This is a genomic window from Paenibacillus pabuli, assembly GCF_039831995.1.
Lineage (GTDB): Bacteria > Bacillota > Bacilli > Paenibacillales > Paenibacillaceae > Paenibacillus > Paenibacillus pabuli_C.
This window is the reverse complement of record NZ_JBDOIO010000003.1, coordinates 2191521-2652893: the sequence shown is the minus strand read 5'-3', so window position 1 is coordinate 2652893 and position 461373 is coordinate 2191521. Positions and strand designations below refer to the sequence as shown.

445 protein-coding genes, 7 tRNA genes, 3 rRNA genes, 12 pseudogenes and 1 riboswitch (2 of these 468 running past the window's edge) are annotated in these 461373 nt (G+C 46.4%); of the genes and pseudogenes, 366 read left to right on the top strand and 101 right to left on the bottom strand.

Going from position 1 to position 461373, the window contains the following annotated elements; all coding sequences use genetic code 11:
* The 4 genes from cobU to ABGV42_RS14140 form a co-directional block, all read left to right on the top strand.
* Window positions 1–549 carry the 3' portion of a bifunctional adenosylcobinamide kinase/adenosylcobinamide-phosphate guanylyltransferase gene (gene cobU, locus ABGV42_RS14155; RefSeq protein WP_347382210.1) on the top strand. It extends 12 nt beyond the left edge of the window, so 549 of the gene's 561 nt are visible here — the last part of the coding sequence; its start codon lies beyond the left edge, outside the window; it ends in the stop codon at window positions 547–549.
* Window positions 546–1532 (top strand): adenosylcobinamide-GDP ribazoletransferase, encoded by a 987-nt coding sequence (gene cobS, locus ABGV42_RS14150; RefSeq protein WP_347382209.1) that lies wholly within the window; start codon window positions 546–548, stop codon window positions 1530–1532. Before cobU ends, cobS begins: the two co-directional genes overlap by 4 nt.
* Before the next feature lie 92 nt (window positions 1533–1624).
* Window positions 1625–3187: a cobyric acid synthase gene (locus ABGV42_RS14145; RefSeq protein ID WP_347383238.1), complete on the top strand. Its 1563-nt coding sequence runs from the start codon at window positions 1625–1627 to the stop codon at window positions 3185–3187.
* A gap of 111 nt (window positions 3188–3298) precedes the next feature.
* Window positions 3299–4255 carry an IS30 family transposase gene (locus ABGV42_RS14140; RefSeq protein WP_110755421.1) on the top strand — a complete coding sequence of 319 codons (957 nt, stop codon included), beginning with the start codon at window positions 3299–3301 and terminating at the stop codon, window positions 4253–4255.
* A 192-nt stretch (window positions 4256–4447) separates the two neighbouring features.
* Here the strand turns inward: ABGV42_RS14140 and ABGV42_RS14135 are convergent, their stop codons facing one another.
* Complete coding sequence (locus tag ABGV42_RS14135; protein ID WP_347382208.1) at window positions 4448–6148, bottom strand: methyl-accepting chemotaxis protein; 1701 nt, start codon at window positions 6146–6148, stop codon at window positions 4448–4450.
* Window positions 6149–6481: 333 nt separating this feature from the next.
* On the opposite strand from ABGV42_RS14135, the gene ABGV42_RS14130 reads away from it, so the two are divergent.
* Entirely contained in the window at window positions 6482–7879 is a 1398-nt protein-coding gene (locus ABGV42_RS14130; protein ID WP_347382207.1) for an L-cystine transporter, read from the top strand.
* A gap of 227 nt (window positions 7880–8106) precedes the next feature.
* Window positions 8107–8790, top strand: coding sequence for a queuosine precursor transporter (locus ABGV42_RS14125; protein WP_347382206.1), 684 nt, complete (start codon window positions 8107–8109; stop codon window positions 8788–8790).
* A gap of 130 nt (window positions 8791–8920) precedes the next feature.
* Here ABGV42_RS14125 and ABGV42_RS14120 read toward each other — a convergent pair whose 3' ends face one another.
* Window positions 8921–10009, bottom strand: coding sequence for a M24 family metallopeptidase (locus ABGV42_RS14120; RefSeq protein ID WP_347382205.1), 1089 nt, complete (start codon window positions 10007–10009; stop codon window positions 8921–8923).
* A 308-nt stretch (window positions 10010–10317) separates the two neighbouring features.
* On the opposite strand from ABGV42_RS14120, the gene ABGV42_RS14115 reads away from it, so the two are divergent.
* A complete protein-coding gene (locus tag ABGV42_RS14115) occupies window positions 10318–11523 on the top strand; it encodes a PQQ-dependent sugar dehydrogenase (RefSeq protein ID WP_347382204.1) in 1206 nt (401 codons plus the stop codon).
* Between the two features lie 170 nt (window positions 11524–11693).
* On the opposite strand, the gene ABGV42_RS14110 is transcribed toward ABGV42_RS14115, so the two are convergent.
* On the bottom strand, window positions 11694–12425 hold the full coding sequence (locus tag ABGV42_RS14110) for an MBL fold metallo-hydrolase (protein ID WP_347382203.1): 732 nt from the start codon (window positions 12423–12425) through the stop codon (window positions 11694–11696).
* A gap of 53 nt (window positions 12426–12478) precedes the next feature.
* Entirely contained in the window at window positions 12479–12976 is a 498-nt protein-coding gene (locus ABGV42_RS14105) for a hypothetical protein (RefSeq protein WP_347382202.1), read from the bottom strand.
* 140 nt (window positions 12977–13116) lie between these two features.
* On the opposite strand from ABGV42_RS14105, the gene ABGV42_RS14100 reads away from it, so the two are divergent.
* Window positions 13117–13983: an SDR family oxidoreductase gene (locus ABGV42_RS14100; protein ID WP_347382201.1), complete on the top strand. Its 867-nt coding sequence runs from the start codon at window positions 13117–13119 to the stop codon at window positions 13981–13983.
* A 93-nt stretch (window positions 13984–14076) separates the two neighbouring features.
* Here ABGV42_RS14100 and thrS (ABGV42_RS14095) read toward each other — a convergent pair whose 3' ends face one another.
* From thrS (ABGV42_RS14095) to ABGV42_RS14085, 3 genes are all read right to left on the bottom strand, one after another.
* On the bottom strand, window positions 14077–16008 hold the full coding sequence (thrS, locus tag ABGV42_RS14095; protein WP_347382200.1) for a threonine--tRNA ligase: 1932 nt from the start codon (window positions 16006–16008) through the stop codon (window positions 14077–14079).
* A 473-nt stretch (window positions 16009–16481) separates the two neighbouring features.
* Window positions 16482–18248, bottom strand: coding sequence for a sensor histidine kinase (locus tag ABGV42_RS14090; protein ID WP_347382199.1), 1767 nt, complete (start codon window positions 18246–18248; stop codon window positions 16482–16484).
* Window positions 18245–19006, bottom strand: a complete 762-nt coding sequence (locus ABGV42_RS14085) for a response regulator transcription factor (protein WP_347382198.1) — start codon at window positions 19004–19006, stop codon at window positions 18245–18247. Before ABGV42_RS14085 ends, ABGV42_RS14090 begins: the two co-directional genes overlap by 4 nt.
* A 261-nt stretch (window positions 19007–19267) precedes the next feature.
* Between ABGV42_RS14085 and ABGV42_RS14080 the strand changes: the two genes are divergently transcribed.
* Window positions 19268–20401 carry a M23 family metallopeptidase gene (locus ABGV42_RS14080; protein ID WP_347383237.1) on the top strand — a complete coding sequence of 378 codons (1134 nt, stop codon included), beginning with the start codon at window positions 19268–19270 and terminating at the stop codon, window positions 20399–20401.
* 144 nt (window positions 20402–20545) lie between these two features.
* On the opposite strand, the gene ABGV42_RS14075 is transcribed toward ABGV42_RS14080, so the two are convergent.
* Together ABGV42_RS14075 and ABGV42_RS14070 are read right to left on the bottom strand one after the other, a co-directional pair.
* Window positions 20546–22480, bottom strand: a complete 1935-nt coding sequence (locus tag ABGV42_RS14075; RefSeq protein WP_347382197.1) for a sensor histidine kinase — start codon at window positions 22478–22480, stop codon at window positions 20546–20548.
* A complete protein-coding gene (locus ABGV42_RS14070) occupies window positions 22473–23186 on the bottom strand; it encodes a response regulator transcription factor (RefSeq protein ID WP_347382196.1) in 714 nt (237 codons plus the stop codon). Before ABGV42_RS14070 ends, ABGV42_RS14075 begins: the two co-directional genes overlap by 8 nt.
* Window positions 23187–23391: 205 nt before the next feature.
* Here ABGV42_RS14070 and ABGV42_RS14065 point away from each other — a divergent pair, with 205 nt between their 5' ends.
* From ABGV42_RS14065 to ABGV42_RS14055, 3 genes are all read left to right on the top strand, one after another.
* Window positions 23392–24759, top strand: a complete 1368-nt coding sequence (locus ABGV42_RS14065) for an ABC transporter substrate-binding protein (protein WP_347382195.1) — start codon at window positions 23392–23394, stop codon at window positions 24757–24759.
* A gap of 554 nt (window positions 24760–25313) precedes the next feature.
* The gene (locus ABGV42_RS14060; protein WP_347382194.1) at window positions 25314–25721 is read left to right on the top strand and encodes a VOC family protein; all 408 of its coding nucleotides are present in this window, start codon (window positions 25314–25316) and stop codon (window positions 25719–25721) included.
* 15 nt (window positions 25722–25736) lie between these two features.
* The gene (locus ABGV42_RS14055) at window positions 25737–26270 is read left to right on the top strand and encodes a DinB family protein (protein ID WP_347382193.1); all 534 of its coding nucleotides are present in this window, start codon (window positions 25737–25739) and stop codon (window positions 26268–26270) included.
* Between the two features lie 196 nt (window positions 26271–26466).
* On the opposite strand, the gene ABGV42_RS14050 is transcribed toward ABGV42_RS14055, so the two are convergent.
* Window positions 26467–26868, bottom strand: coding sequence for an ASCH domain-containing protein (locus ABGV42_RS14050; RefSeq protein WP_347382192.1), 402 nt, complete (start codon window positions 26866–26868; stop codon window positions 26467–26469).
* 369 nt (window positions 26869–27237) lie between these two features.
* Complete coding sequence (locus ABGV42_RS14045; protein WP_347382191.1) at window positions 27238–27792, bottom strand: exosporium glycoprotein BclB-related protein; 555 nt, start codon at window positions 27790–27792, stop codon at window positions 27238–27240.
* A 462-nt stretch (window positions 27793–28254) separates the two neighbouring features.
* On the opposite strand from ABGV42_RS14045, the gene ABGV42_RS14040 reads away from it, so the two are divergent.
* The 3 genes from ABGV42_RS14040 to ABGV42_RS14030 all read left to right on the top strand — a co-directional run bounded on the left by ABGV42_RS14040 (window position 28255) and on the right by ABGV42_RS14030 (window position 30364).
* On the top strand, window positions 28255–29217 hold the full coding sequence (locus ABGV42_RS14040) for a helix-turn-helix transcriptional regulator (RefSeq protein WP_347382190.1): 963 nt from the start codon (window positions 28255–28257) through the stop codon (window positions 29215–29217).
* Window positions 29218–29292: 75 nt separating this feature from the next.
* Window positions 29293–29925, top strand: a complete 633-nt coding sequence (locus tag ABGV42_RS14035) for a type 1 glutamine amidotransferase family protein (protein ID WP_347382189.1) — start codon at window positions 29293–29295, stop codon at window positions 29923–29925.
* A 259-nt stretch (window positions 29926–30184) separates the two neighbouring features.
* Entirely contained in the window at window positions 30185–30364 is a 180-nt protein-coding gene (locus tag ABGV42_RS14030) for a hypothetical protein (RefSeq protein ID WP_431523648.1), read from the top strand.
* Between the two features lie 607 nt (window positions 30365–30971).
* Here the strand turns inward: ABGV42_RS14030 and ABGV42_RS14025 are convergent.
* From ABGV42_RS14025 to ABGV42_RS14015, 3 genes are all read right to left on the bottom strand, one after another.
* Window positions 30972–31850, bottom strand: a complete 879-nt coding sequence (locus ABGV42_RS14025; RefSeq protein WP_347382188.1) for an SDR family oxidoreductase — start codon at window positions 31848–31850, stop codon at window positions 30972–30974.
* A gap of 763 nt (window positions 31851–32613) precedes the next feature.
* Entirely contained in the window at window positions 32614–32955 is a 342-nt protein-coding gene (locus ABGV42_RS14020; RefSeq protein WP_347382187.1) for a putative quinol monooxygenase, read from the bottom strand.
* 158 nt (window positions 32956–33113) lie between these two features.
* Entirely contained in the window at window positions 33114–33461 is a 348-nt protein-coding gene (locus ABGV42_RS14015) for a winged helix-turn-helix transcriptional regulator (RefSeq protein ID WP_347382186.1), read from the bottom strand.
* Between the two features lie 495 nt (window positions 33462–33956).
* On the opposite strand from ABGV42_RS14015, the gene ABGV42_RS14010 reads away from it, so the two are divergent.
* Window positions 33957–34097, top strand: a complete 141-nt coding sequence (locus tag ABGV42_RS14010; protein ID WP_181150824.1) for a hypothetical protein — start codon at window positions 33957–33959, stop codon at window positions 34095–34097.
* A 153-nt stretch (window positions 34098–34250) separates the two neighbouring features.
* Here ABGV42_RS14010 and ABGV42_RS14005 read toward each other — a convergent pair whose 3' ends face one another.
* The 6 genes from ABGV42_RS14005 to ABGV42_RS13980 all read right to left on the bottom strand — a co-directional run bounded on the left by ABGV42_RS14005 (window position 34251) and on the right by ABGV42_RS13980 (window position 40602).
* Complete coding sequence (locus tag ABGV42_RS14005; protein ID WP_347382185.1) at window positions 34251–35030, bottom strand: Cof-type HAD-IIB family hydrolase; 780 nt, start codon at window positions 35028–35030, stop codon at window positions 34251–34253.
* 4 nt (window positions 35031–35034) lie between these two features.
* Window positions 35035–36084 (bottom strand): ABC transporter ATP-binding protein, encoded by a 1050-nt coding sequence (locus ABGV42_RS14000; RefSeq protein WP_347382184.1) that lies wholly within the window; start codon window positions 36082–36084, stop codon window positions 35035–35037.
* The gene (locus ABGV42_RS13995; RefSeq protein WP_347382183.1) at window positions 36081–37838 is read right to left on the bottom strand and encodes an ABC transporter permease; all 1758 of its coding nucleotides are present in this window, start codon (window positions 37836–37838) and stop codon (window positions 36081–36083) included. Before ABGV42_RS13995 ends, ABGV42_RS14000 begins: the two co-directional genes overlap by 4 nt.
* An 18-nt stretch (window positions 37839–37856) precedes the next feature.
* A complete protein-coding gene (locus tag ABGV42_RS13990; protein WP_347382182.1) occupies window positions 37857–38897 on the bottom strand; it encodes an ABC transporter substrate-binding protein in 1041 nt (346 codons plus the stop codon).
* A gap of 82 nt (window positions 38898–38979) precedes the next feature.
* Window positions 38980–39840 carry a Cof-type HAD-IIB family hydrolase gene (locus tag ABGV42_RS13985; protein ID WP_347382181.1) on the bottom strand — a complete coding sequence of 287 codons (861 nt, stop codon included), beginning with the start codon at window positions 39838–39840 and terminating at the stop codon, window positions 38980–38982.
* 27 nt (window positions 39841–39867) lie between these two features.
* Complete coding sequence (locus tag ABGV42_RS13980; RefSeq protein ID WP_347382180.1) at window positions 39868–40602, bottom strand: MBL fold metallo-hydrolase; 735 nt, start codon at window positions 40600–40602, stop codon at window positions 39868–39870.
* A gap of 229 nt (window positions 40603–40831) precedes the next feature.
* On the opposite strand from ABGV42_RS13980, the gene ABGV42_RS13975 reads away from it, so the two are divergent.
* Window positions 40832–41791 (top strand): sugar-binding transcriptional regulator, encoded by a 960-nt coding sequence (locus ABGV42_RS13975; RefSeq protein ID WP_347382179.1) that lies wholly within the window; start codon window positions 40832–40834, stop codon window positions 41789–41791.
* 1112 nt (window positions 41792–42903) lie between these two features.
* Here the strand turns inward: ABGV42_RS13975 and ABGV42_RS13970 are convergent.
* The 3 genes from ABGV42_RS13970 to ABGV42_RS13960 form a co-directional block, all read right to left on the bottom strand.
* Window positions 42904–43422: a hypothetical protein gene (locus tag ABGV42_RS13970; RefSeq protein ID WP_347382178.1), complete on the bottom strand. Its 519-nt coding sequence runs from the start codon at window positions 43420–43422 to the stop codon at window positions 42904–42906.
* 8 nt (window positions 43423–43430) lie between these two features.
* Window positions 43431–44318: an NAD-dependent epimerase/dehydratase family protein gene (locus ABGV42_RS13965; RefSeq protein ID WP_347382177.1), complete on the bottom strand. Its 888-nt coding sequence runs from the start codon at window positions 44316–44318 to the stop codon at window positions 43431–43433.
* 803 nt (window positions 44319–45121) lie between these two features.
* Window positions 45122–46432 (bottom strand): amidohydrolase family protein, encoded by a 1311-nt coding sequence (locus tag ABGV42_RS13960; RefSeq protein WP_347382176.1) that lies wholly within the window; start codon window positions 46430–46432, stop codon window positions 45122–45124.
* Between the two features lie 156 nt (window positions 46433–46588).
* Here ABGV42_RS13960 and ABGV42_RS13955 point away from each other — a divergent pair, with 156 nt between their 5' ends.
* A complete protein-coding gene (locus ABGV42_RS13955) occupies window positions 46589–47017 on the top strand; it encodes a MarR family winged helix-turn-helix transcriptional regulator (protein WP_347382175.1) in 429 nt (142 codons plus the stop codon).
* 449 nt (window positions 47018–47466) lie between these two features.
* Window positions 47467–47616: pseudogene (locus ABGV42_RS13950) on the top strand (helicase); the annotation flags it as partial.
* Between the two features lie 176 nt (window positions 47617–47792).
* Here ABGV42_RS13950 and ABGV42_RS13945 read toward each other — a convergent pair.
* From ABGV42_RS13945 to ABGV42_RS13935, 3 genes are read right to left on the bottom strand one after another with little or no spacing between them, the layout of a single operon-like run.
* Window positions 47793–48245, bottom strand: coding sequence for a hypothetical protein (locus tag ABGV42_RS13945; RefSeq protein WP_347382174.1), 453 nt, complete (start codon window positions 48243–48245; stop codon window positions 47793–47795).
* A gap of 36 nt (window positions 48246–48281) precedes the next feature.
* Window positions 48282–48728, bottom strand: a complete 447-nt coding sequence (locus ABGV42_RS13940) for a hypothetical protein (protein WP_347382173.1) — start codon at window positions 48726–48728, stop codon at window positions 48282–48284.
* A gap of 29 nt (window positions 48729–48757) precedes the next feature.
* Window positions 48758–49180 (bottom strand): hypothetical protein, encoded by a 423-nt coding sequence (locus tag ABGV42_RS13935; RefSeq protein WP_347382172.1) that lies wholly within the window; start codon window positions 49178–49180, stop codon window positions 48758–48760.
* 313 nt (window positions 49181–49493) lie between these two features.
* Between ABGV42_RS13935 and ABGV42_RS13930 the strand changes: the two genes are divergently transcribed.
* Window positions 49494–49625, top strand: coding sequence for a sporulation protein YjcZ (locus ABGV42_RS13930; protein ID WP_095357864.1), 132 nt, complete (start codon window positions 49494–49496; stop codon window positions 49623–49625).
* 342 nt (window positions 49626–49967) lie between these two features.
* On the opposite strand, the gene map is transcribed toward ABGV42_RS13930, so the two are convergent.
* Window positions 49968–50714: a type I methionyl aminopeptidase gene (gene map / locus ABGV42_RS13925; RefSeq protein WP_347382171.1), complete on the bottom strand. Its 747-nt coding sequence runs from the start codon at window positions 50712–50714 to the stop codon at window positions 49968–49970.
* A gap of 5 nt (window positions 50715–50719) precedes the next feature.
* Complete coding sequence (locus tag ABGV42_RS13920; protein WP_347382170.1) at window positions 50720–51304, bottom strand: TetR/AcrR family transcriptional regulator; 585 nt, start codon at window positions 51302–51304, stop codon at window positions 50720–50722.
* A 450-nt stretch (window positions 51305–51754) separates the two neighbouring features.
* On the opposite strand from ABGV42_RS13920, the gene ABGV42_RS13915 reads away from it, so the two are divergent.
* Together ABGV42_RS13915 and ABGV42_RS13910 are read left to right on the top strand one after the other, a co-directional pair.
* A complete protein-coding gene (locus ABGV42_RS13915; protein ID WP_347382169.1) occupies window positions 51755–52456 on the top strand; it encodes an SDR family NAD(P)-dependent oxidoreductase in 702 nt (233 codons plus the stop codon).
* Window positions 52457–52654: 198 nt separating this feature from the next.
* On the top strand, window positions 52655–53104 hold the full coding sequence (locus tag ABGV42_RS13910) for a MarR family winged helix-turn-helix transcriptional regulator (RefSeq protein ID WP_431523617.1): 450 nt from the start codon (window positions 52655–52657) through the stop codon (window positions 53102–53104).
* A 242-nt stretch (window positions 53105–53346) separates the two neighbouring features.
* Here the strand turns inward: ABGV42_RS13910 and ABGV42_RS13905 are convergent, their stop codons facing one another.
* The 3 genes from ABGV42_RS13905 to ABGV42_RS13895 form a co-directional block, all read right to left on the bottom strand.
* Entirely contained in the window at window positions 53347–53628 is a 282-nt protein-coding gene (locus tag ABGV42_RS13905) for a GNAT family N-acetyltransferase (protein ID WP_347382167.1), read from the bottom strand.
* Between the two features lie 3 nt (window positions 53629–53631).
* Window positions 53632–53874 (bottom strand): (4Fe-4S)-binding protein, encoded by a 243-nt coding sequence (locus tag ABGV42_RS13900; protein ID WP_347382166.1) that lies wholly within the window; start codon window positions 53872–53874, stop codon window positions 53632–53634.
* A gap of 677 nt (window positions 53875–54551) precedes the next feature.
* Window positions 54552–55925 carry an MFS transporter gene (locus tag ABGV42_RS13895; protein ID WP_347382165.1) on the bottom strand — a complete coding sequence of 458 codons (1374 nt, stop codon included), beginning with the start codon at window positions 55923–55925 and terminating at the stop codon, window positions 54552–54554.
* A gap of 191 nt (window positions 55926–56116) precedes the next feature.
* Here ABGV42_RS13895 and ABGV42_RS13890 point away from each other — a divergent pair, with 191 nt between their 5' ends.
* The 3 genes and pseudogenes from ABGV42_RS13890 to ABGV42_RS13880 all read left to right on the top strand — a co-directional run.
* On the top strand, window positions 56117–56431 hold the full coding sequence (locus tag ABGV42_RS13890) for an ArsR/SmtB family transcription factor (RefSeq protein WP_347382164.1): 315 nt from the start codon (window positions 56117–56119) through the stop codon (window positions 56429–56431).
* Window positions 56432–56684: 253 nt separating this feature from the next.
* Window positions 56685–57158, top strand: a complete 474-nt coding sequence (locus ABGV42_RS13885) for an HIT family protein (RefSeq protein ID WP_347382163.1) — start codon at window positions 56685–56687, stop codon at window positions 57156–57158.
* A gap of 449 nt (window positions 57159–57607) precedes the next feature.
* Window positions 57608–57940 (top strand): annotated as a pseudogene (locus ABGV42_RS13880) (ABC transporter substrate-binding protein); the annotation flags it as partial.
* A 135-nt stretch (window positions 57941–58075) separates the two neighbouring features.
* Here ABGV42_RS13880 and ABGV42_RS13875 read toward each other — a convergent pair.
* A complete protein-coding gene (locus ABGV42_RS13875) occupies window positions 58076–58354 on the bottom strand; it encodes a GNAT family N-acetyltransferase (protein ID WP_347382162.1) in 279 nt (92 codons plus the stop codon).
* A 263-nt stretch (window positions 58355–58617) separates the two neighbouring features.
* Between ABGV42_RS13875 and ABGV42_RS13870 the strand changes: the two genes are divergently transcribed.
* From ABGV42_RS13870 to ABGV42_RS13855, 4 genes are all read left to right on the top strand, one after another.
* The gene (locus ABGV42_RS13870) at window positions 58618–59334 is read left to right on the top strand and encodes a class I SAM-dependent methyltransferase (RefSeq protein WP_347382161.1); all 717 of its coding nucleotides are present in this window, start codon (window positions 58618–58620) and stop codon (window positions 59332–59334) included.
* 178 nt (window positions 59335–59512) lie between these two features.
* Window positions 59513–60334: a MerR family transcriptional regulator gene (locus ABGV42_RS13865; protein ID WP_347383235.1), complete on the top strand. Its 822-nt coding sequence runs from the start codon at window positions 59513–59515 to the stop codon at window positions 60332–60334.
* Window positions 60335–60349: 15 nt separating this feature from the next.
* Entirely contained in the window at window positions 60350–61528 is a 1179-nt protein-coding gene (locus ABGV42_RS13860) for an MFS transporter (protein ID WP_347382160.1), read from the top strand.
* Window positions 61529–61665: 137 nt separating this feature from the next.
* Complete coding sequence (locus ABGV42_RS13855; protein ID WP_347382159.1) at window positions 61666–62112, top strand: DUF1569 domain-containing protein; 447 nt, start codon at window positions 61666–61668, stop codon at window positions 62110–62112.
* Window positions 62113–62288: 176 nt separating this feature from the next.
* On the opposite strand, the gene ABGV42_RS13850 is transcribed toward ABGV42_RS13855, so the two are convergent.
* The gene (locus tag ABGV42_RS13850; protein ID WP_347382158.1) at window positions 62289–63353 is read right to left on the bottom strand and encodes a LacI family DNA-binding transcriptional regulator; all 1065 of its coding nucleotides are present in this window, start codon (window positions 63351–63353) and stop codon (window positions 62289–62291) included.
* A gap of 465 nt (window positions 63354–63818) precedes the next feature.
* Here ABGV42_RS13850 and ABGV42_RS13845 point away from each other — a divergent pair, with 465 nt between their 5' ends.
* The 9 genes and pseudogenes from ABGV42_RS13845 to ABGV42_RS13805 all read left to right on the top strand — a co-directional run.
* A complete protein-coding gene (locus ABGV42_RS13845; protein WP_347383234.1) occupies window positions 63819–64754 on the top strand; it encodes an ABC transporter permease in 936 nt (311 codons plus the stop codon).
* A 15-nt stretch (window positions 64755–64769) separates the two neighbouring features.
* Window positions 64770–65651 carry a carbohydrate ABC transporter permease gene (locus ABGV42_RS13840; protein ID WP_347382157.1) on the top strand — a complete coding sequence of 294 codons (882 nt, stop codon included), beginning with the start codon at window positions 64770–64772 and terminating at the stop codon, window positions 65649–65651.
* Window positions 65652–65707: 56 nt separating this feature from the next.
* Window positions 65708–67312, top strand: a complete 1605-nt coding sequence (locus ABGV42_RS13835) for an ABC transporter substrate-binding protein (protein ID WP_347382156.1) — start codon at window positions 65708–65710, stop codon at window positions 67310–67312.
* A 102-nt stretch (window positions 67313–67414) separates the two neighbouring features.
* Window positions 67415–68896 carry a glycoside hydrolase family 32 protein gene (locus tag ABGV42_RS13830; RefSeq protein ID WP_347382155.1) on the top strand — a complete coding sequence of 494 codons (1482 nt, stop codon included), beginning with the start codon at window positions 67415–67417 and terminating at the stop codon, window positions 68894–68896.
* Window positions 68897–68914: 18 nt separating this feature from the next.
* Window positions 68915–69817 carry an ROK family protein gene (locus tag ABGV42_RS13825; RefSeq protein WP_347382154.1) on the top strand — a complete coding sequence of 301 codons (903 nt, stop codon included), beginning with the start codon at window positions 68915–68917 and terminating at the stop codon, window positions 69815–69817.
* Window positions 69818–69924: 107 nt separating this feature from the next.
* Entirely contained in the window at window positions 69925–73749 is a 3825-nt protein-coding gene (locus ABGV42_RS13820; protein WP_347382153.1) for a GH32 C-terminal domain-containing protein, read from the top strand.
* Window positions 73750–73990: 241 nt separating this feature from the next.
* A complete protein-coding gene (locus ABGV42_RS13815) occupies window positions 73991–74416 on the top strand; it encodes a MarR family winged helix-turn-helix transcriptional regulator (RefSeq protein ID WP_347382152.1) in 426 nt (141 codons plus the stop codon).
* A 175-nt stretch (window positions 74417–74591) separates the two neighbouring features.
* Window positions 74592–75546: pseudogene (locus ABGV42_RS13810) on the top strand (NAD(P)H-dependent flavin oxidoreductase).
* A 73-nt stretch (window positions 75547–75619) separates the two neighbouring features.
* Window positions 75620–75819: pseudogene (locus ABGV42_RS13805) on the top strand (NADPH-dependent FMN reductase); the annotation flags it as partial.
* Between the two features lie 239 nt (window positions 75820–76058).
* Here ABGV42_RS13805 and ABGV42_RS13800 read toward each other — a convergent pair.
* Together ABGV42_RS13800 and ABGV42_RS13795 are read right to left on the bottom strand one after the other, a co-directional pair.
* Complete coding sequence (locus ABGV42_RS13800; RefSeq protein WP_347382151.1) at window positions 76059–76607, bottom strand: hypothetical protein; 549 nt, start codon at window positions 76605–76607, stop codon at window positions 76059–76061.
* A 378-nt stretch (window positions 76608–76985) separates the two neighbouring features.
* Complete coding sequence (locus ABGV42_RS13795) at window positions 76986–77234, bottom strand: PepSY domain-containing protein (protein ID WP_347382150.1); 249 nt, start codon at window positions 77232–77234, stop codon at window positions 76986–76988.
* A 224-nt stretch (window positions 77235–77458) separates the two neighbouring features.
* Here ABGV42_RS13795 and ABGV42_RS13790 point away from each other — a divergent pair, with 224 nt between their 5' ends.
* Together ABGV42_RS13790 and ABGV42_RS13785 are read left to right on the top strand one after the other, a co-directional pair.
* Entirely contained in the window at window positions 77459–77956 is a 498-nt protein-coding gene (locus ABGV42_RS13790) for a GNAT family N-acetyltransferase (protein WP_347382149.1), read from the top strand.
* A 182-nt stretch (window positions 77957–78138) separates the two neighbouring features.
* Entirely contained in the window at window positions 78139–79143 is a 1005-nt protein-coding gene (locus tag ABGV42_RS13785) for an alpha/beta fold hydrolase (RefSeq protein ID WP_347382148.1), read from the top strand.
* Between the two features lie 60 nt (window positions 79144–79203).
* On the opposite strand, the gene ABGV42_RS13780 is transcribed toward ABGV42_RS13785, so the two are convergent.
* Window positions 79204–79410, bottom strand: a complete 207-nt coding sequence (locus ABGV42_RS13780) for a DUF1272 domain-containing protein (protein ID WP_347382147.1) — start codon at window positions 79408–79410, stop codon at window positions 79204–79206.
* 169 nt (window positions 79411–79579) lie between these two features.
* On the opposite strand from ABGV42_RS13780, the gene ABGV42_RS13775 reads away from it, so the two are divergent.
* The 12 genes from ABGV42_RS13775 to ABGV42_RS13720 all read left to right on the top strand — a co-directional run bounded on the left by ABGV42_RS13775 (window position 79580) and on the right by ABGV42_RS13720 (window position 90822).
* Window positions 79580–80002 (top strand): Lrp/AsnC family transcriptional regulator, encoded by a 423-nt coding sequence (locus ABGV42_RS13775; RefSeq protein ID WP_347382146.1) that lies wholly within the window; start codon window positions 79580–79582, stop codon window positions 80000–80002.
* 133 nt (window positions 80003–80135) lie between these two features.
* Window positions 80136–80642 (top strand): GNAT family N-acetyltransferase, encoded by a 507-nt coding sequence (locus ABGV42_RS13770; RefSeq protein ID WP_347382145.1) that lies wholly within the window; start codon window positions 80136–80138, stop codon window positions 80640–80642.
* A gap of 368 nt (window positions 80643–81010) precedes the next feature.
* Window positions 81011–81430, top strand: coding sequence for a hypothetical protein (locus ABGV42_RS13765; protein ID WP_347382144.1), 420 nt, complete (start codon window positions 81011–81013; stop codon window positions 81428–81430).
* A complete protein-coding gene (locus ABGV42_RS13760; RefSeq protein ID WP_347382143.1) occupies window positions 81427–82716 on the top strand; it encodes an ammonium transporter in 1290 nt (429 codons plus the stop codon). The genes ABGV42_RS13765 and ABGV42_RS13760 overlap by 4 nt, the downstream gene beginning before the upstream one ends.
* 150 nt (window positions 82717–82866) lie before the next feature.
* Window positions 82867–83808 carry a YwqG family protein gene (locus ABGV42_RS13755; protein ID WP_347382142.1) on the top strand — a complete coding sequence of 314 codons (942 nt, stop codon included), beginning with the start codon at window positions 82867–82869 and terminating at the stop codon, window positions 83806–83808.
* A gap of 185 nt (window positions 83809–83993) precedes the next feature.
* Window positions 83994–84455 carry a DinB family protein gene (locus tag ABGV42_RS13750; protein ID WP_347382141.1) on the top strand — a complete coding sequence of 154 codons (462 nt, stop codon included), beginning with the start codon at window positions 83994–83996 and terminating at the stop codon, window positions 84453–84455.
* Between the two features lie 141 nt (window positions 84456–84596).
* Window positions 84597–85538 (top strand): aminoglycoside phosphotransferase family protein, encoded by a 942-nt coding sequence (locus ABGV42_RS13745; protein WP_347382140.1) that lies wholly within the window; start codon window positions 84597–84599, stop codon window positions 85536–85538.
* A complete protein-coding gene (locus tag ABGV42_RS13740) occupies window positions 85535–86266 on the top strand; it encodes a response regulator transcription factor (protein WP_347382139.1) in 732 nt (243 codons plus the stop codon). The genes ABGV42_RS13745 and ABGV42_RS13740 overlap by 4 nt, the downstream gene beginning before the upstream one ends.
* Before the next feature lie 65 nt (window positions 86267–86331).
* Entirely contained in the window at window positions 86332–87468 is a 1137-nt protein-coding gene (locus ABGV42_RS13735) for a sensor histidine kinase (RefSeq protein WP_347382138.1), read from the top strand.
* A gap of 124 nt (window positions 87469–87592) precedes the next feature.
* On the top strand, window positions 87593–88324 hold the full coding sequence (locus ABGV42_RS13730; protein WP_347382137.1) for a HAMP domain-containing protein: 732 nt from the start codon (window positions 87593–87595) through the stop codon (window positions 88322–88324).
* On the top strand, window positions 88314–90173 hold the full coding sequence (locus tag ABGV42_RS13725) for a transglycosylase domain-containing protein (RefSeq protein ID WP_347382136.1): 1860 nt from the start codon (window positions 88314–88316) through the stop codon (window positions 90171–90173). The genes ABGV42_RS13730 and ABGV42_RS13725 overlap by 11 nt, the downstream gene beginning before the upstream one ends.
* A gap of 103 nt (window positions 90174–90276) precedes the next feature.
* Window positions 90277–90822 (top strand): DUF2569 domain-containing protein, encoded by a 546-nt coding sequence (locus ABGV42_RS13720; RefSeq protein ID WP_347382135.1) that lies wholly within the window; start codon window positions 90277–90279, stop codon window positions 90820–90822.
* A gap of 132 nt (window positions 90823–90954) precedes the next feature.
* Here ABGV42_RS13720 and ABGV42_RS13715 read toward each other — a convergent pair whose 3' ends face one another.
* The 12 genes and pseudogenes from ABGV42_RS13715 to ABGV42_RS13660 all read right to left on the bottom strand — a co-directional run bounded on the left by ABGV42_RS13715 (window position 90955) and on the right by ABGV42_RS13660 (window position 100467).
* On the bottom strand, window positions 90955–91404 hold the full coding sequence (locus ABGV42_RS13715; RefSeq protein ID WP_347382134.1) for a threonine/serine exporter family protein: 450 nt from the start codon (window positions 91402–91404) through the stop codon (window positions 90955–90957).
* Window positions 91405–91422: 18 nt separating this feature from the next.
* Entirely contained in the window at window positions 91423–92184 is a 762-nt protein-coding gene (locus ABGV42_RS13710) for a threonine/serine exporter family protein (protein WP_347383233.1), read from the bottom strand.
* Between the two features lie 285 nt (window positions 92185–92469).
* Complete coding sequence (locus tag ABGV42_RS13705) at window positions 92470–92775, bottom strand: hypothetical protein (protein ID WP_095289295.1); 306 nt, start codon at window positions 92773–92775, stop codon at window positions 92470–92472.
* A gap of 64 nt (window positions 92776–92839) precedes the next feature.
* Window positions 92840–93883, bottom strand: coding sequence for a S66 family peptidase (locus tag ABGV42_RS13700; protein ID WP_347382133.1), 1044 nt, complete (start codon window positions 93881–93883; stop codon window positions 92840–92842).
* A 94-nt stretch (window positions 93884–93977) separates the two neighbouring features.
* Window positions 93978–95315 (bottom strand): DUF4179 domain-containing protein, encoded by a 1338-nt coding sequence (locus ABGV42_RS13695; RefSeq protein ID WP_347382132.1) that lies wholly within the window; start codon window positions 95313–95315, stop codon window positions 93978–93980.
* Between the two features lie 2 nt (window positions 95316–95317).
* Entirely contained in the window at window positions 95318–95827 is a 510-nt protein-coding gene (locus ABGV42_RS13690; RefSeq protein ID WP_347382131.1) for a sigma-70 family RNA polymerase sigma factor, read from the bottom strand.
* Window positions 95828–96033: 206 nt separating this feature from the next.
* The gene (locus ABGV42_RS13685) at window positions 96034–96558 is read right to left on the bottom strand and encodes an ankyrin repeat domain-containing protein (protein ID WP_347382130.1); all 525 of its coding nucleotides are present in this window, start codon (window positions 96556–96558) and stop codon (window positions 96034–96036) included.
* A 16-nt stretch (window positions 96559–96574) separates the two neighbouring features.
* Window positions 96575–96973 (bottom strand): NUDIX domain-containing protein, encoded by a 399-nt coding sequence (locus tag ABGV42_RS13680; protein ID WP_347383232.1) that lies wholly within the window; start codon window positions 96971–96973, stop codon window positions 96575–96577.
* A 153-nt stretch (window positions 96974–97126) separates the two neighbouring features.
* Window positions 97127–97618: pseudogene (locus ABGV42_RS13675) on the bottom strand (GNAT family N-acetyltransferase); the annotation flags it as partial.
* Between the two features lie 172 nt (window positions 97619–97790).
* Window positions 97791–98627, bottom strand: coding sequence for an adenosylmethionine decarboxylase (gene speD / locus ABGV42_RS13670; protein WP_347382129.1), 837 nt, complete (start codon window positions 98625–98627; stop codon window positions 97791–97793).
* Between the two features lie 112 nt (window positions 98628–98739).
* Complete coding sequence (locus tag ABGV42_RS13665; RefSeq protein WP_347383231.1) at window positions 98740–99318, bottom strand: DUF1273 domain-containing protein; 579 nt, start codon at window positions 99316–99318, stop codon at window positions 98740–98742.
* Between the two features lie 54 nt (window positions 99319–99372).
* Window positions 99373–100467, bottom strand: a complete 1095-nt coding sequence (locus ABGV42_RS13660) for an RluA family pseudouridine synthase (protein ID WP_347382128.1) — start codon at window positions 100465–100467, stop codon at window positions 99373–99375.
* A gap of 190 nt (window positions 100468–100657) precedes the next feature.
* Here ABGV42_RS13660 and ABGV42_RS13655 point away from each other — a divergent pair, with 190 nt between their 5' ends.
* Entirely contained in the window at window positions 100658–101065 is a 408-nt protein-coding gene (locus ABGV42_RS13655) for a hypothetical protein (RefSeq protein ID WP_347382127.1), read from the top strand.
* A gap of 146 nt (window positions 101066–101211) precedes the next feature.
* Here the strand turns inward: ABGV42_RS13655 and ABGV42_RS13650 are convergent, their stop codons facing one another.
* Window positions 101212–101922, bottom strand: a complete 711-nt coding sequence (locus tag ABGV42_RS13650) for a GT-D fold domain-containing glycosyltransferase (protein ID WP_347382126.1) — start codon at window positions 101920–101922, stop codon at window positions 101212–101214.
* A 248-nt stretch (window positions 101923–102170) separates the two neighbouring features.
* Here ABGV42_RS13650 and ABGV42_RS13645 point away from each other — a divergent pair, with 248 nt between their 5' ends.
* From ABGV42_RS13645 to ABGV42_RS13625, 5 genes are all read left to right on the top strand, one after another.
* A complete protein-coding gene (locus ABGV42_RS13645) occupies window positions 102171–102860 on the top strand; it encodes a glycosyltransferase (protein ID WP_347382125.1) in 690 nt (229 codons plus the stop codon).
* 18 nt (window positions 102861–102878) lie between these two features.
* On the top strand, window positions 102879–103868 hold the full coding sequence (locus ABGV42_RS13640; RefSeq protein ID WP_347382124.1) for a polysaccharide biosynthesis protein: 990 nt from the start codon (window positions 102879–102881) through the stop codon (window positions 103866–103868).
* 32 nt (window positions 103869–103900) lie between these two features.
* Window positions 103901–105400, top strand: a complete 1500-nt coding sequence (locus tag ABGV42_RS13635) for a nucleotide sugar dehydrogenase (protein ID WP_347382123.1) — start codon at window positions 103901–103903, stop codon at window positions 105398–105400.
* Entirely contained in the window at window positions 105387–106133 is a 747-nt protein-coding gene (locus ABGV42_RS13630) for a class I SAM-dependent methyltransferase (protein ID WP_347382122.1), read from the top strand. The genes ABGV42_RS13635 and ABGV42_RS13630 overlap by 14 nt, the downstream gene beginning before the upstream one ends.
* A 129-nt stretch (window positions 106134–106262) precedes the next feature.
* Window positions 106263–107441, top strand: a complete 1179-nt coding sequence (locus tag ABGV42_RS13625) for a glycosyltransferase family 2 protein (RefSeq protein ID WP_347382121.1) — start codon at window positions 106263–106265, stop codon at window positions 107439–107441.
* 229 nt (window positions 107442–107670) lie between these two features.
* Here the strand turns inward: ABGV42_RS13625 and ABGV42_RS13620 are convergent, their stop codons facing one another.
* Window positions 107671–108195 (bottom strand): DUF5412 family protein, encoded by a 525-nt coding sequence (locus ABGV42_RS13620; RefSeq protein ID WP_347382120.1) that lies wholly within the window; start codon window positions 108193–108195, stop codon window positions 107671–107673.
* A gap of 157 nt (window positions 108196–108352) precedes the next feature.
* Between ABGV42_RS13620 and ABGV42_RS13615 the strand changes: the two are divergent.
* From ABGV42_RS13615 to ABGV42_RS13560, 12 genes and pseudogenes are all read left to right on the top strand, one after another.
* Window positions 108353–108645, top strand: a pseudogene (locus ABGV42_RS13615) (Rpn family recombination-promoting nuclease/putative transposase); the annotation flags it as partial.
* Window positions 108646–108981: 336 nt separating this feature from the next.
* A complete protein-coding gene (gene recQ, locus ABGV42_RS13610; RefSeq protein ID WP_347382119.1) occupies window positions 108982–110862 on the top strand; it encodes a DNA helicase RecQ in 1881 nt (626 codons plus the stop codon).
* A 776-nt stretch (window positions 110863–111638) separates the two neighbouring features.
* On the top strand, window positions 111639–113648 hold the full coding sequence (locus ABGV42_RS13605) for a B12-binding domain-containing radical SAM protein (protein ID WP_347382118.1): 2010 nt from the start codon (window positions 111639–111641) through the stop codon (window positions 113646–113648).
* Window positions 113649–114084: 436 nt separating this feature from the next.
* Window positions 114085–114651 (top strand): annotated as a pseudogene (locus ABGV42_RS13600) (histidine phosphatase family protein).
* A 65-nt stretch (window positions 114652–114716) separates the two neighbouring features.
* On the top strand, window positions 114717–115445 hold the full coding sequence (locus tag ABGV42_RS13595) for a hypothetical protein (protein ID WP_347382117.1): 729 nt from the start codon (window positions 114717–114719) through the stop codon (window positions 115443–115445).
* The gene (locus ABGV42_RS13590) at window positions 115442–115729 is read left to right on the top strand and encodes a hypothetical protein (RefSeq protein WP_347382116.1); all 288 of its coding nucleotides are present in this window, start codon (window positions 115442–115444) and stop codon (window positions 115727–115729) included. Before ABGV42_RS13595 ends, ABGV42_RS13590 begins: the two co-directional genes overlap by 4 nt.
* Before the next feature lie 135 nt (window positions 115730–115864).
* Window positions 115865–116359 (top strand): NUDIX hydrolase, encoded by a 495-nt coding sequence (locus ABGV42_RS13585; protein ID WP_347382115.1) that lies wholly within the window; start codon window positions 115865–115867, stop codon window positions 116357–116359.
* 217 nt (window positions 116360–116576) lie between these two features.
* The gene (locus ABGV42_RS13580) at window positions 116577–117161 is read left to right on the top strand and encodes a chloramphenicol phosphotransferase CPT family protein (protein ID WP_347382114.1); all 585 of its coding nucleotides are present in this window, start codon (window positions 116577–116579) and stop codon (window positions 117159–117161) included.
* 123 nt (window positions 117162–117284) lie between these two features.
* Entirely contained in the window at window positions 117285–117641 is a 357-nt protein-coding gene (locus tag ABGV42_RS13575; protein WP_347382113.1) for a hypothetical protein, read from the top strand.
* Window positions 117642–117945: 304 nt separating this feature from the next.
* On the top strand, window positions 117946–118986 hold the full coding sequence (locus ABGV42_RS13570; protein WP_347382112.1) for an ABC transporter substrate-binding protein: 1041 nt from the start codon (window positions 117946–117948) through the stop codon (window positions 118984–118986).
* A 1-nt stretch (window position 118987) separates the two neighbouring features.
* Window positions 118988–119764 carry a (2Fe-2S)-binding protein gene (locus ABGV42_RS13565; RefSeq protein ID WP_347382111.1) on the top strand — a complete coding sequence of 259 codons (777 nt, stop codon included), beginning with the start codon at window positions 118988–118990 and terminating at the stop codon, window positions 119762–119764.
* Between the two features lie 44 nt (window positions 119765–119808).
* On the top strand, window positions 119809–121530 hold the full coding sequence (locus ABGV42_RS13560; protein ID WP_347382110.1) for a helix-turn-helix domain-containing protein: 1722 nt from the start codon (window positions 119809–119811) through the stop codon (window positions 121528–121530).
* 209 nt (window positions 121531–121739) lie between these two features.
* On the opposite strand, the gene ABGV42_RS13555 is transcribed toward ABGV42_RS13560, so the two are convergent.
* Window positions 121740–124088 carry a helix-turn-helix domain-containing protein gene (locus ABGV42_RS13555; RefSeq protein WP_347382109.1) on the bottom strand — a complete coding sequence of 783 codons (2349 nt, stop codon included), beginning with the start codon at window positions 124086–124088 and terminating at the stop codon, window positions 121740–121742.
* A gap of 329 nt (window positions 124089–124417) precedes the next feature.
* On the opposite strand from ABGV42_RS13555, the gene ABGV42_RS13550 reads away from it, so the two are divergent.
* The 4 genes from ABGV42_RS13550 to ABGV42_RS13535 all read left to right on the top strand — a co-directional run bounded on the left by ABGV42_RS13550 (window position 124418) and on the right by ABGV42_RS13535 (window position 132418).
* Window positions 124418–125980 (top strand): extracellular solute-binding protein, encoded by a 1563-nt coding sequence (locus ABGV42_RS13550; protein WP_347382108.1) that lies wholly within the window; start codon window positions 124418–124420, stop codon window positions 125978–125980.
* Window positions 125981–126063: 83 nt separating this feature from the next.
* Window positions 126064–126963: an ABC transporter permease gene (locus ABGV42_RS13545; RefSeq protein WP_095360474.1), complete on the top strand. Its 900-nt coding sequence runs from the start codon at window positions 126064–126066 to the stop codon at window positions 126961–126963.
* Window positions 126964–126982: 19 nt separating this feature from the next.
* Entirely contained in the window at window positions 126983–127852 is an 870-nt protein-coding gene (locus ABGV42_RS13540) for a carbohydrate ABC transporter permease (protein WP_095289326.1), read from the top strand.
* Between the two features lie 51 nt (window positions 127853–127903).
* Window positions 127904–132418, top strand: coding sequence for an Ig-like domain-containing protein (locus ABGV42_RS13535; protein ID WP_347382107.1), 4515 nt, complete (start codon window positions 127904–127906; stop codon window positions 132416–132418).
* A 52-nt stretch (window positions 132419–132470) separates the two neighbouring features.
* Here ABGV42_RS13535 and ABGV42_RS13530 read toward each other — a convergent pair whose 3' ends face one another.
* Genes ABGV42_RS13530 through ABGV42_RS13520 form a run of 3 tightly spaced genes read right to left on the bottom strand, consistent with a single transcriptional unit; the run spans window position 132471 to window position 138191 of the window.
* Complete coding sequence (locus tag ABGV42_RS13530) at window positions 132471–133478, bottom strand: alginate lyase family protein (protein ID WP_347382106.1); 1008 nt, start codon at window positions 133476–133478, stop codon at window positions 132471–132473.
* Between the two features lie 33 nt (window positions 133479–133511).
* Entirely contained in the window at window positions 133512–137504 is a 3993-nt protein-coding gene (locus ABGV42_RS13525; RefSeq protein WP_347382105.1) for a glycoside hydrolase family 2 protein, read from the bottom strand.
* A 30-nt stretch (window positions 137505–137534) separates the two neighbouring features.
* On the bottom strand, window positions 137535–138191 hold the full coding sequence (locus tag ABGV42_RS13520; RefSeq protein WP_347382104.1) for a hypothetical protein: 657 nt from the start codon (window positions 138189–138191) through the stop codon (window positions 137535–137537).
* Between the two features lie 76 nt (window positions 138192–138267).
* Here ABGV42_RS13520 and ABGV42_RS13515 point away from each other — a divergent pair, with 76 nt between their 5' ends.
* A complete protein-coding gene (locus tag ABGV42_RS13515) occupies window positions 138268–139128 on the top strand; it encodes an AraC family transcriptional regulator (RefSeq protein ID WP_347382103.1) in 861 nt (286 codons plus the stop codon).
* A 112-nt stretch (window positions 139129–139240) separates the two neighbouring features.
* On the opposite strand, the gene ABGV42_RS13510 is transcribed toward ABGV42_RS13515, so the two are convergent.
* Entirely contained in the window at window positions 139241–140110 is an 870-nt protein-coding gene (locus tag ABGV42_RS13510) for a helix-turn-helix transcriptional regulator (RefSeq protein ID WP_347382102.1), read from the bottom strand.
* 158 nt (window positions 140111–140268) lie between these two features.
* On the opposite strand from ABGV42_RS13510, the gene ABGV42_RS13505 reads away from it, so the two are divergent.
* From ABGV42_RS13505 to ABGV42_RS13410, 20 genes are all read left to right on the top strand, one after another.
* Window positions 140269–142242 carry a beta-galactosidase trimerization domain-containing protein gene (locus tag ABGV42_RS13505; RefSeq protein WP_347382101.1) on the top strand — a complete coding sequence of 658 codons (1974 nt, stop codon included), beginning with the start codon at window positions 140269–140271 and terminating at the stop codon, window positions 142240–142242.
* 26 nt (window positions 142243–142268) lie between these two features.
* The gene (locus tag ABGV42_RS13500) at window positions 142269–143411 is read left to right on the top strand and encodes a serine hydrolase domain-containing protein (RefSeq protein WP_347382100.1); all 1143 of its coding nucleotides are present in this window, start codon (window positions 142269–142271) and stop codon (window positions 143409–143411) included.
* An 11-nt stretch (window positions 143412–143422) separates the two neighbouring features.
* Complete coding sequence (locus tag ABGV42_RS13495) at window positions 143423–144223, top strand: polysaccharide deacetylase family protein (protein WP_347382099.1); 801 nt, start codon at window positions 143423–143425, stop codon at window positions 144221–144223.
* A gap of 67 nt (window positions 144224–144290) precedes the next feature.
* A complete protein-coding gene (locus ABGV42_RS13490; protein ID WP_347382098.1) occupies window positions 144291–145478 on the top strand; it encodes a glycoside hydrolase family 88 protein in 1188 nt (395 codons plus the stop codon).
* Window positions 145479–146031: 553 nt separating this feature from the next.
* Window positions 146032–147840: a serine hydrolase domain-containing protein gene (locus tag ABGV42_RS13485; RefSeq protein ID WP_347382097.1), complete on the top strand. Its 1809-nt coding sequence runs from the start codon at window positions 146032–146034 to the stop codon at window positions 147838–147840.
* Between the two features lie 47 nt (window positions 147841–147887).
* Window positions 147888–149696: a serine hydrolase domain-containing protein gene (locus ABGV42_RS13480; protein WP_347382096.1), complete on the top strand. Its 1809-nt coding sequence runs from the start codon at window positions 147888–147890 to the stop codon at window positions 149694–149696.
* 138 nt (window positions 149697–149834) lie between these two features.
* Window positions 149835–150134 (top strand): hypothetical protein, encoded by a 300-nt coding sequence (locus tag ABGV42_RS13475; protein WP_347382095.1) that lies wholly within the window; start codon window positions 149835–149837, stop codon window positions 150132–150134.
* A gap of 208 nt (window positions 150135–150342) precedes the next feature.
* Window positions 150343–150705, top strand: a complete 363-nt coding sequence (locus ABGV42_RS13470; RefSeq protein WP_347382094.1) for a hypothetical protein — start codon at window positions 150343–150345, stop codon at window positions 150703–150705.
* Window positions 150689–151462 carry a tyrosine-type recombinase/integrase gene (locus ABGV42_RS13465; RefSeq protein ID WP_347383230.1) on the top strand — a complete coding sequence of 258 codons (774 nt, stop codon included), beginning with the start codon at window positions 150689–150691 and terminating at the stop codon, window positions 151460–151462. Before ABGV42_RS13470 ends, ABGV42_RS13465 begins: the two co-directional genes overlap by 17 nt.
* A 186-nt stretch (window positions 151463–151648) precedes the next feature.
* Window positions 151649–152392 (top strand): barstar family protein, encoded by a 744-nt coding sequence (locus tag ABGV42_RS13460; RefSeq protein WP_347382093.1) that lies wholly within the window; start codon window positions 151649–151651, stop codon window positions 152390–152392.
* A gap of 184 nt (window positions 152393–152576) precedes the next feature.
* A complete protein-coding gene (locus tag ABGV42_RS13455) occupies window positions 152577–153194 on the top strand; it encodes a hypothetical protein (protein WP_347382092.1) in 618 nt (205 codons plus the stop codon).
* A 148-nt stretch (window positions 153195–153342) separates the two neighbouring features.
* Window positions 153343–153804: an SLATT domain-containing protein gene (locus ABGV42_RS13450; protein WP_347382091.1), complete on the top strand. Its 462-nt coding sequence runs from the start codon at window positions 153343–153345 to the stop codon at window positions 153802–153804.
* A 171-nt stretch (window positions 153805–153975) separates the two neighbouring features.
* On the top strand, window positions 153976–154584 hold the full coding sequence (locus ABGV42_RS13445) for a hypothetical protein (RefSeq protein ID WP_347382090.1): 609 nt from the start codon (window positions 153976–153978) through the stop codon (window positions 154582–154584).
* 210 nt (window positions 154585–154794) lie between these two features.
* The gene (locus tag ABGV42_RS13440; protein ID WP_347382089.1) at window positions 154795–155244 is read left to right on the top strand and encodes a hypothetical protein; all 450 of its coding nucleotides are present in this window, start codon (window positions 154795–154797) and stop codon (window positions 155242–155244) included.
* A gap of 140 nt (window positions 155245–155384) precedes the next feature.
* Entirely contained in the window at window positions 155385–156152 is a 768-nt protein-coding gene (locus ABGV42_RS13435) for a nucleotidyltransferase domain-containing protein (RefSeq protein WP_347382088.1), read from the top strand.
* 201 nt (window positions 156153–156353) lie between these two features.
* Complete coding sequence (locus tag ABGV42_RS13430) at window positions 156354–157007, top strand: lysozyme inhibitor LprI family protein (protein ID WP_347382087.1); 654 nt, start codon at window positions 156354–156356, stop codon at window positions 157005–157007.
* Between the two features lie 237 nt (window positions 157008–157244).
* Window positions 157245–157568 carry a GrpB family protein gene (locus ABGV42_RS13425; RefSeq protein ID WP_347382086.1) on the top strand — a complete coding sequence of 108 codons (324 nt, stop codon included), beginning with the start codon at window positions 157245–157247 and terminating at the stop codon, window positions 157566–157568.
* Window positions 157486–157788 (top strand): GrpB family protein, encoded by a 303-nt coding sequence (locus ABGV42_RS13420; RefSeq protein WP_347382085.1) that lies wholly within the window; start codon window positions 157486–157488, stop codon window positions 157786–157788. Before ABGV42_RS13425 ends, ABGV42_RS13420 begins: the two co-directional genes overlap by 83 nt.
* A 225-nt stretch (window positions 157789–158013) precedes the next feature.
* Window positions 158014–158607, top strand: a complete 594-nt coding sequence (locus ABGV42_RS13415) for a hypothetical protein (protein ID WP_347382084.1) — start codon at window positions 158014–158016, stop codon at window positions 158605–158607.
* 320 nt (window positions 158608–158927) lie between these two features.
* A complete protein-coding gene (locus ABGV42_RS13410; protein WP_347382083.1) occupies window positions 158928–159146 on the top strand; it encodes a hypothetical protein in 219 nt (72 codons plus the stop codon).
* 190 nt (window positions 159147–159336) lie between these two features.
* Here ABGV42_RS13410 and ABGV42_RS13405 read toward each other — a convergent pair whose 3' ends face one another.
* Complete coding sequence (locus tag ABGV42_RS13405; RefSeq protein WP_431523647.1) at window positions 159337–159555, bottom strand: transposase; 219 nt, start codon at window positions 159553–159555, stop codon at window positions 159337–159339.
* An 87-nt stretch (window positions 159556–159642) separates the two neighbouring features.
* Here ABGV42_RS13405 and ABGV42_RS13400 point away from each other — a divergent pair, with 87 nt between their 5' ends.
* The 10 genes from ABGV42_RS13400 to ABGV42_RS13355 all read left to right on the top strand — a co-directional run bounded on the left by ABGV42_RS13400 (window position 159643) and on the right by ABGV42_RS13355 (window position 168985).
* Window positions 159643–160767, top strand: coding sequence for a GntR family transcriptional regulator (locus ABGV42_RS13400; RefSeq protein ID WP_347382082.1), 1125 nt, complete (start codon window positions 159643–159645; stop codon window positions 160765–160767).
* A gap of 524 nt (window positions 160768–161291) precedes the next feature.
* Window positions 161292–162593: an ABC transporter substrate-binding protein gene (locus ABGV42_RS13395; RefSeq protein ID WP_347382081.1), complete on the top strand. Its 1302-nt coding sequence runs from the start codon at window positions 161292–161294 to the stop codon at window positions 162591–162593.
* Between the two features lie 72 nt (window positions 162594–162665).
* On the top strand, window positions 162666–163601 hold the full coding sequence (locus ABGV42_RS13390) for a carbohydrate ABC transporter permease (RefSeq protein ID WP_347382080.1): 936 nt from the start codon (window positions 162666–162668) through the stop codon (window positions 163599–163601).
* A 17-nt stretch (window positions 163602–163618) separates the two neighbouring features.
* Complete coding sequence (locus ABGV42_RS13385) at window positions 163619–164455, top strand: carbohydrate ABC transporter permease (RefSeq protein ID WP_095289351.1); 837 nt, start codon at window positions 163619–163621, stop codon at window positions 164453–164455.
* A gap of 280 nt (window positions 164456–164735) precedes the next feature.
* The gene (locus ABGV42_RS13380) at window positions 164736–165173 is read left to right on the top strand and encodes a hypothetical protein (protein WP_347382079.1); all 438 of its coding nucleotides are present in this window, start codon (window positions 164736–164738) and stop codon (window positions 165171–165173) included.
* On the top strand, window positions 165130–165636 hold the full coding sequence (locus ABGV42_RS13375) for a helix-turn-helix transcriptional regulator (protein ID WP_347382078.1): 507 nt from the start codon (window positions 165130–165132) through the stop codon (window positions 165634–165636). The genes ABGV42_RS13380 and ABGV42_RS13375 overlap by 44 nt, the downstream gene beginning before the upstream one ends.
* An 8-nt stretch (window positions 165637–165644) precedes the next feature.
* Entirely contained in the window at window positions 165645–166163 is a 519-nt protein-coding gene (locus ABGV42_RS13370; protein WP_347382077.1) for a hypothetical protein, read from the top strand.
* A 633-nt stretch (window positions 166164–166796) separates the two neighbouring features.
* A complete protein-coding gene (locus tag ABGV42_RS13365; RefSeq protein ID WP_347382076.1) occupies window positions 166797–167432 on the top strand; it encodes a hypothetical protein in 636 nt (211 codons plus the stop codon).
* 253 nt (window positions 167433–167685) lie between these two features.
* A complete protein-coding gene (locus ABGV42_RS13360) occupies window positions 167686–167898 on the top strand; it encodes a TIR domain-containing protein (protein WP_347382075.1) in 213 nt (70 codons plus the stop codon).
* Between the two features lie 391 nt (window positions 167899–168289).
* Window positions 168290–168985 (top strand): HNH endonuclease, encoded by a 696-nt coding sequence (locus tag ABGV42_RS13355; protein WP_347382074.1) that lies wholly within the window; start codon window positions 168290–168292, stop codon window positions 168983–168985.
* A gap of 172 nt (window positions 168986–169157) precedes the next feature.
* On the opposite strand, the gene ABGV42_RS13350 is transcribed toward ABGV42_RS13355, so the two are convergent.
* Window positions 169158–169424, bottom strand: coding sequence for a helix-turn-helix domain-containing protein (locus ABGV42_RS13350; protein WP_347382073.1), 267 nt, complete (start codon window positions 169422–169424; stop codon window positions 169158–169160).
* Window positions 169425–169588: 164 nt separating this feature from the next.
* Here ABGV42_RS13350 and ABGV42_RS13345 point away from each other — a divergent pair, with 164 nt between their 5' ends.
* Both ABGV42_RS13345 and ABGV42_RS13340 read left to right on the top strand, forming a co-directional pair.
* Window positions 169589–169774: an aspartyl-phosphate phosphatase Spo0E family protein gene (locus tag ABGV42_RS13345; protein WP_347382072.1), complete on the top strand. Its 186-nt coding sequence runs from the start codon at window positions 169589–169591 to the stop codon at window positions 169772–169774.
* 33 nt (window positions 169775–169807) lie between these two features.
* The gene (locus ABGV42_RS13340) at window positions 169808–170119 is read left to right on the top strand and encodes a hypothetical protein (protein ID WP_347382071.1); all 312 of its coding nucleotides are present in this window, start codon (window positions 169808–169810) and stop codon (window positions 170117–170119) included.
* 324 nt (window positions 170120–170443) lie between these two features.
* On the opposite strand, the gene ABGV42_RS13335 is transcribed toward ABGV42_RS13340, so the two are convergent.
* From ABGV42_RS13335 to ABGV42_RS13325, 3 genes are all read right to left on the bottom strand, one after another.
* The gene (locus ABGV42_RS13335; RefSeq protein ID WP_347382070.1) at window positions 170444–172123 is read right to left on the bottom strand and encodes an ABC transporter substrate-binding protein; all 1680 of its coding nucleotides are present in this window, start codon (window positions 172121–172123) and stop codon (window positions 170444–170446) included.
* A 107-nt stretch (window positions 172124–172230) separates the two neighbouring features.
* The gene (locus ABGV42_RS13330; RefSeq protein ID WP_347382069.1) at window positions 172231–173838 is read right to left on the bottom strand and encodes a response regulator transcription factor; all 1608 of its coding nucleotides are present in this window, start codon (window positions 173836–173838) and stop codon (window positions 172231–172233) included.
* 217 nt (window positions 173839–174055) lie between these two features.
* Window positions 174056–175849 carry a cache domain-containing sensor histidine kinase gene (locus ABGV42_RS13325; RefSeq protein ID WP_347382068.1) on the bottom strand — a complete coding sequence of 598 codons (1794 nt, stop codon included), beginning with the start codon at window positions 175847–175849 and terminating at the stop codon, window positions 174056–174058.
* 186 nt (window positions 175850–176035) lie between these two features.
* On the opposite strand from ABGV42_RS13325, the gene ABGV42_RS13320 reads away from it, so the two are divergent.
* The 4 genes from ABGV42_RS13320 (at window position 176036) to ABGV42_RS13305 (ending at window position 179524) form a co-directional block, all read left to right on the top strand.
* The gene (locus ABGV42_RS13320) at window positions 176036–176986 is read left to right on the top strand and encodes an ABC transporter permease (RefSeq protein ID WP_431523646.1); all 951 of its coding nucleotides are present in this window, start codon (window positions 176036–176038) and stop codon (window positions 176984–176986) included.
* An 18-nt stretch (window positions 176987–177004) separates the two neighbouring features.
* Window positions 177005–177877 (top strand): carbohydrate ABC transporter permease, encoded by an 873-nt coding sequence (locus ABGV42_RS13315; RefSeq protein WP_095360436.1) that lies wholly within the window; start codon window positions 177005–177007, stop codon window positions 177875–177877.
* A gap of 184 nt (window positions 177878–178061) precedes the next feature.
* Complete coding sequence (locus ABGV42_RS13310; RefSeq protein ID WP_347383228.1) at window positions 178062–178601, top strand: stalk domain-containing protein; 540 nt, start codon at window positions 178062–178064, stop codon at window positions 178599–178601.
* 281 nt (window positions 178602–178882) lie between these two features.
* Entirely contained in the window at window positions 178883–179524 is a 642-nt protein-coding gene (locus tag ABGV42_RS13305; protein WP_347382067.1) for a FusB/FusC family EF-G-binding protein, read from the top strand.
* Between the two features lie 88 nt (window positions 179525–179612).
* Here the strand turns inward: ABGV42_RS13305 and ABGV42_RS13300 are convergent, their stop codons facing one another.
* The gene (locus ABGV42_RS13300) at window positions 179613–180194 is read right to left on the bottom strand and encodes an NAD(P)H oxidoreductase (protein ID WP_347382066.1); all 582 of its coding nucleotides are present in this window, start codon (window positions 180192–180194) and stop codon (window positions 179613–179615) included.
* A 340-nt stretch (window positions 180195–180534) separates the two neighbouring features.
* Between ABGV42_RS13300 and ABGV42_RS13295 the strand changes: the two genes are divergently transcribed.
* The 27 genes from ABGV42_RS13295 to ABGV42_RS13165 all read left to right on the top strand — a co-directional run bounded on the left by ABGV42_RS13295 (window position 180535) and on the right by ABGV42_RS13165 (window position 199006).
* Window positions 180535–180837, top strand: coding sequence for a winged helix-turn-helix transcriptional regulator (locus ABGV42_RS13295; RefSeq protein WP_176476118.1), 303 nt, complete (start codon window positions 180535–180537; stop codon window positions 180835–180837).
* 58 nt (window positions 180838–180895) lie between these two features.
* A complete protein-coding gene (locus ABGV42_RS13290; protein WP_347382065.1) occupies window positions 180896–181411 on the top strand; it encodes a hypothetical protein in 516 nt (171 codons plus the stop codon).
* Between the two features lie 98 nt (window positions 181412–181509).
* The gene (locus ABGV42_RS13285) at window positions 181510–182091 is read left to right on the top strand and encodes a class I SAM-dependent methyltransferase (RefSeq protein WP_347382064.1); all 582 of its coding nucleotides are present in this window, start codon (window positions 181510–181512) and stop codon (window positions 182089–182091) included.
* A gap of 189 nt (window positions 182092–182280) precedes the next feature.
* Window positions 182281–182811 carry a hypothetical protein gene (locus ABGV42_RS13280; protein WP_347382063.1) on the top strand — a complete coding sequence of 177 codons (531 nt, stop codon included), beginning with the start codon at window positions 182281–182283 and terminating at the stop codon, window positions 182809–182811.
* 88 nt (window positions 182812–182899) lie between these two features.
* Window positions 182900–183322 carry an NUDIX hydrolase gene (locus ABGV42_RS13275; protein ID WP_347382062.1) on the top strand — a complete coding sequence of 141 codons (423 nt, stop codon included), beginning with the start codon at window positions 182900–182902 and terminating at the stop codon, window positions 183320–183322.
* Window positions 183323–183361: 39 nt separating this feature from the next.
* Complete coding sequence (locus ABGV42_RS13270) at window positions 183362–183904, top strand: AAA family ATPase (RefSeq protein ID WP_347382061.1); 543 nt, start codon at window positions 183362–183364, stop codon at window positions 183902–183904.
* 42 nt (window positions 183905–183946) lie between these two features.
* Complete coding sequence (locus tag ABGV42_RS13265; protein ID WP_347382060.1) at window positions 183947–184945, top strand: serine hydrolase domain-containing protein; 999 nt, start codon at window positions 183947–183949, stop codon at window positions 184943–184945.
* A gap of 67 nt (window positions 184946–185012) precedes the next feature.
* Complete coding sequence (locus tag ABGV42_RS13260; protein ID WP_347382059.1) at window positions 185013–185387, top strand: hypothetical protein; 375 nt, start codon at window positions 185013–185015, stop codon at window positions 185385–185387.
* On the top strand, window positions 185384–186124 hold the full coding sequence (locus tag ABGV42_RS13255; RefSeq protein ID WP_347382058.1) for a class I SAM-dependent methyltransferase: 741 nt from the start codon (window positions 185384–185386) through the stop codon (window positions 186122–186124). Before ABGV42_RS13260 ends, ABGV42_RS13255 begins: the two co-directional genes overlap by 4 nt.
* Window positions 186125–186299: 175 nt before the next feature.
* Complete coding sequence (locus ABGV42_RS13250) at window positions 186300–186743, top strand: GNAT family N-acetyltransferase (RefSeq protein ID WP_347382057.1); 444 nt, start codon at window positions 186300–186302, stop codon at window positions 186741–186743.
* 178 nt (window positions 186744–186921) lie between these two features.
* Complete coding sequence (locus tag ABGV42_RS13245; protein ID WP_347382056.1) at window positions 186922–187452, top strand: AAA family ATPase; 531 nt, start codon at window positions 186922–186924, stop codon at window positions 187450–187452.
* 36 nt (window positions 187453–187488) lie between these two features.
* Window positions 187489–187923, top strand: a complete 435-nt coding sequence (locus tag ABGV42_RS13240; protein ID WP_347382055.1) for a GNAT family N-acetyltransferase — start codon at window positions 187489–187491, stop codon at window positions 187921–187923.
* Between the two features lie 49 nt (window positions 187924–187972).
* Window positions 187973–188473: a GNAT family N-acetyltransferase gene (locus tag ABGV42_RS13235; RefSeq protein ID WP_347382054.1), complete on the top strand. Its 501-nt coding sequence runs from the start codon at window positions 187973–187975 to the stop codon at window positions 188471–188473.
* A 36-nt stretch (window positions 188474–188509) separates the two neighbouring features.
* On the top strand, window positions 188510–188995 hold the full coding sequence (locus ABGV42_RS13230) for a GNAT family N-acetyltransferase (RefSeq protein ID WP_347382053.1): 486 nt from the start codon (window positions 188510–188512) through the stop codon (window positions 188993–188995).
* A gap of 263 nt (window positions 188996–189258) precedes the next feature.
* Entirely contained in the window at window positions 189259–189801 is a 543-nt protein-coding gene (locus tag ABGV42_RS13225) for a GNAT family N-acetyltransferase (RefSeq protein WP_347382052.1), read from the top strand.
* Between the two features lie 60 nt (window positions 189802–189861).
* A complete protein-coding gene (yqeK, locus tag ABGV42_RS13220) occupies window positions 189862–190482 on the top strand; it encodes a bis(5'-nucleosyl)-tetraphosphatase (symmetrical) YqeK (RefSeq protein ID WP_347382051.1) in 621 nt (206 codons plus the stop codon).
* A 49-nt stretch (window positions 190483–190531) separates the two neighbouring features.
* Window positions 190532–190924: an NIPSNAP family protein gene (locus ABGV42_RS13215; protein WP_347382050.1), complete on the top strand. Its 393-nt coding sequence runs from the start codon at window positions 190532–190534 to the stop codon at window positions 190922–190924.
* Between the two features lie 633 nt (window positions 190925–191557).
* Window positions 191558–192055, top strand: coding sequence for a DUF5662 family protein (locus ABGV42_RS13210; protein WP_347382049.1), 498 nt, complete (start codon window positions 191558–191560; stop codon window positions 192053–192055).
* A gap of 93 nt (window positions 192056–192148) precedes the next feature.
* The gene (locus tag ABGV42_RS13205; protein ID WP_347382048.1) at window positions 192149–192691 is read left to right on the top strand and encodes a GNAT family N-acetyltransferase; all 543 of its coding nucleotides are present in this window, start codon (window positions 192149–192151) and stop codon (window positions 192689–192691) included.
* Window positions 192692–192826: 135 nt separating this feature from the next.
* The gene (locus tag ABGV42_RS13200; protein ID WP_347382047.1) at window positions 192827–193372 is read left to right on the top strand and encodes an HAD-IIIA family hydrolase; all 546 of its coding nucleotides are present in this window, start codon (window positions 192827–192829) and stop codon (window positions 193370–193372) included.
* A 17-nt stretch (window positions 193373–193389) separates the two neighbouring features.
* The gene (locus ABGV42_RS13195; RefSeq protein ID WP_347382046.1) at window positions 193390–194253 is read left to right on the top strand and encodes a DUF4085 family protein; all 864 of its coding nucleotides are present in this window, start codon (window positions 193390–193392) and stop codon (window positions 194251–194253) included.
* Between the two features lie 73 nt (window positions 194254–194326).
* A complete protein-coding gene (locus tag ABGV42_RS13190) occupies window positions 194327–194794 on the top strand; it encodes an NUDIX domain-containing protein (RefSeq protein WP_347383227.1) in 468 nt (155 codons plus the stop codon).
* A 384-nt stretch (window positions 194795–195178) separates the two neighbouring features.
* A complete protein-coding gene (locus ABGV42_RS13185) occupies window positions 195179–195559 on the top strand; it encodes a hypothetical protein (protein WP_347382045.1) in 381 nt (126 codons plus the stop codon).
* Window positions 195560–195702: 143 nt separating this feature from the next.
* On the top strand, window positions 195703–196557 hold the full coding sequence (locus ABGV42_RS13180) for an MBL fold metallo-hydrolase (protein ID WP_347382044.1): 855 nt from the start codon (window positions 195703–195705) through the stop codon (window positions 196555–196557).
* A 204-nt stretch (window positions 196558–196761) separates the two neighbouring features.
* Window positions 196762–197802 carry a hypothetical protein gene (locus tag ABGV42_RS13175; protein ID WP_347382043.1) on the top strand — a complete coding sequence of 347 codons (1041 nt, stop codon included), beginning with the start codon at window positions 196762–196764 and terminating at the stop codon, window positions 197800–197802.
* A 15-nt stretch (window positions 197803–197817) separates the two neighbouring features.
* Entirely contained in the window at window positions 197818–198321 is a 504-nt protein-coding gene (locus ABGV42_RS13170) for a DUF6985 domain-containing protein (protein WP_347382042.1), read from the top strand.
* A gap of 397 nt (window positions 198322–198718) precedes the next feature.
* A complete protein-coding gene (locus ABGV42_RS13165; protein ID WP_347382041.1) occupies window positions 198719–199006 on the top strand; it encodes an SHOCT domain-containing protein in 288 nt (95 codons plus the stop codon).
* Window positions 199007–199137: 131 nt separating this feature from the next.
* Here the strand turns inward: ABGV42_RS13165 and ABGV42_RS13160 are convergent, their stop codons facing one another.
* Entirely contained in the window at window positions 199138–200106 is a 969-nt protein-coding gene (locus ABGV42_RS13160; protein WP_347382040.1) for a cation diffusion facilitator family transporter, read from the bottom strand.
* A gap of 335 nt (window positions 200107–200441) precedes the next feature.
* On the opposite strand from ABGV42_RS13160, the gene ABGV42_RS13155 reads away from it, so the two are divergent.
* The 13 genes and pseudogenes from ABGV42_RS13155 to ABGV42_RS13095 form a co-directional block, all read left to right on the top strand.
* A complete protein-coding gene (locus ABGV42_RS13155; protein WP_347382039.1) occupies window positions 200442–201119 on the top strand; it encodes a response regulator transcription factor in 678 nt (225 codons plus the stop codon).
* Complete coding sequence (locus ABGV42_RS13150; protein ID WP_347382038.1) at window positions 201116–202492, top strand: sensor histidine kinase; 1377 nt, start codon at window positions 201116–201118, stop codon at window positions 202490–202492. Before ABGV42_RS13155 ends, ABGV42_RS13150 begins: the two co-directional genes overlap by 4 nt.
* Before the next feature lie 65 nt (window positions 202493–202557).
* Window positions 202558–203682, top strand: a complete 1125-nt coding sequence (locus tag ABGV42_RS13145) for an ABC transporter permease (RefSeq protein WP_347382037.1) — start codon at window positions 202558–202560, stop codon at window positions 203680–203682.
* Complete coding sequence (locus tag ABGV42_RS13140; RefSeq protein WP_347382036.1) at window positions 203679–204356, top strand: ABC transporter ATP-binding protein; 678 nt, start codon at window positions 203679–203681, stop codon at window positions 204354–204356. Before ABGV42_RS13145 ends, ABGV42_RS13140 begins: the two co-directional genes overlap by 4 nt.
* Before the next feature lie 155 nt (window positions 204357–204511).
* A complete protein-coding gene (locus ABGV42_RS13135; RefSeq protein ID WP_347382035.1) occupies window positions 204512–205051 on the top strand; it encodes an NUDIX hydrolase in 540 nt (179 codons plus the stop codon).
* 61 nt (window positions 205052–205112) lie between these two features.
* Entirely contained in the window at window positions 205113–205625 is a 513-nt protein-coding gene (locus ABGV42_RS13130; RefSeq protein WP_347382034.1) for a DUF4275 family protein, read from the top strand.
* 55 nt (window positions 205626–205680) lie between these two features.
* Window positions 205681–206718, top strand: coding sequence for an alpha/beta fold hydrolase (locus ABGV42_RS13125; protein WP_347382033.1), 1038 nt, complete (start codon window positions 205681–205683; stop codon window positions 206716–206718).
* Window positions 206719–206744: 26 nt separating this feature from the next.
* Window positions 206745–207056, top strand: coding sequence for a hypothetical protein (locus ABGV42_RS13120; protein ID WP_347382032.1), 312 nt, complete (start codon window positions 206745–206747; stop codon window positions 207054–207056).
* Between the two features lie 111 nt (window positions 207057–207167).
* On the top strand, window positions 207168–207905 hold the full coding sequence (locus ABGV42_RS13115) for an alpha/beta hydrolase (RefSeq protein WP_347382031.1): 738 nt from the start codon (window positions 207168–207170) through the stop codon (window positions 207903–207905).
* 81 nt (window positions 207906–207986) lie between these two features.
* Window positions 207987–208280 (top strand): RNA polymerase alpha subunit C-terminal domain-containing protein, encoded by a 294-nt coding sequence (locus ABGV42_RS13110; RefSeq protein ID WP_347382030.1) that lies wholly within the window; start codon window positions 207987–207989, stop codon window positions 208278–208280.
* A 48-nt stretch (window positions 208281–208328) separates the two neighbouring features.
* On the top strand, window positions 208329–208589 hold the full coding sequence (locus tag ABGV42_RS31875; RefSeq protein WP_431523645.1) for an Imm7 family immunity protein: 261 nt from the start codon (window positions 208329–208331) through the stop codon (window positions 208587–208589).
* A gap of 34 nt (window positions 208590–208623) precedes the next feature.
* A pseudogene (locus ABGV42_RS31870) lies at window positions 208624–209237 on the top strand (histidine phosphatase family protein).
* 74 nt (window positions 209238–209311) lie between these two features.
* Window positions 209312–209815, top strand: a pseudogene (locus tag ABGV42_RS13095) (pyridoxine/pyridoxamine 5'-phosphate oxidase); the annotation flags it as partial.
* Between the two features lie 16 nt (window positions 209816–209831).
* Here the strand turns inward: ABGV42_RS13095 and ABGV42_RS13090 are convergent.
* On the bottom strand, window positions 209832–210008 hold the full coding sequence (locus tag ABGV42_RS13090) for a GNAT family N-acetyltransferase (protein WP_347382027.1): 177 nt from the start codon (window positions 210006–210008) through the stop codon (window positions 209832–209834).
* A gap of 80 nt (window positions 210009–210088) precedes the next feature.
* Between ABGV42_RS13090 and ABGV42_RS13085 the strand changes: the two genes are divergently transcribed.
* The 3 genes from ABGV42_RS13085 (at window position 210089) to ABGV42_RS13075 (ending at window position 213298) form a co-directional block, all read left to right on the top strand.
* Complete coding sequence (locus tag ABGV42_RS13085; RefSeq protein ID WP_347382026.1) at window positions 210089–211045, top strand: radical SAM protein; 957 nt, start codon at window positions 210089–210091, stop codon at window positions 211043–211045.
* A 238-nt stretch (window positions 211046–211283) separates the two neighbouring features.
* Entirely contained in the window at window positions 211284–212279 is a 996-nt protein-coding gene (locus ABGV42_RS13080) for a phosphodiester glycosidase family protein (protein WP_347382025.1), read from the top strand.
* Window positions 212280–212281: 2 nt separating this feature from the next.
* A complete protein-coding gene (locus tag ABGV42_RS13075; protein WP_347382024.1) occupies window positions 212282–213298 on the top strand; it encodes a bifunctional glycosyltransferase family 2/GtrA family protein in 1017 nt (338 codons plus the stop codon).
* 149 nt (window positions 213299–213447) lie between these two features.
* Here the strand turns inward: ABGV42_RS13075 and ABGV42_RS13070 are convergent, their stop codons facing one another.
* Genes ABGV42_RS13070 through ABGV42_RS13060 form a run of 3 tightly spaced genes read right to left on the bottom strand, consistent with a single transcriptional unit; the run spans window position 213448 to window position 216323 of the window.
* Window positions 213448–214905 carry a PTS transporter subunit EIIC gene (locus tag ABGV42_RS13070; RefSeq protein WP_347382023.1) on the bottom strand — a complete coding sequence of 486 codons (1458 nt, stop codon included), beginning with the start codon at window positions 214903–214905 and terminating at the stop codon, window positions 213448–213450.
* Window positions 214906–214935: 30 nt separating this feature from the next.
* A complete protein-coding gene (locus ABGV42_RS13065) occupies window positions 214936–215442 on the bottom strand; it encodes a PTS sugar transporter subunit IIA (RefSeq protein ID WP_347382022.1) in 507 nt (168 codons plus the stop codon).
* Complete coding sequence (locus tag ABGV42_RS13060; protein ID WP_347382021.1) at window positions 215439–216323, bottom strand: PRD domain-containing protein; 885 nt, start codon at window positions 216321–216323, stop codon at window positions 215439–215441. The genes ABGV42_RS13065 and ABGV42_RS13060 overlap by 4 nt, the downstream gene beginning before the upstream one ends.
* Before the next feature lie 371 nt (window positions 216324–216694).
* Between ABGV42_RS13060 and ABGV42_RS13055 the strand changes: the two genes are divergently transcribed.
* The 50 genes and pseudogenes from ABGV42_RS13055 to ABGV42_RS12810 all read left to right on the top strand — a co-directional run bounded on the left by ABGV42_RS13055 (window position 216695) and on the right by ABGV42_RS12810 (window position 249987).
* Window positions 216695–217402 carry an AAA family ATPase gene (locus tag ABGV42_RS13055; RefSeq protein ID WP_347382020.1) on the top strand — a complete coding sequence of 236 codons (708 nt, stop codon included), beginning with the start codon at window positions 216695–216697 and terminating at the stop codon, window positions 217400–217402.
* A 36-nt stretch (window positions 217403–217438) separates the two neighbouring features.
* Entirely contained in the window at window positions 217439–218191 is a 753-nt protein-coding gene (locus tag ABGV42_RS13050; protein WP_347382019.1) for a metallophosphoesterase family protein, read from the top strand.
* 63 nt (window positions 218192–218254) lie between these two features.
* Window positions 218255–218737 (top strand): DinB family protein, encoded by a 483-nt coding sequence (locus ABGV42_RS13045; RefSeq protein WP_347382018.1) that lies wholly within the window; start codon window positions 218255–218257, stop codon window positions 218735–218737.
* 119 nt (window positions 218738–218856) lie between these two features.
* Window positions 218857–219345, top strand: coding sequence for a cysteine hydrolase family protein (locus ABGV42_RS13040; protein WP_347382017.1), 489 nt, complete (start codon window positions 218857–218859; stop codon window positions 219343–219345).
* Between the two features lie 16 nt (window positions 219346–219361).
* Complete coding sequence (locus tag ABGV42_RS13035; protein WP_347382016.1) at window positions 219362–219520, top strand: hypothetical protein; 159 nt, start codon at window positions 219362–219364, stop codon at window positions 219518–219520.
* Window positions 219521–219561: 41 nt separating this feature from the next.
* Entirely contained in the window at window positions 219562–220047 is a 486-nt protein-coding gene (locus ABGV42_RS13030) for a hypothetical protein (RefSeq protein ID WP_347382015.1), read from the top strand.
* A 53-nt stretch (window positions 220048–220100) separates the two neighbouring features.
* Window positions 220101–220562, top strand: coding sequence for an NUDIX domain-containing protein (locus ABGV42_RS13025; protein WP_347382014.1), 462 nt, complete (start codon window positions 220101–220103; stop codon window positions 220560–220562).
* 33 nt (window positions 220563–220595) lie between these two features.
* Window positions 220596–221237 carry a hypothetical protein gene (locus ABGV42_RS13020; protein WP_347382013.1) on the top strand — a complete coding sequence of 214 codons (642 nt, stop codon included), beginning with the start codon at window positions 220596–220598 and terminating at the stop codon, window positions 221235–221237.
* A gap of 52 nt (window positions 221238–221289) precedes the next feature.
* Window positions 221290–221772, top strand: coding sequence for a GNAT family N-acetyltransferase (locus ABGV42_RS13015; protein WP_347382012.1), 483 nt, complete (start codon window positions 221290–221292; stop codon window positions 221770–221772).
* Between the two features lie 70 nt (window positions 221773–221842).
* Window positions 221843–222244 carry a hypothetical protein gene (locus ABGV42_RS13010; RefSeq protein ID WP_347382011.1) on the top strand — a complete coding sequence of 134 codons (402 nt, stop codon included), beginning with the start codon at window positions 221843–221845 and terminating at the stop codon, window positions 222242–222244.
* A 42-nt stretch (window positions 222245–222286) separates the two neighbouring features.
* Window positions 222287–222796: a hypothetical protein gene (locus tag ABGV42_RS13005; protein ID WP_347382010.1), complete on the top strand. Its 510-nt coding sequence runs from the start codon at window positions 222287–222289 to the stop codon at window positions 222794–222796.
* A 12-nt stretch (window positions 222797–222808) separates the two neighbouring features.
* Window positions 222809–223153, top strand: coding sequence for a hypothetical protein (locus ABGV42_RS13000; RefSeq protein WP_347382009.1), 345 nt, complete (start codon window positions 222809–222811; stop codon window positions 223151–223153).
* A gap of 214 nt (window positions 223154–223367) precedes the next feature.
* The gene (locus ABGV42_RS12995; protein WP_347382008.1) at window positions 223368–223814 is read left to right on the top strand and encodes a LytTR family DNA-binding domain-containing protein; all 447 of its coding nucleotides are present in this window, start codon (window positions 223368–223370) and stop codon (window positions 223812–223814) included.
* The gene (locus ABGV42_RS12990) at window positions 223811–224221 is read left to right on the top strand and encodes a hypothetical protein (RefSeq protein WP_347382007.1); all 411 of its coding nucleotides are present in this window, start codon (window positions 223811–223813) and stop codon (window positions 224219–224221) included. The genes ABGV42_RS12995 and ABGV42_RS12990 overlap by 4 nt, the downstream gene beginning before the upstream one ends.
* Window positions 224222–224236: 15 nt before the next feature.
* On the top strand, window positions 224237–224638 hold the full coding sequence (locus tag ABGV42_RS12985; RefSeq protein ID WP_347382006.1) for a hypothetical protein: 402 nt from the start codon (window positions 224237–224239) through the stop codon (window positions 224636–224638).
* A 47-nt stretch (window positions 224639–224685) separates the two neighbouring features.
* Entirely contained in the window at window positions 224686–225189 is a 504-nt protein-coding gene (locus ABGV42_RS12980; RefSeq protein WP_347383226.1) for a GNAT family N-acetyltransferase, read from the top strand.
* A gap of 183 nt (window positions 225190–225372) precedes the next feature.
* On the top strand, window positions 225373–226038 hold the full coding sequence (locus ABGV42_RS12975) for an HAD family hydrolase (protein WP_347382005.1): 666 nt from the start codon (window positions 225373–225375) through the stop codon (window positions 226036–226038).
* 48 nt (window positions 226039–226086) lie between these two features.
* Window positions 226087–226548, top strand: coding sequence for a class I SAM-dependent methyltransferase (locus tag ABGV42_RS12970; RefSeq protein ID WP_347382004.1), 462 nt, complete (start codon window positions 226087–226089; stop codon window positions 226546–226548).
* Between the two features lie 6 nt (window positions 226549–226554).
* Entirely contained in the window at window positions 226555–226806 is a 252-nt protein-coding gene (locus ABGV42_RS12965; protein WP_347382003.1) for a hypothetical protein, read from the top strand.
* A gap of 26 nt (window positions 226807–226832) precedes the next feature.
* Window positions 226833–227339: a hypothetical protein gene (locus ABGV42_RS12960; protein ID WP_347382002.1), complete on the top strand. Its 507-nt coding sequence runs from the start codon at window positions 226833–226835 to the stop codon at window positions 227337–227339.
* Between the two features lie 60 nt (window positions 227340–227399).
* Entirely contained in the window at window positions 227400–228278 is an 879-nt protein-coding gene (locus ABGV42_RS12955) for a hypothetical protein (RefSeq protein ID WP_347382001.1), read from the top strand.
* Entirely contained in the window at window positions 228275–228526 is a 252-nt protein-coding gene (locus tag ABGV42_RS12950) for a DUF7660 family protein (RefSeq protein WP_347382000.1), read from the top strand. Before ABGV42_RS12955 ends, ABGV42_RS12950 begins: the two co-directional genes overlap by 4 nt.
* A gap of 38 nt (window positions 228527–228564) precedes the next feature.
* Window positions 228565–228750, top strand: coding sequence for a hypothetical protein (locus ABGV42_RS12945; RefSeq protein WP_347381999.1), 186 nt, complete (start codon window positions 228565–228567; stop codon window positions 228748–228750).
* A 177-nt stretch (window positions 228751–228927) separates the two neighbouring features.
* The gene (locus ABGV42_RS12940) at window positions 228928–229494 is read left to right on the top strand and encodes a phosphoglycerate mutase family protein (protein WP_347381998.1); all 567 of its coding nucleotides are present in this window, start codon (window positions 228928–228930) and stop codon (window positions 229492–229494) included.
* 39 nt (window positions 229495–229533) lie between these two features.
* Complete coding sequence (locus tag ABGV42_RS12935; RefSeq protein ID WP_347381997.1) at window positions 229534–230046, top strand: nucleoside deaminase; 513 nt, start codon at window positions 229534–229536, stop codon at window positions 230044–230046.
* Window positions 230043–230417, top strand: coding sequence for a hypothetical protein (locus ABGV42_RS12930; RefSeq protein ID WP_347381996.1), 375 nt, complete (start codon window positions 230043–230045; stop codon window positions 230415–230417). Before ABGV42_RS12935 ends, ABGV42_RS12930 begins: the two co-directional genes overlap by 4 nt.
* Window positions 230395–231048: a Type 1 glutamine amidotransferase-like domain-containing protein gene (locus ABGV42_RS12925; protein WP_347381995.1), complete on the top strand. Its 654-nt coding sequence runs from the start codon at window positions 230395–230397 to the stop codon at window positions 231046–231048. The genes ABGV42_RS12930 and ABGV42_RS12925 overlap by 23 nt, the downstream gene beginning before the upstream one ends.
* A 2-nt stretch (window positions 231049–231050) precedes the next feature.
* Window positions 231051–231944: a PhzF family phenazine biosynthesis isomerase gene (locus tag ABGV42_RS12920; RefSeq protein ID WP_347381994.1), complete on the top strand. Its 894-nt coding sequence runs from the start codon at window positions 231051–231053 to the stop codon at window positions 231942–231944.
* Between the two features lie 28 nt (window positions 231945–231972).
* Window positions 231973–232734 carry an aminoglycoside adenylyltransferase domain-containing protein gene (locus ABGV42_RS12915; RefSeq protein ID WP_347381993.1) on the top strand — a complete coding sequence of 254 codons (762 nt, stop codon included), beginning with the start codon at window positions 231973–231975 and terminating at the stop codon, window positions 232732–232734.
* Window positions 232735–232780: 46 nt separating this feature from the next.
* A complete protein-coding gene (locus ABGV42_RS12910) occupies window positions 232781–233236 on the top strand; it encodes a GNAT family N-acetyltransferase (RefSeq protein ID WP_347381992.1) in 456 nt (151 codons plus the stop codon).
* Entirely contained in the window at window positions 233220–234254 is a 1035-nt protein-coding gene (locus ABGV42_RS12905) for a phosphotransferase enzyme family protein (RefSeq protein ID WP_347381991.1), read from the top strand. The genes ABGV42_RS12910 and ABGV42_RS12905 overlap by 17 nt, the downstream gene beginning before the upstream one ends.
* 158 nt (window positions 234255–234412) lie before the next feature.
* Window positions 234413–235213, top strand: a complete 801-nt coding sequence (locus ABGV42_RS12900) for an inositol monophosphatase family protein (RefSeq protein ID WP_347381990.1) — start codon at window positions 234413–234415, stop codon at window positions 235211–235213.
* Window positions 235214–235371: 158 nt separating this feature from the next.
* A complete protein-coding gene (locus tag ABGV42_RS12895; protein ID WP_347381989.1) occupies window positions 235372–235962 on the top strand; it encodes an HD domain-containing protein in 591 nt (196 codons plus the stop codon).
* Between the two features lie 50 nt (window positions 235963–236012).
* The gene (locus ABGV42_RS12890; protein ID WP_347381988.1) at window positions 236013–236468 is read left to right on the top strand and encodes an NUDIX hydrolase; all 456 of its coding nucleotides are present in this window, start codon (window positions 236013–236015) and stop codon (window positions 236466–236468) included.
* Window positions 236469–236485: 17 nt separating this feature from the next.
* Window positions 236486–236818: an HIT domain-containing protein gene (locus ABGV42_RS12885; protein ID WP_347381987.1), complete on the top strand. Its 333-nt coding sequence runs from the start codon at window positions 236486–236488 to the stop codon at window positions 236816–236818.
* A 723-nt stretch (window positions 236819–237541) separates the two neighbouring features.
* A 16S ribosomal RNA gene (locus tag ABGV42_RS12880) occupies window positions 237542–239093 on the top strand.
* 361 nt (window positions 239094–239454) lie between these two features.
* A 23S ribosomal RNA gene (locus tag ABGV42_RS12875) occupies window positions 239455–242382 on the top strand.
* 83 nt (window positions 242383–242465) lie between these two features.
* Window positions 242466–242582, top strand: a 5S ribosomal RNA gene (gene rrf, locus ABGV42_RS12870).
* The 16S, 23S and 5S rRNA genes sit together here with 4 tRNA genes alongside, the layout of an rRNA operon.
* A 90-nt stretch (window positions 242583–242672) precedes the next feature.
* Window positions 242673–242744 (top strand) — tRNA-Glu (locus ABGV42_RS12865).
* 122 nt (window positions 242745–242866) lie between these two features.
* A tRNA-Val gene (locus ABGV42_RS12860) sits at window positions 242867–242942 on the top strand.
* A 4-nt stretch (window positions 242943–242946) separates the two neighbouring features.
* Window positions 242947–243020: transfer RNA gene (locus ABGV42_RS12855), tRNA-Trp, on the top strand.
* A 9-nt stretch (window positions 243021–243029) separates the two neighbouring features.
* Window positions 243030–243102: transfer RNA gene (locus tag ABGV42_RS12850), tRNA-Lys, on the top strand.
* 412 nt (window positions 243103–243514) lie between these two features.
* A complete protein-coding gene (locus tag ABGV42_RS12845) occupies window positions 243515–243811 on the top strand; it encodes a hypothetical protein (RefSeq protein WP_347381986.1) in 297 nt (98 codons plus the stop codon).
* 501 nt (window positions 243812–244312) lie between these two features.
* Window positions 244313–244921, top strand: coding sequence for a transglutaminase-like domain-containing protein (locus ABGV42_RS12840; RefSeq protein WP_347381985.1), 609 nt, complete (start codon window positions 244313–244315; stop codon window positions 244919–244921).
* A gap of 350 nt (window positions 244922–245271) precedes the next feature.
* Entirely contained in the window at window positions 245272–245430 is a 159-nt protein-coding gene (locus tag ABGV42_RS12835; RefSeq protein WP_347381984.1) for a hypothetical protein, read from the top strand.
* Between the two features lie 109 nt (window positions 245431–245539).
* The gene (locus ABGV42_RS12830; RefSeq protein WP_347381983.1) at window positions 245540–246319 is read left to right on the top strand and encodes a hypothetical protein; all 780 of its coding nucleotides are present in this window, start codon (window positions 245540–245542) and stop codon (window positions 246317–246319) included.
* An 87-nt stretch (window positions 246320–246406) separates the two neighbouring features.
* Window positions 246407–247108 (top strand): hypothetical protein, encoded by a 702-nt coding sequence (locus ABGV42_RS12825; protein ID WP_347381982.1) that lies wholly within the window; start codon window positions 246407–246409, stop codon window positions 247106–247108.
* Between the two features lie 461 nt (window positions 247109–247569).
* On the top strand, window positions 247570–248139 hold the full coding sequence (locus tag ABGV42_RS12820; RefSeq protein WP_347381981.1) for a GNAT family N-acetyltransferase: 570 nt from the start codon (window positions 247570–247572) through the stop codon (window positions 248137–248139).
* Between the two features lie 144 nt (window positions 248140–248283).
* A pseudogene (locus ABGV42_RS12815) lies at window positions 248284–249060 on the top strand (Cof-type HAD-IIB family hydrolase).
* A gap of 264 nt (window positions 249061–249324) precedes the next feature.
* Window positions 249325–249987: an HAD family hydrolase gene (locus tag ABGV42_RS12810; protein ID WP_347381980.1), complete on the top strand. Its 663-nt coding sequence runs from the start codon at window positions 249325–249327 to the stop codon at window positions 249985–249987.
* Window positions 249988–250076: 89 nt separating this feature from the next.
* On the opposite strand, the gene ABGV42_RS12805 is transcribed toward ABGV42_RS12810, so the two are convergent.
* Window positions 250077–251237 (bottom strand): glycosyltransferase family 4 protein, encoded by a 1161-nt coding sequence (locus ABGV42_RS12805; RefSeq protein ID WP_347381979.1) that lies wholly within the window; start codon window positions 251235–251237, stop codon window positions 250077–250079.
* 226 nt (window positions 251238–251463) lie between these two features.
* Between ABGV42_RS12805 and ABGV42_RS12800 the strand changes: the two genes are divergently transcribed.
* From ABGV42_RS12800 to ABGV42_RS12790, 3 genes are read left to right on the top strand one after another with little or no spacing between them, the layout of a single operon-like run.
* Window positions 251464–252033 (top strand): DMP19 family protein, encoded by a 570-nt coding sequence (locus tag ABGV42_RS12800; protein WP_347381978.1) that lies wholly within the window; start codon window positions 251464–251466, stop codon window positions 252031–252033.
* Window positions 252034–252057: 24 nt separating this feature from the next.
* Window positions 252058–252585, top strand: coding sequence for an AAA family ATPase (locus ABGV42_RS12795; protein ID WP_347381977.1), 528 nt, complete (start codon window positions 252058–252060; stop codon window positions 252583–252585).
* A gap of 27 nt (window positions 252586–252612) precedes the next feature.
* Window positions 252613–252903 carry a hypothetical protein gene (locus ABGV42_RS12790; RefSeq protein ID WP_347381976.1) on the top strand — a complete coding sequence of 97 codons (291 nt, stop codon included), beginning with the start codon at window positions 252613–252615 and terminating at the stop codon, window positions 252901–252903.
* Window positions 252904–253012: 109 nt separating this feature from the next.
* On the opposite strand, the gene ABGV42_RS12785 is transcribed toward ABGV42_RS12790, so the two are convergent.
* Together ABGV42_RS12785 and ABGV42_RS12780 are read right to left on the bottom strand one after the other, a co-directional pair.
* On the bottom strand, window positions 253013–254386 hold the full coding sequence (locus tag ABGV42_RS12785) for a hydroxysqualene dehydroxylase (protein ID WP_347381975.1): 1374 nt from the start codon (window positions 254384–254386) through the stop codon (window positions 253013–253015).
* Window positions 254387–254558: 172 nt separating this feature from the next.
* Window positions 254559–255332 carry a sporulation protein gene (locus tag ABGV42_RS12780; protein ID WP_347381974.1) on the bottom strand — a complete coding sequence of 258 codons (774 nt, stop codon included), beginning with the start codon at window positions 255330–255332 and terminating at the stop codon, window positions 254559–254561.
* A 227-nt stretch (window positions 255333–255559) separates the two neighbouring features.
* On the opposite strand from ABGV42_RS12780, the gene ABGV42_RS12775 reads away from it, so the two are divergent.
* From ABGV42_RS12775 to ABGV42_RS12680, 20 genes and pseudogenes are all read left to right on the top strand, one after another.
* Window positions 255560–255817 carry a methyltransferase domain-containing protein gene (locus tag ABGV42_RS12775; RefSeq protein ID WP_347381973.1) on the top strand — a complete coding sequence of 86 codons (258 nt, stop codon included), beginning with the start codon at window positions 255560–255562 and terminating at the stop codon, window positions 255815–255817.
* A 12-nt stretch (window positions 255818–255829) separates the two neighbouring features.
* A complete protein-coding gene (locus ABGV42_RS12770; protein ID WP_347381972.1) occupies window positions 255830–256264 on the top strand; it encodes a hypothetical protein in 435 nt (144 codons plus the stop codon).
* A gap of 11 nt (window positions 256265–256275) precedes the next feature.
* Window positions 256276–256716, top strand: a complete 441-nt coding sequence (locus tag ABGV42_RS12765; RefSeq protein ID WP_347381971.1) for a hypothetical protein — start codon at window positions 256276–256278, stop codon at window positions 256714–256716.
* A gap of 278 nt (window positions 256717–256994) precedes the next feature.
* A pseudogene (locus ABGV42_RS12760) lies at window positions 256995–257459 on the top strand (GNAT family N-acetyltransferase); the annotation flags it as partial.
* 87 nt (window positions 257460–257546) lie between these two features.
* Window positions 257547–258071 carry a YfiT family bacillithiol transferase gene (locus ABGV42_RS12755; RefSeq protein WP_347383225.1) on the top strand — a complete coding sequence of 175 codons (525 nt, stop codon included), beginning with the start codon at window positions 257547–257549 and terminating at the stop codon, window positions 258069–258071.
* Window positions 258072–258089: 18 nt separating this feature from the next.
* The gene (locus ABGV42_RS12750; protein WP_347381970.1) at window positions 258090–258569 is read left to right on the top strand and encodes an NUDIX domain-containing protein; all 480 of its coding nucleotides are present in this window, start codon (window positions 258090–258092) and stop codon (window positions 258567–258569) included.
* Window positions 258570–258589: 20 nt separating this feature from the next.
* Window positions 258590–259102, top strand: coding sequence for a GNAT family N-acetyltransferase (locus ABGV42_RS12745; RefSeq protein WP_347381969.1), 513 nt, complete (start codon window positions 258590–258592; stop codon window positions 259100–259102).
* A 292-nt stretch (window positions 259103–259394) separates the two neighbouring features.
* Window positions 259395–260132: a class I SAM-dependent methyltransferase gene (locus ABGV42_RS12740; protein ID WP_347381968.1), complete on the top strand. Its 738-nt coding sequence runs from the start codon at window positions 259395–259397 to the stop codon at window positions 260130–260132.
* A 2-nt stretch (window positions 260133–260134) separates the two neighbouring features.
* Window positions 260135–260875, top strand: coding sequence for an SDR family NAD(P)-dependent oxidoreductase (locus tag ABGV42_RS12735; protein ID WP_347381967.1), 741 nt, complete (start codon window positions 260135–260137; stop codon window positions 260873–260875).
* A 281-nt stretch (window positions 260876–261156) separates the two neighbouring features.
* A complete protein-coding gene (locus ABGV42_RS12730) occupies window positions 261157–261846 on the top strand; it encodes a response regulator transcription factor (RefSeq protein WP_347381966.1) in 690 nt (229 codons plus the stop codon).
* Entirely contained in the window at window positions 261843–262847 is a 1005-nt protein-coding gene (locus ABGV42_RS12725; RefSeq protein WP_347381965.1) for a sensor histidine kinase, read from the top strand. The genes ABGV42_RS12730 and ABGV42_RS12725 overlap by 4 nt, the downstream gene beginning before the upstream one ends.
* A gap of 100 nt (window positions 262848–262947) precedes the next feature.
* The gene (locus ABGV42_RS12720; protein WP_347381964.1) at window positions 262948–263703 is read left to right on the top strand and encodes an ABC transporter ATP-binding protein; all 756 of its coding nucleotides are present in this window, start codon (window positions 262948–262950) and stop codon (window positions 263701–263703) included.
* A complete protein-coding gene (locus ABGV42_RS12715) occupies window positions 263700–265625 on the top strand; it encodes an ABC transporter permease (RefSeq protein ID WP_347381963.1) in 1926 nt (641 codons plus the stop codon). Before ABGV42_RS12720 ends, ABGV42_RS12715 begins: the two co-directional genes overlap by 4 nt.
* 396 nt (window positions 265626–266021) lie before the next feature.
* On the top strand, window positions 266022–266609 hold the full coding sequence (gene pgsA / locus ABGV42_RS12710; protein WP_347381962.1) for a CDP-diacylglycerol--glycerol-3-phosphate 3-phosphatidyltransferase: 588 nt from the start codon (window positions 266022–266024) through the stop codon (window positions 266607–266609).
* Window positions 266610–266658: 49 nt separating this feature from the next.
* Window positions 266659–267258: a hypothetical protein gene (locus ABGV42_RS12705; RefSeq protein WP_347381961.1), complete on the top strand. Its 600-nt coding sequence runs from the start codon at window positions 266659–266661 to the stop codon at window positions 267256–267258.
* A 179-nt stretch (window positions 267259–267437) separates the two neighbouring features.
* Complete coding sequence (locus ABGV42_RS12700; protein ID WP_347381960.1) at window positions 267438–270065, top strand: LuxR C-terminal-related transcriptional regulator; 2628 nt, start codon at window positions 267438–267440, stop codon at window positions 270063–270065.
* Window positions 270066–270194: 129 nt separating this feature from the next.
* Window positions 270195–272315, top strand: coding sequence for an S-layer homology domain-containing protein (locus ABGV42_RS12695; protein ID WP_347381959.1), 2121 nt, complete (start codon window positions 270195–270197; stop codon window positions 272313–272315).
* 167 nt (window positions 272316–272482) lie between these two features.
* Entirely contained in the window at window positions 272483–272908 is a 426-nt protein-coding gene (locus ABGV42_RS12690; protein ID WP_347381958.1) for a GNAT family N-acetyltransferase, read from the top strand.
* Between the two features lie 51 nt (window positions 272909–272959).
* Window positions 272960–273397, top strand: coding sequence for a GNAT family N-acetyltransferase (locus tag ABGV42_RS12685; RefSeq protein ID WP_347381957.1), 438 nt, complete (start codon window positions 272960–272962; stop codon window positions 273395–273397).
* A 79-nt stretch (window positions 273398–273476) separates the two neighbouring features.
* Window positions 273477–273899: a hypothetical protein gene (locus tag ABGV42_RS12680; protein WP_347381956.1), complete on the top strand. Its 423-nt coding sequence runs from the start codon at window positions 273477–273479 to the stop codon at window positions 273897–273899.
* A 70-nt stretch (window positions 273900–273969) separates the two neighbouring features.
* Here the strand turns inward: ABGV42_RS12680 and ABGV42_RS12675 are convergent, their stop codons facing one another.
* From ABGV42_RS12675 to ABGV42_RS12665, 3 genes are read right to left on the bottom strand one after another with little or no spacing between them, the layout of a single operon-like run.
* A complete protein-coding gene (locus ABGV42_RS12675) occupies window positions 273970–275409 on the bottom strand; it encodes an erythromycin esterase family protein (RefSeq protein ID WP_347381955.1) in 1440 nt (479 codons plus the stop codon).
* 58 nt (window positions 275410–275467) lie between these two features.
* Window positions 275468–275671 (bottom strand): helix-turn-helix transcriptional regulator, encoded by a 204-nt coding sequence (locus ABGV42_RS12670; RefSeq protein WP_175399435.1) that lies wholly within the window; start codon window positions 275669–275671, stop codon window positions 275468–275470.
* Between the two features lie 23 nt (window positions 275672–275694).
* Window positions 275695–276201 (bottom strand): DUF6773 family protein, encoded by a 507-nt coding sequence (locus tag ABGV42_RS12665; protein ID WP_347381954.1) that lies wholly within the window; start codon window positions 276199–276201, stop codon window positions 275695–275697.
* 292 nt (window positions 276202–276493) lie between these two features.
* Between ABGV42_RS12665 and ABGV42_RS12660 the strand changes: the two genes are divergently transcribed.
* Window positions 276494–277714, top strand: a complete 1221-nt coding sequence (locus ABGV42_RS12660; RefSeq protein WP_347381953.1) for an RtcB family protein — start codon at window positions 276494–276496, stop codon at window positions 277712–277714.
* Window positions 277715–277780: 66 nt separating this feature from the next.
* Window positions 277781–278959 (top strand): DUF4272 domain-containing protein, encoded by a 1179-nt coding sequence (locus ABGV42_RS12655; RefSeq protein ID WP_347381952.1) that lies wholly within the window; start codon window positions 277781–277783, stop codon window positions 278957–278959.
* Window positions 278960–279047: 88 nt separating this feature from the next.
* Here ABGV42_RS12655 and ABGV42_RS12650 read toward each other — a convergent pair whose 3' ends face one another.
* Complete coding sequence (locus ABGV42_RS12650; RefSeq protein ID WP_347381951.1) at window positions 279048–280088, bottom strand: LacI family DNA-binding transcriptional regulator; 1041 nt, start codon at window positions 280086–280088, stop codon at window positions 279048–279050.
* A 518-nt stretch (window positions 280089–280606) separates the two neighbouring features.
* Between ABGV42_RS12650 and ABGV42_RS12645 the strand changes: the two genes are divergently transcribed.
* The 10 genes from ABGV42_RS12645 to ABGV42_RS12600 all read left to right on the top strand — a co-directional run bounded on the left by ABGV42_RS12645 (window position 280607) and on the right by ABGV42_RS12600 (window position 294561).
* Window positions 280607–281989 carry an ABC transporter substrate-binding protein gene (locus ABGV42_RS12645; protein WP_431523616.1) on the top strand — a complete coding sequence of 461 codons (1383 nt, stop codon included), beginning with the start codon at window positions 280607–280609 and terminating at the stop codon, window positions 281987–281989.
* Between the two features lie 118 nt (window positions 281990–282107).
* Window positions 282108–285038, top strand: coding sequence for an extracellular solute-binding protein (locus ABGV42_RS12640; RefSeq protein ID WP_347381950.1), 2931 nt, complete (start codon window positions 282108–282110; stop codon window positions 285036–285038).
* Between the two features lie 75 nt (window positions 285039–285113).
* Window positions 285114–286025: a carbohydrate ABC transporter permease gene (locus tag ABGV42_RS12635; RefSeq protein WP_347383223.1), complete on the top strand. Its 912-nt coding sequence runs from the start codon at window positions 285114–285116 to the stop codon at window positions 286023–286025.
* 2 nt (window positions 286026–286027) lie between these two features.
* Entirely contained in the window at window positions 286028–286891 is an 864-nt protein-coding gene (locus tag ABGV42_RS12630; RefSeq protein WP_017689719.1) for a carbohydrate ABC transporter permease, read from the top strand.
* 11 nt (window positions 286892–286902) lie between these two features.
* Complete coding sequence (locus ABGV42_RS12625) at window positions 286903–288369, top strand: NHL repeat-containing protein (protein WP_347381949.1); 1467 nt, start codon at window positions 286903–286905, stop codon at window positions 288367–288369.
* On the top strand, window positions 288350–288970 hold the full coding sequence (locus tag ABGV42_RS12620; RefSeq protein ID WP_347381948.1) for a YIP1 family protein: 621 nt from the start codon (window positions 288350–288352) through the stop codon (window positions 288968–288970). Before ABGV42_RS12625 ends, ABGV42_RS12620 begins: the two co-directional genes overlap by 20 nt.
* 14 nt (window positions 288971–288984) lie before the next feature.
* Entirely contained in the window at window positions 288985–291570 is a 2586-nt protein-coding gene (locus tag ABGV42_RS12615; RefSeq protein ID WP_347381947.1) for a DUF5696 domain-containing protein, read from the top strand.
* Window positions 291567–292466: a carbohydrate ABC transporter permease gene (locus tag ABGV42_RS12610; RefSeq protein WP_347381946.1), complete on the top strand. Its 900-nt coding sequence runs from the start codon at window positions 291567–291569 to the stop codon at window positions 292464–292466. The genes ABGV42_RS12615 and ABGV42_RS12610 overlap by 4 nt, the downstream gene beginning before the upstream one ends.
* Before the next feature lie 30 nt (window positions 292467–292496).
* On the top strand, window positions 292497–293507 hold the full coding sequence (locus tag ABGV42_RS12605; protein WP_347381945.1) for a carbohydrate ABC transporter permease: 1011 nt from the start codon (window positions 292497–292499) through the stop codon (window positions 293505–293507).
* A gap of 91 nt (window positions 293508–293598) precedes the next feature.
* Window positions 293599–294561, top strand: coding sequence for a glycosyl hydrolase (locus tag ABGV42_RS12600; protein WP_347381944.1), 963 nt, complete (start codon window positions 293599–293601; stop codon window positions 294559–294561).
* Between the two features lie 125 nt (window positions 294562–294686).
* Here the strand turns inward: ABGV42_RS12600 and ABGV42_RS12595 are convergent, their stop codons facing one another.
* Complete coding sequence (locus tag ABGV42_RS12595) at window positions 294687–294956, bottom strand: hypothetical protein (protein ID WP_347383222.1); 270 nt, start codon at window positions 294954–294956, stop codon at window positions 294687–294689.
* A gap of 173 nt (window positions 294957–295129) precedes the next feature.
* On the opposite strand from ABGV42_RS12595, the gene ABGV42_RS12590 reads away from it, so the two are divergent.
* The 9 genes from ABGV42_RS12590 (at window position 295130) to ABGV42_RS12550 (ending at window position 307230) form a co-directional block, all read left to right on the top strand.
* The gene (locus ABGV42_RS12590; RefSeq protein ID WP_347381943.1) at window positions 295130–295687 is read left to right on the top strand and encodes a GrpB family protein; all 558 of its coding nucleotides are present in this window, start codon (window positions 295130–295132) and stop codon (window positions 295685–295687) included.
* 58 nt (window positions 295688–295745) lie between these two features.
* Window positions 295746–296288 carry a hypothetical protein gene (locus ABGV42_RS12585; RefSeq protein ID WP_347381942.1) on the top strand — a complete coding sequence of 181 codons (543 nt, stop codon included), beginning with the start codon at window positions 295746–295748 and terminating at the stop codon, window positions 296286–296288.
* Window positions 296289–296479: 191 nt separating this feature from the next.
* Window positions 296480–298060: an extracellular solute-binding protein gene (locus ABGV42_RS12580; RefSeq protein ID WP_347381941.1), complete on the top strand. Its 1581-nt coding sequence runs from the start codon at window positions 296480–296482 to the stop codon at window positions 298058–298060.
* 24 nt (window positions 298061–298084) lie between these two features.
* Window positions 298085–299056: an ABC transporter permease gene (locus ABGV42_RS12575; protein WP_347381940.1), complete on the top strand. Its 972-nt coding sequence runs from the start codon at window positions 298085–298087 to the stop codon at window positions 299054–299056.
* Between the two features lie 53 nt (window positions 299057–299109).
* Window positions 299110–299982: a carbohydrate ABC transporter permease gene (locus ABGV42_RS12570; protein ID WP_347381939.1), complete on the top strand. Its 873-nt coding sequence runs from the start codon at window positions 299110–299112 to the stop codon at window positions 299980–299982.
* Window positions 299983–300024: 42 nt separating this feature from the next.
* Complete coding sequence (locus ABGV42_RS12565; protein WP_347381938.1) at window positions 300025–302442, top strand: AraC family transcriptional regulator; 2418 nt, start codon at window positions 300025–300027, stop codon at window positions 302440–302442.
* 30 nt (window positions 302443–302472) lie between these two features.
* Complete coding sequence (locus tag ABGV42_RS12560; protein WP_347381937.1) at window positions 302473–303990, top strand: sulfatase family protein; 1518 nt, start codon at window positions 302473–302475, stop codon at window positions 303988–303990.
* Between the two features lie 238 nt (window positions 303991–304228).
* Entirely contained in the window at window positions 304229–306118 is a 1890-nt protein-coding gene (locus ABGV42_RS12555; RefSeq protein ID WP_347383221.1) for a hypothetical protein, read from the top strand.
* 32 nt (window positions 306119–306150) lie between these two features.
* Complete coding sequence (locus ABGV42_RS12550) at window positions 306151–307230, top strand: formylglycine-generating enzyme family protein (RefSeq protein ID WP_431523615.1); 1080 nt, start codon at window positions 306151–306153, stop codon at window positions 307228–307230.
* An 11-nt stretch (window positions 307231–307241) separates the two neighbouring features.
* Here the strand turns inward: ABGV42_RS12550 and ABGV42_RS12545 are convergent, their stop codons facing one another.
* The 3 genes from ABGV42_RS12545 to ABGV42_RS12535 all read right to left on the bottom strand — a co-directional run bounded on the left by ABGV42_RS12545 (window position 307242) and on the right by ABGV42_RS12535 (window position 309823).
* Window positions 307242–308360, bottom strand: a complete 1119-nt coding sequence (locus tag ABGV42_RS12545; RefSeq protein ID WP_347381936.1) for an MFS transporter — start codon at window positions 308358–308360, stop codon at window positions 307242–307244.
* A gap of 72 nt (window positions 308361–308432) precedes the next feature.
* Entirely contained in the window at window positions 308433–308978 is a 546-nt protein-coding gene (locus ABGV42_RS12540; protein ID WP_347381935.1) for a TetR/AcrR family transcriptional regulator, read from the bottom strand.
* Window positions 308979–309052: 74 nt separating this feature from the next.
* On the bottom strand, window positions 309053–309823 hold the full coding sequence (locus ABGV42_RS12535; RefSeq protein WP_347381934.1) for a DeoR/GlpR family DNA-binding transcription regulator: 771 nt from the start codon (window positions 309821–309823) through the stop codon (window positions 309053–309055).
* A 210-nt stretch (window positions 309824–310033) separates the two neighbouring features.
* Between ABGV42_RS12535 and ABGV42_RS12530 the strand changes: the two genes are divergently transcribed.
* From ABGV42_RS12530 to ABGV42_RS12420, 23 genes are all read left to right on the top strand, one after another.
* Window positions 310034–311008, top strand: a complete 975-nt coding sequence (locus ABGV42_RS12530) for a metallophosphoesterase family protein (RefSeq protein WP_347381933.1) — start codon at window positions 310034–310036, stop codon at window positions 311006–311008.
* A 35-nt stretch (window positions 311009–311043) separates the two neighbouring features.
* A complete protein-coding gene (locus tag ABGV42_RS12525; RefSeq protein ID WP_347381932.1) occupies window positions 311044–311901 on the top strand; it encodes an EamA family transporter in 858 nt (285 codons plus the stop codon).
* 79 nt (window positions 311902–311980) lie between these two features.
* Window positions 311981–312862: a glycoside hydrolase family 43 protein gene (locus tag ABGV42_RS12520; RefSeq protein ID WP_347383219.1), complete on the top strand. Its 882-nt coding sequence runs from the start codon at window positions 311981–311983 to the stop codon at window positions 312860–312862.
* Between the two features lie 196 nt (window positions 312863–313058).
* Entirely contained in the window at window positions 313059–313610 is a 552-nt protein-coding gene (locus tag ABGV42_RS12515; protein WP_347381931.1) for a nucleotidyltransferase family protein, read from the top strand.
* Between the two features lie 181 nt (window positions 313611–313791).
* Window positions 313792–314523, top strand: coding sequence for a YdcF family protein (locus tag ABGV42_RS12510; protein WP_347381930.1), 732 nt, complete (start codon window positions 313792–313794; stop codon window positions 314521–314523).
* A gap of 188 nt (window positions 314524–314711) precedes the next feature.
* Window positions 314712–315230: a hypothetical protein gene (locus tag ABGV42_RS12505; protein WP_347381929.1), complete on the top strand. Its 519-nt coding sequence runs from the start codon at window positions 314712–314714 to the stop codon at window positions 315228–315230.
* A gap of 79 nt (window positions 315231–315309) precedes the next feature.
* Complete coding sequence (locus ABGV42_RS12500) at window positions 315310–316191, top strand: TIGR01777 family oxidoreductase (protein ID WP_347381928.1); 882 nt, start codon at window positions 315310–315312, stop codon at window positions 316189–316191.
* 167 nt (window positions 316192–316358) lie between these two features.
* Complete coding sequence (locus tag ABGV42_RS12495) at window positions 316359–317360, top strand: beta-ketoacyl-ACP synthase III (protein ID WP_347381927.1); 1002 nt, start codon at window positions 316359–316361, stop codon at window positions 317358–317360.
* A complete protein-coding gene (locus ABGV42_RS12490; protein ID WP_347381926.1) occupies window positions 317350–318570 on the top strand; it encodes an ATP-grasp domain-containing protein in 1221 nt (406 codons plus the stop codon). Before ABGV42_RS12495 ends, ABGV42_RS12490 begins: the two co-directional genes overlap by 11 nt.
* A complete protein-coding gene (locus tag ABGV42_RS12485; RefSeq protein ID WP_347381925.1) occupies window positions 318567–319562 on the top strand; it encodes an NAD-dependent epimerase/dehydratase family protein in 996 nt (331 codons plus the stop codon). Before ABGV42_RS12490 ends, ABGV42_RS12485 begins: the two co-directional genes overlap by 4 nt.
* Window positions 319556–320416 carry an MBL fold metallo-hydrolase gene (locus ABGV42_RS12480; RefSeq protein ID WP_347381924.1) on the top strand — a complete coding sequence of 287 codons (861 nt, stop codon included), beginning with the start codon at window positions 319556–319558 and terminating at the stop codon, window positions 320414–320416. Before ABGV42_RS12485 ends, ABGV42_RS12480 begins: the two co-directional genes overlap by 7 nt.
* On the top strand, window positions 320413–321726 hold the full coding sequence (locus ABGV42_RS12475; RefSeq protein WP_347381923.1) for a F390 synthetase-related protein: 1314 nt from the start codon (window positions 320413–320415) through the stop codon (window positions 321724–321726). The genes ABGV42_RS12480 and ABGV42_RS12475 overlap by 4 nt, the downstream gene beginning before the upstream one ends.
* 86 nt (window positions 321727–321812) lie before the next feature.
* Window positions 321813–322670: an SDR family oxidoreductase gene (locus ABGV42_RS12470; protein ID WP_347381922.1), complete on the top strand. Its 858-nt coding sequence runs from the start codon at window positions 321813–321815 to the stop codon at window positions 322668–322670.
* A gap of 37 nt (window positions 322671–322707) precedes the next feature.
* Window positions 322708–322830, top strand: coding sequence for a hypothetical protein (locus ABGV42_RS12465; protein ID WP_261780056.1), 123 nt, complete (start codon window positions 322708–322710; stop codon window positions 322828–322830).
* Between the two features lie 20 nt (window positions 322831–322850).
* Entirely contained in the window at window positions 322851–323432 is a 582-nt protein-coding gene (locus tag ABGV42_RS12460; protein WP_347381921.1) for a DJ-1/PfpI family protein, read from the top strand.
* Window positions 323429–323977 carry a GNAT family N-acetyltransferase gene (locus ABGV42_RS12455; protein WP_347381920.1) on the top strand — a complete coding sequence of 183 codons (549 nt, stop codon included), beginning with the start codon at window positions 323429–323431 and terminating at the stop codon, window positions 323975–323977. Before ABGV42_RS12460 ends, ABGV42_RS12455 begins: the two co-directional genes overlap by 4 nt.
* The gene (locus ABGV42_RS12450; protein ID WP_347381919.1) at window positions 323974–324873 is read left to right on the top strand and encodes a serine/threonine-protein kinase; all 900 of its coding nucleotides are present in this window, start codon (window positions 323974–323976) and stop codon (window positions 324871–324873) included. Before ABGV42_RS12455 ends, ABGV42_RS12450 begins: the two co-directional genes overlap by 4 nt.
* Window positions 324874–324988: 115 nt before the next feature.
* Window positions 324989–325357 carry a hypothetical protein gene (locus ABGV42_RS12445; RefSeq protein ID WP_347381918.1) on the top strand — a complete coding sequence of 123 codons (369 nt, stop codon included), beginning with the start codon at window positions 324989–324991 and terminating at the stop codon, window positions 325355–325357.
* A gap of 1 nt (window position 325358) precedes the next feature.
* Complete coding sequence (locus ABGV42_RS12440; protein ID WP_347381917.1) at window positions 325359–326054, top strand: GNAT family N-acetyltransferase; 696 nt, start codon at window positions 325359–325361, stop codon at window positions 326052–326054.
* A 92-nt stretch (window positions 326055–326146) separates the two neighbouring features.
* Complete coding sequence (locus ABGV42_RS12435) at window positions 326147–326587, top strand: hypothetical protein (RefSeq protein ID WP_347381916.1); 441 nt, start codon at window positions 326147–326149, stop codon at window positions 326585–326587.
* Window positions 326588–326612: 25 nt separating this feature from the next.
* On the top strand, window positions 326613–326999 hold the full coding sequence (locus ABGV42_RS12430; protein ID WP_347381915.1) for a hypothetical protein: 387 nt from the start codon (window positions 326613–326615) through the stop codon (window positions 326997–326999).
* Window positions 327000–327093: 94 nt separating this feature from the next.
* Window positions 327094–327876 carry a glutamate racemase gene (gene murI, locus ABGV42_RS12425; protein ID WP_347381914.1) on the top strand — a complete coding sequence of 261 codons (783 nt, stop codon included), beginning with the start codon at window positions 327094–327096 and terminating at the stop codon, window positions 327874–327876.
* A 21-nt stretch (window positions 327877–327897) separates the two neighbouring features.
* Entirely contained in the window at window positions 327898–328452 is a 555-nt protein-coding gene (locus ABGV42_RS12420; protein WP_347383218.1) for a histidine phosphatase family protein, read from the top strand.
* 71 nt (window positions 328453–328523) lie between these two features.
* Here the strand turns inward: ABGV42_RS12420 and ABGV42_RS12415 are convergent, their stop codons facing one another.
* Entirely contained in the window at window positions 328524–328886 is a 363-nt protein-coding gene (locus tag ABGV42_RS12415) for a DUF423 domain-containing protein (RefSeq protein WP_347381913.1), read from the bottom strand.
* A 61-nt stretch (window positions 328887–328947) separates the two neighbouring features.
* Window positions 328948–329877: a type I pantothenate kinase gene (gene coaA, locus ABGV42_RS12410; protein ID WP_347381912.1), complete on the bottom strand. Its 930-nt coding sequence runs from the start codon at window positions 329875–329877 to the stop codon at window positions 328948–328950.
* 196 nt (window positions 329878–330073) lie between these two features.
* Between coaA and ABGV42_RS12405 the strand changes: the two genes are divergently transcribed.
* From ABGV42_RS12405 to odhB, 9 genes and pseudogenes are all read left to right on the top strand, one after another.
* Window positions 330074–330862, top strand: a complete 789-nt coding sequence (locus ABGV42_RS12405; RefSeq protein ID WP_347381911.1) for a DUF3891 family protein — start codon at window positions 330074–330076, stop codon at window positions 330860–330862.
* Between the two features lie 148 nt (window positions 330863–331010).
* Window positions 331011–331505, top strand: coding sequence for an 8-oxo-dGTP diphosphatase (locus ABGV42_RS12400; protein ID WP_347381910.1), 495 nt, complete (start codon window positions 331011–331013; stop codon window positions 331503–331505).
* 43 nt (window positions 331506–331548) lie between these two features.
* Window positions 331549–331922 (top strand): annotated as a pseudogene (locus ABGV42_RS12395) (YybH family protein).
* 122 nt (window positions 331923–332044) lie between these two features.
* Window positions 332045–332476, top strand: a complete 432-nt coding sequence (locus tag ABGV42_RS12390; protein ID WP_347381909.1) for a GNAT family N-acetyltransferase — start codon at window positions 332045–332047, stop codon at window positions 332474–332476.
* A gap of 187 nt (window positions 332477–332663) precedes the next feature.
* Complete coding sequence (locus ABGV42_RS12385) at window positions 332664–333149, top strand: GNAT family N-acetyltransferase (protein WP_347381908.1); 486 nt, start codon at window positions 332664–332666, stop codon at window positions 333147–333149.
* 197 nt (window positions 333150–333346) lie between these two features.
* Window positions 333347–333778 (top strand): NUDIX domain-containing protein, encoded by a 432-nt coding sequence (locus ABGV42_RS12380; protein WP_347381907.1) that lies wholly within the window; start codon window positions 333347–333349, stop codon window positions 333776–333778.
* Window positions 333779–333988: 210 nt separating this feature from the next.
* A tRNA-Pro gene (locus ABGV42_RS12375) sits at window positions 333989–334062 on the top strand.
* A gap of 560 nt (window positions 334063–334622) precedes the next feature.
* Window positions 334623–337496 carry a 2-oxoglutarate dehydrogenase E1 component gene (locus ABGV42_RS12370; RefSeq protein ID WP_347381906.1) on the top strand — a complete coding sequence of 958 codons (2874 nt, stop codon included), beginning with the start codon at window positions 334623–334625 and terminating at the stop codon, window positions 337494–337496.
* Window positions 337497–337501: 5 nt separating this feature from the next.
* Entirely contained in the window at window positions 337502–338776 is a 1275-nt protein-coding gene (odhB, locus tag ABGV42_RS12365; protein WP_347381905.1) for a 2-oxoglutarate dehydrogenase complex dihydrolipoyllysine-residue succinyltransferase, read from the top strand.
* Between the two features lie 126 nt (window positions 338777–338902).
* Here odhB and ABGV42_RS12360 read toward each other — a convergent pair whose 3' ends face one another.
* The 4 genes from ABGV42_RS12360 to ABGV42_RS12345 all read right to left on the bottom strand — a co-directional run bounded on the left by ABGV42_RS12360 (window position 338903) and on the right by ABGV42_RS12345 (window position 342640).
* Entirely contained in the window at window positions 338903–339883 is a 981-nt protein-coding gene (locus ABGV42_RS12360) for an alpha/beta fold hydrolase (protein ID WP_347381904.1), read from the bottom strand.
* 28 nt (window positions 339884–339911) lie between these two features.
* A complete protein-coding gene (locus ABGV42_RS12355; RefSeq protein ID WP_347381903.1) occupies window positions 339912–340889 on the bottom strand; it encodes a type I phosphomannose isomerase catalytic subunit in 978 nt (325 codons plus the stop codon).
* Window positions 340890–341100: 211 nt separating this feature from the next.
* A complete protein-coding gene (locus ABGV42_RS12350; RefSeq protein WP_347381902.1) occupies window positions 341101–341685 on the bottom strand; it encodes a class I SAM-dependent methyltransferase in 585 nt (194 codons plus the stop codon).
* A gap of 1 nt (window position 341686) precedes the next feature.
* On the bottom strand, window positions 341687–342640 hold the full coding sequence (locus ABGV42_RS12345; RefSeq protein ID WP_347381901.1) for a TIGR01212 family radical SAM protein: 954 nt from the start codon (window positions 342638–342640) through the stop codon (window positions 341687–341689).
* Window positions 342641–342945: 305 nt separating this feature from the next.
* Here ABGV42_RS12345 and ABGV42_RS12340 point away from each other — a divergent pair, with 305 nt between their 5' ends.
* Entirely contained in the window at window positions 342946–343146 is a 201-nt protein-coding gene (locus ABGV42_RS12340; protein ID WP_095288345.1) for a hypothetical protein, read from the top strand.
* 151 nt (window positions 343147–343297) lie between these two features.
* Window positions 343298–344047 carry a tRNA (guanosine(46)-N7)-methyltransferase TrmB gene (gene trmB / locus ABGV42_RS12335; RefSeq protein WP_347381900.1) on the top strand — a complete coding sequence of 250 codons (750 nt, stop codon included), beginning with the start codon at window positions 343298–343300 and terminating at the stop codon, window positions 344045–344047.
* 89 nt (window positions 344048–344136) lie between these two features.
* On the opposite strand, the gene ABGV42_RS12330 is transcribed toward trmB, so the two are convergent.
* Entirely contained in the window at window positions 344137–346389 is a 2253-nt protein-coding gene (locus tag ABGV42_RS12330; RefSeq protein ID WP_347381899.1) for an AraC family transcriptional regulator, read from the bottom strand.
* 402 nt (window positions 346390–346791) lie between these two features.
* Here ABGV42_RS12330 and ABGV42_RS12325 point away from each other — a divergent pair, with 402 nt between their 5' ends.
* The 3 genes from ABGV42_RS12325 to ABGV42_RS12315 all read left to right on the top strand — a co-directional run bounded on the left by ABGV42_RS12325 (window position 346792) and on the right by ABGV42_RS12315 (window position 350282).
* A complete protein-coding gene (locus ABGV42_RS12325; protein WP_095359132.1) occupies window positions 346792–347697 on the top strand; it encodes an ABC transporter permease in 906 nt (301 codons plus the stop codon).
* 30 nt (window positions 347698–347727) lie between these two features.
* Window positions 347728–348630 carry a carbohydrate ABC transporter permease gene (locus tag ABGV42_RS12320; protein ID WP_347381898.1) on the top strand — a complete coding sequence of 301 codons (903 nt, stop codon included), beginning with the start codon at window positions 347728–347730 and terminating at the stop codon, window positions 348628–348630.
* 98 nt (window positions 348631–348728) lie between these two features.
* On the top strand, window positions 348729–350282 hold the full coding sequence (locus ABGV42_RS12315) for an ABC transporter substrate-binding protein (protein ID WP_431523614.1): 1554 nt from the start codon (window positions 348729–348731) through the stop codon (window positions 350280–350282).
* Window positions 350283–350387: 105 nt separating this feature from the next.
* Here ABGV42_RS12315 and ABGV42_RS12310 read toward each other — a convergent pair whose 3' ends face one another.
* Complete coding sequence (locus ABGV42_RS12310) at window positions 350388–351536, bottom strand: MGDG synthase family glycosyltransferase (protein ID WP_347381896.1); 1149 nt, start codon at window positions 351534–351536, stop codon at window positions 350388–350390.
* A 49-nt stretch (window positions 351537–351585) separates the two neighbouring features.
* Complete coding sequence (locus ABGV42_RS12305) at window positions 351586–352113, bottom strand: phosphatase PAP2 family protein (RefSeq protein WP_347381895.1); 528 nt, start codon at window positions 352111–352113, stop codon at window positions 351586–351588.
* A 701-nt stretch (window positions 352114–352814) separates the two neighbouring features.
* Here ABGV42_RS12305 and ABGV42_RS12300 point away from each other — a divergent pair.
* The 9 genes from ABGV42_RS12300 (at window position 352815) to ABGV42_RS12260 (ending at window position 361608) form a co-directional block, all read left to right on the top strand.
* Window positions 352815–354053, top strand: coding sequence for a glycosyltransferase family 2 protein (locus tag ABGV42_RS12300; RefSeq protein ID WP_347381894.1), 1239 nt, complete (start codon window positions 352815–352817; stop codon window positions 354051–354053).
* A gap of 310 nt (window positions 354054–354363) precedes the next feature.
* A complete protein-coding gene (gene infC, locus ABGV42_RS12295) occupies window positions 354364–354858 on the top strand; it encodes a translation initiation factor IF-3 (RefSeq protein ID WP_110821116.1) in 495 nt (164 codons plus the stop codon).
* 24 nt (window positions 354859–354882) lie between these two features.
* Entirely contained in the window at window positions 354883–355083 is a 201-nt protein-coding gene (gene rpmI, locus ABGV42_RS12290) for a 50S ribosomal protein L35 (RefSeq protein ID WP_062320217.1), read from the top strand.
* A 78-nt stretch (window positions 355084–355161) separates the two neighbouring features.
* Entirely contained in the window at window positions 355162–355521 is a 360-nt protein-coding gene (gene rplT / locus ABGV42_RS12285) for a 50S ribosomal protein L20 (RefSeq protein ID WP_095288335.1), read from the top strand.
* A gap of 556 nt (window positions 355522–356077) precedes the next feature.
* Window positions 356078–357118, top strand: a complete 1041-nt coding sequence (locus tag ABGV42_RS12280; protein WP_347381893.1) for a BMP family lipoprotein — start codon at window positions 356078–356080, stop codon at window positions 357116–357118.
* Between the two features lie 338 nt (window positions 357119–357456).
* Window positions 357457–358995, top strand: coding sequence for an ABC transporter ATP-binding protein (locus ABGV42_RS12275; protein ID WP_347381892.1), 1539 nt, complete (start codon window positions 357457–357459; stop codon window positions 358993–358995).
* Window positions 358988–360067, top strand: a complete 1080-nt coding sequence (locus ABGV42_RS12270) for an ABC transporter permease (RefSeq protein ID WP_110821115.1) — start codon at window positions 358988–358990, stop codon at window positions 360065–360067. Before ABGV42_RS12275 ends, ABGV42_RS12270 begins: the two co-directional genes overlap by 8 nt.
* Window positions 360068–361030 carry an ABC transporter permease gene (locus ABGV42_RS12265; RefSeq protein ID WP_347381891.1) on the top strand — a complete coding sequence of 321 codons (963 nt, stop codon included), beginning with the start codon at window positions 360068–360070 and terminating at the stop codon, window positions 361028–361030. It begins immediately after the preceding gene.
* Window positions 361031–361236: 206 nt separating this feature from the next.
* The gene (locus ABGV42_RS12260) at window positions 361237–361608 is read left to right on the top strand and encodes a hypothetical protein (RefSeq protein ID WP_347381890.1); all 372 of its coding nucleotides are present in this window, start codon (window positions 361237–361239) and stop codon (window positions 361606–361608) included.
* 6 nt (window positions 361609–361614) lie between these two features.
* Here the strand turns inward: ABGV42_RS12260 and ABGV42_RS12255 are convergent, their stop codons facing one another.
* Complete coding sequence (locus ABGV42_RS12255) at window positions 361615–362058, bottom strand: GNAT family N-acetyltransferase (RefSeq protein WP_347383217.1); 444 nt, start codon at window positions 362056–362058, stop codon at window positions 361615–361617.
* Between the two features lie 601 nt (window positions 362059–362659).
* Between ABGV42_RS12255 and ilvB the strand changes: the two genes are divergently transcribed.
* From ilvB to ABGV42_RS12235, 4 genes are all read left to right on the top strand, one after another.
* The gene (ilvB, locus tag ABGV42_RS12250) at window positions 362660–364411 is read left to right on the top strand and encodes a biosynthetic-type acetolactate synthase large subunit (protein ID WP_347381889.1); all 1752 of its coding nucleotides are present in this window, start codon (window positions 362660–362662) and stop codon (window positions 364409–364411) included.
* Window positions 364408–364890 carry an acetolactate synthase small subunit gene (gene ilvN, locus ABGV42_RS12245; RefSeq protein WP_095288328.1) on the top strand — a complete coding sequence of 161 codons (483 nt, stop codon included), beginning with the start codon at window positions 364408–364410 and terminating at the stop codon, window positions 364888–364890. Before ilvB ends, ilvN begins: the two co-directional genes overlap by 4 nt.
* A gap of 301 nt (window positions 364891–365191) precedes the next feature.
* Window positions 365192–366184 carry a ketol-acid reductoisomerase gene (ilvC, locus tag ABGV42_RS12240; protein ID WP_095288327.1) on the top strand — a complete coding sequence of 331 codons (993 nt, stop codon included), beginning with the start codon at window positions 365192–365194 and terminating at the stop codon, window positions 366182–366184.
* Window positions 366185–366307: 123 nt separating this feature from the next.
* The gene (locus ABGV42_RS12235; protein WP_347381888.1) at window positions 366308–367849 is read left to right on the top strand and encodes a 2-isopropylmalate synthase; all 1542 of its coding nucleotides are present in this window, start codon (window positions 366308–366310) and stop codon (window positions 367847–367849) included.
* Window positions 367850–368012: 163 nt separating this feature from the next.
* Here the strand turns inward: ABGV42_RS12235 and ABGV42_RS12230 are convergent, their stop codons facing one another.
* Entirely contained in the window at window positions 368013–368993 is a 981-nt protein-coding gene (locus ABGV42_RS12230) for an aldo/keto reductase (RefSeq protein ID WP_347381887.1), read from the bottom strand.
* A 216-nt stretch (window positions 368994–369209) separates the two neighbouring features.
* On the opposite strand from ABGV42_RS12230, the gene leuB reads away from it, so the two are divergent.
* From leuB to ABGV42_RS12155, 15 genes are all read left to right on the top strand, one after another.
* Complete coding sequence (gene leuB / locus ABGV42_RS12225) at window positions 369210–370295, top strand: 3-isopropylmalate dehydrogenase (protein WP_347381886.1); 1086 nt, start codon at window positions 369210–369212, stop codon at window positions 370293–370295.
* A 273-nt stretch (window positions 370296–370568) separates the two neighbouring features.
* Window positions 370569–371108: a peroxiredoxin gene (locus ABGV42_RS12220; RefSeq protein ID WP_062320195.1), complete on the top strand. Its 540-nt coding sequence runs from the start codon at window positions 370569–370571 to the stop codon at window positions 371106–371108.
* Between the two features lie 360 nt (window positions 371109–371468).
* On the top strand, window positions 371469–371885 hold the full coding sequence (locus ABGV42_RS12215) for a hypothetical protein (RefSeq protein WP_024628323.1): 417 nt from the start codon (window positions 371469–371471) through the stop codon (window positions 371883–371885).
* Window positions 371886–372346: 461 nt separating this feature from the next.
* On the top strand, window positions 372347–373450 hold the full coding sequence (locus ABGV42_RS12210; RefSeq protein WP_347381885.1) for an ATP-binding protein: 1104 nt from the start codon (window positions 372347–372349) through the stop codon (window positions 373448–373450).
* 123 nt (window positions 373451–373573) lie between these two features.
* On the top strand, window positions 373574–374542 hold the full coding sequence (locus tag ABGV42_RS12205) for an AAA family ATPase (protein WP_347383216.1): 969 nt from the start codon (window positions 373574–373576) through the stop codon (window positions 374540–374542).
* 2 nt (window positions 374543–374544) lie between these two features.
* A complete protein-coding gene (locus ABGV42_RS12200; protein WP_347381884.1) occupies window positions 374545–375669 on the top strand; it encodes a DUF58 domain-containing protein in 1125 nt (374 codons plus the stop codon).
* Window positions 375666–376970, top strand: coding sequence for a DUF4129 domain-containing protein (locus ABGV42_RS12195; RefSeq protein WP_347381883.1), 1305 nt, complete (start codon window positions 375666–375668; stop codon window positions 376968–376970). The genes ABGV42_RS12200 and ABGV42_RS12195 overlap by 4 nt, the downstream gene beginning before the upstream one ends.
* 102 nt (window positions 376971–377072) lie before the next feature.
* Window positions 377073–378029, top strand: coding sequence for an aldolase catalytic domain-containing protein (locus ABGV42_RS12190; protein ID WP_347381882.1), 957 nt, complete (start codon window positions 377073–377075; stop codon window positions 378027–378029).
* Between the two features lie 376 nt (window positions 378030–378405).
* On the top strand, window positions 378406–380532 hold the full coding sequence (locus tag ABGV42_RS12185) for a bifunctional diguanylate cyclase/phosphodiesterase (RefSeq protein WP_347381881.1): 2127 nt from the start codon (window positions 378406–378408) through the stop codon (window positions 380530–380532).
* Between the two features lie 143 nt (window positions 380533–380675).
* Window positions 380676–380749: transfer RNA gene (locus ABGV42_RS12180), tRNA-Pro, on the top strand.
* A gap of 11 nt (window positions 380750–380760) precedes the next feature.
* A tRNA-Gly gene (locus ABGV42_RS12175) sits at window positions 380761–380831 on the top strand.
* Between the two features lie 558 nt (window positions 380832–381389).
* Window positions 381390–383294, top strand: a complete 1905-nt coding sequence (abc-f, locus tag ABGV42_RS12170; protein ID WP_347381880.1) for a ribosomal protection-like ABC-F family protein — start codon at window positions 381390–381392, stop codon at window positions 383292–383294.
* A gap of 409 nt (window positions 383295–383703) precedes the next feature.
* A complete protein-coding gene (gene pheS / locus ABGV42_RS12165; RefSeq protein WP_347381879.1) occupies window positions 383704–384738 on the top strand; it encodes a phenylalanine--tRNA ligase subunit alpha in 1035 nt (344 codons plus the stop codon).
* A gap of 251 nt (window positions 384739–384989) precedes the next feature.
* The gene (gene pheT / locus ABGV42_RS12160) at window positions 384990–387443 is read left to right on the top strand and encodes a phenylalanine--tRNA ligase subunit beta (RefSeq protein WP_347381878.1); all 2454 of its coding nucleotides are present in this window, start codon (window positions 384990–384992) and stop codon (window positions 387441–387443) included.
* Between the two features lie 138 nt (window positions 387444–387581).
* Entirely contained in the window at window positions 387582–390389 is a 2808-nt protein-coding gene (locus ABGV42_RS12155; RefSeq protein WP_347381877.1) for a hypothetical protein, read from the top strand.
* 102 nt (window positions 390390–390491) lie between these two features.
* Here ABGV42_RS12155 and ABGV42_RS12150 read toward each other — a convergent pair whose 3' ends face one another.
* Window positions 390492–390884, bottom strand: coding sequence for a cytochrome C oxidase subunit II (locus tag ABGV42_RS12150; protein ID WP_431523613.1), 393 nt, complete (start codon window positions 390882–390884; stop codon window positions 390492–390494).
* A gap of 244 nt (window positions 390885–391128) precedes the next feature.
* Complete coding sequence (locus tag ABGV42_RS12145; RefSeq protein WP_127539412.1) at window positions 391129–391491, bottom strand: phage holin family protein; 363 nt, start codon at window positions 391489–391491, stop codon at window positions 391129–391131.
* A 187-nt stretch (window positions 391492–391678) separates the two neighbouring features.
* On the opposite strand from ABGV42_RS12145, the gene ABGV42_RS12140 reads away from it, so the two are divergent.
* The 4 genes from ABGV42_RS12140 (at window position 391679) to ABGV42_RS12125 (ending at window position 396562) form a co-directional block, all read left to right on the top strand.
* On the top strand, window positions 391679–394045 hold the full coding sequence (locus ABGV42_RS12140) for an endonuclease MutS2 (protein WP_347381876.1): 2367 nt from the start codon (window positions 391679–391681) through the stop codon (window positions 394043–394045).
* A gap of 113 nt (window positions 394046–394158) precedes the next feature.
* Window positions 394159–394536 carry a DUF350 domain-containing protein gene (locus ABGV42_RS12135; protein WP_431523644.1) on the top strand — a complete coding sequence of 126 codons (378 nt, stop codon included), beginning with the start codon at window positions 394159–394161 and terminating at the stop codon, window positions 394534–394536.
* A gap of 125 nt (window positions 394537–394661) precedes the next feature.
* Window positions 394662–395228, top strand: coding sequence for a hypothetical protein (locus tag ABGV42_RS12130; RefSeq protein ID WP_347381874.1), 567 nt, complete (start codon window positions 394662–394664; stop codon window positions 395226–395228).
* A gap of 119 nt (window positions 395229–395347) precedes the next feature.
* Window positions 395348–396562, top strand: a complete 1215-nt coding sequence (locus ABGV42_RS12125; protein WP_347381873.1) for an MFS transporter — start codon at window positions 395348–395350, stop codon at window positions 396560–396562.
* 67 nt (window positions 396563–396629) lie between these two features.
* On the opposite strand, the gene ABGV42_RS12120 is transcribed toward ABGV42_RS12125, so the two are convergent.
* The gene (locus ABGV42_RS12120; protein ID WP_347381872.1) at window positions 396630–397850 is read right to left on the bottom strand and encodes an NAD(P)/FAD-dependent oxidoreductase; all 1221 of its coding nucleotides are present in this window, start codon (window positions 397848–397850) and stop codon (window positions 396630–396632) included.
* A 103-nt stretch (window positions 397851–397953) separates the two neighbouring features.
* Here ABGV42_RS12120 and ABGV42_RS12115 point away from each other — a divergent pair, with 103 nt between their 5' ends.
* The 7 genes from ABGV42_RS12115 to ABGV42_RS12085 all read left to right on the top strand — a co-directional run bounded on the left by ABGV42_RS12115 (window position 397954) and on the right by ABGV42_RS12085 (window position 402216).
* A complete protein-coding gene (locus ABGV42_RS12115) occupies window positions 397954–398184 on the top strand; it encodes a hypothetical protein (RefSeq protein WP_347381871.1) in 231 nt (76 codons plus the stop codon).
* 37 nt (window positions 398185–398221) lie between these two features.
* Entirely contained in the window at window positions 398222–398617 is a 396-nt protein-coding gene (locus tag ABGV42_RS12110; RefSeq protein ID WP_347381870.1) for a spore coat protein, read from the top strand.
* Between the two features lie 179 nt (window positions 398618–398796).
* A complete protein-coding gene (locus tag ABGV42_RS12105; RefSeq protein ID WP_347381869.1) occupies window positions 398797–399297 on the top strand; it encodes an Lrp/AsnC family transcriptional regulator in 501 nt (166 codons plus the stop codon).
* Between the two features lie 13 nt (window positions 399298–399310).
* The gene (locus ABGV42_RS12100) at window positions 399311–400519 is read left to right on the top strand and encodes an aminotransferase class I/II-fold pyridoxal phosphate-dependent enzyme (RefSeq protein ID WP_347381868.1); all 1209 of its coding nucleotides are present in this window, start codon (window positions 399311–399313) and stop codon (window positions 400517–400519) included.
* 190 nt (window positions 400520–400709) lie between these two features.
* On the top strand, window positions 400710–400931 hold the full coding sequence (locus ABGV42_RS12095) for an aspartyl-phosphate phosphatase Spo0E family protein (RefSeq protein ID WP_307721001.1): 222 nt from the start codon (window positions 400710–400712) through the stop codon (window positions 400929–400931).
* A 159-nt stretch (window positions 400932–401090) separates the two neighbouring features.
* The gene (locus ABGV42_RS12090) at window positions 401091–401642 is read left to right on the top strand and encodes a hypothetical protein (RefSeq protein ID WP_347381867.1); all 552 of its coding nucleotides are present in this window, start codon (window positions 401091–401093) and stop codon (window positions 401640–401642) included.
* Window positions 401643–401676: 34 nt separating this feature from the next.
* The gene (locus ABGV42_RS12085; protein WP_347381866.1) at window positions 401677–402216 is read left to right on the top strand and encodes a bifunctional adenosylcobinamide kinase/adenosylcobinamide-phosphate guanylyltransferase; all 540 of its coding nucleotides are present in this window, start codon (window positions 401677–401679) and stop codon (window positions 402214–402216) included.
* Between the two features lie 119 nt (window positions 402217–402335).
* On the opposite strand, the gene ABGV42_RS12080 is transcribed toward ABGV42_RS12085, so the two are convergent.
* Complete coding sequence (locus tag ABGV42_RS12080) at window positions 402336–402947, bottom strand: DedA family protein (protein WP_347381865.1); 612 nt, start codon at window positions 402945–402947, stop codon at window positions 402336–402338.
* A 227-nt stretch (window positions 402948–403174) separates the two neighbouring features.
* Between ABGV42_RS12080 and ABGV42_RS12075 the strand changes: the two genes are divergently transcribed.
* The 8 genes from ABGV42_RS12075 to ABGV42_RS12040 all read left to right on the top strand — a co-directional run bounded on the left by ABGV42_RS12075 (window position 403175) and on the right by ABGV42_RS12040 (window position 410347).
* Window positions 403175–403750, top strand: a complete 576-nt coding sequence (locus tag ABGV42_RS12075) for a cob(I)yrinic acid a,c-diamide adenosyltransferase (RefSeq protein WP_347381864.1) — start codon at window positions 403175–403177, stop codon at window positions 403748–403750.
* A complete protein-coding gene (locus ABGV42_RS12070; RefSeq protein WP_347381863.1) occupies window positions 403747–404730 on the top strand; it encodes an RluA family pseudouridine synthase in 984 nt (327 codons plus the stop codon). Before ABGV42_RS12075 ends, ABGV42_RS12070 begins: the two co-directional genes overlap by 4 nt.
* 212 nt (window positions 404731–404942) lie before the next feature.
* Entirely contained in the window at window positions 404943–405308 is a 366-nt protein-coding gene (locus tag ABGV42_RS12065) for an arsenate reductase family protein (RefSeq protein ID WP_347381862.1), read from the top strand.
* Between the two features lie 177 nt (window positions 405309–405485).
* Window positions 405486–406379: a 5'-3' exonuclease gene (locus ABGV42_RS12060; protein WP_095359096.1), complete on the top strand. Its 894-nt coding sequence runs from the start codon at window positions 405486–405488 to the stop codon at window positions 406377–406379.
* On the top strand, window positions 406376–407491 hold the full coding sequence (locus ABGV42_RS12055; protein ID WP_347381861.1) for a phosphodiester glycosidase family protein: 1116 nt from the start codon (window positions 406376–406378) through the stop codon (window positions 407489–407491). The genes ABGV42_RS12060 and ABGV42_RS12055 overlap by 4 nt, the downstream gene beginning before the upstream one ends.
* Before the next feature lie 33 nt (window positions 407492–407524).
* Window positions 407525–408214, top strand: coding sequence for an MOSC domain-containing protein (locus tag ABGV42_RS12050; RefSeq protein ID WP_347381860.1), 690 nt, complete (start codon window positions 407525–407527; stop codon window positions 408212–408214).
* A 70-nt stretch (window positions 408215–408284) separates the two neighbouring features.
* Entirely contained in the window at window positions 408285–409163 is an 879-nt protein-coding gene (locus tag ABGV42_RS12045) for an ROK family protein (protein ID WP_347381859.1), read from the top strand.
* A 182-nt stretch (window positions 409164–409345) separates the two neighbouring features.
* Window positions 409346–410347 (top strand): HRDC domain-containing protein, encoded by a 1002-nt coding sequence (locus ABGV42_RS12040; protein ID WP_347381858.1) that lies wholly within the window; start codon window positions 409346–409348, stop codon window positions 410345–410347.
* A gap of 95 nt (window positions 410348–410442) precedes the next feature.
* On the opposite strand, the gene corA is transcribed toward ABGV42_RS12040, so the two are convergent.
* The gene (gene corA, locus ABGV42_RS12035; RefSeq protein ID WP_347381857.1) at window positions 410443–411378 is read right to left on the bottom strand and encodes a magnesium/cobalt transporter CorA; all 936 of its coding nucleotides are present in this window, start codon (window positions 411376–411378) and stop codon (window positions 410443–410445) included.
* A gap of 49 nt (window positions 411379–411427) precedes the next feature.
* Here corA and ABGV42_RS12030 point away from each other — a divergent pair, with 49 nt between their 5' ends.
* The 7 genes from ABGV42_RS12030 to ABGV42_RS12000 all read left to right on the top strand — a co-directional run bounded on the left by ABGV42_RS12030 (window position 411428) and on the right by ABGV42_RS12000 (window position 419181).
* Window positions 411428–411571, top strand: a complete 144-nt coding sequence (locus ABGV42_RS12030; RefSeq protein WP_347381856.1) for a hypothetical protein — start codon at window positions 411428–411430, stop codon at window positions 411569–411571.
* A gap of 261 nt (window positions 411572–411832) precedes the next feature.
* Window positions 411833–411958: riboswitch (SAM riboswitch) on the top strand.
* Between the two features lie 238 nt (window positions 411959–412196).
* The gene (metA, locus tag ABGV42_RS12025; protein WP_183521267.1) at window positions 412197–413114 is read left to right on the top strand and encodes a homoserine O-acetyltransferase MetA; all 918 of its coding nucleotides are present in this window, start codon (window positions 412197–412199) and stop codon (window positions 413112–413114) included.
* A 24-nt stretch (window positions 413115–413138) separates the two neighbouring features.
* A complete protein-coding gene (locus ABGV42_RS12020) occupies window positions 413139–414326 on the top strand; it encodes a PLP-dependent transferase (RefSeq protein ID WP_347381855.1) in 1188 nt (395 codons plus the stop codon).
* Entirely contained in the window at window positions 414319–415488 is a 1170-nt protein-coding gene (locus ABGV42_RS12015; RefSeq protein ID WP_347381854.1) for a trans-sulfuration enzyme family protein, read from the top strand. The genes ABGV42_RS12020 and ABGV42_RS12015 overlap by 8 nt, the downstream gene beginning before the upstream one ends.
* 366 nt (window positions 415489–415854) lie before the next feature.
* Window positions 415855–416994, top strand: a complete 1140-nt coding sequence (mqnC, locus tag ABGV42_RS12010; protein WP_347381853.1) for a cyclic dehypoxanthinyl futalosine synthase — start codon at window positions 415855–415857, stop codon at window positions 416992–416994.
* A gap of 211 nt (window positions 416995–417205) precedes the next feature.
* A complete protein-coding gene (locus ABGV42_RS12005) occupies window positions 417206–418168 on the top strand; it encodes an aldo/keto reductase (protein ID WP_347381852.1) in 963 nt (320 codons plus the stop codon).
* On the top strand, window positions 418168–419181 hold the full coding sequence (locus ABGV42_RS12000) for a zinc-binding alcohol dehydrogenase family protein (RefSeq protein ID WP_347381851.1): 1014 nt from the start codon (window positions 418168–418170) through the stop codon (window positions 419179–419181). The genes ABGV42_RS12005 and ABGV42_RS12000 overlap by 1 nt, the downstream gene beginning before the upstream one ends.
* 115 nt (window positions 419182–419296) lie before the next feature.
* On the opposite strand, the gene ABGV42_RS11995 is transcribed toward ABGV42_RS12000, so the two are convergent.
* The 4 genes from ABGV42_RS11995 to ABGV42_RS11980 form a co-directional block, all read right to left on the bottom strand.
* Window positions 419297–420202, bottom strand: a complete 906-nt coding sequence (locus ABGV42_RS11995) for a YitT family protein (protein WP_347381850.1) — start codon at window positions 420200–420202, stop codon at window positions 419297–419299.
* 110 nt (window positions 420203–420312) lie between these two features.
* Window positions 420313–421551 (bottom strand): cation:proton antiporter, encoded by a 1239-nt coding sequence (locus tag ABGV42_RS11990; RefSeq protein ID WP_347381849.1) that lies wholly within the window; start codon window positions 421549–421551, stop codon window positions 420313–420315.
* A 4-nt stretch (window positions 421552–421555) separates the two neighbouring features.
* On the bottom strand, window positions 421556–422050 hold the full coding sequence (locus tag ABGV42_RS11985; RefSeq protein WP_347381848.1) for a cation:proton antiporter regulatory subunit: 495 nt from the start codon (window positions 422048–422050) through the stop codon (window positions 421556–421558).
* A gap of 302 nt (window positions 422051–422352) precedes the next feature.
* Window positions 422353–422757 (bottom strand): hypothetical protein, encoded by a 405-nt coding sequence (locus ABGV42_RS11980; protein ID WP_347381847.1) that lies wholly within the window; start codon window positions 422755–422757, stop codon window positions 422353–422355.
* Between the two features lie 170 nt (window positions 422758–422927).
* Here ABGV42_RS11980 and ABGV42_RS11975 point away from each other — a divergent pair, with 170 nt between their 5' ends.
* The 16 genes from ABGV42_RS11975 to ABGV42_RS11900 all read left to right on the top strand — a co-directional run bounded on the left by ABGV42_RS11975 (window position 422928) and on the right by ABGV42_RS11900 (window position 441088).
* Window positions 422928–423881, top strand: coding sequence for a putative sporulation protein YtxC (locus ABGV42_RS11975; RefSeq protein ID WP_347381846.1), 954 nt, complete (start codon window positions 422928–422930; stop codon window positions 423879–423881).
* 417 nt (window positions 423882–424298) lie between these two features.
* Window positions 424299–426236, top strand: coding sequence for a threonine--tRNA ligase (gene thrS / locus ABGV42_RS11970; protein WP_347381845.1), 1938 nt, complete (start codon window positions 424299–424301; stop codon window positions 426234–426236).
* Between the two features lie 158 nt (window positions 426237–426394).
* Window positions 426395–427174 (top strand): 3D domain-containing protein, encoded by a 780-nt coding sequence (locus ABGV42_RS11965; protein WP_347381844.1) that lies wholly within the window; start codon window positions 426395–426397, stop codon window positions 427172–427174.
* Between the two features lie 112 nt (window positions 427175–427286).
* Window positions 427287–427505 (top strand): hypothetical protein, encoded by a 219-nt coding sequence (locus ABGV42_RS11960; protein ID WP_095288277.1) that lies wholly within the window; start codon window positions 427287–427289, stop codon window positions 427503–427505.
* A 177-nt stretch (window positions 427506–427682) separates the two neighbouring features.
* On the top strand, window positions 427683–428726 hold the full coding sequence (gene liaF / locus ABGV42_RS11955; protein ID WP_347381843.1) for a cell wall-active antibiotics response protein LiaF: 1044 nt from the start codon (window positions 427683–427685) through the stop codon (window positions 428724–428726).
* A 3-nt stretch (window positions 428727–428729) separates the two neighbouring features.
* Window positions 428730–429767 carry a HAMP domain-containing sensor histidine kinase gene (locus ABGV42_RS11950; RefSeq protein WP_347381842.1) on the top strand — a complete coding sequence of 346 codons (1038 nt, stop codon included), beginning with the start codon at window positions 428730–428732 and terminating at the stop codon, window positions 429765–429767.
* On the top strand, window positions 429764–430426 hold the full coding sequence (locus ABGV42_RS11945) for a response regulator transcription factor (RefSeq protein ID WP_347381841.1): 663 nt from the start codon (window positions 429764–429766) through the stop codon (window positions 430424–430426). The genes ABGV42_RS11950 and ABGV42_RS11945 overlap by 4 nt, the downstream gene beginning before the upstream one ends.
* Window positions 430427–430573: 147 nt before the next feature.
* Window positions 430574–432253, top strand: coding sequence for a S1C family serine protease (locus ABGV42_RS11940; protein ID WP_347381840.1), 1680 nt, complete (start codon window positions 430574–430576; stop codon window positions 432251–432253).
* Between the two features lie 187 nt (window positions 432254–432440).
* Window positions 432441–433130, top strand: coding sequence for a response regulator transcription factor (locus ABGV42_RS11935; protein ID WP_347381839.1), 690 nt, complete (start codon window positions 432441–432443; stop codon window positions 433128–433130).
* Window position 433131: 1 nt separating this feature from the next.
* Complete coding sequence (locus ABGV42_RS11930; RefSeq protein ID WP_347381838.1) at window positions 433132–434592, top strand: sensor histidine kinase; 1461 nt, start codon at window positions 433132–433134, stop codon at window positions 434590–434592.
* Window positions 434593–434659: 67 nt separating this feature from the next.
* Window positions 434660–435613, top strand: a complete 954-nt coding sequence (locus ABGV42_RS11925) for a 4-hydroxy-3-methylbut-2-enyl diphosphate reductase (RefSeq protein WP_347381837.1) — start codon at window positions 434660–434662, stop codon at window positions 435611–435613.
* A 235-nt stretch (window positions 435614–435848) separates the two neighbouring features.
* Window positions 435849–436913 carry a 3-deoxy-7-phosphoheptulonate synthase gene (aroF, locus tag ABGV42_RS11920; protein WP_347381836.1) on the top strand — a complete coding sequence of 355 codons (1065 nt, stop codon included), beginning with the start codon at window positions 435849–435851 and terminating at the stop codon, window positions 436911–436913.
* Window positions 436914–437316: 403 nt separating this feature from the next.
* Window positions 437317–438741 carry a type I glutamate--ammonia ligase gene (glnA, locus tag ABGV42_RS11915; RefSeq protein WP_095288270.1) on the top strand — a complete coding sequence of 475 codons (1425 nt, stop codon included), beginning with the start codon at window positions 437317–437319 and terminating at the stop codon, window positions 438739–438741.
* A gap of 230 nt (window positions 438742–438971) precedes the next feature.
* Entirely contained in the window at window positions 438972–440060 is a 1089-nt protein-coding gene (gene serC / locus ABGV42_RS11910) for a 3-phosphoserine/phosphohydroxythreonine transaminase (RefSeq protein ID WP_347381835.1), read from the top strand.
* Between the two features lie 137 nt (window positions 440061–440197).
* A complete protein-coding gene (trmL, locus tag ABGV42_RS11905) occupies window positions 440198–440662 on the top strand; it encodes a tRNA (uridine(34)/cytosine(34)/5-carboxymethylaminomethyluridine(34)-2'-O)-methyltransferase TrmL (protein ID WP_347381834.1) in 465 nt (154 codons plus the stop codon).
* Window positions 440663–440833: 171 nt separating this feature from the next.
* Complete coding sequence (locus tag ABGV42_RS11900; protein ID WP_024629045.1) at window positions 440834–441088, top strand: AbrB/MazE/SpoVT family DNA-binding domain-containing protein; 255 nt, start codon at window positions 440834–440836, stop codon at window positions 441086–441088.
* 93 nt (window positions 441089–441181) lie between these two features.
* On the opposite strand, the gene ABGV42_RS11895 is transcribed toward ABGV42_RS11900, so the two are convergent.
* A complete protein-coding gene (locus tag ABGV42_RS11895) occupies window positions 441182–442105 on the bottom strand; it encodes a serine hydrolase domain-containing protein (protein ID WP_347381833.1) in 924 nt (307 codons plus the stop codon).
* Window positions 442106–442570: 465 nt separating this feature from the next.
* Between ABGV42_RS11895 and ABGV42_RS11890 the strand changes: the two genes are divergently transcribed.
* The 7 genes from ABGV42_RS11890 to ABGV42_RS11860 all read left to right on the top strand — a co-directional run bounded on the left by ABGV42_RS11890 (window position 442571) and on the right by ABGV42_RS11860 (window position 453837).
* Complete coding sequence (locus ABGV42_RS11890) at window positions 442571–443335, top strand: alpha/beta hydrolase (protein ID WP_347381832.1); 765 nt, start codon at window positions 442571–442573, stop codon at window positions 443333–443335.
* An 11-nt stretch (window positions 443336–443346) separates the two neighbouring features.
* Window positions 443347–444306 carry an ABC transporter permease gene (locus tag ABGV42_RS11885; protein ID WP_347381831.1) on the top strand — a complete coding sequence of 320 codons (960 nt, stop codon included), beginning with the start codon at window positions 443347–443349 and terminating at the stop codon, window positions 444304–444306.
* 18 nt (window positions 444307–444324) lie between these two features.
* Window positions 444325–445227, top strand: a complete 903-nt coding sequence (locus tag ABGV42_RS11880; RefSeq protein ID WP_239303138.1) for a carbohydrate ABC transporter permease — start codon at window positions 444325–444327, stop codon at window positions 445225–445227.
* A 54-nt stretch (window positions 445228–445281) separates the two neighbouring features.
* Entirely contained in the window at window positions 445282–446880 is a 1599-nt protein-coding gene (locus ABGV42_RS11875) for an ABC transporter substrate-binding protein (protein WP_347381830.1), read from the top strand.
* A gap of 132 nt (window positions 446881–447012) precedes the next feature.
* Window positions 447013–449178, top strand: a complete 2166-nt coding sequence (bglX, locus tag ABGV42_RS11870) for a beta-glucosidase BglX (protein ID WP_347381829.1) — start codon at window positions 447013–447015, stop codon at window positions 449176–449178.
* A 119-nt stretch (window positions 449179–449297) separates the two neighbouring features.
* Window positions 449298–452669, top strand: coding sequence for a GH36-type glycosyl hydrolase domain-containing protein (locus ABGV42_RS11865; RefSeq protein WP_347381828.1), 3372 nt, complete (start codon window positions 449298–449300; stop codon window positions 452667–452669).
* A 151-nt stretch (window positions 452670–452820) separates the two neighbouring features.
* Window positions 452821–453837: a LacI family DNA-binding transcriptional regulator gene (locus tag ABGV42_RS11860; RefSeq protein WP_347381827.1), complete on the top strand. Its 1017-nt coding sequence runs from the start codon at window positions 452821–452823 to the stop codon at window positions 453835–453837.
* A gap of 346 nt (window positions 453838–454183) precedes the next feature.
* On the opposite strand, the gene ABGV42_RS11855 is transcribed toward ABGV42_RS11860, so the two are convergent.
* Both ABGV42_RS11855 and ABGV42_RS11850 read right to left on the bottom strand, forming a co-directional pair.
* Window positions 454184–455248 carry a phosphodiester glycosidase family protein gene (locus ABGV42_RS11855; RefSeq protein ID WP_347381826.1) on the bottom strand — a complete coding sequence of 355 codons (1065 nt, stop codon included), beginning with the start codon at window positions 455246–455248 and terminating at the stop codon, window positions 454184–454186.
* Window positions 455245–455655 (bottom strand): uroporphyrinogen-III C-methyltransferase, encoded by a 411-nt coding sequence (locus tag ABGV42_RS11850; RefSeq protein ID WP_095359067.1) that lies wholly within the window; start codon window positions 455653–455655, stop codon window positions 455245–455247. Before ABGV42_RS11850 ends, ABGV42_RS11855 begins: the two co-directional genes overlap by 4 nt.
* Window positions 455656–456095: 440 nt before the next feature.
* Here ABGV42_RS11850 and ABGV42_RS11845 point away from each other — a divergent pair, with 440 nt between their 5' ends.
* The 3 genes from ABGV42_RS11845 to ABGV42_RS11835 all read left to right on the top strand — a co-directional run bounded on the left by ABGV42_RS11845 (window position 456096) and on the right by ABGV42_RS11835 (window position 458988).
* Window positions 456096–456752 (top strand): response regulator transcription factor, encoded by a 657-nt coding sequence (locus ABGV42_RS11845; protein WP_347381825.1) that lies wholly within the window; start codon window positions 456096–456098, stop codon window positions 456750–456752.
* A 139-nt stretch (window positions 456753–456891) separates the two neighbouring features.
* Entirely contained in the window at window positions 456892–458115 is a 1224-nt protein-coding gene (locus ABGV42_RS11840; protein ID WP_347381824.1) for a PLP-dependent aminotransferase family protein, read from the top strand.
* Window positions 458116–458361: 246 nt separating this feature from the next.
* Window positions 458362–458988, top strand: coding sequence for an FMN-dependent NADH-azoreductase (locus tag ABGV42_RS11835; protein WP_347381823.1), 627 nt, complete (start codon window positions 458362–458364; stop codon window positions 458986–458988).
* Window positions 458989–459065: 77 nt separating this feature from the next.
* On the opposite strand, the gene ABGV42_RS11830 is transcribed toward ABGV42_RS11835, so the two are convergent.
* Complete coding sequence (locus ABGV42_RS11830) at window positions 459066–459929, bottom strand: DUF2161 family putative PD-(D/E)XK-type phosphodiesterase (protein WP_347383214.1); 864 nt, start codon at window positions 459927–459929, stop codon at window positions 459066–459068.
* A 358-nt stretch (window positions 459930–460287) separates the two neighbouring features.
* Between ABGV42_RS11830 and ABGV42_RS11825 the strand changes: the two genes are divergently transcribed.
* On the top strand, window positions 460288–461373 hold the 5' portion of the coding sequence (locus ABGV42_RS11825; RefSeq protein ID WP_347381822.1) for a PrkA family serine protein kinase. The gene runs 810 nt beyond the window's last position; only the first 1086 of its 1896 coding nucleotides appear in the window; it begins with the start codon at window positions 460288–460290; the stop codon falls past the right edge of the window.

Sequence of the window (461373 nt, the reverse complement as noted above, 5' to 3'; positions counted from 1 at the left end):
GTAACGGGCGGGGCAAGGAGCGGCAAAAGCTCCTTCGCCGAGCGTCTCTGCATGCAGCGTTCCTCCGAGGCCTGGTATGTCGCAACCGCACAGGCATATGATGACGAGATGCGCGAACGAATACGCCTGCATCAGAATCAGCGGGATGAAGTGGGGTACCTGTGGCATACGGTGGAGGAACCCTTGGCATTGCCGGAACTCATTACACAAATGGGAGAATCGCATACAGGATCGTCTGCTCCGACCATTTTGGTGGATTGTCTGACGCTTTGGTTGACCAATGTACTGCTTACCCACGAGCAAGAACCTGAGCAGGTTGTTCTGGATCATATGAATGCACTGGTATCCGCCATCGAGTCCTATCCCGGGCTGCTTGTCCTTGTTACGAACGAAGTGGGCGACGGCATCGTGCCGGAGTATGCGCTTGGCAGAAGATATCGGGATCTGGCGGGCATATTGAATCAGCGGGTCGCTGCTATTTGCCGCGAAGTATTTCTGGTGACAGTAGGGATTGCTATGGAGCTGAAAAGCAAGGAGTACCGCTTATGAGCCATGAAGGTAACGACAGCCAGCATAACCATGAGGAGATGAACAGGGAAGATCATACGAATCAGGTTAACCAAGGGCCAGCTCTGGATGCGGAGAATGTGAACAGACTTGATCAAAAACATGCGGCAGCAGCCGCTTTTCAATTTTTGTCCCGTTTCCCGGTGAAAATGCAGATTGACTTCGTCCCGCCACTACTGCGGGAAAGTGTGGTTTATTATCCCCTGGTCGGTGCGGCCATTGGGTTATGTGTCTGGTTCGGTGGCGCCCTGACAGGTGCACTGCTGCCATCATTTCCGGCGGCCGTGTTGACCCTTACAATATGGGTATGGCTTACGGGGGGACTTCATCTGGATGGCTGGATGGACACAGCGGATGGCCTGCTCAGTTATCGAACCCGTGAGCGGATGCTGGAGATTATGAAAGACAGCCGCGTAGGAGCCATGGGCGTGATTGCCTGCGTACTGCTGCTCATGATGAAAGCGGCGTTAATTGCTGATTTTATAGCACGTGGCAACTGGCTATATGGGGCACTGCTGATTCTGCCCATGATCTGGAGCCGCTGGTTCATGGTATATGCCATTTCGGCTTGGCCGAATGCCCGGGGAGACGATGGACTTGCTGTCCTGTTCAAGGGCCTTGGTGAACGGAAGGAAGTTCAGCGGGCACGAAGCGCTGCGGTTGGGCTGACCATCCTGACGGCTGTCATTACGCTCGCCGCGGTGTGGATCTTCCAACCGGGCAACAGTATGGTAGAAATGCTGGCGATGGACAGGGGTCTTGGAACATTGCCTTGGTGGCTGTATCCTATGGCGGCTGCCATGTTGGTACCGCTGGCTGCGTATTTCATCGGCAAGTTCGTTGCCGAACGTATTAGCGCAAGGTTGGGCGGACTTACAGGAGATACGTACGGTGCAATGAATGAGCTGCTGGAAGCCGCTCTGCTGACAGTGTTAAGTCTGCTGCAGGGATTATTTTTGCTATAGGGAACGAACGAAATGAGTAATGTAGAGCATAACGCTGAGAGCTGGGGTGATGGAACGTGCAGGATAGGCCTGTGGGACAAGCGGCAGTATTGATGCTGCAAGGCACGGCATCGGATGTGGGGAAGAGCGTCATTACAACGGCACTATGCCGGATATTCAAGCAGGATGGCTTCAGACCGGCCCCGTTTAAATCACAGAATATGGCGCTCAACTCCTACGTGACGGAAGATGGCAAGGAGATTGGCAGAGCACAGGGAGCGCAGGCAGAAGCGTGCGGCATTGAAGCGACAACGGATATGAATCCGATCTTGATCAAGCCCGTGCGGGATATGCACTCGCAGATTGTGGTGCACGGTGTACCCTTTGCTCAGATGAGTGCTTCGGACTATCGTCAGCATTTCCTGCCGGAAGCGAGGAAGACCGTCATGGATGCGCTGAATCGGCTGCGCGAGACTTATGATATTGTACTGATGGAAGGCGCAGGCAGTCCAGCCGAGATTAACCTGAAGGATCGGGACATCGTCAATATGAATCTGGCTGGCTGGGCGGATTCGCCAGTCATTCTCATCTCGGATATTGATCGCGGAGGCGTGTTTGCTTCGATTGTAGGTACACTTGAGCTGTTGGAGCCGCATGAGGTCCAGCGTGTAAAAGGATTTATCATTAACAAATTCCGTGGTGATCTGTCCCTGCTGCAGCCTGGACTCGACTGGCTTGAAGAGCGGACGGGCATTCCGGTATTGGGCGTACTTCCGTACATAAGAGATATTCAGATTGAAGCTGAGGATTCCGTGGTGCTGGACTCCATGCGTCATGGCAAATCAGGGAACCGGGAGCTGGATCTTGCCGTTATTCGCTATCCGCGTATTTCCAACTTTACGGACTTTGACTCGCTGTCCCGTGAACCTGATGTTAATGTGCGATATGTGACTTCTCCGGAGGAACTGGGACAGCCGGATGCCATTTTGCTCCCGGGTACAAAGGATACGATTGGTGATCTGGAGTTTCTGAGAGAGTCGGGTCTGGAACAGGCCATCGCGAGTCAGACCGAACGTGATCATGTACAGCTTGTGGGCATATGCGGTGGATATCAGATGCTGGGACAGCATTTGAAAGACCCATTTGCAGTGGAAGCGAATCAGATTCAGGAGGCACGGGGTCTGGGATGGTTGCCGCTGTCGACTACTTTTCTGGAACATAAACAGACCGTAAGAGCTTCCGGGCGTGTACAGCAGGGGCACTCCATTCGCCTATACGGAGATCATGATTCAGTTGAATCCGTGCCAGTAAATGGATACGAGATTCATATGGGCGTCACCGAATGCCATGATGCGGAGCAGGTGTCTGCACTGTTTGAGATCGCTCATCCAGGGGGTCAGCCTTTTCAGGAAGGTTGGGGGAGCACGGATGGCAAAGTATGGGGAACGTACTTGCATGGTTTGTTTGAAAGTGATCAGTTCCGCCGTTCCTGGCTCAATGGCCTTCGGCAAGAGAAGGGACTTGCTCCGCTTCAGGAAACCTATAGTGCTCATGAACGCAAGGAGATGGAGTTCGACCGGGTGGCCGAGTCTCTGCGTTCAGCCCTGGACATGAAACGTGTATACGAAATTATGGGTGTCCAGTACCGAAATACCGCTTCAACTGTTAATGAATGACGGATTGTAATATGAAGTGCGACACCCTACTGAAATAAAAAAATGGCTCACAGCCTGATTCGTGTAGAATGAAAGTTACCACACCAGCATTCACACAAGGAGAATCAGTCCATGAGTTATTCACATCTTAGCATAATCGAACGCAGCAAGCTAGAAATCCTCCACAGACAAGGCAAAAGCTCAAGAGCTATTGCAAAAGAACTGGGGAGACATTCGTCCACGATTTGCCGCGAACTAGATCGTGCTAATTCATCGTATCCCTATCAGGCAGAACACGCTCAGAACGCTTATGAGAAGCGTCGTCAATCCTCTGTTTCTTCAGGTAAATGGTCAAGCACCTTAGCTGCTTCACTGGAGGAAAAACTGAAGGCAACGTGGTCTCCGGAACAGATCAATCAACGCTTCCGTACCGAAGGCTTGCCAGCAGTATCCTTCAAAACGATCTATCGCTGGATCTACGCAGGTCGACTGGTTCAAGGCACGTTACAGGTTCTTCGGCACAAAGGAAAGCGTCAGAAACCCGCAGAAACTCGCGGTAAATTTGCCATTGGCAGATCAATTTCGGATCGTCCCCAAGAGGTTCGTTCTCGTGAAACGTTTGGGCACTGGGAACTGGATACCGTCGTATCTAGTCGTGGGAAAAGTAAAGGATGCATAGCCACGCTCATTGAACGCAAAACCCGTCTATATACCGCCATTCTCATGCCTGATCGCACTGCTCTGTCTATGGAAATTGCGCTTGGTGTAGCCATCTCACAGTATCCCACAGGCACTTTCCTCACAGCCACGGCTGACCGGGGAAAGGAGTTTGCATGCTATGCCAATCTGGAAACAAGCCATGACCTGCACGTTTATTTTGCTGATCCATATTCGTCTTGGCAACGCGGTTCCAATGAGAATGCGAATGGATTGCTTCGAGAGTTTTTCCCGAAAGGCACCGATCTCGCTCAAGTCGAGGATGAAGATCTTGCCAGTTCACTAGATCTAATAAACCACAGACCACGAAAATGCTTGGGTTGGAGAACCGCTCACGAATCTTTCACAGAGGAACTGTCGCACTTGGTTTGACAATCTGTCGAATAAAAAAACAAGCTGGTGTGTGACCAGGACTTCATCATCTGAAAACAAAACAATACCCCCATGTGTAACCGCAGTACCCGGAAACGGGCTGCTGTTATACACGGGGGTATTTGATGTCTGTAGTTTAATTGTGGTTCACATAAGGGGATGATGGTTTAATGTTATACCTGGATTGATATATTAGTTGATTTTAAACTTTTTCATCGCAGACTGCAGTTCCATTGCTTGTTCATGCAGATGACGAACCGTACTCGAGTGGGAATCCATCTCACTCAGCTGATGCTCGGCGGTCGAAGCAATCTGCTGCATGCTCTCGCGCGATCTGGAAGTAATCTGTGCCGTCTCTTCAACGGATGCACTGACTTCCTCTGCGCCTGCTGAGACTTCTTCTGTGGAAGCAGACACCGTCTGGATGGTCAGGTTGACGTTCTGAATCAATTCGTTAAGCTGCTGGAAGGCCGTCCCCGCTTGCTGAACCACATGGGTTCCTGAACCAATTTCCTGGGTTACCCGGTTCATGGCGCTCACCGAACGTTCGGCGTCCTCGCGAATGGTTCCGAGATAATCGGCGATTTCCTCCGTAGCTGTTTTGGACTGTTCCGCTAGCTTGCGGACTTCGCCTGCTACGACAGCGAATCCCCGGCCGTGCTCTCCAGCGCGTGCTGCTTCAATGGAAGCATTAAGGGATAGCATGTTGATCTGTTTCGTAATTTCAAAAATGGATGTAACAATGGTGCCGATCGCTATGGAACGTTCATTCATCGTCTCAACGTAACGCAGCGACTCGCTTGCGGTCTGACCCACACGTTCCATTTGTTGAACAGCATCCTGGGCCAGACGGTTCCCGTTGATGGCTTCATTCGCCGCTTCACCGATCTGTTCGGATACTTCGGCGGAGGAAGAAGCGATATGCATGATGCCCTGCGTAATTTCTTCCATGGCTCTTGCATTTTCGGCAGCGCTTGAAGCAATGGTGACACTGCCTTTCTCGGCGTCTTCCGCAGAGCGGCTGGAGTTTTTGACCATACCGGACATGGACTCGACCCGTCTTAACAGATCATCGGAGCCTTCAACCACTTCATTGGAGGTAGACAGTGCACGACTGATCATTTCCTTCAAATTGTGGGTCATGGTTTGGAAGCTCGCTGCGAGCTGTGCAATTTCATCTTTGCCCTTAATTTGCAGCTCGGCGGTCAGGTCACCTTGGGAAATCTGTTTGCTGTGTTGTACGAGCTGAATGATCGGTTTGGTTACTCTTTTGATCATGCTGGTGGAGATCAGCCAACCAAGCACGAAGACGAGTGCTGTGATACCCAGGCATAACCAGAAGATCTGAACGTTTTTGTCCTGAATAAACTGGGCATCCATACTTACCGCCATAATCATGTTGCTGCCTGCGATCGGAATAAAGGCTGCTTTATGTACACCGAAGGAATCGGAATAAACTTCGCTAATGACCATTTCTTTGCTCTCTGCAGCCGTATTCATCGCGGATTGCACGCTGATCTCATCTCCGGCTTTCATTTCTGATGCAGCATTAGCGATGACAACCGAGGCTTTGCCTTCCTGGATGGATACAACGTAAGACGCATCGAGATTATGTTCTTTTGCTTTTTCCGTCAAATAGGATTCGACAGTCAAAGCGGCACCTTCAGAACCTGCTCCGCCACTTTGTACCTGCAAAATCTTGGAGGAGGATACGTTCTTATATATATCTTGGATGGACGTGTTGAGGACCTTGTCGAACTGCGGAAGCACGTAGCTCTGCATGATATTCATGGACACAGCATAGAAACTGATACTAAACAACAGGGAAGCAACCAGCAGAACGAGGAACAGCGTGCCTCTAATTTTACCGGCAACCGTACGATTACGAAACATAGGATCATCCTTTCACGTCATGTTCATTAACATTTGTCGCTTTTCCGTCTTGTAAGACTATATACCAACGAAGAAAGGCCTAATTTTCACGTTGAGAAAACTTGGGAATAAGCGGATATACCTATATTACAAAATTAACCGGGGGTTGAATAGAATAATTTTCATTAAACGGTGAATTTTTTTCAGAAATCCATGAATGTATTACATGCATATTACATAATATCAATTAATACCTACCAGAATAGTTTGTTATATGATATATTGTTCAATATCGCTTCAAGCGAATAGAAAACCGTTCAATCGGTATGCACATTTTGAGGAGGATTTTACGAAATGGATACTTTTCTTGTCATTCTGAACGTAGTGGTTATGCTCGTTCTTTTAGGCGTCCTGTATTGGATGCAAAAGAAACATATTTCCTTTACGAAGCGTGTATTCGCGGGTCTGGGAATCGGGGTTGTGTACGGCGTCATTCTTCAACTGATTTACTCGTCTAATTCTGACATTGTTACCAAGTCTGTGGACTGGTTTAATCTTGTCGGTTCAGGATATGTTCGATTGTTACAGATGGTCGTGATTCCACTCATCATGGTTTCCATTATTTCGGCCATCATGAATTTGAAAGGCAAGCAAAACCTCGGCAAGATGAGCTTTTCCATCATTGCGATTTTGCTAATTACGACGGCCATTGCAGCAAGTGTCAGTATCGTAACAAGTCTGAGCTTCAACCTGACTTCCATTGAGATCGAAGGTGGGGACAGAGAGCTCGCACAGGTACAGAAAGTCGAGGAACGTCTCGTTGATGTACAGGATCAGACGATTCCACAGCAGGTACTGGAATTCATTCCTTCGAACCCATTTGCAGACATGACCGGTGAACGCCGCACGTCCACCCTTGCCGTCGTTATCTTCTCGGCATTTATCGGTGTAGCAGTCCTTGGACTGGATCGCAAAAAGCCACAGCAGGCGGAAACATTCCGAGGCATGGTGAATGCAGTATATGCTGTAGTCATGCGGATTGTAACTTTGGTGCTCAGGCTGACGCCTTACGGTATTCTGGCGCTCATTACAAAAGTAACGGCGACAACGAATCCGGAAGAGATCCTGAAGCTGATCAAGTTCGTCATTGCTTCCTACGTTGCCTTGTTCGTGATGTTTATCATTCATCTGATTATTATCGCACTGTTTGGTTTCAACCCGATTACGTATGTGAAAAAGGTTCTGCCAACACTGGTATTTGCCTTCACTTCCCGTTCAAGTGCGGCTACAATCCCGCTTAACGTGGAGACACAGACGAAGAAACTTGGCGTATCGGATGGTATTGCGAACCTGTCGGCAAGCTTCGGGGCTACCATTGGTCAAAACGGCTGTGCCGGAATCTATCCGGCAATGCTGGCGGTGATGATTGCTCCTACGGTCGGAATCGATCCGATGAGCTGGGACTTCATCATTACCCTGATCCTGGTGGTCATGATCAGTTCATTCGGTGTAGCTGGTGTAGGCGGCGGAGCAACCTTCGCTTCCCTGATCGTATTGTCCACGATGAATCTGCCGGTTGCATTGGTAGGCCTGCTGATCTCGGTTGAGCCGCTGATCGACATGGGTCGTACGGCTCTGAACGTGAACGATTCGATGACCGCAGGTCTCGTATCCAGTAAAATTCTGAAAGAGAATGACCAGGATACATTCAATGACCAAAGCCGTGATCTGGATTCCGCCGTTCAGGTGTAATCCTGATCCAATAAGCCAGTTGGCTTATGAGCAAATACAAGCGAGAATTAGCCGTTCTACGGGTTAACCCGTAGGGCGGCTTTTTGCATGGGACCTGCAGATTCACGTTATTTAGTGCTGTTCAAAGGAAGGGAAATGTGATAGAGTATTCATGTTTTGGCCCCAGGCCAGACCGCGGTTCGTAACCATCCCGCGTAATCAAAACTAGGAAGGCAGTGTATGTATTTATGTTTAATTTGGGTTGGGGAGCAGTTTTTGTTCTCGTAACGTATGGTTTTTTCCTATTGTGTTACCGTCTGTTCGGTAAAAAGGGTCTATATGCCTGGATTGGTGTGGCTACGGTTATAGCCAACATTCAGGTGACCAAAACGATAGATATTATGGGGATTGTACTGACGCTTGGCAATACGATGTATGTCAGCATGTACCTGACCAGTGACCTTCTCAATGAGAAGTATGGATCTGGTGAAGCGCGGAAAGCCGTATGGTTCGGATTCTTCACGCTAATCATGACGACAGTACTGATGCAGATGGTCATATTCTTCGAACCGGCACCGACGGACTTTGCCCAAGATTCGATGAAAACCTTGTTCGGACTGCTGCCACGTCTGGCACTCGGAAGTCTGACAGCATATTTCATTAGCCAGTTCCTGGATGTGCGATTGTTCAGTATGCTGCGCAAGGTTGCGCCTGGACGGAATCAGTTGTGGATTCGCACGAACGGCAGTTCGATCGTCAGTTCCTTTGTGGATACGCTGGTATTCTGCACGATTGCATTTGCGTTTATCTATCCATGGGATGTCTGGCTCGAGATCTTCCTGACAACGTACATTATCAAATTCGTGTTGACCGCGGTAGGTACGCCGTTTCTCTATGCAGCGCGCAATTTCAAGTTCAAGGATGAAGCTTAGTCGGATCTCGTCTGAATTCGTATCCATTCGAGTATGCTTGTTAGTAACGTAAGAAGTCTAATAATAAGAATGACCCGCGAAACCATGTGTTATGGTTCTGCGGGTCATTTTTAATTTCATACCTTAAAGATTAGTCTGTCAGGATCTGCAGTTCTTTTGGATAGGAAGTTAGCACTTCAACCCCGGTATCTGTAACAAGAACATCGTCCTCAATTCGTACTCCGCCTGCAGGGGTATAGATCCCCGGTTCAATCGTGAATACCGTGCCTTCCTGCAGAACATCCATGTTCTGTCCATGCAGTGAAGGATACTCATGCACATCAATTCCGAGACCATGCCCCACACGGTGCATGAAACGCTCGCCGTATCCGGCATCTTCCGTCACCTGACGTGCTGCACGGTCGATATCGGCACAGGCCACGCCTGGCTTAACTGCGCGAATGGCAGCTTCGTTAGCGGCAAGCACGGTGTTGTAGATGGTTTTCAGTTCCGGAGAAATGTCACCAAAAGCAAATGTACGCGTAATATCAGATGCATACCCTGCTGCGTATACGCCCATATCAAACATCAACAAGTCGCCATGCTGCAGTTTGCGTTCACCCGGTGTACCGTGCGGCAGGCCTGTTTTGGGTCCGGTAAGCACCATGGTATCGAAGGAAGGACCATCCGCACCGAGTTTCTTCATCTGGTATTCCATTTCAGCTACCAGTTCAATCTCGGTTACGCCTGTGCGTACATGAGACAGCCCCTGGCGAAGGGTTTCTTCAATAAGATGAATGGCATGGCGGATGCGAGCTACTTCATCCGGTGTCTTCTTAACGCGCAGTGTGCGGAGCAGAGGGCCGACATCTTCGAAGTTGACAGCACCAAGGGCAGCGCTAAGCTGCTCGTAACGCGAGACAGTGACGTATTCTTTTTCAAGACCCATCCGGCCCAGACGTCCCTGATAACGTTCGAACAATGCATAGGGATTATCGGTATCGGAATGAGTCGCGATATGGGTTACCGAGGAGGCAGCTGCTGCAGCTTCAGCGTCCAGGGCAGGCACAATCAGCAAAGGTTCCTCGCCGCGGGCGAGAACAAGACCGAGAAAACGTTCATGCGGGTTGCTTGCAAAACCAGTTAAATAGTAGATATGTTTTGGATCTGTAATCAGCATGGCATCCAATCCTTGTGCAGACAGATCAGCTTCCAGACGGGATAAAGGGCTTAGATTCATGAGTGTATACGTCCACCTTTCAGTTCGTTCTATCCTTCTATTATAGAAGAATATTGAAAAATGCCAAAGGGGAGTGACGCAGGGTCCATATTCGTTGTTGTCCATTTACCCGTTTAGGCGACCGTGGGGAGGGGTAAATACAGGGCGAAACGACGTTGTAAATGGTTAACCGATACAGATAAAGATGCAGATACTGAAAATAATTATCCGTGAATATATCGCAGCAGCATTTGGGAGATTCGAGTTTGTTTACTGAATTTATGCAAAAATGCTCAACTATACTTATTTCAATAGAAGGAGATGAAATGATGAATAACCGATTAAATGTTCCGCTATATGCTTCGTTGTTAAGTATGGCTCTGCTGACAGCCTGTGCTTCAGATAACCCTTCCACAGAATCAAAACAAGTCTCGCAAGGACAAGGTACAGGTCAGGGACAGACAGCGAACGGAGGCAATGATAATACAAGTGCCGGGGAGGGAGGAGCACAGGAGAATGCGGTTATTCCGTATCAGGCTTCGGTTCTGGCGACTGGACTGAATGCACCCTGGGAACTGGTGAGTGTGCCGGACGGGCGGATGTTTGTTACAGAGCGACCCGGAACCATTCGTGTCATTACGAATGGAGAGTTGCAAACCGAACCACTTATTGCGTTTGAGGCTCCGTTCAATGAAGAGGGAGAAGGGGGTTTGCTGGGTCTGGCTGCAGATCCGGACTTTGAGAATAACGGTTATCTCTACGCCTACCATTCCTACCTTGAAGGGGGCGGGATTGCGAATCGGGTATTGCGTTTGAAAGTGAATGGAGATCAAGCTGTGATCGACAAGGAACTGCTGGGTAACATCCCTGGCGGAACGAATCATAACGGAGGCCGCATCAAAATTGGCCCGGACCACATGCTCTATATTACAACAGGTGAACGTTATGAACCGGAACTGGCACAGGACCAGAACAGCTTGGGTGGCAAAATATTGCGGATTAGTCTCGATGGATCGATCCCTGCAGATAACCCGTGGCCGAATTCCCCTGTATACAGCATGGGACACCGGAATGCGCAGGGTCTTGCATGGAATCCGGATAATGGCTATCTCTATGCCACCGAACACGGGCAGCGTAACTATGATGAGATTAACCGGATCGAAGCAGGTGAGAACTATGGCTGGCCTGAAGTTGAAGGAGACGAGGATGACAATGGAACCTATCGGGCTCCGCTTGCTCACAGTGGTGACGATACATGGGCACCATCGGGTGTCGCTTTTATAGAGGAAGGACCGTGGGCGGGCTCACTCCTTGCGGCTAACCTGAGAGGTGAGCAGTTGCTGCATATTACCCTGTCAGAGGATGGTACACAAGTGGAGAAGGTGGAACCCATTTTTGAAGATGAGTGGGGACGCATTCGTAATGTGACTGCCGGAGAAGACGGGAAGTTATATATTCTAACGAACAATCGAGACGGACGAGGAACTCCGAGGGATGGGGACGACCACATCATTGTGCTTACTCCGGAGAGTTGAGCTCCTGCATCCGGGTTCCATTACAAATATTGGAGCTCAGGCATGCTTCTAATAGAACCCGGATCCTGTTCGTTAAAATAGAAAAAGGGGCGTCCTGCCATGTTCATGGCGTTAGGACAGCCCCTTGATTGCTTTATATTTGGAAGCACATAGCAGATGGATCCTGCCAATTAATCTGCGCTTTCTGCTAGTTTGGCGATATGCGCGCTTGGTTCATTTGTGTATTCGCCGCCATGGTAACAGAGCACTTTGTTCAGTTTCAGGCCGGTCAGTCTTTTCAAACTTCGCAGCGCTTCAGGCATGTCCGGTGTTGCAGGCGGTGCAGGCCCGACCAGTTCATCATCCACGACACGCAGTTCGTCGGCAGCCAGCAGGAATTCCGAGTCACGGAAGTACAGGCAGATATGCCCTGGCGTATGTCCAGGTGTATGGATGACCTGAATTCCGCCTTGAAGCGGCAGCATGTCCCCATCTTCCAATACTCTGCTGATCTCGATCTCAGCCAGCTGGGAGAGGAGCTGATCGGCCTGGGCAAGCACAGGTTCGGGAAGCATGGCTCTGCGTTCAGGCGTGAACTTGATCAAGGGCTTTTCGCCTTTAATATAAGGAACCTCATCCGCGTGTGCCCAGACTTCGAGTCCAGGTATCGCATCCAGAAGGGCGCCCAGATTACCGATATGGTCAATGTCCTGATGGGTCAAAATGATGCGTTTAACATCTGCCAGCTGTACGCCTTCCTTATTCAGTGCGGACTCCAAACCGGCAAATTGGCCAATCATGCCTGTGTCCACCAGGGTGATGCCGTCATCATCGCGAAGCATGACCGGGTAGATAGGGCTGTCTCCTGAAGGCGTGGGAATGCTGAGATGCAGCACGGTAAAGTCTGTTGTCTGATTATTCATAGGTTTCCGGATCGAGTCCGGTACACCTCCTTTTGGATGATATGGTAGGGCATTTATTCTGGACGAAGATATTTTAAGTGTTTTCTGTACTTCCGGATCGTATCCAGCATCGCTTCAAAGGTTTGTTCAGCCTGCATGCCTTCCTTGACGATGGAGTCAAAGGAGAAGTTTTCATGAATGAGCTTGTTCCTCGCCTGGAAGACCTGACTGAGAGCATCACCCATGTTTTCTTTTCCAGGTTTCAAGGTAATCTGTTCTTTATTCAACTCAGCCTGAATGATTTCCATATTGGACCGTGCACGGTAGGCAGGAATCTTCATCAGCTCGGTCGAATTAAACTTTTTCTGGTAGACGCTCTGATATAGCTGTTTTAACATGTGTTCAATAATGGAGCAGCATTCAATGACGAGTGAGGCGTATCGTCGATGTTTACGTTGATCCCACTGCGGTGAACCGAGTCTCTGCCCCATATCATGATACTCTTGTTCCAGTAGTCCGATTTCAAGCTTTGCTTCTTTTTTGATTTTTTTAAAATCTTCTTTAGTCAGCATACCTGTCCTCCCCTTGAAACTGAGATGTACTTATTCCATTATCTCATATTGTTTCTCGGAGTTCCTCTTTTCCATGGAAGCAGGGCTGCTGCCCGTTTTTCCAATAACAACCGAACCCAGGTTCAGAAGGGAAGTACCTGATGTCTATGAAAACAGCGATCGTAACAGGAGCCAATTCCGGCATGGGTCTCGCAACCACCATTCAACTTGCAAGGCAGGGATACAGGGTGATTATGGCCTGCCGCAGCGAGAAGCGCGGACAGCAGGCTCTGCAAGAGGCCTTAGGTGAGTCGGGCTCTACTGCGATTGAACTGATCCTGTGCGATCTGGGCTCTATCGAGAGTATCCGCCATTTTGCCCAATCCTTTCGTGAACGCTACAACACGCTTGACGTTCTAGTGAATAATGCCGGCGTGGTTATGCTGAAGAGACAGGAGACCTCGGATGGGTTTGAGCAGAGCATTGGCATTAACCATCTGGGACACTTCCTGCTTACATTGCTCTTGATCCAGCCTCTGAAGGCTGCGGAGCAGGGGCGAATCGTGAATGTTTCATCCGGTGCGTACAAAGCAGGCAAGATCCATTTCGACGATCCACATCTGCACCAGGGATATAACCCGATCAAAAGCTATGCCCAGTCCAAGCTGGCTAACGTACTGTTCACCCGTGCTCTGTCCCGTAAAATGGCGAATAGCCGGGTCACGGTGAACTGTCTGCATCCGGGTGCGGTCGGAACAAGCATCGGTGTGGATCGCAATACCGGTTTTGGCACACGTATCATGGCTTTTGTCGGCAAGCTTCCCTTTTTCCTGTCTCCCGAGGACGGGGCACAAACGGCGATTTATTTGGCCACCAGCCCGGAAGTAGCAGGAATTACAGGACGATACTTTTACCAAAAGAAAGAACAGAAGCTAAAGGCACATGCCATGGATGATGCTGTGACTGAACGTTTCTGGACATGGAGCGAACAGCAAGTCGGGCTGAAGCCTGATGAGAAATTGGAGTGAGTCCAAGCCGAAGTGTAGGAAGGGTGCTTCACTTCGGTAAATGATCCGGGAAAAGTCATTTCACATCCATGTGAACGTGCCATATGGACAACGTTAGACTTTGGCTTTTACGGCCTCGTGTATCCCTTGGATAAATGCTTCAATGCTCTGAATGCCCTGATCTCCCTGGCCGTATGCGCGGACAGAGGCGGACAGGGCGTTTTTCTCATTTTCTCCGAGTACAAGCGAGTAAGGCACTTTTTCCATCTGAGCTTCACGGATTTTGTACCCGAGCTTCTCGCTGCGCAAATCCGTTTCAACCCGAATGCCTGCTGCTCGTAATTGACTCTGAACCTGCAGGGCATAATCCGCATAATGGTCGGATACCGGGAGCAGCTTCACCTGAACCGGAGCGAGCCAGAGTGGAAACGCACCGGCATAGTGCTCAGTCAGAATGCCAATGAAGCGATCAATAGAGCCGTAGATGGCACGATGAATCACGACCGGACGGTGTTTCAGGCTGTCCTCGCCAACGTAAGTGAGGTCGAATTTTTCCGGCATTTGAAAATCAAGCTGGATTGTTCCGCACTGCCAGCTGCGTTTCAGTGCATCAAGAATATGGAAGTCAATTTTGGGTCCATAAAAGGCTCCGTCTCCTTCGTTGATGCGGTATTTCACGCCGCGCCGGTCCAGCACATTTTGCAGGGCACGTTCAGCCTGATCCCACAGCTCTTCCGAGCCCATGGAGTCTTCGGGACGAGTGGACAGCTCAATTGTGTATTCGAATCCAAAAATATCGTACATGCGTCCGATCAGGGATATCGCCTGGTTGATTTCTTCCTCGATCTGTTCCGGCATAACGTAGAGGTGAGCATCGTCCTGACAAAATGTCCGTACCCGCATCATGCCGTTCAGGGCACCCGAGAATTCATGACGGTGAACTTGGCCGAACTCCATCATGCGAATGGGAAGCTCGCGGTAGGAATGAAGTGTATTTTTGAAAATCAGCATATGACCCGGGCAGTTCATCGGCTTCAGTGCAAACGTAGCGTCGTCCACTTCTGAGAAATACATATTGTCCTTATAGTGCTCCCAATGCCCCGATTGCTCCCACAGACGATTGTTCATCATCAGCGGAGTCCGAACCTCCTGATAACCTTCCTGCAGCTGCAGCTCGCGTGAGAATTGCTCCAGCTCCGTACGAATTGTCATGCCTTTCGGGAGATAGAAGGGCATGCCCGGCGCTTCCTCCGAGAACATGAACAGATCCAGCTCTTTGCCGAGTTTGCGGTGATCCCGTTTCTTCGCTTCCTCCAGCATGTGCAGGTGATCGTCCAGCTGTGCTTTGCTTGGGAAGGCAGTGCCATAGATTCGCTGCAGCATTTTGTTGTTCGAATCACCCCGCCAATAAGCCCCTGCAACATTCAGCAGCTTGAAGGCTTTGATTCGGCCAGTGGACGGAAGATGGGGACCCCGGCACAGATCGAAAAATTCCCCTTGATCATAGATCGAAAGTTCCGCATCCTGCGGCAAATCACGAATCAGTTCAAGTTTATAGGGGTCCTGAATTTCTTCGAACAAGCGAAGGGCTTCCGCACGGCTAACCACCCGGCGGCTAATCTTCTCATTTTCCTGCACAATTTTGTTCATTTCCCGTTCGATGGCAGCCAGATCACTGATGGACAAGGCATGCTCCAGATCCACATCGTAATAAAAGCCATCTTCAATGACGGGGCCAATCCCCAGTTTGACTTGTTCCGCACCATAGATACGCTTGAGTGCCTGGGCGAGGACATGCGCAGTACTGTGTCGATAACGGTACAGTCCTTCCTCGCTGTCCAGTGTAACGATGACGAGTTCACAGTCCTGTTCCAGCTTCGTGTCCAGATCGACGTTTGCCCCGTTCACAATGCCTCCGATGGCCTGTTTGCCCAAGCTAGTGCTGATGGACGAAGCCACTTCTCCGACACTTACGCCTGCCTCGTACGAACGAACTGCTCCGCCTTGAAGTCGAATTTCAATAGGGTTACCTTGCTGATTACTCATGCGAACCACTCTCCATTGTTTAAATTTGAAGCGCAAAAAACACCCGTCCCGGAAAAGGGACGAGTGCGCTCAGCTCGTGGTTCCACCCTAATTTGGTTATGAGTATCCCCTGAATCGGCCAGCCGCCGCAAAACAGGAAACATCATAACCCTCATTGGAATCCGTTATCGGGGATCAGGCGGTGAACTCTACTGACAACCGGACTCTGCTTCCATGGGAAGTCCGTCAGGCTGAGGTTCGAGGCCACGGCTGCAGAGGGGTAATTCCGCTCCGTTCGCTGAAGAAGGTCTCACCAATCCCTTCTCTCTCTGGGCAGCACGCAAACGAAATCATGTCTCTGGTCATCGCCAATATGCAAAGTTATGGTCATTCAAATGGATATGAAATGAACTCAAGGTCCATATCAATATTTTGGAACAGGTGTTATTGAGTGTCGATTATATAGACTGAAAATAAAAAGGTCAAGCGGAGTTTTATTTAGTCTCATCCGAATGATGATCCCATATCAAACGTATGGTGGTTCCCTGATCGGGGTAGGATTGAACCTCGATTCGGCCTTTCATGGCCTCAATCAGCCCTTTGGTTACCGCCATGCCGAGGCCTGAGCCAACATCGGATGTCGCCGTATCCGTCCCGCGATAGTATCGTTCGAACAGCTTCCATACCGTCTCCTGGTTCATCCCGCGTCCATTGTCGGCAAATAGAACCATGAAATCACCTGCCTGTTCACCTGGCTGAACACTCACGATCAGCTTCGTCTCGGGTGGGTTATGCAGCAGGGCGTTGGCGGTTAGATTATCCACGATTCGTTCAAATGAAGGGATATGCACATGACCGTTCACCGGAACCGATGCAGGTTGAAACGTGATGCGGCCTTCCCCATAAGCCGGGTTGCGTTCGGCGCGATGAACGAGATTTTGTAGTAACGTATTTACGTCTGTTGGTTCCACAGCTGGCTGGTATCCACCGCTGCGCAGACGATAGGTCATGGACAGGTCGTTCACCAGCCGGTCCATGTACATGGATTTGTCCAGCATAATGCCCGCGAATTCTCTCACTTCTTCCGAAGTCCAGTTATATTTCTCTGCTTCCAGCATATGTGCATATCCCTGGATGGAGGATAGGGGCGTTTTCAGATCATGGGTTATACCCGCAATCCATTCTTCGCGCAGAGAGTTGGTCTGTCTGCGGAGTTCTTCATCCCGTTTAAGCGTATTGGATAACGACTGGATGGAGTGTAATACTTCCGCATATACCCGATATTTTTGCCGCCATTTTCCGTTACGTTTCTGGCTGCGTGGCTTGCCGCGTGTACCTGCCGGTTCCTCGTAGTGTCCGCGTTCAAGCCGCTGCAGCCATTGAAGCATATGCAGCATGGGATAACCGAAACGGTTGGCATACCAGAGTGCAAGCAGCACAAGCAAACTAATGATGGATATCAAAAGTGCAATCAACGCGGGACCCAAAATAAAACTGAAGGGATTTTCGTTTACTTCTACCGGACTGCTCGCAAGAGGAACACTCAGCATCCAGGTTCTTTCATCCTGCTCATCATAGATGGTCAGCGTAGTCATTCCATACCTGGTGGGGTATCGTGTGCGCAGAATAAGGTCCTGAATGCTGTAGCTGTCCGGAGTACCTACTGCGGGCTTGTTGAAAGAAGTAAGTACATGCCCCTTATCATCCAAAATCTGAAGATGCGCGTCCGCCGAGCGAATGATGTCCTGTTGATCGGAAGGCAGTTCAAGCTTGTTATTCGCGTAACGGCCCACAGTGTAGGCTTGATCCAAAATCGTTACCGCCTGATTGCTCTCCCCGTACAATAGGGTGAAGTTGATCCCTTTTCTCTCCCGGATAAGCAGATAGAGCTGATAGGGAAAGGGTTCTTTCCCCTGCCAATAGGATAGAAGCTCTCCCGGTTTATAGTGGTTCGGGACATCGGAAGGGGTATGGAATGCATCCAGCACATGACCATGCTCATCGAGAACCTGAAGCCAGCCATTGTTCTCTTCCACACGCTTCAGCAGCTCGGGATCATATCGAACCGTGCCGTCCGGCAAGATCTCTGCTGTACTGATCAGTTGATCGAGCCCGACAGTAGCGAAATCTTCAACAAGGCTTACCTCATTCAACTGCTGGATGACCCAATAGGCGATACTGCCACCGAGGACCAAAATCAGAATCACAGCACCGGCAAGCATGCCAATGAATCGTGTCATCAATCTGCGCCGTATACTCATCTTTGGAGCTCTGCATCGGGCTGAATGAGCTTATACCCCAAACCACGGACATTCACCAGCAGTTCAGGCTTAGAGGGATCGGCTTCAATACGCTCACGAATCCGGTGAATATGAACCATGACGGTGTTGTCATCACGAATGGCCTCCGATTCCCATACCCGCTCATACAATTCGGACTTGGTGAAGATTCGATTGGGATGTTTGCAGAAAAAGAGCAGCAGCTGATACACCAGAGCAGGGCATCCTACCCGTTGACCTTCGACCCTGAGTTCACCGGCTTGCTCCACCAACTGAAAGCGTCCGTAATCATAGACCCCTTCCTGCGGGGGAGAGGATGACGGAGTTGCGTCATAATGTGAAGGCAGCTTGGCTGATTCCGTCTGTCTGGGCAAATACCGTTTCAGCAGTGATTTGATCCGCGCGACCACTTCCAGTGGATTAAACGGTTTAACAACATAATCGTCTCCGCCAACCGCGAAGCCGGTAAGCTTGTCATAATCGGTTGTTTTGGCAGTTAAAAAGAGAATGGGGGCATCCGTCAATTGCCGCAGAAAAGGGCAGATTTCCAGCCCGCTTCGGCCTGGCAGCATGACGTCCAGCACGATGCAGTGATAGGTTTTGTTTTCACATGCGGCAATCGCTTCCTCACCTGTGGTGACCGTGTCGATGTCCACGAATTGCTCTTTGAGCAGTACCGTTTTTAACATATGTAAAATCGCCTGTTCATCATCAACAAGCAGGATTGAAACTTCATCCATGACGTAAGAGATCCTCCCTGATTTTTATATATACATTGGCTGTCTGTTATGAACTGCTGTGTTGGTCTATCAGGTCTATCATACCATTCAGAAGGGCTGTGCAGGGTGCCGACTACCTTAACAGAAGCTTAATTATGAAGCAGCAGTATCCCTCAAAGTTATGATAGACGTAAGAGTAGGTTAGACGGAGGGTAAGATTGGTTCTGTACACTTGAATGGAACGAAATTGTTCTACAGAAGGGGTGCAGGGAAGTGAATAGAATGAATATGGGAAGCAGGGAACGGGCGAAATGGTCCATTCCAGAAAAGTGCTCTATGACATCAGGACATGTGGTGCATGAAAGATTAAGGGGAAGAAAGGGCTGGCAGCTGATTGTAGTGGCCCTGGGTACGTGTGTGCTCCTGTCTGCCTGCGGCACTACGGAATCATCTGGCCAGAGGGAACAGTCATCAGCAGAACAGACTTCCAGTGCGGTGCCAGCAGCGGAAGTCACCAATAAGGAAGAGACGAATATAGCCGAGGAGGACGCGATGATTACACCTGATAATTTCATAGATACATTAATGAATGGTTCGAAGGAGGACTTGTATAATCAGATGAGTCCGGAACTCCAGGAAGCGATATCGCTGGACGAGTTTAAAACGTCTACCGACAGCTTTATGGAGGGAGTCACTTCCTGGGAACCGGTTACGGAAGCCAAATTGAACAACTTGGTTGAGCGTTCCTGGAAGGATCAGACGGGCACCAAGGGGATTCAAGCCTATTTTACCAAAGATCATCAGATTAGCGGCCTGATGATCCAGCCGCTTGAAATGCATGAGGAGACGGACAAGGCGTTTACCAAAACCGAATTTCAGTTTCCTGTGAAGGGTAAATGGTTTGTATTCTGGGGAGGAAACGATGTGATGTCCAACTATCATTATGCGCATGAAACGCAGCGTTACGCATTGGACATCGTTCGAACGCAGGAAGACTCAAGTTATCAAGGCGAGGCTGCAGTGAACGAAAACTATTATGCTTTTGGTGAGCCGCTCTATGCAGCGGCAGATGGAACGGTTGTCGAGGTCAAAAATGACATTCCGGATAACACGCCGGGTGTTATGAACGCTGAAGAACCGGCAGGGAATGTTGTAGTGATCGATCATGGAAATGGGGAATACAGCATTACGGCACATATTAAGGAAGGGAGTGTAGCAGTCAAAACTGGGGATAAAGTCAAGCAGGGAGACCTCATCGGGCAGCTTGGTAATTCCGGTAACTCCAGTGAAGCACACCTGCACTTTCAAGTTTCAGACGGACCCGATCTATTCACTTCCCGTTCGATTCAGATCCGCTGGGCAGATCAGAGCCAGGTACTGACACGCGGGAACACGTTCCAGGGACTTGCTGAATAACCAAAGAAAGCAGTCGATCAATGTGATCGGCTGCTTGTTCAACTAATGGACAGGAGAGTGTAAGATACGAAGCTCGGAGGTTTGAAAATGATTCAAGCTAAAGCGAAGCTTGCATTTCTCGATATCCACTATAGTTGGTGAATTCTACAAAGGCTCGCTTTGGCCATTGGCTTTTCGTTTATAATTTTTCTCTACAGGGATTTGGAAACTCCAGTCTCCGGAGAGCAGATCCTGCTGACCTGGGCCATCGGATAGGATTAACTGGTATACGTTGACTTTCAACAGGAAATGGTCTGGAGGTGGCGAGCTCCCAATAAAATAAAATCTGATGGTTCCGTTTTTGGCCAAAACTACGCCTGAATCCGTGGCGATGCCGGGAACCGCCTTTATCGTTGAAGCATCCAAGGTAAAAGTTGGTTTGACCGATTGTTGTTTCACCCACTGCGACTCCGATATCTGGTTAGAATGCTTCATTGAGTATTGAATGCTTAGGCTCTGACCGTCGAAAACGTAGCCATGAATGAGAAGTGTATAGCCTTTGTCTGTTTTACCCGTTATTAAAGCCATCTCGTTATTTCCGCTTGTTGACGTCATCGCTGGATCGCTATCTTCGAAGACGGAATCCAGCTTGGCCATGAGCGGGGAGGTAAATGAATTCTTAACACTAAATAATACCAACGCAAGAACGAGCAGCACGATCATGGATACTGCGGCTACCCAAGTTTGGAATAAGTGTCGTTTTTGAAGAGGTAGCCTTTTTTTCGGCACCAGCCCTTGTTCAGGTAGTGCTGTCGGGATCTGCTCGATTTCATGATGAACTGCTTCCGGGACAGCCGCATACGCCTGATTGAGGCCAGAAATTGAGAAGCGTGTCTCAAATGAGGTTGCGTTCCTGCTGCTGCGCGCCGTAATGCACCCTCCGTGTACCTCGACAATGCTTTTTGTGATGGCCAAACCAAGACCCGTACCCCCGGTCTGCTTAGACCTTGACCTCTCCACCCGGTAAAAGCGGTCGAAGATAAAAGGCAAATCCCGTTCCGGAATGGGTTCTCCATAATTTTGGATTCGAACGGCAAGCATATCTCTATCCTGTGTAATATCGATATCGATATATTTGCCCGCTTTCCCGTACTGGATGGCATTGGAAATGATATTCTCGTACGCCCGTACTAACAATCCTCCGTCTGCATGAATCTTAAATTGTCCTTCCTGCATGTTGAGCCTGATTTCCATGCCTTCGTTCTCCGTAGCCGGCACAAATTCCTCGGCAAGCTGACCGATTAACCCGGCGATATCGAGCTCGCTCAGTTCCAGAGGCATACCGTTGTTGATTCGGGTATATTCGAACAGTTCGTCGATCAATCGCCGAAGCGCCAGAGATTTCTCATACGCGATGTTGACATAATAACGCATCTCCACTTCATCCTGATATCGATCTTCCTGGATTACTTCGAGAAATCCGAGAATCGAGGTCAGTGGAGTGCGCAGGTCATGCGATACACCGGTAATTAAATCGTTTTTGGTCTTTTCCGCCTTTCGTTCCTCCGCTATTGAATGCTTCAACTGCATACTCATCTGGTTGATACTGAGCGCGACCTCGCCCAATTTATTACCGGCAATTTCCGGAATTTGATGGTCGAACTGCCCGCTTGCAATTTCTTCTAAACCGCGCGTAATTTCCGCCAGATAATGATCCCATTCGTTGTTCAATTGATTGATACTCTCTGCGACAACACTTAACTCATCCTTGCCCTTTACGGTTACCACATGCCCGAACCGACCTGCTGATATTTCCTGCAACCCTGCGTTGATTTCGCGCAAATCCTGAACCAAACGGTAGCTTGCAAGGAAGAAGCTGATGGGAAAAAGAATGATACCGGCTATGATCATTACGCGAAAGGATCCGGCATGCTCAATGCTCCAATTGATCGGAACATCCACATATTTGATTTTTTGCAGCGCTCCCGCCATAAAATATCCGAAAAAAATAAATGCACCTGTTAGAGCCAGGCTTGCAACCATAATCAGCATTAATCTCCAACGAATCGTATACAGCCACTGTAGTTGGATTTTACTCACCCCTAGCTTTTAAATCACTTTCGATTTTATATCCAATTCCCCACACGGTTTTGATGATCCGTGGTTCGCGCGGGTTAGTTTCGATCTTTTCACGGAGCTTTCGGATATGTACCATGACGCTATTTTTTGACTCCATAAAGGGCTCGTTCCAGACCTCTTCGTAGATGCGATCCATGCTCAGCACCGTCCCTCGATTGACTGCCAGCATGCGAAGGAGTGCGAATTGGCGGGGAGTCAATCTGATTTCCTGCTGATCGACTGTTACCGTATGGGACGCAATATTAATAATGATGTTTTCGATATGTATTTCGTTTGTGTTAGCTGCAACGGTGTTGAACTGATTCATCCTTCGAAGCTGCGACTTGATGCGTGCAATCAGCTCGAGCGGGTTGAATGGCTTGGTTACGTAGTCGTCGGCGCCGATACTTAGGCCTGCTATTTTATCAATATCTTGGCCTTTAGCCGAGAGCATGATGATGGGAATAGGATTCGTTTCTCGTATTTTCATACATGCTTGCACCCCGTCCATCTTGGGCATCATTAGATCCAGTACAATTAAATCGATTTGTTGAGATTGCAAAATCTTCAGCGCCTCCAAGCCGTTCGACGCTTGTAGGAGCTTGTAGCCTTCATTATTGAAATAAATACTCATTAAATGGATAATTTCCTCTTCGTCATCCACCATCAAAATCGTGCTTTCCGCCATAAATCCTCCCTTGATTCTTGTATCTTTCTTACATTGAAGAGCAGCACGATCATTATAAGCGATATTTCCTATGCATTGAATAACGTCAGGATTATTTAAGGAAATGATAAGAAGTTCGGTAATCAGATGATAAGCTTTCGCATTTATACTTAGTTCAACACAAGCGAATAATCGTTTGAACAACAAATGAGTGGAGGTTTTATTTTTGAAGCGCAATGTATTACAGAAGGCCATGCTTGTTAGTCTTAGTGTTATGTTAATTGGTATTCCAGCAGTTTTTAGTGCAGGTAAGCAAGTTTCCGCCAATTCGGTTAACGAATCTGATACAAAACGTACTTTAAAAGTATTGTATTGGAACGAAGACGATTTCAAAAGGACGTATGGAGATGTATTTAGTAAGAAGTACCCGAATACAAACATCGAAGTAGTTGCACCTGCAGGTATGGAAGCGATTAAGGATTACAACGGGGCTATCCAAAAGTATTCACCAGATCTTGTTATGCTGCCCCCATACGAGTACCAACAAATGTCTAAAGATAAAAAGCTGGTCGATTTAGAACCGTTAATTAAGCGAGATAAGTATGACACGACAACGTTGTACCCTGGCTTGCTTGATGAATTGAAGGAACAAGGCGCTGGCAAACTTTATGGGTTAAGCCCAAAAGTTGATTCGTACGCTCTTCTGTATAATGCTGATTTATTTAAAAAGTACAATGTTAAGGCACCAAGTGATGGAACGACATGGGAAGAGATATTGAATCTTGCTAAGAAATTTCCTACCAAGGGAGATAAGAACTCCCGAATTTGGGGTCTAAGCTCCTTTGGATCCAGCAATTTGGTCATGGATATCGCCAGAACAGAAGGGTTAACGTACATGGATCCAAGTACGCTAAAGGTTACTGCAAATACAACTGCGTGGAAAAATGCCTATCGTCTGTCGAGCGAGGCAACGAAGTCCGGGGTACTAGACGAAAGGATCAGTCTGTCGGGCAAAAGTTACTTGGAAAGCAGCTCATTCATTATGGGACGATCAGCTATGATAGTAGCCCCGATTAGTCAGCTGCAGTCCCTACAAGCAGCAAAAAGTGGAGTGAAGAATTATAAATCTTTCACGCTTGGTATTGCTGCTGGCCCTGCGGCTAAGGATCGAGAGTCAACAGGGAACGTTTTCATTAATGAGATATTCGCGATTCCAGCAGGTGCATCTCATGTTGATACTGCTTGGGATTTCATCAAATATTTCAATGGAGAGGACTATGCTACCGAATACTATAAGCCCAATAGCTCGAATAATAGTATCGGTGCTCCTCTTTCTCGCATGATTAAGGAGTACTCTGGTTACAAGTTGGATGCGTTCTATAAATTAAAACCTAATCTGAATTCATCGATAACAAGTTATGTCCTCATGAACAAGTCACCAAATTTTGAATTGAAATTCCGCTCAATTCTACTTAAAGAACTGACACAGGTAGTAAACGGGAAGAAAACCATAGACAAAGCAACAGCTGCTATTCAATCCAGCACTCAGGCTGTTGCTGATAAATTAAAAAAGGCTCAGACGGCAAAGAAATAAGAATATGGTGACTCGCTAAAGAGTATGAAAAGAGTGGGGATGAGGAAGGCTGACCCGGACTTAGTTCCGATCGCCTCGCCTCAGGCGACGTCATCACGGATCTCATTCGACTCGTCGTAGCTACGACTTTGCAGATGGACGATCTTTAGGGCCGCGCTTGTATGGAAGTTCGCGTCGATAATTAACACAAAAGAGTGATGCCACTCAAAATTGTTGTCATATTAATCGTTAATTCCGTCGGTTGTGATGTTCGTGTCTTGTAGAATTGAATCCAAACAGTGGTTAAGTGGGTAGCATAAAAGCCACAAAGTGATCCAATAAGCTAACGGGAAACGATAGCTCAATAACCAAGAAAGCAGTTGATCCCTGTGATCAGCTGCTTTTGTTCAATTAACGGGCAGGTTAGTTGGATAAGAACGTCGAAACACATATTTCATACAGAAAATTCCAACCAAGCGAAATTGAGTTACTGGATGTAGAGTAGAGAAGGAACGAACAAGCAAACGACCGGAATGATTCGAGAGTTTACTAATAAATGATAGGAGCGGATGTAGGTGGGGACAACTGGCTGGGCGAATAAAATTACCGAAATCACATTATTTGTGGAAGATCTGCAGCGGTCGAAGACGTTTTACCAAGAGTCGTTTCAACTATTAATCCAATACGAAGACGAAAACTGTGCAGTATTTGATTACGGAAATACATGCATAAACCTCTTAAATCAATCAAATGCCCGAGAATTGATTAATCCGGCTCAGTTTGGTCGTGTCGAGGATGGCGCAAGGTTCCTGTTTACAATCCAAGTGCCTGACGTTAACCGTGTATGCAACGAGTTGGAAATGCGGGGCGTTACATTGTTAAATGGGCCGATAACGCGTCCTTGGGGGCGGCGGACGGCTTGTTTTGCCGATCCTCGGGCACATTTGGGAGATAGCGCAGGTGCTTTAACGACTATGATGTGATGGGGTGAAAACAGTATGTTAAAAAATGATTCCCTGGCTATTATCGAGCAATATAAGCGAAGTCTGGCTGGATATACGATAGACCAGTTGCGGTATAAATCCCAGGAAGACGTTTGGTCGATTGGACAAATGTATATTCACGTGATCGATGTGGCAGAAGAGTACATCGATCATATTCAAACTTGTACGATGGCGACACAAGAAAAACATGGAGGCAAGACTGAAGACGGAACGAAGGCGTTTATCGAAAAAGTGTGGCCCGATGTCCGTGTGAAACTTGAGGAACCAGTCAACAGGACCCGTAACCCCAATAGTAAGGAAGAGATCATAGCCGGTCTGGAGCAGGTGTTAAAAAAAATGAGATACTGGGAGGTACACGTTCGCGGAACGAATCAGGTTTGCAAGGTGCGTCATGGCTGGTTTGGCTGGCTTAACGCGCGTGAATGGTTTGAGATGATTGGCATGCACAGCAGGCATCATTTGCGCCAAAAGGCAAGACTGGATGAGAAGCTTGTGGAGGCAGGCTTATGTAATAATTCACTAAATTAACGGGAAACTATAGCGAAACGTGAGAGTTGATGAGTTCTTTTAAAGCACTCATGAATAAAGAAGGTGAAATATACCTTTCTAAACTCAAGCTTCTCAAGTTGAATTAAATGCTGTAATTACCCATATATCAAATTGATCTGGAAGGAGAGAACATCATGACAACAAACATAATTGAACAATATTGGCAGTTGTATGCTCAAAAAGAAAACCTGAATTTAGAAGTTCCTGCGGCAACGACTCGAAAAGTTTGACATACTAACATTAAATCATCACTAAAAGTAAGATTGTATAAACCAAGCTCCCACGTAAAAAATTTGACGTGCTCTTCATACCAATATGTATAACTCAAATCGCCTTCACCTTCATTTTTCGCAAAGTCAGCAGACACTTCATTCATTTTGAGTAGTTCTACGTTGGTGTATTGAATAATGGCTGCAGGTTGATTGCTGCCGTCTAATACAATATCGTATTCTTGTTTAGGTGGCTCCTCGTTTTCAAACTCATATACATAATATGCAGCACATGTTGCTGTTTTTATGCCGTCAACAACAAGCTTTGCTAATTCATCGCCCATCTCCTTAGAACCATCTCCAAACATCCAGTACGGGTACTATAGTTCAATAATACGAAGAAAGCAGCAGATCATTGTGATCGGCTGCTTTTGTTTATCAAACGGGAAGGTTAGTATAATGAGCGCTGGTGTGGTCATACAAAAATTAGAACGCATGTGATTATTAAACGGGTTAATCCAGCTTTATGAGTAATTCCAGCAACTGTCGTTTCAATCCCATTGACTGCAATGTAAAGGAGAACGGACATAATTCACACTGCATACCAACGAAGCCTGAGATCTGATCTAATAGCACTATACTCTACTGGTTTGACAAATAGACAAGGACCTCTCGCCATGATCGGTGAGGGTCCCTGTTTCTTGATTGATTTGATATAAAGATAAAGCGTAACTCCGTTAAGTGATAGTAAGACTTCCGCTTGCATATCCCGCAATGGTTGAAGCCACATCAATTCCGGCTGTTACTGATGCTGAGAAAACCATAAGCAGTCGGTCACCGGCGGCAACCGGAATACTCAGCCCTGTAGTCAATCCGCTGGATATTGTGCCCAATGCCAAGACGCCGGTCAGTGTTGGAGCCAAGGTTACCACTGCACCCGGTACAGCCGTAAAGGAGTTATTAGGTGTAGTAGATTGGTATAGTTGTGCGGTTATGGTTACTGTAGATCCAACCAAGCTAAGTCCAGCTGTCGTACTGAAATAAGCGGCCAGTGAGGTAATCGTTCCTGCACGGGATGCCGAGAAAGCAAAGTTAAGCAAAGTGCCTGCAGCGCCTGTGAGATCAATAATCCCTCCGTTAACACTTACTCCCCCAGCACTGTTACCAAAACCAACTAAACTGGAGGTATTCAAAAGTCCACCTAATACCGTAGTCAACGCTACTGGAAGTCCTGATGCGTAAGGAATAATTGCTCCAGAAGCGGTGTGGACTAAACGCAGGGGGCAGTTCACTGATTAACGATAAACACAACCTTGCTAGCTTCAGCTATTCTAAGACTGGAAAATGTACAACAAGATGAAGAAACGATGTAAACTCGAAGTTGATCAGCAAATAAGCGAGTATATCTTTGTTCTATAATCAGGATCGATTTCAGAAAAACTAAACGGCCGCAACTTAAGACGTTTCTTTTGGCGTTTACTGAATGGGGGGATGGCCCAATTAATCGGCTTTCTTAAGCTAACGGGCAGGTTAGTGTAACGTATAACATTTGTGGTATAACTTGATTGGAGATTGCTTTATCTTTGATAACTGAGGTGAGAAAATGGAAATCATTGAACTACGCCTTGAAGAAGGTTCGATTCAATATTTGGAAATAAATTCAGGATCATTAGTAATAGGAAGTAAACAGATGGAACCAGGAACAATCGGAAATGTATAATAGAAAAATAAATTTCATATAGAGGTGGAATTATATGCCTAAGGTTGACAATATGTTAGCAATTCTATGGATGCTTCGTTCAGGTGAAAAAATTACTGCAAAACAAATTTCAGAAAAGTTAGAGATGAATATAAGGACTGTGTATCGATATATTGATACACTTTCAACAAGTGGCGTACCTATAATTTCAGAACCAGGACATAACGGTGGATACACTTTATTGAACAATTTTATTGAGGCTCCTCTTTTTTTTGATTTTGAGGAGAAAACTTCACTATTTCACGCTGCTGTTTTTGCAGAAGAAGCCGGATATTATGGAGGTGAAGCACTAAATAGGGCCATTTCTAAACTAAGTAAATACTCAAATCAAGAGCAGGAAACAAAGTTAAACCAACATTTAACTAGTCTTGAAGTAATAAGCCGATTAAGTTCACTCTCTATGGAACCTTTTTTGAAGGAGTTGGAGCAGGCCGTAGCTGGCGGGTACTCAGTAAAAATTCTCCACCATAAAAGTGGCGAAAAGCAATTAAATTATAGATTGGTCGATCCGTACAGAATTATCTATTGGAATAGTAAGTGGTATGTGATTGGATTTTGTCATCTTAGGAATGATATCCGTAGTTTTAGAGTAGATCGAATTGAAAGTCTAATGCTAACCGAAAATAAGTTTAATCGGCCAGAAAATTTTCCAGCTCGTGTCTTTTTTATGAAAAATCTTCTTCCAACTATAGAAGATAAGGAGGGGATTATTTCTTTGGTTATTCATGGGGATAAAAGTGTATTAGCTGATATTTGCCAACATTGGTTTCTAGGACATTATTTACAAGAGTGGACTTCAAATCAAGCAGTATTTCATCTTGAGAAAGATATGTTACATACATATGTACCTTATTTACTTTTAACGTACGGTAAATCTATTCGAGTTATTGAGCCACTCAGCCTTAAGAAAAGAATGATTGAAGCTTTGTCGGAATTAATAAAATTTCATCAAATTTGATTACTTCCCTGACGCTAGGTGTCAGGGAAGTAATGTTATAGTTGGCTATATCAATTGTGATTGGAGTGTTATTGGATGCAAACAAAAAAAGTTTTTCTATATGTATTTAATACAATGTCGGACTGGGAATATGGATATTTAATAGCTGAACTAAACTCAGGAAGATATTTCAAAAAAAATTTAGTACCTTTAAAAGTAATTACAGTAGGAGCTAATAAAGAAATGATTACTACGATGGGAGGACTGAGCATAAAACCAGATATACCCCTTGAGGGATGTACTCTTGAGAGTAAAGATCTTTTAATTTTACCAGGAGGAACTACTTGGAATGAAGAAATTCATCAACCTATCCTGGAAAGAATTGGCCAAGCTTTAAAGCTTGGCACTATTGTTGCTGCAATTTGTGGTGCAACTGAGGCCCTTGCGAATATGGGATACTTAGATACTAGAAAGCATACAAGTAATAATTTAGAATACACTAAAATGGTATGTCCTAACTATAAAGGAGAAAAGTTCTATGAGGGAGGATCTGCGGTATCTGATTCGAATTTAGTTACTGCATCAGGAATAGCTCCTCTGGAATTTGCGATGGAAGTACTGAAAAAATTAGATGTATTTGCACCAGATACATTACATTCATGGTATAACCTAAATAAGACTCATAAGCCTGAATACTTCTTCCAGTTAATGAATTCAATAAATAGCTGAGCTAAAAAATCAACTTAGCAGTTTTATATTAGTTCAAATAGAAATAATGAAGTAACTGAAAAGCTCACTTTCTCTATTTTGTTTTGCAGAGAAGTTGGGCTTTTTAATTTGGTACCTCCTTATCGTTGTAAATCCGCAAGTTCCTGTCGCTATCCCTACCTGAGCATGAGTTTTTCATTGGTACGTTATTTATTCCTCAGTTAAGTTCGACAGTAGCCAGGGAGTCAAGGAAGCTGTGTTCCCTGGATTAGGCATCGCAATGTTGTCTCGCTGGGTTGTAAAAAGGGAGTTAACTACCGGAATGTTGAAGGAAATCTCCATGCCAGGTATTCGACTTGAACGAAACTTTTCCTTAGTTTGCCGTACTGGCCAAATACCAACCAGAACAAATGAAGTGTTCTCTGAAAGACTACTAAAGCTGGACAACCACTTTATTTAAAATTCCCGTCTTCGAGTATTAAAAACGATGCCTCAAAAACAACTATAACCGTAGAGAGCAATACAGCAGTTGTAAGTTGTAATACAAAACTTAATGCAAGAATTTATGGTATCAGAAGAATATGAAGTATGATTCTCGGCATTTTATTAAGCGAGAAGACAGGTGGTATCCAGTAAAAGCTATAGCAACGAGTAATTAATCTGGGAAGTGCATAAGAGTATTTTTTTTCATTCAAAGTCGCAATTTTAGCGCCTTAAATTATTTTTTCGATACAAATTCTTGTCCCGAGCTAAGGACAAGAACTTGTACCGAGCTAAGGACAAGAACTTGTACCGATTGCCGAAATGGAATATTGATGTCAGATGTGCATAGAGCTGTTAATTGCAATCAATGCAAGCCAAAAGTATTTTTCCCCCTCGTGTCGCGGGACCATGAACATTGTTCCATTCAAAGTCGCTATTATCATGAACAAAGTTCTTCCTGAGGTTAAGAACAGATGCCCAAAGAAATGTAACGTAATATCCGTTTCATTAAGCTAACGGGCAGGATAGTTGAATTTAACAAGGGTATAATATTCCCAAGGAAGGAATGTCTTTGTCTAAATGGATTATTTAGAAAACTGAGATTTGATTTTAAAGAATTCCTTATATGTCATTGGTTTTCGGCCAATCAGACGTTCAAGATCCCCGGACGTCTCCGAGAATTCTCCAGTGTTGATTCCTCGCACCCAACCTAATAAGAAATCAGTCATAAGAACAGGCAAGCCATTCGCTACCATAGTGTCTATATATTCTTTTTCGCTAATTGCCTCATAAGGGATATTTATCTCACTAATTTCCGAGAGGGCTTCAGCGATGTCTGCAAAAGAGCTTCCCTCGCTGCCACTTAAAGTATATGACTTATTTTCGTGCCCGTTTTGAGTGAGAACGGCTACGTTGGCTGCCGCCAAATCGTCCAGAGATGCAGCTGCTACTTTACCGGAACCCGCTGGTACTCGTACGCCGACTTTAAGCGCATCTCCGAAATACGAATGCATGACTTCAAGATACGGTGGATTCCGCAGAATGGTATAGGCTAATCCGGATGCTTTAAGTGTTTGTTCAGCAAATAAGTCGGATATCGATACTTCGGGCACAATAAGATTTGAATTTTCTCTTCGTATGATCGACGTGAAAATCACTTGTTTGACACCAGCCTGTTTGGCAGCTGCGATGACATTGAAATGTTGGGTATTGCGGTCGGTAAATGCTTGCGCGGAAATAAGCATAACTTTTTCAACACCATTAAAAGCTCGCAGAAGTGAGTTATAATCAAAATAGTCGCCCTGGTGAGCTTCTATACCTTCTTTAACAAACTTTTTCATTTTTTCGGATTCCGGATTACGTACCAATACAGCGACCTGATTTGACGGAACTTTTTTTAGAAGAAGCTCTAGTGTCCTGCTGCCGAGATTACCTGTTGCTCCAGTAATAAGTATTTTACCCATATTAATAACCCCTTTGTACTTTTATTAGTGCTTTAATCGTATAACTAGAAACCAATCACAACTTTCCGAATCGTTCATCAGTTTTATGACCATATGATTGACGAATAGTCCTTAACATTCATGAATATCGGAGACGGTAAATGTCCGCAAATTACGAGACATTTCAACCAATAAGATTTGGTTCATACAACTGCTGGCACTTGTGCCTAGAATAGCGTTATCGTACACTGTATCGCTCCAACAGATTTAGATTTAATCCAGCACGAGAACTTCCTACTTGCTGCAGCAGAGTGTAATTTTTAATCCATTCCATCGGAATACTGTTAAAAGCTTTGATTACCCGAGCACCCGGAGCATATTGGGCTACGATTTCACTCGAATTCTTTCCTGACAATTCACCAACTAAAGGTTCCATATTTTCAAAGCGGTTGGTAGCATCAATAAAGAACGTGGCCTGTACAGTCAGGAACCATCGACAAAGCAATAGGCATTTGCGGCCACATCATCTTATTCTCCAATGAAGGTAAATCGGCATAAATGTAACAGTTACAGTTACATTATGATCAAAAAAAAGGGGCCTTTTTTATCATATCCTCCACAACATCAATTATAGTGAAGCTAGCGAGAACATCTTCCATTGATTAAGTGTGGCAGTAAATCCAGTGACTGTTGTTTCACGGCGAAATATTCAGAGATCATTTGTCACAAATCAACTTGGAAGTTATAGCAAGGACTGCAGGTGATAATCCTTACCTTAAAAAACTTACCGTCTTACATTCGTCAGTGTACTTCCCCATTCACCGACTGGTTCAAGCCAGCTTACAATTCTATCATCAATAAGGTTGGTAAGTGCACTTTCATACTCAGCACGATAAGGTTTATTAAGTTCGTGTTGAATCCAATTTTCTCTTGTTCCTTGCCAGATCTCATAGATGACAAGATCATCAGAATGATCAAGATCATCGGAGACGATCGCATTGACAAAGGCAGGTTCACTTTTGAAGTTGCTAATCATCGCAAATAGACTTTCACGGAAAGTTTCTTTCTTACCAGGCTTAATTTTAAAACGTATATTGAGAATTATTTGATTGTTGTTTGTTGACATCACTACACACTCCTTTTATTTTTTTATTTTCTTCATGGTCACAAGTCTCATTATGTACTATGTATCACTTTTAAAATAGTACGTACTTTTAAGTTATATAGTAACTAAAAAGTGATAATTGTGATGAAGTACAGAATAAATTGATTTTTAAAATTACTCTATTCTACATTTAATCTCCGATATTCATCCTTGTTCAATGTCTTCTCTGCATAATCCTGACCCCAATCACAAAGAGCTCGCAAAGTGGGTTCAAGTGACATACCCATTTCTGATATTGCATATTCCACTTTCGGTGGTACCTGATTGTACATTTTTCTAATAATCAAATTATTACTCTCCAACTCCCGCAACGACTGTACTAACATTTTCTGAGAAATTGATGGTATGAGCCTTTTCAATTCACCGGTCCGTTTAGGACCTTTTATTAAGTAATACAGAATAAGAGGTCTCCATTTTCCGCCAATGACATCTAAGGTTATCTCCAGATCACAATAAAAAGTTTTCAATTGAGAAACACCATCCCTCATTTAATTTTCAATTACTATAGTATATGTGTTGATTCAATTCACCAACCTTGCCGTATATTCTGTCTGTTTTTTATCAATGCCAATAAAAACTAAATACATTGAACATACTAGCCTTTGATGAGGGAATTAGTCCTATTATGCTGGCTGGTTTGCGTTATGCTATTGCAGTAATCGTAATATTTATTCTATCTTATTTTTTACAGAGACGTAAGAATAGGAGAGAACAACATTCTACAGTAACTAAGGTTCCTGAAACAAAATTAAGAATGTGGCACTTTATTTTACTGGGTATAACCGGATATTTAATGGCCCAAGGTTTACAATATGCTGGCCAATATTTTATATCTCCTACGCAAACCAGTATGATGCTTAGCATAGGATACTATCCGGAATATGGCCCTTTTTTATTTTTGCCTTGTCAAATTGGCCGACCGTGAATAACCTATCTCATACTAATAAAGAGGGGGAAGGAACATGAGTGTAGTTGGATACGGCGGGAATAACGAGGGAAATGTAGGAGGAATTGGTGGCGGATATGGTGGATTCACTTCGATCGGTGCAATTCTGGTACTCTTTATTCTATTGGTCATCATATCTAAAGCTTTCTTGGTTTAAGAGTTTGTAGGGAGTAGCACTCACTGATAGTGATTACTTCGGTTGAATACCCTTCCAGGCTGAGAAATTAAACAAAAAACCAAAACCAAAACCAAAACCAAAACCTTCTGGATAGTTGATCCAGAAGGTTTTTTGTCTCTTGCTCTAATAACTCTAAATAAGCCCTGTCCATTTTAAGCCATGCCATATGCCATCCCGATCTGCACTTAATGTTACGTGGGATGCCAACTGTCGTAAAGCTTCGGGAGCATTACCCATAGCAATACTACAACCTGCGTATTGAAACATCTCTATATCGTTATAGTTATCGCCGAATGCATAGATGTCTTTTGGCTCAAATCCCAACCGAGCAGCTAGTCTTGTCACACCTTCGGCTTTTGAGCCGCCTGCAGGCAAAACATCCATGGAGAGAGGGTGCCACCGTACAAAATGTAACATGTCGAACTTTTCGCGATACGCAGCTTCTTCCTCCGGTGTGCAAAACAACATGGTCTGATAGATCGCCCGGTCCTCACAAAATGAAGCATGATGGCTAGGATGTTTCACGCCAAGTGAATTCAGACACAGCTCTACATGGGGGTGATACCCTTGGCTGCAGCTCATCTGTGCATGATCCAGGAACACTAGAGCATGTTCTTGTGTAACAGCAAACGCGGATAGTTTGTCCAGGGCGTCTGGGTGAATCGGATTGCTATGAATCAGAGTTCCTTGATCAATGACGTATTGGCCGTTAAAGCTGACATACGAATCGAGCTGCAGTTCCTGTCTGACCTGCTCAAGCATAAAAGGAGAACGCCCCGAGGCCAAGGCAACCGTATGTCCGGCGATTTTTAGAGCCATAACGGCTTCTTTTGCAGAAGGCGGAATTCGATTGTGGCGATCCAGTAGTGTACCATCGACGTCAAAGAGGACGAGTTTGTTTGTTGAAGTCAACTGATCACGCTCCTTCGCTGCCCAAGGATGATATGTTCAGGCTGACTTGCTCATTCATAGAGAAGGATAGCGGGGAGATGACCTCCCACCGACCGGTGTCGCCTTGAATGTCATAATGGAACTCTTTCCCTTGGAACTGTACATTCACGATTTTACCCCCGATGCCTGGCTGCAGATCTGGTTGCAATTGAAACTGATCGGGTCTTACGGGATAGATGCCGTTCAACTTGAAGTAGTCTGCAACGTTGACCCCGGACCAAGACACATTTTCACTACCTTTTGGTTTAAATCGATTCGCTTCCCAGTGACCAGAGACCAAGTTGGATTTTGATACGAATTTCGCTACAAACTCGGTCAAAGGCCTTAAATAGATATCCTGCGGCGTACCTGCTTGCTCGATCCGACCATCTTTCATGACGATGATGCGGTCAGCCATAGCAAGGGCCTCCCCTTGATCATGCGTAACATAAACGATAGCAGATCTTGTATTGCGATGGACTTGCTGAATTTCCCGCCGCATGTCCATGCGCAGCATGGCATCCAGGCTACTCAGTGGTTCGTCCATAAGAAGTAGTGACGGTTCAGGTGCGATGGCTCGTGCTATCGCGACCCTTTGTTTTTGACCCCCAGATAGTTCATGGGGCATCCGCTCCGCCAAATGCGACAAGCCGGACATGTTTAGAACCTCCTGAATGCGAGACTGCTCGTTATTTTTAATGTGTGGCGGAGTGGATTTATGCGTTCGGATCGGGAAGCGCACATGTTCAGCTACATTCATGTGGGGCCAAAGTGCGAAAGATTGAAAGACCATGCCAATCCGACGTTTTTCTGGAGGAAGCAGTGTGCCTGCCCCAGCTACAACGTTGCCGTCTATTGATACTTCGCCGCTGGTGGGCTGCTCGAATCCCGCCAGGATGCGCAGCAGCGTCGTTTTTCCGCAGCCTGATGGTCCAAGGATCGCCACGAATTCTCCATCCTCAATCGTTAAATCAATGGTGTGCAGCGCTTGAAAGCTGCCGAAGGATTTGCTCACCTGTTTAATGTGAATGCTCATGATTTCTTCACTCCCTTGCGTGAGGCCCAGCGCTGAACGAGCAACAGAAGGATGCCTCCTACTGCCATGAGTGCAACGATCAGACTAGACAATGCGGTAGAATATAGGGTGTCCCCTGCCTGTTCAAAACTGAAGATCGTTACGCCAATGGTCTGAGATCCGGAGGAATACAGCAGGGCCGACACGGTAAGTTCGGTCAGCGCGGTCAAAAAGACCAGCATGCCTCCGGTTAACATGCTCGGCAACAGCAATGGTAGCAAAACTGCGCTCCATTTGCGCCAAAACCCGGCACCAGAAATTCGAGCAGCCTCTTCCATGGAGGAATCGAGCTGCATGAACGACGTAACACTGGAACGAATCTGCAAAATCAAGAACCGGCAAATATACGCAATGAACAAGATCGACATGGAGCCGTAGATACCCGGATTCCAACCGGGGATTGGTTCCATCCAAACTAAGATGATGGAGAGCGCGAAGACGATGCCAGGCAACGTATAGGGAACTGCAGTAGCAAGTTCAGCCATTTTGTTGAATGAATTTGGCTTGCGAACCCGCACATAAGCGAATCCCGAGCCGATGACCAGGCAGACCAGCATCGTAACCAGGGACAGTACCAAGCTGTTTTGGATAGATTGCCATACACGCTCGTTTTCAAAAAGGATGTACCGATAATTGTCCAACGTCATATTGGCACGGGTTAGACCTAATCCATATGCTCTTTTCAAAGACATGGAAATCATTGATGAAAGAGGAACAACGGTGATTAAGAGCAAGCCTGTCCAAATGACCCACGTCAGCGGTTTGCGCATGCGTCCCAAAGCGTATCTCGGTGTAAGGTCGGGTTGCATCGTATCCGAAGCGTGGCTTTTACGCAAAAGAATCCATTGCAGCAAACTGCCCACCACGGCGACTGTACCAAGTAGAACGGAGAGAGAGGCACCACGGGCAAAGGCGGATGGACCGAATCCAATAATTTCTTCGTAAATCAGCGTGCTGAGAACAGAAATATTTACGGGCGTGCCCAGAAAAGCGGGAATGCCGAAATTGTCGAGTGAAGCCAAGAAGACCAGCAAACCGCCGGCAGTTAAGCCGGGAAGGGCAAGCGGAAGGGTAATTTTGCGGAATACTTCCAGCCTGCTGGCTCCGCCTGCTCTCGCAGCCCATTCCAGATCGCGCGGGATCTTGCGAAGAACATCCAGTGTGAACATGTAGACTAGCGGAAAATGATGAATGCCCATGACGAAGATGATCCCGCCCAAGCTGTACATGCTCCAAGGAGCTAGGTCCGGATGGATCCATTGAAGTAAACCGGCAAGCCAGCCTTGGGATCCAGTAAAAGAAGACCAGGACAATGTCAATACATAAGAAGGTAGAATGAAGCAAAGCATGATGCCCATATGTAACGCCGATTTATTCCGAATATCCGTATAAGCAACGATCCAAGCCAGCGCTATGCCAAGCACAAGTGCGAACAGGGTAGATCCAGCCACGATATAAAAGGTATTGCGGATGGTCGTCCAAAAGCGCTCTTGCTGCAGCATCTCGCCGTAATGAGCCAGCGTCCAACCGTGTTCACCCTGAAAACTAAGCAAAATCAATTTCAAGATGGGATAGACAAAAAAGACAAGTACAGCAGCTCCGCCAAGCAGTGCACCCAAGCGGCTCCAGCGAAGCTGGCCAAGCCAGGCGGAAAAGGGCTTGCGCCCTTTTCGTGCTGCTTGCCACGAGATGATGTTCGTCTTCGATTTTTCCATATCTAACAGCTCCAATCATTACTCGCCGAATACTTGAATGAATTGTTGCTTGTCCGCTTCACGATCAGCAGCAAGTTTAACCGGGTCACCAGATAAAATCTTCATTTCGGAGACGCTCTTGAGTCCTTCAGGAGGGGAGATACCTTCCCGAATCGGGGAATAACCGATCTCTGCCGACAATTGTTGTCCTTCTTCCGATAAGAGGAAATCAACGAAGGCTTCTGCAGCTGGTACATTGCCGGCATCTTTCATGATTCCAACCGGCTCGGTGATAATCGGCACGCCTTCTTCTGGATAGGTCAACTCAACCGGGGAGCCTTTGGCCTTTTCACGTGCGACGAGATAGTCCACAACAACACCGTATGATTTTTCGCCGCTGGCTACAGCTTTCATAACAGCACCGTTTCCTTTGATAACGGATATGCCATTATCCTTCGTTTGCTGTAGAAAATCCCAACCGAATCCATCTGTACGGCTGAATACGCCAATATTGTAGGCCGCTGCACCAGAATAGAGCGGGCTTGGCATAATCGATGCGTCTTTGCTGTCTGCCCCAGTCAGTACATTCCACGACGTCGGAGGGGAGGCCACTTTTTGCGTGTTGGTCGCAAGTACGGTAGCCATGACCTTGGTTCCCGCATACATGCCGTCAGGGTCAACTAAATCGGCAGGGATTTTGCTTAATTCTGGGGATTTATAGGAGAGTAGAAGGTCTTCTTGCTTCAGGTTTTCAAAGGTTACCGCGTCGGCGAGCAGCAAGACGTCAGCTTGTGTTTTTCCAGCCTGGCGTTCGGCTTGAATTTTGGCGGTGACTTCTTCTGTCCCGGAGCGGAAGACGCTGACATCGACGTCCGGATATTGATCGTTAAAAGCGGAGATTAGCTTTGTAGCATCCTCTTCAGGCTGAGAGGTATAGAAGGACAACTTCCCTGATACCGTACTTGCTCCGGCGTTGACATTGTTCGTTTCTGAAGCGCCTTGTCCTTGTGTAGAGCAGCCGCTAAATATGATCATGCCTGCCAGAACGGGCAGAAGTAATGACTTTTTGAATGGAATCACGAAAGATCTCTCCTTTGTATGCCACTTGTGGCCTCTTATATTTCAGTCGATTTATGAAGTGCAACCAAGGTCATTGAAATGACTATTTAAGCAGGTAATTGCGAATCGCCATAGCGACGCCATCCTGTTCGTTCGTACCTGTAATGACGTTTGCGATCGCTTTGACATGGGGCTCAGCATTGCCCATTGCAATACCCAATCCAGCCCACTGCAGCATGTCCAGATCATTGTCATAATCTCCTGCTACAGCTACCTCTTGTCGATCGATACCTTGCTCTCGGCACAGACGCTCAAGTGCATCGCGCTTGCTGATTCCGACCGCGTTTACGTCAAATCGCAAGTTGCCTGTTTTCGTGCATTGGAACATCCCCGATGCTTCAAGTCGCTTATATAACCTTTCGCGGGCGGCAAGGTTTGTGCAAATGATGGCCGCTTTGTAGATCATGCCAGGCATGCTGTTTACGAACGTTCTGAAATCGGAACCGACTTCAACCAACCGGATCAGTTCGGTTTGATCTTTATAATGATCTTCCGTCCATGGCAGTTCTGGTCGCACAACAACATTATTCATTGCCCAGTTCCGATTCGTATCATTGATTTGCCGTACATATAGAACATTGTAGCCATAGAAATGAACGTAGGCGCCTTCTTCCTCAATCACATCCAGCAAGTATAAAAGGGATGTTGTTTCCAGCGGGAATCCTTCAATCATTTGTCCGGTCTTTGGATCAACAGTTACCGCACCATTCAATGCAACCAGGGTAAAATTCAATGGGATTTCCCTCGCATGTAGCCATACCGAAGCGGGGAAACGTCCAGATGCGATGGTGACATCGACTTCATCCGCCATTAATTGCTGAATGGAGCTTCGCGTTTCTTTTGTAATGATTTTGTTCGGATTCAACATGGTTCCATCCAAATCAAGCGCAAGCAATCTATGCAACGCAATCATTCCTTCCTGTTCGATGGATCATAGGGTATACATGCGCAGTGGCTCAGGGATGTCCACCGGTCCATGGAAGGTCCGACTTGCTTCATCACGCATGAACTCCAAATTACCGTCGCCGGGCAGATGCACGAGTACGAGCTGCTTCACATTGGCCTGTCCAGCAATCATGCCTGCTTGCATCGCATTCATATGTCCCTTGCCAGTGGTGTGTACGCTTCCCTCGCAGATTGTTGCTTCGCACAGGAAAATATCTGCGTCACGGGCGAGCTCGATCAAGGCATTACAATAGGAGGTATCACCCGAATACACCAGCACCTTACCTTTGTAAGAAATCTTGATTGCATAACAAGTAATTGTATGTTCCACATGCACGAATTCGATGTCCGCTCCTGCAAGCCGGACTTTAGTGGAAGGGTCAATCGGAATCACTTTGGTATGTTCGCTGTATAAGCCGTGCAGCATGTCGGCAGGATCATCCGGCGCGTAGAGCTTTAGTTTCTCTTTCATGCGACCATTGCGCATGGCACCTGCTGCCGCATATTGAAGAACGCCAAGGTCTGCCATGTGATCATAATGCAAGTGAGACAGAATCACGCCGGATAAAGCTTCTACCCTGGTTTCGGAAGGGAGCTTGCTCATTACGCCGCTGCCACAATCCAATAAAATTTGTCCCTCGTCGGTGGTTACCAGATATCCTGCTGTTGCCCCGCCTGCTGCGGGGTAGCCTCCCCAATAACCCAGAATCTTTACATTCATCGTTTGCACCTCGGTCTGTCTTGATCTGCAGTCAATTACAAATGTTCTGTGTTGTTACAAATGTTCTGAACAGTTCTCATTGTAAGGATGCTTTATTACTCGGATGTCAAATGAATGTCAAACTTGTGTAAAAACAATTTGGAAAGATGTTCCTCGCTTGACTCCGGCGTGAACGCCATTTTATATTGGGACATGTGTACGCACTATAAAGCAAAAGGCGGACTTGTATGTGAATATAGAAGAGCGCAAAAATTTAGTCAGGGTATGTAAGATGTATTATTACGAATCGTGGACTCAAGAGAAGATTGCGGAGAAACTGGGCGTATCCAGGCCGGTCATCTCCAAAATGCTGCAGCGGGCTAAGGACGAAGGCATCATTGAAATTGTGATTCATGATGACGATCGTGAAATTTCAAATCTGGAAAAAGAGCTTGAGCAAGCTTTTCATTTGAAGCAAGTTCTGGTGGTTCCGACCAAAGATTTAAACAAGGAATTGGTGTCAAGTGCAGTTGGAAGAGCGGCTGCCCAATTTGTGCAACGCTTGATCAAAAACGGGGATCGTGTAGGCGTTTCCTGGGGGAACACGTTGTATCAGATGGTTAGAGAATTTCCGTTAGAGAAAAAGGAAAACGTCAAAATCATTCCACTTGTTGGTGGAACGGGAAATTATCGTAATGAAATGCACTCCAATCAGATCGCGTATGAGCTATCCAAGAAAATGGGAGTCTCATGCGAGAGCTTATATGCCCCTGCGGTGGTAGAGACCGAAGAACTGCGTGAGCAGATTGTGGGTATGGCTAACATTGCAGCAGTTCTGCGAGAGGCGGAACAAATCGATCTGGCACTGGTCGGCATTGGCAATCCGTTTTCAATGTCCACCATGGAACGCTCAGGATACCTCAATGAACAGGCATTAGCTGAACTCAAAGCGATGAATGCGGTTGCAGATATTAATTCTGTGTTTATTACAAGAGACGGTTCGATTGCGAAACATTCGATTAACCGTAAAGTCATTGGACTTGGACTTGAGCAGTTGAAAAAGGCAAAGACGGTTGTCGGGATGGCCTTTGGTCTGCACAAAATTGAGTGCATACTCGCTTCTTTGCGCGGTAAGTACATTAATATGCTCATTACGGATGAGTCGACGGCCAGACGTATTTTGGACGGTCAACTTGTTCCAAATAGCTAATAGAATAATGATAAAAGAAGCAGAAAGTAGAATTAATAAATATTAATTACGAGTAGTCTAAACAATTTCAAGGCAAGCAAATAGGTAGCGGATCGTTAGAGTGCTACCTATTTTGCTATTTTAATTTTTATTGATCAAATGGAACATACATAAATGCTCAAGTTTTACTTTCAATTCACTACAGCAAACTCTACTTAAGAATTGAAAATAAACCTCCTATTAGATGCATTAGACTGAATTGCTCTAAAGGAGGTTTTTGTTATCGATAGAGGAACCAAGGGCAATCATTGCAGACATATAATAAAACTCCGGTTCACATAGTAACCGGAGTTTCAAATGTTCAGCCTCGGATATCGTATAACTGATACAATAGTGGAGTGGTTTTAAGGGTTAATTAGTAAAACGCTCTTGTAGTTTTTTAATTAGAGCGCTGGTATTTTCATATTTGTCTATTCTCTATCTCGTATATGTTTTAATTTGTAGAGCGTTGAAACCTCTAAAATTTATATTCGTATGAATAGGATAATCATAATAAAATTTCCGATAAAAGGAAAAGGGGTTGAGGAAATGAAGCGAGTATTAACCATTATGTTATGTCCATTTGTTATGGTGTTAGGAGCGCTTAGCGGGGCTTCGTTTGGGGGGGATTCTAGCAATGGTGTCCGGTTCATAAGGGATGTTGTAACAGATCGCAGCTATGGGGGGCAAGACCTTTATGATAAAATAGAGCACAGAAATACATAAGCACATTCTTCATTAATTATGACTATTAAGGTCGATAACTCAATAATAACTAATAAAGCAGCTGATCCATGTGATCGGCTGCTTTTGTTAAGTTAACGGGCAGGTTAGTTTAAAGTCATTCGATTGAACCTTATCACAGGTAAGGTTTTTTTTGTGCGCATTTATCAATAAAGAACAAAGCTCGCTATCACTTCAGCGCGCTCTGTTCTTTATATGTCAAAACCAAGTTAGAGTAAAACCCTGTTCGAGGTCTGAGATTAGAGCAGGATGAACAGGCTGCCATCTCAAGATTCTCCGGGTCAAGTTATCGAAAGAAGTAGCGCACTTAGGCGCATTCTCATCCGCAGGTTAACAGTATTCAGGACTGTTTAAACAGATTTATTATACACATCTGCGAAAACTTTCGCAAAGTCTCCGACCTTGACTTTACCAAGGTGGTAGTCGGTTGCACGGAGGCTGGCGTAGAACTCGTCGGCGTTCTCGCAGGCGCGGTTCATTTGGGCAAAGCCGTTGGCAGTGTTTTCGTGGAAGCCGATTTTTTTCATATTCTCAGCAAGAGCTTCAACGGGAATTTGTTGGTATTTGGCTTCGATACCTTTCTCGGCAAGGGCGTTGGGCCAGTCGTTGCCTGTGGCCCAGTCACTAACTATGAACTTCGCGCTTTTACCCGCTGGGGTGTGAGAAATCATGGCGTAAACGACGTCTGCAATATCAACGGGGCTGACCCAGCCTTGTGGGATGTCAACTGAAATTGGGCTGAAGATAGTCTGCTGGGTTTTGAGGCTTTGCATGTCGGCAAAAAGATTGCTGTAAAAGCCGACAGGCCGGATGTGGACAACGTTCACACTTTCAAGCGAGTTTAGCGCGCCTTCTGCAATGATCAACATCACAATCTTCAAAGGCTATTAGCAAGCCAAGTTTGCACGGATTCGGCTTCAGGCTTCCAGCCAAGCAAGTTTCGAGCATGCACAGAGCGAATTCGGCAATTCGTCGCAAGTGTATATTGAGCCAGAAGGCCAAATTCAGAAACCGCTTCTTCCAGAGACCAGCTCACCGTGCGTCCCTCATATCCAAGCGCCTCACTCACGTAACGGCTTAGATCACGGAACGATTCCTCGCCATTTTCTGCGAAAAAGTAAGAGGAGGATGGCGCTTTGTCTAGCGCAAGAAGATACAAATGGGCCAAGTCACGAATATGGACGTTCGACCATCTGTTCAGACCTTTGCCAATATAGACTCCGGCCTTCACTTCTTTCGATTTCTGTACAATCATTGGAAGCTGAATGCTGTCTCTTGGAAGTCCGAGAGACGTTCCATATACCATGGAAGGTACGATGACAATGCCTCGCACTCCTTGATCGACCCCTGCTTTGCGCACCAGCTCATTGACTCGAATCGATTCCAAGTCCCTTGTTACAGGTGTTTCTTCGTTATAGATTTGCTCGCTTTGGAATTCGCCCTTGGCATCATCCCCAACGTTGCCTGAACCGGATGTGTGAATCAACGGCTTTCCTGTACCGCGCAAAGCGCTAATAAACGTCTCAATAGCCTTGCGGTGAGCAACGTCAGCTGTATGAATCACTCCATCGCTCCGTTTTGCGTAATCAGCCAGTATTTCCGTATCTCCAAGTGTGCCCACGACAGGCTCCACTCCAAGCTCTTTCAGCTCGTTTATTTCGCTGGTGCCCCGGGTCAGACCATAAATTGAATGCCCTGCATCGAGCAATACTTTAGCCACAGAACTTCCAATATATCCGGTAACGCCTGTCATAAATATTTTCATCGTTCGTCATCTCCCTAATCTAAGTAAAGTGATACGATCTGTCACTGCCTCCTATTCTTAAATAAACAATCGGATATTATAGATACTCTATATCTATAATAGAGACAAAAAAAGGTGCGTGATTCAGCTTGCATTCATACAAAGAACCAGCTCCTTTGATCGCATGGACATGAAGTGCATAGTCGAGTTAAGAATAATTCATTTGCGCTCCTATTATCGACTCATCGAGTCCATAATCGACTGACTTAGCTCATTTTAGGGCTACGGATTGCATATGTCAAGTACCTGTCTCGCTAAACCGACATAAACCATTGTCATCTTAAACTTGTTGCTCTTAGCATCCATATGAGACGGATTGCATAGCAGCGTATTCCACATGATAGAACTGCCAAGCGTACCAGAAGACTGAAAATATCTGGTCATAGACTCTGTCGAAATCAAAAAATGTATTCGTGAGGGGGGATTAGAAGCGCCACATTCTGATCTAGAAATGCTTTTAGGTCGCAAACCACTTTCCGTAAAAGAAGCATTGCAAATGCTATTAAAATAATGAAAATAACCGCTGTTACTATACAGCGGTTATTTTTTGCGTAAGTGAGTTAGAGATTAAAGTGACAAACTAAATTGTCTGCTGTGGTCAAAGGCTACATGCAGGGAATATAGAGTTTAAACTAACGGGAAACTCTAACTCGATAAACCAAGAAGACGGCTTGATAATTTTTATGTCTACACTGGTATTATCCAGTTTGTTAGTGAAGTACCACATTCGCTCTAACGACATGATGTGGAGATGCAGATTCTCATTAACATAGTTGTTGCAGGCCTTTGAGCCACACTGATTTGATTGACAGGGTATCTGAAATATTAGTGGTTGGATCACCATCTACGAGAATAATATCAGCTCGTGCACCTTCGGTAATACGGCCGCGATCGAGAAGACCAAAGCAGCGGGCTGGTTTCGCAGTAGCCGACTGAAGGGCTTCGCACGGAGTGAACCCCGCTTTTACCAGCAATTGCATTTCATGATGGACGCTGGCGCCATGAGCAAGGCCGCCAAGGTTTGGAACGGGAACTGGTGCGACATCTGTCCCTACCAGAATATCAACTCCGGCACGGTGAAGATCCATCACATTCTTAAAGCTGTTCTCCATATTGCCTTGAGGGAACGTATTAAAGCTTGAATTCAAAATATCGATCCATTCCGGACTTAATTTAGAATGAACACGCGGATCGTTTGCCAATTCAGAGGCAGGATTTCCGATAATCGATGAATTTAACACCAAGCAAGGTGTAACAAAAGCGCCTGCATCTGCTATAGCTTTCACTAACTCGGACGTGTTCTCGGGTCTGTCGATAAACAAGTGCCCTAAACCGTCAACTCCAAAATTGATAGCTTGTTGCGATGAAAGAGCAGTCAAGACGTGGGCGATGACCAGCTTATCGAGCTTGTGGGCTTCTGTCACGGATGCTTTTAGAATCTCATCGTTTAGTACAGGCAGGCCAGGTGCTCCCATGACCGTTCCTTCTTCAATCATGATTTTAATATAGTCCGCTCCATTCTCCACTTGGGTATGCACATGTTTAATCGCTTCTTTCACCGTCGTCACTTGTGGTATCTCTTCGTGATCGTGAGCGTATGCGGCCAACATCGCTTCCCGGTCTTCCTCCGATAACTTCTCTAGCTCCTTTAATACGAATTCTGGAATTTCATCTCCGTCTGGCAGCAACTCATCTGGATGTCCGCCTGGAGCGGTGATCGCTGTGCCAGCAGAACGGACGTCTGCGATGTCATGCACATTTTTCAACTGAATTTCGCGACCACGTTTAGTAAAATCCCCGTTCATTTCAAGTTCTGTTGTAACGCCGAATTTTAAGGCATCTCTTAATCCGCCGATTGAGGTGTGGACATGTGCATCAATAAGACCAGGCATTAGAGTCGCATTTTCTCCATCGATAATCGTTGCATCGGCAGGTAGGTCTCCGCCCACTGAAATAATGGATTCTCCTTTAATGACAACATGTCTAGGTATAATCATTTGCTCCCCATCAAAGATACGTACATTTGTAATTGCTGTAACTTGTTCTAACACAGTATTTTGTATGACCTTCTCCATGTGAATCCCTCCAAATTGTTTATGTATTACGATTAGGATACTAACTGTTAGTCTTCTAACTGTCAATAAACTAATATTCATTTGACAAGCTTATAGGATCACAGTATAGTTTGTTTACTTACAATTAGATTCCTAACAATGACAGGGAGGACGATCATGCAAACGCCAAAGGACACGCCTTATCTGGATTTGTTTCAGATTATTGGTCTTAAGTTAAAGAAGAGAGCAGACGAAAGTATAAAGGAGCTGGGATTGAACGCTCAACAAGGGAAAGTAATCGACTATATTTATCAAAACCAAGATAATCAAATTATTCAAAAGGACCTTGCAGATCGGTTTCATCTACGTGGGGCCAGCATTACAAGCATGCTTCAAGGTTTAGAGCAAAAAGGGTATATCGTGCGCAGAATCCCGCCCAACAATGAACGCCAAAAAAATATATATGTCTTGCCAAAATCAATTGAATTAATTGAAAACTTTCAAGACTCGTTCCAAAGAGTGGAGGAAGATATTGTTCAAGTCCTTACAGAGGAGGAGAAGCAAATCCTAAAGGAAATGCTGATCAAAATTAATGAACGCTTGTGAGAGAGGAAAAAATCACCCTACGGCTACTTTTTAAGGGAATTACCGAAAGGGCAAGGGGAAAATTGACCGGAGAGCCAAAGCCAGGTTTATCGTACAAGTTACCAACCTGGTCGGATTTACTTTAGAAAAGTTACTGTGACTGCAGACAACAGAATCGCCGATTTGGAAGAGTCCTCTAGTTGTATAAGCATCATCATTTTAAGGAATAAAAGTTGTCGCGGGTTAATAAATATATTTGCCCTTATCAAAACGAGAATGTTCGACTCAACGTCCAAGTAACGATGATTTTATCCACCTCAAGCAGCTGCAATGATGCTTACAAACAGACGCTTATCAGATGCTTCAAACTTAGTTAGAACATATGTAAAAAAGAATCAAACTGTTAATCTGTGATGTACTTAGTTAACGGTTTTTTGTTATGAAAAAATGCGGAAGAGATGTCGAGGAGAAGACTTGTGTATCTTGATCAACCTGAAGGTTATTCGGGACATCCTATTCAGCAACATAGAGCTCCAGTGGGCTCTATCACAATTGCATCGGAGATACTAACTGAAGACGAAGATTTTCCAAAAGGGTTTTATCTTAGACGAATTAATGGCGCGGAAGGTATTTCTCTCATTTTTACTGTGTCTCTTATTTTAAAGGGTACAAGCTTTTGCCTAAGTTAAAGACAAGAGCCTGTACCCTTATCACTTAGATGAAGACTTAAGAGAGCAAAGAATTTCGAAAATAAAGGTTTCACTCGACAGGGAGGGCCAGCAAGTACATCGATACCTCAATCATCTGAGTATAACGTTGCATTAAAACTCTCTGGCCCCAACCGCACGTTATTCACACTAAACAAAGGATTATAGGTGAATATTGCGTAAGCTGAATAAATAATTTGTCCACTTCCGGAAGTGGGTACATTGTATTCTGAACCGGTAAAGCTGAATACACATGGGCTAAAGAATTCGTTAGCAAGTACTATAGTACCAGCTCTGTAAACCAGCTGCTGAGAGGCTCCTAATCCCCGGTATACTTCGATAACAAGGTTTCCGTTAATAGGCAAGTCATTGGCAGTAAGTTCGACTATACCTGAAAAGAGCGTACGGACCAATGTACCTGGGTTATTTACTTGCAATCCTAATTGAGCAAAGAGTAAAGGAACTCCATTTGTAAAACTAGGAGTTATAATGTTTCGTCCATTAGAGCCTTGAGAAGTACGTGCATCTAACGTTTTGACCATGGTTGTCCTCCTCTCTTATTTAGGAGTGGATCGACTTTAATCGTCACTATATGCGACGGCATTAAAACATTCCGGCCCCACACGTGTGGCTACTTCGGATGGGGACACTGGAACAAACGTTACATAACATGAATAGATCAGTTGGCCAGATGGGGGAGCTGGAATGTTATAATCAGATCCTTCAAAGCTCGCTAAGATGCTTCCTTCCGAAGGGAACACGGGTTGCTGGACGACATAGACTGGTGTTCCTGAATTTGAAGCGGATCTATATATTTCAAATCGAACGGCAGAAGGAATAGAAGACAAATTGGCAACAGAAATGCGATAAGTGCCGTTGAATTGTGTACGAATTAGTGGTCCTGGACTAAAGATATTGAGTCCGAGGATACCCACTAGAGTCGGCGTATTGGATGCAAGTGGAGCATTTAGCGGAGTAACACCGTTGGATCCGAGAGAAGTACGAGCATCAAGTGTACGTACCATGGGCGATTCCTCCTATCTATAAACTCTTATTAATCTGATACAATAAATCCATCGAAGTTTTCCGGCCCCACACGCACGGCGCCTAATAGGTTGGAACTGATAAATGCGGTGTACGTCAATTGGGGGAGGATAGGTGGATTGAAATCGTTACCCGAAAAAGTAATGACCTGTGGCGCTAAGACGCTTAGCCCAAATGTAGCAGTGGCAGAATAGACTGCAGGATCAGTTGCCTGGGTTCCTCGTACGACTCGAATCGTTATTCCAGCAAGGGCTAACGGAAGTGTAACGGAAACCGTTCCTTTAAACTGAACACGTGGGTTAGTCCCAGCACCGGCTGTCAGTAGACCAATCTGTCCGAAAAGCTGAGGCGTGTTAATAACTAGAATGGGTACAGAGATAGAGTTAGCTAAACTAGCGTTTTGTGATGTTCGAGCATCCAAAAAAGTGGTCATGAGATACTCACCTCCTAACGATGTAGATATAGCATAATATACGTAATACCTGATGCATTGCATGGATGAAGTGGCTATCAAATTAAAAAAGGCAATTGTCAGTCAAACAACAGCAGAGTGTTTTGATGGGATGGTTAGCTTGAAGAATAAACTATTGTGATTGCGAGTATGATAAAGAGGACTCCCATCCTTAGTTGAATGGAAGAAGGCTTACCCTGTTTAAGTTTGGGGTGTGGCCTTTTTTTCTATAAGCCTTGTCAAAACGGATGTACCTGAATAATCTATCTCATACCAATTAGAGGGGGATGGAAACATGAGTGAAGTTGGGTATGGTAATGGTAATGTAGGAGGAGTAAGTGGAGGATATGGTGGTTTTACGTCCATTGGTGCAATACTCGTACTCTTTATTTTATTGGTCATTATCTCAAAGGCATTCTTAGTGTAATTCGTTTACTTCTTACTTTCTCGCCAGCTTTGCTGGCGGTTTTTTTGTTTGATCATGTTAGTTAAACGATGATAAAATCTAGAATGTAACCTCAGGTTTGATATGTAATTAAAGAATTACTATAGCTCGTTAAGCTAACGGGAAACGTTAGCTTAACAGCCCACATATGCAACCGAATATGCAACCGATTAAACGTATTGAATTTATTACGATTTATTTTTTTATTGTTAGCTGACGCCGCGACAAAGTTTTCGATTAAATGTTATACAGTAGTTAGAGAAAGATGCTATGCCAAATACGACAAATAGAAGTCGACCACGAAATGGTCGACTTCTATTTGTTCTATTGTAAGGTCAAAATTTGTGGACCTTCAGCCGTGATAGCGATCGTATGCTCATATTGAGCGGCAAGCTTGTTGTCGATCGTCCGTGCTGTCCAGCCGTCCGGATCGATTCTAATCAAGTAGTTGCCTTCGGTGATCATGGGCTCAATCGTGAACACCATACCCTCCTTGATACGGAGGCCTTTTCCTGGCTTGCCAACATGCATATAAGTCGGCTCCTCGTGCAGGTCGCGACCGATGCCATGGGCAAGAAGGTCGCGCACGACGCCGAAGCCATGTGATTCCGCATACCTCTGAATCGCACTTGTCACGTCGCCGAGCCGATTGCCGGGCTGCGCCTGCTCGATGCCCAGTTCTAGACATTGCTTTGTGACGCGCATCAACTTCTCGGCCGTTGGCGATATCTTGCCGACGGCATAACTCCAGGCAGAATCGCCGAGCCAGCCGTCCAGCTCCGCGACTGTGTCAATCGTCACGATATCGCCTTCCTCAAGTGGCTTATTGCTAGGGAAGCCATGCGCGATCACATCGTTGGCGGAGGCACAGGTCGCATAGGGATAGCCCTTATAGCCTTTCTGGTATGGCTTTGCACCGTGCTTCATCATAATGTCTTCAAAAATGCGATCAATCTCGTTGGTTGTAATACCTGGTTTGATAAGCGGGGCGATTGTACGATGGCATTCAGCCACCACTTGGCATGCCTTCCGGATAGCCTCAATTTCAAACTTGCTTTTTAAAATGACCATTCGTCTCAGGACTCCTTTGTAATAGCTTGCATGGCTAGATGGGCAATGCGATCCACGTCAAGTTCGGAATTGCCTGCATAATAGTACAGTCCACAGCAGCCGATCAGTACAGCAAGCATATGGTCGACACTATCGTCTTCGCACTGGGTAATCAATTGGAGTGGAACGTACAGTTGTTCCATAAATCGTTTCTTGGCGTGGTAGCGATCTTTCTCAGGCAAGCCTGTATAATGTTCTGCCGCCATTTTATAGACAAGATATGTACAAGCATCTGATTGCCAAAGCTGGAGCAGCGCTTTGCAATAGGCCAAAACCTGCCTGTCATCCTGGTGGCTGCCGTTGTTGTTCGCCCATTCTGTGATAACTTGCTCGCATCTCTCGAAGCCCCTACACAACACATCTTCTACTAATAAATGCCGGTTGGGGTAATAATGGTACACTGTGCCGTATCCAAGCTTTGCCTCGCGGGCAACGTCACGAATATCAAAACTTCCGCCCGTGCGAAAGTAGGAGAGCGCGGCGACGTTCAGGATCTGTTCTCTGCGTTGTATCCGTATAAGCTCATTTTGTTCTTTGGTACGGGGGGACATAGCGTGTTAACCTCCTTATATAGACCTGCAAATTTGTCAATATAAAAATAGTAACGCATGAGACGGAGAAATGCAAAAGATTCATTCGTTTTCGATAAGATGAAGCGGCTTTTGTTCAAGTAACAGGCAGCTTACTAAAGAGGATGTTACCTAATGGTTACTTTTTTCTTTAGAACTTGGTCCTGCGCAGATTGCAGGCAACCGTGAATGGTAATAATTCAGTCGACTTTGAATGTTGAGGAACGCTGTAGGCTCCTTCTCTATTTTAGCTCGCCTTCTGCGGCTCTTGGCCGCGCAGTACGAGGAAAGTTCCTTTGTAAAAGAAATAGCTTGCCAGAAAAGATGATTTGTCATAAACTGTTGATGTATCAACGTTGATATATCAACAATTTGCGGAAAAGTTACGGAGCAGTGAACCAAAGATTGCCCGTAGAAGAAGGAGAATAACAGATGACAAAGACAGCATTAGTAACTGGTGCGAATAAAGGGATTGGTTATGAGATTGCTAAAAGGTTATTAGAAGCAGGATATCGTGTTTTAGTTGGGGCACGCGATCAGGAGCGAGGAGATACGGCAGTAACTGCCCTTCGAGCATTTGGTGATGCACATTTGCTATTGTTAGACGTAGCTGATTTACACAGTATTGAGAATGCAGTAACAACGATTACACAGAATTACACAGAATTATCGCTATTGGTGAACAATGCCGGTATTCCAGGCGATATGCATAAAGTTGGATGGGAATTTACTGTGGAGGAACTTCAAACCACTCATAAAGTTAACTTTATCGGTCCTTTTGCGCTCTCAAAAGGCTTGCTCCCGCTACTTATTGCCAATAAGGGCATTATTCAAAATATCAGTATACCTATTGAGCCGTTACCTTACTTCAATGCATTTGCCTATACAACATCCAAGGCTCCTTTGAATGTCATGACAAAGTCTTGGGGAATGAGTTTTGAGAAGGAGAATATACCTGTAGAGATTTTCACAGTGATGCCTGGGGCGGTTTCAACAGATTTGAACGGGCATATGACAGGAGATTTTGTAAAAACACCTGTTCAAGCAGCGGAATTAATCGTTAACTTTGTTTTGGATGATGAAAACCACAATGGACAAGTGATAAATTATGACGGTACTTTGTCAGTGTACTAGGTAATATTTTTTGATAGTCCTCTTTCTACTTGAGAGAGGGCTTTTAGGTTTTGATTGAGAACGATGGCGGCCATAAGGAAGGAAAAACATGTTATTGCAGTGGTGTAGGACAGCTTACTTGTAAAAAAAGAAAATAAATTGTATATTGTCTAATACATTGCAAGCACGTAGCAGTCAAATATTATTACGAAAGATGTGATGGTTTTGAGCAAAGATTGGTCACAGGAGTCGAAGTTGTTATACGAAATGTACCGTGTAAACAACGCCATAAATACTACATTTGATGCTTACATCAGCATCAGCCAATCTCGCTTTGAAATACTCGCATTAATATATCAAGAGATTGAAATCAGTCAAGGTGATTTACAAAAGAAAGTCACCCTTGATAAGGCAGCTGTCGCAAGACATCTCAAACAGCTTGAAGACAATAAGGTTGTATCACGAAGAAAAAAAGATGGGGACAACCGTATAATTTTAGTCCAATTAACGGATTACGGAAGAGAATTGATTGAATCCTCACAAAAGGAAAAAGAGTATTTTGCGAAAGAACTATTAACGGATATTAATGATACAGAACTAAATGTGCTAAGAAAAATATTAGTGCAATTAAACCAAAATGTTGAACGAATGAAGGAAAACGATAGATAGAATACAGAAGCATTGTTACTGATTATAACCAGAGGAGGGTCGCTATTTTAGCGGCTTTTTTAATTTGTTTATTTTCAAGAGTTATTGTACGGCCAGCCCCTTGATGTTCTGGTAATTATATATGAAAAAGATGCTCTGCTAAGTGAGTAACGACGAGGTTGGCAAAATGAGCCTGAAAGGCACGTAGAAATCTCGTACTCACTCTCAGGCTCTTTTATCTTATTACTGTCGTAATTAGATTGTTATTTATTAAGAACATCCGCGTATTCGGGGATACGGTCAAAACGTCCCTTGGCGAACGGGCATAAGGGTAAAATCTTAATACTGTTTTCTCGCGCGTATTCTACCATGGCTTTCAGAAGCTTATCGCCAAGCCCTTGTCCCCGGTAAGCATTTTCGACCAAAGTGTGATCAATAATGTAAAGCTCTGGACTCGAGATTACATACGTCATCACCGCAGCAATGTCGCCGTTATCATGAATAAGAAATCTTTTATTAGCAGTTTCATGCTCTACAATATGCATGCTTCATCCTTCTTTCCTTGTTGAATATTCGTCGTCCAGACGTTTATACGTCAGCGCTCCGCTTGGACATGTGTCAATATGCTTGGCAATGGCCTCCGACGTGTCGCCATCGGGATTAACCCAAGGACGCTTGCTCAAATCAAAAACACCAGGAAGGCCCTTTACGCAAATACCGGAATGAATGCACACCTCAGAATTAAACATTACTTCGATATTTTTCCCGTAGTACAATTTCTCCTTGCTCATAGTTCCTTCACATCTTTCACATTTGAGTTTGTTTTAAAGACCGAGATCCATGCTTCGAAAGCTGTCAGAACGCTTTGGCGCATGCCAAAAGCGATAATTCGTTGTCCAACTCTTTGGTGGTTTCATTCTGTTTTCTGTGAAAGCTGCGAATGAAAACCTTCGGATACGACATCGTATTGGCATTCCTCTCAATCATTGTCTGCCTTGGCTCTCGATGTCCGAATTATAAAGAGGATTCGATGATAAGTCAACGTGACGAATCTCCCAATGTTTTGGCCCAAGCTCGTCGGTAGAAAATGGGCTTGAACTTCACTTTTATGGGACAGTTGTCTCTAATGCTGTAATTACAAACATTTTAGAAAGGCCATCAGGCGATGGATTATTACACTAACGGGAAACTTGATCGCATCTGCTATAACTTTTCTAGGGATTTTGGTTGCTTTTCTAGCTTTGAAACAAACCAAGCCTTCAACAGTCGATGATATTCAAGTAAAAGCAGTTCACTAATGGATAACACTTCAAGTTATATGGAAAATGAAAAAAAGCAAAAGGCCGAGTATAGTTTCTCTGGGTCTTTTGCTTTTTTGTTTATATGCGTAAGTAAGCACTGAAATGGATTAGATATAGAGAGTAATTTTAAACGTTTATTCAATGAAATGGATGTGACAAACCAATCTTTAGCTTGGTTGTGTAAGAGTTCCACTTTTTCTATAGATTATAGCAGAAACAACACCAACGACTGCTAACACACATAAGCCCCAGTAAATATTCGTATATGCTGTAGCCAAGGTGAATTGTTGCTGTTTTTCCAAAGCAATGGCTACTATTGCAACCCCAAAAGCTCCACTGAAAAACTGAAGAAGTTGATATAAACCCATTCCCGAACCTATATACTTCCTATCAAGTACACGTGAGATTTCGTTGGATAAACAGCTGGAGAGTGCTGTAAATGCCAGACTAAGAATCATATAGGTAACCATTGCTCCTATCCAAGAGTGTCCAATAAATAAAGCGAAGAGTAACGTAGAAATTAACAATAATACAGGTCCATACTTCAAAAAATGGCGATTCCCGTAACGGTCGATGACACGTCCCACTCGGCGTGAGGCAAGGATAGCGAGTAACGAACCAGGAAAAATGATTAATCCCGCATTACCGGGTGTAAAGTTGAAATTTTGAGTTAAGATCTGAGGCAAGAGAAATAAAGTGGCAAAATTACATATATAACCTGTCATTCCTAGTAAAACGAGTATTAAGAATGGACGGTTTGCAAACAGCGACGGAAGTACAAAGGGTTCCGGAGTTTTACGAATTCGCACAACAAAGAGTATTAATGCAACGAGTCCGGCAATAAGCATAATCCACTTCTGGTTTGTCGTGAATAGAAGTAATGAAGTCGTACCCAAAGCGAGGAATAACCCACCAATCAAATCAAAGGATCCAACCTGTGGTAACTCCTTAGGAAGCAACGTAAGAAATAATGGAAGTAGCAGCAAGACGAATGAAGTCAGAATAAACAACCAGTGCCATCCCAAATTTTCGACAATTACTCCTCCAACGACTGGTCCCGCACCAAGTCCTAGTGAAACAGCGGACATATTAATGGCCATAGCAGCACCACGGCGTTCTATAGGTATATAGCGCGTATAAAGCACCATAGACAGGGAAATAACACCGCCCGCACCAGCTGCCTGCACAATCCGACACAGAAGCAATGCTACAAAGCTCCCACTAAAGAATCCGATTAAGCTAGCCAGTCCTAAAGCAACGACTCCAATATTCAACAGCCGTCTGAGTGGTATGAAGTCAGATAAACGGCTAAATGTGATCGAAGAAACAGCAAACATAATTGAATATCCGGACACAATCCAAGAAGCTGTGGACGAGGAAATATGGAAATCCGAGATGATCCTAGGCAACGCCAAATTAAACATGGATGTATTCATAAGTGCCAAGACAATAGCGATACATATTGCAGCAATGGTAAAGCCTTCTCGGGCTAAAAGGGGTTGCTCGGATTGAACTACCGAGGGATTTTTTTCTGAACTCATACGATCTCTCCTTCTGATTTTATCACCTATGTATACATATTATTTTATTGTTCGTAAAATAGCGAACAATTGAAGTATATAACGCCTTGTTGTAAAATACAACATGAAATTGTTAGATGAGAACATGTTAAAATGTAAGCACACATCAGCTAATCATAGATTTGGTATAAGAATATAATGGGGGAAAATTTATGAAATCACTACATCATCCGGATCGTAAAGACTTCATGCTACCAGCAGTTCTGCATGCACTCAGTGATCCAATTCGTCTTCACATGGTGGCACAGATGCATAGGAGTGGAGAGCAGGCTTGTAAGAATTTTGACGTTCCGATTGCGAATTCTACAAGGTCACAACACATTCGGACACTTCGAGAATCTGGAATCATTTATACTCGTTTTGAAGGAACCAAACGTTTGTTGTCACTTCGAACAGAAGACCTCAATGAACGCTTCCCTGGGTTAATAGATTCCATACTGAATGTTTATGAAAGTGAAAAAAATTAAGTGAAATGAATCGAGATAAGCTAAGATTTGAGAACGTAGAACACGGTACCATTGAGAGTCGCTATATTAGCGACTTTTTTATTTTATTTGAACAATTCAAGTAAAGGGCTTGTACCCATTTCCGATTTTGCATCTACCATTCGATTATCTCCAGTTTGATTCTATATGTTAATAGGCAGAAACATCGCAACGAACAGACATCGCCTGCGTCTAACAGCTGAATGGAAAAATATGAGAGGAGTTGAATATAAAGATGACAATATCATTTTCACATAAGCCCGAAGGATACGAATGTCCATTTTGCTGTATTTGGGGGATCGAGCACCCTAACCAGGGAACAAAACAAAGGGATATCATCTATCAGAATGAAAAGGTAACGGCATTTATAGCGAGCAAATGGTGGCCAAACAATAAAGGACATGTTCTTGTTGTTCCTAATCAACATTTTGAGAACATCTTTGAACTCCCTGCGGATTACGCTGTTGAAATTCACCGCGCGGCACAGCTTACAGCATTTGCAATGAAAAGTACATATGGATGTGATGGGATTTCTACAAGGCAGCATAATGAGCCGGCTGGCAATCAAGACGTGTGGCATTACCATCTTCATGTTTACCCTAGATATGTGAACGATCAACTTTATCTGTCAAAGGGATCTCCGTCTGATCCAGATGAACGCTCTTTCTATGCGGATAAGTTGCGTTCTTGGATAACGGAGAACATTTAAGGCTTAGCAGGAGAAGAACCTGGGGATACGTGGGCCGTACTAGAGCAAGAAATCAGGTTCTGTCATTACGTTAACGGGGAGCTGAAAGGGAGCCGTGTAATCGTATTCAAGCGTTCCCTATAATAACTTTATACAGTTGCGGCATACTCGTCAATTTCCCTAATTATGATTCCATCAAGATTGTGAGCCGATTGAAAATGTAGGTGTAAGACCAGAAAGTCACCAGCCAAGCTCGCTAAAGGATGCCATTTGTTAATGTCTATCCTATAATCTCCTGCATTTACCGCCTGATCCAACTGTACGTGTTCTACTGTTCCAAGAATCAGATGATCTTCGCCGACAGGAATAATTCGATCCAGCTTTAGCTCAAACGCGATTGGTGCTTCAAGAACTGCAGGCACATCGACTTTTTCGCAGGTTTTAGGTGTGACACCGGCAAGGTGCTCGCTTTAACACTCCCTCCTATTGGCGCAGCTCTCGCGAACATGAAAGATAACGTGATTTATCAGAACAAACTGCGAAATATTCATAACATCGGTCATTGGGCAGATCCAGATAAAATTGCACAACTGCAGCCCGAGTTCTTATTGCTCAGCTATGTCCATCCCGAACAAGATTTGCAGAAACTGGATGCGATTGCTCCAACGGTTATATTGAACAGTAAGTTTAGACTATTTGAGCGGTTACGGTCTATTGCCAAACTAGTTGAGCGTAGTACTGCGACGGAAAAGTGGATTGTTGGATATGAGAACAAAGTAAGATGGGGACGCAGGCAATTAGCATGACGTGGATTGTGTGTGGAATCTCCTTTACATCAGAATAAAGGAGCAGTTAATGCAAAAGAGCCAGAGGGGACGAAGAGATCTCGTACTCTCAGACTCTTTTCTCTTAATATGGTCATCATCATTCAATAGTTATTAATTGAGAATATCCGCGTATTCAGGGATGCGGTCGAAACGACCCTTAGCAAACGGGCACAAAGGTAAAATCTTAATACCGTTTTCCCGCGCGTATTCCACCATAGCTTTGAGCAGCTTGTCGCCAAGCCCTTGTCCCCGGTAAGCATTTTCAACCAAAGTGTGATCAATAATGTACAGTTCCGGACTTGAGATTACATACGTCATTACCGCAGCAATGTCGCCATTATCTTGAATAAGAAGTCCTTTATTAGCATGTTCAAGTTCTACATTATGCATGTTCATCCTTCTCTCTTTTGAGTTTGTTTATAGACAAGATTCATACTTCGAAAGCGAACCTTCTGAACCGACATGGCATTGGCAACCGTGGCCAGCAAATTATGGCTTGGCTCTCGATGTCCGAATTATAATGAGGAAATATGGATAAGTAAACGAGACGAATCTCCAATGTTTTGGTGCATTCGTGGTGATGGGTTGCGTTATACTTATGTAACATCCAGATTCATCGCAAAAACGATATAGAAAGTGGGAAACAACAATTTATGATTCCATTAGTATATGACCAGATTAACCTTTGGGGAAAAGATGATGAATTTTTCCTTGCATTGCTAAAGAGATTGAAAGTGGAGTCTATAGCTGACTTAGGCTGTGGAACAGGAAGGTGGACTACACATCTTGCTCAATACGGATATACAATCACAGCTATTGATCCCCATGAAGAAGCGATTAAACTGGCGAGAAGTAAGGATGATTCAGGCAATGTGAAGTGGATTGTAGGAGACAGCTCCAATTTACAAACCAATACGTATGACGCGGTTATTATGACAGCCAATGTTGCACAGGTATTTCTTACAGATGATAGTTGGAAACAAGTGATCTCAGACGTATTTCGCTCCCTAAAAGTTGGCGGTCACTTTATTTTTGATACAAGAAATCCTCTGGTAAAAGTTTGGGAAGAGTGGGAAAAGGATATGAGTCCTGATGTAGCCAAAGACAGGTTAAGTGGAGACCCTCTTGAAATCTATACAGAATATGAGGGGTTTGAGCAAGATGTTTATACTTTCTATGAAACTGTGAAAAATACAAAAACAAACGAAGTCCTCGTTCATGAAAAAATGCAGATACGATTTCGAAATCAAGGAGAATTGGATGAGTCACTGAAACAAGCAGGTTTTTCGAAAATTGAAACATATGGGGATTGGGAATTTAAATACGCAAATTCTGAAAGTCGATCTTTTATTTTTCATTGTGTAAAATAGAGTTATTGAAAAGCAGAATTATAGTGATCGCTAAAAAGGATACCGCCTTTTACATGACAAAGCAGCTGATCAACACGATCGGCTGCTTTTGTTCGACTAAAAATGCATTCACAGCCTTGACTTTCCCCTGCACAGGAAACTGTATACTCACCTTATGTTATGGATTGGAGATGATATGTTGTTCAAAATCAGTGCGTTTTCCAGGTTAAGCAAGGTTTCTCTAAAAACACTGCGTTACTACGACCAGATCGGCATACTTAAGCCGAGAAAAGTAGATCACCATACGGGATATCGTTACTATTCCGCAGATCAGCTTCTGGAGCTCAACCGAATTTTAATGTATAAGGAGTTGGGGTTTACATTACCCCAAATTACACAGCTGCTCCAGGAAGATATTACACTCGAGAACATTCAAGGCATGTTTAAGCTGAAAAGAAGTGAAATCCAGCAAATGATCGATACGGAACAAGCCAAACTTGTCAGGATTGAAGAGCGTATGCAGCTTATCGAAAGGGAGGGGCAGTTCGAAACAGGCCAAGAAATCAGAATTAAAGCAGAAGGTGCTCAAACGTTTCTTTTTCAAAAAGCATATGGAAGAGAAGAAGACATTCCAGCGTTATTTCGTCAATTGGATCTGTTACTAACAACCGAAATTCGGCAGCAGATCCAAGGACCTCAGGTTGTGTTGTGGAAAGACATCGACGGAAAAGAGGATGAGTTCGAGTTTGAAGTGGGATATTTTTTAACCTGTGAGCTGCAATCCTCTCCAGAGCCATTTCAGCTGCGAATTCTTCCTCCTGAACCGATGATGGCCACAATGGCTTTTCACTCCGATTCAAAATTTGACGGTGCGGCTTGTGTCCATTTAGCGCAATGGATTGAGAAAAATAACTATCAGATCAAGGAAAACGAATCGGGTAGGGAACTGTATGTACCTTTATCTCCAGAAGGAGATGCACAATTCATTGAAATACAAATTCCAATACAAAAAGATAACTGAAGAGGGTGGAGTGAAATGAAAAATAAAGGGATCATCTATGTCTTGGCCCTGGCCGTTTTCTTGATTGGAACCATTGAATATATTATTACAGGAGTTATTGAAATGCTCGCTTTGGACTTGGGAGTATCTACTTCCGAAGCCGGGTTACTAGTCACAGTGTTTGCTCTCGCTGCGGCCATTGTCTCTCCGATGTTGATCACACTTACGATCAATGCAGATCGCAAGAAACTACTAATGACAACCCTCGGTGTGTTTATTGTAAGCAACGGTATCATGTTTGCAGATCTTGCTTATGAGACATTGCTATGGATACGTGTCATACAAGGTGCTAGTGGAGGAATGGCTACCGTCTTAGCCATGGCCGTAGCAACCCGACTGGTTGAAAAAGAAAAAAGGGGCAATGCCATCGGGATCATTTTGATGGGACTGAGCAGTGCGCTAGTGCTCGGTGTTCCCATAGGTACTTTTTTTAGTGAGATGTTTGGCTGGAGAATTCTATTTATTCTCATTGGTATATTAAGTGTTCTCCCATTACTAGTCATCTATAAAAAGGTTCCGGCAATCAAAGAAGAAGAAAAGGTTACCTTTAGCATGCAGCTCTCTATTCTGAAAAACCCGACTACTCTGATAGCTTTGGTCATTACATTATTTTATGTTGGTGGCTATGCTACACTGTTTACTTATATTACGCCTTTCTTGCAAGAGACATCTTCTCTTACCATGACTGAGATTACCGGTGTACTGTTTTTGGCAGGCATTTGCAGTTTTGTAGGATCAAGAGTGGGGGGTCAATTGGCAGATGCAAAGGGTTCGAAATTCACCATTCTTCTCGGGCTTATATTACAGGGGGTTACGCTTCTTTTGTTCGCGCTAGCGGGTGTCCACCTCTTGGCATTCATTTTGATTTTAATGATTTTTATGCTATCCACGTGGAGCATCTCCCCGGCCCAGCAGCTATATCTAGTTACGCTAGCACCTCGAAATCCGGACATTGCCCTTAGCGTAAATACGTCTTTCATTCAATTTGGCTTTGCTCTGGGATCTGCTTTAGGCGGTCTCGTCATCCGGAGTACATCTGTCCTTTATCTGAACTGGTTGGGTTTGGCTGCAGTGGGTATAGCTTTACTTCTGGCCATCTTACTGTTTAATAAAATGAGCAGTAGTCGAACTAAAGCTCCTATGGTTACTAAATAATAAAATGAGCTGGACGCCCACATTCAGTGCAAACTAACGAGCAGGATAGTTTTATCTTCAACTTATTTGAATATTATGGTAGTATTTTGTTGTTGATCCAATGATTCTTTTGAAATGGTCAGGAGGTCTATCTCTTAGTGAATACTATTTTTGATCTATCGGCTGCAAAAGAAATTTTAGGACGCATCGATCAATTAAACCAAGATGTTCAACCTGGGTGGGGGCGCATGGATGCTGCTCAAATGCTAGCTCATTGTTCCTCTTTCCAAGACATAGCAACGGGAAAATCTCGATCCTCAAGAAGCCTGCTAGGCATACTGATTGGAAAGTTTGTAAAGCCCATTTTTTATAACGACAAACCACTTCCTCACAATATGTCCACGATTCAAAGCATAATGATCGTAGATCAAAGGGATTTTGAAGTAGAAAAAGAAAAGCTAAAACAAAATATCATAACGTTACAACGTGAAGGGCCCGGAAATGATGCCATTCCGCATCCTTTTTTTGGAATGCTTACTTCCGAGCAATGGGGTAGAGGAATATACAAGCACTTGGACCATCATCTAAAGCAATTTGGCGTTTGATTGAATCTGCCTAGTGATTACTTAGAGAAATACAGGGTTAACTGATATTCATTAGAAAATGCAAAGAAGTGGATCACCCATCTGCAGGGGGTCCACTTCTTTTTGTGACAATTAGTCCAAAGATAAAGATACCGTTGTAATACATTTCAATAGTACTGTGGAACATTCCCTTTACCTTATTTTACTAGAGTCGGCTCAGCCGGCATAATTCCAGGTGTCGACTCCCTGATAATGGGTGTAGTCACAATATGCGAGACCTGATAAGGTTGTTCGGGGTTGTCGATTCGGGATAACAGCATTTCGGCAGCCTTAACCCCCATCTCATTGCTGTAAATATGAACCGTCGTTAACGGAGGCTCAATAATTCTTGATTCAGGCGCGTTATCGAATCCACATACCACAATATCCTGCGGCACCGTCACCTCTCTTGATTTAAAAGCCCTGATTAGCTCGACCGCAATAAAGTCATTGGCACATACATATGCGGTAGGATACGACTCCAGCGCGGCTACCCGCTCTCTCATCCAACCAGGTTTGGAGAAGAACAGCTTATCATTGTCTGTAATGCAGTGGGATAGATCGACCTGTAACCCCGATTCCAACATTGCGCGATGATATCCAATCCATCGTTCATTGAAGCTTTTACAGTGATTGTAATCCCCAGCGAATCCGATACTTTTGTAGCCGCTATCAATTAACTTTTTGGTTAACTGGTAGGTGCTATGTTCATTCTCCATAAGCAGCAGATCGGCATGAAAATCCGGATAACAGATGTTGGATGCACAATCGATAAAGATCGTGGGGATCCCAAGCTCTGTGATGAGGCGGGTATATTCCAGGTCGAATAACTCGATGCAGATAATTCCGTCCACTTTTGCAATATCAAAATTGTTTGGAAGCGCAAGGGCGTCCTGGTCAACTTCACGAACGATATGGATCGAGAGATTATAGCCCTCGGCACTGATACGTTTCTCCAAACCGCTAATTAACAGCGATCCAAAATGAGACGTATTCGGCAGGTTCTCTGTTAACAGGGCGATATTGCCCGGCGTTTTGTTAAGGACATGCTCACTTTCCATATAAGCAAATTGTTTATATTTTAACTCAATGGCTTTTTTAATTACCCGATTCCGTGTCTCTTCTGGAATGTTTCCGCTATCATTTAGGGCTTTGGAAGCTGTATTTCTGGAGATGCCTAATGCATCCGCGATATCCTGTATCGTAACTTTCTCTTTTGCCATGTCGTGCCTCACCTCTATTGGTCAATTAATCATCCCAAATGATTTCTAATTCAAATGTATAATATATCGGAGTAAATAGCAATTGTAATTTTACAAATGCACAATTGTAGCTGAATTTTGTCAATCCAAAGAATTTCATTATCTATGATTTTGTAATTTAAGTTTTCATGATACAAATCGGCAGCAGTCTCCATTGTTACAACGAATTTTTTTCATATAATAGGCTACATTTTGCTGTATATTCCCTCTTTCGTACAATTAGTACAGGAATAAACACAAATTTTTTTAGCAAATGCACAATTATTTTTTCACATTTTGTATTGACTAAACGATATCACCCCTGATAAATTGTAAAATATCAAATAAGCAATTGTAAATATTGAAAGCCCTTACTATAAGCAATTGTAAACTTCATTGATGAACGGAGGTCGTGTGTTGGATAACACAGTAAACACCAATAAGAGGATGGGGAAGGGCCTCAAAGAGAGGAGCTCCATTCTTCATCCACTGCAGCAAATCAAAAAGAATTACTTTTTGTATGTACTGCTTGCGCCAGCTCTGATCCTGACTCTGATCTTCAAATACATTCCGATGTATGGAGCCATAATTGCATTCAAGGATTTTAGTCCAATCAAAGGGATTATGGGGAGTGAATGGGTAGGGCTGAAGCATTTCGAGAAATTTTTGGCTTCACCCAATTTCGATGTCATTTTCATGAATACGCTTAAACTTAGCTTTTTTGGGCTGATATTCAGCTTCCCGGTGCCCATTCTGCTGGCACTCATGCTGAATCAGGTGCGCCAAGCCGGAGTGAAGAAGAATATTCAATTGTTTCTGTATGCGCCCAATTTCATATCCGTTGTCGTCGTTGTCGGCATGTTATTCATTTTCTTATCGCCGACGGGTCCAATTAACCAATTGACCACATGGATTACGGGTCAGCCGATCATGTTTATGTCCGAACCCGAATATTTCCGCTGGATCTACATTTTATCTGATATTTGGACTGGAGCAGGCTGGGCTTCGATCATATATGTTGCGGCTCTGGCTAATGTCGATCCAGAGCTTCACAATGCAGCCAATCTGGATGGAGCCAATCTTCTTCAGCGTATCCGCCACATCGATCTTCCCACCATTCGTCCGATTATGGCGATTGTGTTTATCCTTGCTGCTGGCGGAATTATGTCCATCGGATTCGAAAAGGCATATCTGATGCAAACATCTATGAACCTGCCATCATCCGAAATTATTGCAACCTATGTTTACAAGGTCGGATTGCAGTCCGGTGATTACGCCTATTCTGCGGCAGTAGGTTTGTTTAACTCCATCATTAATGTAATCCTGCTCGTTACCGTGAATCTGATTGTGAAGAAATTAAACGAAGGCGAAGGCCTTTACTAGAAAGGAGTGTTACCCATGACGATCAAACCGACAGGGCTGGATCGTGTGATCCTCGCGCTAAATGCTATTTTTCTCACCTGTGCAGTATTGGTTGTGGTTGTTCCTCTAATTTACATTGTCATCGCTTCATTTATGGATCCAACGGTACTGCTTAACCAGGGACTGTCCTTCAATGTATCGGACTGGAGTCTGGATGGTTATCAGATGATTCTGTCCAATCCGGCCATGATTCGAGGCTTCTCGAATGCGGTGTTATACTCTGTTTCGTTTGCCTTCGTGACCGTGGCAGTTTCGATCTGTGCGGGATATGCATTATCAGAGGAAAGGCTGGCGGGAAGAGGATTTTTCATGATTGTGTTTATCATTACGATGTTCTTCGGTGGCGGCTTGATTCCCACCTATCTGCTTGTGCGCAATCTCGGCATGCTGGATACCATATGGGCCATCATTATTCCGGGAGCGGTTAACGTTTGGAACATCATTCTCTCCAGAACGTTTTTCAAAGGCGTGCCCAGGGAACTCAAAGAAGCTGCGAACGTGGATGGTGCTTCCGATATGAAGATTTTCTTTCAAATCGTCATTCCGTTGTCCAAACCCATCATTTTTGTCCTCGCGTTGTACGCATTCGTAGGGCAGTGGAATTCTTATTTTGATGCCATGATTTATTTGGATAACCCCAACCTTCATCCGCTACAGCTCGTTCTGCGTTCCATTCTGATCCAGAACCAGGCTGCACCGGGCATGATCAGTGATCAGCTTGCCATGGCGGAGCTCAAACGTCTTTCCGAGATGATTAAGTATTCCGCCATTGTCATTTCAAGTCTGCCATTGATTATCATGTATCCGTTTTTTCAGAAGTATTTCGAGAAAGGTGTCATGGTAGGTTCACTTAAATAGTGAACAGCCTGAGATATCGCAAGTCAGATCCAACAATATAAAGTGGAGGTCACGTCATGAAAAAAGTGAAAAAGTCCAAAAGAGCTACCGCCGTATCCCTTTCCATGTTGTCTGTTGCACTTTTGCTCTCGGCCTGCGGTGGGGGAGGGGGCGGCGCAGCTAGTGAAGCCCAGTCCCCCGATGGGAAAGTGACATTGAATTTTATAACGCAGAGCTCCCCGCTGGCTCCGGCCGATCCGAACGAGAAACTGATTCACAAGAGACTCGAGGAAAAGACCAATGTGCATATCAACTGGAAGAACTACACAAGTGATGTATTTGCCGAGAAAAGAAATTTGGCGGTGGCCAGCGGGGAGCTGCCCGATGCCATTTTTGACGCTGGTTACGGAGATTATGATCTCCTGAAACTGGCCAAGGACGGAGCCATCATTCCACTCGAAGACTTGATCGAACAATACATGCCCAATTTGCAAAAGGTGCTGGAGGAAGCGCCAGAATACAAGAGCATGATCACGGCTCCGGATGGTCATATTTACTCTTTCCCATGGATTGAGGAGCTGGGAAGTGGTAAGCAGCGGATACAGGCGGTGGATAATCTGCCCTGGATCAATGTGGAATGGCTGAACAACCTTGGGCTGAAGATGCCGACGACTACCGAGGAATTGAAGGAAGTGCTGGTCGCGTTCAAAACGCAAGATCCAAATGGAAATGGAAAAGCGGACGAAATCCCGTTGTCGTTCATCAACAAGCCGGGCGGCGAAGATCTGACTTTCCTTTTTGCCGCATTTGGACTTGGGGAGAACTGGGACCATACCGTGGTAACGAACGATGGAAAGGTCGTCTTTACGGCAGCGGATGAAGGTTACAAGGAAGCGGTGAAATATATTCACGAACTTGTCCAGGAAGGTCTCGTGGATGTGGAAGCCTATCAACAGGATTGGAATACGTATCTGGCCAAGGGAAAGGACAATAAGTATGGCATGTATTTCACCTGGGATAAGGCCAACATTACGGGAATGAATGATACGTATGATGTGTTGCCTCCGCTTGCTGGTCCTGATAGAGAGCGTAATGTCACAAGAACCAACGGGATCGGACTCGACAGAGGACGTATGGTCATCACAAGCAGCAATAAAAATCTGGAATCCACAGCGAAGTGGGTGGACCAGCTGTACGATCCGCTTCAATCCATCCAAAACAACTGGGGAACCTACGGGGATGAAACGCAGCAGAATATTTTTGAGTTCGATGAAGCCAAAGGTATGCTGAAGCATCTGCCGTTGGAAGGGGCAGCACCTGTCGAACTTAGACAAAAAACGAGCATTGCCGGACCGCTGGCGATTCTCGACAGTTACTACGACAAATACACGACCAAACCGGAAGATGCTGCATGGCGCATGGAGCTGCTTGACCGGGTTATGGTTCCGCATATGAAGGCGGATAACGTATATCCAAGTGTGTTTTTCTCCATCGATGAGCTTGACCGCCTATCTACCATCGAGACCGACCTGTTTGCCTATGTACTGCGCATGCGCACGGAATGGTACCAAAACGGGAAAATCGAGCAGGAGTGGGATGCCTATTTGAAAGAATTGGATCGTCTTGGATTGCAGGAATGGCTTCAAATTAAACAAGCGGGATATGACCGCAATACCCAATAAAAACAAACCGGACGCGGAGACTTTGCCATATCTAGCACGCACAAGCAAGCTCAGATATTGGAGTCTCAGCCAAACCGTTTGATTCAAAGGAGAGAACCACACATGTCTATCATTTCAACAACTGATTACCGAGGTGCTTATCATTTCTCGCCGAAGGAGAAGTGGATGAATGATCCCAATGGGATGGTGTTTTTTAAAGGTGAGTATCACCTGTTCTATCAGCATCATCCATTTGGTACCACATGGGGACCGATGCATTGGGGGCACGCTGTGACCAAGGATCTCTTTACTTGGGAAGAGCTTCCTGTGGCTATGGCGCCGGATGAACATGGCATGATCTTTTCGGGCAGTGCTGTGGTGGATTGGAATAATACTTCCGGTTTCTTTGATGAGGAGCCAGGGCTGGTGGCCATTTTCACTCATCACCTGGAAGTGCCGAACGGTCAACCGATTCAGCGGCAGAGCATTGCGTATAGCAAGGACAATGGACGTACATGGAACAAATATGAGGGGAATCCGGTATTGGAGCATGAGTCTTTCGTCGATTTCCGTGATCCCAAGGTGTTCTGGCATGAGCAGACCAAGGAATGGGTGATGATCATTGCCTGTGGTCAGACGATATGCCTGTATCGTTCTCCCAATCTGAAGGAATGGACTCTCGGCAGTGAATTCGGCGAGGGTATTGGTTCACATGACGGCGTATGGGAGTGTCCAGACCTGTTTCCGCTGGCGGTGGATGGGGACAATGGGCATGAAAAATGGGTCATGCTTGTCAGCATTGGTGCTGATCCAGCCTTCAAGGAAGGGTCCAGAACGCAGTACTTTATCGGAGATTTTGATGGGTCGACGTTTGTTCCGGATGAAGCTTCCCGCACTGTTCGCTGGTTTGACCACGGCCGGGACAACTACGCAGGAGTCAGTTGGTCCGACATTCCGGCAGAAGACGGCAGACGCCTGTTTATGGGCTGGATGAGCAACTGGATGTATGCCAACCAAACACCAACAGAAGGTTATCGCGGCGCGATGACTATTGCCCGGGAGCTTACTTTGGAAACGATGAACGGAAAAATCACATTGGTACAGCGTCCTGCACGTGAGCTGGAGCAAGCCCGAAAACCAATATTGACCTTGCAGAACGTTTCTGTCGAAGAGGCAAGGAATCATCTTAACACGCTGCAACTGGTGAGCTATGAAGTAGATGCGACATGGGCTTCGGATCAATCCGTTCAATTTACTTTGAGAAGCAGCGCGAGTCATCAAACAGTCGTTGGTATAGACGCGAATCAGCGAGAGGTGTACGTCGATCGCAGTCGATCAGGCATCGTTGATTTCCATGAGCATTTCCTGGGACGTCATACAGCAAGTACACAGGCAGTGAATGGGGTTCAACGCTTGCGTATCTATGTAGATTCTTCTTCGGTTGAGGTATTTGCCAATGATGGTCAGGCGGTTATTACCGATCTGATCTATCCGGATGCAGAGGCGAAGCGAATCTCGGTGGATGCTGATCAAGACGACCGGATCTTCTCATCTCTTCATATCTACGAATTGTCTCCTGTAAAGGTGAAGGTCAATGAGGATTGAAGGAGAGGGGGCGGGTAGATGCGTATAGGTGCCATCGAAGCAGGCGGAACAAAATTTGTATGTGGAATAGGCAATGAACAAGGACAGATGGAAGACTGGTGCAGTTTTCCGACAGATCATCCCGAGACCACACTTGCCAAGGTTAGTGACTATTTCAGGGATAAGGGAGTGGCTGCTATCGGCATTGGCTCTTTTGGTCCGATCGATCTGCAACCGGATAGCCCCACTTACGGTTACATTACCACAACCCCTAAGCCGGGGTGGCACAACTGCAATGTAGTTGGAAGCTTGAAGCGTGCATTCCCGGTTCCCTTCGGATGGGATACGGATGTAAATGCGGCAGCACTGGGCGAAGTCACCTGGGGAGCTGCGCAGGGATTGGACAACTGCGTGTATTACACGATTGGCACAGGTGTGGGCATTGGGCTGATCGCCGGAGGGAAAAGGGTGCACGGATTGCTGCATCCAGAGGGCGGGCACATCCGGACAAGGCGGCATCCGAAGGATCAATTTGCCGGATTATGCAAGTATCATGGGGACTGCCTGGAGGGGCTTGCCGCAGGTCCAGCGATCGAAGCCCGCTGGCAGAGTCCCGGCAGCGAGCTGCCGAAAGACCACCAGGCGTGGGAGATGGAATCCTTTTACATTGCCGAATCCATTACAACGTCCATCCTGCTGCATTCGCCGCAGAAGGTCATCTTGGGCGGTGGAGTCATGCAGCAAACGCATCTGTTTCCCATGATTCAGGAACGGGTTGTGCAAAATCTCAAAGGTTATGTGAATGCGCCTGAGTTGCTGCACCATATCGACCAATATATAGTTCCACCCGGGTTGGGACAACACGCAGGTTTATACGGTGCGCTTGCCTTGGGCATCGAAGCATTTCAACAAGTAACGACTGAATCATCGTTATCATCATAATCCACATGTTCCGGAAAGGACGGATGCAGATTCGCTTAGTTGCTTAAGGGAGTGCACCGTCCTTTTTATTTTATTGTCTTAATCATTCGGAGAAATGAGGGATGTTCATGAAAATCTTCTTCCGATCCATAGGCTGCGTTCTATTATCCTGCATCCTTGGTACTGCTTCCGTTCAAGCATATTCAACATCATCCATTACGGACAAGATTGCTTTGCAGCAGAATGAGGCATCAATCAAACGACCAAAACCTCAACAGACGGAGGCGGTTGCCATGAAAATCGACGTGACCAGGGCAGCAACGAATTTGTCCGGCTGGACATTGCACGGTAAAGGCACTCTTGACGATACGAATGAAGGACTTCATTTGGCTTCCGAAGAGAGGGAGAACGTGATAGCCTTATCGGCCACGCGCGCCGATGATTTTATGTATGAAGCTGACTTGTTAATCCAGGATATGAAGGCGGATGCCAGTCTTATTTTCCGTTCCGATGATACGGGCTGGTCTTCCTATATGCTGCAAGTGGTTCCTCAGGCAGGTCTGATCAGACTAAAAGATGCCAGTGGGAAATCGGGATCGTTGTTTGAAGAGCATTCTGTGAGCATGGAGTCTGGCGGGATTTATCATTTGAAAGTCAAAACGGTCGGCGAGAGATTACAGGTTTATTGGGAGGGCGGGTACGATCCGGTGATTGATGTAAAAGACAGCGCCTATAGATCCGGGAAACTGGGGATTCATGTATGGGACGGATCAGCCTTGTTCCAAAATGTGAAGATCAGCACCATGAGTGGAAATTTGGGAGAACCCGTTTACAGTGAAGGCGATTGGCAGCCGGATCTAAAAGGATATCGGGGTAAAGGGATTACGCAGGGGGAAACACGGATGATTTACGAGAAAACGGCAGGGGATTTTGTATACGAGGGCAATCTATCTTTGGCCAATACGAGCTCGGCAGCACTACTATTCAGGTCAAATACAGACGGGACAAAGGGATACAAAGCGGCCCTTACTAGAGTAGGGGAAGAGGTTCGGGTACAGCTGCAAAAGGCGGACGGAACTATTCTTGCGAATTCGGATCGCACATACCCGAGTCAGCCGGAAGCAAGGCATCATATCGAAGTCGTTGCCTCCGGTAATTTGATTCAGGTGTATGTAGATGGCTATGCAGTACCGGCTGTTGAGGTCACGGATTCCAGTTATGCCGATGGATATGCCGGACTCGCGGTTGAACAGGGCATGGCTTATTTTCAGGATACTTATATCACGGAAAATTCGATGTATTATACGGAAAAATACCGTCCCCAATATCATTACTCTCCGATTCGTGGGTCGGCAAGTGATCCGAATGGATTGGTTTATTATGAGGGGGAGTATCATTTATTTCACCAGGATGGAGGGACATGGGCACATGCAGTCAGTACGGATCTTGTAAAATGGAAGCGTTTACCCATTGCTCTGCCATGGAATGATCTGGGTCATATATGGTCGGGATCAGCGATCGCCGATCTGGACAATACATCCGGGCTGTTCTCGGATTCCGGTGGCAAAGGTCTGATTGCATACTATACGTCTTACCATCCGGATAAGCCAGGTGGCAATCAGCGCATCGGCCTCGCATACAGTACGGATCAAGGCCGGAATTGGCAATACGCTGAAGACCATCCGATTGTCATCGAGAACCCGGGCAAAAATGGCGAAGACCCGGGGAGTTGGGATTTTCGTGATCCAAAGGTCGTTCGAGATGAAGATCACAACCGCTGGATCATGGTCGTTTCAGGCGGGGATCATATCCGTTTTTTTACCTCAACGAATCTGCTCGATTGGACATTAACCGATAACTTCGGATATGGGGAATACATTCGCGGAGGGGTATGGGAGTGTCCCGACCTGATTCAGCTGCCAGTAGAGGGGACGGATGAGCGCAAGTGGGTGCTCATGATCAGTACAGGGGCCAATTCGAAGACCCAAGGATCGGATGCAGAATATTTTGTAGGCAAGCTGACGGCTGAGGGGAAATTCCTGAACGATCACCCAGCCGGGGAGGTACTGAAGACAGATTTTGGTAAGGAATTTTATGCGTCGATGTCATTTGCAAATATGCCGGATCAGCGGAAAGTGATGCTTGCATGGATGACAAACTGGGATTATCCATTTGATTTCCCAACGGCCCCTTGGAAAGGTCAATTGACTATTCCAAGAGAAGTTTCTCTCCGAACAACGGACGATGGCGTACGTCTGGTACAGACGCCCATCACCGAACTTGAGACACTGCGGCAAAACCTGTACAGTGCGCGTCAGCGAATGGTTGGGGCGCAATCGCAGAATCTGCTCCAAGGTCTGACTGCAGGGGCGTACGAGATTGAAGCTGAAGTGGAAATTCCAGCAGGCAGTCCCGTAACGGAGTTTGGTTTTCACCTGCGTCAAAGGGAAGGGCAAAAAACGACCGTGGGCTACAAGACGGAAAAGCAGACCATGTTCGTGGATCGCACCACTTCGGGAGACATGGGTTTCTCGGGCTTATTTACCAAAGTTCATGAGGCGTCGTTGCAACCTGAAAATAAGAGAATAAAGCTGCGTATATTTGTCGATGAATCTTCCGTTGAAGTGTTTGGCAATGATGGCAGGCTTGTTTTTTCGGATGTCATTTTTCCAGATCCGGCTGGGAGGGCGATGGCGTTCTACAGCCTTGGCGGGAATGTGAAAGTGGTCTCAATGAATGTGTATGCCTTGGACAATATCTGGAGAGAAGGTATGTCCCCCAATCTGGTTATTGCAGATACGCAGAGAAGAGTAGCGAATGTGGGTCATACTGAAACCCTCTACGCTTCGGCTGAGGGTGGACCAGGAAAAGGGGCCCAACCGCTGAAATGGACCGTGAGTAATCCTAAAGTAGTGAACATCGTTGATTCCGGCAAGGCGCATGCTACAATTCGTACTGTAGGCAAGGGAGAAGCTTGGGTGACGGCTTCCATGGCTAACGGCAAAGCTTCTGCCAAAATACCCATTACGGTAACGGATGGCGTATTTCATACGAATTTGTCTGGTTGGCAGAAGGATCGGCCATCTGCCCAGTGGTTTGTTTCGGACCATGGCATACAGGGCAGTGACCGCAGTGATTCACAGTATATTGCACAAGAGACTGCCGGAGATTTTCGATTAGAGGCTGATATGCGGCTGGATTCAGAAGGAGGAGCCGGCTCCATTCTGTTCCGGGCAAGCGAGGATGGACGAAGCGGTTATTATCTCAACATTGATCCCAACCTGAAGGCGATTCGCCTGTTTTATAAAGTGGGTGGAAAATTCGAGAATCGGCAGGTCCTGGCCCGCATTCCAAAATTCATTCGGGGTGATCAAACCTACCATATCCGGATTCAGGCAAAGGGGACTCGTATTCAGGTTGATCTGGACGGCGAACAAATCATGGATGTTCAGGATGGCATGTTTGCCGAGGGACACTTTGGTGTGCACACATTTGGAGGAAGGGCGTCTTTCCAGAATGTGAATGCATTTGATATGAAAAAAGCATCTTTGGACACCGTGATGATTCACAATGCAGGACATCCTGTTGCCATACAAGCCGTTTCATCCCAGGAAGGCGAGGTAGTGAACGTGGTTAATCAGACCAATCAGGAAGATACGCGTGCTGTATGGATACTTATGCCGACCGGTGATGACCTGGGTTCTTACTCGATCCGCACCGTCAACGGAATGTCATTGGATTGGGATGTTGGTCAGAACCGTATTCAACTCTACCCGTATCTCGGGTACCCCAATCAACGCTGGAACATATCCAAAAACGATGATGGAACAGTAACCATTACAAGTGTGCACAACGGGAGTGCACTGCGCGTATCAGAAGATGGAACCAAGCTGGTGATGGAAGAATTCCATTCTGAAGATGAGAACCAGAGATGGTCCTTGGAAAAACAATGATATTACGGTTCCGTGCCTCTTATTAAATGTGTATATAAATTTTTAGTGAATTGAATATCCCTTTTGTTATCCTAACCTTATTAATCCTACCTAGCAGAAGGCGGCCTGCTAATAAGTCGGCTGTCTTCTCATTACGGCAGGTTAACTAAATAAAAGCAATCATGTAGTAACAGTGACACTAAAAAATGACCGTGATATATTTAGTGCGCTAAATATGTTTCGGGTTAGAGGAGGTTCATCTATGAAGGTTAATGTTGACTGTGATATTCGAGGGTCCTTGGATAAAGTTTCTTCCCAAACGCGTCGGAATTATAGTGAGAGTCTTAGAGAGCTTAATCTATATGTAGGCCAAGATAACTTACTTGCGCGTTTGTGGTTGAGTGATGGAATAACACAAATGCAGCTATGTGAACATTTAAAATGCGAACCGCCTACGGTAACAAATATGGTTAAAACGCTAGAGCAGAATGGTTTCATATACCGTAAACGTGATGAGGAAGACGCAAGGGTTATGCGAATTTACCTAACGGACAAAGGCAAAGAATTAGAAGAACCCGTTAGATTTAAATGGAAACAACAGCAAGAAAAATTACTACAGTCCATTTCAGCTGAAGAACGCTTAATATTAAGGGATTTACTAAAGCGTATGGAGAAAAACTTATACTAAGTTTTCCTCAACTAAGTATTTAGCACACTAATATTTAGTCCGCTAAATATAGGTTTAGAAGCCTTATAGATACTCTGGCTGCCCTAGTAAGTTAGCCAAGCTGAAAAATATTTAGCAAACAAAGTACTTATTGACCAAGGTTGTTGAAAATAATCGTAAGCAGGAGGATTCAAACATGAATAATAGAATATGCGAAATATTAAATATAGAAAAACCGATTATACAGGGCCCGATGTCTTGGGTTACCAATGCCGAATTTGTTGCAGCGGTAAGCAATGCTGGTGGATTAGGATTTCTAGGTCCCAATGCCGGTCAGATGGAGATAACTCACCCGAAATAAGTGCGGAAAGAATGAGAACTGAAATACAGAAAACAAAATCGTTAACGAATAAGCCATTTGGAGTATCTGTGCTCGTAAACTGCGATTTAGCTTATACATGGCCGATTTTAGAAGCTGTTATCGACGAGAACGTCTTGTTGTTCATGTAGGCGGTATGCTGGATGAAAGAATCTTTAAACCGTTAAAAGAAAATAATATTAAAATTGTTTATAGACCCCTTACTCCTACTATTGAAGATGCAAAAGCTGCAGAAGAATTTGGAATAGATGTTTATGTATCGACTGGATTTGATGAAGGGGGTACGGTTCCAGAACGAGTCATAGGAACATTTTCGATTGTTCCCATGATTGTAGATGCTATAAATACCCCTGTACTCGCAGCTGGTGGTATTGGAGACGTTAGAGGAGTGCGCGCCGCATTTGCTTTAGGCGCTGAAGGAGTGTTTGCTGGCAGTGTCTTTATTCCAACCAAAGAAAATCCAGCAGCAGAAAACGTGAAACAAATGATTGTAGATGCTACGGCAGAAGACTTGCTAATGTTCCGTACTTTACCCGCATATTATCGTTCTTTACCTACTACATTAGCGAATAAACTCGTCGAAATGGATAATCAAGGTGCTAGTCGTGAAGAAACAGCAAAATTGATGCGTGGATCCATTGGAATGCGGATCGGCATGCTAGAAGGCAATACAGACGATGGCTATATTTCTATAGGTACTGGAATTACGCCAATTAAAGAAATCAGAACGGTAAAAGAAGTGGTTGATAGTTTGATGCAAGACTTTAATTAAAATATAGTGATTTTTTTAAAAAAATCATCAACTCTAAAAGCACTAAACAGCCTAAAAAATTGATGCCAACAGTGTTGAACATTCAATATACAATGGCATTGAAAACTCCCCCATTTTAATCGTGAATTAGATAATGATAAACCACCAGTAGAGGTGCAAATATATAGAGAATTGCTTTCAAAAGCAGATGGAGTCATTATCTGTACACCCGAATATATAAAGGGTGTACCTGGTGTCTTAAAAAATGCTTTAGAATGGTTGGTGTCGTCTGCGATAGGAGCTTCCTTCAGGATTCGAAGACTTTATTGACGAAGTCTCCCCTCTCTTACAAGAAAGGGGGACTTCCCGTAAAGAATAAAACACTTTACACGGTAATGGAACTAACGGGAAACGACAGCTCAATAAATCCAAGAAGGTAGCCGATCCTCATTTTTTAGGAAGAGGGATCAACGTGGTTTTGACCGTATTGGGAGCATAAATATTTATTTGTCACACTGATCATTTGGATGACATCAATCAATTGTATAGATGTCCCAATCTCCTTGTTTATTTTGCCGGATCACATACATCATTTTTACTTTTTCGACCGAATCGGTCGTTGTATCCAGACGTTCACCAAGAACAGTAATATGTAACTGATTATAATTAGATGCTTTTTTCTCTATACCCTCGATGCTTGAAAAAATATATTGGAACTGCTCACCATAATAAACATCCATGGCATCAGCCAGTCGATCATTGACAAAACCGAATCGGTACAGTTTGTAATCATGCTGCACGAGAGCGGTCAGATTCTTTTCAAGTACATCCAGCGCGGGACGCTCGTATTCTTTCAACAGATCTTTAGCTGATTCTAAATCAATTGTCAAGTCAGCTTTAAAGTTGGTAATCGACGAAGGCGTAGCTCCAGTATCTTGTGATTTTGTTGTATTGGGAGATGCATTCCGAGTAGGTGTATTTGTAGATGATGTTGGTTCAACTTTCGGCAGACTTTCTCCACTACATGCCGCCAAAAAAATTAGAGAGGCTAATAAGGTTGTCATTACAATTGGTTTTATCACTATATTCCACCTCTTTAAATATTAGTAGATTAGACGCTACGAAGTATGAAAAAGTTACATTAATAGTTCAATAATTTATTATCAAAGAGGTGAAGTTACATACGGTTTAGAATTAAAGAGTGCTATCATTCTATACAAACGCAAAGTTTGATTCCTGTGGGCAACAGACCCTTTATAAGTGGATATAAGACTGATTACTGTGAGCTATAACTAAATTCACGTTCGACTAACGGGAAACGTTACTGTAAATTGACCTGGACATCCCGCAGACATTCCGAAGGTATCCGTACACGAAGAGTGTTAACCCAAGGTTGATATGCAAAAAAAACGAGGCACCCGCAGCGAAGGTATTCGCGGGGCTGCCTCGTTTTGTTGTGTTTAAAAGTTATAATCAATGCCTTCGCCAGCGCCTGTGCGGGCGTTTACGTATACGTGAGAGACGCCTTCGATCCCAGTGACGGGAAATGCATATACGAGCTTGTCTTTGTGGATCTCCAGCTTTGGCTTACCCGAGGCGTTTACTTTTGGGCCAAGCTTCGCGGAGGCTTGCTCTGCTGTCAGCTTCGGGTGAATGGGGAAGGTTTTATTGTAATGGGAAAAATAATTAGACGCATCAAAGCTCTTCAACACACCGGTACGGCGATCAAATTTCCTAATAATTCCAACGGACTATCGTTAGATAGTTGCGTATCGTTACTTGTGGGTGATAATTAAGCTAAAGGGAAACGATAGTCCGATAATACAAAGAAGCAGCTGATCAATATGATCAGCTGCTTTTTGTTTAACTAAAGGTCAGGTTATTTCTAAAAGAAGTATAATATTGGATATGTATATCAATGGAGGGGAATTCGATGTTTATAAGAGAGATAAAACCTGAGGATGCTGAAGGTTTTAGTTTGCTAATGAAGCAAGTTGAAACCGAGGCTGATTATATGCTTATGGAACCCGGAGAAAGAAAAGGTTCTCCTGAACAACAACGCAAATGGTTGGAACGAGTGGACGTAGAGAATAACTCAACAGTACTTGTTGCAGAACAAGATGGACAGTTAGTAGGATATTTAGCAGTCATTGGCGGAGATACAAGAAGAACAAAACATTCATGTTACCTGGTTATAGGTATCTTAAAAGAATACACAGGGCGTGGTATAGGAACACATCTATTTCAAAGGCTAGAGGAATGGGCAATGACTCATAATATCTTAAGATTAGAACTTACGGTGGTCATTCAAAATGAAGCAGGTGTATCGCTATATAAGAAAATGGGATTTGAGATAGAAGGGATAAAAAGAAACTCACTATGGATAAATGACACACTTTTCGACCAGTATGTTATGTCAAAATTATTATAGAATTTGTATAACTAATGGGCAATATGGGCTCAATGCGAAACATTCATTTAGAATAAATTCGACACTGATTACGGGGTGAAGTGTAGTACAACTAAAAAATCCAAAATTTAAACTTAACTTAAACTGGGTCCGTACTTCACCTTTAACCTGGCGCGTTATGATCGTTCCCAGGATGATCATCAATGAAGGGAGCCAAGTATGAAGTGAGTGTCAAAAGGAAAAGTAAGATTCTAACCATCATCAAGAGAATGCTTGTGTTCATGTTGTCCGTTGTACTCATCTGGATTTGCTTTCATCATTTCATGAAGCTGGTGGAACAAGATAAATACCCGGCAATGGGGCAGTATATCCAAATGGATAATAAACGGATGCATGTCTACACAAAAGGGAACGGACCAAACACCATTGTGTTACTAAGCGGCTTGGGAACAGCCTCGCCTGTACTGGATTTTGAGCCTTTAATTAATGAAATGTCCAAGCATAACAGAGTTGTCGTCCTAGAGCCATTCGGATATGGCTGGAGTGATATGACGGATGAGAAAAGAACGGTGGAATACATCATTGGGGAACTGAGAAGTGCATTGCAGCAATTAAATATTCCAGGGCCATATGTATTAATGCCGCATTCTGTTTCCGGAATTTACAGCATGTACTATGCTCATGAATACCCTGAAGAGGTTAAGGCGGTTGTAGGAATAGACGCAACACTGCCAGCAGCTCTAGATTACTTCAATGAATCTCCTCCATCCATGCCGAGTTATATGAGATATGTGGCACCCGCTGGATTAGCTAGACTCGTCATTTCCTTAGATGATCGGAGTTATCTTCCCCTTGCGAATGAGGGAACTTACTCGGACGAGAATTTAGCTATGACCAAGGCGATTACAGCATGGAGGGGTTATAACAAAAATGTCGTTCAAGAGACTAATGAACTGGGTGATAATGTGAGAAAAACGGCTCACATGTCATTTCCGTCAGATATGCCTGTGTTGTTTTTTAGCAGAGACGATGGCAGGGTGAGGGAGGACGGTAGATCTCCATTTACTTTTTTACAAACCCAACTTACCGATCATCCTGCGAGTACAATCATTCCTTTACAAGGTCATCATTACCTTCATTGGACCCGGTTCAAGGAGATGAGCGAAGCTGTCCTGAAATTCATGGATGATATTGAAGATAAGGGGTGACGATAGCTCTACCAAAAAATCGAAATAAGGCAGCCGATCAACATGATCGACTGCTTTTGTTCATTTAACAGATGTAATGGGACAACTCAATGAAGTTTCACTTCTTGGCCTTTTTACGAGTTCGCCTTGACAGTTAGGGCACACATACTTCATTTCCGCGGTACACTCCTGGCAAAAAGTACATTCATGCGTACAAATATACGCTAAAGAATCAGTATTGAGCCTACTTTCACATTTTTCGCATTTGTTTCTCATTTCTAAAGACAAGGTGATGAACCTCCTATACTTATATTTATTAGAAACGTTCTAATGATCTAATTTTAATAAATACGTTGCTACCCTTACATAATGATCTTATTGTAATTTTATAGAATAGCTTTCGTTTTAACTGAAAAACTGGCGTTTAACTTAAAATTTTCAATGAGGAGTTATAACCATGGATGAAATCGATAGAGACATATTGTTACACTTGCAGGAAAATGCCCGGTCTTCCTTTACTGAATTGGGAAAAAAGGTAGGGTTATCTACCCCGGCTGTGAATGAAAGAGTTAAGAAACTTGAAGAAAAAGGGATCATCGCTGGCTATAAAGCAATCATTAATCCGGACAAAATAGACAAACCTATCACAGCTTTTATCCTTTATAACAATACAAAGTGTGAACAGTTCACAGCATTCTGCAAAAATCATACGAGTGTGATCGAGTGTCATCGATTGGCTGGATCGTACAACTATTTAATTAAAGTTTTAACTGAGTCTGTCCAATCTCTAGAGAGCTTTATTGATGCTTCCATGTCATTTGGACAGCCTTCTACATTAATTAGACTTTCTTCACCTGTGGAGAGTAAACCCATGAATTAAATGCGATGGAGTAAACCATTCGTGTTATTCACTTATCCTTGCATAGGAATGTTTGGGGGATGACGTCTGCTTGCCTTCTCCGTTATAATATTCGTCATACTAGAGTTCGATCTGGAATGATGGAGGAATAGACATGAAGCTGGATAGTGTGCAGATTGAATATGCGCGTCTTGAGGATTTGCCGAGAATTGTGGAGATCTATAATTCCACGATCGAGAGCCGGATGGTGACAGCGGATCTGGAGCCTGTTACGGTTGAGCAGCGCGTGCCTTGGTTCGAGGAGCATTCGCCGGACCGTCGTCCGCTCTGGGTGATGAGACTTGAAGGGCAAGTTGTGGCCTGGGCCAGTCTGAGTTCATTTTACGGCCGGCCTGCCTACAATGGTACGGTGGAAGTAAGTGTGTACGTTGACAAGCAATGCCGGGGAATCGGAGCCGGTGGACGTTTGTTGAATACGATCTTTGCTGCTTGTCCTGCGCTGGGGATTACGACGATCCTGGGTTTTGTCTTTGGACATAATGAACCGAGTCTTGGTTTGCTGCGCAAGCATGGCTTTGAGCAATGGGGCTACTATCCGGAAGTGGCTGTACTGGATGGTGTGAACCGGGATTTGGCGATTTTGGGTAAAAAAATAATGTAAATGATCTGCTGCCAGGCGATGAGCCATGCTCAGCTTTAATTTCTAATGACTTCTATCAACTGCAAACCTCCAATTCACGATGACGTGCATTGGAGGTTTTTTTAGGTTTTTTTATGAATACGGAGAGTTCTCCAAACAAGAGCTGCTGCGCAGTACTGAAATGCGGATGCATGATCTATAGCATAGAGGATCGAAGCGGGAAATGCGAATGGTGCCGAATTGATGTTGTTATGTGTAGTGATATAAACAAAAATAAAGCCGTCTGCAAGAAACGACTTCTTTCCACTCCAAAAAAAGATTGACGGGCAGACCACGGCAAACTATAATCGGTAACAAGTAACTTGATATGTAAGGAGTCCTGACATGATATGTTAGTAATCGACGAGGTGTACCACCATACAGCATTGCAAATATCATCGTCCGATTTATTGTACCTTATCGAGCAGCTGAAGGTCAAAAAAGAAAATGAGATCGAAACCCTCAAACATAAAATCGAACAATTCGAGCAAAAGAAGCGTGCGGAAGAAGTCGCCTATCAATCCATGTCGACAGTACGGAAGTGGTTCGCAGGACGTCCTGCCACCCATCATCAGGCTGTGGAATATATGGTGCAGGTGAAGGAACGCTTTCGCAAGATGGAGCAGATCCGCCGCCATATTCGTGAACTGGATCGGATCATAGAGCAAATTGAGCATCCTCGCAACAAGGAGAAGGGCGAGATTGAGCTCCCGCCCGAGTTGATTCGTGAGATCAGACAGCTTAATGAAACGGAGGATGTACAAGCATGACTTTGGAGACGTTAAGCTCCGGGATCGATACGGTCTGGGTGGTACTGAGTGCGGCCATGATATTATTGATGGAGGGTGGATTTGCGCTCCTGGAGGCTGGGTTTGTACGTTATAAAAATAGTGTGAACATTATTATGAAGGTTTTTGCCGACATAACGATAGGTACATTGCTGTTTTATGCTATCGGATTCGGATTGATGTACGGTTCTGATGCCGGAGGCTTTGTTGGGGTTACGGGATTCTTCCTGAACGGCGATCTGTCTCATATCGACGTACCCGTATCGCTTGAAACGTTCTGGCTGTTCCAGGCCGCGTTCACCATCGCCGTTATCTCCATCGTGTCAGGTGCGGTAGCTGAACGAATCAACTTCCGGGCCTATCTCCTGTATATCATCTTGATGACGGCCATTATATACCCGATTGGCGGCCACTGGGCATGGGGCGGCGGCTGGCTCAGCGAGCTGGGCATGCAGGATTTTGCTGGGTCAGCTGTCATTCATGCACTGGGCGGATTCTCAGCTTTGGCTGCAGCGATCATTATTGGTCCGCGCAAAGGCAAATACACGCCTCATGGCGTGAGTGCGATTGCACTTCCAAGCAATCTTCCCCTTGCATCTGTAGGTGCATTTCTGCTGTGGTTCGGCTGGTTTGGTTTCAACGCAGGGAGCACGCTGAGCGCCACGGATGCAAGAATCGGCCATATTGCGATTGTCACCATGTTATCGGCTGCCTCGGGTGGAGCGGTTACGATGTTGTACACGCTGTTCCGTTTCAAACGTTCAGATGCGCCATCGGTCATTAATGGATCCCTTGCTGGTTTGGTGGGGATTACGGCAGGCTGTGCATTTGTAGGCGATGCTGCCGCGATCTTTATCGGCGCGGTATCCGGTCTGCTTATGATGGCAGCAACCAATTGGCTTGACCGTCGCCGGATTGATGATCCGGTTGGGGCTTTCCCTGTCCATGCGGTATCCGGGATGTGGGGTACGATTGCTGTAGGGTTGTTCGCCACAGACGGTGGGTTATTCATGGGCGGTGGATGGAAGCTGTTGGGTGTTCAGACACTCGGGCTTACGGCGCTCGTAATTTGGGGCTTTGTCATGACCTGGTTCGGTCTGAAGCTCATTGGCAAAATGGTACCTGTTCGCTCCACGGAAGAAGAGGAAGATCTGGGACTGGATATCAGCTACCATGGCGTGATGGCTGCACATCAGGCTCACGAGTTTCTCGATGGAGAAGAGCACATTCGGGCTTTCCAGCGTGATCCGTCCGATCGGATTCGTTAATTAGGTTATATATGTAAGGAGACCTGCAGATGGCTCTGCGGGTCTCTTTTTTTCACCTCAAGCAGGGAAAGAAGTCGTGCCGGAAGAATATACAGGTGTGAACGTGAATATGTCTCACCATAGATGTATTGGCTGAAGGAGAGGATCTGAATGATTAAACCTGAACAATGTGAACGTCTGACCAGAAAAGCTCGCAAAACGCTGGAGGAGTACGGATTGGGCACTGCCGCTGATCTATTGGTATCCTCAAGTCGCTGGGGAATCCGGCTGGATGTATCGACACTCGATGAATATCGCCGAACGGGTAATTCACGTGTGGGTGGGAATCCGGACCTGCCTGAGCATGTCCAATGGCCGTTGACACAGGATGGGGTGCCGATGACTTTTCTTGCCCAGCTGAATCTCGTGGACTTGCTTCCATATACCCCGAATGATGGACGTGTAAGCTTGCCTGAACGGGGAATGCTCTACTTTTTTATTGGAGTCGATGAGCCAGCCTACAATATTGAACACCATGTGATCTATGAGCCGGATTCGCATAACTTGACTAGGCGTGAGCCCCAGGGCGTTACCGCTCTGGAGACCAATTTTGTTCCCCATGCCGTTACAGTGCTGCCTAATTTGGAGTTTCCTACATATGCTTATGTTGATGCCCAGGCGCTGAATGCACTATCCGTACAGCAGACGGGCGAGAGTGAAGTGGCAGACCCGGAAGGGGGACTGTATGAACGATATCTTGAATTCGAATCGGACTGGAATCATCCGAGCACCCAGAACTGGGGCGGCATGTTTGGATACCCTGACGGTCAGCACCCGGACGCAGAACATCAAGCTCTGTTGCAGATCGTGCTCGGTGAAGAATATGAATATGATGAAGAGAAGTGTGAGAACAAGCTGACCGCCCATTATGGCGGAGATCCAGAGCGTATACGGCAGGAACTGGAGGATACACTGCTGCTTCTTAAGATAGATACACATGATGCCATCGGTTTCCAGTGGTGGGACTGCGGAGAACTGCAATTTTTCATTCGTAAGTCTGATCTGTTTGCCGGAAGATTTGACCAAACCTATTGTTCGTTATACTCAAGCTAAAGTCCGAATTAAATCTATAGAAGCAACAAAACGTCCCTAATTCCGTCTATATGATGGAGGAGGGACTTTTTTTGTTCGTGAATGTTGGTTTTGGTAGGTAGCTTGTTTATATATATAGGGGGTGTAGTTCCGATTGAAATACGATCATGTGTTCTGTATAATGGGATGAAAAGGAAGTGATATCGGTGATTCAATCTGCATTCAAACATATTGATGTGGCAGTAACATCATTGATTGATATCTGTGATGAGCTGTCTGAACAGGATTTAACTTTGACTCCGATTGAGGGAAAACCACCGGTTGGTGAGCTGCTCTCTCATTTGTCGATGATCTGCCGAGCAGGCGTGTACATATCAGAAGGTGCCTCGGAAGAGGAGATGGCTGCGTTTTACGAAGAAAATCAACCCCGTACGTTAAGTGAGATCAAACAAGCTCTTATTGAGAATCAGATGTATTTATATCAACGGTACCGACAATTTAATACAGAGGAACTGCTGAAGGTGACTGATTCCTATTGGGGAGCATCCTACAGTCGTCTGGAGTGGCTGCTTGAGATTATGGGGCATGTGTATCATCATAGAGGACAACTATATACGATGCTGACCCTGACGGGAAGAGAGTCCAGGGCATATTGCTTGAATAATTGAATACATAGCGTTTTAGGTGCTGCCTGAATCAGGCTCGTTCTGATAAAATACATAGAAGCTTGACGAGTCCGGTGCTGCAAAAGGTTAAAGGATCAGTAGACGGACGATACTACTTATACGTTAACAGCGGAGGACCAGGGGTTGAAACGATATCTTATATATCAGGCGTTAAAAGACATGCTTCAGAACATTCCTCAACTGCGTCAGGCTACAGAGATTGAGCCCTTGTTGAGAGGATATTCATCGGATCTGAAATGGAAGGTCTTTGTCCCGGATCAGGGATATTTTTTGCTGTGCACTTTTCACTTGTCTCAGGAACCAATGAAAAGGAACGAATATCAATGCATGACAGCCTTGCAGGAACTGGGGGTCCGTTGCCCATTACCAATAAGCCTGGGACGACTGGATGAAGAGAATGGTTATATGCTGCTTGCCTATATCGAGGGTGAAGAAGCAGCGAGGGTTCTTCCTCGAATGGACCAACAGAGCCAGTGGGACATAGGCATGGAAGCAGGTGCAGAACTGCGGAAAATTCATCGTCTCAAGGTGGAGGGACTAGCGGAGTCGTGGTACATACGCAAGAGTAAGAAGCATCAGCGTTATATGGAGAGGTACAGACAGTGCCTCGTCCAAATGAATCGTGATCAGAACATTCTTGCATTTATTGAACAACATCTGGACTGGATGAAACATCGGCCGGATGGATTCCAGCATGATGACTTTCATCCGGGCAACCTTGTCATCAAGGAGGATAAGCTTGCAGGAGTTATTGATTTCAATCGTTTTGACCAAGGCGATCCGGTTCACGAATTTTTGAAGTTGGGCTTGTTTGCATCTGAGACGAGCATTCCATATTCCATTGGACAGATCCAGGGTTATTTTGGCGGTAACGAGCCTGATGAGCAGTTCTGGAGATTATACTCTTTATACACAGCAATGGCGCTGGTATCTTCTGTGGTATGGATCCAGCAGGTGATGCCGGAAGAGACGAATGACATGATGGACAAGATTGAGCGTGTCCGGGAAGATCATGATGATTTTCGCAGATTCATTCCCCGGTGGTATAATTTGAAGAATCAATGATTCATGGAATCGAAAGGAATAATGCCGTGGCACAGCCAGCTACCATTCTGCTTGTGGATGACGAGCAGGAAATTATTAAACTGATGGAAATTTATTTTGGCAATGAAGGGTACAGGGTTTTAACGGCAAGTGACGGCATCGAGGCGCTGGAACAATTGAAGAAAGAGCAGATCGATCTGATTATTCTGGATGTCATGATGCCGAATATGGACGGAATCGAAGCATGCATGAAGATCAGGGAGGAGCAGAAGATGCCCATCATCATGCTCTCCGCCAAAAGCATGGATATCGACAAGATAACGGGACTGAGCATTGGTGCGGATGATTATGTGACCAAGCCGTTTAATCCCCTTGAACTGGTCGCCCGGGCCAAGTCCCAGCTTCGCAGGTATTATACGTTTAATGAAGCACGGGAACAAAAGGAGCATGAGTGGGTCATTGATGATCTGGTCATCAATACCGATACGCATGAGGTATGGGTGGATGAGCAGCCCGTTCGTCTGACTCCCCGTGAATTTGCCGTGCTGGAACTGCTCGCACGTCATCAAGGCTCAGTATTAAGCATGGAGCAAATTTACAGACAGGTATGGAAAGAAGAATTTATGGAATCGAATAATACGGTGATGGTGCATATCCGGAAGATTCGTGAGAAAATTGAAGTCGACAGCAAACATCCAAAGTTTATTCAAACCGTGTGGGGTGTCGGCTACAAAATGATTAAACCGTAACAGGATGCATGATCATATCGTTACGTTGCTTGGCGGTGGAAGCACATGAGCAGGGAGTCTTGAAGATGAATTCAAAACTAATTAATACGGTCCGGTGGAAATTTATCTATGCCTTTCTGCTGAGTGGGATTTTGACGGCGGCTATTTTGTTTGGCGGCAGCAAAGTTGTGCAATCCATGTTGGCAGCCCAGGATTATCCCAATTACTCCATTCCGGCCAGGGGAGTCAGGTGGCTGATCAACCACATTGGTTCTGCTCCGCTGATGATTATAATCGGCGTGCTAGCTTTTGTGCTGTTCTTTTTCCTGTTCACGCGCAGAGTGATGCTGGTTCTGGACGAAATTACTGCCGGCATCCAGGAGGTAGCCAAAGGAGAGTTGTCACACCGGATCGAGGTGAAGACATCGGATGAATTCGGCGTCGTTGCTGCCAGTATCAATCAAATGGCCGAGCAGTTGCAGCAGTCGCTGCAGGAAGAACGAAGTGCGGTAGCAGCCAAGAATGACTTGATCACAGGTATCTCTCATGATCTCAGAACGCCGCTGACCTCCATTCTTGGTTTCCTGGAGTACATTGAGAAGGATCGGTACCAGGACGAGATCGAAATGCGTTATTATGTCAGCATTGCTTATGAGAAATCATTAACATTAAGGAAACTGATTGACGATTTATTTGAATATACGCGTGTTAGCGGAGGAAGCCTTCCCTTATCTCTGATACCTCTCAATCTGAATCCGTTCCTGATGCAGCTGGCCGAGGAGTTTGCGCCAATGCTGGAAGAAGCGGGCATGACGTACAAAATCACTGGTGGTCAGGAGCCGATCTGGATTATGGCCGCTCCCGGAGAGCTTGTCCGGGCCTACGAGAATCTGTTCAGTAATGCAATCCGGTATGGAGCACAGGGGAAAGTTGTTGAGATTGCATTATCCCATGATGAGGGAGAAGCAGTGGTCCGCATCAGTAATTACGGGGAAGCTATCCCTGCCCAGGATCTGCCCCGCTTGTTCGAAAGGTTCTACCGGGTCGACAAATCCCGCTCGCGTGACACGGGAGGAACAGGACTTGGTCTGGCAATTGCTAAATCCATGATTGAGTTGCACCATGGCCGCATCGCCGCATTCAGTGAGAACGGCAGAACGGATTTTGTGACCCGTTTCCCGCTGGCTCCTGCCTCTGTTCATCGTGATCCGAAGGAACGGTAAAGGTAACAGAAGCAGCGCATGTTAAGAAAATGATAAGAAGTTAACTACTTCTTTATTAAGAAGTATTCGGTAAACTTAACCTCAATCCACATAAGGAACTGTATAATGGAGGAGGAGACCGAATATGAGAGGTTCATTACGTACAGTCAGATTAAGATACATATACATTTGTGGAGCAAGTGCGCTGCTTAGCGCCATGCTCCTGTTTGTCGTTTATCGCATGTCACGTTTCGCTTATCATCACATCTTGTCTGAAGCCACATGGATGACTCGTCTTGTCCACTGGGGAATCAACCATGTCGGGATAAGGCCCTTCTTGATATTCATCGGAGGAGCCTTATTTGTTTTGTTCTTCTGGATTCGATCCCAGAAGATTTCAGATGATATGAACCGTATTACCTTGGGAACCCAGGAGATGGCTGCGGGGCAGATCCCTGCTCCAATTGAGGTGTTGAATGGAGGCGAGCTCCGGCAGATCGCAGCCGATCTGAATGAAATTGGGCTTCGCATGCATAAGGAGCAGTTGAATGGGCGTGAAGGTTTCGTGTCACTGTCTGGTCATACTACTCCAAGTCTCGATAAGCATTCTAATGAAAATATGAAAAGAGATGGATTGCAGCGGGTTTCCGCGCAAGCCGATTTGCCGATCAAACTGACGTTGTATGGGGTTCGTTCTGCACTGGAGGAGGTATTGAAAGGACACTGCCGGGACGAAGCCGAGAGAGAGCATTGGGTTAGGCTTGCGTATGAACAGACATTGCTGTTAAAGCATGCGCTTGAGTCTGTTCACCTGGATTCACACGAACATGCCTTCTCGGAAGAGCAGGAAGGCAAGGAGCAGCGTATTGAGAAATAAAATAAAGAAGGGAATTTATCATTTTTTTGATGCAGCGGTAGTCGTTGTTGTTTTGTTACTGATGGGTTGTCTCTATATGGTTACATACGGCGAAGCTATGGTGCGCAATCATCCGGAGGCTATAACCAAAGCCTCTTCAACCGTTATTACCGATTCGGCTGGAGCTGAAATTGCCAGATTCCGCACGCAGTCGAGCGGATTCGCAGAATATGCGGATCTCGGAGACATGCCGGAGCTGTTGATACAGGCTTTTTTGGCTACGGAAGACCGCCGCTTTTATCAGCATGAAGGGATCGATTATATCGGCATTAGCCGGGCTATTGTGCAAGATTTCGTACATATGGATTGGAGTCAGGGAGGAAGCTCCATTACGCAGCAGTTGGCCCGAAACCTGTACTTGAACGGAGAGAAAACGCTGGTGCGCAAGGTGAACGAAATGTCGATAGCCATTTCACTGGAGAAGAGATTTAACAAGGATGAGCTGCTGGAAATGTATCTGAATCATATTTATATGGGACGCCAGCAGTATGGAGTGAAAGCCGCCGCTCGGCGTTACTTCGGCATTGAAGACCTACGTGAGCTTGAGCTATGGCAGATCGCTACTTTGGCGGCAATTCCCAAGGGACCTTCCATATATAATCCGGTGGATGATGATGAGCGATCCAAGCAAAGGCGTTCCGTTATCCTTACTTTAATGCACGAACAAGGTCTGATTACCAAAGAACAGATGCAGGAAGCGCGCCGCGTGGACTACACGCCACCTGAAGCAGCAGCTGGGTCTGCTGCAGATCAACCTATGCCGGATTATATTTCTGCGGTGGATGCAGTGATGTTGGAAGCGGTTCGTCTCACAGGCAAACGTGAAACAGACATTCAATCCGCTGGATGGACCATTCACACCGGACTCGACAGACAGGCACAGCTTGCCATGGAGGAAGCATTCCGTGACCCCTCACGGTTTAGCGATGATCGGGAAGATGAACAAGTGCAGGCAAGTATGGTTATTGTTGATCAGCATAATGGTGAAGTGAAAGCAATGATGGGTGGACGTGACCCTGTAACAGGTGGCATCAACCGGGCAATCACGGACGCGAGGCAGCCTGGTTCGGCATTTAAGCCGATTATTGCGTACGGTCCGGCTCTGGAATCCGGGCAGTTCAAGCCGGACAGCATGTTGCCTGACAAACGCTTATCCTATGGCAGCTATCGACCAAGCAATCTGGGAGGGCAGTATAGAGGGTCTGTCACGATGTCATTTGCACTCCAGAAGTCCATTAATGCACCGGCGGTATGGCTGCTAGATCAGATCGGGCTGAAACAGGCACATGAGTTTGCAAGCCGATTAGGGATTGAACTGGATCAGGAAGATTTCAACCTCTCCATTGCATTGGGAGGCGTACATACAGGAGTATCCCCGCTGAAAATGGCCCAGGCCTATTCCGTATTTGCCAATGATGGCAGATTCAATACCGCACATCTAATTCGAGAAATCAGGGACGCAAACGGACGAATCATTTACGCATACCGACCCGAAAATAAGCAGGTGATCACATCCAATACAGCTCGTGCAATGACCAAGATGCTGCAAAATGTGGTTAGCCAGGGAACGGGCAGCCGTGCCCAGCTGAGCCATTACAACGTGGCTGGAAAGACAGGAACGACACAGGCAGCAGTACCTGGAATCAGCAGGGATGGTAATCGGGATTTGTGGTTCGTCGGTTATACAAGTAAGTGGACTGCAGCTGTCTGGATGGGATTTGACTATACCGATGCAGAACATTATATGCGATCGGGCAGCGGAGCAGCGGCAGATTTGTTTGCATCAGTAATGAACCGGACAGGTCGGTAGAGCTGAATGGATCCAACTTTGTGTCTTTTCTTTCCTGATTAACAACACAAAATATGGATTATGAGGTATAATGTACGCTTCACCGGTTTGGAGGGAGGATGAGATGGGAGATCAAGAACGTAACACCGATGTCGATACAAGATCATTGTTTTCCGAACCCGGAACAAGGACGGAGCTGCCTGGAATATCCGGCTTGGGCGGCTGGCTTATTCTAATCCAGATTAGCTTAATTGCTTCGCTGCTGCTTCTGGTTGTGGATCTGTCCCAGGTTTCTGTTATTATGAATCCGGCCGATCGGGGAATGTTCAGCGAAGCGGATCTGGGCCTGTATTATCGTGTCATGAACCCGTTACTATGGTACGGAGCCATAAGTAACGTCATTCTTCTGATCATCGTAATTGTAAATTTGGTTCTGTTGTACATGAAAAAAAGGCAGTTTCCGCGGATGATGATCCTGCTGTACTTGGCTAATGTGCTCGCTGCCATCGGGACATGGATCATGATTGGTCAGACGGAGATTCCAGGCGCGCTGAACGCGTTCGAGACAACACCTGCACGGAATTTAACTATCAGATCGATACTGACCTGCTGTATCTTCATTCCATATTTTCTGAAGTCAGTCCGGGTGAAAAACACATTCGTAAAATAATCCGTTCGTACCTAAGCAATCAGCCAAAAAACATTACATGTCATAAGGCCCGTTACGTTCAGGTTAAACCCTGATATAACGGGCCTTTTCTATTACCGTCTGTTGTATAGTGAAGATGTAATTCAAAACCGATTATGATTTTGCCCTTAGGGCGCCAGGCATCCGGCGTATCATCTGGTTGAGAACTTCCGAGAGTACGAGTCCTACAGCGATGGCTCCGGATAACATTAGTGCTTTGGCAGCCATCTCCATGGCCGCACTATAGTCATTTTGTACAAAGCTGCGCATGGCGTTATACGCGAGACCGCCAGGGACCAGTGGAATGATACCGGCGACGCTGAAGATAATGACTGGCGCCCGGAACAGGCGGGAGAACATCTGGCTGATAACACCGACGGCAATGGTAGCTGCAAGTGTCGCAGGAACGGCATCCGCCGCGTATTCAAGCACGACATAGATGATCCAGCCGATCATGCCGACAAAGCCGCCATGAAGCAGCATGCGGCGTGGTGCATTAAATATAATGCCAAACGCAGCCGAAGCGACAAAGCTGGTCAGAGCCTGTTCTATAAAATGAAGCATATCCTGCATACCTCCGTCTTACGTAAAAAGTGAAAATACAACCGCAATGCCTGTACCAATCGCAAACGCAGTCAGGAACGCCTCCGCTCCCTTGGATAATCCGGACACCAGATGTCCAGCCATCAGATCACGCACAGCATTGGTAATCAGAAGTCCTGGTACGAGCGGCATGACCGATCCGATAATGATTTTGTCGCGTTCGTGTCCTGCTCCAATCGCAACAAGTAAGAAGGCGAGCAAACCAATCACAAAAGCAGCGCTCAGCTCTGCGAAAAACTTAACCCGTACAAGCCGGTGGAAAACAATGACTGCTGCATAACCGATCCCTCCACAGATTACAGCAGGCAGGAAGTCGTCCCAGCCTCCGCCGAACATAATGGTAAAACAACCGCTCGAAAGAGCCGCAGCAAGCAGCTTTACCCTTGCAGAATAGGAAGAGGGTTTACCTTCAATCTGCAGCAGCAGATCATGGGCTTCCTGAACGGAAAGTTCCCCTTGGCCTATGCGGCGGGAGACGGCGTTCACTTCGGACACCTTATCCAGATCTGTGGTGCGCTCGGAGATCCGAATCAGCTTGGCTGGTTCGGTGGCATCGACCGAGAAAAAGATACCTGTCGGTACAACATAGCTATGTGAATGAGGGAGTCCCAGGGCGGCAGCCATCCGTTTCATTGTGTCTTCCACACGGTAGGTTTCACCCCCGCTTTGCAGCATGATTTTGCCTGCCAACAAGCAGATGGCAATCACGCGGGACTGTTCAGTTGTATTCTTTTCCGGGATCTCCTTCTCGGTCTGGACCGTGGGAAGAGGATCGTGAGGGTTGTGTTCCAAGCGGGATCATGCTCCGTTTCTTATGAGATAAGGCCTGGGGCCGACACCATTGTATCATATTTCACACGTTAACACGGAAACATACCGCACGAGCACATCAAGTCTAGTGAATACCGTTTATTCCAATCACTTGAACAATTTACTGGCAGCACCAAAAAGGCTTCGTCCCTAACCCACGGAGGGAACATACAGGAGCGAAGCCTTCGAATGTTGCGCTGATGCACATTGCATGGACTACATTAACAGGGTAATAACCAGCAGCTCATACAGCACGAGTGGCAGAATGGTTGGTCCAAACAGTGCGCGCGGCTCCGGGTACCCATGCATTGGCGTAACCTGAAGATACAGAATTCCGCGATCTGCACTGATGATGACACCTTCCCATACCTGACCATCGATATTTTGGACCTGTACCTTCTGGCCCACATATTGCCGGGCTGTATGATGAAGCATATTCCGCACACTTTGCACGGATTGGAGCATCGGTTGATTGGCCTGGTAGACAACGCGTGCGGACGGCGTGGATGTGGATTCAGACATGGTGCACAACCCTTCCTCGAAATAAGTTCTTACTTCAAGGTATGCATGTGCCTACAAAAGGTGATTACACAAATGACATCTGAAGTGCCCCGCATCCAGCCTGATAATCGACGCTGCCCAGTGCTCCATTTACAAAAGTAATCTGTGGGGGGATGTGACCGAGATCGACATCGTAAAGTACAGGCACATTCAGATCACCCAGTGCCGAGGACAGGGCATCGGTGAAGTTGAAATCTCCGGTATCCGAATAACCCGCTGGTCTCCCAAACATAAATCCTTTCACGCCCGCAAACCAGCCGGCCTGTCTCATCTGCCACAGATGACGATAAATATCCCCTGCGTTCATCTCACAGCTCTCCAAATACCAGATGGTTCCTTCATCTGCACAGTACTGATCCAGATACGAAGCAACCGGGGCATAAGGAGTGCCAATTAGGCAGGTGATCGTATCCATGCAGCCGCCAATCAGTCGTCCCGAGAACGTAACCGAGGTGTTCTCATCATCCGGTTGACCGAGAAGTTTCCAGCGAGTAGGGGTATCCAGATTGAAACCGGGTAACTCCCGTATCCAGGCCGATTGATAATGAGTGGAAGAGGATTGCGTAAGCTGTCCTCCCTGCCCCGTCTGTAATACATCAATCCAGCGGGCGGTCACAGGATCAAGCTCGGTGGCTCTGAGATCCACATAATTGGTGCCATGTGCTGTAGCTGTTCCCGTGAGCAGGGTATAGGCGAATAAAAAGGTACTGATGTCCGAATAGCCCATGACCCATTTGGGAGGCAAGGTCCGAAGGGCTTCCCAATCCAGCAGAGGCAGAATATCCATCAGAAACTCTCCGCCCCACGGCGGGATAATGGCCTGTATAGACGGATCACGGAAAAAGGCATTCAATTCATCAGCACGATTTTCCTTGGATGAACTTACACATTTGATATTTTGCCGCAGCGAGAGGCTTTCCTGAACGTGAAAACCAAGCCGCTCCATATTGCGCTTGCTCTCATTTAGATAATGATGCAGGGATTCATCCACACCACTAGAAGGTGCGGCTATACCAATGGTGTCTCCTGAAGCAAGTGGCCGGGGGTAACGGATGGAACGGGTATTCATTGTCTACGCCTCCGTTTCTGTTCATCATTGTTCTTTGTTAGGTGATTTCCATTATATAGAATATCTCTGTTTATTCCAGCCGCTATTTTAGCAATTAGTTGTCTAATGGAATTTCGAGAGAGAAGGGTGAGCGTACTTGTACAGGGTAAGAGAATATCTCCAGAGTTAGTTTACCTTTGGCGGAGGCGCCATTTTCGATGGTAATCCAAGCTTCAGAATCTCCATGTTCACCTGAGGGGCTCCAACCTGCTTCTTTGAGATTGAAAGCTTTACCTGTACTATCCTCTATATTTGTAAATGAGAGTCCGTATGACGACTCTTTAGAGTTTGTAATAGAGAAATGTATTACTAGATCCTTATCTTTAACCTTGTTATGAGCAAGGAGTTTTAAGTTCTGTGGTCCTCCTTCTATTTTGTTTGTTGCCAGATCAACACTTATTTTAAGTTCTTCTTTATCAAGAGCTGCTAAACCAGCCCCCTGCAAAGTCAGCTTCTTCGGAATGGAGAAATACATACTCTCAAAGTAAATGGAACGTTCGTCATCGCCACCCATCGTTGTGTCCGTTCTCCATGCACGCCCTTGCTCATCGACCAGTTGAAGATCGCTGAGCCCAAATACCTTCTTGGTATTCTTGGGATCGAATGTTACATCAAGCACGAGACGAGTGGGATAAAGCGTAGCTTGTTTGACATCAATACGCTGCCCATCTACCGTTAATGTTTGATTCACCGGCAGGACTCTCTTCATGCCTTTGGTTAAATTTTTGTCTACCGGTAAAGTGATCTTCCATTCTCCAGGATTCGCTTTACCTCTGGTTTTGAACACCACACTCAGCTCGTCGGGAGGGGTGGCCTCGTCGGTAAAAACAACATCAATCATATTCTCATAAACATTCTCGTCTGAGGTGGGTTTGGGTGAAGAATAACCAAATGCAACAGGAAGATTCTTGCCATTCTCATCAAGCAAGTCGATATCATACTCACCCTTCTCCGGATCCTTCATGCCCTTCATTGTATAAAAAATGACCATGCGTGACTCGTCAGTGATGATGCCGTCCACGGTCACGGAAACACCGTCATGCTCGTCGGTAATGCCGACCTTCTGCAATAGGGATTGATCAACCGCCATCTGTAACCCTTTATCCTGGCGGATCATGCTGACGATGCCTTCCATGACAGGCCACTGCTCCACAAAGGACGCGAAGGCGGGAGAGACACGGATGCAGCCGGTAAACAGCAGAATCATGGCTGCTGCCGAGATGGAGCTCATATACCAGCGTGCCCGGGATTTGCGCCTGCGGGCAGCACGACGTATTCCGGTCTTCACAGACTGCTGCACAGCGGCATCCGGAACGGGGATCATATCGTATTCCGTTTTACGTCCATGCAGACGGTTTTCCAGTTCCTCAAAGGGCTTCTGTTCATCGGTCATGATCATGTATCTCCTTTCATTTCCAGTTGATTACGAAGCTGTCCAAGTGCCCGGTGCAGTCGGGATTTGACCGTACCAACCGGGATTTCGAGAATATCCGCCGTTTCGGTGAGGGAGAATCCTTCGAAATAACTCAGGATAATAATCTGCTTACAATCCGGGTCCAATGCAGATACTGCAGCGGCGAGATCCGTGTCTTCGGGCCGATCCCAGCTGCTTGGTTCGTGCATCTCTGTGACGGGGCTGTAACGGTTCTTTCGTTTGCGCTCGTCTGCACAGTAATTGAGCAGGATACGAATGAGCCAGGTGCCGAAGTAGGAAGGCTCTTTTAGCTTTTTTAGTTTGCGGTATGCTCGGTATGTAGACTCCTGTATCGCTTCCAGGGCATCACCTTCGTTGTGCAGGTATGCATAAGCGATCCGATACAGGCGGCTCTGATGCATTGCCATCAAGGCTGCAAAAGCCTCAGCATCCCCTTTTTGTGCGGCAACGGTAAGCTCTGTAGGGGTCACATGGTGCCTCCTTTCATGGCTCTGTTTCGTATTAGACCGTGTGAAGGGCCAATCGGTTCTTGCTTTTAGAAAAATATGTAGATCATTGCTCAAATTCTCGTTCAATACCTTGGATTAGATCGCAAACAACCGCCAGGCCGTCTTATTGTAATTCAACAAGAGTCCTGACGGTTATTCATGGTGTGTCTCACGATGGCTACGAATGATTACTGTTTCGTTGCAGCTGCTTCTCGAAGATATGATGCCGTAGAAGTGTAGCCGCGTTCGGTTGCGATGTCCAGCGCAGTTTGACCCGCTGAATTCAGTGCATTCGGGTCCGCACCATGCTGAAGCAGCAGATGAATCAGTTCAGCCTGATCCGTATGAAATGCTGCGGAATGGAGTGCATTCTGTCCGTCGCTGTCAAGGATGCTGCAAGATGCTCCATGTTCCAGCAACAGACGAATGACTTCAGAAGAACGCTCCCCTGCAAGCGCTGCATGCAGTGCCGTATTGGAAGGAATAAAGGCGATTCTAGAATGGGAAATGGCATTTACATCAGCCCCATGATTCAGAAGAGTATGCACCGCACCTGCTTGTCCATAATGCGAGGCATAACCCAACGGGGTGAGCCCATCTCCATTCTCGATGTTGGCCAGCTCAGGGAAGGAAGCAAGAAGCGATTGCAGGTTCGCCACATCACCGTGTTGTGCTGCCTGGAATAATGCTTGAATTGCGTCGGATTGATGCATACGAATAACCTCCATTTTAATCCAAATAAAGTCGCTTGGCTGCTTCTAGGCCGGGTACGGCAAAACAGGCGAGCGGAGAAGGCAGGTCATCTAGCGGGAACCAGCCGATCTCGCCAATCGCTCCGCCTTCTTCCAGGTTCCGGGCGATGCCGCGGATATTCCGGGCCGAGTAGAGGACCGATATCCAGTGCTCTTCTCGTTCAGGACGAATCGTCTCAGCGGTGCAGAGTAATTGATCGATGGTAATATCCAGATCCACTTCTTCCTTGATCTCCCGGATGACCGCCGTTTCCAGTGATTCGTAAGGATCGACTTTGCCCCCGGGAATACTCCATGTGTACTGTTCCGGCTGACGATTCCGCCATACCAAAAGCACTTCATTACGTTCGTTCAGGATAACGGCCCCTACACCAATACGAGGTTGGTCGGAAGCAGCAACAGGCAGTGTGGACGCTGCGTAGTCGGATTTCTGTTTCGCTGATGTTGATGTGGATTGAAAAGACAACGGAAGTCCGGTCTGAGCTGCCCATTCCTCAGCCAGAATGCTCATGGAGATCAGGTCATAATGGGTTCCATCCCGTAATACAGCGGAGCGCTGCCGTCCTTCCTCCCGGAATCCGGCTTTCACATACGCGCGTCTGGCGGCTTCGTTGTATTCGATCACTTCCAGCGCGATCCGGTTCAGATTCAGTTCATGAAATCCATAGCGAATAATCAGGGCAAGGGCATCACTCCCGTATCCCTGCCCACGATCCTTATCTTCACCAATGCCAATAGCAAGGCGAGCCGATCGATTGTTCCATTCAATCCGGTAGAGGGCGGTAAATCCAATAAATCGATTGTCCTCCAGCGTTCGCAGGGCAAATTCAAACCCGTTGTCTCTTCGGACAGCAGAAGAACCTGTCTCATCGGGGGTTAGCGGAACTGCTATATCTGTATCCAGGTTGCGCAAATATTCGTAATTGTCCGTGTAACGTGCCAGACGCATGCAATCTTCCGGGCATGGGGCGGCGAGCCGGACTTTGGAGCCGTGAAAAGCATTCAAGTGACGTGGAGCCATGCTGCGTGCACCTCTTTTATTATTAATCTGTTTTAGGTCGTGCTGTCTGAAAAAGTCTCGTATGGTTATTATACTATGGATACCAATCAATTGCCGAAAGACAGCAAAAAGGCTCTGCCGACTCGGTTGTCAGCAAAGCCCTGTTAGTGGGGCACATAGCCCGATGTTTGGATTACAACGAATCAGAATTCAGTACAGAAGGACGGTTTATATTTTTGCCATAATAAATCTCGTCCATCTCCAGCTTGAGCCACTCCGTAATTTCATGCTGTTCCGCCTGACTCAGTTTATCCTTCGTATAACCAAAGAGGTAGTTGTCGAGATCAAATGCCTTCAGCTTGCATTTCGTGTGGAAAATATTTTCCTGATACACGTTTACGTCAATCATGTCAAAGCCTTTTTTGATCTCGTCCGGAATATAATTCTGAATCGAACCGATCTCGTGGTCAATAAACAGCTTACGGCCGCTCGTATCCCGCGTGAAACCACGTACCCGATAATCCATGATCATAATGTCCGTGTCAAACGAATGGATCAGATAATTCAGTGCCTTCAGCGGCGAGATTTCCCCACAGGTGGAAACATCGATGTCGGCACGAAAGGTACTGATCCCTTCACTGGGGTGGAATTCGGGATACGTATGCACGGTGATATGGCTTTTGTCGAGCTGCATAACGACATTGTCCGGGAGCGGACCCGGGGATTCCTCAAAAGATTCCTCCGGAACCTCCACGATGGGACCTTCCGAGACAAGCATCGTCACGCTGGCCCCTTGGGGGACATAATCCTGCTGCGCGATATTGAGCACATGCGCACCAATGATGTCCGCGACATTTTTCAGAATTTTGCTCAGCCGATCCGCGTTGTACTGTTCATCGATATATTCAATATAAGCTTCGCGTTCTTCTTTGGTTTTCGTGTAGCAGATGTCGTACATGTTGAAGCTCAGCGACTTGGTCAGGTTGTTGAACCCATGCAGTTGAATGCGCTGCTCTGGCGTTAATGTCATGGCTGCAGTTCCCCTTTATCCATACGACATGGTAATCGCAGTTTTAATACTACTTATACCCAACCTTTCGCCAAAAAAAACATAAGTATGAATTCCGGCTTATCCAGCTGCATTAGAATGAGGGGTCCTCATACTCGCTTACGCTGTTCATCCGCTCGTCCTCGGCGATGGACTGAATATCCTCGGAAGTGACACTGATGATCGTGTAATCCTCATTCTGCTGTTTCTTCACGGCTTTTTCCTTAACGAAACGGGGGCTGCCCTCTGCGGCATCCTCATCATAGACCAGCAGGATGCCATCGCTTTTGCGCAGCAGCAGGTCATCCCGTGCTGTAAATTGCCATGGGCCGATGTAAGGCTGCTTGCTCACCGCTCCGTAGTAATCCACGCCCTGAAGGATGGTTCGATAGTATTCCTGCTTGTCTTCCTTCCATTGTTCCTCCGGGTTCTGAAACGCAGTGATGATGGACAGCTTCAAGTGGGGATAGGTCTTTTTTAGCTCAAGTACCACCTCGCAGGCCCACAGGTCCACACCATATTGTCCAGGAGTCAGCACCCACTCCAGTCCATCCTCCACAAGCGGTGTGAGACGGGAGGAGATGGCCTTTTTGATGAAGGGAATCCCTTCATGCTTCTGCCCGAAAATTTGCAGTTCATGTGCCCGGTATCCGGTAATTAACAGGTTTTTCAGCTTAACTTCCTCCTTCTCAGCACGACTTGTCCTCTAAACGCCCAACCAACAAGATTACTTCGAAGCTGGCGCATCTGTACGGAAAGGATAGAGGAATTGCTTCGGAATATCCGTCTCGAAGGTCATGAGTTCGTCCGTCGTAGGATGAATGAAGGATAACACGCGTGCATGGAGTCCAAGACGTCCGAGTGTTTTGGTGCGAGAACCATATTTCTTGTCACCTGCAATGGGATGGCCGAGATCTTCCATATGCACGCGGATCTGGTTTTTGCGACCGGTCTCCAGCCGAACTTCGAGCAGGGAGAATTCACGGTTCGATTGAAGCCGTTTATAGTGTGTAACCGCATGCTGTCCATCATTGGGACGTGGACTGGAGTACATCTTCAGCGTTTTGCTCTCCTTCAGCCACGAAGAAATGGTGCCCACGGGTTTGGCTACCTGACCTTCGACAAGTGCCACGTATACGCGTTCCTGCACCTTGTCCTTCCAGTTGTCCTGCAGATTCTGCTTCACTTCTTCACTCTTCGCAAACATCATGACACCTGATGTATCCCGATCCAGCCGGTGTACGACAAAAATCCGGTTTCGCGAATCCGTGCGGCGTACATGTTCGGTCAGCTGACGATAAGCGGTAAGCTCATCGCTGCGATCCGCAGCAATGGACAACAATCCAGCTTCCTTGCGAATGACAATGATATCATCATCCTCATGCAAAATCGTAAGTCCTGACATGGTAGGGGCGGCTACTGCACCTTCTTTGCTGATGGATACGATCTGCCCTGGTGTCAGCGCATGATTAAACTTGGTGATCACCTTCTGATCCACGGATACTTGTCCGCGGCCCAGGATGGACTTAACCGCATTCCGGCCTGATTTTAGATGTTGGAGCAGGAAGTTCAGCAGCTCATCCGGCTCAGTTACTTTATATTGGCGAGGGGGTTCCTGCTTGCGGTAATGGGCATTGCCCGCGCGTTTAGGAGCACCTGAATGCTTGGGTTTGGAAGCTGTCGAGGGTTTCGAACGGGATGCGGAAGCCCCAGAAGACATGGAAGTCGAAGAGTTTGCTTTCTGGGAACGTGCTGCCGAGGTACCCGCTGGTCCTTTACCTTTGGCCGATGGACGGCCTGTTGATCGATTGCGTTTATTCATGAATACTAATCTCCTTCTGAACAGCCTGTACCGCTTGTGTGCATACGATCCGTTCATTTCGTTTATGCAGTTCAATATACCATTAACCGGGTGCAAATAAAAATAGGTGGATCGAATCTGTTATCCATCCAAGCGAGCGAGAATCGAGAATCATAGAATAACGTATCCCACAGCATTGGAGGTGTTACTCTTGGGTGTATTTCTGGATATGAGAACTTCCATGAACTCGCCATTTGCAGGATTCCCCGGGGTGAACATATCAAATACCCCGGTAATGTTCGGCTCCATTGGTTTGCAGACCCTCGGAGTTTCCAATCCGATTATCACCTTGAACGGTACGATCGGCGTTATTGGTGAACCGGGAGACACGTTCGTTGTTGAGCTCGTACGCGGCAGTGTATATACTCCGGCGAATGTGATTTATCGTGCCGAAGGTACGGTTGGTGAGAACGGAGGTGTCGAATTCCATTCGTTCACGGCCCAGGATCTGGCCGCCCCGCCGGCACTGGAAAGTGTGTACTCTTCGTATATTTCGGGGGTCTCCACAGCAGTACGTACCGGACCAGAGATGTTCTATGGTATTGCAGCCACGGGCTAGTTCAATCAGCAGATGACCAAACACAAAAATCCCGGCCTCAAGTGAGGCCGGGATTTTTGCTGACAAGCATATGAACGTGATGACAATAGTATTGACTTTTCCTGATAACGAGGCTGCTCCGAAAGTTGCCGTGATCTGACCGCAGATCAGTTGGCGCGGCCATTCAAAATGATGTTGTTGGCTTTACCGAAGTCGATGGCGACTTTGCCCGCGAGTGCTGCCGTACGCTCGGCGAGTACAACGGCGTTGACTCCGCAGGAGAAAAGAGCTACATCGAAGGAATGTTGATTTAGTTCAATCCATTGCAACGTTTCTGCCATCTGATCCCAGCTATCGAAGGGGAGAGCTGCTGCAATGTTCAAATGATAGGGCTCCTGCACGAGCGCTGCACGAAGTTCCTCGATTTCGCGAGTAACGAGCAGCACCCGTCTTCCTGCAAGCATTTCCCAGAAGCGGGGCATTTGGACCAGTTCCCGATTCACACAAGCATGGCAAGTGAGCGCTGGAGAGATGCCGTAATGCGCGAACAACATGTCGGTCAGCGGTCTTTTGAGATAATCCGGAGCTTTGATTGTAAGGTCTCCGAGTGGAAGCACCCCTACCAGACTGGCCCGTTGCAGGGAAGCAGCAACCTCATCCCTGAGCTGAAGGTTGGGAAGACGAAGCCCTTTTTGACCCCGATTGGCCTTGATGGCCCAGCGCTCCTGAAGGACCTGTTCCGTAGTCCAGACGGTTTCCTGAGACATGACAATATTCTCGCCATCGCCCACCCGGACAAGAGAGAAGGGACGCTGTTCTTTGAGCGCTGCTTCAAGTTGATCAAGCACACCATCAATTTCTAGATAGATCGAATTCATGGCAGGATATGGCCTCCTTTGATAATAGAACTGCTCTATTCTATGTTCGCGCTCCGTCAACGTTTTGTACGTTCAACCCGCAGGGCCGATCTTGGGGTGTATATCAATCTATTTATATAGGAACTAGTGCAAGCGTCCGTACCGGTTCTATCTTCCTTTCATACGCTATAGAGTCGACTGCCAAAAACTATAAAAAGAACCCCATCTCCGCGCAGGAAGATTGACAGATTCGGATGAGGAGGAATGTTATGTCCAGGAAAGTCGTGATTGAGATTAATTTCAACAACTACGGGATGGACCCGCAGCGATTAACAAGAGAATGGTTGGAGCGACGAATGAGCATTTTTCGCACCTTCACACTGCACTCTCTCAAGGCGCAGACGAATCAGGATTTCCTGACGGTCGTAAAGCTGTCCAAGGAATCGGGAGAATTGATGCAGGAGATTCTTGCACAGCAGGAGCCACTTCCCAGCAATATTCGTTTTGGGACCAATATTGAGAGTGTGCGGGCGATTCTGGCATTTGCAGAGGGAGCGGAGCACATCTATATTGCCCGTCTGGATTCAGATGACCTGTATCACCGGACCTTCGTACAGCAGCTCTATGACGTGAAGCCACAGCCGCAGACGATGGCACTGATCAATCAGAACGGATACCTGTGGGATAGCGTGAATAACGAGATGGCCCCGGCGTTTCACCGTTCACCGCAATTTTATGTCTACTTATATAAAACGGCCGAGTATGCAGCAGGATACCGGGTCAAGCTCCCGGGCAGAGGCACGCATGGCAATGTCATCGATCTGCCGCACGAGCTGCTCGCTCCGCGCAATTATGTCAATATCGTTCATTCGAATAACACGTCGGTCAAAAAGGTACCGCCAAAAGACCGGTTAAGCCGGGACGAGATGGCTCAAGTATTACGCGAATTCATGATCTGATCAGGGAGGGATTCAACCATGATTAAAGGGCAAACGATTCTGATCACCGGAGGAACAGGCTCCTGGGGTCAAAAGCTGACCGAGGTATTGCTGGAGCAGGAACCGGCAGAGATTCGCATTCTATCCCGTAATGAATATGCCCAGATTGCCATGCAGCGTGATTTCGGTCATGATGCGCGCCTGCGGTTCCTCATTGGGGATATTCGGGATTACCGGGCAGTGGAGGATGCGTGCAAGGGCGTGGACGTCCTTTTTCATCTGGCTGCATTGAAACATGTTCCAGTATGCGAGGACCAGCCCGACGAAGCGTTCAAGACGAATGTCATCGGTACGCAGAACATTATCCGGGCCGCGATCCGTATGCAGATTCCCAAAGTCATCGATGTCTCGACGGACAAAGCCGTAGATCCGATTAACGTATACGGCATGACGAAGGCACTCGGCGAAAAAATGATGATCCGTGCCAATTGGCTGAGTGAACACACCAGGTTTGTCTGCATCCGCGGTGGTAACGTGCTGGGTACAAGCGGTAGTGTAGTGCCGTTATTCCGTCGCCAGATCGATGAAGGCAAAAGTCTGACCATAACGGATAAGGGAATGACCCGCTTTTTTCTGACCCGTACGGAAGCCATTTATCTGCTGCTCAAGGCGGCTGAGGCTGCGGTAGGCGGAGAGACATTTGTGATGAAAATGAAAGCCTGCAAAATGACGGATCTGGCGTCAGTCATGCTGGAACAGGCCGGACGTCCGGCGAGCGACTACAAGGTTACGGGCATACGCCCAGGTGAGAAATTGCATGAAGTGCTGATTTCGCCTTATGAGGCACCGCGCACTTATCAATACGATGAGCAATATTATGTAATCCTGCCACAGGAACCGGACAAGCGCCTGACGAATTCGTATCGTAAACTGCCTCGCGTGACTTTTTCCGAGTACCGTTCGGACGGTGACATGATGAAGCGGCAGGCCATTGCCGAATTTTTACGGGCAGGCGGCTATATCGACTAACAAGGGAGGCGGAGCGTTTGGAGGTGGAAACTATGCAAAACAAAATAAACGGCCGCTCCCTGAAAGCCGTCGTGATTGGTCTGGGTTATGTCGGACTTCCCATGGCGGTGGAGATGGCACAGGCCGGTTATCGCGTTCACGGGATTGATATTGATGAATTCAAAGTGGCAAGGCTCCGTGCAGGCGACTCTTATGTCATGGGCATTGAAGATGCGGCCATTCAATCGTTAACTCAAGCCGGGCTGTTTACGGCCGGCACGGATTATGCCGCAGTGGCGCAGGCGAATGTCATTGTCATCTGTGTACCCACGCCGCTGACGGCCGATCATCAGCCGGACATTTCCTATATTGCTGCCGCGGTGGATGGCTTGACTCCTTATTTGCAGGAGGGAAGCCTGATTATTTTGGAGAGCACGACCTACCCCGGCACAACCGAGGAGCGTGTGAAGCAGCCGCTCGAAGCAGCCACGGGCTGGACAGCAGGCGAGCAGTTTTATGTCTGTTATTCTCCCGAACGGGTGGACCCGGGCAGTGTCAGCTATGGTGTGAAAAATACCCCGAAAATTATCGGTGGCTCAACACCTGCCTGCTTATCCTACGGCCAAGAATTCTATGGCTCGTTTCTTAATGAGATCGTTCCCGTCAGTTCAACGACCGTGGCTGAAACGGCGAAGTTGTTCGAAAATACGTTTCGCAGTGTGAACATTGCACTGGTGAACGAGCTCATGCCTGCCTGTGAACAAATGGGCGTGAACATCTGGGAAGTTTTGGACGCAGCAGCAACCAAGCCGTTTGGTTATATGCCGTTCTATCCCGGCCCAGGCATCGGTGGACACTGTATCCCCATTGATCCGATCTATCTGTCCTGGGCAGCTAACCGCCAGGGATTAGATCTGCAATTCATCACACTCGCGGACGCGACCAATCGGCAGATGCCGGAGCGTGTGGTTCAGCGTGCAGCAGCACTGCTGGAACAGAACGGTACGCCGATTCAAGGAGCACGCATTGTACTAGCGGGCATGGCTTACAAAAAGGATATCGACGACTTGCGCGAATCGCCTGCACTGGATGTCTTCCGGCTGCTGAGCGCTGCGGGAGCAGAGGTTGTTTTCACCGATCCGATGGTGCCGGTCTTCCGCAAGGATGACGGCTCTGTGCTTCAGTCCCAGCCTGCAGTGCCGGGCTTGTGGACATGGGCCGATCTGGTCATCGTCACAACCGACCACTCGGGCTTTAACTATCAGGAGATGGCGGATCATGCAAAGCTCATTTTCGATACACGCAATGCGACAGCCGGAATCCACGGGGGGAATATTGTGGTGCTGGGACAGCCCAAGCGACCTCAGGCAGTAGCTGTGCAGAGTCTCCAAGAAGTGCACAGCGTGCATGGAATCAACAAAGTCACAGGAATGCCTCAGCATCGGGATGTGCAAGCGGATCGGATTGTAGATCGCGAGGACATTGTCACCTCACACAAGGAAGATGCGATACATCCGGATGAAAGATCGGGGGATAAGCATGGCGAATCATGATCGGGTAAGCGAACGCTATTACGGTGAGATCAACTCGGAAGATTCCCATGAAGCCACTCGGACCCGCATCCACTGGATGTGTAGGGAAGCAACCGGCAAACGAATCCTGGACGTTGGATGCAGTCAGGGGATTACCTCCATTCTGCTGGCGCGTGAGGGATTTCGCGTAACAGGGGTTGATCTGGAGGAAGAGAGCATCCGGTATGCACAGAGTGAACTCGCCAAAGAGTCCAAACCTGTCCGGAATAATGTGGATTTTCGCATGCTGGATATTACGCAATGGAAAGTAAAGACGACCTTCGATACGGTGCTGCTCGGAGAAGTGCTGGAGCATTTTGCCCATCCGGAAACGTTATTACTTCAAATTCACCGGCTGCTTCAGGAGGAAGGGACGCTGATCGTAACCGTGCCGTATGGCTATCATCCGTTCTATGATCACAAGCAGACGTTCTATGCAGGAAACCTGGCGATGTGTCTGATGCCTTATTTTGAAGTCTTGAAACTGGAAGTTCATCATAAATATCTATGTTGCGTGGCTCGCAAGCGGCGAAAAACACAGCTGCATATGTCGCCAACCCTCAAACAAGTGACGGAGTGGATGCAGCTGGATCATGTGCATTTCGCCGAGGTCGAGCAGAACCATCTTCGCATGATGAAACTGCGTAAGAAGGCGCTGGACCAAGCGGTGGAGCAAGTGAAGCGGCTTCGTCGTCAGGAGAATGTTGAAGGGTAACGGGATAAGAAAGAAGAGTCAGGGATAAGTAGGCGCATGTGGTAGATTGTAGATTTTAGATTGTAGATTGTAGGTTGTGCAGGGAGTCAGTCGGGAGTCAGGGCAATCTAATGAGTAAGGGAAAATAGCATGGCGATCAGAACGAAATACGCGTACGACAGGAAGGGGCACGGTGACGTGATCACCATCAGTCTGTGCATGATTGTGAAGAACGAGGAACGCACGCTTGCGCGCTGTCTGGACTCGGTAGCCGGAATCGCGGACGAAATTGTCATTGTGGATACCGGTTCGTCCGACCGTACGATGGACATTGCTGCCCAGTATACCGACCAGGTCTACACGTATGAGTGGACAGATGATTTTGCCGCCGCGCGGAACTACTCATTCGACCAGGCAACGCAGGAATATATCCTGTGGCTAGACGCGGATGATGTGCTGCTGCCAGCGGAACGGGCGAAGCTGGAGAAGCTGAAGGAGCAGCTGCCGTCCGAGGGGGAGACGGCAGCTGTGATCTTGAACTACACGCTGGCCGAGGGGCCGGAGGGAAGTCCGCTCGTGACGGACCGACGGTTGCGCCTGGTCAAGCGGGACGCGGGGTGCCGCTGGCATGGCCGGCTGCACGAGCAGCTCAGCTTCCCGGCGAGTGGGGTCATTACGGCAGATATTGCCGTCACGCACCGCCGCGAAGCAGGCCATCATTCGGCGCGTAACGTGCGCATTCTGCGCAAATGGATCGCCGAAGAGGGCGCAGCCCACGGTCGCCTGCTGTTCTACTACGCAGGCGAATGTTATGACCGCCAGCGTTATGCAGCGGCGGCTCGGGGGTACGCGAAGCTGCTGGAACAGCCTAGCGGCTATCGCGAGGATCGGCTCATTGCCTGCGCGAGGCTGGCGGAATGTTACGAACGTCTGGGTCAGCCGGGACGCAAGTTGGGTGCACTACTGCAGTCGTTCCAGTACGATCTGCCACATGCGGACTTCTGCTGTGCGATCGCAGCCTGCTTTCATGAACGGCAGGAGCTGGTCTCTGCGATCTATTGGTATATGCAGGCTGTAGACGTGAGCAGCCGCGATACGGGTCTGCGCCCGGTTCCCGCAGCATGCCGCACCTGGCTGCCGCATGCCCGGCTGTCCCTCTGTTATGCCCATCTGGGCAACTGGGAGCAGGCACTCATGCATAACACGAAAGCTCGGGAGTATCTGCCAAACGACCCCGGCCTGCTGGATAATCGTCAGAAGCTGGAAGTCATTTTGCGCAAAGAGATTCGGAATCGGGAAGAGCACAGTGAAGCACAGCCTCCGAAATAGAAGGAATAGCATTTCAGCGGTTTGGGGCGAAGTCCTTTAGAAGGAAGAATAACAAGTTAGTTAGAGACAGCGGTGTAATGAGTTCTACGCTTAACAATGAACAGCCCTAGTGGTTAAAACTTATGTGCACTGGCACTAGAATCGTCGTGAAGCAAGGACAGTTTAATAGATGTGAAACAAGCAGCCCTGCTTGCCGGGAGATTTGGCGAGCAGGGCTGCTTTTGTGTTGTTACTTTTTAGGTGACAAGCACTGCACATACTGATCCTTCATGCGCAGACTTTTGCATGCCCAGCCCCGTCCATCATAGATTTCATCTTCAATGTTGAGCGTAATAGACTCATCCGAGTATTCACTCCAGTTTTCGATCCGAAGTGTATTTTCGCCCTCCCATTCCAGATGGTTATGTCCGTGATACTCGGCGCGATAGATGGTTTTCACACTGGAGGCATCAAGATCATTCGTTTTTCTCACATCCACCCAGATGGTAACTCCACCGGCAGCACCACCGTAAGGAACACCATATATTTCAGCCGTATATTCTCCATTCTGTGAAGGCATGGAATAACTTAAATCTCCTTGGTCAGAACGATCAAATGTCGAGAAATAAGGGCGGAGCATAAAATAGGCGACGAGTACGAATATGGGTATGAATATCAATAAGGTGAATGTCGTGAGGAGGGGGTGCCTGCGAATCCATGGCTTGCGGAGCTTTGTTGTGGACGAACTCGAATTCGCCTGATGGTGTTGTTCCATTGAAGCGTTTGCCTCCTTTGGAGTCAAAAGACATGGGTATGTAGGTGGTTTTATTCATACATCAGTTAAGGCTATATTTAATGATGATATCACAGGGATTGTTTTAAGGATTACAAATAAGTTAAAAATATCCTAATATGAATGATATATTTTACTAGAGGTGCTGCAAATGAATGAACCTACGCTGAAGAAAGCGATGGATACGCTGGAGTTTTTAAGTCAGGATCGAGAGGCACGTCGTTTGTATGAAGAGTTGCAGAAGTATTTGTATGACGAAGCCTCGATGATTGAGTGGGCTACGGAAAAGGAATAGCTAGAGGATTAGTGGAAGGTGAAAAAAGAAAGGCGATTGAAATAGCAAAAAAGATGCTTTCTCTAGGAATCGAAGTTTCTGTTATCGTTCAGGCAAGCGGCTTAACCGAGTCTGAAGTTGATGCACTGAAAGATTAGAAGTGGAATTGCAAAAATCCACGAGATAATCGGTAAGATTATACTGCCGGGATATAGTAGGTTACTTGAAAAAAATGAGAAGCAGTCGTTTGTCCGAACAGGGATAAACGATTGTTTTTATTTTGGCGAAGTAGCTTCAAACGTTTTACAGTAAAACGCGGTTGCTCATTCGGGGCTGGCCCGTTAAACTAAAGGGAGCGGCGTTTTGCTTGACGGACAAGTCATGAGAACGCCATTTTGTTGTCAAGGATGCGGCAATGGTGCCGTGTTCGGATGTCAGAATCGGATGGGACCAAGCTGGTGGAGGAACACCAGTGACAAGTAAGGAGTCTTTACATGAGTGTGCAAGCACCTACTTTAGAAGAAGCGCAGGGTCTCCTGCAAAAATATTATGGCTACCCCGACTTTCGCGAGGGTCAAAAAAAGATCGTGTCCAGTCTGCTTGAATACGAAGATACGCTGGGCATTATGCCAACCGGGGGCGGGAAGTCGATCTGTTATCAGATTCCCGCTCTGTTATATCCGGGGCTGACGCTGGTCGTCTCTCCGCTCATCTCATTAATGAAGGACCAGGTCGATGCGCTCACGACCGCCGGCATTGCTGCCGCTTATATCAATAGTACGTTAAGCGGCAAAGAAGTGAATGATCGCATCCGCGCGGCGCAGCGCGGTGAGCTGAAGCTGCTCTACGTCGCGCCAGAGCGACTGGAGCTGGACTGGTTCCGCGATGAGATGGGGCAGCTGCCTATCTCCTGCGTGGCCGTGGATGAGGCCCACTGTGTGTCGCAGTGGGGACATGATTTTCGGACAAGCTACCTGGCGGTAGCGCCGTTTGTGGACAGTTTGCCGGAGCGGCCGGTGGTTGCGGCCTTCACGGCGACGGCGACGCCCGAGGTCATGGGCGATATTCTGCGGCTGCTGCGTTTGCAGGACCCGCAGACCTATGTGACCGGACTTGGGCGGGATAACTTGGCGTTCAGTGTGCTGCGCGGCGAGAGCAAAAAGGATTTTGTGTTGAACTATGCGCGCGAGCATGCCAGCGAGCCGGGTATTGTGTACGCTGCGACCCGCAAGGACGTGGACGATCTGCATCAGCGTCTGCTGCATGCGGGATTGCCCGCAGGGCGCTACCATGCCGGGATGACGGACGATGAACGGGCCCAGAGCCAGGAAGCTTTTTTGTACGATGATATCCGGGTGATGGTCGCGACCAATGCGTTCGGGATGGGAATCGATAAGTCCAACGTGCGTTACGTGCTGCATTACAGCATGCCGAAGAACATGGAGGCGTATGTACAGGAAGCAGGACGTGCGGGACGGGACGGTGAGCCGAGTCAGTGCATTCTGCTATTCGGGGCGCAGGACATTATCACCCAGAAATTTCTGATCGAGCAGAACCCGATGGAGGGTGACCGCAAAGCAAACGATTATCGCAAGCTGCAGCAGATGGTGGATTACTGTTACACGACACGCTGTCTGCGCAGTGCGCAGTTGGACTACTTCGGTGAGGTGCACGAGGACAAGCCGTGCGGCATTTGCAGTTCCTGTACGGACGACCGTGAACTGGTGGATATGACGATTGATGCGCAGAAAATATTCAGCTGCATTCACCGCATGCGTGAACGTTATGGTGTGTCTTTGGTCGCTTCAGTACTCAAAGGCTCACGTGCCAAAAAAGTGCTGGATTACGGATTCAACTCCCTGCCAACTTACGGGGTGATGGGGAATCGAACGGAACGCGAGATTGCCGAAATTATTAACGTCATGGTATCCGAAGGATATCTGATGCTGTCCGAGGGACAGTATCCGGTTGTTCGTTTGCAGCCTCTGGCGGTGGAAGTGCTCAAAGGCCAGCGTGAAGTGATGCAGCGGGTGGTGCGCAAGACGGCGGCAACGGCTTCGGGTACAAACTACGGCGGACGACGTGGTCGGGATGCGATGCCATCGGCGGTCAACGAGACGGTATTCGAGCAGCTGCGCCTGATCCGGCGCGATCTGGCAGCGAAGGAGCATGTGCCGTCATACATCATTTTCAATGATGCGACACTTCGCGAGATGAGTGTGGTATGTCCACAGACGGAACGTGACATGCTGGATATCAAAGGGGTCGGTGAGGTCAAGTACCGCAAGTACGGACTGCCGTTCCTAGAGTTTTTCCGAAAGCAAACGGGCGAAGAAGTGGATACGGATGATGATGCTTTTTACGAGTATGAGTAAGTGAGAGGGAAATGATTAGGAATTTGAGTGATTATTGGGTGTTGGATTCGTGTTCTCGGTAATGAAAAGATTGTACGTAAAGCTATTGTTCTAAAGCTGTTGTTTTAAGGGTAATGTGATCGAATTTCAAATGTATAAGGTACTTATGCGTAACGTTCAGTTGCTTGTATAGGTAAGAAATTTGTTGGAAGTTTTAGGGGAAGTTCGACAGTTCATTGATGGATCTGGGTGAAGCGTTCGGCACAGGTCTGAGATTCAAATTAAAGGCAGTGGCTTGTGAGAATGGATTATGAATCGTCAATCGTGAATCGTCAATCATGAGACGTGAGTCGTGAGTCGTGGAAGAAACTTGAATGCAGTCTGTTTCTTGTCTATATTAGGTCGAAGTGTCTCAAGTGTCTCGAGTGTCTCTATATGGTGGACGGAATAAGATAGACTGTCTTTCAAAAGGTGGACATTGCTTTTGCAGAAAGCGATTGTTGGCTTGCACAGGATATGGAGTCAATGAGTGTTCCTTGGCCTATATGTAGTAGATTAGAGGGGATGGGGAGTAGATGTCTTTTTGAAAAGGGTGTCCACCCTTTGAAAGACAAAATAAGGATGTGTCCATGACACATGGAATGGCTATTAATAGAGATTTAACGTGAGCAGCATCCAAGACGGGATGGCTGGGTGGTGACCTAGGTTTACCATGAATGGCATCCCGGGCTGGATGCTGTGACGCTTTACTTTTACCAAAAAATAAGGTCTGGGTGTCCAGGCAAAGGTTGTGAACCATGAAGGTTATTCTTTCTACTTTGAATGCGAAATACATTCATACCTCGCTGGCGTTGCGGTGTCTGAAGGCGTACAGTGAGAAGGATTTTGATATTGAGCTGGCGGAGTATACGATCAAGGACCCGGTCATGAATATTGTGTCAGATCTATACCAGCGCGGCGCGGACGTGATTGGGTTCTCATGTTACATCTGGAACATTGAAGAGACGATCAAGGTTATTGATAACCTGAAAAAGGTTATGCCTGACGTGAAAATTTTGCTGGGCGGGCCGGAAGTGTCTTACGACACGGAATATTGGATGAAGCGGATTCCCAATGTTGATTTCATCGTCATGGGTGAAGGGGAAGAGACGCTGCATCAGCTCCTGACGGAGCTGGAGGGAAGCAAGAAGTTCCATTTTGTATATGGACTCGCGTATCGTAAAGGGGAAGAGGTTATTCTCATGCCAGGACGGCCGAAGGCCGATCTTAACGATCTGCCGTCACCACACCGTTTTGAAGAGGATATCCCGGATCTCGGGAAACGGGTTGTTTATTTTGAGACCAGCCGAGGCTGTCCGTTCAGCTGTCAGTTCTGTCTGTCCAGTATTGAGGTCGGTGTGCGGTATTATGATATTGAGCGGACGAAGTCGGATATTCTGTACCTGATTGAGAAGGGTGCGAAGCTGATCAAGTTTGTAGACCGGACATTCAACATCAAGCGCGATTACGCGATGGAGATGTTCAAATTTCTGATTGAGAATCATCAGGGAACGGTGTTCCAGTTTGAAATTACGGCTGACATCATGCGTCCTGAGGTACTCGATTACCTGGCTGAAAATGCGCCGCCGGGCACGTTCCGGTTCGAAATCGGTGTACAGTCCACGAATGATCCGACGAATGAACTGGTGAAACGCCGTCAGAACTTTGCCAAGCTGAGTCGTACGGTGAACAAGGTAAAAGCCAGCGGGAAAATCGACCAGCACTTGGACCTCATCGCTGGACTGCCGGAGGAAGATTACAATACGTTCCGCAAGACGTTTAACGATGTATTTGCCCTGGGGCCGGAAGAGCTTCAGCTCGGATTCCTCAAAATGCTGCGCGGTACCGGTCTGCGTCTGGATGCGGAGAAGTACAACTATACGTACATGGATCACGCGCCGTATGAGATTCTGGGCAGTGATGTGCTGCCGTTCAGCGATATCGTACGTCTGAAGCGGCTCGAAGACGTGCTGGAGAAATACTGGAACGCTCACCGGATGGACCATACGCTGAAGTATCTGATGGAGCAGGAGTTCAGCTCGCCATTTGATTTCTTCCAGGCGTTCGGGGATTACTGGGAGGGTCAGGGCTGGCAGAAGATCGGTCACCAGCTCGAGGATCTGTTCACCCGTCTGCACAGCTTTCTGGAATCGCGGAACACGCCGCATATGGATATCGTGCTCGGCTTGATGAAGCTGGATTATTTCCTCGGCCACAAGTACAAACCACGCAAAATCTGGTGGGACGATGCGTTGGAGAAGGATCAGTGGGCACTGTATATGAAAACGCTGGCTGAGCGTCCCGAAGACGTTCGCTTGCCGCGCATTGCCGGAGCCGCAGGCACGGCATGGCTGGAAAGCAGCGGCACGGGTGCGAGTGCCGCTGCGGGAAGTGCAGCTGCTGCCGGGGAAGACACTGCCGCAGATGCGGCGGGTGTGATCGGCAGCGAAGCTGCTCAGTCCGCCGTGGATGGAGCGGCGGACGGTGTGGACGGCAACGCTTCGCGTGCGTTGCCGATGACCTCGGCCATGACCGCACAGACGGTCATGGGTGCCCGAGCTTTCGCCGACCTTGGTCTCGGCGAAAAGGAACTGCAGAAGCACGCCGTACTGGACGTGCTTCCGTTCCGGCTTGAGCGTGTGCTAGCTGGCGCCAGCCCGCTTGCCGCGAAAGGCCGGACGCTGCTGGTGGTTGTGTACCAGCAGCATGAAGGGCAGCAGGCGCAGTATTACATGCTGCCGCTGGGAGAAGAAGCCGCTGCCATGTAGGTGCAGCGGCAAGGAAGAAGCTGCATAAGCCGATTGGCGGCATGCAGCGGGAGAAGCGCCACGGCTTTGCGGTCGTGGTGCTTCCTTATGAGGTACTGCTCCCATTGGGTGCAGTACCTCACCCTTACGCGGCTCGCCATTGCACAAGCCGCGCAAATCTTTACCTTTTACAACAACTATATGTTCTGTAAGGATTGGAAGGTCGTCTGACTCCCTAGTGGATTAAGAAGGGCCTTCCTTTGTTGTATGTTGGAATTTCGCAAAGTACTTACGGATAATACATAGATTAGTAGATACCTTTTTTTGGAAAGAAACATGATCATCCTTTCGGTCACATTTAGTTTCCTTCCAAGGACATTGTTTCATTTTTACTATACATATATCTGAGAATTATTGTTAATTTATAGTATAGTTAGAAGAAATCGAGGAGGGGCATATGAAGACCATCATTTATATGGTTAGGCATGCAGAGTCACCGTATACAGAAGGAACGGAAAGGTCGAGGGGACTTACCTTGAAGGGCAAAGTGAATGCAGCCCAAATCACAGAAATATTAAAGGACGAAGGAATACATACCATCATCTAAAGTCCGTATGCTCGGGCTGTCCTAACCTTGGAGGGGCTGGCAACAGCGCTGGGAATAGACATTCAGATCATGGAAGACCTTCGGGAAAGGCATTTTTCAGATGATAGTATTACGGATGAAGAATTTATGCCTGCTTCGAAGAGGATGTTTGAAGATCCCGATTATGCATTACGAGGAGGAGAGTCTAATACGGTTTGCCAGAATAGAGCTGTGGATGTTTTAAAGCAGATTTTAAAAGAATATAAGGGGACAAAGGTAGCTATTGGCACACACGGACATGTCATGACGTTGATGATGAATTACTTTGATGCAAGTTATGGCTTCGATTTTACGAATCAAACCAGCAAACCCGATATCTATAAACTCCAATTTAAAGAGATGGAATTAGAGCAAGTGACAAGGTTATGGGAAGAATAGAGTAAAAGTAATTGGTTGGGAGAGAGAGTAACAATTGATTTGAACCGAGAGAGGGATGGTATGGTATGGAACAACAGGAATACGGCCGCTATTTATTAGCGATGGGCGGAGACGAATTTGAGCCAGAAGATGATGCGGAGATTGAAGCGGACCATTTCTATGGATTTTTTCAGTGGTTTATGCCAACGGGGGCAGGCGTTGAACGGGTGTTCGAGCCGATTTCAGACGGTCAGCGTTTTCTGGACAGAATACGTCCGATCTATGAGATGTTGAATCCTGAGGACTTCGCCGGCGAATATGTGCCAGGTTATTTCAATGGTGGGCATGGGGATGCTTCTGAGGACACATTGCGTCGTTTGGGGGAGGAATTAATTCTAAAATTGAAGATCCTGTTCTCCAAGGTACCGGAGGATGACGAAGCGGCGGATGCAGCTAAGGAAGCAATTGGGGCTTTATCATGTATGAAGGAAGTTGTTGTATTACAACCAGGCGAAATTGGCAAGTTAGAGCAAAGGTTGATTCAAGGTACGGATGAAGAGGATAGTGAGATCGTTTACGAAGCGCTTGGAGACCTTCTTCGCTCGCGTAGCGATTACAACGAAAAGATCGAGCTGTTGAGTGAAGCATACTATTCCATCGCTTGCGATTATTGGGTAGCCTATTACTTGCAATGGCCCCGCTATCAAGGTTTGCAGGAAGCAGAAGACTGCCTGTATCCATACTTTGAGCTATATCGCTATGGCTATAATCTTCATTGGACTCAGAATAAGCTGTTTATCGGTAGACGCTCATGAGTACAGAAGAATATATACAACAAATGTTAGAGGCGCTCATTGAAAAAATACAAATCATAGTTAACGATAGAAGTAAGCAATCCTTCGGTTCTCTGGAGTATCTCTTGAACCATATGATAGAGTATCGAAATCGTAAACAATATATGTCAAACGAGTGGCATATCAATACACCCCGTTGGCTAGGGGAATATGGGAATACACCTGAGGAAGAAGAGATTTGCTCAGATATCTACAGATTGCAGTTATACATTGCTGAAAAGTTAAAGGGTGGATGGGGAAAATAAGATTTACACATTATGTTTCACGCAGTCGAATGCTCTGTGGGGACCTGCGTAAGGCCTTGTCATGTGAAACCATCAACTTCATTAGGTGTTCATGAACCCTTTGATATGAAGACGTTAACTAAAGGAGAATCATCAATGTTCTATGTTAATGCCAGAGCTTTTATTGAACGCCAAGATAAGGATAGAGCAGAAATCATAATTCAGACTCGAAATAAAAAGAATGAGGAGTTGCTGGAATTGCCGGGCGGTAGATTGGAACTGTACGAATCCATCATAGATGCATTGAGAAGAGAAGTATATGAAGAGACAGGTTTGACCGTTGTAGCCGTAGAAGGTAGTCACAAGCGAATAGATACATGTGGGATCAACCCGAAATTTGAAGTTGAATGTTTGGAGCCGTATTGTGTATATCAAACCATTAAAGGGCCTGTAGATTCAATCGGCATGTATTTTATATGTCAGGTGCAGGGGGAGCTCTTGCAAGAGGGTGACGAAACGACAAATATCGGTTGGAGAACGATTGATGAGGTCTATGAGTGCATGATCGATGATCCAAGACAGTTTTCAGATGTTGATCGCGCAGGGATAATGTATTATTTGAAGCACAGGTATGGAAAGAAACTCGGTTGAGAAGCGACTACGAAAAAATAGTAGTAGATAAAGGCATTCTTATCATTGAGCAAGAATATGTAAATCTGCTTGATAAGAGCACATAACTACATATAACATCATATTTCAAGCTGCAGGCATAGGGCCTTGATTCGAGGCACTGGCTACCCCAGCACACGGACACGGGAACGTGATCTGAAAGATACGACGATCCAATCTAATAGTGAGGGTGATTCATGTGGAACAAGGGCTGATTATATTTTTGAACGGTACGTCAAGTTCGGGAAAGACGAGCATCGCGGTGGAAATGAAAAAGCAGGGAGACATTCCGTTACATCATCTGTCTGTAGATCAATTTTTCCAAAATTATGATCAGTTTATCGACAATACATACCCAGATATGAAACCTACAAGAGAAGTGGAACCTCATGTGATGACAGATATCCTTTTCGATCCGATCGTCTCATTGTTCTATTCAACCATTAAACTGTTTTCGGAGATGGGTCTGAATGTCATCGTGGATACGGTCATCACCAATGACAAGTGGTTTAACGGCTTTTATGATTTGCTTTCAGATTATCCGATATTGTTTGTGGGCGTGCACTGCTCCAAAGAAGAACTCACCAGAAGAGAGCTAAGCAGGGGAGATCGCGCAGTTGGACTTGCCCATTCCCAGTTCGACTACATCTATTCGTATGATGAATATGATCTTGAAGTGAACACGGAAGAACTCAGTTCAGCTGCATGTGCGGAAAAGATATTAGCTTATATCAATTCCGAGCAGGAATACTCGTCATTTAAGAAGTTGAGTAGAAGAGCTTAAAGAGATAAAACGATCGTCTTGGCGGAGAAACCCCATTTATATTATTTATCATAGAGCTTCTAACGCACTACAACATGGTTCCTAGCAATAGGGACCTTAGTCTATATGTGGAGGTGAGATAATATGAAAAGAAATATTCTATTCATGCCTTTCATTTCTTTAATTGTACTTTTATTCGGTTGTTCATCGTCGTCTGGAAGTTTTGCTTCAGATAAAATGATAAAAATAAAGAATGAAGTCTACATTACAAGTAATGAGACCGTTACAGAAGATGAACTAGTTGAACAAATAGGCGAGATAGAAGTATCTTCAACCAATGAGAGAGATGTTAATGAGACGAACATTGTAAGTTCGAATACATATAAAGTAGGTACAAGGCTATTTAAAATGAATAACAAAGATACTAAGGATATGATTGCTGTGGAAGATTCTACATCCCAATATTTCATTGCCTATAACAACAAGTATACAGAGAAATAGTATATAGGCGTATGACTAAAAGTCTGGGATAAATAAAGCACCTTCGAGAGCGTGCAATTCTATCGTACGATATGAAGCTCGATCTGGAGGTGCTCTTGTATTTAGAGAGTGAAAATGTGTTACGAGGAAAAAGAGAATAGGGTTACTCTGTTTGAGAAAGCAACTTCCTTCTCCATACATGTCGCATTAGTCCGGCTGAAATGTCGCAAAAGTACATGGTAACGCGATGTGGAGATCGTTTATACTCTCTTTATGTTTCGATAATGAAAATCATTATCAGTATTATGCATAAGGGGGATTCATCATGAATCAAGGAACAAAGGGGCAAGCGGCTGGAAGCAAGGCATATGCTGTCTACAAATCACGATTATTAACGGGCTTCATGCTAGCCCTGATTCTTGTCCTGACGGCTTGCGGTGCCGGAGCAGGTACAGATAGCGGCAAGCCATCTGCGGCAACGCCGGCGGAGACACCTGCGAATGAAGAAACCCAGACTGCCGGAGCTTACCCTGTTACGATCAAACACATGAAGGGTGAGCTGACGCTAAACGAGAAGCCAAAGACCATTGCTGTGCTTGATGTCAAATTCCTGGATCAATTGTTAGCTGTTGGCGAGCAGCCATCAGGTAGTGTTATCGCTGGAGGCAATACCACATTTCCAGAATACTTAAGCGATCAGCTGGGGGACGTACAGGTCCTGGGTACACGGGACGAGCCCAATCTGGAGGCGATTGTAGCATTGGATCCGGATCTTATTTTGATGACTGATTTCCAGGAGAAAGAGTATGAAAATGTTAGCAAAATAGCACCCACAATCGTACTCGACTTCTACGAGGATTGGCGAGAAACGTTAACCACGGTTGCCGCGATCACAGGCAAAAAGGCAGAAGCAGAGACTGTACGTCAGGCATATGAGGAGAAAGTCGCTGGATTGAAGGCGAAGCTGTCGGAGAAGCTGGGAGATGAAACGGTAGCTCTGATTCGCCCGAGAAAGGAAGGGATTCGTGTTCATGGTCTTGAGCATCGGACAGGCGGCATTCTGTATGAGGACTTGGGCTTGAAGGCCCCTGCACTCGTTCAGGAGATCAAAGATGACACCTCCGTTGAAATATCGATGGAGAAAGTCCCTGATATTGGGGCAGATCGCTATTTCCTGCTGTCTGATGAGTTATTTGCCGCAGAGGCTGATGTTTTGGAGAGCAGCCCGGTATGGAAATCCCTTGATGCCGTCAAAAATAACCGTGCATATGATGTGAATGCAACACTCTGGATCGCTTATTATGGTCCGTTAGCCATTAATATTATTGTAGACGAGGCCTCGGAAGCACTGCTGGGATCGGATTAAAATGAACCATTATCTCTCGACCGACTTATGGAGACAAACGGCGGAGGATTATTCGATATGGCTCGGTGAGCCGCCTGAACATAGTGTCCGTACCATTGCTTTGAGCGAGCTGCATGAAGAATCTGCATGCCGAGAGTATATAAGCTGGTTTCAGGAGTACATTGATGCGCCTGACATGAAGGTTGCGGCTTCGATGTTAGCCAAGCGGATTGGCTATCTGTGGACCGCTCCGCTGGTGACAGCGATGACTTTTCATCATCAGCATGTTTCCTTTGAGCTGGAGAACAGCTTCCTCTATCATCCGACGCTCTCAGCTCATGAGAGCGGTACACGATTTCCTTTTCTAGCGGTGAAAGGGCTTCAGGCAGAAGCACTGACAGGAGACAGGGAACTGTGGCGGGAAAAGGTGGTAGAGGAGATGTTTACGGTACAGCTTACACCGCTGTTACAGACACTTGCTGTGATTGCGCCTCTTTCGATGAGTATCCTCTGGGAGAATATCATGGTACGTATTGGCCCGCTGTATACGCCTGATGCAGACGATGACGGGGAGGAATGCCAGCACATCCAGAATGATTTTTCATATCTGACGCAAGATGCGCCAGGGCAGGTGTTCGGTGTAAAACGTAATCCATTTACCCGTTTCACAGAAACCAAGAGCAACGTTCCTGTTGCGAAGAGCAAGCGCATCACCTGTTGCTTTTATTATCAGATGTCCGAGGAATACTGCAACAAATGTCCGAAAATTGACAATGAGAATGAATCTCAATTAAAATGACAGCAGCAACAACTTACCTTTGCTATTGTCAGGAGATGAGAGAAATGCCGCTGCAAGAACAGACAAGTGGTTGGAGTGATACGGCGATCAAGATGCTTGACGGGTATAGCGGTACTTTGCAGACAGGCAGCGTTCTACGCGAAACGGATTTAACTTCAAATGTCTTGCTGCTGGCATGCGGAGGGGAAGGGGAGCTTGAGATGGATGGCGAGGGTTGCCACATTGGAGCTTCTTTTGCCTGTCATGTGGTAGAGGGGGCATCCTTTACGCTGACAGCCAGATCAGAGGACATACACTATATTGTTATCATGTACCAGGCTTCTTCCATGGAGGGAGCCTCTCTTGTTGTGCCTTCGTATCGTAAACACCCGCTGCGCAGGTCATTTGTGCAGCATTCGGTAACCCACGCGGAATGGATTGAGAACGGGGAGAAAATCGTTGTCAAATGGCGCCGCGGCGAAGGGCTGGAACGATTCTATGCCAACGCGCTGCTCCAGGGGATGATCTACGAGCTGATCATAGAGTACGAACATGGTCAAGGGGGACCAGAGTCCGACATGGTGGATGTTGTGGCTTCCTATATAACCTCGCATTATCGCCAGAACCTGGAGCTAAAAGAGCTGGCAGCCCTTGCGGGATGCAGCGTAAGGCAGTTACAGCGCCGTTTCAAACAAGAGAAGCAGCTCGGACCGATGGAATACGTCATCCAGCTGCGGATGGAGAGTGCATCGCGAATGCTCCGTCATACGGATGCTCCCATTGGGGAAATTGCAGAGAGAATGGGCTATCGCGATATGTATTATTTCAGCAGAGCGTTTAAGAAACATTATGGCGTCCCACCGCTGCATTACCGACTTGCCGCCGCTTCGAGAACAGACGCAGACTATGCCAATGCTTTGCTGCAAAACCGCACAGCTTCATCATATGAATCTGCCCAAGGCTCAGTCATCTGCCATATGCGAGGGGAGTATACCGTCATCGAATCACCAAAACGTATCGCTGTCCTCGATGTGCAATATGCCGATCATCTGCTTGCGCTTGGGTTGTCTCCAGTAGGAAGTGTCGGAGTGGGAAGTACCGTGTTAACATTCCCTCCATCACTTCGGACAGGACTTCAGCATACCGAATTGCTCGGCACGTATGAATACCCCGATCTGCCTGCGGTAGAGCGATTGTCTCCGGATCTGATTATTTGCACCGAGGTGCATGATCAGCATGTTGAACGTTTAAGTCGGATTGCTCCAGTACTCATGTTCAAGCGCAATGAAAGTTGGCAGACAATTTTGAGTTTGTTCGGTGAACTGACAGGCAAGCGGGCAGAAGCCAAGCAGATTATTGCGAATTATCATCGCCGGACTGCTTTGCTGTCCGAAGAACTGGCTTCTGTAGTGGCAGGCAAAAGTGTGGCCCTGATCCGTCCGCTGGATTCTCTCGTACGTGTACATTCCGCTGCTCATCGAACTGGCGCTGTGCTGTACCGCGATCTAGGTCTGCCTGTTCCGTTATTTGTAGCAGATACTTCCGACACGGCCTATCACATCTCGGTTGAGAGACTACCGGCTGTACAAGCCAGCCACTACTTTTTGCTGAGTAATAAACTCATGCAGAATGGGATATCCGCTACAGAGCAGCATGTGTGGGGGATGCTGGATACCGATGAGCGACAGCATATATATTCTGTAGATGCCGCGACATGGATCGGCTGTTATGGACCAACCGGCATCAATGGCATCATCGATGAGATTGCTCAGGCTTTATTGGCTTGAGAGCGCCATCCTGAAAATGATAAACCCTAAAGAAACCGTTCCTTGTAAAGTGGATGTGTTCGCAATCACATACCAAAGGGACGGTTTCTTTTTACATTTAACATATCTAGGCGAGTCATTTTAGGGATATATCGCTCTTTGCGGAATGACAAGAACAACGGAATATTGGGGTCGGTCCTGATCGGCTCTTCATTCGGAAATGGTTCCAATTAGGATGTCTTCGGCCCCTTTCCCTGAGTTAACCGTTGGTCTGCCGTGTGTTGGTGCCGGAATTGCCCCGGGGTAAGTCCTGTTCTGGCCTTGAATATTTTGTTGAAATAGCTGACGTTTGCGTACCCTATCTCCCGACAAACCTCCTCAACGGAGGCATCTGTCTGCTTCAACAGCTCCATGGCACGTTTGATGCGCAGCTGGATGAGATAGTCATTAACCGTCATGCCCGTTGACTCTTTGAAGATGCGACCCAAGTAGGACGAGCTGCGTTTTACGTGTTCCGCCACGTTATCCACTGATATATTCTTATTGTAATGGTTGTCCATGAATTCGGTTGCCAGCTGAAGGGTCACATCCGTCATTTTGGAGCGCTTCTCCCGGTGGTAGTCAATGATATTGCTGCATATCGTTAACACACATGTCTCCATATCCTGAACGGTTTCGGCACGCGCCAGAGCATCGGTATAGGACGATCCTTCACCGATAACAGCGGTCACCTCGCCGCCAGTCTGAACGAGTGTTTTAACCAGCTCCCCGCTTAATTGAACGTACAGCTGATGAATATTTGCCTTACCCAGCCTTTGCTTTAGCACCTCCCGGGTGATGGCCCGGATTACGGCAGTACATTCCTCTTTATCCGTCTTCAGCAGGGACTGCTGCAGCTTCGTTTCGAGTTCAAACGGATAATAGTAGGTACCTTCTTCCGATTTCCATTCATCAAGGATCGAATAGGGCAGAATTTCGCCCTTCCCAATGTAGATTTTCATATTAAGTGCCTCTTGAGTCTCGTTGTAAGCTGCACGCACGGCTAGTTCTCCGGCGTGAATGCGGCTGACAGCGATGGTCACAGAGATCCCATAACGACTGAGAAAATATGATTTGAGGCTTCTGGCTTGTTCCACAGGAAAGGTATCATCGGCATCCGGATGCAAGGAGAGAAGGATGACCGTGTGCCTGCTGTCTTTGACAAAAATTTCTCCGTTGATATCCTTTCCCAGCTCTTCCATCAGACCGTACTGGAGCAGATGGGAATGGAATATATCCTCCGATCCCCTCAACGGCTGATGCTCCTCGAGTGCAAGGGTCAGGATGGCAAAACGATTGAAATCAAGCTGTAATCCAAGCAGCTCTGCCGCATGGTCCGGTCTGTCTGCTGCTTCTTCCTGTACGTTGCCCTGGATTAGATCGTTCAAATACTTTTCCTTAATGGCCGTTCGATTTCCGGTGAGGAGTTCATCTACTTTCAGCTTTTCTTTGATTAAAATATCGCGATTACGTGTCATCTGCTCAAAGGAATGACGGATAAAGCCGACTTCATCCGTGCTGCTGGGAGCACCGGATCTGTCGCGCCGTTCGGATTCTTCAGAGCTCACAATATAGGAAATCACACTTTGCAGCGGGCGATATAATCTTCTCGATAAAAAATAGGAAATAGCAACAGCAGCCGTTATATATAGGATGGCGACTGTCCAAATGAGGACTTTAATTCGGTTCATGCCTTGCAGAAGGACGGATCGTTCGGTGATATCGACGAATCGCCAGCCTGTCATATTTGATGCACTGTAGGATACGATCTGATCGGAATCACCAATATAGTAGCCGCTCTCCGATGTTACCTGTTCGGCATCCCACTGCTGAAGAAGGGCTTCTCTGTCATGAGCATCGGAATAGAGGAGTTCACCCTGTGGACCAATGACCATGATGGTGCCTTTCTTGCTATTGTAATGACTTAAGTAGTCAGCGAAGAGTCGATCCAGATTCAAATTAATGACGATCGCGCCCTCCACTTGGCCAATCAGTGGCATTTTCTGAATCAGGGAGGTCGCAGGATGATCCGGAGAAAATCCATTCGATCTTCCCGTTAACCAGACGGTACGAGATGATGAGTCTTGATTTAAGGTATCCAGCCAGGACTGGTCAGCAAAGTCGGATATAGGAGATGTCTTTATCTCCGGACGTGATGTCAGGACAAGTTCAAGCGGGGCGTAGTATAGATAGATGGAATCGATGTAGGGACTGAGCTTTTTTTGCTCTTCTACAAGAGTGGATAGATCAATTAATGAACCTACAGAGAGCTTGCCTCCGATGGTATGGTACACATAGGATTGAGCCATCAGCAGACTATTGGCCGCATTTCCGATGGTGGTCAGCTCCTTATGAATCAGCTCCTTCTGCTGAGTCAAGACAGATTCATTATAACTGATGGCATTACGGACACTGTTATCAGCCGAAATCATGTAAGTGACCGAAGAAATGAGAACAACAGTGATCAAAGTAATGGCGGTCATCGATAGGAGCAGTTTAACGAACATGGAGTTATTTTTCATAGCCAATAGTCCCCTCATGGCAATCCCCTCCTTATCTCATATTGATAGCGCTTACAATAAAATTCGAATATCTCAGTAGTTGTGTGCAGTCAATTATATATCACATCAACGGAATTAGAACAGATCGAAATTGAAAAACATACAAAAAACGGAATAACGTCAGTGACTCTACACGGCTTCTGAAGCCAAAAACATAAAAAAAATGGAATGAGAGGATTGTGCACCGGAAGGTATAAAGCTTAAATTTTAAGTATGTAAAAACCGTTTCCAATACCCGGCCGGGTCGTTATGCAGGATGCGGGAATCTTCGAATCCAAAACCAATCCAACAATAGGGGGTAGGTTCTATTGAGTAAAAGAATCAAATTTGTAAGCGCTATCCTACTAGCTGTAAGTTTAACGGCAAGCTTGCTTACCGGATGTACTTCCGAGACGAACTCCTCAAGCCCGAGTTCAAATGCAGGAGAAACGCCAGGAGCAAACTCCGATCCGATCGAAATCTCCTGGGGCATTCATTTTGCCGCAGATGGAGTTGTCAATGACTCGGTGGTTCAGAAGTGGCTGGAGCAGAAGTTTAATGTAAAGATCAAACCTGTGAAGGTAACGGACGCCAGTATCGCTTCCGGGGATATACCAGACATATTCATGCTCGGTGATCCTTCTAATGTAATCGCTTACCAAAATCAGGGCGTGTTAATGAGCATTGATCAGAACATGTTGAAGGAGAAAATGCCTGAGTATTACGCGGATATTGAGAAAAAGAAAGAGCTTTTCCAGACCGTTACCGTTAATAACGAGCTGTGGGCTATCCCGATGTTTATCGATTTGAAGCCTTACGATCTGGGGATGCTGTGGCGTAAGGACTGGCTGGATCAGGTCGGCATTCAGAAAATCCCGGAAACGTTGGATGAATTCGAGGAAGCTGTATATGCCTTTGCACAAAAGGATCCGGACGGTAACGGTGTGAAGGATACGTACGGGTTGACAGGAACGGCTACGTCCACGTGGTCATCCGGGTTCTATTCCATCTTCGGTGCATTCGGTGTGGAGCCGACCATGTGGATGGAGAGGGATGGTCAGATTGTAAATGGATCGATCATGCCGGAGACCAAGGAAGCCTTGGCGAAGCTGCGCAAATGGTATGAGGATGGGGTCATCGATCCGGAATTTATTACAGATACACAGGATTCATATCGTAAGAAACTGTATAACAACCGGATCGGCGTCATTGAAGAGCAGATCAGCAAAGGCGCTCTACCGGAATCGGCAACAGTCAAGGAAATGCTGGCCTTGAATCCGGATGCCAAGATGGCATTTTCCAAAAATCCGAAGGGACCTGGCGGTGACGGCTCCTGGGATTGGGGAATCAAGAGCAATTTCCTGGTTATCGGCAGCAAAGTCAAGGATCAGCCCGAGAAGCTTGAGAAGCTGTTCGAAATTCTACAGGCACAGAGCAATGATGAAGAGACCATCAATATGACCAGCCTTGGTGTAAAGGGGGAGCAATGGGATTTTGCTGAGAGCGGTGCTACCTCAGGGGCGACGACATTCCTGCCTGGATTCGATAAGCAGGAGCAGCGTGATCAACTGGGAATCCGTCTGTTCTCTTTTGGTAACATTACCACTCAGGCTTATCGGGACAAATATTCCGATCCGAAGCTGAATGAGGCGGTCAAAACGTATTCATCTGCTCCAAGATGGACCGATGCGCTGCTATTCTCTGTGCTGCCTTCGGACGGAAAATACAAACAGGAATTGACGTCACTCATGCAAAAATATTTCGCTCAAATCATCAGCGGCGAAATTCCTCTGACTGATTTTGATACCTTCGTGACGGAATGGAAGGCAAAAGGCGGCGATGAATTAACGAAGGAAGCCAATGAGATGTACCAAGCTCAATTCAAAAAATAACCTTGACTTGGCCCAACCACCCGTAAGGGCTTAATCATCTCTTGCGGGAGGGCTGGCGGTTCGGTTTAACAAGGAAGTGCGCCATGAAAACGATAAAAAAACACGGAGAGCTGCTTTTACTATTTCTATTCGCCTTTGCATTCTTCGTCGTATTTAAATACGGCCCTTTATATGGAGTCGTCATTGCCTTTAAGGATTTCCGGGTCGTCGACGGGATATGGGGAAGTCCGTGGGTCGGATTCCGCCATTTTCAGGAAATATTTCAAAATGGGGATTTTTATCGATTACTTAAAAATACCCTGCTCCTGAATTTGTATCAGATGATCTTTGCTTTTCCCGCACCAATCATACTGGCGATATTGCTTAACGAGGTGAGGTCAAGGTATTTCCAGCGGTTTATCCAGACGACCATGTACTTGCCTCATTTCGTATCGTGGGTCGTCATGTCCGGGCTGATTATTTATTTTCTCTCTCCAACGTCCGGCGTTGTAGGGGAAATTGTGAAATGGTTTGGAGGGGAACCTGTCTTTTATATGGGAAAGAAAGAATATTTCCGTCCGATTGTGGTCATTTCTTCAATCCTCAAGGATATCGGCTGGGGCTCGATTATCTACTTTGCTGCTTTGGCGGCGATCAACCCGGAGCTGCATGAATCGGCCGTCATTGACGGAGCCAATCGGTGGCAGCGAATCATTCGAATTAATATCCCATCCATCATGCCAACCGTCGCGATTATGTTCATTCTGAGTCTTGGTGGTTTCCTAAGCGCAAACTTCGAACAAATCATCAATCTGTTAAACCCGGTCAATTACGAAACGGGTGACGTCATCGATACTTATGTCTACCGGGTAGGTCTGCAGCAGTTTCAGTACAGCTACACGGCGGCCATTGGCTTGTTTAAATCGCTGGTAGGGCTCCTGCTTATTCTGGGGGCTAATCTGACCGTGCGAAAATTGAGCCGCGGCGAGAGCGGCCTATGGTAAAGGCAGGAGGAAGACAGTCATGAAAATAAAAAGATGGCAAGAGCTCATTGCACCCGCCATGATCTATCTTATATTGTCCATCCTGGCACTCATCGTTGTGTACCCGTTCATTCATGTCCTGTCCGTCTCCTTCAGCGGTAGGGGAGAAGCACTTCGAAGCGGATTTCATTTTTATCCTCGGGATTTCGAGTGGGAAGCATACCGCGGGCTGCTGGACTATCCATTAATCTGGTCAGGATATGCGAATACGCTGTTTCGGATGGTCGTAGGGACGGCCTTAACACTTCTCGTTACTATCTGCGCAGCTTATCCGCTCTCCCGTCCCGATCTGCCCATGAAACGGCTGCTGATCATGCTGCTGTTGTTCACGATGATCTTCGATGGCGGAATTGTCCCGCAATATCTATTAATAAAAGAACTGCATCTGCTTAACACGCACTGGGTCTATGTGCTGCCATCCGCTGCCAATGCTTTTCATGTGCTTGTAATGATCTCGTTTTTCCGTTCCGTTCCAGATGCGCTGATCGAAGCAGCTCGTATCGACGGGGCAAGGGACTTGCGAATTCTGTTCCGTATCCTGCTCCCGCTGTCCATTCCGTCTCTTGTGACGATCGGGCTCTGGAATTTGGTTTACCACATTAATGCGTTTATGGATAACCTGCTTTACGTCACCGATTCATCCAAATTCGTGCTGCAGCAGGTTGTCCGCCAGATCCTCATCGAGAGCAAACTCGACCCGTTTACTACGGCGACGCTTGCAACACCGCCAGCTCCGGAGAGCTTGAAAATGGCGGCTGTCATTGTCAGCTCCTTGCCGGTGATTGTCATGTATCCTTTCCTGCTTCGATATTTCGAAAAAGGAACCATGATTGGATCTGTAAAAGGGTAGTGATCATGTGCATTTTATCTGATTGATCTGATAAGGGAGGTATTTCCAAAGATGATGAGGAGACAGATCATTATTGCATTAATCCTGGTCTTGTTGGTGGGGGGTCTGCCGGTTACGGGAGTGAATGCGGAAGATGCGGTGAACCCTGGTGCTGTCTTTTATATTTCAAATGAAGGTGACGATTCGAATCCGGGAACGGAAACCGCTCCATTCCGTACACTTGAAAAGGCCAGGGATGCAATCCGGCAATTGAAGAAGGATTCCGGGCTGCCTGAAGGCGGTGTGACGGTCTATGTAAGAGGCGGCACCTATAATCGAAGCGAAAGTTTTCTGCTGGAGGAGCAGGACTCCGGTACGGAGAATAAGCGGATAACCTACAAGGCTTATCCTGGAGAAAGCGTACGGTTGAACGGCGGTCTGGAGCTTCAAAAAAGCTGGTTCTCTCCGGTAACGGACACGAATGTCCTGGACCGAATCATCAGTGCGGATGCCAGAACGAAGGTTCTACAGGCAGACCTGAAAGCTCAAGGCATCACCGATTACGGTGTAATGAGCCGGCATGGTTATTACAAAGCCAATGACGTCAGTCAGGTTCCTCCGATGGAGCTGTATGTCGAAGGTCAAGGCATGACCCTTGCCCGCTGGCCCAACAATGGAACGGTCCAGATGGGCGCCATCACCGATCCCGGACCAACCCGCAATGATCCGGATTTGCAGACACGCGGCGGGACATTTACCTACAATTACGAAAGACCGGATCTCTGGAAAGAAGCCGATGACATCTGGTTGGATGGCATATTCGGTTACAGCTGGGAATGGTCGTACAACCAAGTGGCATCCATCGATACAAGCAACAAGACGATTACCTTGGCATACGGAGAGATGAGCGGTCTGTTTACCAACTGGTACCCGGACTTCCATTTTGCCCAGAACCTGCTTGAGGAGATCGATATGCCAGGTGAATATTACATCGACCGGAAGCAGGGTAAACTCTACTTTATGCCTACGGCTGCCTTTGAAAGTGATCATCCTGAGATCATGGTTACAATGCTTAAAACACCGATGATTAACGCGAACAATCTTTCGCATGTGACCTTTGAGGACCTGATCCTGGAGAATGGCCGGGACTCCGCTGCAGTCATTATGGGCGGGGACAGCGTCCGATTGGAGCACTGCGAAATACGGAATTTCTCCAATGGGGGCGTTTTGATTAATACGCAGAGCCGCTGGCTGTATAACGACTTTGCCAAAGTGGACGGAGTCAATCATGCGGTGAGCAGCTCCCATATTCATCACATCGGCGGGACCGGGGTGATTCTGAATGGGGGAGATAAGAAGACGCTTGAGCCAGGAAACAATATCGTGGAGAACAGCCATATCCATGATTTTGCTTACTACCACAAAGCCTATAATCCGAGCATCTTCCTGACGGGTGCGGGGAACAAGGTTTCCCACAACGAAATTCATGACGCTCCCCATCCGGGAATGCTGATCTTTGGCAATGATCATCTCGTGGAATACAACAACATTTATGACGTCTGCAAAACCTTCTCGGACCTCGGTGCCATCTATATGAATCTGGGCGAGTCGCCTCAGGAACGGGGATCGGTAATCCGCCGGAATTATTTCCACAATATCGGGGAAGGCAAGGCAGGGGTTCAAGGGGTATATCCCGATAACTTTACCATGGGCATTACCATTGAAGAGAACATATTTAACGGCATGGGTAACGATGCCATCCTCAATAACGGCGGTGCCCATATCAAGACCCGAAACAATCTTTTTATTGATGCCAAAGTACCGTATGAATATTCGGACATGTATCTAGGCGATCAACCGGATCAGCAAATATCCAAAAACTATATGCCCAAATGGAAGGCGTTGTTTGAAAAGAACAATAATTTCGAAGGCACGCCACATATGGAGAAATACCCGGAACTGGCGGATTTCTTCACGGAGAACCGGTATTTTCCGGATACCAACACGTTTCAGAACAATGTGATCTATAACCCGACGAGGAAATTAAGCGGCACGAATAATCAGGGAGCAAATGACAAACGAAACCTGCTCCAGTATGCGAACAACTGGATTACGGATCATGATCCTGGCTTCGTTAATCTGGCGAATGGGGATTTGAATTTGAAGGCGGATGCGGAAGTGTTCCAAAAGATTCCTGGCTTCCCGACCATCCCTTTCAGCGAGATGGGAATCCAGGGAAAAGCCGGTCCATACCTGGCTCCGGATCACATTGCTGTGGATCGGATCCAATTGTATGACGAAAGCGTAACCATCGGCATCGGGAAGTCATTCGCTCTGTATTCCGCAGTCATTCCTTGGAACGCAACGAACCCCGCTCTTCAATACACGTCGAGCGACCCTTCGATTGTTAAGGTGGATCCAAGCGGCAAGCTGAAGGGTGTTAGTATAGGGAACGCTACAATTACAGCCGTTTCTGCTGACAACCCGGGCTTAAAGGATGAGGTTCAGGTTACTGTTGAAGTTGGGGATGGCATTATCGATTATACCGATTTCGAAAACGGCAGGAACAGCTGGCCCACGGACCCGAACCGGAGCATTGTCGAGGTTGAAGGCGGCAACCATATGTATAAGCTTGTTAAAGGAGCAACAACGTTAAATGAGAACGAGTTTAACCATTATGAGCTGACTTTTAAGATGAAGACGCCGAAAGTCATCGCAGATGATGCCACTTTCTATGTGTTTGACCGGCTGAACCCTGGAGGAAGCGGCGGCAGAATTGGTTACCGGAAGTATGCAAACGGAACATCTGCCTGGCTCTTGTATAATGCGGCCTGGGCAGCAGTGAAGCAGAATACACTGGCTGCACCTGATCTCCAGCCGGATACGGTTTATAACATGAAAGTCATCGTTAAGGGTCCGGAGATCAGTGTTTACGTGGATAACAAATTGAAGCTAAAGGCAAGCGATTCGACATTCAATGCGTCCGGCCATGTTGGGTTCTATGCCGGCGGCTTCAGTGAGCTTCTGTTTGATGACATCAAATTTACCGTTCCAAGCAGGGAAGTATCCGGTTTGCTGCTGGGTGAGAGTCATACCAACATGGTCATAGGAGAACAAAAGCAGCTGCAAGTTCAATTTGATCCGCTTGATGCCGAGAATAAGGAGGTTATCTTTCATACCTCCCAACCGGGAATTGCCGCTGTGGATGAACATGGATTGGTAACTGCTTTGGCGGAAGGCGAGGCTGAAATCACTGTAACATCAGTCGCCAACCCGGAAGCTTCAGCATCCGTACGCATTCAGGTATCTGATGTGATGCACTTTACGGATTTTGATTCGGGAGCGAACGGATGGCCGGTAGACCCGAACCGCAGTATTGTAACTGTAGATGGCAATAAAAAGTATAAAATTCTCAAAGGTGCCTCGGCCCTTCATCCGAAGACATATACCGACTATGACCTTACCTTCAAGCTGAAGACGCCGGCGGTCATGCCGGATACGGGAACACTATATGTATATGATCGTTCCGTCTCCAGCACATCCGGGAAATTTGCGTACAAGAAGCTTGCGGATGGCACTTCACAATGGATTCTTTACAATGGAGCATGGACAGCTCTGAAAACGACGAACCTGCCTGATGAGGACCTGAAGCCTGATACCGAGTATACGATCCGCATTCGGGCCGAAGGTGCAGACATCCGCGTGTACGTAAACGGGGAACTTCGACTTGAAGGTTCGGATACCAAGCACAATCCATCTGGAACGGTAGGTTTCTATGTTGGCGGGTTCAGCGAAATGTGGTTCGATGACATCAAATTCTCCCTGATCGATACGGATCGGACTGCTCCAGAGACCACGGCCGTCATGAGTCCGGCAGAACCGGACGGCATGAATGGATGGTATACACAGCCTGTAACCCTTGCGTTGCATTCTTCTGAAGACTCTTCTGAATCCGCATCGACAGAATATAGTCTGGATGGAGGGGATACCTGGCTGGCCTATCAGGACTCCCTGACCTTCAGTCAGGATGGTCGTTATACCATTCTATACCGTTCACTGGATTCATCTGGAAACGCGGAGGAAGCGAAATCGCTGGAGTTTAATCTGGATGCCTCGGCACCCATGATTTCGGTGGCAGAGCCACTAGCCAAAGACTTTACAAGCGCAGAGTCCCTGAATCTGTCGTGGACTGCTGTTGATGAGGTGTCCGGGGTTGATGAATTGAAGAGTACAGCAAGGCTCGATGATCAGCAGATGGAGCAGGGGGCGGCAGTGCCCCTCTATACGCTGCCCCTGGGAGCTCACACCTTCACAGTAACCGCTATAGACGAGGCGGGGAATGAAGAGGAAGCGGTTGTGACGTTCTCCACTTATGCAGACATCAGCTCACTGAAAGCGCTGGTAACCCTCTTTCGGGAGAAGTCCTGGATTGATAATGGCGGGATCGCTAACAGCCTGCTCAAGAAGCTGGATAATGGGAATACGGAAGCGTTCCTCCATGAGGTTCAAGCCCAGAGCGGCAAACATATTACGGAGGAAGCAGCAGCCTACCTGCTTCGGGATGGGCAGGCTGTAACAACAGAATAGACCACAGAAAGAAGCCTTTCCGATCATATTCGGAAAGGCTTCTTTCTTATAGCTAACGTTGAAATTGCAGCTCGGGATAGATCCAGGCATAAGAATGATACAGACCGCTGTTGATATTAATATTCCCTGTGATCGGACGATAAGGGATGACAAAACGTTCAAAGTCCGGATTCTTATAGATGTTCGTCATCGCCTCAACCAGATCAAGGGGCCATGTGCCGGCAGAGAGCTGTGCCGGGAAGATCGGATTATCGTCATAAGGCCATTCCTTCAGATGCCCGTTGACATAATGAAAGAATTGTTCGACAGCACACTGGAGGCTTTTACCGCCCGGTGAAACCCAGCGGAATAAATCCTCTCCCGTCGTGTCCAGGACGAGCTTGGCTGCAGCCGTTACAGGAGCGAGAGCGAAATAATGATACCACATGGAATGCTTGCCTCTGGATGCTTCTTCGGGAATGAATCCTTCGATGGAGAGGGAGTGGTCAAGATGTTCCTTATGGGCGGTCACCTCTTCTGCGAAACGGAGCTTATCATCCATAAAACGATACAACGCTAATTGGGCATACAGACTCCAGCTCCACCAGTTGTTGCGGAGAGGGATTCGATCCCACTCCGGCAGACATACCCGGGTCATCCATTGGGTGAACATTTCTCGCTCCTCTTTGCTCCAATCCGCGTATTCTTTAATTTCATTCGCCGCCAGAAGGAGTCCAACCCCCAGATAGGCGGATACCAATGGTCCGTCCGCACCTGTAATCTCCCGATTGACCACTGCCCAGCCCATGATGATTTCCATCGCTTTGCCTGCATAAGCCGCTGTTCCTGTCAGCCGGTAGGCCAGTGCAGTTGTATAGGCCGCCTGGGCGTCCTTTTCCATCCGCCGCTTCGCGAGCGTGTGTCCCTCGGTATCCTGGTAGAAGCCGGGAATCTCCCAAGTGGCAATCGCATGACCGTTCGCAGTTAGACTCTCGTTTGCTTGATCAAGAAGAACTTCAAGTGCAGTCGGATGTTTTATATGAATGGAACCCACCTCTTTTGAAATGGAATGATCTATCAATATCCTTATCGCAGTAGATACGAAAAAGTAAACTTATTTGGGCTCTACATCATCCAAGGTCAGACGATATTGAAGATGCCTCATATATGAACCGCCTGCGTTCCTAAATACCATACCGAACCGGATGTTCTCCCCGGATCCTTGCACAATAGCGATCAGACGATTATTACCCGCACGCAGCTCGATATGTCTCTCCGGATCGGGAACATGACTCCCGTTTATATAAATCTCATATTCGCAGTTTGTGTTGACTTGAAGCTTACCTCGAAGGATACCATCGACCCGATTGCATGAAGGGTCCAAACCATGAACGAAACAGCTCAGGAACCAGCGCTCATCCCCGGGATTCTGGATAAGAAAGGCACCATCCGAAGAGCTTCGCTCTTTCTTGAGCATCCAGCCGTAGAGCCCCTCGCCCAGATTGTTCAGCGAGAATTCCGGATCCGTATAATAGGTCTTCATTTCCTCGTAATTAATCCACGGCTTGCAAGGCAGTGCCATGACCTTTTCAACGGACCAGTGCGCGTCTCCTTTGGAGCTATAGAGAAGACCGTCGTCTATGGCGGCCCCCAGATTGGCCAAAAGTCGACTATATAAGCGTATGGACTTGGCGGAATCCGGTTCAAGGAGCAGTTGAGATAAAATGATACATCCTTGTTCCTGTTCCGCTTGCAGTACGAAACTCCCGGCAGGATGCTGGTGATCCCGGTTCAGCTCCACCAATGCCAGCCTGCTGTATTCCGACGTGTGCCCATGCACAAAATAATCCTTCCATGCTGTCCCTTCTACGCTTGCGCATAGTACCGCTGCATCGGTCGTATCCAGACTGTAAGAGGCCAAGGGACGATTAACAACTTCTCTGGGCGAGAGAAAAACCTTGTCGAAGCCGAACAGGTCAACCGGACTTAATCCTTGGACCACAGGCCTATCGTAATTCGCCTCCAAGTGGTACGTTTCATGTTTCAGGATCGAGACAGGACGCTTCAATAGTGCAGATAGGGCGGCTTCATGACCTGGAGCAGCGGGAAGGACGACGAGTTTACCGCCATGCCGAACATATTCATTTAACAGGGCTACGGAATCCCGATCCAACAGAAGGTTTGGCTCTACGACAACAAGTTGATATGTCCCAAGAAGGCTGCTCGTGATATTTCCGAGCACATCGAAGGAAAGGCACAGGGACCGCAGGAAATGATCTGCTGTTCCTCCCGGTTCAACCCATGCACCCGTTTGGATCGATATCGTTTCGACGTTTCCTGCATAAGCGAGCATGTTGCGCAGCAAGCAGCAGGCCGCAGGGACGGTGTCGAAATGCTCCATGAGCTGCAATTGATTAGCGATGAAGAGGCCGTTTCCACTCCGGTATTCTAGAAGAGGTGACCACAGATCCCCGCCATCTCCAAAATCCCCTGCGCTGCATTCCAAGATCATATTGAAGCTGCCCTTGATCGGTTTCTCGAAAGCGGCATGGATGATAGGAGGGGGACCATCCTCGCGTATCTTTTCGTCCCAATACATCAGATCATCATCGTCCAAGCTCTGAAGGATGGGATGGTCATAGCTGCCCGCGTGGGCTCGGATGAAGTCCTGCCGCGAAATCGTCAATTGACCCAGAGACAGATGGTGCTGTTCCAACAACAGAAGACGCCCGCCCCTCCGTACATAATCTTGGAGCGCCATCTCCAGTTGACCGTCCTCATCCTCGAGTCCGCTGCCTGCAACGACGAGGTGATTGGGGGAAAGTTCACCAAGCTGTTCAAGCCGGATTCGTCTGCATTCCGGGACAAGGCTGCTCAACAAATGGAAGTCTTGGTCCTGACCTATGTAGGCCACAGGTCGGCCTATAGAGACAGGGGTGGTTTTATAATGTGAGGGATACAGTTTGTACTGCAAATTCAGCTCATGAACGAACTTGTCATCGTGAAACATTACGGCATGCACGTGTATAGGGGTTACATCCTTAACAGGCTCAGGTTTCCAGGTTACGGTCACGATTTCATGATTCGCCGGTTCTTGGTTGAATAGGAAGTGCTCCCGGTGCAGGAGTCTGCCTTCCTGACGTACTTCGCATTCAATCCGAGTCTGGCTTGAATGGAACGTATCGTTATAGACATCGAAGCTTCTGGAAATCGACCCATCATCGAAGAAGGAACGGTTGTATTCTGTCGGTATCATGGTAGCGGGCTTGAAAGAGGCTTCCATGATCGGGAAGGACGGGTTCTTCATATAAAGCGGATATTCCTTCGGAAGAAGACCGTTATTCAGCGTGAGCGCATATTTGGGAATGACTTTTGGTTTCGGCCCCGGCGTATCTGGATCGGATGGAGGAAGTACAATATCGCACTCCGGGATGGCCCGCATGAAATAATGGGCGAAGTTGAAGGTGGAGATTCCGGAAACGCCCTTCCGCCTCGCATATTCCACGAACAGCCGCTCCTTCTCGGCCAGACCTTGGATACATTCATCCGTGTTTCGATACGCGGCCAAGCCTACGTACATGCTGCTGTTCTGGGGGCAGACATACCACCAGCCGCCATGCTCGCCGAACACGAGAGGTGCTTTGCGATCCCATGCGTCGATGGTGCCGTCTATGTTATAGTGCCTGCTCTCCACCTCCGTGAGTTCTTTGGGGAGGAGACGGTTATCGCCTTCTGCAATGATCGGGCGGGTAGGATCCAACTCGCGAATGAGGTTCATCATGGAAGGCATATGCTGCTTGAATATATCGCGGCCGTCCACCCAGCGCATCTCGTTCTGCAAGCTCCACAGGATAATGGATGGATGATTTCGGTCACGCTCTACCAGTCTGCGGACATGGGCTGTGCAGTTCGCGATATAAGCGGGATGATCTGCAGGCATGGATTTGCTCGAACCGTAGATGGCCGTTTCATCCACAATCAGCATGCCCATCTCATCGGCGATATCCAGATAATAGGTCGGATGAGGCGCGGCATGCAGACGAACACAGTTTACTCCGGCCTCCTTGCACATCCCGTACCAGGTGCGTACGTACTCCTGCGTTTGTTGAATGGCACCCTGGAAATGCCAGGAGTCACCGCGCAAGTTCATGGGCGTACCGTTAAGGATAAACCGTGAACCCTCGGTCCAGATCTCACGGAAGCCGAATAGCTGTTCCAACCGGTCGATAACCCGTTCACCTTCCAGAAGCACAAGCTCCAAGCTGTACAAGAAAGGCTGCTCCGGATTCCAGTACTTGGCGTCCTCCCAATCCAGGCGGAACGTCAGCCGGCTCGAATCCCCTTGGCCGCTCACCGCTAACACGTTAGCTTCAGTTTGAAGAATGGGGGAGGACGTCGAATCACCGTTCTCGCGCACGTGAAGAATAGCCTTGTGGGATGTATTCAAGGAGGAAGCCAAGGGATGGATTACCGCAGCATCTACCTCCAGCCGATTCTCCCGTACCGACGTTCGGATCGCTACATCGGCAAGCGAGACATCCGGCCGACTTTCCAGATATACGTCCTGCCATATCCCTCTGGCAATCGAACCAAACCACGAGCCTGCAAGACCCGTGATTTTCTGTTGACCTGAAGGAATCTCGACCTTGTCAAAGCTGCCACAGACTACATGAAGTTCGTGCTCCGTATCATGTCTGACCAGTTCGGTAATCTCCACGAGAAGAGGCAGGTAACCATCCTCCCACATGGTCACGAGATGATGGTCGAGATACACGGCAGCCTTTTGCATGATCCCGTCCATACGGAGGAAGATCTGTGTCCCTGGTTCATTCATGGATGGAGGCACCCGGAATGACCGATGAAGAACTCCCGCTTCGGCTTGCGCCCACTCCTTCGGATATTGAAATACATCATAAGGCGCATATTCGTACTCGGGAATGATTCCAAAGTTCTTTCCCGGCAGCCTTTCGTAGGAGCTTCTCCAACTGGAGGGGACTTGAACCTTCTGCTGTTCATAAACCAGCTCTGCAGGAAGCCCGAAGCCAGTGCCCTGCTCATACAAAGGCATGAAATTCCATTCACCGTTTAAGCAATATTGATTTCGCATGGTAGGAATACTCCTTTCGTTTAACAATCGTTATGCCCGGATCACGGGCGGAATTTCCAGCCAGATCCGGGAGCTCCCATCGGACGAATCCCAGGGTATGAAGTGAGGCTCCATCGTTCCCGCCCAATCGGACGGCGTATGGGATGTGGAGAGCTTCCCTGAATAGGACGGCTTCTCGATGGTTGCCGGATCTTCCGAGTAGAAGAACATCAGATTCTCATGCAGGGCAATCATCCCATATTTATCGCCATCCCCCGGCTTCTCCTCCTGATACTGGTAATGGTAAAAGACATAACTGGCGACTTGATCCGGCTTGAGATGGGCGATTCTGGCATAAGGCCGGGCCGAAGCGTTTTGTCTTAACCATTGTTTCTCGCTGACCGGCTTCTGATAGTGGAAAATATCGATCATCGGTACCCATCTTCTAACACTGCTCGTTCCGGGCCAGATTTCCAAGGTGTCTTCGCAGTGGGCGAAGAGTTCGTGAGGATCAACCGAAGGGGCTGGACTTTCATAATAAAGAAACAGCTGTGTTCCGAAATGGAACAGACTAAGTTGACAGGCGCCGAGTTCCTTCATTCGGGTTTGAAGTACGGGTAAAGCTTCGCGGAACAATTGCTTCAGGTTCATATTCTCGCGGCACTGCGCACGGAAATGATAGCGGTACATAAGCCACCTCAGTTTCATATCGTTTATCCCCATGTTACTGTAATTTGCTTCAGGATTCCTTGACGATGGTGACCTTCTTTAGCATAATAGCGACATGAATAGAAAAAGCCATTACCTGGAACTGGGGCTGGAACCGGATTTTATTTTTCGCATTGAGAAGTGCCCTCTAACTCATGATTTTGATGTCCACCAGCATGACTATTCCGAGCTCGTTGTCATTCTTGGAGGTACCGCAACTCACATTATCGAAGGAAGGGAGTATCCGATCTCTGCCGGGCAGGTGTTCTTCATCCATGGCAATGTGTCCCACGGCTATAAAGACGTGGATCATATTCAGTACGTCAACGTCATGTTTCACCCTGACCAGATGTCTCAGCTGCAGGAACTGAAGCTGATGGCGGGCTTCCAGGCATTATTTTATTTCGAGCCGTTCTACCGGAAGGAAATGAACTTCAAAGGAATGCTTACCCTGAATGATGAACAGTTGCGGCAGGTCACCGGTCTGCTGGATGTCATTCTGGATGAGCATGATCAGCGGCCAGAAGGTTACCGAATGCTGATCCGCTCCTACTTTACAGCACTAATGGGTGTGCTCTCCCGCTATTATGTGGCGAACAACGGGTGGCCTCAGAATAAAGCGCTGCGAATCGCCGAGTCCATTACGTATCTGGAGGAACACTTTCAGGAGCCGCTCAATCTGGATATGCTCGCGGAAAGGGCGTATTTGTCCAAAAGGCAGTTTCTTCGCGAGTTCGCAAGGAACTTCCAAACGACGCCCATGGACTATGTGATCCGGCGGAGACTGGATTATTCCTGTACGCTGCTGCGTAATCCCAACCTGTCCATTTTGCAAGTGGCTCAAGAGAGCGGATTCCGTGACCAGAATTATTACGCCCGCCAGTTCAAGAAGATTTACCTGTGTACGCCTACGGAATACCGGGACAAATACATCTAAACATCTTCATAAGAAGACAAGAGAGATTCATAGGAAAACAATAGGAACTCATAACAAAACAATAGGAAACCATAAGAAAACAGCAGGAACAATTACGTTCCTGCTGTTTTAGTCATGTGCGGCCCAAGCGGGTGCTTCGATATTGACCGGGTGTCATTCCCAGTTTTTTTCGGAATAAGCGAATAAAATAATTGGCGTTCTCAATCCCGATCAGCACACCGATCTCGGATACGGGAAGGCTCGTATTTTCCAAAAGAGATTTAGCTTTATTCATCTGCAGCTCGTGCAGGTATTGAAGGGGACTCAGCCCTGTGTATTTCTTCAGGCAGCGGGAGAGATAGTCCACATGGAAATGAAGCGTTTCTTCCATATGCTTCGCATCGAAGGGACGGGTAATATGCTGTTCGAGATAGGTTATCGTTTGATCACACAGTATTCTCGAGCGGGGAGCATATTGCAGGCGCATAGCCGACTGCAATTCGGTCAACAAGCCAGCGAGCTGCCCCTGCAGCGGCAAGGATGTTGCGGGCGACAAGCTTAGGTGAAGCTCCATCATTCGCTGCAGGAAGGGAAGAATGCTTGGGGTGTGCAGGCTTGTGAATTTGGGAATGTACATGACCTGCCGGTGCGGAGTGACATCCAGGTTGGAGCCTTTTGTGAAGGGAGTCGACCATGGAATTTGTCCGCTGTCCATCGTTCGGACAGGCTCAGAGTGGGCCAAGTGGAGCCAGTATATTTCGGTTTCTTCCTCGCAAGGGCGATGTCCGACATGCAGACGGTTCGGCTCAAGCACAAGCAAGGAACCTGCTGTGATTTCGAATGGCACATCATCTTCCGTCATGTACAAGGTGCCCTTCATTACAAAGAGCATGTCATACAAGTTAAACGAACGGCTCAGGTGCTGCTGCCCCGGGTTCCAGATGGAGTGACCAATCGTCACTAATTGCGGAAGTGGGGGGATGGTTAGCTCAAGACAATTCATCAGGCCAGCCCTTTCCATTACTTCTTGGTGTACCTATTGTATCATGCACTGAATTGCGAATGGTCGGAATTGTGCTATAAAAAGTCGTCTTTACACCTATTCGTTCAATGCTGGAAGGCCTATATTAAAGGTATATGAACGAGAAAGGAAGCGAAATCATGCGATTCCGTCAAGTCCATCTGGATTTTCACACCTCGGAAGCCATTGTTCCCATTGGGGACCGTTTTGACAAAAGGCAGTTTCAAGACATGTTGAAGCTTGGACATGTTGACTCCATTACGGTGTTCTCCAAGTGCCATCATGGCTGGGCGTATCATCCTTCGGAGGCCAATGAGATTCATCCGGGGTTAAGCTTCGATTTGCTTGCGGCACAGATTGAGGCAGCCCATGAGATTAACGTAAAAACACCAGTGTACCTTTCGGCCGGTTTGGATGAAAAGCTAGCCCGCCGTCATCCCGAGTGGCTGATCCGTGACATGAATGATCGAACGAATTGGGCCGAAGGCTTCATGCAGCCAGGTTATCATCAGTTCTGCATGAACTCTCCTTATCTCGATATCCTGATCGAACAGATTCGGGAGGTTATGCTCCGATATGATGTAGACGGATTGTTTCTCGATATTGTGGGTGTACGCAAATGTTACTGTCATAACTGTGTGGATACCATACGGCGTAAGGGGGATGACCCCCGCAACGAGGAAGCGATGAAGAGCCTATGGGAGAGCACATATGCCAATTACACAACCAGGGTGAAGGAAACGGTGGAATCGATAAAACCAGGTCTGCCCATCTTCCATAACGGAGGACATATCAATCGCGGTCGTCGTGACCTGGCTGCAATGAATACCCATTTGGAACTGGAGTCACTGCCAACAGGCGGATGGGGTTATGACCATTTTCCTCTTTCGGCTAGGTACGTACAAACGCTCGGATTCGAATTTCTTGGCATGACCGGGAAATTTCATACGGCGTGGGGAGAATTCGGCGGATATAAACATCCAAACGCACTTCGGTATGAAACCGCTCTCAGTCTTGCAAATGGTGCAAAATGTTCGATTGGGGATCAGCTTCAGCCTGACGGCCGCATGGATCCGGCAACCTATGAATTGATCGGTACGGCTTATCGTGAAGTCGAAAGTAAGGAAGCTTGGTGCGTGAATGCTGTGAACGTTGCGGATGTAGCGTTGTTGTCCTTGGAAGCAACGGGTGTGCACCCCAAAGCCCAAGAAGACGCAAGTCGGAACGATTCGGATGCAGGGGCTGTACGCATGCTGCTGGAGGGCAATATCCTATTCGATGTGATTGATACGGAACATGATTTTTCGAATTATCAGGTGCTGATTTTACCGGATTATGTCGCGGTGAATGACGAGCTGAAGGATAAGCTGGACATGTTTTTGCAGCAGGGAGGTAAGGTTCTTGCCACAGGCTGGTCGGGTCTGGACCAGGACGGCACGTCCTTCGCCATTGATTTTGGAGTGAGATATGTGGGAGTGAATCCATACCGTCCGGACTTTTTTCATCCGTTGTTCAAGCCTGCGAGCCTGGGGGAAGCTTCCTTCGTCATGTATACAAAAGGCCAGAAGCTCGAACTTGCCGGCGGAACGGAGCTAGGAAGCAGGAAAGACCCGTATTTTAACCGCGATGTCTTTACCTTCTGTTCGCACCAGCATACGCCAAGCAGCGATGTTTATGGAGGACCGGGCATGGTAGAGAGCGCCAGCGGCATCTATCTGGCCTGGAACGTGTTCGAAGATTATGCGAACCAGGGGAGTCTGATCCTGAAGGAGACGATCCTGTATGCGCTGAACCGCCTCTTGCCTAATAAAACGCTAAACACCGATCTGCCTGCCCAGGGCGTAACCACCCTGCAGGATCAAAAGCAAGAGAAAAGGCTGGTCCATCATCTGCTGTATGCGTCCCCGGTCCGCCGTGGCAAACATATCGAAGTGATTGAGGATATCATCCCCCTATATGATGTTGTGGTGTCCATCCGGACTCCCCATCAAGTGAAGAATGTGTATTTGGCGCCGCAAGTCCAGTCCATTCCCTTTAAGTGGGAGAAGGGTTCGGTCAGCTACACCGTTCCGAAGTTTGAATGCCATCAGATGGTAGTTATCGATTACGAGTGATATTTAGACAGGAAGGAAGCAAAGCGATGGACTTCAAACCGCTATCCATATTTATCGACCGCTTAACGGATTGGCGTATTCCATGGGCAGAGGTTTTGGTTCTGCACCGCAATCAAGAGGTCTTCTGCTACCGCAGCGGCTATGCTGACTTGGAACAACGTATTCCCATCCACGACAGGCACATCATTCGGCTGTATTCGCTGACCAAAATTCTGACCTGTACGGCAGCCCTTCAGATGGTAGAAAAGGGAGCACTCCTGTTAAATGACCCGTTGTCGGACTATCTTCCTGAATATGGCGAGATGGCGGTGAAGGTGACCTTGCCGAGCGGTGAAATGGTATTGGAAAAAGCCCAGAGAGCGATCCGGGTACGGGATCTCTTTACCATGTCGGCCGGGCTCTCTTATGATATCCGTTCCCCTTCGATCCGGGAAGTCGTAAGACGCACAAGCGGAAGAGCGCCAACCCGCGAAGTAGCGGCGGCCATCGCCGAAGAACCACTGTTGTTCGAACCGGGGGCGAGGTGGAGCTACAGTTTAAGCCATGACGTTCTTGCCGCCTTGGTCGAAGCCGTGGACGGAAGACGGTTTGGCGCCTATGTTCGGGATGAAATTACTGGCCCGCTCGGGATGCGTGATACCGGCTTCGATGTATCGGAAGAGAAACAAAGCCGTTTGGCTCCACAGTATGAATATAGCGAGTCAATAGGCAAACCTATTCCCAAGGAGGGGAACGATTACCGGATCGGTTCGGAATATGAGAGCGGTGGTGCCGGGTTATTCTCTACGGTGAATGATTACGCCGTCTTTCTGAATACGCTTACCCATCAAGGAACAAGCCCCGAAGGCGTTCGAATCCTGTCTCCCGAGACGGTGGACCTCATGAGAACGGATCATTTGACAGAGGCAACCCGCAGTCATTTCACGTGGTCGCAGCTTGCGGGGTATGGATACGGGCTCGGTGTTCGCACCCATTGTTCCAAGCAGACCAGCGGGTCGCTCAGTCCGCTTGGTGAATTTGGCTGGAGCGGCGCAGCCGGTGCTCTGGCGATCATGGACCCGTCTTCTCAGCTGACCGTCATGTATGCGCAGCATATGTTGAACAATCAAGAGCCCTATGTGCATCCACGCTTGAGAAATCTCGTATACGCATGCTTGAACCATCGTTAGGAGGAATTGGCATGAGAATTCGCTATGATCGCTTTCCGGGTGGGGTGCACAAGGCCATCACTCTGAGTTTTGATGATGGACAGATTCATGACAGGAGACTGGTCGGGAAGTTTAATGAATATGGTCTCAAAGGCACGTTTCACCTAAACAGCGGTACGCTCGGAAAAGAGGGATTTCTTACACGGGAGGAGATACGTCCCCTGTTCACAGGGCTTGAAGTATCTGCACATACCGTCAGCCATCCTTTTCTCGAACAGTCCCCGGTCGAACAAATGGTTCAGGAAATCACGGAGGACCGAAAGGGACTGGAAGCTCTGGTTGGTTATCCTGTGCGTGGGATGAGCTATCCTTTTGGTACATATAACGACCAGCTTGTCTCGCTGCTGCCTTCACTCGGGATAGAGTATGCCCGGACAGCAGCAAACGAGTTCGGGTTCAATATGCCTTCAGACTTCCTGAGATGGCATCCGACCTGCCATTATCGGCAAATGGTGGAGTACGCGCAGCAGTTACTCGCTTTAAAACAGAGGCATACCAAGATGGCTTTGCTGTATGTGTGGGGGCACAGCTATGAATTTGAGAAGGACAACAACTGGGAGCTGATCGATCGATTTGGAGAACTCGTTGCCGGAAACGAAAACATCTGGTTTGCTACGAATGCTGAAATCGTTTCGTATATGCATGCATTGCGGCAGCTCCGATTCTCGGCAAATTACCGGATCGTCCATAATCCATCTGCACAAAGTGTATGGGTAAGCGTGGAAACGGACGTCGTAGAGCTTGCGGCAGGCCAATTGACCGAGCTCGGTTGAATGATCCTTTTTTGATGTCATTCTCTGGATCATTGCTCCTAATAGATGAAGAGAGGACTGAAGTGCGATGTCTACCGAGGGAATGCAAACAACGGAATTACAAGGAAAACAACGTTATATACAAGCCATTGAGGATATTCTATCTAAAACGCTAAACAATATGGATAAGTTTGGGACCCGGTTTCCCCATGTTAGTCTGAATGGAAACTATATTTTGAATGATAATGACGACTGGACAGATGGCTTCTGGTCGGGGATATTGTGGCTGTGCTATGAATATTCAAACGATGAACGCTACCGAAAGGCAGCAGAAAAGGCCGTAGCAAGTTTTCGCCAGCGGCTTGAGCAGCATGACTCCCTGGATCACCATGATATCGGATTCCTGTACAGCTTATCGGCCAAAGCCCAGTGGATCATCACTGGCGATGAAGGCGCTCGGAAGCTGGCTCTTGCTGCAGCTGATGTATTAATGAGACGTTGGCGGAATACGAGCGACGGCAGCGGTTATATTCAAGCTTGGGGAGCCCCAGATAACGAGCAAGAAGCTGGGAGAATTATTATCGATTGCCTACTTAATCTGCCGTTATTGTATTGGGCAAGTGAACAGACGGGTGATTCAACGTACGCCGAGATAGCACAGATCCACGCAGAGAGAACACGGCGTTATATCGTTAGAGGGGATGATAGTTCGTATCATACGTTTTTCTTCGATTCGAAGTCGGGTGTTCCTATCGGCGGCGCCACACATCAGGGCTACAGCAACGGTTCGACGTGGACGCGGGGTCAAGCTTGGGGTGTATACGGGTTTGCGCTATCCTATCGTTATACTGGAAATAAGGCATTTCTGGAGACTTCCAAGCGTATGGCTCGCTATTTCCTTGAGCATTTGCCTGAGGACAACGTTGCTTATTGGGACTTCAATGCTCCTGTGGCTGCGGATACTTACCGGGACAGTTCAGCCTCAGCGATCGTCGCTGCTGGACTGACGGAGCTCATCTCCCATTTGGCTACTGGTGATCCAGATCGTCTATATTTCGAGCAGATGCTGGCAACAAGCATGGAATCGCTAATCAACAACTATGCTACGATCGGTGACGATGAAGCAGAGGGCTTTCTTAAACATGGCTCATATCATATCCATGGCGGTTTATCCCCTGATGATTATATGATCTGGGGCGACTACTTTTACCTGGAAGGGTTAATGCGTCTTGCGCATGGTATTCCTGGTTATTGGTATGAGCGTAGCGGAAAATAACGCTGTAATAACGGGTTATATAAGGCATAGGAGATATGGATAGAGACTTGGAAAAACAACATACTCACACATTGGGATAATGATCCTCGGTCAAACTTGGTTCTATGATATGAGCCGTGGCAGAGGAGATTGTCCCATGTATTTTTTTATTTAGAGATCATAATGCATGAGGAGTGGTAGAGTGCTTACAACAGATATCGCATGCCAATCTTGTCCCATTTTTCCGCAGATTTAAAGAATCATATGATCAGAGCATTGAACCTTTTAGAACAACATCCCTCCAAAAATCCGAAAACAATCAGCGATAATCTCCCCTTTAATTTTGTATATTCACTATTTGAGACTCGTTACGAAAACGCTTTATTTTGTAATAAAATTACTGTTATACTAAATGAAAGATTGAAGCAATACATATTACTAGAAATGTATTAGTCAGCTCAATGATCGTGATGAAATTCACAAAAAAGAGTGTATTCCTAGATTTAAGTAGAATTAAGGTTTGAGGAGAGGTGAGTTAGATTCAGTCTTATTTAATGTTGAAGGAGAGTTGCTGATGCAGAGAACTTGCCAGAAAGTTCGTAGTTTTCACACGGTAAATAAAGTAATTGCATGTGTTCTGTCACTCGTACTCGTCATTATCGCATGTGCGGTACCTGTCTACGCGGAAGAAGAACAAATACAGACTACACCATCCAGGATTCCTTTAACAGAGTTAGAGGAAACCATTGATTCTTATGTAGCTACAAATCAGAAAAATACCGCTGCCGTTTCGATTGTGGCTGTCAAGAATGGTGAAACGATTTTTAATAAGGCCTATGGATATGCAGATGTTGAACAACAGATAAAGGCGGATAACTCTACTGTTTTTGAATGGGGTTCAGTCACTAAACTGTTGGTCTGGACGAGTGTCATGCAGCTTGTCGAGCAGGGAAAGCTTGATCTGGATACCGATATTCAGGAATATCTGCCAAAAGGTTTTTTTAAGAAGTTGGAATATGATACCCCCATTACGCTATTAGACCTCATGAATCACCAAGCGGGTTGGGAGGATAGAATGATTGATCTATGGTATCAATCTGATAATCAAGTTATGGATCTAGGAGAAACGTTGCAGAAATTTGAACCAAAACAGATTTATGAACCAAGTAGCGTATTGGCTTATTCAAACTATGGTGCTGCTATGGCTGCCTACATCGTAGAAGTGCAAGGCGGACAACCTTTTTACGAATATGTTAATGAACATATATTTAAACCACTGGATATGAAAGAAACTACGATTCATCCGTCACATCAAGATCGTCCAGACCTCGTGCAGAGAAGAGATCAGATTCAAGGGTATACGGCTAATGTGGAACTCATCCCCAAGACCAAAGTATACATGAACATATATCCTGCAGGAGGTGCCATGGGCACAGCAGAAGATGCAGCAAAATTCCTTGCGGCTCTGATGCCGATCAATCATGGTCATTTATTATTTAAGAACAAAGAAACCTTAAACGAAATGCTGTCAACCAGTCTATATTATGATGGAACTTCTATCCCTCGAATTGCACATGGTTTCATTGAGGTAGAGTACTGGACCCCTGCACTGGAACACGGCGGAAATACATTGGGATTTTCGAATAAATTGGTCTTTGACCCCAAATCTAATTTTGGGTTAGTGGTAATGACCAACCAGTTTGAAGAAGAAGTTTATTGTTTTGGTCTTGTCCAGAAATTATTCGGAAACAATTACAGAACTAGCGCTGTTACCTCCGGAAATGATGGATATTATCTCACTACACGACGTTCGGGTTCTGGATTCACTAAGTTCTATGCGTATCTTTTAATGGAAAAGTATTCAACATTTGAGCTTAGTAACTTCACCAATGTTGTTGAGAAGGATGGAATCGTTGAGAAAGTCTCTTTTACATACAATGATTATGTACGTGTAACCAGTTCAACGTTGGTCTTGATCAGCGCCACTTTTATAGCTCTTGCCGTAGCCATCGTATTCAATTTGAGAGCTATTATTGGCTATTTGTTCCGGTTATCCAGATACAGATCAAAACAATGGGAAAGACCCGGGACAGGGTTTGATAAATATCACGTTGCCATTAATATTGCTGGTCTGGCATTCGTACTGAATACTATAGTATTAGGCATGCGGGCAGTGAGCTTAGACTCCTCCTATTCTTCATTACGTATCCATCTTATCTTCAATTTAATATATGTGATTCTAGCTATAGCATATCTTGTTTTGCTGATCTACAAACTCTGGAAGACAAATTACAGCAAAAAGCGGAAGGCTGTATACATCACGTCTGGCGTGTCAGCGTTACTGTTTGCTGCTTTCATTGTGGGATGGGAGTTATATTTTTAGAACCCGAGAAATCTGGAATTATAAGAAATGCTGAGGGAGAGTAGCTGATGCAGAAAAATCGCCCAAAAGATCGTAGTTTTCACACGGTAAACAAAGTAATTGCTTGTGTTCTGTCACTCGTATTTGTCCTTATCGCATGTGCGGTACCTGTCTACGCTGAAGAACAGGTTCAGACTACACCATCCAGGATTCCTTTAATAGAGTTAGAGGAAACCATTGATTCTTATGTTGAGTCGTATGAGAAGTATACGGCTGCCGTTTCCGTTGTGGCTGTCAAAGATGGCGAATTCATAGTAAATAAGGCATATGGCTTTGCGGATATTGAGAATCAGCGAAAGGCAGATACCTCCACTGTTTTTGAATGGGCTTCCATCTCTAAACTGTTGGTTTATACGAGTCTGATGCAGCTTGTCGAACAAGGGAAGCTTGATCTGGATACGGATATCAGAGAATATCTGCCAGATGGATTTTTCAAAAAGCTCAAATACGATGAACCGATTACCCTATTGAACCTGATGCATCACAATGCGGGTTGGGAAGATCAAACAGCGACCGAAGTGTACTATTACGACGAGAATGAAGATTATGATTTAGGAGAAACGCTGCGTAAAAACGAGCCGAAACAGATATACAAACCGAATAGCGTCGTCGGTTATTCGAACTATGGCGTTGGTCTAGGCGGTTACATCGTGGAATTGGTAAGTGGCCAACCTTATTATGAATATGTTAATCAACATATTTTTGAACCGCTTCATATGAACGACACTACGGTTCATCCAACCGGGCAGGATCGTCCAGATCTTGTGCAAAGAAGGAATGAGGTCGAAGGGTATACGAAAAATTTGGAACTGATCCCTGATAACAGAGTATACGTAACGTTCTATCCTACAGGGGCAGCCATGGGGATAGCCGAAGATTTAGGGAAATTTCTTGCAGCCCTGATGCCTGTTGATGATAGCCATGTATTATTTGCCAAGAGGGATACACTAGACGAAATGTTGTCAACCAGTCTGTATTATGACGAGACTTCGATTCCTCGATTTGCGCATGGGTTCGCTGAGATGGAATATTCGGTACCTACACTGCTTCATGAGGGGAATTTAAAAGGGTTTTCAAGCAAAGTTGTCTTTGATCCAGAATCCAAATTTGGAATGGTGGTCATGACAAACATTGCGTTTGAGGAAGTCTATTATTATGGACTTATTAGCAAGATTTTCGGTAACAGCACATACGTTAATTCGGTTACTTCTGAGGGGGGAGGATATTTCCAATCCGCAAGGCGGCCCGCCTCTAGATTTACCGATTTATTTAGGCTGCTGGATATAAGCAGATTTTCCAAAGCGGAGTTAAGTAGTCTTTATAATGTGGTCGAGCATAATGGCGTTGTTGAGAAAATTTCCTACACTCCTTACATGGATTACTTGCCTGTATCCAGTTTAAAGGTGAATATGATTACAATATCACTTATTCCTGTTGCGCTAGCCTTCATTTTCAGCTTAGTTACTTTGATCAGCTACCTTATTCGGATGCTTCTTTACACACTTAAAAAACGAGGGAATCCTCCAGCCCATTTTGATAAATATTATCTAGCTATTAATTTCGCAGGTGGGTTGCTCCTTCTTAATCTTTTTATCATCTTTACCAGACTTCCAAGTTATCCCGCTTATTCTTCGATACGCATTAATTTAGGGTTCAACTTACTTTATGTAGTTCTGGCAGTGGCGTATCTTGGTTTGCTCATTTACAAATTGCAGAAGAGCAGTTATGGCAAAAAGCAAAAGATGATGTACTTTATGTCTGGCATCTCGGCTACTATATTGGCTGTTTTTATTATGGGGTGGAATTTGTATGTTTAGAAAAGCGGGAAGGGCTAAATGGGATGATTTAAGCATTATTGAGAGATGCCATGGTTAGACTTCGTTAGTTATGCCGATCTCAGGTTGTAGGAATGTCAAAGCTGAGCTATTCATAGATCAGGGATAGGTGGTCAAAGAATGGAAACTAAAATGTTGTTTGGCGTTGGTTTAGTCTTTGAAACACCTGAATTTGGAATCATCGTTATGGGAGCCAACGAAGAGTTGGATGAACTACTTCCTTCAACGATCAAAGAGATGATCGGTGAACAGATTATCATCAAAAAAACGGATGGGGAAGAGCAAATATTTGAAGTTACTTCTACTCAAATTAAACATTCTATAGTCGGCAAGAAGAATATCGGTATATGTTTGGGTAAAGGGATTTCCCCAGACGAAGTACCAGCTGGTTCAATCGTCTACTGTTATCCATTAGGATAAGTTGATCAGTAGTGCAGGCTTTGGTGAAGCTACATGGAGTGGCAATTTTTTATTGCACTGGCTGTGCCTATCTTTACTTTTATATATCATAAATGTCCGAAAGCATCGGAAGGTCATCTGATTCCCTATTTGGGGTGAAGAGATCCTTCCTTTTTATTTTTCAGAATTTCGGAGAAAACATAACTATGCAAATAAGGGAGAGTTTCTGATGAATGAACATGCTAAATATGAAGAGAAGATTACTATAGCGAAGGGTTCCACAGACTCACTGCACATTCGTATCCCATACAACCCAGCATATATTCAGCGTATTCGTCAGATTACGGGCAGACAGTGGGAATCCAAACTGAAAGTATGGATCATTCCCTACACTATCGCTGCTGTTCAGGAGTTCATAAATCAGTTCGATCCAAATGATGTTCAGATTACCCCAGAGTTATGGGTTGAGAACGAAGATCTACAGCAATGGAAAGCTAGTAGAGGAAACAACATGTCATGGAGCAAAGAACAGTTGGACAAGGCGCTAAAGGTTATGAGGATACAGCCGCAAAACGATCAAAGCGTATTGTAATCAGGTAGAACGTTTTCTGAGCAGCTTTCCACTTAAAAGTACGGATGTGACTACATCCAATGTTCAGACGTATTGTTTAGGTTTGCTTGAGCGAGGAATCTCCCATTCAAGTGTGAATCAGACGATTAGCGCGCTCCGCTTCTATTGCAAACATGTGCTCCTTCAACCTACGGATATCCAGTATATTCGTCCCAAGAAGCAGACCAAGCTTCCAAAAGTGCTGTCCGAAAAGGAAGTTGCTCAACTACTCAAATCCGTAACCAACCCTAAACATAAGGCCATATTGTTTCTGACCTATTCTTCCGGGCTTCGTGTAGGTGAAGTTGTGCGTCTGCGTTGCAGTGATCTGGATATTGAAAGGAAAACAATCATCGTGAGACAGGGGAAGGGGCACAAGGATCGGAGGACGCTTCTTTCAAATCTTGCCTGGGATATCGTGCAGAAATACATAGCTGAATATAGACCTAATCGTTGGCTGTTTCCGGGGCAATCTTCTGATCGACATCTTACCGAGCGGAGCGTGCTGAAGGTTTTTGAAGAAGCAAGACGACGTGCAGGAATTGAGAAAAAGGTAAGTATTCATGCTCTAAGACACTCCTTCGCCACTCATTTGCTGGAAAACGGGACAGACCTCCGCTACATTCAGGAGCTACTTGGTCATACGAGTGCACGTACAACTCAGCGTTATACGCATGTTAGTACGAAAAATATCCAGCGTATTCAAAGTCCGCTGGATCGGATGGATTTGGGAGATTGAGGGCTGCTCTAAGTCTCCCTTTTTCTCCAACCTTTTCTTCGCAAATGTCACAATATGGGTTATCATAGACGTAGTTCGGATAATGGAAGGAATGTGTTGTATCTACGAAGTACATAAATTAGATGTTATAAGAAATCGGTGTAAAGAATAAACCCATAATTAATGCAAATACATAGGAGTAAATCTATGAATTACAAATATAGTCTATTCGACGAGGATGGCAGTTTAATTATCGGACATTGCGATAATATTGCTGGATTATTAGAAACGAACATTAGTGAAACTGCGGATGAGGATTACTACGATCTCAGTTTTATTAATTTTCATTTCAACGCTGACTTTAAACAGATTTGCTCAAACCGAAAGTATCCCATAAGTAATTTATACATACTTATTTTAGATCATTGTGGTAATAAGATAGGTAATTATTATTTTGTATTGAATACTCAGAAAGTATTTACTTCTTCAGATTTAAAAGATGGGCGAGATGTTAATATTGCTGGTTATCTTCCAATTGCTCTTTCTATGGAAATTCTAAGACTCTGGGATCTTGGTAGAGAGTTAAAACAAAAAAATATTTGGTCTCAATTTACTAACCACCAACGCGAGATCTGGATGGAGATAATCAGAAATCGCGATAATTGTTGTAAAATCTCCAGTAATATTCAGGACATAACTAATCAAACGTACTATGTTGATGGTCGACATATTACAGATAAGATTTCTTTTTATTTTGCGCTGGGTGAATCCATCAATGGCCCTGGAGGTTATTTCGGCGGATGTCTGGACAGCTTGTCAGATTGCTTGTGCGGAGGTTTTGGTGTGAAACCACCTTTTACGATTGAAATCAATGGATTTGCTGATAAATGCGAAATAATTGAGAATATTTTAGAAGTGCTTAACGAACATAATGTTAAAATCAAACTTTAAAACTAAAAATGATTTTTTGAAAGTTAATCGAAGAAGACACCGACATCTTATAACAAAATATTCAAGCAGCGGCTACTTTGGAGCCTTGGTCTGCGGGAAGGATCTCAAAGAGGAATTTCAGCAGGCAACCCCTTTGGGGTTCATGAATACAGGAACGTTATCGGAAATTCCATAAAGGAGTGAAATGATGGAAGACTTAATGAGGAATATAATTTATTCATCAATCCAAAATTTTTTTGAAAATGAAAATGATTTCTTTGAGTATACAAGTCAAACAGGCATGACAGAATGGAATTTGACCCATCACTTATGTAATGAGCTTAGTAAGTATATTTTTTGGCTGAACAACGAATTAGATGTAGCAAAACTAAATCACGATAATAAAAGACCCGATATTATTTTTCACAGACGGCAAACAAATCGTTTTAATTTGTTAGTCGTTGAAGCTAAGAAAAACCGTAGAGATAGGCATAGTGATATAAACAAGATAAAAGAAAATTGGATGGTAGGAAGACTCAAATATCGTTTTGGAGCATACATTAATATTTGGGGAATTCATGAGTTTGAGGCGATACTAATTACAAGAAACTCTAAAGAGTTTGAAGAAGTGAAAATCGATGGGAATAATAGTAAATACATATCACCTATGATGATTGAAAACCAATTCAGAGACAATATAAAAAAGGTTATAAACGAAATAAACAATGATTCAAACCATGAATTCTTAGAGAGTTCTTTGAAGAAAAAATTGGACAATGAGATTCTGAAGGTATTTTCGTTAGAAGAATGGAACATCCGATAACATTATATTCACGCATCGGGCATACGTCCTCGGTCCGGCAGAGGAGTTCTAAGAAGGTTGGGGCAGCCGGACACACCTGGCATTCGCCAGGCGTCGTGAATACGGGAACGTTAGGTGAAATTCGAAGTAATAAGTTGGAGGCAGTCACATGGAAGCAGTTAAAAAAATTGAAAAGATAGAAATGGATTTAAAGGAAAAGATAAAAAATATTAGACCTAAATTTGTGAAAACACGTCGAAAAGCTAGAATATGGAAGGTATTCATTATTTCATTAGGTATTATTACAACTATTATATTAGGAATAAAAGATATATCTTGGGGAAGCACTGTAGGATTTATTTTGTCTGCTCTTCTTACCGGGGTTACTGCGATTGAAAGCTTATATAACCACGCTTCTAAATCTGTTCAAGAACACGAATACTACGTTAAATTAACAGATTTGAAACAAGATATAGAATTTTATAAACAAGGCAAAGAATTAGAAGATTATCAGTTGTCGGATGTTAAGGCTTTTTTTGAAGAATTCAAGAAAATAAGAACTGAATTTCATAATTTTCGAGTTGAAACTGTAAAAGTATCTTATGAGAATAACAATTCTAAATCAAATTGAGAGGATTTCAATGAACTTCACCTAACATAATATTCAAGCAGCGGCTCCGATAGAGCCTTGGTCTGCTGGATGGATTTCGAAGAGGGATTACAGCACACAACCCCTACGGGGTTCATGAATACAGGAACGTTATATGAAAGGGACGCTAGCTAATATTAAGGGGAATCAAGGATGTTTAACTTTTTTCGTAAGAAATCGAAAGAAACAAAGATCTCACTAGAAAACCAAATAGAGGTTCTCAAAGATATTGGTATATCTTTCACAACTGATGATGATGGTGTTGTTAAAGAGTTGTTGAATCATTTTGATCGAGAAACTTACGAAGACGATCCCTATTCTCTCTTACTTTCGATGATGGGTTCAGATCTTATTGATGAAAATGACAATGAAGTTAGATTGTCGAAGGATGTTTGGAGCTTTGATACCGAATGCGTTGAGAACGAAGAGATTTATTCGACAATCATTAATGAACTCGTAAGTTTAACTCGTGGTAAGTTGCAAATACAACAGGTAAAAAGCCATGTAGATTTTGATAATGAAGATGCTAAAGTATCGTTTATTTTAGATGATCAGAAATATGAATGGGAAATACATTTTGAAGATGATTGGATTGACTTTAATTTGCTGAGGAAGATTGGGGAACTAGCTATCAGAAGTGACAAGGAAAATTACTTTATTCATTTTAATGATGGTCAGAATCTTACAATACTATATACAAGTAAAGTCAAACACAAATTAATTAATGATTTAATAAAAGATCGATTTTCTAAGTTAGCGTAGTCGAGGAAGGCGTCCCCATCATATAACAATGTGTTTACGCATCGGCGGACAAGCCGCCTCGGTCGCCAGGAGATAAGTCAGGGAAGTGGATTCAGGCGACACATCCTACCACCCAACCGCGGTCGCGTAGTCGTTCGACGAGCAGTTTAGGGTGCTAGGACGTCGTGAACACGGAAACGTTATACGAAACACTTCGAAAGCAGGCAAAACATGAAAACAAATAAAGCGATGAGAAATTTATTATCATTAAATGAGTTAACTGACTTAAACAAATCAATAGGATTGAATTTACTCAACCCCGATTTTTGTGAATGGGATAACTGTATTTTGATAGATGCTTCAAGTTTAAAAAACATAGGTTCTATTGAAGAGACTATTTATCAAGATCGAACGGATTTAGAGGCTTCAATTAATCATTATCACATAGAGAATTTAAAGATAGGATTAAAACTCATTTCTAATTGGGAAGAGCATTTAAAATTACAATATCCTGAACGAGAATTTATTTTGATTTTAAGTTCTACAATTGAAGGCGAAAACGTCGTGATTAGATTTTATCAACTTAGAAATGATGATCCTGAATGGATTAAATTAAATGATCTTGAAGGCTACAAAGAAGAAGCCATTTTAGTAATTGAGACTTTGAATGTAGTTCAGTGATGTGAAGTGCTTCGTATAACATAATATTCACGCTGCGGGCATTCGCCCTGGGTCCGGCATACGCCGGACAGCTAGCATTCGCTAGGTCGTGAATACAGGAACGTTAGCCGAAAGAAGTTCTTAGTTTAGGAGGAGTCTATATGATACTAGAAAAAGTTATAAATAAAATTGAAATACAAAGTGAATATAAGGATTTGGTTGATAAGTATATAGATCAGATCCTTACCGAATTTAAAGGTAAGATTCATAGCATTTATATGTGTGGCTCGATTCCCAAAGGAACCGCTAAACCTTTTAAGTCAGATGCGGACTTTACTATTGTCTGTGAAAATCCCGAAGATATTGATTACGAAAGATTGTCAAATATTAAAGACAGGCTTTTGAAAGAATATCCAATAGTCACTAAGATTGATACGATCATTTGCTCGATTGACGATGTATTAAGTAAACCACATGAGTGGGGTTTTTGGGTTAAGATCATTTGTGTTTGCCTATATGGTGATGACATTGGTGAAAAAGTACCACCGATCATTATTTCTCCAGCGTTCATTTTAGACTTAAATACAGAGACCAAGGAAGAAGTAGATCGTGTACGTCGTTCACTTTCTACTGCTAGTGATCACACGCTGAAAACTAGATATATTAAAGGGTATTCGAAGAGATTAATTCGTGCATTATACTCTTTGGTTATAGTAGATACAGGTGTATGGCAAGATGACATTATTGAGATGAAGAATGCCATAATAAACTATTGTGAGATTGGCTCCGCTTTAGTTGAGTATCTGTATGTTTGTTACTTGGATAGTGATGTACTTGTTGAAGAGTTTCTGGGAATTGCAGATGAAGTATATAGCTATTTTGAGAATGCTTTAAATACAATGGATGCTTCCAGAACTTCCCTCGACTAACACCACATTGACGCTCGGGGTCACTCTGAGAAGCGAGTGACCCCATCCAGCCCCCTAAGCCCGTCGGGACGTTACTGCATTAGGTGTTCGGCAAGCCTCACAACTAATAGCAGCGACTCTAAGGGGCCAGGACGTCGTCAATACAAAACGTTATGCGCCATTACCTGTAAATATTAAAGATCATATTTAAGGAGATAACTTATGAAAGGTAAGATACTCTTATTATTTTTTATTACGATATTGTGTTCATCTTGTCAAGATAGTAGTCTACCGACTACTTTAAACAGCGAAACTAATTCAATAATGAATTCTGAACTGCCTCCTGATGTAGTGAGTACAGGTGATGGAACAGAATCAAAAGAAATAACGGAAGGTCGATCAGATACTGCTAATAATAAAATATTACCCATTAGCATTGGAAAGCTTGATTTGAAAGGAGAATTTTATGATGAAATGCTTCGAAATCCTATAGATCATGATTATGAAGTGGAATTTAATGAATTTCTAAATTCCAATGAGATTATTACAACATTGGAATGGGGTACATTGGAAGGCAAATATACAGAGATTTGGGATAAAGAGTTGAATCAAATATATAAAACGCTTCTTTCTAAGTTGGATAGAGAACCAAGAGAAGCACTAATTGAATCGCAGAAAGAATGGTTACAGTATCACTTAAGGGAATCAAAATTTGTAGAGAAGACATTTATTGATAATGGTTATCTTGGATCAAGAGGATCAGTAAGCCTAACAACGGCTATAAGGGAGAGAATTAGGGAAAGAACAATGCAATTATTTGAATATCGATACCTGTTAGATGGTGAAGTTGAGTTTGTTTACCAAAATAAAAAATAGAGTTGGAATCTTGATCAAAAGTTGTTAGGTCATGCTTCGAAAGTAGTAACGGCGCTTAACACTGTATTTCAAGCTACGGGATACCATCCCTTAGTTTTTTAGATGTATAATCATGGAAGAACACTCGAACAACATACGACCCAGCCTAAGATAAGAGTTATCTAAAGCTGGGTCGTCTTGTGAATACAAGAACACTATCAGAAATCTTCGTAAAATAATTACGCAAGGAGCATTCCAATGAAGATTCAAAAACCAGTAATTATTGAAGGATACAATAGTGAATGGCCAAGAGCATTCAATATAATAGAATCGATTATATCCAACAAATTAAATGGTCTGGTATTACGAATTGAACACGTTGGAAGTACAGCAATCCCGAGTCTTTCAGCCAAACCAATTATTGATATAGATGTAGTAATTGAATCTATGGCCTGCCTACCACAGGTAATCAAAAAGTTAGAAGAGTTGGGATATATTCATGAAGGTGATTTGGGGATTAAAAACAGAGAAGCATTTGCAAGAAGGGACGTTTATGTACCCTACACTAGTGAAGGGCAATGAGAAGCACGAACATCATCTATACGTATGCAATAGGGAAAGTCAAGAATTGAAAAGACATATAATGTTCAGAGATATACTAAAAAAGCATCCCTTATTAGTATCTGAGTATGGGAAGTTAAAGTTCCAACTAGCTAATAAATACAGGAACAATCGCCAAGCCTATACTGCTGGAAAGACAAAATTTATTACGAGAATAATGAATGAATACCAAGATATTTAAATGTATTTCAGGAAGACGAAGACATCTGAAAACAAGGTGTCTACGTTGCGGGCCATTCGGCCCTTTATTTCGCAAGTTGAGGTAATCAGAGAAGCGGATTCAGCTCACAACTCTACGAGACTAAGTCCGTCGCATTCAGTTAACGACACTTCTTTAAGCCTCTTTGATTCGTAGATACGTTAGCTAAATTCCCTAAACTACCTATTTAGAGGTGTAAATTCAGAGATGTCTTATACAAAACCAGTTATTAGAGAACCGTATTATGATTGTCCAAAGTGGTTTGACAATGATGTGAATCGCTCAGAGTTTCTTACGCTTTCGAGCGAGTGTACATCTTCTGAAGTTGAACTCTTTTTAATACACTTATTTGGATATAGCAATACAAATGTAGATCAATCAATGGAAGACACTTTTAATGATCTATTTGCGAATGAATCTGTAGCTATTTTGGGCGGTGTTGCTTTTTTTGAAAGTGAAGAAAAATGTATTATGCCAAGTTGTTGCTGTGGTCTAGAACAATTTAGGGAGATTTATAATTCTATTATTAATAGAGAGAGTCCCTGGCTTGGACATGATCCATCACCGGGAATAACTTATAAGGATAACATGGCCATCGTCTGGTCTGATAATCCAGATTCTAATGATCGATCGGACGTTTTCCATATTGATTTTAAGTTTGAGGAAATTTTATCTTGTCTTGAGCAATCCAAATATGACTTGAAAGATTTTATTGATAAGCCGCTCTTTGAATGGATTTATCGAAGAGATCGAGCTACAGCTAATAAAATGAAAGATAGAATGTATGAGTGGTTTCTTTAGAAATTGTGATTATTAGTATTTATAAGAAGACAGGAACATCAGCTAACATAATATTCACGCTGCGGACATTCGTCCTTGGTCCGGCAGGAGCCGACACCTCAGCATACGCTGAGGTCGTGAATACGGGAACGTTAGCTGAAATTGCCAAAATCTAATTAAGTTCTCGGGGTGAGTTATGGGAGTAAGGAAAAAATACAAACGTAAGATCATACGTTTAAATCGATTATTCTATTGGTATGTTGAACCGGATATTGATGACGAAGGGATAGTTAAATTACATATCATTTCTGAAGATAAAAAGTTTTTGGTCACCTACGAAGTTGGTCAGTACAGTATTAAAAAAAAAACCGAAAATTGTGATCATTGGAGAAGAATTTGAAGGCTGGACAAGAGAATATCTTGGGTACAGGAGAGTATTAACACCAAAATGTCATGATGAAATAATCACTCCAAAATTAATAGGTGAAATAAATGATTGGTGCCTATTAAAAGATAAAGAAATAACAATCGTTAATTGGTATGGAGAAATAATAAAATAATGAAGAGTTGTAAGTAGATCGAGAAGTCGGGAATTCACGCTGCGCGATATGCAAAACAACGAGAGATAATTGATTTTAAAGTAGATTAAATGAATGGTTGTTGGCCGACGTCCTGTCCAATAGATAATAATCCATTTAGAGATCCATTCCGCGAAGTCCTCTGCTTTTAAGAGAGGCAAAAAAATTCGCTTCAGCTCGCTTCAGATTCTGTATCACCGAGCATTAAACCTAGAATCCCCCGATAACCTTCGGTATTGATGCCTGTACAACGGACCTTCACCACCATCGCATCCACTAAGATAAACGGGAATCGGCTTTCGACTAAGGGTCGGTTATTCCATGCCCTACCATGGGGTTTAACTGTAAGCAGAGGTCTGACACCGTAGACTTGGAAGACGCCATGCCACAGAAGTTCGTCGGTAATCTCAGTAACTTTGCGAATTACTCCTTGTGTAATATACTTAGTATATTAATATTACGATGTCAGGGTGGTTTTGTGGAATTGCATTTATACGAGCAGATATATATCTATATTGTACAAGAGATTAAAGAAGGTCGATTAAAAGAAGGAGACCGAGTCTCTTCTGAAAAAGAGTTGGCTGAACAATTTGGCGTCAGTCGTATTACATCTAAAAAGGCTCTGGAGAAATTGGCAGATTCTGGGGTTATTAAACGGATACAAGGGAAGGGTTCATTTGTGGCCGATGGTATAATTGGAGGACAAGAACCGAAGCACTATTCAGAGGTAAGAACGACCTTGGTTCCTGAGGATGATAAGCAGTTGATCGGGTTTATTATACCGAATTTTTCTGACGAGTTTGGTTTACAACTTCTTAGATCGATGGAAAAGCGGAGTGCTGAGCATAATTATCAACTCATTATCAAGCGAACCTGGGGGGATCGGGATGAGGAAAAACGTGCGATTGACTTATTTATTGGTTTAGGCATCAAAGGATTAATCGTGACCCCCATTCATGGTCAACACTATAATTCTGAACTGCTTCGACTTGTATTAGATCGGTTTCCCATTGTTTTGGCCGATAGATATCTAAAAGGAATTCCGGTTTGTTCGGTATATACAGACAATAAGAAAGCAGCCATGGATCTTACGCGTCATCTGATTAGCAAAGGTCATAAAAAAATTGCCTTTTTATCTCCGCCGGAAGAGAACACTTCAACATTGGAGGAAAGGCTGCTCGGATATACGTTTGCCTTCACCCAGGAAGGAATGAATTTGAACAAAGATTATGTATTAACAAACTTGAAGGGCACCCTTCCCAAGAACATAAACGGAACAGCGATTGAAAGTGATAAAGAAACAGTAGAGCATTTTTTGAAACAACACCCTGATGTAAAGGCGTTTGTCGCATCGGAATTTCTAATAGCTACCATGCTGGCTCAAGTCATCCACTCGATGGGGAAATCTCTGGAGGAATTCGAGATCGTTTGTTTCGACTCCCTGAATGATCACCTGGGTCAACCCATCTTCACTCATATTAAGCAGGATGAGAAGCAGATGGGTGAATTGGCAGTGGATATGTTAATCTCTCAATTGCATGGAACAGCAGTTCCCGAGCTGAACATTATTAAACATCGTATGGTCGTGAAAAATAACAGGTAGGGTTTATACAAGTGTAGCTAAACCAAAGCAATTGTTCAAAGTGTCGAGAAGTCCCAAGGGGCTTATCGGCACTTTTTTTGATATCAGACATATAAACTTCGAAGCAGGGACCTTCCTGACCTGATATCGCAAGAAAAACCCCTTTTAAACGCGGTCTGTCTTCTATGAAGTATGTCGATAGGCGATTTTCTTATGGTAAAGCATATTTCACATCAGGGAATTGGTTAGGGGACCGGAGATTAACCAACCTTGAAACGTCGATTTCTATATCTAAATTATAGCCATACATCATGAATAGTGATGTCGTAATATTGCAATTGACATGTTTTATGATGTCATATTAATATACTTAGTATAACTAGTGGGTTCCTATAACAAATTCACGGTGTTCATCATTTTCTGATTTTAATAGTTCATATCACCAAAGTTGTTAACGCTTACATAAATTGTGGATGATCAGAAAATGAAGTGGATCCTATAGGAATTCAAGTTAAACGAATTCATTTAACTAAGGGGGACTTTGAATGAGGAGATCCAAAAAATTCGCATTTCCAATTCTTGTTTGCTTTCTGGTTATGTTACTACTTGTAACGGCTTGTTCAACGAAGGGAGGCTCTAGCGATCAGGCCGGAGAGGGGATTACAACGGTTACGATGTGGCATGGTCTTACCTCCATTGATTTAGATAATATGAATAAAGTCGTGAAGGCATTTGAAGAGAAAAACCCTACGATCAAAATGAATTTGGTTTATACAGAATCCAACGAGGGATCCGATCAGAAGCTGCTGACTGCAGTCGCAGGCGGCAATCCTCCTGACGTTGCACTTTTCGATCGGTTTAAGGTCGGTACTTGGGCTGCGCAAGGTTCTCTGACTGACTTATCCTCGATGGCAGCAGAATCCGGAATACGTAAGGAAATGTATTATCCATTTGCATGGGAGGAGTCCAGTTATCAAGGAAAGCTTTATGCAATGCCGATGGATACGGACTCTCGCCTGCTATTTTACAATAAGGATCATTTCAAAGAAGTGGGGTTGGATCCCAACAAACCACCACAAACGATCGCCGAGCTTGAAGCGGCCGCCGAAAAGTTAACCATCAAGGAAGGTAAACGTTTCAAACGGATCGGGTTCATCCCATGGTATTCGCAAGGCTGGCTGTATACTTGGGGATGGTCATTTGGAGGAGAATTCCAGGATGCTGCCACCGGCAAAATTACGGCAAATGATCCTAAAGTCGTGGAAGCGCTACAATGGATGACCGACTTCGGCAAAAAATACAATGTCGAGGATATTGCCGGATTCACAAGTGCAGCGGGTACGGAGGAAATGGATCCGTTCATTTCCGGTCAAGTCAGCATGAAGATAAGTGGGAACTTTACGGTGAAGGGTATCGAAAAATTTAAGCCGGATTTAAACTACGGTGTTGCACCAATACCGACCCCAACAGGTACTAATTTTACGACATGGTCGGGAGGCGGGTCCGCTATTATCCCTAAAGGCGCCAAGAACATCGCAGCTGCTTGGAAATTCCTCGAATTCTTAGGGAAAGAAGAGGGGCAAACGTTATTAAACGCTGACTCTCAAATTTCCGTTATCGATTCGGTTAACGACAAATACGGTTACAAGGACGATCCGATTATGAAGGAATTTATCAATATTTTGCCCAATTCACATAACCGCCCGGTTATTCCTGAAGGACAACTGCTGTGGAATGAGTTAGCTTCCGCAACGGAAAAGGCTACCCGCGGTAACGGTACTCCGAAAGAGAACCTGGATAGAGTAACAGAGACTGTTAATAAGGCTCTAGAAAAATACGACAAATAGGGTGCTCGGTAGGCAGGGAGCGAACTCTCTCTCCTTGCCTATTCATGAATGACAATTGGAAGGAGAATGTACATGGCGAAACTGGCCGATCCAGTTCAAGTAAAAGCAATTCCATCGGCAAGGAAACGAGCACTCCACAGAACTAACGTGATTGGGTGGCTGTTTGCTTCACCTTGGGCTATAGGGCTGCTATGCTTTTATGCAATTCCCATGCTAATGTCCATCTACTTCAGCTTCACTACTTACAGCATTCTGCAACCTGGTGAATTTGTCGGAATCAATAATTATAGAGATCTTTTCCATGATCCTCTGTTTTGGAAATCCATATACAACACGATTTATTTTACGGTATTTTTTGTTCCATTAAGTATATTTTTCGGTGTGGCACTCGCTATGATGTTGAATATGAAGGTCAAGGGTATGGCTGTATTCAGAACGATCTTTTTCTTACCTACTCTCGTGCCACAAGTAGCTCTGGCTGTTCTCTGGATGTGGCTGTTACATCCAAACTTCGGATTGGTGAACGGGATGTTAGCGAATATCGGTATCGATGGGCCCGCTTGGCTTGGTGGTGAGTCGTGGTCCAAGCCCTCTCTCATTCTGATGTCGCTTTGGGGTATTGGGCAAGCTGTCGTTATCTACCTTGCTGGATTAGGAGACATCCCTGAGGAGTACTATGAAGCGGCGCAAATCGATGGAGCTAACTGGTTTCAGAAAACGAGAAAGGTAACCCTGCCTTTGCTCACTCCCGTTATTTTCTACAACCTTGTGATGGGAATGATTGGTGCATTCCAACAGTTTACTCTTCCCTATACGTTGACCAAAGGGCAAGGAACTCCTGCAAATTCCATGACTTTCTACGTCATGTATTTATATGAGAACGGATTTAGGTATTTCAAAATGGGTTATGCCTCCGCAATGGCCTGGATTTTATTTATTATCGTTATGGCATTAACCGGAATTATTTTTATTACGTCTAAACGCTGGGTTCATTATCAGGGGAAATAAGGAGGAGGAAGTAAGGGATGAATCCTACCGCTATCAAAAGAATCAATCGTGCGTTAGCCTATGTATGTCTAATTGTTGCTTCTGCATTTTTCATGATTCCGTTCATTTGGCTGCTTTCGACTTCTCTTAAACCACTCACACAAATCTTTACATTCCCACCAGAGTGGATTCCGCGTCCAATTCTGTGGAGTAATTATTCCCGTGCTGTTGAGTATATCCCTTTCTGGACATATCTGAAAAACACGGCGATTATAACTATCGTTAGTACGCTTGGTGTGATCATATCCTGTCCCTTGGTTGCATATAGTTTTGCCAAGTTAGAGTACCGTGGGAGAGGTATACTTTTCTTTGTTACCCTTGCTGTTATGATGATTCCCGGACAGGTGACAATGATTCCTCTTTTCCTGTTGTTTACTAAATTAGGTTGGGTAGGGACACCTCTTCCACTGATTGTACCCCAATTTTTTGGAGTGCCCATTTACATTTTTCTGTTGCGGCAGTTTTTCATGGGACTGCCTGATGCCCTGCGCGAAGCGGCCCGCTTAGACGGCGCTAGTGAGTTCCGCATATATTTACAGATCATGTTTCCACTAGCCAAATCCGCCGTATTAGCCGTGGCATTGTTTCAATTTATGGGGAGTTGGACTGATTTCATGGGTCCCTTGCTTTATTTAACCAATGAACCATCTTACACGGTTTCGCTCGGATTGCAGCAATTTCAGAGCCAAAAGGGATCCGAATGGGGTCTTTTAATGGCCGTATCCACCTTGATGACATTACCTATTATCGTTTTGTTCTTTTTTCTTCAAAAGACGTTTATTAGCGGCATTACATTTAGCGGTATAAAAGGTTGAACATCATTTAAAAGAATTAAGCTCCAACGATGCGGGACCCAAGGAAGGTTAGGTCGGACCAAGGCAGGTGTTCGGTGTAAAACGTAATCCGTTGACCCGCTTCACAGATCATAAGGACAACATTCCAGTTGCGAAAAGCGAACGTATCCCCTGTTGTTTTTATTACCAGTTGTCATGGGAATATTGCCGAAAATGTCCGAAAATTAACAATAAGAAAGAATCTCAATTAAAATGACAACAGCAACCATTTTACCTTTGCTATTGTCAGGAGATGAGAGAAATGCCGCAGCAAGAACAGACAAGTGGTTGGAGTGATACGGCGATTAAGATGCTTGACGAATATAGCGGTACTTTGCAGACAGGCAGCGTTCTACGCGAAACGGAATTAACTTCAAATGTCTTACTGCTGGCATGTGGAGGGGAAGGGGAGCTTGCAATGGATGGTGAGGGTTGCCACATTGGAGCTTCTTTTGCCTGTCATGTGGTGAAGGGGACATCCTTTACGCTGACGGCCAGAGCAGAGGACATTCATTATATGGTGATCATGTACAAGGCTTCTTCCATGGAGGGAGCCTCTCTTGTTGTGCCTTCGTATCGCAAACACCCGCTGCGCAATTCATTTGTACAGAATTCGGTAACCCACGCAGAATGGATCGAGAACGCGGAAAAAATTGTTGCCAAATGGCCGCGGCGAAGGGCTGGAACGTTTTTATGCTAATGCACTGCTCCAGGGTATGATCTACGAACTGATCATGGAGTATGAACGATGTCAGGGGGGAGCGGAGTCCGACATGGTGGATGTTGTCGCTTCCTATATAACATCGCATTATCGCCAGAATCTTGAGCTGAAAGAGCTGGCAGCCCTCGCGGGATGCAGCGTAAGACAGCTGCAGCGACGATTCAAACAAGAGAAGCAGCTCGGACCGATGGAGTACCTCATTCAGCTGCGCATGGAGAGTGCTTCATGGATGCTGCGTCATACGGATGCTTCCATCGGTGAAATTGCAGACAAAATGGGCTATCTCGATATGTATTATTTCAGCAGGGCGTTTAAGAAATATTATGGCGTTCCACCACTGCATTACCGACTTGCCGCCGCTTCAAGAAAAGATGCAGACTATGCGAATGCCTGTTGCAGAATCGCACGGCTTCTTCGTATCAGTCGGCACAAGGCCCGGTGATCTGCCATATGCGAGGGGGATATACTGTCACCGAATCACCGCAACGTATCGCTGTACTCGATGTACAATATGCCGATCATCTGCTTGCGGTGGAGCGGCTGTCTCCGGATCTGATTATTTGCACCGAAGTGCATGATCAGCACGTTGAACGGTTAAGTCGGATCGCTCGAGTGCTCATGTTTAAGCGTAATGAAAGCTGGCAAACCATTCTAAGTCTGTTCGGTGAACTGACAGGCAAGCGAGCAGAGGCAAAGCGTATTATAGCGGATTATCACCGACGAACCGCTTTGCTGTCCGAAGAGCTTGCTCCAGTACTGGCAGGTAAAAGCATGGCTCTGATTCGTCCGCTTGATTCTCTGGTTCGAATACATTCTGCCTCTCATCGCACAGGCGCTGTGCTGTACCGTGATCTAGGTTTCCCTGTTCCGTTATTTGTAGCAGATACTCCGACACGGCTTAGCATACTTCAGTTGACAGACTTCCGGCTGTACATGCCAGCCACTATTTTTTACTTAGTAATGAAATGATGCAGGAGGGCATATCCACGACAGAGCAACGTGTCTGGGGAATGTTCGATACGGATGAGCGACAGCAAATACACTCGGTCGATGCCGCAACATGGATTGGCTGTTATGGGCCGACAGGAGTTAATGGATAGTGGGTCAGATTGCGCAGGCGTTGTTGGTTTGAGGGGGCGTTATGTTGGTGTAAGCTCGGTACGAGCGAAACTGAATGGATTACTCTGGGCAACATCAATTTTTAAAGGAGAGCTTACGAAGCATTACCTGCCATCAGTGGTTGTAGAAGCTACTTCTTGTGTGTATAGCTGTAAAAAAGCAACTATGAGATAGGTTATAAGAAGAAAAGATGACCTGTTTTTTTTGTTAGCTCAGAAGTTGCTTAGTTAAGAGTGTAAGATTTAATTAAATATTTAGCATATTTAAATTCCATTAAATCTCAAGGGATTGAGAGTTTTCTAAATATTACATTTCAGTAATTATTTCTTCGCAAATATCAGTACATGGGTTATCATAAAACTAGTTCAAAAACGGAGCCGTAATGTATTGTTACTACGAAGTACATAAAATCTGAATAATAGATTCGAGGTAAGCCAAACTTAAAAGTTCCAATATTTCATCTCAAAAGAAAGGTATCCAATTATGATTTTTCAAACTAGAAAAGAAACTCAACTCAAGTTAAGAAAAAATAGAAGAGATATTGTATTTAGTAGAAAAATCAGAAAATTTTTTCGTCAGTTTTGGAAACTATCAAAATTTTTACTTTTATCTGTAGTGTTGAGTTTTATTGTTAGTGTAGTAGCATTTGATTATGTATCCACTGAATATGATACTTTGCAAGTCAAGCAGGAAGAATTAGAAAATAAGATAACTGCTAGAATTACAGCTGTAAAAGGTGAGGGCAGAGAACAAATACTATTTAATATATCTTATTTTGATTCAGATATTGTGATACTAGGTAAATCAAAGACTGAGTTTGTCGACGTTAAGTTTAGAATTGTGCAAGATAGGTTTCCAAATGATATCCTTGAAGCAGAACTAGATAGTCAAATATTTGATAACATTGAAGATGTACAATTTCTAATGCCAGTAAAGCGAGAGAGTCCAACTACTAAACATCTATTTTTAAATCTAAAAAGTACACATGAACGTGTAGGCTCAGCGGAGTTGATTATTAATAAGAATTTTAATAGAAGTGTTCAAGCTAGAATTGAGGTTGAAGCGAAGTCAAAGTTTTCAAGATTCATTCATAAAATAACAACAATAATAACGGATTAAACTAATGAATTTAGAGATTTCGATGAGTTAGTAACAAGGACCTATTTGAAATTTTTTTGAACTTTATCCCCTAGGTTCTGTCAGAAAAAATATAGATTCAAAGGGGCATTTTAGTAGCGAAGTTTAATAAACCGGACACATCCGTAACAGATCAAACAAATGAAGTAATGTTCTCTAATATATCTGTTCCAGAGCGAGTATACGCTTTTTTGCTTGAAGAAATTATACAGATTCAATGGGTGGTGGTGTTTTTATGAATTCAGAATTTCATGGGAATACATTCGCAGTAAGATGGGTTCAAGAAGAGTGGTATTCTAAATATTGGGATGAGATCAATTCTGGGATGGTTAAGGTTGTACCGATTTTAATTGAAGAATGTGAGATTCCTGAACTATTAAAGACAAAAAAGTATGCTGATTTCAGAGAGGAATATAGTAGAGCACTTAGAGAACTTCTTATGGGTTAAATTAATTATTTTATGTGTTTCATAAAAGACTCAGATTATAAATTTATTTTGAGCTTGGATCGTTAACAGTGGAGGATAACTTTCTAAGGGTTGCTTGATGATATTGAATAGTTCTCGTGTACCTCGCTGATTTATAAATGCAATGTTTGTTAAACCAGTTGAGATAGTCATGCTTAGCCACGGGGATGCCTAGAGACTGCTTCTTTGCTGAGAAATCGGCAAACAAGGGATTTATGATGTTGCTTAATAGTTAGACGATTCAAGCTTGTTACTACGCTGGACTGGTTCTAAAGATAGAGTTTTTAGTGAAGAACCTCTGATGGAGCTTATACAAATAAATGTTGACTAAAATAAATCATATGAATAGAAACATCAAGGAGGAAAAATTATTGTGGCATTTTCTGAAAAAGTTAAGAATGAAGCCAAAAGACGAGCCTGTTTCAGATGTGTTATTTGTCATGAAAAATTTGTTGAGATTCATCACATTATTCCCCAGGCTGAAGGTGGCGATGACACTATAGAAAATGCTGCTCCACTTTGCGCTTCTTGTCATGATTTATTTGGAGGCAACCCTGAAAAACGTAAACAAATTCGTGAAATGAGAGATTACTGGTTTGACTTAATAGAGCAGAGATTCAACGGAGAAATCAATATACTGGAACCGATACAGAAAGATGAAAACAACTTTAATATGTTAAAAAGCAAAGGAATTGTTATTTACCATGTTGTCTACGAGCATGAAGATTTCGAAACATCAGCTAGTATATTAATTAAATTGTTACAGAACGCACAAAAACGGTTCCCGAATTATAAACGACACCTCTATTTAGATATTGAAGGTCATAAAGTTAAAAGTGGTGGATTTGATCAAGATATGTTTGAACTTCAAAGTGATTTTTCCCTTGGATTTTTAATGCATTTTTTTACTTCAATACATATGCCGCTGGTTGGGGTTGAAAATAATAAAGTACAATTAAATAATGTGCCAGAAGAAATTAGTATTATTAGTGATGAGAAAGAACTTGTTAAAAAGATGAGGAAAGAGTCGAAGTATAAACACATTGTAGTATATCCTACCGAAGAATAACAAACATTGTCTAATCATTAAGCAAACGCCCTTAATCTGATAAGAACATCCGAACATGGCAAATTGATGTAGTAATACAATCGCTCTTGAGTATGAAAGAAAGTGATATAAAAATCGTCAACTATTTGTGGAAATGAGATGGGTAGCATTTAATGTTACCCTGTTATTGGGTCTAAAATTGCCGTTCTCTGTTAATTTCTTCCCCGAGTAAATACCCTACAGAAACCTCCAAAGCCTTCGCAATTACCACAACTTCATAATCCTGAACTAAACGATACTGGCCCTCCAAACGGGAAAGACTTGTCTGACTGATATCCAAACCCAATGTTTGCAGTCTGGCCAGGAATTCTCGTTGTTTAATGCCTTTGCTTTTACGAATAGCTACGACTCGGGAGCCGATGATATTTTTGTCGCCAGGTGGTTCTTGTCTATGTTTCATTATGTACACCCCTCATTTCAACCAAATTGTATGAGAAATAATGGTTGTTTTAATGCGGATATCGAATTAAAATAAAATAAACCGATAATCGCATTAAAAATGACTGTTCATGTCTAGTCTTAACAAGACATGGCGCAGTTTAGACTCATCAGAGAGGTGCATGTATGAGCCGGTTGCTTGACTTGTTGGAAGAGGAACGGCGCAAGCTTAATCAGCTTGGAGAGGCATCCTTGAAGCAAGCGATTCCGTTGTGGGACAGTCCTGCGGTTCAGGAACAGAGCCGAAGGGTGGAAGAACTGGTGGCACGAGTTAGTGAAATGAAGGCGAGACATAACCGAGTTGTACAATGATGTGAGTACATAATGCGTAGGGGAGGAGAAGCTATGGATTTTCCACCGTGGATTCAGCGAGCGATTCAGGCAAGGCTAGATGAGTTGACTGCCCGGATTGAGCATGATCCTGAACTGAGTCGAGTACGTGGGGAAACGGACGAAGCGTTCGAAGCTTTGTTTGCAGGTGAGGGTATTAATCAGACACCAGAATATATCGAGTGGGAGAATCGTTACATTGTCAGAAAAGGCATAGAGAATGAACGTTTGTACATGCAGGGGCTGCGAGATGGCATTCAACTGACATTTTCCTTGTTAGGCCAGTCGATGTTGGTGGAGAAGGGACATGAAACTGACCTAAGCTAGGTGACGGATGAACTTAGCAGTGTTAGCATGGCAGGCTGCTGGTGAGGGAGCGAGTATAGACGAGAATGGTGAAACGTATCCTAGGAGTTTCACACGACACGAACAGAATTATGTCAAATGGAATGTCATAGTTAATCAATGACTTTAAAGCTAAAAAAGCCAGTGTATGCTTAAATAGCTTTGTAAGCATACACTGGCTTGACCCTCTAACGCGAACCCATAGGTCAGGGGAAGCGAACCCCGCTCTTCACTTAAAAACCCGAGCCGAAGCGTGACAACTCGCTTCGGCTCGGGTTTTAATGCTTTACTTTTCCCAAATCAATCTTACTTCCCACTTACCGACTTAAACCAATCATTCACTTCTTGTGTGATCTGATCTCCGCCGTTGGATTTCCAGTTGGCGACGAATTGGTCAAAGGCATCGATCGGCAGCTTGCCGTAGATGATTTTGTTGAAGGTTTCCATCTCGGACTGGCGAAGTAGGTTCCACTTGGAGACCATGGTTGGTGTGGCTGCGCCGGTGAAGTAGTTTTGTTTGCGAATGTCGAGCTGCGACATCACGACTTTGGCAGCGGCCCAGTTTTCAGGTTTGCGGAACTCGGCCATTTGTTTCTCGTATGGGGTTTCGGGCTTCTCGCCGTCAGCCAGCTTCACGAGGGTTTTCATGTATAGATCCGGGATACGAGCCGGACCCGTCAGGAACGGGAACTCGTTGGAGAAGTCTTTGATCTTCTCTTTGTCACTGGTCGGTTGACCGTCAATGATATCCCAGTCGTATCCTTTGGCAAAGCCGTACTCATATGGACTGCCCGCAGCCGGGTTCGCCAAGTTATCGAGCAGGTAGTTGTAGTACAGGAAAATCGCTTCCGGATGCTTGGCATCCTTGTTGATCATGATACTGGCGTTAACGCCAGAGTTCTGCCACTTTGTACCAATCTTGCCGTCTGGACCAGCCGGAATAGGGTAGGCTTTGTATTTCGCGCCAGGTACGTTCTTGAGTAGGTCTGGTGCAGGCCAGTCGGGTACCCAGTTTGCGCCAGGCAGGATGCCAGCCGTGCCAGCAGTCCAGCTTTCAGCAGACTTACCTTCGTCCCACAGCGCGGAGTCAGTATGGATATACCCTTTGTTCATCCATTCATTCAGCTTCGCAAGGGCTTGTTTGGCACCGGGATTAATGGAGCCGTACTCCAGATTGCCGTTTGCGTCTTTGTTCCATTGTTCCTGGATCGTGCCGTAAGCGCCGAACAACCAGTCGAGCGAGCCCATCCAGGTGTTGGTGTTATTTTTAAGCGAGATCGCCAGTGGGAATACTTTATCCGGAGACAGGCCGTCCGGGTTTTCATTTTTGAATTTGTCCATGATATTCTCAAGATCTGCGATGGTCTTAGGTGCTTCGAGGTTCAGCTTCTCCATCCAGTCTTCTCTGAGCCAGAGCAGGGTATCGTCGTTATCGGTGTACTCCAGGATCGGCATGTTGTATCTCTTGCCATCCTTGGTGAACGGGTACCACAACTCGGGATGCGCTGCAGCGTGATCCTTCAGGATTTTGTTGGCGTACTTGTCGAACAGTTCATCGATGGCGATGAATTGACCGGAGTCGATCAGCTGATTGGTGAGTACCGCGTTCGTTGGAACGGATACGAAATCAGGCAATTTCTCGCCTGAAGCAATGGCCAGCTGCAGCTTCTGTCTGTATTGATCGTCATTAGCCGGATACCATGAATCCTTATGCTTCATGCCCAGCGTTTCGAGCATCCAGCGATCGTGAACGTTGTTCTCTTTGGTGTCACCTTGCACATATTTCTTCGGCATACGAACCGAACTGAACTCAATGGGTGGGTCATATTTTCCTTTCGCAAAAGCAGCTTCGGCTTCGGCTGACCCGACCGTCGCCGGCGTATCGTCTGTACCATTTTCACTGGCTGAATCGCCACTGCCGCACGCAGTGATGGTGATGAGTGCGATGACCATGAGCAAGGACCACCATGTTTTGAATTTGATCATTGTTCAATCCCCCTACGGTGTATGATCTTTACAAGTGTAACTGTACCAATTCAGGCGGGAGGGCATCTATATGAGTTTGTTAGTTTTGATAGGACTCTATTATGTTATTAGTGCTGGTCTCGGTACTCCTGTGGCGTAACGCCGAACTGACGCTTGAACACTTTGATAAAATACGCCGGGTCCATATAGCCAATCTCCATGCTGATTTCATATACTTTTTTGGTGGTTGTGACCAGCTTGTGGCAGGCCCGATCCATGCGCAGGCGCGAGATATATTCACTGATGCCTTCGCCCGTTTCGATCTTGTAAATCTTGGACAGATGGGTCGGATGCAGATTGACATGATCGGCGAGCACACGCAAAGACACATCCAGATGCAGATTTTTATCCGTAAACTCCTGAACCTTCTTCACATACTCAGACCGAATATCCTTGATTTCGTTGGATGTACCTTCCTTGAGCTTGGCGAGGACGCCGAGCGACCATTTGCGCAGTTTGCCGATGGTGGAGAAGGCCTCCCCGCTCTGAAGATACTCAATATCGCTGCCCATGAGGCTGGTCAGGGTCAGCTTGTTTCGGTGGGCGAGGTTAGTGAACGAAGCGGTAATGAGAAAACCAGCCTCCATGCAATGCTCCCACGATTCCGACCATTTCTCATCCAGCTCTGCACAGACGGCGAGTATTTTCTCTTCGGCGGCATCCCATTGTCCACTCTCCAGCAGATGGATGAAGGTGGGCGGGGTGTATAGGACGTCCAGCGGTCCTTGAGCTGCAGGGGTCTCCACATCGCTGACGCGCATGACGAATTCGCGCTCGTCTCCGACGATCTGCCGGAAATATGCTGAGGCCTGACGGAAGCGATCGTAGAGCTGATCCGGAAAGGTGAACCACTCGGTCATGACGATGGAGAGGGAGCCTTTCAGAAACTGTTTTACTTTGGATTGAAGCTGAATGGACAGCTTCTCCAGAATGGTCTCTTTTCCAATATCGTCATTCTGTTCCTTCAGCTGTAGCAAAAACACCACATATCCGTGTTCCTCTTTCACACCCCACACGTGCATAAACTCACCCATGATTTCCTCCGCCATATTGATGATGGCATATTCGATCAGGGTCTGATCATGGCTGTCATAGTGTCCGAATTCTTCATCCAACCGAACGAGCATGAGTGCGGCGTCCCCGGCGTGAAAGGGCAGATCGTAATTGGTGAGTTTCCGCTCCCATTCGCTGGATGAAAACCGGTGTCCCTGCAATGCCTCCAAAAGCAGTCGTCCGCGCAGATGGGGCAGATTCTCCCGTAAAGTAAACTGGGTTCGACTCAGTGAACTGACGAGTTCCCATTCATTGTTTAATTGATCGATTGCTTTCTGCACAGCGCCCATTAACTCATCGTCTGTCGGCGGTTTGAGCAGGTAGTCCACGGCTTCGTACTGGATCGCTTTTTTGGCGTAATCGAATTCGGAATAACCTGATAACAGAATGCATTTTATTTTTTTGTCCCGGATCCGGATGCGTTCGATCAGTTCAATGCCTGTCATTTCCGGCATCTGAATGTCCGAGATCACGATATCGATGGGGTGGGTGTCAATCAGTTGTAAGGCTTCATGCGCGGAGTACGCCCTATGTACCTGCTCGATTCCCAGGGTGTGCCAGGGCTTGGTCATGGACAGGTTATCGACCCAGTGTGCTTCGTCGTCTACGATCATCATTTGCATATTGTATCGTCTCCTTGTTGGTTGAACTAAGGCTTATTTACACTTGCCACTCCGATGACAGAACAACCTTCCGATCGCTGTTACCCCAGATTTTTATGAATTACTTTATAAAGGTGAAAATCCGGGGATAAAGGCGAACGCTTCGCTTCTTCAGGTTTTTTCTGTCCTCTGCGTTCACGTGTGAATGTTTGTTCAAATGAAACAGCTCGGTTTGTATTTAATATTTATGGTCTGTATCGTCCTTCGGCAACACCCAGGTGATCTCGGTGCGGAATCCGCCAAGTGGGGATGGGCCGAATTGAAGGTGGGATTGGCTGCCGAATAGATGCATAATTCGCTGGTTCGTATTCCAGAGACCACAGCCCATTTCCTCCTGCAGTGGCTCCTGCATTTTCAGGTTCAACGCTTCGTACTGTTCCGGGCTTAAGCCGGGGCCGTCGTCGTCAATATAGATTTTGCCGAAACCATCCACGCTCTCGCCGGTAATGCGAATCTCCCCGGATGAATAGGACTTCGCCACGCCGTGTATAACGGAATTCTCGACCATCGGCTGAAGCATTAATCGCGGTACAGACTGCGCAAGCATGTCCTCAGGGATATCGATATGATACTCAATTCGTCCATTGCGCAGCTTCTGGATATCCAGATAGTTGATGAGCAGATTGATCTCGTCTCGAATCGAAGACGTCTCCCGTTCCATGCGGGTGGTATAGCGATAATATGCACTTAGGTTATGCGCCATGGAAACGACGGCTTGCTCGTCCTTCATCTGGGCCATGTTGATGATATAGCCAAGACAGTTATATAGAAAATGGGGATTGATCTGCGCCTGCAGCTGCTTCAGTGTCGCTTCTTTGGCTCTAATTTTCTCGTGAAATACATTCTCGATCAGGTCTTGAATCTGGTGAGACATATCATTGAATCGATGAAACAGGAATGAGAACTCATTCTGATCCTTGCTATGCAGCCGTACGGAATAGTCACCGCGCTGCACGCGGCGCAGGCCCTGGATCAACTTTTTGATCGGAGATTGAATGTTTCTGTACAGCAAAATCGAAGCGGATATGCCCACTACAAACAGTAACGTCATAAAGAGATAGAACAAATTTTGGCTGAGAGAAATCGGCTGCAAAATCTGATACAGTGGGACCACGTCGACCAAATGCCAATCCAGATAGGATGATTTAACTGCGCTAACCAGATACTTTTTCCCGTTCAGTTTCACAACGTCCTGTGTAGTATCCTCCAGGGAGTGTGTATCCAGATATTGAATAAGTTCCTCCGATAACTGACTGTCCGCACTACGATTCATAATGGGGGCATTGCCCTTGTGATAAAGGAAAGGATCTCCCTGCCCACCTGCCTTGTACGTATCGAGCATGTTCTGAATATTCTCATAACTGAAGCTGGCTTCAATGACGAGATTGCTGCCGGTCAACATCCCCGGTTGGGCCAAGGAATCGGTGTAAAACCAGTAAAAGGACTGCATACCCTCCTGCGATTCCGCCCCTTGATCCCCGTATGTCCATTGTCCGCTCATATTGCGTTTCAGATAGTCCTCGTCATACCCGGAAGAGCGGTTGTAGTTGGCGATAACATCCTGATTTTGCTGTGAGTATACGGCATATCGGGTGTTCCATATATCCGTGACGCCGGATTGGAGCACCATCTTCTCCTGAATGGCATAGCGGGTCTGCATCTGATCATACCGATCATCCCATATGTTCAGACCGTTAAATGCCCGGACATTGGGATCTCTTGAAAGGATCAGACTGAAATCCATCATCTGATTAATGCGGGAATCGATCTGACTGGACAGAAACGTGAGCTGTTTCGTGTTGGAAACCTGAAGCTCTTTGCTGACCACGTTATAGGTGACGTTGTTCGAGTAGGTGTACATGATAATAATGGGGATGAACAGCAACACGATTAAGCAGTTGATTTTTGCAAACAGGCTGAAGCGGGAACGGGTCCTTTTTTCGAATAATATAAAGCGCTTCCATGTATGCATAAAAAGTCTCCTTCGTATTCGTGTTTGTAAAGACTGGTATTCACCAGATTCCTAACAAAACCCTATCCGGCCTAACAATGTTATATAGTCAGAGCTCAGAATGGCCTGATACTATTTATAGCAGAGAACCCCATTAACACACAAAACTTTTTTTGGGAACAGGAGAAGGGCACTATGGAGGCTAAAATGGAGGGTCAACGGGTCCCACAGGCGAATGTGGGGAACAAGCTGGAACAGAAGAGAAAGAAACGCTACAAACAGCCGTGGGTACTGCACTTCATGGTGCTGCCGGCGGCCATTATGGTTTTTATTTTTTCGTATATTCCGATGTCGGGTGTTCTAATGGCATTTCAGGATTACAAGCCTGCCCTTGGTTTCACCGGTTCGGAATGGGTGGGACTGAAGCACTTCAGGTATATGTGGGAAAATGATTACTTCCTGCAGATTACGTGGAACACGCTGTTCTTTGCCTGCTCCAAAATCATCATGAATCTGATCATTCCGTTTGTCTTCGCGCTATTGCTCAATGAGGTACGGAAGATGGCGCTGAAAAGAACCATTCAAACACTCGTGTATCTGCCACACTTCTTGTCCTGGGTAACGCTGTCCGGGATCCTGATCGACATTCTGGCACAGACGGGCATTCTCAATCAGTTCCTCGTCTCGGTATTCGGTATCAAGCCGATTTTCTTCCTGGGGGACGGCAACTGGTTCCGGTTTACAATTATTGCGAGTGATGTCTGGAAAGAGTTTGGTTTCAACACGATTATCTTCCTTGCGGCATTGTCCGGCATTAACCCGTCACTGTACGAAGCAGCTGAAGTGGATGGGGCGGGACGCTGGAAGCAGACGATCTATATCACCATACCGGCGCTGATTCCCATCGGCATCGTAATTGCCACACTGGCACTGGGGAATGTGCTTAACGCCAACTTCGACCAAATCTTCAACTTATATAGTCCATTAATCTACCAGCAGGCGGATATTATCGATACGTTCGTGTATCGTGAAGGTCTGCTGAGTGGGCAGTTCAGTTTCGCTACCGCGGTCAATCTGTTCAAATCGGTCATCAGTCTGATCCTCATCGTGATCTCCTACCGACTGGCCTACCGATTTGCCGGATACCGAATTTTCTAGAAAGGATGATGACGAGCCATGTATCATAAAACGCTACCCTATCGCATATTCAGCATCTTCAACAATGTGTTCCTGACCATCCTTTCGCTGCTCTGCCTGCTGCCTCTATATCACTTGCTGATGGTATCGCTTAGCGCGTCCGCACCTGCGAATGCCGGTCTGGTGACGTTCTGGCCGATAGGATTTACGCTCGAAGCATATGCGAAGACGTTCGATAACGCCAATTTCCTGTCCTCCTTGTGGGTGTCCGTAGAGCGGACGGTGCTGGGAACAGGGCTTGCGCTTATTGTAAATACGATTGCTGCCTATGCGCTCTCCAAGGAGACGCGCGTGTTCCGGGCACGTAACATCTATCTCTGGTATTTTGTCGTCACCATGTTGTTCAGCGGGGGCCTCATTCCGGGGTATATCCTCATTCTGAAGCTGGGACTGATGAATACGTTGTGGGCACTCATTCTGCCGGGATTAGTAGCGGTGTTCAACATCATTCTGCTGCTGAATTTCTTCCGCACGGTGCCGAAGGATCTGGAGGAGGCCGCATTTATCGATGGGGCAGGGCATTTTCAGTCGTTTATCAAAATCTATCTGCCTGTCTCCGTTCCTGTCATTGCCACCGTCTCCCTGTTCATGATGGTTGGACATTGGAACGCCTATTTTGACGGGATTATCTATATCCGTGATTCAGAAAAGCTGCCACTCGCGACGTTTATGCAAACGATCATCGTGCAGGCCGACATGACGAAGCTTGATCCGGAAGCGATTGCGAACCTGTCGCAGCGGACGATTCGGGCATCACAGATCTTTATCAGCGCGCTACCGATCCTGCTCGTATATCCATTCCTGCAACGTTATTTTGTAACAGGAATTGTGGTGGGGGCTGTGAAGGAGTAGCCGCGTGGAGCGGATGGAATAGGGTTGTGAAAAGGAGTTGCTGAACTGGCCTCAGACCAGGGAGGTGGCTCTTTTTTACTGTGAAAAAGATGTAATTACCTTAATTTGAATTAAATGGTATTATGGGAGATGGTTCTGAGTTTGAGTCATTCACTAATAAAGGGATGTGTACGAAGTGAAGAAGATGATGGTTGTTACTCTTGCTTGTGTATTATTAAGCGGATCCATGGCTTTTACAGCTACAAGTGCACCAAAAACAATCGACATCGTACTTAATGAGAAAGAAATAAAGACTCAAGCAGGTACTGAATCTCACCAAAACTCAATCGAGGTAAAGATTGACGAACAGGCATTCCAGTTAGTAGAAGGAACTGATTATATCATCTCTGAGGGTCATATACGGGTTTCGCCAGTCTATATCATTAGTGTGCTAGATTTCGCTGTGCCTGGTAAAGGGCTATGGTGGGATAACAAAGCTAAAAGTGTAACTTTTGCATATGTAGACATAGATGATTACCCCAAGCCAAGGTTAACCTTCAAGGTGGGAGAAAGCCATTTTACCGAGTTCGGCAAGCAAATTGAATTAAAGAGTAAAACCGTGATGGTGGGTGGAAGAATTTATTTACCGCTAAGAGCCATTAGTGAAGCATATGGCAAAGAGATCCATTGGGAATCCAATAACGGCCAAAACGTGGTTCAAATAACTACGAAAAATCAGCAGTGAGTGATACAAATTGCCAAGAATCGGTACAAACTCCGTTGCCCATACAGTCCCAGTCCTGTTATAATTCCGGTATATCTATTGCATTGGGGGTTATACCGTGGCAATATTGGCAGCGCCGGATTGCTCGTTCGCTAGAAAGGCCTTACGCAAAGCCTGTTAGGGGCGGACTTTGTGTAGGGCGCGACGAGAAGAACATCGATCGCCCTGAGGAAGCATAACGTATCATCCCGCAGGCTTTGCACCTTATTTGTTTGACCAATAAAAGTAAGGGGCTGAAAGCCATGCAAACACCATTTATTCACAATCATCAATTCAATTATATTCAAAAACAAGCTGATTTCCTACTCAAAACGCTGCGCTCGGTCGTGGATCGAAAAGTATTAGAAACGGTCCGTTACACAGTCGGGACGAATACAGTCGGCATCTTCAATGAGCTCACTCCAGACCAGAAGCAACTGCTGGAGCAGTTATCCACTTATGACACAGCACATGAACTGCAGGCATATCTGAATCGGCTCGAAGCACATCTGATTCCATTTCCACAAGTGTCGGCGAAGCAGATTCAGAAGCTGTTTCCGAAGGCAAAGAAGCTCAAGCTGCCTGATCTGGAAACGGTCGATTACGCACGTACGACCTATCTGAGATGGACGGATATTGCTACCAACCGCCTGTTCATTGTGTACCCGTACGAGGAGAAGTTTCTCGGCATCGAGGGACGGATTACGGCTACGAACAAGAAGGGGTACTGCATGTTCTGTAATCGACATCAGGAGCTTGGATTCTTCAACGTGAAGACGAAGGGTCATTCGCCGGATAACTTTGCTTCCATTGGCCAGTACGTATGCATGGATAGCACGGCTTGCAACCATAGCATTACTGACATCAGCATGCTGGAGAAATTTCTTTTTTCGACAGTAAAATAACACTTAAACAGACAGGTCGCTCTCCGGAGCGACCTTTTTGGTTTGATTATGTTTGGCCTCTCATTTCGATTACCCGACTTGCATATGGTTAGCGTATGTTCTTATCATAATTCAGTCCCAACTGATGCGCCTGATTAAGCAGGTTCTCATAGTGTTCGGGCTTGGCATCTAACGTCTCATACAGAAATTCAACGCTGGAGTTAGGGACGCCGCAGTAATCTGCAATCCCCACGTTGAGCAGGTTCGTGATCGATTCATCGTAGTTGCGCTTCTTCATCTGTTCTTCCGTCACGCCTGCAAGCGCGATCCACAATATCTTCTGATGGTGCAGTTTGTTCGAACCGTAGGCAAACCCGTTGTTCATGACACGATCCACATATCCTTTTAGCATGGCTGGCAGGTGCCACCACCAGAGAGGAAACACAAAAGCCACAGCATCATACTTCTTCAATCGCTCCATTTCCGTTGTAGTTTCAGGCGAAAATACCTGATGGGGTTGGGTATAGTCAGGTTCATCCATGCCTTGGAGAACAGGATTGAAGCCAATCTCATGCAAATCCAATATCTCAAAATCGTGACCAGCCTCGGTAAGTCCTTGCACAAAACGATCGGCGGCCTGAAATGTAAGGGAATCTTTTCTTGGATGAGACACAACAACTAATACGTTCATGATTATATTTCACTACCTTTCTACAGCGCTTGTTTGGTAGCCACGCTTCATGGCTGATGCTATTATAAACAGGGATGATATATTCTGGAAGAACGCACTTTGAAGTTCTATAGGAAGATTGAAGTGCTATAGGAACATGAAAGTACCCTAAATTGTACCCTGAAATTGAGCCTTATTTTGGGCTGGAATAATAGACAAAAATGAAGGAAATAGCTATGTTTTTACCTTGGTTGTAGTCTTTGGATATAGTCTGATGAAGGAGAGATATAAGTTGACAGAAGATCGTGAAGCTGGCGCTCCCAAAAAGTATAAAGTAGGTGTCGAGGCTGCCTTGGAAGTGATGGGCGGAAAATGGAAGCCTCTGATTATTTACCACTTGATGACAGGAAGGAAACGTTCATCCGAGCTTAGGAAGCTGATACCTGAAATTACGCAAAAGATGCTGACGACGCAGCTAAGAGGCTTGGAAAAAGACGAAATTGTGCAAAGAAAAGTCTATTCGGAGGTTCCCCCTAGAGTGGAATATGAGTTAACAGACTACGGTTGGGGATTAAAACCGGCTCTGGACCATTTGTGTTACTGGGGGGAAGAGCATCTGGATAAGGTGTACGGGGATAAGTCCAAAGTGTTGGAGGATTTTTGAATCTCCGGTGTGTTGAAGAGTTAAGTACAAGCCGGGGACAGGAAAGGAGAATGAAGTAATGAAAACAATAGAAGAATTCCTAACAAGCGATTGGTACAAAAAGGTTACGGCTGAACTTGTTCAGCTTAAACCGGATATCAAGTTTGTTGAACATGCCAGTTATGAAGCAGAGTTCTTAATGGATTCCTTTAGAGAACGGATGTATGCTCTGCACGGCTTCGGTATCTCGTCTCCAACAGAGGAAGAATGCGTTCAGTGGATCATGGAGCAATTGACCCAAGATAAGGAAAATATCATGTCTTATGTTGTTGCTCGTCTAACATTCAGTGAGCAGCTGGACGATGACCCGGATGGGGAATTTCGGGAAGGCGAGGAGCTTGATGAGGGGGATAAATCTGAAGTGGTCGAGATTTTGGGTTATACGAGATCAGTCCTCGCTGACACCGTTATTGAATATGATCTGGTCAAAAATCATCCCAAACTGTTAACCGGATATTTCAAACGCACACGAATTCCAGGCGCAGCTAAATTCTCATCCCAAATTAAAAAAGTATACGCTTCAATCAAAAGCTAAATCCAGTTGCCGTCCTCTGTTAGTGAGAAGATATTTAATGACTCCAATGCGATATAAGCTATGTGTTAATTTGGATAATTTAAAGGAGGTCATACATAATGATAGATATTTCCCATCTAACGTCGACAGAAACGATTAAGATCATCATAGGTGCTTCATCGCAGAAATATGAAGGATGGATAAAGACACAAAAGGAAGAATTGGATTTGCTACGATTAGTAGACTGGGAAGAAAGTTTTAAAGAACGAAGGATTGAAGCAATTTTATCAGAACATGTATGGGAGCATTTGACCTACGAGGAGGGAGTTCAAGCTGCGAAGAATTGTTATAAATATTTAAAAACGAGCGGTTATATCCGTTGTGCAGTTCCTGATGGATATTTTCAGAATAAGGAGTATCAGAACATCGTTAAGATTGGAGGGCCTGGCCCCCTAGATCACCCGGCTGCAAGTCATAAGGTAGTACATAATTATAACACGATAACTAATATGTTCGAGGAAGCAGGCTTTGAAGTAGAATTATTAGAATATTGTGATGAAGATGGGAAGTTTTATTTTACAAATTGGAACCCTGAAAATGGATTTATCTACAGATCTAAGAGATTTGACCATCGGAATCAGAATGGGAATTTGGGTTTTGTATCATTAATTGTAGATGCTAAAAAAGTGGAGGGTGTCTGATGAAAGAAATGTTCTAAACTAGTTTTCTACTTCAGACGACGGCTCACTTCCAGCACAGGGGTTTTAGATGATAGGGAGAAAATAGTAACACGAAGGATTTGTAAGCGCAGTCATTACAATTTCTATGACAGAGAGGAAATAACCAGAGTGAACAATACATGGACCATTTGCATATCAGGAGATTATGATTTGAATTTTCTTATGTTTGTGGCAAGTGCACATGGACTGTTGACAGATGAATTCGGAGAAAATACGTGGCCTGGGAGTCAATTTTCTAATGGTGGACGAAGTAATGAAAAGTTCAAAGGGCAGTGGAATGAGCTATGGAAACAATGTATCTATAAAAAAGGACTGATTAAAAGTGAAATCCAGAGAAGTTTGATTTTGGATCCCCCTGAATTTTCTATGATTACAGACAAGAACGTGAGGACTATTCTGGTTAATATGTGGCCATCTTTTATTAAATGGTGGAACATGCCTGCAGGCGGCCAAGCGGCGATGAACTACTGGGAAGGTGCGCCGAATCTTTTGTCTTTTGTACAGGAATTTGAAAGCCAGGTTGGAAGAAAAATCAAACCTTTTAAGTTAGATATCGATTTAGTATATACAGGTTTAATAGAACCCATTGAAGTGAATGAACAATATATGATCATGCCAGTTAAAATTGATTATTTATTGAACAGGGATTGGTGGATTAAGAGATTTGAAGAGCGTTATTAAGTGTTTATGAAGAAGCAGAAGCAGTCATACTAGACCAGCTACTGCGAATTGAATAAAGATCTAAACCCTCTCGGAAGGAGATAACTCAATGAGACGAGTTGACGTAGCCTATGCATTAATCCTGGATGATACCTCATCCAAGATTCTAATGGTCAAGAATAAAGGCAATGCCAGTTGGTCGCTGCCCGGTGGCGCGGTGGAAAAGGAGGAAACGTTGGATCAAGCAGCCATCAGGGAAGCCAAAGAAGAAACAGGATTTGATGTAAGAGTCCATGGGATCATTGCCATCAATGAATGTATTTTTGAGAAAAAGCAGGAGCATGCCATCTTCTTCACGTTTAGAGCTGAGGTCATTGGAGGAAGTTTAGAGCTTATCAGGCCTCATGAAATATCTGAAATTGCCTGGATGGATGTGGACAAGGCTGATGAGCTAATGCCGTATTATAAGGATGGCATACGGAGTCTAGTCCAAGGAACCGAGATCCCTCATTATGACCAAGGGAGAAAGTAATGCAGTTAAACTCTTCTAGAAAAGGAGTGAAGTGATCATATGATCGTTATGATTAATGGAGCGTTCGGTTCGGGCAAAACGTCGGCAGCAAAGATGCTCCAGCCCTTGATCAACAATAGTATGATATACGACCCTGAAGAAATAGGGTATATGATCAGAAAACTCATTCCGGAGGAATGCCGGGAAGAGAATGAGCGTACGGATGATTTTCAAGATATCGAACTATGGAGAGTTCTAACTGTGAAGACGGCTGTAGAAGTAAGGCGGAAATATAACAAACACCTAATCGTTCCCATGACTATTTATAAAGAAGAGAACTTTAACCACATCTATAACGGATTCAAAGCCATTGACGAAGAGTTATATCATTTTTCGCTAGTGGCTACTGAAGAAACGATATACAAGCGGTTAGCTAAACGCGGAGATGAATTTGGAGGCTGGCAGTATCAACAAGCGCCGAAGGTTGTGCATGCTCTGAAGGATGATAGGTTTGGAATACACCTGATAACAGATCATCTTGAGACTAGTGAGGTTGTAGATATCATATTGAGGAAGTTAGACCAACATCATAATCATACCTAGCTAACTGATAGATAAAAGTGAAGAATGGTGGTGTGAGTCTCCTTGCTCAACTTACAGAAAACGGAGAATACAACATTCAATGAACTGAATGATTATGTTTTACGGGTTAAAAACGAGCTATCTGCTACAGCAGCTGCAACCTGCATTATTCATCATGACCGAATCGTGAATGAATGGTACTCAGGAGTACATACCGAATCCACAGGCAGTCGATTAGTGGATGAGGAATCTCAATTTCATGTGGCATCGGTTCGAAAGACATATTTAGGACTTGCCATCAGTCTTGCCTTATATGAAGGGAAGATTTGCAGCATAGATGATGATGTTGCCAACTATTTGGATGATGTGGATACAGTGGTAGTGGGAAACACAACGATAAGACATCTGCTAACACACACCCATGGTTTAGGTGATCTGCATCATCGATTGTTTCTGCCAGGGACGGACTGGAAATACAATAATGTTGGAGTCAATCTGCTCATTAAGATCATTCAAAAATTATATCATATGCCACTATCTCAACTACTTGAAGAACGTGTATTTACGCCCATGGGTTTTAGTCATACCGGTTGGAGAAAGGAACCGAATGAAAAGTTAGTTTGGCTCCTCAATGAACAATATAAAGATAATCAAGGCGATGAAGCCAACTTATTTGTGAGTACCAAGGAATTGGCCTACTGGGGTTATTTGCATTTGAAAAGGGGCGCCATGCATGGGCAGCAAATAGTGCCGAGAGAAGTTTTTGAGCAAGCGACGACAATCATTAGCCCTCCAGATCTCGAACACCAATTACCGAGAAATGGTTTCTTTTGGTTTGTGCAGGATGAGCCGCGTGCTATGACGGAACTCGGGGATGATCTTCCATCCGGTTCTTTTCAATCCTTGGGCATCACCGGCTGTGCCTGCCTTGTCATTCCGAAGTATAGAACCGTAGCGGTAAGAATGTATAATCAAACCGGATCCAATCCAGCAGGGTATGATTATCTAGAGGATATCAAAACATTTGGAAATCTGGTTAACAAGTGCGCCCAAGATCTATAATCCCTGAAAGTTGATCTACAGAATCATAGAAGGATAGAGACAGTGGCGAAAGGAGGACAGCCCTATTATGGAAAACGTATCAGAACGAATTCAATCGCAATCCATACAATCCATACAATCAACCATCCGGAAATCCGAAAATGCCTTGACGCAGATGACTCAGAAAGGGGCAAATACAACTTTAATAGAAAAGAGACTCAAGGCTCTCCGTATTGGTTTATCTATGCTTGAATATCTGTGGCAACACAAACCTCATCCATATACCTCCGAAGATCTGACTGAAGCTCGCAGTGTTCTTACGGGTTTAATGCCATCCATTGACAACTCACTTGCTAAGGCTAAGGAAGGCAGTCCTCAGAGAACTCTTCTAATAAGGAGAATCCAAGCATTGAAACTGGCTGTTCAGGCGATGGATGAGCTAATGAGGGAGGAACACTGGTGAACAGTTATTATGGAGAACTTTGTACGAAGATCTATGAAAGTGATAAATCGTTAGCGGAAGGTAGAGAGCTTGATTTTTACCTTTCGTTTGTTGACAGAACAGATATGCGTGTACTTGAACCCATGTGTGGAAATGGTAGGATGCTGATCCCTTTTATGCAGCGTGGAATACATATAGAGGGATTCGATATATCCGAAGATATGCTTAAGGTATGTAGAGAAAAAGGTGAGCGATTAAATCTGAAGCCTCATGTATATTATCAAAAGATTGAAGATTTCGTAAGCTCCGACCAATTCGATTTAATTATGATTCCATTTGGATCGTTCTCGCTGCTTCCCAGTGAATTAGTGAACCAGAGCCTGGACAATCTGCAATCTGAGCTTAAGGCTGAAGGGAAACTTCTATTGACGATTATGTTAAAAGGGAACGACGTGGACGAGATTCCAGAATGGAAAGAAACGGATCGAAAGGTTGTTAACCATGAATTAATTGTCTTATCCAAAAAAGTTCATTATCACAATGAGCAATCCATGCTCGTAACGGAGCTGAAATATGAGTTAGTCAAAGACGACAAAATCGAAAAGACCGAGGTTATGAACTTCCCTCTTCGTTTGTATGATATGAAGGAGTTTGAAGACATTCTTAGGACAAATGGTTTTCAACATATTCATTTGCATGAAGTGAAGGACGGATATGGGGAAGGTACCTATTTTCATGTGTTTGAATGTTCCTTGTGATCTAAGTCAGGGATTTCTTAATTAATCATATATAGTCAAATGATTTGAAAGGAGTGATGTGGTATGAAAAACATGAATTCGAGCAGCATGGAAAGAGATCTAAGAGGTGTTTGGATTTAACACAGGGGAATAATGAAGTGGTTCCTCTGCGTAAATTGTGTAGGAGGAATCTAATATGGGAATTAGTCTGAAGTCTGTAACCGTTGATAACTGGTATAGTTGTACCCAATTGGAAGTAGCAGAGGATCAAAAACAAGTATTCCCGGCTCCGGTCGTATACTGGATTGCTGAATCCAAGTTTGTCCCTGAATTTCAACCCATGGCGATATATTTCGGTGCAACTATCATTGGTTTTCTTGTGTATTGTACGATACCGGATCATGAAGGGAATTACTGGATACCAGCTCTAATGATTGATGGGCAATATCAGGGAAAAGGTTATGGAAAAGAATCGATGAAACAATTGATCGCATTAATGAGAGAAACATCGAGCTGCCAGAAAATCATGATAGGACATAGAGCTGAAAATGCTGTTGCAGGTCATTTATATGAATCTCTGGGATTTAAAAGAGTAAGTGAAGAGTTAATTGACGGTGAAGTCGTTCGTGTTCTGACCTAAACGAATGGATTAATGATCCGAAAATTCAAAGGTTGCTGTTAGAGAAGTTAATTAAGAGAAGTTAATTAAGTGGGCATGTAGATCTCCCTAAGATAAGTGTCATCTAAGGGAGATCTACATCGTAAATGCGATAAAGAATAACGAAAGACATTAAGCTGAAAAATTGGGAGATTACAAAATGAGTAAAAGTCTATACATCATATCTGGACCCGCAGGAGTTGGGAAATCCACAACGTCAAAAATGCTAGTTCAAACTTTAAATAAAAGTGCGTATATTTCTGGAGATGAGGTTAGTCGTATCCCAGTGAAAGGACGGGGTAAACCCTGGTTAGACAAAGAAACAAACGACTTAACATGGAAAAACATATCCTCTTTGACAACGAATTTAATAGATTATGGTTATGATGTAGTTGTTGACTATGTGGCTTTTCCAGAAGACATCGATGGATTGATAAAAGAATTAGCAAATTATGATGTGAGAATAGTCTATGTGGTATTAATGGTGGATCGTCAAACCATTATGTATAGAGACAGTTTAAGAGCAGCTGGAAATCAAATGAAAGAAAGAAGCATAACACTGCTCAATGAATTTGAAAACAACTCCAATCTAAAAGAAGAGAATAAATTATATACCAGCAATTATACGGAAGAACAGCTACCTGAGATCGTTCATGAAATTATTAATAACGATAAGTACAGATTGAGATGATTATAGGAGTTTTAGTCCTATTAAGGAGGTATTTCATTGGCCATTCCTAGTTTGCTCGTTCGTGAAGCCGTGAAGGAAGATGTACCATTTTTGATAGAATTGAATGATCAATTTAATGGAGTTCGTCGAAGCCTTGAAGAGGTGGAAAATGACCTTTTAAATGCAAGAGAAGTGATTGTAGTAGCTGTAATGGAAGAACAAGTCGTTGGATTTGCTTGCGGACAGATCTATAAATCGTTTTGCTATGCAGAGCATCAGGCTGAGATCACTGAAATGTACATACAAGAATCTGCACGCAGGAATGGATTGGCTGGAATGATGATTGAACGACTGGAAGGGATTTTTAATCATTCAGGAGTGCAACACATCAAAATTTTGACAGGAAATAAGAATGCTAAGGCGATAAAAACATATGAAAAAGCAGGTTATGACCGGGAGGATGAATTGGTATTTGCTAAGGAATTGAAGTGAATTTTCAGAATTGTATTTAAATATCTACTAAAGGAAGGCAGGTTGAAAAGTGTCACGTTACCGTTTTTACCCCATGACCAAGGATAGAGCCTTACAGATTTCAAAGTGGCAGTACGAATATCCGTATTCAATGTATGACATGGATAGCAGTGAGGACAGCATTTTGGAGTTGATGAATGGAGAATATTATTACGCGTTGAATGAGTACGATGATCTAATTGGTTTTATATGCGTAGGCGAATCAGCACGGGTCCCAGGCGGGTATGCAGCTGGTATCTATACGGATCGAAGTAAGTTAGATATTGGTTTAGGCTTGAGGCCTGACTTGACGGGAAACGGCAGAGGACAGGGGTTTCTAACAGAGGTTCTTTCCTTTTTGAACAATCAATTTAGTGGTCGTGAGTATCAATTAGTCGTTGCAGCATTTAATGAGAGAGCCATCAAGGTGTATGAACGGATTGGGTTTGTGAAAGATACACATTTTATGAGCAAGTATGAAGAGAGGGAATTAGAGTTCATTTCGATGAGTTATATTAAAAAAAATGTGTAAACAAAGACTCAGGAATTATTCAAAACGAGAAAGGAGATGGAATTCATCTATTCCTATAGGTCTTTAATAAATGACGATTTAAAAGATATAAGCTCTTTCCCTCAGTCAGATGAAGAATTGTTCTATGTTAGTCCACAATTTAAATATCCGCTAACATCAGATCAGATAGTGAAACTTCTTGAGAATCGATACGAACCTACCGTTATAGTTCACAAAGAGTCAAATCAAGTTATAGCTTATGCCAATTTGTATGATTGTAAGGGCGATGTATGTTGGCTTGGCAACGTTATTGTATCCAAGCGTTTTAGAGGACAAGGTGCTTCTTCGTATTTGTTAGAGACGATGATAATGAAGGCCAAATCGATTTATAGAGTTAAGAATTTATTATTATCATGTCATAGTACGAATTCAAGAGGACTGGCATTCTATCACAAGCATGGATTTAAACCCATTGATATGAGAATAACGAAATTAGAAGATGGAAAAAGGATAATAACTATACAGATGAAGCTAGAGTTTTGAATGGACATATTCGCAACGGATTGTGGCATGTTGAAATGATTGGGTGGATCTAAACAGCTACAAGTAGTCGTATATAGGAGTTCAAGTTCTTGGTTGCTATATGTATAAAAATGGAATAAAATAAATTTTGAACCACAAACGCCTAACCTAAGATTAAGAGAAGTCTCAGGTTGAGGCGTGTTTTTGTTCACTGGCGGGGAAACACAGAACAAATTACATTTGGAGTTGATGGACCCTAGATTGATGTTGATGGAGGGATTAATTTGTTTCCATTTCAAGTGAATAAATCGATAGTAATCAATTTAATTCAACCGCAAGAAAGAGATGAATTGTACACATTAATTGATGAGAACAGAATGCATCTTCGGGAATGGTTGCTATGGGTGGATAAGCGACAATCCCCAGAAGACTTAGATCCAGTAATAGAGATGTGGAAACAAAATTATGAAGATCAGAATGGCTTTGATGCTGGCTTGTGGTTCGATGGTAAACTGGTTGGAATGATCGCCTTACATTATATGGATTGGAAAAATAAAGTGACTAGTATTGGATATTTTTTAGCGGCGTCAGCGGAAGGTCAAGGGATTATTACAAAAAGCATCACAAGGCTACTTGATGTCTTATTCAATGAAATGAAATTAAATCGTGTAATTATACAATGTGCAGAAACTAACCTTAAAAGCAGATCGATACCAGAACGGGTTGGTTTCATCAATGAAGGGATTTCTAGAGAAGCGCAATGGCTTCATGATCATTATGAGAATATTGTTACATATAGTATGTTATGGAGTGATTGGAATCGGTAGATGTCACTAATCGTGTAGGAATGGGACTGTTAGCTAAATTAACGTATAGGTGGTCAAAACATGAATCCAATTCTTAAGCCATATGTATTGAATGTGGAATTATCCAGTGATTTAAGTCAAAATATTCATTCATTCTTCGAAGCACATAATGATCAAGAAACCCTGAAACACACATTAGACGTTGCCGCAGAAGCAAAGCGAGTAGCCGGATTATTTGGAGCCGACCCTGAAAATGCAGAACAAGCAGGATTATTGCACGATATTAGTAATGTGGTTCCAGTAAGTGAAATGCTAAATCTGGCCAAAGCATTATCGATAGAAATCATGGAGGAAGAATATAAGTATGATAGAATCATTCACCAGAAGTTATCTAGAGCTATGGCAAAAGAAATATTTCATATCAACGATCAAGAAATACTAAGTGCAATCGAATGTCATACCACGCTTAAACCACAATCAAGTTTACTGGATAAAGTACTTTTCATTTCAGACAAAATATCTTGGAATTTACCAGGAGAGCATAGTTACCTGCAAGAGATACGAGATAAAGTAAATGAATCCAAACTCAATGATGGAATACTCATCTATCTGAACCATGTATGGGAACAACGTTCCAAGCTTAAATTAGTACATCCCTGGCTTATAGCAGCAAGAGAAGAATTGATGGATATGAATAGATAAGTCCTTAACAACTGTTAACAAGCAACAAATTTACATGAGAGGTGCGAAAATGATATATCGGAGAAAAACCTATGTTCTAGCATCTTCATTTGTTACAGAGTTTAATGCTTTATTTAATGAAATCCTACTACCTTCGCAACTGAAATACGGAGCAAGACTAATTGGTAGATGGCATACCTTTATCGATGACGAAACGAGTGAGATTTTTGCTATGTGGGAATACGATACGATTGAACAATATGAAGAGATTGAAACGAAGATTAAATTGGATAAAGAGCATGTATCACGAGTTCAAGAGCGGTTTGATCAGATGGGTAGACATAGATATAAAGAAATATTTCGAGAAGGAATCAAGCAGGAATTTTTCATATCGACAGTTGATAGGAAGAAAACAATTTTACAGACAGTCAGTGCTGATATTACCAATAGCACTTACGATTAAAATCTCACCAAAACAAATATTTTCAAATAAATCACTTTCATGTAAGATAGAACCAATCAATTATGGGAAGAAGGATATATATGATACCTCCTTACGTCGTAGACCTCTAGGTAACTCTACTCATACCTTATACTCAGGTAAATCTTAAGTAAGTGCCGGGGATCCTATTGGTTTATAACGATGAAATTAAAGCATGGGAATTGGAACAACAATACAAGTATCTGAAAAAACAAAAAAGAAATAAAAGAGATTTCGACCCAAGAATAAAGAAACTTCATGAGTATCGAAATCACAGAACAACCAAGCATTATTATAATCATGAGGTTAAGTCTATTAGAAAACTTACTCAAAGAAGATTCAAAATGAAATTTAAGCACAACATTTACCGTGAAGAATTCTTTCGGCCAGTACCGCATGATTATCGAACATATGGATGGTTGTCTTACTAAAATGCAAGGAGAGAAGAAATTCTCTCCTTTTGTTTTACATTAATAATTGATTGTAATTCACAAAAAGAATGTAAGCAATTAGAAATGAATTAACTAACAATGCACTTCGACGGTAATCACGCCATCGTATAACTTCATTCAACGTGTGAATGGGAGTGGGATAAACTAGCTCGCAAAGAGGTGGATGGATATTTTCAAAGCTTATTGGAGGTATTTTCTATATGTAGTAGATCATAAATTAAATGTCCTCATTGAATGCTGGAAAGAAGGCTTATATTATCAGGGATTGAAGCATGATATGTCCAAATTTTCCCCATATGAATTCATACCATATGCTCGCAAGTTCTTTTCCAATCAAAAAAATGAAGAGATCGAAAAGAAATGGAGATATGCATGGTTGCATCATCAACATCATAACAAGCATCATTGGGAGTACTGGGTAGTAAATCATTTCGAAAGAGAAGCATTGCCGATGCCAAGAAAGTACCTCATTGAAATGGTATGTGATTGGAGGTCGTTTTCAAGAAAATGGGGACGTAGAGTTAAGGAAAGCAATCTTGTAGAAAGAATGATGGAATCAAACAAAATAATACTGCATGATGAAACAAGGAAAGAGCTCGAAGAGTTGTTAATTAAATCAAGAGAAAAGAAGAAAGGAGTGCAACAGGCTAAGCCAGAGTAGATATCCACAATAATGTGTTTCACGTAGTCTGCCTCTATTTTGATGTTAGGATCATTCTGAAGAATTTGGGTCAGCCCATAAAAGGAGAATAATATGCCTCATTTTCCCGTGTTAGAGACAGCTCGGTTCGTATTAAGAGAGATTAAACAAGAAGATTCAAAAGATATATTTCATTATTTTTCTTCAGATGAAGTGACGAAGTTTTATGATGTGGAGAGTTTTACGAGTGTTGAACAAGCGGAAGAACTCATTCATAGATGGAGTGATCGATTTGATCAAGAGCAGGCCATTCGCTGGGGAATTACTTTGAAATCGGAGAACAAGGTGATTGGCACATGTGGATTTCACGGTTGGGCAAAAAATCATTATAAAGCTCACATAGGCTATGCACCTGAGTATTGGGGACAAGGGTATATGACCGAGGCGATCCAACGGATCATTGAATTTGGATTTAGCCATCTTGCATTAAACCGAATTGAAGCCTATGTAGAGCCAAAGAATATGGGATCCAGAAAGTTGCTTGAGAACATTGGATTGAGAGAAGAAGGAATTCTAAAGGAACATTATTATTGGAAGAAGCAGTTTGTGGATACTGTTATCTATGCTCTATTGAAGAAGCAGTTTCTACATCCTTGATTTCTTCCGTTGTATTCCTTGGAAAATCAGCATGAACGCCATAAAGAAAAATAAGATATTGACTGAAGTTATATAACATTTATTATAAAAATAACATGATTTTATTGCGGTAGTTAACGGAGAAAGGAATAAACCATGATCAAAGCAAATTTGGACATACAAGCTGTTTTTATGGACAGAGATGGAACCATCGGTGGCACAGGCCACTTTATTCACCCTAGAGAATTTGAGTTATACCCTAATGCACAAGAAGCTATAACGCTTCTGAAGAGAAATGGAATCAAGGTATTTGCTATAACGAATCAGTATCGGATATCGCGTGGAGAGGCAACCATTCAAGAGTTTGAAGAACAATTTAGTGAATACGGATTCGATCAATCCTATATCTGCCCACATGAACAAGAATGCAGCTGCCGAAAACCCAAACCGGGTATGTTGTTAGAGGCTCAACAGCAACATCATTTAGATCTAACAAGATGTATCGTTATTGGCGACGTGGGCGATACGGATATGCTTGCTGCTCACGCAGTAGGAGCCAAGAAGGTTCTTGTAAGAACAGGCTGGGGAGAATCGTCATTAACAACGTATAGAAACAAGTGGGCGGAAACGGAACCTGATTACATAGCAAAAGATATTTTAGATGCAGTTCATTGGATCGTCCAAGCCAAACTGAAGAATTGAAATAGGAGAGAGTACTCATGAAATATCTTACAAAAGAATGGTATGAACTTTGCCAACGCACACATCTTCACTTTGGTATGCGAGTACACAGCGGAGCTCGACAAATAGATGAAGAGCTTTATCTTCGATTATATAAAAGAAAAGAAAAAGAGCATGTAAAGTTTCAACGAGATGTTTACAATGTTGACCCCCGTTTTATGCTAGAGCAGGATGGTGCGGTTCTTGTGCGTGCGGAGAAATTTATTAGTGGGGATGAGGTATCGGAAGAGGATACGATGGTTTATCATATGCCGACTGAGGAAAGAGAGCATATAGAGAAGTTAATTGCAGATTACGATGCGAGGCCACCTTTTGACGAGTTAGGCAGCAAACAAGAATTTAAAAGTAATCTGGAATGGAACTGCGAAAACAAGATTGTACAACTACCGAAAGAGATCTATGACCAAATTGCAGATATCCGTGTATTTGCCCTGGGTTATTGCACTAAAGAGGTCATGCAGCAGTTGAAAAAACAGAGCAAATTAAATGAAGCTCAAATGCAAATGATCTCGAAGGAATATAGAGAGGCGCAGCTAGCTGAACCTATTCCTGAACATATTCGTAACCAGATCCATTTTCATGATTGCACCGTGACGGACTTGGTCTCGGATTCGGACTTGGTCATTCGATTCGATACCCGTGGAGGGTTCACGAATTTAAATAAGATTACGTTTATTGCACCTGAGATCATTAAGCAAGAAGGAAACATCGTCGGTAGGTACTGGCTATATCAAGAACTGTATTGTATCGAAAATGGATATGAACTACATATGCTTTTTGATGGTGAAGAAATGTCTGAACTGATTATCCAGTGCCAAGATATTGTTGTAGAACAAGAGTAACACAGAACGAAGTGTGATTGATGTCAGTTGTAGCATTTTATAAACTGTCTGAAGGGGGGAACTGCAATTGAGTATGTCTGATTACTATAAGAACCTTAGAGCTAAGATTGGGAATGAGCTCATATTTATGCCAGGTGTGGCTGGTATTATTCGAAATGAACATGGAGAGATCCTATTTGGACGTAAACATAATGAATCAACATGGGGGTTAATTGCTGGGGCAATTGAGATTGGTGAAACACCGGCACAAGCGATGGTCAGAGAAGCATTTGAGGAAACAGGTCTTGTCATTGAGTCCGAAAAGATCATTGGTGTCTACGGCGGAGAAGGTCAACGTTTTACATACCATAACGGTCATCAAGTTGAATATTTAACCATTGTATTTGAATGCAGAATCCAATCGGGACAAGTAACATCAAATAATGAAGAGATGAAGGATTTGCAATTTTTCCGGGAGCATGAACTTCCACCTTTAGCCAATCATTACCCGGATTATATTTTCAGTTCCACTCAAAAAGAACGAGCTCATTTTGATATATAATCTAATGAATTTATATGTTAAGAAAATGGATAGAATCGAGATTGAATGGACAACCAGTACGTTTGGTTACTTATCTATTCCGGTATTTGTGACAGGTATAGTGGTTTATTTCTTTCCCGATATTCTTTATCAACTATTTGTTTTGATGAGATATCGAGGCATAAAACCGAATAGCGAATTTGAAGAAAACTTGCCGAGCATGAAACTCCCTAAGATGATCGAAGTGATTCTGAAAATATTAGGATGCATCATGTTGATTCTGGGTTTCATATGGTTTTGGTTTTCAGAAGAATTTTATCGATTGTGGTTTGAAGAATACTGACCGATTTACGTCAATAAAGTATAAGGAAAAGAAACTACATTTAGATGTGGGGATGTGAATTGGTGATATTAGTGTCTTCGATATTGTTTACTGTCCTAATTCTGATTGTCATTCTCTTTCAAGTGGCACTCGCTGCAGGTATGCCGTGGGGAGAGGCGGCGATGGGTGGGAAGTTTCCCGGGAAATATCCGACACCAATGCGCTTTTCCTGTTTACTGCAGATCACTATTCTCGTATTCATTGGTTTAGTTGTACTGAGTAGAGCGGGTGTGTTATTGCCTGAGTGGTCTTCATTTGCAGATACAGCAATTTGGTTTATTGTTGGGTATCTGGTACTGGGGACAATCCTAAATCTCATAACACGCAGCGTATGGGAAAGAAGAATTTGGGCTCCGGTAACGCTGGTGCTTCTTATAACGAGTTTGATTATTGCCTTATCTTAAAAAGCATTTACATACGTACTACCTAAAAACGAAATCGGGGTGATTCCATTGGTAAATCGCTAAAACGAGAAAGATCCATGGTTAATATCCATTAACATGCGGTTTTTCTCTTACTCCAACAATACAATTAGAGGAGAATTGACATGTTAAATAAATTAAGTGAATCGATCTATTACTTATCTAACCAGAATGATAAAGATAGACCGACTTTAGGATTAGTATGTGGAGATCAATATAGTCTAGTGATCGATGGCGGGAATTCGGTTCAGCATGCCCAAGAATTTTTGCAGGAAATAAGCCGTTTAGATGTACCCCCAATTAAATATCTGGTTATCACGCATGCGCATTGGGATCATTTTTTAGGAATGAATGAATTCAATGCGACGATTATTGTTAATCGTTTAACCCAACAAATGATGAACATCTGGAGAAACTTTTCTTTTGATGACCACTCACTCCATGAATATGTCGAGTCAAACAAGATGAGTTCTCACTGTATGGAGATCATCAAGAATGAAATACCCATGAGAAACTCGTATCAATTAAATGATTCTGATATCAGTTTTGAAGGTTCTCTCGAACTTGATTTGGGCAATAAGGTCTGTAGGATTGAAACCATTCGGAGCACACATACAGATGATTCAACAATCGTATACATTCCGGATGAAAAGACTATTTTCCTTGGAGACAGCCCTTATGGAACAACAACTAATTCATTGTTTCATTACAAGCAAGCTATGTTGTTACCGATGATAGAGGATATTCAAAAGTATGATGCGGATCATTTCCTACTCGGGCATGAATCCATATGTGACCTGGATGAGATGGATGTGTTTTGGAGAGAGCTGACTTCCTGTAATAGAGCAGTGACATCTACATCATTAGATAGCGCAATAACAAACTTCGAGAAAGAACATGAGCGGACTCCCAACGAGAACGAGATGTTCTTTTTACAAGCATTTGTTAATGATCAACGATTACAGTTACAGCATAAGTAGAAAGTTTTAAACGTACGCATATAGCATTAATGCTGTGTGGAGTGCGATTCAGAATACCGAGAGTCCATCGAGACGAATGAGCTATGATATTAAAGGGCCCTGGCTTGTATGCCTAAGGGCTCTTTAATAGTTTTGAATCGTCGATTATACTTATGGGAGTTTCACCCATACATAGAAAAGAACAACGGAGAGGAGAGGCTCTTTATGCCTATCTACTACTACATTGCAGCAGGATTACTGGTGATTGCAGCCTTGGTGATTCGGCGCAGGATCAGAATTTTTCGTTCAAAAGGAAGACGCAGAAGGCACACGAGAGTTACGTATAGACGCAAAAAATTACCTTTGAATCTGGGACTGCGTGATGACATTTCCTACGATAAAACTGTTCAACAATTGGAGAAGAGCTTTAATAAGCATTTTTCGAATAAACTTAAGCTCCGTATGGAGCAGGAATATCCTCATATGAAAAAGCTGGAGTATCGATGGAAGCTGCTCGAGCTTAAAAGATACTTCGTTATGGCTTCTCTGCTGAAACAGGTCCCGATGTTTAGCGATGAGGTAGACGAGTTATGGCACGAAATGCTGATGTTTACCAAATCCTACGCTGATTATTGTGCAGAATTTATGGGTTCTACGGTACATCATGAGCCGGCAGTTACCCGCCGTGAGAATCCAGGTGCACGGGCATGGTTTGACTGGGTATACTGTCAATTATTCGAGTTCACTCCATATAGCTCCGCAATCTGGGGGGAGTTCTTCAGCTACCCGATATCCGGTGACCTGCAGAAGCTGATCGCTCAGGGAGATCGAACTGAATTGGTGAATCAATTTTTCCACACGAGACGCATGCAGGAAGATCCTGAAGCTGCACAGGTCATTTCTTATTTGATGGATAGGCTGCAGAGATCGGCAAGTCTAAACGAACAAGAGCTATCCCTCGAATCCTCGGGTACAGCCGATGTGGCTCTCATCATGGCGAGTGCCATGGTATACCATTCCATGTATCATGAGGCAACGTACGGAGTGCACATGGGACGTCTCGAACAGGAACTTATCCCACCGGAAAAGGCAGCCCAAGGAGCTTCGTCAAGCAGCAGTTGTTCAAGCAGTTCAAGCTGTTATGCCGATCATTGTAACGACAGCAGCGGTTCCTCGGGAAATTCCGGTTCATCGTGCAGCAGCTCCTCTTCTGACTCTTCCTGCAGTTCATCCAGCTGCTCATCTTGTGGCGGAGGCGGAGATTAATGAAGGAGGGATCGTATGACTGAAAGATTTCATTTGGAACGTGTTGGCGTAGAAGAGCCATCAGATGAGAATCGGGTCTCTGGATACGGGATGCTTGAGTTGTTCCAATCCGAGGTGGAGTATCGATTTAATACGGAAGACATCAGTTTAGAAGAGGCAGAGTGGCATATCCACGATGTGCTGAATCGCTTGCCGGATGACACGGTTAACGACATATGCAACCGGGCATATGAATGGAAAACAGAGAAAATGTCGAGTGATACGGCGGACTACCCTGCAGGCTTGGCCGAAGTGGAGGGCAGGGGGATTCTTACGTTCATGGCGGTTGGCGAAGTTGAACTTTATCGGAATCCGGCTGATCCGAAGGATAAGATCCTGGGAGCCATACTAGGTGGCAGCACGGATTGGGACACGGAGAACGGTATGGGAATAGTTATGCTTGGTCATCAGGTTCTTGAAGTGCGTGAGTATTTGGGGTATGGCGAATTTGCCATCTGGACTGAATCGGATGAGAAGTAATGGTTATAAGGGGTGAGCAGAACCGGAAATACCATTTCAATGCCTGAACATGCTGTACCAGTGATCGAATCCATCGGAATGTCCAATGGGTTAACATCAGTGTTTATAGAAGTGCCTCTCGATCAGTGGCTCGATGCTCGCCATTGAATTTGCTCTGTTATGGAGAGAGAACAAAAGAATAAGAACTAGGTTCGAACGTGGAAGAATGAGTAAAGAAGAATATGGGGAGAAGACTAAGAGATTCAAAACAAGCTTCGTAATTAACATCAGCTATCTTGTTATTCTTTTGTTCCAACTTGGTTATGTCATTATGAATTGGGACGAAGTAGATATTTAGTTTTTTAACAAGTATTTAAAATTTCAATAAGAAAGTACATAATGTTTGGGAGGAATTGTTTTGAAAGTATTGTCGACCATTGGGATCGTGTTGTTCACATTAACGTTTTTTATGATACTCGGTTTAGGGCCAGAAGATCCAGATAACGCGGCATTTTTGGCGCTGTTAACCATGTTGTACGCAATACCTTTTTCAATTGTTGTTTTGGTTAGAGCTAATAAATTGAAGAAGCCGCCCGTTAATGTTCATGAACAACTTTTGCAGTTAGGTGAGTTGAAGGAAAAAAACATCATTACTGATTTTGAATTTGATCAAAAGAAACAGAAACTACTCTCTAAGTACAAGTAATCCAGAAGTTTTGGTAGATTAGTACTCGGGCCAACTGATAACAGAAGACAGATATACACAAAACAAAAACAGGGCATTCCCTTGAGGGAATCAGCCCTGTTTTTGTTTTACTGTTATACGTTGCACCATTCTCAATGGTGATGATGTGCATGCGCGTCGGGTGCGTCGCCCTTAACCGTGCATAATACTGAACTGTCGTGAAGGTGCTTCTCGGATTCCACCTGCAAGGTGACATGCTTGATATCTTTATGCTCTAGCATATGTTCGATCTTCTGCACAAGCGCTTCAGCTTCATAGATACTCAATGATCCATCGACCACGATATGAGCGGTCAGTGCATTCAGGTTGCTTGTGATGGACCATACATGCACATCGTGAACGCCATGGACACCGTCTACTTTTTTAATCGTTTGTACGAGATCATTGACATCCACATTCGCCGGGGTACCTTCCATCAAAATATGCAGGGAGGACTTCGTTACGAAAAACCCGCTTCGCAGCACCAGCACGGCCACGATTACACTCGCGAGTGGATCTGCCCAGCCCCAACCAAAGAACATCATCAGCAGTGCTGCCACAATGGCGCCAATGGAGCCCAGCATATCGCTGATAACATGCAGGTAGGCACCTCGCATATTAAGATTGTTTTCCGTGTCGCTGCCGCGCATCATGATCCAGGCAACGAGAATGTTCACGAGCAAGCCAACAATGCTGATGATCAGCATGCCGAACGTGGCTACTTCCGGTGGATGGATGAAGCGGCCGATGGCTTCGTAAAAGATGTACAGGGAGATGGCGATTAAGGTAATTCCGTTTAAGGTAGCAGCCAAAATCTCAAATCGTCTATATCCGTAGGTTTTGCCAGTATTCACTGCTTTTTCCCCAAAGGTAAATGCCAGTAAAGCAATACCGAGAGCGACTGCGTCTGACAGCATATGTCCTGCATCCGAGATGAGGGCAAGACTGTTGGTCACGAAGCCGCCTACAGCTTCAACGATCATATAGAGCGTAATAATAATGAAGGAAAACAGGAGTACTTTCTTGTTATTGGGATGAGCATGATGGTGTCCATGGTCGTGATTGTGGTGATGTCCGGACATACGAGATCCTCTCCTTTGGAGCATGGCTCCGTTATGTAATAATGATGATTGCTATTGTGGCTTAGGATATCCCTTGCATGAATCTAATTCATCGAATGAATATATGAGCGATCGTTCATATGTTATGGTTTTATTATAGATGCGCCTAATATTAGTGTCAACCAGATTCAAGAAAATATAAACATAATTGCAATACTCCGCTGGTGCTGGCGAACGCCTTTGCTTTTGTGCTACCATCTGTGCAGGATCCATGTGCGGATGTCTCGCTATATAATTCGAACCAATGGATATGATCATTATACTTTCAACTTAGAAACAGAGGGGCGGACAACCATATGAAACATCTGCTTCTGGCGGACGATGACGCCAACATTAGAGCACTCCTTCGGCATGTCATGACCAAAGAGGGGTATAGCGTGCATGAAGCACAGGATGGGGTGGAAGCAGTCAAACTGATGAAAGAAACGCCGATTGATCTGGCGATCCTGGACGTGATGATGCCAGGCATGGACGGTCTGGAGCTATGTGATTTCATCCGGCAGCAGTATGACATACCGATCATGCTGCTAACGGCAAGGGATCAACTATCCGACAAAAGGGATGGCTATCTGAGAGGCACGGATGAATATGTGACGAAGCCGTTTGAACCCGAAGAGTTGATCTACAGGGTCAAGGCACTGTTTCGCCGTTATCACCGCACGTCAAGTGATATCATTCGCATGAATCGCATTGTGATTGACCGGAACAACGTGGAGGTATCTGATGGTCAATCCATTTTGTTTTTGCCAATGAAGGAATTTGAACTGCTCTCCCAGCTGGCACAGTATCCAGGTCGATTATTCTCGCGGGATGAATTGATTAGGCTTGTCTGGGGCGCAGATTACGAAGGTGATGACCGTACGGTGGATGTGCACATCAAGCGGTTACGCGATCGGTTTGCCGATTATACGGACGACTTTGTGATTCATACGGTACGTGGGATCGGTTACAAGATGGAGGTGAAAACCCGGTGAGGACTTTGTATGTTCGAGTCTTCCTCATTACGATCGCTGTGATTGTGGTCAGCGGCATGCTGGGTTTTCTTCTATCCAATATCTATTATCATGCGAAGCTTAAGTCTTTCAATGACGAGAAGCTGGTAGGCATCGCCATGCAAATGAAGCAATTTGTGGAGCGGGAGCCAGACATGATGAAGCAGTATCTGGACAACGCTGCAGCTCTCGGTTACGAGATCTATGTGACAGATGGCAAGGGGACTGATGAATTCTACGGTAGTGAGTTCCGAGAGAAGGATCTGGACAAGCAAGCTGTAGATTTGGTGCTGCACGGTGAGGTCTACCATGGTGTTGCCCAGTTTCCAAGCAAACCCTTCATTACGGGTTTCTTTGACAATCAGTTAAGCAATACCGTTGGTGTTCAACTGCAGATCGGAAATACAAGCTACGGCCTGTTTATGCGCCCGGACGTCATTTTGCAATTTGGCGAACTGCGTATCTTTTTTGCACTGATTGGGGCACATACGGTAGGTATTAGTATCTTGATCTTTCTAATCAGTACGCGCTACTTGGTCAATCCAATTGAACGTCTGTCGGAGGCGACCAAGCGAATTGTTCAAGGGAACTATAATCTGAAACTGCCCACGAAGAGGCGTGACGAGATTGGGCAGCTGGCTCAGCATTTTATGACGATGAGTCGTGAATTGGAAAGGGTGGATCAGGCACGTCAGCAGTTTGTATCGAACGTCTCGCATGAGATTCAATCGCCGCTGACCTCGATCCAGGGTTTTGCCCAACTGCTCTCAGATCGGGATCTTCCTGAACAGGAAAGGGAGCACTATGCTTCCATTATTGTGGAAGAGAGCCGCCATCTCTCGTTGCTCAGCAAACAGCTGCTTCTGCTGTCATCCCTCGAACAAGGCCAGGAGGATCTGACCAAAGAGGAGTTCTCTCTGCGGGATCAATTCCGCCAAGCCGTTCAGGTGCTGCAATGGCAGCTGGAAGAAAAGGAGCTGCTGCTCCGGATATCGGTACCCGAATCCATTCAGCTGGTTGGCAATGAAGTACTGCTCATGCAGGTATGGATGAATCTGCTGGGTAATGCAGTGAATCATCTTCCGCAGGGAAGAAGCATCGAGATCCGAGCAGAGCAGACCGATACTCTCTGTGTAATCCAAATTCGGGATACAGGGGATGGGATTGAGGCAGAGCATCTGCCATTCCTGTTCGATCGTTTCTATAGGGTGGACCGTGCACGGGAGCGTTCTTCCGGTCGAACCGGGCTTGGGCTGGCCATTGTGCAGAAGATTGTCCGGATTCATGACGGAACAATTGAAGTCTCCAGTTCGGCCGAAGGTACGGTCTTCACTGTGACTCTTCCACAGATGTAATCTGTTATTCATTTGCCGTTCATTTTCACCTCCTATACTTGGTTTATCAAGAGGAGGTCAGAGATATGTACTTGGCTATTAGAGAGATGAGGTTTGCCAAAGGGCGGTATGCGTTAATAGCTACCATTATGGTACTGGTTTCATTTTTGGTACTGTTTGTTACAGGTCTTGCGCAGGGGCTGGCGTATGACAACGCCGCGTCGATCAAAAATATGGCAGCAACCCATTTCGTTCTGGAACAAGATTCAAATCACCGTTTTACCCGGTCGCAGGTGAATCAGGATCAGCTTGAACAGTCGCGCTCGGTGGTAGGGCAAGAAAATGCAGAGCCGCTGGGTGTGAAAATGACAACCGTTAGCCCGGCTGACGACACCAAGAAAATAGATGTCACTCTGTTTATGGTGAACCCAGAAAGCTGGCTTGCGCCAACCGTCACTGAAGGCGTTCCGATTACGGATCAGAAGGACGGACAAGTTGTAGTGGATCAAAAGCTGTCGGAGTCCGGCGTGACCATTGGGACAGTCTTGGTGGATCAAGCATCGGGAACGGAGTGGACAGTCGGTGGATTTGTGCAAAATGAGTCCTTCAGCCACTCACCAGTCGTGTTCTTGAATGAACAGGAATGGCTTGCGCTCCAAGGAGTTTCACGTACCAGTTTAGGTACAGAAGGCAATAATGCTTCGTTATACAATGCCATTGCCATTAAGGATGCTGGTGGGAAGGTTGACAGCCTGAGTACTGCATTGCCGAATGCCGAAGTGATTACGAAGTCCGAAGCGGTATCGGCCATTCCTGGCTATAAGGAAGAGCAGGGTTCGCTGCTCATGATGATCGCCTTTCTGTTTGTCATCTCGGCATTTGTACTTGCGGTATTTTTCTACGTCATCACCATTCAGAAAACGAGTCAGTTTGGCATTTTGAAAGCCATTGGGACACGGAATTCCTATCTGGCGAGGAGTGTTACCTTGCAAGTGCTGATTCTGTCCATCGGCAGTCTGGTGGTTAGCGTTATGCTGGTCCGACTGTTTGAGTCCATCCTGCCAGCTTCAATGCCGTTTCAATTGGGCTTGTCCACCCTGGCACTGACCTGCATTTTATTTGTAATCATGTCTGTGGCCGGTTCGTTGTTCTCGGTGTGGAAGGTTGCCAAAATTGATGCGCTTGATGCGATTGGGAGGACAGCAGCATGAGAAACCGATTGGTATTGCAGGGAATTACACAGACCTTTGAGGATGGCGGGGTCAAACGTACGATTTTGGATAAGCTGGATCTTGAAGTTGCCGAAGGGGAACTCGTGGCGGTCATGGGTCCTTCCGGGTCAGGCAAAAGTACATTTCTGTCCATTGCAGGTGCACTCCTTGAACCAACGGAGGGGCAAGTTCTGCTTGATGGGAAATCGATTATGGGGAAAAGCAAACAGGACATTTCCAATGTGCGGCTTCAGCAGCTCGGTTTTATTTTTCAAAGCGCCAACCTCATTCCTTATCTGAAAGTGGAAGAACAGCTGATGGTCGTTGCGAAGCTTGCCGGAACGGACAAAACCAAGGCAGCGAAGCGAGTGGATGAGCTGCTCAACACGGTGGGCTTAGCTCATCGGCGGAAGGCATATGCCGAAAAGCTGTCTGGCGGGGAACGTCAGCGGGTTGCCATTGCGCGGGCGTTAATGAATGATCCGGCTGTGCTGCTGGCGGACGAACCGACAGCCAGCCTGGATGCAGCACGAGGTCTCGATATTGTTAGCATGATTGCGAAGCTGGTTGCAGAGCAGGGCAAGAGTGCAGTCATGGTTACGCATGATGAGCGGGTTCTTTCGCTGTGCAACCGGGTTCTCTTTTTGGAGAATGGAAAACTGGTACACCAATAAGGCGCAGGGCCTGAGAATATATAGTCACTATTCGTCCATGATTAGAAGGTCACTTATCCCAATAGGGAAGGTGGCCTTCTTTCTATCCTTTCATCTATAATTGGAGAAAGAATGAAGTGGAAGATTTTACTTTATCTAGAGAGGGGCTGATGCGAATGCAAAGCTTAAGTATTGAACAATTTCCGGCACTGAGTGCTTCGATTCATTGGGGGACGGTTACAGCGGAGTTCAGGTTGAACGATATCGTGGATGAAGCAATGGTGAGCAACGTGAGCATTATCCCGTTCGTCGGGAAGCAGTGCGTCGTGTTTCAACTGGATAATGGCAAATGGGAGCTGCCGGGAGGAACATTGGAACCTGGAGAGAGCTATTCGGATGCATTAAAGCGCGAAGTGATGGAAGAGCTGGGTGCGGAGCTGCAGTCGTATCGGATATTCGGTCAATTCTATTGCAAATCTGGCGCCACTGAGCCGTATCGACCACATATTCCACATCCTCATTTTGTGAGAGTGATTGGATATGGAGATGTTGAACTTGTAGGCAAGCCGCTGAATCCGGTGGATGGAGAGCAGGTTGTTGCCGTAGAGCTTGTAGAGATAGCCGAAGCCATTCGGAGATTTCAGAATCAGAATAGACATGATATTGCGGAGATGTACCAATTGGCTTATGAACTGCGAGAAGAAGGTAGACGGTAAGGAACAAGGGTGTTGGTTCAGGTCCAAGGTACACCTAATTTCATTCTAAACGGAGGTCAACGTGATTCGAGAACAAATCAATAAGATGTTAGACGTTTTGCCTGAAAGTGAACTGAATGTGGCGTACTCGCGGATCGAGCTTGTATATCGTAGATATATGTTTGAGCAAAATCTGGAGAATAAGGCCGTTCAGGTGACGGAGCTGTGCGAGGAATCTGAGGGCATTCCTGAGCAGTGGGATGACGTATTTGCCGGCAATATAGATGACGAGGTAAAAGAAGCGATCTACTACAGCCAATATAAATGGCATATGTTTAGTTATAAGAAACAACCTTGTTTAACGGGCGATGCAGCGCGAGATGCTTTTGATACCGAGCTCAAAAATGACTTATATGTCATGTATCAGCATACGCCGTTTATCCAGGTATATGAAAATGCAAATGCAGTCGTTGCGGCGGACTTTGATTCTGAACAGGATATCTATATCTTCGACCGTCAGTTTACCTGGACCTATGTACATACTCACGAAGACATGTGTGGGCCTTATTTTTATAAAAAAAGCTTATCTGAGTAAGAGTTAGCCAGCTGAATTCAATCAATCGAATCATGGTGCAAAAGGAGACATCCCCATGCGTAAGCTGCTTGTTAAAGTATCCAAACGCTTTCTGATCGTGTTTCTGCTTATTGCCATACTCTCGCTTATATTTCCGACTTGGACTCCAGCAATTAGGGGTGAGAACAGCATTAGCACGTTAGGGCAGGTCGAGATCAACGGCGCAGGCCATGAGGTTATGATTCGGGGAATGGATCGGGACAATCCTATCCTTATCTTTGTACACGGTGGTCCGGGATGCTCCGAAATTCCTTATGTCAGAAAATATCAGGAGGAGCTCGAACAGCATTTTACCATTGTGCATTATGATCAGCGCGGGAGTGGGAAGTCTTATCACTTTCTGGAGGATTACTCGGGGTTGACGACGGATGTGCTTGTAGAGGATTTATTGGCATTAACCGATTATGTGACCGCGGAGCTTGGACAGGATAAGGTCAGTTTGGTCGGTCATTCATTTGGTACATACATAGGAACAAAGGCTGCCGCCAAGGCACCAGACAAATTCCATGCTTACATCGGTATTGGACAAGTCGCTGATCACGTGCAGAGTGAGCTGGACAGTCTGAATTATACCATTGCTCAGGCGAAGCAGGCCGGTCATTCAGAGGACGTGGCAAGTCTGGAACGTCTACGAGGTTCAATTGAGCGAGGGGAGATGTATACGCCAAGGAATATGGTGCGCAAATACGGCGGTGCAGCCAGACAGATCGATGAAAATAGGGATTATATACTCGGCTTCCTGTTTGGTCCTGAATACAATGCACTGGATGTCATTCGATACTTCATGGGCATTCAGGCTACCCAGGAACTGCTTTTGAAAGAGGAATCAGGCGATCACTTACCCGACCTTGTAAAAGAGCTGGAGATTCCGACTTACTTTGTCATGGGAAAATACGATTATATGACATCGGTGAATGCGGCACGGAAGTATTTCGATGAACTGGAGGCTCCAGTTAAAGAGTTCAAGGTGTTTGAACATTCGGCACACTATCCTCAGTTTGAGGAAAAGGAGCAATTTGCTGCATGGTTAATAGAGACGTATAAGTCTTACTAATGATTAAGAAATTAGGGGGCTAGTTTGTGAAGACAATTGACGATAACATATGGAAACTCATTCTTAAACTGAATTCCAAAGATACGTTGCCCGTATATGGCCTTAGAAGAAATTCATCACATTATAATTTAATAACCGCAATAAATCATTCAATAGCTCTGTTAGTCAGTGGTTCGTATGACGGTATAGTTGTTATGCTAAACAGAGCTAACAAGGAACTGGAAGCTAGAGATTTTGAAGAGACGGACTATATTAGGACGTGCAAAGAATACCTAAAGTTACTAAAGGATTATTTAGTTGAGAACCAATTGGTAGGCCACAATGCACAAGAACAATAGAGAGGACGAAAAGGATCAGAAGTAGTGAAAATATTAAATCATAGTGTGTGAAATTAATTAACAGCATATTTACGATTAATTCACCCTAATAATCAAGTATGGCGAGGGATTATGAGAATAATAAATGAATGCACAATTGCTGGAGTGCCTTGCTTACAGATAGATCCATACTTACCGCCTGTAGGCACAATCATCCTATATCATGGTTGGGGGTCCAATATACGAGACTATCTGTTTTTTGGATCAATGATCTCGGATTGGGGATACAAAGTGATCATCCCTGAGCTACCTCACCACGGTGAACGTGGTAATCTAGCGTATTTTGACACCCGTGTTTTACAACAACACTTTTGGTCAGTCGTAATACAAGCAGTTGAAGAGGCAAGCAATACTGTTACAAATATCCTGAATACGGACGACCATCCTGTAGGCATTATTGGGAATTCGGATGGTGGATTTATTGCAGGTGGGGTTTGCGCGACAAATTCAAATGTAAACTCTGCAGTGGTCATGAATGCTTCTTGTGCCTGGTTAAGGTCTGAGGAGATTTTTCGTGAACATGATGGGAGAAGTCCGATGAGTGCAATTGAAGCCGAGAATATCAGGAAATATGATCCTTTGTTCAATATTGACGCTTCTATTGACCAAGCATTCCTCTTGCTGCATGGAAAAGAAGATACAACCATTCCTATCGAAAGCCAGCGATACTTTATGGATCGCATGTCTGTAAAGGATAATCACACATCACTTAAATTCATTGAGTATGCAGGCGTAAATCATCAAATAACGTTGGGGATGCTGCAAGAGGCAAAAGAGTGGTTGGAGAAATTTGTTCATGTTAAACGGTAAAGGCTTGTTAAAACGATATGAACGTATAATCCCAGAGGTTGAGAATTGGATGAGTATGTAACTCGAAAGGAGAGATCCCAAATGTCAAACGACAAAGGAACACGAAGAACATGTGAACATGGACATTCGTATTACAAAAAAAGTGACTGCCCAACTTGTCCGATCTGCGAATCTGAACGTAAGCCGAAAGAAGGATTTCTGGCCTTATTGTCTGCACCTGCCAGACGTGCCTTAGAAAATGAAGGGATTACAACGTTGGCTATACTTTCGAGATATACAGAGAAAGAGATCCTGAAGCTTCACGGCATAGGGCCGTCTGCGATACCCAAACTTAGACAAGCACTGGAGGAAGAGGGTTTGTCCTTTGCGAGATAACACTCTCCCTCCAATGACTTTTAATCCAGACGGGAAACCAATTCATCGATCGTCAGCTGGTACAGTAAATTCCCTTCGCTAAGGAGCAGTCGCTGCTCACAAAAAATTTTTGAATGGATTGCAACTCATTTACCTGGGGCTTATGGACTCCTATATGTTCATGATGATGAGGCTGGAGATGATATCAATGAAAATCGATTTCTAGTATGGAAATTGGCACGTGGGCAGCTGGAGAAAGTGAAAGATCCGTTCTTGTCACCTTACATACCAGTGGTAGAGGATTCATATGATCCGTCTAGAGATGATTAGAACTAGCTAAAACACAGGTTAAGGAGGAATAGACTTGAAGATCTATCTGGTAAGACACGGCGCGGATGACGAAGGGTATCGAGGTGGATGGAGCCAGCGAGGGCTCACGGAACAAGGGATCATTCAATCAGAACAACTAGGTAATTATCTGCATCATCATGCTGAGCAGTATGATATCCATACGATTATAAGTAGTGATCTTCCTCGTGCAGTACGACGGCTAGGGAGGTTGAGCAGAAATTAAATATTCCGAGCAGCTTTGTGAAAGATTGGCGAGAGATGAATAATGGTTATTTGGCGGGCATGCTCCATGAGGAGGCTGAAAAGAATTACCCAGGGGTTTATTTCAATGCTCTTGAAATGGATTCTCCTTTTCCAGGAGGAGAAAGTCCACGGAATTTTTATAACAGAATCTGTGCATCTTTCGATACACTCTGCAGAGACATGGAGGAGCAAAAGATAAAGTCCAACGTTCTGTTGATTACGCACGGCGGAGTGATTAATATCCTCTATTATCTAATTAATAGGCGGGAATGGAGCAATAAATCCAGCTTTCATCCAATCGATCATACCAGTATGCACACAATTGAGAAGAGTGTGAACGGTTGGATATTGAGCAGCATGAATATGGTGAGCCATTTGAATTGAATTTGGTTCAGAGGAGTTTCCAGCACATTACAATTACGATACAATGGAATGAATTGGAAGATGGGAGTGATCAAATGAGTGCTGAATCGAGTGAGTTGTTGCGGAGTTTGCATGCATTGTCTGGGCCTTTCCCTCCTTGGGACATACATCATTTACCAGATCGTCCTGGGGAATTATTTTTGGACTGGTTGCAAGTGGCGATTAAGGCCAATGTGAAGGAACCTCATGCCATGACAATTTCAACGGTGGATCAAGATGGTTATCCGGATGCCCGAGTATTGATTTTGAAAAATGTCATTGATGAGGCGTTTTACTTTGCATCCAGTTCCGAGAGTCGGAAAGGAAGGCAGTTGGAGGATAACCCGCACGTGGCACTGACATTTTATTGGCCTGCGCTCGGGAGACAGGTTCGTATAAGGGGTACAGCCGCGGATATGGGAAATGAAGCAGGAGCAGATGACTTCCGGAAACGCTCGGCTGGAGCCAGAGCGGTTGCCATGACAGGACGCCAGAGCCAGGAATTGGAGAGCGAGGAAGTATTGGATAGCTCCATCGAAGCTCAGAAAGAACGGATTGAACGTGAACTGGATATGGTTACGCCCCATTGGCGGTTATATGCTGTGAATGCTCGAGAAGTGGCTCGAACTTCATGCCTACCTTCTCCATCACCTTGGCCGAACCCGTATTATCCACCATACATCTGGCTTGAATTCGTTCCAGACCTACTTCCTCAAATCCAAATTGGATGATCTTGCTCACGACTTCTGTCATAATGCCCTTACCCTGTATGCGTCCGCTATAATCTCCAGGTTGTAATCACATGGGATGAAGGAAACAGGAGGTATATGGAATTGACCGCAAAAAACAGATATAAATCACTCGAACTGGAAACACCCGGTGTATACGAGCTGGAGGGACTGGAAGTCGGGGTGACTTCCAATTGCAATTTCAAGTGTGACTATTGCTGTGCCTATAATCGGGACGATGGACAATGTATTGATGCACAGGAAGTTATTCGGATCATCGGTGAGCTCCCAAGGTTGAAACGCGTGCGTTTGTCCGGGGGAGAAGTAACCCTCAAGTTTCAGGATTGTCTGGATATTGTAACGTATTGTGCAGCTCATGGAATTGATACGCAATTGAATACAAACGCCAGTTTACTGACGGAAGAGCGAATTCATGCGCTTCGTGATGCAGGGTTGTCCAATATTCATATCTCGTTCAACTACACTGATGCAGATGCTTATTCCGCATACTATCGTGTTCACCCACGCATGTACGAGAGACTGGAACGCAATATCCGTTTGTGTACGGAAGCCGGACTGGAGACGGTACTGGAAACCCTGCTGTTTGAGGGAACACAAGCGAACATGCTGGCCATTAGCGAAAAGGTCTATGATCTGGGTGTACGCATTCACGAGATTCAGAACAGTATTGTGATGCCGCACAGCGATTGGAGCAACATTGTAACGAGGGAATCCCTTATTCACTCCGTAAATGAGCTGATTAAACACAAAAAGGACGACACGACCCTATATTTCACCTGTATGGATCGCTTCGCCGATCTATTGGGATTGCGTGAGCAGCCAGGTGTATATTTCTCCAATTGTGTGGACGGAACGAAACAGCTGCATTTGCACGGCAACGGGGACATTCTCATCTGTGAGCTGTGTCATCCGGTAGTGATTGGAAACATTTATCAAGGCACATCATTGAACGAAATTTATGCCAAGCAGCCACCGGCATTAGCGGATTTCCAGGAGAAGCGGCCATGTCCTGCGTACGATGCACTATTTGCAGGCGAGTAGGTGAAGACAGGAGATGAATGTATCGGTTCTCATGATTGAAAGGAGTCTGGTCACATTCTTGTTTATGCCAACCCTATGTTGAAGTCGCTCATAGATGTATCCATTTGTTTGAAGGTTATCTACCCCCTAAAAGGGAGGAGGTGACCTTCTTTTTTTGCCTTTGGATAGGTTTCAGATTCATTTAAGCTATCCCGCCTATCATGGCTTTAAGAACTTAGATGATGAAGAGGTGGCTTCAATGATGAGAATGTATGATAAACCCAATCCGAAAGATCCACATAGAAAAGCAAACCCGAATAAAAGGCGAAAATGGCTGATTGCCACACTTGTCGTTGTCCTTGGGATCGGCGGAATTGTCTACAGTCTGGCTGACCGTTACCTGATCCGGCATGTGGAAATGGTCGTGGCGGATGATAATGCGTCGGCCACTAGCAGCAGTACAAACGATACGTCAACCACAGCAGCGGAGGTCAATGCAACCTCTGATGATTGGAACTATTCCAGTGACGATATGCAGGTGAACATCGAGAAGGTGCAGACCGGCTCCGGTGCGGACCAGATGACGTATTACGTCGCAGATGTACAGATGACGGACGCAAGCAGTCTACGCTCGGCTTTGGCGGATAACAGCTTCGGCACGAATATTACGGAAAATACCTCAGAGATTGCTGCAGCGAACAACGCGATATTCGCCATTAATGGTGATTACTACGGTTTTCGTGATGATGGCGTCATTATCCGCAATGGTACAGTATACCGGGATGATCCGGTTCGTGATGCGATGGCACTATTCGTTGATGGGACAATGAAGACGTATAACGAGACGGAAGTTTCCTCTTCGGAGCTGCTGGCCGAAGGTGCGACCAATACGCTGTCGTTTGGTCCCATTCTGATTCAGGACGGGGAAATCGTAAGTGATTTTAGCAGTGTAAAAATCGATAACAACTTCGGTAATCGTTCCATTCAGGATGCGAATCCGAGGACGGCCATTGGCATGATTGCTCCAAATCATTATGTATTCGTTGTAGTGGACGGAAGGCAGGACGACAGCCGGGGGATGACGCTGGCAGAGCTCGCGGACGTGATGAAGGGCCTCGGAGCAACAGAAGCCTATAACCTGGACGGCGGTGGTTCATCCACGATGTATTTCATGGGCAGAGTCGTGAATAATCCTCTGGGCAGAAATCAGGAACGCGGCGTAAGTGACATCCTTTACCTCAAGGAGGGACAATGATCATGACCATATTAATTCCATCCTACGAACCGGACGTACGATTATTAAATCTAATTTTGCAATTGCAGACGTTTCAACTGGGGCCTATTGTGATTGTGGATGATGGCAGCGGCCAGGAATTCCGAGGGATTTTCGAGACAGCTGAGGCGTATGGATGCACCGTGCTGACTCATCCAGAGAATCTCGGCAAGGGACGAGCACTGAAGACAGGCTTCCAGTACATCAAGGAATTCGGACCACAAGGTGGCGTCGTATGTGCCGACAGTGATGGTCAGCATCTGCCGCATGATATCCGGCGTATCTTCGATGTGCTGCTGGAGCAAACCACACCAGGCATTGTACTCGGAAGCCGCCGCTTCAGCGGCACGATTCCTGCACGCAGTCGTTTTGGTAATACCGTCACACGAGCGGTCTTCTCTCTCACGACGGGGGCCAAAGTATATGATACACAGACTGGTCTGCGTGGTTTTCCCTATTCGATGCTGGACTGGTTATGCCAGATCCCGGGGGATCGTTTTGAGTATGAGATGAACATGTTGTTAACCGCACGCAAAGAGGGATACGAAATCACCGAGGAGTTTATTGATACCGTATATCTGGATCATAACAAATCCTCTCATTTTCGCCCGCTGGTAGACTCGTTCCGCATTTATATGCCGATTCTCATGTTCAGTACATCATCGGTACTGTCCGCGCTGATCGATTTTGGACTACTGTTTGTCATCCAGTATTTCACGCATAATCTATTTCTGTCAGTTGTCACGGCAAGGTTATGCAGTTCGATTTTTAACTACACGATCAACCGGAAGTATGTATTTTCAGCCGGGGGAAGAACATCGAAGGTACGTCAGTCTTTGCCCAAATACTTCTCTTTAGTCATCCTGGTACTGCTATTAAATTACGGACTGCTATACTTCTATAACGAAAAACTGATTATCCCGCTGATCGCGGCCAAGGTATTGACGGAAGTATCTGTTTTCCTGTTCAGTTATTGGGCACAGCGAAGATTTGTCTATTAACAAGGAGAGAGTGAGCGTATAGCTTGCGCTCTTTTTTAATCGAAACCGATTTAATAGAATATCCTTCGCTTCTTGGTTAACAAAAAAAGGTCGAGAACAGGGGAACATACCCTTGTTCTCGACCTTTTAAACTCAAAGGAGGACGAGCGTTACATCAGCCTTTTAATCTCATCCTTCAGGATTTCGGACTGGGTGCCGAAGATGACCTGCACAGCTCCGCCACCGAGCCTCATGACGCCGGAAGCGCCAAGCTGTTTGAGCGCCTGGTCGTTGACCGCTTTGTCGTCCCTAACAACTAGCCGGAGGCGAGTGATGCAGGCGTCGATGCTCTCGATATTGTCTGCGCCACCGATCTCCGCGAGCACTTTGCCAGCCTTGGTGTCGGCAGACGCCGCTGCCACGGCGGAAGCATTAGAGGGGGCATCGGCATCATTAGCGTCATCCTCGCGTCCCGGCGTTTTCAGGTTAAACTTGACAATCATGAACCGGAAAAGGAAATAATAGACGACCGCAAATGCGAGACCGACCGGGATCATGAGCAGCGGATTGGTCGACAGCTTCATGTTCACGAGGTAATCAATCAGACCTGCTGAGAAGGCGAAGCCCAGCTTAACATCCAGCAGGTACATGATCAGGGCCGCAGCACCGGTAAGAATAGCATGTACAACGTACAGCAGAGGCGCCGCAAACATGAAGGAGAACTCGAGCGGCTCGGTAATACCCGTTAAGAACGAAGCCACCGCTGCGCCGATAAAGATTGAAGCGACCATTTTACGCTTTTCAGGCCGGGCTGTATGAATCAAGGCAAGCGCCGCCGCCGGAAGAGCGAACATCATAATCGGGAAGAAGCCAGACATGAACATGCCTGCCGTAGGGTCTCCGTTGAAGAAGCGGGTCAGGTCGCCGTGCACGACTTCCCCGGCTGCATTGGTATAATCTCCGATCTGGAACCAGGCAATGGAGTTGAGGACATGATGCAGACCAAGCGGGATAAGCAGGCGGTTGGCGATCATGAACACCATGGAGCCAACGCCGCCAAAGTCTACAATCCAGGCGCCGAAAGCGCCGATGGCATTCTGAATCGGGCTCCAGATCATGCCGAACAGGATGGCCAACACCAGCATGGAGCCGGCGGTGACCATCGGCACAAAGCGTTTGCCGGAGAAGAAGCCGAGCCAGTCAGGAAGCTTGATATTATGGTATTTTTTATACATATAGGCTGCAAGCAGTCCGGCAAATATACCGCCCAATACGCCCATATCCAGCTTAACATCGTCAGGAATATAGCCGAATACACCTGGAACGGCTCCCAGAATCCGCGTCAGCACCATATAAGCGATCAGGGCGGAAAGCGCGGCGACCGCATCCCCCGCCAGTCCGATTGCCACCCCAATGGCGAAGATGAGCGCAAGGTTGCCGAAGATCGCCCCCGCTCCCTCATTCAGGAATGGAACTACATACTGATTAAGAAATCCCCCGATCACGGGACCGAGCGGAATGTCCTTTTCATAATCAAGAAGACCGAGGCCTTGAAGAATTCCTGCCGCAGGCAGGGTTGCTACAGGAAGCATCAAGGATCTTCCCAGCTTTTGCAGTGCTTTGAGCATATTGTTCTTCCTTTCTTTTTTTGATTTAGGTTATTTGGACAAGCTGACTTTCATGATAGTTCCCATGCCTGCTTCTACGCGGCCATAATCCGGGTTCGACTCCCATTGCTGTTCAGCCGCATTCGCAACGATGACAGGGGTGATGACCGGATAACCGGCCGAAGCGATCGCATTCAGGTCAAATTCAATCAGGGTCTGACCGACAGCGACCTGATCCCCGGTCTGCACTCGGGGTGTGAAGCCCTGTCCTTTCAGGCTGACAGTATTCATACCGATATGCAGCAGGAGCTGCAGCCCGGAAGCGTGCTCAATCATTACGGCATGGTGCGATTTGATCAGGTGCACCACAGTTCCGTCGATAGGGGCGACCAGCCTGCCCTCCTGGGGAATCACTGCAACTCCCGGTCCCATAAGTCCTTGCGCGAACGCTTCGTCAGGCACTTCTTCCAAACTGACACAGGTTCCGGTGAGCGGGGAGGCGACGGATATCGTTTCAGATATTTTGGCAGATTTGTTGTTTTTCCATTTCCAGATCATTGTGTGTTGTCCTTTCTGTTGTTGGTTTTGGCATGGCTTTGAAAAAGCCGATATAAATGCATGGCGAGAAAAGCCGTTTCTTCTTCAGGTACCTCTGTCCCCAAATCCTCGGCCATTACAGCGCTCAGTTTTCTGGCCAGCTGGTATTCGGACGGATATTCATTTTTCACATATTGTGCGAAGGTGGGGGCCGTCATCGGCTGCTGATACAGGCGTTCCATGGAGAAGCGCAGGTGTATCATGAGTCTTGCCTGGCTAAGGCTGCCCTGGTCAAATTGAACGCCACCTTCCTCTTCAATAATGGACTGAAGCTTGCTGATCACATTGGATACCTTAACCAGCTGTCCGACAGGGACGTGATTTACGGAGGAGTACACATGGTATGTCAGGAACCCGGCCTCATCCTCCGGTACCTCTACGCCAAAGGCCTCTCCGATCATGGCCGCTGCTTCTGAGGCGAGTTCGAATTCTTTCGGAAAACTAAGCTTTGTCTCCGTAAGGAAAGGATTCAGAATCTCCATCCCGTTGCGGATACGATATAAGGTGAACTGAATATGACTCGGAAGAGCAAGGTAGATCTTGTCATTCAGCTTGCCGGGAAACTGATCAGCGATGAGACGGATAATCCGGTCAGAGATGTCGATGACATTGGGGTCCAAGTCCTTCATCAGCTCCTGCGCCTGCCCCCATTCCTCCCGGTCTTCCAGCCGGAACCTTTTCTCAATCCGCGGATCATCGGCCTGGACGGTGCTTTCCGCCTTGAATGCAAATCCCAACCCTTTACCGATCAGTACATACTCCTTGGTATTCTGGTGCGACCGGGCCAGAACAATATTGCTGCCGACGACCCGCTCTACCTGCAGCATCATTTCTTTACTCACGGTTCACCGCCTCCTCGTTTCTAAAGTTAACGCTTTCAGACCTCCGGAACGCAAAAAGAGCCAAGGAGCGAATATAGTCTCAGGTTCGCTTCTTGGCTCATGCCCTCTGGGGTGGTAACACGCCAATTCATTTTATATTTTATGCAGAACGTTCTTCGTACATAATATAGAACCTGATCTGCCACCGTCAACCATAATTTTTGTCATCCATCTGTTCGTCGTTTAATATAGGGAATGTGTAAACAAAAAGGACCCTGCCGTATTGGATAAAAAAGGAGCCATGATCACCTTTTAAGGTGCAATGAGCCTAATCCGTTATTGATCATGTCCAGGTAGATGGAGCCAAATCTTACAAGAATAGGAGGATGCATATGTATCTTAGAAGTGTGGAGCTCATGATGGATAAGGTCGAGAATCGCAAGAAGTATCCGTTTGATATACCAGCCATACAATCCTTAGAGCGGTTGGAATTCAGAAATAACATTACTTTTTTTGTCGGCGAAAATGGATCGGGCAAATCCACCCTGCTGGAGGGAATCGCTCATCAATGCGGATTCAATACAGCGGGGGGCGGCAGGAATAACGTCTTTGAGATGCATGCTTCGCAATCATCGTTAGGGGATTATCTGCGGCTGGCCTGGCTACCCAAAATTTCGAATGGTTTCTTTATGCGATCGGAATCCTTCTATCAATTTGCATCCCATGTTGATGAGGTAGGCTCTCTTGAATACTATGGCGGGCGTTCACTGCATGAGCAATCTCATGGAGAGTCCTTTCTTAATCTGTTTGTGAACCGCTTCAGCTCGAAAGGCATCTACCTGCTTGATGAGCCCGAAGCCGCGTTGTCTCCTGCCAGACAGCTATCCTTGCTGCGCATTCTTCATGATCTTTCCGGGACATCCCAATTCATTATTGCAACGCATTCCCCCATTTTGCTGGGCTATCCCGATGCTGACATATTGAATTTTGATGACAGCTGCATTCAGAAGATGGCTTATGAAGATACGGAGCATTATCAAATTACCCGCAGCTTTCTGGAGAATCGGCATCGTATGCTGGATGAGCTGTTCAAGGACTAACTTTGGTTTGTGAGATTGAAAAAGTGGAGGAATGACATGTATAAGTCTGTTGCCATTATTTCCGATATCCATAGTAATTACTTCGCCTTAGAGGCTGTTTTACAAGATATTGCTGCCCGAAACATTGAACTTATCGTCAATTTGGGGGATAGCCTGTTTGGCCCGGTTGATCCACTGGCGACAGCACGATTATTAATGGACCACAAGAATATAGTTCATGTGATGGGGAATTGTGACGAGATTCTTTTGCAAAAAGAAAACCCATCGGAAACCTTTCAATTTGTAAAACCCCTTCTTGATCTGGAAATCGAGAATTGGATCAGATCATTCCATCGTACGTGGGCGTACGAAGATCTTTTATTTTGCCACGCTACGCCGTGGGCGCATGATCAGTATTTGCTGGAAGAAGTGACGGCGGAAGGAGTCCAGTATAAAGACACGCTTCAATTGGCTAACGAACTTCTGGAGGTACAACAGCGTTTTATTTTTTGCGGACACAGTCATGTGTTTCAAACGAAATATTTGCCGGAAAGAAAGGTAATCGTAAACGTAGGGAGTGTCGGTTTGCCTGCCTATTATGATGATTTGCCCTATCCGCATGTAATGGAATCCAACTCGCCTTACGCGGACTATGCAATTGCTTATCGTAATGTAAAGGGGAACTGGGACATGGAACACATTATGGTTGAGTATGATTGGGAGAGAGCGAGCTCCATGGCTCAGGCAAATGGACGAGAGGATTATGCAGTTGCGATCAGGACGGGGAGCATGGCGAGAGATCTCCTGTAAGCAATATAACAAGGGAAGGTATTTGAACGATTTTGTAGAGACATTCTGGGAGGAGAGTTAATCATGAGTTACAAACTGGTGTTACTGGACCAACTGGCTGCCTGTCATCATGATAAGAGCTGGTTTATACCGCTCGACGAGATGTTGCGTGACGTTACCGCTGCTCAGGCTGCATGCTTGAATGATGAAGGTCAATCCATCTGGAGGCTGGTTCATCATCTGACATTCTGGAATGAGGTATGGTTGGATCGGTTTATTAAAGGTGAAGTGAAAATGGATCATAACTTGAATAATGATGAAACGTTCGATGTGGATCCTTCCCGGGTTAGCGAAGAGGAGTGGCAGAAGAGTATTGATCGAGTCGGATCTACGTTTCTTAAATGGATCCAGGCCGTACAAGAAAGTGATGATGCAAAACTGGCACTGACCATCCCTTCATATTTCAACGCTCCGTGGTGGAATGTCATTTCCAATGTGTGTATTCACAATGCGTATCATATTGGCCAGATCATGATGCTGAAAAAGAAGTTCGTAGGCTCAGCATAACAAATATGATGTACCCGATTTAGAGGAGTCCCGCCTGCAAAATCGAATACATATAATTGGAGCATTCTAAATGTAGAAGCACCAACAAGACAGTAAATCAAATTACAAGGAGTGTTCGGATGAAAATAGGTTTTCTGATTGTGGATATGCAAGAGAGTATTGTGCGAGATCGAGTGGAACAAAAAGGTATAGACCACGCTTGTGAGTATATCAATCACGTTGCAGATGTGCTTCGTTCAAGTGATCATGTGGTGGTCCATGTACAAGATGTCGAAGGCATGGAAGGATCAGCTCCGGAGGAGTATCGGGTTATTTCCGAGGTAGATGTCAATGAGAAGGATCTCACCGTTACCAAAGAAAGCTCCAATGCATTCTGGCAGACAGAGTTGGAACCAATATTGAAGAGTCATGGCATTGAGCTCGTGATCATTTCCGGTTTCGCCGCAGAGGAATGTGTTCTATTTACCTATAATGGTGCGATGGAGCGAGGATTCAGACCTGTTATGCTGCAAAATGGGATTCTCAGCACACATCAGGAAGCGGTGACGTCGACCTACAGAGATCGAAATGTGATTTCATACCCTGTGGTAGACTATCTAATCAAATAGATGAGGATTTCCATGGATGCGACAAGGTCGTATCCATTTTTGCTATACATCGCTGATCCGTCAGTCAGGACTGGAGCTTTTGATTGAATTGGATATGACATCTGGGAAAGGGCTGGAGATTTATAACGTAAGCATCTTCGCATTTTCCAAAAGGTGGGTTATGATGGATGGATAAGAAGCAAAGTATTAAATTTGAATAGGCTGGGAGATAAATATATGCCGATGATTCATAACTTTGTTATTGAGAACAAATGGGTCCTAAGCGAAAATGTTCATGCTTCTTATTCATGGGATAGAAACGGGAAAATACATAAAAATGGACTCGCGCCAGACAACCAGGCCCACCTGGACGACAACTTCATTTCATATATATATGATTCACTCCAATGGTTAGAGACCAGAAATCCATCCACCGGGGAGAGATCAATGGGACTGAACAATTACGGCATTACAGTTATTGAAGATCAACAAGTATTGCAGAGGCTTCATCAAATCATAAATGCATGGATAGAATTATTCAGCTCAGCACCAGAAACAATCATACTCAGAGGGGATTACTGCATTGATGATGGAGGGAAGAAAGGCTACTACGAGAAACTGTTGTATAACAAAGTGGATTTAATAACTGAATTAAAAAAGCTTGCCAGGATGGCAGTGCATGCTGTTGAACATGGAAAGTGTCTTGTGCATTTTGGAATATAGGATGATTAGAGGGTTCATCTTTGTTTCAATTGACGAGAGAAGGAGCAACGGAGATGACGAGCCGAATTGTGGTTACAGGCGGGGCCATTATCAGAGATGATCGTGGGAGAATTCTGCTGCAGCGTAGATCCGATTATGGAGACTGGGGATTGCCTGGTGGCGGTATGGAGCCCGGAGAGCGAATCGAAGAAACCATGATCAGAGAAGTGAAGGAAGAGACTGGTCTGGAAGTGATATCCTATGAACTGGCTTCCATCTATACGGGTGAGAGAATGAAGTATACCTATCCGGATGGAAATGAGGTCGTATTTGTCATGTTTCTGTTTAACGTCAGAGTTCATTTAAACGGAAAACTGGCCGAGGATGAGCGAACACTATTATTTGAAGACGAGAATAACGAATCGTTGCAATTAATGTTTACAAGTTTGGATGAAATCGAGATCGATACGATTAATAAGGTGCAGAAGCCTGTATTGATAGATTTGATTCAAGAGAAGCAGGGGATTCTGCGTTAAGGAAAAACTACTAACGAAAACGGAGTGATATGAATGCCTTGGCCTATGGTTCATTTTGCGATTGCATCTGAAGTTAGTTCTAATCCATCCCCGGAATTCCTGCTGGGAAGTCTTGCTCCTGATTCAATACACGTGAGAAGTAATGTGCGCAGTGAGAAGGCAAAAACACATTTAATGATCGAAGAAGGCAGGTTCGCAACAGATGAAGAGCTTCGGGCATTTTGGGAGTCTTATAAACAGCAAGCGGAACGGGATCCTGCATTCTGGCAGTATTTGTGCGGATACATCGCTCATATCTATACGGACCGCGTCTGGACTTTCGATATCTATCCCGCATATGAGGAACATCCTGAAGGCAGAAAACGATATACGCAGGAGGTAACGAAGATGGAGTTTATGATTTTGCGAAACCGATCCGGTGCTCGTGAGCTGCTCCATAGACTGGATGTAGCGAAGGCTTATGATTTGGGTGGTTTGCTGGAGCATGAGGTGGTTCAGTACAGGAAAGTGAAAGTGGATTTCTTAAATAATCCTGCGCATGAGCCCGCGGAAGATTTGAGCATTTTATCCGTGGATGTACTAGAACATTTCATTCATACAACTGCAGTAAGACTAAAACAAATGTATACGGAATGGAATGTGTTTGAAGATTTACGCAGCACAACCTTAAGCTAGGCAGTAAAGTAGCAGAAACAAGTGCTGCAAACCAAAAATGAGGTGACTTCATGTGAAAAGTTTAATTCGCCTTACCGAATATCATGAGAGATATGATGCAGCTTTGGCTAATTTCTCACTGACTGGGGAGCAGTTTTCGTTTACGGCATTGCCTGCAGAAGTTATAGAGGAGGCCATTTCCAACCCGAACAAATATCCTATTGTTATTTTAAATGAGGAGACACCGGTTGGCTTCTTTATTTTACATAAAAAATCAGAATACGCCGAAGGAAAGAAATACTCGAATGCGATCTTAATAAGAGCATTATCCATTACGTTGGAACATCAAGGGAAAGGGTATGCACTGGCTGCCATGAAGGCAATCGGTCCATTGCTTCAGCAGATTGAGCCAGAGATGAAGGAAGTCATCCTCGCTGTAAATGAACAGAATGTTGCAGCACAGAGCCTGTATTTGAAGGTGGGTTTTCGTGACACGGGCATTCGCAGGATTGGGGCACATGGTCTCCAGTTTGTTTTTCATAAAAGAATGGATTAACAGAAAGATCATAGATAAGCAAGTCTGTAGTCTGTACAGGAAATGATCCTCTGGATTGGGGGCCACGTGGATGTATGCTGTCATTGCCAATGTTATTGAAGACAACCAACTCCGAACAGGAGCCAAGGTATATATTCTATACTGTCATGGTATGGACGAACGTCCGTTAGTCTATGGTATGGCCAAAGGCGGGAAGAGAATCGAGAAGTATATTTCCTACAAAAAATTAACTAAATTTAGATCACAGTGGGTTCCTGAGCATATCAGACATCGGGTGCAATGGTCGTATGAACACCGGGCAGATGCGGATCGCAGAGCTCAAACGCTGGATTTTATGTGGACGAACGTCAGGGCATTTAATTCCGTCGGTGACCTAATTAAGGAGGGCCTGACGCAAAACGAAGTGTACCAAACGTATAGTCGCATAAAGTTTATTGAACAGAAGATTACGCTGGTCGAAAGGAAGAAATAACGCGGTGCTTAATCAATAGGTTAGAAAAGAGAGGAGAATATTATGCGAGCCAAAATCAAACACGCAGACTTGGGTTCATCGCAGCTTAGCTGGTTAAGTGTCCAGCCGATGCTCATTTCAGTTCGAGGTAAAGATGTTGCAGCCAAAACAGAGGTGTACCACCAGTTAAATGAAGGTCAACAAGCGCTATTTTTGTTCTACTCCTACCATAACCATACGAAAAGTCTGGCGGAGTTTTACTGGTTCTCGGCTTACAATATCATGGAGATGAAGAGCTGGAGCGGCATCCAAAATGGAATGCGTTTTTTTAATCAATATGACATGATAGCTCTGCTGGATAACATCGAGCGTGTGATTGTAGATAAAAATAGAATCGGAGATCAGTGGCGTGAGGTTACGCCAACAGATCTGGAGCAAGACCCCAACCTGTATCAATTAATTGAGGATCTGTTTATTCAATATCGCGCTCAAGCTGAGGAAGTGATCGCGAGTATAAATATGGAGATTCTGCAACATCAGGAGATGTATTTTGAAATTGAGGATGAGGGGTAAGGAGACTGGGAATTGAAATTCGAATATCTGAAATTTTCGTGCAATGTGGATGTGTTTCATAGAGATCTGGACATGATCGTTCGGTTTTATGATGGATCAAGAGAACCTGCGGAAGAGGAAATTGTTGATCTGGTGATCGCCGATCCGGGTTATGGCTACATTATACTGAAGTATAAAGGAGATGCCGCGTTATTGAGTGGATTTCTGAATGAGTCGGTTTTTGCATCGGATGAGATGGTAGAAGCTGCAATTGATTATGTTGAACGCTTGTCACCACATTCTCAAAGTGTATATATGCCGTATCACGTGTCTCGATTCAAGCCAACAAGTTATGTGGAATACAATGGGGAATACTGAGCATTCCCCATACAGCATTCTTTAGAATACATAAACACTGATATAAATTCATATAACAACGTTAATTAATGGCGAGAGAGAAGAACGATTTATTCGAACTACATACATTAGTCAGCTGATGTGCAACAAACCTGCAACTTCTTGCAACAAAACGCAATTCGGTATGCCGGATATTGTTTTGCCTGTAATATGAGTGATGAGAGGAGGGCAACACGTGAAAGTAACATTTGAAACAGATGCATCCATGGAACGAAGTCTCGCCAAGGTAGTGACCAACCCTGCCGAACAACAGCGCTGGGAGGAGATTGATAAGGCGATTAGCCACTTGGAAAGACAGCTGGTCGTCATCAACCCGAAGAATAACCGGAATGTCCAGATCCAGCCAAGCTCAATTCTTGCCATTGAGTCCGAGGATCGAATGTGCAATATACGTGTGATTTCGGGAGAGAGCTATCTGCTTGGCAAACGTCTTAAATATGTGGAAGAAGACATGGATTCTTCCCATTTTCTGAAGATTAACAACTCAACGATTATCAATGTTAAACACATCAAGGCGTTCGCCGCCACAGACCATGCCAGAATCCAGGTTGAGCTTAAGGATGGATCCAGCTACTACGTCAGTAGGTACTATATCAAAAATTTCAGGGGGAAATTATCATGATCGGAAATCTCAAGCATTCGTTTTTTCAGGTATTTACAATAACTTTCCTATGGGTCACGCTGCTGTTAACCTTTTTCTTCAAAGACCAGACAATCCAGATGGGGTATCTATGGAACCTCGCCGGAATTGCGTTCATCGCAGCCATGGTATTTGGAGTCATGTACGATGCGCTGTGGAACTACTTTACGTTGAAACCGATCTGGAATATTGTGATCTCGTCTACCATTAACATTCTCGGAGGTACAGCGGGTGTGTGGTTGTTCTCAGAGGAGATGTTCCACTTTATCGCACCGTGGTTCCCTGGCATGTGGCTTTTGTCGATAGTGCTGCACACCATTGCCTTTTATTTTTATGCTAGAATGGATAGCAAGAAAAAAGCGGAAGAATTAAACAAGATCCTGAAGTAGACAAGGAGAAAGCATATGAATGAAGAAAAGGCTCTTCAGGAGTTCGGCTTGGAGCTGGGCTCCCGGGACAGGGAGCGCATTCGTACACTGCTGCAACAAGAAATCGAAAATTCAAGTGCGATGGACAATGATTATCTCAGAATCTTATGTGTCATGTTGTTTGCGATCGGTCATGTAGAGGACACTCAGCTCATTTGGCAGGCCAAAAGAAAGAACCAGGATACGGGCAGTTACGTGGATGTACAACTGTTATGTGGTGCTGGATTCGAGGACACGACAATGTTTCTGGAGCAACTGGATGGGCAGCAAGCGGAAGAGCAGTTACAATATCTCAGACAGTGTGAGCCATATGATTTTGTAGACTTTTCCAAAGAGGAATGGATCACCCAGTACAAGCAATACTACGGCGTTATATAGGGAGGGACCTCACGATGACGACATTGTCCAAGGAGAATACATCAATCATGAATAACCCTACTGTCGATATACGAGAGTACTCTGCCGAGTATCAAACCCAGGTCATGAATTTGATTTTGCAGATACAGCAGCAGGAATACCAGATCTCCATTACCAGAGAGGATCAGCCGGATTTGCTTGAGATCGAAACCTTTTACCAAAAAGGAATCGGGAACTTCTGGGTCGCTGTTGCCAATGAAAAAGTGATCGGTACGATTGCTCTGCTTGATATCGGAGAGGAGCAAGCAGCGCTCAGGAAGATGTTTGTAGCCAGAAATTACAGAGGTAAGGTACTGCAAGCTTCGAGTCGTCTGCTGCATCAGGCATTAGAAGGGGCCAGGGAGAAGGCTGTGAACGATATTTACCTTGGAACGACTCCGCAGTTCGTGGCAGCACATCGATTTTATGAGAAAAATGGATTTGTTTCGGTTACACGTGAGGAACTACCGGATGCTTTTCCGATGATGAAAGTAGATACCAAGTTTTATCACCGTACCACGCCCTTTGCATGAGGCAAGTCATGCAGAGCGGCGTGTTATTTTATTTAAGAGAATTAGAGAATAAAAGATAGCATACTTGATCCGTTCGCAAATTCCACATTATGGGTTATGATGTATCAAAGAGAAATTGTAACATACATAGGAAGTTTGATCCGGACGGTTTTGGAATCTTTGACACATTGGGGAGGAAACAGAATGAAGGCCATTTTTCTTGATTTCTATGGGACGGTTGTGCATGAAGACGACGATATACTTCCAGTGATTTACGAACGAGTACAAGCTGCGGCGCGTGTTGAATGTACAACAGCCGAAATAGGAGATTTTTGGTGGAAGGCATTTTCCGAAATGTTCTATGCAAGCCACGGCAGTCAGTTTACGACCCAACGAGTACTCAATGTACAGTCCCTGACAGCAACACTCCTACATTTTCAAGCAGATGGTATCGCGGAGCTGCTTAATCAGGAGCAATTGGCTCACTGGCGTGATCCCAGGATATTTGAGGACTCTATTCCCTTTTTGCAATCGGTAGATATCCCTGTGTATATCCTCTCGAATATCGATACAGATGATGTAAGAGCTGCAATGGAGAAGCATGGTATTGAGGCGGCAGGTGTAATTACAAGTGAAGATGTCCGTTCTTACAAACCAAGACCAGAGATGTTTAATGAAGCATTAGCCAGATATGATCTGTCCCGGCATGACGTCATTCATATCGGCGATTCGTTGACAAGTGATGTACAGGGAGCACAAAACGCGGGCATTCAGGCTGTCTGGTTAAATCGGAAAGGCAAAACCAAACCGCAGCATATCCATCCGGAATATGTATGCAGGGATCTGACAGAAGTTCTGAAAATCCTGTAGAGTTTCGAAAATTGTTTGGAGGAAGTCATAACAGGGACGGTGTGATCCATGCATGAGTTGAAAAAGCAGTTGGCAACGTATCAGGCAGGTCAGATGTTGGAGGTTGGTACAGGCTCAGGAAAATACATTCCTACCTTACTTGAAATTTTCAGTGGTATCGAACGGATCATGGGCATTGATACCGATACGGATTCTTTACGACAGGCAGAAGCCGCATATGCGAGCCATGAAAAGATCCAGTTTATGCAGATGAACGCAGCAAAGATGGATTTTGCGGATCAAACGTTTGATACCGTCTGCATCTCAAATGCATTGCATCATCTGCCTCCGGGCGTAAATGTCATTGAAGAAATGAAACGAGTCGTGAAAAGAAACGGTTTATTTCTTATAAATGAATTGGTCAGTGATGATCCTAATGAAGCTCAGCTATCGCACATCCTGTACCATCATTTTGGTGCAGATGTAGATCAGCGGTTGGGAAAATATCATCGTCACACCTATACACGCTAAGAAGTTATGGATATCATCTCTGCCAGTGGTATTATCATCCGCTCAATCTATGAATTCAATGAGCCAAAAGAAGATGTCATGGAAGAACGGGACATTCGGTTGGTCTCGGAGGCCTGCAAGCAGCATATGGAACGGGCTAGGCCGTTTGAAGATTATGAAGCGTTCGCCGAACGCGGCCTTTCCATCATGGAGCGTCTGAACAATGTTGGGATTCAGCGTCCAACGCAGATCGTGATTTTGGGAAGTTTAGGAGAATAGACAAAAGGATAATGAGAGGGCTGGATATGAGAAAGCTAACCGTTATGCTTGGATTATTTCTGTTCTTGGTCGCGTGTCAGAATAAAACTGGTATGGAAGACGCACAGAACCCGGCAGAACCTTCGCCGGAAGTTCTCACAGTAGAAGCTGGACAAAATGGAGAAGTAACGGCACCAACAGAGCCCCATGACATCCCGCCAGTTTACATTGATGAAGCGAATTATACAGGTGATGAACTGGAGATCGTTAAACTTATGAACGCCCGCCTGCATTATATATGGGAAGAGGATGAAAAGGGGTATATAAGCCTCATTGATCCGCAAGCGCCAGTATCGGGTATGGGAAGAACCAAAGTTCGTAAGGTCATCTCCATGAGCGACATTACTATTCAAGAACAAAAGAAGCTCTATCAGGCAGTTGTGAGGGTTACTGAGCTGAAAGAGAACGACAAAGAATACAACAGCACGATGGTTTTTTGGAAAAAGAAAGAAGAGGGGGATTCGGCACAGTGGATTATTGCAGATATTGATTGAAGATAGGGTCACGATACCGAAAGTCTATTAAATTCAAAACGAAATTCAGGTGATGTAATTATGAAGAGACAATTAATTCTTGTTGAAGGGTTACCCGGTTCAGGAAAGTCCACGATTGCCAAGATGATATCCAACATCCTCATTCAGCGAGGGCTGCAAGTACAGCTTTTCCAGGAAGGGGATCTGAATCACCCGGCTGATTATGAAGGTGTGGCCTTTTACACTGCGGATGAGTTTGGAGATTTATTGGATGCTTATGAATCATGCAGAGATGTATTGGAGAGCAGAGCCATAGCTTATCGTAATGGTTATCTGATTCCTTATCGCAAAATAAAAGAGGAACTGGGAGGGGCGTTTCCTGACCATACGGTGCAAGAGATTTTCAGCCGGGATATTTACGAATTACCTTTTGAACAAAATAAAGATCTGATCACTTCTAAATGGCGAAGCTTCACCGAAAGCGTGTTAGCGGCTAATGAGGATACTGTCATTATCTTTGAATGTTGTTTTATCCAGAACCCATTAACGATGGGTCTTGTGAAATGCAATCAATCCCGAGAAGATAATGTTAACTATGTGCTGGAGCTGGAACGCATGGTTCAAGCACTGAATCCGCTATTAATCTATATTGATCAGAAGGATATTGCGCATACCTTTGATAAAGCGGTTAAGGAAAGACCCAAGGAATGGTCTGAAGGATTTATTCAGTATTACACGAACCAAGGGTGGGGAGCTTCAAGAGGATATCATGGGGTTCCAGGCACCGTGAAGGTGCTTCAGGCAAGAAAGGAGCTCGAAACTGAGATTTATCAGATACTGAAGATGGACAAATATTGGCTGGATAATTCGGAATATAACCTGTCCGCTTGTCAGAACGAACTGGAAAGCATTCTGAATAAGGCGTTTCCAGATGCGGAAGGAGAGCAGCGCAGGAAATGAAAAAAACGTTATTCGAGCTTGTTAACGAGGTTGAGAGTGAAGCATCTTTTAGGGCTTTTTTGCTTGAATTAAGCTTGGATCGAAAGGAGCATACCGATGAATGGCAGAATGATTCGATAGCATCGTTTCTGGAAGCGGCCGCCGAGTGGGGGGAGGATTCCGAGAATGGATTACCACATTACGAGAAGTCGGGTAACCCATGGAGAAGATGTGCACAGATCCTGTATATGGGCAAGATCTATGAGTAGAGTTGAAGGAAATATATACATAATGGAGGTTTAGCTTCATGACCATTGTTAAGGTAGCACTAATCGCCATAACCGCCTTGTTAATGATTATAGGTGTTAGGGGCAAACGTAAATCAGTACTCAGATGGGGGATCGCCAGTTTCATAGCATTGATTATTCTCATTATTCCTGCGTTCATTAACGGATTCGTGGATGGATTGTCCGATGGATGGTCAGCACGATGACAAATCCCAATCACAATAACATATCGTATGAGCGAAATAACAGTACATTTAACTTCCGTGTGGCAGGCATTGTGATGGATGCGGGACGAGTTCTGTTGCAGTATTTTTGAAAAAGTAACTGCATAATCTGCATGATGTGAAGAGCATCCAACATTTCATTCAGAAATAGAGGGATATATGGACATTACATTTATTCGTCATGGTCATGGTGAACATTTGATAGATTACCCGAACCGGTTAAATGAGCTTCACCCTGGTCTCACCGAACTGGGAAAGAGTCAGGTGACAAAGCTAAGTAAACAGATGAAGATTGATCCTCATGACGTTATCTTGGTGAGTCCAACGAGACGTACCATTGAAACCGCACTTCTTCTAAGCGCAGGAGAACATCTTACGATATGTCCACTTGTTGGCCCAAGAATGTTTCCTCAGAATCCGGAGTTCATTCCTTTCATCTGTGATCAGATCTATTCCAAGGAAGAGCTTGATACTCAGTTCCCCGGGCTAAGCGTATTGGATCTTGGATTGGATTGTTGGGAAGACGGTGTTAACCGGATGGATGGACATCAATTTGAAGTACTTGCTGAGGGGCTTCTTCAATGGTGCAGGCGACAGGACGGCAACACCTATATCATTTCACATGATGGCACGATAACAAACTACAGGATTTTGCTTGGAGAAAAAGGACTATCAAGAAGAGATTTTCTTGGTGAGGCGGGAAAGTACACCATTAAGAACTTTTAACGGTAAACATAAGACAACCAATTTAAGGAGGAATTCCAGATGAGGTTATCCGATTATGAATATTTAGTTTTGGCGCTGGAAGAGGCAGATCAGGCGTTTATTGAAGGGACATATCCGATCGGCGCAGTAATCGTGGATGAGGATGGGGATGTCGTGAGTAAAGGGAGGAACCGAGTTTTCTCCGAATGCGATCCTACCGCACATGCTGAGGTGGACGCCATTCGCCGAGCGGGGAAGCATTTGCTGGATTTAGACCGGAAGAAATTTACGAAAAACAACCTGACACTGTACACGACTTGTGAACCTTGTCCCATGTGTTCCTGCACCATATTAATGTCGGGAATCAAAAGAATTGTATGGGCAGCGGATGATAAAGAGTATGGCGGTCTTCGGCGTTTCAAGGAGGGTCCCCATTTCATCCATATGTTTGACACCCTTTCCTGTGTTGCGGCGCCATATCTTGACCTGGAAAATAGACAAAGGGCGATGCTCGCCAAATGGAATATTAGTAGAGGGTTACTTAATACAGAGTGGGAGACTGCAAAGCAATGAAATCCATTCCAGTCTCGATTCTCCTTGCTAGTGTCATCTTAGGCATTTCATTTATAATTGGCTGCTTCTTCCTATCGAATCAAGAGAGCGTAAACGAGCCAACTCAAGTAGCACAGGAGGAAGTTGCTAAGGATAAGGTGTTAATGACGATTCAGGAAACAGCGGAGTATCTAAGTATGACTGAAGAACAGGTGATGAGCATTATTCATGCTGAACAAAGAAGTTTTACGGCATCGGGTTCCTTTAACGGAGCAATGTTCCCCTTTATCAAGGTTCAGGATGAATTCTTTATAAGCAGGAACGAATTGCTGCTGTGGGCCCAGGATGCTTCTGTCTACCATAGAAGGTATGTTAACGGGCAGTTGCAATAGCTGTGTTGGTATTGCAAATGAAGAATTGAATCAAAGGATATTGGAATTGCTTGGTCGCGACAAGCCTTCGATCGGTTATATCCCTTCTTGTTCCGACACGGAGCGGAAATATTTTGAGCATACCGTACGTTACTATAATCAACTGGGTATCGAGAACATTCATTATTATGATCTGGACCTGGAATATGATCCTAGCACGTTTGAGCAGATTTTGGCAGCTGATGCGATTCATTTATCCGGAGGAAATACATTTTATTTTCTGCATTTATTACAGAAGAGAAATGTAGTCGGATTATTGCGTTCCTATGTGCAGGAAGGCGGTATGCTGATCGGAGTCAGCGCAGGCAGTATTATAACCACGCCAACCATTGAAATAGCTGGATATGGCAAAGATGCAGACGAGAACCATGTAGCTCTTCAGGACAAACATGCTCTTGGACTCGTTGATTTCGAGTTCGCACCCCATTGGGACGGAGAGGAAGACAGTCTCGATTTGCTCAGAAGTTATGCAGATACAATCGGTGCAGAAGTCTATGCCTGCCAAGACGGCGGCGGGATCGTGATCGATGGAAAAGTCATAGAGCTGTATGGGGATGTGCGTCTCATTAATCCAAGGAGAAGGGGAATTTAAACATGGGTGAGGTTAAGGTCTACCATTATGATGCTTTTTCGGCAGTTCCGGGCAAAGGTAATCCGGCAGGAGTCGTCCTTGATGCTGATGATTTAAGTGAGATGGTCATGCAGCAGATTGCGCATAAGGTTGGTTTTAATGAAACGGTGTTTGTGCTTAGCTCCAGGACAGCCGATGTGAGACTGCGTTATTTTACGCCGGGTCATGAAATTAATCTGTGCGGTCATGCTACGATGGCGTCGCTGTATGGTTTGAAGACACGTGGACTGTTGGGGGACCAAGAGTCAATCACGATTGAGACCAATGTAGGCATATTACCGATACGGTTTGAGCAGGATGGCGACACGATCAATATGGAGATGAAGCAGGATCAACCGCAGTTTGTACCGTTCAGAGGTGATATCGGGAAGCTGGCGAGCAGCATAAATCTAACCTTGGACGACCTGGATCTATCCACGCCTATCGTGTATGGAAGTACGGGAACCTGGACGTTGTTGATCCCCATTCGTAAACTAAACTCTTTTTCTATAATGAAACCGGATTCTGCTGAGTTCCCTGGTGTTTTAGTTGAGAACCCCAAGGCTTCCTTGCATCCTTTTAGCTTCGAAACCCGTGATTCAGAGGCGATGATGCATGCTAGACATTTTTCTTCACCTTACTCAGGTACCACGGAAGACCCCGTGACAGGAACAGCCTCCGGGGTGATGGGCGCCTATTATTTAACGTATGTAAACCGTGAAGTAGATCAAGTACAGTTTGTCGTGGAGCAGGGGCATGAGATCGGAAGAGATGGAAAAGTTGAAGTGAGCGTGACCCGGGAAGGACAGGATATGGATGTGAGAATTAAAGGGACGGCTGTTTTTGTGCGTGAAATGAACATTGAATTGGATATTTAATAACATTACCTGAAAGGGTGTTTGTTCCTTGGATGAATCGATTGTTTTACAAGACGTTACTCGTTTGTTAAAAGAAGAATTATCGGATTCGCTGGTGGGGGTCTATTTACACGGTTCGATGGCCATGGGAGGCTTCCATCCGAATCAGAGCGATATCGATATCTTGGTGGTCTGCCGGGATAAACGATCCGCTAATATATATCGAAGAATCGCACAGAAGCTAATGCATATTGAAGACGAGATGCGTATAAAGAAAGGCTTTGAGCTTAGTATTGTATTGGAATCCACAATTGCGAACCTCGTATATCCGACTCCGTTTGAATTCCATTACTCAGCTTATCACCGGGAAAAGTATCGAACCGATAAGCACTATCTCTGCGGCGGATATGAAGATCCGGATCTCGTCGCACACTTAGCGGTCATCTATGACCGGGGGATTGTTTTGTATGGTCCGCCTATTAAGGAAGTTTTCCATCCTGTCAATCGTGAATATATGATAGCCTCCATTACATCAGATGTGGGAGCAGCTCTGGAAGAAATCGCGGACAACCCTGTCTACTATGTATTGAACTTGTCGCGTGTCTTACTGTATGTGAAAAATTCAGTAATTTATTCCAAGCGAGAAGCTGGCGAATGGGGAAAGGAGGAGCTTTCTTCGAAGTACAAGGACGTTATCTCGCAATGTCTTGCAAAATATAATGGAGAGCTGGAAAACCTGAACCTTAGTGAGTCGTTACTGTTGGAATATGCGGATTATATGTTGAGAGAGATCCATAGCTATAAGAAATAAACGATTCAAATATTCAAGGACATAATGAAAGAAAGAAGGTGCAAGGATGTTTGAGATTATTGATATTCGGCAAAAGCCAGACATGCTGCAGGCAGCTGTTCAATACTTTTGGAAACAGTGGGGGACAGAATCGAGCTATCATTTTTACCGGGATTGCATGGAGCGTTCAATGGATACGAACAGTGATGTTCCGAGGTTTTATGTGATGTTGGAGGGAGACAGGATCATCGGAGGATATGCTCTGCTTAGAAGCGATCTGAACAGCCGGCAGGATCTCTTTCCCTGGTTTGCATGTCTTCATGTGGAGCCGGAATACCGGGGCCGGAATCTGGGCGGACAATTACAGAAGCACGCGATGGATGAGGTGAAGTTGAAGGGATACGACAAACTCTATTTGTGTACGGATCTACAAGATTATTATGAGAAAAATAACTGGACCTACATTGGCAAAGGATATTCGCTGAATGATGAAGAGATGAGAATCTATGAACTGCAAATTTGATGAAGTCATAAGGCACTACTTCAAGGAACCTGAGTATACATTGGATGCCGTTCCGTTCGGTTTGACTAATACAACCAAAATCATTGATATCAATGGACAGAGGTTTATTGTACGAATCTATAACATCCACATCAAAACGATCGATGGGTTGAAACTTGAATCCCGAGTGACAGCATTTCTTCATAAGGCACAGGCTTCATTCGAAGTCCCGATCTTCCTTCATACTTATGATGGTAAGGATTATGTGGTGATGAGAGACGGTTCGCTTGCGGCAATGACTACTTTTCTGGAGGGAAAGCTTCCACAATTGTCTAACATCGAAAAAGCCGATAAGTTCGGCAGGTTGGTAGGGGGATTTTCGTTCCGAATGAGTGAGTTCCCTATGAAGAAGAACACGTATACGGGCATATCCTTTCATAAATTGTATAACATTCACCCGCTCGCTAATCGTGATTCGGTGATATCTTTTTTTGCGGATATGCCTTTTGAATTAACAGAACAACGGTATACGTTTTATCAGACAATGATTACTGAGATCGAAAATTCCAAACTTAACTTAGAGGTACTGCCGCAACAGCTCGTTCATCATGATTTATTAATTTATAATCTGCTGGGTCAATCGGGAGAAATTACAGGGGTATTAGATTTTGATTTCATTGGGATGGATGCTGCTTTAATGGAGCTTACGATTAGCCTTAATCATATTATTCAGGAGTCTAACGGATCCTTGAATTTAACTGAGGCCTTCCTTCAGGGGTATGGAGATACTCGCAAACACTCCTCTCTTGAACTTGGCTATGTACAGCTGCTAACTCAAATTTATTTTATTGCCGTGTTGCATTTCTATATTGGTCAGCATTATGCGGGATTTGCAATTGAACATCCCTTCACGTTTATGATCGATCAGTTTGAAAGGAATATAAGCTGGCTAACGGAGAATGATGTACATATTCAACAATTTCTTCATAGGTATGTAACGGAGACAAATACAACTAGAACATGTCAGGAGGGGCTGTAATAGAGCAACATTTACCTCATAAGAAAGTGAAAAACTATGCTCTTACCTCTCACCAAAATGGGGGATTAATCCATTCCGTAGAAGGTTGTATTGCCAGGATCATTGGAAGTGACCGAAATCCAGAAAGACTGATCAAGTAACCGAGCGGAGGGACCTTTATGAAACAGACCATTCGTTTAGCACAAGAAATCTCAGAGAGAGTCGTTCGTGAAGCGGGACAGATCGCCAGAGTTCATTTTGACCAGATCACCTGTGCAGTGGAAAAGGACAAGTTCGGCGACGTTGTAACTGATGTGGATCATGAAACAGAGCGGATCATATGTGATGCGATTAGCCATACGTTTCCCGAGCATGAGATTCATAGTGAAGAACGAGGACATAACGGTCAGAAGAGCGACTGGCTGTGGATGATTGACCCGTTAGATGGGACTAATAATTTTGCCATTGGATTTCCCGTTTTTTCCGTTTCCATTACATTGATGTACCGTTCGGAACCTGTTCTTGGAGTTATTTATGAACCAATGGTGGATCGTTTATTTGTGGCATCACTGGGGAATGGGGCCAGTTGTAACTTGAATCCCATGAGTGTCAAGATGAAAAAGGATCTGATAAAGGGAACGATTGGTTGGATACAGGGGCATCAGGTACAGCATGAGGAGAATGCTGTCCGGCTGCGACAACATCTGGATATACGTTTTAAGAGAGTGATGAGATTATGGGCTCCTACCCTGCAGTGGTGTATGCTGGCCAAGGGAGATATCGATGGTATTGTGCTCTACAATTCAGAGGGAGACGATCTATACTCAGGAATCCTGATGGCAAAAGAAGCGGGTGCCATGGTTATGGATTATGATGGGGTTCTATTCGAAGGCATGAGTTCAGAGCCTTATCTGATCGCCTGTCATCCGGAGCATCGCGACTATTTCCTGAGTGTGGTTCGGGAAGGATTAAACCTATGATTAGTGAGCTGAATCAACTTAAATTCGATAAGGTGAAGCTCCCACGGACTTTTAATGAATTGAAATTACATATGTAAATGGTTGAAATTGGTGTGGCGAAGTTTACTGGTAGGATCTCTTAACATAGAGTGGGTATCGTATTTAAAGGAGGATATAGGATGAGTGAATCATTGCAGGATCAGATTCAATTTCTTATTGAGATTGATAAACTGAAAACAATCGAACGGAGAACAAGAATTATCCATGGAGATAGACGTGAAAATGATGCGGAGCATTCATGGCATCTGGCCATGATGGCGTTGGTTCTACAGAGTCATGCGAACAAGGATGTGGACATTCTCAAAGTTATTAAGATGCTTCTCGTTCATGATCTGGTTGAAATCGATGCCGGAGATACCTTTGTTTACGATACAGCTGGGCACACGGATAAATACGATCGTGAGATCAAGGCGGCTCATCGTCTTTTTGGCATGCTGCCCGAAGTACAGGGTGAAGAAATGCTTAATCTATGGTTAGAGTTCGAGGCGAAGGAAACGAATGAGGCACAATTTGCCTCGGCTCTCGATCGGTTACAGCCTCTGATTCACAATTATCAGAACCAAGGAGATACGTGGCAGAAATACAACATTACAAGCGATCAAGTCATCAACAGAAACCGTGAAATGGCAGACGCTTCGGATACTTTGTGGACGTACGTGCAACAGCTAATTCAAAATTCCGTCGATCAGGGAATCCTAACCAAATCATAGGAACACGGATGAACTCAGTCATATTCATTGAAAGAGAAGAGGGAACTAGCATGGGTTACATTATGGAACTTCGAAAACTGGTCGGCTCGCGGCCGTTGATCATGGCGGGTTCTTGTGTGCTGGTGTTCAACGAAGAGGGTCATCTGTTACTGCAAAGACGTACAGACAGTCTCGACTGGGGGACACTCGGTGGTTCGCTTGAACCGGGTGAGTCGCTGGAAGAGGCAGCAGCACGGGAATTATATGAGGAAGCAGGTTTAAGGGCAGAGACGTACAAACTCATTACCGTTTTCTCGGGCCAGGACATGTATTACAAATACCCCCATGGGGATGAAGTGTACAATGTGATGGCTGTTTATGAAGCTAAAGGAATCATGGGTAATCCAGTAGTTATGGACGATGAAGGGCTGGAACTCCGATACTTCGATCTGGACCAACCGGTCCCGGAGATTAATCCTTTTACAGAGTATGTACTAAAAAAGGCAGGGTACATCCAATCCAAATAAAGAAAGGATCGTTCCATATGACACAAGACTTTTATTGTGAGGAAGTGCTCAGTGGCAAGACTGAAGTGGAAATTGTTATGGAGACGGATAAGGTGCTGGCCTATCATCATACCCGGCCGTACTATGAACATCATATCGTGGTTATTCCCAAGTTCCACATACAATCCTTGATTTCAGAAGAAGAAGCGAATGACGATGAGTTGATACTTGAAATCATGCGGGTCATTAAAAAGATCGCTGCCGATATGGTGGAGTTTACGGGTGCTTCTAAGATTGTGACGAACCTCGGGAATTACCAGGATTCAAAGCATCTGCATTGGCATGTCATCAGTGGTGAACGAGTGACTTAATCCGTAATAGAATCAGTTATTTTTACAAGTGTGATGTAACGGGCGAACATTAAGGGGGATTATTTTCTTTAATTGTGGTTTGTTATGAGCCATAATAGAATAACTCAAGTTGACGGCCGGCTGATTAGTCGGTTGTTTGTTTTTCTCATTAAGCTATCTGGCGGTTATTCCTAAGCAGACGTTATAAATATTAAATAATAAATCAATTCGCCTATGGGAATACGAAATAGAAACAAGTTACACTTTTATAAAAGAGGGTACAATGTCGCTACGCAAGGATGCGAACCCAAATTGTTGATGGCATTCATATTATATTTAAGCATATTACAGAAGGACATTCGATCTCCAGATGTAGAGGAATTAAAAAACACTTTACAAGTAAACCTTAAACATGATATATTAATTTTCCGGCCGCAAGAGGCTTGGGAAAAACAAAAGAATTCAAAAACAAATATCTTTACAAGTTATGAAGATATGTGGTATATTCTAATTCCGGCTTTGAAAGAGTCGGACGCGAAGTTTGATCTTTGAAAACTGAACAACGAGTGAGTAACGATCTTGCTTGCAAGATCGACGCTGAGGAATTGGTACAAGTCATCTGACTGTATGATTTCGAAGCACAAATGAGATTTTTAATCTCGTCAGATTCAAAATGAGCTAATCGCTCTTTTCAATACCTCAGATGATTTTCATAGCGTCTAACCGCGCTGCTGAAATTCATCTTTATTGGAGAGTTTGATCCTGGCTCAGGACGAACGCTGGCGGCATGCCTAATACATGCAAGTCGAGCGGACTTGAAGAGAAGCTTGCTTCTCTGATGGTTAGCGGCGGACGGGTGAGTAACACGTAGGCAACCTGCCCTCAAGCTTGGGACAACTACCGGAAACGGTAGCTAATACCGAATACTTGCTTTCTTCGCCTGAAGGAAGCTGGAAAGACGGAGCAATCTGTCACTTGAGGATGGGCCTGCGGCGCATTAGCTAGTTGGTGAGGTAACGGCTCACCAAGGCGACGATGCGTAGCCGACCTGAGAGGGTGATCGGCCACACTGGGACTGAGACACGGCCCAGACTCCTACGGGAGGCAGCAGTAGGGAATCTTCCGCAATGGGCGAAAGCCTGACGGAGCAATGCCGCGTGAGTGATGAAGGTTTTCGGATCGTAAAGCTCTGTTGTCAGGGAAGAACGTCCTTGAGAGTAACTGCTCAAGGAGTGACGGTACCTGAGAAGAAAGCCCCGGCTAACTACGTGCCAGCAGCCGCGGTAATACGTAGGGGGCAAGCGTTGTCCGGAATTATTGGGCGTAAAGCGCGCGCAGGCGGTCATTTAAGTCTGGTGTTTAATCCCGGGGCTCAACCCCGGATCGCACTGGAAACTGGGTGACTTGAGTGCAGAAGAGGAGAGTGGAATTCCACGTGTAGCGGTGAAATGCGTAGAGATGTGGAGGAACACCAGTGGCGAAGGCGACTCTCTGGGCTGTAACTGACGCTGAGGCGCGAAAGCGTGGGGAGCAAACAGGATTAGATACCCTGGTAGTCCACGCCGTAAACGATGAGTGCTAGGTGTTAGGGGTTTCGATACCCTTGGTGCCGAAGTTAACACATTAAGCACTCCGCCTGGGGAGTACGGTCGCAAGACTGAAACTCAAAGGAATTGACGGGGACCCGCACAAGCAGTGGAGTATGTGGTTTAATTCGAAGCAACGCGAAGAACCTTACCAGGTCTTGACATCCCTCTGACCGGTACAGAGATGTACCTTTCCTTCGGGACAGAGGAGACAGGTGGTGCATGGTTGTCGTCAGCTCGTGTCGTGAGATGTTGGGTTAAGTCCCGCAACGAGCGCAACCCTTGATCTTAGTTGCCAGCATTTCGGGTGGGCACTCTAAGATGACTGCCGGTGACAAACCGGAGGAAGGTGGGGATGACGTCAAATCATCATGCCCCTTATGACCTGGGCTACACACGTACTACAATGGCCGGTACAACGGGCAGTGAAGCCGCGAGGTGGAACGAATCCTAAAAAGCCGGTCTCAGTTCGGATTGCAGGCTGCAACTCGCCTGCATGAAGTCGGAATTGCTAGTAATCGCGGATCAGCATGCCGCGGTGAATACGTTCCCGGGTCTTGTACACACCGCCCGTCACACCACGAGAGTTTATAACACCCGAAGTCGGTGGGGTAACCGCAAGGAGCCAGCCGCCGAAGGTGGGATAGATGATTGGGGTGAAGTCGTAACAAGGTAGCCGTATCGGAAGGTGCGGCTGGATCACCTCCTTTCTATGGAGAATCGTTTCCCGAGTGGAAACATTCAAATCAGCAGGTTCACTGAACCTGCGACAGCGATTCATTTCGGTCCATCACTTGATGTGTGGATGAAATGAAGAGCAAAACTTACTCACTCGTTGCTCAGTTTTGAGAGCTCAAACTCTCAAAACAGCTTGCTTTTGCATGGAGCTTGTTCTTTGAAAACTAGATATCGAAACGAAAAATGCGAATTAGAACATTCCTTTTAGCTGAACTTGTGTTAAACAAGTTTCAAATAATAGCGAAAACTGCTTTGCGATGGTATCGAATGGGAGCGACTTTTGGCTTTGCGTAAGCAAAACAAGGGAAGTGAGCAGTCGAAACCGGAGCAACTGGTTAAGCTACTAAGAGCACACGGAGGATGCCTAGGCGCTAGGAGCCGATGAAGGACGTGGCGAACAACGAAACTGCCTCGGGGAGCTGTAAGCAAGCTTTGATCCGGGGGTGTCCGAATGGGGAAACCCAGCTGGGGTAATATCCAGTTACTCATAACTGAATACATAGGTTATGTAGAGGCATACCAGGGGAACTGAAACATCTAAGTACCTTGAGGAAGAGAAAACAATAGTGATTCCGTCAGTAGCGGCGAGCGAACGCGGAACAGCCCAAACCAGAGAGCTTGCTCTCTGGGGTTGTGGGACGTCTCACATGGAGTTACAAAGGAACCGGTTAAACGAAGAGGTCTGGAAAGGCCCGCCAAAGAAGGTAAAAGCCCTGTAATTGAAAGTCTGTTCCCTCCGAGACGGATCCCGAGTAGTGCGGGGCACGTGAAACCCCGTATGAATCCGGCAGGACCATCTGCCAAGGCTAAATACTTCCTAGCGACCGATAGTGAAGCAGTACCGTGAGGGAAAGGTGAAAAGCACCCCGGAAGGGGAGTGAAATAGAACCTGAAACCGTGTGCTTACAAGAAGTCAGAGCCCGTTTTAGGGGTGATGGCGTGCCTTTTGTAGAATGAACCGGCGAGTTACGTTCCCGTGCAAGGTTAAGGTGAAGAGCCGGAGCCGCAGCGAAAGCGAGTCTGAATAGGGCGAGTTAGTACGTGGACGTAGACCCGAAACCGGGTGATCTACCCCTGTCCAGGGTGAAGGTGCGGTAACACGCACTGGAGGCCCGAACCCACGCACGTTGAAAAGTGCGGGGATGAGGTGGGGGTAGCGGAGAAATTCCAATCGAACTCGGAGATAGCTGGTTCTCCCCGAAATAGCTTTAGGGCTAGCCTCGGAAAACAGAGTCGTGGAGGTAGAGCACTGATTGGGTGCGGGGCCCGCAAGGGTTACCAAGCTCAGTCAAACTCCGAATGCCATAGACTTACTTCCGGGAGTCAGACAGTGAGTGCTAAGATCCATTGTCAAAAGGGAAACAGCCCAGACCATCAGCTAAGGTCCCCAAGTGTGTGTTAAGTGGGAAAGGATGTGGAGTTGCACAGACAACCAGGATGTTGGCTTAGAAGCAGCCACCATTGAAAGAGTGCGTAATAGCTCACTGGTCGAGTGACTCTGCGCCGAAAATGTAACGGGGCTAAACACACCACCGAAGCTATGGCTTGATGCTTTGCATCAGGGGTAGGGGAGCGTTGTATAAGGGTTGAAGGTGTACCGTAAGGAGCGCTGGACATTATACAAGTGAGAATGCCGGTATGAGTAACGAAAAGATCAGTGAGAATCTGATCCGCCGAAAGCCTAAGGGTTCCTGAGGAAGGCTCGTCCGCTCAGGGTAAGTCGGGACCTAAGGCGAGGCCGAAAGGCGTAGTCGAAGGACAACAGGTCGAAATTCCTGTACCACCGTAAATCGTTACGAGCGATGGGGGGACGCAGTAGGGTAGTGACGCAGACTGATGGATGTCTGTCCAAGCAGTAAGGCTGGTTAGTAGGCAAATCCGCTAACCGTAAGGCTGAGCTGTGATGGGGAGTGAAAATTACAGTAGCGAAGGTCATGATCTCACACTGCCAAGAAAAGCCTCTAGCCAGATGAAGGTGCCCGTACCGCAAACCGACACAGGTAGGCGAGAAGAGAATTCTAAGGCGCGCGGAAGAACTCTCGTTAAGGAACTCGGCAAAATGACCCCGTAACTTCGGGAGAAGGGGTGCCCCGGTAGTGTGAATAGCACGAGGGGGCCGCAGTGAAAAGGCCCAAGCGACTGTTTAGCAAAAACACAGGTCTGTGCGAAGCCGTAAGGCGAAGTATACGGGCTGACGCCTGCCCGGTGCTGGAAGGTTAAGGGGAGCGGTTAGGGAGTAATCCCGAAGCTGTGAACCGAAGCCCCAGTAAACGGCGGCCGTAACTATAACGGTCCTAAGGTAGCGAAATTCCTTGTCAGGTAAATTCTGACCCGCACGAATGGCGTAACGACTTGGGCGCTGTCTCAACGAGAGATCCGGTGAAATTTTAATACCTGTGAAGATGCAGGTTACCCGCGACAAGACGGAAAGACCCCATGGAGCTTTACTGCAGCTTGATATTGAATTTGGGTACGATCTGTACAGGATAGGTGGGAGCCTTTGAAGCGTGAGCGCCAGCTTGCGTGGAGGCACCGTTGGGATACCACCCTGATCGTATCTAGGTTCTAACCTGGTACCGTAAACCGGTGCGGGGACAGTGTCAGGTGGGCAGTTTGACTGGGGCGGTCGCCTCCTAAAGAGTAACGGAGGCGCCCAAAGGTTCCCTCAGAATGGTTGGAAATCATTCGAAGAGTGCAAAGGCATAAGGGAGCTTGACTGCGAGACCTACAAGTCGAGCAGGGACGAAAGTCGGGCTTAGTGATCCGGTGGTACCGCATGGAAGGGCCATCGCTCAACGGATAAAAGCTACCCTGGGGATAACAGGCTTATCTCCCCCAAGAGTCCACATCGACGGGGAGGTTTGGCACCTCGATGTCGGCTCATCGCATCCTGGGGCTGAAGTAGGTCCCAAGGGTTGGGCTGTTCGCCCATTAAAGCGGTACGCGAGCTGGGTTCAGAACGTCGTGAGACAGTTCGGTCCCTATCTGTCGTGGGCGTAGGAAATTTGAGAGGAGCTGTCCTTAGTACGAGAGGACCGGGATGGACGTACCGCTGGTGTACCAGTTGTTCCGCCAGGAGCACCGCTGGGTAGCTATGTACGGACGGGATAAGCGCTGAAAGCATCTAAGCGTGAAGCCCCCCTCAAGATGAGATTTCCCAGTATGTAAGACCCCTTGAAGACGACGAGGTAGATAGGCTGGGGGTGGAAGTGCAGTAATGCATGGAGCTGACCAGTACTAATCGGTCGAGGGCTTATCCAAATTACAGGTTCTAGTCGCACATTTCGTTTCGGATCTAGTTTTCAGAGAATAATCTCTGAACGCATTTGTTCCACAAATGCTCGTTTGGTGGCGATAGCGGAGGGGTTCCACACGTACCCATCCCGAACACGACCGTTAAGCCCTCTAGCGCCGATGGTACTTGGACCGAAGGGTCCTGGGAGAGTAGGACGCTGCCAAGCGAAACCCCCAATGGGGTATTTTTTTTGGCTCATATGAGCCAAAAGCTCAGTTGGTAGATTTTACAGCTTCTTGTTTTTGAGAGCTATTAAGGCCCGTTGGTCAAGGGGTTAAGACACCTCCCTTTCACGGAGGTAACAGGGGTTCGAATCCCCTACGGGTCATTTTTACTTATTAAAGCAATAAGGGAAAGAGAATCCCAAAGGTTCGTCGGAGGATAATCATCGTTAGCAACTGCTACGCAGTCTCGAACGAAGTGAGAGTATCCCCTACGGGTCATAGATATGGAGGCTTAGCTCAGCTGGGAGAGCATCTGCCTTACAAGCAGAGGGTCGGGGGTTCGAGCCCCTCAGCCTCCACCATTTTAGGGGCATAGTTTAAAGGTAGAACAACGGTCTCCAAAACCGTTGGTGTGGGTTCAATTCCTGCTGCCCCTGCCATTTTATTGTGAGCCATTAGCTCAGTTGGTAGAGCACCTGACTTTTAATCAGGGTGTCGAAGGTTCGAGCCCTTCATGGCTCATTGTTATATATGTGTGTTGCGAAGATGACTGCCGTAATTAAGCAGGTGCCAAGCTTCTCTGATTGGTATCTGTTGAATAAAAAACCCTTGAGGCATACTCAAGGGTTTTTTCGTGTTTATTTATGTGTATAATAAATGATTTTGAACTATCTTTTATATATTTTTTAAACGATTGCCTTTGCTAAGATTGAATAACACCTTTACTTCACAAAGCATGGGATACTTTATAAGTATCGATCATGTGAGCAGGAGTTGTGCCAGAATGATTGGCTGACGTCTATTCAACTACTTATATTAACGGTATACATAGGACCATGACAACAGGCCGTGAGTTGTATACGAAACTCCCAAATAAGAAGTTAGGTACAATGAATGCAAGCAAGCGTAAAAAATAATAGGAAAGAGGCTCGTGATGATAATTACTAAAGCAGAACAAAATGATAAACATATTCTCAGACATTTAATGACTTTATATCTTCATGATTTATCCGAATTTAATAGTGACTTAGAGATTAATCAAAGAAATGGCCTATTTGAATTTGATGTATTAGATTGGTTCTTTGAAAAGGAAGGATTGACCCCGTTCTTTATCCGCATGGATGACGATAAAACCAAAGGTTTCATTTCACTTCAAAGTGGTCCATTCTCTAATCCAGAATTTGCTGATTATGTTTTGAATTCATTTTTTTATAATGAAGAAGTATCGTAGACAGGGTTTAGGAAGAGCGGCATGTAAAGTGTTTTTCGAACAACTTCCTGGCAGGTATGCTATTAGTCAAATCAAAACGAATACTCCTGCCATTCAAATTTGGAAGAACATATATAAATCATTAAATATAGAATATTACGAAAAGGAAGAGCAAGAGGATGGACATGAGGTAATATATCAATATTTTCAAGTCTGACAAGGACGGGGTCAGGGAAAAACATACTTCCTTGGGAAGTCCCTAATTTAACGGCTTTTTTTGTTGATCGGTACAAGTTATGGTCCAATTGCCGATTATATAAGCATTAAACTACAATTCACTGCTTTCTAGTTCATTAAGCTAACGAGCAGGATAGCAATACAAAAGAATTAGAGAATTATTATTCTTTACTATGAATAATTATACTATTAAACTAATTGAAGAATAGCTTTTTTCATTTTTAAAAGTCAGATGCCCTTAGCCTATTTTAAGAGATGATTAATTACATTTGAAAGGTTGATGAAATGAATCTAATCTGTGAAACACAAGTCGTTACAGATTATTTGAACATGACAGCCGAGGTCGATTATGATCACCCGCTGATTGTTGGACTTGCTTCGGAATTAGCAGCATCATCAAAAGACCAAGTAGATTTTATTAAACAGTCATATGTATATGTCAGAGATCAAATTTCCCATTCTTGGGATATCAAGAGTTCGAGGATCACATGTTCCGCTTCAGAAACATTAATTTATAAAGAAGGTATTTGCTATGCCAAAGCAAACCTTCTATGTGCCATATTACGAAGAGAGGGAATACCAACTGGCTTCTGTTATCAACGACTTACGATCGGGGATACGCCAGACACGGGCTATTGTATCCATGCACTTAATGCTGTTTATATTCAACAATTAGATTCATGGATTCGTTTGGATGCACGAGGGAACAAGCCTGGAATTCAAGCAGAGTTTTCATTGGAAGTAGAAAAACTTGCTTTTATGATCCGAAAAGAGTACGACGAAACGGAGTATATGACCATATTCAAGTCCCCAAATGCTAAGACTATCGAGGCTTTGAAAACGAATACAGACTGCATCAATATGTATCTGTATGGACTGCCTGAACATCTGTGATCTATGCATCACGAGGGAACGTTAGTGTTAGTTCGCTATGCATTGGACGGTTGCCGTCGGGTATGCACTGTTCCATTTTTCGTTTAGATGTCGGGCGATTAGGTACGGTTAAGAACCAAGATTGGTGTTGGTGATGTGTTAAAGCATAAGTGCTATAAATCTCCCTTCTACTATTTTTAAAGGGGAGATTCTTTGTTTTGTCAGAACCTGCAGCTGATAAGGTGTTACTCAATCATTTACTCGAAAGTAAGAGCAGGAAAAATATGCTAGAATAGGAATGGTAATTAAAAAATAATGCCTGTAGCTTAGATGTTTTACAAAATTAGCAGGCTGAGCAGGAGGAATAATTTATGATGGTCGCTTCCGCATTTTCATTCTTTGCTATCATATTTAACTTGGTGTTATACGGATTGGGTGTATACGCTCTTATCCTGTTTATAAAACTTGCTCAACGTGGAATTCACGCACTTGATATCTTCTTGAGTGAGAAACGCGGGGAACGCTTCTGATTCTCTCAAAATCCAATCAACCACAGGATTATCATTTTTCTCTCAGTGTTTTATTTTTAACGCTTTAGTATGATTAACATATCAATGAAGTAAAGAGAGGGTTAATGACATGGTGGATACTTTTTTAGAGCAAATCAATGAGTTGAACGAACTTCAAAAAGATTTGGTCAGCATACATCCTTTATTTGCAGAGCATTATCCTGTGGTTGTCGCATTTGAGTCCCTATTATATATATATGATTATTCCGCAGAGAAAGGGCAATATGAATGGGTGAAAACCGTTCCGGATGATCTTAATATCCCTGACGAGTGCTTGGCAGCAATGCCAGTGCCTCATATGGACGAACGAATGTGTGCAATTGTGACGGACTCAGCCTTCCAAAATTTTGAGCAGAAAGTGTATCTATTTCACGAGTATGTTCATTGTTATGTCTATGAGAATTATCAAGAGATCGGGTATCGTCTACAAATTAAACATAGGATGGAGAAGATCAGACGCGTTACATGGGAGCTGGATTACGAATTCCCTTATGAGGATGAGAATGTGGTCCAGCGGATCAATTCGCTGTTGTCTGCCTTAAAGAGCGGAGATTTAGCCCAGGTACAGGCAGCAAGAAAAGCGTTGTTCAGCTCCTTAACGGAAGAACAAGGGGAGTACTGGAACTGGCTGGAGTGGAACGAAGGCTATGCGCGATATATCGAGAATCGGGTACGAGAAAAATTTGGGTTGGAACTGAATCATGTGGGTGGTTCAGCACCGTATAATCGTCTGGTTTTCTATGAGTGCGGATCGGAGTACATCAGTCTGTTGGTTCGTGAACAGCCGGCTCTTCATACGGATTTGGAGCGGTTGTTTAATACCATTTTGGTGGAACGAGTGCAGGGATGATCCTGCTGTTCCTCGGCTAAATGCTGTTAAGTAACGGTTCTAATCGCTTCTAAGAGCATCAGACTTTGATGTAAAGGAGAATATTCGATGCCACTGCCTATGGTTCACTTACATGTAGCTGTGCTCTTTGCTGATGCTAGTCCAGAACGTGTTGAACGAGGTTCGTTCTATCTTGGGAATATCGCACCGGATTCCATTCATATGCGTGAAGGTACAACGAGGGAGGACAAGGAATATACCCACTTCAATCCTAAGGGTGATGAAAATTATGTCACACGCTTAGAAGAGGTTTACTCCACCTACATTCAACAACGTCCAGATGAAGGATGGAAGTGGTTTATACGCGGCTATTTCATGCATGTCATGACGGATTTTTACTGGTTTCGGAGTCTGTATCCTGAATTCGTGGAACGAGTCACCAGCAGGGATGAACACCAGGGTGTGAAGCGAACCAAGGATGAACTTGGCCGTTTGTATTACCAGGAGACGGATCAGATTGATTTTAACCTATACCATCATGCTAGTTGGCGTGGGGACGTATGGCATAAGCTTAAGAACACGCCGAGTTATGATGTGGCGAGTCGTTTAACCGCAGAAGAGATTCTGCGCTGGCGGGATCGTACAGTTTCTTTTTTCAACGAGCAGGCCAATGAGCCCGGAATCGTGCCGACGTACATGACTGATGAAATGGTACAAGCGTTTGTGACAGATACGGTGAACCGGTTGATCGTTTTATTCCAATCTTGGGACCCTGAGTTGCAGCATCTGAATGTGAACATGGGAAGCTAGGGAGGTGTCTACGGATGAAAAGGGCGAGGATTCTTTTATGTTTATTCACAATTTTCCTTGCAAGCTGCACTCAAGCCAATACTTCTGGTTCAGATGAAAGTCTCCCTTCGCTCATTACTTTGACCTGCAACCCGGATTTCACATATGAGCCATGCCAAGATATTCAGTTCGATGAGGATGCCGAAGTTCGTGCGATCATGGATGCGATAGAAAACGTGGAACTTATCCTCGGAAATCTTAATTATGCAGCCCAATACAAGATGAGCATAACGAACGGATCGTTCCGTGACCAAATATGATTTTTCAATAGGAACTGATCCTGAAATGAATGCTTTGTTGGTAGACGGGGTCGACACCACCACGGGATATAGCATATCGCTAGAGGATTCAAATCAACTAAGATCATTAATTAAGAGAAGTACAAATTAATCAGACATCACGAAATGGAGAGACCATTATATATGGATCAACCGACGATCATTCAACCCTTAAATTCAACAGATGTGGAGGGTGCCTACCTGGTGTTTGAGCGTTCCATTACGGAGGCGTTTAATCAAGAGGGACTGAGTCCGCTTCAGGATGATATTAAGGATGAAATTGAACACAAAAAGTTGCTGCTTCAATCAACATTGCTTCCGAACAAGTCTAGTGAGTCTAATGATACCGGGTCTTTTTTTCTGCTTGCTAAACGGGGAAACAGCGTAGTTGGGACAATTTCATATGCGCCCTGCGGTGAGGAAATCCGAATCCTGAGTGAAAATCAACTGAATCATATCGGAGAATTGGGTAGCTTATACATCCTGCCGGAAGTTCAAGAGCAGGGAATTGGTTCGATGCTCATTCAGGCGCTCGCAACTGAACTTCAGAAGCGAGGGATTAAGCAATTTTGCCTGGATAGCGGCTACCGGACAGCGCAGAAGAAATGGCAGCGAAAGTTTGGTGAACCCTACACCGTGGCACGCAACTATTGGGGCGAGGGAACAGACCATATGGTCTGGTTATGTGATGTGGAGGATTTTGCAGCAAATTAGAAGCCCTAAGAGATGACAGGCTGATTGCTCAGGGGTCATCTCTTTTACTAAGTAGAACATTTAATATGATTTATTTTGCTGAGAATTGTCATCTTCAGTAGACAGTAGATTCATCCCAACTGCACCTCAGAGGAGGGAAAACGATTGATTAGAATTGTATTCTTCGATGTAGATGGTACATTGTTGAGCGAAACGGATCGTAGTTTATCATCGGCCACGGAGGATTCCATTCGCGAATTGATACGTAAAGGCATTTGAGTGGTGCTTGTCACAGGCAGGCCCTACAGTTTGTGTGAAGAATTCATTGATTTAGGGATCGATATCATTATCTCAGCCAATGGGGCATTGATCAAAATCGGAAATGAAGTTATACATAAGTCCGTGCTATCTAGACAGACGGTCCAGGAATTTAGTGAATTTGCCGAATTGAACGATCACAGCATTTCATATTTTACAGAGTTGTTTGCAATGAATGGCTTACGTGCTACTGATATTCGCGTCTTAGACGCTTTACGGGAAACCCTCGGGGTAACGGATTCTCCGCTGAAAATGGATTCTTTGGAGCAGGAAGTGGTTTGCATTTGCTTATATGCGGATGAGCCAGAGACAGAGAAATTTCAATCCAGATTTCCTTCATTACGCTTTGTAAGATTTCATCCATATGTGTCCAATGTGCTGGAAGAAAACGAAATATCCAAATCTTTAGCTGCTGCCAGAGTACTTGACTATCTCCATCTGACCAGAGAGGAAGCCATGGCCTTCGGTGATGGAGAGAATGATATCGATCTGCTAGCGTATGTGGGCCTCGGTATCGCAATGGGAAACGGAGGAGAACGGCTTAAACAAAGCGCAGATTACGTTACGCTATGTGCTAGTGAGGAAGGGGTCACCCATGCATTGAAGAAGTCCAAGTTGATATGAGCAATATGGATTTATTGTAAATCATATCCTTAATTTGGATTTCGATATAAAATGGTTGATAGAGGTGAGGGCAGATCATAGAATTGATCAGTTTCGTGTGTATCTTAATGATGACAATCACATTACTCAGTATCGAAGTAAAAACCAAAAAAATAATGCAGGAGCAAGCCAGAATGAATCAAAAGCTGGAGCAATTTTTGGAGAAAGACTCCTCACGGGGTACAGATTAACGAAATCTTAGGCAAGGATAGGGGGGCAGATACCATGGAACAGATTAAAGCGGTTATTTTTGATTTGGACAATACCATTTTGAACAGGACGCGAACTTTCGAGGGATTTACCCAAAGCCTGATGAAGACCTATTTCAGCCATCTGGAGACCACTGACGATATCGCTCAACGAATTATTGAACTGGATCAGGATGGCTATAAGGATAAGCCGCTTCTATTCAATGAATTGCTGCAGGAGCTGCCTTGGTCCGTGAACCCGCCGCATGCTGAGCTTATGGAGTTCTATGGCAAGGAATATGTAAGAAGCGCAGTGCTGATGGAAGAGGCGCGGGAAGTGGTGCAGCAACTCCGAAGCAAATACCAAACGGGATTAATCACGAATGGAAAAACAGAAATACAGTATGGCAAAATCGATCAGCTCGGAATTCGGGATGATTTTGACCTGATTATTGTGTCAGAGGAGGCTGGGGTGAAAAAGCCCGATCCGCGGATATTTCGACTAGCGCTTGAGCATTTCAGTCTATCTCCAGAACAGTGCATTTACATTGGAGATCATCCCATGAACGATGTTGAGGGAGCTGCAAAAGTAGGCATGAACACCATTTGGATGAAAGTCAATCAGCCTTGGCAGGATAGCATCACGTCCCGTCCTTTGCATTCCATTACACATCTTCGTGAATTGCTGCCTTTGCTTTAGGGGAGGGAAAGTTGTAAAGAGTGAGGATATTTTGGCTGCATCCCCACTCTTTTTTAGCATTACCTCACTCAACTCATGCCCTGTCGGAATCAGGCTGTTATGATTCGGGACTTCGAGCGTCTGTTGCGGTTCTCAATGGCTTCTTCATAGTCCCTGATCAATCCGTCAAAAATATGTTCCCAGGACCGCTGGAGAGCCAGCTTCCTGCCTTCCAGACCCATCCTTCGAAGCTGATCCACGTGACTGCCCCAGAGACATATCTCACGAATCAAGGCCTCAGGATTGCCCGGCTCAAACAAAACGCCACTGCGATGATGTGCCACCAGATCCTTCACACCTCCAGCATTCGCAGCAAGAACAGGCAGTCCAGAAGCCATCGCTTCCAGCACGACATTTCCAAATGTCTCTGTGCAGGAGGGAAACACAAACCAGTCCGACGAAGCATACATATCGGCAAGCTCTTCACCATGCACATACCCGGTAAAGGTCACATTCGGCGGACATTGCGAACGCATTTTGGGAAGCAGAGGTCCGTCTCCAACAATGAGCCAGTGTACACGGGATTGCATGACTTCGGGCAGGTGCAGCATGGCAGAAGTGAGTGTAACCATATCTTTTTCTGGGGCAATTCGTCCAACGTAGAGTAAAATAAGAGGGGCCGTTATATTATAGCGAGCACGAATCGCATCTCTTCTTTTATCTGGTGTATACAGATCACAATCTATTCCGCGTGACCAGAGCTTAAGACGCTGAATACCTTGCAAGTGCAGTGTGTTTAGTGTCTCCAGGGACGGTGTCAAGGTAGCATCAGAGGATCGGTGAAACCATTTGATATACTTCCAATAGAGAGGGATCATGCTTTTTAATCTGTAATATTCGAGGTAGCGATCGAAGTGGGTATGGTAGGAGATCACATGTGGCAGATGTTGCTTGAGTGCATACTTGAGTCCGAGAAGACCCATATTGAATGGTGTGGCGATGTGCAGGAGATCAGGCTCAAATTCTTTCAGTTGTTGATGGATGGAGGCCCGGTTAGGTAAGGCGATCCGGCATTCCGGATACAGAAAAAAGGGGATATTGGCGACCGCTCGTACCGATGCGGAGTGGCTGCCATCGATGACAGACTTCGGAGTAAACAGTAGATGTTCGATGCCTCTGCGGTTCATGTGGTTACTCAAGCGGTGCAGCGTACCTGCAACACCATTGGTTTCGGGAATGTAGGTGTCGGTAAACAAGGCCAGGCGCATCATAACCCCTCCCATGACTCTTGATGTCAAGATCATAACAACGGATCGTTTTCCGAGGGTCAAATGAAGGTTAACTTCAAGACGTTCTATGTAAATTTGAAGATAGCCTGTCCAGGGGAATCGTGAATGTGTTCAATTGAAATAGGTAATTCTGCTATGATATAAAAGTTCAAGCGACTGAAAGGTTGTTTTGACCGCAAATGGGTCTAGTGTATATAGGAGGAAATCGATGAATAGCTTACAGGAAGAATTACAACAATTACTACCTTTGGATCAACTTGAAGCCATGTCAGGTGAAGAAGTGGTGGGGAGTGTGGCCATGGATCTATACCGTGCGGAGTTTACGACCATTCGTGAATGTGGACCTGAACTTCCGCAGGTTCTGCGTGACGTGATTCTAATCATTGATCTGGATACCGAGATATCCATGAACGGCATGACCGGATTTTTGGAAAATGCAAGCGGACGATTTCTGCAGGAAACCATAACAGCGATGCAGCGAATCGGGAACGAGGCTGATGCCGAAATACTGAAGAGTATACAACAGGAGTTATCCGGGAGTGGCGTAACTTCCGAGCAACTGAGGGAGAATGTAAATGCCTTGTCTGAGCACGACGTAACAACGTCGCTGAAGACACATGGGCCGCACATTCATGAAGTCTTGCAGCGGGTAGAATTGCAAGCTGGAAGCTTGAGCATGCAGGAAGATAATGAAGAAGTTTTCGATCTTCTGTATCAATATGTGGATAATAACAAAGACAACATAAAACAGGGAATCGAGCACATCTTGATGAATTAAATTCAGTTCACGGGGAGAGCTGCCATGATTGTGATGATTAACGGGGCGTTTGGATCAGGGAAAACATCGGCTGCGCATAAGCTGCAATCACTCATGCCGGACAGTATGATCTTCGATCCGGAAGAGGTCGGTTATATGCTGAGAAACGTGATTGTGGACGATGTGAAGTTGGAACAGGAGAAAACGGACGATTTTCAGGATATGGAGCTGTGGAAAGTCCTTACGGTGCATGTCGCCCGTGAAATCAAGCAGAAATATGGAAAACACCTGATCGTGCCAATGACAATCTACAAATCCGAACAATTCGAGTACATACATCGTGGCCTGCAGGAGATCGATTCTGAGCTGTTCCACTTCACGCTGACGACTTCAATGGACACATTACATGAGAGATTGCTGAAACGCGGGGATACGCCCGGTGGGTGGACATTTAGACAAGGAGAGAAGTGTGCCGAAGCTTTTCATGGATCTCGGTTTGAGGAATATGTGATGACGGACGGCTTAACGACAGATGATGTGGTGAATCACATATCAACCCGACTGATGAACTGAACATAGCGTATATAAGGGGGCCAACTGATGAGTTTCAATAAACGTTTGTGCGTTGAATCATTACTGGTTACACTGTTCATAACTTTGGGTATAATCGGATGGACGGTAGCTCGAGGAATGTGGATGACAGCGACTTACGTACCTGATATATCACAGAGCTATTCATCTGTTGCTAACTTGCAATCCCACGTTGCATTTGGAGCTGTCGTTCGATGGGATGCTGGCTTGATTCTTCTCTATGCTGCTGGCTTTATCCTGTTTGCAGCCGCTTATTATGGAATTCGGACAGGCTTCAGGCGGTGGAAGCAACATTCCTAGAAGCCCACGTTACCTCATATTTTCTATACACCAAGGGCAGCCCGGCTCGTCAGGATGACGGCGAAGGCTGTCCATTTTGGTTTTGTATCATTTAGAAGGCTACTGATCACTATTGAGTCGCTTCCTCAAGAATGCCTGCTGCGGCCTTCTGCCCAGATAACACGGCACCTTCCATCGTGGTAAACATCGGCTGTTTGGTGTAATCACCAGCAAGATAAAGCCCACGGATCGGAGTCACCTGTTCGGGACGCTTCCGTTCATTGCCTGGCGCAATTCGATAAAAGTTTTCATTCCCTCGGACAATGCGATACTCGGTTACGGATGAAACCCCTTCATGAAGTCCGATGGCAGCAAGGCCTTTCCGAGCCCGATGCCAGACTTCCTCATCTGGCAGATCAATCAGCTCATCCGGGTTTACCATAATGATGGAAGCTCTGCCAGGTCGTCCACGAAACGTTGTGCGGGATTGTTCTCCGAACGAACCAACATCGGTACCTGGTCCAAACGTTGTCCGGTCTTCGGGAAGAAGTGGAAGTGCCGATTCGAATTGTACCGTAACATGCGGCATCGCATCCAGGGTCAGGAAAGGTTGGAACCATTCATGCTCACTGAAATGCTCCTCAAGCAATTGTTGGGAACGACGGATATTGGCGGCGACAACGACACGACTAGCTTTGATTCGTTCGCCATCTTTTAATTCCACACCTTCCAGACCATTCGCTCCAACTACCAATCGGGTTACAGGAGCGTTGGTGCGAATCCGTCCTCCTTTTTGCTCGATTGCAGCTGCCAGAGGGGCGCACATTACATCAGTCATGCCCCCGGTGAACGCACCAATCCGCATTTTATGAATTCGGGGAATGCCCGGAAGAAAGAGGCCGAAGAAGGCGTATGCGGAATATTGCTCAAGAGGCATGAAGAAAATGCCGGAAGATAACGGTTCAACGATGCGTTCCAGAGCCTGCTCATTGACCCCGTGCTGCTTCGCAAAATCAAGCAGCGATATCTCATCCAGTTCCTCAGGCCGGGAGACACAGTCCTTGAACCCCGCAGCCAGAAACGGAACAAGGGAAGCCTTATCGCTAGGCGTAATAAAATCATTGTTGCCAAGTACGCCTGATAATGTTTTAAGTGGAGCATGGATAATGTCCAGTCCAAATTCGCCATACTCTTCTGCATCAGGATGGCGGACTTGCATGGTTGTCTCCCATGCCAGCATCTCATCCAGATCTATGCCTGCCCGTTCAAGTAATTTTGGCAATTCTTTATAATATCCAATGAATTTATGAAATCCGGATTCCACTTCCATCCCGCGCTCTTTCCAATTGCCTGTACGTCCTCCAACATATGGGGCTGCTTCGAGAATCAGTACGGGCTTTCCCTGGTCCACAAGTTCAAAGGCACAGCTTAAACCAGCCAGGCCAGCGCCAATGATAATCGTTTGGTCTTCGTTCTTTTCCTGATTTTCAGGTTGTGCACTCAATGGAATTCGCCTCCTCTGCTTTTATTTTATATACCCATTATTTCCAGCAGGCAAGCTGGCTAAGAGATCCCGTAAGAGGCTATTTAGTCATCAAATCAACAAATGCAAGAAAAACAGCCCTCTGACCGCATGAAATGCAGCCAGAGAGCTGTTGATATTACAAGAATAAAATTTATAGATGCTTGGAAATGACTTCTTCAAGACCTTGGGCTACGGAATGAGCTCCCCGCTCCAAATGTCTATCATACAGATGCAGACGCACGAAGCTTTCATCCGTGCCCATCGCTTCCGCGAAAATGCCACCGAGTCCGCGAGCTCTCCGGTCGATCTGCAGCAGCAATTCCATGGAATCCCCCATCGGATAGAACAGCACTTCAAGTTCATCCAGGTATCCACGGAACTTGTTTGTTGGCACAAACTCAAACTCCTGTACAAAGGGCAGATTGCCGCCAAGTTTTGGAGCATAATCATTGGTCACTTCCCGCAGCCGGAAACCAAGGATATCGATGGCATCCAGCACGGTACGCATATTCTGAGTGGGCACGACGCGAAGTCTATCGCGATCGGAAGGGTCAACGGCACTTGAGATGTCGAGGCCCGTCTCTACCCAAACCTCCGCGCTATGGAGCGTGATTGGGAGATTTTCTGGCAGGTCAAACGAGAACTTCTTCTCAAGCTTCGTCCCAGGTTGAAGTGTAAATCCTTCGGTCAGCAAATATTTGGCGACCACGGCTGTTTCCTTTACTTTGCGATCATCACGTTCCCTTATGTAATACGTGTTGATGGTCAGATAGATCCGGTCCACGTTTTGTTCCACATCTCCAGCTTGAATATAGACGGTTCCCGAAAGGACTCCTCCTGGCTCGACCTCTGGTGTATCGAGTTCCGTGTTGACCTTAGCTGCTCCAACACCTACACTGGCTAACATTTTCTTAAAAAAAGACATCCGTTCAACCTCCAGATCATAATGGTTTATACATGGAAAATAATTCGACTTCGACCTTAATACGGAATCGATGAGATAGTCGTTTCAAATTTGTTGTAAATGGTTGTGGAGAACGAACAAAGCACTTGCTTAGTCAAAAAAATAAGATAGTAAAAAGACAGGAGAAATGAACTCCAGTTGTCGAATATTGTTTAATTAGGGATTTCCTTCTGGAAGGAGATGTAACGATGGGAATGGATTGGTACGATATGATCGCCCTGCGAAACGGAGGATATAAGGGGAGATCTACATATACCTGGGAAGGTCAATCGGCGGAGGACATTTTTGAAGAACGGTTGATCCGGTTGTTCTCTCAGCATCAATCCGTGCTCGATGCGGGCTGTGGTGATGGTAATTTTACACTGAGAATGTCTGCACATACCCGTCATATTACGGGTTTTGATAACTCTAAGGAGCTGCTGCATATCGCACAGACTGCGCTTTAAGCATCAAGCGAAGTGAACAATGTTGAGTTTGTGTACGCCACCACGAAGACTGACGTCCCTTTTGAAAACGAACAGTTTGATCTGATCTATGACCGAAGAGGGCCTACTTCCATCATTGAACATGGAAGAATACTGCGTAATGGTGGGATCATCTTCGGGATACATACAGACATCAGCAAGGTGAAGGAACGATTACTGCGTAACCGATATGAGCAGATCGAGATGGAGGAGTTCAACGAGGCGTTCATGATTTTCCCGAATGAAAAGGAATTTGCGCTCTTTCTGTCCGATGTTCCAGGCAATCTGGATTACACACTGCCCGAGTATCGCGAACAATTGCAAGTGAAAATCCAGGAGCATCAAATGCACGGAAGAATTGCTGTGCGTGAGCATAAATATATTTGGAAGGCCGTAAAACTCATCAATAACAACAATTTATCGGTTTGAGGTGCAACGACATGAATCGAAAAAACACTACGGAACTGCTTCTTGGGGACGATGTTAGGGCATTTTATGAGCAGATGGACAATCGAGAATGTAAATATAAGATGTTAGCAGATGACGGGAGCTATTATTGTAGAACGGTTGCCTCTCCCGAAGGAGCTTGGCAGAATAGCCATCTTCACTTGCATGTGACAGAGCATTATCTCGTTCAATCCGGCTGGATTGCTTACGCATCATATGAAGGCCAATCCATTTTACATCTTCGGATTGTTACAGAAGGACAGCACATTGTTGTTCAACCGGGGGTTCATCACAATCTGTACATGTCTGCGGGCAGTGTAATACATACCATCAAATACGGGATGAACACCGGTAGTGATTGGACGGCATCTCCCGAATTGGATCGGTTGACGCAGCCCTTAACGGAGTATCAAATTTTGCATCAATATAGCTAAATGATCAGGGAGATGGACCATTGCGAAAACAAGCTCGTTCATCAAGCATTGCAGGATAAGGGGATTAACACGAGTAACGAAAATGGAAATTTCACAGGATTTTCCATCCCTGATGAAGCAGGTACTTACAGGATGCGCTTCACGATCTCCCCTTTGAGTGAAGGTGTTCCTTCGGTAAGGGATCCAAGGATTTATTATGTGCATCAAGAGAAGGTATTCGGAAAAAATCTCCATTGGGTCAAGGGAGAGCACATGGTGATGATTAAGGAGAATGCGGAATGAAGCCAATATACCGATCCAATGAGATTACCGTACGATTGTTGGAAAAAGCAGACGAGGCTCAGCTGGTTCAATGGCTGTCTGACCCGGCAGTACTGCAATACTACGAGGGCCGTGATCAGCCGCATGATCTTGAGCGGGTAAGAGAGCATTTTTATAATCAGGATGATGCCACGAGTCGTTGCCTGGTTGAGGTTGGAGATAAGCCTATAGGCTATATTCAATTCTATGAACTTGAAGAAGATGAACGGATTGAATATGGCTATGGAGAGACGAATGAGATAATCTATGGAACAGACCAATTCATTGGTGATATTGAGTACTGGAATAAAGGTATGGGCACAAAACTTGTGCAATCTATGGTAGCCTATTTAAGAGATGAGAAGCAGGCCCAGAAAGTGGTCATGGATCCTCAGACTTGGAATGTCCGTGCCATCGCTTGCTATGAGAAATCCGGTTTCAGAAAGATCAAGCTGTTGAAGCAACATGAACTGCACGAAGGTCAAATGAGAGACTGCTGGTTGATGGAATATGACAAGGAGGAATGGATAATGGATTTGCGGTATCCGATAGGCACATTCGAACATACCGGCGAAATTACAGCAGCACAGAGGGAGCAGTGGATTCAGGACATTGCCGAGCTTCCAGAACGTGCGAGAGAAGCTGTAGAAGGATTAAGCGAAGAGCAATTAAGTCTGCCCTACCGGGAAGGTGGGTGGATGCTCAAGCAGGTTATACACCATATGGCAGACAGTCACATGAACAGCATGATCCGTTTCAAATTGGCTCTCACCGAGGATACACCAACGATAAGACCTTATTATGAAGAGCGTTGGGCAGAGCTAAACGATTCAAGGGATTTGGATATTGAGTTCTCCCTGCAAATACTGGATGCACTGCATCGGCGCTGGGTTGCACTGCTGCAAACATTATCCGATGAGGATTACGCTAAACAATTCTACCATCCGGGTCCGCAGGAAACGACAAGACTGGATTACAACCTGGGGGTTTACTCCTGGCATGGCAGACACCATGTTGCTCATGTAACTTCGCTCAGAAACCGGCTGGGGATCTAACAGAGAGGTGTAGCTATTGTGACAGAGCCGAAATGGTTTTATTTGAATGAAATGGAGCAGCCTGAACGAGGAATTGCATTCGTGATTATGGTTACACAGTTTCAGGATAAATACGTCATCGTTTACAACAATAAACGCAAAGGCTGGGAGTTTCCCGGGGGCACTTGTGAACCCGGCGAAACTCCGCTGAACGCTGCAGGCAGGGAACTCTACGAAGAGACAGGAGCAATAAGGTTCAATCTTGAGCCTTTTGGTATCTACAAAATGAATGGGAACCTCGGTATGGTTTATTATGCCGCTGTTGACGAGTTCAGCCTCATGTCTGTAGAGCTTCCGAATCATGAAATTGGAGGGCTGAAATTGGTGGATGCCTTGCCTTCTGGCATGAGCTTTGGAGAAATGTTCTATTCTTTTTTGGATCAATGGACAGCGTACCCCTCTAAGGGAACGACCCGGCATGATATAGATTTAACCGGTGCATTACTAAAATCTAAATGATGTTGTAAGGGAGAAACAAGATGAACATACATATCCGAACGTTGAATGTGAATGATCCAGCCTTCATCTCTCGGGCATTTCAGGAACAAGGCTGGGTCAAACCTGTAGAACAGTACCTTCGCTATCTGGTAGAACAGGAAGAGGGTAAACGCGTCACATTGGTAGCTGAGCTGGATGGAACATTTGCGGGATACGTCAACGTCCTATGGAGCTCAGACTATCCATCGTTCAAAGAGGAGGGGATTCCGGAAATTAATGATTTCAATGTGTTAATCCAATATCAGCGTCAAGGCATAGGTTCACGATTAATGGACCGCGCGGAGGAATTGATTCAAGAACGCACGGATACTGCAGGGATTGGGGTAGGATTATTCACCGATTATGGCAAAGCCCAGATCCTGTATGCACGCCGTGGATATATTCCGGATGGCAAGGGGATTCACAAGCATGATCGCTACCTTATGCCAGGGGATGAAACCATAATAGATGATGACGTCGTACTTTATTTAACGAAGAAATTGAGGTCTGTTTAAAAATTCGTACATTTTAAAATGGCAGAAGAAACAGGGCTTAAGCAGGGGTTAATCTTCTGCGCTGGTTCTGTTTTTTTTAGTATATTAACGCGGCTTTACCTAAGGAAATTTACAAGAAAAATAGAGATGTATTGGACAAAAATGGTATAATGGAGTGTGGGGTTTTGAAGCAATATGACCAGTTAAAAGGGCTATATAACATGAGGTTTGCATGGATAACTAACGAAGAGTTTCATACATAAGAGAAAACAGGCAGAAGCATTTTCGGAGAAACTTGAGGAGGGGTGTTGCGTTGGAGAAGACGATTAAACATGTACAGGATCTGTATAACATGCTGGATGCAGAGTTTAGATCAGCGAAGCAATTCTGGGAGCCATTTTATGAAGATCGGAATCGTCCTATTCCCTTTTTTCCTAACAAGCCCGATGAGAATCTGGTCGATCAAGTGAACTCAGGTTTACTGACTGGAGGAAAAGCGATGGAGCTTGGCTGCGGGCCGGGCCGGAATGCGCTTTATCTAACAAAAGCAGGGTATAGCGTGGATGCGTACGACCTTTCGGAAACAGCCATTGCATGGGCCAAGGAACGAGCTGCCGAAGTGCAGCTGGATGTGAATTTTGAGTGCCGATCCGTATTTGAACTTGAACCGCAGCAAGCGTATGACCTCGTATATGATTCCGGCTGTCTGCACCACTTGCTGCCACACCAGCGTATCCCCTACATTGAGATGATTACGGATGCACTTAAGCCTGGGGGGTATTTCGGAATGACATGTTTTGCTCCGGGTTTTGGCGGGTTGGGCGGACCTGAGAGCGTGATGAGTGACTGGGAAGTATATCAAGAGAGATCCATGAAAGGCGGAATGGTTTTTACGGAAGAGAAGCTTCGTTATTTGCTGGAAGGTCCGTTTGAATGTGTGGAGCTGCGTCCGATGCAGGCGATGGGTAAGGAAGATCCCTGTTTCGGTCTGTCGATCCTGTGGGTGACGCTATGGAGAAAACCACTGTCTGAAGAAAAAAAGGGGGAATAAACATGGGGCACAGAAGCTTTATTGTTACTGGTACCTCTAAAGGAATTGGCCTGCAATTGGCTCAGTTGTTACTGGAACAGGGAGACCGGGTCTATGGGATTTCACGGGGGACTGATGAGTTTCTGCATGGACATGACCTGTATAAGCACTTTCAATATGATCTGAGTGATCTGATGGGCATAGAGTCATTGGTCACAAGAATACTGGAGATGGTTCCATTGCAGGAAACCGAGTTCATAGGACTTATTAATAATGCAGCAATGCTGGAACCCCTGAAGCCGATAGATCAGTGCAGCATAGAAGAGATAAGCAAGAATTTGAATATTAGTTTGGGAGCCCCGATGATATTGAGTTCATCCTTTATTCGGCAAACCAAACATCTGTCTGCACGGCGGAAAATTGTGAATCTGACCTCGGGTTCGGGTAGTTATCCAGCACCTTCCATGGCTGCATACTGTACTTCAAAAGCTGGAATAAACATGTTTTCGGCGTGTGTGGCGATGGAACAGTCCGAGAGGACAAACCCTGTTGAGGTCATGGCATTTGATCCTGGGATGGTAGATACGGAACTGCAGGCCGTGGCAAGAGGCAAGTGTACCGATGAATTTGCGCTCTCGGGTCTATTTAATCAAGTGTATGAAGCAGGGCAATTAAGATCGCCGCGGGAGGTAGCCAAGCAGCTCATTGAACGCATCGAAGAGAGTAGTGATGCAAACAAGGTGATACACTCCTTGGAGAGCTAACATCATAGAGTAGGTTTTTTTGATTTTAATGCTCTATGTGTATATCCCTTTTGATATAACTTTAACTACCCTGTAAACTGACAACATAATGCAAGAGTGGACATTGCCATTTCAAAGTTAGTAATTCGTTTTCGATAAGCAGCGGAAGTAATGGAGGGGACGAAGTCAATTCTAAAGAAACAGCGATCAGAAGAACGATTCGTACCCATAACGGTTAACCCGCGACAGCCGAGTGTATGAACTTTTGCAACCTTAGAAGAACAGAAATGTGGTGAAGAACCTTGTTTAAAATTATGCTCATTGAAGACGATGAATCCTTATTCAGCGAGATCAAGGAACGATTATCTCAATGGTCCTATGACATATATGGCATACAGGATTTCGGCAAAGTAATGCAGGAGTATAGTGACGTTCAGCCGCAGCTGGTCATCATTGATATACAATTGCCCAAATATGACGGTTTTCATTGGTGCCGCATGATTCGAGCTCACTCGAACGTGCCCATTATCTTTTTGTCTTCACGGGATCATCCCACGGATATGGTCATGTCCATGCACTTGGGCGCAGATGATTTTATTCAGAAGCCCTTTCATTTCGACGTATTAATCGCCAAAATTCAGGCCACGTTACGGAGAGTATACAATTACAACACGGAACGGATCGAACTTCGAACCTGGCGCGGGGCTGCGATAGAGTATGTGAAGAATACACTTACGCTGGGATCAGAAGCGGTTCTTTTGACCAAAAACGAGATGTTTATTCTCAAAGTGCTGGTGGAGCACAAAAATCAGATTGTCACCCGTGAGGAACTGATACGAAGCTTATGGGATCATGAACACTTTGTGAGTGATAACACGCTGACGGTCAACGTCAATCGGCTGCGCAAGAAGCTTGAGCCACTGGGACTGGATGGATATATCGAAACCAAAGTGGGACAGGGATATATGGCAACGGAAGAGGCGGAAGCATGATCGGCAAATACATTAGAGAAAAGGTCAGCTGGATCTTGTTGCTGGTAGGCATGCAGCTCATCATTTTGTTTGTTGCCTACATTGATTCTTCCATACCCCTTCAATCCCTGGCATACGTCGTAATCCTGAATGTGGTTGTGTGCATTGTGTTTATCTGGACAAGATATCCGAGGGAGACACGTTTCTATAAAAAGTTAACGACATGGGACCATACCTATGATCTGGCAGATCTGGATATAGCCGAAAGTCCCTATGAGCTTATCGTACAGGATGCCGTGGCCTCCCAGACATTGCGTTATCGGAAGGAATCCTCATCCAACCTCATTCTGCTCGAGCAAGAGAAGGACCAGATGTTATCCTGGATCCATGAAGTGAAGACGCCGCTCACGGCGCTGCAGTTAATGATAGAACGTACGCCGGATGAGAAACTGCGCAATCAAATGACGTACGAATGGCTGCGAATTCACCAACTGCTCGATCAGCAGCTGCACCAGAAGCGAATTCCATTTATGCATAATGATCTGTTTATCGAAGTTACGGAGCTTGAACCGATTTTGAATGCAGAGATTCGTGCCTTGAAGTCCTGGTGCATCTCGAAAGGCATTGGTTTCGATGTGTCTCTAAGTGTTACATGTGTGCTGACGGACAGCAAATGGCTGAGTTTTATAATCCGGCAGCTGCTGAGCAATGCGGTGAAATACAGTGAATCCTCAGATATTATGATCGAAAGCTGGGAGCATGAAGGACATCACGTTCTCTCGATTCAGGATCATGGGCGAGGGATTGAAGCGCAGGATTTACCGCGGATTTTCGATAAAGGCTTCACATCAACTCGAGGCAGGCTGGAAGGCGCAGCAACCGGAATGGGGCTGTACCTGACCCGGCAGGTGGCACAAACGCTTCATATGGATGTTCACGTCGAATCTGCTCCTGGCGAAGGCACAACAGTCCAACTAACCTTTCCTCGGAAAAACGACATGGTGCATCTTGCGGGCGTGTGACAACAATGTCACATGCTTTTTCGTTTTGTTCGGTGAATCGCACGAACCATTGGCAGGTCCCGTCTATGATAGAGATATACCAAAGGAGAGTGTGTGGGATATGTGGATACTGGAAGCCAAGAAAATTAGCAAAGTATATGGCAACAAACTCAACAAGCAGGAAGTGCTGAAGGGAATTGATCTCGGGGTTGGCAAAGGAGAATTCGTAGGCATCATGGGACCTTCGGGTTCAGGGAAAACAACACTGCTTAATGTCCTCTCTTCGATTGACCGGGTAAGTCAAGGTTCCATTGAGATCGAAGGCAAGGAGTTTACCGGGATGAAGGAGAAGCAGCTCGCTGAATTCCGCAAGCATCATCTCGGTTTTATTTTTCAGGAATATAACTTGCTCGATACGCTTACCGTGAAGGAGAACGTGCTTCTGCCGCTTTCCATTACGAGCGTTCCGAAACAGGAAGCACATCGGAAGTTCGAACAAATTGCCCGTGAACTGGGCATCTATGAATTAAAAGACAAATATCCGTCCGAAATTTCGGGTGGCCAGAAACAGCGGACCTCGGCTGCGCGAGCCTTTGTTCATGATCCGAGCATCATATTTGCGGATGAGCCGACAGGCGCACTGGACTCCAAATCAGCTTCGGATCTGCTTGGCAAATTAAGCGAAATGAATATCAAACATCAGGCTACCATCGTTATGGTTACTCACGATCCGGTTGCCGCGAGTTATTGCAGCAGGGTGATTTTCATTCGAGACGGGCAGATCTATACTCAATTGAATAAAGGAGACGAATCCCGTCAGTCCTTTTTCAACGACATTATCAAAACCCAGGGCGTGTTGGGTGGTGTGCAGCAATGAGTTTGCGTTACATCATCTTCCGTAACCTGAGAAAGAACCTGAAAAGCTATTATTTATATGTATTTGCTCTAATTTTTAGCGTGGCCTTATATTTTTCATTTGTGACGCTGCAGTATGATCCCTCCATGGATGAAGTGGCAGCTTCGACCAAAGGAGCAGCGGCAATTGGTACGTCTTCCGTGTTATTGATCGCCATCGTGGGCATTTTCCTGCTCTATGCCAACACCATCTTCATTAAGAGACGGAGCAAGGAGATTGGTTTATTTCAACTGGTTGGGCTAACAAAAGGGAGAATTTTCGGCATTCTGAGTACGGAAAATTGCATTCTCTATTTTGGCTCCATGGCAGTAGGTGTTTTAATCGGTTTCCTTGGCTCCAAGCTGGTGCTGATGATTTTGTTCAAGATCCTTGGCGTTGATGCCATGACGAAACTATATTTCTCTCCGATGGCCTTGGTTCAGACCCTAATTGTGTTTGCGGTGCTGTACCTGCTTATTATGCTGATGAATTATGCCTTCATTAAGGCGCAGAGCATTCTCTCGCTCTTTCGGGTAACAGCTAAGGCAGAGCAGCAGGTGCAGAAGATGTCTATCGTACAGATCATCATCGGCATCCTGGGTATTATCCTGATCGTGTTCGGATACGTATTGTCCGCAAGGATGTTCAGCGGAAAGGCGCTGGATATGCAGCAGCTAATGTACATGATGATACTGATCTTGTTTTCGGTTATTCTGGGAACATATCTGTTCTATAAGGGCTCGGTCAGTTTTTTATTCAATCTGATTCGTAAAAGCAAAAACGGCTATCTTACCATCCATGAAGTGCTGTCGCTATCCTCCATCATGTTCCGTATGAAATCGAATGCACTGCTGCTTACAATCATTACGACGGTGTCCGCGCTTGCCATCGGCATGCTGTCACTTAGTTATATTTCATACTATTCGGCTGAAGCGCAAGCGAAAGAAAGTTTGCCGGAAGATTTTTCTTTTGCTCAGGCTAGTGTGAAAAATCGGTTTGTAGCGGAGCTTGAGGAGAAACAGATTCCATATGAGGAGAAGCACAGACAGCCTATCTATATTGAAATGGATGCCAGAGAAGTGATGGATGATTCCCTGACGGAAGAGCTCCTGTTCAGCAGTGTGGTTAGTGATAATATGGTAGATGATATTGATCTGAAACCCGGTGAAGTGGTCTTCATGGGTTACGGAAGTGCCATTAAGCAGATGATTTCCATTCAGGAAAAAGGTCCAATCGTGCTGCACGGCTCGAAACAAACCATCGATCAACAATTGATCGGCACGACCAAACAGGGAGTCCTTCCGGTTTATTATACCAAGGGCATGCCAGTAGCTGTTGTGGATGAAACGGTCTACCAGCAGCTTCAGAAGGATCTTGATCCTGAGCTGCAAGAAGGCGAGCCGACGGACTATTATGGTGTGCGTATTGTGAACGAGAAACAAGCAGAAGAGGCATATGGCGTTTTCCAAGAACAGCAGCTAACAGCCCCAAGCTTCTCGCAGATCGAATTCAGAAATAACCAACGCACCAGTATGGGGCTGATCATGTTCATTGTCGGTTTCCTTGGTCTGACCTTCCTGATTACTTCTGGATGTATCTTATACTTTAAACAAATGAATGAAAGTGAAGAAGAAAAACCGAGCTATACCATCCTGCGCAAACTCGGATTCACACAGGGCAATCTGCTGCACGGCATTCAACTCAAGCAGGTCTTCAATTTCGGAATTCCGCTGGTGGTGGGATTGAGTCATAGCTATTTTGCGGTGAAATCCGGGTGGTTCTTCTTCGGTACGGAACTGGTGACACCAACAATCATTGTCATGATTTTGTATACATTGCTATATTCAATCTTTGGATTGTTATCTGTGTGGTATTACAGACGGGTCATTAAGGAAGCGTTGTAGATCGGAATGAATGGACGTGAAAACAAAACGTGCAAAAAAGGTCAGACTGTATGTAAAAAATACAGCCTGACCCTTTTGTTATTGTAACGGATAGTCGATTTTACCTGTTTCTAGGAGTTGCTTTAATCCATCAAACATTAAACCCTACCCCTCCTCTGAACCTGTAAAATATTCACTTTCCGCCTGTTAGATATCGCTTTGTTGTCCAACCTTCTTCATGGGGGAGTTGTCCAGCTATAGGTTAAGTATACTGGCTAATAAGTCCCCGTTTAAACGTAAAATTAAAATCTTTAAAAAAGAATTTTTGGGGAAAACAGGTAATGCGAGGATGTTGGACGAAATGATTGTACAGTAGAGTACTTCGATTGCTATTGTAAAGTGGAAGGGGCAGGAACTATGAATTTGGCTAATCGAATCACACTCGCAAGGATAGCTTTAATTCCGTTATTTATGCTGTGCTTTGTTCCGTTATCGCCTTCAATGCTGGGGCAGAGTGGAATCCTGCATGTTTTGAATCAGCATGGGACTACCCTTGGTGTAATTATTTTCGTCATTGCTGCAGGTACAGACAAGCTGGATGGATATATTGCAAGGAAGTATAACCAGGTGACCAATCTGGGGAAATTGCTGGATCCACTTGCCGATAAACTGTTGATCTCCGTGGCCCTGCTCGTCATGGTACAAGAGAATATGATCGGTTCATGGATCGCGGTGATCATTATTGGCCGTGAGATATTGATTACGGCAATTAGAATGGTTGCAACCGAACAGGGCATCGCTCTCGCGGCCGATCGGTATGGCAAGCTCAAAATGGTCTTGCAGGTTGCTGCTATTATCGCAATATTGCTGGGCAATTATCCGTTTAACCTGCTGACGGATATGCGAGTTGACATGGCTCTACTATGGGTGGCAGCGGGCGTTACTCTTTTGTCGGGGATGAATTACATACGAGTAAACTATAAAATGCTTCAATTAGGAAAGTAGAGTAGGCAAAGATTGGTCGCTATTTTCAGGTGAAGGAGGTGCAGGACAAATGATTAAAGCTAAAGTTTTGCTTGTCAAACCAGGGTCATTAATAGAAGAGGAAACAGGGATAGATAATTGGCTGATTGCTGTGACACAACAACCGGAAGTCCAGTATGCCGATGTAAATGATCGTAAACAGATAGAACGGTTGATAATGAGTCGAAAATTTGGACTTGACGCTCTTCAGATGGCTATTCACGTATTCGATGATAGGGGACAAGCTTTAATCGGATATGAGGTCCCAAGTGGCATGAATATCTGGCACGATTATCTGAAAGCGATTCGCAAGTGGATGGAGCAAGGCAAAGCCTCTGTGAGTTATGGGATTGATCCCTTCATGCTTGAAATGGACCAGTATCCAAATGGACAATTAAGGTTTGCTATACGTTTGGAGCTAGCTCCTCGGCATATACTCACACAGTTCATCGTACATGCCCGTACGTTTCTATTGGAGATATTGAGATCCATTGAATTCCTATGGAAAAAGATGCTGCATGAGCACCATATACCAAGTGGGCTCGATATATCCAGACCGAAAGACAACGGTGAAGGTATATTCATAGAGATTGAGTCTTTGCGTAAATGGGTATCTCAGTTACCCGAATAATATCCTGCAAGAAACGGAACCTGCATGAAAAATGCAGGTTCCGTTTCTTTGTGATGCAAGCAGCACTCAAAAAAGTATAGGGTCTCAGCAGCGTTCCCGAGTATACTTGATAGTAGTAGTTAAAACCACATGAAACATATTGGAAAAGGGCACAAATGTGCTGATTCAGGAGGATTTTAATGCATCAAGAACATACCTTGGGTCTAGATGAAAACTGGATTCAATTCATGATATTAACGACCAAACTGGAACTGCCTCCCTTGCCTCCAGATACATTGGATCGTCCAAGGCTCAGTTCAACCAGAGAACAATTATACAAGTTTAAAGTCACGCTGCTGACTGCTCCGGCGGGCTCCGGGAAATCCACACTGTTAGGCAATTGGGTGCAGCACGAACAAGCAGCCTGTGTTTGTCTGGATGACAAAGATCAGGATCCGCTTCAATTTTGGTTGTATGTTATTCATGCACTGGACCGAGTTAAACCGGGTTTCTGTCGTGAGATCCTGTCGCATTTTTTGCGAGGCTACAGCATGGATGCGCGATCAGCACTGGTGTTGTTAATGAATCACCTTGCTTTGGCAGATAAGCCGATATTACTTATTTTGGATGATTACCATGCTGTAACCCAACCAGTGATTCATGAACAAATGGAGTATTTTATTGAAAATATACCTGTATCCACACATCTCGTATTGTCGAGTCGGACGTCCCCTCCGTTGAAGCTGGAGAAGCTGAAACTTCGCGGGGAACTCAGGCAGATTATGCTTCAGGATCTGGCATTCACCGCAGAAGAAGGAGTAGAGTTCTGTCAGGATGCCATGAAGCTCAACGTTACCCGTTCCCATGTACATGACTGGGTGCAGCAGACGGAAGGCTGGGTGGCCGGGCTTAAGCTGCTGGCTCTGTCCTGTACCGATAGCACCGAAGTAGTAAGAGCGCAAAGTGCCAATCCACTGGCTCCATCTTCTCAGGATGATCCGCATCACTACGGTGATCGTTCAGTTTCCGAATTTTTGCTGGAGGAAGTGTTCCATCGGCAATCCCGGGAATTGCAGCATTTCTTACTAAGCACCTCTATCGTTCAGCGGATGAATGGCGATCTATGCAGAGCATTGACCGATATGGGGGAAGCTCCGCAATTGCTCAGACACCTGGAGAAGGAGCATCTGTTTCTTATTACGATGGATCGGGGAGCGAACTGGTTTCGTTATCATCATATGTTCTCTTCCTTTTTGCGGCGTGAGCTTGCTCGTTCTGGAACGGAACAGGTTAATGCACTTCATGCCAAAGCTGCACGGTGGTACGAACAGCAAGGATATGCAGCTGAAGCGCTGGATCATTATATTCACGGTCAGCATATGCAGGATGCGGCCCGGTTGCTGGAAGAGTTGTTTGCACATTTTATTATGGGGGAATGGTGGACACTTCGAAGGTATTTTGATGTTCTGCCACAAGAGGTGGTTAAGGCTTATCCCAAATTGTATATGTCGTATTTATTTCTTGTTGCTCGTGAACGACCATACGGTGAGATGATGAAGGAGCTTGATGGACTGGAGCACATGATCCAGGTGCATTTACAGGACCAATTGCCACCTGAGATAAGCCGTTACTTGCTCCAGGTTGTTTGTGTGATGAGGGCATATATGGCGTATCTAAACAGGGATTTACAAGGGTTGTCTGACCATCTGATTTCGTATATCGATCAGGGTTATCCGGATGATATTGCGTTTCAGTATATGGATTATGACCGGAGGGAAAGCATGCGTCTGCGCAGCTTCCATGGTGTTAACGGTTCACTGCAACGAGGCGAACAATGCTTCAGTGCAATCACGAATCGTTGGTTTGCTGAGAGTTCTTATGTGACCTCATATTATGGTACAGGCTATGCTGAAATAAAGCTGGAACAAAATCGCTTGTCCGAAGCGATTCGTTATGCGGATCGTGCTCTTGAAATTGCACTCCAGATCAAAGTCGCTGCACTTCTGGTCCCTGCCTACGTACTCAAAGCCAGAATTGAACTGGCTCGAGGCAGACCGAATGAAGGGGTGAAGCTGCTGCATCAGCTCTGCGTTCTGTTATCTGTCAAGGATCTGGAGTACTGGCAACCGATCATTCAGGCACATCAATACCGGTTGCAACTCGAGATTCAACCTATAGAGACAGCACAGCTTACCATTAATGACTCCATAGTTGAAATCGTTAACCCTGAGATCAGCTGTGATCAGGTATTCAGCACGCTTGTACGTGTGCGGGCTAAAATCCTGTTAGGGGATAATGAAGGGTCCTTGAATGAGCTGAAACGCATACGTACACTAGCTGAAGAACGGAACTGGTTAACGGAACAAGTCGAATGCGGACTGCTTGAGGCTCAGATTCTTCAACGCCAAGGGCATCAGGAGGAATGTATGGCTCCGCTGCTGCGTGCTATAGCGATTGGCAGTTCCGAAGGTTACATTCGTTCTTTTATAAACGAAGGCGAACCCGTCAAGCTCCTTTTGCAGCACTATCTGCATTTGCGTCGTACGCACTCCATACCAGATTCGGGCATTAAATTGGCCTATGTAAAGGAACTGCTATCTGCATTTGCAAAAGAAAACCGGGGTGGCATTCCCTCCGTACGACTCAGTCCTATGGAGCAAAGAGTATTTGGTTACATCGCTGAAGGACTCACTAGCAAACAAATTGCAGCTGAGTTCGGAATTTCAGCAGGAACGGTAAATACGCATATCAGGCGTGTATTTGCCAAGCTAGGGGCGAGTAGTCGTGCGCATGCCGTACAGATTGCCGAGCAGCAAGGCTGGCTGTGAACGTGCGCAATGATGTCTATCGTTTTGTAGACTATTTTCTCTTGGAAGTCTCTCCTACAATAAAGACAATTAATAACTTTGCTGTTCAAGATGATGCAAGGTTAGTCATGTGGGAGGTAAAGCTTAACAATGTCAATACGTCTATCCAAAGGAAAAGCGCAAAACAAAAACAACAGAATCTTACCCTATCTGGCCGTTCTATTATCTGTATCCGCTCTTACTGTTCCTGGAACAGCAGCCGCAGCTGCGGGAACCGGGAGCGTAAATGACTTACAGCAAGCCTCGCCTTGGGCGAGACAGGCAATTGAGATCGTCGCGGAACAGCAGATGATTCCAGGGATGCAGGATGGATTGTTTTACCCGGGAGGGAGTCTTACACGCGGTGATCTGGCGTATACATTGGTTCGCATTTCGGGTTTGAATCCGGAGTCCGACAATCAGAATTCTCCCGAAGCGTTCAAGGATCTGAATTCACAGACGGATAACCTCGCTTTTATTGAATTGGTAAGCTCTGCAGGAATCATGAAGGGGTATCCTGATGGCACATTTCGCCCGGAAGGATTGGTGACCCGGGAACAACTTGCAGTGACACTGATCCGAATGATTCATTTTAGAGGATTTACTGAAGCAGCAGGAACGAGCTCGATGTTATCGTTCAAGGATGCTTCCAGCATCAGTCCATGGGCTGTAGAGAGCGTGAAGCAAGCGGTTGAATTGGGTTTGTTAAAGGGAGAGAACGGCCAGTTTGTTCCGAAACGTCCTACGACAAGACAAGAGATGGCTGTGATTGCTTTGCGTGGAAGCGATGCAATCAGGACGCTTGAAGAATCATCAGAACAGGAAGATGCTGCATCCGGTCCTGATTCGGATAAGCCAGAGCAAGTGACGGAAGTTGAGGGGACGACTACAGGTAGTGGAATTACAGAGAATTCTGGTGGAAACGCAACAAATGGGTCCGGAAGCAATTCCGGCAATGGAAGCGGGAGTGCAGGGGGAGGCAGCGGATCAACGCCAAGCAATCCAACCAATCCAACCAATCCAACAAATCCAACAAATCCAACAAATCCGACCAATCCAGAGACCCCGTCCAACCCTGAACCTGAGAATCAAGTCCCGGTGGTGATCAACGATGGGTTACCCGATCAGGAACTTATCGTGGATCATGCGTCCCTGGAGTTTCAGGTTTCCTCTTACTTCAGCGATCCAGATGGAGAAGCCCTGCAATTTAGTATTGTAGACGGAGATGAAACGATAGTTGCTTCTACGGTAGAGGGTCAGACAATCAGGTTTACACCAGTGACAGAAGGAGAGGTGGTTCTGAAAGTCAAAGCTGTCGATAGTCAAGGGGCCAGCGTTACTGCACAGCTCAAAATCAAGGTCCTTGCGAATACAATTAGCAGGCAATTCCCGGATCCCCATATGGCAGGAGCCATTGCCTATTGGCTTGAGAAGGATATAAGTGATCCGTTGACCAAACAGGAACTGGTGGATGCACTGGTACAGACGGATGGAGGACTGTATGCACGAGATGCAGGGATCTCTGATCTGTCGGGATATGAGATTTTCAAAGGCATGAACGTTACGGAGATTGACCTATCCGGCAACAACATCAGTGAGGTGAATGCTGAAGGGTTCACGCAATTGAAGAAGCTGAATTTATCAAGCAACCAACTGACAGAGGTGAATGTATCCGGACTTTCGAATCTTGAGGAGTTGGTATTGTCCTACAATCAGATGGGTTCTCTTGACGTAAGTGGACTGAGTTCCCTTCAGGTGTTGGACGTTGGCGATAACCAACTGAATCATTTCCCTACCGGAGTCGCTGACCTACCATTACTGCAATACTTAAATATCCGTTACAATTCCATTTTGCTCAGAGACGAGCCTGACTTGACTATGCATCTGGGACTGCTTGGACGTTTACCGATGTACGATTTTGATGATGCTGCCCCAGTTCTGGTGGAGGCACCAGCAGGGAACACGATTTATGTCGGTGATGAAGAGACAGAGATTGATCTGGGGTACATGTTTGAAGATGAAGATGATGAGCGCTCAACACTGGTGCTCACAGCAGAATCGCCTGATCCGCAGCTGGCTGAAGTGAGAATCGAAGGACAGAAGCTGTATGTCAAAGCTCTTGCATCAAGTGAGACCCCGATTCGGATCTACGTGCAGGCTAGAGACGTGCTGGGCAAGATGGACACAGGATACGTAGAGGTCATGCTTAAAACGAGAGAAGAATTGCTCTAATATTAGCGGCTTTTTAATTCAAGCAACCGAATAATAACAGATGTAGCGCATCTCCTCTGGAGGTGCGTTTTTTATGTTGCAAGCAGTTCAATAATGTTAGAATATTCAAGAAATGCATAGGAATGATTAAGCTTATAATGGCGGGAATGACAGGGAGGAGAATAAGGATGTCCCAAGGTACGTTGAATTTAAGTAATGCGGAAGATTCAGCCTATGTACGTAATCAATTGATTGCATATAATGCGGCTCATCTGAGCGAGGATCTGAAGCATCGGTATGAGGAATTGAATTTTAATATCAAAAACGAGGCAGGGGATATCGTTGCCGGCGTCCTCAGCACACTGTGCTGGAACTGGCTGGAGCTTGATATCCTCTGGCTAGATGAGGAGCAGAGACACCAAGGTCATGGTTCCCGATTAATACATGAAGTCGAACGCATTGCGCGTGAGAAATGCTGTGATTTTATCATGCTGAATACCTTTTCGTTCCAAGCACCGGATTTTTACAGGAAACATGGATACCGATTGATGACTACCATTGAGAATGCGCCAACAGGGCATCGTCATTATTACTTTAAGAAGGATCTAACGTAGGGTAAGATATAGAGTACGGACAACAAGACAGGAACTCAGGAGGATTGGTCTATGATTACAATTAAAGAAATTGAACTTCAGGATTTGCCAGCTTTAAGCAAATTGTACAATGAGTTGATGGGGACCCCTACTCATGAGCAGCAGATGCAAAAAATGTTTCGGTACATACAGCAGAATGGTCATTATCATGTGCTTGGTGCATTTTACAATGGCGAGCTGGCCGGATCTGTCATGGGGATCGAATGTATGGACCTCGTGGGTCAATGCAAGCCCTTCATGGTAGTGGAGAATGTAATCGTATCGGATCTGGTACGGAGGCAGGGGATCGGTCAGAAGCTGATGCTCCAGATTGAACGGATTGCGAGGGATCTGGGGTGTGAGTATATGATTCTGGTATCTGGCGATCAGCGCAAGGAAGCACATCTTTTTTATGAAAAGCTTGGATTCAAGGATGAAAAGGTTCAAGGGTACCGGAAGCATTTTAACTGACCAGGAGGATTACTTAAGGAGCAAGGCGAATAAGGCATAGTCAAAATGATTACAGCATGGATCTGAGGGAGGCACTCTCGTGTTCAAAAAATGGGCTAATGTCTTGATGATTGTGAGTTTGATCTTCGCCGTATGTTCCCCAACATCCTATGCTGCTGCCAAAACGCTTAAGGTAACGGTGACCCTGGTCAGCGCCGAACTGGTAGAGAATAACTCCGTCGGCAACGAATGGGCTGTAGGTGCAAGCGTGAACGGCAAAAACCTGAAAGAAGGTTCATCGGTTACATTAAATCTGAAATCAACAGATACGCTGAAATTAAAAGCGAATGCAGAGGAACAGGACAAGATTCCGGATATCGGAAGCAAAAGCGCTAATGTCAAAGTATCCTCATTCTCCAAATCGACGAATAAGACCCTTTCCGTTGTTGTGAAAGAGAACAGAGGCCGTTATTCGGGTAACACGGCGACGTGGGAGTTCAAGTTCATAATCAGCAAAAAGTGAGAACCGCTAACATGGTAAAGAAAAAGAGAGCTGCCAGCTCTCTTTTTTTTGTATTATCCCTTGTTTTATTCTAAGGGGTTGATGAGGAGGAGCGGATATATTGCGGTGGATGAACGTTGTCGATCATTAAAATGCCGTCATACTGATCGCGCGGGACCAAGCTCTCAGGGATCATGCCCCAGCTGTATGCAAATCGTGGTTCGAACATCCAGGAGTTCCCTGTCTCTCTGTTCTGATATCGAAGATCCAGGAAGCTATAAGGTGTATTCGTTGCAGACATAATGCCTTCAATGGAACCAGGTTCTGCTGGCTCAACGTCATGAAGTCCGCCGGCATTATCGGCCGTTTGACCACTCGATGCATATAATCCCAGAACATAACTGGATTTTTTTAGTTCTTCCGAAAGTTTTTCTCCCATCATGGTTACGGGATAGGGCGAGCCCATGACTTCGCTGTGCGCCTTTCTGATGTGATCATTATGACCCCATACAATAAATTTTTCGTTTGGATAGACTTCGGTTGCAAGCCACATGAGATTGTCGTGCATCGCCTGATCACGCCACTCCATGGAATCCATAAACGTCTCATACTTGCCTTCATTCATGTCAGTCATTGCGCGGATTGAAAGATCGACATATTCCCTCGCTACACGAATTCGATCACTGAGGCTGCGCTCCAGCAGCATGGAAAGTTTCGGTTGATCCGGGTATTCTTTTTGCAGATAGGCCTGGTTCGATTCGGATTTCAGGGATCGAAGGACGTCTTTATATACCTTGATGATTTCATTTTTCTCAGCGTGATAGGCTTTCAGGTCCGTTCCGGCAGAGAAATTGGAGAGCTTTTGTTCCGTTTGTGCGAGACGCTTGGCGAGTTCTTTATCCTTCAGCCAGTTACCGTCCAATAACGGGAATTGCAGCTGCATGTCGATACCAGTGAGGATCAGGGGCTGGTCGGTCTGTGTACTTGTTTTGAGATAATCGAATAAGGGCATGATTTCCTTGGACCACCAGACGCCGAAGATGGAGTTTTTCATCGTTTGCTCGGGATGCTGCTGTTTGACCTTGGCATTAGCCAGCGATGTGTTGGAGAGACCGCTCTCAAAGGCAAGAACGTTGTATCCCATTTCCTGATGCAAAAACTGGATCAGCCGGGTCTTTGCCAGATTAAATTCGGCAACCCCATGGGAGCTTTCACCCAGGAATACAATTCGTTTATCATGGAGCAGAGGTTTCAGCATCTCCAGATCCGAGAAGGAATCGGGCTCCTGACCCGTCTTCTCCGGCTGAATGCTGTCCAGTCGATATGCGTGATCCCTAGCCCATTCGTTCCATTCTGCAATTTTCTCATCCGATGTTTTCGCAGAGTGCACCTGGGTTACCTGTCCGTGGATAGTTTCCATGGTGGATGATGCTGCAGCACCTGCATGCCCGGTTGGATAGAGCAAATTTGCCAGTATGACTGTAGTCAGTGCAAGTACAGCCCCCGTTTTTCGTTTTCTGAAATAGCTCAAAATAATGCCTCCTTCATCCTTTGTGTGATCATCATGATTTGTATTAGAACCATCCGGCTCATGTTTGCTCTTCGTCCCAGAACAGATCATTCAGTGTTCTGGAGAGTGCCTTGCATATGGCAATACATAAGCTGAGGGATGGGTTGTACTTTCCCAGTTCGATGAGACCAATGGTTTGCCTCGATACACCAACGATCCGTGCCAAATCGTCCTGCGATAGATCCTTTTCTACTCTGGCGACTTTCAATCGTATATTCTTCATGCCCATTCACCCTTGTATCCTTTCTATGAATCACACTGATCTTTATTTGCGGCCTTTTGACTCGCCTTGTTTGCAAAGTGATGAACGATGACATTAAATCCCGCAAAGAGCGGAATGTAAAGCAGCAGTGAAAATATGAACACGAGGAAGAAATACCACCACTTCTCATGCGCCGTATCGGCAAACAAAACGGAGCTTCTTATGCCCAGGAACAAGGCCATCGAAATACCGATAATGAGACCCGTAATTACGTTTCGCTGGCTGTACGACATTTTGCTTGTCTGGTCGTGGACCTCAACTTCATCCGAATAAATGCCCAGCATGACGGATCGAACTCCGAAATAAATACTTCCTGCGAGAATGACGATCAATTCCGTCAACATGGAATACGTTTCCCATTGGAAAAAACTTTTGACCAAGATGGAGATGCCGCATAGATACATAATTAATATGTAAGCTTCCTTGTACACCTTGTTTTTGAGATTGACGATACGCTCATCCTGATTGCCCTTTTTTTTGAACCATTTCATGATAGACCTCTCCTTTGTAGGAATTGAAAATGTGGGGAATATTTCCTATGGGCCTTATGATAATATTATTTGAGTCTTTTTGCAACATATATATGTCATTTTGTTTGATATAGGCTGCATGAGATCAAAATGAAAACTTGATATTGTTCCGATTACACACAGCGATCATTAGAAGGTGCTGCCATCAGAGCAGCAATGTGTATTATCTAATAGGGCATAATGTACTGCCCATTGGGTATAGTTTTTGGTAATATATACAAAGTGTTTGATAAGACTGGAGGTCATACATAACATGAGAATCGTGGATAACATCAAAGTATGGGGGGAGCCGTTGGAGAATGCGGTAAGTCAGGCAGTGACGTGTTCGCAGCATGGAGATGTGCTTGGTGTTGCGCTGATGGCTGACCATCACAAAGGATACTCACAACCGATCGGAGGTGTGGTCGCCTACCGTAACATGATCAGTCCTTCTGGCGTTGGATACGATATTGCCTGCGGCAACAAGGCGGTACGCACCAATCTCATGTGGGAGGATATCAAGGATCAGATTGCCGTTATTATGGATGATATCAATGCAAACGTATCGTTCGGCGTGGGGCGCAATAATCCAACTCCGGTTGACCACGAACTGTTTGATGATGCGAGTTGGAAGCTGTTCGATTCGATTGAACCTGGCCTGCAGCACAAATTGATAACACTCGCACGCAACCAGCTGGGTACTGTGGGCAGCGGCAACCACTTTGTGGATATTTTCGTAGAGGAATTGACGGGCAAAGTATGGATTGCGAATCATTTCGGCAGTCGTGGGTTCGGTCATAAAGTCGCGAGCGGATTCCTCAATCTGGCTGCCGGGCGTGAGTTCAGCGGGAAAGCACCCGGAGAATCCATGGATCAGCCGCCAACGTTGTTTGACTTGAACAGCGAAATGGGCGAAATGTATTGGGATGGAATGACCCTTGCAGGCCGATACGCTTATGCAGGCCGGGATTACGTCATAGAACAGGTACTGGGTATTCTTGGAGCGAGTACGGAGTACTCGGTGCATAACCATCATAACTTTGCTTGGAAAGAACAGCATATGGGCGAAGATGTGGTGGTAGTCCGCAAGGGAGCAACTCCGCTGGCACCCGGGCAGCTTGGTTTTGTCGGAGGCAGCATGGGAGATATCTCCGTGATTGTCGAGGGGATTCACAGCGAGGGGAATACGGAATCCTACCGCAGCACCGTGCATGGAGCTGGACGAACCATGAGTCGTACCCAGGCTGCCGGCAAAATGAATTACAAGCTGCGCACCCGCATGGGCGGGGAGATCAGTGAAGAACAGATGCATGCGGCCATTCGTGCGTATGGTGTCGAGCTGAGGGGGGCAGGCACGGACGAAAGTCCGTTTGTGTATAAAAATCTGCAGGACGTCTTGAATGCTCATGCAGATACCTTGAAAATCAATCATATTCTGCGCCCTGTCGGCGTTGCCATGGCTGGTGGCAATGAATTTGATCCATATAAGGACTAATGAAATATGTTCTGTCCTCGGAGTACCCGTGTAATTAACCTAAGTAGAAAGAAGAAGGTGAACACCATGAGAAACTGCGCATTATACAGCTCCCAGTTTGACCTGGATCAGCTGTTTGAACTTATTCAATCCATCTATCCAGAGGATCAGATCGTACGTAAAGAAGACAAGACCCATATTCAGGTTATACGCAAAAAGTGGCTCAGCAAGAAAACCAAGGGCTTCAATATCATGACGAGTCAGACACACCCCGAAGAATTCATCTCGATGATCCAGGGCATGATGGGGTTTCTGAGTCAGATCGAAGGACGTAATCCGGCACTGCAGGAGAAAGTACTGATCAAATGCTCGACCCTGAACATGGTCGTTGGCATTGAGACCGAAGAGGATATATCGGAGGAGTTCTTCCATGAGTTATTGAAGCTTGCTCAAGGACTGGATGCGGTTATTTTCTGGGGAGGGGGCTCCCTGCTGAGTGCACAAGGACAGCTATTGCTGGATGTTCATGGAGAATCCGAGGTAGAGGATTATCAAGTGACAGCGCACACCAGTCTTCTGGATGATGTTAGACCACCGTCCGAGTCCGGCACTCGGCGCAAAGAAAAATCCGAGTCCATTCTGGCGGAACAGGGCATTCCATTCAATGTGCATTTACCCGCAAGGGCCGGAGACGAGCATACAACGATCCGAAGTGTGGAAGAAGTGGCACAACGAGCGGTAGCTCTATGTATTGCTGCACTCAAGGGTGAATGTCTCGGTGCGGGGGAAAGTGCAGAGGACACGGCAGCACTCGTTCAGGAAGTCATCGACAAGTACGACGCTGCCTCATTTTTCTCCCCGGCAGAGAAAAGGTTTATCGAGCAGCATGGAGCACAGCAGCAGGAAGTCATCACCTTTTCGTGGGGATACGAAGCCTACCATGTCATGCTGTGGGCACTTGGCTATGTCGGCGAGCTGGGAGCTCCAGTAGAGCTGTGTAATGTTGGACAGGCCGTAAGTCATTTGCAGCAAAAGGACAGCTTTGAGGATTTCCTCACGAGTGCATCCCTGCGGAGCAAGAGTGAAATTCTCGATGCGGCCGACCTGATCTACCGTTACAACTGGGTATGTGTTAACAGCCGCATTAATGACCAAACACCTCCCGGAGGATTGAATAGTGGAGTGGCTTATGAACGCCACCGTGCATTGAATTGGCTGATTTGTTATATGGATCAGGCATGGGACGATGTACGGACAGATACGTAATACGCATAGCCCACTTGATAAGTAGGCATGATTTCAAAATCCCCCAGCCAGTTAAACACTGGTGTGGGGATTTTTTGTCATTTGCGTGCTACCCGCTATGCCGGCTATATTGCTCCCGAATGAGGACGTCAGCCATAATCAGCTTTTTCTCCACATTACTTTCGGGGTTTACAATGCGCCACAACATCTGATCCACTGCACGCGCACCAAGCAATTCCTTATTTACGTTGACTGTGGCGAGTACCGGAATATTGTCGTACAAATTATCAAAACCGGTGACAACACATTGATCAGGGACGGTTATTCCCATGCTCTCCAGTGCTTCAATGGTGTAGAGCGCGGAGAAGTCATTAGCACATACAAACACCTCTGGCAAGTTGGCCTCATGAACCACCGACGTAAACGTTTTGCGGAAATCATCGACGGCTGGGCTGCACAACTCCGGGATCTGATTCATTTCTATACCGTTGCCCATAAGCACAGAACTGTACGCGATCCATCGTTCATAGAAGCTGTGAGCATCGCTGATATTCCCGACAAATTGGAAGCTTTTGAAACCCTTGCGAAGGAGATATAGCATGATTTCACGCATGGAAGCAAAGTTGTCCGTAAAAATGCTGTCACTGTGGAAGACCGGATCGAGATGATCCACCATAACGACAGGGATTCCCAGACGCTTGATTTCCAGCAAAATGGGTGTCGATATCGAACCGACTGTAATAATGCCCCGAATGGCATCCGGGTTCAGCAGGGTAAATAATTGGTCCGCAGAAGGCTCCGTCAGGGTGAGAATATTAATCCCTTTATGGTTCAGTCTGGATGATATCCCGTTAAAGACAGGCCCCCAGTAGACGGATTCCTGGTTCTGGTAACGGACATTGGGAAACAAAATGAGGATCGTTCCGCTCCACCGCATGTTTTGAGGGTCGTGAAGTTCATTGCTGTTGTTCATATCGCCAGATAACAAGCTATTATCTTTGAAATATCCAAGTTTGCCAGCGGCCTTGAGGATAATGTCACGTGTCTGATCACTCACACCGGATTTACCCGAGAGCGCACGTGAAACCGCAAATTTTGACAGACCCGTAAAATGTGCAATTTCCTGAATTGTTACCTTCGTCTTCATCATACCATCCTTACATTCTTAGTTCTGCCGTATTGTTGACCATGTAGCATGAAACTGATTCCAGTATATCATGATATATTTCCTCTAATCTAATAACGGATACAGAATGAAAAATGTTAGTGATTCTATCGTTGTACGCTGAACGTGAAATGGGAATGATGAAGTTTGGTAAGAGAAAAGCTCGAAAAATGTCTTTGGTTATTATTCTTTTGTTATGTTTATAAAATAACAAATTCAAATAACTTGAAGATGTTGAGATAATCAACATGGAAGGAGATATTCTTTTGAATCTGCTTTATAAAAAGCGGATTTCAGTATTATATCAGCATATTAGCAGATATAATAGAAAATGTTAACAATAAAATGTTGACGCTTACATTTCGCTATGTTAAATTTTGTTTGTTCAAACCAAACGAATAAATAACAAGTGGTGGTGGTGTGCTGATTTTATTAGGTGGATAAGAGCTGGCGTTTTGACATGACCATTATAGGCATACACATTCGGGGAGGTTGTAAAAAACATGATTAGAAAATGGAACGTTCTGCCGCTGATGTTATTGGCCGTAATGCTTTTTGTATCCGCTTGCAGTGGAGGTGGGACAGCACAAAATGGCACAGACTCAGGGGGGGCGGCCAATTCGGGCAATACGACCGCAACCGCCGAGACAGAGACAGAAGGCGAGGCAGAAGAGGTTGCGACAAATGTACCCGATTTGGGTGGACGTGTCATTAAGGTTGCTGCCTGGTGGGATCTGAAGCCAGCGGGGGAGACAGCTTCGGATAAGGCCCGTCTCGATAAGATTGCTGAAGTCGAGAAGAAATATAACGTGAAAATCGAGTTTGTAAATGTCCCATTTGAAGAATACATGAATAAATTCACAACGACTGCACTGGCTGGCGAACCATTCGCAGACATCGTCCAGATGGAATACAAATCCGCACTTCCCGCCATCCTCAAAGGGCAATTGCTCCCGCTCTCCGAATTCACCACAGCTGAGAACAACATCAACCAGGAGGCCAACCTGATCACGAAATATCCCGCCATCGCCGGCGAGTACTACTCATTCGATAATCCGATCAGCATCGGTCTGGGTCTCCACTATAACCGTGACCTGTTTAAGAAAATGTCGCTGCCTGATCCACAGGAGCTCTATAACCAAGGCGAGTGGAATTGGGAAAAATTCATGGAACTGGCCAAACAGGCAACCAAAGATACGGATAACGACGGCAAAATTGACGTGTACGGATTCTCCGGCTGGCCGATCGACGTACTTCGTCACTTTACCGCTGCCAATGGCGGCACGATTGTAGATGACGAAAATTCTAAAGAAGGGTTGTCCGACCCCAAAACCATTGAGGCTGCCGAATTCGTTAAACGACTGTATAACGTGGAGAATGTCGTGAAGGTCAAGACGGGCGACAAAACCAACTGGGAGGAGAGCAATACATTCAAGGATGGAGATGTTGCTTTATTCACCGCCGCTGAATGGCAGCTGGGCGATATTACCTTCGCCGCTGGTGTAGTTCCCATTCCGAACGGACCTCAGGGCAGCAAGGATGTGACGTACGCCAACAACGCAGCCTCTGCGAAGTTCATTCCCAAAGGTGTAGAAGATCCTAAGATTGTCTACCAGATTTATGAAGAGACCTATGATATCCCACAGATTGAGGAGTATCCGGGTCAGGATTATCTGGAGAGCCGCTATACCGACGAAAAGGACATTGCCATGATTCGCGAGCATATTGCCGGAACGGGACGTATCCTTTTGGATGATGCCTACACAGGATATCCAATCGGAGATTATGTGAACGACATCATTAAAAACAACGCGTCCGTTACAGCGACAGCTGAGAAATATAAGGCCCAGGCCCAAGCGGCAGTTGATAAACTTGGCAAGCAATAACACCAGCAAGTGATTCAGACAGGGGTTTCCAGTGCCTGTAATCATGCACGAAACCCCGTTTTCTGAATCTCCCACGAGGGAATTGCTGGCATCAGCCTTGATGAGGAGGACTCGTAGAATGGCTGGAATTCTACAACGAAACAAATGGATCCTGCCTACTGTAATCGTAGCTGCAGCTGCCGGCATCATGATGCTGTATTTCACCTCCGGTACGGGTGTAGAGAGTGCAGAAGTTCCGCCTGGCAGTCTGCCTGCTATTGAGGTGGATGCGATCTTGCAGCAGACGAGGCAGAAGAGGGGATACGAACAGTATTTGATCCAGGCAGGTGAGGCATCGCGGCCAGAGGTGGATATCACCATTGAAGTGGGGGACTACATACGAGCTGAGGGTGAAGAGGTCCACAAATTGATGGATTATGAAGGCAAGGAAGGGGTCTCCTTGTTTACCGGCGAGACCGGAGAGGTCGATTGGGTTGTCGACGTGCCGGAAACCGGAATGTACAATCTCTCGGCAGTTTATTTTCCCGTAGAAGGCAAAAGTTCCGCGATTGAGCGTGCGCTGTACATTGACGGTGAACTTCCATTTGCGGAAGCCGCCTATTTGCAGTTTGACCGGGTATGGGGCAGTGAGAAAGAAGCCGCTGAGCAGGATAATCAGGGGAATGACCTCCGTCCGAAACAGGTGGAGAAACCCCGATGGATGGAAGAGACGTTCCAGGATTCGGATGGGTACGAACAGGCTCCATTCAAGTTTTATCTTGAAAAAGGGGAACACACTCTAACGCTGAAATCTACGCGTGAACCGATGGTCATTCGATCCTTGCGACTCTTCAACGAGAAGGATGCTCTTCCTTATGCGGAAACCACAGGGGCACAGCAGACGGATTCTTCCGGACAGCCCAAAGATGTTCTTATTCGGATTGAAGGAGAAGCGGCGATTGCCAAATCCTCACCAACGTTGTACCCGACCAGCGAAAGATCAAGTTCGGCAGTATTCCCTTATAGTGCTTCCCAAGTGCGGGTCAATACGATCGGTGGCTACAACTGGCGTCTGCCGGGACAGTGGATTGAGTGGGAGGTCGATGTGCCGGAGAGTGGACTTTATCATATCGGCTTTACTGCACAGCAGAATTTCGTCAAAGGTATCTATTCCACGCGCAAACTGACCATTGATGGTGAGGTCCCATTTGCCGAGATGGCGAAAGCACCTTTCCGTTACCAAAGCGACTATCGTGTGGATGTGATGGGCGGGAAGGATCCCTACAAGTTTCAACTGGAAAAAGGCAAACATGTCATACGGCTGGAGAACAGCCTTGGTGACTTCGCCCCACTTATTCGCAATGTAGAGGATAGCCTATACAACCTGAATTCCATGTACCGGCGAATTCTGATGATTACAGGCACCAAACCGGATGAATTCCGGGATTACCGGGTGGAAAAGCAGATCCCGAACCTGCTGGAGGTATTCGCCGGAGAGAGTAAACGACTCAAGGACGTGGCAGCACAGCTTCGCCTTCTGTCCGGTCAGTCCAGTGATCAGGAAGCGTTAATCAAAACGATGGCCCAGCAGCTGGACGAGATGATTGACAAGCCGGATACCATTCCCAGACGGCTTGCGGCTTACAAAACCAATACGGGTGGTCTCGGAACATGGGTGCAGCAGGCACGGGAGCAGCCGCTTGAAATTGACGCCCTTTATGTCACATCCATCGACCGCAGCATTCCGGATACAGGGATGGGAGCGCTGGCGAAGATTGGTCACGAGGCCAAGACGTTCTATCATTCGTTCTTCATTGACTATAACCAAATCGGCAATGTTGCCACATCGGATGACCAGCGTACGGTGACGGTTTGGATCGGCAGTGGACGTGACCAGGCCAATACGATGAAGGCAATGATTGATGAGACCTTTACGCCGGAGAGCGGCATTAATGTCAATCTGAAGCTGGTCAACATGGGTACGCTATTGCCGGCCACGTTATCTGGTGAAGGACCGGATGTAGCGATGCAGATCGGCAATGATCTGCCGGTAAACTTTGCCATGCGGAATTCAGCGGTAGATCTGACCAAGTTTGCTGACTATGCCTCGGTGGAACAGGAGTTCAGGGAAAGTGCCATTATCCCCTACGTCTATGATTCAGGCGTGTATGCCCTACCGGAAACACAGACCTTTAACATGTTGTTTTACCGGAAAGACGTGCTCGCAGAGTTAGGGCTTGAAGTACCTCAAACGTGGGAAGATGTCGAGAGCCTGCTGGCCATTCTGAGCAAAAATCATATGGAATTCGGCATGCCGGTTGTGACTCAGGCCAATATGCAGGGCGTCAACATTCCGCCCAACTCGCAGTACGCAACCATGCTGCTTCAGAATGGGGGATCCTTCTATCGTAATGATGGCAAGGAATCCGATCTGGATTCCCGTATCGGGATCGAGACGTTTAAGCAGTGGACGGAGTTCTATACCGATTACAAGCTGGAGAGGGAATATGATTTTGCCAACCGCTTCAGAACAGGGCAGATGCCGATCGGTCTGACAGATTACACCATGTATAACCAGTTGTCCGTATTTGCACCGGAAATTCGTGGACTGTGGGGCTTCGTTCCTGTCCCGGGTACGGTACAGGCGGATGGGACACTCAATCGGGACGTTCCCGGCGGTGGCAGCGCAGTCATGATGCTCGAGAGCGCCAAGGATCAGGAAGCCGCGTGGGAGTTCATGAAATGGTGGACCAGCACACCCGTACAGGCTGAATTCGGCCGTGAGATGGAAGGACTGATGGGCGCTGCTGCGCGCTATCCAACCGCCAACATCAAGGCGCTTGATTCGCTGCCGTGGCCTGCTGAAGATTATGCCAATCTTAAGGCGCAATTCGAAACGGTGAAGGGAATCCCCGAAGTGCCTGGCGGTTATTTTACCGGACGCCATCTGTTTAATGCCTTTTACAAAACGGTTGTTGGCCAAGTGGAAGCCAGAGAATCCATTATGGACTACACCCAGTATATTCAGGACGAGATTCGGATCAAACGTAATGAATTTGGTCTTCCGTAAGCAGAGGGAGGGTTAACAGTGTCACAAATATCACTCCGAGACGGTCAAAACAGTCCTCCTGAGAAAGCTTCAAGGATGGGCATGAAATCATGGTGGAACTGGAAGCTCCAGGAGATGAAAGCCAGCAAACATTCGTATGTCCTGCTGGCGCCCTATATGATTCTGTTCACCATGTTTACCGTGATCCCGGTTGTTATCTCCATCATACTCAGCTTCACCTACTTCAACATGCTGGAGTTTCCGCGCTTTATTGGCTGGCAGAACTATACCCGACTGTTTTTGGAGGATGACGTATTCCTGATTGCCATCAAGAATACGCTGCTGTTTGCCATTATTACCGGGCCCATCAGTTATATTGCCTGCTTCGTATTTGCTTGGATCATTAATGAATTGACGCCCAAATGGAGAGCGTTCATGACGCTGATCTTCTACGCGCCATCCATATCGGGGAATGTCTACTTTATCTGGTTGATGATCTTCTCGGGCGATCGCTACGGCATTGCCAATGGACTATTGATCAGATGGGGCTTCCTGCTCGAGCCGATCCAGTGGTTGAAGTCGGAGGCTTACATCATGCCCATCCTCATCCTGGTGCAGCTGTGGTTGAGCTTGGGGACAGGGTTTCTGGCATTCATCGCCGGGCTCCAAACGGTTGACCGGACGTTATATGAAGCAGGCGCGGTGGACGGGATCAAAAATCGCTGGCAGGAGCTCTGGTATATTACTTTGCCTTCGATGCGGCCGCAGCTGATGTTCGGCGCGGTCATACAACTCACGACCTCGTTTGCCGTAGCGGACGTTTCCATAGCACTGGCTGGATTCCCAAGCGTGAACTATGCGGCAGAGACGGTGGTCACTCATCTGATCGACTTTGGTACAACACGATTTGAGATGGGTTACGCCTCGGCGATTGCAACCGTGCTCTTCATGATTATGGTAGGCACCAACCTGCTGGTACAAAAATTGCTGAGAAGGGTGGGAGAATAGCTATGGCTGCAATTGCGACTGGAAAAAAGCGGGTGAATCGCTCGTTATCCGGTAGTCTCTCCCTGTTTGCCCTTCTGCTCGTATTTGGTGCCTTCATGGTACTGCCGCTGATCTATGCGATCAACAATGCGTTCAAACCGTTGGATGAGATTTTCACCTTTCCGCCGACCTTGTTTGTCAAAAATCCAACGTTCAGCAACTTTACGGATTTGCTGAATCTGCTCAGTGACTCGTGGGTGCCATTCTCACGATATATTTTCAACACCGTATTTATTACGGGCATCGGTATCGTAGGTCACGTGCTCTTGGCTTCTGCAGCGGCCTATCCGCTTGCCAAGCATAAATTTCCCGGCAAAGTGTTCATGTTCCAGGTGGTTGTGCTGTCGCTCATGTTCACACCTGCGGTGACGGCCATCCCCAATTATATGATCATGTCTTGGCTCGGTTGGATCGACACATATTGGGCCGTGATCATTCCGGCATTCGCCTACTCACTCGGTCTGTATCTGATGAAACAGTTTATGGAGCAGATTCCGGATGCCCTGCTGGAAGCGGCGAAGATTGATGGTGCAAGTGAATACCGGATTTTCTGGTCGATTGTGATGCCGAACGTGAAGCCGGCCTGGCTGACCTTGATCATCCTGCTGTTTCAGATGTTATGGGGCAGTGACGGCAATGGCTATATTTACAGCGAGCAGCTCAAGACGCTGCATTATGCTGCAGGCCAGATTATTCAAGGCGGCATATCCCGGGCAGGAGCAGGTGCTGCGGTGGCGCTTATTTTAATGAGTGTGCCGATTACACTGTTTATTTTCTCGCAGAGCCGCATTATTGAGACGATGGCGAGCTCGGGCATGAAGGATTGAGGGGGAACGATATGGCACGCACAGTGAAAAGATGGCTTGTTCTCCTGGCGGCAGTATCCCTGCTGCTGGTGAATGCCGTGCCTGCGGCGGCCTCCCCGGCGCCGTATGAAAGTTATAACTACAACTCCTGGAGAGAAGCTGTTCCATCGCCGGACGCCTATCTGCCTCAGCGAACGATTTCGGGCAGCGATTTGGGCATTGGGGAGTTCAAGGATCCTGGGGATGTGAACGTATCTCCATCCGGTCAGATCTATATTTTGGATAGCGGCAACAGCCGGATTGTTGTATTGGACCCAGATTATAAGCTGCTCCGAGTTGTGGACGGATTCACGAGAGAAGGCAGCAAGGAGACATTTAATGTTCCTGGTGGACTGTTTGTGGATGAAGAAGAACGGATCTACATCGCTGATACGGGGAACAGTCGGGTCGTTGTTCTGGATGCTGAGGGGCAACTAGATCAGATCATCTCGAAGCCCGAGTCGGATATTCTGGCGACCGACTTTCAATTCCAGCCGCTGAAGTTGACGGTTGACCATGTGGGACGGGTCTATGTGGTGGCTCAAGGTGTCTATGAAGGGATTATGCAGTTTGACGAGACGGGGAAATTCATCGGATACGTCGGCACCAACAAGGTGGAGCGGGACTACGGCGAATATATCTGGCGCATGTTCTCCACCAAGGCCCAGCGGGCACAGATGGTCTTGTTTGTACCGACCGAGTTTTCCAATGCGGATATCGACCACAAAGGATTTGTCTATGCAACAAATATCGATCCCGGCTCGAATGAGCCAATCAAGCGCCTCAATCCGTCCGGAGAAGATGTGCTGAAGCGGTTTGGTTACTTTGACGTCAAAGGGGATATTCGGTTCCGCAACAATACGGGTCCATCCAAGCTTATTGATGTGAAAGTGCTGGGCAACGGAATGTACAGTGTGCTGGATGCGACGCAGAACCGGGTGTTCACTTACGACGATGAGGGTCATTTGCTCTACATCTATGGCGGCAAAGGCAATCAGGTAGGCACGCTCAAAACACCCGTTGCCATTGAGCAATCCGGCGATCACCAACTGGTTCTTGACCGGGGGAAGAGCAATCTGGTGGTCTATGAGCCGACACGCTTCGGAACAAACGTGAATGAGGCGGTTGCTCTTCATTATCAGGGTGAGGATACGGAGGCCGTGCATATTTGGCAAGAAGTACTGAAGCTGAACGCCAATTATGATATCGCTTATATCGGTATCGGCAAATCCTTGCTCATGGAGAAGAAAAATGAGGAGGCTCTCGGTTACTTCGAGCTTGGCATGGACCGCAAGAGTTATTCGGTGGCGTTCAAAAGATATCGGCGGGAAATGATGAAGGAACACTTCGGTACGTTCCTGACCGCTGGCATTGCACTAATATTCATTCTGATCCTGACCCGGGTGGCGGTTAAATGGAGACGGAGGAGGCAGATTGACCGTGAAGCAGGATTACATTAAGTTTCCGCTGCATCTCATTTTTCATCCCATCGATGCTTACTGGGATCTCAAGTCGGATAACCGGGGCCGGATGCTTGTTGCTTTTTCGGCACTGGCGCTCACCATCATCATGATGACTTTGCAAAAGCAATACGCGGGATTTCTCGTCAATTACATCGATCCGCGGACAATCAACAGCATCGTGGAAATCGTAACGGTTGCGGTGCCGTTCTTCCTGTGGTGCACGGCCAACTGGGCTGTAACGACCCTGATGGAAGGGGAAGGCAAGTTCAGGGAAATCTTTCTTGCGACAGGATACTCGCTGGTTCCGATTATTCTGATCTATGCCCCGATGATTGTCATCAGCCGGTTCATGGTGCAGGAAGAGACTGCGTTCTATTATCTGTTTAATAGCATCGCGTTCTTCTGGTTTCTGCTGCTCCTGTTCATTGGCATGATGACGGTGCACCAGTACACGGTGATCAAAACGATCATTACGATGCTGCTGACTCTCATTGTAATGGGGATTATCGTATTCCTCGGAGCGCTCGTGTTCAGTATGCTGCAGCAATTATATGAATTCGGTTATAACATATACCGCGAGTTGATTTTTCGGACCTAAAGGAGGCGGCATCCGTGATCAAAAGGCAACGATTATATACGGTGCTGGCCAGTGGTGCAGCTGTGATCCTGATTGCAGCCGGACTGCTGTATATCAACAACAGGGGCGTACCCGCTGTAGAAGCAACGGCTTATCTGGAAGCGACAACGGAGGCCATACCAGCTGAAACGGATTCCCTGACATATCTTACGGACACCTCACAGGGTGTGCCAGGCATGCAATTGGTCGCTGAAGACCAGGGGCTTGCGCTTTATTATAACGAGGAGACGACCGAGATCGCAGTGCGTGACGGGACTGGCGGAGAGATCTGGTACAGCAATCCAAAAGAACGCACGCAAGATGGTCTGGCTTCGGCTTACGAGAAAGAAGTCCTGTCGTCCCAGCTAAACGTCTCGTTCCGTGATGCGATGGGTACTCTGGAGAACTTTCCGAATTTTAGCTCCAGTATCGCCAACAAACAATTTGTTGCTGCCAATGTGGACGGGGGAATCCGGATTACCTACACACTTGGAGATACCTCACTCGGTATCGATGCACTGCCCAGATTGATTAGCAAACAGCGCCTGGAGGAGAAGGTTCTATCGAAACTGGATGCAACAGCCGCAAGATATGCTTCTGCCCGTTACTATCCAACCAAGAACAACCCGGATGTTCTAGAAAGGCTGGATGGACAAATCTCGAAGCAGCTTGTCCTGAACAAGATGCTGGATGCCTTTGAAACAGCGGGTTACACCGCAGACGATCTTGCTTTTGACAATCAGGAAAACGGAGTCGCAGGCGGTGGCGCATCGGATAAGCCAAGCTTCGTCATCCCGGTGGAATACCGGCTGGATCAGGGCTCGCTGGTGGTGACCGTACCCCTGAGTCAGGTCGAAGAGAGCGGTCAATACCGTATTCGCAGCATGGATCTGCTCGCTTACTTCGGTGCTGCGGATACGAAAGGCGAAGGGTATATGTTCGTGCCTGACGGGTCAGGCAGTTTGATCCATTTGAACAACGGAAAAGTCAAGGAAGAGCAATATGTACAGCGTGTATACGGAGCAGACCCTAACGACAATTCGCTCAGTCGGCCCCAGGTCAGCGAATCTGCGCATATGCCTGTATTTGGCCTCAAAAACGGGGAGCATGCCTGGTTTGCCGTGATTGAAAAAGGGGACGGTATGGCCAGCATATCTGCGGATATCGGAGGCAGGCAGAACAGTTACAACCATGTCCATGCTACCTTCTCCCTGCGGGGTGAGGATGAACTGGAGATGTATAGCTCACAGAAAATGCAGGAGATTCAACTCCTTAGTGAGGAGCCTTTTCGCGGAGATATCCAGGTCCGATATCATTTCCTGCATGGGGAAGATGCCAGTTATTCCGGTATGGCCCGCCTTTATCAGCAGCAGTTGGTGGATGGGGAAGTGCTGAAGCCGCTGGAAGAACAGACAGAGCTGCCGTTTTATGTGAGTGTGCTCGGTGCAGTCGACCAAAAAGCCTCTTTTCTTGGCGTGCCTTATCGGACCACACTAGCGATGACAACGTATGAACAGGCTGGCGAAATGGCAGCAAAGTTACAGCAGGAAGGTGTGAGCCGCGTAATGATGCGGTTTCAGGGTTGGTTCGGTGGTGGGTTCAGCCATCATACGCCGACCCAAGTGAAGCTGGACCGTGAAATAGGCAGTCGTTCCGAGCTACAGGAGCTGTCTGCCCAGCTGCAGCAGTCCGGGGGTGCACTATTCCCTGATGTGGCATTCCAGCGGATCTATCATGATGACTGGCGTTTTGCGCCATCTTCCGATGCAGCCCGGTTTGTAACCAAGGAGACGGCTGAATTGTATCCTTACAGTCCTGCCCTCAACCGAATGGATCAGAGCAAGGACAGCTATTATCTGCTCTCGGCTGCCAAGCTTCCTTATGTGGTCAGCGAATTTGCCGGGAACATCGTGAAACTGGAGCTCGGCGGCTTGTCACTCCGTGATCTTGGGCAGGTTTTGACCTCCGATTATCGGGATAGCCGTGTAATTCACCGGGAGACGGCCAAGAACATTGTGAAGGAGCAGCTTGGCAAGCTGCAGCAGGAATATCCGAGCATGATGCTGTCATCAGCGAACGCCTATGCATGGCGATATGCACGTCATGTGGTAGATGTGCCCCAGGGCTCCAGTCGATTCAACATTACCGATGAGGAAGTTCCTTTTTATGAAATGGTCATTCATGGATATATGAGCTACGCAGCGTCTCCCATAAATACGTCAGGAGATCAGGATCTGCGCAAGCAGCTGCTGCGAAGTCTTGAGCTTGGTGCAGCACCGCATTTCCAATGGACTCATGAACCATCATCCAGGCTGAAGTTGACGAATTATGATTCGGCTTATGCTGCTGCATACGAAGACTGGATAGACGATGCAATTGCACTGTACAAGGAAGCGAATGAGGTGTTACAAGAGTTGGGGAATCAGCAGATTAGCGGGCATGAACGAATTCAGGAAGGTGTGGTCCGGGTCACGTACAGCGGCGGTGCGTCTATCCTTGTAAACTACAATGACGATCCGGTAACTGTAGACGGAGTAACGGTTGGCGAAGCAGACTATGCAGTGGAGGGAGTGAGCCGATGAGAACCCTGCGTTTATCGTTGAAATCACGAAGAGCACTGCTCGGTCTTGCGTTTATCTCGCCGTGGCTGATTGGCTTCATCTTCCTCTTTGCCACACCGCTCCTGCAATCGATCCGGTTCAGCTTCAGCAATTTGTCGGTGGCTCCAGGAGGATACGTTCTTGACTTTGTCGGTCTGAAAAATTTTAAGGATGCACTTCTCGTTGATGCCACCTTTAACCGGATCCTGATTGATTCGGTTGGGGCCATGGTGCTGAATGTGCCCATGATTTTGTTTTTCAGCCTGTTTACGGCGACACTGCTCAACCAGAAGTTCAAGGGCAGAACCTTGGCACGAGCGATCTTCTTCCTGCCTGTTATTCTGGCCTCCAGTGCGGTAGCAGCAGCTGAATCCGCAGGATTGATCAATCTGATGGGCGACGCCAGCGCTGTTGAATCGACGGCTGACGGAGGGGCTTCGTTCAATGTGGTTTCCATCGTCCGGATGCTGGCTAATGTTGGACTGCCGATGGCCTATGTGGATTACATCGTGGAAGCCATCATGCGAATTTACGAGATCATCAGCAGCTCGGGCGTTCAGATTCTGATCTTTCTCGCCGCCCTGCAGTCCGTACCCGGTTCCATGTACGAAGTAGCCAAAATTGAAGGGGCAACAGCCTATGAATCCTTCTGGAAAATTACATTTCCGATGGTCAGTCCGTTGATATTGACGAATGTCATTTATACAATTATTGATTCATTTGCCGGAAGTCCGGTCACACAAGCCATCTATCAGACGGCATTTAAGACCCAGAATTTTGGACTAAGCTCGGCGATGTCCTGGCTGTACACGCTGGTGATCGGCCTTGTGCTGCTCGTCGTTGGGTGGGTACTGTCACGGCGGGTGCATTACAACTGACGGTTCATGTAAAAGGAGGGCTACTAGACTATGGCTGTGTCGGGAACGGATCGCATGGTGGTGGTTCCGAAGCAGAATTATCAACTGCAGCGGGTGCGAAACAAAACATCGGACCTCCTGTATTCCATATTTAGATATGCATTGGTCATCGGTATTTCATTTATTATTTTGTATCCGTTATTTCTTAAAATCTCGGTTGCGTTCAAAGATAAACAGGACATCTATAATCCGACCATTTATATGATTCCCCAGCATTTTACGCTGGATAATATCAGGCTGGCGGCACAGGTAATGGATTACCTGCCCTTGCTGGCGAACACCTTGCTGTTTGTGACCATAACAACGCTTTTGACGGCGATATCCTGTGCGCTTGCTGGATATGGATTCGCCCGCTTTACTTTTCCAGGCAGCAATATACTCTTTGTACTGGTGATTCTCACGATCCTGGTGCCGACAAGCACACTGATGGTTCCGATGTATCTGCATTTCCGGAGCTTCGACTTTCTGGGCATCATTCAGCTGTTTACGGGCAGAGAGGGGGTCAATCTGCTGAACACCTATTGGCCTTCCATGATAACGGCAGCGACCGCCGGAGGGCTGAAGGCAGGGCTGTTCATTTATATTTTCCGCCAGTTCTTCAAGGGTATGCCCAAAGAGATTGAAGAAGCTGCGCTGATCGACGGTGCGGGCGGGTTCCGTACATTTGCCCGGATCATGCTGCCCAACGCCATTTCACCGCTGATCACGGTCATTCTGTTCTCCTTTGTGTGGCAGTACAATGATACGTTCTATTCGGCGCTATTTATGAGTGAAAGTCCGCTAATCTCGCTGAAGGTGGCTTCATTACCCGCTCAGGCAAACCAGTTGATTCCTCAACTGATGGGTTTTGGCTCGAATTCCGGCATGAAGGCTGATCCGAACTATGTGGCCATGATCGTGGATACAGGCATTTTGCTGGCGATTGCGCCGCTCATTATTTTGTATCTGTTTGTACAGCGTTATTTCGTGGAGAGTATTGAGCGTTCTGGCGTTGTGGGTTAAGCGGGCATGGCGCAGTCATATAGGATACGTAATGCGGGTGATTTTGATATTTGGGTCGTTATGTACCCTGCCTTGGAATGGAGGATGTTCAATGACGGAACAAAAGATAAGCAGTGCTTTGGTGAATCAAGATGCGACTTCCGAGGCCAGGGAACTGATGAAGTACTTGGTAAAGAGTTATGGGACAGCAGTACTTTCGGGTCAGCAGGAATACAGCAACCTGAACTGGATTAACGAGAATACGGGGCGGAAACCTGCTGTGATTGGGTTTGATCTGATGGAATACTCACCTTCAAGGACAGAGCGGGGCGCGACTTCTGAGGAAATACGGGATATGATTGCATGGCATCAGCAAGGCGGAATCGTGACCTTGTGTTGGCACTGGAATGCACCGTCCCATCTGATCGATGAACCCGGCAAGGAGTGGTGGCGGGGATTCTATACAGAGGCCACGACGTTTGATCTTGCCTCCGCGCTGGCTCACCCTGAATCGGAAGAGTATGCGTTGTTGATCAGGGATATCGATGTGATCGCCGGGCATCTGCAAGAACTTAAGGATGTAGGCGTGCCCGTGTTATTCCGCCCGCTTCATGAAGCGGAAGGGGGTTGGTTCTGGTGGGGAGCGAAAGGACCTGAGCCTGCCAAGCAGTTGTATCGTCTGCTGTATGATCGATTGGTTAACAAATATGAGCTGGGCAATCTCATCTGGGTATGGAATTCGGAAAAGCCGGAATGGTATCCGGGTGATGATGTCGTGGACATTGTGAGCGTGGATGTATACCCGGAGGCAGGGAATCATGATCCACTTGCAGAACGTTACGAGAACTTGCGAAAATTGGTGAATGACAGCAAAATGATAGCACTTGCCGAGAATGGCTCCATTCCTGATCCACAGCAGATGGAGGAGCAGGGCATTTATTGGAGCTGGTTCTGTACCTGGACAGGTGAGTTTCTGAGGGGCGGACAGCATAATACTGTGGGTTTCTTAAAAGAAGTGTACAACAGCGACTATGTCGTAACTCTGGATCAGCTGCCACAGTGGAGTTGGAAATAGCCGTTCAAGATGTTCACTACATCGTGGACCTAAAAAAGCGTTGGCATTGCATAGGAAATGATGCGATGCCAGCACTTTTTTATGGTGGTTTTTTATGAACAATGGTAGAGGCTCAAATGTATGGATTAACTTGCTGTGTTGGATATCAGAGCACTGATCTTCGGAAATAAAGTCTCATTGGAAGTGAACAGGACGTAAGATTGATGGGCTGTGCGGATTAGAATGGTTTCAGAAGCGCCATACGCTGCGCCGATTCGGGTAGCTGAAGGCTCACTTCCACCATAGGTATCATCAAGGGTAACGGATTGGATATCTGTGATCGGAATTCTGATTTTAGAAAACTGCCAACGGATGATCAGTTGATCTGTTTCCTGCTCTACTTTTACACCTAGCATCATATGCCCTCCTAATTAGTCATGAGTTAAGTCCGAACCACCTCTACATTAGTTTATCACTATATGGTTAATATTTCCTTGTTAATAATGAATAGAAGGATAAATAAAAAAATTCGGCCAGTCCGAATAGATTCACAACAGTTATTTCCATTAAAGTTCACATGATGTACACTATGACTAATAAATATAAGGGACGGAAAGGTAAATATAGCATGAAAGAAGAAGTGGTTATATCCGAATATGACCCAAGTTGGGTAGAGGATTATCACGTAGAACGCAATAAAATCATGAGGGTGCTGACAGAGATCTGCGTGGATTTCGAACACATCGGGAGTACGTCTGTGCCAGGTCTGGGCGCGAAACCATTAATCGACATGATGGCAGGAGTACGTGATTTGAACAATGTACAAGCAGTACATATGGAAGCATTGGGAGAACTGGGATACGAGTATGTGCCTAAGCTGGATTTTCCAGCGCGTCTATTTTTCCGAAAAGGAAAATGGAGAGCAGGTACGCACCATCTTCATGTGTATAAGTACAAGAGCGTGGAATGGAAGGAACATTTGCTGTTTCGCAATGCTCTTAGGAGAGATGCCGAAGTTATGCAAGAGTATTATGCGCTGAAAAAGAAGCTGGAACAGCAGTTCAGACATGACCGTGTTGGATACACCGCTGCTAAGGCTTCTTTTATTCAATCCATCATTCAGAAGGACAGGCTGTACGAGGAATAGACGACGCAAGTATTGATAAAAGAGTGTGTATTAAATCGCTGACAAAGGCGTGATCTGTATGGCAGACCTGAACGCATATCATTATTTTGAAAAAAGGTTTGGACCGTTCCGCAATCTCTCCAGCTTGTCCGAAAAGGATGCAGAAGTCGTTACGCAACAAATCAGGCTAGTAGGCCGGAATTATGCCAGTCAACGATCAACTAATTACATGACTATTCGCAGAGTGCTTGAGCAAAAAGCATACGAGCAGTTTACTGCCAAAGGTGGGAAACCGTCTAACTGCTATCCCCATTATATGACCCTGGGTACATGCGAGTGGCTAAAATCGTGGTATACCACACCAGATTGGATCACGATCCCGTGGGATGATCTACCTGCCGAATCCGTAAGTTTTACCTATGGAGATCTCTTCCCAACCATGCGTTATGCGGATGATAAACCGTACCGTAAGCAGGTGTATACCAAAGATGAAATCCTGGAAATCATTCATTCCTACGGATGGCCGCAGGAATGGAACCAGAAGGGAGATCTGGGCCCGGAACGATATATTGAAGTTCAAGTGTGGGACGAGCTTATCATCCAACCGTACCAAGGCATTTAAGGTCTATTTACTGCCATGAGTACCATTGCAAAAAAGTGCAATTGCAGGAAATACGGGTGTTCGTTATAGTGAGGAAAAAGCTTTGAGTGGGCCGGGAAGGACATTTTTCCATGGTCAGTCAAAGCCCCTTTTTTAATCGTTAATCCGATTAATACGATAGGTTTAAGAGACTAAGGAGGTTGGGAAAGCCTATGCTAAACGTGGGGAAACGTAACACCCGTAATTTGATCTGGATCATATCCGTTGTGTTGGTCATGTCTGTCGTGCTTAGTGCATGCGGAAGTCAAGAAGCGGGACAAACGAGTGGAAGTGGCAGGAGCAATGCCGATGATCCACTGGAAGTTAGCATCATGACGATTACACCCAGCGCGGTTCCTGCGGCTGATGACAATGTAATCAAACGCGCTATTGAAGAAGCAACGAACTCGAAAATGAGCATTCAGTGGGTTTCGAATAATATTTATAGCGACAAGCTGAACCTGACGCTCGCTTCCGGCGATATTCCTGATCTAATCATGATTAATGATCCGTTTGGAAGTACTTTTACCAAGATGGTCAAGCAAGGTGCGTTCTGGGATATTTCGCCCTATATCCAGGAATATCCGAACCTGAGCAAGGGCATTCCCAATATTGCCTGGGAAACAACCAAGTCAGCAGACGGCAACAATTATGGCATACCGCGCCCTCGCCCGGTGACGGGAGATTCCTTTTTCATTATCCGCAAGGACTGGCTCGACAAATTAAACCTGCGGGTGCCTGAGACGACAGATGAACTATTCGAGGTCATGAAGGCATTCGTGGAACAGGATCCTGATGGCAACGGACAACCCGATACCACAGCGCTTGCTGCTTATGTCAGTCCGGATGATCTGGGTTGGGGTGGCAATCTCGGCCCGGTGCTAGGTGCCATTGAGAATTCTTTTATCGGAAGCAACAGCAGTTGGAAGTGGGATGAAACAGAGGGGAAACTGATATACAGGGAGCTGCTGCCCGAGGTGAGGGAGTCCCTTCAATATCTGACGAAAGCCTACAGCAGCGGTATGATGCCAGAGGATCTTCTGTCGCTCAAGCTGACGCAGGCAAGAGAATTGTTCAAGCGCAATCAGGCCGGCATTATTGTGGACAAGACAGGCACGATGCGCAAAATCTACGCCGATGATCTGAAGAAAGTCGATCCTTCCTTTAAGTATACGGACTTCTACCCTCTGACCAATCTGAATGGCTATAACCCCAAAGGATCGGGTTACAACGGCATTCTGGCGATTCCTGCAAGCGTATCGGAAGAGAAGATGAAACGGATTCTCCAACTCGTCGATACCTGGATGAACCCGGAAGTGTTCGAAATTCAGCAGTTTGGGATTGAAGGTACCCATTATGAATTGGTCGATGGCAAAAAAGTAGCAAGTACCGAGAAATTAACGGCAGACAACGCCTCGGATTTTAATCATATCGTTAACGTTATTGATCTGCCCTGGGATACCACGGGTGAGACAGAAGAAGAGACCCAGGCGAATGAACTATTCAAAAAAGTGGAGGCCGAACGGAACAAAACGAGTGTAGCCGATCTATCTGCTGGTCTTCAATCGGAAACTGGACAGAAGATTCTGCCCGAATTAAACAAGAAGATACAGGATCTCAAGGCGAAAATCATTCTGGGTCGCGAGCCCATCGAAGCTTGGGATACCTTTGTGGAGTCTTTGCGCAATGATCCGAATGTGCAAGCCATGAGTGATGAGATGACGGAGGCTTACAAGAAGAGAAACGGACAATGAATCTGAGGGGAGGAGCTGCAGCCCATGAGCGTAACCGAGCAACACCTTAGCACACACAAGGGAAAGCAGACTTCATCCAAAAGAAACAAAAGGACGAAATGGCTCTCCGCGCTGCGGCGCGATCGATCGTTATATTTGCTCGCTCTGCCGGGCATCCTGTTCTTTCTCGTTTTCAAATATATTCCGATGTGGGGCATCGTCATTGCGTTCCAGGACTATTCCCCCTTCCGGGGAATTCAGGGCAGTGAGTGGGTTGGATTACAGCACTTTACCACCCTGTTTGCCAATCCGGACTTTGCCTTGCTGTTTCGAAATACACTGGCAATCAGCCTGCTGAATCTGATCTTGTTTTTTCCATTTCCGATTCTGATCTCGCTGGGGCTCAATGAGCTGCGTAACGTGACGTACAAGCGATTGATTCAGACGGTGATCTATATGCCGCATTTCCTCTCCTGGGTCATCATTGCGGGACTGACACTCCTTCTGTTCGCCAAGGGGACGGGACTGGTCAACGAGCTATTTGTCTTATGGGGCTGGCCAAGGGTGGACATTCTAACGAACCCGGACAGCTTCTGGATCATGGTTACCTTGCAGGCGATGTGGAAGGAAGCCGGCTGGGGAACGATCGTGTTTCTCGCTGCCATGGCAAGTGTTGACACCCAGCTGTATGAGGCGGCACGAATGGATGGGGCAGGGCGGCTGCGTCAGATCTGGCACATTACGCTCCCTGCCATCCGGAGTGTTATCATCGTGCTTCTCATTTTAAGACTGGGGGACATCATGGAGGTGGGGTTCGAGCAAATCTTCCTGATGTACAACGGCGCTGTATCTGAAGTAGCTGAAGTGTTTGACACTTATGTATACCGTACGGGTATTGAGCAGGGAGATTTCAGTTATAGTACGGCAGTTGGACTATTCAAGTCCGTGGTCGGACTGGTACTCGTAGTGGTTGCAAACCGTTTGGTGAAACGCATGGGTCAAGAAGGAGTCTATTAGTGCCTGCTGATTCCGGTCCTTGTCCATACGAACTAGTGGGAGGAGGTTTTGGAATGCAACGTTTGAAATGGAGTGAGAGGATCGGTCAGTCTCTGAATGCAATCGTCCTTGGGCTGCTGGCGGTGGCGATGTTTTTTCCGCTGTATTATGTCTTTGTCGTTTCGTTTACAGATCCGGGAGAGTATCTGCAAAAGAAAATCGTACTCTTCCCGCAGCGTTGGTCTGCCGAGGCTTATACCTATCTGCTGTCCACGCCTGCCTTCGCACGCTCGCTGGGGAACAGTGCCTTTCTGGCAACGGTGGGTACAGTGTGTAGTCTGGCTGTATCCTCTTCCCTGGCCTATGCCTTGTCCCAGAAGAGATTTTATTTCAGAAAAGTACTGATGTTCCTGATCGTACTAACCATTTTGTTCAGCCCGGGAATTATTCCGAATTACTTGCTTGTCCGGGAACTCGGACTGATCAATAACATCTGGGCATTGATTCTGCCTGCGCTGGCCAATGGCTGGACGGTGCTGCTCATGAAAAATTTCTTCGACAGCCTGCCTGCGGAAATCAGTGAAGCGGCTTCCATCGACGGTTGCAGTGCGATCCGGACCTGGTACACCATTGTGCTTCCCTTGTCGATGCCTGCACTTGCAGCATTTGGTCTGTTCTTTGCGGTAGGGTACTGGAACCAATTTTTCGCGGCACTGTTGTACTTGAATGATTCTGCAAAGTGGCCCATCCAGGTGCTGCTGCAAAACATGCTGCTGAACGCGTCCAATATTGATCTGGTTGCACCTGGACAGCAGATGGAGACACCACCGACAGAGATGTTGAAGATGGCGGCCATCATTGTGGCCATTATGCCGGTGCTGGTGGTTTACCCGTTTATTCAGAAGCATTTTGCCAAAGGAGCCATGGTCGGCTCAGTCAAAGGATAAATCTGCATTCAGGCGGGGATTCCCGGAAAGGAGGTACGACAGATGTTGTTCAAGCGCACACGAGACCATCTGCCCAAAGGGCGTTATTTCAGGCGCAGTCTGATGATGATTCTGCTGATCGCCTGCATTCCGGGAGTCGTTACGGGAGTACTGCTGTATGGCTGGATTACCGTCAAAATGGAACATATTTTGCAGCAAACGCATCTGCGGCAATTTGAGCAACGTACCGCATGGGTCGGCGAACAATTGGATGCGCTTGAACTGACTTTCTCACAGTGGGCCTTCGATCCGGTTTTCGATAACCGACTGAAAGAGCTTGATTTTGTCTATAGGTACAAGCAGGTTCATGAGCTCTATCGATTGCTGCTGATGATTCAGAATTCCAATACGTTGATTGGCAAGGTTCAACTGTATCTTGAAGAACCGAGAGCCGTGAAAATGGATTCAGAGCGGTATGATTTTATGAGCGACCCTAATGAGATTGAAGCGTACCATAGGCTGACTGAGCAGTCGCGCGCCACGTACTGGGCAACTTCGATGGAGGGCATGTCTCTGATGATGGTGAATCGGCTTCCGGGTGGAAGTGATGATGCTCTGGGTGCGTTAACCATTACCTTGGATAACAAACAGCTTGGCAGCATGCTGCAAACCTTGTCTCCGTATGAGGGAGGGACGACCTTTTTGCTGAATGAGCAGGGGGAACCCTTGCTTCCAGAGGACCGAAATCTGGGTGGATTACAGCATGCCATCCGTGAACATGTGCTCAAGCTTGAAGAGAAGCCCGCCTCTTTCCTGATGGAATATGAAGGTATGACTTATTCGGTTCAATCCGGTACTTTTCGCAGATTGGGTACGGACTGGGCTTACGTATCCGCGGCTCCGTTGAATGAAATTGTAGCTCCGATTGTGTCGGTACCCCGAATCGTTCTGCTCATCAACGGAAGTGGACTGTTACTAGCTCTGCTCCTGTCTTGGATTGGTTCGCTTCAGCTCTACAAACCGTTCACAAGATTGCTGAGAATGTTTACTGCAAACGGTGAAGCTGCAGAGGTTGCTGAACCTGTTCGCGATTCATGCCCTAATGGAGCAGCAGCGACTTTGCAACTTCGGAGCCCGGCCGTGCAGCTGGATGAAATCAAGCATATCGAACAGCACTGGATTGGCGTGAATCGGGAACGAGAATCCCTCCAGAAGCGCCTGGAGGAACATCTTCCACTCGCGAGGGAAAGCCTGCTGATCCAGCTTACGTTGGGGCATCTGTTGTTACCCTCTGATCGTGAATGGCGGGAGCGTCTGTCGCAAGTGGGGTGGAATCTGCTCGACGAGAGGTTCATGATTATGCTGGCTCATATTCGTCCGAGTGCTGTTACCCTTCACGAGAGCGGCTACCCCAATCGAAGTGAATCACCGGAATGGATCAGCTTGGCTGCGGCCGATATTTTGAAAACACAGCTCGCAGACTTCCCTTACAACGCAGAAACAATCAATTACCACGACATGTCGATCGCTCTGCTGCTCGCCATCTCTCCAGATGCCCAGCCGGAGACTCATGCATTCCGGGAACAATTCATTGCGATAGCGAGGCGGTGGTTGGAGACCGTGCAGTCCGAATTGGATGTACGCATGACGATCTCCATCAGCAAGATCACATCCGATGCCTCTCATATTCCACAGCTGGTCAGAGAGTCGAGAGCTGTTTTGAGGCAGAGGCAGTTTTCTTCAGGCGCAGTCATTATCGATATGAGTGAAGAGGCAGAACAGGCGATGAAGGAACAGGGAGCTTATCCGCTTGAAATGGAACAAGACATCATCTCGGCCTTACGTAACGGGGATCAGGAAACAGCCATGGAGCGCTTCCGTTTGTTCATTAGCAGCTACGCCCATGTAGAAGTAGCAGGGAATCAGGCCAGACAGGCGTTGTTTCAGCTGCTCGCCCGGATTCAACACACGCTATTGCAGTTAGGCGAAGATCCGGTTCAACTGTTTGGTTTGGCGGTGTATGAAGAGGTGCTGCAGCTGCGTGACCTGGAAGAGCTATTCTCATGGTTCAAGGAACGAATCGTGCAAGTATGTGTACAGGAATTCACCGGCAAGGAGGAGAAGCAGATACAGATGGCTGTGCATCAGATCAAGGAGCATGCCGAACAACAGTATGCAGAGGCATTATCCCTGGATGAACTCGCAGACATTCACGGAATTCACTCCTACACGTTAAGCCGGGCATTTAAGCAGGCATTCGGGCAGAACTTTGTGGACTATTTGACAGAGGTGAGACTCAATCGGGCAAAGGCACTGCTAGAATCCACAGACGTCAAAATCAATGAAATTGCGGAGCAGATTGGTTATCAGCCCAGTTATTTTAACCGTTTGTTCAAGAAAATCGAGGGAACGACACCTAGTCGGTATCGGGAGGACGTTCGTAAGCAGAGCGGGCATACTCGGGGCGACTGCTCCGTTTAATCTTCCGGTGAAAGGAGAGTGGAATGTAACGTGTCACAGGCCAAACCCAACATTATTTTTCTGATGACGGATCAACAGCGATGGGACTGTATTGGAACATTTAACGAACATATTTATACGCCAAATCTGGATCGGCTTGCTGCCGAAGGAATTACGTTCCGTGAAGCGGTATGTCAATCCCCCATGTGTGCACCAAGCCGGAGTTCGATGATGATGGGGTATTATCCATCACAGCTTGGAGTTCGTACGAATTACGGCGGTCTATTTGAGGAAGACAAATTGCCGTCCGAGCCGCTGCCGGCGTTGATGCAGCGAGCAGGGTATCAAACAGCCGGATTTGGGAAAACCCATTGGAATCATGGCGAAGGCGTGGATGAGCCCTCCACGCGGGGGTTCGAAGTGAGGTCAATCGGTCTTTCCCGGAAGAGCGGTCATTATGAGCAAGGGGCAACGATGATGGGGGATTCTCATCCTGAGGCGCTGGAAGCGTATCATCAGGAGACGAGGGATTTTGGCGGTGGAGAGGAAAACGTCAACGGTTACACGGGGCTTACAAGCCGGATTCCCATGAATCAGCACCGAGACGGATGGGTAGCCGAGCAGGCACTTCAATTTTTGGATGAAGGGGTAGATCCCGAGAGGCCTCTGTTTTTTTATCTGTCCTTCCTGAAGCCGCATGCCGGGTTCAACGTACCTCAGGAGTTTGAAGAACTCTACAGGCTGGAAGATATCCCGGACATTCCTCAGCCGCCATGGGAGGATGAAGCTCACACGCATCTGGCCGCTTCGGATGATCTGAATGGGAGTAGTCGTGAGGCGTACCTTGACAAGAAGAGAGTGTGGGAGAAACGAAGTCCGGAAGAGCGGCGGAGGACCACGCTGAGATATTGGGCGAATTGCTCCTGGCTGGACCATTATTTTGGACAGGCTCTGGAGAAGCTGGAGAAGCTGGGAAGACTGGACCATGCACTGATTGTATTTGTATCAGACCATGGAGAGATGCTGGGGGAGAGGCAGTACCGCTTCACCAAATATAATCTGTATGACAGCAGCGTAAGAGTGCCGCTCATCCTGGCTGGTTCCTCTATTACGCCTGACAAACGAGGAACGATCGATCGGAGGCCCGCGGAGCTAGTGGATCTGGTACCGACGTTAACGCGAGCAGCCGGACTTCCAGCAAATCCAATGCTGCCTGGAGTAGATTTGCTTGGAGATCTAAGGCACCGCGGGACGTTTTGCGAATTTCATGGCAAAGGTGTAACGGCGCCCCATTCAGCGCCGGCTTATATGTGGCGGACAGCGGAGTGGAAGCTCATTCTGTACATTGAAGGTTCTGTCGCGGAGTCTGCTTCAAGAGTTCATGAAACGAGGGGCGAATTGTATCATTTGACTGCTGATCCGCATGAATGGACGAATCTGTATGATGATCAGCAGCATGCAAGCATCCGGGAGCAGCTGAAGACGGAGCTGCTGATGCATCTGGCGGTTAGCTGGGCGAAGGGGCCATTTTTCTACGATCGTGGGGGAACCAAGCCGTTAGAGACATAAGAGCGAGCGATCTTCTTTTAATACGCACTGAGTTTTTCTTATAAAAACTCATACCGATATGCACGTAAGAAAAGGTTGGATAGGGATATATGTTGACCGGGCAGCCGGAGGCAAAGCAGCTATCGCTAAACCAGATCAGTCAATCTTACTAGATTGGTTCCTGGGGCGCAGATAGCAGGCTTTGCTTTTTTTATATGCATTGTGGTACAAAAAAACAATTGCTGGAGGGGAACCGTTGATGAAATCCATAACGACTGTGGCGAAAAGAAATAGAGTATTGTTCACCTGGCTGTTAAGCGGTGTTATTGTGTTGTCTGGCATAGCTTCACCGGAAAGTCATATATCTCGGGCGGATGCAGCAGTAGTGTCTGAGCCACGCCTGGTTGAAGATCTGGGACGAGGACTTACTGCTGTATATTTGGGTGATAACAAAGTATATCTCAGCTGGCGTCTGCTGGGGACCGAGCCGCAGCAGGTTACATTTGATATTTATCGCCGTACGGGGGCAGAAGAGATCAAGCTGAATGATCAGCCACTAGCGCAAGGAACGAACTATACAGATGAGGATGTAGATGTAACCCATAGTCATACGTATATTGTGAAGTCTTATGTGAGTGGGAATTTGCAGGGGAAAAGCGCCGAAGTGGAGCTCGCAGCCAATCCCGAGGTTCGCAATTACTTCCGTATTCCGCTGCAAGATATAACGTCTAATCCGTCTGACTATTTTGTGCAGCATGGCTGGCCAGGTGATCTGGATGGCGACGGGGAATACGAATTTGTGGTGACTCGAATCCCTGTCAACGGTGGCAACAAATATGTGGAGGCGTACAGCCTGACTGAAGGTTTTCTCTGGCGGATTGATCTCGGTCCTTATAGTGTTACAACCATTGATACCTATAACGCACCGCCTGCTTCGGTCAGTGAATTCGGGGTTGCAGGACTTGGCGGGTGGCGGGATAACGACAATATTACCGTTTTTGACCTCGATAGTGACGGGAAGGCTGAAGTGCTGCTGCGTACCTTTGAAGGTGTAGCTTTTGCGGATGGCGAGGCCATCCCTGCTTCAGCAGAGCGTGCGCAGTATGTATCTGTTGTGGATGGACTGACTGGTAGGGAGGCAGCACGTACAACGATAACCAATGATTATGCTCCCGATGGTCCGCTCAGTGGCCACTTCGGTATTGCCTACCTGGACGGGGAGCATCCCAGTCTGATTACAGCACTTAAGAATCGTGCACTTAGCCGCAATTTTCAGTATGTAACGTCAGCTTACGACTATGCAGGCGGAGCATTGACCGAGCGATGGAGACACGCAGGAGCGGACGGGGAATTTTTCCACCAGATTCGGATATTGGATCTCGATGGGGATGGGAAGGACGAAGTTTCCTTTGGCGGCTGGGCACTGGATGATAACGGAGAAACGTTATACAGTCTGCCTGGTGTAGTCCATGGTGATCGGTTCCATATCACGGATATCGATCCGAAACGGCCAGGTATAGAGCAATTTGGTATCCAGCAGGCCGAGAACGGGAACGTTAATCAATTCCCTTGGTTTTATGCCGATGCGAAAGCGGGCGAGATGATTCGCACAGGAGATATTCCGCAGGATGTTGCACGGGGAACACTGGCCGATATTGATCCTCGGCATAGCGGGCTTGAGATGTGGTCCAGCTCAGGCAACATCTACAACGTGGACGGCGAAGTGATCAGTTCAGTCCAGCCTTCGACCAATTTCAAAATCTGGTGGGATGGTGATGTGCTCGGTGAACTGCTGGACAAGAATTTTGTAGAAAAGTGGGACTGGGAGCAAAACAGGGTGACACGTCTGTTTACTGCAGATGATGTTCGTGTGAATTCCAGAAATGCCCCTGTCCTGTACGGCGATCTGCTTGGAGACTGGAGAGAAGAGATTCTCTACGAAACAAGTGACTTCAAGGAGCTGCGCCTGTACACAACAACAATACCTTCTGAGGTTCGCATCTACACGCTGCCGCATAATCCGGCATATCGCAATGGTCTGGCTGTAAAAGGATATATGCAATCCCTCTTGACGGATTATTACCTGGGTGACGGAATGTCGGTACCCCCGTATCCGAATATTCGCCCCGCCGTGTACAATAAGGACTAAGCCATAATCCTGCGGAAGGGAGATGCTTCAGAGTGCATGATCAACTTCGCCAAAACACAACATCCTGCTGCTGCGCTGCAAGCCGAGGCGGACATTTGAAGGAGAAAATCACCTCAACAGCTGCACTGGAAAATGCAGCTTCCAGTGAGCTTGATACGCCGTCCGTTTATCCAACACCTCAGTCAGATATATCTTATATCAATAACATAGAGGGGACATCAAATCAGAAAGTGACCGATATGGCTTGGGAGAAGGAACCGGAACTCATCTTAATCGAAGGCGGACGTTTCCTCATGGGCACGAATGACCCCGAAGCCTTTGCAGCCGACGGAGAAGGGCCTGTCAGGGAGGTGCAGATAGACTCCTTTTACCTGGACGCCTGTACGGTCACCAATGCCGAGTTTGAACGATTTGTAAAGGATACAGGCTATCAGACTGAAGCTGAACAATTCGGCTGGTCCTTTGTTTTCCATTCGTTTGTCACTTCGCAAACGGCGGCGCAAGTTCGAACGGTGGTTCAGCAAACGCCTTGGTGGTGGGTTGTTGAAGGTGCGAACTGGGCACATCCCGAAGGACCGGACACGCATATTCGTGACAGGGGTGAACATCCGGTTATCCATATTTCCTGGAACGATGCTAACGCTTATTGTCATTGGGCTGGTAAACGCCTGCCGACCGAAGCCGAGTGGGAATATGCAGCCCGTGGCGGATTGATTCAGAAGAAATACCCTTGGGGGGACACTTTGCGGCCTGAAGGTCAGCACTACTGCAACATTTGGCAGGGCGTTTTCCCAACCAAGAACAATGCAGCCGACGGTTATGCGGGTACGGCTCCATCTCGCTCATTTCCACCAAACGGATACGGATTGTATAACATGGCAGGGAACGTGTGGGAGTGGTGTGCAGACAACTACGTCACAGATCACGAGAAGCCTGTAATGGCTGAAGCTGCATTTCACGAAGAAGTCCGCAAGGTGTTAAAAGGCGGTTCATACCTATGCCACCGCTCCTACTGCAATCGTTATCGAGTGGCAGCAAGAATTCCCAATACGCCGGATACATCCACTGGACACATCGGTTTCCGATGTGCAGCGAATGTATTGACCGTATAACTGCATAGACGTTAATCGGCTACCTTAACCCGAATCAGCAATCCAAACAGTCCCAGAACGGCAAACGCGATAAATGCTGTCGTGTTGGAGAAGGCATCAATCGTGTAACCTGCAATGGATGAGCCAAAGAACTGCCCCGCACCCAGTGCAAGAAAGGCAAGACTGATCCCAATGGATGTATTTGGTCGAAATAGTCTGGTTGCCCACACGATAAACACGCTGGTCAGGAAGATGTAGGTACTCCCGAACATGACGGCAGACGTTAGGCTGGCAGTCATGGATGGCAGAATAATAACACCAAGTGAAATGGCGAGCAGCAGGATGCCGATATGATAGGAACGTCCGATCCCGATCCGTTCAATGATTCGGCCGGCACATCCGCCCAGAATCCCCAAGATCCCCATCACAATCCAGAACAATACGGCTTCCGAATCGGAGGCCCCTTTTTCGTCCGTCAGAAAGCTTCGTGCGAACGTCCAGTAGATCGCAGAACTGAAGCCTGTCAGTAGAGAAGCCATAAGCAGAGCTACACCGGGTCTAGTTGGTTTCATGCATGCCCAGAGCGATTTGGTGCAAGGTTCGGTTTTCCGTGTCGAAAGAACACGTCTATTCCAAAATAGAACCAAAACACCAAGAACGGCGAAAAAGATGTACGACCAGCGCCAGTATTCACTGAACAATAGGTAAATGGGACCCGAAACGATAATGCCAAAGCTTGTTCCCGTGTTAATCCAGCTGTTCCCTCTAGCCTGCTGCTCAGGCGGAAGTTCCGCATAGACGGTATTACCCAGGGCAGGAGAAGCCAGCCCTGTACTCAGTCCAGCGAGAAATACGGCTATGGTTAGGACCAAGGCATTCGGAGAAAGGGCGATGCCAAGTAAACCAAGTATGGCACTTATGCCTGCCATATGAATAACCGAGTAGTGACCGATGCGATTAATAATCAAAGGTGCAATGATCAAAGAGAGACAATAGGCTATGTAAGTAGCCGAATTGATTGCACCGGACTGTGTATCATTGAGCTGCAGCGATTCCGAAATTTCCGGCATAAACAGGCCGTAACTGAATCTTCCGAACGCATAACATACCGAAATAAGTGCGATCCCGGGAAAAATAATTTTTTTCAACATATCCACCGCCTTTTTCTAGATAGAACGATCATTATATTTCTGCTGAAATAAAAAAGTGAGTTGAACTATAACTCACCCGGTGTGGGACGACTTGAAACTGTTTCGAGTCATATCAAGCAATTCCCGGCAGACGATGTTCACATCTTGGGTCTCAGCGAGCGCGGTGGAGCCCTCTAAGAGTAGGGAAAATCGGATTAAGTCCTGATCCGTAATGGACGCATCCAATTTTTTTATCAGGGTCATCACATGTTTTTTGTGCGCATGAACGGCTTGAACGATGACGTGTTCCGGATCACCGCCAAACTCTTCCTTGGCACGCAAAAACATACAACCTCGGGATTCATGTTCCATCAGCCAGCGTGCATGCCCTTCGGCTAAATTCTGAAACAGGGGCTGTGCCTTGTTATCTGCATACTGTCTTAGTTGTTCCAGGTACCGCTGTTCTCGCCTAAGAAGGACTTCGACAATGAGATCATCCTTGGAATCAAAGTGATTATATAACGTCATGATGGCAATATCTGCATCCGTGATAATCCGCTTCAGACCGATGGAGTGAAATCCATGATGATAGAATAATTCTTCCGCCACGTTTAACAGCATTTCCTTTTTGCTGCTCATAGCTATACTCTCTCCCTTTATGAATCAGATAGAACGATCATTATACCCCAAATTATAACAATCTGATCCTGTTGTCAAATTCTGTGAAGCATTTCAATTTCCATTCGATGCAGAGCGTCGACCCACTCTGCGGGACATCCATCGTCCGTAATCACCATGGAAATCTGATCCAGGGGTGCAATCCGTGCAAAGGTGGAGCGTCCAAACTTGGTGTGATCCGCTACAAGAATAGATTCCTCTGCACGTTCCATCATCTTGCGGGAGATCTGGGCTTCCTCCAGCATATAATCTGTGATACCGTCCGTTAACGATACACCGCCGGCAGAGATGAATGCTTTGTTGACTTTGAATTGAGTCAACAATTTATGAGCAAGATGTCCGGTCGAGGCTTGTACAGAGGGATTAATATCGCCTCCGGCAAAAATGATTTTTCCTGCGAAATCCTCCAGTGCACAGGCAAGAATGGGCACGGAGTTGGTAATAACGGTGATCTGTGACCGATTTCTCAGCTGGCGCATGATTTCCAGCGTGGTTGTCCCATTGTCCAGCATTACGGTTTCCCCATCCTCAATAAGAGAGGCTGCAGCAGCGCCGATGCGCTGTTTCTCGGTCATTTGCAATAATGAACGCTTTTGAAAAGGGGCTTCAATCATTCCTGACCGCACACGAACTGCACCGCCATAAACTTTACGCAATTCACCTTCCTTTTCAAGCCGCTCCAGATCGCGCCGGATAGTCTCCGTGGATACCTGAAAGAGGTCAGCCAGCAGCTGCACCTGAACCTTTCCCTGGGTTGCCAATTGAGCCAAAATGGTCTGTCTGCGTTCTTCGTAGGTTAACGACATGAGTTGTCCTCCCGTATTCCGTTTAGTTCTTTTTTCTATTCTACGTTAATTTTTATACTTCTAGCTATAGTGTGCTTGCTGCATGACCGGAATAATGTATTGACAGGATGAAGTGGTGGAGATAAGATCGGATCAAACAAACAACATAAAACCACATAAAACCACAATGATGTGGTGAATGTACATAACCAATTATTAGGGGGAATCGATATGAGACGACCGCTTGCATTTCAAGCAGATGAAACGTTTAAAATTGTTCAGTTTACAGATCTGCATTGGAAAGATGGGCGGCCTGAAGACCTGCGCACCCGTCAGTTGATGAGAACGGTCATTGAAACGGAGCAGCCGGATCTGGTTGTATTTACGGGAGATGTCATCTACACAGGCCCCGTTGATCCGGGGAAGAAGGCGTGTGAACACCCCGAGCAGGCCTTTCGTGAAGCTGTATCTGTTGTGGAGGGATGTGGTATTCCGTGGGCATTTGTATACGGTAACCATGATACCGAGAATCGGATTACCCCCGCTGGTCTGATGGATGTCATTCAGGAACATGAGCATACGGTAGCGGAACCGGGTCCCTGCGACATTGCAGGCTTGGGCAATTACACACTCGAGATTGCAGGAGCGGATGGCACTCCGGCAGCGGTGTTGTATTTTCTTGATTCGGGAAGCTATTCGGGGTTCCCGGAGATCCCCGGTTATGGCTGGATTCAGCCCAATCAGATCCAATGGCTGATGTCTGAATCCGCACGCGTAAATCCCGGCCGCAGCCGCGGGGAGAAGCTTCCAGCCCTGGCGTTTTTCCATATCCCGATTCCGGAATATCAAGTGATGTGGGACACTCAGACATGCTACGGCGGCAAGCACGAACCCGTCTGTGCTGCACAAGTCAACTCCGGGCTCTTCTCAGCGCTGCTGGAGATGGGCGATGTGATGGGTACGTTTTGCGGGCATGATCACGTGAATGATTTTCACGGGGAACTCCACGGCATTCATCTCTGTTACGGGCGCTCGAGCGGTCATAATACCTATGGAAGAGAAGGTATGCTGCGCGGGGGAAGAGTCATTCGGTTGCAGGCAGGGCAGCGCAGCTTCGACACCTGGATTCGTCTCGAAGACGGGTCGCTCGTCATGGAACAGCCGGAACATCAACCTGAGCGCACCGCTTCGGCAAAATCCATTTGAAAAGAGCAGGGGAAGCAGAGAGGAATTAATAACTTATGATTTTACCGATAGTTCTGGTGCTCGCATCCGGAATGGCACATGCCGTCTGGAGTATGTTCACCAAGCGAAGCTTGAATAAAAGTGTATTTCTATGGTCCATTATGATGATCCCTACCGTCATCCTGCTGCCTGTACTCATTGTGGAGTTGGTGCGTGAACCCTTAACCATGCCGGCTTATGCACTCTTGGTTCTGTCGATGGCTTTGCAGGCGCTCTATTCCTGGCTGTTATCTCAAACCTATGAGCTCGGTGACTTGTCGCAGATTTATCCGATTATGCGGGGAACGAGTACCTTGCTCGTACCTTTAATCGGGGTCATTTTCCTGGGGGAAACCTTGTCGTCGTTCGGATGGATTGGGATTGCCTGTATGCTCGGTGGATTTATGGTGCTTAGCGGGGTAGGAGGAGGAGATGCCAGGAAAGCCTCTTCGAAACAGGGATTAAAACCTGTCCTGATGGCTTTATGTGTGGGACTATGTACGACCAGTTATGTATTTGTGGACAAATTGAACCTGCAGCATATCTCGCCCTTGTCGCTGCTTGAGGTGACGAACATCGGATTTGTCGCCGGATTGACTCCTGCGCTTCTTGCATCCCGGCAATTGCGCCAGGAGTGGAAAGTAAACCGGTCTACCATTATGCTTGGGGCACTATTAAACCCAGGTTCGTATCTGTTGTTTCTGTTTGCTTTACAACAGGCTCCCATGGCGAGACTGGGCCCTTTGCGTGAAGTGGGAACGGTATTTGCGGCGTTTCTCGGCATTTTATTATTGAAAGAGCAGCAGGGGAAAAAGCGCATTCTCTGCTCCATCGTCATTTTTGGCGGAATCCTGCTTATTGGTATGTGGGGATAATCATAATTCCAGTTTCTGGAGATATGGTGTATACTCGTCAATATTGAACCGCTTTCACAAGGAGGATGAATCATTGAAGGTGCACCGTTTGGAAGATATCCATTTTCGTGATCCCTACATACTGGCTCTGCCGTCCCGAAAGAAATACTATTTGTACGGTTCCATTGGACAAAATGTGTGGAATGGCCCAGCGATCGGCTTCGATGTTTATGAGAGCGATGATTTGGAGGCTTGGCATGGGCCGATTCCGTGTTTCCGTCCGCCTGCGGATTTTTGGTCTGATCATCATTATTGGGCTCCGGAAGTGTATGAATGGGAGGGGCGTTATTATATGTTTGCCAGCTTCAAGGCTGACGGAGTCCCGAGGGTAACCGGTGTGCTGGTGGCTGACCAGCCCGAAGGCCCGTTCGATTTGTGGAGCCGCTCCCTCACTCCTCCCGGTTGGGAATGCCTGGACGGCACGCTGTACGTGGACGATCACGGTGATCCCTGGATGATATTTTGCAAGGAATGGGTGCAGGTCGAGGATGGCGAGATGTATGCGGTTCGACTGACTCCGGATTTAAAAGGAACGATTGGCGAGCCCATGCTGCTGTTTCGGGCTTCTGAAGCTACATGGTCCGTCGGAAGCGGAGAACAGCGTAGCCGTTATGTTACGGATGGTCCTTTTCTGTACCGGATGCAAAATAATGAGCTGATTATGATGTGGTCCACAACAGGACAAGATGGTTATACGCTGGGTCTGGCACGCTCGGTATCGGGTAAACCGCAAGGTCCATGGAAGCAGGATGATTCACCACTATTTAGCGAAAACGGTGGACACGGCATGTTATTCCGTACGTTCGAAGGTCGGCTGTTTCTCACCATCCATACACCAAACGATCATCCGAATGAACGTCCGGTTATTATTCCCATTCAGGAAAAAGATGGAGAACTTATGCTTGTTGAAGCTTCCAAATAAATATTTCTCAAATCCCCTCAGTATTAGACGTACCTTTAGGAGCATCTGTCCGGATGATCTCCTCGAGGTAGGGACTGAGGGGATTTGTCTATTTTATCGAAGGTGCTCAAGCATGGTATATTGGAGTCAGACGAGTTCAAAGAGGTAGAGTCATAGAATAGGGACTGAAGAACAAAGAAGTAAAGGAGAGGATCAGGTGCTGCATGAGGATAGCTTCCTCCAGTCCATAATGGCCCATGAGAAATTAATGCATGATTTGCGGCGAGTTCGGAGCCTGGAGCTGCCTCAGTGTTACATCGGTGCGGGGTATATTCGTAATTATATTTGGGATCTCCTTCATGGATATACTCGGCGTGAACTGCATAGCGATATTGATGTGGTATACTTCGATCCCGAAGACTTGAATGAAGAGCGCGATGTACGACTGGAGCAGCAGCTGCGGGAGGCGACAGGCAATCCCAAGTGGTCTGTGAAAAACCAGGCCAGAATGCATCTGCGCAATGGTACAGCGCCTTACCAGTCTACAAAAGATGCCCTGCTGTACTGGCCCGAAGTCGTAACGGCCATAGGCGTGCAGCTGGATGAACAGGACCAGATTGGGATCTGTGCCCCGCATGGATTGGATGATCTATACGCGTTAATCGTTCGCCGAAGTCCACTATATAAGGACACCAAGGAGTACACCCGGCGTGTAGAGAAAAAGCGCTGGCAGGAACAATGGCCGAAGCTCACGATTGTTATGGATTAAGTTCCAGAGGTCGATGTGGACCTCTCAGCGAACCTGCTCATATACGATGAATGGAACATGGTGGCAGATTTCCGGTCGTAACAAACATTGATATGATTAGTTTATTCGGTATACAACAGCCTGACTATGAGATCCGTAGAGAGCGAGCAGTGCAGGTTCAAGAAGGAGTGTTACCCGGTTTATGATAAAGTTTATTCGAGATAAAGGCCTGATCATTGATCTTGTTCTTGTGGCCTGTTTTGTTGTATTTCTGATATTCTGGGGCCGGAGTTTCGCGGTGATGTTTTTTGGGCTGCTTACAGTGGCTTTTATCGTACTTCGACGGATTAACTATCAGAAGCACGTGGTGCTTAAGCGAATTTTGTTAACGGGGTTCGGTATTGGGGCAGTTTCTTTTGTCATTATTGAAGCACTGGTATTTACGCAGCTTCATGCGAATGATCCGGAACAGGCAGATTATGTGATTATCCTGGGATCAGGCATCAAAGGTACAGAGTTGTCACTGACACTGAAGCAGAGGCTGGATGCCAGCCTGGACTATATCCGCAACCACCCGCAGACGCCGGTCATTGTATCCGGGGGGCAGGGGCCTGGGGAGTCGATTCCTGAAGCACTCGCAATGAAGAACTATCTTGTGGAACAGGGAATCACGCCAGCCCAGATTATTATGGAAGACAAGTCAACCAGTACGCAGGAGAATATGGCTTTTTCAAAAAGAATAATAGACGAAGCGGGGCTGGAGCATCCCGAGATCATGATTGTCACCAGTGACTACCATATGTTCCGTTCCAAGTATCTGGCTGCCAAAAACGGCTACGCTGCCGAATACGGTATATCGGCCCCGTCACCGGGATACCTGAAACCGATCAACATGATCCGTGAATATTTTGCGGTGGTCAAGGCTTTTATGTAAGTTAACGTTCTCTATTCTCTCTTAAATGTTTATCGAGGTCTTATAGTACAAGAATATGCAAAAAGCAGTCGAGCAGAATGAATTCTGGCTTAACTGCTTTTTGTCATTGTTCAAGTGAATTCAAGGATACCAAGCCAAATCATGTTATAATATACGTCATTAATAGAAGAACGATGTAGGAGTGAACAATGATTACAGCATATCTGTTACCTGCTCTCTATGAGCAAAAGGAAATTTCAACGAACGACATGGAAGAGATTGTACGCCTGCTTGCACACGCGCCATTGCTGTATGATGACGGCCTGAGCATCCGGGTTGAGGATTTTACTGAAGGTTTGGAAATGGAAGTTAAGCATGAAGTACGGCCTGCTCTAATCGAGCTGTATGAATTGGCTGTTAAGGCCTGTCGGCAGTTCCCTGATCCGGCTGCCTATGAGCAGCTTCAGGATGCACTGGGATTACAGGCAGAACTGTGGCAGGAAGAAGTGCTTGATCTAGCTTCGTGGATGAATTGGTTGAAGCAGGTTGGGGAAGGACAGAGAGCCCTGCCGGCGTATGATTTTGCAAGCATGCTTGGGACACTGCCCGAAGGGTTCATGATTCATGATTTCTATGACGAACTCCGTTATCAGCTGGAACAGAATCCGTCGAACACCTGGGCTATTCAAGAGCGGGATCGACTGTATACAGCCATGGGTGCCAGATAACATCGAACGAAACGTGTAGAAACCGTGTTTATCCATATATAAGGGATTGTCTTATCGCTTATGGAAATGAGGGGATACCGTGAAAAAGGTTGTATTGGCCGGGGGTACGGGATTTGTTGGTCAGGATTTTGCGCAAAGATTCAAGAAACTTGGCTATGAGGTGCTTATCATCTCACGTCAGCCAGGTCATATTGCCTGGGAGGACTCCAATGGGATCAGGCAAGCACTTGAAGGTGCCGAAATGTTGATTAACCTGGCCGGAAAATCTGTGAACTGTCGTTACACAGACGAGAATCGCAGGATTATCCTAGAGTCCAGAACCCGTACTACACGTATTCTTGGCGAATCTGTTCTTGCTTGTGACCATCCGCCTGAACTGTGGATCAATTCGAGTACGGCCACAATATACAGACATGCAGAAGATCGCCCCATGACGGAAAAAGAAGGTGAGATTGGCTCCGGTTTCTCGGTGGATGTTGCCAAGGCGTGGGAACAGGCTTTTTTCGAATTCAATTTGCCGTCTACCCGCCAGATTGCCTTACGAATTGCGATTGTGCTTGGCAAGGGCGGCGTCATGGAGCCGCTAACGAATCTGGTCCGTTTTGGCTTGGGCGGATCACAGGGAGCTGGAACACAGCTATTCAGCTGGATTCATATTGAAGATTTGTTTCGCATGGTCCTTTATCTTCAGCAGCACCCAGCACTTGAGGGAGTATTTAATGCTTCGTCTCCGCATCCGGTTACCAATCGGCAACTGATGGAGAGTCTGAGACACCAGATGGGTGTTCGTATTGGACTTCCTTCTCCTCGCTGGATGCTTGAACTGGGTGCGCGGTTTATAAGAACCGAAACGGAGCTGGTGCTCAAAAGCCGCTGGGTTATTCCCGAGAGGATGGAGCAGGAAGGGTTCACGTTTATATACGATACGCTCGACACCGCACTACATGACATTCTGAAATAGTCTAGATCACTGAACAACACTATTGAATACAAAGTTCCATTCGGAAGGGCAGATGATCTGCCCTTCTGCTGTATGTTCTGGAGACGGGGTCCGCCGGCATTTCGCTGTCTCTGGTGGAGTGTATAAGTCATTTAATCAGTCAGATGAAATAGAAAGAGGTAGGGGAAATGCAACTTAGAAAAGTGAGAATTGCCGGAACGGGCAAGTATCTGCCTGAGCGAAAAGTAACGGACGAGGAGCTGGATAGCCGTTTGAACGTGCCTGCTGGCTGGGTCTCCAAAGCCACGGGCGTATGGGTGCGCCATTACGCTTCCGGTCAAGAAACGTCTTCGTTCATGGGCGCGAGAGCTGCTGAAGCTGCGCTTGCCGACGCAGGACTGCAATTCGCCGACATTGACTGTCTGGTGTGTACCAGCGGTACGAAAGAGCAGCCTTTGCCAAGCACTGCGGTATTCATTCAACAAGCCATGGGAGAACATGAATCAGGCATACCGGCTTTTGACATGGATGCAACCTGTCTGAGTTTTCTGAACGGTCTGGACGTCATCTCCTATATGGTGGATGCCGGTCGTTACCGCCGGGTACTGCTCGTTGCAACGGAGATCGCTTCTGCAGGTTTGAATTGGTCGGATAAGGAGAGTGCCGCCCTCTTTGGCGATGGAGCTGCTGCGGTCATTATCGAACGTTCCGAGGAAGGGGACGCTTCCCGGATTGTGCATGCTTCCCTGAAGACGTACAGCCGCGGGGCGAGATTCTCGGAAATCGCGGGTGGGGGAACACGGCTGCATGCCTCGAATTATATGGCTGATCAGCCGGATCCTTACCTTTTTCATATGGATGGACAGGCGATCTTCCGAATGGCTTCCAGGCTTCTTCCCGGATTCATGGAGGATATGCTGAAGACCTCCAGGAACCGGATGGAAGATTTTAAACTGGTCATTCCGCATCAGGGCAGCGCGATGGCCATGAGATTGATTCGCAAAAAATTGAATATTCCTGAAGATCGCTTTATGGACATTACACGAAACCACGGTAATACGATTGCCGCCTCCATTCCCATGGGGCTGCATGAGGCAATCAAGCAGCAGCGTATCCGGCGAGGCGATCGGGTGCTCATGATCGGAACGGCCGCTGGGTTGTCTTTGGGAGGACTTATTTTTGATTACTAGATTCAGAGAATCGGATGATGCTGCCGCAACCCGAAATGTATTACTGACTGGGGGACGTGCTCCCGTTACGCTTGATCTGGCACGCATGCTCCGGCGCGCTGGTTATCGTGTGTATGTTGCGGAGAGTGCCTCACGTCATCTGTGCAGATTGTCCAGTGCAGTGGAGCGCTGCTTTGCTGTGCCATCCCCGCGTCATGAAACAGCAGCATATCTATCTGAGCTGGAACGGATCATTCAAGCATGGCAGATTGACCTGCTCATTCCAATGTGTGAAGAAGTGTTCTACATTGCGCAGGGAGCAGAGAAATTGCGTCCTCACTGCCATGTTCTTGTTTCTCCATTGGAGCAATTACATAAGCTGCATCATAAATTTCATTTTATCCAGCTTGCACAATCCATGGGCCTTGCTGTACCGGATACACGTCTGATTAGCAGCCGGGAAGAATGGATTCGAACACAATCTGTTCTGGAAACGGGAGGGAAGTGGGTATGGAAGCCGGTATATTCCCGATTTGCCGCCAGAGTTCGCATGCCAGGCTCAAAGAACGTACCTCCGGGTGAGGCAGAAATATCAGTCGCGCTCCCTTGGGTAGCTCAGGCCTACGTTTCTGGGCGAGCATTGTGCACGTACAGCGTCGTGCATGAAGGGCGCATTGTGGCGCATTCCACGTATGACAGTCGCTATCGGACAGGGAGCGTGGGAGCCAGTGTCTTTTTTGAACAAGTGGAACACGAGGGTACATATGAGTGGGTCCGGCAATTTGTAGGGACTACTCGATTTAGTGGTCAGATTGGTTTTGATTTTATTGAAGGACCGGAGGGTCGGGTGTTTGCAATTGAATGTAATCCCAGGGCTACGAGCGGAATTCATTTGTTCTACCCGGGTGATGAATTGGTACATGCCATCATTGCGCCTGAGGCACTAGCGAAGGAAGGTATCCTGATAACCCCGAGGCAGCATAGCAGGGCCATGCTCCTGCTGCCTATGCTGGGCAGCGGATTGCAGCAGATTGGACGACCGGATAATTGGCGGGCATGGATGACAGCTTGGCGAGGGACGAGAGATGTTGTGCATCTGCGCAATGACACTCGCCCCATGCTGGAGCAAGCAGCCATTGTAATGTCCGCCTGGCGTCTTGCACGCAAATACAAGCTATCTCTGACTGAAGCATTGACTCACGACATAGAATGGAACGGTGAACAACCATGAGTAGAGCATTGGTTACAGGAGCAACGGGTTGTCTGGGCAGACATCTGGCGTTAAGGCTCGCAGAGCAGGGTTGGAGAGTGACGGGGATGGGCCGAAAAAAAGAATACGGTGTACAGCTTGAAGCCGAAGGCATCCAATTTTACCAAGGTGATCTGCGTGACAAGGCAGCTGCAGCCGAGGCATGTGCCAACCAGGATGCCGTCTTTCACTGTGCGGCACTATCATCGCCATGGGGCAAATACCAGGACTTCTACAGCAGCAATGTGGAAGGAACGCAGCATCTGGTAGAGGGTAGCATGCGTGCAGGGGTACAGCGATTCATCCACGTATCTACGCCGAGCGTGTATTTTAATTATGTACCCCGATACGACATTCATGAGCATGACCCCATGCCAACCAAACCAGCCAACCATTATGCAGCGACCAAAAGAATCGCAGAGCAAGTGGTGCTGCAGGCCCATGCGAACGGACTTCCATCCATTATGATTCGCCCGAGAGCCATCTTCGGCCCGTATGATCAGACGCTTTTTCCCCGAATCGTTGCAGCCAACAGTAAATCAGGTGTGCCCATGATTGGGGACGGCAAGGCAGTCATTGATCTCACTTGTGTGGATAATGTCGTGGATGCGCTGTTATTATGCTGGAATGCGCCGTCTGAAGCGCTGGGAAGGGCGTACAATATTTCCAATGGCGACCCGAGGCCGTTCCACGAACTGGTGAGTCGCCTGTTTGGATTGCTGGGTATGCCGCTGCATCGTCGAAATATTCCCTATCGGGCAGCTTATGGAGCAGCAGCGCTGCTGGAGGGTGTGCATCGTCTCCTGCCAATGCTAGGCGAACCGCAGCTGACCAGGTACTCGGTGGGTTCGTTAGCTATTCCGCAAACGCTGGATATTCATGACGCCCGAGAGCGAATAGGGTACATACCGAGAGTAACCATTGAAGAAGGTCTGCAGCAGTTTGCAGATTGGTGGAGGGCAGAATCATGCTGACAACAACGAAGGTAGAACTTCATCTGGGGGCGGCAGGCTTCTGCACACATCCGGAATTTCTGACGATACGGGGCGGAAGGTTACGGCCAGTGCCCTTTCCTGCGGGCTTTGCCTGTATTATTCATCCCGTGCATGGTCCGATGCTGCTGGACACGGGGTACAGCTCCCGTTTTTTCAAGGAGACGGCACATCTGCCCAATGCGCTGTATCGTCATATAACGCCTGTGGTGTACCGTGAAGAAGACAGTGCGGTACAATTTCTTGCCCGATTAGGGTTAAACGCATCTGATATTCGATATATCATTCTCTCCCATTTTCATGGCGACCATATCGCTGGAGTGCGTGACTTCCCGGAGGCGCAGCTCATCTATCTGCCAAAGGCGTATGACGCCGTGCGATCACTCGGGCCATTGGCTGCCGTAAAGGCCGGCTTTCTATCCGGACTTCTGCCGGGAGATTTTGCGGACCGATCCTTGCCGCTGATGAGACAGCCAGAGCGATGGACGAGGGCGTCAGAAGGATTCCCTTTTTCCGAGGTATACGATATCTTCGGCGATGGCAGCCTGCTTGGCGTGGAGGTATCCGGTCATGCGGAAGGCATGATCGGAATCTTGCTTAGCACGGGAGAACAGGACTATTTTCTGTGCGCCGATACCGTGTGGTCCAGCCGGGCTTTCCGTGAACAGCGCAGACCCCATGCGCTCGCAGGCATAATTATGTCAGATCGATCCGAATACAGAAAAAATTTTGACAAGCTCGTGCGGCTGCACCAGCAGTTTCCCGAGATTCGGATTGTACCCAGCCATTGCCTGGAAGCGCTGAGCGCTCGGGGGATGGGAGGAGATTACCTATGAGTACACTGCGTATTGTCTATCATTATGCATTGGCACGCGGACTGCGAAAATGGAAGACACGTGAGGAGCTTGAACGCTGGCAGGAACGTCAGATTCTTCGGCATATCGGGCGAGTCCGTGTACAGTCTCCGTTTTACCGGGAGTGGTGGCGAGATGCCGACGCAGCGACGTGGAGGAGCTTTCCGATAATCGACAAAAAGATCATGATGCGGCATTTCGATCAGCTCAACACAGTCGGGATTTCGAAGGATGAGGCCATGGCTCTCGCCGGAGAAAGTGAGGACACACGTGATTTTAAGCCGTCTGTTCAAGGCATTACGGTTGGTCTTTCCTCTGGGACGTCAGGGAACCGGGGATTATTTCTCGTGAGTGAGCGTGAGCAGGATGCCTGGACCGGCACGGTGCTGGCCAAGCTGCTGCCTGGCGGGCTGTGGAAACCTGCCAAGATTGCCTTTTTCCTGCGGGCTAACAGTAATCTGTATGAATCGGTGCAGCGGGGCAAGCTGCAATTTCAGTATTTTGATCTGCTGGAACCCGTGCATAGCTTGGTCAAGCGTATGGAAGAGTATCGTCCCACTGTGTGGGTAGCCCCTCCATCCATGCTTAGAATGCTGGCTGATGCCTATCAAGCGGGTTCGTTGACCGCGATACCCGATAAAATCATCTCTGTTGCCGAAGTCCTCGATCCGCTTGATCGCAAGGTGCTGGAGCGCGTCCTTGGTCAAACCATTCATCAGGTCTACCAGTGCACAGAGGGATTTCTGGGCGCGACCTGCCGTCTTGGTACATTACATTTGAATGAAGATATTGTCCATATCGAAAAAGAGTTTATTGATCCGGCTTCCCGGCGATTTGTCCCCATTATTACGGATTTCTCCAGAACATCACAGCCGATAATCCGGTATCGGCTGAATGACATTCTAACCGAGGCGGACGTCCCATGTGACTGCGGCTCTCCCTTTACCGCCATTGAGCGAATCGAAGGACGCTGTGATGACACGCTTTATTTTTCACACCTTCATACCCGCGAAGACGTACCCGTATTTCCCGACTTCATCACCCGTGCGGTCATTGCCGCTTCCGCTGATCTGGAGCACTACCGGGTCGTTCAGCGTAGGGACGGATCACTGGAAATCGCTCTTCGCCTTGGTGAAGGCGGTGACCCTGTGCAGGTAAAGGCCGAGGTGCAGCGTCAACTGTTGAAGCTGGGAGAGCGGCTTGAGTGCGCTGTGCCACAGACGGATTATGTTCCATATACATTTGAACCGGGAATGACCAAAATGCGCAGAGTGGAGAGGCAGCACACTTGAACTTGGACTTGAGCGAAGTGGATATTAACCATGTGATGCTCAAATCGAAGAGCTAATAGATTCAATGGAGGAAGGTGGAACGGGAGATGGTACAGAACACTAAGGAAGAGAATGCACCTGTAGCATTAATTACAGGCACCTCGAGCGGGTTCGGTATGCTTACTGCAGTTACACTTGCCAAGCAGGGATACCGGCTTGCCGCAACCATGCGCGATCTGAGCCGGAATGAAGAATTAGTCCAGCTGGCAGAACAAGCAGGCATTGCGGACCGATTGCATTATATGCGTCTGGATGTGACGGATTCGGATTCGGTACAGGCGGCTGTCAAGAATGTGCTTCAGATGTATGGTCGAATCGACATGCTGGTGAACAATGCAGGGTTTGCAATTGGCGGTTTTATCGAGGAAGTATCTATGGACGATTGGCGGAGGCAAATGGAGACAAATCTCTTCGGTCTTATTGCAATGACACGTGCGGTTCTTCCTGTCATGCGCGAGCAGAAGCAGGGACTCATTATCAATCTCTCGAGCGTTAGCGGATTGTCCGGTTTCCCGGGCTATGCGCCCTATGCTGCTTCCAAATTTGCCGTGGAGGGTTTCACCGAGAGCCTTCGGCATGAAATGTCCTCGTTTGGCGTACGGGTTGTGCTGGTTGAGCCGGGAGCGTACCGCACGCCCATTTGGAATAAAGGACTGGGTGAAATTCACCGCAATGATCACTCTCCTTATAAAGATAAACTGGATGCGGTGCTTCATTATTCTGCACATGCAGGCCAGACTGCGCCTGATCCGCAGGAAGTGGCTGACCTGATCGCCCGCATTGCACGGATGCGTGCACCCCGGCTCCGCTATGCACTCGGCAAAGGATCTCGTGTGCTCATTGTTGGCAAAACGCTGCTTCCGTGGAAGTGGTTGGAGTGGATTATTGCACGTGCTCTGAAATAGGGCAGACCTTATAAATTTAAGTCAGGAGGGCTTGAGCTTGTTTGAAGTCATCGTGATTGTATTGCTTTTAGCCGTTGTAGGACTGTTATTCCGGATCAACAGCAAGCTCCCTGAACGTGATTGGGTGAAGGAAGCGATGGAACGAGACGCGTCGAAATAAAAACATGGGAGGTTTTCACGTTGAAAATTGCTTTTGTTTTGTTTGATGGTTTAACTTTTCTTGATTTTGCAGGGTTTTATGATGTGATCAACCGGCTGAATTTCTTTGAACCCACCAAGGGCAGTACATGGGAAACTTGCGCGATGACCGATCAGGTCACGGACGAATCCGGATTAACGCTCCAAGTGGATCGAGTGAAGCCCGACTTGGGTGAGTACGATATGGTTTTTGTTCCTGGTGGTATGGGTACGCGCAAACTTCGGTTTGATGAAGCTTTTGTGGGATGGCTGAAACAGGCGGAGAAGGTTCCGATGAAGGTGTCGGTATGTACGGGCTCTTTGCTGTTGGGTGCGGCAGGTTTTCTCTCCGGCAAAAAGGCAACGACTCACCCTAATGTGTATGATCTACTTCAGCCGTACGCAGACGAGGTCATCCAGACCCGGATTGTAAAGGACGGAAATGTCATTACGGCCGGTGGTGTCGCGACGTCAATTGATCTCGGAATTTACGTACTGGGATTGCTTGCCGGACGGGAGGCAGCCGAGAATGTGAAGCGGCAGATCGACTATCCTTACGAGATGCAAGGAGTGATCGAAGAATGAGCGAAGATATCAAGCAGAGCAGATTCATTATCCGCAATATTCGGCACGATGAAGCGGATCAATACTGGTCTTTGCGTCTGGAGGCGCTGAAAAATCATCCGGAGTCCTTCGGAGCATCATACGAGTTGTCTGTTCAGCTTCCCATGAATGAAGTGCAGGATCGCATACATAATGAACCCGATGATTACATCCTTGGAGCGTATACAGAAGACGGGTCAATGGCTGGAATGATGGGATTCAAAAGAGAGAACGGCCTGAAGCTCAGGCACAAGGGATTCATCTGGGGGGTATACGTGGCCCCGCAATATAGGGGGCATGGGCTTGCTTCAAGGTTGCTTCGAGAAGTATTGAAGCGGGGAGAGACAGTGGAGGGCATCAGGCAAATTAATCTAAGCGTGGTCACGACAAATGAATCAGCGAGGCGATTATACGAGAAATATGGATTCGAAACGTATGGCATAGAGAAATATGCTCTTGAAGTAGAGGGACAAGGGTATGATGAAGCCCATATGACATACGTTTATCCATCTGGGAGGTCCATATGACAGATACGGTTCATCTTGAAGTGGACGGTCATGCCTTCGTATTACAAGAGTCCCATTCTTTCGAATGGTTACGGCCACTGGGCAAGGTATTTCGCGTATTTGATCAGCAGGATTCCGGGAATCTGTCCTTCGGAATCGTGCAGCAGGATGGAACAAGGTTATTCGTAAAATATGCGGGAGCACGTACCATTCATGCGAGTAAACTCAATAGTCCGCCGGAAGCCATTCGTAGTCTGAGATTTTCTGTTCCAGTCTATGAGGATTTGGCGCATGACGCTTTGATTCGACTAAGAGACCATTTTGCAACGGACCGGGGCTATGTCTGCGTATTTGATTGGGTGGATGGAGAATGTCTGCATTCGCAGTGGTACTTTCCGGCTCCGGCAAAATATGAAGATCCACGTTCACCGTATTATCGTTTCAGACAGCTCCCTGTCCAGGCGCGGGTTCAGGCGATGGAGCAGATTTTGGACTTTCATATCGAGATGGAACGAAAAGGATATGAGGCGGTTGATTTTTACGATGGCAGTCTGATCTATGATTTTGAGCAAAACACGATCAAGATTTGTGATATCGATCTGTATCGGAAGGGGTCTTTTACCAATACTATGGGACGCATGTGGGGGTCATCCCGCTTCATGTCTCCTGAGGAGTTTGAGCTCGGTGCCCCCATTGATGCAGTAACCAATGTATTCAACATGGGTGCAATGGCATTTGCGCTCCTTGGAGGGGAGAAGGATCGATCGTATGCCAAGTGGGATGCTCGAGATGCCTTGTACAAGGTTGTGATCCGGGCAGTTGATCCTGACCGGTCCCGTCGTTACGCATCCGTTGGGGAGCTGGGTGAAGCCTGGAGGCTGGCAGTGAGGCAGGATCTATGTATTGTTGATGAATGATGGATCCAAAAAAGTTTTCAGTTCAGTATATCCTCCATTCGTAATTACGCAGCTTACATTCGTATCTCCTTGAAATATCCCGTATAATGGAAATTAATGAAGGAGGTGCAGTCCATTGTGCAGATATGCCATGTCAGGACCATACAAGGATATCTATGCCTGTTTTGACTGCCGCAAATCATTCAAACAAACATCCAGACATGATCTTGCTCCTGAAGAGTATGAAAAGCTTGAAAATAAATGCCCGCAGTGTGCGTCACCTATGGCTAGCATGGGGAAAGATTTCAGAACCCCGAAGCAAAGCGATCTGAAACAATGGAAGAAGGTAGTCACTCTTTATCGTCATGGTATTACCTACCATAGTTGTGGCTGCGGTGCTGGATATCGTCCGGCTGAATTGCGGGAACTGCCCGAATTTCTGGAGCAGCAGTTCACTCGCACACGAAGTGAAGGTGAACGATTATTGCTAAGGTTAGCTGAATAATATGGAACCCATAGTAAATGTCGCACTGCCCGAATTGATGAAAATACAGGTACAAACTTTATATACGATGAACATGCAGCAGCGTCTTACTGGCATTAATGAACCGGAAGGCGGGCAGGCCCCTGCCTTATTCATTGGCATGACTTCTGCTGGTCTTCTATCTTATTACCATGAGCACCTGCCGCCAGACCTTATGGATCAGCTGGCATCTGACGTGAAACTTCCGCTTGATATTCCGAAGTTGCTAGAGAAGATCGAGGCTTTTAGGCCGGTCAAGGATATGTGGATGGGACCTGCATTTGTCTTTCAGGAGAAATGGAATGAGTGGCATTCGCTTGTGCAGCTTATTGACCACCATAATACGATTTTGCTGGCTGAGCATTTCCCGGATCTCACCGGACGCTTGCATGCGAAAGCACCTGTAGTCGCTTATGTTATTGAAAATTCGGCCGTAGCCGTATGCTGCTCTGCCCGAATTTCAGTGCTGGGCGCTGAAGCGAGTTTATATACGATGCCTGCATACAGAGGATATGGATATGGGGTGGAGGTGGTCAAATGCTGGCAGTACCATGTGCAAGAGGGCGGACGCATTCCTCTCTACAGTACATCCTGGGACAATCTTTCCTCACAGCAGGTCGCCCGCAAACTGGGGCTGTTTCAATACGGCATGGATTTCAGCGTCACGACTTCATCATAGAGGGTGAATCCAGTGATTCGAACATATGTACAAAAGGATCTGCAACATGTCATTGAAGCTCATATCCGTATTTATCGGGAGGAGTATAATTATTGAAGACAGAACCTGAATATGCGCAGAATACCATTACGGGAGTCCGGTTTCGTGGAACGTTTTGCTGGTATGTAACCGAGCGGGAGTACTGGTTTTTGAATGTGGAGATGGAGGAACGGTTCGGTATTGAAGTGCTGAACGAGGAAACCGCTGCACCATTCCTGCAGGCCATTCAGGACGAGCGAGTAACCGTCACAGAGCTGCGAGACCGTCTCGATCAATTTAGGAAACGGCACAGGGAAGGTGATGAGTGGCTGAAGTTTGTACCGTCTTTCCTTGTGGATTTTGACCAAAGGCAGTTTTGCTCCATGTTCCCCGAGCCTGCTTCTTTCGAACATTACATGCCTCAAGGCTGGATTGGATCCTATGTGGATTTCCTGGATCGTGTACCTGTGGAGCAGCGGTACTGGGAAATGGACGGCAGGTCCCTATTTCGTTAAACTCTTTGTTGAGAGGTGTGGTCCGGTGATTCGTAAACAGTTGGTACGCGGCCTGGTATCTCTGAGTACTGTATTTATGTTGGGAGCATGCTCGATCCAGACCGGGGAACAGAGTATATCAGGGGTGATTGAACACAGCCTGCAGGAAATGGTTAGTGAATCTGTAATCATGAGCAGCAGTAACCTTAACGATTATATTGCTGACAGCCCGGAGGCGTATGGATTAATCCTGAATACGGGTGAGGAAGGACTAAATGTCCTTTTACAGGAACTTGAGGCCAGCGCGGATAATGGTCTGAAGGAATGGATCATGGCTCAGGCAAGTACGGAGCTCCTTGGGGATCGGAATCCCGTGAACGAGTGGAACAGTGGCAAAGACTGGCTCAGACAGTATAAAATGAGTGAAGAATAGTAGATCTCTAGCGAACAACCCTCACCTCCAGTCATCATGAGCAGGAAATACAGGTTCCTGGAACCCCAAAGAATACGTTATAGAGGTGAAACCCTTGAATAAGAAAATTGCATTTTTTGACTCGGGCATCGGCGGTTTAACCGTCCTGCACAAGGCTTTGCAGAAGCTGCCAGAAGAACAGTTTTTGTATTATGCAGATACACTTCATGTCCCCTACGGAACCAAATCGGCAGATGAAGTAAGAGGGCATATCTTCGATTGTGCCGAAGCAATCATTCGGGAAAATGTAAAAGCAATCGTGGTTGCCTGTAATACGGCGACAAGTCTGGCCGTGAAGGATTTGCGTGCCAGGTATGATATCCCGGTTATCGGAATGGAGCCTGCGGTGAAGCCGGCCGTGGAGATGAACCGTGAAAGCGGGAAAAGAGTTCTTGTCTTTGCAACGGCACTAACCTTGAGCCAGAACAAGTATAACGAACTGGTGTCCCGTGTGGATGACCATCACAGTGTGGATTCCATCCCGCTGCCTGAACTTGTGGAATGGTGTGAACAGCTGGATTTTGATCCGGAAAAGAGTGCAGCGTATTTTCGCCGGAAACTGGCTGATTTTGATCTGAATTCATACGGTACGGTTGTCCTGGGTTGTACGCATTATCCCTTCTATACACACATTCTCCGGACGGTGCTTCCGGATCATGTGCAGATTATTGATGGCAGCGCAGGCACGGTCAACCATCTGAAGCATTTGCTTGAGTTGACGGACCAACATGGGATGAGACCGGAGGAGCAGGTTACGTTTTTAAGTTCAGGAGGCCAATTGGAAGACCAGGAGAAAATGAGGGCTGCTCTTCGGTATCTTGATACGATGTCCAAATGAGCTGCACCAGAGGAGGGGAGAATCCTGCAGTCGATCTACCTCATTCGTCACGCCAAGGCAACAGGACAGGAACCGGATGCAGAACTTACAGATGAAGGTCTTCGTCAGGCGGAAAAATTAGCAGAGAAGCTTGCCATTCATTCCATATCCTATATCGTCTCCAGTCCATGGAAAAGAACGCTCCAGACAGCAATGCCGCTCGCCAGAGCCGCGTTGCAACAGTTACATACCGATGAGCGCCTTCAGGAAAGGGTGCTCAGCACCCGCCATCTGGAGAACTGGATGGAAGTGCTGGAACGGACATACACGGATGAGGACTGGATGGAAGAAGGCGGCGAGTCATCGCGCTTCGCAACCGCACGCGGGATGGAAGTGCTGGAGGAATGTTGGAGCCGCCCGGAGCAATCTGCGGCTGTTATAACTCACGGCAACTTGCTATCTCTGCTCATTCGTCATTATCAAAAGTCCTTTGGTTACGAAGAGTGGAGGTTGCTAACCAATCCCGATGTATATGTGCTGGAACGTCAGCAAGGGGAACAGGAATCACCTTCCATTCGCAGAATATGGACAGATTAAACAACAAAGAGTGCTCCAGCGATCATTTATATCGGCTAGAACACTCTTTTTCGTTTACAGTCCGTTCTGCATTACAGTACTGCAATTATGACCATGATCCATCCGGCCAGGAACGCGACTCCGCCAAGCGGCGTAATGGCACCAAGCTTACGGACACCTGTTATGCTAAGTGCATAGAGGCTGCCAGAGAATAGAAGGATGCCTGCGAACAGCAGCCAACCGGCGGCCATAATGAGCGAAGAAGGTTCCAGGCGGTCCGCAATCAGACCTAGGAGGATTAATCCGAGACCGTGAGCAATGTGATACTGAACCCCGGTTTCGTATATTTTGATCATGTCTGCAGATAATTTGCGCTTGAGTGCATGAGCACCGAACGCTCCAAGTGCTACGGCGAGAAACATCATGATACTACCGAGTACAACTAAGGTTTGCATAGGCTATTGTCTCCTTTAGAAGAGGGGTAGTTTGACCTTCGGTATAGCTTTCTGAGAGCACCTACAGTTTGCGCAGTTGAATGTGCTGAATCGAGTGGTCGGCTTCTTTTCTTAAAATTAGTCTGGCCCGACCCTTGGTTGGCAGAATATTCTCGTGCAAATTCTTGGCGTTAATATCCTGCCAGATCTGACTAGCTGTCAGTACGGCTTCCTCTTCACCAATATTCGCAAAGCGGTCATGGAAAAAGGAATCGGCATTCTGAAACGCTGTGCTGCGCAGCAGCTTGAAACGTTCAATGTACCAATGACGGATGTGCTCCTCTTCTGCATCGATATAGATGGAAAAGTCAAAAAAATCGCTGACAAGCAGCGGTGTTTCCTTTTTCACCTGCAGGACGTTAATGCCTTCAATAATGAGGATGTCCGGTTGGAAGATCGTTTGCTCTTCCCCTTGAATGACATCATAGGCAAGATGGGAATACACCGGCGCTTTTACTTCGGGTTTACCGGATTTTACATCGCCCATGAACTGAATGAGCGATTTGATATCGTAACTTTCGGGGAATCCCTTCCGGTTCATGATGCCCTTCTCTTCGAGAATGGCATTGGGATATAGGAAACCGTCGGTCGTAACGAGGTCGACCTTGGGTTTGCTCTTACCTCTGGCGAGCATGGCCTGGAGCAAACGCGCTGTTGTGCTTTTGCCCACGGCAACACTGCCCCCGATTCCGATGATGTAGGGAGCGGGATATTGTTCCTTTTTCAAAAAAGAAGCCGTTAATCGATTCAATTCACGTGAAACTCTTGCATATAAGTCAATAAAGTGGGTAAGTGGTAAATAAATATCTTCCACTTCCTGAATGGATACTTCTTCATTCAATCCCTTTAGTTGTTCCAATTCGGCTTCCGTCAGTGGAAGGGTGGTCTGATGTTCCTTCAGTTCAGCCCATTCCTTGCGGTTAAACTCGATGTAAGGAGAGTATAAATTCATGAGATCCCGCTTTCTGTATGTAATGTAATCCGTGACACAATCATTAGTGTACCAAATTTCAGGCAACTGACAACACCTTTACATTTGCAAAGTGGTTATGCCGTCCGGGCGAAGAAGAATAAATGAAGTGATAGCGGAAAAATTTATACCAGTATATGTTAAAGTTGAAGTATACCATGCGGAAGGGTGACAGCAAATGATCGTATATGAGAGAGAGCATGATTTTGTTTTGACCGCACAGCATGAGCATGGACAAGTAGCCGGCGTGATGGCTTCCTATTGGAAAGATGAACTGCTCGCTGATTCCCGTCACCGGGAGGAACTTATACTCGCAGCAAGAGAACATGACCGTGGCTGGATCGAGCTGGATTCCGCACCATTTTGGAATGATTACAGCCAATCACCATATTCATTTCGTGATTTCCCGTTACGCCCGCGTTTTGTATTTTACCAAAAAGGGATTGAGGAGGTCCGTGAAAAAAGTCTGTATGCCGGGCTATTGTGCAGCTTGATGTACACGGAGCTATTTCAGAACACCTTGGGTGCTAACCCTAATGATGATGATGATGATATCAGGGAGTATCTGAAGAAAGAACAAAAGCTCCAGACGGATTGGAAGCAGCGGCTCGGCGGTGGAGATGAGCTCAATCACAGATTGCAAAGTGATCTGGAGATCATGTTATTCTGTGATCAGCTGAGCCTTTTTCTCTGTATGGAGGAGCCGGGAACTCCTGCATCACGATATGATTTTTTTGCCGAGGGACTCAGCTGCACCTTCGATGCTTGTGGAAGACAACCGATTCGGGCCGAATGGATCTCGGGTGAAAAGGTAGGACTTTCATTCTTTCCATTCACTGAGGAATTCACCGTCGGTCTTCCTTACAAGTCGGTACCCAAAGCGAGCATTCGCAAATTTGGCCTGCTCCAGGCCTATCGGCGTGCCGAGTGGAAAGAGCGCAGAGTGTTGATTACAAGTATGGACTGAATCATAATGGTTTAATAGCAGGCCTCGAAGATGAATTCGAGGTCTGTTTTGCTTTTGTTTTTTATCGTTGCGAAGAGGCAGGAATATTCAAGGGATAACCAGAAATGTTATGGTACAACCAAGTGAGATCAGCGGTAGGAGGATTAGGATGAGTACCAGGATTGACATATTTACGATGTGTATGGTGTGGGACAAGTGCAATGGGAAGGTTTTGTTGATGAACAGACCTGATCGCAAAGGATTCCCGGGATACATTGCACCTGGAGGTAAGGTGGATTTTCCGGAAAGCATCGTGGACGGGGCCGTGCGGGAAGTTGAGGAAGAAACGGGACTTGTGGTCCATGAGATTACATACAAGGGATTGGATGAGTTCTGTGATCCGGAGCAGGGACTGCGCTATATGGTTTTTAATTATCTGGCCACTTCATTTGAAGGTGAATTATTGCAGGATCCGCCTGAAGGGGAATTGTTGTGGATACCGGTTGAACACGCGCTTGATTTGCCCATGCAGGATTGGTTTGCTGAACGATTCCCGCGATTTTTCCATGAAGGTACATTTGAACGCAGCGTGATCTGGGAAAAGTCGACAAACCGTACATTACAAGAAACGTTTATGGTGTATAGCGATACGGTATTGAGATAGAGAGCAGAAAAAATGATAATGACTGCCATAGGGAGATGACATAATGGGATACCAAGAAGCGCTTGAGGCATACATCGCAGCAACGAATACACATGATTTTGATGAGGTGAGCAAATGGATTTCGGCAGATGCGGTCTATTGGTTTACAGGCACCTCCTGCACCACAACGGAAGCCATTCGTTCCTATTTTGAACAGGCTTGGGACATGGTAAAAGAAGAAGTATATGCAGCAGAAGATCTCACCTGGATTACGGTAAGTGAGACACAGGCTGTCTGCATCTACACCTATCATTGGGAAGGTATCTACCAAGGGAAACCGGCTTCAGGTACGGTCGAGCGACGAATGTGTTTGCTACCGGGCCTGATGGGGAATGGAAGTTAATTCATGAGCATCTAAGCGCAGGAGAAAAACGGTGAAACTTAATAAGAGAAATCATGTATACGGTAGGGTTAAGATAGTACTAGGGATTTGAACAGAATGTATCATCCATTTCTATGTATCTGTATCCATATATTGTGATATAATGAGGTTTGCTTTTTTGAAGGGAGATGTGAAAGATGACAATTTCGTATCGAAGCTGGATGGAATAGGCGTTGAACAACTGAGCGAACATTTTTTTGATGGCTGGCCCAATCCACCGTCGAAGACGACTTTTCTGAGACTGTTGGAACAATCGTATGCTGTTGAGCTTGCATTGGATGACGAGACAGAGAAGGTTGTAGGTTTTATTCAAGCCATTTCGGACGGGGTGCTCAGTGCATACATTCCGTTGCTGGAAGTGGTGCCGGAGTTCCAAGGGAATGGAATTGGGACAATGCTAACAGAGCGGATGTTGAATAGACTCCAGGGTTTATACATGATCGATCTGTTATGCGACACAGAAACTCAGCCTTTCTATGAGAAACAGGGCATGCGCAGAGCAAACGGCATGATGGTTCGCCATTATTCCAATCAGAATGGAGCAACGTAGTTGTAATAGATTGAATGATAAGATGTTTCGCTATGACCAGATTAGAAGAGAGTTCAAGAAATGTTTCGCTATTATCCTAGCGCCAGTGTGTGACGAGGATCACCCAAGTTTAGAGTTTTAGCTGATACATAGGCTTCCGCAAACGGGCCGTAAATGAATATTGTACGATGAAAAGGTGGAGATTGGCATGAGACTAACGTTCCGAATACTGGATTGGGAAGAGGAAAAGCCCTATGAACTTTTGCTAATGGCTGATCCTTCCAAAGCCAAAGTAGACGAATATTTAAGTCGTGGTGTATGTTTTATCGCCGAATATGAAGGCGAGATGGTAGGCGAGTTTGTTTTGCTTAAGACCCGGCCCGAGACCGTTGAGATTGTTAATATTGCCGTTCAGGAAGAATTACAGGGACAAGGCGTCGGCAAGCACATGATCAAGGAAGCCATTGAAGCAGCAGGCAGGCTGGGCTGTCGAACTGTCGAGATCGGAACAGGCAATTCAAGCTTTCATCAGTTGAAGCTGTACCAACGTTGCGGTTTTCGCATCATAGGAGTCGATCGAGACTACTTTGTAAGACATTACGATGAAGAGATTATAGAGGATGGTATTCGCTGCGTGGATATGATCCGTCTGGCAGTTGACGTGGACACCCTTACGGAGGAAAACAACAAGTAAGGGAGGTGAGCTGGATATCCGTTTGTCACTGCATTCAAGTGAATCGGAGAAAGGGAGATGATGCCTTTGAGTATGATCTGGGTGGTTGTCATTATAACGGGGTTAATCTTCACTCCAACGTTTTATCAGATGAATAAGCGGATACGAAAATTGGAGGAACAAGTCCGATACCTTACAGATGAAAGAAGGGGTCATTTATGAATCAACATACACATCTGGGGGTATACGGTCTCATTCGATGGGGTCACAAGATATTGTTAATCCATAAAGCACGAGGGGCGTATAAAGGTTATTGGGATCTGCCTGGTGGAAGGCTGGAATTCGGTGAGCAGCCGGAGACCACTCTTCACCGCGAGATTGAAGAAGAAACGGGGCTCACGGATGTGCAGGTGACCATTCGGTCTGCGGAATCCAACGTTGTGCATTGGGTGTATCAGGGAATGCCGGAGGAGCTGCATCATATCGGCATTTTATATGATGTACAATTGAAGTCAGACAAGCAGGCGAGTGAGATCAGGAAAGAGCCGGATGGTGAAGATTCATTGGGTGCAGATTGGTTTACTTTGGAGCAGGTTCGACATCTCTCCTTAACACCATTTGCATCACATATGGTCCATGGACGTAGTTAAGCGCCAGGGTTGGATATAGATACATGAAATCGGTGGGCTAAAGTTTTTTAGAAAAACACAGTTAGACACCATGTTATATATTGCCAGGTACAGCGAGCGTACGGTATAATTTGGATAATATTTGGATAGGGATCCCGAGTTGGGTCAAGCGATCTGATGGTATGAAAAGAACTACACGTTTATAATTCGCGAATTTAATTTGCGATTTATCGGGGTATAGCGCAGCCTGGTAGCGCGCACCCTTGGGGTGGGTGAGGTCGTGGGTTCAAATCCCGCTACTCCGATTCGAAACTGTACACCGAAACGAAGGCTGTGAATCTGTCGATTCACGGTCTTTTTTTGTTGAATCTGTTCCCAAATGGTTAATGTTTAAATTGACGGTTTGTTTTGACTGGTTATGGACCACAATTCTTATTAAAGGGGGTTAGCGCGGAAACTTTGGAGCTTATTCATCTGCGATATGCTGAGTTTATGCTTCATTTATCTGATTCATCTAATTTATGCATCAATTGAACTAAAAATAGGAAATGCTCCTGAGCGTAAAAGTTTATAGAATAGACATTAGAAAACGAATTCGATTTACATTGAGTTAGATGGACCCCTCGAGCAGATCTGGACACTATTCGACATCTGTGTCGGCGGAATATCCAATTATTGTTTATTATGTTTTTGAAAACGCAGACAAACCTTGACGGGAGCGTCGGAACAACGTTATTTACCCCCAACATCACGAAGATTGGACTTCATGAAAAATTTCGCTTAAAATGTTGAACGAACGCAAATTACGGCTTAGTCAATGATTTCCGTCAAAACACACGACTAAATCAAGACGGAGGGAACGTCGATGACGATCGAGGAAGGCAACAAGAAGCCCTGGGAAAGTTACTATGGACCCAATTTGGGATACGTACAAGAACAATATGAATTATTCTCTCAAGATCCTGAATCGGTTACACCCGCATATCGGGAATTGTTTGAACAATGGGGTGCTCCGCCGATGCCCGGCAGAGATGCACATACAGCCACTTATTCCGGCAACGCCCAAACGGCTTCCGGGAGCGTGGATATTCAATTATTACAGAAAGCGGTTACAGCCGGGAAACTGGTTTGGAATATTCGAACTTATGGTCACCTTGCCGCGGATATTGATCCGCTTGGTATAAGTGAAGATTCAGATACATCTTTATTGGAACCGAAGCATTTTGAATTGAATGAAGAAGATTTGAAAGCACTGCCCGCATCCCTGATCTGGGAAGGTGCAGATGGACAGACGGCTAACGGCTGGGATGCCATTCAGCGTCTGCGCCAGATCTATACAGGTCCAATCGCTTATGAATTCAGCCATGTTCATGAAGTTCATGAACGCGAGTGGCTTAACCGCCGTGCTGAATCACGGACATCCCCGGCACCACTGAATCAGGATGAACGGAAGGCTCTGCTGGAACGTCTGGTTGAGGTGGAGCAGTTCGAGGATTTCCTTCACAAAACGTTTGTGGGACAAAAACGTTTCTCGATTGAAGGAAACGACGTGCTCGTACCGATGCTGGATGAAGCAGTACGCATTATGGCACACTCGGGCTCAAGCCATATTCTGATGGGGATGGCTCACCGGGGTCGCCTGAACGTGCTCGCTCATGTCCTTGGTAAACCATACAGCAAAATTTTCTCTGAATTCCATCATTCCCCGAACAAGGATCTGGTTCCGTCTGAAGGATCGACAGGAATCAATTACGGCTGGACAGGGGATGTCAAATACCACCTTGGTGCGAATCGCTTTGTGAAAGATGGCGAAGCAGTACAGGCTCGTCTGACTTTGGCTAACAATCCGAGTCATCTGGAGTACGTAAACCCTGTGGTTCAAGGCTTTGCACGTGCGGCGCAGGATGATCGGCGTGATCCGGGATATCCGAAACAGGACGTGACAAAAGCAGCGACAATTCTAATGCATGGCGATGCAGCCTTCCCTGGTGAAGGCATTGTGGCGGAAACGCTCAATTTCAAAGCACTCCCGGGCTATCAGAACGGCGGAACGATTCATATTATCGTGAACAACCGTCTCGGATTTACAACCGATAGCAGCGATTCCCGTTCTACTTATTACGCGAGTGACCTTGCCAAAGGTTACGAGATTCCGATCGTGCATGTGAATGCAGACAATCCGGAAGCATGTATCGCGGCGATTCGTATGGCGGCAGAGTACCGCAACAAGTTCAAGAAGGATTTCCTGATTGATCTGATCGGTTACCGCCGCTATGGTCATAATGAAACAGACGATCCGGAGACAACACAACCGAAGGTCTATGAAAAAGTGAAGAGTCACCCTACAGTGAGTTATCTGTATCAGGACCAACTCAAGCAGGAATCGGTTATCGATGATGCATCCATTGGCAGCATTCGTGATGCGGTGACCAACCGACTAAAAGAAGCTTATGAACAAATGAAGAAAAACGAAGTTCATGAACAGTCACAACTGAAAGCCAATGAACCTGAAGCAGTGTCGCTGATTCCAACAGCCGTGCCGCTGGAGAATCTGCGGAGCATTAATGCCGATCTGTTGAAATGGCCAGAGAACTTCAACGTATATCCGAAGTTGCAGCGTATTCTGCAGCGCCGCAGCACTTCCTTGAACGAGGGAGAAAAAGTGGACTGGAGTCTTGCCGAGACACTGGCCTTTGCTACGATCCTGGCCGACGGCAAGCCAATCCGGATCAGCGGACAGGACGCGGAGCGCGCAACCTTCGCTCACCGGAATCTGGTATTGCATGATTCGGAGAACGGAACAACATTTTGCCCGCTGCACCATCTGCCACAAGCACGTGCGGCGTTTGCAATCTACAACAGCCCGTTGTCAGAGGAGTCGGTGCTTGGATTCGAGTATGGATACAATGTGTATTCCCCGGATACGCTTGTCATCTGGGAAGCCCAATTTGGTGACTTTGCCAACTGTGCGCAGGTTATTTTTGACCAATTCATATCCGCTGGCCGTGCCAAATGGTCTCAGAAATCAAGTCTGGTCATGCTGCTTCCTCACGCCAATGAAGGGCAGGGACCTGAGCATACAAGTGCCCGTCTCGAACGTTTCCTGCAGCTCTGTGCAGAAGATAATATGACGGTTGCCAACTTGACGAGTGCATCCCAGTATTTCCATCTGCTGCGTCGTCAGGCTTCATTGACTGAAACAGAAGATGCACGTCCTCTGGTCTTAATGTCGCCGAAGAGTCTCATTCGCAATCCGCGTGTCGCGTCACCCGCTGCAGCGTTTAGCGAAGGCACGTTTGAGCCTGTACTTGAACAAGCAGGGCTTGGAACCAAACCGGATCGCGTAGAGCGCATCATTCTGTGCAGTGGTAAAATTGCCATTGATCTCGAGGACGCTTTTGAGAAAGACAAAGCAGACTGGTCCTGGCTTCACATTATTCGTGTTGAACAGCTGTATCCGTTCCCGGCGGAAGAAATCAAGCGCGTACTTGCACGTTTCAGCAAGCTGAAAGAACTGGTTTGGGTTCAGGAAGAGAACAAAAACATGGGAGCCTGGACATACATGGAACCTCGCTTGCGCGCTATTGCACCGGAAGGAACAACCGTGAGATACGAAGGCCGCCCGGAACACGCGAGTCCTTCCAGCGGTTATCAAACTGTGCACAGCATGGAACAGCAACAGATTATTACATCCGCGTTGAAGCAAACGACGAAGAATAATATTCCACTGGGGAGGTAACAGCTGTGAGTGAAATTAAAGTACCTGCAATGGGTGAATCGATTACCGAAGGAACGGTTTCCAGATGGCTTGTCAAAGAAGGCGAAACCGTAAATCAGGGCGACGTTCTTCTGGAGCTGGAAACAGATAAGGTAAATATCGAAATCAGCGCCGAGGAGAGCGGAGTGCTCGAGAAAATTATCCGTCAGGAAGGCGAGACCGTAGAAATTGGGGAAACGATTGGTACGCTTGGAGCAGGAACTGGAGGAGGAAGCGGAGCACCCGCTTCCCAGCCGGCTGCAGAACAGCAACAGGCTGCGGTCCCAGCACCAGAAGCAGTAGCAGTAGCTGCACCACCAGCTGCAGCTCCGGAATCTTCCGATAACGGAACCAAAACGGCGTCACCGGCTGCACGCAAGCTTGCCCGCGAGCGCGGCATTGAGCTGGACCAGGTTCAGGGCAAAGATCCGATTGGGCGTGTCTATCAGGAAGACGTAAAAAGTCATAAGACTCAGGCACCAGCTTCAACGCCAGCTCCAGCAACTAAAGCTCCGGCAGCATCAGCAAGCGCTCCGGCAGCTGGAGGTTCTACGTATGCAAAACCGGTTGAACGTCAACGGATGTCTCGTCGCCGGGCGACCATTGCGAAGCGTCTGGTTGAAGCGCAGCAAACTGCGGCAATGCTGACAACTTTTAACGAAGTAGACATGACTGCAATCATGGATGTTCGTAAACGTCGTAAGGACAAGTTCAAAGAGAAGCACGATATCGGTCTTGGATTCATGTCCTTCTTTACCAAAGCAGTGGTTGGCGCACTGAAAAAGTTCCCGACCATCAATGCTGAGATTGATGGGGAAGATGTTGTACTCAAAAAATATTACGATATCGGAATCGCGGTCTCTGCGAAGGAAGGTCTTGTTGTTCCTGTCGTTCGTGACGCAGACCGTCTGGGCTTCGCTGAGATCGAAAAGAGCATTGCAGACCTGGCTTCCAAAGCTCGTTCCAACTCCCTTGCACTTTCCGATCTGCAAGGCGGCACATTTACGATTACCAATGGCGGAACGTTTGGTTCCCTGTTGTCTACACCGATCCTGAATACACCTCAAGTGGGTATTCTCGGGATGCATAAGATCCAGCTTCGTCCTGTTGCAATCGATGCAGAGCGGATGGAAAATCGTCCAATGATGTATATCGCATTGTCGTACGATCACCGCATTATCGACGGAAGCGAAGCGGTACGTTTTCTCGTCACGGTGAAGGAACTGCTGGAAGATCCGGAATCCTTGCTTATCGAAGGGTAAATCGGGCCAAAACATAACTAGCAATCATTATAGATTCACTTAGCAGAAAGCCCCTACCTGGAGCACAGCGCAAACTGTGTCCCTTGGTAGGGGCTTTCGTATTTTTATAAACATGGTGAGAAGGACTTAGACAGTATCGGCAAGAGTTTCGCGAGTCACATTCGTGCTGTATAGCTCAGAACCCGGTGTGTGGCGCTCTAACCAGTCCACCACATGCAAGCATACTTCTTCACGATTGGTCTCGTGCAGCATCTCGTGCCGTCCTTCGGGATACAGGCGATATTCTACATCCTGAATCTGAAGCTGTCTGTACTGGGAGACCAGGTTATACACACCTTTGCCATTCAGTCCAACAGGGTCCAGTTCTCCGGAGAACAGATACACTGCTTTATCTTTTGGAATCCGTTCCATGTGTTCAGGCATATGAATTTCCAACAACAGTTTGAAAAAATCACGAAAGAATCCCGCGGTACAGATGGCTCCGCATAATGGATCGTCGATAAAACGTTTAACTTCGTCGGCATCACGCGATAGCCAATCAAATGGTGTGCTTGCCGGACGGAAGGAACGGTTAAATCCGCCAAACACAATGGCATTGAGCAGCATGCTCGGATGTGCCGCACCCTGAATGCCACATTGCATGAGTGCGAGTTTTTCACCAAATCGGAGAAGACCGCGTTTCCCATTGGTTCCGGACAAGATGAATGCATGATAACGTTCATGCCCTGCATACATCAGCTGCTGTACCAAAAAAGACCCCATACTATGTCCCATCAGAAACAAGGGAACCCCCGCGTGCTCCTTGGATGCCACCTCACCGAGGTTGATCATATCACTTGCCATCCAGCGAAAAGCATCGGCTCCGGCATTACCGAGCAGTTTAGGATTCTCGACGGATTTTCCATGTCCTCGGTGGTCATTGGCGTAGACAGCATACCCGTGACTGGTGAGACATTTGGCGAATTCCGCATATCGTGCTGCAGTCTCGGCCATGCCGTGCGCAATTTGAACAACGCCTTTCACTTCGCATTCCGGATCGGGAAGCCAGCGGTAGACATGAATACGGGTACCTTCATTACCCACAAGGGCAAAAGTGGATTCCTGCATCGTGTTAACCCCTCCTTCACTGGTTTGATTAAGGTAGATAAGAACGAAGGACTGTCGTATGGCCATCCAGCGTATAAGCTCCAAGATTGGCAGGCAGCAGGTAGCATTGTCCAGCGCTTAATTCAATTTTTTCCTGATCATCATTGTCCCATTCCAGGGTCCCGCTACCTTCACAAACCACCAGTATGGTAAAACTGTCTGCTTGGGTAGAGAGTTCCCACCGGCCCGTAACAATTCCCTTTTCTACGACAAAATAAGGACATTCCGCAAGCTTCAGCCATTCGCCTGGTGTAGCGTTATTGGTTTTCATTGTTGTTGCACCGGCACCCTCATAGGCTGTCACATTCAAGGAGTCTTCAACATGCAGCTCGCGCGGTTTTCCATCCAGTCCTGGGCGATTATAATCGTAGATCCGATAGGTCGTATCCGAATTTTGCTGGATCTCGGCAACGACGACTCCTGCACATAGAGCATGTACCGTTCCGGCAGGGATGAAGAATGTATCACCTGCTTCAACCGGTACTTGACGGAGCGTATCCATCACCGTACCATTCTCCAGCGCTTCCTTCAGCACCGCACGATCGACTCCTTCATTCAATCCATAGATGATGTGCGCTCCCGGTTTCGCGTCAAGCACATACCACATTTCCGTTTTGCCAAGTTCGCCAGGAGGAAGAGCTTCATAATCATCTGTAGGATGGACCTGCACGGATAGATCGTCATTGCAGTCGAGCAGTTTGATCAAGAGTGGGAAACGTCCGCCTTTTTCAGAAACGCCTTTCGTTCCAAGCCACGAAGTGCCCAGCTGTTCCCGTACTTCATCCAGGCCTTTGCCAGCAAGCTCGCCATTAATGACTTTGGTTGTACCGTTGGGATGATCCGCAATCATCCAGCCTTCTCCAATATGTCCTTCAGGTGGTGTCAGACCGAATTGCTCCAGCGCCCGACCTCCCCATACACGTTCCTTAAACTCGGGTTGAAATTGCAGTGGGTATGGCTTAGACATCGTTATCTCTCCTCTAGTATATGAAGTGGTGAATCGCTTTAATCAAATTCATGCCAGTGCATTCCGGGTTGTATACGGTTGCAGCAGACAAGTATGTAAAGCACGCATCGTCATAGTAAACGAGCCAAGTTAAAGCTTGGCCCACATTCATGTACGGCGATGTCGTGCTATTTAATGTGTTTATTTTATGGCATTTGGGGAGTAAAGGAAATTACTTTTTCTCAATGCCAATCAGAAAAGGAGAGGTTGAACGCTGCAGCTGGCGGTACATGACAACTTGTGCCTGTTCTACAGGCAAGGCCGAGCACCAGGCTACTACTGCATCTGCTTCCTGTGCACCTCCGTCATGGCCAGGGTACAATACGGCTGTTATAATACCGCGTGGTCTCAGTAAGCCCAGTGCTGCTTCCAATGCCCCGATCGTGCTGTCCGTTTGAGTAATGACAGAAGCATCTGCACCTTCGGTGGGCAGGTATCCCAAGTTGAACATGACTGCACCAACTTGACCCTGCCATTGCTCCGGAACCGCTTCAGCCATTCGGTCATGGCTTAACTCCATCAGGGAGATGGAACCAAGCTTCGTGCCGTCTTCCTGTTTGCGAATTCGGGCTTGAGCCAGCGTCAGCGCTTCATTTTGGATATCAAAACCGATGACCTGACCGCGTTTGCCAACTTGCTGTGCAAGAAACAAAGTATCCGCACCTGTGCCTACTGTGGCATCAATGGCAAAATCACCGGGCTGCAAACGGGAGGATACCCATTGATGGGCACAGCTTAGAACCGAAAGAAAACCCATCTTATGCTCCCCTCCAATACTTACCCTGCCAGGAATCACGTAAACGCAGCTCACGGTCAATGGAATTCAGCACTTCCCACTTTTTCATGGACCACATCGGTCCAATCAGCAGATCGCGCGGAGCATCTCCGGTGAGGCGGTGCACGATCATTTCAGGTGGAAGCATCTCCAGCGTATCAACAATCAGTTTGATGTACTCGTCCTGTTCCAGGAATCGAAGAAGCCCGGCTTCATACTGTTTAACCATTGGCGTCTTGCGCATCAGGTGCAGCAGATGGATCTTAATGCCCTGCACATCCATATTGGCTACAGCACGTCCTGTGTCCAGCATCATTTCATGCGTTTCCTGAGGCAAGCCATAAATGATATGTGTACATACGCGTATATTCCGTTTCCGCAGTTTCTCTACCGCTTCTTCATAACATCTAGTATCATGTGCTCGGTTGATGAGCGTTGAAGTGGACTCGTGAATCGTTTGAAGTCCCATTTCAACCCACAGGTAGGTTCGTTCATTCAGTTCGGCCAGGTAATCCACAACATCATCAGGCAAACAATCGGGACGAGTGGCAATGGACAAACCGACCACACCAGGCTGCTGTAAAATAACTTCAAAATACTCACGTAACTCCTCAACAGGAGCGTATGTGTTCGTATAAGCCTGGAAATAGCCGATGTACTGTGCCGTAGGCCATTTCAGGTGCTGTTTATCCCGAATCGTATTGAATTGGGTAACGAGATCATCCCGTCTGCTGCCGGCAAAATCTCCTGATCCCCGGGCACTGCAGAAGGTACATCCGCCTTTAGCAATCGAACCGTCACGGTTCGGGCAGGTGAATCCTGCGTCAAGCATAACCTTGAACACTTTATTATTGAACTCGTTTCGCATTTCGTAATTCCATGTGTGGAATCGTTTATCTCCCCAGGAAAGAGGAGGTTGTATAGCAGGTGCATTCATCTTCAGGGTGCTCCTTTGGCTGCCGCATTCCCTCTTGGAAGAGACAGATGTTTATCTATTCACGTGATAGAACGGATCGTGAAAATCCGTGTCTCCATGGACTTTAACCATTGTATCAAAAAACGCAAAAAAAGGGGAATGCCGACTCAAAAATAGACTGTAGAATCAAGGTTTTTTGCTTGCTATAGTTTACACCTTGTGTTATATTTAACTTAACGTCAGACAGCATCCAATGGGTACTATTCATCATAGCATTTGAATCAAAATTGACGTCATGGACCATACTATACCGTGAGGTGATATGAATGAATTCCCAAGTTAAAAACAATAATCTTCATCATGTTTCAGTTGAACTGACGGCAGAAGAGGCACTGGCTTTGACAGGTGTTCGTTTTAACGGCAATCCGAAAGTGGAAGCGGCTGCAAGACAAAAAGTTCGCACGGCTTTCGAAAAGACATTTGATTTTTCACACCAAGATAAGGTAGACTATGAACTATTAAAGTAGTTGGACCCCAATTCCAAATAAATCGAAGAGGGAATCTTTGAGATTTGCCCCAAGTGGCAGATCCGAAGATTCCTTTTTCATTGCTCTTTACAATTGGCCGGTTCTTCGGCAAAATGAGTCTGAGACAAGTATGGACAAACGGAGGAATAAAATGCGTTTACGTGGCAGAAAAGGGATTCGGGAAAATCTGGAGGAGCAAGTGGATCTTGTTGTTCTGGATCCCAAACAGTACAAGGGGAAATGGTCTGAACTGTTTGGAAATGACCATCCGATCTTTGTTGAATTTGGTATGGGTAAAGGTCAATTTATCAGCCAAATGAGTTATAAATATCCGCAATACAATTTTATCGGTATTGATATGTATGATGAATTGGTGCGCCGGGCTAGTGAGAAGGCCCGTAATGCATGGAGTGAGGCTGACGTAGAAACTCCGCCCAATGTGAAGCTTGTGCTGGCGAATATTGAACAGATCGAGGATGTGTTTGAAGCGGGAGAACTGGAACGAATCTATTTGAACTTCAGTGACCCATGGCCAAAAGCCAAGCATGCACGCCGTCGTTTGACTCATCCGCGTTTTTTGAAGAAATACACAGAACTGCTTAACGCCAAGGGCCAAATTCACTTCAAGACCGATTCGGAGACATTGTTCGAGTTCTCGCTTAATGCGATTGCCGACTATGGTCTGCAAATGACCAATCTGTCCCTGAACCTTCATCGTGATGGATTGAATGAAGAGCATGTCATGACGGAATACGAGCAGAAATTCATGGGCAAAGGCATGAACATTCATCGTGTAGAAGTCATTGTCGGTGAAGAGGCGCTGCGTGAGTATCAGCAGATGCGTCTGGACAAGTATAAAGTACGCGAAGCTTCGGATGAATCCGCAGAAGACCAAGAGTAAATGAATAGGCGACACATGGAGGAGAGATTCATTGCCTCGTGTGTCGCTTTTTTTGATTTGTCTTTCTTTAGATCATTCAGAATGTAGAACTACATTTGCTCGGAACGAAGTTCCTTGCGACGATAATCATTTGGGGTCACACCGTTAAACTTTTTGAACATGCGATAAAAATAGGAGCTGTTGGTGAATCCCGTTTTCTCTGCAATATCCGCAACGGAATTCTCGGTCTCAATCAGCAGATGTTGGGCTTTGATGATTCGAGTCTCATTAATCACATCCGTTAGTCCTTTTAACGTGAGTTGTTTATACAGCCTGCTAATATAGATGGGTGACATGGTGAGTTCATCAGCAATGGAGGTGAGGCAGAGATTGGTGTCCGCATAGTCCCGTTCGATAATACTGTTAATTCTGCGTAGGAGCTCTTCATGCCTCAGCGTTCGTTTCTCTTCCACTTTCAATCCTAATTCATCAAACAAACGATAGAAGTGGGCATGGACTTCACCGAGCTCCTCCGCTTCATGGAGAGGAAACATTGCCGCGTCCGAGATGGTGTTCAGTGTGAGCTGGTTATTCTTTTTAAGCGTGTTGCGTACATGGTTCAATGTCATCGTTAAATGGGAAAGTGCCAATTGGAATACGGTAAAAGGATATGCTGCCGTCTCATCTACGATATCCGTATAGATTTGTTTGGCTTCGCACGTTTTGCCTGTCATCAGGCAATCGATGAGCTGCCGCTCTTTACTTGCAGGAAATGCATACTCCTTCTCCTGATACGCCATGATGTCGGTTGTAAACAGCAGGCAGCCCGGTCCGCTGAATAATCGGTGCAGGGAAGCCTCTGCGGAGTGAGGATAGCCGGCTATCGCAGCCTCCAGCGAGTCCTCCTCGGGTCCGACGGTGAACGAAATGGAGCATTTCAGATGAAGCATAACCGCATCCTGCAGCTTGCGCAGCAATTCCTCCATATGCCCCTCGGTATCCTGAGCAGTCTGCATATCCGAATCTTTTTCATTGAAAAGAAGGCTAATCAGATCGCCGCCCATGTCCACGGTTTCCGTATGATAGCAAAACTCCGCCGATTCCATGCAAATGTTCATCATCGCATATTTTACAAGCTTGATATCGTCCCGGTAGGTATCACAAAAATCGGCAAAACGATCGATACGCAGTAATACCAGCCTAGATGGACGATGAACCTGGACACACGAGCCGTAAAACTTCATGCGCTCTTCCAGAATTCCTCCGGTTACCGTCTCACGCCCCTGAAGAGCACCGCGCAAAAAATCCTGACGCAAGATGTGCAGACTGCCGCGGCGCTCCGCTTCCATCACTCGCATCCGTACAATGACCTTGTCGATGGGGTGGTATAACTTCCGAGAAACCAAGTATGAGAGGTGCAATCCGGCAATGAGCAAGCCCAGACAAAACAGGACGGTATGCGTCCGCATGCTGCGAATATCAGCAGTGATCAGATGATCAGGCGTAATTCGTACATAACGCCATCCCAAATTATCAGGTGTGGTATAGGTGATAAGTGAATTTTCCCCGTCAACCTCTGCGGTAAAGTAGGCGGAATGCTCCGTATTTTGCAAAATGGCATGCATGAAGTTTTCCTTGGAGAGATCCTGCATTAACGTCCGATCTCCAAAATCGGATAGCAGCTGTCCGTTTTCGTTGATAATAAATGTTTTGCCCGGCTGATCCGCTGTATTCATATTGGGACTTAACCAATCGTCCTTGATATTGACTACGACTGCGTAGTTTAACTCGGCATTATCGTTGATCGTGTCATAGCAGAGATAGGTGTAGCTGTTCACTTCAACTTCTTCTGTAGAACCAACCTGGTATGTACGCGGGATCGGAACAAAGGGCTTATATTCATGAAATCGCTGGAGGATATCCTTAATGCCTTGATCGTCTAATTCCGCTAGAGATTGCCGACCATTGCGCGTCTCCGAACTGATGAAAAATTCGTTGCTTTTGGAGTTGTATACATAGATGGATTCAATAAAAGGAAGGGACATGCGGTAGTTATCAAGCTGCTCCATGGCTGGAGTGATTTCATAGATGCTTGGTTTGGAGTAAAGGAGCAGTGCTGAGATGCTGTAGTCCTGATAGATCTGATAAGACAGGGATTTAGCCGTTTCTGTCATTTTGGACACTTCCCGGCTGGTCTGCGTGAGACTGTTCATATCGGTGCGATAGACCTGGCGGAGAGCAATGCGGTTGTAGTTGACGTAGAGAATGGCAGAGGCTACGAGTAGGGTAGCAACGGTACTGACAATGATACCAATCAGTATTCGAGAAAATACGTTTTGACTGTCCTCCGAACGTTTGCGCATAATCCGTTCCCCCTGAACATGTGCATTTTGGGTGGATAAAACTTCATTTCACAGCCTTACGCTCTGTTTCACAGTAGGCCGCTTTAGATGAGGATAGCCCTTCAAATTATATATTATGTATGCGGTTACATCAATATTGTACAAGGTTTAAAAGGTTGTTTCAGTATATATCGTTCAATTTTCGCTGAATTGTTCACTATGCCGAGGATATGCACGATATCAACATTTGTGAACGTACTGGTGCTCTTTTCAGTCTTGGTTCACATTGTTCATACTCGATTTGGCAATATCGTTCATTTTCGGGCGGGAAGCTTCAGTATCCGAGAGCGGGAAGGGCGTCTACACTAAAAACAGAGCTCCACTGCGCATCCGCGCTGCAAGAAATTCGGGAGGGATCGAGCCATGCTCAAAGAATTGAACAAAAATAAAATCATGTTCCTCATGCTGCTGCCTACACTGATTTTTTTTCTGATTAACTCGTATTTTCCGATGGTTGGTATCTACTATGCATTTACTCGGTACGATTTTGAAGGAGGGCTATTCGGCAGTCCGTTCGTAGGTCTGGAAAACTTCAAGTTTCTCTGGCAGTCCGGAATGCTGCTGAAGCTTACGACCAACACGGTGGGTTATAACTTGGCCTTCATTATACTGGGAAACGGACTCGCCATCTTCTGTGCCATTATGTTAAGTGAAGTGCGGGGGAAGCTCTTTAAGAAAATCACTCAATCCGTGATGTTTTTACCGTATTTCATCTCGTTTGTACTCTTAAGTGTAATCGCTTACAACATGTTCAACTATGAATCCGGTTTTGTGAACACGGTGCTCAAACGCTTTGAAGCCGGACCCATTGATATTTATAACACGCCATGGATATGGGTGTTTCTGATCATTATCTTTTACCTATGGAAGAATCTTGGTTACAGCATGGTCATCTATCTGGCGGCCATTACCGGAATCAGTGACGAATATTATGAAGCTGCCCGCATTGATGGAGCGAATATTTTTCAGCGTATCTGGTATATCACCGTTCCCATGCTGAAACCGACCTTTGTCATTCTGCTTCTGTTCTCTCTGGGGAGCATTATGAAGGGGCAATTTGATCTCTTTTATCAGCTTATTGGGAATAACGGTGTGTTGTACAACGCAACAGACATCATTGATACCTACGTGTATCGTTCCCTGAAAGTGACCTTTGATATTGGGATGGCAACCGCCGCAGGCTTGTACCAGTCTCTATTCGGCTTCATTCTGATCATGACCGTGAACTATATTATCCGGAAAGTGAATGAGGATTACGCCTTGTTCTAAACCGCCCACAGGGCAGAAGGGAGAACCATCATGCATACTACCCGTGCCAGAGATTCAGAATTTACCTTGCTTTTTCAGATCATTGCCTATGCTGTCATTCTGGTGTTGTCCATCATGTGTCTGCTGCCGTTTCTTCTGATCCTATCCGGATCGTTTAGCAGCAATGAATCGATTGTGAGAGACGGTTATCATCTCTTTCCAACAGACTTCTCCCTGGAAGGCTATCAAATGGTGTTCAAATTCCCTACTCAAGTGCTGAAGGCTTACGGAGTGACTGTTTTTACAACCGTTGTGGGGACCGCGCTCGGACTGTTTCTCATTACGATGGCGGGATTCGTGCTGCAGCGCAAAGATTTTAAATACCGTAATACCTTTTCGTTCTTCATCTATTTCACCACGCTCTTTGGCGGTGGGTTGGTGCCTTGGTACATCATGCTGGCAAATTATTTCAACCTGACGGACACGTACACCGTACTGATTTTTCCTGGCTTGATGACGCCATTTCTCATCATTCTGATGAAAAACTTTATCCGCTCTGCTGTTCCGGATGAGCTGGTTGAATCCGCCAAAATGGATGGCGCGAATGATTTTCGCATTTACTTCAGTATTGTGTTGAAACTGGCGATGCCCGGGATTGCAACCGTAGGTTTGTTTTTGGCCTTGGGATACTGGAATGACTGGTTTACTTCGTCTCTCTTTATTAACAATCCGGATATGTACCAGCTGCAGTTTTACCTATATAACACGATGAATACGATCACCTTCATTGATCAGATGGCCATCGGAACGGGAATCACGCTCAGCCAGGATGTGCCTACGGAATCAACCAAAATGGCAATGGCGATTGTGGTGACTGGCCCCATTTTGTTCCTGTACCCGTTTGTACAGCGCTATTTTGTCAAAGGTCTTACGATTGGTGCGGTAAAAGGTTAGAACGTGAATGTGCTGGAGACGCCGGCTGAAGTTTGTCTTAGGTCTGTCCACGTCCTGGCCGTTTACGCTAACATATAAGGTTTCCTACAAAAGGGAGGATGCATATGCGCAACAAAATAATTCGCCACCTGTCACAGGTGCTGGCCCTGATGTTGTTTGCCGGGGTACTCGCCGCATGTAATAACGGATCTGGGAGATCAGCGCAAGGGAGTGAGGAGGGGGCCTCATCGACTGACAAAGGCGAGAAGGTAACCCTGCAGTTTTACATGCTTGGGGACGCGCCCAAAGACTTGCCTGTAATTGAATCAGAGGTCAATAAACTCGCTGAGGCCGATCTGAACGTCAACGTAAAATTTAACTACACCTCCTGGACGGACTGGGATCAAAAATATAAGCTGCTCCTGTCTTCTGGTCAGCCTATGGATTTGATTTTTACTGCGGACTGGACATTCTATCAATCCTATGCCAAAAAAGGTGCCTTTCTGCCACTCGACGAGCTGCTGCCGAAGGCGGCACCAACATTGCAATCCCACGTGCCTGAAGACATGTGGAACGCTGTTAAAATCAATGGAAAAATTTATACCGTACCCTCGACCTGGATCGAGTATGTGACAGAAGGAATTGCGTACCGTGAGGACCTGCGTGAAAAGTATAATTTGCCCAAACCGGAATCCTTGGAGACGCTCGAAGCTTATCTTGAGGGGATCAAAGCCAATGAACCGAGCATGATTCCGATCGCGGACAGTAATTCCAATCATACTCACGGCATTCGTCAGTTAACCTCCAAACTGGTGAATACGGCTGGCCAGCTCCCTTACGGGCTTGATATTATGTACGATTCGCCGTCAACCATCACGTCCTATTGGGGATCATCCCAGCACCTGGAAGACCTGAAAACGTACAAACGCTGGATGGATAAAGGATTTTTCCCGAAAAACGTGCTGAATGTGAAGGACACATCGAATTCACTGCTGCAAAATGGTAAAGCTGCTGTTGTTCTATCGGGTGAGAACCCGAACAAGTTTAATGCGGATGTAATCAAGGTTCAGTCTACGCATCCGGATTGGAAGCTGGGATATTTCGCTTATCCGAACGCCAAAGGCTTTGCACAACCGGTTCATCCGATTCATAACGGGTTCGCCATCCCGAGAAGCAGCAAAAACCCGGAAAAGGCACTGGCTTTTTATGAGAAGCTGGTAACAGACAAACGTTACAACTGGCTTACCGAATATGGCGTAGAAGGCAAAAACTTTGAAGTGCAGGATGGTTACTACAAAATGGTCGGTGATGCTCAGACGAATGGATTCCCGCGTGAAGGAATGAATGGCTGGGCTTGGCGGAATCCGGACTTCATGCTCTACGATAAAACGTTCGACGATGTACTTGCCATGTTCGAGGAGTTGGACAAAATCAAAAAGCCGGATATCTTTACCGGATTTGCTGAGGATTGGACACCGTTTCAGGCGGAGAAGGCTGCGCTTGAGCAAGTGGAGAAACAGTATCTGTATCCGTTGAACGTCGGTTTGGTTGCAGACGTTGAAGCAGGCCTGAACACATTTATGGAAAAGGCTAAGCAGGCCGGACTCGAGAAAATACAAGCTGAGTACACCAAACAATGGCAGGAATATTTGAAATCGGCGGGCATTCAGTAGTTTGTATTTATTTCCTTTCCTAATAGACAAGTAAAAAGGCGCCTTCAGATTGAAGGCACCTTTTTCGCTGCATAAGTGTATGCGGCTTGTTTATCGAACTTTGGTTCACGATCTGGCCTGATCAGCCTGGAATGGCCCGAGGTCCAGAAGATCGATGATGCTTTGTGCACTTTCCATCGGACGATATTTGGCGATCTGTGCCAAATGACGTTTGCGTTTACGGACGATGTCGGGATATTTATGTACCAATTTATTCATCCATTTAACCACGACATCGAGTGAAGTAATCGGTTCACCCAGTCCTCTGGCGGTAAAGTATTGAACGTTCTCTTCCTCTTGTCCCGGAATGGGATTATGGAACAACATTGGTATACCTTTGGCGAGTCCTTCCGTGCATGTCATCCCGCCAGGCTTGGTTATCAGCAGGTCGGAAACCTCCATTAGTTTATCCACTTCTTTGGTGTATCCAATAATGTGAATATTTTCTTTCCGATACTCCGGATTCTGTTCCATACTGATCCGGATTTTGTCATTGCGTCCGAGACAGAAGATGATCTGAATGTCGTTATGCCAGCGAGTCAGGAGTTTATTGACCACTTCATCGCTAAGCATTCCCCAGCCGCCTCCCATCACAAGAACGGTTGGCATATCTTTCAGATTAAACTTGGCACGGATCTCATCCCGGCCAGGATGTTCCCAGAAGTTGGGGTGCACCGGGATGCCGGTAACTCGTATTTTGTCTACAGCAACTCCGCGCAGCATTAATTTGGACTTTACCTCATCCGTAGATACCAGATATAAGTCAACCTCAGGACTGATCCAAGTGCCATGCGCATCATAGTCGGTAATGACCGTGCAGAGTGGCACTTGTACACCGAGGCGCTTCAATCTGGATATGACGGCACTTGGTATGGGGTGCGTGCATACAATGGCATTTGGACGAAGCTGCCTCACGATACTGCGTGTATGCGTGTAAAACAGCTTGTGCAATGCAAGTGTAGTCAATCGATTCAAAGACTTTTTATATTGATGCCTGTATACGTATCCGACAAGTTTGGGCTGGTTGGTTACCGTTTTCTTGTATGCCGTAATAATAAGTGGTGCGACTCTGGGGTTAAGGAAACTACCCAGTTCAAGCACTTTGGTCTGTACTTCCGGAGAGAGCTTTCTCAAACTGCTGGACAGTGCATAGGCGGCTTGTGTATGACCCGCTCCAAAGCCTTCGGATAGTAGTAATACTCGTTTTTTCTCCACGCTTGCTCACCTGTTCCTGCTAGGTTTTCCTTAGTCTAACATATCCGCTTTAAGTCCATAATGCAACTGTCGCAAGTGCGACTAAAGTACCGATTGTGGCACCCGCGAGCACATCCGAAGGATAGTGCAAACCCAAGTAAATTCGGGAGAATCCGACAATCAGTGCAACCGGCAGCAGCGTCGCCAGCAAAATAGGTTCCATCGTCATAAACGGAACGGTTACTGAGAAGACGGCGGTTGTATGCCCTGAAGGAAATGAGTGGTCCGTCAGGGGATTGCGGAATGTGATCGTCTCCGGCATGGCCAGATATGGCCGGATGCGAGGATACATCCTTTTGGCGATTGCTACCGGAATATGGCTTACAGCCAGAGCAATACACGCCTGAAGGCCTGTCGTATTCCAAGGAGCTGGAGCAAGCAGCCAGATCAATAAGGATACGGCAATAGAAAACGTTGCTCCACCCAGATGGGTGAGATAGTACAGCCAAAAATTCATAAATCGATTATGAAGTCGACCATTAATCCACATAAACACATTGCGATCGTACTCTTGAAACTTAACGAATAAACGGCTCATATTGGCCTCCTGCCAGTCAGGCCGCGCGAATTGGCGGCAGTATTTCCGGTATATTTCCTGTGTCCGGTGTTGTCCTGATTACTATATAACCGTTTTTCGTGAAGTTCAGGTTATTTCAGGTATATGTTTATCATATTTTTAAATGTTGTCCTTTTCAAGAAGAAGACATGTGAACAACGTAAAATTCATGTTAAAGAGTGGTTAATCATCCAACTTAACTTTTTGACTCGGACGAGCTAAAAAAGATACAATGATTCAACATGGCTGAAATGAGGTTAAAAAAATGTGAGTTTTATATTGAACTTTTTGATGTCCGTTTGCGTTATTTGTTGTGAAGCCTCTGGTTGGACAGTACTGTGTAATGAAAAAAGCAGGGACTTTAGAAATAAAAATCAAGCAAACGGCTGAAAATAAGATATAACAGGCATGAATGCGAGGGCGCAGTATCACGAACTGCCAATTCAGCGTTTAATGTTCATATTTCTGCTTTAGGAAGTGAAATTGCGGTTTTGACAAATGGCTGAAAAGCATCCAAAATCGATAAAGCAGCCAAATTGGAAGCAACCATGCTTGAAATACTTGCGTAGTAAACAAAAGACCAGGGTCATATTCTGCACATTACAAAAAAAACAAAGATGCAGAATCAGGTAGAGAAACGCTAAAGTAAACAGGGTTTGAAAAAAAGGGGGTAACAGAGAACGATGTTGGACGCTATATTCGTCACGATGCAGGTCATACTGGCACTGCTAGCCGTGTACCAATTCACGTTTTCGCTGTTCGGTCTGTATAAGAAAAAGAAAAAGAAACATTATCCTGCGACAAAGTCTTTCGCTGTACTAGTTGCAGCACACAATGAAGAGCAGGTCATCGGTGCGCTGATGGAGAACCTGAAACAACTCGATTATCCGGAAGATCTGTACGATGTGTTTGTTATCTGTGATAACTGTACGGATGGCACGGCTCAAATCGTCAGAGATCATGGCTTGAATGCATGTGTACGTACAAACGCCGATCTCAGAGGTAAAGGTTACGCAATTGAGTGGATGCTAAAATATCTGTGGAAATTGCCGCGTCAATATGACGCCGTTGTTATGTTTGATGCCGACAACCTGGTTGACCGCAACTTCTTGCTTGAGATGAATAACGACTTGTGCAACGGTTCACGTGTTATTCAGGGTTATATCGATACGAAGAATCCAGAGGATTCCTGGATTACTGCAGCTTACGGGGTGTCGTACTGGTACATTAACCGTTTGTGGCAGTTGTCCCGTCACAATCTGAATATGGCCAACTTCCTTGGCGGTACAGGTATGTGCTTTGAGACGAATTTGCTGAAGGAAATTGGCTGGGGGGCAACAAGCCTGGTCGAGGACTTAGAGTTTACAATGCGCAGTGTGCAGCGTAACGTATATCCCGTGTTTAACTATGATGCAAAAGTATTTGATGAGAAGCCTTTGACATTCAAAGCATCAGCCAGACAACGTCTGCGCTGGATGCAAGGTCACTTTACGGTAGCACGGAGATATTTCTTCCCGCTGTTGTGGCAAAGTATTAAGGAAAGAAGCCTGGTCAAGTTTGACCTTGCCATTTATGGTGCCAACGTGTACGTTGTATTGCTGACATTCCTGATGACAGCTGTGATGTGGGTGGATACAGTGGTGTTCAACGGTCCGCATATTGCCAACATCTATGGATACTTCCCGTTATGGGTAGGATTCGTTGCCATTGGTTTGAACATTCTGACATTCCTGCTGTCGATGGCGCTGGAGAAGGTCACTTTTGCGAAAGTGTATCTGTATCTAATTGTGTTCCCGATCTATCTGTTATCCTGGTATCCAATTACGTTCTACGCGTTCTTCACACAGAACAACAAACAATGGAGCCATACCCAGCATACACGTGTTGTACGCTTGGATGAGGTACAGAGCAAGCAAGGGTAAGAAGGTTTACTGGCTAAGCAGACCAAGTATTTAGTAAAAATGTTTCAAAGGTGTTGACTATAGCCGAGCATGATGTTATAGTATTCAAGTGCGTTAAATGAATAGCAATGGAATCACAAGCAGAAGTCCGACTTCTCACCTGACCAACATTAACGTTGGCTGGTCAACGATCCCAATAATTTATGAAGTGTATACTCATGAAGAATTGTGTTGATTACAGGGATGTCGGTAGCTTGACCGGCATCCCTTTTATTTTTGTTTAACAGTATTTAAAATGACCTGGAGGTGGACGGTTATTAGTAAAGATCACATGATTAATGATGAGATTCGGGCGAAGGAAGTACGCCTTGTCGGAGCTGAAGGAGAACAAATTGGGATCAAGCCCATTCGGGAAGCACTGCAAATGGCGATTGATCTGAACTTGGATCTGGTCAATGTGGCACCACAGGCTAAACCGCCGGTATGCCGCATCATGGACTATGGCAAGTTCCGCTATGAGCAACAAAAGAAAGACAAAGAAGCCCGTAAGAACCAGAAAATTGTTGACATTAAAGAAGTATGGTTCCGTTCCAATATTGAGGAGCACGATTATCAAACGAAGCTTCGTAATGTAGTCAAGTTTTTGAAAGAAGGCGACAAGGTTAAATGTTCTGTTCGTTATCGCGGACGTGAAATTGCGCATGCCGCCATTGGTCAACGGATTCTGGAGCGCGTTAAGGTGGAAGTGGCAGAACTCTGCACCATCGAGCGTCAACCGAAATTGGAAGGCCGCAGTATGATCATGATTCTGGCTCCTAAAGCCTGATAACATTGAAGGAGGAAACACAAAATGCCTAAAATGAAAACACACAGCAGTTTGAAAGGACGCTTCAAAATTACCGGTTCCGGTAAAGTCCTTCGTTACAAAGCACACAAAAACCACTTGCTTTCCCACAAATCAAAACGTGCTAAGCGCGTTCTGAACGGTAACCCAGTAATGGCAGCCGGGGACGTAAGACGTTTGAAACAAGGTTTGGCTAACTTAAAATAGTACATCCGTATGGGGGATCGGCTTAGGCCTTACACATACCACGGATACATTTAATATTTATTTGGGAGGTTCTTTAATATGGCAAGAGTAAAAGGCGGTTTTGTAGTACGTCGTCGTCATAAAAAGGTTTTGAAACTGGCTAGAGGTTATTTCGGTTCCAAACACCGCATTTTTAAAACAGCTAACGAGCAAGTAATGAAATCCTTGGTTTACGCATACCGTGACCGTCGCAACACGAAACGTAACTTCCGCAGACTGTGGATCGTTCGTATTAACGCAGCAGCGCGTCAAAACGGTTTGTCTTACAACAAACTGATCCATGGATTGAAACTTGCTGGAGTGGACATGAACCGCAAAATGTTGGCTGATCTGGCCGTTAACGACATCAATGCGTTCAACTCTTTGGCTACTGTAGCTAAAGGCAAAATCAACGCTTAAATTGTAACATGCAAGCCGCCGTACCTTATGGCGGCTTTTTTCACGCCAGAAAGCATGGGACGAATACACTGAGGTCCGGGAGGACAAACTTAGATTGGTTGTGGTTGACAGCTATCAGGCTGCTGGCAGATACATAAAAACCGAACGATCATATAATGCAAACGAAAACTAGGTTTTACTGGCTAATGGTGATAATGATGGTATATTTTTGTTATATAACTTCACATCGTCGTAACGTTAGTGTGTTAAACCGCTAAATTTTTAAGCGTTTTCAACAATGAAAGTCTAAAAATATGTGATTTTTAGTCGTGAAACATCTGGATTTTAACACTGGTTGAATGTATAATCACCTCTAGTAGGCTAGTCCTAAACTTTTCTCTCCTAGTCATAATGTTCGGTTTTTCGGCAGATGATCCGGTAAAGTTAAGGTGTGAATGTGCTCTTTATGTCGAAGAAACCATACATTCCACATAAAAGTCATATCAGGCATCTGTTCATCGTCCAATATCGACCTGGGTAGGAATTAGGTATATATCATTAAGGGGGAACAAGAGAAATGAAAAAGATGCTCAGCTTGTCTTTGGTCATGTTGCTGGCAGTATCGGTAATGCTCGCAGGTTGCGGAAGCAAACCGAAGGAAGAAACAAATGCCGGAGGAACAACAGGTGGCGAATCCACTGAAGCGAAATCCGATTTGCAGATCGGTATGGTTACTGACGTGGGTGGCGTTAACGACAAATCATTTAACCAATCCGCTTGGGAAGCCCTGCAAGCAACTGAAACTGAAACAGGTACGGCTGTTAAATACCTGCAAAGTAAATCCGATGAAGAGTACATTCCTAACCTGAACGAGTTCGTTAAAGGTGGATATGACCTGACTTGGGGTATCGGTTTCCAATTGGCTGATGCAATCAAAACGGTTGCTGACCAAAATCCTGAATCCAAACTGGCGATCATCGACAGTGTTGTAGATTCTCCTAACGTTAAATCCGTAACATTTGCTGAAGAGCAAGGATCCTTCCTGGTTGGCGTTGTTGCCGGTCTGACTACAAAAACGAACAAAATCGGTTTTGTTGGCGGGATGGACAGCCCACTGATCAAGAAATTTGAAGTTGGTTTCAGAGAAGGCGTTAAAGCAGTTAACCCTGATGCCGAGTTGATCTCCAACTATACAGGTGCATTTGACAAACCAGACCTTGGTAAAGCAGCAGCAGCTACAATTTACAACCAAGGCGCGGATATCATTTTCCACTCTTCCGGTGCTACCGGTAACGGTGTGTTCAACGAAGCGATTGCCCGCAAAAAACAAGGACAAGATGTTTGGGTAATCGGTGTGGATAAAGACCAATCTCTGGAGTTCGGTGATGATGTTACACTGACTTCCATGATCAAAAAAGTTGACGAAGCAGTTAAGAAAGTAAACCAAGAAGTTATTGATGGCACATTTGCCGGCGGTTCCGAAAACCTGACTCTGAAAGAGAACGGTGTAGGTATTGCTGATACTTCTACAAAAAATGTTTCTGCTGAAATCCTTGCTAAAGTGGACGAATACAAAGAAAAAATCATCAACGGCGAAATCAAAGTACCTACAGAGTAATTGCTTAGCCTGCGAATTGAATAATCACAAGGCCGGTCTTGACCGGCCTTATGATTGTCAGGACAGGAAAATTTGCTCAAGCCATCATAACATTTGTACCTAGTTTATAAGATGCCTTCTGGAAACCTTCCAATAGCAGAATCAATGTTTTAGCAATTTCGCTCCGGAAGGAGCTTTTCTTAAGATTATGGAATTTATACGTTTCAGCAGGGGCTGAATGGATTCGATAATCTCAAGAAGAATGACCGCAAAAAGCGGTTTTTTCCCTTGAACATACGTCGATAGACGTTTTTCTTACGTTTGCGGAACCACACTATATCAGTTATAAGGGTGATTACATGGGTGCAGCAACCCCCGTCGTTGAGTTAAAACAAATCACGAAGCGTTTTCCAGGCATTGTTGCCAACGACGCTATCAGCCTTCAGCTTCGTAAAGGCGAGATTCATGCTCTACTGGGCGAAAACGGCGCTGGTAAGTCAACGTTGATGAATATTGTATTTGGTCTCTATCAGCCAGATGAAGGTTCCATTGAAGTGAATGGCAAGCCTGTCATGATCGATAGCCCGAACAAAGCAATCGAGCTTGGGATCGGCATGGTGCATCAGCACTTTAAGCTTGTTCAGCCGTTCACGGTAACAGAGAACATTATTTTGGGATCCGAACCAACGAAAGGTCTCAATATTAACTATAAAAAAGCGGCTGCCGAGGTGCAGCGTTTATCCGAGCAATATGGACTCAAAGTGAATCCGCATGCCAAAATCCATGACATTTCTGTCGGCATGCAGCAGCGCGTTGAAATTGTAAAAACATTGTACCGTGGTGCTGACATCCTGATCTTTGATGAACCAACGGCTGTTCTGACTCCTCAGGAGATCAAGGAACTGATGGTCATCATGAAAAAACTCGTGGCAGAAGGCAAGTCCATCATTTTGATTACGCATAAGTTAAAAGAAATTATGGAGATCTCCGATACGGTCACCATTATTCGCCGCGGGAAAGTAATCGACTCTGTAAAGACGTCGGAAACGAATCCCAATGAGCTTGCCGAAAAAATGGTTGGTCGAAATGTTACGTTTAAAGTGGATAAAAAACCGGCAACGCCTGGAGACAACGTACTTGAAGTCAGCAAACTGACTTCCAAGAACAAAGAGGGGATTTCTGTTCTGAATGAACTGAATCTGAATGTTCGTGCTGGCGAAATTCTGGGTATCGCAGGCGTTGATGGCAATGGACAGAGTGAGCTGATTGAAGCCCTGACCGGATTGCGTAAGGTTGATAGCGGATCGATCCGTTTGCAAGGAAAAGAATTGTCCAACCATTCACCGCGTCATATTTCGGAGTCGGGAGTAGGCCATATTCCGGAAGACAGACATAAGCACGGATTGGTTTTGGATTTCTCTGTCAGTGAAAATATCGTTCTGGAATCCTACTACAAATCTCCTTACACGCGCAGAGGCTTCCTTAATTTCGATGCGATCAAAAAGCAGGCTAAACGTCTTGTTGAGGCGTTTGACGTGCGGACACCTAGCATTGAAACCAAAGCACGTTCCCTCTCAGGGGGTAACCAGCAAAAGGCAATCATTGCACGGGAAGTCGATAAGAACCCGGAACTGCTCATTGCAGCTCAGCCAACGCGTGGATTGGACGTAGGTGCTATTGAGTTTGTCCAGAAACAGTTGATTGCTCAGCGTGACCAGGGGAAAGCTGTGCTGCTGATCTCCTTCGAGCTCGATGAAATTATTAACGTTTCGGATCGCATTGCTGTCATTTATGAGGGCCAGATTGTCGGTGAGGTGCTGCCGGAAGAAACGAATGACAGGGAGCTCGGCTTGATGATGGCGGGCAGCACCCAAAAGAGAGGTACTGTACATGAGTAAAGTATTGAAATGGTTTACCCGTGATTCCTTTATTCTGCCTATCGTTGCAATCCTCATGGGGTTGATTCTGGGCGGTATCGTTATGCTTATCGGAGGATACAATCCAATTGAGGCATACGGCGCATTGTTTAAAAAAGTCTTTGGTGACATGTACAACTTCGGAGAAGCTGTACGTGAAATGACGCCTTTGATCATGACAGGCCTCGCGTTTGCGTTTGCATCCCGTGCCGGACTGTTTAATATCGGCGGCGAAGGACAATTTCTCGTCGGTATGACAGCAGCCACATTTGTGGGGGTTAAGTTCGCAGGTCTGCCGATTTATATTCATGCTCCACTGGCATTAATTGCCGGAGCAGTATTCGGTGGTTTGTGGGCAGCCATTGCCGGTTATCTGAAGGCCGCTCGCGGAGTGAACGAAGTTATCAGCAGTATCATGCTGAACTGGATTGGTCTGTATTTGGCCAATCTGATTGTGCGGCAGTTTTTGCTGCTTCAAGGGGAAAACCGTTCGGTAGATATTAGTGAGTCAGCTTCAATCAGCTTGACTTGGTTGTCCGAACTAATGGGTAACTCCCGTGTTCACCTGGGCACCTTGATTGCCCTGGTGATGGCTGTACTCTTTTATATCTATATGTGGAAAACCAAGCAGGGGTATGAAATCCGTGCTGTAGGTTACAACCCGAATGCGGCTGAATATGCAGGCATGCATGTTAATCGCAACATCGTAAAAGCCATGTTTATCAGTGGTATGCTTGCGGGTCTTGGTGGAGCTTTCCAGGTACTTGGTGTATTCCAGTATCAGACAGTCATGTCGGGATCTCCAGGAACAGGTTTTGACGGCATTGCCGTTGCCTTGATTGGTTTGAACCATCCGTTTGGTGTGCTCCTGGGGGCGTTGCTGTTTGGTACGCTTACCTATGGATCTGCTGGTATGAGCTTTGCTGCGGATGTACCGCCAGAGATTATTCGGATTGTAATCGGTTCGATTATCTTCTTCATTGCGGCACAAGGCATCGTGCGCTGGGTACTTAAACCGTTCTACTCCAAGCGCAAGAAAGAGAAGGTGTTGTAGATGGACTTGTTGACAATTGGGCAAATTATCAATACGACGCTTGTCTTTGCTACGGCATTGATTTTTGCTTCCCTTGGCGGGATTTTCTCTGAAAAATCGGGTGTAACCAACCTGGGACTTGAAGGTTTTATGGTCTTTGGTGCGTTTGCAGCTGGAATTGGGGCGCACTATGCCCAAGAAGCTGGAATGGGTGGAACAACGTCCGCCTGGATGGGTGTATTGGTTGCCGTTGCATTGGGCGTACTCGTATCTCTTATTCACGCTGTTGCATCGATTACGTTTAAGGCTGACCAGATTATCAGTGGTATCGTCATCAACTTCCTGGCAGCAGGAAGCACATTATATTTGGTTAAATTGTTGTTCGAAGGATCAGGGGACTCACCTTTGGTGCAGGGCTTCAGCAAATTTGATGTGCCAATCCTGAAGGATATTCCTTTGCTTGGGGAAGCGTTGTTCAAGAACGTCTACCCGACAACATATCTGGCGATCATTCTTGTATTCCTGACGTATTACATTCTGTTCAAAACGCCATTCGGACTTCGCTTGCGCTCCGTGGGTGAGCACCCGAGTGCGGCTGATACTGTAGGTGTGAAAGTTCGTCGCTACCGTTATGTTGGCGTAATGATCAGTGGTGCTCTTGCTGCTATTGGTGGTGCTGCGATCACACTGACAACAACAGGCACGTTCTCGCATAATACGGTTTCCGGTCAAGGATACATTGCCATTGCAGCGATGATTTTTGGTAAATGGAATCCAATTGGAGCATTTGGTGCTGCTGTATTTTTCGGATTCTCACAAGCAATCCGCAACTATGTGCAGCTGTTCGAATGGTCTCAGAGTATTCCCCAGGAAATTATTTATATGCTGCCTTACCTGCTCACGATTATCGTGCTTATTGCGGCAGTTGGACGTTCTTCTGCTCCGTCTGCACTCGGTGAACCGTATGATCCGGGGAAAAGGTAGGAATAAGCAATCAATTAAACAATATTATGAGTTTATCAGAGAAAGAGTCCGCTTCGTGCGGGCTCTTTTTTGTTATGCAAATAGCTATTCACACGTTCCAGCGTGTCAGGGTGGAGACCCATATTTTCAAGTAGGGACAAAGAAACAGGCGAAGCAAGTGATGGACGAATACACTGTTTTGAATGATCCGAGGAGGAGGGGAAAGTATGAAACAACATGTTACGCGTCGTGAAGCGCTGAAATTCGTGGGCAAAAATATCGTTGCGGTGAAAAAAGACGGCACTCGGGTTACGGGGAAGCTGTTGAAAGTATCTGGCAATAAATTAGTGCTAAAGCGTATGAATGGCAAAAAAGTGCGTACAAAGGCCATTCTTCCACTAGTATTGTTTGATTTGCTAGCCATCGCCACATTACCTTATGCTTATGGCCCGGGACCGGGGTTTGGTGGTCCAGGCTTCGGACCTGGTTACGGACCTGGACCAAAACCAGGGCCCGGATATGGTCCAGGCTTTGGCCCGGGCTTTGGTCCGGGACCCGGATTCGGACCGTACGGACCGCGTCCGCCAGGATTTTTCTAGGAGAACCTAAATATTCTTTTCCATTTCGTAACAGCGGCTTATCATAATATAACGAATAGTACTGTATCCGTTTTTTTGATAAAACTGCAGCCCTTTTGTATTACCTTCGTCGACCATCACTTTGGATCTTTTGCAGCCTCGCGATGAGGCAAAACTTTCGGCTTTTTGCAGCAAAGTCTGACCATACCTTTTGCGCTGTTCCTTCGTAGCAACTGCCATCATATCGACATATAACAGCTCGCCATGCATAAGAAAATGTATAAAAGCGACAGCTTCTTTATTCGGGTCCGGTGAGACAACGAAGGTCATGCCCCTGTTCATTCGCAGGGGTATGTCTTTGCGTATTTTATTGATTTCGTTGGTACTCATATGGGATAGAGGAACAAGTTGCGAGTCAATTAAACTCATGATGGCACCATCATCCAGCCTCGATTTGCGTTGCCGAATCACCATGCGGATCCTCCTTTCAGGACCAGTCGTGCTGCTCGTATATCCTATGCCTGGAGCAAGATAAAAGGTGACTGAATGAAGGGAAGGGAATAGGGTTACGTTATGAATCGGAGTAGCGTGATAAAGGACGTTTAAAATTTTTATCCAAAACAGGTATTGACTTATCGGTTGGAGGAATCATATAATGTTCCTAACATTTAACGAGAATATTTAATCGGCTATGAAGAGGACGAAGTTTTAAGGGCTCTTTTGCTCAGAGAGTGGCTGGATCTGCTGAAACCACCACCATAATCCCTTATATACGAGCTCACCTCGGAGCTGTTTTCCTGAAAAGCATTGGATGTCACTCCACTCGCGTATTAGGGAAAATCGTATGTCTGCGTTACAGACAACAGGTATGGAAGACGGCTATGTCCGTTTGACCTATCGTTTTTTGTACCTGGTAAGGTCCGTTATTGCGAAATTTCGGACAAAGTTGGGTGGTACCACGGAAGCAACAACCTTTCGTCCCTCGCAAGCATTAACTTGTTTGCAGGGATGAAAGGTTTTTTTTGTAACTTCAAATGTCAGAATGATGTAAATTCCGAGAGGAGGATGACTGATGGGAGCTCAAATTCCAGAAGTACGATCAACAGATGAATTACGTGAAAAATGGATGAAGCCGGAGGTCATTAGCGGTTCTGAGATTCTGCTAAGAAGCTTGTTGCTGGAAGGTGTTGAGTGCGTCTTCGGTTATCCGGGGGGAGCGGTTTTGTATATTTACGACGCCATGTACGGTTTCGAGGACTTCAAGCATGTACTGACTCGTCATGAACAAGGTGCAATTCACGCAGCAGACGGTTATGCACGTGCGAGCGGCAAAGTTGGTGTTTGTATCGCAACGTCCGGTCCGGGAGCAACGAATCTCGTAACCGGTATTGCAACGGCATATATGGACTCCGTACCGCTCGTTGTCATTACGGGGAACGTTATTTCCAGCCTGATTGGTTCGGATGCTTTCCAGGAAGCGGATATCACTGGTATTACAATGCCAATCACCAAACACAGCTATCTGGTAAAAGACGTTAAAGATCTGTCGCGTGTCATTCATGAGGCATTCCATATTGCGAATACAGGTCGTAAAGGTCCAGTATTAATCGACATTCCGAAGGATGTTTCTGCCAACAAAACCTTGTTTGAACCCATCACTGAACCTGTTACACTGAGAGGCTACAACCCTCGGACGGTACCCAACAAGCTTCAGGTTGATCGTCTGGCACAGGCCATTCAGGAAGCAGAGCGCCCGATGATTCTTGCAGGTGGCGGGGTCGTTTATTCTGGTGGACACGAAGAATTGTACGAATTTGTTGAGAAAACGGGCATTCCAATTACGACAACACTTCTTGGACTTGGTGCTTTCCCAAGCGGACATGAACTTTGGACCGGGATGCCGGGTATGCACGGAACATACACATCCAACCAGGCGATTCAACAAGCGGACCTGCTGATCAACATCGGAGCACGCTTCGATGACCGTGTTACAGGTAAACTGGACGGTTTTGCACCACATGCCAAAATTGTGCACATCGATATTGATCCGGCGGAAATTGGCAAAAACATTGCGACGGATATCCCGATCGTTGGGGATGTGAAGACGGTACTCGAAATAGCGAACAAGGAAGTGCAGCGTGCAGAGCGCGCCGATGCTTGGAGAGACCAGATCAAGCAATGGAAACAAGAGAAGCCGTACAGCTACACGGATTCCGAAGACGAGTTGAAACCACAGTGGGTGGTTGAGTTGTTGAATGATACAACCAAAGGTGAGGCAATTGTTACCACTGACGTTGGTCAGCATCAGATGTGGGCGGCTCAATACTACAAGTTCAATCAACCTCGCTCATGGGTAACCTCCGGCGGACTCGGAACAATGGGCTTTGGATTCCCTTCGGCAATCGGTGCACAGATGGCGAATCCGGACAGACTCGTAATTTCAATTAATGGCGATGGCGGAATGCAGATGTGTTCACAAGAATTGGCAATCTGCGCAATCAACAATATCCCAGTCAAAATTGTCATCATTAACAACCAGGTGCTTGGAATGGTTCGTCAGTGGCAGGAAATCATCTACGAGAACCGTTACAGTCACATCGATCTGGCAGGAAGCCCGGATTTTGTAAAACTGGCTGAAGCATATGGTGTAAAAGGACTGCGTGCCACGAACAAGGAAGAGGCTGAACGGGCATGGCAGGAAGCCCTGGATACACCTGGACCGGTCGTTGTAGAGTTTGTTGTACGCAAAGAAGAAAATGTATATCCAATGGTTCCGCAAGGAGCAACAATTGATCAAATGCTGATGGGGGATGCTGAGGAATGATTAGACATACGATTTCGATTTTGGTCAACGATCAGCCTGGCGTCCTGCAGCGGGTATCGGGGTTGTTCGGTCGACGTGGATTCAACATTGAGAGTATTACGGTAGGTCAGTCGGAAGAAGCGGGCTTGTCCCGCATGGTTATTGTCACTATCGGTGACGACAAAACGCTTGAACAAATCGAGAAGCAGCTCTACAAAATCATTGACGTAATCAAAGTGGTAGATTTCAGCCTCAAGCCAATGGTTGCCCGTGAACTCGCCTTGATTAAAGTAAAAGCAGAACCTTCCGAGCGCCCTGAAATTATGGGAGTAGTTGAAACGTTCCGCGCGTCGGTTGTGGATATTGGTCCAAGCAGTCTGATGGTTCAGGTGGTTGGGGATACCGACAAAATCGACGCCATGATCGAGCTGCTTAAGCCGTATGGCATTCGTGAACTTTCGCGGACAGGGGTAACTGCACTGGTACGTGGAAACGTATAATTGCCAATAGATCTAATTCTATGGTCTAATATGCATATCGGGTAAGCAACGAAGGATACGAGAAGAAGCAGTACTACAGACTGCAGGTGATCCTTGAATGACATCGTGATCCTGCATCTGCTGCAATTCAACATTTTAGTGATGTAACGCTTGAAAAGAGAGCTACACACCCGCATTAAAGGGCGGGTGTCTGAACGGATCGGATCAGACCCGAGTTGCTGGAACAGCCAGCATACCGGTCCCTTGAGACACCCGCTCATTAATGAAGGGTTCTTTACAATACAAAGGAGGACTTATAAACATGCCAGTAACTACTTATTATGAACAGGATGCAGAGCTTAGCGTATTGAAAGGAAAAACGATTGCCGTAATTGGTTACGGTAGCCAGGGCCACGCCCAAGCACAAAACTTGCGTGACAGCGGTTTGAACGTAGTCATCGGACTTCGTGAAGGTAAATCGTTTGACACTGCAAAAAATGACGGATTTGAAGTGTTGTCTCCGGCTGAAGCAACTAGCCGTGCAGATGTTGTTCAAATCTTGCTCCCTGACGAAACGCAAGCTTCTGTATACAAAAACGAAATCGAACCTAACCTGAAAAAAGGCGCAGCATTGCTCTTCTCCCACGGTTTCAACGTTCATTTCGGTCAAATCGTTGCTCCAAAAGACAGCGATGTTCTGCTGGTAGCTCCTAAGTCCCCTGGCCACATGGTACGTCGTACCTACGTGGAAGGATTCGGTGTACCGGGCCTGATCGCGATCGAGCAAGATGCAACAGGTAAAGCAAAAGACATCGGTCTTGCATATGCAAAAGGTATTGGCTGCACACGTGCAGGCGTTATCGAAACCTCCTTCCGTGAAGAAACAGAAACAGACCTGTTCGGTGAGCAAGCTGTTCTGTGTGGCGGTGTAAGTGCCCTGGTAAAAGCTGGTTTCGAAACACTGACAGAAGCTGGTTATGCTCCTGAAATGGCGTACTTCGAGTGTCTGCACGAATTGAAGCTGATCGTTGACCTGATGTATGAAGGTGGACTTGCAAGCATGCGCGATTCCATCAGTAACACAGCCGAGTACGGTGACTATGTAACTGGACCTCGCGTGGTAACGGAAGATACGAAGAAAGCGATGAAAGAAGTCCTTTCCGATATCCAACAAGGTAAATTCGCACGTGACTTCATCCTGGAAAACCAATCCGGTCGTGCGTTCCTGACAGCAACTCGCCGCAACGAAGCTGAACATCCAATCGAAGTGGTTGGCGGACAATTGCGTGAAATGATGCACTGGATCAAGAAGTAATAATTTGCACTTATAAAGTAAGCAATTTTACAGCTTTAACCGGAAATAGCGGCCGTGCTTATGCGTGTGCCGCTATTGCTGGTTTTGAGGTAATCATACATTTCAGTCTAGGAGGTGCGAGGCGTGCGTAAAATCTATGTATTCGACACAACGCTGCGTGATGGAGAACAATCCCCGGGAGTCAATTTGAACACTCGTGAAAAGGTGGAAATTGCCCATCAGCTCGAGCGGCTTGGGATTGACCGGATGGAAGCTGGTTTTCCGGCAGCATCTCCAGGCGATCTGGCAGCGGTGAATGCAGTAGCGAAAGCGGTTAAAAATATTACGGTTATCGGCTTGTCCCGCTCCAGAGAGCAGGATATTGATGCGGTTAAAGAAGCGCTGAAAGGTGCACAGGACCCGTGCATTCACGTGTTTTTGGCAACTTCACCTATTCACCGCCAACATAAATTGCGCATGGATAAAGCACAGGTGCTGGATACAGCTCGTTCTGCCATTCGTTATGCGAAGAAATCATTTTCCAAAATTGAGTTCTCTCTTGAAGATGCAGGCCGTACCGAATATGATTTCCTCGTTGAAATGGTCAACATGGCCGTAGAGGAAGGCGCTTCGGTAGTTAACATTCCGGATACGGTGGGGTATCTGAGCCCCTATGAGTACGGTAACATTTTCAAGCATCTCAAAGAGAATGTTCACGGTATTGAAAAAGTGCAGCTGAGTGCACATTGCCACAATGACCTGGGCATGGCAACAGCCAATACACTGGCTGCCATTCTGAATGGTGCAGATCAGATCGAAGGTACAATTAACGGAATCGGTGAGCGTGCAGGGAATACGGCGATCGAAGAGATTGCCATGGCACTGGAGACACGTCAGGAATTCTTCCAGGCGAAAACTTCTCTGCAGCTCTCGGAAATCGCACGTACCAGCCGGCTCGTGAGCCGTTTGACAGGAATGGTCGTTCCAGGAAATAAAGCCATTGTTGGTGCAAACGCGTTCGCACATGAATCGGGTATTCACCAGGATGGCATGCTGAAAGAAAAAACAACGTACGAGATCATGACGCCAGAGACGATTGGTTTGAAGGAAAGCAAGCTCGTACTGGGTAAACACTCCGGACGTCACGCGTTCCGCGAGCGCTTGATTGAGCTGGGTTATGAACTGGACGATGAAGCACTGAATCGTGCTTTTGCCCAGTTTAAGGATCTGGCAGATAAGAAAAAAGAAGTCACGGATGAGGACTTGCTCGCCGTCATCGAAGAGAAATTGCAGGATGCCCCTGAGGTGTACAAACTGGAATCCATCTTCGTGACGTATGGGGATGAATCGACTCCGACAGCAAAAGTCCGTATTGCTACGCTTGACGGTAACACCGTTGAACAGCAAGCGGAGGGTAACGGTTCCGTTGATGCCATTTACAATGCGATTGACAAAGTGAGCGGGGAAGAAGTTACGCTGTCCGATTACTCCATCAAGTCCGTTACGCATGGTAAAGATGCACTCGGTGAAGTGCATGTTGTATTGACTCAAAACCAGGTTTCCGTTCAGGGACGCGGTGTAAGTACCGATATTTTGGGTGCAAGTGCCCGTGCTTATGTGGATGGCCTTAACCAACTAATTGAGAAACGCAAAACATACACCAACCGTGTTAACGTGAATTTGTAAACAGCGCAGCAAGCATCAATAGCACTTGAACTGCACTGCAGTTTGTTGTGCAACCTAAAAAAGTCTGACCTTAGGTAAAGAACTAAGGTCAGACTTTTTGCTATTACCTGAATGGTAGCTTTATGAATTAGGACGGATCAAGAAAGTTGCAGCTAGAGCCTTATTACCATGCATACGCGTTAGGGGCATGTCCACCCGGCCCTGGGAAGATCTCATCAAGACGTTTAAGTTCAGATTCATCCAATGTGACATCCAGACATTTGAGTGCTGTTTCGAACTGCTCCAGCGTACGAGGTCCGATGATTGGTGCTGTCACTGCCGGATTGGCTGCAACCCAAGCCAAAGCAATCGTATCCTGTGGTTCGCCAAGATCGCGGCACAGTGCTGCAAATTCTTCGAGCTGGGTTTTGTGATGTTCAATCCGTTCAGCGATGCCGCCGCTGCGTGTGCCTTCCAGCTTCTGAAGTGCATTGCGTCCCAGCAAGCCACCATCAAGTGGACTCCAAGGAATCACGCCGAGACCCAGCTCTTTGGCCGCAGGCAGCACTTCGAGTTCAGGCAAACGGCAGTTCAGACTGTATTTGTGCTGCTCGGAAACCAGACCGAGGAAATGGCGGTTTTTGGCTTCGCTTTGAGCAATGGCAATCTGCCATGCAGCGAAGTTGCTTGATCCAACATAACCAATTTTACCTTGATGGACAGCATTTTCAAATGCACCCCATAGCTCGTCCCAAGAAACGGCAGGGTCAACATGGTGCATTTGGTACAGCTCGACATGGTCTGTCTGCAAGCGGCGAAGGGAACCCTCCAGATGACGTCTGATTTTATAGGCAGAGAGGCCGGCATCGTTGTTGGGACCATCCGTTTCATCATGCATGGAACCATACACCTTGGTCGCAAGCACCACTTTCTCACGTCTGCCGCCACCCTGGCTGAACCAGCGTCCGATAATTTCCTCGGTCAGGCCGGAATTCTCACCCCAGCCGTAAATGTTAGCGGTATCAAAAAAGTTAACGCCGGCATCGAGTGCTGCATCCATAATGCGGAATGCTTCTTTTTCGTCTGTAGCAGGCCCAAAATTCATGGTGCCGAGACAAATCCGGCTCACTTTAAGACCTGATTTTCCCAAGTACGTGTATTGCATGGTTTGCAATCCCTCCTGAGTTACCTGAATTTGACTTCACGGTTTATTTTACTCCAGTCTGACGAGCAGAACAACAGACATCAAACCTCTTATAGGTAAAATCTATTAAAGTCATAGATTGTATATCTTGGTCAAATGACCACTGAATATGATACAAAAGAGAGAGTTAAGTATGACACGTTCGAATTGAGAATGAATGAAGGAGTTGGACAACCCATGACAGACGTAAAAAAAATTGCAGTCATCGCCGGTGACGGAATCGGTCCGGAAGTTGTAGCAGAAGCAGAGAGAGTACTCAAACGTACGGAGGAAGTATTCGGATATCGTTTTGAAACCGAGCATGCACTGTTCGGCGGAATTGCCATTGATGAGAAAGGCACACCTCTTCCAGAAGAAACACTCTCTGTATGCAAAAGTGCAGATGCAGTGCTGCTCGGAGCCGTTGGCGGTCCGAAATGGGACAACAACAGCAAGGAACTTCGTCCGGAAACGGGCTTGCTGGGAATTCGCAAAGCGCTCGGATTGTTCTCCAACTTGCGTCCGGCGGTTGTGTTTGACTGCCTGAAGGATGCATCCACATTGAAACCCGAAGTACTGGAAGGCACGGACCTGATGGTGGTTCGGGAGTTGACTGGAGGCATTTACTTTGGTGAAAAATTCAGACGTGAAGGATCACAGGGTGAAGAAGCAGTGGATACCTGTGTATATAATGTAACGGAAGTGGAGCGGATTGTTCGTCAGGCATTCGAAATCGCCCAAGGACGCCGCAAAAAACTCGCTTCTGTGGATAAAGCAAATGTATTGGAAACATCCCGCCTCTGGCGTGAAGTGGTTAACCGGGTCGCTCCGGATTACCCGGATGTGGAAGTGGAGCACGTTCTCGTTGACAACTGTGCAATGCAGCTGCTGCGTCGTCCAGCAAGCTTTGACGTCATCGTAACGGAGAATATGTTCGGAGATATCCTGAGTGATGAAGCAGCCATGCTGACAGGTTCAATCGGCATGCTTGCCTCTGCATCACTGGGCGAAGGCAGCTTCGGCCTGTATGAGCCGGTACACGGTTCGGCGCCGGATATCGCTGGCCAAGGATTGGCGAATCCAATTGCGACGATTCTGTCTGTAGCACTCATGTTCCGTACAACCTTTGGTTATGCAGAAGGTGCGGATGCCATTGAGGCAGCTGTGTCCGAGGTGTTGAATGCCGGACACCGTACAAGTGATATTGCAGTAGATAAGAGCAAAGCCATAAGCACTACGGAAATGGGCGATCTGATCGTTGCAGCGATCCGTAAACAGGCGTAATGAAGACATCATGATCGGGCAGCCCTTAGCTTTCCAACAGGAAAGATTGAGGGCTGTTCCTTTATATTTTGGCACTAAAATTTCTTATTTATAATAATTATAAAAAAATAACGTTTATAATCTTGACTTTGAGAAGTCCGGATGATAACATTTTACTTGTACTTGTTATCAAGTATCAAACCGATTTATTAACAGGAAAAGCGTCCGCGTTTTTCTTGATGATGAGCAATCCATATGGATGCTTACATAATCCCAAAGGAGGAATTTTTAGTTATGGCAGAACGTTTGGTTGGTAGACCAGCACCAGATTTCGCAATGGAAACAGTATCGGGAGACGGACAAGATTTCGGTTCCGTTAAACTGTCCGATTATCGTGGCAAATGGCTCGTATTCTTCTTTTATCCTTTGGACTTCACATTTGTGTGCCCAACTGAAATTACAGCTTTGAGCGATGCTTCCGAGCAATTCAAAGCTTTGGATACTGAAATTCTTGGCGTGAGCGTTGACTCTGTACACAGCCACAAAGCTTGGATCAACACACCTAAAGACAGCAATGGCTTGGGTCAATTGAACTTCCCACTGGCTTCCGATATCACGAAGCAAGTGGCTAAAGATTACGGCGTTCTGATCGAAGAAGAAGGCGTTGCATTGCGCGGTCTGTTCATCATCGATCCAGAAGGCGAATTGAAATACCAAGTGGTTAACCACAACGATGTAGGCCGCAGTGTTGAAGAAACACTTCGCGTACTGCAAGCTCTGCAATCCGGCGGATTGTGTGCAATGAACTGGAAACCAGGCGACAGCAACCTGTAAGCCTGATTAACTTGAACGTTTGTTGTTCAAGCCCTCATCCCATCTGGGATTGAGGGCTTTTTGCACCCTTTTTTCAAATATATATGAAGGTTGTATTAGGGTGTTTAGACAGAGTAAGAAACGTGTTAATGATGTATTATAGGAATGAGAGGTTTATACATCTCCTGAAAGAGGAATTGAAGGGCTTCAAGGCGAATAGGGTATGGAAACCCCGTAAATATTTTCGGGTCACTGCAATGATAATATGGTAATGAATGTGATACACTGATGGAACGATTTCTTTTTCAGAAAAGCTGCAGGTGCTAGGGAGACCGATTCTAAATAAAAGGTCCCGGCACGTAATAAGGAGGGTGAACAAACATGAGTTACTGTTGTGGGGCAAGTATGGTGGGAACAAAGGGCACGCTGAAGCATTACCGCACCCAGGTTCATAATGTTCCCCTGCTGTTTTGTCCGGTATGCCACCGGGTAGAAGTGCATTACAAAGTGGAAAACGAATATGAAATTCTGGCTGAATATGCGCATGGTGATGGCGCTTCTGAGATTGACTTTCAAGACTACGTGACCGAGGATGAGGATGCAATCTTCGAAAACTGCGTGAACCGCGAGAGCGAGGATGCGATGGTCATTGTTCAGCGACAGATTGACATGTCACTCGACCTGCTTAGACTTGCCAAGGAAATGAAGGATGAGAAGTGGGAGAGCGAACTCAAACGTCGATTAGCCGTAATGAGCCAGCGCAGACTTAAAATTCAGCATAATAAAAGCGGGCTATAGATTTAATTTGATGTCATGCTATAAATTGTTAGGTAATATTGGGATACGAACGAAGCTGATTCGCGATCGTAGCGAAAAGGCTTCGTTTTTGTGTTTTGAAAATCGGCTATTTCGAGGTTTTTCTTAAAATAATTTCCATTCGACACTTTCTCCGATTGACTCCCTTCTATAAACTTGTCTATGATAAAAACAGACTTGCAAAAGAGGCGGAGCAAATCAATTTGTACGTGTTTGGGAATAGGAGAAGGTTAGAATGGAACAAACATATATGATTTTCCGGATCAATCGTTGGTTACCGGGAATAGACCAGCTAGGGTTCCGGACGTGCCATCCATATTTTCGGCTCAGCCCCCTAACGAAAGGGCACCGGTAATGAAAAATAAATCGGCCCTTCCTGTTTCTGTGATGATATGATGTCCGAATGGCAAGTTTATCATTTACGTGAAAAGGAGGAACCTGTCATGATTAGTGAATTTCAGGATACAGTGCCTCACCCAACGAACAGTTTCCCGCCTGTACATCTGGATAACAACAAATATGAAAATGTTCTGGAGCATTTGGATAGCGGTATTATGTTGTTTGACAGCAACGGTGTATTGACGTTTATTAACGTTCAAATGGCAAAATTGTTGGAACTTCCCCGAAGTCTGTTGAGCGGCTGCACCCTGATGCAAATGCTGCATCATCCACAGATGAGCCGATTCAAGAAAAAGAAAATTCTACGTATCTACCGGGAGACCATCTTCCACCGTAAGCGCTATCATGAACTGATCGATGAGTATGGCAGACACTGGCTGGTCACGGTAACCTACGGAGATCAGATGGATGGAGATTTTTTGTTCAGTGTCAAGGACGTATCGGATTATAAACAAATAGAACAGACCGCTTATCAGAATGACAAGCTTGCCATGCTAGGGCGCATTTCAGCTTCCATCGCCCACGAAATTCGCAATCCTTTGACAGCGATCCGCGGGTTTATACAGCTGCTGCGTCCGCATTTGCTGCAATTAGGGAAAGATGAATACGCCAGGATCATTCTGACGGAGATTGACAGGGCGAACGATATTATTTATGAATTCCTGAATTCATCCAAACCGTCAGCACCGCAGAAGACGATAATGTCCGTAGATTCCTTGCTCAAAGAGGTGGTCTTGCTGACGGAAAGCGAAGGCTTGATGAAAGGCTGCGAGATTACCCTGGATGAAGCAGACTCGCCGATGAACGTCTCCATCGATGTCAAACAGATTAAGCAGGTTATTTTGAATATGGTGAAGAATGCAATGGATGCCATCGAGGGCGTAGGCGAAGAGCATACAGGCCTCATACGAATCTCCACAGGAACCGAGAACAGGTATGTGCAGATCTCCATTGCGGATAACGGTCAGGGTATGGACCACAACACGCTTGTACGTCTGTTTGATCCATTCTTCACGACTAAAGAGAGCGGGACAGGCCTTGGACTTTCTGTAAGTTATCGCATTATCAAAAACCATGGTGGCACAATCTCGGTTGACAGTAAAAAGGGTGAAGGAACCCGGTTTATGATTATGCTCCCTTTGGTGTAATACAGCAGTATGGGCGGGAATCGGCGTGTTGGCCGATTCCTTTTGTTTTTTTTGGAAGCATTTCGGGTTATAGTTAGGATGAATGCGGATACATACTCATAGCTTGCGAAAGGAAGGTGCATGATGAATATTCAGGGAATGGAACAGATGAACAAAAATCTGACGAATCATGTGGGACAAATTATTGTAGGCAAGGAGCGGACCATAGAACTGATCATGACCGCAATTATCGCTTCAGGACACGTACTACTAGAGGACGTACCGGGTACAGGCAAAACGATGCTGGCCAAATCGGTAGCTTCATCTCTGGATTGTACGTTTCAACGCATACAATTCACCCCCGACTTGCTGCCGTCTGACCTGACAGGGATTCATTTCTACAATCAAAAGTCTGGCGATTTCGAATTCAGAGCCGGTCCGTTGTTCGCGAACCTTGTGCTGGCCGACGAGATCAATCGTGCTACACCGCGAACCCAATCGAGCTTGCTGGAATGTATGGAAGAGCGTCAGATCAGTATTGATGGTTCAACGAGACAGCTGGAGCGTCCATTCATCGTGATCGCAACCCAGAACCCCATTGATAATCAGGGGACCTTCCCGCTGCCGGAGGCACAAATGGATCGATTCATGATGAAAATTCGGATGGGTTATCCAAGCAGTGATGAAAGTGTGGAAATTCTGAGAAGGACTGTAGCTGGTCGTTCGGTTAACGATCTTACATCTATTATTAGCCGCGAGCAGCTGCTTGAGGCACAGCGTACATACCCGTCCGTCCAGGTCGAAGAGGACCTGCTAAAATACATTATTCGTCTTACAGAAGAGACACGCAGACATCCCGAACTTTCGCTTGGCGTTAGTCCGAGGGGAGCGCAAGCCTTACTGAAGGCATGTCAGGCATGGGCAGCATTGCATGGCAGAGATTATGTTTTGCCAGATGACATCAAGGTTCTGGCTGAACCTGTGCTGGCTCATCGACTCGTATTCCGTAACAGGGTGCGACAACAGGAAGGCGCTGCGGAGCGGATTATTCAGGAGATTCTGAGCCAGGCTGAAGTGCCAACGGAGAGCATTGGCACCGGCAGTGGACGGTAATTATGGCACTGTTATGGCTTGTCGTTGTAGGGGGCATTATCATTGGCTTACAAGGCATATGGTTTGGACGTCCGGCATTGCGAAGGCTGAAGTATACACGTGAATTCAGCAAACTGCGCTGTTACGCGGGCGATGAGCTTGAGATGGTGGAGACAATTGCGAATGAGAAACGGGTCACGGTACCCTGGCTGAGACTTGAGGCAATGATGCCTGGCTCTTTTATTTTTCGCAGCGGCTCAGGCATGGATATTAGCCGAGGAGAAATTTATCAGAATCATAAAAGTATATTTACTTTGAAACCGTATACGAGGATCACACGCAAGCATCCTTTTGTTTGCAGGGAGCGGGGGGTATACACGTTGAACACGGTAACCATGACAGGTGGAGATCTGTTTGGCGTCTGGCGAAATACCCAACCGATTCCTGTTCATCTGTCTATGATTGTGTATCCTTCCCTGGTAGCTGCTGAAGAACTACCTGCCATTTATCAGGTCTGGCAGGGGGAGGTTGAGGTATCACGCTGGATTGTAGAGGATCCATTTCTTATTCTGGGCGTACGTCCTTACGGAGCAGGCGATCCCATGAACCGAATTCATTGGAAAGCAAGCGCACGTACAGGTGAGCTGCAGGTGTACAAGCAAGGCTGGACAGCTGATCCGCAGTCCTGGATTATCGTAAATATACAAGAGTCTGCGGATATGTGGAGTGTGGTAACCCGGCCTGAGCCGATTGAACGTGCACTGAGCTATGCTGCTACAGCGGCAGTGGATGCGATTGGAAGAGGGCTGCCTGCAGGGTTTGCGCACAATGGCTATCGTGTTAACGGCGGGCGTGATCCGCTTCGAATTGAGCCTGATTATGGCAGTCCTCATCTGGAACTGCTTTTGGAAGCCATGGCCGAGACGGAGCTGAAATGTATGGTTCCCATGGAGCAATTCCTCAATGAGGAAGTGAAACGCAATGAGGAAGCTCAGCAGGCACGCAGTTATCTTTTGATCACATCCTACGTTTCTTCGGCCATGGAGTTTGAGATTGCTCGCCTGCATGAACAGGGACACCGAGTAACCATTCTGCCTGTGGAACAGGAACAAACCGGAGCGAGGAACAACAAGGCGGTGAGTGCATGAGTGATTCGACTTTAGAAAAATCCAGGCTAGGGATTTCTCTGTTGGCGACGCTGCTAACAGGCGTCTATGTGTTTCCCTTGTTGACCCTTACTTCATTCTACACAAACGGTCATTTTCCTTATGTTCTACTGATGATCTATGCTCTGGCAAGCGGACTCGGCGTGCTACTCAACCACAGGTTTCAAGGATTAGGAACCCATATGGGGCTTCGGCTAGTTGGTGCTCTGCTCCTGGGTGTGCTTGTCTCTCTCCTGCTAACTTTGATCAACGGACTTATAATGCTGAATCTAGTCACAGGGCTTGTCTTGGGAATCATATCCGCTTTTGTTGGACTGGCACCTGAACCGTCACTTCGCTCCATCTTGATGTGGAGATGGCAGGTTTTCGGTGTTGTCGGTTCCATTATACTGAGCAGCTTCTCACATTGGATGGAGCCACTATACCCATTGCAGGCATATACAGGAACATTGTATGCAACAGGTGTCATCAGTTTTGCCTGCTGTCTAATAAGCGTGTACAGTTCACAGCTGGATAGAGCGGTATTAAATGATGGCAAAAGAAAGATTGTGCTTCGGGAATTCAACAGAGCGAATCATCAGCGGTTGATATGGATGTTGCTAATCATTGCGGGAATTGGAGCATTCCCCAGTCTTGCCGCCTGGCTCGCTCCACTGCGGGATCGTCTGCTTGCATGGATCAGGGGATTAATTGGCCCATCTTCCGATCAGCAGTTGCCCATTGCACCAATCTCTGGTATTGACCCTTCGAAACTTCCAGGCAGAGTGACACAACCGTCTGAACCATCTGTTTTCTGGGACATACTGGGATGGTTCGTCTTAGGAGCAACTGCTGCCCTCATTCTATGGCTTATCTTCAAATTGGGGCGGAAGACGATTAACCGTCTTATGGACCGATTGAAAGACATGATGGATCCGAAGGAACGGAGTGCCGAGCCGCGTACCGAATATATCGATATTAGTGAAACCCTGGAAACACCCGTGCGAACACGAAAACCTTGGTTTCGAAAAAAAGAACTACCTCCATCACAGGAAGCGGAGCGTGTGCGCTACTACTACAGAAAATGGATCGATCATGCCAAACGCCAGGGGATAGAAATCGAAGGAGCACAGACTCCACTGGAAGCGGCAGAGACGATTCTGCATCACAAGCCTTCGTCAGGCAAGCATGAAGAGCAGAGGCTCTCTGACATTTTACCCGGTATATATAACGCGGTTCGTTATGGAAAAAAAGCACCGAGTCCTTCCGAGATGTCCGAGATTGATCGGATCTGGAAGTCCTAATAGACCCTATAGACCCAATAACGTGTTTATCCCTTTACTTTTCTTGTCACGTTCAAGTATCATGAGAGGAATACACAAGTTGGTCAGAAAAGGAGCAGACAAATGAAGACAAATCATTGCAAAATTGTAGATTGCACAATTCGTGATGGCGGATTGGTAAATAATTGGGACTTTAGCGTGGACTTCGTTCAACAGTTATATGCTGGATTGAATGAGGCAGGCGTTGATTATATGGAAATAGGTTATAAAAACTCGCCGAAACTGCTGAGAGGTGCCGAAGAAGCAGGGCCATGGCGTTTCCTGAATGATGACTTCCTGCGCAAAGTAATCCCGCAAAAAGGAAATACCAAATTGTCTGCCCTGGTTGACGTCGGACGTGTGGACGAGAACGACATTTTGCCACGCAGCGAGAGCATGCTGGATCTGATTCGTGTAGCCTGCTACAGCAAGGATGTGGACAAGGCTCTGGCACTTGTCCAAACGTTCCATGACCGTGGTTATGAAACCACACTAAACATCATGGCTTTGTCCAACGTTATGGAGAACGAATTGCTCGAAGCCTTCGAATTGATCAAAGAAAGTTCAGTAGACGTTGTGTACATCGTTGACTCTTATGGCAGCCTTGATCATAACGACGTGAAGTACCTTGTAGAAAAATTCAAAACCCATTTGCCTAACAAACGTCTTGGTGTTCACACTCACAATAACATGCAGCTTGCATTCTCCAATACGCTTGTGGCTGCTGAGCTTGGCGTTGAACTGCTGGATGCTTCCGTATATGGCATGGGCCGTGCAGCAGGTAACTGCCCGACTGAACTTCTTGTGGCGCATCTGAAGGGAACGAAATACAACTTGCGTCCGGTACTTGGTGTATTGGAACAGTTGATGGTTCCACTTCGCGAAAAAGAAGAATGGGGCTATATCCTTCCATATATGATCACAGGCGCACTCGACGAGCATCCGCGTTCGGCAATGGCGCTGCGTTCGTCAGCTGAGAAGGATAATGTCGTAGATTTCTATGATAAATTAACAACGCCTGAAGTGAATTTCGATAAATAATTTCCGGCAAACATCCATAATATAACGGCTTATCAGATTTCCCGCAAATGAACTTTGTGTGGAAAAATAGTCTGAAATACTGTTGCAAACTAAAAGGACATGGACTCCAATTGGAGATTCATGTTTTTTTTAGTTCTTAGTGCCTTGTTTTCCTTCGTGGACATGAATACATATTCCTATTTTCAACTATTTTTTAGTTCACGTCCGCAGATTTAAATGTTATTATGTACCAGATAGCATGTATTGGCATGTGAATTGAACGTTGGTAGAAATTTATTGTCGAATGGTGTAACTATGAAAGTTTTCAAACCTGAACGTCACAGGCGATGGCTAAAGGTTATTCAGGATAGGTGACCCCGGGAAGGAAAAACAAGGCATGAAGGCAAATTCGCAAGATCAGAGAAAAGTAATATGGGTCGCGTTAGGCGGCTTATTGTGTTTCCTCGCAAGTCAATGGTATCGTTCCTCCGCAAGCTCTGATCTAATCATATCCGGATACCCTGTGCTGACGCTACTCGGCGGATTCGTGGCAGCAGCAGCCTGTATCGGCATTTACAACCAAAGCTGGTTGTTCCAGACCCAAAAGTTAACCCTGCGCAGGGTCTTGATTACAACGCTCTTTTTGTTGATTGGCCTGTTTGAATTGATTCACATCGTTTCATATGCGGAAGAGATGCCGAGCGGAGCGATGATGGAATCGGAATTCTCGCTGAAAATGATGACTCTGGGCTCTGTGGTCTGTGCAGTGGGGTTATTGCTCATTTATGTAGTGAGAGAAAAAGAAATTGCGTTACCGCGTAAATTTTTACTATTCAGCGGAACGCTGGGCGTGTTTGTCATATTGTACACAGCCGGTGTTCAGGAATGGAGCTGGCTGCCAAAATTAACTCAGCAAGAAGTGCTCAGCGGAACGTTTACGAGGATTCACTTCTTGACCGGTCTTCTGTATGGGATCACTGCATTCGTGTTGTTTCTGAAGTGGAAGAAGGGTAAAGAGGGGGATCTGCCTTCAATCCTGTGTGGAGCCCTGTGCTTCTTTTATGGAGAAAGCTATTTGGTCTCTGCAACTCAGGTCAGCGACTTGAATCTGTTATTTGCATTGTGGATGAATTGCCTTGGATATTTCTTTGTACAAAAAGGGCTCTACACAACGGTTGTGGATACACCGTTTCTGAAACAGCAGGCTGCTGAAGCCAAAATGAACTATATTGCTCATCATGACGATGTGACGGGTCTGCCGAATCGCCGCCGCCTTACCCAGAGACTCAAAAGATTGATGGATGAAGCAGTGAAGCAGGATGAGCTCGTCGGGGTGCTTGTACTGAACATTAACCGATTCAAAACGATAAACGATTCTCTCGGTCAGCAGGCGGCTAACCGCGTTCTTCGTCAAGTGGGGCAGCGCCTCAAGCAATCGTCTTTGCCGGGCGAAGAAGTGTATGGTCTAGGTCGGGATGAGTTCGTAGTCACGATGACGGACTTCTGGACCACAGAGAATGCTCTGCGCCGAACAAGATCGATTTTGCAGCTGTTTGAAAAGCCGGTAATGGTCGATGGTAACGACTATCATATTACGCTTGGAATTGGCATGGCCATATATCCCCATGACGGGGGATCACCGGAAGAAATCATTCAAAATGCGGATACTGCCCTTCATAACGCGAAGGAACAGGGGATCGAGCTGAATCGGTATGCTCATGCGATGCAGATGAAGGCACAGGAACGACTGCAGCTGGAGAATGATCTCCGCAAAGCGCTGGATCGGGGTCAGTTCTACCTTGTATATCAACCGCAGATCAATATTGCGAGTGGGTTAATCGTTGGTATGGAGGCGTTGGTACGTTGGCAGCATCCGCAGCGTGGCCCGATTTCCCCTGCGGAATTCATTCCACTGGCGGAAGAGAGTGGGTTAATTGTACCGCTGGGCGAGTGGGTGCTTCGGGAGGCATGTGCGCAGAACAAGCTATGGCAGGAAGCTGGATATCGCAAACTGTGTGTGTCCGTCAATCTCTCGATGAGGCAATTCAGACATTCCCATCTGCTGGATAACATCAGCGGCATACTGAGGGAAACCGGATTGGAGCCTGATTGGCTTGAACTGGAGATCACCGAAAGCATGACATTTGACAAAGATCGTGCATTTGAACAACTGCGCAAAATTAAAGAAATTGGTGTGCACATCAGTATTGATGATTTTGGAACAGGGTACAGTTCACTGCATTATCTTAAGGATCTGCCGATTGATCGGCTCAAAATTGACCGTTCATTCGTGAACGAAGTCATGGAGGATCGCAATAATGCAGCGATCGTCTCCACTATTACGTCGATGGCGCATCATCTGCAATTGAAGGTGACAGCCGAAGGGGTGGAGAATGAGTCACAGCTGGTGTTCCTACGTGACCAGCACTGCCATGAAGCACAGGGGTACTTTTTCAGCAAACCGATTGTGGCAGCTGATTTTGAGCAGCGTTTTTTACGAGATGAGGATAAACCTACAGGATAGCCATCAGGCAGGAGCGGAGAATCGCTTCTGTCTTTTTCATTTGAGGCGAATAAGGAATAAATGGAAATTAAAAGTTGCAAGGATTGGATGAACGTGTTATATTAGTTTTTGTAAAAATCATGTTAAGATTCTTAGGAACTTAACGGGACGTAGCTCAGCTTGGTAGAGCACCTGGTTTGGGACCAGGGGGTCGCATGTTCAAATCGTGTCGTCCCGATCGTCAATCGCGCGGGTGTAGTTCAATGGTAGAACTCCAGCCTTCCAAGCTGGTAGCGTGGGTTCGATTCCCATCACCCGCTTAACGTTGTTTAAGGAACCCTCTTGTGAATCACAAGAGGGTTTTTTTTGTACTCAAAGTGATTAAAGCTCAGCAATTCCTTAACATTCATTCAAAGCTTTGCAATTACTCCAACTTCTGGTACAATAACGGAGAATTGATACTACACATGAATGAGAGGTAACCACACGTCCTATGAAGTAAGACACATGAATTGAACCCCAGTAACTGCAGAAGATGTATGACGCAGTCAGCCGTAGCGGCTGAGCAATGAGGGGATTCGTGTGTCCAAATTCAGCAATGGGATCAGGTGTGTTGACGAGCTGAGTAATTGTGGCTTGTGTACCCTTCTAAGGGGTCTATTTGTTCATGCCTGGGTGTATCTTATGCTTGTTTTTTGACGCTTTATCCAAACCTGAATTGCCAGACCGCCGGCGGATGCCAGCGGTCTTTTTTTGTTCAGGAAATGATGTTTACAGTTTCCTGCGAGCCGCGGCAGCTCCAGGCGTGATCGAGATTAACAGCTTCTCGAACATGCCTGGTATGGATTTGATTTTTAACGCAGGAAGGATGAAGTCTTATGATGACATTGGTACGCCTACATGAAGTATCAAAAGAGTGGAACGGGATGGAATTGTTTACAGGATTAAATCTGGAAATTAACGAAGGTGAGCGGCTTGCGATTCTCGGTCGCAATGGATGCGGGAAAACCACATTGTTACGCATAATCTTAGGAGAAGAGGAGGGAGGGGGATATATTGAGCGCCACATTCCTCAAGAAGAATGGGGTTTCATGCGTCAGCGCTCTCTAATTGAACCCGGCATGAAGGTACTGGATGCGGTGCGGAAGGAAAGTGGCCGGATCTATGAAGTGAAATGTGAGTTGGAAGAACTGGAACGGCGCATGGGCATGAGCGGGAGTGAAGATGAGCAGCAGCTGCTTGAAGCCTATACCTTAGCCATGGAGCAATATGAGCAGTTGAACGGTTACATGTGGGAGACCGAGGTGGAAAAGGTATTGACCCGTCTGGGTCTAAGCTCGGAGCACTGGAACAGGTCATATCATTCGTTGAGTGGAGGACAAAAAACCAAGGCAAGGCTGGCAGGACTGCTGGTTAGCAAGCCCCAATTTCTTATTTTGGATGAACCGACGAATCATCTGGATGAGGATAGCATGCGCTGGCTCGAAGAGTGGCTATCCAATTACACAGGCACCCTGCTTTTTGTTTCACATGACCGGACTTTTATTGATCAGGTAGCAACAGGTGTCATTGAGTTTAGTCCGCAAGCGCTGACCAAATATAAAGGCGGGTATTCGGACTACAAAGTTCACAAGGAGAGGGAACGCCGTGAACAGGAAACCATATACCGCAAACAGGAGCTGGAGCGCAAAGCGCTTGAAGAGACCATTCGCAATTATCAGCAATGGTTCCACAAGGCCCACAATTCAGCAACGGATGTGGAGGTTAAGATCACGCAGAGCTTTTACAAAGCCAAAGCCAACAAAAACATTTCGCGTTACCATGCAAAACAGAAACAGTTGGAGCGGCTGGAGAATGAGCGGGTAGAGAAACCTCGCGAAGCAGTCAAGCTAAACATGGAACTGCAAGTCGACACGCTGTCGGCACGCCAGCTGCTTGGATTGAACAAGGTCAGCTTTGCATACCCGGGGGGAGAGCCGTTATTTCACAATCTGGGAATTTCCGTCGGGCGAGGGGACCGGCTTGCCGTTCGCGGACCGAATGGTACGGGGAAAACGACCCTGCTGAAGCTGATGATTGGTGAACTTGAACCGGAGCAGGGCATGGTGACTAGGCATCCATCACTGAAAATCGGTTACTTTTCTCAAGAACTTGAGGGACTTCCCGAGCATCAAACTCTGCTGGACAGCTTGCTCAGTCTTCCATCCATGACTCAGAGCGCAGCACGAACCATTTTGGGATGTTTTCTTTTTACCAGAGAGGATGTTTTCAAGCGCATTGGGAACCTGAGTATGGGAGAGAAATGCAGGGCTGCTTTTTTGAGATTGTACTTTGGCGGGGCCAACTTGCTGGTGCTGGATGAGCCTACAAACTATCTGGATATTGATACCCAGGAAGTGATGGAAAATGTATTAAAACAGGCTTCTGGCGCTTTGGTGCTTGTCTCTCATGACCGAATGCTGATGAAGGTGCTGGCGAATCGCTTGCTTGATCTGGAGCCAGGAGGGAAAGTAACGGTATTCGAAGGAGGAGTGGAGGATTGGGAACAGTCGATGAAACTCCGAGATGCTTCACTTGGCAGGCGAGACTCGGACGATGAACGTTTACGTCTGGAAATGCGGCTGTCCGAATTGTTATCTCCCATGAGCGATGCGGGCAAAGATGCCTTTTTTCATCCGGAGGCTGCTGAAGAACGAGCTGCGGAAGCAGCTGAGATCCGGGAGATCCAGGAGCGGCTAATCCAGCTTAGGCGAAAGGATGCGGGCAAAAAATTAGATGCATGACTCGCTTGCTATTTCGACTGGATTTGCATATAATTATGAACGATCATCGATAAATACGTCGATATAGGTTTGACTAATCCACAAACGTGATGATGGAGACAAGTAAGCAGTGCCTCTGGACAGGGAGGAAGCGCCGTAGATTGAGAGCGTTTCTGTAGAACAAGGCTGCCGAAATTCACTCCGAAGCGGTTCCCTGAACTTGGTTTGGCAATGATTGCTGAGCGTCAACAGTAGGGGCAAACGGTTAACGGTCGTTATTCCGTACAGAGTGAGACAGACGTGTTGCAGGGCTGAAGGCCCAGTCAGCGCCGGATGTCTAACAAGGGTGGTACCACGGTCTTTTCGTCCCTTTTGGGGAGAAAAGGCCTTTTTTTGTTGCAATAACACCACATAAAGGGGGCAATTACACATGAAAGAACGTTTAGAAGCATTGAAGATTGAAGCGCTGGAACAATTGTCCAGCGTGAACGATCCGCAGACGCTTGGTGATCTGCGTGTGAAGTATTTGGGGAAAAAGGGTGCATTGACCGAAATTTTGCGTGGCATGGGTGCACTTAGTGCAGAGGAACGTCCCGTAATCGGGCAAGTGGCCAACGACGTTCGCAGCGCTATTGAGGAAGTTATCGACAGCAAGCAGGAGCAGTTCCAGAAGGAAGAGACGGCGAAGCGTCTTCAATCCGAGACCATTGATGTAACCCTGCCAGGACGTCGCGGACGTCAAGGCGGTCTGCATCCACTAACCAAAGTGGTACAGGAAATCGAAGATATTTTCATCGGCATGGGATACCGTGTAGCGGAAGGTCCTGAAGTGGAAATGGATTACTACAACTTTGAAGCGCTGAACCTGCCGAAGAATCACCCGGCGCGCGACATGCAGGATTCCTTCTATGTAACAGAAGACCTGTTGATGCGTACCCATACGTCTCCGGTGCAAGTGCGCACCATGCAGAGCATGAAAGGGGAAGTGCCTGTCAAAGTTATTTGCCCGGGTAAAGTATACCGCCGCGATGATGACGATGCTACGCATTCCTTCCAGTTTAATCAGGTTGAAGGTTTGGTCATCAGCGAAAACATTCGTATGAGTGACCTGAAGGGTACGCTGCTGCAATTCGTGCGTGAAATGTTCGGTGCTCATACCGAAATCCGTCTGCGCCCAAGCTTCTTCCCGTTCACCGAGCCGAGTGCTGAGGTTGATGTAACCTGTGTGCAATGCGGTGGCAGCGGCTGCCGAGTATGTAAACAAACCGGATGGCTTGAAATTCTGGGCGGCGGAATGGTGCATCCGAAAGTGCTGGAAATGGGTGGCTATGATCCGGAGAAATACAGCGGTTTCGCATTTGGTATGGGGGTAGAGCGTATCGCGATGCTGAAGTACGGTATCGATGATATTCGTCATTTCTATAACAGCGATATGGCGTTCCTGAAGCAATTCGGACGGCTGTAACTTAACATAAGAAACATACAAAAATTCTATATAAGTTGAAACTAATATTTACACGAAAACGGAGAGGGCAGAAATAATCTGGAGAAGTAGAGTGTTCGCGTTTATCCCCGGATTTACACCTTTGAAAGGATCAAAGAAATCTGAGGATAACAGCGATTGAAAGATTGTTCTGACTGCGCAGTGGTCCAGTGTAAAATTCGTTCAACGCTTGATACGATAAACCAATTTATAGATTAAGGAAGTGAACGTTCATGAGAGTATCGACAGATTGGCTGTCTGATTATATTGCCCTTGAAGGTGTGACGCCACAGGAACTGGCAGAGAAAATTACACGTGCAGGGATCGAAATCGATGTAGTGGAGAACCGCAACCAGGGCGTAAACAAAGTAGTTGTAGGTTATGTGAAGAGCAAGGAAAAGCACCCGGATGCGGACAAATTGAACGTATGTGTCATTGACGCCGGCCAGGAAGAAGATCTTCAGATCGTATGTGGTGCGAAAAATGTGGATGCGGGTCAAAAGGTAGCTGTAGCCCTGGTTGGAGCGAGGCTCCCTGGCGGATTGGATATCAAAAAAGCCAAGCTGCGCGGCGTCGTTTCACTCGGCATGATCTGCTCTGCAAAAGAGCTCGGCATGAACGACAAGCTGCTTCCTAAAGATCAGCAGGAAGGCATTCTTGTCCTGCCGGAGCAAACGGAGATTGGCACGCCAATCAGCCAGGTGCTTGGCCTGGATGATCACGTGCTTGAACTGGACCTGACACCCAACCGTTCCGACTGCCTGAGTATGCGCGGTGCAGCGTATGAAGTTGGCGCCATTCTGGGTCGTGAAGTGAAGCTTCCGAGTCCCAAAGAACAGCTGGTTGAAGTCGGTGATGCTGCTGCGGATCATATCTCGGTGGAGATCACAGCTACGGAACAATGCAGTCACTATGCAGCCCGTTATGTAACAGGTATCAAACTGGGAGCTTCTCCGCTCTGGATGCAAAACCGCTTGGTTGCGGCTGGTGTTCGTCCAATTAACAACATCGTGGACATCACCAACTATGTGATGCTGGAGTACGGTCAACCGCTGCACGCATTTGATGCAGATAAACTGGAAAAAGGTCATATCGAAGTGCGCATGGCGAAGGAAGGCGAAACGATTGTGACCTTGGATGGACAGGAGCGCAAGCTGGAACCGCATATGCTGCTGATCACCGATGGCGTGAAGCCTGTAGCTATCGCAGGTGTTATGGGTGGCGAGAATTCCGAGGTATCGGAAGGCACAGTGAATCTGCTGCTCGAGTCCGCCAAGTTCGACGGCGGAACTGTTCGGAAAACGTCGCGCCAATTGGGGCTGCGTTCCGAAGCAAGCATGCGTTTTGAGAAGGAAGTTGATCCGGGGGCTGTCATCACGGCGCTGGACCGTGCGGCTGAATTGATTCAGCGCTATGCTGAAGGCCAAGTACACCAGGGGATCGTGGAAGCTGGAGCCGAAGTGGCAGAGAAGGTTGTTATCCAACTGTCGCTGGACAGACTGAACCGTTATCTGGGAACAGACCTCTCACTGCTAGAGGTGAAAACCATTTTTGCTCGTCTGCACTTTGCATGCGGGGATGCTGAACAGGGACTGCTTGATGTGGAAGTGCCAACGCGCAGAGGCGATATTACCCGCGACGTCGATCTCTTTGAAGAAATTGCACGCCTGTATGGATATGACAATATTCCAACCACATTGATTGAAGGACCGACAACACCAGGTGCCTACACCCGCTCTCAGGCAATGCGCCGTACCATTCGTGGACTGCTCGCAGGCAGTGGGTGGCAGGAAATGATCAGCTATTCATTTGTACATCCGGATAAAACGTCTTTGTTCCCGGCATTGACCGAAGGAAGCAAGGCTGTGAAGCTGGCTATGCCTATGAGTGAGGATCGCAGTGTGCTTCGCACAAGCGTTCTGCCGCAAATGCTGGATGCAGCGGTTTACAATATGAATCGTAAGCAGGATTCGCTTGCTGTATTTGAAGTAGGCAGTGTGTTCTTCACCGAAGAAGAAAAGCTGACGAAGCAGCCGCATGAAATTCCGGTCCTGAGCTTGCTGCTTACCGGTAACCGTGCCGCACAGCAGTGGAACGTTGGAGCAGAAAAAGTGGACTTCTTCGATCTGAAAGGTGCGCTTGAAAACCTGTTCTCCTATGTAGGATTGGAACAACGCATTCGTCTAGTTGCGAACAGTCCGGAAGGGTTCCATCCGGGGCGTTCTGCATCCGTGTATTTGGAAGGCAAGGACGGCGGTGAAAGTAAACTGATCGGCACCATGGGTCAATTGCATCCTGAACTGCAGCAGCAATATGATCTGAACGATGTGTACATTGCAGAGATTGCTCTTGAAGCGATCTACAGTGAAGCGGACGTGGATATCCGTTACCGCGAGCTTCCGCGTTTCCCAGCCGTAGAACGTGATATTGCCGTTGTTGTAAGTAAAGACATTGAAGCAGGAGCTATGCTCAGCTCGATTCGTGAGGCTGCAGGTGAGCTGCTGCAAACGGTACAGGTATTCGATGTGTTCACAGGCAGCAAACTTGGTGAAGACAAGAAAAGTGTGGCGATGGCGCTTGTGTATCGCAACCGCGAGCGTACGCTGACGGATGAAGAAATTACCGAGGTTCATGCTCGTGTGGTTGCTCGTCTGGAGGAGCAATTCGGAGCAGAATTGCGCAAATAGAACAGAAGCCAATTTTTTGAACAACGATTAGCAGGAATTGCTTGAAGTCACATCGAATCCTTAGCATTAGAGGATCGATGTGACTTTTTTGTCATTACAGCTTAGAATCAACATACAGACTTGAAGGAGGGCACAACTGTGACTACACCTGATCGTACACGCGTCACCGTAGAGATCTACGGGACTTCCTATAAACTGGTTGGCAGCAGTGCCGACTATATGAAACAAGTAGCTAATTTGGTGGATGAGCGCATGAGCGCAATTTCCAAGCATCATTCCCGTCTGGATACTCCGCGTATTGCGGTACTGGCGGCTGTACATATGGCTGAGCAGTCTCTTCAGACTCAGGAGATTCGGAATGAACTGAAAATGCTGACCGGTGAACGGACAGAACTTCGAAATGAATTAAACAGGCTGAATGCGATTCAAAGTGAACATCAGCAGGAACTGGAGCGTCGTGACCAGGCGCTGGCTGAAGCGACCAAGCAGAAGTCCGAGGCAGAACAGGCCCTGGCGAAGCTGCAATCCGAGAATCAGGATGAGTTAAACAAGCTGAAATCATTGCTTGAGCAGGAACGAGCGCAGACTGCAGCCCGTGAACAAAAATGGCAGTCGCAGACTGCTGCACAGCTCAAGGAAGCCGAAGAGAAGATGAAATTGCGGCTGAAAGAAACCGAAGAGAAGGCGGATAACCAGCTGAAACAGGCTCAGGCCCAGGCAGCGGCTCAGCTAAAAGAAGTTCAAGCGCGTGCTGCAGCTGAATTGCAGCAGAGCCAAGCGAAGGCCGCTGGACAGTACAAGGAGCTGCAGGATAAGACAGCGGCTGAGCTGAAGGAAGTAAAAGCACGCGCTGCAGCTGAATTGCAGCAGAGCCAGGCGAAGGCCGCTGGACAGTACAAAGAGCTGCAGGATAAGACAGCAGCCCAGATTAAGGAAGCGGAAAGTCGTGCTGTAGCAGAACGCCAGAAAATTGAGGCGAAGGCGGTACAGCAGGTACAGGCAGCCAAAGAGGAGGCTGAGGCCGCGATTTTGTCCGAATTGGAACAGGCAGAAAGTCAATTGAAGAAGGTTCAGGAAGAGGCTGAGCTTCAATACCGTGAACTCCAGTCCCAAACGGATCAGCGTTTGCAGGAGGCGAAGCAGCAGGCAGCCGAGCAATTAAGATTCCAGCTGGGCAAGGTTCAGGAAGAGCAGGCCTTACAGCTACAACAAACGAAAGAGGAACATCTAACAGAGATCGAAAAGCTGAAAGCCGATTTCCACGAATCGTCCGAGCAGGCTGAACTGGAATGGATGGAAAAAGAAGCAGCCTATGAGGAGCAATTGCAGCAAGCAAAAGAAGTGGCAGCAACTCAGGTTACCCAAGTTGCAGCTAGTGCTGAAGCCAAACTGCAGGAAGAACGCGGAAAACTGCTGCAACAGCTGGAACAGGAGCGCACGCAAGCTGGGGGTCGCGTAGCAGAAATTGAGAAGCAGCTTGGCGATATACGCAAGCAGCTGGAAGAGGCACAGGAAGTAGTTGCGGATCAAGAACAGCAGCTTCAGCAGGAACGCGCTCAACTGGATATGTTCCGTAAGGAACAAACGCAGCGGAAACAGGACCAGGAAGTTCAGGCGCGACGCATAACGGAACTTGAACAGCAGTTGGCACAGCTGAAGGAAGACAGTACCAAGCTCCAAGAGCAGCTCCGTGAAACGGAAATTGCTTTGCAGCAGTCTCGTGAAACGGAGCAAGAGTGGAAACAGCAATACAATGAGACCGTGGACAGAGAAACTTCCCTTACGGCTCAGCTTCGGAAAGTTCAAGAGCAGCATGGACTGCTTGAAAAAGATATTCAGAAGCTTCGTGAGGCTGAAGAGAAGTCCGAAAATGAACAACGCAGACTACAGAAGGTTCTGGAGCAGGCTCATGCTGCCGTTCGTACATTGCAAAATGAAATCAGTACGCTTACCGAAAGTGAAAAATCATGGAAGGACCTGGCTGAACAGCGTCTTGTCGAGATGGGAGAGCTGGAGACTCAGGTGCTTGAGGCGGCAGAACAGAATGAAACACTGGAGTCTGGTGTACAGTCACTCCATGATGAATTATCCGTGGTTAAGGAAGAAGCTCGCGGGTACAGAGAAGAAGCGAATCGCTACAACGAGAAGGCAAGTCATTTGCAGCAGGAACGCGAACAGCTTGAAGATGAACTGAAGCGTATCCGTGAAGAACTGAACAAACTTCAGGAATCCTATAAACAAATCCGCAACGAATATGGGGATGCACTGCAGCGGGAAGAGAATCAGGCCCGCAAGCTCGCTGAACTGGATCAAGAAAAGCGGTCGCTGGAACAGGCGCTTGCTACATCCGGCGAGCATGCTGCCAAGCTATCCGAGCAGCTTGCAGAACAAGGAAGCTTGCTTGCACAGACAGAGGAAGAAGCGCTTGAATGGCAGATTAAGTATGAAGAATTGTCTGCCAAACAAACAGAGCTAACATCACAATTGGATGAGTTAAAGGAGCGGGAAACCCGGTTGCTCTCTCGGGTGGAACAAGCCGAGCAGCAGGACCTGGTCTGGCAGCGTCGTGCAGATGAATGGGCTGTACAGGAGCAATCCTGGCAGGAACGCTGGAACCTGCTTGAGAATGAATTGGATGTTTGGCAGAAGGAAAGTGCCGCGAGTGTTGAAAAGGTGGAGGAGCTTGAACAGGAACGTCAGCAGCTCGATAAGCTCCGTAACGAGGCAATAGAAGAGAAGCAAACGATGGAAAATGAACTGCTGGAGATTGGTGAGCGCTATGAGCTCGCAGCGAATCAGCTTCGATTGCTGCAGGTTGAACGCGAAATGGAGCAGGAGAAGGCAGAGCAGTTGAACATGGAGTATCGCCAGCTGCGGGATGAATATACGAAATTGCAGACGGAATATAACGAATGGATCGAATTGATTGAACAGGATCAGACCTAACGGCATCAGATCATAACTGGAATCATGGGCATCGTACGATTGTACAATTTGTTATAAGACAGAAAGAGCTCCCGTCGTTACGGGGGCTCATTGTCTTGGGACTTATTCTTCGACAATAATTTTGGAGATCATGCTGCTATGTCCACTTCCACAGAATACGGAGCAGGACATTTCGAATTCTCCAACCTTGTCGGGGGTAATTACTTTAGAGCTGTTTTTGGTGTCCAGCTGAAGATTCAGCTCAGGAACAAGGATACCATGATTACCATTGACGTTTTCGTAAACAATGTTAACGGGGACTCCTTTTTTAAGATGGTATTCCGGTTGGTCGAATTCATAGTTGCTCGCCTTAATGACGAGCTCCTCGCTTGCAGTTACGTCGGCTTCAGGTTCACCACTGCTGCCCGAGTCAGCTGATTGTTGGCCTCCTCCGCAAGCGGCGAGAACCAAGATCAACATGCAGGCTGCTAGCCAAGCCATAGTCTTTTTCATCATGTGCCTCCTTAAGCATGATATAGATGAAATTTTAATCATTTCTCAAGTCATCATACCGCAAAATGGTAAGGCCTGTACATGAAGGCTATGTCGTTTTGTTGAAGATTAGCAAGCAGAAATTCTTCTACTTCAGAGGAGTTGCTGAAAGGCTGTGGAAATGAAAAAACCTCATCTGGCATATTGGCCATCAGAGGTTGAAGGAGAACTCGCAGGTGTTCAAAACAGCTGCATTATGAGGTGCTTCTTAGTTATTCTTGGAGCTTCGTCCTGCTTCGAAAGGTGTGGATACCGGAATGAACAGATCGATAATCCCGATCACCAGCGCAGCCAGAATGGCACCAAGTAAACTAACTTCGACATGATCAACGATATATTGACCGAGCCAGATTACCAATGCACTGACGATGAAGCCGACGATTCCGCGGCCAAAAGGGGTAACCCTTTTGCCAAAGACGCCTTCAATGATCCAGCCGAGCAGTGCAATAACCAGAGCGAGCAGCAGAGCGCTCCAGAAACCACCGACTGCAAATCCGGGAACGATCCAGCTGACAACCATCAATACGATTGCAGCGATGATAAAACGCACGACATGTCCCAAGAAGTTCAACGTGTTTACCTCCTTTAAGTTCAGATCGGATTATGCATTTGGTCCACATCACATGGAGAGGTTGCAAAATCCTGACACCCGTAGTTTGCGGCATGATGTCAGAACTTATGTGTGGAAGGATTCGTTAAATAGCGCAGTAAAGTTTCTTTCGTTATAATACAGATATAGTTTGGAAGGAGTTGTACACTTGGACACGAAAATTCTACACACACTGGAATACCGCAAAATTTTAAATACATTGCAAAGCTATGCCCAAACAACCATGGGTAAGAAGAAAGCGGAACAACTGCAACCCATCAGTGAGTTGGAAGAAGTAAAGCGATTGCTTCAGCAAACCGATGAAGCCTTCACTTTTGATCGCCTGAAGGGCTCGCCTTCGTTTGGAGGCATTGTGGACATCACGGCATCCGTGAAACGGGCCGAAATTGGAGGAACCCTGAATCCGCATGAACTTCTCGGTATTTCCAATACAACCTTGGCTTCTCGCCGCTTGAAGCGCCAGATTGCCGCTCTTCATGAAGATGAGAAGATCGAGTCCTTGTTCTTTATCAGTGATCAGCTGTCAGAGCAAAAAGCACTTGAAGACGCAATTCGCGTTTGTATTGATGACAATGCTGAAGTGGCTGACAGTGCGAGTGTAACGCTGGCACAAATTCGGCGTGAGCTGCGGGGAGGGGAAGCCAGAATCCGTGAGAAACTCGATTCCATGATTCGTTCCTCTACCGTATCCAAAATGCTGCAGGATCAGCTGATCACCATTCGTGGAGATCGATTCGTCATCCCGGTAAAAGCGGAATACCGTTCTTACTTCGGCGGGATCGTACACGATCAGTCCGGTTCGGGAGCAACGCTCTTTATCGAGCCGGAGTCGATCGTAGCGATGAACAACAAATTACGTGAGACCCGAATCCGGGAAGAACGCGAAATTGAAGTGATTTTGCAGAAATTGACGGCACTTGTCAGTGAGCAGGGCGAGTGGCTGTTGTATGATGTCGATTTGCTGGGCTCCCTGGACTTTATCTTTGCCAAAGCACGGCATGCCCGTGAATTAAAAGCGACTTTGCCGCGCATGAATGACCGAGGGTTTATTAAGCTCAAAAAAGGACGTCACCCGCTAATTGCCATCGAAAACGTGGTCCCAACCGACATTGAACTGGGCAACGACTATACGTCTATTATTGTGACGGGGCCGAATACGGGTGGCAAAACAGTAACACTCAAAACCATTGGATTACTGAGCCTCATGGCGATGTCCGGCTTGTTCGTGCCTGCCGAAGATGGCAGTCAGCTCTGTGTTTTTGATGCAATCTATGCCGATATTGGAGACGAACAGAGCATTGAGCAGAATCTAAGTACGTTCTCCAGCCATATGACGAACATTATCCGAATTCTGAAAAATATGACGACCAAAAGTCTGGTGCTGCTTGACGAGCTAGGCGCAGGAACGGATCCGGCCGAAGGATCTGCACTGGCCATCTCCATTCTGGAGCATATGCATCAGACAGGATGCCGCATGGTAGCGACAACGCATTACAGTGAGCTGAAAGCTTATGCTTATGAACGTAAAGGTGTTATTAACGCCAGCATGGAATTTGATGTAAATACGCTGAGTCCGACCTATCGTCTATTGGTAGGTGTTCCAGGACGAAGTAACGCGTTTGCGATCGCTGAGCGCCTTGGTTTGCCTGGATACATTCTGGACTATGCTCGTGGTGAAGTAAAAGAAGAGGATCAGCGAGTGGAACACATGATTGCTTCCCTGGAAGAAAACCGGCTTACAGCTGAGCAGGAACGGGAAAATGCGGAACGTCTGCGTCAGGATATGGAGAAATTACGGAGCCGTCATCAGTCCGAGCTCGAGAAGCTGGAACAGCAGCGTGAGCGCCGGATTGAAAAAGCAGAGGAAGATGCTCGTAACATCGTGGACAAGGCGAGAGCGGAAGCAGAGAAAATTATTGCGGACCTGCGTCAGCTCGCGATGGAAGAAGGCGCATCGGTGAAAGAGCATAAGCTGATTGCTGCCCGCAAACAACTGGATGAAGCTGAACCGGAGAGACGTAAAAAGACAGTCAAACGCACAGGATCAGCACCAAAAACCCGGGCTATCGGCCCAGGGGATGAAGTGCATGTGTACAGTTTGAACCAAAAAGGGCATGTCGTGGAAATGTCCGGCACCAAAGAAGCTGTCGTGCAACTGGGGATAATGAAAATGAAAGTATCCCTGGATGATCTGGAGCTGAAACAATCTGCGCCTGAAACCAAACCGAAGCAAAAACCGGTCACTGGCATGAAGCGTACACGTGATGACAACGTAAAGAGTGAACTGGATTTGCGAGGAACCAATCTGGAGGAAGCATTGATGGAGACGGACCGTTTTATCGATGAAGCCTTCCTGGCGAATTTGGGACAAGTATACATTATTCACGGTAAAGGAACTGGAATTTTGCGTTCCGGTATTCAGGATTATCTGCGTAAGCATAAACATATTAAAAGTTACCGGCTGGGCAATTACGGAGAAGGCGGAAACGGCGTAACCGTTGCAGAATTGGAATAGCCGGACCTTGAAACAACGGTGTTCCACAGCGTGGTGAGAGGGGCAGTGGAACAGGGGGAGGGGAACAGGGAGTGAAAGGGACGATTGACCAACTGCTGTCGCATCCCTTGGGGATGGTACTCGGTTTTTTCTCGGTAGCCATAATGGAGCTGCTTGTGTTTCTGGCTTGTTTTGAACTTGTAACCAAATACAAATGCTGGGATGAGATCAAGAAAGGCAATGTGGCTGTTGCCATGGCAACGGGAGGCAAGATTTTCGGGATCTGCAACGTGCTTCGCTTCTGCATACAGGCCAAGTCTTCTGTGTATGATGCCATGACATGGTCGTTAGTAGGCTTTGCTCTCCTGCTTATTGCTTACTTTCTGTTTGAGTTTCTGACACCGGTCTTCTCCATTGACAAAGAAATTGAGCGGGATAACCGGGCAGTGGGCTTGATATCAATGATTATTTCCGTCTCGCTGTCATTTGTAATCGGCGCGAGCATCATGTAGGGGGACCTGGCATGAAAATATTGATACGAATTTTGTTTGCGGCTTCCATTGTGTTTTTTGCTATCGGTGTCATATACGTCATGAACACCTGACAATAAGATTGTATAAAAGAAAGGTTGATTTAATTGGAAACAACAGTATGTCCGTGGTGTCACACCGAAATCGTATGGGATGAGGAATTGGGACCTGAAGAAGAGTGTCCTTATTGTCACAATGAACTGAAAGGTTATCGTACGCTGAACATCAACATTGGAGAAGAAGAGAATGAAGATGAAGCAAGCGATATTTACGATGTAGATCATGTTCAGGACAGCAATCAAACCACTGACCTCGCTGCATTGTGGGGAGATGAAGTCGAACTGAAATTGCCTGAACTCCGCACACTGACTAAATACGCGGACGAAGGCAACGATCTGATCCGATATGAAGAAGGCGTGGAGAAACAGCTGGATCTGCAGGAAGAAGTACCTGAATGCCCACATTGTCGTGAATTCATGATTCTCGCAGGTACACAAACATCCACGAAGGACACATTCACACCCGTAGCCAACGCGGTTTCAGGAACGGATTCCCTGCTGGATGCACCGTTTACGGTGCAAATGTATGTCTGCTCTGGATGTTTCCAAGTTCAATATAGTTTGGCCGAAGATGATCGTCTGCGCCTTATTCAAAATCTGAGCGCCAAGAAGTAATTTCCACGCCATTCAAATGAAATATTCGGAGATTCGTCATGTTTTTCCTCTGCTTGGGGTACGTTAACCCTGAGACTTGCCGCGAAGCGCTGACTTCAAGCGGAATAAGGAGGGAGCAGATGAAGATATCTCTGGGCCGACAATCCATTCTGCTTCTAGGCGTGAATGGATTGTTTGTGTTAGCCGGAGCTTTGTCGGGGACGTTTTTGAATGTATATCTGTGGAAGAGTCGTCCGGACTATGCGATGCTGGGATGGTTTACTGTAAGTCAACAGCTTGCATTAGGATTGACATTCTGGTTAGCCGGGAAATGGATCAAAGAACATAATAAAATGAGCGCACTGCGTCTGGGCACAGCATTGTCTGGCATATTTTATATGCTTGTCCTATGGGCCGGTCCAAGAGCGGTAGATTGGATATGGCCACTCGGCATATTGCTCGGATGTGCTCTGGGTCTGTTCTGGATCGCCTTTAATGTGGTGTATTTTGAAGTAACAGACCGGGAGAACCGGGACCTGTTCAATGGATGGGTCGGGTTGCTGGGCTCCATGACAGGAATCATCGGTCCATGGTTCTCGGGCTTGATTATTACGAAGATGGCGGATAATTCAGGGTACCGACTTATTTTTACTGTCTCACTCGTGATTTACGTAATTGCCGTGGTCTTCAGCTTTTTTCTGAAAAAGAGAAAAGTCAGCGGCACCTACCGGTGGTCGGAACCCTGGCACCAGTTATCCCGTTCAGGAAGTGCATGGAGACCACTGGGACTGGGGTTGTTTGCCCAAGGTGTAAGGGAGGGCGTATTCGCCTTTTTGATTGCGCTGCTCGTTTACGTAGCCACGGAACAGGAGTACAAGCTGGGTCAGTTTTCATTGATTACATCCGCCGTAGCTTTGGTCAGTTATTGGATGGCAGGCAAGTGGTTCAAACCGCATTATCGATCCAAAGGCATGTTGACGGGGGCCATAATATTATTCCTCGTTCTGCTCCCCTTGATCTGGAAAGTGAGCTACGGCACACTTTTGATTATGGGAATTGGTTCAGCACTCGCCATGCCGTTATACATGCTGCCCATGATTGCGTCAGGATTCGACTTGATGGGCATGAGCGGCGAAAATGTGGAGAAAAGGGTTGAACTTGTCGTATTAAGGGAGCTTTGCCTGATGACAGGACGTTTATCTGGTCTTGCAGTGTTTATAATTATCGTAACGAACGGCCCCTCACTTCGTACCTTAACCTGGCTCATCGTTGTTTTGGGAGCCTTCCCGTTAGTCGGCTGGATCTTTATGCGAAAAATGTTAGTAGAGCCGGAACAGGGTAAGACTGCGTCCTGATCGCTTGATCACAACCGAAAAAGGTGCAAAATCAGAAGAGCATATCTGATCTGCACCTTTATTTGTTTTACACGGGAGAAGGTTTATTTGTCCTGGTCAAAGAGAACAGCTCCATATCATCGTTCTGAACCCCGGTAATGACATCTGTAAGAATGGATGCGGCAATCATGCTGTATACCGTTCCATTGCCACCATACCCTTCGATAAAATAGCAGTTTGGGTACTCAGGGTGAGGGCCAATTAGGGGGAATCCATCATGGGTGCTGCCGAAGACCGCTTCCCAAGCATAGTCTATTGCCAAATCCGGAAGTGGAAAGTGGTCAGCTATTTTTTTCAATAAAGTCTCCCCCCTAAGTTTGGCACGTATTGCACGCTGGTCATCATGGGGAATTTCTTCATCAAGCCCTCCAGCAACAATTCTGCCATCCGGGGTGGTTCGCATATATAAATAAGGCCGAGCAGTTTCCCATATTAAGCTTTGGTTGTACCAACTGCTTAAATCCTTAAGTGGTTTCGTTGCAATAGCATAGGTGCTCTGCAGATAGGCCCCACGATCTCTCTTGATCTCCTGTGTCTCATAGCCGGTAGAGAAAATAACTTGTTTGGCTCGGATCGTCCCAGTAGGGGTGTAACAGAGGACAACATCTTCACCATATTCACAATGGATCATTTCGGTTCGTTCGTACACTTGGGCACCCTTTTTTGAAGCACTATGAAGCAGACTATGCACCAGCATATAGGGATTAACCTCCGCATCTCCTTTGGTGTACAGCGCGTTCGGTTTACTGAAGGGAAAGTGGGTACTAATTTTGTTTCGGCTCCACAGCTCAACATCGAATGCATAGTTTTGGAGTGTATGGTACTCCTCTTCCAACAGGGCAACATCTTCTTCGCTGCTGGCGCAATATAAACTGGTGCGAGGAATATACCAAGGATCGATGTCCAAAGTTGAAATCGTATCCTTTAATTGTTGCATGGCCAAACGGCACAATTCGTAAAATCGTACACCACGTTGTTCGCCAAAGGTATGTATGCAGGACGTAAGCGTCTTATCATTGGAGTATTGCAGCAGTCCCAAGCTGGCCATGCTGCTGCCACGACCAACCTCTCTCTTATCAATAACGACTGCGTGCAAACCTTTCTCCGCTAATAGCTTGGCAGATAGCGCTCCTCCCATGCCGCCACCGATAATGAGGCAATCACAGAAAATTTCACCTTCAAGAACAGGGTATTTGAATCGGGGGTGAAGGGTACCTGGCCACAACGTGCTGCCACTAATCAGTTTCATAATGAAGAAATCACCTCGGATTGAATTGTTCAATGAGTATACTTTTGCAGGACAGGGTAAAAATAAAGCCGCATAAACTTTAGGTTAAGGAGGAAAAAAGCACATGCAAAACACGCAGATGCAGGCGCTTAGTCCCAAAGAACTGAACTACATTGCGGATTCGATCTCCAATGAAGAGATGCTGATCAAACAGTGTGCAGCAACAGCTTCCATCACACATAACCCGCAAATCCAGCAGGCTTTGAATCAATATGTACGCTCACATGAACAGCATCTAAACACACTTGTCAATGCCCTTCAGCAACACCAGTCTCTGGCCCCTACACAAGCTTAGGTAGTCCTAGAAATTTAAACGTATAGGAGGAAACCGCGTGTACTCTCAATCTTTGTCATCTAGTGGAAATTTTATGCAGGAGCTGGATCTGCTCAAGTCGATTCTTGCGGATTTAAGACGAACTTCCCGTGAATATACAACAGCAACGACTGAATCTTCCTGCCCTGTTACCCGCAGAATGTTTACAGATCTGACGAACGATACCCTTAGATTGCAAGGGGAGCTATTCAACCTGATGCAGCAGAACAATATGTATTCCGCTTCTTCCAAAGTCACTCGGAGCGAGCTTGACAAAACAATTCAGTCTGCACATCAAACGCAGCAAAAATGTAATCAGTTCATTCAGGAAAAGAACACCCTGTCCAGCCCATACAGCCAGGCACCTAATGTGCCTCAGCATCAACCCAATTACAGCAACCCTTATTACATGTAACATTTTAGAACGGATTGAAGCATCATTGCGAATAAGGATGGAAGCACCGTTTGTCCAGACCATACCACCGCTTGCCTGAATTGAGGGCAGGCGGTTTTTAGCTTTGCACAGACGTTAAATTCATGTAATATAAGTATTAATTCATTTTCAGGAACCTGGATGACGCTGGAGGGAAAGTCATGAAAGATTTGAACGATCTGCAATTAAAAGTTCTGGATCTGCTGAAGGAAGACGCGAGAAGGTCTCCGGCGCTGTTATCTACACTGCTGGGGGAGTCTGAAGACAAGATCAAAGACGCTGTGGCCCAGCTCGAACAGGACCACGTCATTGTAAAGTATGCAACAGTGGTTAACTGGAGCAAAATTGACGATGAGAAAGTGACAGCCCTGATTGAAGTACAGATCACGCCGGAACGTGGCCGTGGTTTTGAGGGTATTGCTGAACGTATTTATTTGTATCCACAAGTGAAATCAGTCTATCTCATGTCAGGTGCATACGATCTGCTCGTAGAAGTGGAAGGCGGCAACCTGCGTGAAGTCGCTAACTTTGTATCGGAGAAACTATCTCCAATCGATTCGGTGCTTTCGACCAAAACAAACTTTATTCTTAAAAAATATAAACAGGACGGGATCATTTTCGAAGACCATCAGGAAGATAACCGTCTCATGATCTCGCCGTAAAGGAAGATGTGTCATGATAGTGAATGAACAGACAACAGGGAACAACAAGAAGATGACCTCGTATCTGGCACCTCTGGTTCAGCAGATACCTCCATCCGGAATTCGGAAGTTTTTCGACCTGGTTGGCGACAACAAGGATATTATTACGCTGGGTGTCGGCGAACCCGACTTCGTTACACCTTGGCATATGCGCGAAGCTTGTGTATACTCTCTCGAAAGAGGCATGACAAGTTACACTTCGAATGCGGGTATGCCCAAATTGAGAGAAGCCATCAGTAATTATCTGGACACTCAATTTGATACCAAGTACGATCCCAAGGATGAAATTATCGTTACGGTTGGCGGCAGTGAGGCCATTGACCTTGCTCTGCGTGCATTAATTGTGCCAGGAGATGAGATTCTCATTCCGGAGCCTTCTTATGTAGCCTATTCACCAATTGCCTCCATTGGCGGAGGAGTTCCTGTGGGCGTAGATACGCATGCCAAAGATCAATTCAAATTGACTGCCGAGTCACTGGAAGCACGCATTACACCGAAGTCCAAAGTTGTGATTCTATGTTATCCGAGTAATCCAACTGGGGCGATCATGACGTACGAAGACTGGCTGCCGATCGCAGAAGTCATTAAGAAGCATGATCTGATCGTCATTGCTGACGAAATTTATGCAGAACTGACGTATACTCAAAAACATGTCAGCTTCGCTTCGATCCCGGATATGAAGGATCGGACGATTCTTGTGAGCGGCTTCTCCAAAGCATTTGCCATGACGGGTTGGCGGATTGGTTACATGTGCGGTCATCCGGAACTTATCGCAGCCATGTTAAAAATCCACCAGTATACCGTGATGTGTGCTCCAGCGATGGGACAGGTCGCGGCACTTGAGGCGCTTACGAATGGATTGGGAGAGAAGGACCGCATGGTCGAGTCCTACAATCAGCGCAGACGACTTATTGTACAGGGATTCCGTGATATTGGCCTGGATTGCCATGAACCTCAGGGAGCCTTCTACGCATTTCCGAGTATTCAAAAGACCGGCCTGAACTCTGATCTTTTTGCCGAGCGTCTCTTGACCGAAAATAAAGTTGCTGCTGTGCCCGGGAACGTATTTGGCCCTCAGGGAGAAGGATTTTTACGCTGTTCTTATGCCACTTCAGTGACCCAATTGAATGAAGCTTTGGAACGAATCGGAAATTTTGTTTACAAACTGCAAAAAGAGGGTTAATAAGAAGTAGCTTCTTTTTCGCAAATGTGGACATTTTGTAACTTAGAAAAAAATAACTTTCATTTACAAAATATTGTGATATAATTTCAATTTGAAATATGTTTTTCATATATTTGGAAACTAATTTTCCAAGGAGGGGTTAGCATTGTTTTGTGTTGAATATGATTTACCGACTAATCGTGGGCATTACCTGGCAGAAGGCGATCAAGGCGACCGATGGTCGGTGAGACCAGATCACGAATCTTTGCATGACATTTCCTTGGAAGATGAGATCCACATGCTTCGTCGCAAGATGGAACAGATTTTCATGGAGGAGAAATCCTTCACTTCAGAAATTGTGATTGAAATCAGCAGTTTATTGGATCTGAAGATCAATGAATATATGAAAGCTAACCCGATAAAAGGGAGATAAATTGAAACTTACGAAAACGTTACCCATATGAATGTTAAGGAGACCCTGAGGGGTCTTCTTTTTTTGGTGGGGTAAAGAAATCTCTTATTTGTAAGGGTTATTTTTTTGCGTGGAACAATTGTGATATATTGTACTTAGGAGACTAAAGGGGGAACTGGAATGAAGAGATTTTGGGGGCTAACCGCACTCGTATCATTAATTTTTTTGCTCGCCGGATGTGGTGGCAAAGACGGTTTTACCATTTTCATCATTGATAATCAGGGTAATCCATCTGTGATCGCGGAGCAGTTACAGACCAATCTGCAGCAAAAGCTGGGTGAGGAACCTAAAGTGGAAGTCATTACAAGCGCCATGTATGATGTACAGAAAATTATGGTGGAGTACGCAGCAGGCAGTCATGATATTTTCATTCTGCCAGAGGCAGATATGAAACAATACGGGAGCAATGGTTCCAATATTCCGTTGGATGATACATTTGATCCTGAGAAGTATAAGCGTGGTGTGTTTGAGGGTGGAGTTCTGGTTGAAGAGGGTCAAGGAGACAATGGCACCGATATGAAGCAAGAAAGCCATCTCTATGGTATCCCACTCGAAGATATGCAAATGTTCAAGGATGTGGAGTATGCCGCCCAAAATCTGTTTGCTACCATTCCGCTATCGGCAGCCAATGTAGAAGAATCCAAAAAAGTGCTGAAGGCGCTGACAGAATAGCGTATAAGTATGGTAACTGAAGGAGGGGAGCGGATTGCTGATTACGGTCACTGGCGGGATAGGGAGTGGTAAAACCAGGTTTGCCCTGGGTTATGCAGCTCAAATCAGCCGGGAAGGAATCTACTTATCCACAGGCGATCATGATCCGGTGATTCCGGAACTGCCATCCGCTCATTATCGCGCCATTTCAGCCGGGAATGGCCATCACCTGACGGAAGTCATTCACCAGATCAATCGGGAATCGAATCTGTTTCTGGCTGATCAGCGAATAGTCATTGTGGACAGCCTGACATCGTGGATGGCTGCCGGATTTAGAGCAACGGATGATCTTGATCAACAACGCGTACATACACAACAGCTGCTTGATGCCTTACTATCTTATCAGGGCAAGCTGCTTGTCATTACCAATGAAATGCATGGTTCCTTGTATCCTTCGGAAGAGGAGCGTATCTTTGCCGCAAGAATGGCTTCGGTGAATCGTGCACTGCAGTCTCACTCGGAACGCATGTACATGGTGGTATCAGGACTTGCCATTGATCTGAAGGAGAAAGAAGTGCGGTACAACGATAACTGAGTATCATAGGTCAAGATGACAGGCAAACAAACAAAAGCCTCCTTAACCACGAATTGTGGTGCGGAGGCTTATTTATATGAGAGATGTATTAGTATAATCCGTGGCGTGATACACGATTTCTATTTGCGTTTATTAATACGTCTGATCCACCAGATCACACACCCAACCAGGATAATGGCGAGCAGCGCATATACCACCAGTGAATAGACGTCCATAAAGTGCAAAATATTTTCCCAGGAAGCGCCAAGTGCTGCCCCAACGGAGACCAGAATAATGTTCCAGGCGAGTGTCCCGATGGTGGTGAAGAGGACGAACAAACCGAATTTCATGTTGGACATGCCTGCAGGAATGGAGATGAGACTGCGGACAAGAGGCACCATGCGGCAGAATAATACAGTCCACATTCCATATTTGTCAAACCATGCATCAACACGGTGGATATCTTCTTTTTTGATTCGCAGAATATGTCCCCAGCGATCTACAATTTTCTCCAGACGCTCCACGTCAATCAGGAGTCCGATCCCATAGAGAATCACTGCACCCAGCACAGATCCAATGGTAGCTGCAATGATAACACCGGGAAGAGTTAGGCTGGTGTAAGTCGTCATAAATCCGCCGAAAGGCAAAATAATCTCCGAAGGAATGGGAGGAAATACATTTTCGAGAGCAATAATGAGTGCGATGCCTATGTAGCCGTATTGTTCCATGAAATCGGTTATCCAGTTTTGCATAATCGTCTCCTCTACTTTTGATTTACCTGAATTTGACGTATACTCGGGCAGAGCACGCCAATTCATATATACGTGCAAAGGGTACAAGCGGTTTCTGAAAAAAATGCATTTCCGTATCCAAGGGAGGTCAAGTATACTGGTTAAGTTGAAGTTAGAGGGGCATGCATATAAGAATTAACCGATGTTCTGCCATGCGAATTGAAATTAAATATTTGGAGGGATTGCAAATGGGCATCTATACAAGAACAGGTGATGAAGGGCAAACTTCAGTCATCGGAGGACGGGTTATCAAAGATGACGACCGCGTTGAAGCTTACGGCACCATAGATGAGCTGAATTGTTTTGTCGGCCAGGCAATCAGTCTGATTGATGATACAGAGGGGAAATTCGAGGATTTGCGCGAACATTTGCTGGAGGTGCAGCAGGAACTGTTTGATTGCGGGTCGGACCTGGCGTTTGTGAAAATTAGCGAAACCAAGTATAAAGTGCGGGATGACATGGTGACCCGGCTTGAACAATGGATTGACCAGTATGATGCGGAGAACCCGAGAGTGGAAAGGTTCATTATCCCGGGAGGCAGCCCGCTGTCTTCAGCGCTTCATGTGTGCCGCACGGTATGTCGCCGTGCAGAGCGCCGCGCTGTAACATTGGGACAGCATACGGATATTAATCCATCGGTACGCCGTTACTTGAACCGTCTGTCTGATTATTTCTTCGTTGTAGCACGGACCGCCAATGCCAGACAGCAGGTGTCGGATATTGAATATGTACGGAGCAAAAAAGTGTTCCGCCGCAAAGAATGAGCGGCTATTATTCGCCGATTGTCTACACCGTTCCCGATCATGAAGATGGCTGGCTGCTGAAAACCGTGCTTCAGCGCCGGCTGCAGGTATCGCGCAAGCTCTTGTCCAGGCTGAAGCTCACGGAGCAGGGTATCATGTTGAATGGAGAACGCGTGTATATCAGCGTGAAGGTATCGGCTGGGGATGTACTGGAGATTCGGATGGAACAGGAGGAATCAGATGAAATTTTGCCGGAATCCATTCCTTTTTCCATTTTGTATGAAGATGAGCATTTGCTTATTGTTAACAAGGATGCCGGCGTAATTGTGCATCCGACACATGGACACTATACTGGGACTTTGGCGAACGGGGTTGTTCATTACTGGAAGTCCAAAGGAGAGCGTTTCCGATTTAGACCCATTCATCGGCTGGATCAGGAGACCTCGGGGGTACTGGCCATTGCCAAAAATCCGTATGTGCATCAGCATGTGTCTGAACAAATGATCGCAGGAACCGTAGATAAAAAGTACATTGCGTTTGTACATGGATGTCCTGCTCCCGAACAGGGGGCCGTTGATGGCCCAATCGACCGTGACCCGGAGGAGCCTCATCGGCGTATTGTCACGCCTGACGGCTATGCAGCAAGGACGCTGTACACCACGGTAACCCGTTGGGACGGTGGGACTGCAAGTGCGGTCAATCTGAAGCTGGAGAGTGGCAGAACGCATCAGATTCGTGTACATATGACTTCTGTCGGGTGTCCTTTGATCGGCGATCGAATGTACAAAACATTACCTGCGGATGAGATTGACGAACAGACAGCAGTTATGCGGGAGGAACGGGACCTATGGATTGACCGCCAGGCATTGCATGCCTGCGAGCTGTCGTTTGTTCATCCACTTACACAGGAACGCATGACGTTCCATGCGCCGCTTCCTTCAGATATGGCTGCGCTGGAGAAACGTTTAGATACCGAAGCCAAGCCAAGGGAAGAGGTGTAGGGGTCTCGAATCAACATTTGTGAATCCTATTAAGGATGCTGCTGTGATCCGAGGAGCAGGCAATCCTTGTTCCATGTTGTTTTAAATCGTTTTAAACGTATGGCGACGGTATCAATTTTGAGCGACTTTTGGATTGGCGAAGCAAACCAAGGAAAGCGAGAAATAGAAACCGGAGCAACCTGATACCGGAGCAACTCTAGGAGGGAATTGTAATGAGTAAACTGAAAGTATATCAGTACGCCAAATGCGGAACTTGCCGTAAGGCGGTAAAATGGCTTGAAGCTCAGGGACATGAGCTGGAGCTAATCCCCATTTTCGACACACCGCCGTCTGATGCCGAATTAACCGAGCTCATTCAGAAGAGCGGACTTGAAGTGAAGAAGTTTTTCAATACAAGCGGAGAAGTGTACAAGGAGCAGCAATTGAAGGACAAGCTGCCGGAAATGTCTGCAGAAGAACAGATTCGTCTGCTCGCCTCCAATGGCCGCCTGATTAAGCGTCCGATCGTGACAGATGGGGAACAGGTGACCGTGGGATTCAAGGAAGAGACGTATGAACAGCAATGGAACAGCGCTTAAAAATAGAGGCTGAGTGACGTGTCTATCCATTCATAAATGAAGCCCGATGAACAGCCCTGAATTGTTCAAAAATCAGGGCTTTTTTGGCTGAACGATGCTTGGCGGAACTATGCTATAATGATAGAATTAGTTTCGATATTTTATTTGCTATATACAGATAGGAGAGAACAAAATCAAGTGAATCAACGTAATGAACCTACTTTGTTGCTGGTAGACGGTATGGCAGTGTTGTTCCGGGCATTTTATGCGACATCTGCAAGCGGATATATCAGACGTACAAAGGCAGGCTTGCCAACCAACGCGGTATACGGATTTATCCGTTATTTCTGGGATGCGGTTCAGACGTTCGGACCAAGTCATGTGGTATGCTGCTGGGATATGGGTGGCAAGACGTTTCGCGGTGAAGAGTATGCGGCATACAAAGGCAATCGTCCCGAAGCGCCGAATGATCTGATTCCCCAGTTTGCATTGATTCGTGAAGTCATGGACAGCTTGGGCATTCCGAATATTGGAGCAGAGGGTTATGAAGCTGATGATTGTATCGGTACACTGGCCAAGTATTACACGGAGCAAACGGATATGAACGTGATGGTGCTGACCGGCGACCACGATATGCTGCAGCTGATCAATGACCGGACAAGCATTATTATCATGAAAAAAGGTCACGGTAATTACATGGTGTATACGCCTGAATCTCTCATGGCAGAGAAGCAGCTGACCCCTCGTCAAGTCATTGATATGAAAGGTCTGATGGGGGATGCAAGTGACAATTACCCTGGAGTACGTGGAATCGGTGAGAAAACAGCTCTAAAACTCGTGCAGGAATACGGCACCATTGAGGGGATTCTGGACAACCTGGATAAACTCACGCCATCGGTACGAAAAAAAATCGAGAACGATCTCGACATGCTGCATCTGTCCCGTAAACTGGCAGAAATTCACTGCGCTGTGCCGGTAGCCTGTGCACTGGATGTATGTGAATTGCGTCTGGATCCGGATATGGTGATGGACAAGTTCGAACAACTTGAGATGAAGAGCCTGGGCTCTTGGATGGGAGTGGCAATAGGGTGAGCAACATACAGACAAAACGTGCCGGTAGAAAGTGGTGGACAGGGGCTATGGCCCTCGTCCTGGCTCTGCCGGTGTTATTATCAGGAGCAGTGAGCGCTCCTCAGACAGCCGATGCAAAAGCGGCCATTAGCACCAAAGTACAGAAAGTAAAAGCAGCAGGACGAAATTTCACCGTACAAACAGTGAGTATTCCCAAAGGAACACCGGTTACCGTAGGATTAGCCAAGAAGCAGGTAGGTCAAACGGCAACATTGCCTTCCATTGTCAAAGCATATGGCGCCCAAGCAGCCATTAATGGGGCATTCTTTGAAGCATATAATGGAGCACCAGATCCTTACGGCATGTTAATAGCAAATGGAAAAGTCATACATATTGGACGATATGGAACAACAATAGGTTTTAAGGAAGACGGCACAGCGATTATGGATTCACTTCAGGTAAGTCTTACAGGTAAAGTGACCGATTCAGCAGGTAAGTCACGCAGCTGGTACGCAACTTTCATTAACCGTACCCCCTCTGCGAGTGCGAGCATTTCCATGCTGTACACGCCGGAGCGTGGACCAAAAGTTGGGTTCAAGGGTGGTACTGCGGTCGTGATGGAAAAGGGGGTTGTCACCAAGAAAGTGGCGAATAACAATGTGGCGATTCCGAAGAATGGATCTGTACTGGTCTTTACGGGCAATCAGAAATCTACTGCAGATCGCTTCACCGTGGGTTCGACTGTAGAAATGAATTATAAATATACTAACGCATCAGGCAAAGAGATTCCTTGGCAGGACGTGGTGACTGCCGTTGGGGCTGGCCCCCGTCTGGTGAAAGACGGTAAAGTCGCGGTGAATCCGACCAGCGAAGGATTCAAGGATACCAAGATTTTGAATGCCTCTGGTGCCAGAAGCGGGATCGCCATCATGGCCGACGGTTCAGTAATGCTTGCAACTGTGTCAGGAGCCACCATCAAAGAGTGGGCCGCAGTCATGCAGAAGCTCGGTGCCAAGCAGGCCATGAATCTGGATGGCGGTGCTTCCTCAGGCATGTATGCAGGTGGCAAGATGTTGACTTCACCAGGGCGGCTGCTAAGCAATACACTCGTTTTTGGCGGCTCAGTCCGTTAAGGAACTAATCGTTATGGGAGGTATGAATTATACATGACACTCGCACATGATCAACAGTCCGCAGAGCGTGAAACAGCTGTTCTTGCCATTAATGTGGGCCTGCCTCAGCCATTGCCTGGACAGAAGCGTGAAGTGCTGAGCGGCATTGTCAAACATCCCGTATCCGGCCCGATTTTCCTGTCATTCACTGGAATGACAGGGGATGGCCAGGCGGACCTGGAGCATCACGGCGGACCGGATAAGGCTGTTTGTGTATACGATTACAGCCGGTATTCTGCGCTGGAACAATTGATGAATCGCAAGCTGGACTTGGGAGCTTGTGGAGAGAATTTGACGGTTGAGGGCTGTTCCGAGGATCAAGTCCGGATTGGTGATGTATATGAATTGGGCGGAGCCTTGGTTCAGGTTAGCCAGCCAAGACAACCCTGCTTCAAACTCGCTGCCCGGTATGATTTCAAAGAGCTGCCTGTATATTTTCAAGAGAGTGGCTATACCGGTTTCTATTTTCGCGTACTGGAGGAGGGAGAAGTCGCTCCGGACTCTCCGTTCAGGCGAGTCCGCACGGACCCTGCATCCATGACCGTTCTGGAGGCCAACCGGATCATGCATCAGGGAAAGAAGGACGCTGCCGGAATGCGTTCATTACTGGCTATTCCATCACTGTCAGATAGCTGGAGGCAAACGTTATTGAAACGTTTGGATAACCTGGAGAGCGGGCAGTAAATCTTCAACATATCATCGTCCAGAACCAAAAATGAATTTCACTTTAAACTAACTTGGGAGTGTGACTAACTTGACGATTTTAGGCGCAATTGAAGCTGGAGGAACCAAATTTGTATGTGGGATTGGAACAGAGAACGGTGAAGTGCTTGAACGGGTAAGTTTTCCCACAACGACACCGGAAGAAACGATGGCTCAGGTAATTGCTTTCTTTGAAGGCAAGGGGATTGAAGCTTTGGGCGTGGGTTCTTTTGGACCGATTGACCCGATTGAAGGAAGTCCTACGTATGGATATATTACGACTACACCGAAGCCTCATTGGGGTCAGTATGATATCATTGGCAAACTCAAGGAGCATTTTGATGTACCGATGACGTTTGATACGGATGTAAACGGAGCTGCGCTTGGGGAAGCAACCTGGGGAGCCGCACAAGGACTGGAGAGCTGTTTGTATATCACTGTCGGAACAGGTATTGGTGCCGGTGCAGTTGTAGGCGGCAAAATGGTTCACGGTTTGTCACATCCTGAAATGGGACATATTATTGTACGCAGACACCCTGAAGATACATATGAAGGCTTTTGTCCGTACCACGGGGACTGTCTGGAAGGGCTTGCAGCGGGACCAGCCATCAATAAGCGTTGGGAACAGCCGGCATACGAACTGCCAGCAGACCACAAAGCCTGGGAGATTGAAGCTCATTATCTGGCTCACGCCCTTATGAATTATGTACTGATTCTCACTCCGGAAAAAATTGTAATGGGCGGCGGGGTCATGAAGCAAGAGCATCTGTTCCCTATGGTGCGCAGCAAATTGCAGGAGCTGTTAAATGGGTATGTTCAGCATCCGGCCCTTCACTCGGAGATCGACGAGTATGTCGTTCCACCGGGCCTTGGTGACAATGCTGGTTTGTGCGGATCGCTGGCCTTGGCAAAATTGGCCTTGAACAAGTAATTCACTTTATCATCAAATGGTTGACGAATTTTTCCATTGTGGTAAGATATGAGCAACAGCATAATACGGTTAATGAGGAAGCACCTCTCTTGCAATGAATTTGCGGGAGAGGTGCTTTTTTTGTTGCCTGGAGGCGGCTCATCTAACCGTGAATAGGCTGCAATATTAAGGAGGGGAACACAATGGAAGTCATTTTCATGAACAGATTGTCCAAAATGTCTGGTCAACATGAAGAACATGCTCAGCTATGGATTGGTGAGGAGGAGGGAGCCTGGCATCTCGGGTGGAGCCGCTATGAGGAAGGCGATCGCGAAGACAGCATCTGGTATGAGGGGAACTCCTGGGAAGAACTGCTCCATATATATCGCCACCAGTTGGCAATTCAGATGAGCGAAGGATACCGTCCACTGATTCAGGGATTTTTTAACGAAACAGAAGATTTGAAATCACGCAGTTATGGGGGACAGCGTCTTCATTGTTACAGTGAACGCTATGGCAATGAAGAATTATATACTGACCTATGCACTTGGCGGAGGAGAAGGGCTGCGTCTGACCGAAAGGCACCCTACTTTATTGCAACGAATCGTTTGCTGCGCATGATCAGTGCATTTGTTCCACAAAGCATGGATGAACTCATGCAGTTACCAGGTGTTGGGGAGAGCAAGGCAAGTGAATACGGTCAGGAGTGGATGGAACTCACGAGCGGAGTGGAGCGTTCTACCGCTTTTCCACTTGATTGGGTACCGTCTGTTTTGTCCGAAGATGAATATGAGAGCTGGTTGTACAAGCAAAAAGAACAGAAATACAAGCAGGAGCTGGACAAATTCACCACTCGCAAGCAGGTGCTTGAGGGTATGAAGGAAGGGTATACGCTTGAAGAGATCGTGAATCGCTCCGGACTATCCCGCAGAGAGCTAATTGAACTGCTGGAGACGCTCGATACGGAAGGATATGATACCGATAGCCTCTTGGATGCTGAGCTTGCGGTCATGCCTGAGCAGGAGCAGGAAGCGGTCTGGAGTGCGTACGAGGAACTGGGAGACAGTTTCCTTAAACCCGTATTACATAAAGTATATGGCGGAGACAAGCCGGTTAGCGGCAATCTGGAGCAAGTGTATGAGAGATTGCGCATGATCCGCATTCGATTCCGGAGACACGTAGAAACAGAACGGAACGCCGGGTAGACCCAAAAGTAGACAGAAGTTTTTGAAGAAAGCAAAAAAAAGACGAAGCCGTTTCTCCCTGAATGGAGCGCTTCGTCTTTTTTGGGTGAGTACGTTCAGATCCAGTCTTTTTTGCGGAAAATAAAGAACATGCTTAGGCCGAGGGTCACCATCAGACCAATGACAACAAAATATCCATACTTCCAGTCCAGCTCAGGCATGTTCGTGAAGTTCATCCCATAGATGCCCGTAATGACAGTCAGGGGCATGAACACCGTTGTAATGGCGGTAAACACGCGCATGATTTCGTTCGCTCGGTTGGCGATACTGGATTGATAAGCTTCTCGCAAGTTCCCCATCAGGTCGCGATAGGTTTCAAACGTCTCGGATATTTTCACAGCATTCTCATAGATGTCACTGAAATACTTCTGCAGCTGATCGTCGATCAGACGCAAATCTTTTTTGTTGAGCGTATTAATGACCTCTTTTTGAGGTCCCAACACCTTCTTGAGCCACAAGATCTCACTGCGCAGCCCGATGATTTCATTCAAATGGGATTTTTTCGTATGCATCAAAATATCTTCTTCCAGTTTCTCGATGCGTGCTTCGATCCGGTCTCCGACTGTAAAGTAGTTATCCACAATCAAATCGACCAGCAGATACAGGAGACGATCTGGTGTGCTGACTTCCTGTTCCCACAGAATGGGCTTCAAGGTCCGAAGTTCGCTGACTTTTTGCTTCGTAACACTAATAATATAGTGTCTGCCAAGAAACAGGTTGACCGCACGCAAAAAGATCTCTTCGTCATCAAAACGAATGCTGTTTACGACAATAAAATAATGGCTCTCATAAATTTCAATCTTCGGACGCTGTTCTTCATCACTCAAACAGTCCTCTACAGCCAGATCATGCATCATGAACAGCGGCTGAAGTACCGCCAGATCATCAACGTCTGCATCGATCCAGTAAAATCCCTCAGCTGGTGGCGTCAGCGCCTGCTCAATATCGTCCACCGGGATAAATACACCGTTGTTTACCAACCGGATTTTCATCGTTCATCCACTCCTTCTGCACCCGCCGAACAGGCGGATTTTCATCAATATGGGCGCAAAAAGAACAGATCAGCCGGTCGGCAGCGGAGCCTGGAAGTCAGGACTGCGTTCGCTTTATAATCAAACGGAAGTAACGTCCCGCTGCCGGCATGCTGATGTCAATTCTCTATGCAGTTTGTCGGAATACGGCTGACAGTCAGGCCTCGGGTCGCCATCCATTGAATATGTCACCTCTCACATAAGGGTTTGCAACACTTGTTTAGTATAACGCTGGTACATGGTGCTTTCAAGCGCAAAAATGTGTCTATTTCGCGCCCTGAAGCAGTGTATGACAGCGAGAGACAAACGGTTCCGGCCTACATGAACAGACACAAAACTACATGCTTGACGTGAGAGGATTAATGTTTTAAAGTAGACGGTGAACCACACTAAATACACAATTGAATATGGCGAAATCTTATCAAGAGTAGGTGGAGGGACTGGCCCGATGAAACCCGGCAACCGGCGGTATACCGCACGGTGCTAATTCTTGCAGCGACTAAGTGTCCATTGAGGCACTGTTGTAACTGAGAGATGAGAGAGGCGCATATCTATTTACATATGACCTTTCTCGGAATCCGAGGAAGGTCTTTGTTATATGCACCGACTTCTCAGCACTGATTTTCGCTACGGAACTTGAGTTTGTCAGGTGAGAGCGCACTCAATTTGCAAATCCGCACCTGTAGACAAGCTCATGGCAGTCTATCACGGTATTGATGTGAACACATCAAGCCAGTGATGGCTGCATCTATCTATGCACAAGGAGGAGTTTGTACATTATGCCAATTAAAATTCCAGACGCACTGCCTGCCAAAGAAGTCCTTGCAGGTGAGAACATCTTCGTAATGGACGAGACACATGCTTACCAGCAGGATATTCGTCCACTACGCATTGCTATATTAAACCTGATGCCTACCAAGGAAACAACGGAAACTCAACTGCTTCGTCTGGTGGGGAATACCCCTATTCAGGTCGATATTGTGCTGGTTCATCCCAAGTCCCACACGTCGAAGAACACATCACAGGAATATCTGAATCTCTTCTACAAAACCTTCGATGAGATTGAACACCGTCGTTTTGACGGGATGATCATTACAGGTGCACCTGTTGAGCAGATGGATTTCGAAGACGTGAATTATTGGAAGGAAATTCAGGAGATCTTCGATTGGACCAAAACCAACGTGACTTCGACCATGCATATCTGTTGGGCTTCGCAGGCTGGTCTGTACCATCATTTCGGTGTACCCAAGGTAGCACTGGAAGAGAAGTGTTTTGGCGTATTTCCACATACGATCAACAAATCTCACGTACAACTGCTTCGCGGATTTGATGAAGTATTCAATGTCCCGCATTCCCGTCATACCGAAGTTCGGCGCGAGGATATCGAGAAGAACGATAACCTCGAAATTTTGGCCGAATCGGAGGAAGCCGGCATTTTTCTGGTTGCAACCAAAGACGGCAAACAAATTTTTGTGACAGGACATGCGGAATATGATCCATTGTCCTTGAAATGGGAATATGACCGTGATGCATCCAAGGGATTGGATATCGCGCTGCCAAGACACTATTTTCCAAACGACGATCCATCCCGTGTTCCTCCGGCAACCTGGCGGGCACATGCAAACTTATTATTCTCTAATTGGCTCAATTACTATGTGTATCAGGAGACGCCTTACGATATTGGCCCGCAAATCTAATCGAGATTACAGGAGGATGCTGCAATGGAAGACAATAAGTTGAAAATCGAAAGTCGCTTAGCTCAGATCGGATCCGTCAATGAACCGGTGACTGGTGCCGTAAATTTCCCTATCTATCAATCTACAGCGTTTCGCCATCCGAAGCTTGGACAGAGCACGGGCTTTGACTACATTCGTACGACCAATCCAACGCGTAAGGTATTGGAAGAGGCAGCAGCCGCACTCGAATCCGGTGATGCCGGCTTCGCCTGTAGCTCGGGCATGGCAGCCCTGCAAACCATCTTTGCAATGTTCGGACAGGGAGATCATCTGATTGTATCACTGGATCTGTATGGGGGAACGTATCGTCTGCTTGAGCGTATCCTGTCCCGTTTTGGCGTAACTGCAAGTTATGTAGACACGAACGACTTGGTTGCAATGGAGAGCATTCGCCAGCCGAATACCAAAGCCGTATTTATCGAGACGCCAACCAATCCACTTATGATGATTACGGACATCGAAGCTGTCAGCTCCTGGGCGAAGAACCATAACCTGTTGACTATTGTGGACAATACGCTGCTGACGCCATTCTTCCAACGTCCTATTGAACTCGGAGCAGATATTGTTATTCATAGCGCAACCAAGTATCTGGGTGGACACAACGATGTGCTCGCCGGATTGATTATCACCAAGGGAGAGGAATTGTCAGCCGAGATGGCGTTCCTGCATAACTCCATCGGTGCAGTACTGTCTCCAAGTGATTCCTATCAGTTAATGAAAGGCATGAAGACACTCGCGCTTCGTATGGAGCGTCATGAGTATAATTCACTTACCATTGCCAAGTATTTGCTGGAACATCCATCCGTGGGCGAAGTATACCACCCTGGTTTGTCCGATCACCCAGGATACGAGGTGCAAAAGAAACAATCCAGAGGAAATACAGGCATCTTCTCTTTCAAAGTTAAGGATGCCCGTTTGGTTGAACCACTGCTGCGCCATATCAAGCTGATTGCTTTTGCCGAAAGTCTTGGCGGTGTGGAATCATTGATGACGTATCCGGCGGTGCAGACGCATGCGGATATCCCGCTAGAAATACGGGATGCCGTAGGGGTCGATGATCGCTTGCTGCGGTTCTCCGTAGGTATTGAGCATGCAGATGATCTGATTGCGGATTTGGGGAATGCCTTGGAAGCTGCACAGCGCGAGGTTGAAGGAGGCGTACATCATGAGTGAGCAGAACAATAAGCAATCCGAATTGAAGTTTGATACCAAGCTGCTGCATTTCGGTGATGAAGTGGATAAAACAACAGGAGCCTCCAGCGTTCCGATCTACCAGGCGTCCACATTCCATCATTTTGACATCTTTAATCCACCGCAGCATGATTACAGCCGTTCAGGTAATCCGACACGTCAGGCATTGGAAGATTACATCACCCTGCTTGAAGGTGGAGCCCGCGGATTCGCCTATTCCTCAGGAATGGCTGCAATCTCCAGTGTGTTCCTGATGTTCTCGGCAGGCGACCACATGATCGTAACGGAAGATGTGTATGGGGGAACATACCGCCTGCTCACGTCGATTCTGAGCAGAATGCAGATTGAGACGACGTTTGTGGATATGACCAATATTGAAGAAGTGAAGGCGGCCATTAAGCCGAATACGAAGGCAGTCTATATGGAGACACCTTCGAACCCGACACTGCGGATTACGGATATCGCTGCCGTCACATCGTGGGCACAGGAACATGAGCTGATCACAATTCTTGATAACACATTCATGACGCCTTATTATCAGCGCCCAATTGAGCTTGGCGTGGACATAGTTGTACATAGTGCAACCAAGTTTCTTGGTGGACATAGTGACGTACTTGCCGGACTGGCCGTTGCCCGTACCGAAGCGCTGGGAAGACAACTCAAGCAGCTTCAAAATGGGCTTGGTACCGTGCTCGGTGCTCAAGAATCCTGGCTTCTGATGCGCGGTATGAAAACACTCGGAGCACGTATGGCACACAGTGAACAAAGCACGGCGAAGCTGGCAGCCTGGCTCAGTGGACGCAGTGATATTACCGCAGTATACTATCCTGGACTGCTGGAGCATCCGGGGCGTGAAGCTCATGAGCGTCAATCCACGGGTTACGGAGCGGTTGTCTCATTTGACGTTGGATCAGGTGAACGTGCCAAAGCGGTGCTTAACCGAGTGAAGCTACCAATCGTAGCAGTCAGTCTGGGTGCCGTGGAAAGTATTCTGTCCTATCCTGCAATGATGTCCCATGCTGCGATGCCTGCTGAGGTACGCCTAGAACGAGGCATTACCGATGGATTGCTGCGCTTCTCAGTCGGGTTGGAAGACATTGACGATCTGATTGCTGATCTGGATCAGGCACTTCAGGAGTCTTAATTCATCTTTTTGGCTAGTTAAAAACAACAGATACGTCTAAAAAGCTGGAATTATAATAGAATGAATATGTCAATATTTTTACTTAATTTTAAAGCACCTGTTCATAAGGTGCTTTTTTTCACATGTAACCTGTGTTACGATAGACAGAGTACAGAAATGCGATGTTGCCACCAGAACTTGCAAGCCCTGCGTCTTATGCATCGATCCAATGAGTTGTTTTTCAATAACCCGGATATGGATCGAAACGTTCCAATTCGTTAGATCCTCTACGCAAGCATTTGGAACCCATCATGCACAAGGCTGGCATATATACAAGTCGGGACGGATCGTGATCATATTTTCTCTTCATGAGGGAGGCTTTTTACGATGAGTACGGTAGACCGTATCTTAGATAAAGCCCTTCGGGGCGAACGTTTAGACCTGGAAGACACGATTCAGCTGTTTGAATCGAACGAAGTCGACAAAATCGGGGCAGCTGCCAATGTGGTTATGAAACGCATGCACCCTGAGCCATACAGAACATTTGTTATCGGGCGTAACGTCAACTACACCAACGTGTGTGATGTGTACTGCCGTTTTTGTGCTTTCTATCGCAGACCTGGATCAGATGAAGGATATGTATTGCCGGACGAAGTGATCTTCCAGAAAATTCAGGAAACACAAGATGTAAACGGCACTGAGATTCTGATGCAAGGTGGAACGAATCCGAACCTGCCTTTCAGCTATTACACGGATCTGTTAAAAGCAATCAAGGAACGTTTCCCGAACATTACCATGCACTCCTTCTCACCAGCAGAAATTATGAAGATGGTAGAAGTATCCGATGGACTTACTTTGGAAGAAGTAGTACGTGCCATTCACGAAGCAGGATTGGATTCCTTGCCAGGTGGAGGCGCTGAAATTCTGGATGACCGTACACGCCGCAAAATCAGCCGTCTGAAAGGTTCATGGCGCGACTGGATGGACGTTATGCAAACAGCTCACCGGATCGGGATGAACACAACGGCAACGATGGTCATTGGTTTGGGTGAATCGATGGAAGAGCGCGCACTGCACCTGCTTCGTGTACGTGAAGCTCAGGATGAGTGCATTGCGAACAAATATGACTCAGAAGGCTTCCTGGCATTCATTCCTTGGACGTTCCAACCGGATAATACGAATCTGAAACTGGAGCGCCAAACTCCGGAAGAATATCTGAAGACGGTAGCGATCAGCCGTCTTGTGCTTGATAACATCAAGAACATTCAATCCTCATGGGTAACCATGGGCCCTGAAATTGGTAAGAAATCACTCGAATTTGGCTGTAATGATTTCGGCAGCACAATGATTGAAGAGAATGTCGTATCCGCAGCGGGTGCTACATACAAAGTCAACATTGGCTCGATTCTTCAGCTCATTCGTGAGGCGGGTTATATCCCGGCACAGCGTAATACAAGATACGATATTTTGCGCATGTTCGATGAAGAAGAGAATTCAGTACAGCAAGATTTTGTCATGCAGAACTAATAAAGATATATCCATATATACGTATGAGATTGAAGACCACTGGTTACCCATGAGAAGGGAATCAGTGGTTTTTTGTTGAATTGTCGTCGTTAGGAAACATTCCGAGGTCATGAAAGAGTACATATTACGCATATGGCGATATTCTATATTAATATTGAACTGTTAAAATGAAAGAAATGGAGCAATAGACATGCTGGGAAGGAGCTAGGCAATGAAAAGAAGAATCCTTGGCAGGACCGGTTTGGACGTACCTGTGTTGAGTTTTGGGGCATCTTCCCTGGGTTCGGTATTTCGCGATATTGATCGCGGAGAAGGTATTCGTACGGTACATGCAGCTCTGGATGCTGGAATGAACTATATAGATGTGTCCCCCTACTATGGTCTAACCAAAGCAGAGACGGTACTTGGAGAAGCGATACGAAGCCAGCCGCGAAGCTCTTATATTTTATCAACCAAGGCTGGGCGTTACGGGGAGAATGAATTTGATTTTTCCCGTAAGCGCATTCGGGATAGTGTACAGGAAAGTTTGAAACGATTGCACACCGATTATATTGATATTCTGTTCCTGCATGATATTGAGTTTGTGCCGGCAGAGATCATTATTGAAGAAGCCTATCCAACCTTGCTGCGCCTTAAAGAGCAGGGCGTAATTCGTCATGCGGGGATCTGTGGCCTGCCGTTACCCATGTTTGAGAAGGTGCTACCGCAGATTGATGCCGATGCCATCATTTCATATTGTCACTATGCATTGAATGATACATCGCTGCTGTCCTTGTTGCCCTTGTTGGAAAAAGAGGGAGTTGGCCTCGTTAATGCTTCGCCTCTCTCCATGGGCTTATTAGGAACAAGAGGAACGCCTGCCTGGCATCCTGCAGAGGAGCGCGTCAAACAAGTCTGTCTGGAAGCTGCGCAGTTCTGTGCAGAGCAAGGCACGAATATTGCCATGCTGGCTGTGCAGTTTGCTACGGCAAATGAACAGATCCCAACCACACTGGTGAGCAGCGCCAGTGAACTCAACATCCGCCATAATGCGGCGTGGGTGGACGAACCTCTCGATGAAGAGCTTTTGGCAGAGGTATTACGTATTCTTGCACCCGTTCATAACGTGACATGGGCAAGTGGTCGTCCCGAGTATAACGAACCATTGCAGAGAGCAGCGAAGGGGGAACAGTGATGAAGGCTGTTGTGTGTGAAGAGATCAATCGATTAACAATACAGGATATCGACGAACCTGTTCGAGCCCAACATGAGGCCATTGTAGACATAAGGCGGATTGGAATCTGCGGGACGGATCTGCATGCCTATAAGGGCAACCAGCCCTTTTTTACCTATCCTCGTATTCTGGGACATGAACTGTCAGGGATCATTGACGACATAGGTCCTAATACAGCCGGGCTTCAAGCTGGGGACCAGGTTAGCATTATCCCCTATTTGCACTGTGGTCACTGCATAGCCTGCCGAACAGGCAAAACGAATTGCTGTGCATCCATGCAGGTCATGGGAGTACATGTGGATGGAGGAATGCGCGAAAAAATCAGTGTCCCTGTCTCCCATTTAATTAAGGCGGAAGGACTGACCCTGGACGAAGCAGCGATGGTTGAACCACTCAGTATCGGTGCCCATGCCGTAAGAAGAGCGGGTCTGCAGCCTGAGGAGCAGATTATTGTAATTGGGGCAGGGCCGATCGGACTTGGAGTGATGGCGTTTGCCAAACAGGCTGGGGCCCGAGTGATCGCCATTGATCGGAACCTGGACCGAATGGAACTAAGCCGTACCTGGGCTGGAGCAGATGTTGTAATACAGGCAACGGATCAGGTGGTGGAGCGGGTAGCCGAAGTGACAGAAGGTGATTACGCTACCGCTGTATTTGATGCAACAGGCAATGTACAGTCCATGAATGAGGCCATTCGATATGTAGCTCATGGAGGACAATTGATTTATGTAGGTTTGGTCAAAGCTGATATTACGTTTCATGATCCTGAATTTCATAAACGGGAGATGAGCATACTGGGCAGCCGCAATGCAACGCGTGCGGATTTTGAGCACGTTATATCGACCTTACGGCAGAAGGAGCTCAGCATGGATGGCTATATTACCCATCGGGAACATTTAACTCAGCTGCCTTCCTCCATGGACAAGTGGTTGCTGCCAGATACACATGTCATAAAAGCTATAGTTGAACTGTAAACATATCGAAGTTGAGAGCAAACAGGAATTCAAGCATAAAAAACTCTCTCTAAGCTGAAGTGATATCTTAATCACTGCGTTTAGAGAGAGTTTTTTTTGGTTCAAGGCGTGGTAGTCATTTCTCCGAGTAGGTGACAATTCCAGCGTGCGGATCTATATGGCGCACAATGGATTTCAACCACACCATCTCCAGAAAATGAACTTCATAGTACAATGCCCCCGGGATATTATGAATCCATCCTTCAGCAGGAACGGAAGAAGCAAGTTCAGATGATGGCACAGGAGATCCAGGTTCCCGTCGCAGACGTTTGCGAACGGCTTTTTCAACCTGCGAGCTTTGGGTAGTCAAAATGTACAATTTGCGAGTGGATGTGAATCCACGGAATGCAATATATACCATTTCATATGCAATAAGATAGGCAATCACAGAGTACATCGCTTGATCCCAACCAAAGACAACACCTGCAGCTGTCAGAATCAGCAAGTTGAGCAGCATGATTATTTTTTCGATAAGCATCCGTTTCCCGCTAAATACCCGTTCAGGTGGCCGGGAGGACGGATCACCGATTTCCAGCGTATCCAGTGTCCCGCCATACCGCACCACAAGTCCGATTCCAACACCCAGACATAATCCGCCAAACATGGCGGCAGCTAGTGGGTGTTCAACCAGCGGCGGCATAGGATGAAGCACGATGGCACCGATCGAAAAGACAACCAGACCCAGTACTGTAACCAATACGAATTTCTTTTGCACCAGCCTGTAGGATAAAAATATAAACGGAACATTGAATAGAAATAGGAACAATCCAATCCTCATCTCGGTCCAATGGGCGAACAGAGAAGATATGCCTGTAATGCCTCCAATAATAATCTTATTGGGATGCAGGAATAATTCAAGTCCCACGGAGGCGAGAATTCCACCTACGATTACCAGCATAAAATTCAGGAAGCGGCGCGTGGATGATATTCTGGTCTTGGCGGTTTGTGGCACCGGATTAGCCGATATCAGAGGTGCTTTCATAGGTCATCCTCCTTGGTGCGGCTGGAGCCATTCTCCCTGGGTGTTCACAGAAAGATCGGCGAAGAGCCGCGGTTTCGATCCCGTGCCTGTTTTTGAACAGACAGGGGTTTTTATCCTTCTTTCTGCAAAACCTTTGGTTCCTCTTTCTTTTTCCGAGGATCTTTGAACTTGAATATTTTATCCAAAATTCTAAACACATGTTTGGACTCTTTGGTCAGTAGTGGTCCAAGAATAGCCAGAATCAGTACATACAGTGCGGCAAACGGTTGGAGAAGCGGCAGAAGTCCACCGGCTTTACCCATGTTGGCCATGATGATTGAAAATTCACCGCGGGATACAATGGTTAAACCAATATTAGCAGAAGCTTTTGGAGACAGTCCCGCACTGCGTCCGGCCAGCATGCCTGCCAGGAAGTTACCGAATAGTGTAATGACAACAGCAATCAAAGCCAGCCATACGGCTTCTCCGCCAAGGGACAGAGGGTCGATGGACAATCCGAAGCTGAAGAAGAAGATGGCTCCGAAGAAGTCACGGAATGGCAGGATCAGATGTTCAATCCGTTTGGCATGTTCTGTCTCCGCCAGGACCAGACCAACGAGCAATGCACCAATGGCCTCAGCTACGTGAATGGTTTCGGAGAATCCGGCGACCAGGAACAATGCACCGAAAATCACAAGTGAGAACAATTCATTGGAGCGTATTTTGAGCAACTTGTTGAGCAGTGGTGTCGCTTTGCGACCCAGTATGATGACAATGAGCATGAATCCAAGCGCAATAAGCGCGGATACGATGACACCTCCGATAGAGGATGAGTCACTGAGCACCAATCCGGATAGGATGGAGATGTAGACAGCCAGGAACACGTCTTCAAACATGATTATCCCGAGAATCATTTCCGTTTCCGGATTGGCTGTACGTTTCAGATCCACTAACACCTTGGCCACGATGGCACTGGAGGAAATGGTGGTGATCCCTGCAATAACAAGTGCCTCAGCAGGTGGGAAATTCGATGCAAATCCGAAAATTAATCCAAGTGTGAAGTTAATCGCGATATAGATCGAACCGCCCACGGCAATCGATTTACCCGATTTGATTAGACGTCCAACCGAGAACTCCAATCCGAGATAGAAGAGCAGGAACAGGATACCGATCCGGCCCATAAATTCGATGAAGGGCTGGCTTTCGATAAAACGGAAGTCCAGATGCCATATTTTCATGGCATGTGGACCTACGGCCATCCCGATCAGAATGTAAAACGGGACGACCGAAAAACGTAATTTGGCAGACAAGAGGCCAGCGGCAGCAATGAGAACGAGTGCCAGACCAACTTCAAAAATCAGATGATCCATCGACTCACCCCCTTCCGGTCAGGAGGAGGGATTTGAAGAGTTTCTGCTGATTGCGTTCGCCAACGGCAACAACTGTAGACTCTGCAGTAATCACGACCTCAGGACCGGGGCTGATATGTTTTTTGTGGTTTTTCTCTACAACGGCTATAACCGTTGCCCCAGAGTTTTGACGTACGTCCAGTTCACCAATGGACTTGCCGATGCATCCATAGGAGGATTCGATTTTGTACCATTCGATAATCAGATCGTCAAAAGTAACTTCAATGTTTTCAAGCTGTTTCGGCTTATAGGTCAATCCGCCAACGATAGCGGCAATTTGTCTGGCTTCATAATCATCGAGCGTAATCATGGAGATGCTTTGATCTGGATCGTCGTATTCAAAATGGTACATTTCACGCCGTCCGTCATCATGAATAATGATGATAATTTTATCTCCACTGCTCGTTTCAACCTGAAATTTCTTGCCGATTCCCGGCAAATCTGTTTCACGTACATCCATGGATAGTATGCCTCCTTAAATTGAGGGCTGGCCACAGAAGACAGGCTTATTTCCCGAAAATAGAATGATCTGTATTTGGAAGGAACATTAAATGATGCGGGCAAACAGAGCCAGGTACTCCTGACACACAGCCGTATGCATTGAATTTTGAACAAAATTGGATATAACAAATACAACATCGTTACACTTATTCACTTGTCGTTATCTTACGTTTGCTTAAAGGGTTATAAGTTATGCACAAGTACACCGTCTATTGGACAGAGGTGTCTCTATGCATGGCAACCAAACATACGGTGCAACGCCTAGCGAAGGACGTTTACGTATCTTGGTGCAGTAGGGGCGAGGGACAAATACATGCTGGTGAATTTAATGGGTAGCAGAAATAATCTGCGCTTAAACAGACAAATCAACGGTTTAAAGGGCAGACGCGGAGTAGGAATTCGCAGCATCAGCAATAAGGCAAGCACCAGAAATACAGGCTTGTTATTTGTCACTGCAATCAGCTTGACCATGACTTGCGAGTATTTGCGGATAGCAGGTTTTTGCTGAGTCTCGGGTATTTGCAATAACACTTCCTTGTTGGAAGTGGCATCAACGGATACGCCAACAGCGGATTCTGTCTGCATCGGAATCGGGAAGCACAACGCTTGGAACAAACACAAAATGATGATGAAAACACTGCGGAGCATTCTTGGTTGTTGTCTCATTTTGGCTTCCCCCCTTTTCCGTGAAACATACTGTTATCAAAATAATAACACATTTTTGCCGGAACTCCAAACCCTTTACAAATATACTGAGAAATGATGACACGCTTTCCATCAATCCGCTTCGTATATACCCATCGGCCTTGCCATATACTTTGAACAGAAGGAAAGGAGTGATTCTTGTGGAGCTGTTCGCCGTATGGACCGATGTGTCAGGGCAGGAGGAAGCAGATCAATTTTATCGCTGCATCAAAGAGAAAACCAAAGGTTTACATATAAGCAAAAGAGGTTTCCGGCTCACCTTCAAACATAATGACGGTAAAGCAGCCTGGGTCTGCCGAGGGAATGAAAATCATGTGGACTTTCAGCAGTGGCTGCCTCAAATCAGTGATTTGCTTGCCAAAGGACTGGCTGATTTTATTATGGATACCCGGGAGCGCTCCATTGTAGAAAACATGATTTCCAAGGCTTGTTCCGTTATGGACGAATATGAAGTGGAGAAGGTGAACCGGATCTGCATGCCCTTGTTATTCAACGGTGATCTGGATCAGCCGGGACTTCGAGAAAAACGGCGTTTAACACTCGCAAATGGTCTTAGACATGATCTGGAGGAGGTTCATTTCTTTCACCTTGAAGGCATTCTCCATTTTCGAATGAAGCAATACAAACAGGAACTGCACGAACTGGTGGAATATGCACTGGATGAGTTCTGGATGGATCGTCAATACGAAGAGTTCATGGGACTGCTAAAGTACTTTGTGTTCTTTCAGGAGGCCAAAGTACCTCTAGTCCATCTGGTACACAAAGGCTCGCATGAATTTCAGGTGCTTGATGCGGGGCTGAACCTGCTGCCTGTGCAAAAAGATGAGCAAGTCGTCGTGGAGATGCCGGGTCTCGAACTGGAAATGGATATTGAAGACATGATTGTAAGCACACTTATATCGATATCTCCCGAAAAAGTGATGCTGCATACGAACACACCCGATCTGCCGATTATATCGACGATTCGCCAAATCTTCGAGGACAAGGTGCAATTATGCCATCATTGCCCGGAGTGTGAAGTGCTTCGTTCAGGCTTATTGTCAGGCCTTGACGCAAGTGATCTCGGCAATTATAATAACTGTTGATCCATGAATTAATGAACATGTTTTTATGGATGAACTCTACTAATTAAGCAAAAGCGTTGACAAAGACAAGGACCATACGCTCGGTCGGTGCAGAGAGAGGGAACCAGGCTGAAATTTCCTCCGGATGCCACGTTTGGTTTACCCCTTTGTAGCTGCAGTTTTGAAAACGGAGATGGATCGATATTTCCGTGAGTAAGGATATGCCGGGTCATGCCCGTTATCGTCATGCCAATGAGGGCTGTACTTTCAATTATAGAATGAAACAGCTGAACTAGGGTGGAACCACGAGTATACAACACTCGTCCCTTTGCCGGGACGGGTGTTTTTTGCGTTCTTTGCCAATCAGCAGGAACAGCAATAGATCATCAGTCCATGATATTGATGGACAAGGTTACATTTACAGGAGGAATGAGACAAATGGCAGTTAACATTAAACTACCGGATGGTTCGGTACGTGAGTATGCCGATGGCAGCAGCATTGAGGACGTAGCAGCATCCATTAGCAGCGGATTGCGCAAAAATGCCGTAGCAGGCAAATTGGATGGAATCGTAGTGGACTTGTCGACACAACTTCATGAGGGAGCTTTGGTAGAGATCGTGACTTTCGATTCACCAGACGGACTTGAAGTTATGCGTCACAGTACAGCTCACTTGCTCGCTCAGGCTGTGAAGCGTCTATACGGCAGCAAAGAGGTTCACCTGGGTGTTGGACCTGTTATCGAAGATGGATTCTACTATGATATGGATCTGGAGCATCCACTTAACCCGGAAGATCTGCAAAAGATCGAGAAGGAAATGGAACGGATTGTTAGTGAAAACTTGCCGATTGTACGCAAGGAAGTTAGCCGCGCTGAAGCAATCAAAACGTTTGAAGAAGTGGGCGATCCTTACAAACTCGAATTGATTCGTGATTTGCCGGAAGAAAGTGTTATCACTATTTATGAGCAGGGCGAGTTCTTCGATCTGTGCCGTGGGCCACACGTACCTTCCACAGGCAAAATCAAAGTGTTCAAACTGATGAATGTTGCTGGTGCATACTGGCGTGGGGACAGCAAAAATAAAATGCTGCAGCGTATCTACGGTACGGCTTTTGTGAAAAAGGCTCAGCTTGATGAGCACCTGCACTTCCTTGAGGAAGCACGTAAACGGGATCACCGTAAGCTGGGTAAAGAACTTGAGATGTTCACGTTCTCCCAACTGGTTGGACAAGGTCTGCCAATCTGGCTGCCAAACGGTGCCAAACTGCGTCGTACGTTGGAACGTTACATTGTGGATTTGGAAGAAAGCCTTGGATACCAGCACGTGTATACTCCGGTTCTAGGTAATGTGGAATTGTACAAAACGTCTGGACACTGGGAGCACTATCAAGAGGACATGTTCCCGAAAATGGTTATGGATAACGAGGAACTCGTTCTTCGTCCAATGAACTGTCCGCACCATATGATGGTGTACAAGTCCAGCATGCACAGCTACCGTGACCTGCCGATTCGGATTGCTGAGCTCGGCATGATGCACCGATACGAGATGTCGGGTGCTCTGACAGGGCTGCACCGCGTTCGCGCGATGACCCTAAACGACTCACACATTTTCTGTCGTCCGGATCAGATCAAGGAAGAGTTCGCTCGTGTTATTGAATTGATCCAAACGGTTTACAAGGATTTTGGTATTCATGAATATCGCTTCCGTCTGTCTTACCGTGATCCGCAGGATACCGAGAAATACTTCCAAAACGATGAGATGTGGGAAATGTCCCAACGCATGCTGCGTGAAGTTGTGGAAGAACTCAATTTGCCTTTCTATGAAGCAGAAGGTGAAGCGGCGTTCTATGGTCCGAAACTGGACGTGCAGATCAAAACAGCACTGGGCAAGGAAGAAACGTTGTCTACTGTACAACTGGACTTCCTGCTGCCAGAACGCTTCGAACTGGAATATGTTGGAGATGACGGACAGAAACATCGTCCGGTCGTTATTCACCGCGGCGTAATCAGTACGATGGAACGCTTCACTGCATTCTTGCTGGAAAACTTTGCGGGCGCATTCCCACTGTGGCTCTCTCCTGTTCAAGCAAAAGTCATTCCAGTATCCGGAAACTTCGACGAGTACGCACGTGAAGTGGAAGCAAAACTGAAGCGCGCGGGAATTTCTGCGGAGGCTGACTTGCGCAACGAGAAGCTTGGATATAAAATCCGTGAGGCACAGCTTGAAAAAATGCCATATATGTTTGTCGTTGGTGAAAATGAACGCAGTGCTGAATCCGTGTCCGTGCGTAAACGCGGAGAAGGCGATCTCGGCATGAAACCTGTGTCTGAAATCGTGGCTCAATTAAAAGAAGAAATTAGCACAAGATCCATATAATATTACGCAGTGATGAAAGACCGTCTGGAGCATGGCCCCTAAACCATGTCCTCTGGACGGTTTTTTTTGCTATCTATGTAATGGGATACACCGGAGTAGGAGCATGTATAACCATTTTGCTTTTTGGAAAACCTTTGCAGTAAGGGGGAGGTTTTAAAATGAAAAAGCAAAATGCAATGAAAACAAAACAATTACGGGTTCTCATTTCGAGCATTGCCATATCAATCGGGTTGGTCTTGACTTGGAATCAGGCAGAGGCTTATACATTCGAAGAGGAAAATGCGGTGCTGCATGTAACCAAGAGGCAGGATCAGGCAGCAGCGCAGCAAGTTGGAATCCAGCCCAAGGTGTCGATCCATGATTATAAATACAGTGATCAGGCACAGGTCACGACGATGGTCTATATGGCATTATTGTGGTCTCCACAGCCCATTGTCATTCCTAAGCCTGATGTTCCTGGCAAGCAGCTCGCGCTGGACCCATCCATGCCGGTGATGGCACCACGCTCGGAACAGGTGCTGGGCACGCAAAAGGTGACCGCGACAGGTTACACGGCGGGTGTAGAATCAACCGGAAAAGGTCCGAAGCATCCTCAATATGGTATTACTTACTCTGGAGTGAAGGTACGAAGAGATAAGGAGACGGTGTCAACCATCGCTGCTGATCCCAAATTATTTCCTCTTGGTTCTATTCTCTATATTCCCGGGTACGGTTACGGCATCGTTGCGGACACAGGTTCAGCTATCAAGGGTAATAAAATCGATCTTTATTTTCCGACAACGAAGCAAGTTTATAAGGAATGGGGCAAGAAGGACGTCGAGGTACAGGTGATCAAACAAGGTGATGGAAAGTGTACGGAAAAGATGCTGGACGAGTTGTCTGAAGCCATCGATGTGTACAAATCCGTGCCAGATTCATGGTTAGACAAGGCCGTTTAATTTGGAATGTTAAGGATGAATAACTGAAGTACTCTCTTCACATAATACTGACTGGGGACGAACCCCGCGCAGCAGCAGTGCAGCGTAAATATGAAGAGAGAGGTGATTCGTTGTGGCTAAAAGAACACAAGGACAAGGGTATCAAACGCCAAACGAGAAGTACAATGCAGAGTTTGGGCAAGAAACTGCGGCAAGCAAAGTGAAACAATCCGAGCAAAACAAAGTACAGGAAAATTTCCAAACACCTGATGAAAAATACAATGCAGAGTTCGGTGTAGAAAACACTGGACAAACAGGCCAAGTAGGCCGCGCAGGCAAATTTCAAAAATAAATAAAGATTCATGCACCCTGGGGCAAATGCTCCAGGGTGTTTTGATTTTTGGGATCTTACATAAATATCCTCCCGCCTCAGTCTCGAGACCGAGACGAATTCCATCTGCCGCCGCTGTTAACCAACTCTTGTCTGAGGTACACTGGATACAGAATACAGACGAAGGAGACATGAGCGATGAAACGATCTATGCGAGACCGCTGGTGGGTTGGCATACCGCTGATTGCTGTTGGTGCGATCATTTTATTTCGGCAATTGGGTTATGACATTGATATAGGATATATATTCAGAACATATTGGCCGCTGTTTTTAATCTGGTGGGGCGTCAAAGGAGTGACCGAAATTCGTCGCAATGGTGGTTACGCCATGATCGGACCTGTCATTGTACTGGCTATAGGCGGATACTTCCTGTCACGAAATCTCGGCTGGATTGACTATTCCATGGGTGAGTTCATTCGTTATCTCATTCCAATCATGTTGATTGGCGGTGGACTGTTTGTCCTGATCGGGCCTCGTCGCCGTGATCGCAAACATCAAGACCAAATGCAGCCACCTCCGCCGCCCGAACCTTATCAACCTTTGTCTTCCGAGGATTTGGAAATGCCTTCTTCTTTTGATGAACAATTCGAAAAGACGTTTGGTAAACCTGAACCGGAACCAAAAGACGATCATTCCGGTCCTTTCTATACAGGGGCTCAAGGTGAAACGCATCAGGGGCATCAGCATCAGGGACATCATCATAAGAAAAAACATCATTCTCATGGTCCAGATGGTAACGGGTATGGAAAGCACTATAATGATGGCGGATACGGTAGTGAATATGAAGATTACGGCAGCAGAAATACCATTAACAAATCAGCTTTTATTGGTGATCTCTACATGGGACAGGAAGTGTTTTCCCTTAAACCAATGAATATCTCGGCGTTTATCGGTGATACGGTTATAGACTTGACGAAAGCACAAATCCCTTATGGCGAGACCAAAATCAACATTTCTTCTTTTATTGGGGATGTTAAGGTATTTGTACCGGCAGACATGGATCTGGGAGTTACCGTCACGACTAACTCGTTTATCGGAGATATGTCTCTGCTGAACCAAAAACGGGGTGGATTTCTCAGCAGCGCGCAGGCTGAAACTTCCCATTACCGCGAAGCAGGAAAAAAGGTGCGGATCGTAGTAAGTGTATTTATCGGAGACGTCAAAGTAAATAAGGTGGGTTAACGCATGATTCGAACGATTCTCAAAGCCAACAAGTGGGAACTGATGATGTATTTTGCCCTGACGGGGCTGATTACACTGGGCGGGTTCTACTTGCTGTATGGAGAGGTGCTGATGGGAACAGGACGGCAGCGTGCTTGGACGTATGTTGCTGTCGTCGTGCTGGCGACTGTGGTTACTGGATATATTGCTGCACTGCGGCTTCAGCGCAAAATCGATCTTCTGGATCTGAATATGCTGAAAGTATCCAAGGGGAACCTAGCCGTTCGCATGCCTGAAGCAGATGATGCCTCGTTCGGCCGGGTATACCAGGAGTTTAACGTAATGATGGATTCGATCGAGAAAAAAATGAGACTGCTTCAGCGCCTTGGTGAGCAGGAAGTCATCGAAAAAGAACAGGCTTCCGAAAGGGCCGTTCTTGAAGAACGCAGACGGATGGCGAGGGACCTGCATGATACGGTCAGCCAGCAGTTGTTCGCCATTCATATGTCAGCGTCCTCCTTGCCACGACTGCTGGAAATGAATCCGGAACATGGACATAAGGTACTGGAGCAATTAATCCAGATGTCGCATGTCGCACAACGACAGATGCGCGGTCTCATTGCACAGCTTCGTCCGGTGGAGCTTGAGGGCAGGGATCTGGCTGAGGCACTGGATCGATGGTTTCCGGATTATTGCAGACAGAATGGATTAAAGGGAGTAAAAGAGCTGGAACTGGATGGCGGTGTCTCGGATGCCATCGAGCACCAGCTGTTTCTTGTTATTCAGGAGGCCGTTGCCAATGTGGTGAAGCATGCGGAGGCTGGTCTTGTCAGTCTGTCCATACGGGAGAGCGAGCATCAGATCAGCATGAGCATAAGCGATGACGGTCAGGGCTTCATGCAGCAAGTTGAGCGACCAGGGTCCTATGGATTGTCCACCATGCGTGAACGGGCAGAAAAGCTTGGCGGAGATGTCCAGATTATTTCGAAACCGGGAGCGGGAACGACAGTACGGGTGCTTATCCCGAAATTCCCAGATGAACCAGAGGGGGAAACGGAATGAACGGAAAAGTGAATGTAATGATTGTGGACGATCATGATATGGTGAGAATGGGCTTAAAAACGTACCTGATGCTTGAGCCGACATTTCATGTCATGGGAGAAGCGGGAAATGGACAGGATGCGCTGAACCAGCTGCGCAAGCTGGATCAGAGTGAGATGCCTGATCTTATATTGATGGATCTGATGATGCCTGTCATGAACGGTGCTGAGGCTACGCAAGCCATCATGAGTGAATTTCCGGGATCCAAAATAGTGATGCTTACCAGTTTTCTCGAGGATGATCTGGTGGTGCAGGCCATTGAAGCGGGAGCCGTCAGCTATGTATTGAAGACTGTATCTGCTGAAGAATTAATCTATGCTCTTCAGGGAGCCTATCGGGGAATGCCTGTCATGACAGGAGATGTGTCCCAGGCGTTAACCCGGGGAATCAGGCAGCGCACGGCGAGAGAGAACGAATCCGGTCTGACCGAACGGGAGAAGGAAGTCCTTTTACTCATTGCAGAAGGCAAAACCAACAAAGATATTGGAGAAGAACTACATATTAGTATCAAAACCGTCAAAACACATGTAAGCAACCTGCTAATGAAGTGTGAATTGGATGATCGTACACAACTGGCCATTTATGCTCATCGTCAAGGTTGGGTGAAGAAGAAGGATTAAAATGCTGATTTAACGGGAAAAATGTTCTATAATTGCGTGCTTTTATCTCCTTTTTAATTGTTTTTAAGGTACGGTTAAGGTTTAAAGTACAAAATAAGGACAGTTAAAGAATATCTCTTGCGAAGAAGAGATTGGGAGGTAGAAAGCATGGACGAACGTAATTACAGACCGAACCGTCAAGACGAGGAAGACCAAACAAAGCAAGCGGATAACCGCAATACATCCGGAACAGACGAATCCTCTTATTATTATTCTTATGGACCTTTTCAGTCCGTGAATCAGGAAGATACAGCAAGCAGTCATGTGAATCATAGCGACCGTGAAGAAGGCAATGTACAGATTACGAGACCGGAGCCTGTCAAGCCGCTTCCGATGTACTACAACAACGGATCTTCTGAACAGGCGGGCCGCAGCAACGGAAGCAGCGGTACCGGGAACGGTGGAGATGGCGGAAATGGTGGCAAAAACGGAAATGGAAACTGGAATTACAATAACCGTAAGCCGCGCTCCTCGATCAGATCACTATTGTTTTCCTTTATTGCAGGGATGCTGGTCATTACGGTATTGATGTACACGGCAGATCGCACGAACCTGTTTACTCCGCAAGAAGCCTTAACAAGTGCAAAGAATCAGAGCACAAGTCAGGAATCCACTTCTACGAATACAGGCAGCAGCAACAATGTGACTGCATCACTTCTTCCAACAGGTAAAGAGGATGTCTCTTCTGTAGTGACGAGCACAAGTCCTGCGGTTGTCAAAATTGAAACTTTGGCTACCCAGTCCACACGTAGTGGAAGTCAAGGTGGATCCACAATGAGTGATCCACTCTATCAATACTTCTTCGGTAACGGAAGTAACGGTGGAATGGATAGCAACCAAGGCCAGCAGCAGCAGCAGCAGCAGGGAAGCAATCAACTTGTTCCGCTCGGCATTGGTTCCGGATTTGTTTTTGACAAAGAAGGATATATCCTGACAAACCAGCACGTTATTCAAGGTGCAGATGTCATTCAGGTTACATTGGAGAACAACAGCAAACCTTACGAAGCCAAACTGCTGGGAAGCAGCTTCGATCTTGACCTTGCCGTATTGAAAATCGAAAAAAACAGCGGTGACGATGATTTCCCTGTTGCTCCACTTGGCGACTCGAACAGCACGCAAGTTGGTGAATGGCTCGTTGCCATTGGTAACCCTGAAGGCTTCGAGCACACCGTAACTGCCGGTGTTCTGAGCGCCAAAGAACGTACAATCAGCATCCCGGACGAAGAAACAGGCAAAACCCGTGAATACAGCCACCTGCTGCAAACCGATGCATCGATTAACCCGGGTAACTCTGGTGGCCCATTGCTTAACCTTAATGGTGAAGTCATTGGTATGAACGTAGCCGTTAGCGCTGACGCGCAAGGTATTGGATTTGCGATTCCTTCGAGCGTTATCTCGGATGCCGTGAAATATCTGAAAGAAAACAAAGAGGTTCCAAAAGAGCCGGTACCGTTCATTGGTGCATCTCTAATGGCACTGACGCCTGAAGTGGCGAAACAAATGGGAACCGATATTACTGAAGGTTCTGTCGTAGCCAGCACCATCTACCAGTCTCCAGCTTATCAAGCCGATCTGCGTGCCTATGATATCATCACGGGTGCAAATGGAACGCCGTACAGCACAAGCCAAGACCTGATTGATTTCATCAAAACTCAGGAAATCGGCAGCGAAGTTACATTGAATGTGGTACGGGATGGCAAGAAGATGGATATCAAAATTAAAATCGGTAACAAAAACGACTATGATACTTCACAAACATCTGATCAACAGCAACAAACACAACCATAACTAAAATGGTAGTTCGAGGTTCAGAAGAGCGGAAGGGTTTGAGGGCCCTTTCGCTTTTTTTGTCCCAAAGTAGGTATGATCATAAATGCCAGGGATAGCTCGAAGAGACGAAAAAAGCTGCCAAGATGCAGATTGTGCTTCTGCCTGTTACAATGAAATTAAAACGTGAGAATAAAGGAGAAAGACCATGCGCTCAACTATTTTGATTGTGGATGATGATGAAAAAATCGTGTCCATGCTCCGCCGGGGGCTGGCATTTGAAGGTTATGAGGTGCAGACAGCCGCCAATGGGGCTGAGGGTCTCAGTAAATTGATGGATAAGGAACCAGATGTGGTGGTACTGGATGTCATGATGCCCCAGATCGATGGTTTCGAAGTGTGTCGCCGCTTAAGGGAAGCAGGAAGCAAAGTACCTGTGCTCATGTTAACTGCGAAGGATGAGGTTCAGAGCCGGGTGACCGGACTAGATACAGGAGCGGATGATTATCTGGTGAAGCCCTTCGCACTTGAAGAATTGCTGGCACGTGTCCGCGCCTTGTTACGCCGTAAATCGGACATTGCGGAAACGCCGGATAATCGGCTTGTCTATGAAGACATTATATTGGACAATGACTCTCGCGAAGTGCTGCGTGACGGCAAACGTCTTGAGCTGACAGCCAAGGAATTCGAGCTATTGAATTTATTTATGCAAAATCCGAAAAGAGTACTCTCCCGTGATCTGATCATGGATAAAATCTGGGGTTATGACTATAGCGGAGAATCAAACGTACTGGAAGTATATATAGCGATGCTCCGGCAAAAAACGGAAGAGCATGGAGGTAAACGTTTAATCCAGACGATTCGTGGAGCGGGTTATATTTTGAGAGGTGACTCCTGATATGTCCATTCGGTTAAAACTAACCGCATGGTATTCTGGCATCTTGGCAGCTGTGCTTATTTTTTGGGGTGTCGTAATCTATGCCTTTGTATATTTCAATACGTATCAGGAAGTCGAACAGCAGCTAAAGTCGAAGAGTGCACGAATTACGGACCAGATCGGGGTTAACCCGCTATCTCAAACGCTTGATCTGGACCCATTTACCGAGAGTCAGCTGCAGGAAGCTCAAATTTATATTCAACTCTGGGATTACCAGAGCCAGTCCGGCAAAATCTCTGGGAACATGGAGAAGGTTCGCATCCAATTCCCTGTTTTGAAAACGAATGAAATATTGGAAAAACGCGGGATATCCAAGATATACGTGAATGGGACTCCATTCTTAGTCAATCAGCAGCCCCTGTCTCTCCAGGGAACCAATGAAATCAGAGGGCTTCTTCAGGTCGGCGCCAATGTGAGTTCACAGGAACGATTACTGGAGGCACTGCTTAACATTTTGGTCTTTGGCTGGCTTGTAGCTATGGCGCTGGCGATTACTTCAGGTCTCATTCTTGCCCGCAAATCGATGCGTCCACTCGTCAATGTCATTGATGCAGCCAATCAGATTCAGTCCGGCGATGACCTGAGTGTCCGGATACAGTATACCGGTCCCAAAGACGAAATTGGCCGTCTAATTGAAACGGTGAATAACATGCTCGAGCGGACAGAACTGTCTTTCCGCGGCTTGGAAGAAACGAATGCTGCTCAGCGCAGATTTGTGTCGGATGCCTCCCATGAGCTGCGTACACCGCTCACTACCATTCGGGGGAATGTGGATTTCCTGAAAAAGTTATGGGATCAGGAGGGCAACGATCGACCGAATCTGGATGAGGAGACCGTCAAGGAGATGTCGCTTGAAGCAATTGAAGACATGGCGGATGAAGGCAAACGCATGAGCAGGTTGATTAGCGACATGCTGTCACTGGCAAGGGCCGATACGGGACAGAAAATAGAATTGAATCCGATTCCGCTGCAAATTTTGGTGCAAGAGGTGGCACGCAGGGCGCATTTCCTGGATCACCAGGCGGAATGGCGGGTTGGCGATTTATCGATTTTGAATGGGATTTATGTGAACGGCAGCAAAGACTATCTTCAGCAGATGCTCTTTATTTTCATTGAAAATGCATTTAAATACACGCCGGACGGTTCGGTAACGCTTGATGCCATCCTATACAAAGGCCAGGTTGGCCTCCGGATCAGTGATACAGGAATCGGGATGGATAAGGATGAGGTACCGTTTATCTTCGATCGTTTTTATCGTGCGGATGAATCCCGCGGCGCTACACCGGGTATCGGACTGGGGTTATCCATTGCTAAATGGATTATTGAGGAGCATATGGGCTCCGTTGAGGTCGTGACCAGACGCGGTGAAGGAACGACTTTCATCGTCTGGATGCCGGTTGTCTTTGCTCCACCTATCGAATAAAGGTATAATAGACTGGACTGCAATTACATCGGCAGCGATGCCGAAAAAGAAAGCGGGTGGCAACCAAGTGGAAGTACTGCGAATTTCGCCGCGAGGGTATTGTTACGGAGTTGTGGATGCCATGGTATTGGCACGTCAGGCAGCACGTAATCTTGATTTACCACGGCCTATATATATATTGGGTATGATTGTGCATAACAAACATGTGACGGATTCCTTTGAAGATGAGGGAATCATTACACTGGATGGTCCGAACCGGATTGAAATCTTGAGTCAGGTGGAGAGCGGTACGGTCATCTTTACGGCCCACGGTGTATCTCCTGAGGTGCGCAAGATGGCACGGGACAAAGGGCTGACTACAGTGGACGCAACATGTCCGGATGTAACCAAGACCCATGACCTTATTCGGGAGAAGACGGCTGAAGGTTATCAGATCATCTATATCGGCAAAAAGAATCATCCTGAACCCGAGGGTGCTGTTGGGGTAGCGCCTGACCAGGTGCACCTGATTGAGAAGGAAGAAGAAATTGATGCACTGAATGTGCCATCTGGCAGAATTCTCATTACCAATCAGACAACCATGAGCCAGTGGGACATCAAACACATCATGAGCCGTCTTCTGGAGAAATATCCTGGTGCTGAAATTCATAACGAAATATGTCTAGCTACACAGGTTCGTCAGGAAGCTGTGGCTGAGCAGGCAGGTCAGGCTGATCTGGTTATCGTTGTGGGTGACCCGCGCAGCAACAACTCGAACCGGCTTGCACAAGTATCGGAAGAGATTGCGGGTGTAACGGCCTACCGCGTATCGGATGTGTCCGAGATCAAGCAGGAATGGCTGAAAGGTGTAAACAAGGTAGCTGTAACTTCAGGTGCTTCGACGCCGACACCAATTACGAAGGAAGTTATCCGTTATCTGGAGCAATATGAGCATGATCAACCGGAGACGTGGGAAATTAAGCGTACGGTCAACATGAGCAAGCTGCTGCCGCCAGTGCGGGAGAAGACCCGCACAACTTAACAAATACGAGAAATCCTGTGTTGCAGTCCCGAATTTGGGTTTGCAGCGCAGGATTTTTTTGTATGAAGAGGACCCGTAGTCACCTTGACATGAAAGGCAGACTATGATATATTTACTTTAGCGGATAAAAGCTTAAAAGCGAACAAGCGTTTAAGCGTGACAGAACTTTAAGTTATAATCAGACGCACATCGAAACAGTTAGGTGCTCTTATACAAGGAAGGATGGGAAATTATTATGATCGTTATTGCAGGTAAAGCAACACCAGAGGAACAGATTCAGGATATCGTCGCTGTGATTGAAAAGGAAGGGCTTCAGGTGCATATCTCTCGCGGGGAGGATCGTACCATTATCGGATTGATTGGTAAAGTGGAACCCAAAATGCAGGAGCACCTTCGTCAAATGAAGGGCGTAGAGAATGTCGTAAGAATCTCGAAGTCCTACAAACTGGCCAGCCGTGACTTCCATCCCGAAGATACCATCATTTCTATTAAGGGAGTCGATATCGGCGGAAAAGAACTCGTCGTTATGGGCGGACCCTGTGCGGTTGAATCTGCTGCCCAAATTGACGAAATTGCAGGTCTTGTGAAAGCAGCTGGTGGTCAGGTTCTGCGCGGTGGTGCATTTAAACCTCGTACAGGTCCATACAGCTTCCAGGGGACAGGTGTAGAAGGGCTCATCATGATGGCTGAAGCTGGCAAGAAACATGATCTGCTGACCATCACAGAAGTAATGACTCCGGAATACGTTGATATTTGCGCGGAGTACGCGGATATTCTGCAAGTCGGTACCCGGAACATGCAAAACTTCGATTTGCTGCGTAAGCTGGGTGAATGCGGTAAACCGGTATTGCTGAAACGCGGCTTCAGTGCGACGTACGATGAGCTGCTGAACGCGGCTGAGTACATCCTTGCTGGAGGTAACCCTAATGTAATGCTCTGTGAGCGTGGCATTCGTACGTTTGAATCCTATACTCGCAATACGCTCGACCTGTCGGCGATTCCTGTGCTGCAGTCTCTTAGTCATCTCCCTGTCATTTCCGATCCAAGCCATGGTACAGGACGTCGTGAGCTGGTAGAACCGATGACGAAAGCTTCCGTTGCTGCTGGTGCCAATGGCTTGATTATCGAGATGCACACAGATCCAGACAACTCCATGACAGGCGACGGGGTGCAATCCCTGTTCCCTGACCAATTCGCAAACTTGCTGCAGGATCTGGAGAAACTCGCTCCAATCGTGGGCAAAACGTTTAATACAGCCAAACAACCTGCTGAATTCTTCCCGGCAAGAGTAGGCGTATAAATCATATACACAATCCCAACACAATCGGACATTTCCCTTGTTTCGTTCTTGAGAATGAAGCAGGGGGGATGTCCGGTTTTTCATATCAAGTGGGTATTGAATGCATTTATTAATCAATAGTGATAAGAAACATTTATGATGTAATGTTTTTTCCATTTTTTAGGATGTTATTATGGTTACTTTACCGCATTAACTCGGTTAAATATGTTCTTAATCCCTTGTTAAGTGAAATTAGCAGATTTATAAAATGTAAGTATAGCTAACATAGTCGCAAAAAATACCTTACATAAGTATTGACGATGTCATGTTTAAGAATTTATAATGACGACAGAAAAAAATTCGAATATGGACATTTTCTTTCGTGGGGTTGTTTATTGTTCGGAATATTTGGGAGGACGAATACATGTCGGTTGAAAACGTATTGAAATCAATTCAAGAGAACAACATCGAGTGGGTAGATTTTCGTTTTGTAGATTTAGCTGGTCGTGCACATCACATCTCGTTGCCAGCTTCGGCTGTTGATGCAGACACGTTCGTAAATGGAGTAGCTTTTGACGGTTCTTCTATCCAAGGTTTCCGTGGAATCGAAGAGTCCGATATGGTTATGATGCCAGATCCTGAAGCGACTTATGTCGATCCGTTCACTGCACACCCTACATTGAATGTTATGTGTGATATCTTTACACCAGATGGCGAGCGCTATGAGCGTGACCCACGCAGCATCGCTGTTAAAGCCGAAGCTTTCCTGAAAGAGAGCGGTGTAGGTACAGCAGCATTCTTCGCACCTGAGTCCGAATTCTTCATCTTCGACGATGTACGTTATGAGAGCGGCACGAACAGCTCTTCTTACTACGTTGATTCCGAAGAAGCATCATGGAACACGAACCGCAAGGAAGAAGGCGGCAACCTGGGCTTCAAAGTTCGCACAAAAGGCGGATATGTACCTGTAGCACCGGTGGATACTCAACAAGATATCCGTAGTGAAATGTGTCGTCTGTTGGAAGAAGCTGGCCTGTCGATCGAGCGTCATCACCACGAAGTGGCAACTGCCGGTCAAGCTGAAATCAACTTCCGTTTTGATACGTTGAAGAAAACAGCAGATAACCTGCTTGTATACAAATACATCGTGCATAACACTGCACGTCAATATGGCAAGGTAGCCACATTCATGCCGAAACCATTGTTCGGTGATAATGGTAGCGGAATGCACGTTCACCAATCGATCTTCGATGGCGATTCCCCATTGTTCTACGACAAAGCGGGATATGCAAACCTGAGCGAAATGGCACTGCACTACATCGGAGGAATTCTGTATCACGCACCAGCTTTGATCGCATTGACGAACCCAAGTACAAACTCATTCAAACGTCTTGTACCTGGTTACGAAGCACCGGTAAACCTGGTTTACTCCAAAGGTAACCGCTCTGCAGCAGTACGGATCCCGGTTGCAGCCGTGACACCTAAAGGTTGTCGTATCGAGTTCCGTACTCCTGACTCCACAGCTAACCCTTACCTGGCATTCTCCGCAATGCTGATGGCGGGTCTGGACGGAATCAAACGCAAAATCAACCCAACTGAGCTTGGTTACGGTCCACTCGACAAGAACATCTATGATTTGTCAGATGCTGACAAAGAAAATATCCGCAGCGTTCCAGCTTCCCTGGAAGAGGCGCTTGATGCTCTGGCAGCAGACAATGAGTTCTTGACTGAAGGCGGCGTATTCACTAAAGAATTCATCGAGAACTACATCAACCTCAAACGCGATGAAGCAAAAGCAGTAGCGATCCGCATTCATCCGCACGAATACAGCCTCTACTTCGACTGCTAATCCAGTCGAAACATTCTGTACCTACAATTTAAGCCTCCGGGACTCGCTCTCGGAGGCTTTTCCATGAATAGACGATGCAGTACGTTAACTTTGCAGGGTGATAAAGTATTTTGATGACCCTAATTGCTAGCTTCAGTGCTTATTGCCCTTGATGCGGATAGGGAATACTGATATCATAGCGATAATATTCACTTCACATGTAAGCTACGGATGGAAAGGGCGGGGGAAAAATGACAAAGAGAGCGTATAATTTTAATGCAGGACCAGCGGCACTGCCACTAGAGGTTTTGGAGCGTGCGCAAGCAGAATTTGTTGATTTTCGTAATACGGGCATGTCGATTATGGAGATGTCTCACCGTGGGGCAGTGTACGAGTCCGTACATAATGAAGCACAGGAGCGTTTGTTGTCGCTCTTAGGTAATCCGAAGGGATACAAGGTTCTGTTTCTTCAGGGCGGAGCAAGCACCCAGTTCGCCATGCTGCCAATGAACCTGCTAGGGGCAGATCAAACCGCAAGTTATGTCATGACAGGCAGCTGGGCCAAAAAGGCGTTGTCTGAAGCGAAGCTGATTGGTGAAACCCACGTTGCAGCTTCTTCCGAGGCTGACAAATACATGAAATTGCCTGATGTATCGAATCTGAGTTTGCCTGACCGTACAGCTTATGTACATCTGACATCCAATGAAACGATCGAGGGTACGCAGTTCAAGTCTTTCCCGGATACGGGATCTGTACCGCTAATTGCTGACATGTCGAGTGATATTTTCTGTAAACCATTCGATCTTAATCAGTTTGGCATGATTTATGCAGGTGCGCAGAAAAACCTTGGACCATCTGGAATTACAGTGGTAATTGCTCGGGAGGAGCTCGTAAGCGAATCACCAAAAACGATCCCAACGATGCTTCGTTACAGTACACATACCGAAAACAATTCCCTATATAATACCCCGCCTTCTTTCTCTGTTTACATGGTAAATGAAGTTTTGAAATGGATTGAAGAACAAGGTGGACTGAAAGGGATCGAACAAAAGAACATCAAGAAAGCAGAATTGCTCTATAACACAATTGATTCCTCAGGCGGCTTCTACCGTGGCTGTGTCGATGCAGCAGACCGTTCCCTGATGAACGTGACGTTCCGTCTTGCTTCGGAAGAATTGGAGAAACAATTCATCAAAGCTTCCGAACAGGAAGGGTTCGTAGGATTGAAAGGACACCGCAGTGTCGGAGGTCTTCGTGCTTCCATCTACAATGCAGCTCCTTACGAGAGTGTTAAAGCCCTCACCGACTTTATGAGCCACTTTCAGAAGACAAATGGATAAATCATAGGGGAATGGATGACGGGCCTTATCGTTCCGATCCAGCCCTTCCAGAGCCTTCCACATTGACGTGTGGGAGGCTTTTCTTTAGAATTAGAGGATTGCAACAGATACATGAACTTAAAGGAGATTGAACACATATGGCTTTGCATATCGTTCTGGTTGAACCGGAGATCCCCGCAAATACCGGCAATATTTCTCGTACCTGCGCGGCTACGGGTACGCATCTGCACTTGGTTCGGCCACTCGGGTTCCGGACGGATGATGCTACCTTGAAACGGGCTGGCCTGGATTACTGGCATGCAGTTCACATTGAATATCATGATTCATTTGCTGAGGTTCAGGAAAAGTATCCGGAGGGTCGCTTTTTTTACGCAACCACGAAGGCGAAGAACCGCTATAGCGATTTTACATTCCAGGATGAAGATTTTTTGGTTTTTGGCAAAGAGACCAAAGGACTACCTCCTGAATTAATTGCTGCCAATCCGGAAACGTGTATGAGAATGCCCATGACAGGTGATGTGCGTTCATTAAACTTGTCCAATTCGGCGGCAATTATCGTATATGAAGCTTTACGACAGTTGAATTTCCCGGGCTTGGATTGATCTCGACTCGCGTATAAGTGCTTGTTAGAATTCGCTAAAAAAACATTTTTCAAAAAAAAGGACAAAAAATGTTTATTTCCAGCAGGATTCGACAAAATCTTGGCGAATCTTTAAACATAGTACAATTGTACCTAGAAATTTAGAGTAAGATAGGAGAGGTGTGCCGTAGCTATGAAGCCAGCTGGAGTAGTTCGCAAAGTTGACCAATTGGGTAGGATCGTATTGCCTAAATCTTTGCGTAAAAGGTATCAAATGAATGAGGGAGATCCTGTAGAGATCTTAGTACAAGGGGACCATATCATTCTGGAGAGATACCGTCCAAAATGTATTTTCTGCGGATCGATGGAAGAAGTCAATGAATTCAAAGAGCGTTACATATGCGCACAATGTCTAGATGAGATGACCCAGCTCCCACAGCACGGGTAAGCAAAAAAAGAAGTATCATGACTGATAAAGACATGATACTTCTTTTTTTTGATATGTTTTTGGCTTCATACAATTAGCTTACAACCATATGAACTAGCTTGATGGGTTACTTTCAAGATGGGGAAGTATATCCGACCATATCAGGTCCAAAATGGCCTGCATGTTCAATTCGTCACTACTGACGGCAACCACTGCATCCAATTCCGGTAGAACCACGCATAGTTGACCATAAGCCCCGTCGGCGCGGAATGCGTTGTGAGAACACAGCCAAAATTGATAACCGTATCCTTGTCCCCAATCGCCTTCACCCGGCGTCGCGATCTGGCGAGTTGTTGCAAGGTCTATCCATTTCGCAGGAACCAGCTGAGTGCCTTTCCAATTGCCCTTCTGAAGCAAGAACTGTCCGAATCGGCCTAATTCCTCATTCGTAAGCTGTAAGCCCGCACAGCCTAATGTAATGCCCAGGGGAGAGGTTTCCCATTCCACGTCGAAAATCTCCAGCGGTTCAAACAGCCTGGGAATTAGATAATCTTTTACGGTCTGACCTGAGGCTGCTTGAAACATGGCCGAGATCATAAAAGTATCGGCACTGCTGTATGTAAATGCTTCGCCAGGGATTCTGTCGAGTGGAAGTGACATGTAATATTTAGCCCAATCCTTTTCCGCAAGAGTGGCCCGTTCCTCCGCCCAGAGTACGGGAACATCATGCCCTGAGGACATCCGCAGTAGATCATACAGCGTGAGATTCGCAGGAGGGAAGGCCGTTAGGTCCGAAGCAGGTGTTGGCCATGTGAAGTATTCTCCCAGTTGGGATTCGAGTGTAAATATTCCTTCTTCAAGTGCCAATCCTACAGCCATACAGGTAAACGATTTACTGATCGAATGCTGTAAGCGCCGTGTATCCTCAGTACGGTCCCACACTCCACGTGTTTCTCCATGCTTCAGCACACGGACGGACAATACGTTTAATTGCTGTGCCTCGATATGATGAACAAAGCTATTAACGATGCTGGACATATTAACATCCTTTCCATAAAAAGACGACATTTTTGAGTTGGTGAAACGTTTCCGTAATCTGGAACCAAAATTAGGATTTATGTTAGTACAATCCGAAAGTGATGTCAATGAAAGATGTGCAAACGGTTACCAAAAGGTTATATTTTCACAAATAAAGTGCCTTTTGACGCAAATTTACACTTGGAAAAGAAGTTTTTTGAGAAAATAACGCGAAATTTGTAAAAAGGTTATTGACAGGATTTACTCATCGGGATTATGATTTATTCGAAACGATTCGAAGAAATCGCTTCCAAGTAAAAAGTGCTGTTTTTAAGTCCATGTGAATCAACGTTAGCTATGTTTTGAAACGATTCGAGAAAATCGTTTCGATAACCTAGTAGGTAATGGGGGAACGGCAAGAAGTCGTCGCAGAATAGCGAGAGTAGAGAGAGTACAGGCATCAACTGATGATGAAAGGGGTCCCATATGGCGCACATCACGATCGAAACCGGATCGCCTACATTATGCATGAACACAAGCATACATGTAGTGTCCAGTGACTCCGGAGAGACTTCAGGCGGTACGCTATATCTGCTGCATGGGGCAGGCGATAATGCGAGTACATGGCAACGATTGACTACAATCGAAATGTACGCTGCACAATATGGCTGTACCATCATCATGCCGGAGGCAAACCGAAGCTACTATACCGATATGGAATACGGCCTGAATTACTTCCATTACATTACTCAGGAGTTGCCTGAGTTTTGCAGACGTCAGCTCAACCTGAATACGGATCCCGAGAAGACTTACATTGCGGGGTTGTCCATGGGTGGATACGGTGCTTTGAAATGTGCACTGACTTATCCCGAACGTTATCGCAAGGTGGCTTCCTTATCCGGAGTAACCGACATTCAGACACGGCTTCATGATCCCCATATGCCACCAGGCATGATCAAGGAAATGAAAGCGGTTTTTGGAGAACGGTTACAGGTAAAGCCCGACCAGGACATCTACGCACTGTCAGCCAAATTGTTGCAAGAGGGCCGGCCTTTACCGGATGTGCTGAGCTGCTGCGGTGAAAGTGATCCATTTATTGAAATGAACCGTAGGTTCGCCGAGTACATGCAGGGAACTGCGTATCATTTCCGGTATGTCGAATCTCCTGGAGCACATGAATGGAGATTTTGGGAGCAGCACCTGAGAACCATGTTTGATTTTCTGTATAACGACAAGACCAAAGTAGAGTGAGGAGATGCAAATTGAAACCTGCAGCCGAAGGACCTAGCAAAAAGCTGAAGGGAAACTTGAAAGGGAATTCGCTTTGGAGTGAAATCTGGAAGCACAGAATGACGTACACCCTGCTTATTCCGGGGCTTGTCTGGCTAATCCTGTTTGCTTACATGCCAATGGGCGGTCTATCTCTGGCATTTAAGGATTACAAAGCGAACCTGGGGATCTGGGGAAGCCCATGGAGCGGATTTGAGAACTTCAAATACGTTTTCCGGGATCCGACGTTTATCGACGCGGTATGGCGGACATTGTATATCAACATTTTGAAGCTGATTATCCAATTCCCATTCCCGATTATATTGGCCCTGTTACTGAACGAACTGCGTATGCGCAGAGGGAAAAAGTGGTTCCAAACGGTTCTTACATTCCCTCACTTCCTTTCGTGGATTATCGTATCCGGGGTTGTCATCAATGTACTGGCTTATGACGGATTGGTGAATAGCACGCTTGCATTGCTTGGATTGCCAACGATTAACTTCCTGGGTTCCGAATCCAACTTTGTACCGATGCTTCTGTTAACAGATATCTGGAAATCAAGCGGCTGGAGTGCCATCATCTTCCTCGCTGCGATCTCGGGTATCGATCAGGATCAATACGAATCTGCACAGATCGACGGAGCATCACGTTTGCAGCAAATGTTCCGCATTACGCTGCCGAACATCCTACCGACCATCACCGTTATGTTTATCCTGTCTGTCGGCGGATTGATGTCATCCGGATTCGATCAGATCTTCAACTTGGCAAATGCCGCAACCAAAAATGTATCGGAAGTACTCGATGTATACATTTATCGGATTACGTTCCAATCATCAACCGACTTCTCCTTCTCGACAGCGGTCAGCTTGTTCCGTTCCCTTGTGAATATGGTCTTGCTGCTACTCGCTGACAGATTTGCGAAGCTGCTTGGCGGAGACGGATTGTTCCGATAAGAAAGGAGGAAAAATGAAATGAGCAAGAATGCTACCAAAAAGTCGAAGATTGGTACAGAACGAATGACGCTTCTTGATTACGTTATCTTCGCCATCTTACTTGTGCTTGCCCTGATGATTCTGATTCCGTTCTGGAATGTCATCATGATTTCATTCGCAACACAAAAAGAATATGCCGACAATCCATTGTTGATGTTTCCTAAAGAGTTCACTCTGGATTCCTATAAAGCGCTGTTTGCGGACGGAACGATTCTTTCGGGGTACAAAAATACACTGATCCTGCTGGTGATCGGCTTGCCTCTCAGCATGTTCCTGACTACAAGCATGGCGTATGGACTAAGTCGCAGCAATTTTCCGTTTAAGAAATTTATCTTTTTCTTAGTGTTGTTCACCATGATCTTCAATGGTGGTATCGTACCACTCTACCTGATCATGAAATCCCTTCATCTGACCGGGTCGCTATGGTCCGTTATTCTGGCGGGAAGCTTCAGTGCATTCAACATGATCCTGATGATGAACTACTTCTACACTTTGCCGGAATCGCTAATGGAATCAGCGCGACTGGATGGTGCAGGAGAGTGGAGAATACTGTTCAACGTCGTTCTACCACTCGCTACACCGATTATTGCTACGATCACGCTGTTCTACGGTGTGGCTTACTGGAACAGTTGGTATGATGCGATGATCTTCCTGCGAAAGGCGGATCAGTTACCACTGCAGAATGTACTTAGGACGATTATTTCTACATCGCAAACCAATGCCTCCAATGCTTCCAGCGTGGATGCAACCCAAGTCAGCAATTTCTCAATGGGGATGAAAATGGCGGCGGTATTTGTCACTATGGTACCGATTATGTGTTTCTTCCCAATGCTGCAAAAACATTTTGCCAAAGGGGTATTAACAGGGGCTATCAAGACCTGATTATACGTATAGGATTTTGACTTAAAATTCTACTAAAAACATGGGGGTAAAAGCATGAAGACGAACAAAAAGTTGTCTGTTAGATCCATTTTTGCCATCACGCTCTGTTTGTTGATGTTGGTGGTGACAGCTTGTTCCAGCGGAAGTTCTGAAGGTAGCAACGAGAAGGATGCAGAGGGAAATTATACAGATAACCTGACCATCTCCGTAGCCAATCTGACAGAAGTGAAAAACGGGAACATGGATAATGAATTCCATAAATTCTGGACAGACAAATTCAATGTAACTTGGGATTACAACTATATTGATTGGGATTCCTGGGGCGAGAAGCTTCGCCTGTGGATCAACTCAGGTGATTTGCCGGATGTATCCGTATGGAACTATGTTCACGGTGATGCCTTGAACAATATCGATCAAGGACTGTTCTACAAATTCCCGGATGACTGGAAGGAACGCTGGCCAAACGTAGCAGCAGCCTACAACTTGACGGGACTTGGTGATAAGTTGGAAGAACTTACAGGTGGAACTTATCTCTTGCCTAGACCGATTTATTATGAGAACAAACCTGCTGATCCACTCACAAACCAAATCGGTGTTATTGCTCTCCGTAAGGACTGGGCTGAAGCGGTTGGTTTCGAGTTGAAAGATGCGTATACAACATCAGAAATTAATGAATATGCTGCGCTGGTGAAAGAAAAAGATCCAGGCAAAGTAGGCAGCAAACTTGTACCTCTGTCCTACAATGCGGCAGACGCTATGACAAACATGATTATGCCGAACAGTGTGCATGCCATGACGGATGCTCCGTTCTATAAAGGTGAAGATGGTCAGTTCCACTGGGGACCAGCAGATCCTGAGACGCTGACAGGACTGAAATTGATGCAGAAAGCCTATAAGGATGGACTGCTCAATCCGGAGTTCTACACATGGAAAAACAATGAAGGTCAAAACAACTTTAAAGTAACAGGCACCGCTGCAGTAACAAGTCTGGGTGGACTCGCTTCGTACAGACAAGGTTTGGACACCGATATGAGGAAGAACCTTGGTGTAGATAGTGATGAGCTGGTACACACTGCAATTGTTCTTGGCGATGACGGAAAATACCGCAACTTGGAGCAAGCAAACTTCTGGTCCGCGCTGATTTTCAACCCTGAGATCAGTGACGAGAAATTTGAACGTATTATGGATCTGATCGACTACTCCGCGACAAAAGAAGGACAGCTGCTTATTAACATGGGCTTCGAAGGAACGGACTGGAAATATGATGAAAACAACGAACTGGTTAGCTTGTTGCCAGAAGGAACAGTTCTGGAAGACAAATACCCAGCACGCTTCGAAGGTCTGTATCTTCTGGGTGACGACTTCAGTGTTGTAAACCCTGCTATTAAAAAGGATTACCGTGATAGAGCCGTGAAACTGTTCGAGGAAAAAGCAAAACTCGGTACAGAAGGCCAATCGCTCGCAACATACGACTGGGATATCAACCTGTACGATTCCAAAGCTAAGAGCCAGGCTTCATTCGACTACCAGAACGAATATGCCAACCTGATCCTCAAAAGTGGAGATCTTGAAGCTAACTGGAAAGAATGGGTGAACAGCAAGATGTCCCTGGTTCAACCTTATCTGGATGAACTGAACAACGAATTCAAGTAATCATTCAGTAGTTAGCAAGATGGGACATGACAGAATATTCTGTCGGCCCACCATTCTGAACCCGGTGCGCGGTCTCTCCCCGAACGCAGCCGGGTTCTTTATTTCAACAACATGCAGTGGAGGATAACGGATATGAATAATGAGCAGTTGCTTGACCTCGTCAAACAGATGACGCTGGAGGAGAAAACAGCCCAGCTCCTTCAATTGACCGCCAATTTCTACGAAGGGACGGATGCCCAAGGCCAGATTACTGGACCGATGGAAGAGATGGGGATTACAGAGCAATCTGTCGTTGCCAGTGGTTCTATCCTGGGCTTGTCAGGCGCACAGGCCATTATTGATGTACAGCAAGCCTATCTGAAAAAAAGCCGTCTCGGTATTCCGCTCTTGTTTATGGCGGATGTAGTGCATGGTTTTAAAACGATTTTCCCCATCCCACTAGCAATCGGCTGTTCATGGGATACAGATTTGGCAGAGAAAAGTGCAGAGATTGCTGCACGCGAATCAGCAGTATCCGGTTTGCATGTAACATTTGCGCCCATGGTCGATCTGGTTCGTGACCCGCGCTGGGGCAGAGTTATGGAGACGACAGGCGAAGATCCGTATCTCAACAGCCTGTTTTCTGCGGCATTTGTACGTGGATACCAAGGCGACAGTTTGAAGGATGAGCCGGATCGTCTCGCTGCCTGTGTCAAACACTTTGCGGCGTATGGTGCTGCTGAAGGTGGACGCGACTATAACACGGTAGATATGTCTGAGCGCAATCTGCGTGAATATTATTTGCCAGCATACAAGGCTGCCTTGGATGCAGGTGTCGAAATGGTGATGGCTTCGTTCAATACGGTAGATGGTATTCCTGCGAGCGGTAATGAAAAGTTGATGCGTGACATTTTACGTGACGAGTGGGGCTTTGATGGGGTATTGATCTCGGATTGGGCTTCCATCCGCGAGATGATTGCTCATGGTGCAGCTGAAGATGATCGTGAAGCGGCATATCGGGCCATTCGCGCAGGCGTGGATATTGAGATGATGACTCCTTGTTATGTTAGTCATCTGCCTGAGCTGATCCAGAGCGGTGAAGTGGAAGAGAAGCTTATCGATGAAGCGGTACTCCGTATTCTGCAGCTAAAAGAAAAACTGGGATTGTTCGACAATCCACTACGTGCCGCTGATCCGGAACGCGAGCGCGAGGTTGTGTTTTCGAAGGAGCATCGTCAGGTATCCTACGAGCTTGCAACCAAATCAGCTGTTTTGCTGAAAAATGATAACAGTGTACTTCCGCTTCAACCGGAAGCGAATGTTGCATTGATCGGGCCGTTTGCCCAAAGTGAAGACATTCTCGGCTGGTGGTCCTGTGAAGGCGTGAAGGCGGATGCTGTCAAGCTGGGAGCTGCTCTGCAGGAGCGTTTACAGCACGGACAGGTGCACATTGCCCAAGGAAGTGGTGTTCACACCATCACATCGGAACAGATCGCTGAAGCAATGGAAACGGCTAGCAAGGCGGACCTTATTGTTCTGGCCCTGGGTGAGGACTCTGAAATGAGCGGTGAAGGTGGTTCGCGTACCGATATTCGTCTGCCAGCAGCTCAGCTGGAGCTCATCAAGCAGTTGAAGACGACGGGTAAACCGATGGCCAGCGTGATTTTCAATGGTCGTCCTTTGGATCTGAACGGAGTGTTTGAAGAATCGGATGCCGTACTTGAAGCGTGGTTCCCAGGCAGCGAAGGCGGAGCAGCGATTGCTGACGTTCTCACAGGCGTAGTGAATCCATCTGCACGTCTGACGATGTCGTTCCCGCAGTCCGTAGGTCAGATCCCTGTATATTATAACCATTTCAATACAGGACGTCCTCTGAACCCGGAAAAAACGGAAGAACGTTATGTTTCAAAATATATTGACAGCCCGAATGATCCGCTGCTTCCGTTTGGTTATGGCTTGTCATACACCACATTTGAATACGGTGATCTGGAAGTATCCAGCCAAGAAATGACTGCCGATCAACCGATCAGCATTCAGGTTCGTGTAACCAATACCGGCGAACGTGCAGGTGTGGAGACCGTACAACTCTATGTACGTGATGTATCCGGTGAAGTGGTACGTCCAATGCGTGAGCTGAAGGGCTATACGAAACTTGCACTCGCGCCAGGCGAGAGCAGTACGGCAACATTTTCGTTAAACGAGGAACAACTTCGCTACCATCATTCCGATCTGAGTTATCGCAGTGACAAGGGGACATTCCAGATTTTTGTCGGACCCAACAGCCGCGATACCCTGGAACGTACGTTCAAGTTGGTGTAATGGATGCAAGTAACGCAAGCGTGAGGATTTTAGCATAAAAATGCAGTGAAGCTGCACTGTCTTCTTCCATTGCTGCCTGGCAGGGGAAGAAGACAGGATAGGAGGATATGATTAGATAAATGAGTACAATGACTAAATCGCAAATCAACATTCAAGCCGGTGAACTGAACTTCACATTCTGGGGGAGTGGTGATCTGTTCCAGGCCGTAAGCGGACAGGCCATGATCAATCAATTAATGGCGAGCCCGGTGGACGGGGCCATGAACAATCTCTATTTGCGTTTTCATGACGAATCCAGGATTCGTTTTGTTCCAATGCTTGGCATCCATTCTGACAGCCAGGTTCATCAGGACGGAGAGCGTTTGGTGTGGACGGGAAATGCGGAAGGTGCAACGTATCAGGTTGTTTTTGCACCTTCAGCCCAGGGAGTCTGGTTCTGGGATGTTACGGTGAACGGCCAAGGGGAAAAAGTGGATGTCATCTACGGCCAAGACATTGGCATCGCTGATCCAGGAGCGGTACGCAGTAACGAAGCTTATCTGTCCCAATATATTGATCATGCCGTATTTGAGGATGACAAATGGGGTTATATTGTAGCTTCGCGGCAAAATCAGCCGCAGGGCGGGGTATTTCCTTATGTGCAGCAGGGGTCTTTAACCCGTGCCACGGGGTACTCAACAGATGGATTCCAGTTCTTTGGCTTAAGTTACAAGGAAACAAATATTCCCGAGAGCCTGCTTAAACGGTCGCTGGCGAATGAAGTATATCAGTATGAATTCGCTTATACCGCCCTTCAGTCAGAAACAGTCGTTTTGAATGGCGAAGCCCGCTTTGTGTTCTACGGCCTTTTCCAGGCAAACCATGCAGCAGCCATTAAGGAACTGGAATATACGGATGTGGTGGAACAAGCCTGGAATGAGCATGAAGCGAAACGTGCAGGGAACGAAGCTGCTGCAGCTGGATCCAGTAACGCTTTGCCTAAAGTTTCCCTGAACCCGGCTCTGGGTGAGCCGCTGCGTACTTTGGCCATGTCCGAAGACGAAGTGAATTCCCGTTTCCCGGCTTCAACAAGACATCAGGAAGAACGTGCCGAAGGTGAGCTGCTGGCGTTTTTCACAGACACCTATGAACATATCGTCCTTAAGGAAAAAGAAATGCGCGTGGAGCGTCCGCACGGTCATATTCTGATGAGCGGAAACAATGTGAAACTTGGTCAGAATGTAATCACGACCACTTCCTATATGTACGGTATTTTCAACTCACACATCGTTGTGGGCAATACGAATTTTAACAAAATGATGAGCAATGCCCGCAGTGCGCTGAATATCGCGAAATCCTCCGGTCAGCGGATCTACGTGGAGATGGACGGAGTCTTCCATTTGCTCACCATGCCGTCTCTCTTCGAGATGGGCTTCAACTATGTACGCTGGTATTACCAAACGGCTCAGGATACGCTGATTGTCACGAACTATACAACACTGGATACTCCTGAAATACGTTTGCATGTGAAATCGGAAAAAGGAATAGCTTATCGCTACCTGATCACCAATCAGATCACCATGAACGCGAATGAATATGAACTGCCTGCCCGTGTCACCGAACAGAACGGCGAACTACGCATTAAGGCGAATTTGGATTCCCTCAGCGCCAAGGAATACCCGAATCTGGAATACCACATGTCGGTAAGCGGAGCAGCCGTGAAAGTTGGCGATGAGACCCGATTGGCGAGTGGTGTGAATTCAGGGGACGGTTCCATTTTCACCTTGCAGCTGGGCAGTACGAATGAATGGACAATGACGATACAAGGCCTGCTTGAAGGCGAGAATGTGGTTTTGTCCACACGCAGCTTCGAGGAGGAAGTGGATGCTTATCGTACGTTTTATGCGGAAGTCATGAACGGGTTCCATCTGTCACGTCCTGGGAAGCCGAATGCAGAAGAATTGTTCAAGGTCAACGCGCTTGCATGGTGGTATACCCATAATATGCTGGTACATTACTCCGTTCCGCATGGTTTGGAACAATATGGTGGTGCAGCTTGGGGAACACGGGATGTATGTCAGGGACCGGTCGAATATTTCATGGCTACGCAGAAATATGAGCAGGTCCGCGATATATTAAAAATGGTGTATTCGCACCAGTATGAGGATGACGGCAACTGGCCGCAATGGTTCATGTTTGACCGTTATTTCAAAATTCAGCAGGAAGAGAGCCATGGGGACATCATTGTATGGCCGCTTAAAGTACTGAGTGACTACCTGATTGCTACCAAGGATTACTCCATTCTGGATGAAGAGGTTCCTTACACCGTTAAACACGGTTTCCATTTCAGTGAAGCCAAGGCATCGGTGCTGGAGCATGCACAGAAAGAGCTCGAATATATCCGCAGCCACTTCCTGCATGATACATTCCTTTCCTCATATGGTGATGGAGACTGGGATGATACGCTTCAACCGGCGAATGCCCAATTGAAACAGTACATGGTCAGCAGCTGGACCGTTGCTCTTACGTATCAAACACTGAGCCAGCTATCCAGAGCACTTGTGCCTGTGAAGCCGGAACTGGCAGCAGAATTGAGCAGCATGGCTGCAGGGGTTAAAAAGGACTTCAACAAATATATGCTGGATACCGAGGTTATTCCTGGGTTCGTATATATGGAAGACCCGGAACAAGCTAAACGGATGCTGCATCCGGATGACAGCGAGACAGGCATTCAGTACCGACTCCTGCCGATGACACGCAGCATGATTGCCGAGCTCCTGGAGCCTGAACAGGCCGCGTCCCACTATCGTCTGATTAAGGAAAAATTATTCTGCCCGGACGGCGTGCGGCTTATGAACCGCCCGGCTCACTACGATGGAGGGGTAAGCACCCATTTCAAACGTGCTGAACAGGCGTCCAACTTCGGACGTGAAGTTGGCCTGCAATATGTGCATGCACATATCCGCTACATTGAAGCCATGGCGAAGCTCGGTAATCCGGAGGAAGTATGGAACGGTCTTGGCATCATCAATCCAGTGGGTATTCAGCAAGTCGTCCCTAATGCGGATCTTCGCCAAAGCAATGCTTACTTCAGCAGTTCTGATGGTAAATTTAACAACCGCTATGATGCACAGGAACAGTTTGATAAGCTTCGCACCGGTGATGTTCAGGTAAAAGGCGGTTGGAGAATCTATTCCAGCGGACCAGGGATTTACATGAACCAACTGATCTCGAACGCACTGGGCATTCGTCAAGAGGAAGAGGATCTCGTACTCGATCCCATCCTTCCGGCAAGTCTGGATGGCCTGCACTTTGATTTTCAATATAACGGAAAGAAAGTGACCTTTGTCTATCATCTTAGCGGAGAAACGGTACAACGTGTGCTGTTGAACGGCAAGGAACTGGAGACGACGAGACTGCAACAGCCTTATCGTCAGGGTGGACTGCGTATTTCTCGTGCAACCCTCGAACAGGGCCTGGACGAAGGTAACGTGATCGAGATTTACAGCTAAAAATTGCAGAAGAACTCGGGACAACAGTGATCTGATGATCAATCTGTAACCGGAGTGTCATCAGATCAAGGTTAGTCCGTTTACCAAATATTCAAGAAGTCAGGTCCTCCAGCCCGGAGGGCCTGATGAACATAACAGGGGAGCGAAGATTGTGGTCAGTATCAAGGATATCGCCAAAAAGGCGGGAGTTTCGATCTCCACCGTGTCGTATGCGCTGAATGGCAGCAATAAAGTGACAGATGAGACCAGTTCCAAAATTTTGGCCATTGCTAAAGAGCTGAACTATGTTCCGAACGCTGCTGCAAGAACGTTGAAGAAAAGGGAATCCAAAATTCTCGGGGTATTTCTGACAGACTTTAGCGGAGATGTATACGGGGATTTGCTTAGTGGCATGAAGACGGTTTGCAACGCTCAGGGTTATGATCTGATTGTCTGCAGTGGCAAGCAGTCTCACCGGATGCTTCCGGAGCGAATGATTGATGGCGCAGTTATTCTCGATCATACATTTGCCAGCGAGGAGCTGCTGCAATATGCTGATCGGGGACACAAGATTGTCGTTCTTGACCGAGAGCTTAATCACCCGAATATCAATCAGGTACTGCTGGATAACAAGGCAGGAGCTACACTAGCAATGGAACATCTCATTGAGCAGGGACATACGAAGATTTATGTCGTAACAGGGCCGGAGGGTTCATTTGACTCGGCTCAGCGGATGAAAGCGGTAAGGCAAGTGACCGAGCGGGAAGCAAGTGTGGAATGGGTCGAGATTATGGGAGACTTTGAGAAAAGTGGCGGAGAGCAGGCAGCTGAGTTGATTATTCAGGAGTATACGAGACCGGCTGCGGTATTTTGTCTTAATGACGAGATGGCCATTGGACTGTGTAATCGCTTGGCGGAAAGTGAGCTGCAGATTGGCCGGGATATTGATGTGATCGGTTTTGACAACATCGAACTGAGCAAGTATGTTCAACCGAGGCTGGTCACCATCGATTATTCCAAAAGAAAATGGGGTTCCCTTGCTGCGGAGCAGCTAATCAAAATTATTGCCGGAGAACCGGTGGATCATGAACGAATCTACGTGACATTGGTGGATGGCGGTTCAGTTTGCAGTCAGCTTCCGCAAGAGATCCCATCGCCCATTCGCCATGAACGGGCGGTCAGCTCTTGATGGCAGGGAAGAGACATACAAATTGTATCATTACGATTAGCTCAACTATGCTGATGCTGTACCCCGAGAGACAAGGCTTAGAAGAATTACAGCATTCTTTTAAGCCTTGTCTCTTGGTATATGAACAACATAAAAAAAGCCTCTCACTAGAGAGGCTTGGCCTTTAGAGGCCCTTCGTTTTGTCGTTGTTGTAGGCTGCAGTGAAGATGCCTGTCATAAACAATGCGAGTACAATTGCAATAATCCAGAATGTCAATGAAAACGACATACACTTGCCACCTCCTGTACAATTAGCACTTTCTTCTATTATAACCAATAAAGGAAGAAAAGGAATGCCTATACAGGATCATTTGTAAAATAAAAAGTGAGTCGGCACAGGTCTGAGATTGCCGTCTGATGGATTATTCACAACCCGATTGTTCAGGATTAGCGAGGAGGAGCCGCCGCCATCCAGATTATAGGCATCCACTACGCCCAGCTTGTATAATCGACCCTGAAGCTCTTCAAGAGTGGCCCCAGAGCTTCCGGTTTCGTTATATCCATCCACGACGATAATGAGCAGCTGATCATCCTTGTAATTGCCAATTACGGTACGAGGAGCCCTCTTGGGGGACACCTTCCACTTGGCTGGAATGGCTGTTTTCTTGCCGTTCTGAAGCAGGACAGGTACAAAAGTTGCCCCGAACTGTGGTTTAAGGCGGTCCAGGGAGTTTTTATCAAAAAATTTGCCGCCTACCAGTTTGCCCGTATCGTTAAGTCCTACAAAAAACAGATCCTTGAAGCTGGCTTGGAAGCCGTTCACATATTTACCGTTCATGACCGTTGTGCTTAGAGGGTAACGTTTGCCACCGCTATCTGCGAATCCGCCTGCATTGATTCCGGCGATCGCACCGTTTCGCTTAACGGCCTGCATGGTTGTCTCGGCTTTTCCAGGTTCGCTGCTCAGAGCCATTTTCATGGCTGTAGGGTCCTTTAGTTTAACTTTCATCGCGTAACCCTTATACGTGCCTGGGTTCACTCGATAGAGTTCAATCGTAAGCCGGTCACTGTTAACCCGTTCGATAGGAACGCCCAGCTTGGACGAAATACGCTGATTGTATATCGTTTCAGGGCGTGCTGCCTGTACCGATGCCGATTGTACGATGGTAGACATCGTACTGGTCGTCCGATTATACAGCTCGGTAGTTCTTTTAATAGAAGAAGAAGTTTGAACGGCAGCTTCCTTGGCCCCAGCAAGCTCCTGGCGTATAGCCTGGGTCTGGGGAGTAATGGTTTCCTCTGACAGTCCGGAATGAATCAATTCCCCGGGTTCAAGCGGGGGGCGAAGCAGCAGCAAACAGATGATCAATCCAATAAAAGGAGCAAGTGCAAGCATAAAAAAACGATTAACCTGTTTGACGGGTGTAATCATTTGAGCAGGTCCATCTTTTTCTGGAGGGTTTCCAGTTGCTTTTTGACTTCGCTCAGCTGGGTGTACAATTTATTGCTGTTATCCGTTTTGTCGCTTGCATTATCCTTAGTAAACGTCAGTAGCTCATTAAAGGATTGAACTTGTCCCTGCAGGTCGGCTACTTCCTTCGATATCGTTGTTAGCTGATTTTCGTAGTCCGCTTTTAGCGCGGCAATCTGCTGCTGATTATGGGCCTGAATCTGACTAAGCATCTGCTTCTGAAGGTGGTTACTATAATAGTAGGTTCCCACAACTCCCAGTGCAATGAGAACAATCCACATGACCAGAAATAGCTTGACTGAAGATCCGGCCTTGCCTTTGGCGCTCCGGGTGTGATGGATGTCAGAAGGTTGAGCAGAAGGTTTCATATCATCACTCCTGGTTATTAATAGGTAAAAAAAATTCCAATCCTCATTCTATCATGCCACTATTGATTACGCAAAAATGAAATTCTTTAAGTAATAGGATAAAAAGAGATTGCATCGGATGGAAGTCCTAGGATACAATTTCTTATAGATGCAATAAGTAGGAACTTTGGGCAGGATTTTCGACCTTTTTAGCTAGGGATACAGGAAAATTATACTATATTTTGCATAGATGAGGCTTATATAATGCAATGTCATGATGCAGTTATGGTGCAATAAATCAGAAATAGATCAGCAGTATGGCTGATCAACTTATTATTCGCCATATTCCGACATTATTCGACTTTGCTTCTTCTATACGTGGACTGTCGCAAGTATGGTGATAGAATCAAAGCAAAAAAGTAGAAAAGTATTTGTCCAATACATAACCAGGGGGAACAATCATGAAAAAAGTATGGCAGGTGGTCATCGTAGATATCCACCCCACCAGCATGCTGGGTACCAAATTGATATTGGAAGAGCAGCAGGATTTACTTGTACGGGGGATGACATCAACAGGTACAGAAGGACTAGAATTGGTGAAAAACCATCAACCCGATCTCATTTTGATGGATTATCGGCTTCCTGAAGGGCAAGCAGATCCATATATTACCCAGATGAAAAGCGCTTCCGCGCATAGTCATGTCATCATTTTGACAGATGAAGACAATGTGAAGCTGTTTCGTCATCTTATAGGTCTTGGTGCAAGCGGCATGCTGTCGAAACAGGCTTCCCCTAGCCAGCTGATTCACCTTATTTCCGGGTTGCGGGAGGGATGCGTATCGATTCCGATCTCCTGGCTTAAAAGTACTGAATGGGCTCAACCGTCTGACTCCCCGATAGAAGAATTTCTGGTGGAACTGACAGAAACAGAAACTTTTATTATGGAAAGAATTGTTCAGGGCGTAACCTATGATAAAATAGCCAGTGAGATTAACGTCAGCCGACGTTCTATTGATAACTACCTGCGCAAAATCTATGTGAAGCTGGATGTAAGCAGTCGCGCGCAAGCTATTGAACGTTATGCCTTATATGCGAGACAGGCCAAGACGCTTTCCTGATAACCTTTCTTCATGATTAAGGTACAGAGTTTGGAACAGGAGGCAGGTCCGATCGTCATATTCGGCGTTCAGCAGGAATAGGTTGTAGTGGCTGCGGACTGCTAGCACAGTTCGGAATTGATGAAAGGGGAACGGACCGATGAAATATTTCTTCGCCTCCCGTACAAACAAGCTGTTGTCTTCACCACTCCGGGATATTCGTGAAATGTCTGGCCGGGATTATTTCATTTCTCTGGCCGAAGAGTTACCTGCAGAGGAATTATTTCCGTTCAAGCTGCTGGAAGAAGCGGCAGTGTCTGTATTCAGTTCTGGGCCATCTGCTCTTCAGTATGGTGAGCTGGCAGGCTACAGGCCTTTAAGAGAATGGCTGGACACGGACTGGAATATCCGAAAAGACATACGTACAGTGCCAGAGCAAATTTTATTGACCACAGGAACCCAGCAGGCGATTGATTTGGTGATGCGTCTGCTGCTGGAGCCGGGGGACTCCGTACTGGTGGAACATCCTACCTCTCCAGGCTGTCTTGAAGTTCTGGAAATGCAAGGGGCCAAAATTGTGCCTGTCCTTGGCGATTCAGACGGTATATTGCCTGATCTATTGGAGCACCACATGCAGCAGCTGAGACCAAAGCTGCTTTTTGCTGCGCCCAGCTTCTCGAATCCGACCGGCATGTTATGGTCCATGGAACGGAGAGAGGCCGTGCTTGATCTGTGCTCTCGTTACGGAGTGCTGCTCGTAGAGGATGACTCGTATGGCGAGCTCCACTTCGACGGTCTGGAGACGGCAGACTTCTACCGCAAGTTTCCTTCGTTATTTGCGCTCGATACAGCTGATCAAGGCGGGCATGTACTATATATTGGTTCGTTCAGCAAAACGGTTGCACCTGCGCTGCGCACGGGCTGGGCGGCAGGTCATCCTGCCTTGATACAAGCCATGGCTTCGGTCAAACGGATTGCGGACGGACAATCCAGTCCAATGAATCAGCGGTTATTATATCAGCTGCTTGCCCAGTCTCCATTTAAATGGAGTGACCATCTCTCCATGCTGAACCGGGAGTACAAAATCAGACTGAAGCTGATGCTTGAGTTGCTCAAAAGGCCCGGCTGGAAAGGAGTCCAGTATTCCATCCCCAAAGGAGGCATGTATTTGTGGGTTCAACTTCCCGAGGGATTGGATAGCGGAGCATTGCTCAAAGTGGCACTCTCCAAAGGTGTGTCCTTTCTGCCAGGTTCTCTCTGTTCCACAGGCGTTCAGGATCAGCGTCACATTCGATTGAATTTTAGTCATCCTGGGCGCGACGAGCTGCTGCTGGGCATGAACCTGATCAGTGAAGCCATCTCGGAATTCACTGCCCGCAATTAGCAGGAGGGTAACGAGAGCGAGAACGGCTTTCATCAAAAAACAGTGAGAACAGCGATTTCGAAGTGAAAAGTTGAAATTAAGAAAAACAAATAAAGGATATCATAACCCAAAGTAATTACGTTATTGCATCCACTAACATTTTTATATATAATATGTATTAATGAGTTGTTATTTTCTTTATATAAGCTGTATTCAACACGATTTCAGGAGAAGCACTCATATATTTTAACAAACGGGGGAACGAACATGTCCAACATTTTATTTGTAAAAGCAAACGACCGTCCTGCAGATCAAGCAGTCAGCGTCAAATTGTACGATGCATTTTTGAGCGCATACAAAGAATCCCACCCAGGCGATACGATCACTGAGCTGGATCTCTACAATACAGATATCCCTTACTACGGCAATACTGTAATTACAGGTGGATATAAAGCAGCTAACGGTATCGAAGCAACTGCTGAAGAGCAGCAAGCTGCTGCACTCGCAGCACAATTGCAAGATCAATTCCTGGCAGCAGACAAAGTGGTATTTGCATTCCCGCTGTGGAACTTCACAGTCCCTGCACCACTGGTAAACTACATTTCCTATTTGAGCCAAGCTGGAAAAATGTTCAAATACACAGCTGAAGGCCCTGTAGGTTTGGTTGGCGACAAAAAAGTGGCATTGCTGAATGCACGTGGCGGCGTTTACTCCGTAGAGCCAATGGCATCTGCTGAAATGTCCGTAAAATATGTAACAAACGTACTTAACTTCTGGGGTATCCAAAACCCTGAGCTCGTTATCGTTGAAGGTCACAACGCTTCTCCTGATCGTTCCCAAGAGATCGTGGATGCCGGCCTGAAATTGGCAGCTGATGTAGCAGCAAGCTTCTAATTGCAATGATATAGAATCATTTATAAAGAGCCTGTTATCTCCTCTGAGATAACAGGCTCTTTTGTATGCATCACGATTTATTTGTTTTTGGACATGGGGCCAGAAGCTCCGACTTGATGTACCAGATACTGCTCTGTTGCCTCCGCGATTTCCCCTAGCTCTTCCACCATAAAATCCTCTGAAGAGACCAGACTCCCTGGCACCACTATATGCTGTTCCAACGTATCATGGTCTTCCAGCATGTGAGAATGCTCGGTAAGGGCTTGAGCTCCTTTGATCGTAAGTACGTATTTCCCGCGTGACAATCGTTCGAACCAGCCATAGTAATTTTTTTGCAAAATGGCTGCAGCTGACCCAACTCCGGTTTGTCTCGCGAGTAGGGCAGGGGAAGCTTCACCTTGGGTTCGCAGGGCAGAAGCAACACGCAGCGCCTTCTCCCGGTATGCGGTTACCAACTGCCTGCGGGTACTGCCGCCCGTGTTATAGTCTCCGCTGCGTTCTTCAAATTCCCGCAGCAACCGTTGACGCCGTACTCCACCTCTGCGGGAAGGGACATGGTTTGGGCGGTTCAAAGCCGCAGGCTCACACAACACATCAATGAGTGGTGATTTTGTCTTATAGAACGTCACCGTAATCAGGCCAAGCCCGAGCTGGTGGCACAGTCCTGCGAGTTCGCTCCAGCGCTGGTTAACAGCCCCGCGTTTGCTCCGATTGCGCTCTACAGCCAGATATACAAATGGACTCAGTTTTAGTCTCTGCATTCCCTGGAGCAACAACGAAAGATTGAACGTTTTCTTCATCTCCACAATTAGTGGTTCGTCCTGATCAGATCTGACACCGACGAGGTCGCAATGTCTGACTTCAGCCTTGATGAGAAACCCTCGCTGTTCGAAAAAGGCTTTTAGAGGCGAATATAACTCGGTCTCGTATTTTACTGCCATCATTCCTGCTCCTTTCCCAAGAAGTTGTCCGTGGCGGGACGTTGTCCGGTTTCCTGAATTAGAACCTTCATTATACCATAAGCGTGCTTTTTTTTCTGAAGGCACAAGATGTCTGATAGAACAGGGAAAAGCCGAAATTGTGAACCGTGAATTGAAAAAAAAGAGGTCAACTTATCCGATTTGCCGCATAGGTATGTAATACACTTTTCACAACAATACAATACGTTTGGACAGAGGGTGGCGGGACTAATCCGGACCGCAGATTGGTATTCAAGCAGGAGCTGCAATTCTATTGATTTCTTCATACCATTCGGAATGGTTGACAATCACACTAAAGGAGCCATGGGAGGTACCAAGCATGAATATTTTTGAACGCGTTGCGGAATATCAGGCAGAGAGTGACCGTTTGTCATGGAATGGAACATTTGAAGATTATATTGCTCTGCTGAGAGAGGATCCGACTCCGGCAATGACGGCTCACGCACGAGTGTACCAGATGATTGAATCGTTTGGCGTGGAAGAAGTCGGGGGGCATAAACGGTACAAGTTTTTTGAACAGGAGATTTTTGGACTGGATCGCTCCATTGAGAAGCTGGTCGAGGAATACTTCCATTCGGCAGCACGCCGACTGGATGTTCGGAAACGGATCTTGCTCCTTATGGGTCCTGTAAGTGGAGGGAAGTCGACGCTCGTTACATTGCTGAAACGTGGTCTTGAACAGTTCTCACGGACGGAAAAAGGTGCCGTTTACGCCATTGAGGGATGCCCGATGCATGAGGAACCCCTGCACTTGATTCCTCTGGAGCTTCGTCCCGAAGTGGAAAAAGAAATCGGTGTCCGCATTGAGGGCAACCTGTGCCCATCCTGCCAGATGAGACTTCGTACTGAATATGGCGGGGATATCAGCCGCGTCAAGGTAGAGCGTGTCATCATCTCCGAGGACAATCGGGTAGGCATCGGGACATTCAGTCCGTCCGATCCGAAGTCGCAGGATATCGCAGATCTCACGGGCAGCATCGACTTCTCGACCATTACCGAGTTTGGTTCCGAATCGGACCCACGTGCGTATCGTTTTGACGGGGAGTTAAACAAAGCGAACCGTGGACTGATGGAGTTCCAGGAGATGTTGAAATGTGATGAAAAGTTTCTGTGGAACCTCTTATCGCTCACGCAGGAGGGCAATTTCAAAGCAGGCCGGTTTGCCTTGATCAGTGCCGATGAAATGATTGTTGCTCATACCAATGAGTCGGAGTACAAATCGTTTATTTCGAATAAAAAGAATGAAGCCTTGCAATCCCGGATGATTGTTATGCCGATTCCATATAATCTGAAGGTCTCCGAAGAAGAGAAGATTTATGGAAAGCTCATTCAGCAAAGTGATATGAAACATGTTCATATTGCACCGCATGCGCTGCGGACCGCAGCCATTTTCTCCATACTTACC

Excerpts from the sequence above, each read along its gene's own strand:
- ABGV42_RS13080 (WP_347382025.1), top strand. The coding sequence starts at position 211,284 with ATGATGAGAATGTATGATAAACCCAATCCGAAAGATCCACATAGAAAA.
- ilvN (WP_095288328.1), top strand. The coding sequence starts at position 364,408 with ATGATTAGACATACGATTTCGATTTTGGTCAACGATCAGCCTGGCGTC.
- liaF (WP_347381843.1), top strand. The coding sequence starts at position 427,683 with ATGAAACGATCTATGCGAGACCGCTGGTGGGTTGGCATACCGCTGATT.
- ABGV42_RS11895 (WP_347381833.1), bottom strand. The coding sequence starts at position 442,105 with ATGTCCAGCATCGTTAATAGCTTTGTTCATCATATCGAGGCACAGCAA.
- ABGV42_RS13575 (WP_347382113.1), top strand. The coding sequence starts at position 117,285 with ATGAAAAGAAATATTCTATTCATGCCTTTCATTTCTTTAATTGTACTT.
- ABGV42_RS13135 (WP_347382035.1), top strand. The coding sequence starts at position 204,512 with ATGCAAAGCTTAAGTATTGAACAATTTCCGGCACTGAGTGCTTCGATT.
- ABGV42_RS13035 (WP_347382016.1), top strand. The coding sequence starts at position 219,362 with ATGCGACAAGGTCGTATCCATTTTTGCTATACATCGCTGATCCGTCAG.
- ABGV42_RS12725 (WP_347381965.1), top strand. The coding sequence starts at position 261,843 with ATGATCGGCAAATACATTAGAGAAAAGGTCAGCTGGATCTTGTTGCTG.
- ABGV42_RS13395 (WP_347382081.1), top strand. The coding sequence starts at position 161,292 with ATGAGGAGATCCAAAAAATTCGCATTTCCAATTCTTGTTTGCTTTCTG.
- ABGV42_RS13300 (WP_347382066.1), bottom strand. The coding sequence starts at position 180,194 with ATGAACGTATTAGTTGTTGTGTCTCATCCAAGAAAAGATTCCCTTACA.
- ABGV42_RS13115 (WP_347382031.1), top strand. The coding sequence starts at position 207,168 with ATGAGAATAATAAATGAATGCACAATTGCTGGAGTGCCTTGCTTACAG.
- ABGV42_RS13660 (WP_347382128.1), bottom strand. The coding sequence starts at position 100,467 with ATGAATAAACGCAATCGATCAACAGGCCGTCCATCGGCCAAAGGTAAA.
- ABGV42_RS12650 (WP_347381951.1), bottom strand. The coding sequence starts at position 280,088 with ATGATGAAGACGAAGGTAACAATTCAGGAAATTGCACATTTTACGGGT.
- ABGV42_RS11830 (WP_347383214.1), bottom strand. The coding sequence starts at position 459,929 with ATGGCAGTAAAATACGAGACCGAGTTATATTCGCCTCTAAAAGCCTTT.
- ABGV42_RS12325 (WP_095359132.1), top strand. The coding sequence starts at position 346,792 with ATGCTCAAAGAATTGAACAAAAATAAAATCATGTTCCTCATGCTGCTG.
- ABGV42_RS14020 (WP_347382187.1), bottom strand. The coding sequence starts at position 32,955 with ATGTCAACAAACAACAATCAAATAATTCTCAATATACGTTTTAAAATT.
- ABGV42_RS12975 (WP_347382005.1), top strand. The coding sequence starts at position 225,373 with ATGAAGGCCATTTTTCTTGATTTCTATGGGACGGTTGTGCATGAAGAC.
- ABGV42_RS13955 (WP_347382175.1), top strand. The coding sequence starts at position 46,589 with ATGCAAACGCCAAAGGACACGCCTTATCTGGATTTGTTTCAGATTATT.
- ABGV42_RS14070 (WP_347382196.1), bottom strand. The coding sequence starts at position 23,186 with ATGGCGGAAAGCACGATTTTGATGGTGGATGACGAAGAGGAAATTATC.
- ABGV42_RS12660 (WP_347381953.1), top strand. The coding sequence starts at position 276,494 with ATGAGAATCGTGGATAACATCAAAGTATGGGGGGAGCCGTTGGAGAAT.
- ABGV42_RS13945 (WP_347382174.1), bottom strand. The coding sequence starts at position 48,245 with ATGGTCAAAACGTTAGATGCACGTACTTCTCAAGGCTCTAATGGACGA.
- ABGV42_RS13075 (WP_347382024.1), top strand. The coding sequence starts at position 212,282 with ATGACCATATTAATTCCATCCTACGAACCGGACGTACGATTATTAAAT.
- ABGV42_RS13065 (WP_347382022.1), bottom strand. The coding sequence starts at position 215,442 with ATGATCTGGAAATGGAAAAACAACAAATCTGCCAAAATATCTGAAACG.
- ABGV42_RS13905 (WP_347382167.1), bottom strand. The coding sequence starts at position 53,628 with ATGCATATTGTAGAGCATGAAACTGCTAATAAAAGATTTCTTATTCAT.
- ABGV42_RS14090 (WP_347382199.1), bottom strand. The coding sequence starts at position 18,248 with ATGAGTATACGGCGCAGATTGATGACACGATTCATTGGCATGCTTGCC.
- ABGV42_RS12400 (WP_347381910.1), top strand. The coding sequence starts at position 331,011 with ATGAGTACCAGGATTGACATATTTACGATGTGTATGGTGTGGGACAAG.
- ABGV42_RS12905 (WP_347381991.1), top strand. The coding sequence starts at position 233,220 with ATGAACTGCAAATTTGATGAAGTCATAAGGCACTACTTCAAGGAACCT.
- ABGV42_RS14105 (WP_347382202.1), bottom strand. The coding sequence starts at position 12,976 with ATGCTGACTAAAGAAGATTTTAAAAAAATCAAAAAAGAAGCAAAGCTT.
- ABGV42_RS14100 (WP_347382201.1), top strand. The coding sequence starts at position 13,117 with ATGTCTATGAAAACAGCGATCGTAACAGGAGCCAATTCCGGCATGGGT.
- ABGV42_RS13555 (WP_347382109.1), bottom strand. The coding sequence starts at position 124,088 with ATGAGGGGACTATTGGCTATGAAAAATAACTCCATGTTCGTTAAACTG.
- ABGV42_RS11935 (WP_347381839.1), top strand. The coding sequence starts at position 432,441 with ATGCGCTCAACTATTTTGATTGTGGATGATGATGAAAAAATCGTGTCC.
- ABGV42_RS13930 (WP_095357864.1), top strand. The coding sequence starts at position 49,494 with ATGAGTGAAGTTGGGTATGGTAATGGTAATGTAGGAGGAGTAAGTGGA.
- ABGV42_RS11930 (WP_347381838.1), top strand. The coding sequence starts at position 433,132 with ATGTCCATTCGGTTAAAACTAACCGCATGGTATTCTGGCATCTTGGCA.
- ABGV42_RS12230 (WP_347381887.1), bottom strand. The coding sequence starts at position 368,993 with ATGCAATACACGTACTTGGGAAAATCAGGTCTTAAAGTGAGCCGGATT.
- ABGV42_RS13835 (WP_347382156.1), top strand. The coding sequence starts at position 65,708 with ATGAAAAAAGTGAAAAAGTCCAAAAGAGCTACCGCCGTATCCCTTTCC.
- ABGV42_RS12450 (WP_347381919.1), top strand. The coding sequence starts at position 323,974 with ATGACAGATACGGTTCATCTTGAAGTGGACGGTCATGCCTTCGTATTA.
- ABGV42_RS12545 (WP_347381936.1), bottom strand. The coding sequence starts at position 308,360 with ATGTTGAAAAAAATTATTTTTCCCGGGATCGCACTTATTTCGGTATGT.
- ABGV42_RS13295 (WP_176476118.1), top strand. The coding sequence starts at position 180,535 with ATGGGCGGAAAATGGAAGCCTCTGATTATTTACCACTTGATGACAGGA.
- ABGV42_RS12735 (WP_347381967.1), top strand. The coding sequence starts at position 260,135 with ATGGGGCACAGAAGCTTTATTGTTACTGGTACCTCTAAAGGAATTGGC.
- ABGV42_RS13270 (WP_347382061.1), top strand. The coding sequence starts at position 183,362 with ATGATCGTTATGATTAATGGAGCGTTCGGTTCGGGCAAAACGTCGGCA.
- ABGV42_RS12985 (WP_347382006.1), top strand. The coding sequence starts at position 224,237 with ATGAATGAAGAAAAGGCTCTTCAGGAGTTCGGCTTGGAGCTGGGCTCC.
- ABGV42_RS13180 (WP_347382044.1), top strand. The coding sequence starts at position 195,703 with ATGTTAAATAAATTAAGTGAATCGATCTATTACTTATCTAACCAGAAT.
- ABGV42_RS12670 (WP_175399435.1), bottom strand. The coding sequence starts at position 275,671 with ATGAAGAATATACGATTGAAAGTCGCCAGAGTAGAAAAGGATCTATCG.
- ABGV42_RS12895 (WP_347381989.1), top strand. The coding sequence starts at position 235,372 with ATGAGTGAATCATTGCAGGATCAGATTCAATTTCTTATTGAGATTGAT.
- ABGV42_RS13585 (WP_347382115.1), top strand. The coding sequence starts at position 115,865 with ATGTTCTATGTTAATGCCAGAGCTTTTATTGAACGCCAAGATAAGGAT.
- ABGV42_RS13305 (WP_347382067.1), top strand. The coding sequence starts at position 178,883 with ATGCAAACACCATTTATTCACAATCATCAATTCAATTATATTCAAAAA.
- ABGV42_RS12570 (WP_347381939.1), top strand. The coding sequence starts at position 299,110 with ATGCAACGTTTGAAATGGAGTGAGAGGATCGGTCAGTCTCTGAATGCA.
- ABGV42_RS12020 (WP_347381855.1), top strand. The coding sequence starts at position 413,139 with ATGGAAGACAATAAGTTGAAAATCGAAAGTCGCTTAGCTCAGATCGGA.
- ABGV42_RS13390 (WP_347382080.1), top strand. The coding sequence starts at position 162,666 with ATGGCGAAACTGGCCGATCCAGTTCAAGTAAAAGCAATTCCATCGGCA.
- ABGV42_RS12970 (WP_347382004.1), top strand. The coding sequence starts at position 226,087 with ATGCATGAGTTGAAAAAGCAGTTGGCAACGTATCAGGCAGGTCAGATG.
- ABGV42_RS13845 (WP_347383234.1), top strand. The coding sequence starts at position 63,819 with ATGGGGAAGGGCCTCAAAGAGAGGAGCTCCATTCTTCATCCACTGCAG.
- ABGV42_RS13450 (WP_347382091.1), top strand. The coding sequence starts at position 153,343 with ATGGAAGCAGTTAAAAAAATTGAAAAGATAGAAATGGATTTAAAGGAA.
- ABGV42_RS12455 (WP_347381920.1), top strand. The coding sequence starts at position 323,429 with ATGAGCGAAGATATCAAGCAGAGCAGATTCATTATCCGCAATATTCGG.
- ABGV42_RS13145 (WP_347382037.1), top strand. The coding sequence starts at position 202,558 with ATGTACTTGGCTATTAGAGAGATGAGGTTTGCCAAAGGGCGGTATGCG.
- ABGV42_RS13480 (WP_347382096.1), top strand. The coding sequence starts at position 147,888 with ATGCAGAAAAATCGCCCAAAAGATCGTAGTTTTCACACGGTAAACAAA.
- ABGV42_RS12100 (WP_347381868.1), top strand. The coding sequence starts at position 399,311 with ATGATAGTGAATGAACAGACAACAGGGAACAACAAGAAGATGACCTCG.
- ABGV42_RS12005 (WP_347381852.1), top strand. The coding sequence starts at position 417,206 with ATGAAAAGAAGAATCCTTGGCAGGACCGGTTTGGACGTACCTGTGTTG.
- ABGV42_RS12745 (WP_347381969.1), top strand. The coding sequence starts at position 258,590 with ATGAACATACATATCCGAACGTTGAATGTGAATGATCCAGCCTTCATC.
- ABGV42_RS13340 (WP_347382071.1), top strand. The coding sequence starts at position 169,808 with ATGGATTTTCCACCGTGGATTCAGCGAGCGATTCAGGCAAGGCTAGAT.
- ABGV42_RS12840 (WP_347381985.1), top strand. The coding sequence starts at position 244,313 with ATGAATCTAATCTGTGAAACACAAGTCGTTACAGATTATTTGAACATG.
- ABGV42_RS11900 (WP_024629045.1), top strand. The coding sequence starts at position 440,834 with ATGAAGCCAGCTGGAGTAGTTCGCAAAGTTGACCAATTGGGTAGGATC.
- ABGV42_RS13685 (WP_347382130.1), bottom strand. The coding sequence starts at position 96,558 with ATGCATCAATCCGACGCAATTCAAGCATTATTCCAGGCAGCACAACAC.
- ABGV42_RS12370 (WP_347381906.1), top strand. The coding sequence starts at position 334,623 with ATGACGATCGAGGAAGGCAACAAGAAGCCCTGGGAAAGTTACTATGGA.
- ABGV42_RS12935 (WP_347381997.1), top strand. The coding sequence starts at position 229,534 with ATGAGGTTATCCGATTATGAATATTTAGTTTTGGCGCTGGAAGAGGCA.
- ABGV42_RS12790 (WP_347381976.1), top strand. The coding sequence starts at position 252,613 with ATGAGTTTCAATAAACGTTTGTGCGTTGAATCATTACTGGTTACACTG.
- infC (WP_110821116.1), top strand. The coding sequence starts at position 354,364 with ATGATTAATGATGAGATTCGGGCGAAGGAAGTACGCCTTGTCGGAGCT.
- ABGV42_RS13205 (WP_347382048.1), top strand. The coding sequence starts at position 192,149 with ATGCCTCATTTTCCCGTGTTAGAGACAGCTCGGTTCGTATTAAGAGAG.
- ABGV42_RS12405 (WP_347381911.1), top strand. The coding sequence starts at position 330,074 with ATGATCGTATATGAGAGAGAGCATGATTTTGTTTTGACCGCACAGCAT.
- pheS (WP_347381879.1), top strand. The coding sequence starts at position 383,704 with ATGAAAGAACGTTTAGAAGCATTGAAGATTGAAGCGCTGGAACAATTG.
- ABGV42_RS13025 (WP_347382014.1), top strand. The coding sequence starts at position 220,101 with ATGACGAGCCGAATTGTGGTTACAGGCGGGGCCATTATCAGAGATGAT.
- ABGV42_RS13995 (WP_347382183.1), bottom strand. The coding sequence starts at position 37,838 with ATGGAAAAATCGAAGACGAACATCATCTCGTGGCAAGCAGCACGAAAA.
- map (WP_347382171.1), bottom strand. The coding sequence starts at position 50,714 with ATGGTCATTTTAAAAAGCAAGTTTGAAATTGAGGCTATCCGGAAGGCA.
- ABGV42_RS13830 (WP_347382155.1), top strand. The coding sequence starts at position 67,415 with ATGTCTATCATTTCAACAACTGATTACCGAGGTGCTTATCATTTCTCG.
- ABGV42_RS13110 (WP_347382030.1), top strand. The coding sequence starts at position 207,987 with ATGTCAAACGACAAAGGAACACGAAGAACATGTGAACATGGACATTCG.
- ABGV42_RS14080 (WP_347383237.1), top strand. The coding sequence starts at position 19,268 with ATGAATATGGGAAGCAGGGAACGGGCGAAATGGTCCATTCCAGAAAAG.
- ABGV42_RS12125 (WP_347381873.1), top strand. The coding sequence starts at position 395,348 with ATGAAGATATCTCTGGGCCGACAATCCATTCTGCTTCTAGGCGTGAAT.
- ABGV42_RS13230 (WP_347382053.1), top strand. The coding sequence starts at position 188,510 with ATGGAATTCATCTATTCCTATAGGTCTTTAATAAATGACGATTTAAAA.
- ABGV42_RS13620 (WP_347382120.1), bottom strand. The coding sequence starts at position 108,195 with ATGGAACAACACCATCAGGCGAATTCGAGTTCGTCCACAACAAAGCTC.
- ABGV42_RS12890 (WP_347381988.1), top strand. The coding sequence starts at position 236,013 with ATGGGTTACATTATGGAACTTCGAAAACTGGTCGGCTCGCGGCCGTTG.
- ABGV42_RS13140 (WP_347382036.1), top strand. The coding sequence starts at position 203,679 with ATGAGAAACCGATTGGTATTGCAGGGAATTACACAGACCTTTGAGGAT.
- ABGV42_RS13640 (WP_347382124.1), top strand. The coding sequence starts at position 102,879 with ATGATTAAAGGGCAAACGATTCTGATCACCGGAGGAACAGGCTCCTGG.
- ABGV42_RS13195 (WP_347382046.1), top strand. The coding sequence starts at position 193,390 with ATGAAATATCTTACAAAAGAATGGTATGAACTTTGCCAACGCACACAT.
- ABGV42_RS12270 (WP_110821115.1), top strand. The coding sequence starts at position 358,988 with ATGAGTAAAGTATTGAAATGGTTTACCCGTGATTCCTTTATTCTGCCT.
- ABGV42_RS13175 (WP_347382043.1), top strand. The coding sequence starts at position 196,762 with ATGCCTATCTACTACTACATTGCAGCAGGATTACTGGTGATTGCAGCC.
- ABGV42_RS14140 (WP_110755421.1), top strand. The coding sequence starts at position 3,299 with ATGAGTTATTCACATCTTAGCATAATCGAACGCAGCAAGCTAGAAATC.
- ABGV42_RS12080 (WP_347381865.1), bottom strand. The coding sequence starts at position 402,947 with ATGCAAAACTGGATAACCGATTTCATGGAACAATACGGCTACATAGGC.
- pgsA (WP_347381962.1), top strand. The coding sequence starts at position 266,022 with ATGAATTTGGCTAATCGAATCACACTCGCAAGGATAGCTTTAATTCCG.
- ABGV42_RS12440 (WP_347381917.1), top strand. The coding sequence starts at position 325,359 with ATGGAACCCATAGTAAATGTCGCACTGCCCGAATTGATGAAAATACAG.
- ABGV42_RS12565 (WP_347381938.1), top strand. The coding sequence starts at position 300,025 with ATGTTGTTCAAGCGCACACGAGACCATCTGCCCAAAGGGCGTTATTTC.
- ABGV42_RS14040 (WP_347382190.1), top strand. The coding sequence starts at position 28,255 with ATGCCTAAGGTTGACAATATGTTAGCAATTCTATGGATGCTTCGTTCA.
- ABGV42_RS11865 (WP_347381828.1), top strand. The coding sequence starts at position 449,298 with ATGAGTACAATGACTAAATCGCAAATCAACATTCAAGCCGGTGAACTG.
- ABGV42_RS13460 (WP_347382093.1), top strand. The coding sequence starts at position 151,649 with ATGAATTACAAATATAGTCTATTCGACGAGGATGGCAGTTTAATTATC.
- ABGV42_RS14055 (WP_347382193.1), top strand. The coding sequence starts at position 25,737 with ATGTTAAAAAATGATTCCCTGGCTATTATCGAGCAATATAAGCGAAGT.
- ABGV42_RS14120 (WP_347382205.1), bottom strand. The coding sequence starts at position 10,009 with ATGAATCTAAGCCCTTTATCCCGTCTGGAAGCTGATCTGTCTGCACAA.
- ABGV42_RS13605 (WP_347382118.1), top strand. The coding sequence starts at position 111,639 with ATGAAGGTTATTCTTTCTACTTTGAATGCGAAATACATTCATACCTCG.
- ABGV42_RS13815 (WP_347382152.1), top strand. The coding sequence starts at position 73,991 with ATGAAGGTTAATGTTGACTGTGATATTCGAGGGTCCTTGGATAAAGTT.
- ABGV42_RS12625 (WP_347381949.1), top strand. The coding sequence starts at position 286,903 with ATGGCACGCACAGTGAAAAGATGGCTTGTTCTCCTGGCGGCAGTATCC.
- ABGV42_RS13170 (WP_347382042.1), top strand. The coding sequence starts at position 197,818 with ATGACTGAAAGATTTCATTTGGAACGTGTTGGCGTAGAAGAGCCATCA.
- ABGV42_RS13055 (WP_347382020.1), top strand. The coding sequence starts at position 216,695 with ATGTATCTTAGAAGTGTGGAGCTCATGATGGATAAGGTCGAGAATCGC.
- bglX (WP_347381829.1), top strand. The coding sequence starts at position 447,013 with ATGAATAATGAGCAGTTGCTTGACCTCGTCAAACAGATGACGCTGGAG.
- ABGV42_RS12655 (WP_347381952.1), top strand. The coding sequence starts at position 277,781 with ATGAGAAACTGCGCATTATACAGCTCCCAGTTTGACCTGGATCAGCTG.
- ABGV42_RS12825 (WP_347381982.1), top strand. The coding sequence starts at position 246,407 with ATGCCACTGCCTATGGTTCACTTACATGTAGCTGTGCTCTTTGCTGAT.
- pheT (WP_347381878.1), top strand. The coding sequence starts at position 384,990 with ATGAGAGTATCGACAGATTGGCTGTCTGATTATATTGCCCTTGAAGGT.
- rplT (WP_095288335.1), top strand. The coding sequence starts at position 355,162 with ATGGCAAGAGTAAAAGGCGGTTTTGTAGTACGTCGTCGTCATAAAAAG.
- ABGV42_RS14010 (WP_181150824.1), top strand. The coding sequence starts at position 33,957 with ATGAGTGTAGTTGGATACGGCGGGAATAACGAGGGAAATGTAGGAGGA.
- ABGV42_RS13980 (WP_347382180.1), bottom strand. The coding sequence starts at position 40,602 with ATGAATGTAAAGATTCTGGGTTATTGGGGAGGCTACCCCGCAGCAGGC.
- ABGV42_RS13245 (WP_347382056.1), top strand. The coding sequence starts at position 186,922 with ATGAGTAAAAGTCTATACATCATATCTGGACCCGCAGGAGTTGGGAAA.
- ABGV42_RS12525 (WP_347381932.1), top strand. The coding sequence starts at position 311,044 with ATGATTTTACCGATAGTTCTGGTGCTCGCATCCGGAATGGCACATGCC.
- ABGV42_RS12695 (WP_347381959.1), top strand. The coding sequence starts at position 270,195 with ATGTCAATACGTCTATCCAAAGGAAAAGCGCAAAACAAAAACAACAGA.
- ABGV42_RS12575 (WP_347381940.1), top strand. The coding sequence starts at position 298,085 with ATGAGCGTAACCGAGCAACACCTTAGCACACACAAGGGAAAGCAGACT.
- ABGV42_RS12350 (WP_347381902.1), bottom strand. The coding sequence starts at position 341,685 with ATGGGTTTTCTTTCGGTTCTAAGCTGTGCCCATCAATGGGTATCCTCC.
- ABGV42_RS13215 (WP_347382050.1), top strand. The coding sequence starts at position 190,532 with ATGATATATCGGAGAAAAACCTATGTTCTAGCATCTTCATTTGTTACA.
- ABGV42_RS12965 (WP_347382003.1), top strand. The coding sequence starts at position 226,555 with ATGGATATCATCTCTGCCAGTGGTATTATCATCCGCTCAATCTATGAA.
- ABGV42_RS13365 (WP_347382076.1), top strand. The coding sequence starts at position 166,797 with ATGATTTTTCAAACTAGAAAAGAAACTCAACTCAAGTTAAGAAAAAAT.
- ABGV42_RS13775 (WP_347382146.1), top strand. The coding sequence starts at position 79,580 with ATGGATGAAATCGATAGAGACATATTGTTACACTTGCAGGAAAATGCC.
- ABGV42_RS14000 (WP_347382184.1), bottom strand. The coding sequence starts at position 36,084 with ATGAGCATTCACATTAAACAGGTGAGCAAATCCTTCGGCAGCTTTCAA.
- ABGV42_RS12715 (WP_347381963.1), top strand. The coding sequence starts at position 263,700 with ATGAGTTTGCGTTACATCATCTTCCGTAACCTGAGAAAGAACCTGAAA.
- ABGV42_RS12555 (WP_347383221.1), top strand. The coding sequence starts at position 304,229 with ATGAAATCCATAACGACTGTGGCGAAAAGAAATAGAGTATTGTTCACC.
- ABGV42_RS11875 (WP_347381830.1), top strand. The coding sequence starts at position 445,282 with ATGAAGACGAACAAAAAGTTGTCTGTTAGATCCATTTTTGCCATCACG.
- ABGV42_RS13360 (WP_347382075.1), top strand. The coding sequence starts at position 167,686 with ATGAATTCAGAATTTCATGGGAATACATTCGCAGTAAGATGGGTTCAA.
- ABGV42_RS13070 (WP_347382023.1), bottom strand. The coding sequence starts at position 214,905 with ATGCTCAAAGCACTGCAAAAGCTGGGAAGATCCTTGATGCTTCCTGTA.
- ABGV42_RS12950 (WP_347382000.1), top strand. The coding sequence starts at position 228,275 with ATGAAAAAAACGTTATTCGAGCTTGTTAACGAGGTTGAGAGTGAAGCA.
- ABGV42_RS13900 (WP_347382166.1), bottom strand. The coding sequence starts at position 53,874 with ATGAGCAAGGAGAAATTGTACTACGGGAAAAATATCGAAGTAATGTTT.
- ABGV42_RS14025 (WP_347382188.1), bottom strand. The coding sequence starts at position 31,850 with ATGGGTAAAATACTTATTACTGGAGCAACAGGTAATCTCGGCAGCAGG.
- ABGV42_RS13020 (WP_347382013.1), top strand. The coding sequence starts at position 220,596 with ATGCCTTGGCCTATGGTTCATTTTGCGATTGCATCTGAAGTTAGTTCT.
- cobS (WP_347382209.1), top strand. The coding sequence starts at position 546 with ATGAGCCATGAAGGTAACGACAGCCAGCATAACCATGAGGAGATGAAC.
- ABGV42_RS13505 (WP_347382101.1), top strand. The coding sequence starts at position 140,269 with ATGCGATTCCGTCAAGTCCATCTGGATTTTCACACCTCGGAAGCCATT.
- ABGV42_RS13545 (WP_095360474.1), top strand. The coding sequence starts at position 126,064 with ATGAAAACGATAAAAAAACACGGAGAGCTGCTTTTACTATTTCTATTC.
- ABGV42_RS11855 (WP_347381826.1), bottom strand. The coding sequence starts at position 455,248 with ATGATTACACCCGTCAAACAGGTTAATCGTTTTTTTATGCTTGCACTT.
- ABGV42_RS13010 (WP_347382011.1), top strand. The coding sequence starts at position 221,843 with ATGTATGCTGTCATTGCCAATGTTATTGAAGACAACCAACTCCGAACA.
- ABGV42_RS12530 (WP_347381933.1), top strand. The coding sequence starts at position 310,034 with ATGAGACGACCGCTTGCATTTCAAGCAGATGAAACGTTTAAAATTGTT.
- ABGV42_RS12470 (WP_347381922.1), top strand. The coding sequence starts at position 321,813 with ATGGTACAGAACACTAAGGAAGAGAATGCACCTGTAGCATTAATTACA.
- ABGV42_RS13495 (WP_347382099.1), top strand. The coding sequence starts at position 143,423 with ATGAGAATTCGCTATGATCGCTTTCCGGGTGGGGTGCACAAGGCCATC.
- ABGV42_RS12475 (WP_347381923.1), top strand. The coding sequence starts at position 320,413 with ATGAGTACACTGCGTATTGTCTATCATTATGCATTGGCACGCGGACTG.
- ABGV42_RS13470 (WP_347382094.1), top strand. The coding sequence starts at position 150,343 with ATGAATGAACATGCTAAATATGAAGAGAAGATTACTATAGCGAAGGGT.
- ABGV42_RS12200 (WP_347381884.1), top strand. The coding sequence starts at position 374,545 with ATGGCACTGTTATGGCTTGTCGTTGTAGGGGGCATTATCATTGGCTTA.
- ABGV42_RS13535 (WP_347382107.1), top strand. The coding sequence starts at position 127,904 with ATGATGAGGAGACAGATCATTATTGCATTAATCCTGGTCTTGTTGGTG.
- ABGV42_RS13935 (WP_347382172.1), bottom strand. The coding sequence starts at position 49,180 with ATGACCACTTTTTTGGATGCTCGAACATCACAAAACGCTAGTTTAGCT.
- ABGV42_RS13920 (WP_347382170.1), bottom strand. The coding sequence starts at position 51,304 with ATGTCCCCCCGTACCAAAGAACAAAATGAGCTTATACGGATACAACGC.
- ABGV42_RS12610 (WP_347381946.1), top strand. The coding sequence starts at position 291,567 with ATGAGAACCCTGCGTTTATCGTTGAAATCACGAAGAGCACTGCTCGGT.
- ABGV42_RS12300 (WP_347381894.1), top strand. The coding sequence starts at position 352,815 with ATGTTGGACGCTATATTCGTCACGATGCAGGTCATACTGGCACTGCTA.
- ABGV42_RS12495 (WP_347381927.1), top strand. The coding sequence starts at position 316,359 with ATGCAACTTAGAAAAGTGAGAATTGCCGGAACGGGCAAGTATCTGCCT.
- ABGV42_RS12765 (WP_347381971.1), top strand. The coding sequence starts at position 256,276 with ATGAATCGAAAAAACACTACGGAACTGCTTCTTGGGGACGATGTTAGG.
- ABGV42_RS13420 (WP_347382085.1), top strand. The coding sequence starts at position 157,486 with ATGAAGGTGATTTGGGGATTAAAAACAGAGAAGCATTTGCAAGAAGGG.
- ABGV42_RS13335 (WP_347382070.1), bottom strand. The coding sequence starts at position 172,123 with ATGATCAAATTCAAAACATGGTGGTCCTTGCTCATGGTCATCGCACTC.
- ilvC (WP_095288327.1), top strand. The coding sequence starts at position 365,192 with ATGCCAGTAACTACTTATTATGAACAGGATGCAGAGCTTAGCGTATTG.
- ABGV42_RS12480 (WP_347381924.1), top strand. The coding sequence starts at position 319,556 with ATGCTGACAACAACGAAGGTAGAACTTCATCTGGGGGCGGCAGGCTTC.
- ABGV42_RS13350 (WP_347382073.1), bottom strand. The coding sequence starts at position 169,424 with ATGAAACATAGACAAGAACCACCTGGCGACAAAAATATCATCGGCTCC.
- coaA (WP_347381912.1), bottom strand. The coding sequence starts at position 329,877 with ATGAATTTATACTCTCCTTACATCGAGTTTAACCGCAAGGAATGGGCT.
- ABGV42_RS12720 (WP_347381964.1), top strand. The coding sequence starts at position 262,948 with ATGTGGATACTGGAAGCCAAGAAAATTAGCAAAGTATATGGCAACAAA.
- ABGV42_RS13510 (WP_347382102.1), bottom strand. The coding sequence starts at position 140,110 with ATGAATTGTCTTGAGCTAACCATCCCCCCACTTCCGCAATTAGTGACG.
- ABGV42_RS12845 (WP_347381986.1), top strand. The coding sequence starts at position 243,515 with ATGATAATTACTAAAGCAGAACAAAATGATAAACATATTCTCAGACAT.
- ABGV42_RS12485 (WP_347381925.1), top strand. The coding sequence starts at position 318,567 with ATGAGTAGAGCATTGGTTACAGGAGCAACGGGTTGTCTGGGCAGACAT.
- ABGV42_RS12280 (WP_347381893.1), top strand. The coding sequence starts at position 356,078 with ATGAAAAAGATGCTCAGCTTGTCTTTGGTCATGTTGCTGGCAGTATCG.
- mqnC (WP_347381853.1), top strand. The coding sequence starts at position 415,855 with ATGAGTACGGTAGACCGTATCTTAGATAAAGCCCTTCGGGGCGAACGT.
- ABGV42_RS12190 (WP_347381882.1), top strand. The coding sequence starts at position 377,073 with ATGAAGACAAATCATTGCAAAATTGTAGATTGCACAATTCGTGATGGC.
- ABGV42_RS12700 (WP_347381960.1), top strand. The coding sequence starts at position 267,438 with ATGCATCAAGAACATACCTTGGGTCTAGATGAAAACTGGATTCAATTC.
- ABGV42_RS13630 (WP_347382122.1), top strand. The coding sequence starts at position 105,387 with ATGGCGAATCATGATCGGGTAAGCGAACGCTATTACGGTGAGATCAAC.
- ABGV42_RS13155 (WP_347382039.1), top strand. The coding sequence starts at position 200,442 with ATGAAACATCTGCTTCTGGCGGACGATGACGCCAACATTAGAGCACTC.
- ABGV42_RS14050 (WP_347382192.1), bottom strand. The coding sequence starts at position 26,868 with ATGTTTGGAGATGGTTCTAAGGAGATGGGCGATGAATTAGCAAAGCTT.
- ABGV42_RS11980 (WP_347381847.1), bottom strand. The coding sequence starts at position 422,757 with ATGAGACAACAACCAAGAATGCTCCGCAGTGTTTTCATCATCATTTTG.
- ABGV42_RS13415 (WP_347382084.1), top strand. The coding sequence starts at position 158,014 with ATGTCTTATACAAAACCAGTTATTAGAGAACCGTATTATGATTGTCCA.
- speD (WP_347382129.1), bottom strand. The coding sequence starts at position 98,627 with ATGACATTAACGCCAGAGCAGCGCATTCAACTGCATGGGTTCAACAAC.
- ABGV42_RS12690 (WP_347381958.1), top strand. The coding sequence starts at position 272,483 with ATGTCCCAAGGTACGTTGAATTTAAGTAATGCGGAAGATTCAGCCTAT.
- ABGV42_RS11835 (WP_347381823.1), top strand. The coding sequence starts at position 458,362 with ATGTCCAACATTTTATTTGTAAAAGCAAACGACCGTCCTGCAGATCAA.
- ABGV42_RS14110 (WP_347382203.1), bottom strand. The coding sequence starts at position 12,425 with ATGAATAATCAGACAACAGACTTTACCGTGCTGCATCTCAGCATTCCC.
- ABGV42_RS13190 (WP_347383227.1), top strand. The coding sequence starts at position 194,327 with ATGTCTGATTACTATAAGAACCTTAGAGCTAAGATTGGGAATGAGCTC.
- ABGV42_RS11880 (WP_239303138.1), top strand. The coding sequence starts at position 444,325 with ATGAGCAAGAATGCTACCAAAAAGTCGAAGATTGGTACAGAACGAATG.
- ABGV42_RS13325 (WP_347382068.1), bottom strand. The coding sequence starts at position 175,849 with ATGCATACATGGAAGCGCTTTATATTATTCGAAAAAAGGACCCGTTCC.
- trmB (WP_347381900.1), top strand. The coding sequence starts at position 343,298 with ATGCGTTTACGTGGCAGAAAAGGGATTCGGGAAAATCTGGAGGAGCAA.
- ABGV42_RS12705 (WP_347381961.1), top strand. The coding sequence starts at position 266,659 with ATGATTAAAGCTAAAGTTTTGCTTGTCAAACCAGGGTCATTAATAGAA.
- ABGV42_RS13645 (WP_347382125.1), top strand. The coding sequence starts at position 102,171 with ATGTCCAGGAAAGTCGTGATTGAGATTAATTTCAACAACTACGGGATG.
- ABGV42_RS14035 (WP_347382189.1), top strand. The coding sequence starts at position 29,293 with ATGCAAACAAAAAAAGTTTTTCTATATGTATTTAATACAATGTCGGAC.
- ABGV42_RS13380 (WP_347382079.1), top strand. The coding sequence starts at position 164,736 with ATGCCGCAGCAAGAACAGACAAGTGGTTGGAGTGATACGGCGATTAAG.
- ABGV42_RS13885 (WP_347382163.1), top strand. The coding sequence starts at position 56,685 with ATGACAATATCATTTTCACATAAGCCCGAAGGATACGAATGTCCATTT.
- ABGV42_RS11950 (WP_347381842.1), top strand. The coding sequence starts at position 428,730 with ATGATTCGAACGATTCTCAAAGCCAACAAGTGGGAACTGATGATGTAT.
- ABGV42_RS14130 (WP_347382207.1), top strand. The coding sequence starts at position 6,482 with ATGGATACTTTTCTTGTCATTCTGAACGTAGTGGTTATGCTCGTTCTT.
- ABGV42_RS13430 (WP_347382087.1), top strand. The coding sequence starts at position 156,354 with ATGAAAGGTAAGATACTCTTATTATTTTTTATTACGATATTGTGTTCA.
- ABGV42_RS13500 (WP_347382100.1), top strand. The coding sequence starts at position 142,269 with ATGGACTTCAAACCGCTATCCATATTTATCGACCGCTTAACGGATTGG.
- ABGV42_RS13290 (WP_347382065.1), top strand. The coding sequence starts at position 180,896 with ATGAAAACAATAGAAGAATTCCTAACAAGCGATTGGTACAAAAAGGTT.
- trmL (WP_347381834.1), top strand. The coding sequence starts at position 440,198 with ATGGCTTTGCATATCGTTCTGGTTGAACCGGAGATCCCCGCAAATACC.
- metA (WP_183521267.1), top strand. The coding sequence starts at position 412,197 with ATGCCAATTAAAATTCCAGACGCACTGCCTGCCAAAGAAGTCCTTGCA.
- ABGV42_RS13370 (WP_347382077.1), top strand. The coding sequence starts at position 165,645 with ATGCGAGGGGGATATACTGTCACCGAATCACCGCAACGTATCGCTGTA.
- ABGV42_RS12885 (WP_347381987.1), top strand. The coding sequence starts at position 236,486 with ATGACACAAGACTTTTATTGTGAGGAAGTGCTCAGTGGCAAGACTGAA.
- ABGV42_RS13475 (WP_347382095.1), top strand. The coding sequence starts at position 149,835 with ATGGAAACTAAAATGTTGTTTGGCGTTGGTTTAGTCTTTGAAACACCT.
- ABGV42_RS13455 (WP_347382092.1), top strand. The coding sequence starts at position 152,577 with ATGATGGAAGACTTAATGAGGAATATAATTTATTCATCAATCCAAAAT.
- ABGV42_RS12685 (WP_347381957.1), top strand. The coding sequence starts at position 272,960 with ATGATTACAATTAAAGAAATTGAACTTCAGGATTTGCCAGCTTTAAGC.
- ABGV42_RS14145 (WP_347383238.1), top strand. The coding sequence starts at position 1,625 with ATGCTGCAAGGCACGGCATCGGATGTGGGGAAGAGCGTCATTACAACG.
- ABGV42_RS13050 (WP_347382019.1), top strand. The coding sequence starts at position 217,439 with ATGTATAAGTCTGTTGCCATTATTTCCGATATCCATAGTAATTACTTC.
- ABGV42_RS12590 (WP_347381943.1), top strand. The coding sequence starts at position 295,130 with ATGACTAATAAATATAAGGGACGGAAAGGTAAATATAGCATGAAAGAA.
- ABGV42_RS13160 (WP_347382040.1), bottom strand. The coding sequence starts at position 200,106 with ATGTCCGGACATCACCACAATCACGACCATGGACACCATCATGCTCAT.
- ABGV42_RS13970 (WP_347382178.1), bottom strand. The coding sequence starts at position 43,422 with ATGTTGATCATTGCAGAAGGCGCGCTAAACTCGCTTGAAAGTGTGAAC.
- ABGV42_RS12150 (WP_431523613.1), bottom strand. The coding sequence starts at position 390,884 with ATGATGAAAAAGACTATGGCTTGGCTAGCAGCCTGCATGTTGATCTTG.
- ABGV42_RS13440 (WP_347382089.1), top strand. The coding sequence starts at position 154,795 with ATGAAAACAAATAAAGCGATGAGAAATTTATTATCATTAAATGAGTTA.
- ABGV42_RS13320 (WP_431523646.1), top strand. The coding sequence starts at position 176,036 with ATGGAGGGTCAACGGGTCCCACAGGCGAATGTGGGGAACAAGCTGGAA.
- ABGV42_RS12015 (WP_347381854.1), top strand. The coding sequence starts at position 414,319 with ATGAGTGAGCAGAACAATAAGCAATCCGAATTGAAGTTTGATACCAAG.
- ABGV42_RS12330 (WP_347381899.1), bottom strand. The coding sequence starts at position 346,389 with ATGCGCAAACGTTCGGAGGACAGTCAAAACGTATTTTCTCGAATACTG.
- ABGV42_RS13940 (WP_347382173.1), bottom strand. The coding sequence starts at position 48,728 with ATGGTACGTACACTTGATGCTCGTACTTCTCTCGGATCCAACGGTGTT.
- ABGV42_RS13260 (WP_347382059.1), top strand. The coding sequence starts at position 185,013 with ATGGAAAACGTATCAGAACGAATTCAATCGCAATCCATACAATCCATA.
- rpmI (WP_062320217.1), top strand. The coding sequence starts at position 354,883 with ATGCCTAAAATGAAAACACACAGCAGTTTGAAAGGACGCTTCAAAATT.
- ABGV42_RS13315 (WP_095360436.1), top strand. The coding sequence starts at position 177,005 with ATGTATCATAAAACGCTACCCTATCGCATATTCAGCATCTTCAACAAT.
- ABGV42_RS12340 (WP_095288345.1), top strand. The coding sequence starts at position 342,946 with ATGAATTCCCAAGTTAAAAACAATAATCTTCATCATGTTTCAGTTGAA.
- ABGV42_RS14135 (WP_347382208.1), bottom strand. The coding sequence starts at position 6,148 with ATGTTTCGTAATCGTACGGTTGCCGGTAAAATTAGAGGCACGCTGTTC.
- ABGV42_RS13540 (WP_095289326.1), top strand. The coding sequence starts at position 126,983 with ATGAAAATAAAAAGATGGCAAGAGCTCATTGCACCCGCCATGATCTAT.
- ABGV42_RS12960 (WP_347382002.1), top strand. The coding sequence starts at position 226,833 with ATGAGAAAGCTAACCGTTATGCTTGGATTATTTCTGTTCTTGGTCGCG.
- ABGV42_RS13705 (WP_095289295.1), bottom strand. The coding sequence starts at position 92,775 with ATGTCTGAATCCACATCCACGCCGTCCGCACGCGTTGTCTACCAGGCC.
- ABGV42_RS12355 (WP_347381903.1), bottom strand. The coding sequence starts at position 340,889 with ATGTCTAAGCCATACCCACTGCAATTTCAACCCGAGTTTAAGGAACGT.
- ABGV42_RS12775 (WP_347381973.1), top strand. The coding sequence starts at position 255,560 with ATGGGAATGGATTGGTACGATATGATCGCCCTGCGAAACGGAGGATAT.
- ABGV42_RS13695 (WP_347382132.1), bottom strand. The coding sequence starts at position 95,315 with ATGACCGATGAACAGAAGCCCTTTGAGGAACTGGAAAACCGTCTGCAT.
- yqeK (WP_347382051.1), top strand. The coding sequence starts at position 189,862 with ATGAATCCAATTCTTAAGCCATATGTATTGAATGTGGAATTATCCAGT.
- ABGV42_RS13635 (WP_347382123.1), top strand. The coding sequence starts at position 103,901 with ATGCAAAACAAAATAAACGGCCGCTCCCTGAAAGCCGTCGTGATTGGT.
- ABGV42_RS13030 (WP_347382015.1), top strand. The coding sequence starts at position 219,562 with ATGCCGATGATTCATAACTTTGTTATTGAGAACAAATGGGTCCTAAGC.
- ABGV42_RS12605 (WP_347381945.1), top strand. The coding sequence starts at position 292,497 with ATGGCTGTGTCGGGAACGGATCGCATGGTGGTGGTTCCGAAGCAGAAT.
- ABGV42_RS12510 (WP_347381930.1), top strand. The coding sequence starts at position 313,792 with ATGATAAAGTTTATTCGAGATAAAGGCCTGATCATTGATCTTGTTCTT.
- ABGV42_RS13040 (WP_347382017.1), top strand. The coding sequence starts at position 218,857 with ATGAAAATAGGTTTTCTGATTGTGGATATGCAAGAGAGTATTGTGCGA.
- ABGV42_RS13520 (WP_347382104.1), bottom strand. The coding sequence starts at position 138,191 with ATGAAACTGAGGTGGCTTATGTACCGCTATCATTTCCGTGCGCAGTGC.
- ABGV42_RS13870 (WP_347382161.1), top strand. The coding sequence starts at position 58,618 with ATGATTCCATTAGTATATGACCAGATTAACCTTTGGGGAAAAGATGAT.
- ABGV42_RS12990 (WP_347382007.1), top strand. The coding sequence starts at position 223,811 with ATGATCGGAAATCTCAAGCATTCGTTTTTTCAGGTATTTACAATAACT.
- ABGV42_RS12220 (WP_062320195.1), top strand. The coding sequence starts at position 370,569 with ATGGCAGAACGTTTGGTTGGTAGACCAGCACCAGATTTCGCAATGGAA.
- ABGV42_RS13445 (WP_347382090.1), top strand. The coding sequence starts at position 153,976 with ATGTTTAACTTTTTTCGTAAGAAATCGAAAGAAACAAAGATCTCACTA.
- ABGV42_RS11985 (WP_347381848.1), bottom strand. The coding sequence starts at position 422,050 with ATGGATGTACGTGAAACAGATTTGCCGGGAATCGGCAAGAAATTTCAG.
- ABGV42_RS12810 (WP_347381980.1), top strand. The coding sequence starts at position 249,325 with ATGGAACAGATTAAAGCGGTTATTTTTGATTTGGACAATACCATTTTG.
- ABGV42_RS13770 (WP_347382145.1), top strand. The coding sequence starts at position 80,136 with ATGAAGCTGGATAGTGTGCAGATTGAATATGCGCGTCTTGAGGATTTG.
- ABGV42_RS13490 (WP_347382098.1), top strand. The coding sequence starts at position 144,291 with ATGTCTACCGAGGGAATGCAAACAACGGAATTACAAGGAAAACAACGT.
- ABGV42_RS13625 (WP_347382121.1), top strand. The coding sequence starts at position 106,263 with ATGGCGATCAGAACGAAATACGCGTACGACAGGAAGGGGCACGGTGAC.
- ABGV42_RS12535 (WP_347381934.1), bottom strand. The coding sequence starts at position 309,823 with ATGTCGTTAACCTACGAAGAACGCAGACAGACCATTTTGGCTCAATTG.
- ABGV42_RS13385 (WP_095289351.1), top strand. The coding sequence starts at position 163,619 with ATGAATCCTACCGCTATCAAAAGAATCAATCGTGCGTTAGCCTATGTA.
- ABGV42_RS13860 (WP_347382160.1), top strand. The coding sequence starts at position 60,350 with ATGAAAAATAAAGGGATCATCTATGTCTTGGCCCTGGCCGTTTTCTTG.
- ABGV42_RS12385 (WP_347381908.1), top strand. The coding sequence starts at position 332,664 with ATGAGACTAACGTTCCGAATACTGGATTGGGAAGAGGAAAAGCCCTAT.
- ABGV42_RS12380 (WP_347381907.1), top strand. The coding sequence starts at position 333,347 with ATGAATCAACATACACATCTGGGGGTATACGGTCTCATTCGATGGGGT.
- ABGV42_RS13720 (WP_347382135.1), top strand. The coding sequence starts at position 90,277 with ATGGGAGATCAAGAACGTAACACCGATGTCGATACAAGATCATTGTTT.
- ABGV42_RS13435 (WP_347382088.1), top strand. The coding sequence starts at position 155,385 with ATGATACTAGAAAAAGTTATAAATAAAATTGAAATACAAAGTGAATAT.
- ABGV42_RS13700 (WP_347382133.1), bottom strand. The coding sequence starts at position 93,883 with ATGAATACCCGTTCCATCCGTTACCCCCGGCCACTTGCTTCAGGAGAC.
- ABGV42_RS13210 (WP_347382049.1), top strand. The coding sequence starts at position 191,558 with ATGGATATTTTCAAAGCTTATTGGAGGTATTTTCTATATGTAGTAGAT.
- ABGV42_RS12115 (WP_347381871.1), top strand. The coding sequence starts at position 397,954 with ATGCAAAACACGCAGATGCAGGCGCTTAGTCCCAAAGAACTGAACTAC.
- ABGV42_RS13730 (WP_347382137.1), top strand. The coding sequence starts at position 87,593 with ATGAGAGGTTCATTACGTACAGTCAGATTAAGATACATATACATTTGT.
- ABGV42_RS13090 (WP_347382027.1), bottom strand. The coding sequence starts at position 210,008 with ATGACAGAAGTCGTGAGCAAGATCATCCAATTTGGATTTGAGGAAGTA.
- ABGV42_RS13515 (WP_347382103.1), top strand. The coding sequence starts at position 138,268 with ATGAATAGAAAAAGCCATTACCTGGAACTGGGGCTGGAACCGGATTTT.
- ABGV42_RS11890 (WP_347381832.1), top strand. The coding sequence starts at position 442,571 with ATGGCGCACATCACGATCGAAACCGGATCGCCTACATTATGCATGAAC.
- ABGV42_RS12305 (WP_347381895.1), bottom strand. The coding sequence starts at position 352,113 with ATGAGCCGTTTATTCGTTAAGTTTCAAGAGTACGATCGCAATGTGTTT.
- ABGV42_RS12185 (WP_347381881.1), top strand. The coding sequence starts at position 378,406 with ATGAAGGCAAATTCGCAAGATCAGAGAAAAGTAATATGGGTCGCGTTA.
- ABGV42_RS13840 (WP_347382157.1), top strand. The coding sequence starts at position 64,770 with ATGACGATCAAACCGACAGGGCTGGATCGTGTGATCCTCGCGCTAAAT.
- ABGV42_RS11940 (WP_347381840.1), top strand. The coding sequence starts at position 430,574 with ATGGACGAACGTAATTACAGACCGAACCGTCAAGACGAGGAAGACCAA.
- ABGV42_RS13875 (WP_347382162.1), bottom strand. The coding sequence starts at position 58,354 with ATGCATAATGTAGAACTTGAACATGCTAATAAAGGACTTCTTATTCAA.
- ABGV42_RS13005 (WP_347382010.1), top strand. The coding sequence starts at position 222,287 with ATGCGAGCCAAAATCAAACACGCAGACTTGGGTTCATCGCAGCTTAGC.
- ABGV42_RS12980 (WP_347383226.1), top strand. The coding sequence starts at position 224,686 with ATGAATAACCCTACTGTCGATATACGAGAGTACTCTGCCGAGTATCAA.
- ABGV42_RS12540 (WP_347381935.1), bottom strand. The coding sequence starts at position 308,978 with ATGAGCAGCAAAAAGGAAATGCTGTTAAACGTGGCGGAAGAATTATTC.
- ABGV42_RS12930 (WP_347381996.1), top strand. The coding sequence starts at position 230,043 with ATGAAATCCATTCCAGTCTCGATTCTCCTTGCTAGTGTCATCTTAGGC.
- ABGV42_RS12320 (WP_347381898.1), top strand. The coding sequence starts at position 347,728 with ATGCATACTACCCGTGCCAGAGATTCAGAATTTACCTTGCTTTTTCAG.
- ABGV42_RS11845 (WP_347381825.1), top strand. The coding sequence starts at position 456,096 with ATGAAAAAAGTATGGCAGGTGGTCATCGTAGATATCCACCCCACCAGC.
- ABGV42_RS12070 (WP_347381863.1), top strand. The coding sequence starts at position 403,747 with ATGAGCGGCTATTATTCGCCGATTGTCTACACCGTTCCCGATCATGAA.
- ABGV42_RS13565 (WP_347382111.1), top strand. The coding sequence starts at position 118,988 with ATGAACCATTATCTCTCGACCGACTTATGGAGACAAACGGCGGAGGAT.
- ABGV42_RS13125 (WP_347382033.1), top strand. The coding sequence starts at position 205,681 with ATGCGTAAGCTGCTTGTTAAAGTATCCAAACGCTTTCTGATCGTGTTT.
- ABGV42_RS13310 (WP_347383228.1), top strand. The coding sequence starts at position 178,062 with ATGATGGTTGTTACTCTTGCTTGTGTATTATTAAGCGGATCCATGGCT.
- ABGV42_RS13850 (WP_347382158.1), bottom strand. The coding sequence starts at position 63,353 with ATGGCAAAAGAGAAAGTTACGATACAGGATATCGCGGATGCATTAGGC.
- ABGV42_RS13590 (WP_347382116.1), top strand. The coding sequence starts at position 115,442 with ATGAGTACAGAAGAATATATACAACAAATGTTAGAGGCGCTCATTGAA.
- ABGV42_RS12900 (WP_347381990.1), top strand. The coding sequence starts at position 234,413 with ATGAAACAGACCATTCGTTTAGCACAAGAAATCTCAGAGAGAGTCGTT.
- ABGV42_RS12205 (WP_347383216.1), top strand. The coding sequence starts at position 373,574 with ATGAATATTCAGGGAATGGAACAGATGAACAAAAATCTGACGAATCAT.
- ABGV42_RS12585 (WP_347381942.1), top strand. The coding sequence starts at position 295,746 with ATGGCAGACCTGAACGCATATCATTATTTTGAAAAAAGGTTTGGACCG.
- ABGV42_RS12215 (WP_024628323.1), top strand. The coding sequence starts at position 371,469 with ATGAGTTACTGTTGTGGGGCAAGTATGGTGGGAACAAAGGGCACGCTG.
- glnA (WP_095288270.1), top strand. The coding sequence starts at position 437,317 with ATGTCGGTTGAAAACGTATTGAAATCAATTCAAGAGAACAACATCGAG.
- ABGV42_RS13740 (WP_347382139.1), top strand. The coding sequence starts at position 85,535 with ATGATTCATGGAATCGAAAGGAATAATGCCGTGGCACAGCCAGCTACC.
- corA (WP_347381857.1), bottom strand. The coding sequence starts at position 411,378 with ATGAAAATCCGGTTGGTAAACAACGGTGTATTTATCCCGGTGGACGAT.
- leuB (WP_347381886.1), top strand. The coding sequence starts at position 369,210 with ATGACAGACGTAAAAAAAATTGCAGTCATCGCCGGTGACGGAATCGGT.
- ABGV42_RS13755 (WP_347382142.1), top strand. The coding sequence starts at position 82,867 with ATGATTAAACCTGAACAATGTGAACGTCTGACCAGAAAAGCTCGCAAA.
- ABGV42_RS12820 (WP_347381981.1), top strand. The coding sequence starts at position 247,570 with ATGGATCAACCGACGATCATTCAACCCTTAAATTCAACAGATGTGGAG.
- serC (WP_347381835.1), top strand. The coding sequence starts at position 438,972 with ATGACAAAGAGAGCGTATAATTTTAATGCAGGACCAGCGGCACTGCCA.
- ABGV42_RS12030 (WP_347381856.1), top strand. The coding sequence starts at position 411,428 with ATGGGCGCAAAAAGAACAGATCAGCCGGTCGGCAGCGGAGCCTGGAAG.
- aroF (WP_347381836.1), top strand. The coding sequence starts at position 435,849 with ATGATCGTTATTGCAGGTAAAGCAACACCAGAGGAACAGATTCAGGAT.
- ABGV42_RS13890 (WP_347382164.1), top strand. The coding sequence starts at position 56,117 with ATGAAATCACTACATCATCCGGATCGTAAAGACTTCATGCTACCAGCA.
- ABGV42_RS12065 (WP_347381862.1), top strand. The coding sequence starts at position 404,943 with ATGAGTAAACTGAAAGTATATCAGTACGCCAAATGCGGAACTTGCCGT.
- ABGV42_RS12595 (WP_347383222.1), bottom strand. The coding sequence starts at position 294,956 with ATGCTAGGTGTAAAAGTAGAGCAGGAAACAGATCAACTGATCATCCGT.
- ABGV42_RS12345 (WP_347381901.1), bottom strand. The coding sequence starts at position 342,640 with ATGAATGCACCTGCTATACAACCTCCTCTTTCCTGGGGAGATAAACGA.
- ABGV42_RS13765 (WP_347382144.1), top strand. The coding sequence starts at position 81,011 with ATGTTAGTAATCGACGAGGTGTACCACCATACAGCATTGCAAATATCA.
- ABGV42_RS12260 (WP_347381890.1), top strand. The coding sequence starts at position 361,237 with ATGAAACAACATGTTACGCGTCGTGAAGCGCTGAAATTCGTGGGCAAA.
- ABGV42_RS13715 (WP_347382134.1), bottom strand. The coding sequence starts at position 91,404 with ATGCTTCATTTTATAGAACAGGCTCTGACCAGCTTTGTCGCTTCGGCT.
- ABGV42_RS12050 (WP_347381860.1), top strand. The coding sequence starts at position 407,525 with ATGACACTCGCACATGATCAACAGTCCGCAGAGCGTGAAACAGCTGTT.
- ABGV42_RS12135 (WP_431523644.1), top strand. The coding sequence starts at position 394,159 with ATGGTACTCGGTTTTTTCTCGGTAGCCATAATGGAGCTGCTTGTGTTT.
- ABGV42_RS12955 (WP_347382001.1), top strand. The coding sequence starts at position 227,400 with ATGAAGAGACAATTAATTCTTGTTGAAGGGTTACCCGGTTCAGGAAAG.
- ABGV42_RS13595 (WP_347382117.1), top strand. The coding sequence starts at position 114,717 with ATGGAACAACAGGAATACGGCCGCTATTTATTAGCGATGGGCGGAGAC.
- ABGV42_RS12120 (WP_347381872.1), bottom strand. The coding sequence starts at position 397,850 with ATGAAACTGATTAGTGGCAGCACGTTGTGGCCAGGTACCCTTCACCCC.
- ABGV42_RS12780 (WP_347381974.1), bottom strand. The coding sequence starts at position 255,332 with ATGTCTTTTTTTAAGAAAATGTTAGCCAGTGTAGGTGTTGGAGCAGCT.
- ABGV42_RS13345 (WP_347382072.1), top strand. The coding sequence starts at position 169,589 with ATGAGCCGGTTGCTTGACTTGTTGGAAGAGGAACGGCGCAAGCTTAAT.
- ABGV42_RS11840 (WP_347381824.1), top strand. The coding sequence starts at position 456,892 with ATGAAATATTTCTTCGCCTCCCGTACAAACAAGCTGTTGTCTTCACCA.
- ABGV42_RS11945 (WP_347381841.1), top strand. The coding sequence starts at position 429,764 with ATGAACGGAAAAGTGAATGTAATGATTGTGGACGATCATGATATGGTG.
- ABGV42_RS13485 (WP_347382097.1), top strand. The coding sequence starts at position 146,032 with ATGCAGAGAACTTGCCAGAAAGTTCGTAGTTTTCACACGGTAAATAAA.
- ABGV42_RS12090 (WP_347381867.1), top strand. The coding sequence starts at position 401,091 with ATGAAGAGATTTTGGGGGCTAACCGCACTCGTATCATTAATTTTTTTG.
- ABGV42_RS13790 (WP_347382149.1), top strand. The coding sequence starts at position 77,459 with ATGTTTATAAGAGAGATAAAACCTGAGGATGCTGAAGGTTTTAGTTTG.
- ABGV42_RS11995 (WP_347381850.1), bottom strand. The coding sequence starts at position 420,202 with ATGAAAGCACCTCTGATATCGGCTAATCCGGTGCCACAAACCGCCAAG.
- ABGV42_RS12805 (WP_347381979.1), bottom strand. The coding sequence starts at position 251,237 with ATGATGCGCCTGGCCTTGTTTACCGACACCTACATTCCCGAAACCAAT.
- ABGV42_RS14125 (WP_347382206.1), top strand. The coding sequence starts at position 8,107 with ATGTTTAATTTGGGTTGGGGAGCAGTTTTTGTTCTCGTAACGTATGGT.
- ABGV42_RS12265 (WP_347381891.1), top strand. The coding sequence starts at position 360,068 with ATGGACTTGTTGACAATTGGGCAAATTATCAATACGACGCTTGTCTTT.
- ABGV42_RS13650 (WP_347382126.1), bottom strand. The coding sequence starts at position 101,922 with ATGAATTCGATCTATCTAGAAATTGATGGTGTGCTTGATCAACTTGAA.
- ABGV42_RS14085 (WP_347382198.1), bottom strand. The coding sequence starts at position 19,006 with ATGGATGAAGTTTCAATCCTGCTTGTTGATGATGAACAGGCGATTTTA.
- ABGV42_RS11990 (WP_347381849.1), bottom strand. The coding sequence starts at position 421,551 with ATGGATCATCTGATTTTTGAAGTTGGTCTGGCACTCGTTCTCATTGCT.
- ABGV42_RS12040 (WP_347381858.1), top strand. The coding sequence starts at position 409,346 with ATGGAAGTCATTTTCATGAACAGATTGTCCAAAATGTCTGGTCAACAT.
- ABGV42_RS13895 (WP_347382165.1), bottom strand. The coding sequence starts at position 55,925 with ATGAGTTCAGAAAAAAATCCCTCGGTAGTTCAATCCGAGCAACCCCTT.
- ABGV42_RS12105 (WP_347381869.1), top strand. The coding sequence starts at position 398,797 with ATGAAAGATTTGAACGATCTGCAATTAAAAGTTCTGGATCTGCTGAAG.
- ABGV42_RS12630 (WP_017689719.1), top strand. The coding sequence starts at position 286,028 with ATGGCTGCAATTGCGACTGGAAAAAAGCGGGTGAATCGCTCGTTATCC.
- ABGV42_RS13425 (WP_347382086.1), top strand. The coding sequence starts at position 157,245 with ATGAAGATTCAAAAACCAGTAATTATTGAAGGATACAATAGTGAATGG.
- abc-f (WP_347381880.1), top strand. The coding sequence starts at position 381,390 with ATGATGACATTGGTACGCCTACATGAAGTATCAAAAGAGTGGAACGGG.
- ABGV42_RS12925 (WP_347381995.1), top strand. The coding sequence starts at position 230,395 with ATGTTAACGGGCAGTTGCAATAGCTGTGTTGGTATTGCAAATGAAGAA.
- ABGV42_RS12755 (WP_347383225.1), top strand. The coding sequence starts at position 257,547 with ATGGATTTGCGGTATCCGATAGGCACATTCGAACATACCGGCGAAATT.
- ABGV42_RS12505 (WP_347381929.1), top strand. The coding sequence starts at position 314,712 with ATGATTACAGCATATCTGTTACCTGCTCTCTATGAGCAAAAGGAAATT.
- ABGV42_RS12940 (WP_347381998.1), top strand. The coding sequence starts at position 228,928 with ATGGACATTACATTTATTCGTCATGGTCATGGTGAACATTTGATAGAT.
- ABGV42_RS12665 (WP_347381954.1), bottom strand. The coding sequence starts at position 276,201 with ATGAAATGGTTCAAAAAAAAGGGCAATCAGGATGAGCGTATCGTCAAT.
- ABGV42_RS11850 (WP_095359067.1), bottom strand. The coding sequence starts at position 455,655 with ATGAAACCTTCTGCTCAACCTTCTGACATCCATCACACCCGGAGCGCC.
- ABGV42_RS12635 (WP_347383223.1), top strand. The coding sequence starts at position 285,114 with ATGGGCATGAAATCATGGTGGAACTGGAAGCTCCAGGAGATGAAAGCC.
- ABGV42_RS12275 (WP_347381892.1), top strand. The coding sequence starts at position 357,457 with ATGGGTGCAGCAACCCCCGTCGTTGAGTTAAAACAAATCACGAAGCGT.
- ABGV42_RS13820 (WP_347382153.1), top strand. The coding sequence starts at position 69,925 with ATGAAAATCTTCTTCCGATCCATAGGCTGCGTTCTATTATCCTGCATC.
- thrS (WP_347381845.1), top strand. The coding sequence starts at position 424,299 with ATGGCAGTTAACATTAAACTACCGGATGGTTCGGTACGTGAGTATGCC.
- ABGV42_RS13560 (WP_347382110.1), top strand. The coding sequence starts at position 119,809 with ATGCCGCTGCAAGAACAGACAAGTGGTTGGAGTGATACGGCGATCAAG.
- ABGV42_RS12640 (WP_347381950.1), top strand. The coding sequence starts at position 282,108 with ATGGCTGGAATTCTACAACGAAACAAATGGATCCTGCCTACTGTAATC.
- ABGV42_RS12195 (WP_347381883.1), top strand. The coding sequence starts at position 375,666 with ATGAGTGATTCGACTTTAGAAAAATCCAGGCTAGGGATTTCTCTGTTG.
- ABGV42_RS12000 (WP_347381851.1), top strand. The coding sequence starts at position 418,168 with ATGAAGGCTGTTGTGTGTGAAGAGATCAATCGATTAACAATACAGGAT.
- ABGV42_RS12835 (WP_347381984.1), top strand. The coding sequence starts at position 245,272 with ATGATGGTCGCTTCCGCATTTTCATTCTTTGCTATCATATTTAACTTG.
- ABGV42_RS13965 (WP_347382177.1), bottom strand. The coding sequence starts at position 44,318 with ATGAAAATATTTATGACAGGCGTTACCGGATATATTGGAAGTTCTGTG.
- ABGV42_RS12830 (WP_347381983.1), top strand. The coding sequence starts at position 245,540 with ATGGTGGATACTTTTTTAGAGCAAATCAATGAGTTGAACGAACTTCAA.
- ABGV42_RS13275 (WP_347382062.1), top strand. The coding sequence starts at position 182,900 with ATGAGACGAGTTGACGTAGCCTATGCATTAATCCTGGATGATACCTCA.
- ABGV42_RS13285 (WP_347382064.1), top strand. The coding sequence starts at position 181,510 with ATGATAGATATTTCCCATCTAACGTCGACAGAAACGATTAAGATCATC.
- ABGV42_RS13525 (WP_347382105.1), bottom strand. The coding sequence starts at position 137,504 with ATGCGAAATCAATATTGCTTAAACGGTGAATGGAATTTCATGCCTTTG.
- ABGV42_RS12315 (WP_431523614.1), top strand. The coding sequence starts at position 348,729 with ATGCATATGCGCAACAAAATAATTCGCCACCTGTCACAGGTGCTGGCC.
- ABGV42_RS13570 (WP_347382112.1), top strand. The coding sequence starts at position 117,946 with ATGAATCAAGGAACAAAGGGGCAAGCGGCTGGAAGCAAGGCATATGCT.
- ABGV42_RS14115 (WP_347382204.1), top strand. The coding sequence starts at position 10,318 with ATGAATAACCGATTAAATGTTCCGCTATATGCTTCGTTGTTAAGTATG.
- ABGV42_RS12360 (WP_347381904.1), bottom strand. The coding sequence starts at position 339,883 with ATGCAGGAATCCACTTTTGCCCTTGTGGGTAATGAAGGTACCCGTATT.
- ABGV42_RS13760 (WP_347382143.1), top strand. The coding sequence starts at position 81,427 with ATGACTTTGGAGACGTTAAGCTCCGGGATCGATACGGTCTGGGTGGTA.
- ABGV42_RS13200 (WP_347382047.1), top strand. The coding sequence starts at position 192,827 with ATGATCAAAGCAAATTTGGACATACAAGCTGTTTTTATGGACAGAGAT.
- ABGV42_RS12210 (WP_347381885.1), top strand. The coding sequence starts at position 372,347 with ATGATTAGTGAATTTCAGGATACAGTGCCTCACCCAACGAACAGTTTC.
- ABGV42_RS12920 (WP_347381994.1), top strand. The coding sequence starts at position 231,051 with ATGGGTGAGGTTAAGGTCTACCATTATGATGCTTTTTCGGCAGTTCCG.
- ABGV42_RS12945 (WP_347381999.1), top strand. The coding sequence starts at position 228,565 with ATGACCATTGTTAAGGTAGCACTAATCGCCATAACCGCCTTGTTAATG.
- ilvB (WP_347381889.1), top strand. The coding sequence starts at position 362,660 with ATGGGAGCTCAAATTCCAGAAGTACGATCAACAGATGAATTACGTGAA.
- recQ (WP_347382119.1), top strand. The coding sequence starts at position 108,982 with ATGAGTGTGCAAGCACCTACTTTAGAAGAAGCGCAGGGTCTCCTGCAA.
- ABGV42_RS12580 (WP_347381941.1), top strand. The coding sequence starts at position 296,480 with ATGCTAAACGTGGGGAAACGTAACACCCGTAATTTGATCTGGATCATA.
- ABGV42_RS13735 (WP_347382138.1), top strand. The coding sequence starts at position 86,332 with ATGAATTCAAAACTAATTAATACGGTCCGGTGGAAATTTATCTATGCC.
- ABGV42_RS12800 (WP_347381978.1), top strand. The coding sequence starts at position 251,464 with ATGAATAGCTTACAGGAAGAATTACAACAATTACTACCTTTGGATCAA.
- ABGV42_RS13045 (WP_347382018.1), top strand. The coding sequence starts at position 218,255 with ATGAGTTACAAACTGGTGTTACTGGACCAACTGGCTGCCTGTCATCAT.
- thrS (WP_347382200.1), bottom strand. The coding sequence starts at position 16,008 with ATGAGTAATCAGCAAGGTAACCCTATTGAAATTCGACTTCAAGGCGGA.
- ABGV42_RS12600 (WP_347381944.1), top strand. The coding sequence starts at position 293,599 with ATGACGGAACAAAAGATAAGCAGTGCTTTGGTGAATCAAGATGCGACT.
- ABGV42_RS12075 (WP_347381864.1), top strand. The coding sequence starts at position 403,175 with ATGGGCATCTATACAAGAACAGGTGATGAAGGGCAAACTTCAGTCATC.
- ABGV42_RS13825 (WP_347382154.1), top strand. The coding sequence starts at position 68,915 with ATGCGTATAGGTGCCATCGAAGCAGGCGGAACAAAATTTGTATGTGGA.
- ABGV42_RS12795 (WP_347381977.1), top strand. The coding sequence starts at position 252,058 with ATGATTGTGATGATTAACGGGGCGTTTGGATCAGGGAAAACATCGGCT.
- ABGV42_RS13785 (WP_347382148.1), top strand. The coding sequence starts at position 78,139 with ATGAAGGGAGCCAAGTATGAAGTGAGTGTCAAAAGGAAAAGTAAGATT.
- ABGV42_RS13330 (WP_347382069.1), bottom strand. The coding sequence starts at position 173,838 with ATGCAAATGATGATCGTAGACGACGAAGCACACTGGGTCGATAACCTG.
- ABGV42_RS13250 (WP_347382057.1), top strand. The coding sequence starts at position 186,300 with ATGGGAATTAGTCTGAAGTCTGTAACCGTTGATAACTGGTATAGTTGT.
- ABGV42_RS12415 (WP_347381913.1), bottom strand. The coding sequence starts at position 328,886 with ATGCAAACCTTAGTTGTACTCGGTAGTATCATGATGTTTCTCGCCGTA.
- ABGV42_RS11965 (WP_347381844.1), top strand. The coding sequence starts at position 426,395 with ATGAAAAAGCAAAATGCAATGAAAACAAAACAATTACGGGTTCTCATT.
- ABGV42_RS13915 (WP_347382169.1), top strand. The coding sequence starts at position 51,755 with ATGACAAAGACAGCATTAGTAACTGGTGCGAATAAAGGGATTGGTTAT.
- ABGV42_RS14030 (WP_431523648.1), top strand. The coding sequence starts at position 30,185 with ATGTTGTCTCGCTGGGTTGTAAAAAGGGAGTTAACTACCGGAATGTTG.
- ABGV42_RS12645 (WP_431523616.1), top strand. The coding sequence starts at position 280,607 with ATGATTAGAAAATGGAACGTTCTGCCGCTGATGTTATTGGCCGTAATG.
- ABGV42_RS13960 (WP_347382176.1), bottom strand. The coding sequence starts at position 46,432 with ATGGAGAAGGTCATACAAAATACTGTGTTAGAACAAGTTACAGCAATT.
- ABGV42_RS12910 (WP_347381992.1), top strand. The coding sequence starts at position 232,781 with ATGTTTGAGATTATTGATATTCGGCAAAAGCCAGACATGCTGCAGGCA.
- ABGV42_RS13910 (WP_431523617.1), top strand. The coding sequence starts at position 52,655 with ATGGTTTTGAGCAAAGATTGGTCACAGGAGTCGAAGTTGTTATACGAA.